Below are 461,373 nucleotides of genomic sequence, written 5' to 3'. Positions count from 1 at the left end.
GTATATTAAGATTGTATTTTGTTGAAGACCTTCAGCAGACAAGCTGTTTTCAAAGTAAATGTTTTGCTTATATAGTTTATAATCTTTATATAAGGTGCATTAATTATAAATTTAAGATATTTGAACAATGGTAAATTAAGGCAAATTAATGCAAATTAATATTTATTTTGTTTGTAAGAACTTTTATTTATTGGAGGTAATTAAATGGAACTTTGGGATATACTCGATGGAAATGGAGATAAAACAGGTAAAACGATTCAACGTGGAAAAACTATGGAACAAGATGAATATCATCTCGTTGTGAATGTATGGATAAAAAATAACAATGGAGAATTTTTAATTACAAAACGTACACCCAACAAGCAGACATTCCCTAATATGTGGGAAACAACTTGTGGTGCGGCAGTTATTGGTGAAGATAGTTTGAAAGCTGCATTAAGAGAAGTAAAGGAAGAAATCAGTATTGACTTATCTCCTACGAATGGAAAGTGTCTCTTTAGATTAAAAAGGCAACACAATGGGTTTCCAGACTTTGTAGATGTATGGCTGTTCAAGGAAGAAGTAGATATAGCAGACGTTATTTATCAACCCGAAGAAGTATGTGCAGCGAAGTGGGCAACTCCAAGTCAGATTCTATCCTTGATTGAAACAGGTAAATTTACGGATACATTTACATATCTTAGGGATTTATTCAAGATAATATAGTAGTTCATAATAGTAAGATGTGGCGAACTAACTTGTTAAATAAGTATGGAATATAAAATAGAATTATTTTATAGAAAGCCTTAATTTATAAGGAAACATTATTGAATTAAGACAAATGGGGGAGTAGTAATATGGGAAAAACAAAAATCTAAAGAAATATTGCTAAGCTAAATAATATTGACATGTTTTATTTTGATACAAAAACACAAGGGCCAACTATTTTGTGTCTTCATGGAATGTACGGAAGGGCAGAGACTTGGGCTGATTTTATTGAGAATTATGGAAAACAATACAGAATTATCGCACCCGATCAGAGAGGACATGGATTGAGCAGTAAACCTATATCGAAATATACAGTTGAAGAAATGGCTGAGGACATAATTGAACTATTGGATTTCCTAAATATAGATTCAGTGATTTTAGTAGGACACTCAATGGGTGGTGGAGTTGCTGGATATTTATCAGCGGTATATCCTAAGTACGTAACAGCCTTAGCTATACTTGATAAGTCTGCATCTGGACCTGATAAACAAAATACGATGCCGTTAGATCAGATTTCAGCTGGTGATCCTTTGACAAAAGATTGGCCTTTGCCATTTTCTAGCCTAAGTGAGGCAATGAATTTTATTCAGCAATCTGCAAATTCAAATTTAGAATATCAATATTAAATGAAAAAAAGTTACAGCAAAATAACTATCCAGGTAGAGGTATAATAATTGGAATGTCCCCAAATGGAAAAAACTATGTTCAAATTTATTGGATTATGGGAAGAAGTGAAAATAGTCGTAATAGAATATTTCAGGTTGAAGGAAATTTTATTAAAACAAAACCTTTTATTGAAAAAAATGTGATAGATCCTAGTCTTATTATATATTATCCAATAAAAAATTTAAAAGATTATCATATTATCGGTAATGGTGATCAAACGGATACAATTTATAATTATATTAAAAATGGGAAAACATTCGAAAATGCTTTAAATACAAAAGAATTTGAACCAGATTATCCAAACTACACTCCAAGAATATCAGGTCTAATAGATTTTAATAAAGAAAAAGCAAGCTATTCATTATCAATACTTAAATCTATCGATAATAATAAGGAGTTTTGCCAGAAAAATTATTATAATTACAGCAATTTTTTGAAAGGTTTTGGACATTGTATTCATACATATAGAGAAGATGGTAATCCTATACCTTCATTTGATCAAGAACCTTTCATAGTAAAGTTAGCAGATAGCATTGAGGATAATGCAAATTACTTCTGGAAGCTTTTGAATAAAGAAAATAAGATTTCATTATTAGTTAAGTACATTAATATAAATAATAAAAAAATTGAATTTAAGATTATAAATAAAAACATTCTAGAATAAATTCTGGTCTACAGCGTGCTTTTCTTTTATTAAAGTTAATGTATGATGGAAATTAAATTAATGCAAGTTAGAAAGGTGAAAATTATGAATATAGATATAAAGAAAAATGAATTTGATTCAGAATTTAGTAATGTAAAATATATGTTAGAGGCTGACGTAAGGACAGTAAAAAGAGAAAAATTAACATGGAATAAAGTAACATGAAAAAAAGGATAGAAAAAAACATAGCCAAGCCCTAAAATATAAGTTAAATTCGGACAAACAAACTTATAAAAAAGGAGAATTGGCTATGCTTAACAATCAAGAATATATTACCGCAGAATTAGGAAAAATGCTATATGAGATTTTACCCATATCATCCAAGAAACTAAAAAATTTAGTATATATTGTTTTGGGAATATTGTTATCAAAATCAGTTATAATCTCAGAAATATCAGAAAAGCTAAAGGATTACTATACAGAAGCCAATGAAGAAAGTAAAATAAAAAGAATTTATAGATTTTTTTCAAGTTCAACAATAAAGTCAGACTACCTATATTATAATTTTATCGATGAAATTATGATAAATTATATAAAAAGAAGTACCACTAATAAACTGGTTGTAATATTTGACCATACAACACTGGAAGATAAATTTTTAATACTTAAATTTTCGCTGAAAGTGGGAAAAAGAGCAGTTCCACTATGGTATAAAATATTTGAATATAATGAAAAAGATAATAAAAATTTCAAACATATAAAACAGGGAATAGAAGAGATTAAGGATCTTATAAGTTCATATAATTATGAAGTTGTATTGCTGGCAGATAGAGGTTTTAAGAGTATAGATTTATTTAAGTTTATAAATAAAATAGGATGGAAATATTGTATAAGATGTACCAATGATATGCTTGTAAATATAGAAGGGAAAGAAAAAATAAAATACCTTAGAGATATAAAAACTCTAAAAAAAGGCGTAAAAAAGTTTAATGGAATTTTACTAAGTGCTGAAAAATATAGATGCAATTTAGCAGTTTGTAAGGCAGAAGAAGCAGCGGATACCTGGTATATAGTAACCAATCTTGATAGTAAGAATGCTGTTAATGAATATAAGAAAAGATTTATTATAGAAGAAATGTTTAGAGATTTAAAATCCAGTGGCTTCAATATGGAAGATACATGGACAAACAGTCTTATATATTTTGAAAACTTATATTTATGCTTATGTATAGCATATACATGGATGATAATATTAGGAGCAGATTGTTCTAAGAATAAGAAGAGTAAGATAATAGGCGCAACTAAAAAGATAAGAAATAAAATAGTTAGAATATACAGCTTATTCAGCAGTGGATTGACATGGTTTAACAGATGTTATGATTCTAATAGAAAAAAATATGCCTTAAAATTTAATTTGATACTTTATGACATCTAATATGGCAAAAAAAGTAAATATATTCTTTAATAGTAAGGCACCAGTATACCCATTCTCTATTACATTAATTTCATGTTTATGATTATATTATCTTTATAAGCATATTATTGCATTATTACTATTTGGAAATATAATCTTGTAATTGGAAAAAGCAAATGTCGCTATGGTGCAAACCAACAGGAATAAGAAATAACTGGGCGAATAATGTTAATATATAAACCCGAAAGGGTGCTGACTTCCAACTGGTAATCAACACGGAATAAAACGAAAAGTAAGATTTCAAAAGTGAGGTAACAGATGAGAAAAACTTCAATTTATAGGAAGTCCACATTATCTCCCAATACTCAGTGGAAACTAATTGACTGGTTTCACATTAATAGGTATGTAGAAAGATTGCAACAGCGGATATACCGTGCCGAATGTCTTGGTAACAAACGTAAAGTAAGAAATCTACAAAGACTTCTAGTAAGAAGTAAGGCTATGATATTGATATCCATAAAAAGAGTTACACAAATTAACAAAGGGAAAAAGACAGCTGGTGTGGATGGAGAAATAGCATTAACTAATACGGAAAGATTAAAGCTATTCTATGATTTATCAGAATTACATATAGAAAAGCATAACCCTAAACCGTCACGTAGAACTTATATTAAAAAGAAAAACGGAAAGTTAAGGCCACTTAGTATTCCTACTATACGAGATAGAATATATCAAAATATTATTAAAGGAACACTAGAACCACAATGGGAGGCAAGGTTTGAACCAATATCATATGGCTTCAGGCCTAAAAGAGGGTGTCATGACGCTATTGCAAGGATTTTTCGGTCCTGCCATAGTGGCAGTAGAAAAAGATGGATTTTTGAAGGGGACTTTAAAGGCTGTTTTGATAATTTAAAACATGATTATATTATGGAGCAGATAAAAGAATTCCCCTATGATAACTTGGTAGACAAATGGCTAAAAGCAGGATATGTTGACAATGGTGTGTTTAATAAAACACAATTTGGTTCTGGTCAAGGCAACATTGTATCACCGTTACTTGCCAATATTGCATTAAAGGGTATGGAGGATACACTAGGGATAGAATACAAGCCTGTGAAAAATAATGGCAAAATTGTAAGCTATACAAATGTAGGTAAATATACATTAGTGTTTTATGCAGATGATTTTGTGATAATGTGCAACACACAAAAAGACGCAGAAGATGTTTATGAACTATTAAAACCATACCTAGGTAAAAGAGGCTTGGAGTTATCTAAAGAAAAAACAAGAATAGTAACTATAGACGAAGGTTTTAATTTTCTAGGCTTTAATATCAGAATGTATCAAACGTGTCAGGGTGAAAAATTGTTGATAAAACCATCAAAGGAATCTATCAAGAAAAGTAAACAAACCATTTCAACTGAAATACAGAAGCTGAAAGGTAATAACGTAAGTGCTGTAATAAGCAAGCTTAATCCCATTATTATAGGGGTAGGCAACTACTGGTCACCATCAGTCGCAAAACAGACATATTCGTATATTGACCACCATATTTGGGGATGCACATTTATATTTTTAAAGTATTTGCATCCAAAGAAGAGCAAGACTTGGATAATAAATAGATACTACAAACCAGATATAGCAGGACAAAGCAAAAATAGATGGATACTGACTGACCCGAAAAAATATAAACAACTTACAAAAATGTCATGGATACCAATAGTCAGGCATACGCTCATAAAATTTAGGGCAACTCCATATGATGTTAACCTCAGGGAATATTTCGAGCGTAGGGACGAAAAGAAATTTCACAGGAACTGTATTAAAAGCAAACAGAAGATGGCTAAAATGCAGAATTATAAATGTCCTATATGTAAAATGAGTATCACAGATTTTGGTGAAAGTCTGGTAGTACAAGAAAAAGTCCCAGTGATACATGGCGGGACAAGGCAATACAATAATTTGCAATTGGTACATGGATATTGTAATAGAGAATATTATAATAGAGAATATTATAAAATGTTCCCGTTAAAAGGTGAACTTCCAACAAAACAGCATAAACAGGAAGATTACAAAATCATAAGGCAACTAAGATTGGCAGAAATATCATGAAGACAAACGGATAAATGAGAGCTTGAGCTGTATGTCGTGAAAGTGACATGTACAGTTCTTAGGCGAGAAGGAGGGAGCAATCCCTTCAACTTAGCCGACATTCATTTTAGTTATTATAATAATAGGATTGGTCTTAATATTATGCATATATTATAAAGTCTAGAAGTAGTGAAAAGCTATTCTAGACTTTATTTTTACTTAAAGCTTATTTTATAAAAGTAACATCTAATGCATTACGATTTACCAAGCGCTTGTATTCATATTTTGGATATCCAACCATTACAGCTCCTGTTATTACTTTGTTTTTAGGAATATTGAACAGTTTTAATAGAGGATCGTAATTTGAAAATGCGCATATTTCAAATAGTCCAGCCCAGCAAGAGCCTAATCCTATAGTGTTGGCATATAGTTCAAGATAAGTTAATGAAGAAATTGTATTTTCTCTTCCATTTTTAAAGTCTTTTGAAGCAGTTGCTAAAATAAGATGAGGTGCATCACGTAAAATTGTATCAACACCATCTTTCCTATAGACATGAACATGACGAGGAAAGCTCCAGTGAACTGGATTTTCAAGTTGATCTTCCATCCACTGAATTATTAATTTAGTTGCTGTTTCTAATATTTGTTTATTTTCAACTATAATATAGGATATACCTTGAGAATTACTGGCGGTAGGGGCATAATGAGCAATATCAACTAATTTTAATAATTTTTCATGAGGTACAGGGGTATTCTTGTAACATCGTATTGATCTACGAGATCTAAGGAACTGTTCAGCAGTTTGCGAGTCTATAGCTGGAAAATTTTCTATATCTATTTGATTAGATAATGGTGTTTTAACATTATCAATAGCACCATTAGGACATACAGCAACGCATTGACCGCAAGCGATACATGATGGATTAGTCACTTGAGGACCGTTTTCCTGCATATATAGAATTCTTGTTGGACATACTTTTGTGCAAATTCCACACTTAATACATGTTGATTGATTTACTTTAATTAAGTTCACTAATATTCACTTCCAATTATTGTATTTTTGAGGTGGTTTTAAACTACTATGATAAAATGATTTATAAGTTATAATATATACCATAGTAGTATTATTAGAAAGTAGGCACTTATAAGTGATATAGTATCTATTTGTATACTAAAAATTGAGTAGCCATTGTTTATTTAGAGCGTATACGAGGAGTGAAAACAATGATAAAATTTAAAAATATTAAATACAATTGCTCTATGGAATTGACTTTAGACGTTATAGGTGGTAAATGGAAACCACTTATTATTTGGCATTTAGCTGAAAAAACTATGAGATTTAGTGAGTTAAAAAGAACTTTGCCACACATTACTCAAAAGATGCTTACTCAACAACTTAGAGGGTTAGAAGAAAGTGAATTAGTTAATAGATTTGTTTATACTCAAGTGCCGCCCAAAGTGGAATATTCGCTTACTGATTTCGGGAAAAGTCTCTTACCAGTTTTATCAGCTCTATGCAAATGGGGAGTTAATTATGCTCAAGAAGTTCAATTATTTAATAAAAATGATATCAAAGAGGAATAAATTAAGAATAGGTATAATTGAAAAATACTTATCTATATTTTATCTTGAAATAAAACTTAATTATATATATTTAAGTTATGGATTTAATTTAACTGAATCTAAAAATAATACTTCATGGATATATCACTTGGTAAAAGAAGAACGCTGGGCTCTATATTTATAACCTTATTATATAATTAAAATTTATCATATTTTTTAGTGAATAATTTTCTAATAAAGTTTTTTAAAGCATAAATTGGATTGATAAACAATTGTAAAATGATAACTGTTAAAGCAAAAATGTATATATCAAACTGAAAAGAAGCTAAAATTAAGCCTTGACCATACGGTAACTAAAATATTATAATATACTCATAAATGACTGCATGGTCAAAAGGGGCGTTTTATAATGACTTTATTTTGTGGTGAAACCGGTAATAAATCAGGAAAACCTATAGTTTTCATTCATGGAGGAGGATTGAGCAGTTGGATGTGGGATAATCAAGTTGAATTTTTTAAAAATCAATATTACTGTCTAACTCCTGATTTGCCTGGTCATGGAAATAGCAAGCGTGAAGAGTACATATCAACCAGGGATTGTACCGAAAAAATTATTGAAATTATTGAAACAAAAGCAAAGGGGAAAAAAGTTATTCTTGTAGGTTTATCACTGGGGGCACAAATAGTTGTGGATATTCTTAGCATAAGACCGGATTTAGTTGAGCGTACTCTGATAAACAGTGGTATTGTCAGATCTTTTAAACTATTAAATTCCATGATACCATTAATGGTAAAGTGGTCAATACCTCTTGCCCACAACAGAAAATTTGCTAGGTTTCAAGCTAAAGATATGTATATTAGTGATAGCTCTTTTGAAACATACTATCAGGATACTAAGTCTCTTACTGCAAAAACACTTTCAACTTTTATGATTGGATATTTTAATTATAAATTACCTGATACTTTTAAAGAAATGACTGTACCTTCCTTAGTTCTTATAGGTTCTAAGGAGCCAAGTATCATGAAAAAATCCTTAATTGCCTTGGTGAAATCAAATCCAAACTGCAAAGGATATATTATGCCTGATGTAAAGCATGGTGCTTCACTTTCAAATCCAAAACTATTCAATGAGGTGCTGTCTGCATGGATCAATAAACAGCCTTTACCATTAGAAATTCATGAATTTTCATAACTAAATGCTACTAAACAAATAATATGAGGTGAAGTAATTGTGTACTAATTTTGAAAAACTTCCAGAAGAAAAGAAGAAGAAAATAATTGATGCCTGCATAAAAGAATTTAGTAAAAATGGCTATGTTAATGCCTCTACTAATAATATCGTTTTAAATGCAGGCATCTCAAAAGGCTCCCTATTTAACTATTTCGATAGCAAGAAGAAGCTTTACCTATATATTTTGGATTATGCAATTAATTTCTATGTAAATTTAATGCTGAAAAAGATGAAGATAAATAATCCTGACATTCTTAAACGTATTTTAGAATGGGCTGAATTAAAACTTTCTATTGCAATGGAACAACCAATAGCTTATCAGTTCTTTGCAACTGCATTTATAAATATTCCGGAAGAATTAAAAGCTGATATTGAGATTAGATATAATAAATTATATGCTGAAGGATATAAGCTAACTGTGGAGGATATTGACTATACATTGTTCAGGGATGATATCGATAAGCAAAAGGCCATAGAATTAATAATTATGTCTATGAACGGAATTTTGGAAAAATATATTTCACTATATAAATCACTTGAGGATAATGGCTATAACCAAATTCCTCAAGCTTATGATCAATTAAAAGAATATATTTTGATTCTTCGAAAAGTATATTATAAAAATTCTTAGGTTAAGTACTAAAATAATTTTTAGACCAGACTATATTAATATAGAAAGAAATCCAGATGGATGGGAAAATACAGTGTTTTATTAAATGTAATATTATTTTCAGTTTATCATTTTTGGTCACCTTGGCTTATTATAGCAAGAATTCTAGGAATGTTACCATTGTATTATTGTGTATATAAAAAGGATTCATTAAAATTAGCTATATTAGTACATTGCCTAGTCAATTTCACAGATGTAGTAAGTTTTATGTTGTTATTGAAATAATGGTGAATAATAGTAATAGTGTTTGTCTACTAAATTCAATGTAAAAATTAAGAGGATAATCTACAAAATCATCCTCTTAAAATAAAACATATATTCATATTGGAAAAATTTTTTGTTGAGATACACAAAATTATTGACAGACTCCTATATTTTCATATTAAAAATTTTTCTAAACTAGTTTCTGATTAAATATATTAGTAAGATTTAATTTTTCAACCTTTCGTTTTATTTCATCTCTATCTGTGGTGTATAAACCTAACTCGATCATTCTTTTAAAGTATTCAGAACCAGCAAAGGTGTAACGCTTTCTTCTTCCGTCTTTTTCCAGCATTTTGTAATTTGCAAAAGCTAAGAGATCTCCTGTAGCTAAATCTCTTGGCAAAATCAAAGATGGAATTCCAAGAGCACTTCTTACAGCATTGTGGCCGGCCAGAGAACCTGTTAATATAGCTTCCGTATGTCCAACGAATAAGCCGCTTTTTTCTCCACCACAAAACAGATTATCAATACCTTTTACCTTCATATCATCATTTCGAGGTGCAACAGATAAATAACGAATAGAATTTCCTTTACCACCTGCATAGGGATCTATAAATTTAACGCCTTCAAGACCAGGTATCTTTCTGAGCTTTTCTAAGGGGTAGAAAGTTGTCATGAGTTTTGCATGACCAGTATCCAAAAGTATCACATTCTCAGCAAATTCCTTTAGAGCATACTGCTGGCAAACTTTTATTTTAAGCTTATCTAAGTTTACATCTTCATAAGGAATTTTTAGTATAACTACACCTTTTTCATCCAATTCTTCAACTATGTCAGGACTCAGTGATTCTTTAGCAAGCTTACAGGAGCCACTAAAGGCACCAAGATTTCCATCTTCTCTTTGACCTTGCAAATCATCAACACCTGCTCTGCTACTTATGCTTACTCTTGGTCCAAAGGCGGGACACCTGAGTATACACATGGAGCATCCGTTACCGTATTTCAAGCAGTTGCCCATGGGGCCAGTTGAACCAGTGGCTTCTATGAATACATCTCCAGTTATATAAGTGCCATCTGAAAGATAAATTCCTTCTATTTTATTGTCAATTTTTTTTACGTCTATTACTCTTTTTATTAAATTTATTGATATATCTAGATCTTTTAAATAATTACGAACTGATGGCTCAATTTTATTTACATCATAAAGCCAGGCATGTTTATGTCCTGGAAAATCAATATTTCTATGTCTTGTATTTTTATCTGTTATGTTTATTAAATCCCCTGCACCTAGAGCAAGTAGTTCCTCTGCGGCAGTATATCTTCCATTATTTCTCATTATGCCACCAACATTTCCAAGTCCTAATAGCAAATCAGTTTTTTCATAGATTTCAACCTCTGCGCCAGCTTTTTTAGCAGTAATAGCTGCTGCGCAGCCAGACCAGCCGCCTCCAATAATTATAACTTTCATATAAAATAATCCTCCTCAATAAATTCATTGAAATCTTAACTATAATGACCTTCTGCCTTTAAATATATATTTGGGATCAATTTGTAATTTGCACAATCTTTTTACTATATCATCATCATATCGGGTACTGCAGGTACCGCATATGCCTTCACCACAGCACATTCTTGCATTATTACAGCAGGCTATTTTAGTATCATCGCTAGTTGCTTCTAGAAGGTTACTTATAAATATATCTGGACCGGAACAATATATAATATTTATATCTTTTTCATATTTATTTATAATACTTTTTAGTTCATCAGAAAGGGTACCATCGGTGTTTAAAATATTACACTGAATTAATTTAGCATTGCATAAATCAAGATATTCTTTAATTAAAATATCTTTGAAATTACCTTTATCAACCACGGCAATAATTTCATTGCCGTTTCCATATAATTTTTTCATTACAGGTACCATGGGTGCCATTCCAATACCTCTGGCAATTATTAAAGAGGTACCATCCTTACTTTGATATATATTTTTTAAACCAAGGATACCATTCCAATATGGTCCTCTTATAGCTATGTTGTCATTCTCTTTAAGTTCATCAATGGTTTTAGTTTTTATGCCTTTTGTTTCAATTACTATTTTTATAATATTTTCATTTACATCTGTATCCATTATTGAAATTGGAGCATCAAAATATCCGCTGCTTTTAGGATTTCTTACAAAAATAAAACTACCAGGATGTGACAGTTCTTGAACAAGCTTATGCTTCGCAATTATAGTAAAGCAAATAACATTTGTATCTAATAACTCTTTTTTCAGTATTTTGCATAGTGATACTTTCCTTAAGTTTTTTGCATGGTTTCCATTCCAGGCATATTCCTGATATATACAAACTCCTTTCCAGTTCGTACAATCACAAAAATTTTTCCCTTGAAGATGGGAACAAAGTAGGCAATCACCGGTTTCAGCAAGATGACATGGGCAATATTCTGTTCCAGCATCAATACAATCCTTTATTTCGTAATTCATATTCTGACCTCCAAAATGTTAAATAAAGACCTTTATAATAGCATATTTATATGAGGGAATTTGTGTTACTAATGCAGGTTAATTAGTAGTAACTTACTTTTTATATAGGGCATAATAATCATTATAAAACTGGACCACGGAGGAATCAAAACTATGGAATATAAATCTATTATTAAGTTCAGACCATACTTATATAAAGAAACAAAAAAGGATGCAAGCCTTGTAAAACAAGGACTTAGTATTGATGATATAAAGATGAAATCAATAGAAGATAATATCTTTCAGCTTGAAAGTGAAGCCAGAAAGAAGGAAGTTGCATCAATAATTGCTGTAAGACTAAAAGACTTAGATGAATACATAATATATAAAATATCAGAAGGTAATATAGAAACATCAAAGATACTTGTTCTATATTCGATTATTAGAACAGATAGGTTATTTTTTGAATTTATGAATGAAATTTACAGAGAGAAATTGTTATTAAGGAAAAATCAAGCATTAGAGTATATGACACCATCTCAATTTAGAGATAAATATAAAATTTTGATAGCATCTTAGTAAAACTTAATTGAAATTTCTATAAGATGAAAACAATAGTAATATTGCGATTTAAAGATAATCCCTAACTCTGAAGTGTCCTCTTTTTCGGGAAAAGCTCAAACGAAGATAGCTGAAATGATATTGCAGCTGGAAGATGTGTATATATGTTATCCTGGTTGGGAAATTAAGGGTGAATTGAAGTAAAATAGAAATTTATCCTATGCTGTAATTAAAAATAATGTAAATGATTACATATACTATATATAATATTGGCAAGTTTAAAAGTAATAAAAATACTGTTTCTGGTAATGCAATAAAATTAAAAAACTATTGACAATAGATAAGTAATAAGATAAACTGAAAATCATATAAAACATATATGTAAACGTGGATATAAATTAACAGCTTGCTACATAGTGTTATTACTTCAAAAATATAGAAATAATTATTTTCTAACTGGAAAACCGGAGGACAAATATTCTTTATTGAATTTTGTGCTCTTTTTTTGGTTGTAATTTAATTTTTAACCATTAATTACATGATTGTTTTATATTATTTAGAAACCTGTAATAATATTAGAAAAAAAGGATGTGTTAATTATGAGATTATATTCTACTTTGCAGAGACCTCACAAAATACTTTGAGGATTACAGCTGATTTAATCCGATAACTACCCACTCTAATACTCCTATCTTCTTCAAAGTAGAAGTAAAGAGTGGCTACGTCCCTGGATAACGATTTCTAAGCATCAGATGGAATAAAAACTCCACCTGATACCAAGAACTCTGTTTATGTAAATATTTGAATTAGAGAGTTATAAAAAGGAATTAATAGTATATTTAACAAAAAATAAAGAGGTGATTTAAATGGCAATAAATCTAAATTTACCAGAACTAGATATAAGAGATAAGAGATTAGGGGCAATTATATCTTATAATGGCTCTGCACAAGATATTTATGAAAAATCTCTAGAGCGTAGTATAAAACCACAGGAAAGAAGTTTTAGCCAGTGTGGAGCTTGTTCATCTTCCTGTGCTTTTGGAATTGTATCAAATATTATTGGATCTGTAGTTATAAATCATGCACCAATTGGCTGTGCATCAGATTTTGCTACGGCGCAGAATAATATTAGAAGAGGATCTGCCTTGAGAGGAATAGATACTGGAAATTTTAAAGCTATAAGTACAAATCTTGAAGAAAAAGACACCATATATGGTGGATCAGGTAAATTAAGAGAAGCTGTGCTGCTTGCAAAAGAAAGATTTAATCCAAAGGTAGTATTTGTAACTGCCTCCTGTGCTTCAGGAATTATTGGAGAAGATTTAGAAAGTTTAACAGATAATTTAAGTAAAGAAACGGGTATTAATGTTGTACCTGTTTATTGTGAAGGATTTAAATCTAAAGTTTGGACAACTGGCTTTGATGCATCTGGGCATGCAATATTAAGAAAGATAGTTAAGAAGTCTAGTAAAAAGACTAATTATATAAATATTATTAATTTTCAGGGAGCTCACGTATTTGATGATTTATTAGGAAAACTTGATTTAAAACCAAGATATTTATTCCCATTTTCAACTATTGAAGAAATTGAGAATATATCAGATGCAGTGGCAACAGCAAACATATGTGAAACTCTAGCTTCATATGTGGCAGCAGCTTTAGAAAGTGAATTTGATGTACCTGAGGTTAGGGCACCTGTTCCAACAGGAATAAAATGGACTGATGAATGGTTAAGAGAAATAGGGAGAATGACAAATAAGGAAGAAAGAGTTGAAGAAGTAATAAAGGAAGAACATGAGAAAATTAAGCCCAAATTGGACGATCTTAGAGCAAAGCTAAAAGGAAAGAAAATATATATTATGGCTGGAGATGCAATTGTTCAAAGCTATGTAAGTGCTGCTGATTCCTTAGGACTTGAAGTAATAGGAGCGGTAGCTTTCCACCACGACCAAGCTTATGATAATGATTATCAAGAACTTAATACGGTAGGGAACATGTTAAAGCATATTGGAGATGTTGAAAATTATTGTGTAACTAATAAGCAGCCTTATCAATTTACAAATATATTAAAGGAATTTAAACCTGATTTTGTACTTGCAAGGCATCCAGGCATTGCAGTAGTAATTAATAAATTAGGTATCCCAGCTTTTCATTTAGCTGATCCAAACATGATAATAGGTTATGATGGAGTAGTTGCTTTAGGAGAAAAAGTTTATGAGGCAATAAGGACGCAAAAATATGTTGAAACATTGGCTAAACATTTTGAGTCACCATATACGGATTGGTGGTCAAAACAAGACTCATTTACATTTGCAAAGGGAGGAAAAAAACTTGGGTAACGTAATTGAACAGCCAAGATATACTTGTGCAATAGGATCACAACATACGGTTCTTGCAATAAGAGGAGCAGTACCAGTTTTACACTGTGGACCTGGCTGCAGTAACAAAGTTTCATTGGCTTTAACAACATCAGCAGGTTATCAAGGGGAAAGTGATTTTGGAGGAACCCACATACCTTGCACAAATTCATCAGAAAAGGATATAGTTTTTGGTGGAGAGAAGAAACTTGATGAAACAATTGATGGTGCATTAAAGGTACTTAAGGGTAATTTATTTGTGGTTTTGACAGGATGTACAGCAGATATAGTTGGAGATGATGTTATATCTATAGCTAGTAAATATCAAAGAGAAGGAAAACCAGTTATTAATGCAGAAACAGCAGGTTTTAAAGGAAGTAACTACGTAGGTCATGAGCTTGTCATAAAAAGCATAATTGAACAATATATAGGAGATGCTAAGCCAAAGGTTAGAAAGGGCTTAGTAAATGTATTTTCAGTTGTTCCAAATCAAGATCCATTTTGGAGAGGTGATTTAAAGGAAATAAAAAGAATTTTAACTGCCATAGGCTTAGAAGTAAATATACTTTTTGGGTATGAGAGTAAAGGTGTTGAAGAGTGGAAGGATATTCCTAATGCAGAATTTAATTTAGTGCTAAACCCATGGGTTGGATTAAAGGCGGCAAAACTTCTTGAAAGAAAATTTGGAACTAAATTTCTTCATTATCAAGAGTTGCCTGTTGGTGCTGCTGCAACTAGTAAATTTTTAAGAACTGTTGGAGAGTTTGCAAATCTTGATAAAGATAAGGTTGAACAAGTAATAAAGGAAGAGGAATTTTCATTTTATAAATACTTTTTAGATATTGGTGACTTTATAGCTGAAGGAAGGGCAGGATTACCTTTTGAATTGTATACTATTGCTGATTCTGCTTATGCAATAGGTGCGAGTAATTTCCTAATTAATGAATTAGGATATGTTCCTAAGGGTGCTTTTTTAATAGATAATGTTCCAGAAAAATATAAAGATAATGTTACTAATATATTTGAAGGAATTCATGAGGAATATAAAGGAAAGGTATTTTTTGAAAACGATGGGGGATCTATAGAAAAAATAATAAGAAATGATGTAAATATTCCTAGAAAAACCCTCATTTTAGGAAGCACCTGGGAAGATAAGTTATCTGAAGATTTAAATGCACCAGTAGTTTATATAAGTAATCCAATTTTAGATAAACTAATTGTAAATAAAACTTATATTGGTTATACTGGGGGATTAAATCTTATTGAAGAAATTTACTCTTCTATTTTAAGTAATAAGAATTTCAATCAAAGAGTTAACGCTATATCTATATAAACTAATGAATTAAAAAAAGGTTAAATATAATAATATTTTTAAGAAATTAAAATTGTTTTTCAAATTGAACTGAAGAAATATAACCTAATGATGAATGCAGTCTTCTGGTATTATAGAACATTTCTATGTATTCGAATATTGCATTCTTAAATTATTTGTAAATTTAAGGAGGAATTATTTATGTCTATTAAAATTGCTGTAGGAAGCAGTGATGGAAAGGTTATTGATCAACATTTTGGGAGTGGAAATAAATTTTATGTATTTGAAGTTTTTGAAGATGGCACTAACCAGTATATTGAAACATTTGATATTAAGGAAGAAGACATAATCAATGAAAGTAAAAAATATAGTTCAAAAAAAGTACGTAGTTTAGATAGGACTCACAGTGGAAGTCTTGGTGGAGGCTGCGGCAGTGGTTCTCAAGGTAGCTGTGGAGGTGGTTCATGCTCTGGAGGACATGATGATTCTCAATTAATTGGAAGGATAAGTCTGCTTTCAAAATATGATGCCGTTTTAGTAAATAAAATTGGGAATAAAGCTGAAAAGATGTTAATATTCAGTGGTTTACATGCTTTTGAAAATGGTGGCATAATTGAAGAGGCCTTATCAAAATTGTACATTTATTTAAAGAGAACAAAAGCAATATAATAATCATTAATTTCTAAATAATTTAATCGTAATTCTAAAATAAAGTACTGTATTCCAAATTATTCATATGAATTTGGAATACAGTACTTTATTAATATTGTAATAAAAAAATCTTTTTTATTCACGAAAGGAGTGTACCTATGGTAAGTAAAATTAAAAATGTTACTATTATTTATGCGGACAAGCTGAAAAAAATATAAGTAAATATGAAAAATTAGTTGCTAAGAGCATTTACATAATAAATTTATTAAAATCCAAAAGACACTATGATGACTATAAAGTTTTCATAGTGTCTTTAAAAAATAATTTTTATGTTTATGGAATTTATACTGGTGAGATAAAAGCTTAGATGAATTTTATGGATAGAGTAATTTCATTATTTACTAAGTAATAGGCTGTGTTTTCCTCAACTTTATAATAGATTTTTAAATCTACTATATCTGATAATTTATGAGTTTCAGACCATTTTAGTCTAAATTGTTCTACTAAGTAGTCTTCGCTTATTTCTTTACCTAAATATTGTATATAGATAGATTTAGTAAAAGCTTTAGGTTTATTTATGTTAGATTTAACAGAGTTTACTAATTCTTCTGAAGCATTTAATACTTTTTTAGCAGTAGCTTTGGAAACATCCAGGGTAACATCCTTTAAATCACTTAAATTCTTTTGTATATTTTCTTTAGACTTGTTTAAAGGTGGCTCTATATTTTCTTTAATCCCCTTTATGTTAACTGCTTTTGCTATGTCCTCGGAAGTCTTAGCTATTGTTTTTTGGGCAGTCTTGGAAGCAACCCTTACCTTTTGAGCTGTAGATTTGGAAACATCTTTGAGTTCATTTAAATTTTTTTGTATATTCACTTTAGCAGTTTCAGACGCATCAATTACCTTTTTAGCAGTAACTTTAGAAGCATCTATAGTGGCGTCTTTGAGTTCATTTAAATTTTTAATTCTTTTACTCATTTTAAGCACCTCCTAAAATATATTCTATAAGCTTATTTTATCATTGTTAGTAAATAATAACAATAACCTCATAAATCAATTTTGAATATCTATAGTACAACAAATTATCTTTACTAGTAAAACAGTTATTTTATTTAAATAACATCTATTAATTGATATTAAGCAAAGGTGCAATTTTAATTGTATTGGTATGTCCAATATTGTGGAAATGTTAGTGATACAATTATTAAAAAAATTTAAATTTCTATAAAGTAAAAATAGAGCTTAGTGAGGAATTTAAGCAATTTAGGCTATGCTCACTAAGCTCTATTATTTAGTATTTTAGAAAGATCTATTGTATTCTTATTATTTGCTTTTCAATGTTTTCAGGAGATCTGCCTTCAGCTGATATAATTGGAATCTTTGTAGAAGAATTCTCAATTCCAATAAAGTTTTCATTTTCTCCAGTGGAAACTATAAAATCAACACTGTTTAAAAAATTTTTGTCATTGATTTCAGTAGTCTCAAATTCCTTAACGTTGTAGCCTCTGCTTTTTAAAAAACTTTCTACATTACTTAAGCCTTTTTCTACGCCAATAGTTCTTATCATAATATCACCTCTATGTTATTGTTAACAAAATAGAAATCAATATACAGAAAAAAATATTACTATATTATTTGATTTTCATGAATATAAAATATATAATTCAATATGTGAATTTATATTATAGGTAAACAAGTTCAGAATTTAACATACGTATCCATTTGTGTTACTAAATTTCACTAAAACATGGATTGATTGTTTAGCTTGATATTATACAAAAAATAATTTTAAATAAAAATGAATTAATATATTATTAATTAAGACATATGAAAATAAATAGTAAGTCAAAGATGCGAGCATACTGACTAGTTAATTATTTGAATGTGCCAAAATACTAACTAATTCAACAGTTTAGTTTTTAGAGGTTGAATTTTGGTTACTTAATAGGTGATTATTATGGAAGAAAGATTGCAGAAATTTATGGCAAGTTGTGGAGTAGCATCAAGAAGAAGCTGTGAGAGAATAATAGAAGAAGGAAGAGTAAAGGTCAATGGTGTTGTGGCTCGGCAACTAGGTATTAAAATAGATGTAGATTTGGATGAGGTTTTGGTAGATGGAAATAAAATTTTTCTTGAAGAAAAAAAGGTATATATTATGCTCAATAAACCAGAGGGCTATTTATGTACATTAAAGGATGAAAGAGGAAGAAAAACTGTACTGGATTTGGTAAAAGTAAATGAAAGAATTTTTCCTATAGGCAGGCTTGACTATGATACCTCGGGATTATTAATTATGACTAATGATGGAGAGGTGTATAATAAAGTAATACATCCCAGTAAAAAAATAGATAAGGTTTATGAAGCCACTATAAAAGGGCAGCCTTTCAAAGAAGAGATAAAAAGATTTTGTAATGGAATAGATATAGGTAATTATATTACAGCACCAGCGGAGATTAGGATAATTGAAGGCAATGAAGAAAAGTCCAAAGTGGAAATTACAATACATGAAGGTAAAAAGAGGCAGATAAGAAGGATGTGTAAGGCCATCAAGCATCCTGTAATTACTTTAAAAAGATTATCTATTGGTAAAATAGCTTTAAATACAGGTCTAAAAAAGGGACAATGGAGATATTTAGAGGTTAGTGAAATAGATTATCTTAAAAATTTATAATTCATTTGTCAAAATTTTTTGATAAATGAATTAATTCATGAAAAATATGTATTGAAAATGAATACATTATTGAAAAATTTATAATTTGATGATAAAATTAAATGAATATTTTACATAGGCTTCATTTTTAAGAAAGGGCTGATTTGTTATGGATAATAGTGAGGAAAGTGGCAAGCAGGATTTGATGAGAACTATTCAACTAAAATTTCAAAGACTTAGTAAAGGTCAGAAATTAATAGCTGAGTACATATTAAAGCATTATGATAAAGCTGCATTTATGACAGCGGCAAAATTAGGTGTAAGTGTTGGAGTAAGTGAATCTACGGTAGTTAGATTTGCCAATGAATTGGGCTTTAGTGGTTATCCTAAATTACAAAAAGCTTTACAGGAATTGATAAAAAATAAATTAACTACAGTTCAAAGATTAGAACTTTCAAATAATTTTATAAGTGAAGAAAATGCATTAAAGGGTGTTTTAAAATCTGATATGGAAAATATAAGGACTACATTGGAAAAAATAAATCATCGTGCTTTTGAAGATGTGGTTAATTGTATTTTTGCAGCAAGGAAAATATATATAATTGGTCTTAGAAGTTCAACAGCATTATCTGAGTTTTTGGGTTTCTATTTAAATTTAATTTTAGATAATGTTAATATAGTTGCCTATGGTATGAGTGATATATTTGAACAGCTAATTAACATATCTCATGAGGATCTTGTAATCGGCATAGGATTTCCAAGGTATGCTATAAGAACTATAGAAGCACTTAATTATGCACAAAGTAGGGGTACAAAGGTAGTAGCTATAACTGACAGCTTACTTTCACCTTTAGCCACAAAAGCTGATTATACTTTGATAGCACAGAGTAATATGGCATCTTTTGTGGATTCTTTAGTGGCGCCCTTAAGTGTAATAAATGCATTAATTGTAGCTGTTGGACTTAGAGAAAAAGAAAAAATATCACGTACTTTTGAAGATTTAGAAAATATATGGAAAGAATATCAAGTGTATTCCTTTAAAGCTAACGAGGAAAGATAAAACTTATATTTAAAGTTTACCATATATGTTAAGCCTTTAAGGAATTTTGTTACCGGCGAAAGCGACATAGTCGCTTTTTTTATTTGCGAGTATACTAAAGAATTTAAAGATTATAGGGAGTATATTAAAGAAAATCGAAGATCATAGAGGGAGTGATTTCTTGAAACGAGTTATAGTTGTTGGTGGAGGACCGGCAGGTATTATGGCTGCTATGGCAGCTGCTGAAAGAAATAAAGTATTACTAATTGAAAGAAACGAAAAATTAGGAAAAAAATTATATATTACGGGTAAAGGAAGATGTAATGTAACCAATAATAAGGATATTAGTGAATTCTTTGATTTTATTCCTGGAAATCCTGAATTTCTATATAGTTCTTTATATACCTATAATAATATTGATATTATAAATTATTTTGAAGAAATGGGAGTAAATTTAAAAGTAGAAAGAGGAGATAGGGTTTTCCCGAAATCTGATAAGTCTTCCGATATAATAAATGCATTAAGGAGATCTTTAGATGATAAAAATGTAGAGATTATGTTGAATACACAGATAAGTAGTATTAATATAGAAAATGACAGTGTAAAAAGTTTAATTACAGATGATGGCAAGGTAATTAAGGGGGATCATTTTATAATATGTACAGGCGGATTATCCTATCCTCAAACAGGTTCTACAGGAGATGGATTAACTTTTGCTAAAAAAGCTGGTCACCACATTACTAAAATCAAACCTTCTCTTGTTCCAATAGAAGTTAAAGAGCCATGGATAAAAGATCTTCAGGGCCTTTCTCTTAGAAATGTAGAGCTACTTATTAAAAACAATCAGAAGACAGTATACAGAGAATTTGGAGAAATGCTATTTACCCATTACGGAGTATCTGGTCCTATTGCATTAAAAGCCAGTAGAATTATTGATGAAAAAGCTGATATGTCTATAGTGATAAATTTAAAGCCAGCTTTAAAAATTGAGGAACTGGATAAGAGGATACAAAAAGACTTTATAAAATTTTCAAATAAGGACTTTAAAAATTCTTTGAATGAATTACTTCCTCAAAAGTTAATAAGTACTATTGTTAATCTTTCAGGTATAGATGAAAATAAAAAAGTAAATTCTATAACGAAAGAGGAAAGAAGAAAATTGATTAATATTATACAGAATTTTACTTTAAAGGTTAAGGGCTTACGTGGAATTGAAGAGGCCATAGTTACTTCAGGAGGAGTGGATATAAAAGAAATAGATCCTTCTACCTTAAAATCAAAGCTAATAAATAATTTATCCTTTGCAGGAGAAGTAATGGATGTTGATGCATATACTGGCGGATATAATATACAAATAGCTTTTTCTACAGGACACCTGGCAGGAGAAAATATAGATTAAGGTCTTTAAGATATTCTTAAAAATAATAATTTGTTAATTTATAATAAGTTTAAAGGATTTTAATTTTTTTTATAGAATATATAAAAAGTGAACTTTTGTGTAAGAAAGGCGGATTATAATTGAGATTGTCTGTAGCCATAGATGGGCCTGCTGGAGCAGGTAAAAGTACCATAGCAAAAATAATAGGCAAAAATTTTAATCTTATGTATATAAATACGGGAGCAATGTACAGAGCCATAACTGTAGTGGCCATTAGAAACAATATAACTTACTCAGAAATAGAAAAATTATGTAAACTTACAGATTCTTTAGAAATGCATTTTGATGAAGATAAAATTGTTGTGAATAATGAGGATTTAAGTGATAAAATAAATATGCCTGATATCAGTAAACAGGTATCAAATTATGCTGCTGTTTCTGAAATAAGAGAAAGGCTTGTAAGACTTCAAAGAAAAATGTCTGAAAAATATGATGTGGTTATGGATGGAAGAGACATTGGAACTGTGGTTTTAAAGGATGCTTCCTTTAAATTTTATTTAACTGCTTCTCCTGAAAAGAGAGCAAGGAGAAGATTTGAAGAATTTATGGATAAAGGTATCAATGTAGATTATGAAAAAATACTTAGTGACATAATAAAAAGAGATTACATAGATTCCCATAGAGAAGTGAATCCTTTAACTAAGGCAGAAGATGCTATAGAAATAGATTCTTCTGAGATGACTATTGAGGAAGTAGTAGATTTTATAACTAATTGTATAAGAAAAGATATTTGTGAAGCTTCAGGCATCTTCAAAAAATAACTTAGTCAGTATGATAACCTATTTTGAATCCTACTGCGTCAACAGAACCCTCTGATAGCTCACTATCATCAGAACCTGTTTCTTTGTTGGATTTAAAATATTCGTCGCACCTTTGACTTGTTATTTTTTTCAGATGCCTTAGATTAATTCTGAGGTGGTTTTTAGATGAAAAAAATTATTTTAGCAGATAGTGCAGGTTTTTGTTTTGGTGTAAAAAGAGCTGTTGATATAGCAACGAGTACAGAAAAAAAATACAATAAAAAAATTTATACCTTAGGACAATTAATTCATAATAATGATGTAGTTAAATATCTGGAAGAAAATAATATTTATGCAATAGATATTGAAGATATAGATAAATTAAAGGAAAGTGATGTTGTTATAATAAGATCACATGGTATTTCTCCTGATATACTAAAATTATTAAAAGATAAAAATTTAAATGTTGTGGATGCTACTTGTCCATTTGTGGCTAAAATACATGAAAAAGTAAAAGAATATAGTGAAAATGGCTATGAACTTATTATTGTTGGAGATAAAGATCATCCAGAAGTAATGGGTATAAATGGCTGGTGTGGTAATAGAGCTATTATCTCCAAAAAAGGTGAAAACCTAGATAATATTTCACAAAAAATATGCGTAGTTGCACAGACTACAGAAAAACAGGAAAATTGGGAAAAAGTATTATCAGCAGTGTCAGAAAAAGCTAAAGATGCAGTATCTTTTAATACTATATGCAGTGCTACAGAGATAAGACAAAAAAAGGCTGAAGAATTATCAAAAAACTCAGATGTGGTGGTAGTAATTGGAGCACATCATAGTTCCAATACTACTAAGCTCTATGAAATATGTAAAAGCAATTGTGAAAATACAATACATGTAGAAAATTCAGGTGAAATACCTGATGAATTATATAAAGAAAAGAATAATATTATAATAGGCGTTGCAGCAGGAGCTTCAACACCAGATTGGATTATAAAGGAGGCAATAAATAAAATGAGTGATGAACAAAATGTAGAAGGTATGAATGAAGTAATTAGAATGATGGATGAAAATGAAAAAAAGGTTTATGTAGGTGCCTTGTTAAAAGGAGAAATAATACAAATTAATGACAAAGAAGCATTTTTAAATATTGGATACAAAAATGATGGTATACTTCCTTTAAGTGAAGTTACCAGTGACCCAAATGTAAAATTAACTGATTTATTTACTGTAGGCGAAGAAATAAAAACTAAGGTAATAAAATTAAAAAATGAAGATAATTATGTAGTCCTTTCAAGAAGTGAACTTGAGAGAGATGAGGGACATAAAGCTATAAAAGAAGCCTTTGAGAGTAAAGCTTCCATAAAGGTATTGGTAAAAGAAGAAGTTAATGGAGGACTTGTATCAAGATATAAAGGCATAAGAGTATTTATTCCAGCCTCCCATATAGAACTTTATCATGTAGATGATTTGAGTGCCTATGTAGGAAAAGAATTAGAAATTAACATAATTGAATTTTCAAAGAGAAGAAATACTACTAGAATTGTAGGTTCAAGAAGAGATTTGTTAAAGTCAGTTAAGCAAGAATCAGAAGAAAAAACTTGGGAGTCTTTAGAAAAGGGCCAAATAGTAGAAGGGCAGATAAAGAGACTTACAAACTTTGGAGCTTTTATTGATATAGATGGGGTTGATGGACTTCTACACGTATCTGAAATATCCTGGGGAAGAATAGAAAAACCTTCTGATGCATTAAAGGTTGATGAAAAAATTAAAGTATATATTTTAGATGTAGATAAAGAAAACAAGAAATTATCTCTTAGTGTTAAGAAACTAGTTGAAGATCCTTGGATAAATGTAGAGGAAAAATATCCTGTAGGTTCAGTGGTATTAGGTAAAGTTGTACGTTTTGCTACCTTTGGTGCTTTTATTGAGTTAGAACCAGGTGTAGATGCACTTGTACACATATCAGAAATAAGCCACAAGAGAATAGCTAAGCCTTCAGATGTACTTAGTATAGGAGAAGAAGTTAAGGCTAAAATTCTTGATGTAAATAAGGAAGATAAAAAAATAGGTCTTAGTATAAAAGAAGTTGAAGAAACTGTTGATTAATTATAATAATTATTATAAAAAATATAAGTAAAAGATATTTTAATTAAGAGTAAAAGGTATGCGTTTAACATGATTTATGGAAGGCATGCCTTTTACTTTTTGTAATAAATTATGCTTATAAATAATATATTTTATCATTGAGAGTATAGGGGGATTTGTATGGAACAAATTAAGAACTTCAATACTACCAATGATTTAACAGATTATGAAATAAGCATGATAAAAAATGTAATGAATAAATACGATGTAACAATTAATTGTATAGAAAAAGTAAGAAGTGCTTATAAGATAAAAACAGAAAATGAGTTTTTATGTTTAAAAAGAATAAAACATGGCAAAATGAAACCTATAAATGGAAGTATTCTTGTAGAGGAATTAAAAAAAAATAATTTTAATAAGGTACCAGAATATATAAGAACTAAAAACAATAAATTTTTTGTGAAGTATAAAGGATTTATTTTTTATGTAATTAAGTGGATTAGTGGTAATGAATGTACCATGAAAAATTTAGATGAGGCTGTTAATTGTGCTAAATTATTAGGAGAATTTCATTTAGCTAGCAGCAAAATAGATAAAAGAAAATTATATTTAAAAGATAACACAAAAAATTGGAATAAAATTTTTACAAAGTACCTTAGTGATATAAAGAATTACAAAGAAATTATAAATAATAAAACTACTATTAATGAATTCGATAGATTATATGAAAAAAATATAGAGTATTTTTATCTTAGAGGTATTTTTGCTCTGAATTTACTAAATCAGTCTTCTTATTACAAATTTAATTATAAAAATAAAACAATTTGTCATGACAGCTATTATTATCAGAATATAATAAAAAAAGAGAATGATTACTATATAGTAGATTTAGATAGCATTGTAATTAATCTAAAAATTTACGATTTGGGTAAAATGATAAATAGACTTATGTATAATAGTCATTATAAATGGGACTTTAGCAAAGCTAAAATTTTAATAGAAGCCTACAATTCAGTAAATAAGCTTTCTTTAGAGGAACTAGAAATAATGCTGGCACATATTATTTTCCCAAGAAAGTTTTGGAAATTAGGTAAAAAGAGATATGTTAAAAAAAAGGATTGGGAAGAAAGTAAATACATGCATAAATTAAAACGGATTATCAGGCTTAATCACAAACAGCAAAAATTTATTGAGGCTTACAAAATTTATTTGTATGATTTTGTTTAATAATAATCCAATCAATTGACAACAATGACATAAATATTTATACTTATGCATATAAAAACAAATAAAAAGTGGAATTTACTCTAATATATTTCTTGTGAGATAAATATAAAATATATGGATTTTAAATATAATTTTTTAATCAATTGTAGGTAATAAATAATTTATTTCTTTAAAAATATTTTAAATCAGTATAAAGTGTAAGAGGGTTAGTATGTACAATTGTATAGATTTAAATAAAACAAATATTTATAGTCTAAAAAAGTTGGGAGCTTTTGGGACTAAATTTAATAATTTAAATAAGGATTTTTTCAATATCTATGATAATTTAAATTTTATTCAAAAATATTTTCAAAGGAAAAGGGTTAAAATTTTAAATCACGGTGAGGAATCCATAGGGTATATTTGGACTACAAATAATTTTAGAGCAGTTTATACTATAGAAGCAATGAATGTAGTACCAAGTAATAATTTAAATTTAAAAAAATGCTATGAAAAGTTATTATATGCAGTTAGTAACAAAGGTGTTTTTATTTATGAATGTGAAAAAAATGATTATAATTTTAAAACTTTAAAAGATATAGGTTTCAAGGCTATGAATGGAACATTAGAAATGTGCTGTTCCTTAGATAATGATTATAATTTTGAAATTAAAGATGATATAGTTATTGAAAATCTAATTTTAAATAGAGATGAGAAAAAAAGATGTGACATACAAAATGATATCTTTAAGAAAGATGGAAGAACTCCGTTAGATGTTGAGGATATCTACTTCGACCAATGCCAAAATTACTATTTTCAGCAAGGATGTTTTTTTATAAAACTTAAAAATTTTATTATAGGTTATGGACAGATAATAATAAATGATGGCACTCCCGTAATTGTTAATTTTGGCATTGTTGACAAATTCAGAGGTGAGGGTTATGGTAAGCTTTTTTTAATATTTTTGCTCTCTAAAGCGAAAAAAAATAATTTTAAAGAGATATTTATAAGAGTGGATTCTTCAAATACTATTGCTCTAAACTTATATAGAAATGTTGGCTTTAAAGTAAAAAAGGAAATATGCACCTGGAAATTTAAAGTACATTAAAAATAAATATTCTAAAAGCAGGACAATAAATTTAATATATTTATTGTCCTGCGTATTTATTCCATTATATTTAAAGAAGAGCTGTTTAAAATGTTTTTCAAGTATTTTAAATAGCTTCTCTTTATTCCTAATGTTATTCAAAAAGGTCATCAAAGGGTACATAGGATGTAGGGGTATTTAATAGATTTCTATTAGGTATTCTTTCAAAATACATTCTATCTTTAATTGTTTCATATTTTAGCTCTTCATCTTTTGTTTCTAATTTAGCATCATACATATAAAATAACCTCCTTATCAATGAATCTTACTCAGTGGGAGTTTGCATTCCCACTGAATTTTAGATGAATTATCCAGGGACGTGCCGGTGTTATCTCCACCTTTAGAAAAGCAGAGAACAAAAATCTTTGATTTTCTGTGAATCGCTTTCATAGAGTGCAAGCAGAGAACAAAAATTTTTAATTTTGTGTGAATCACTTTCGCTGTGTGCAAGCAGGCAAAACAAAATTTATTTTGTATTTGATCGCTTTCACAGAGTGCGGTGGAGTGCTACAGCGGCTAGTCATCGGATAAAGTGGATTTATTTCTATACTAGTATTCTCACCATATTCAAAAATAATTCTAAAAATTTACAAGATTTTAATTATTTCATATAAAATATTAAAGTAATTTTTTAAAAAATTACAAAAAGCTATAAGCTTTTATTTTGATATAAAATAAAGTATAATGTATTAGGCATTCTAAAATAGATGACAAGAGAGACATATTAGTTAAAGCATATGAAAATAAATAGTAAGTCAAAGTAGTTATTTATTTGAATGTGCCTAAAACAAAGGCTAAAGGTTTGATAAAGCAAAGAGGTGAAATTAATGGAAAATAATATTAAAAAATTTTATATAGAAACTTGGGGCTGTCAGATGAATGAGGAAGATTCTGAAAAGCTTTCAGGAATGTTAAAAATAAGTGGTTATGAAAAGACGGATGATAAAAAAAGTGCTGATTTGATCATATTTAATACCTGCTGTGTAAGAGAAAATGCAGAACAGAAGGTTTTTGGAAATTTGGGAGCTTTGAAGAGCGTTAAGGAAAAAAATCCTAATTTGATAATTGGGATTTGCGGATGTATGATGCAGCAAGATGACATGGCAAGTACCATTATAAAAAAATTTCCCTTTGTAGATATAATTTTTGGAACTCACAATTCACATATGCTGCCAGAGTATTTAAATAGAGTTAAGCAAGAAGGTAAATCCATCGTTGAAATATGGGATAAGGAAAAGGGGATAGTTGAGGGATTACCTGTAGATAGACTTAGTAAAATTAAGGCTTTTGTAACTATAATGTATGGGTGTAATAATTTTTGCACTTATTGCATAGTTCCCTATGTGAGAGGAAGAGAAAGAAGTAGAACTCCTGAGGATATAGAGAAAGAAATAAGAGAACTTGTAAAGGAAGGTTATAAAGAAATAACTCTATTAGGCCAAAATGTAAATTCTTATGGAAAGGATCTAAGTCCAGCTTTGGATTTTGCAGATTTACTCGTAAGAATAGATAAGATTGAAGGTTTAGAGAGAATAAGATTTATGACATCCCATCCTAAAGATTTATCCTTTAAGGTAATAGAAGCAGTTAGAGATGGTGAAAAAATTTGTGAGCATATACATTTGCCAGTACAATCTGGTTCTTCAAGACTTCTTAAAAAGATGAATAGACATTATGACAAGGAGTACTATATTGATCTTATAAGGAATATAAAAAGAGAAATTCCCAATATAGCTTTAAGTACAGATATTATTGTAGGTTTTCCAGGAGAAACCGAAGAAGATTTCAAAGATACCTTAGATTTGATAAGAGAAGTAGAGTACGATTCGGCCTTTACCTTTTTATATTCCCCTAGAAAGGGAACGCCGGCAGCAGAAATGGATGAAATGGTTAGTGAAGAGGTTAAGCATGAGAGATTCAATAGACTTGTAAATTTAGTAAATGAAATAAGTGCTAAAAAAAATAGGGAATACAATAATGAAATTGTAGAAGTATTAGTAGAGGGAACCAGTAAAAATGATGAAACTAAGCTTATGGGAAGGACTAGAACAGGTAAGTTAGTGAATTTTGAAGGTTCAAAAGAAAATATAGGGAATTTAGTTAAAGTGAAAATAACGAAGGCACAGTCCTTTTCATTATATGGTGAAGAGATTTAAAATTGAATTTGGCAAGTAATCTCTGTAAGTATTGGTATATTTATATTTTTGTAAAAGTTGCTAAGAAAGAAGTTAAATATAATTAAAATTTTCACAGATTACTTGATGAATTGAAGCCAAATATATAAACATAAAAAGTATCTTAAATTTAGAAAGATAGGGAGTTGTATATATGGGATTAACACCAATGATGCAGCAGTACATGAGTGTAAAAGAAAAATGTAAAGATTGTATATTATTCTTTAGACTTGGTGATTTCTATGAAATGTTTTTTGAAGATGCTAAAACAGCTTCAAGAGAATTGGAACTAGTTCTTACAGGAAAAGACTGCGGACTCTCTGAAAGGGCGCCAATGTGTGGTGTGCCCTTTCATTCTGCCAATATGTATATAACCAAACTTATAAGTAAAGGTTATAAAGTAGCTATTGGAGAGCAGCTAGAAGATCCAGCAGCGGCTAAGGGGATAGTAAAAAGAGGAATAGTAAAAATAGTTACTCCTGGTACTTATACGGATTCTTCATTTTTGGAGGATACAAAGAATAATTACATAATGAGTATTTTTGTAGATGAAGATAAATTTGGTATTAGCATAGCAGATGTCTCCACAGGAGAATTTAATTGTACTTCCTGGAATTTGGAAAGGGAGTTAATTATAAATGAAATATCAAAGTATTCACCAAAGGAAATATTAATTCAGGAGAGCTTAGATGAAAAATTATTGGAAGCTATAAAGGAAAGATTTAACTGCTCTTTTACTAAATTTCAAGATGAATTTTTTAATAAGGGTGCCTATGAAAATTTAAAACAACAATTTTTAAATTTTCAGGAGAAAAAATATGATGATCTAATTGTAGGTAGTGCCAACGGATTATTAAGATATCTAATGGATACTCAAAAGATTTCTTTAGGCCATATTGATAATATTACCCATTATAATGTAATAGATTATATGAGTATTGATGTTAATTCTAGAAAAAATCTTGAACTTACAGAAACTCTCAGGGAAAAAAGTAAAAAAGGTTCACTGCTTTGGGTATTAGATAAAACCAGCACCGCTATGGGAGGAAGGCAGCTTAGAAGGTGGATAGAAGAGCCCTTAATAGATGCAAAAGTTATAAATGAAAGGCTTGATTCAGTACAAGAATTTACAGAAAATTTATCTATTCATGAAGATTTAAAAAATGCATTGAAGCAAGTTTATGATATTGAAAGATTGGTTGGCAAGATATCTACTCTTAGTGTAAATGCAAAGGAATTAATATTTCTTAAAAACTCTATAGAAAAATTACCTGGTATAAAGGAAATATTAAAGGATTCTAAAAGTACTTTGTTAAGAGAAATATACGAGAAGCTGGATGATTTAAAGGATATATATGATATTTTAGATAGTGCTGTTTTAGATTCGCCTTCTGTTTCTGTTAAAGAGGGAAATATAATTAAAGATGGTTATAATAACAATGTGGATGAACTTCGCCAGGCAAAGGCTCATGGAAAAGAGTGGATAGCAAAGCTTGAGAGCAGTGAAAGAGAAGAGACCGGTATTAAATCTTTGAAGGTAAGCTATAATAAAGTATTTGGTTATTATATAGAAATTACAAAGTCTAATTTAAATTTAGTGCCTGAAGGAAGATATATAAGAAAGCAAACTCTAGCAAATTGTGAGAGATATATAACTGAAGAGCTTAAAATAATGGAAGAAAAAATTCTTGGTGCTGAAGAAAAACTTATAAATGTGGAATATGAGCTCTTTGTATCTATAAGAGATGAGATATCAAAACACATAGACAGAATGAAGCAGAGTGCAAAATTGTTATCTGAACTTGATTGTCTTTGTTCTTTTGCCACTGTAGCTTTAGAAAATAACTATTGTAAGCCTAAAATAGTTGAAGATGGAGCTATAGAAATTAAAGAGGGAAGACATCCTGTAGTAGAAAACATGCTTTCAGCAGGCGCTTTTGTTTCTAATGATACTAAGATAAACACTACAGATGAACAGCTTATGTTAATTACAGGACCAAACATGGCAGGTAAATCAACTTATATGAGGCAGGTAGCATTAATAGTTGTTATGGCTCAAATTGGAAGCTTTGTTCCAGCAAGGGAGGCAATTATTTCAGTTTGTGATAAAATATTTACAAGGATTGGTGCTTCTGATGATCTGGCTGCAGGAAAGAGTACCTTTATGGTAGAGATGTGGGAGGTTTCAAATATATTAAAGAATGCCACTACTAAAAGTCTTATTATATTAGATGAGGTTGGAAGGGGCACTAGTACTTATGATGGGCTTAGTATAGCTTGGTCTGTGGTAGAATATCTATGTATCAATAAGGATGTAAAATGTAAAACTCTTTTTGCTACCCACTACCATGAATTAACTTCCCTTGAAGGAGTAATTCATGGTCTTAAAAATTACTCTATAGCAGTGAAGCAAATTCAAGATGATATTGTATTTTTGAGAAAGATAGTCACCGGGGGCGCAGACCAATCTTATGGTATAGAGGTAGCAAAGCTTGCAGGACTTCCTGAAAAAGTAACCTCTAGAGCAAAGGAAATACTAGAGGAGCTGGAAAGAGAAAATAAAAATGAAATTGCTGTTGATTCTATAAGTAAAGTTTCAAAGGAAAAGAATATAAAGCAAAAAAAGAAAAAAGATAGTGAAATAGTTCAATTGGGCTTTGAAGACATAAAAAAGGATGAATTTTTAAAGAATATTGCTAAGGTTGATATAATGAATATGACACCTATGGATTGTATGAATGCACTATATAAAATCATAAAAGATGCAAAAAATCTTTAATAGAGAATATAAGGTGATAATTTGAAGAAAATAAATTTACTAAATGAAGAGACTTCAAATAAAATAGCTGCAGGAGAAGTACTTGAGAGACCATCCTCTGCAGTAAAGGAATTGGTGGAAAATGCCATTGATGCACATTCAAAGGTTATAACTATAGAAATTGAAGAGGGTGGGCAAAAACTCATAAGAGTTTCTGATGACGGTGATGGAATAGATTCAGAGGATATTGAGATTGCTTTTTTGCCTCATGCTACAAGTAAAATAAGTTCTATTGAAGACATATATTCAATTAACACCCTAGGTTTCAGAGGAGAAGCTCTTCCAAGTATTGCGGCAGTTTCTCATACCATTTTAAAGAGTAGGTCAAAGGATTCCCAGGGTGGTAAAGAAATTTCTATAAGTGGTGGAGTGAAAAATCATATAAAAGATGTAGGAAGCAGTATTGGCACATCCATAGAAGTGAAAGACATTTTTTATAACGTACCAGCAAGACAAAAATTTTTAAAATCTTCTCAAAGAGAAGCAGCATTAATATCGGATATAATAAACAGGTTAGCACTGGCCCATTCTAATATATCCTTTAGATTAATTAATAAGGGTAAAAAGGTAATTAATACTTATTCTACAGAAAATTTATTTGATACCATAAGAAATATTTATGGAAAGAACACCTCAGACAATATTATAAAATTTGAAAAACATGGAGATATAGCATCAGTTTATGGTTATGTGGGTAATGCTGAAATAAGCAGAGGAAGTAGAAATAATCAAAGTGTTTTTGTAAATAAGAGATATATAAAAAACAAACTCATAGCTACAGCTGTGGAAAATGCAGTTAAATCCTTTTTGATGATAAATAAATATCCCTTCTTCGTATTATTTTTAGATATATACCCGGAGTTCGTAGATGTAAATGTACATCCTACAAAGTCAGAGGTAAAGTTTCAAAATGATAGGGAGATATTTAAATTAGTGTTTGATGCTGTTCATGATGCCATTAAAGATAGCTTTAAGGATAATTTTGATTTTGAAATGGAAAACTCTATGGAGCTAGTTAAAGATTCTGTTCCAAAGGTAAGGGAAAATATTCAAATTCCTATAGATTTAAAGTCCTATGAAAACATAGTAACAATAGATAACAAAACTAATTCCAGTGAGGAATCTATAAAGGGCGATAACCTATATGATAATAAAGGAAATGTGCCTTTAGAAAATATAAATTCTTCTGTTTATGAAAAAATTTCTCAGGGAAATCCTAATTATTATTCTGATGTAAATAATAATTTAAATGAAAGTAAAGAGGTAGTGTCACCTAAGTTTCCAGCTCTTAGAATTATAGGTCAGTATCATAATACATATATTTTGGCTGAAAGCTTAGAGGATTTTTACTTAATTGACCAGCACGCTGCTCATGAAAAAATATTATTTGAAAAATACACTAAGGAAATAATAAAGGGCAGTGTAAGTGCCCAGATACTTTTAACACCTGAGATTGTAGAGATGAGTCCTGAGGATTTTATATTTTATGTAGAGAATAAAAATATATTTTCAAATGCAGGTTTTAGCATAGAGGTTTTTGGTGAAAATACCGTAAGTATTAGGGAAGTACCTAATTTTCTAGGAAGGCCTCAGCTTAAAGATTTATTTTCCGCTATTATAGATAATCTTAAAAATTTAGGATCTGGTGATACCTATGAAGTAAAATATAATAAAATAGCTACTCTTGCTTGCAAGGCAGCTATTAAGGCAAATGACGCTTTAAATATAGAAGAGATGAAAGCATTGGTGGAGCAGCTGAGATATATTGATGAACCCTTTAATTGTCCTCATGGGAGACCAACTATAATAAAGATGGCCCTTTATGAAGTGGAAAAGAAATTTAAGAGAATACAATAGATATCCGATGCAGAGGAGGGTAAATATTAGTTCTAAACTAATAGATAACATGGAAGATTTATTAATTTTAAGTGGACCTACAGGAGTAGGAAAAACAGATATCTCAATTAAAATTGCTAAAAAAATAGGTGGGGAAATTATTTCTGCAGATTCAATGCAAATATATAAGTATATGGATATAGGCTCTGCAAAAATATCAAAAGATGAAATGGAAGGAATACATCATTATATTATTGATATTGCAGAACCTAGTGATGAATTTAGCGTGGCACAGTATAAACAATTGGCAGAGCATAAAATAACAGAACTTTCTTCTGCTGGTAAATATCCAATGCTTGTAGGTGGAACTGGATTGTACATAAATTCATTGATTTTTAACTATGAGTTTACTGGAACCTATAAAGATGCTGAATATAGAAAATATTTAGAGGCTTTAGCTGACAAAAATGGCAAAGAGTTTGTACATGAAATGCTAAATGGAGTAGATGTAAATTCATATAATAGGCTATATCCCAATGACCTTAAAAGAGTCATAAGAGCTTTAGAAGTATATAAGCTTACAGGGAAAACTATAAGTGAGTTGAATGAAAATCAGGATATATACAATATTCCCTATAATATTCACTATTTTGTATTAAATATGGATAGAGAAAGATTATATGATAGAATAAATAAAAGAGTGGACATAATGCTTGAAGAAGGGCTTGTAGATGAAGTAATAAAACTAAAAAATATGGGGTATAATTCAAATATGCAGTCTATGAAGGGAATAGGTTATAAAGAAATACTGTATTATTTAGATGGTAAAATTTCCCTTGAGAAGGCCGTTGAAATGATAAAACAGGGCAGTAGAAATTATGCTAAAAGACAGTTGACCTGGTTTAGAAAGGACAAGAGAGTAAAATGGATTGACAAAGATAAATTTAATGATGAGGATGAAATTGTTGATTTTATTGTAAGAAATCTTAAATAAAATAACTAATAATATGCTTAATAATTCAGAGAATTAAAAAACTTAGATAAAAATAAGAGGATTTAGTCAATTTTTATAGAATACTTATATAAAACAAACGGAGGTTAAAAATATGATTAATAAATCCACAAATAATTTGCAAGATATATTTTTAAATGGATCAAGAAAGAATAAAATACCAGTTACAATTCATTTGACAAATGGATTTCAACTTAGAGGAAATGTAAAGGGATTTGATAGTTTTACAGTAATCATTGATTCTGATGGAAAGCAAATGATGATCTACAAACATGCAATTTCAACTATTACTCCTTTAAAGCCAATATTATTTAGCCAAAATATAGAGGATGAGACAAGAGAATAGGTATTTGCCTATTCTTTTTTTCTGTGCTAATATATTTATTGGTTTATATAATTTTTAATTACAAATGGCTAAATTATATTTTTATAAACTTGAATTTAATAGCTTTTGGTAATGCAGATTGTATAGAATGATTGAAATGGATAGGATAACTAATAAGAATTAGATTATTAGTTATTTTCACATGCCTGGGAGGGGATTATACAAATGATGGAATTCACAAAGAATTTATTAATGAATAAATATAATATAAGAGAAGAGGTAATTAAACTAGCAGATAAAGCTCTAGAAGATATTAAGAGTGAATTTGACAGATATGATGCTATTAGAGAATATAATCAACTAAAAGTATTAAATGCCTTTCAAGAAGAGAGAATAAGTGATTCTCATTTTACTAATAGTACAGGTTACGGATACGGTGATATAGGAAGGGATAGCTTAGATAAAGTATATGCAAGGATTTTTAAAACAGAAAGTGCTCTTGTAAGACCACATTTTGTAAATGGAACCCATGCTATTGGAGCAGCTCTTTTTGGCAATTTGAGAACGGGGGATACCATGCTTTCTATTTGTGGAACTCCCTATGATACATTACATAATATAATAGGTATAAGCAAGGAAAAGAACATAGGTTCACTTATGGAGTATGGAGTAAAATATAAAAAAATTGATTTAAATATAAATGGAGAATTTGATTTTCAGGCCATAGAAAAGGCATTGAAGGAAAATGAAAACATTAAATTAGTTCATATACAAAGATCCACTGGTTATGGCTGGAGAAAGGCTCTAACTATTGAAGAAATAAAAAATGTAATAGATTTTATAAAAGCTATCAGGAAAGATGTAATATGTTTTATTGATAATTGCTATGGTGAATTTATCGATATAAAAGAACCTACAGAAGTGGGGGCAGATTTAGCTGCCGGCTCTCTTATAAAAAATATAGGTGGCGGGATAGCACCCACAGGTGGATATGTTGTAGGAAAAGAGGAATATGTAACACAGGCTTCCTATAGACTTACTATACCTGGTATTGGAGGAGAATGTGGGTCAACCTTTGGTGTTATGAGAGCTTTATATCAAGGACTATTTCTGGCGCCTCATGTGGCAATAGAGGCACTAAAAGGAGCTGTATTTTGTTCCAGACTCATGGAGCTTGCAGGTTTTGAAGTACTTCCTAAATTTGATGACAATAGAAGTGATATAATACAGGCAATAAAATTTAATGACAAGGATAAACTTATTAAATTTTGCAAGGGAATACAGAAGGGTTCTCCTATTGATTCCTTTGTAGAATGTGAGCCTTGGGATATGCCAGGATATGAGGATCAGGTTATAATGGCAGCTGGGGCCTTTATACAAGGAGCTTCCATAGAACTTTCAGCAGATGCACCTATAAGAGAACCTTTTATTGCGTATTTACAGGGTGGTTTGACCTTTGACCATGCTAAAATAGGTATTATGATAGCTCTTTCAAATTTATATAATGACTAACAGTTGTAATACTTCTCATTAATAAAAGATTTTGATTCTATGCTTTTTTGAAACGGAGGATAGCAACGACCATATTTGGATGATCCATGTAAATTCCGTGGAAATTTAAGTTTATGTGAATTAAAAAAGTAAGGTAGAAAGCGTAATTTGTTTTCTACCTTACTTTTTAATAGCGTCTATATATACCTACTAACCTGCCTATAATATCACAGCTGGGAAGAATTATCGGTTCCATGGTATGATTTTCAGGCTGAAGTCTTATATGATCCTTTTCCTTGTAGAATGTTTTTATGGTAGCTTCGTCATTTATCAGTGCTACTACTATATCTCCATTTGATGCGGAACTTACCTTTTCAATAATCGCAAAATCCTTATCATATATTCCAGCTTCTATCATGCTTTCACCAGATATTCTCAGTATGAATAAATCATTATTGTTTTTGATATATTCTAGGGGAAGAGGAAAATAATCTTCAATATTTTCTACTGCCAAAATTGGTTTGCCGGCGGTAACCTTACCTATTACTGGAATATCTATAAGCTCTTTTTTTACAACTGTGTCTCTAAGCAGTTCAATTGCTCTAGGTTTTGTAGGATCTCTTTTTATAAGGCCCTTTTTTTCCATTCTAGAAAGATGACCATGTACGGTAGAGGTAGAACTTAGACCTACCTGAGCACAAATTTCTCTAACAGAAGGAGGATAGCCTTTATTTATAACTTCAGACTTTATGAATTCATATATTTCAGTCTGAATATCTCTATTATTATCTTTTGACATTGCTACACCTCTAACTATAACAGTATTTTAGAAAATTATAACACATTATTGAATATGATGCAAACTTACGTTCTGATAAGTTATAAATCCATATCACCTCTCATATACTATAAGGAGCAGGAGGTATTGTTAATGATTAATAAGGGAATAACTAGGACAAGTTATCTTATATCAATTCTAGGGGTTAGCATAATTATATTTTCCTTATATACATTTTTTGGTTTCTTTAATCAGGCAAAAATTCAGAATGTACTAACTGGTGGAAGAGGAAATATGTTATATGTACAGTTAGTTAATTATGTAATGCCAATAGTAAAAGTTACAAGTTTTGATGAGTCCGATATGGCAGAAAGCACCTTCTCTTTAAAAAGTGGACTTTTAAACTATATAGGGGTTAATTTAACTAAACCTGATGAAATTTTAAAAAGGGAAATATCCTATTTTAAAGTAGATAATAATTCTATAAACTATAATAATAAAAGTATAAATGTAAGCAATTTTCAGTTAAAGGATGGTGATATAACTAAAAATACGGGGAATAGTGATTCAAGTAATAATGCTAATTTAAATCTTCCTAATCAAACTTATCAAGTTTACAATTCAAAGTTAAAGAAAAACCTTGATAATTCAAAGCCTGAAATACTTATATACCATTCGCATACAACTGAAAGCTACGGGGTTTATGGAAAAGATAATCTTGATCCTACAAAAAATGTATGTGCAGTTGGAGATGAACTTGCTAAAACTCTTTCAAATGATTACGGTATTTCAGTAATACATGATACAACTATTCATAATGTTTTAGCTTACAACAGTAGCTATGAGAGATCAAGAGAAACTTTGAATAAATACTTAAGTAAATATGGTGATTTTAAAATGATAATTGATATACATAGAGATTCAGATACAAATAAAAATAATGTTACTACAAATATAAAGGGGCAAAATTTAGGTAAATTTTGGTTTGTTATGGCAAGAAATAATCCTCATTTTAACAATAATATGGCTCTTGTAAATTCATTATTAAATACAGCTAAAAGAGATTTTCCACAGTTACTTATTAATGATGGAGTATTCTATTATGGTCATGGAATAGGTGCATTTAATGAAGATAAGAGTAATAATGCATTTTTACTGGAAATGGGTGCCGTTTCTAATACACTTGAGGAATCAAAGGGAACCTCAAAATATGTAGCAAGAATGATTGCAGAATATTTAAATGGTAAAAACTAATAGGATATATATTTTGATATAGACTATTAGTTTCATTAATACTTTTAATTTTAATGTATTTAGGTTTTATATAATTGTAGGTATAATAATCAAATAACTATATAAAAATTATATTAATATATAAATGTATAGCTGGAATTGAAAATAGTAAAAAAGGTACACATGTCTATTTGATAACATTTGATTTAATAATGGTTTCGAACATTAATTTATGACCTTTGCTATTAGGGTGAATTCCATCGCTGTATAGATTTGTTATATCATTGATTTTTATAAAAGTACTATAGAAATCTATAATGTTAATATTGTTTTCAAATGAAAAAGTTTTTGTTTCTTGAATATACTGGAACAAATGTTCGTCTGCCTTAGTATAATTTATGTATTCATCCCAATGAGTTCTAGCAAGTCCAGCAATAACAGGGGGTTGTAATGCTAAAATTGGGGATATGTTATTATTTTTGATTTCTTTCAATAGAAACTTTATGTTATCTATAATATTATCTATAGAATAATTTAATAATATATCGTTAGTCCCTGCCATTAATATGACATGAGAAGGATTTAGTTCTAATATATCCTTATAGGATCTTGATAATATACCAGTAGTAGTATCTCCATTTACACCTTTATTTATAATTTCTATATTTAAACTTTTGTGAAGCAATTCAACCCAACATTCTTCTGAATGTACTCCATATCCGTAGGTTAAGCTGTCTCCGATGCAAACTATTTTCATAATGGGGTAGTGCTCGCAAAACGCGGAAAATATACGTTAAGACAGTTATTACCAAAAATATATTTTATCAAAACATTCTGACTTAGAATTAATACTAAATAGTTCTAACTCGAAAAAGTATATAACATCAGTGTAAAGCATGGATATATCTAGGGTTTAATCACTAAATGATAAAACTCTTATTTTTTACTCAAAACAAGTTAGTTAAAGTACAATTATAGTATTGATAATACTAACTAAGTGAGGGATAAAAATGGCAAATGATAAAATGAAAAAAGGAAGCAAAACAGTAGAACCAATAAAAAGTAAAAGAGAAATTCAGGCAGTAAAAAATTATCTATCCGGAAAAAATTTAAGAGATTATACTATATTTGTTGTAGGTATAAATTCAGCTCTAAGGGTAAGCGATATTGTAAAATTAAAATGGGAAGATGTTTTTTATGAAATTGGAGAACTAAAAAAGAAATTAGGCTAATTGAAAAAAAGACAAGCAAACAAAAAGTTTTCCCTATAAATCAATCTATGAAAAAAGCTCTTTTGGAGTATTTTGAATATGCAGATAAGCCATCTGATAATAAATATATCTTTAAATCAAGACAAGGAGGCAATAGCCATTTAAGTGTAAAAATGGCTTGGAGGATATTTAAGGACATACAGGATAATGTAAAGCTGAGTACTCATATAGGGACCCATAGTATGAGAAAAACCTTTTGCTTTATGGCTTGGAAGCAGGGTGTACCAATTGAAACGCTTATGAAAATACTTAATCACGGATCACAATCTGTGACAAAACGATATATTGGAATAACTCAAGAAGAAATAAATGATGTTTATTTAAACATTAATTTATAAGGGGTGAATTAAATGGCACGTGGTGGAGAATTTTTAACTAGCAAAGAGCGAAAAGAATATATGAAACTTCCCAATAATGTAGCTTCATTTGAAACAGAAAAATTTTTTATGCTTTCAGATGAAGACATACAAGTTATAAATAAACATAGAAAAACTAGCAATAAATTAGGATTTGCAGTTCAGCTCTGTATAATTAGATCTACAGGGTGGACTTTGATGGATTTTGAAAATATACCTTCTGAAATAATATTATATATTTCAGAACAATTAAAAATCAGTACTTTTGAATTTCAATCATACAATAAGCGACAACCTACAAGATATGAACATTTAGAAGAAATATTAAAACTATATGGGTATAAGAGATTTAAAACTAAAGATAGAGAATATTTAGTTAATTATTTAATAGATAAAGCCTTAAAAAATAATAATCTAAAATATCTGATTATAGAAGCAATTAATGAACTTAAAAAATGTAAAGTTTTGCTGCCTTCTATAGTAACTATTGAAAATATTATAATTGAAGTTAGAAAGTATGTTGATAATGAAATTTTTGATTTAATATCTACATCAGTATCAAATGAACAAAAGAAAAGTCTTGATATTTTGATAAATGTTCAAAGTACAGAGAAAAAACTAAATTATCCTGGCTTCGTGAAATATCAGGAAAGTCCTCATCAAAAGCTTTCAATGCAGTTGCGGATAGAATTGAATATATTCGCAATTTAAAGCTTGAAAATATTGATTTAAGCAGTATACATAACAATAGAATTGATGAATTATATAAATTAGGATCAAATTATGAAGCCTATGATTTTAAGAGATTTGATGATAAAAAAGATATTCTATTCTTTCAATATATTTAGTTAATTTTTGCAGAAAACTTATAGATCAGGCTATTGAAATCCATGACATTCAGATAAAAAATATTCAGTCCTTCGGTAAAAAAGAGCAGGAAAATCTTATGAAGAAAAATGGAAAAAAAGCAAATATAGGTCTAATTAATTATGTAGATCTTGGTAAGATAATAATTAAAGCTAAAGAAGAAGGTAAAACAGCAGTTGATTTTAAGACAATTGAAGATATTATGCCCTGGGATGAATTTGTAAGCTCAATAAATGAAGTATCTGAAATTACTAGACCTAAAGAATATAATTTTCTGGACTTAATAACTGAAAAATATAGCACACTCAGAAAATATACCCCTAGATTACTGAAAGTTCTTGAGTTTAAAGCTTCAAAAAAAGGTGAACCTGTATTAAAAGCACTAGAAACTATAAGAGAGCTTAATTCTAAAACTAAAAGAAAGGTACCTAAAGGTGCTCCCTTAGATTTTGTAACTAATCAGTGGGAAAAATACGTATATGATCAGAAAGGTAATATAGATAAGAAATATTATGAATTAGCAGCATTTACTGAACTTAAAAATGCAGTTCGTTCTGGTGATATATCAATTGTTGGAAGCAAGCAACATAAACCATTTGAAGAATATTTGATGACAGATGATGAATGGGAAAAATATAAAGCTGAAAATACTGATTTTAAAGTATCTTTGAATGCTGAAGAATATTTAAAAGCTAGATTGGAGCTATTAAATAGTAAATTAAAATATGTGTCTGATAATATAAAAAAATTGAAAGGTGTATCTATGGAAGATAACAAATTTGTATTAGAAAGATTAGAAAAAGCAGTTCCTGATGAGGCAAAAAAATTATCTACTAAGCTTTACAGCTTAATACCTAGAGTAAATTTATCAGATATAATCATAGATATTTGTAAATTTACAGCTTTTGATAATAAGCTAATCCATGCTTCAACTAACAAGGAACCAAAAGATAATGAAAGAGCATGTATAACAGCTTCACTTATGGCTCTTGGGACCAATATAGGACTTAAGAAAATGGAACAAGCAGTAAAGGGAATAAGCTATAAACAGATGAGTAACGTAGTTAATTGGAGAATGAGTGATGATAATATGGAAAAGGCTATGGCAGATATCACAAATTATCATCATAGACAGCCTTATGTTGTACATTGGGGTGATGGCAGTACTTCATCTTCTGATGGTGTAAGAATTAAATCGACAGTTGAAGCTTTAAATGCAAGTTATAATCCTCATTACGGATTAGAAAGAGGAGTAACAATGTATTCAGCTGTAAGTGATCAATATTCAAGATTTGGAGTAGGTATTATAAATACAAATTCAAGAGATGCAATTCATATAATTGATATACTTCTTAATCATAGAACAGAACTTGAAATTGAAGAGCATTATACAGATACGGCTGGGTATACGGATCATGTATTTGGATTAACTCATTTATTAGGGTTCAGATTTGCTCCAAGACTTAGGGATATATCAGACTGTAAATTATATTGTATTGAAAGAAAAGAAGACTTTAAAAATATTCAGTCAGTTATAAAAGGTAAGATAAATACTAAAATTATAAAAGAAAATTATGATGATATATTGAAACTTGTATACTCAATAAAAGAAGGTAACGTTTCTGGATCATTGATAATGGGCAAATTGGGTTCCTATGCACGACAAAACAGCTTAGCTAAAGCATTAACTGAACTAGGCAAAATAGAAAAAACTATTTTTATCCTGGATTATTTATCAGACGAAGATTTCAGAAGAAAAATTCAGATAGGATTGAATAAAGGTGAAGCAATGAATGCACTGGCTAGAGCCATATTCTTTGGAAAATATGGAATGCTTCATGAAAAAGATATTCAAGGACAGTTACAGAGAGCTACTGCTTTAAGTATAATTATAAACTCCATAACTCTTTGGAATACTATGTACTTACCTAAAGCAGTTGAGAAACTTAAGGAAAAAGAAGGAGTTGACGAATCTCTTCTAAGACACGTTTCTCCACTTGGATGGGAACATATTAATTTTATTGGTCAGTATAACTTTGATGATAGTTCTGATTACAATTTAATAGATAATATGAGACCTTTGAGGGAGATATTGCAATAATTTATAAAAGTTAGAATTATATCTACTATAATGATATACTAATAAATAGGTCGTAGTTTAAGATATTACGAAACAAAACCAGCAAATTATTTACTGGTTTTTATATTGCTTGTAAAATATACATATATAATTTGTATAAAAAAGTAATATTAATATTATTTTAAATTAGGTTTTGACAATCACAGGGCTCTGAAAAAGTTTAATTTATAATTTTTTTACTGGGACTTGTATTTCAGTTAAGTAATCATTAGGGTTTGCTTCATTACAAGGTCCTTTTATAGGTAATTGACGGGCACTACCACATATACCATATCCATTTTCTTCAATCCATTGTCCAAGATAATTATATGCAGGAGCAATATTTGAAAATTCACCTGGAACTAAGATGCTTACAACTTGGTCTATTGGTACAGTTTCTTTGAAAGTAAAACCATCAGCATCATTTAATAATTTTTCAACAACAACTGAAACTTCGACGTCAACTGGACCTTCTTTATAATCTTCATCGTGATAGGTGGCATAAGCAATATTACTACAAGAAATCTTTTTATCTTGAATATATTCACCTAACCTTTGCCAAAGGATTCCTTCTACATCATATGTTGGTATGGTATCTCTTAATGAGATAACTTTATATGACGGTACTGATTTTAGTATAACATTATAATTCATATTGACTTTCTCCTTTTTCAAATTCTTAATTTTAGCATTGATTTTTCTTAGTTTTTCTTCTTCAGCTTTAATATTATTTTTCACTTCTGCTTCTTTTTGTTTTAAAATGTCTTTCAATTTCTCATCAGATTGCTCATTTATAGCAATTGCTATATCAGACACATTAAAACCCATATCACGAAGGGCAACAATGAGATTAATCTTAGTAATTTGCTTAGCTGAATAATATCTATATCCAGTGAATGCATCTATTTCAGCAGGCTTAAAAAGTCCCATCTCATCATAATATCGCAGCATACGTACAGATATCATTGTTAGTTTAGAAAAATCTCCAATCTTAAACATAAAATCAACTCCCTAAAAATATCATTGCTAATTACAATTTAAGAATAATGCCTCACACCATGTTAGAGTCAATATCTTATTTTTATATTTTACCATGTTTTCAAATGAGGTTCTTTTAAAATTAAATAATACATAATTGGTATAAGATGCTATAATTAAGAAAAATCTGTGTGAATTAAATCAGAATAGTAAGATAAAGCGAATCATTAATAAGATAAATATTATAAAGTAAGGAGAATGGAATATAAAATGGGTAGTGCAATTGAAAGCTTATTAAGTAATGATAGCCTTAAAATTCCAAAGCACATTGCTATAATTTGTGATGGAAATGGTAGATGGGCTAAAAGTAAGGGGTTTCCTCGAAGCTTTGGCCATAAAGCAGGCACAAAACCAATTAAAGATATTACCAAAGCCTGTTCTGAACTAGGAGTTAAAGTACTTACATTATATGTTTTTTCAACGGAAAATTGGAATCGTTCTGATAAAGAAGTAAACTTTTTAATGAAGCTTTTTATAGAATTTTTTATAAAATTACGCAATGAAGCTGGGAAAAATATTAAAGTAAAACATATTGGTATTACGGATAATCTTTCCTCTGAATTGATAAATGAAATTAGAAAAACAGAAAAATCAACAGAAAATAATTCTGGTATGATACTAAATATTGCACTTAATTATGGAAGTCGTTTAGAAATAATAGCTGCTGCAAAAAAAATAATACATGATATAGATATAGGAATTTTCAATATTGATAAAGTAAACGAAAATTTATTTAACGAGTACATTTTTACTTCAGGATTACCTGATGTAGACTTAATTATTAGAACAAGTGGTGAAATGAGAATAAGTAATTTCTTGTTGTGGCAATCTGCAAAAGCAGAGCTTTGGGTTACTAACGACTTTTGGCCAGATTTTAGATATGACCACTTAAAGGAAGCAATTAAATATTATAATAAAATATAAAAAAGAAGGTTATTGTATATGGAAAGTATATACTCCAAAATAAAAATAAAATATTTTACAGAAGATAATATTGAAAAAATTTCCTATTTATTTTTTGGAGCCTTATCTACACTAGTTACTATTGTATCTTATTGGATTTTTGCTTCAAAGTTAAAAATGAATTATATGATTGCAACCACAATTTCATGGATACTTGCAGTTGCTTTTGCATTTATAAGAAATAAAATATTTGTTTTTAAAAGTAACAATACAGATATATCTAGTTTTTTAAAAGAAATAAGTTCATTTTTGTTTTTTAGGATTGTAACATTATTTCAAGAATTAGGAACAATGTTTTTATTAATTCAAATCCGGTTCTTAGGGGGGAAAGGAGCCGAAAGGCTCCCTACCTACTCGACCAACAGTAATTAAGTGCGAAGAATAGGTTATATATTGGTGGATGATAGTAATAGACATATGTAAGAGGAGATATGATAAATGATAATATTATATATTCTATGTGCAATATTAATATGTTTTATGATTGAGTATGCTGTTCTTTGTAACAGTTTAAAGAAAGCAGCCTATAATAATGGGCAAAAAAAAGATGTGATTATTGTACTTGGTTATCCCGCAAAAAAAGACGGAAGCGTTTCACCAATTCTGCGAGAGCGAATAAATAAAGCAGCAAAACTATATCATGAAGGAATTGCTGAAGTAATTATCTGCACTGGTGCGGCTGTCGCTAATAACTATGTTGAGGCAGATGTCATAGCACAAACCTTGATTGAATTAGGAGTGCCTGATTGCAGTATAATTCGTGAAAAACTTGCAAAGGGTACATATGAAAATTTAGTAAATTCAAAGAAAATTATGAAAGATAGAGGATTGAGAACAGCAGTTATTGTATCCTCACCTTGGCATTTGCGAAAAGCCAGTTCGTATGCTTTTAGACTTGAAATTAACCATACAGTGGAAAAATCTAAATTTCCACTTGAATGCCTAATAATAGGGGTGGGAATTATTTACCTTTATTTATATACTCAGATGTTCATAAACCTCTTGCGTTATCATAAAGGCAAACAATAGAGTTAAGTCATAATTTTCTTATAGTGTGACTCAAGTCCTACCTTTTTCATTCTTAAGGAATATGTTTAAAATATATTTTGAGTAATTAAAACACCGATATATTCAAAAAGTTCTTTGAATATATCGGTGTTTTGGTAATATATGTCTTAACGTATAAAATCCGCGTTTTGCGGTTATTACCCCATAATAGACTCAGACTCCTTGTTTTATAATAAATATGTAGAAATAGTATTTTATTATGTATTATAGCATATTATACATTTGTACTATTTTTCATATTTCTATAATAATTTAATTTTATGGGATGCTATTGATAATAATATTAATCATTTTACTTCAGATAGTGGAGGAAGCAGTAGTGATTTTTGGTGGTTTTTCTGTGGAGGAGATTGTTCTGGAGGTAGTGGAGGAGACTTTGGGGGATTTTGATACACCAGTAAAACAATTTATATACAATTAAGTTTATTTTATTAATTAGTAAAATAGTTTGGAAATAAGTTCAGGTTTAGCGCAAAGTTGATATAATAAAGTAATTGAGGGAACAAATATTCGGTTCTCTTTTTGATATTTCAAAAATTATAATTAGTAATTAACATTTTTAATTTCATAAAGCATTTTAAAAATTGACTGATATTTGCTAAAAGAAAAATCAAAAGTAATTTGTGATCTATTTTAATTTACATATTAAATATTATGTAAATTAAACTTATGACAACTAATTTAAACCAAATAATATAAAAAATAAATACAAATAAATTATTGATAATTACTAATATATATGCTATATTTAATTTTACTGTTTAATTTAAAGTAAAGAAGGGTATGTATAGTATGAGTAAAATGTGTATTTTTCATTCAACACTTCAATGTACTGATTGCGGTGATTGCGACAAATGCGATTTAGATAAAAACAAAGTCTGTAATAATTGTGGTAAATGTCTTGATTTAGATCGTGATAAGAAGTCAATTTTAATAGATGGGATTATTGAAGATCAAGAAGAAATAAAAAAGATACAAGAGCAAGGCTATGATTTTGATGATGAGCAAAATGACGGAAATGCAGAACTATTAAATGATTACGATGATGATTATGTAAGAGATGAAAAAGATGATCTTCCATTTGATATAGAATTAATAGATGATATTGATGGATTGCGAGAAGTAATAGAATTAGATGATGAAGAGGAAAGAGATAAGGTTATTAAAGAAAGATCTCCTGGATTTTTTGTTATTAAAAAACAAAAGTAAAATATTTTTGCTTTTTAATAGGTGACAATCATTATCAATTTTAGTATGAATATTTTGATTGATAAATAATTGTTTTTGAATAAATATACTGCTTAATAATTATTTTCTGAATCTAGAACGAATTTAAATAGAAAACCAACAGCACAGTTAATTTGATTTATGTTGGTTTTCTATTTTTTAATCATCTAAATCATTTAATGGGTTAGATTTAACAGCTTCTCTTAATTTTTCGTCGTCTACATGAGTATATATTTCAGTAGTAGATACACTTTCGTGGCCTAAAATTTGCTGAAGGCTTCTTATATCAACGTCTCCATACTTATACATTAAAGTAGCAGCAGTATGCCTTAACTTATGAGGAGTATATTTATCAGAATCTAAATTAGCCTTTTTTATGTATTTTTTTACTGTGATTTCTACAGTTCTCTTACCTATTCTTTTATTGTTTCTACTTAAAAAGAGGGCATCTTTATCTTCTTTTTCTACTTTTGGTAATTGCTCATTACGTACATCTATATAATTTTGAATAGCCTTAATACATATATGATTCAAGTATACAGTTCTCTCTTTATTGCCTTTTCCGATTATTGAAAGGGTGTCATTTTTAATTTTAGATATATTTATTCCAACTAATTCTGAAAGTCTCATTCCACAGTTCAAAAATAATATCAATATACAATAATCTCTTTCCTCATATTTTTCACCCTTAACTGCTTTTAAAAGCTCTTTGCTTTGATCTAGACTTAAATATATAGGATTTCTGCTGTGAATCTTAGGAGATTCTAATTCTAAAGTAGGATTTTCCTTTAATATTTTTGCTTTTGAAGATAGATATTTAAAAAATGATTTCAATGTAGCAACCTTTCTTGCTCGAGCATAATTGCTGTTGTGTCTGAAATTTTCAGTAAATGATATAAAAGCATATAAGTCTGGAAGCGATATATTTTTAATGAATTCATCATCTATATCTCCGATAAATATTTCGTTAAAATCTTTATTTTTATTTACTTGACCTTTATATAATTTTAAAAAACGAAAAAATAGAGTAAGATCAATTTTATAATTATAAATAGTATTTTCTGATTTTCCTCGAATTGTCCCTAAATAATTTAAAAAGTCGTTTACTTGCTTTGGTATAGTGCTATCAAATAGATTTTTTATATTATATTGCATATTAATCCTCCTAAAATTAAGATAAAATTCTTTTTTATATCCAACTGCGTCAAATTCTTATTTTACGCATAAATAATTCGACGAAAGGGAGATAAAATCCTTCTTTTATAAGTAATTATTATATTGGATTTAAATAAATTTTTATCAAAAAAGTTTTTCGTTGATCATACCAAATGTAATTTCAGAAATTCTATTGGCTGAAATTTTTAACAGATTTGATTTTTAATTTATTATAATATATTTGTATATATAAAATTATTTGATTCTCACCTATTCTGTCTTATTGATAATCAAGTGATAACATTTATCAATTATAGGTTTAGGGTACCTGCTTTTACTGATAATTTAATTGGAAAATTTCTTTATGATAAATTCTATTTTAAGTAATATAGTTCCATAAATAATATAGTCATAATTATCTGTAAATGAGCTCTACTATAAAAAGTAGACAATAAAGAAGTCTTATTAAGACCTAATCATTTAATAATTTCATTTAAAGCCATTGTACTATCCCACATCAGATTAGCCTTTAATTTAATTATATGTAAAATTTCAGAATTATAATATCCTTTGGTCTATAGTGAATCATTAATACATATTATATTAACAATGGATCTCGTCATCCTTATGTATTCAATTTGTTGAGGTGAAATAATGATATTAATCGGACTACTCCACCATCTAGAAAATCCAGAGAAAGTAACCAAATCCTATGCTTATGCAGCTGTAGCTAAAGCAGAAGGGGCAGAATTGCTTTACTTTTGTCCAAGTGGTGTTATTTTTGAAAAAAAATGTATTAAAGGATATCAATACAGAGCTGGAAATTGGGTAGAATCCATCTGTCCATTTCCTGACATTATCTATAACACTAGTAGTGCAAAAAAAAATACTCAATGGAGAGAAATTATTCAGAAGCTAAAAAAACAAATTCCGTTTACAAGCTACCCCATTGGAAACAAGATGCAAGTTTATCAAACTCTGAAAAAAAACAGCGAGTTTGCTGAGTATCTCATAGCTTCAATAAAAGTAGATTCCGTCAAACAATTCTTAGATTATTTTGAAGTTAATAAAAAAGTTGTATTAAAACCAGTAAGAGGGCATAAGGGAGAAGGTATTATTTTTATTGAAAGCATAAATAATCAATATCATCTACTCACAAATACAACGAGTTTCGATTTTAACTATAAAGAATTCTTGCAGTTTATTTCATATAAACTGCAAGAAAAACGATATTTAGTTCAACCTTATATTAATTGTAAAACAAAATCAGGTACTCCCTATGACTTAAGATTGCATGTACAAAAAAATGGAGAAGGTAAATGGGTTAATACCACTATATATTATCGTATTGCCCCGAAAAGAAGTATAATTTGCAATATAAGTAATGGAGGATTAACCGGTAATCTTAAACCATTTTTAAAACAAGAATTTGGAGATGAATACTTTAATATTAAACGTACCTTAGAATATCTCGCTATTCAGTTAGCAAAGTATTTAGATAAGGTCAGATACGAAACTTTTTCTCAAACTCTGGATGAATTAGGGATAGATGTAGGATTAGACCATTCACAAAGAATCTGGCTATACGAGGTAAACTGGCGGCCAGGCTGCCCGCCAGCTTTTTATTTGGAATTAGATGTTGTTAGAAACACGATCAGATATGCTATTTTTTTAGCAAAAATGACTAAGCATAATTCTAATAAAGGATTTAACCTATAATTATTCGAAACAATAAATTAATAATTCGAATACAATAAAGTGAAGAAAAAATAATTACTGACAAGAGGTGGAATAAAATGAAAACTATCGTATTTATAGGGACTCTGAAGTCTGGTTCCAGCAGAGAAGCAATAAAAGTTGCAGAGCAACTTGGATATTATACAGTATTATTAACCGGTAGATTAGATTTTCTTGATAATCGTACAGATTTCCATGATGTTCATTTGATGAGAAAATGTAATTTAAACAAAATGTCTGAACTAAGAGATGCAATAAATAACCTTATTTCATATGGTCTGGATATAAAAGTGATAGTTAGTTTTTTAGATGCCCGTTGCTATACTGCAGCTCTTTTAGCAGAAGAATTTGGTCTAGGGGCTTTCTCATCACAAGTTATGAGTAAAATGAAGAACAAAATAATTTCCAGAGGCCTAATTTCTGGAACAGAATACTGTCCAAATTACCTAACTCTTTCAGGCGATAATGCTTTATCTGAAGAAGAACTGAAAAAGAAACTGCCTATAATAATAAAATCTCCAAAATCCACTGGCTCCAAGGATGTATACAAAGTTACTTCCTATGAAGAATTTATTAAATACTATAATATATTTAAATCAAAATATCCCAATAGATCAATATTAATAGAAGAATTTCTTGACGGTCCACAATACCTTATTGAAACAGTAGTTAAGGAAAATCATGTTAATATTGCTGCCATTATAGAACAAGAAATAACTTTTACAAATAATCATTTTATAGTAACAGGATATAATATGTTGATAGCTCCACCAAAAAAATTTTATGACAGCTTAAAAAAAGCAGTGTCAGATATTATAAAAATCCATGGAATGAAGAAGGGCTCCTGTCACCTTGAAATGCGTTATATTAAAGGTAAATGGAAATTAGTTGAGATAAATCCGAGAATATCAGGTGCAAATTTAAATAAGATGATTGAAATTTCCTTTGGCATAAATCTGGTTGGCGAAATACTGAAAATTGCATTAGGAGAAGTACCTGATGTTAAACCAAAATTTAAAAAATATACCTTTGCAAAATATGTTATTTCCCCCCAATCAGGAATTTTAGAAGAAGTAACAGGTACTGAAGATGCTTCAAAATGTTCTGGTGTTGAATTTATTGAAGTACTCCCCAAGAAAGGTGCATTTTTGAAACCTCCTGTAACAATGGGAAATAGATATGCTTGTGTTATAGCTACAGGAGATACTGAAGAGGAAGCAAAAGCATATGCAAATTTAGCTGCATCTAAAATTAATTTTAAGTTAACATCAAAGCCAAATAATGTTATAGAAAAAGTAGAATCAGATAAGTGAGGAATCCATTGTAACTATCATCAGTAAATTTAAAAAACAATCAATATAAGCACCATTGGGGTGTTTATGGGAACAATCGTAGCGTAGCAAAGACTGTTCCCATTTTTAAAATATTCCAGTAACTTTTGCTGTATTTGATGTTGAACCTTTAAAAATTTTAATGACATTTTTATTATCCTCTAACACTTGAATACTTATCTCGTTACTGGTTTTATTTTCATCTAAAAATTTTATAGCATTATCAATAAGATTAGCGATACATCTTTCTATCCAGATTTCTTTTCCTTTAATTGTTTCAATACTTTCCTCTGGCATATTGAATTTTATAGAGACCTATTTAATAAGACTCTCTTTTAATGCATAATTCTCTTTAAACCATATAATTATATTATTAATTCCATCTATGTCATACTGGTTTCTGAGAATAAAACTTCTTACAGCATTATCGGCTCCACTTATATCTACTGCAATTGAACCTTTATCTTCTCCAACTATAATCATTCCATCTTTTTTAATATTGTTTATAGGCTTAAACATCATGCTTTTAGTATTAAGGTTACTTTCAATTGGCTTTACAGTATCACATTCAACAAAAGTACTTATTTTATGTTTTATATTATTTAGTATTTTATCAAAGTCATGGGGATTGAAATCACTCATATAAAATAAACTCCTTTCACATAATCTTCTAAGAGTTTATGTATTATTAATAACTTTATTCGTTTTATTATTAGCAATTCACTACAATGTTGTGTATATTGCTTTAGATTATAGATTAATGGATTTTAAACATAGAAAAAAGCACCAGCATTTCTACTAATGCTTTTTCATTTTTTTACCTATAATAAAAATAGCTATTACAATAACAGCTCCAAATAATATAGATAAATAGCTTGTAAGATAAACTTCTTTAGAAGCATTATTCAATGCAAAAAGCCGCTGATGCATTATTTACTTTTATATTGTAATATTTTTCAATTTCAACTTATAATTATTTTTTAGTATTGTTCATCTTATGATGATGCATAAGTGCCATTTCAACAACTTTACATAAATACTTTCTTGCCGCAAATACTGATACACTACAATTTATTAATGCATTTAGAATATCTGGATTACTTTGTTCAAATATTTTTACGATCTTCTCTGCATCTGCTTTTATTTTATTCTTATTTATTTTTGATGGATTAGTAGGTACATTTGGCATCTGATGCTCCACAGGTTTCACATTAGGCATCTGCTGTACAGGTGAAACTGTATTTTGTTGTACAGGTGGATTAATGTTTTGTTGTGTCGGTGGAACAATATTTTGCTGCATAGGTGAAGCTGTATTTATATTATTCTCCTCAAATTCTTCTCCTCTGAATAAGTACTCAATGTTCGGCATTACAGGTTGTATCATTGAATGGTCCTGTATTGTTTTAGGTGTTGTATATTTATTTTTATACATGAAATCCTCCTACAATCTTTTTCCAATAGTACCATAATATGCGGAGGGCATATATTTGTTTAATATAGATTTATATCTGTATTATTCTCTAAACATTTACACTTTTATATGATTTAATCCTAAACCACTTTACTTTTTAATTTTTCAATAATTTTATTCATGTGCTCAGTAGCTACATTTTGAGATATATTTTTATCTTCTTTACTTTCGGCTTTATCTCCCATAATTCCAACGAACTGAGATACCTTCAAACCAAGGTGCTCCTGTATTTCTTCATCAGTTCCTTCTTTTGCAACTAAGTAATAACAAAGTATAGAATCTTTCTGTCCCATTCTGTGAGCTCTATCCTCACATTGACTATGAACTGCTGGAGACCAATCCAATTCTCCGAATACTACACATGTAGCTTTTTGAAGATTTAAACCTGCACCTGCCCTTAGTGAAATTATTAATAGATTAGTTTTATCATTCATAAAAGCATTAACTGAATCATCTTTTGATTTACTATTTTCTAATCCTGTTATCCTCTTGGGATTATATTGTTTTAATTCCTTTTTATAAATATCATATACAGCATGATGATAAGCAAATAACAAAACTTTTTCTCCAGCTTCTAATAACATTTTTACAAATGCAGCAACATATGGAGCTTTTGTAATTCCTATAGCTTGTCTGCCTTCGTTAACTACTTCTCTTACTAATCTCCCTTTATCAAAATTCTTTTCTACAAAATCAATAGATTTAGCCTTTTCAATAGCATTTTGAATTAACTGACTATACTTACCGCTATCAAAATCTATTGTTTGTACTATTCTTCGTTTAGGTGGTAGTTCTGAAAGAACTTCTTTCTTTGTTCTCCTAATCATTAGCCCTTCTCGTTTTAAATAATCATTTAATAAATCAGGTTTTCTTACAACATCATTTCCATATCCATAACACCATTCTCTAGTAAAGCTATCCCAATCACCTAAGCAATGATAATCAATTATATTTAAGACATTCCATATCTCTCCACCATGGTTATATATAGGTGTTCCACTTAATCCAAAACAATTCTCAACATTCTCTGCAATTAAAGATGCTGCACTATATTTTTCAGTTTTTCCATGCCTTAATTCTTGTACTTCGTCAAATATGACTGTATTAAAACCAAAGTAAGTCAAATATTTTTTCCATCCCCTTAATAATAAATAATGAATAATATATACACTTGCTTTAGGTAAGTCATAAGATTTTAAACCTTTTATTACATGGACATTAGTTGAATCTAAAAAGTTAATGTTTTTACCATGTTCTACAGGAGGATTTAAGAATCTTTCTATTTCATTTTTCCAATTACTAATTAAATGTGGTGGAGCAACAATTAAAACTGGGTAGTCATTTGTTGCAGATAAAAAGGATAGTGCTTCAATTGTTTTTCCAAGTCCCATTTCATCAGCTAAAAGAGTTCTTCTATTATGTAATAAAAACGCTAGTCCTTCTTTTTGAAATTCTTTTAAAGTTCCCTTAAATTCTAATGATGGAACAGCTTTTTTAGGATATGCTAAAAACTCATCTCTTTTAGATACATATTCAACTACTTGCTTATAGGATTTATTCCAAATTTCTTTATCTTTAATTATTAATGGATATCTTTGCATTAGCCAATTAAGATCACCGTTTATTCTCTTAGTATTTTTAAATTTAGCTTTACCTTGACCACGCCCAGAACTTCCAGGGAAAAGACGCTTTGCCATTTCAACAACACATGGCTCACCTTCAATAACCCAACTATCTGTATTTTCTTCATATTCCAAGTTTCCATAATAATAGGTAGCTGATTCTACTTTGTTTAAATATGGCGGCATCATATCTATTCACCCTCGTTCTATTATATTGCTATTCCCCATTGCTTATTAAGACCTATGCTTAAACAAAGTTTATTGTTAATATATCTAGGAATATCCATACTTCTTTCAATTACAAGTATTAACACTGAAATTTCATTAAAACTTGCATATCTTTCTAATTGTTTAATAACCTTAGTTCTGTTAGGCTTACCTTTTTTAATTTCTATTCCAATACCATTGTCTATAAAAAAATCTATTCTATTTCTAGGTCCTAGCTTATGCTCTTTTATAAAACTTATATTATGTGCACTTAAAATTTTAGCTATTTTATCTTGAAGTTCATATTCTTCAAATACTCCACTTACCCTAAGTTCCTTTAGAGCACTTATAATAGTTTGTACATCCAATTGAAAACACCTCTAAATTATCATTGAATCTTTCAATTTTACATTTTACCATAAATTATTTCTTGTATACACATTATATTAAAATTTCCACTTTATAAATCAATAATTATGTATATATTTTGTAAATAATTTTTACTTTTTATTATTCTTCTTAACTTATTTTAAAACATAAAAAATACACCAGCATTTCTACCAGTGTCAAATAAGGATTATTTTTCATGTCTATATTATAATATCAATCTATTATTACAATTTTATTTCAATATTGTATCTATTGTCTTAATTATAGTTAATAAATTTTAACATGAAAAAACACTAGTATTTCTACCAGTGCCCTCTCTTGTATTTAAAAAGGTATCTATATACTATATTATTAATACAAAGAATCCATTTTTTAATATTTTAAATTATTCTATTTAATATCCAATTTTGTCATATAAACGTAATACAAAACTGCTGGATGTATATTAAAATCATTAGCAGTCTTTTTAAGTTCTTTATGCATTAATTCTAATTCCTTAGATGGATTAAATTTATTTTTCCTTAGCATATCTCCTGTCTTTAAATAAATCTGCTGCTTAGTATTTTCATCTAAACTATTTATTCTTTTAATTAAATCATTTTTGCTAATTTCGTTACCACTTGCTATTATGGCTATTTTTGCATCTTGTTCACTAATCATATAGTTCATCTCCTTCTACATAATATTACCATAAAAGAGTATGATATCCTTTAGATTTCGTCCACCAAATTTCTACAACAAAAGCACCAGTATTTCTACCAGTGCCTTTCCTTATATTATTTATACACTAAAAAGGGGTAACTCTTATGTTTATATAATATCTAACTAATGTTACAGTTCTATATCAATAATATTTCTATTATCTTAAATATAGATTAATAAATTCTAAACATGTAAGAACACCAGTATTTCTACTAGTGCTCTCTATATATTTACACACAAGGGATACCGTATACATTTATGATATTATTTAAATTTTACTTTTATTCTATTTTTGTAACGTATTTTATAATTTTACATAACCTATTTATGTAGTAAATTTTATGGAGGTAATTATGTACTATACTTACAATAGAGATTCAGACATTAACAATAATAATCAGGAGATTGGCGAAGATCGAGTTAATCCTTCTGTTAATCTTAATCCATCTATAAATCCTGGACCTTCTATGAATCCTAAGCCATGCCATCATGTTAATAAAAAATATCCTAATATGCCTTCTATGGTACCATATTCTCCTGGACCTAATTATCCCATGATGAAACCTCATCCAAATATGTCTCAACCAATACACTATCCAATGATGCATGATATGAGTTATGATCATGATGACGGTTATGATGATGGATACGATGGTGACCTAGATGATCCATATTCGTTATAACCTTACCATTACCATCTTTTATTATTAGTTGCATTTTATCTCCCTCCAAATAACTCGTTATTAACCATTTCTTTTACTCTTTCCTCGCCTAACTGCTTTTTTAATTCTTCAACATTCATAAATCTATATTTTTGCTCTGCATTAGGATATTTTTCTTTATCAGTCTCAACTATAAATTCATCATAATCTCTATAAAATTCATCGCCTTCTTTTATATTCTTTTCAGTATTGCTATATAGAGTTTGATATGCCACTTTACTCTTGATAGTATCGGTATCTCTGCCAATGCTTCTAACCACATACCAATTACCTTTAAAATGTCTATAATATCTATACATCATACTTCCATTTTGTATCAATATTTTCTTTTCATTTATTTCACTTCCTTTATATAATCCATTTATCTATTATCTCACAATCATCTTTATTAATAAGTCCATATCCTTTCTTTTTATCCTTCACAATATAAGCTATATCTACACTATCTACTACCGTATATATACTACCTAACTTATCTTTGTACCAATTCTCTTTATTTTTACAACTCATTATTATTATTTTCATATTATCACCTACTTATATAGTGTAATTATATTTGTGTACTGCATAAGTAGTATTTTTGACTAATTATTTAATTATTCTTTTTTCGTTTTATTATTTGAATTACGAAACAAAAACACCGTAGAATTGTTGATTGAATAATACGATGTTTTTATTGCCTAATTAATATCTATATTGATGCATTAAATGCTTTGTAGAAACGAAATTATGGTCGAGCTAACCTCTTGAGGCCTCTCTTGTTGAGCCCAATGTCCACAATCTGGAAGAATAATTGTTTGACGTAGCATTGGTACAAGGTTTGACATATCAGAAATTATTTGTCTCATTCCTGGAATACTTAGTCCAACATCACGATCACCTACTATATAAAGGGCTGGAATTGTTACCTTCATTCCCCTGAAACAGTGCAATAATTCACAATTTCTATCTAGATTACGATAGTAATTCAAGCCACCATAAAATCCAGTAGCAGTGAAAGCTTTAGTATATACATCCAAATCCTCTTCTGTAAGCCAAGATGGTAATGAAGGATTAGGTAGTGATGCAAGCAGTCCTTTACTTCTAGACACCATACCAAAGGGATTTGGAGTATCATCATTATCTTTACGTGGACCCGCATCACCGGAAGCCGAAAAAAGTAAGTTATGAATTGTAAAATGAATATCACGCTCAAACTCCTTCTCTGCTACACCTGGAGCCTGGAAATAAAGAGTATAAAACAATTCATCATCTGTCTGTGGGAAAATTGTAGTAGGAGGAACTGGTGATTGATCCATCATTGGTACTGTTAATGCAATCACACCACGAAAACGATCAGGTCTTAATAAGGCTGCATGCCATGCTAGTGTTGCACCCCAATCATTGCCCACAATTACGGCTTTTTCTGTATTCAATACATTGAGTAGTCCAACCATATCACCAACTAGATGAAGCAATGTGTATTGACTTATATCTTTTGGTTGTTCGGTATCTCCATAACCACGTAAATCAGGTGCCACCACATGGAATCCGGCTTCAGCTATCAAAGAAATTTGATGCCTCCAAGAATACCATGTTTCTGGAAAACCATGGCATAGCAAGACAAGTGGTCCTTCACCTTTCTCAACTATATGCATTTTGATTCCATTCGTCTCAATTATCCTATGTTTTAAGCCATTCACCTCAATCTCCTCCTTATCATTCCCAAAAGTCAAGTTTTGAGATATAACTAATTTAAATTATATCATACACCGTATTATTCAATTTTCAAAGTACAATTTTGTCTATTCATCTAGTTCGACCTATAATCAAATTCCGTTAAATAACATATGTTCAATGTAACCATGCTCAAATTATTCGAATACACTAATTTCAGGCGAGCTATAATGGCACTTTTTGATTTACTAAGTTCTAAAGAAGTTATTATTTTAGCCAATTTAGTTGCTTTGACGCTTACAGAAGGATAATATATTAGGTAACTTTTTGGCTGCTGTTTCAGGTAGTATACTCACTATTGCAGCTCAACAAGAAAATCTTAAGTCTACAGAAGAAAAGCAAAAACAAATTAAAGATCTAAAAAAAGATCTCTGACACATAGATGATGATCTCTCTATGTGTTCTTTAGATTATTGCTAGTATTGTTTACACCTTATAAAAAATCTAAAAATTTTCTTTCCTTAATCATCATCACTTAACCTTAAATCCCAAATTAGCCTTGAACTCCATACAATAAGTTTTTTGAATATACACAATATATTATTATCTACTATAAGAAGGGAGATAATAATTATGTCAAATAACAGACGTAGATCTTTAGTTCCTGGAGCAAAAGAATCCTTAAATAAATTTAAAATAGAAACAGCTAATGAACTTGGAGTTTCTTTAACCAATAGAAATAGTGGCAATCGCTCTTCAAAGCTAAATGGCGCCATTGGCGGTAAAGTTGGTGGTCAAATGGTTAAAAAAATGATTGAAAGTTACGAAAAAAATTTAAAATAAATTTTATTTTTATCATGTAAATCTATAATATAAATCTATTTCTATAGCACATAGGACTTAGTCTTGTGTGCTTAATTTATCAACTCTCCATATATATCCAATTGATTTCCTTCTATTGGATATATATTGCTACTTCAGGTATTATTAAAGAGTAATCCCTCAAAATCAGAATTATTAATATGATTGATATTACTTTCACCTACTTACCTCCAATACCCATATTTACACTTAGCCTTATATCCTATAGGTCTAGGCACATTGTATTTTTTATAGAGTCTATAAACATTACAGTTTTTGTGAACTCTTTTGCATATCTTGCAGTGCCCCTCGATTGCATATTCAATTAACTTATTGAAATCATCATTCTTTAAAAGAATAATATCTTTAAGTTTTAGATTGATTTTTTCTACATCTAATGCTGGATTATCATTATTTTTTTTACAAGCTCCGTTAATCTCTCAAAAATTTTATCAATCCTTTGTTTTGATATATGATTTTCTGTTATTGCCATTTCTAAGCAAATTGATATCATATCCCATGTTTTATCATTTAGGTTTTATAAATATTGTTCCTTTTCTTCTGCTGCTTCCTGTAATGCTGATTCTGCCTTAGATATTGTTAAAGTTGCTTGCTGATTTATATAACTCTGCAGAGCATTACGCTCTACAAAGTTTAATTTTGATATGATATTCTGGACTACATTAGATGATGTCTTTGATTTCATTTACCTCACCCTCTTTAATTCACCATTAGCTTTACGTTTTGGGAATTCAATATCTTCTCCATGCGATTCGTGACAAATTCTATAAGCCCAGTGCTCCGTTGGACATCCTGGCAATTCGTCATGGTCACAATAATCATTTACCAGTTCACTAAATTTACAAGTAATGCAAGTCCTATTTTTAGGATTATACCAACACTTTTCTTCATGCTTTAACATCTTTTTAAGTTTCTTGTATGATTATGGACATATTAGATGTTATAAAAAAGATAGCCGCTGTATTAAATTGTTCTATGAAAGAATTAACTAATATTAATAATGATAAATCAGAAGATAATGTAATTAATATTCCAACGGAGTATACAAAAAAACATAAGGTAACTGCTAGAGATAAAAAACAATATATAGATTATTTTACTAGATTTATATTATCAAAAAATAAAAAAGAATTCTTCAGACACAACATTATAGATTTAATAGCAATTATACCATTTAATAGTATATTTCAAGTTGCACGTATACTAAAAATTACTCGTCTAGCCCGTCTTACAAAAATATTTAAAGTATTTAGACTTCTAAGAGTTTTTGTGTTATTAGAAAAATTTAAGAAGAACTTCCATCACTAAAAAATGAGACTATCGAAATGATAAAATCCAGGTTAAACAACTATGAGAATTTAACTAATGATGATTTAGATTTTATTTGTAGTTTAATACAATCATTAAAGCATGAATAAATTGCTAAAGTAAAAATAAATTAGCATAAATACTAAAAAATATTAAATTATTATGCCCTTTTAATTTGAATCCTTTACTTTTATATTATATAATGTAAAAATCAAGTAAATAAATGTTAAGGATATAAAATGTATGTGTAAAAGATTAGAAGAGCTAAGAGATAAACTAAATAAAATGCTAGTTTCAGACGAATATACAGATGAAGAAATACTACAAGTAAGCCAACGGTTGGACAAGCTAGTTATTGATTATTATGAATCTCATAGAAATCAGATTTGAACTAAAAATTTATTTGGTTTAAATCTGATTTTTTTACAAATTATGAAGGAAAAAATAAATTATTGTAGAATATATAGGAAATGTAGTTAATATTATATAAATTTATGGGGAGGCTCTTAAAAATGACAAATGTTAAAAAATTATTAACAGCAAAAGTAATGAAAGTTGTAGGTTCTGTGGCTTTATTTTTAGGAACAATAGTTATAGTACCAACATCAACTATGTCATTTCATCAACCAAAATGCCCTGATGAACTTTTAAAGTAACACTTTAAAGTCTTTTGCAAATAGTATCTAAATTGTTTTATAATCTTTGCAAAAGGCTTTATAAACAAAGGAGACAACATATGGATGCTATAAGGGAAATATTATTAGATAGTATTGAAGCAATCCTCTTTTTGGCAATTTTCGAAGCATTGTATAATAACAAAAAATTTATAATTCATAATAAATTAAAATCAATTTTATTTTGTACATTATTTATAATTATAACTTATTGGAGTACATTTAATATAAATAATACCTATCATACATTATTTATTATAATATTTGACATTTTATTGTTAAGTTGTTTTACACAAATAACAATATTTGATTCATCAGTTATATTTTTCTTGTTTATTATAATAACGTTTGTTACAGAATCTTTTGCCCAGTTTTTAGAAATATTTATATTTAATATTAATTTAAACCAAATATTTTTAAATGAAAAATATTTGTTATTTTGTGTAATACTTTCTAAAGTATTACAAATAATTATTGTAATATTACTTTTTAAATACAATAATTATTTGACTAAACTAAAATTGTTTCAAAAAGAAGGTACTCTTTTTTCTAATATAATAATTCAAATTGGTATTTTCAGTATTTTAATATTCAGTATAAGTTTTAGTATTTTTGATATAAAAAATTTAAAAATATATAATTGCGTTATATTTCTTTTATATTTTATTTTTTTAATAGTCCAATTAAAAGGATTAAATGAATATAAGCGAATTGTAGCCATAGAAGCTCGCTATAAAATACAAGAAAACCAGCTAAAAAATATGGAAGAAATAATTAAAATAATTAGACAAGAAAAACACGATTTTGCCAACCACATTAATGTTATATGGGGATTGTGCTCATTGAATAAACCAAATGCTGTTGAGCAAATAAAAACTTATGTAATGGGAATTTCAGATACACTTCATTCATCATTTAAATACATAGATACTGGTAATGATTGTTTAAGTGCATTATTATCTATAAAAAATAGTTATGCAGTAAAAAACAATATAAATTTTGATGTAATAATTGATGAACCATTTAGTTCTATAGAAATTAATGAAAATGATCTAATAAGTATTATTAGCAATCTTGTAGACAATGCATTTGAAGCATTCCAACTTAAGTCCAATATTGAAAATAAAGAAATATCAATTGAAACTTTCAGTGAAAGTAATAAATTTTTTATTGAAATATCCAATAATGGAGACATGATTCCTGAAGATATTCAAGATAAAATTTTTGATAGAGGATTTTCTACAAAAACCAAAAAATCACAAGACCATGGATTTGGATTATATATAATTAAGCAATTAATCAAACAAAACAACGGAAATATATTTTTAGAAAGTACTCCCGAAAGAACTAAATTTATGATTGAATTTAAAATGAAGGAGTTAAGTAAATGAGTAAACTTATAACTTGTTTAGTAACAAAAATTTCTGAATCTAATCCTGAATTTTCAGATTTAGATTTGAAGAAAATGGAATACGGACTAATCTGTGCTTTTGATGAAATTACAAAGCTCATTCCATATTTTATTGTATTCTGGATATTTTCTTTACAAAAATATTATATAGTTGCCCTCATATTTTTTTGCCCTATTAGGCTATTTTCGGGTGGATATCATGCAAAAACTTACTGGGGTTGCTTTTTCATAAGTTTTATTGTGTTTTTTATGATAATTATTTTCGGTAAATATATAATGATTAATAATATAATTTCACTATTATTATTAATTGTTTCATTTATATTTATTTGTATTTTTTCTTCTGTAGATAACATTAATAAAAGAATTAAAAGTGAAAATCGAAAGAAAAAACTTAAAAATTATTCTATATTAATTACTCTGATTCTAATTATAGCATGTTATTTCATTCCATATAAATTTTTAAACGCAGCTGTAATATCGATTGTTAGTGCAACAATAATGATGATGATTGGAAAAATAAATACTAGTGATATAATAGATATGAAAAGATGAACTATTGTATATCATCTTTTCATATCTATAAAAAAGCAGTAAATTATTCAATGCAATAGTACATCCGTACTATATTTTTTAATTTTGTTCAGAACATAAGTTTGCATAGGAGATGTTTTTATGAAAGTAGCAGTGTACACAAGAGTAAGTACGGACGAACAAGTTTCCAATGAGACTATCAAATAATATTTTACAAGTCCATTATATTTATTTCTAATAAAACAAATCAAGTATATAAAATATCATGATAAAATGTTTAAAATATAAAAAAGTAATGCTTTTGCCATAACTCCTAATCCTTTTCAGTCATTAGTTGTTAATCCTCTATTTTTAAACACAGAAAAAACATCAGTATTTAAATTAAAGTTTATTTTTCAGGCATTCTAACCTTTTATTTAATGTTTGCTTATTAACAGGACTAAGTATAACTTTATTATCTTTAGTGAATATTACAGATAACATTTTCCTTCCCTTAGTACAATCTATAAGCTCATTGCCTTTTGTCTTTTGTATAATTCTTTTGATTGGTGCCGATGAAGGCTGTGTTATTACTACCACCTTATTTACGCTAATATAATTATCAGATCCTATATTTAAAAATTTACTCATATATTCACTCCTAAAGTATGAAAAGCACCAGTATTATAGCAGTGCTTCTTCATATATTATTGAACATTGAAAATGGTAACCTTGTGTTTATATAATATCAATCTATTATTACAATTTCATTTCAATACTGTATCTATTGTCTTAATTATAGTTAATAAATTTTAACACATAAAAAAGCACCAGTATTTTTCTACTGGTGCACTAATTATAAGATAATTAAAGGAAATCTCTTATGCTGTTTTTATAATAACATCCTATTTTCATTTTCTTGTTTTTTTGCTTCTTTCCAAAGTTTAAAGAGTACATATATTCCTAGAAAACCAACAATAATTTCTCCTGATAAAATAGCAACATATGATGGAGTAAATATTGAAATAATTGAAGGAAGCCCATCCCAAAATCCATGTAATAAAACTACTAATAAATATCCTTTAATAACTTTTAAGTTTAAGCGAAAATGTCCCAGTGAGCCCTCTCTTAAAAAAATACCTGTAAGTATTGCTGTCCATGTGCCATGACCTAATGGTGACATTATTCCTCTTAACAAGGTAATATACACAGTAAGAGTTAAATTTCCACCACTACGAAGAAAAATAGTAAAAGCATATCCTGTACTTTCTAAAGCGGCAAATCCCATTCCTGCCGCAGCTCCAAGAATAATTCCATCTAATATTAGCCTGTGCTGCTTACGCCTAATTATAAATAAAAATCCTAAAAATTTTGTAAATTCTTCAATAAAACCAATAATAATTGCAGTTCTAAAATTAAGAGTATGAATAAAAATAGGCTCTAATACTGCAGCTGCAAAGGTTCCAATAAAACCACCATAAAAAAAGCTTGCAGCAGTTTTTAACATCCCTACATTACTGCTATTCTTTCTTTCATAAAAGAAAGTTAAGTAGGTTACTGGTATCAGAAAATTTCCAAGTATAACTACAGACGGAAAAATATTAGGATTTTGTGTAATTATTAATACCACAAGACCCATTACATATGTAATGAATCCGATAATCATAACCTTCCACCACTTGCTGCTCTTTCTAGAATAATGATTATCTGTTTTGGCTAAAGTTTTATGTTCCATTTTTATCCTCTTCATTCTCATTTCATATTGAATTTTCTTCAATGCTATAATCACTATTATTTTCAAAACACATAAAAAGTATGCTTATTATCTTATTTGTTATTAACGCCGTTATAAAATTATAGGAACTTCCTATTGCAAATCCCAGAATTATAGGTACAAAAAATACTAGTTTTAATTTTTTATTCACCATTGATTTTATCTCGTCGTATTTGATACATATTCTATTAAACAACTTATTAAGGAAACAAAGCCTGCAAGTGCAAAAGATGTTCAAGACACATTGAAAGACTTATTCGCCGATATGCTTAAAGAAATGTTAGAAATGGAGCTTGATTGACACCTAGATAATAAACATTTAATTGAGTCCTAATTAATAAAACAATATACAATAGAAGAAAAGGAGTAACTCTAAGCTGCTCCTTTCTCTATTTTCTAGTAGTTATTTCCTTAAAGCATTAATTATTTTATCTGCTTGTTGTCGTGTAATAATCTTATCATTTACCAGCTTATCTAAAGTATTATTTTGCTTTTGTATGCTTTCTTTAGTTAAAGTATCTAAGTTTGCTGTAAGATAAGTTAATACTTTATCAGCTTGATCTTTAGTTATTGTAGCATCATTTACTAATGGTTGAATCCTAGCTTCATAGTCTTTTTTAAGTGCATCCTTTGTGGGAGCTTTTCTAATTAATTTTTGTGTGGTATTTTGTGAACTTGAAATATTCTTATTACATCCTAAGAACAAAAATATAGACATAGTAAGAGCTAATAACACAATGGCTATCTTATTAAAATCCTTAAATCGTCTCATTCAAGCACACCTTTCTTTATAAATATTTAGATTTGCCATTATAATTCAAATAACAAATTCTATTAATTTATTATTTGAAAAAAATAATAAAAATATAACCTTTTAATTTATTATTTTTAGGTATATATATAAAATTATTAACTTTAAATACATGCAAACAAATAATTTTTAAGTTATAATTTAAAGTAGAGACTTAATGAATTCAATAAAAATTTAAGTTTTTAAGTTGAAATATATTTTAGGAATTGAAAGGAAGGAAGTAATTTATGAAATATCCTATTGATATACACACACATACTGTGGCAAGTGGTCATGCCTATACTACCTTATTGGAAAATGCAAAATATGCTAGTGAAATAGGTCTTGAAGTTTTAGGTACTACAGATCATGCTCCCAATATGCCTGATGCACCTCATGAATGGTATTTTGGTAATTTTAAAGCTTTGCCAAGAGAAATTTATGGTGTTACTATGCTTTATGGATGTGAAGCTAACATTGTTGACTATGAGGGAAATATAGATTTACCACTGCATAGACAGGAACAGATTGACATTATGATAGCCAGCATTCATGATCCAGTAATGAAGCCAAATGATAATTGTGATTTAAATACTACTGCTTTTTTAAAGGCTATGGATAATCCTAATGTGCACATTATAGGCCATTCTGGTAATCCTGCTTTTCCAATTCATGCAGAAGCATTAGTTAAAAAAGCAAAGGAAAAAAATATACTTATTGAAATAAATAACAGTTCTTTTATTAGATCAAGAATTGGCAGTGACAAAACCTGTTCAAAAATAGCCCGCCTATGTAAAGAAAATGGCGTAAGAATAATATTAAACAGCGACGCTCATTCCTGTTTTCATATTGGCAACTTTGATGCTGCATTAAAAATACTAAAGGATGTTAATATGCCTGAAGAATTGATTATAAATAGAAGTAAAACAGAACTGCTTAACTATTTAAAAGATAAGGGAAAGAAAATTGAGCCAAGATAGTTTTAACTAACTACTACGGAAAAAATAACAGCAAAGGAATGCCTTCGCTGTTATTTTAAAATCAGAGTATACCTTTCAGTTATTTGCTACGTATTTTTCAAATATGGTTACTCAACTTTGCTGTCAATACTTATAATTGATTAAAAATTCTAATAAACGCACTCTTCTAAACATTTAATGAATTAGAGTGCGTTTATTACTTTATCTCTGGTTACCCTAAGGCCACCATTATTACAAATACCTAATTTATTCTATAATATAAATAATGTACATTATAGCTTTTTAAAAAGTCCTTTCTCTATTACTGTAAAAGTTTTTTCAATATATTCTTTCACAAAATCATTTTTAAGCACTAAGTTTAATTTCAACATGAATTGATTCAACTTCAATAATTCATTTCTTGATAAGAATTCTAAATCTTTATATATTAAAAAACTTTTTTGATTTACATCGAATTCTTTAACAAGTAGTTCTTCTCCACTTTCTGAAGTATACAAAAAGAGAGAATTCTTTAATTCAGATTTTTCCTTATATATTAAATTTTTCTCATAGAGCTTCTTCACTATAACATTAACGGTAGAGGGAGCTAAATAAGCAAGTTTACTCAATCTAACTGAAGTAATACCTGGGAAAGCATCAATAATCCATAAAGCTCTAAGTTGAGGATATGTAAGTTTAAAGATTGAAAGTAAGTTCCTATGATTGTTTACAAGGGTTAAAATAAAAGTTCTTAAAAGATTATAAAAGAGAACAAGTTTTTGAAGCATAAACTTTTCTTCAGAATTAAAATCGCTAAAGTCAACTTTTAATCCTAATTTATTTAGTTTTTCTATATATTCAAATAAAAAAGAATTGTTTGAATATACAGTTATTGATTTTAAAATTTCTATAGTAAAATTCAAATCCTCTTCATTAACTGCTGAAAGCAATTGTATTAATGCAGCTTTATCATGTTTTTTCATTCTGTTTAATTTAATTAGATTATGTCCAGCCTCAGTGAGATTTAAACTGTATAATTTCTTATTTATAGTTTCTTCACGTACAACTAAATTTTTGTCCATTAAAAGTTTAAGTATTTTTGTTACTGTAGGTGGAGACCAGCAGCCTATTTTTGCAATTTCTCCAAGAGAAATGCCTTGAAATATTTTTATAATCCATAGTACTCTTAGTTGAGGTAATGTAATACCTGTTTTCTTAACAAAATTATTATAGTTACATTCTATATTTAAAAATAAGTATCTTGATAAGTTATAAAATTCATGAATATCAAATAATTTATTTTTTAGATCCATAATTGTATCCTTTCCCTATAAAGCAAGTGTCCTATATATTTAAAGAAATATGCATGTATGATTTTAACATAAGCTCAAATAGTAAATCAAATTTGTGTTAATTAATCGAATTTTGTTGTTTATATGTATAAAATAAGATATGATTATTTATGTATTATATTTCAATATTCGAATACTAACTAATTATAAAAATGTTATAGGAGTGATACCTTGTTAATTCCAAAATCAATTACATGCTTAAAAAATTACACTAAAGAACAATTTATAAAAGATTTTATCTCAGGTATTATAGTTGCAATTATTGCACTACCACTCTCCATTGCTTTGGCAATTGCATCTGGGGTTTCACCAGAAAAAGGTTTATACACAGCAATTATTGGAGGGTTTATTGTATCATTACTTGGTGGAAGTAGAGTTCAAATTGGAGGTCCCACAGCAGCTTTTGTAGTTATTGTATATGGAATAATACAAAAGTTTGGAATAGAAGGTTTGTTCGTATCAACTATAATGGCAGGAATTTTTCTTGTTATAATGGGATTATTGAAATTTGGAAGTTTGATAAAATATATTCCTTCCTCAATAACTACCGGCTTTACAAGCGGCATAGCAGTAGTTCTTCTATCTACGGAAGTAAAAGATTTCTTTGGGTTACAGATGAAAACTGTACCTTCACATTTTGTAGAAAAATTGATATCATATTTTAATAACTTTCATACAATTAATTTTCAGAGTTTATTTATATCCCTTTTAACTCTTGGAATAATCATATTATGGTCAAGGATAAATAAAAAAATACCGGGAACTTTTATAGCGATAATAATAGTAACTATACTTGCAATGGTTTTAAAATTAAATGTTACAACTATAGAAAGTCAATTTGGGCATCTTTCCTCATCCCTTCCACATCCTAGTCTTCCAAAAGTTAATTTTACTATGATAAATGAACTGATGCTTCCCGCTCTAACAATTGCAATTCTTGGTTCTGTTGAATCTTTATTGTCAGCTGTAGTATCGGATGGAATGATTGGAGGTAGTCATCGCTCTAATATGGAGCTAATAGCTCAAGGTTTCGCTAATATTTTTTCAGCAATCTTTGGCGGTATACCAGTTACAGGAGCCATTGCAAGGACTGCAGCAAATGTTAAGAATGGCGGAAGGACACCAGTAGCAGGAATGATTCATGCCCTGGTACTTTTAATTATCATGTTATTATTTATGCCCTATGTTAAATTAATTCCTATGGCCTCTTTAGCATCTGTTTTAGTAATGATTGCATATAACATGGGAGATTGGGAAGTATTTAGAACATTATTTAAATCTCCTAAAAGTGATTCCTTAGTGTTTATAGTTACATTTTTCTTAACTATTTTTCTAGATCTGGTTGTTGCTATAGGTGTAGGTGTAGTACTTGCATCCTTCTTATTTATGAGAAAGATGGGTGAAATTACAGAAATCAAATATATATTAGATGATGATGGGGACAAAGATGCTAATGAATTTATAGAAAATGTAACACTGCATGAGCATATTTCAATCTATGAAATCAGTGGCCCCTTTTTCTTTGGAGCCGCCAATAAATTTGTATCTGCAATAAGAGAAATGGGGGCACCTACTAAGGTACTAATAATAAAGATGAGCAAAGTTCCTTTTATGGATGCTACAGCCTATCATTCCTTTGAAATGCTGCACAATATCTGTAAGAAACATCATACAAAATTAATTATATTAAAGATTCAGAATCAGCCACTAGAAATGCTTAAAAAATATGGCTTTGTAGATATGATTGGAGAAACTAACTTTTGTGGTGCAGTGGATGAAGCTATTGAAAGAGCTAATGTTATATTAAGTGAACATCAGTCCAGCATAGAGCATACGCAACCATCCAATATAAATGGTAAAAATTAAATAAATTTTGACAACGTAGAAAGCACATTCTAATCAATTAAATAATTAGAATGTGCTTCTTGGATTTTTAGGCAATTAAGAATAACTGGATTTATCTATGCAATTAGCATAGAGCAAAAACATAACAGTAGTGCGTTGTTAGCATATGTTATAATAAATATTCTCATTTTTATTATAATATTGAGATTTTAATAATTAACCTCAGTATTATTCTTAGAATCTTTTAATTTACATATAGCAAAGCCAACATAAACGAAAGCTATAGCATGGTAGAATAACCAATAGTAACTAAAATGTTGAATACTAAAAATTTTAAAAATTACATCAATTATAAGTGGAGTAGTTAATGCGTAAATACTTATTCTGTATAATTGTCCATATTTTAAGTCTGTTTTAAGGACAGCATTAATTATAAGCGCAAATAAAGCTAAAAATAGAGCGCTTAAAAGTCCACCTAAAAAATACCAGAGTATGTTTCCAATAAAAAGGAATGGTATAACGATTTTAATAAAAGGCAAATAATTATTTATAATACTTTTATTAAGAGTTATCCCTTGTAATGATTTGAAATCTATAGTTTGAGTTTGCGCTTCATTTCTTTTTTCAATAGCTTTATCTTTTAATATTAAAATACCTTTGTCATAGGAATCTAAGACATTAGGATTAGTACTGTTGGTTGTATCTATGACAACATAGTAATTCTTATCCTGAGATAAAACCATGGGCATATTGCCATCTACATTTAATTCTCCATTCTTAAGTTCAAAGTTTGGCCATTGAGTATTGTATACTTTTATGAATTCAGATATTCCATTATTTACATCAACAGCTCCCCTTATAGCGCCAATAAATCCAAAAAGTAAAGCTATTAATAACAAATATAGAATAGATTTTCCAACAGATTCTTTTAAAACGTCTTGATAATGTTTTATTCCTTGTACACTGCTTATCAGTTTTTCAAAAAAATTTAATTTCCTTTTTTCAATATTATTTTCCACAAAAATCCCCCTTTAAAATATAAATGATTCTTACTTAGTGAAAGTTCATACTTCTATTAAGTTTAAATAATTATCTAAGGTCATGCTGCCCTTATTCATATCTTTACGAGATAAATTATAAAAACAGCTGAATAATCCAATCATTTATATATATTCGACATTTATTTAATAATTCCTCTATTTGTAAAGATCCTATGCCAAAATATACGTTTGATTTTAATATGTTTTTTATTATTATGATTATACTGCAAAAACTATAAATTAATTTTTACTGTAAAATAAAATTTAAATTTCTAATCTTGAAGTAAAAATTTCTTATATAATACCCATGTATTATCTTTCCATATATAAATTGATATATTATCAAAATAAATATTAAAATTGCACTGAGTATCATTTACATAATTCCATATCTCTTCAAATTTATCTTTTATTCTTTTGGAAACGATGGTTGTATGAAAAACTTTTTCACCACTTTCGTTTTTCTTCCATTGGAGCCAATTTAGCGTTTTAAGTAGATATTCTAATTGGTCATAAATTTTCTTTGCTTCTTTTGAAAATGTTGTTTTCATAAATATAACATCATTTCTAAAACTGCCATATCCCTCTATGTTTATTGGTGCTTTTTTAGTTCTATTTGCAAAAACTTCAAGTAGATCTATTAGTTCGTCTATGTTATCACTATCAAATGGTGCTTTTAAGGTAATATGCCCTGGTAATTTAGTTCTTCTCACTTTAAATTTATTACAAACTTCCGTTGTTATTTCATCATGAAATTTTAATGCTTCCCCACTTAATGTAATAACTATAACATATGGCATTAAAGAGTTCACTTTCCTTTCGCTTTTAGTATTTATCACATGATTAGCTGATGTACTATTTCCAACTTTTCAAAGTAAATATAATAGAAATACGTCCCTAGATAATTCATCTAGACTTAGTAAGATATAAACTCCGACTAAGTAAAATTAATCAATATTATAATTCTAAATCTCAATTAATTTTATACTTTATTTTTAAAATGTTTTTTAAAATTATCTATCCATAAAGATACCTTTAAAGTTTATTTAATATATAATTTTTTAATACAACCGCTCTTATTGCATCATAGCTTATTCCATCTGATACTTCTGCTTTTATTGGTGCAAGCTTATCTATACCTAGTTTGTCAGCAGCTAAAATAATCTCTTGTTCCTGTTCTTCTCTAAAGAACTCATCAAAATTAATTTGAAACTTTTCTGAATTACCTTCTCTAAAATACTTATCTATATGACCAAGTACTGTAGTTACAGTAAGTTCTCTTTCTTTAGCAATTTCTTTTATGCTCTTACCTTCTTTTATCATATTAATAGTTATATCATAAGTTTTTCCCTTATTACTTGTGTTTCTAGTTACAGCTCGAGTTGTGTGTAAAGTTTTAGTTTCTGCTCTTTCAGTCCATTTAGCTTCAATATTGTTTTTTTCTACGTAGTCATTTATTACATTTAAAAAAGTTTCACCATATTTTTCGTATTTAACTTGCCCTACACCAGATATATCAAATATATGTTCTTTATTTAAAGGATATCTTAAACTCATTTCTTTTAAGGTACTGTCTGGGAAAATAAAATATGGTGGTACACCCTCCTCGGCTGCGATTTCTTTACGCAGGCTTCTCAAAGTTTCGAAAAGTTCATTGTCCTCAGATATTTTCTTAACTTCAATAGCTTCTTTGAATATTACCTTTTCATCTCCCTTTAGAACTTTCATAGAATTATCACAAAGTATTACCGTAGGATATTCCCCTTCTTTTAAATTTATAAATCCATGAGATATAAGTGTATTTATAAACTCTGACAAATCCTTTTTAGAATAATTTTTCATCAATCCATAAGTAGATAGTTCATTAAATCTGTACTGCAATATTTTCTTTTGAGAAGAGCCTCTTAATACATCTACAATTGTATTTACTCCAAAATCTCTTTTCATTCTATAGATGCAGGATAAAACTTTTTGTGCATCTACAGTTTTATCAACTAATTCTCCTTCAGTTAAACAGTTACTGCAATTACCACAATCCTCATAATCAGTATCTTCTCCAAAATAATTTAAAATGTATTTTCTAAGACATCCATTATGATGAACAAAATCAATCATGGTTTGAAGTTTCTTATAATCATTTATTCTCCTTTCAGACTGCTGAGTTCCAACTTCAATTAAATATTTTTGAGTCATAATATCCTGTGGGGAAAACAATAAAATACATTCACTCTTTTCTCCATCACGGCCAGCTCTCCCTATTTCCTGATAATAGCTTTCAATATTTTTAGGCATATTATAGTGTATTACAAAACGCACATTTGACTTATCAATTCCCATACCAAAGGCATTAGTAGCTACCATAACATTAATTCTATCATATACAAAGTCTTCTTGATTTTGTTTTCTTTCAACATCGGATAATCCTGCATGATATCTAGAGGCAGATATGTTATTTTCAATAAGATTTTCATAAATATTATCTACTTCTTTTCTCGTTGATGCATATATTATTCCAGATTGATCTCTGTTTTCTTCTATATAATTTAATACATATTTTAATCTGCCTGCTATTTTTAATATGTTTATTTTTAAATTTTCTCTATCAAAACCTGATATAAAAACTCCAGGATTATTAAGTTCTATTAACTTTATTATATCTTTTCTTACTTCTTCAGTAGCTGTAGCAGTAAAAGCAGTTACTATGGGTCTTTTTAAAAGAGTTTTTACAAATTTACTTATATATCGATAGCTTGTTCTAAAATCATGGCCCCATTGCGATACACAATGTGCTTCATCTACAGCAACTTGAGATATACTTAGTGTTTTCATAAGGTTACAGAATTCAACTGATTCCAATCTTTCTGGTGCTAGATAAAGAATTTTTATTTCATTATTATTTAACTTTTCAATAATTGCTTGGATTTCTTTAAAGTTAAGAGAGCTATTTATATATTCTGCACTTATACCTAAATCTTTTATATTATCCACTTGATCTTTCATAAGAGATATTAATGGAGATATTACGATCGTAACGCCATCAAATAATAGTGCTGGTATCTGATAGCAAATGGATTTACCTCCCCCTGTTGGCATGACAGCCAAAGTATCTTTCCCACACAATATGCTGTCAATTACAGAGTTTTGAGATTTTCTAAATTCTTTATATCCATAGTATTCCTGTAATGCATTTAATGCTTCTTTCATCAAAGCTGACACCTCATTTAAATCAATATGTAACTATTCTATTTATTATTATACATTATTGACAAGTTTTTAAACAATATTTCAGTTATATTTCTACTTATTAAGGATAATACTAGTGTTTACATTCTTTAAATGTAGAATGACCTGGTTTCTTATTTAAAGTGTTTAGTTTTTATAAATTTTGTTGTTTTATGGTCTAAAAATTTCCTTATAATGTATTTATATTCTTAAATTTAAGGATTTTAGTTTAGAGTATAGAATTTAAGTTAGTTTACATTTTATATACTTTACATAATATTTATTACGTAAAGTATATAGTCCATTGACTGATACTAATATGTCCAGCTGCGGAAGAAATAATATTTATTTCTCAATTACACAATACTATTAGTATTAATTTCAGCAATATGATATCATTAGATGATTTGAATAAAAATATGAATACGGTATGTAAAAATAAATAATAAGTAGAAGTTGCAAAATAAACTAGTATAATAACTGATTATTTTTTGAATATGCCTAAGAATGGACGGTATAATAAAATGGATTTTAAAGAACTTGGAATTAGTGAAGATATAATAAATACATTAAAGAAAGCAGGCATTACTGAGCCAACAGCAATTCAAAAAGAGAGTATTAGCTTTATTAAAGAAGGAAAAGATCTTATAGCGGAGGCACAAACAGGTACGGGAAAAACTCTTGCTTTTTTACTTCCCATTTTTGAAAGCATATCAGTTGATTCTCCAACAATTCAGGCTTTGATTGTAACCCCTACAAGAGAACTTGCTATTCAAATAACTGAAGAAGCCATGAAACTTAAAGAAGCTAAAGCTATCAATATTTTAGCAGCCTATGGCGGTAAAGATATAGGATCTCAAATGAAAAAGTTAAAGAGAAACATCCATTTAATTATAGCAACTCCAGGAAGACTTTTAGATCATCTTGCTAGAAAAACAATAAACCTCATGAATTTAAAGACTTTAGTACTAGATGAGGCAGATCAAATACTACTCATGGGTTTTAAAAACGATATTGAAAATATTATAAAGGAAACTTCTAAAAAGCGTCAGACATTATGTTTTTCCGCAACTATGAACCCTGAAGTTAAAAAACTAGCCTATAGGTATATGAAGGATCCTTTAGTAGTTACTTCTAAAAAAGAAAAGGTTACACTGGATAATATTAAGCAATATGTGGTAGAAACTACAGACAGAGAAAAGCAAGATGCTTTATGTAGTGTTTTAGATGAAGACAGACCATTTATGGCTATAATATTTTGCAGAACTAAGAGAAGAGTTGACGATCTTGAAGTCGCTTTGTATAGACGTGGATATGATTGTGTAAAACTCCATAGTGATATAATTCAGTCAAAACGCGAAAGAATAATGAAATCCTTTAGAAATGGAGATATCCAATACTTAATAGCTACTGATGTTGCATCTAGAGGATTAGATATAAGTGGAGTTAGTCATATATATAATTATGATATCCCAGAAAGTGCAGAATCCTATATTCATCGAATTGGTAGAACAGGCAGAGCTGGTGAATACGGCTATACATGCATGTTTGTAGATCCTAAAAACAAAAAAGAATTGGATGAAATAGAAAAAGCTATAAAATTTAAGATTCCGAGAAGGCTAAAATAGTTTTGTAAATTTAACTTCAAAGTCATATGTTTCACACTAACTCATTTTGCAATTTATTAGAATAGTCTTCTACTTTGACTCTAGGTGTCAAGATGCTCACTTTACTTAAATATGCACTTAGAGATAAAGAAAAACATACTCTAACCTATTAAAAAGATTAGAGTATGTTTTTTATTACAAAATTCCATTGAAATTCACTTACTATAATTACATATTTTCATAAAATAGATTTGATAAAACTAACATTTAACTTAAATTATCTATAACACATAATTTAAGCAAAATAACGCTAGATTAAATTTAATTTAACTCATATCTATTATTTCTATTTAAATACTTCCTTCCATTTAAATAATTTTTTCTCTAAACCTACTAAAGAGTAATTTACCGATAGTCCCAATAAAGCTAATATAATTATAATTGAAAACATCTCAGGTATCTTCATGTTTGATTGGTAAAGATACAATAAATAACCTAATCCTGTATTGGCACCAAGCATTTCAGCAGCAATCAATACTAAAATAGAAGTTGTTGCACTTATTCTTATACCTGTATAAATTGATGTTAAAGCTCCTGGAAAAATTACCGTTTTAAATAAAGAAAAATTTGAAACTCCCATTGATCTAGCAGCCTTTATAAGTTGAGGATCAACATTCTTAACACCTGAAATAGTGTTTAAAAGTACGGACCATGTGACTGCCCAGGCTATTACAACTACTTTAGAGGTTTCTCCTATGCCAAAAAAAAGTACAAATACAGGCAAAAGTGCCAAAACTGAAAGATTTCTAAAAGTTTGTATGAGAGGATCTATAAATTTCTCAAATTTTTTAAACCAACCTATTATCAGTCCTAAGGGAATTGCTACAATAAGTCCTACAAAAAATCCAGTTAATGACCTTTGAAGACTTATAAAAAGATTGGCATATATATCCCCAGAAATGAAGAGCTCTAAGAAAGCAGCAACAACTTTTGAAAAAGGTGGTAAAAATATAGGATTAATTATTTTAAGCCTAGCAATAAATTCCCATAGTCCAATAAAAATAAATACAGCTAATAGATTGTAAATCACTTCGTATATTTTTCTAAAAATTTTTAATACTGCTCCATTCCCTTTATTTAAATTCTTTACTAATACTCCATTCCCTTCATTTAAGTTTTTTAATAACATTTTCTATCCCCTCCATATAATTTTTAATAACATTCTACATTCTCCATGTAAATTTTATAAAATAAATAAAATTATTTTAATATCAAATTCAATTTATAAAATTAATCTAATAAAAACTGAGTAAAAATTTTTTTAGGTTTTAACCCAGCTTTTATTAAATTATATTATCAATAGCTTTTATATATAAATCTTAATATAATATTTTAGTAATACAGATTATGTAATCAAAAATATTATTTTGGAGCATAATCATTAGTGTAAATATCAGTAGGTTTTATATCTCCCTTCTTCCACAATCCTATGCTTTCAGATATATCAAACCATTTATTTATATATTCTGGATTTATAGTTTTGTCTTCATCATACCAGAATACACTTAAATCTTCTGGTTTAAGTTTTAACCATTTAGCAATAATAGCTTTAGATTCATTCTGATGTGAATTTATATATACGTGTGCTTTATATAATGCTTCAGTAAAACCCTTAACCACATCAGGATGATCTTTTATAAATTGATCACTAAAGCCACGTACTGAAAGGCCTGCTCCTGGTGAATGAAGAATATCCCAACTTGTACCAATCTGACGTACTCCACCAGCAGCAACTGCTAATCCTGCATAAGGAGGATGGGAAGTTGTAACATCTACTAGCCCTTGTGTCAAAGACTGTTCCTGCTGCCCTGGATTCGGTAATGTTACCCATTTTATATTATCTGTCTTGCCTTTTTGCAATAAATAATACTTGAGATATCCATCTGTACATCCAGCTACACCAGAAATAGAAACTTTTTTACCATTGATATCATCCAATGTCTTTATAGGGCTATCACTTTTTACTAAGTACCTTACATGAGGAAAATTAGGATTATCCACCATACCAGGTGCAACGGCTGTAACCTTTATGCCAGCTAATCTAGCCTGTGCTACATTTGGTGGATGCCCTCCAACAAATGCGTCATTTATTCCTTGTGCAATAAGTTGGTATTCAGTTATACCAGGTTTAAGTACTCCAGTATATTCAATCTTAATACCTTGTTCTTTAAAATATCCAAGTTCGTCAGCAATATTAAGTTCATTAAAACTTGTCTGGGTTACCATCCTAATTGTAAACAGTTTTTTTGTTCCATCTGTTGCTGCAGCACTCTGACTCTTACCACAACTTGTTAGTGATAATGCGACTAAAAGAGATGTTATAGTTGCTACTAAAATTCTAAATTTCTTTTTCATATTAAATCCCCCATTTGCTTAATATATTAAAGTTTAAATAACTTTCATCAATTTTGTTACATACATTGAACTAATAGTAAAATAATTTAAATACAATTATCTCTACCTTATAAGAACAATATTATTCACATTTGTTTTATATGTTTTATCCTATAAAGTAACAGATGCTATTTTATAAAATAGGTAGCTTTTATTTTAAAAGCTACCTCTAGCTATCTAGTCAGTACTAATATTTAACTACTATTTAATTTAAATAAAATTATTTTTTGTTATATATCTAATTAAATTACTATATGAATACAACTATACAACCATAATACATACAATAAAGCCTATATATGTATAAGTTATTTCTATATTTTATTGTCTATAAATTTAAATTTTTTTAAACTTAATGAATTAATTAGCACTGATATTGAACTTAAACCCATAGCTGCCGCTGCTAAAACTGGGTTTAAATGACCAGTAGCAGCAATTGGTATTCCTATTAAATTGTAAATAAATGCCCACAATAGGTTTTGTTTGATTTTATCCATAGTTTTCTTTGATAGCTTAATTGATAATGGTAATGTGATTAAATCATCTCTTAATAAAATCACATCCCCTGTTTCAATAGCTACATCGGTACCAGTACCAATTGCAAAGCCTATATTTGCTGTTGCTAAAGCTGGTGCATCATTTATACCATCTCCAACCATGGCTACAATCTTGCCTTTATTCATTAATTTTTGAATAACCTCTGCTTTATTTCCTGGTTGGACTTCTGCCATAACATTTTCTATACCAACTTTGTTTGCTACAGAAAAAGCTGTCTTTTTATTATCTCCAGTAAGAATATAAACTTCTATCCCCATTTTTTTAAGAGAAGGAACTACATCTTTAGATTTATCCTTAATCTTATCTGAAAGAGCTAAAACCGAAATCAAATTATTATCTATAGCCATAAACACTGCAATTTTACCTTCTTCTTGGAAGGAATTAAAAATTGTCTCAGCATTTTTAAGATCAATTTTATTTTCTTGCATTAGTTTCTTTGTTCCAATTAGTACAATTTTACCCTTAACAACTGCTTCAATTCCTTTTCCTGGTATAGCTTCAAAGCTTTCAACCGCTGCACTTTGCTGATCTATTATTTCTTTTCCATTTTCATATATAGCTACACCAATAGGATGTTCGGATCTTCTTTCAGCCATGGCAGCAATATGAATTATTTTTCTCTCATCATATTCATGACTTTTGTCCAATATAATCACATCAGTGACCGCTGGCTTCCCTACTGTAATAGTTCCAGTTTTATCAAAAACTATAGTATTTATTTTGCATATTTTTTCTAAATATTCACCATTTTTAATCAATATTCCATTTTGTGCTCCCTTCCCCATTCCTACAATAATTGCTGTAGGAGTAGCAAGTCCAAGTGCACATGGACAAGAAACCACTAGAACTGAAACAGCATTAATCAAAGCAATATCTAATAATTGGCTTTGATATATAATAAAATACCAAATTAAAAATGTACTAAATGCCACCAAGAAGATAAATGGTACAAAATAACCACATATTTTATCAGCAATTTTTTGTATTGGGGCTTTACTTTCCTGAGCTTCTTCAACCATCTTTATTATGTTAGAAAGAACTGTTTCATCCCCAACTTTTGTAGCTTGAAATTTAAAGCTTCCATTTTTATTTAAAGAAGCACCTGTTACAAAATCTTTTTCATTTTTCTTAACAGGTATACTTTCACCAGTAAGCATAGACTCATCCACCATTGAAGTACCTTCTATAATTATTCCATCTACAGGGATCTTTTCTCCTGGCCTTACAATGACAATATCTCCAACTAATAATTTTTCAATTGATATATCTACTTCAACATCATTTCTTAAAACTCTGGCATTTTTAGGTTTAAGCCCCATTAATGTTTTAATAACCTTTGATGTTTTTCCTTTAGCCATAGCCTCAAGATATTTTCCAAGTAAAACAAGGGTTATGATTACAGTTGAAGATTCAAAATATATATTCCTCATTCCATAGAGGAAAGCCGGTCTTTGAAAAAATACAATATACAGACTATAAAAATATGCTGTTGTAGATCCTACTGCAACAAGTAAATCCATAGTGGCAACTCTGGCACGTAAAGCATAAAATGAATTTTTATAGAATCTAAAGCCTATTATAAACTGAACTGGAGTAGCTAATACAAACTGCAATCTCCAATCATGAAGTATTAGTGTCCTCCATCTTAGATAAGCAATAAATGCACCAATTTTTGTAGTGGAATTAGGATCGATGTAATCATGACAAAATCCTAATCCCCCAAGTACCATAGCCAAAATTAATGGAAAACTTAAAACAGCAGAGATTATAAAGGTATTTCTCAATTTATTTTCTTGTATCAAACTAGGATCTATACCATCACTACTGTATTTCTCTTTATTTTTTCCTACTGAAAAACCCAATAATTCTATTTTCTTTTTGATATTACCTAGTTCAATTTTACTTGAATCATATTCTAATTTAGCTTTTTCAGTTGAATAACTTACATTTACTTTCTTTATTCCCTCAAGCTTCTCAAGATTGGATTCAATAGTAATTGAACATAGCGAACATGTCATTCCATATATCTTTAAAGAAATACTTTCTATCATCTTGTTTATCACATCCTATTTTATACAAAATAGGAAAAAGGAAGCATTACACTGTAACACCACCTCTAGTTTTTCTAGTTAGTAATCGTACTATTATTCAATAATATTTATTAACTATTTTTATATTTATCTTCAATTTGGCAAGTAATTCAGCAAACCGTTGATAATACTTCATTTTCTTTACAAAAAAATTTACAGACAAATCTAGTGCTATGGAGGCTTATAAGGATTACTTGCCGAGTATAGGTTTATACATTGTTAAGCAGTAAAAAAATTATAAATCAATCTATTTTATGATATTAACAGTTCCATCTCTTCTTGAAGCAGCCTTAGGCCTTTCTCCAGCATTGTAACCGAAGGCACCTGAACCATAAGTAACATAGCCATCAGGTATTCCTAACTCTTTAAATAAAGCCCTACCTTCCTCAGTAGTATACAGAAAATTTACGGCATGAATCCAAACAGATCCAATACCTAAGGCTTCAGCTGCTAAAAATAAATTACCTAGAGCAAGAGCGCTATCAGCAATTGGGGCAATGGCTTTCTCATCTGCAGATACTATAATATAGGTTGGAGCATGGTAAAAGGCACTAAAATCTTTTGCTTTTGATCTTTCTTCATAATTTTTATTTCCTGATTTTGCAAACACAGATTTTGCTACATCATTTATCTTCTGTAATACTTCTTTATTTTGTATTACAGTAAAATGCCAGGATTGTTGATTAGCAGCACTAGGTGCATATTTTCCAGCTTCCAATATTTGCTGTAAATCTTCGTCTTTTATTTGTTCGCTTTTAAAGTATCTAATACTTCTTCTTTCTAACAAATTTTCCAATACTTCCTTTTTTAATACTTCACTCATTTTTATTCACTCTCACTTTATTTTATTTATGTTTTAATGATTTTCATTTTATAAATGAATTTTACTTAGTGGGAGTTTGTGTTTCCACTAAGTTTAGATTAACTAACCGGGAATGTGCTACTGTTATCTCTAGCTTTATAAAAGCAGGCAAAACAAAATTTTATTTTGTTTTTATTCGCTTTCACAGGGTGCAAGCATCGAACAAAAATCTTCGATTTTGTGTAAATCGCTTTCAAAGATGCCATGGAGTGTTATAGCAGCTAGTCATCGGATAAATCAAAAAGGGAAATCTCATAATGAGATTTCCCTCTAGTTTTCCTAGTCAGAATAACCTAATATTTCTATATTTAATATTTAGTGTTATTCTACAGTAATTTAATAATCTTGTCAATTACTATATTTATAAATTTTTTATAAATAATGAACTTATTGATATACTTAGCCGTTTAAAATATTTCCTCCATTTATGTGAAGTGTTTGACCTGAAACATAGGATGAATCATTAGATGCTAAAAATACATACGCAGGAGCAAGTTCGGCTGGCTGACCAGCTCTTCCTAAAGGTGTATCTAAACCAAATTGTGATACTTCATAATCGCTAAAAGAAGAAGGTATAAGTGGAGTCCATATTGGACCAGGAGCAATATCATTGACCCTTATATTTCTACTTTCTAAAGAAAGTGATAATGATCTTGTAAATGAAACTATAGCACCTTTTGAAGATGCGTAATCAATTAGTGTTTCATTTCCCTTATAGGCAGTAATTGATGCAGTATTTATAATTGAATCTCCACTTTTTAAATATGGCATTACTGCTTTTGTCATATAAAACATAGCAAATATATTAGTTTTAAATGTTCTTTCCAATTGTTCCTTTGTTATATCTTCAATACTATTTTGAGGATGCTGTTCACCTGCATTATTAACAAGTATATCTATTTTACCATACTCTTTAATTATTTTATCTACTGCCTCTTTACAAAATAGATCATCACCAAGGTCCCCAGGAATAGCTAAACAGGATGAGCCTTTATCCTCTATAATCTTTTTAGTGTCTTTTGCATCTTCATGTTCATTTAAATAGATTATAGCTATTTTAGCTCCTTCTTTTGCATAAGCTATTGCCACAGCCTTACCTATTCCACTATCTCCACCAGTAATAATAGCTACTTTATTTTTAAGCTTGCCAGTACCTTTATATTCTGGATCGTCGAATATAGGCTTAGGATTCATTAATTTTTCCAAGCCTGGTTGTTGGTTTTGTTTTTGAGCAGGTATAGTTTCAGGATAATTTAAAGTACTTACCATTTGTATTCCTCCTTTCCTTTTATAAGATTATATTTAACTTTATCGATAAATCTTATTCAGTGGGCGTTTGCATTCCCACTGGTTTAGATTAACTCTCCAGGGACGTACCGATATATCTCCATCTTTAGAAAAGCGATTCACCGAGTGCGGTAGAGTGTTATAGCGGTTAGTCATCGGATAAATATAGTATTGTTAATTACTATAGATTTTATAACCTATAATTTATTAAACGTGTATTTCAAAAATTTAAAAAGTATAAAATAAATTTTTTCAAAGAATGCTTAATAAGCAGTAACATAGATAGGATAGTTAATAATACATTGTAAATAAAAAAGCTGCTAGGGTTTATACCAGCAGCTTTTTTATAATATAAAATTATACGTTTATGTCTACATTTATATCTAAAATATTTTTATTGGCTTCTAATACAGGATTGACACAATCATTTATGAAATCTGTTACCTGCCCAGGTGCTCTTCCAACGAAATTTTTAGCATCTAATATTGATAGTATTTCTTCTTTCTTTATGTTGAAAGCAGGATCTTTAGCTATTAGATCTATTAAATTATTATCAAGTCCATCCTGTTTTACACGCTTTGCAGTTTCCATGGAGTAAACCCTTATTTTTTCATGAAGTTCCTGCCTATCTCCACCTCTTTTAACAGCTTCCATTAGTATATTTTCTGTAGCCATAAAAGGTAATTCATTGTTTACTCGAGCAGCAACAACTTTATCATATACAACTAAATTACTGGATACATTTATATATAGATTTAATACTCCATCTAAAGCTAGAAAAGCTTCAGCAATAGAGATTCTCTTATTTGCTGAATCATCCAAAGTTCTTTCAAACCACTGTGTTGCAGCAGTTACAGCTGGATTAAGAGAATTTACAATTACATACCTTGCTAGAGATCCTATTCTTTCTGATCTCATAGGGTTTCTCTTATAGGCCATAGCAGATGAACCTATTTGATGTGTCTCAAAAGGCTCTTCCATTTCTTTAAAACTTTGAAGTATTCTCAAATCATTGCTGAACTTATAAGCACTTTGTGCTGCTTCTGAAAGCGTATTTAATACTATTGAATCCACTTTTCTGGAATACGTTTGACCGGTTACAGCATAAGCTTCTTTAAAACCCATTCTTTCCGTAACTTTTTTCTCTAATGTTTTAATCTTTTCTTCATCACCATCAAATAATTCCATAAAACTTGCTTGAGTACCTGTAGTTCCCTTTACTCCTCTTAGTTTTATGGTATCAATTACAAAATTTATATTTTCAAGATCTAAAAGTAAATCCTGCATCCAAAGAGTAGCTCTCTTTCCAACAGTAGTAAGCTGAGCTGGCTGAAGATGAGTATAACCTAAAGCAGGCAATTTCTTATACTTTAATGCAAATTCTGATAAATGTTCAATAACATTTATAATTTTATTCTTTATCAGTATTAAAGCTTTCTTCATTATGATAATGTCTGTGTTATCTCCTACATAACAGCTTGTGGCACCAAGGTGTATTATACCTTTAGCTTTAGGACATTGAACTCCATAGGCATATACATGACTCATTACATCATGTCTCACTTCTTTTTCTCTTTTTTCTGCTACTTCATAGTTAATATCATCAATATGAGCTTTTAATTCTTCTATTTGTTCATCAGTTATATTTAAACCTAATTCTTTCTCACTCTCAGCTAAAGCCACCCATAACTTTCTCCAAGTCTTAAATTTCATTTCATCAGAAAATAGATACGACATATCTTTTGATGCATATCTAGTATTTAGCGGTGTTTGGTAAATGTTTCTCATATAAATTTCCTCCTAGCAAAGGTTGCTTAATGTAAAATACATTTCATATTATATCATACATTCATAAATATTTAAATTTACATGTTAATAAATTATTAAATTCATTATCAACAAAATATTAGGTGATAAAGTCAAATTGCTATAGTTTATTCTTACTCTACCTTAAGAATTCTTCCCCAGCAAGGAAGCAAATCTGGTATAAGACACTTGTTATTTTCAATTTTAAATGTTTCTTTATTATTTAAAATATCAAGCACTTTAACCCCTTTTACAGGTATATCAATTTCTAAGGAACTAGCCTTTTCTGATAAATTTACTATGATAATTATACAATCCTCTTCCAGTATTCTGGCATATGCAAATTGTTCATTCAGTACTCTAATCTGAAAATATTTCCCATGTTTTAATGCCTTTGAATTTTTTCGTATTTTAGCCAGTTCATGGATTAATTCTATTAATTTTTTATTAGAGTTACTTGATGATATACTTGTTAGATCCAGTTCAGGACGTAAATCATCGTCTGAAATATTCTTTGTACCTTTAATTCCCCACTCACTGCCATAGTAAATAGAAGGGATACCAGGCATAGTGAACAAAAGTACATGTAATGGGTAAATATAATCTGAGCACTTTAATGTACTTGCAATTCGATTTACATCGTGGTTATCAAGGAAATTATATAAGTAAATATTTCTATATATACCAAAGTTGTCTCCAAACTGACGGTTAAAAGAATAGGCAATTTCAAAATAGTTCTTGTCGTTATGACTGGAGTATAATCCCTTATAGCATTCATAATTTGTCACAGAGTCAAGCATAGTAGTGTTTGCCCAGCGGTTGTAATCGCCATGTATAATTTCACCCATAAGCCAAAAATCCGATTTTGTTTTTTTACACAAGGAAGACAGCTCAGTAATAAAATTAAAGTCAAGGCAATCTGCACAATCTAAACGTAAGCCATCAATATCCAGTTCTTTAACCCACATTTTTATGGCCTCAAAAAGATATTCCTTCACTTCTTGATTACTGAGATTAAGCTTAACGAGATTATAGTATCCATTCCATGTATCATAGCTAAAGGGATCATTTAATGGACTTTTTTGGTTGAAATTTAGATTGTGAAACCAATTGCAATATTTTGATTTTTGGCCCTTTAAAAGTATATCCTTAAATGCAAAAAAATCACGACCTACATGATTAAATACGCCATCAATTACCACTCTTATATTATTCTTATGCAAAGTATTTACAAGCTTAATAAAAGTATCTTTATTCCCTAAACGCCTGTCAACTACATTATAGTCTGTTGTGTCATAACCATGAGATGTTGACTCAAATATTGGACCAAAATAAATAGAATTGACACCTAAATATTTAATGTGATCAATCCAATCATAGATTTTTTCTAGACGTTCTACTGGCTCTGCTTTAAAATCATTAGACTTTGGTGCTCCACAAAATCCCAGTGGATAAATATGATAGAATACTGCTTCATTATACCAAGGGTTCATATAAAAGCCTCCTTAAAATTTCAACAACTTTACGGCAAAGATAAAAGGATAGCCTTATGAGCTATCCTTTTATCTTATGAATCTAATTATTCAGCAATTGATTCAATTAATTTTGCAACTTCTTCAGCTGCTAAAGTTTCGTCGTCACCTGAAGCAGTTACTTTAACAACAGCATTGCTAGTAACTCCTAAAGATAAAACTCCTATTAAACTTTTAATATTAGCCTTTTTACCATTGTATTCAAGACTAACATCTGATTTAAAAGATGATGCTTTTTTTACTAATAGAGTAGCTGGTCTAGCATGTAAACCAGTAGAACTTTTTACTGTAACTTCTTTTGTTACCATTATATCCACCTCTGTTAACTAATATACTATTTTGAAATCTCTTTAATAAGTTTATCATTTTACAATAATTTATTCAAGTAAATTCTAGAAAATATTTAATACGATTTCAATAAATTTTATTTACAAAATTATGTATTCTTTCCAGTCCCTCTTCTATATTTTCCATAGAAGTTGCATAAGAAAGTCTAACATATTCTGAAACACCAAAGGCATCTCCAGGAACTACTGCTACTTTATTATCTTCTAAAAGACTTTCAGCAAAATCAATAGAACCATTTATTGTTTTTCCATTTATTGTTTTACCTATTAATTTACTTATATTCATCATTACATAAAATGCACCTTCAGGCCTGGTACATGATACATTTTCTATGCTGTTTATTTTATTTACCATATAATTTCTTCTCTCTTTAAATTTACTTATCATAAATTCTACTGAAGATTGATCTCCAGTTAATGCCTCTACAGAGGCATACTGAGCTATAGAATTAGGATTAGCTGTAGTATGACCTTGTACATTTGACATTAACTTAATTATTTCAGTATTACCACTAGCAGCATATCCAACTCTCCAACCAGTCATAGCATAAGTTTTAGACATACCATTAATTACAATTGTTCTTTTAAAAGAATCTTCGCTTATGCTTGCAATACTAAAATGCTTAAAGTCACCATAAATTAATTTTTCATATATTTCATCAGAAATAATTAATAAATCATGTTTTTTTGCAAATTCTGCAATTTTTTCAATTTCTTCTTTTGAATAAACTGTTCCTGTTGGATTATTGGGACTATTTAATATTATAACTTTAGTTTTTGCTGTAACAGCCTTTTCGAGGTCATTAATAGTAAATTTAAAAGAATTTTTTTCCTCAGTAGTAATAATTACAGGTACACCATCACTTAATTTCACTAGTTCAGGATAAGTTACCCAATAAGGACTACTAATTATAACTTCGTCCTGTGGATTTAATATAGCCTGAAAAACATCATTAATACATTGTTTTGCACCATTTGATATTATAATTTGTGATACATCATAAGTTAAATTATTATCTTTCTTAAATTTATTAGCTATAGCCTTTTTTAACTCTATTATACCCGATGCAGCAGTATATTTAGTATAACCTTCTTCCATTGCCTTTATAGCTGCAAGTTGAATATTTTTAGGAGTATTGAAGTCAGGTTCACCAGCGCCAAAACCTATAACATCTATACCATTTTTCCTCATCTCTTTTACTTTTGCAGTAATAGCTAAAGTAAGAGATGGCGAAATATTTTTTGCTTTGTTAGATAAAATCATAAAGAATACCTCCTGATATGGATTATTTTTCACTGTTGCAAAATTTATCTTAAACTAGCCAGTGTAATACTACCGTTCCTTTAAACGTGATATAACATGGACAGTTTCATAGATAATTCATGTAAATTAGAGGGACAAACATACTCCCCCTCAGCTTAAATGAATTTGCAATTATAATATATATAATAATATCTATAAGAATTATATTCCTAATTAAATTACTAAACAATACTATTCTAAATATTTTTAACTTGACATATTAAAATAAGTGCTGACTTTACTTTAAAATTTACATATCACATACCAAAATATGATGAAATATCCAATGGATATTATTCAGAATTTTAGCCACATAAACTTATAGTTTAAAATATATAATTGATATAACAGTAATTCCCCATAATATTACATTAATCAAAAAAGGTATATCCTTTTGAAAAACATCCTCAGGCTTTCCTCCTATATTACGCTTCATCATCAGATATTGATATCTGAATATACCATAGAGTACAAATGGAATGGTAAGCATCATTGTTCTACTTTGGATAGAACTGAATGTATACAGACAGTAGGCAATGAGAATACTTGGAGTTACTATAGTGAGCATATTTTCTATCAAATCCACTGAATATTCATCTAATATCCTTCGATGATTACCACTTGTATCTTTTAATGTAATAATTTCACTTTTTCTTTTGTTAAGTGACATAAACAACGAAATTAAAATTGTACATAAAATCATCCATGGAGATAACTGTACATTAGTTGCAACACTTCCACTTTCAACTCTAAGTACAAATCCAAAAGTTATTATCATAACATCTATTATAACTACATTTTTTAATTTAAAAGAATAGAATATATTAATGATAAAATAAAGTAAAAATACAACTAATAATTTTAGATCTATTTTATAGCATATGGTAAAAACTAAAATAAGCAGAATAATTTCTGCTATTATTGCCTGTAATTTTGTCACTTTTCCACTGGCAATAGGTCTATTTTTCTTTTCAGGATGCTGTCTATCTTTATTTACATCCACCAGATCATTTAATATATATACACAGGAAGATACTAGACAAAACATTGCAAAAACAAAAATATTTATTATAAATATATGTAAATCAGTAAATTTACCAGAAAATATCATTGCTGCAAAAACAAAAAAGTTTTTTATCCATTGCTTAGGTCTCATAAGTTTAAATATCTGCTGAAAATTTAGGTTAATCATTGGTTACCTCCAAAATTATTAGGCATTAAAAATAAATAAGCAGAAAATACACCAGCATACTGACTAGTTATTTTCTATTTTGAAGCTGCCTCAAATACATACAATTTATAATTTAACATATTTAATAAATAAATAAAAGGACTTGAAGAATAATACCAAGCCCTTTTGTTAAAATATTCAATAAAAAAACTTAAACTTCCCCTATCTAGGTTGTACAATAAGCTTTATGGCTGTTCTTTCTTCACCATCTATTTCAATATCCGTGAAGGCTGGTATACATACTAAATCTATTCCACTAGGAGCTACGAAACCTCTTGCAATAGCTATGGCTTTATTAGCTTGATTTATTGCACCAGCTCCGATAGCTTGTATTTCTGCAACTCCTCTTTCTCTTAGTACCCCTGCTAGAGCGCCTGCTACTGAATTTGGACTTGATTTTGCTGAAACTTTTAATACTTCCATAATAACCCTCCTAAAGTTCAATTAAAAATAGTAATTTTAGATATTCAAACCTATAGGTATATTATTCTACATTGTATAAAAAATTCCTTTAATTTTTACAAAAATCAAAGGAATTTTTATCACAATCAAAATTTTCCTCTATAAGTATAGAGGAAAATAATAATATATATTTATTTTGCATAATCTACTGCTCGAGTTTCTCTTATTACATTAATTTTAATTTGACCAGGATACTCTAATTCACTTTCTATTCTCTTAACAATATTCCTTGCCATTTCTGATGCTCCTGCATCATCAACACTTTCTGGTTTAACCATTATTCTAATTTCTCTTCCAGCCTGAATGGCATATGACTTTTCTACACCTTCGTATGAGTTTGAAATTTCTTCTAACTTCTCCAAACGTTTTATATATGCTTCTAAAGTTTCTCGTCTTGCACCAGGCCTTGCAGCAGATATAGCATCTGCCGCTTGAACAAGTATAGCTTCAAGTGATTGAGGGTCTATATCACCATGGTGAGCCCCAATTGCATTTACTATAACAGAAGATTCATGATGCTTCTTTGCTATTTCAGAACCGATTAAAGCATGTGGTCCTTCAATTTCATGATCTACTGCTTTTCCTATGTCATGTAGTAAACCTGCTCTTTTTGCAAGGGTTGGATCTATACCAAGTTCAGATGCCATAAATCCAGCTAAGTACGATACTTCTACAGAATGCTTTAAAACATTCTGGCCATAACTTGTTCTGTACTTTAATCTTCCTAAAAGTCTTATAAGTTCTGCATGTAAACCATGAACACCAGTTTCGAAAGTGGCTTGCTCGCCTTCTTCTTTTATATTGTTTTCTACTTCTTTTTTAGCTTTTTCAACCATTTCTTCAATCCTAGCAGGATGAATTCTACCATCCAATATTAATTTTTCTAAGGCTATTCTTGCAACTTCTCTTCTTATAGGATCAAAGCCAGAAAGTATGACTGCTTCTGGTGTATCATCGATTATTAAATCAATTCCGGTAAGGGTTTCCAAGGCCCTAATATTTCTGCCTTCTCTTCCAATTATTCGACCTTTCATTTCATCATTAGGTAAAGACACAACATAAACTGTTGACTCTGCTACATGATCTGCAGCACATCTCTGTATTGCACAAGTTATGATTTCTCGAGCCTTTTTATCGGCTTCTTCTTTAGCTTTTGTTTCAATCTCTTTAATCATAACTGCTGATTCATGTTTTATTTCTTTACGAACTTCTTCAAGTAGCAATTCTTTCGCTTCTTCAGAACTCAGATTTGAAAGTCTCTCAATTTCTTTCCTTTGGTTTTGATATAATTCTTCAATGCTCTTTTCCTTTTCTTCCACTGCACTTTCACGTGCGTTTAAATTACCTTCTTTTTTCTCAATTAATTCACTCTTTTTATCTAGAGCTTCTTCTCTTTGAATATTTCTTCTTTCTAATCTTTGGATCTCAGATCTTCGCTCTCTTGATTCTTTTTCAAAATCAATTCTAAGCTTATGAACTTCATCCTTTGCTTCTAAAATGGACTCTTTTTTCATCGATTCAGCTTCTCTGCTAGCCTCATCCCTTATATTTTTTGCATCTTCTTCAGCTTTAGATATTTTAGCCCAAGAATATTTTTTTCTAATATAAAGTTCAATTATAACCACCAGAATTACCAGTACAACGACAATTATCATCCAATATTTAAGTAGTCCCATTGCCGCAAACACCTCCTTTGCTTATATAGCTTCATAAAATTGTAGAATGAAAGCTTTGAAAAGGTGTCATATTTATTCAATTGGCAATCATTTGAATATGCTAAACCAGTATTTGTATTTAAATTAATTGTATATTAATTTAAGATTGCTGTCAAGTTTATAAAATTTAACTATGTTAATTTATACATAAAATTAAATTATTGTTTAAAATTAGCACTATAAAAATTATTTTAATAATTTTTATAGTGCTTTTATTATATTTAATATGAATAAAAATTATACACTTTATAGTGTTAAGCTTTAGATAATTTTTTATCCTTTTCTAACTTTTCATCCGTATCATCAGTATCAGAATTTGATTTTTTTATAGGCAACTCATTTTTTTCTCTTATTTTAGTTTCTATTTCAATTTCTATATCCGGATTTTCTTTTAAATACTGTTTAGCATTTTCTCTACCTTGACCAAGTCTTACTTCTCCATAGGAGAACCAGGCACCGCTTTTTTGAATTATTTCTTCTTTAACTCCAACGTCAACAATATTTCCTTCTTTTGAAATTCCTTCATTATACATTATATCAAATTCAGCTTGCTTAAATGGAGGAGCTATTTTATTTTTTATTACCTTTACTCTAGTTCTATTACCAATTATTTCATCACCCTGCTTTATAGAATCTATTCTTCTAATGTCCATTCTCACGGAAGCATAGAATTTTAAAGCTCTTCCACCGGGAGTTGTCTCTGGACTTCCAAACATAACTCCGACTTTTTCTCTTAATTGATTTATAAATATAACTACACATTTTGATTTATTTATAGCTCCTGCAAGCTTTCTAAGGGCTTGAGACATAAGTCTTGCCTGAAGACCAACATGTGAATCTCCCATTTCACCTTCTATTTCAGCTTTAGGAACTAAAGCAGCAACAGAATCCACTACTATTACATCTATTGCATTAGACCTTACAAGGGCTTCAGCTATTTCTAGAGCTTGCTCTCCAGTATCTGGCTGTGAAACTATTAAATTTTCCGTATCAACTCCAAGCCTTCTTGCATAAGCAGGATCTAAGGCATGTTCAGCATCAATAAAAGCAGCAGTACCTTCTGATTTTTGAGCTTCTGCTATAACATGAAGGGCTACTGTAGTTTTACCAGAGGATTCAGGTCCATATATTTCTACAACTCTCCCTCTTGGCACTCCACCTATTCCCAATGCTATATCTAAAGATAAACAACCTGTTGATATTGAATCTACATCCAATACACTATGTTCTCCAAGTTTCATAATAGAGCCCTTACCAAATTGTTTTTCAATTTGTCCTAAGGCAGCTTCTAGTGCTTTAAATTTTTCATTATCCATATATATCCCCTAAGGGGTTCACCAGCCTTTCATTCATATCGAACATTTGTTCTATGTAAATTATATAACAAATTTTAAACAAGGTCAATACTATAAACAGAGTTCTTGGTATCAGGTGGAGTTTTTGGTTATGACCTCTGATACTTAGAACTCGTTGTCATTTAGGGTAAATCGTTATCCAGGGACGTAGCCACTCTTTACTCCCTCTTTTACAGAGTTCAATGGGAGTATTAGAGTGGGTAGTCATCGGATAAATAAAGTTCCTGCTTTTCACAGGAACTTTATTTATAGTAAAATTATGGACACAATTAATTTTTTTATTCATTTATCTGCTCTTATAATTTCTCGATTCTTTACAAAATAGTCAGTACCAGAAATTACAGTAATTATAACAGCTAAAAACATAGTTATATTAGTTAAGTACTCAAATAATGATACCAAATCAACAGGAAAATAATTATGTAGAAAATTAATATGACGTATATTTAAATTTATTAGCGCACATACAATAGCAACAATTTGTATAACAGTTTTTATTTTGCCCCACCAACTAGCAGCTAATACAATGCCTTCTGCAGCAGCAATTGATCTAAGTCCTGTAACTGCAAACTCCCTTGCAATTATTATAATAGCAATCCAACTGTTTAGTATATGAAATTCCACTAGAGATACTAAAGCAGCAGATACTAAGAGCTTATCTGCTAAAGGATCCATTAATTTTCCAAAACGTGTTATTTGATTTCTACTTCGAGCTATATAACCATCTAATTTATCTGTAAGAGCAGCTATAATAAAAACAGTAGTGGCAATACTTCTACCATAAGGAATTCCCTTCACAGTAATAAAAATCAAAAAAACAGGAACTAAGATTATTCTTATTACAGTTAGTTTATTAGCAAGATTCATCACATACAACCCCTATTAAATCATATTCTAGACTATCTATAATTTTTACGTTAATAAAATTACCTACATTTAATATTCTATCACATTTGAAAAAAATTTCACCATCTATTTCCGGAGCTATTTCATAATTTCTTCCATACCAAAAGTTATTATTATTTTTTCCTTCTATAATAACATTATATATTCTACCAATTTTTGTTTTATTTATATCTTTTGATATTTGCTGTTGAATTAGCATCAATTCTTCCTGCCTCTGTTTCTTTACAGCTTCATCTATTTGATTTGGCATATAAAAAGCTTCTGTTTCCTCTTCTCTTGAATACATGAAAACTCCCAATTTATCAAATTTAATATATTTAATAAAATCCTTTAGTTCCTCAAAATCCTCATCTGTTTCGCCAGGAAAGCCTACAATTATTGATGTTCTGAGGCATATATTTTTTATTGTACTTTTTAAATTTAATATTGATTTAGTTATCTCTTCTTTTTTTGTATGTCTTTTCATTTTTGTAAGTATATTATTGCTAATATGCTGTATTGGTATATCTATATACTTACATACTTTGTCATTAGTAGAAATTTCAGCTACTAATTCATCTGTTATTTCTTCAGGATAACAATAGAGTATTCTTATCCATTGAATAGATTTAATTTCACTAATTTTTCTAAGAAGCTCAGGAAGCATTTTTTTATTGTAAATATCCAATCCATATCTTGTAGTATCCTGGGCTACAAGTATTATTTCTTTAATACCCTGTTCACTCAGTTCAATACATTCCTCAATAATATCTTCCATTGTTCTGCTTCTATATTTTCCTCTAATTTTAGGAATTATGCAATAGGAGCAGGAATTATTGCAGCCTTCAGATATTCTTACATAAGCACTAAAGGATCCAGTAGTTACAATTCTTTTTCCCCCATTTATATTTTCATCACTATAATTACATAAACTTTGTTTTTTTCCACCCTCATTAAAAAAATTTCCAATAGCCTGATTAAGTTTATTATAATCATTTACCCCAAGAATTAAATCTAATTCAGGCATTAAATTTAATAATTCATTTCCATATCTTTGTGTTAAACATCCAGTGGCTATAAGCATTTTGCAGTTATATTTATTTTTATATTCTGCCATTTCCAAAATAGTATCTATAGATTCTTGCTTTGAGGCCTCAATAAATCCACAAGTATTTACCAAAATTATATCAGCTTTTTTAGGGTCATTTACTATTTCATAATTGTCTTTAATATCCCCAAGTATAGTCTCTGAATCAATTCTATTTTTATCACAGCCTAAACTTATCAGTCCAAAATTTAGTTTATTCACATGAAATCCTCCTACGTAGGCATCTGAAAATAAATAACAAATCAAAGATGCAACGGATATTTTGAATCATACAAGAAACAGGTTCTGATGATAGTGGGTACTATCAGAAGGTTCTGCTGACGCGGTATGATACGAAATAGACTAGCATACTGGATAGTTATTTTTTGAAGATGCCTTATATCAACACTACTCATTTTATAGCTAAAAATTTAATTTCACAAGAATTTTTTTATTACAAATATTCCCTGGGAAATATTATAAATTTCCTATTTCATCCTTACTTATCAAGATATTTCTAGGTTTGCTTCCATCTCTTTTTGATATAATCCCCTTTTCTTCTAATTGTTCAACAATTCTAGCAGCTCTATTATATCCTATTCTAAGTTTTCTCTGTATTAATGAAGTAGAGGCTTGATCTGATTCCACCACAATTTTTATGGCTTCATTTAATAATTCATCTTCATCTGATGATTTAGAATCTGATGAGCTATTATTTATTTCTTCAATTATTTCTTCTCTATATTCAGATTTTGGATTTTGATTTTTAATAAAGGTTACAACTTTTTCAACTTCTTCCTCAGATATAAAAGCTCCCTGTATTCTTAAGGGTTTAGATTCTCCTACCGGATAGAATAGCATATCACCTTTACCTAAAAGTTTTTCAGCTCCAGCTGTATCAAGTATTGTTCTAGAATCTATTTGACTGGATACTGCAAAAGATATTCTCGAAGGAATATTTGCCTTTATTACTCCTGTAATAACATCCACAGAAGGTCTTTGAGTTGCAATAACCAAATGCATTCCCGCTGCTCTAGCCATTTGAGCTAGTCTTCCTATATAATCTTCTACATCATTTGGGCATACCATCATTAAATCTGCAAGCTCATCAATTATTATAACTACCCAGGGCAATTTATTGTCTATTCTACCCTTATAAAATAATTCATTATATCCCTCTATATTTCTCACACTATTATCAGCAAATATTTTGTATCTCCTTGTCATTTCATTTACAGCCCAACTAAGGGCGCCTGCTGCCTTTTTGGGGTTAGTTACTACAGGAATCAAAAGATGCGGTATACCATTATATATACTAAGCTCAACTACTTTAGGATCAATCATAAGTAGTTTAACATCATCAGGCAGGTATTTATATAAAATACTTATTATTAGAGTATTAATACATACACTTTTACCTGAACCAGTAGCACCTGCAATAAGCATATGAGGCATTTTACTTAAATCGGATACGACACAGTTTCCACCTATATCCTTACCAAGACAAAATGCTAATTTGTATTTTGTATTGATAAAAGCATCTGACTCTATAACTTCACGTAAATATACAGGGGTTAAGTCCTTATTTGGAACTTCTATACCTATAGCTGCTTTTCCGGGAATTGGAGCCTCTATTCTCACACCAGCAGAAGCCAAATTTAGAGCTATGTCGTCAGCTAAATTCACTATTTTACTTACCTTCACTCCTGCGCTTGGCTGAAGCTCATATCTAGTTACGGAAGGTCCTTTCGTAACTTGAATTACTTTTGCATCTACTCCAAAACTATTTAGAGTATCTGTTAATTTTGTTGCACTCGTTAGAAGCTCTTTCTTATCACTTCTCTTTAATTTGCTCAATTCATTTTCATTTAGTAAATCTATAGTTGGAAGTTCATAATCCCCATTAATACTTTGAATGGAATTATCTTCAATTTCTTTTTCAAGTTCTTCACTTATATCTTTTGCAGCAGTTTCTTTATCATTACTATCCCTTATTTGAATTTCAGATTCAGAAATGGCTTTATTCTCATTTACAGGAGATGTATTTTTTAAAAAATCCATAACTTTTATCTTATTTAAAGCGCCTTTTACAACATTATTATTATCCTCTTCTACAATATTGCATTCTTCTACTTTATCAGCACTCTGTCTTTTATTCTTAATGACGAGAAGAGTTTTTTTTAAAGCATCCCCCAATGATTTTTTTGATATAAGTACAAAAGAAACTATATAAATGCAGGAGAATAGCACATAACATCCTTTACCAAATAGTTTTAATATTGGAATATCTATCATATAAGAAATCACTCCACCATGTATTATGCTATCAGTGTCATATATTTTTTGAACACCCTCCATTACTTGTCCATTAATATAATAATCATTTAAATTTATCATTGTAATAATAAGAAGAGTATTTATTATAAAAAGAATAATTCCAAAAAACTTTTTATTATATCCTATATTTCCCCTTTTCACCATATAACCTATGCCAATTATTATTAAGATAAATGGGAAAACATAGGAGCCCATGCCTATTGTAGTAAATAATAATTTTCTCATTCCCTTTCCCAATATACCACTTGTATTAGTGAAAAAAAGACTGAATACTATAAATATACCGAAGCATATTAATACTACACCTGCAATATCGCTGTTTAAAGTTGAATTTTCATTTGAAGTATTATTTTTTACATTTCTTCTCCTTGGCAATGAATTCACCTCCAATTGTTTATTCTACATTTATGGCAAATATCCTTTTTATCTAATAAATATTATTTTCAAAATAAATAAATTAACCATAGGAAAAGTGCCTATGGTTGTTGCTTTTGAATCATTTGCTCTAATTTTTCTAATGCTTCTTTTATACCACCAATATCATCTATTAATCCATAGTCTACTGCCTGATTTCCAATAAGTATAGTTCCCATATCATTTAATAATTCGTCGCTTTGAATCATTAATTTTTTAATGGTATCTTTATCTATTTTTGAAGTTCTTGCAATAAATTCAATTATTCTCTGCTGCATCTTATTAAAATATTCAAAGGTTTGAGGTACTCCAATTATAAGACCATTCATTCTTATTGGATGAATAATCATTGTTGCACTTGGAGATATAAAAGAATAATCTGCAGCAGTAGCTAATGGAACGCCAATAGAATGTCCTCCTCCAATAACTAATGAAACAGTAGGCTTACTCAAACTTCTAATCATTTCAGCTATAGCAAGGCCTGCTTCAACATCGCCGCCCACAGTATTTAAAACTATTAATACTCCCTCTATACTTTTACTTCGCTCTATTGAAACCAATTGAGGTATTACATGCTCATATTTGGTTGTTTTAGTTTGAGGAGAAAGAACTGTATGACCTTCAACTTGACCTATTATAGGTAATACATATATTCTTTCGTCTTCTTCAGGTAGATCATCAACACCTAGCTCTTTTACATTTTCAAGCTGTTCATTATTCTCTTTTTTTTCATTTTTCTTATCTTTGGTCTTGCCCATAAATATCACTCCCAGTCTATAAATATTTTGTACATATAGACTGAAATGTATACATTATTTAATGTAATATTATAATTGAGATTTTTTTAAATCATTATCCTCTACATCTATTATTATAGTTCTAGTTCCTATTTTCTTTACATATTGCCAGGAAACTTCTAAAAAATCACTTTTATTAAAAAAGCTTAAACCAGATCTATTTTCATTTAGGATCAATAATTTCATATTCCCATCATCATCTATTATTATATCATTGTTTGAAAGAGCAGCATATTTTTCACCATCATTTACATTGATAATTTCATATTTTTCAATTTCACTATATAGTTTAATATTATTTATATCATTATTCAAAATAATCACCTCATAAATATAAAATTTTTATAGAATCTATATCCTATATATAAAAGCTATGATTATTTTAAAGAAGTAATTACAATATAAATTGATTTTAAAAAATAATTTATTAAAAACTTATATAAACAGAGTTCTTAGTATCAGTATTTTTGATACTTAGAAATCGTTGTCCTTTAGGGTAAATCGTTATCCAGGAACATAGCCACTCTTTACTCCAACTTTGAAAAAGGTAGGAGTATTAGAGTGGGTAGTCATCGGACAAAAATAAAAAGGCACTGTTGCCCTTCTATCTTTACTGTTCATCTTTAGCTTCTTCCGATTTAGATTCTGCTATAGCATCTTTTCTCGAAAGATTAATTCTTCCCTGATTGTCTATTTCAGTTACTTTTACTAATATTTCATCCCCTGTAGATACTATATCTTCTACCTTATTTACTCTGCTTACATCCAGTTTTGAAATATGGACAAGGCCTTCTTTACCAGGTAATATTTCTACAAAAGCTCCAAAATTAGTTGTTTTAGTAACTTTACCTAAATATATATCTCCAGCCTTTACATCTTTAGTTAAATCATCTATCATCTTAAGTGCTTTATTGGCACTTTCTCCATCATTTGACATAACAAAAACCTTTCCGTCATTATTTATGTCAATTTTCACTCCAGTTTCAGCTATAATTTTATTGATAGTCTTTCCACCAGCACCGATAACATCTCTAATTTTATCAGGATGTATATTTATAGTATAAGCTCTTGGAGCATAAGGAGATAATTCTTTCCTAGCTTCTGGAATACAATCATTAATTTTTTCAAGTATTGTAAGTCTAGCCTTTCTTGCACCAGTTATGGCCTGTTCTATACAGTATTTTGAAAGTCCATGAATCTTTGTGTCTACTTGGATGGATGTTATTCCTTTTTCTGTACCAGCAACTTTAAAATCCATATCACCAAAGAAATCCTCAAGTCCCTGTATATCTGTAATAACCTTTTCTTCTGATAAATCTTCACTAGTTATAAGACCCATAGCTATACCAGCTGCTGGTCTTTTTATAGGAACCCCAGCATCTAAAAGAGCTAAAGTACTTCCACATACACTAGCCTGAGAAGTTGATCCATTTGAACTTAGAACTTCTGAAACTAATCTTATAGTATAAGGAAATTCTTCTTCTGAAGGAATGAGAGGTTCTAAGGCCTTTTCTGCTAGGGCTCCATGGCCGATTTCTCTTCTTCCTGGGCCTCTTAAAGGTTTAACTTCACCTGTAGAATAAGATGGGAAATTATAGTGATGCATATATCTTTTTGATTCTTCTGTTCCAAGTCCATCTAATATTTGAACATCTCCAAGTGCGCCTATAGTAGCTACAGTCATAACTTGAGTTAATCCTCTTGTAAATAGACCAGTTCCGTGAGTTCTTGGTAATATACCTACGTCACAGCTAATTTTTCTTATTTCATCAAAATTTCTTCCATCAGGTCGTCTGTCTTCATTCAGCAGCATATTTCTGACAATTCCCTTTTGTATTGAATATACTACTTCACCTATTTCAGCAGTATTATCTGGATATTTTTCGCTAAACTCCTCTTGAAGTTTTTCATTTATACCTTTTAACACTTCATTTCGCTTATCTCTATCAGTGATATACATAGCTTCTTTTAACATATCAAAGGCAAAGTTTTTTATATCCTCTTCTATAGCCTCATCAACTTTGTGCAGTTTAGGCTCAATTTTTTCTTTTCCAAATTGCCTCATTGCGTCTTCCTGAAAAGCTACAATTTCCTGACAAGCATTAAATGCAAAATCTATAGCATTAATCATGACATCTTCAGGTATTTCTTCTCCACCAGCTTCAATCATCATAATTCTTTCTTTTGTTGCACATACAGTTAAACTTAATATACTCTCTTTTCTCTGCTGAGTAGTTGGGTTTAATATAAATTCATTCTCAATCATACCTACTGCTACAGTAGCAACAGGTGTAGTAAAAGGAATACTTGATAAACATAGTGCCATTGACGCACCATTCATAGCCAATATATCTGGCACATTATCTTGCTCAACAGATACTACTGTACACACAATTTGGACATCATTTCTATAACCTTTAGGGAAAAGTGGTCTTAATGGTCTATCTATTGCCCTAGCATGTAATATAGCTTTTTCTGATGGTCTTCCTTCTCTTTTTATAAAACCTCCAGGTATTTTTCCTACAGAGTATAATCTTTCCTCATATTCAACACTTAATGGGAAGAAATCTATACCATTTCTAGGTGATTCTGAGGCGTTAACATTTATTAAAATAACAGTTTCGCCATAACTCATAAAAATGGCACAATCTGAGAGCATACCTATTTTACCAAACTCCACCTTGATATTTCTGCCCGCAATGGTAGCTTCAAGTACGTGATTCATACATCTACCTCCTTTAATAAATAGCAATGTATTATATTATATATTATTGTAATAATCAAAATTTTATATGTATCAAAACACTGGAAAATAAACAATACATAAGAAGTATACCCTGGATATCTTGTATGGAAGCTTATGTAACAATACTATGAAAGCATTCTACAAATACAGTATAACACAAAACAAACCAATACTGATGACTATTATTTTCTTACAATGCTTATAGCACTAAAATAATAGAGCGGTTTAAACCGCTCTATTAGATTATTTTCTCAATCCAAGTTTTTTAATAATAGCACGATATCTTTCAATATCTTTCTTAGTTAAGTAATTTAGAAGACCTCTTCTTTGACCTACCATCATCAGAAGACCTCTTCTTGAATGGAAATCTTTTTTATGAATTTTCAAATGCTCATTTAAGTGATTTATCTTCTCAGTTAATAAAGCTATTTGAACTTCTGGAGAACCAGTATCACCTTCATGTCTGCTGTGTTCTTTAATAATAGATTCTTTTGTCAATTTATCCATTTTGACACCTCCAAAATATTATCCCCTTATTCCAAGAATATCGTCGGTCAATCAATAATCTTAGAAAAAGGTTACTACATTAAATTATATCAAATTAAAATTAAATTGTAAATGTATTTTTACAATTTAATTTTAATATTTCTCAATTTTGCAAATTTTTTATCTTTTTCTAGTTGTTTTTTAAGTTCTTCTAGGGAATTAAATTTTTCTTCATCTCTTATTCTATTTATAAAATATACTTTTATATTTTTATTATATATGTCAGCATTAAAATCTAACATATAAGTCTCTATAGTTAATTCGTTTATACCAACAGTTGGATTTGTACCTATATTGGTTATACCTTTATATATTTTTCCTTCATATTTAACTAAAGTATAATAAACTCCTCTTTTAGGAATAGCAAAATCTTTGTTGTATTCTAAATTTGCTGTAGGAAAACCAATAGTTCTTCCCAATTGTTTACCATATATAACTTTTCCTTTAAGCATATATGGCTTTAATAACATATTGTTTGCATCCTCTATTTTACCATTACCAATGGTATTTCTTATTCTAGTACTACTAATTACGGTTTCATTATATTCAATGGGATTTATTATATACAGTTTAAAATTATACTTTTCACTTAATTTCTGCAGCAATTTAATATCTCCGAGATTTCTATGACCAAATTTATAATTAAAGCCAACTACAAGTCCTATAGGATTGTAGCATTTAATCATATTAACTATAAAATCCTCGGGGGACATTTTCATCATTTCCTCATTAAATGATGAAAAATTCACTATATCTATACCTAATTCTTCTAAAATTTCAGCTTTAGTATTATTGTCCATTATAAGTTTTGGAACTTTATTTTTATCAATTATAGTTAAGGGATGATTTTCAAAAGTATTTACCATACTTTTAGCATTGTTGCTTGACCTAGATAGTTCCAATACTTTATTAATCAATGTCATATGTCCTTTGTGAAGACCATCAAAACTACCCAATGCTATAAAAGTATTATATTTTAATTTTGTTTTAAAATTATCCTGTAAAACAATCATAATCACTTACTCCTAAGTTAATAATTTAACTATTTTAAATCCAATCTCATTTTTCATACCTACGCCAATAAATTTTTTATTCTTTAGATATATTCTGCACAATTCTTTATCTGGAATATTACTTATTAATAAAGGATTTTTAATAGTAACCCCATTTATAAGTAGTTTTTCTAAGTCCTCATGAAAATATATTTTTTTATATCTATGCAAAGCAGTATCCATGGAAATTAAATGATCTTTTAAGTTCTCTTCAGTTAAATCCTCTATGCTAATAGAATCTTCCTTTGCGAAAGCGCCAGTAGCCGTTCTTTCCAAATTCCACATTAAGGCTCCACATTTAAGCTTTAAACCTATATCATTACAGAGACTTCTAATATAGGTTCCTTTAGAACATTTAACTTTAAAGTGTACATAGGGTATTTTAATTTCTGTAATAGCTATATCATATATAGTTATTTTTCTACTATCCCGCTCTATTTCAATACCCTTTCTTGCTAGGTCATATAATCTTTTTCCCCCCACTTTTAATGCTGAATACATAGGTGGAACTTGATCTATAACTCCTATAAAGGAATGTATAACATTAAGTATCTCCTCTTCTGATACATTCACATCATTAACTTTAGTTACTGTACCTTCTTTATCATAAGTATCACTAGTAAACCCAAGCTTTAAAATTGTATCATATACTTTAAAGTCATCCATTATATAATCAACAAGTTTTGTGGCCTTTCCAAGGCAAATAGGTAAAACACCTGTAGCTAAAGGATCCAATGTACCTGTATGTCCAACCTTTTTCATTTTACTTAATTTACGTACCATTCTTACCACATCAAAAGAAGTTATACCAGTAGTTTTATATATATTAAGTATACCATCCATTATATCAACTCTTTTTCTAGTTCTTTTACAATCACTTTTTCCACTTCTTCAATATTACTATTTATTATTTTTAGGCCTGCAGCTCTTATATGTCCACCACCGCCAAATTTTTCGGCTACTTTTCTTACATCAATGTAATTCTTTGATCTTAGACTAACTTTAACTCCATCTTCTGTTTCCTTCAGGAGAACAGCAGCTTCCACACTGTCAATCCTTAATCCAATGGAGATAACTTCAGCACTATCACATTCTTCAATTCCCACTTTACTAAACATATCCTTAGTAAGTTTCATTACACAAATACTTTTAGCCTTATTAAGATATAAGCTGTCAATTACAAGACCCTGAAGTTTTATTATTTCAAATCTTTTGTTATCAAATATTTTTCTATGTATAGAACTAAAATCCAATCCAGTATTTATTAAATTACCAGCAATTAAATGTGTATTATAGGTAGTATTTGAATGTCTAAAGGAGCCTGTATCTGTTAATATTGACGTATATATACATTCAGCAATTTTAGTATCTATATTTATGTTCATTTTTGTAAGCAATTCATAAATTATTTCTCCAACAGAAGCTGCTTTGGTATCTACATAATTCAAATCTCCATAATGTTCATTTGATAGATGGTGATCTATATTCATTACTGTAAATTTTTTATTATTAAAATCTATATCACAATTCAGTCTAGCTACATTTCCACAATCAAGTGCCACTAAACAGTCTCCATTAGAGGGTACATTTTTAACACTGCCATCTATTTCACTACTGAAGTTTAAAAAAGAAAAAGTCTCAGGTATAGCCTCCTTCTAACTATAGATATATCCTTGTTTATTGATCTAAGTCCATTAACTAAAGCCAAGGAACTCCCTAAAGAATCACCATCTGGAGACTGATGAAAAGTAACAAAAATTTTGTTACTTTTTATCAGTACATTAATAATTTCATCAATTATCATTTTTACTGGTCTCCTTTATCTTTTCAAGAATAGAATCTATATGCATTCCCTGTTCAATAGAATTATCAAGTTCAATAATTATTTCTGGCGTCAATCTTAAACTGACTTTATGACCAACCTCTCTTCTTATAAAACCTGCACTTTTTCTGAGAATATTTAGGCTTTCAGTTTTTACTTTATCATCCCCAAGTATACTTACAAGCACCTTGGCATATCTTAAATCCTTGGTAACCTCAACTTTAGTAACACTTATAAGTGTATTAAGTCTTGGATCTTTTATTTCATTTTGAATAATACTGCTGACGGCCTTTTTTACTTCTTCATTAATTCTTCCGCCTCTGTATTTAACCATAGAACTCTCCCCTTTGTCTTATAATTCTTTAGGCTTTATTTCTTCCATAGCGAATACCTCAAGAATATCTCCTTCTTTTATATCATTAAATTTATCTATTGTAAGACCACATTCATAACCTGCAGCAACTTCTTTAGCATCATCTTTAAATCTCTTGAGGGATCCAAGCTCTCCTTCAAGTATAACTATACCTTCTCTTATAATTCTAATGCTGCTGTTTCTTGTTATTTTCCCATCAAGTACATAACATCCTGCAACAGTTCCTATGCTGGATATTTTATATACCTGCCTAATTTCCACTTTACCTAATATAACTTCTCTAAATTCTGGCTCAAGCATACCTATCATTGCTGCTTTAATGTCATCAAGAGCATTATATATTATTCTGTAAGTTTTTATGTCTACATCTTCTTTTTCAGCAGTATTAGTTGCATTAGTGTCAGGTCTTACGTTAAAGCCTATTATTATGGCATTTGAAGCACTGGCAAGAGTTACATCTGTTTCTGTTATAGCTCCAACGGCACCATGAATAACCCTTACCTTTACAGATTCTGTAGAAAGTTTTTCAAGAGATTGTTTTAAAGCTTCAATGGATCCCTGTACATCAGCTTTAATAATGATATTAAGCTCCTTAACCTTTCCTTCCTGTATCTGGCTGTATAAATCTTCTAAAGACACTTTATGATTTGAGTTTAAAGAAGCAGTTCTAAGTTTTTCTTTTCTCTTTTCTGACATAGTTCTTGCAGTCTTTTCATCTCTGATTACATTGAATTTATCTCCAGCAGAAGGTACATCTGAAAGACCAAGTATTTCAACCGGTATTGAAGGACCAGCTTTTTTTATCTTTTTACCATTGTCGTCAAACATAGCCCTTATTCTCCCATAAGTTGAACCAACTAATATGGAATCTCCTACATGTAGAGTACCATTCTGTACTAAGAGAGAAGCTACTGGACCTCTTCCTTTATCTAATTTAGATTCAATTACAGCACCTTTAGCTTTTCTGCTTGGATCCGCTTTTAATTCTTGAATTTCTGCTGTTAATATTATCATCTCAAGTAGATTATCTATACCTTCTTTGGTTCTTGCTGAAACCGGCACACATATTACATCTCCACCCCAGTCTTCAGCAACAAGACCATGTTCAGTAAGTTCCTGTTTCACTTTATCAGGATTAGCACCTGGCTTATCAATTTTATTTATAGCTACAATTATTGGTACATTTGCAGCTTTACAGTGATTTATAGCTTCTTTAGTTTGAGGCATTATACCATCATCAGCAGCAACTACCAGTATAACTATATCTGTAATTTGGGCACCCCTGGCTCTCATTGCAGTAAAGGCTTCATGGCCAGGTGTATCTAAAAAGGTTATATTTTCACCATTTATATTGACAACATAGGCACCAATGTGTTGAGTAATTCCACCAGCTTCTGTTTCTGTTACTTTAGCTTTTCTTATAGCATCCAATAGGGACGTTTTACCATGATCAACATGACCCATTACAGTAACAACTGGTGGTCTTTTTTCTAATAATAAATCATTATCTGATTCACTATCTATTTCGGCAAATTCATTATCATCCTTATCTTCTTTAAGCATGGCAACAACATTAAATTTTTCACACAATTTTTCAGCTGTTTCAAAATCTATTTCCTGATTTATAGCTGCCATAACTCCCATAAACATTAATTGTTTGATAACTTCTGACGTTGGACTTGCTATTTTATCCGAAAGTTCTTTTACAGTTATTGTCTTATCTATCTCAATAACAATCTCGTCTTCTGCTGTCTCTTCCTTAGTAATTCTATCCGATTCATATTCTGACTTTTTATTTTTATTCTTTTTGTGCTTTGCCTCTTTTATGCTATCATTTAAAATCTCTTCATATTCTTCCACTATATTATCTTTTTTTTCTATAGCACTTTCAGCAAAATCTCGTTTATCATTATCAGCGAAAAATTCTTTTATAAGTTCAGCATCTTCATCATCTATTGTACTCATATGATTTTTCACTTCTATGCTAAACTCCTCTAAAAGTAAATTTATTAAATCCTTACTAGAAATATCTAACTCTTTTGCCAATTCATGAACTCTTAATTTTGACAAATCAGTCACCCCCGATTATATTTTTTTCTGCCACAACTCTAAAAGTTTTTTACTCATATTTTTATCAGTAATACAAAGTATATTAATTTCTGGCCTTCCTAAGGCAGTACCTAGTTCTTCCTTAGTAAAATGTTCAATGATCTCCGTATGAAATCTACTAGCGTATGTATTAAATTTGTCCTTTGTATTTAAAGATGCATCCACTGAAATTATTACAAGTTCTGAGTTTCCAGCTTTTATTGTTTCCTCGCATTTGTTGTAACCTTCTTTTAATCTGCCAGATTTTTTCACAAGACCTAAAAATTTCAAAAATTTATCCTTCTCCATTTATAATCTCATCCTTTAGTTTGGAATAAATTTCGTCACTAATATCTGTTTCAAGACTTTTTGAAAGCCTCTTTGCTCTTACTGACTTTTCAAAACAATCTATATTCTTGCAAATATAAGCACCTCTACCGGCCTTTTTACCTGTAAAATCTATTGAAACTTCTCCGTCTTTAGTTCTAACAATTCTTAGCAGTTCTTTTTTAGGTTTCATTTCCATACATCCAGTACACATTCTTTTAGGTATTTTTTTTATAACCATAATAAACACCTCTATTCTTCAATAGATTTATTTAGACTTTCAACTTGTGTTTTATTTTTAATGTCTATTTTCCAACCTGTAAGTTTAGCTGCAAGTCTTACATTTTGACCTTCTTTGCCTATTGCTAATGAAAGTTGCCCTTCATCAACAATAACTTTAGCACTTTTATTGTCTTCATCAATAGATACATCAATCACCTTTGCTGGACTTAAGGCATTTGCTATATATTCTTCTGGAAATTTGCTCCACTTAATGATATCAATTTTTTCATTTCTAAGCTCATTAACAATATTTTGAACTCTTATTCCTTTAGTTCCGACACAAGCTCCCATAGGATCTACATTCTCATCATTTGAATAAACTGCTATTTTAGTTCTTGAGCCAGCCTCTCTTGATATTGATTTTATTTCAACTATACCTTCATAGATTTCTGGGACTTCTAATTCAAACAATCTTTTTACAAGGCCAGGATGAGTTCTTGAAACAACTACTTGAGCACCTTTGGTTGTATTTTTGACTTCAACAATATATAATTTTATCCTTGTATTATATACGTAATCTTCTCCAGGTATTTGTTCATTTGGACTTAATACAGCCTCAATTTTACCAAGATCAACAAGTACATTACCCTTATCTTTTCTTATTACAATCCCCGTAATAATATCAAATTCTTTTTCAGAGAACTCATTATATATTATACTTCTTTCAGCTTCTTTAATTCTTTGAACAACAACTTGCTTTGCAGATTGAGCTGCTACTCTTCCAAAAGTTTTTGGTGTAACTTCTATATCAACCAAATCACCTATTTGATATCTAGGATTTTTAAGTTTTGCTTCTTCTAAGGATATTTCATTTATATCATCAAAAACTTCTTCTACAGCAGTTTTTTGAGAATAAACGTGAATATCCCCCTTTTCTCTATCCATAGTAACTTTTACATTGTGTGCATTTTCTGCTATTTTAGCATAATTCTTTTTGTATGCTGCTACTAATGCATCTTCAATTGTAGAAAATAATAAGTCCTCACTTATACCTTTTTCTTTAACAATTTCCTTTAATGCACTGATAAATTCTTCATTCATTTTTATTTAAACCTCCTCAAGCTCCCCTTTTAAAATAATTTTATCAATAATATCTCTAGGTATTGACAAATCAATGTTTTTATAATCAATTATAATATTATTTGAATTAAATTTAATAAGCTTTCCTTCAAATTTTCTTTTTCCTTCATACAATTTATTCAGATTTAAACTAATATTTGAATTTATATATTTATTTAAATGTTCATCTGTAAAAAGAGTTCTAAATATACCTGGAGAAGATACTTCTAAATAATAACTATCTGGTATGGGATCTTCTCCATCTAAAATTTCGCTTATTCTCCTACTTACTTTCTCACAATCATCTAAGCCAATTCCATTTTTATTATCTATATATACTCTAAGATAATTTTCTCCATCTTCTTTCACAAACTCCAAATAATAAAACTCATAACCTAATTCCATAACTATTGGTTTAAACAAATTTATTAAATTATTAATTAAGTTCTCATTTTCCAATTAATTTCCCTCCTTACCAATATCTTTTGCATTTTTCATATAATATATTTATCCCATAAGCAGCTAATGTGCTATTTCCTTTTTTAATATAGATATAACAACTATAAACAGAATTCTTGGCATCAGGTTGAGTTTTGTTTATGGCCTCTGATGCTTACTAACAGAGTTCTTAGTATCGGTTTGTGATACTTAGAACTCGTTGTCCTTTAGGGTAAGTCCCAGGGACGTAGCCACTCTTTACTCCCACTTTGAATCAGATGGGAGTATTAGAGTGGGTAGTCATCGGATAAATTTGCAAATGATTTTTTTAAACTTAATGATAACAAAACTATCATTAAATAAAATTTATCTCTATTAATGAAAAACGCAACTATAGTTGCGCTTACAAATAGAAAGAGCGGGCTTTTATCCCACTCTTTTGCAAAAATTATAAGTAAAAGATTACCTCCAATCATTCTATCACAACAAATTGTTAATTTCAATAAAAAAATTAACATTAGATTTTCGAAAAGAGCAGATTAGACTATATATAATGTAATAATTACTATTTTGGCCTATTTACATATTGAAAATGGATAGCTCATTGGTTTCAGGAAGTCCTTCAAGGCATCCATGTTCAGCTAAAGTTTCAACTACACTTTTTGAAACCCTAGCTCCTAATCTTAAGTCTTCCTTCGAAATAAATTCTCCGAGCTTTGCAGCTTCTACTATATTTTTTGCCGCATTTGTTCCTACACCAGCCAAAGAATTTATTGGCAATCTTATAGAATCTCCTCCAATTCTTGTTAGCATCTGAAAATAAATAACCAGTCAAAGATACTAGTATGCTGACCAGTTATTTTTTGAAGATGACTTAATCTAACTTATCAATTTCCTTTATAAGTTCCTCCACAAGATATTCTTCCTTAACTTTTTTTATAATTTTACCTTTCTTAAATATAAGTCCTTCTCCTTTGCCACCTGCTATACCAATATCGGCTTCTCTTGCCTCCCCAGGACCATTTACAATGCATCCCATAACGGCTACCTTAATATCTTTTTCACAATGCTGGAGTTTATCTTCCACCTCTTGTGCAATTTTTATAAGATTTATTTGAGTTCTACCACAAGTGGGACAGGAAATAAATTGAATTCCCTTTGACAGGTATCCAATAGATTTTAATATTTCCTTTCCCACTTTAATTTCTTCTACAGGATCTCCAGTTAGAGAGACTCTTATGGTATCACCGATACCTTCACATAAAAGAGTACCTATACCTATACTGGACTTTATAGTCCCTCTCCATATAGTCCCTGCTTCTGTTACACCTACATGTAGTGGATATTTTACTTTTTCTGATATTTTTCTATAGCTGTCAATCATCATTAATACATTTGAAGATTTTATAGATATTACAATATCATCAAAATTTAGATTTTCAAGTATATTAACGTGATTTAAAGCGCTTTCTACCAGTGCTTCTGCAGATACTTTTTTATATTTATTTAATAATTCTTTTTCAAGCGAACCAGAATTAACACCTATTCTAATGGGAATACTTCTTTCTTTAGCAGCTTTAGCCACCATTTCAATTTTATCTACACTACCAATATTTCCAGGATTTATTCTAAGAGCAGAAACACCATTTTCTATTGATTTTAGAGCTAATCTATAATCAAAATGTATATCTGCTACTAGTGGTATGTGTATTTTGTTAACTATGGATTTTATAGCTTCACTTGCTGCTTCATCTGGTACAGCGCATCTTATTATGTCACATCCAGCAGCTTCTAGTTTTAAAATTTGATTTACTGTATCTTCTATATCTCTAGTATCTGTATTTGTCATGGACTGAACTGTTATTTTATTATTACCGCCTATATATATATTACCAACTTTAACACACTTAGTATCTAATCTTTTCATTTGTATCAACTCCTAAAAATTAACGGGTAAAACTATATCCTTTATAATTATAAGTACCATAAAGGCCATTAATATAGTAAATCCAATTGTATTAATAAAACTTACCTTATTTTCATCTACTGCTTTACCTGTTACTATTTCATATAAGCATACTAAAACGTAACTACCATCTAAAGCTGGGAAAGGCACTAAATTAAGTATCCCCAATTGTGAGCTAAGGAATGCTACTATGGTTAAAAGTGGTATAAGTCCAGCTATAGCTGCTTGACGGGTTATCTTTATTATTGTAACGGGACCTCCTACGTCATTTATAGACGCTCCACCTGTAAATAAAATTTTAAAACTTATAAATACTTGCTTTATCATGGATATAGTTTCCCTAAAGCCATATCCAATGGATTGTAAAATTGTTGGAGATGTAACCGCAGTAGGATACACTCCTACTATACGTGTTTTAGTTTCCTTATCTACTATGGATTGTAGTGTGTATTTCTTTAATGTACCCTCTTGTTTCACTGTTAAATTTATAGGTTTATCCTTTGCAAGGCCTACCCCTACAGCAAAATCCTCCCAGGTTAATATTCTAGAACCATTTATACTTATCAATTGGTCTCCTGACTTAATTCCTGCTGCCTCAGCTGGGCTACTTGGAACAGTTTTATCTACAATAGGTAAATGAAAACCTCCTAAAGAACCTATTACAGAATACAGTACAATAGCTAATATAAGATTCATAACTGGCCCAGCAATTACTATACTAAGTCTTTGAAGTGGAGATTTATTATTAAATGCCCCCGGATCATCGCTTTTTTCTTGATCTCCAAGCATTTTTACATATCCTCCAAAAGGTAATATCCTTATAGAATATTGAGTTTGTTTTCCTTTAATGCTAAATAGCTTTGGTCCCATACCAATGGCAAACTCTTCCACAACTACACCATTGAGTTTTGCCATTGTGAAATGTCCAAGTTCATGTATTAAAATTAATACACCAAAGGCAATTATTGCAGCTATAAAATACAAAAATATCCCTCCTTAAACATTATATTTTTTATCTACATAACTTCTTACTTTTACATCCGTATCTAAAATAATATCTATGTCAATATCTTTCCTGTATTGAAACTTTTCCAATGAGTCTTTTATAATATCTTCAATTTCAAGAAAATTAATTTTATTTTTTAAAAACAACTCTACAGCAACCTCATTAGCAGCATTTAGAATTGTAGGTAAATTACCTCCTTTTTTTCCAACTTCATAAGCAAGTTTTAAACAACCAAAGGTATCTATATCAGGTTTTTCAAAGCTTAATTTGTCTAAACTATAGAAATCCAATTTATCTATTATCCTTTTACCTCTTTTAGGGTAATTCAAGGCATATTGTATTGGAAGTCTCATATCAGCAGTAGCCATTTGAGAAAGTACAGTTCCATCACAGTATTGAACCATTGAATGAATTATACTCTGTGGATGCACCACTACCTCAATATCTTCATAGGGAACACTGAATAACCAATGTGCTTCAATTACTTCTAGCCCCTTGTTCATTAGAGTAGCTGAATCAATAGAAATTTTATTTCCCATATTCCACTTTGGATGTTTAAGTGCATCCTTCGGAAGTATTTCAGTAAGTTCATCTCTCTTTTTTCCCCTGAAGGGTCCTCCAGAAGCCGTAAGTAATATCTTGCTTATGTCACTACTATTATTACCCTCAATGCATTGAAATATTGCACCGTGTTCTGAATCAACAGGTAATATTTTCACCTTATGCTCAATTGCCTCATTTATAACTATACTTCCACCAACCACCAAAGTTTCTTTATTGGCTAAAGCAATAGTCTTACCTGCTTTTATAGCTTCAATAGTTGGTACAAGACCTATCATTCCAACTACAGAAGTTACAACCATATCTACTTCTTTTAAAGTTGCAGCAGAAGTTAATCCTTTAAGTCCTGCTAAAACTTCAATATCTTTATTGTGTTCAATACAATATTTTCTTACTGTTTCAGCCGCAACATTATCCATTAATGCCACTAATTTAGGGTTAAATTCATTTATTATCTCTATTATTTTAGAATAGTTTTTATTTGCTGTTACAGCCAACAGTTTAAAATTCTCCCTATCATTTTTTAGAACGTCTAAAGTTTGAATTCCTACAGAACCTGTAGCTCCTAATATTGAAATGTTTTTCAAAAAAATCTCTCCCCACTACGACAAAATGATTTCTCTTACAGCCAAAACATATATTGGTGCCATAAGTAGACCTACTATTCCAAATACTTTCCCTCCTATATATATAGAAAGAAGTAACAGCAATGGATGTATTTGCAGCTTTGTGCTCATAAATTTTGTTTCCATTATTTGCCTATTAAATTGCAATAAAATATATAGAAATACTAACCCTAGTGCTATTATGTATTGTTTTAAGTAAATTTTATAAATTATTAATGGTAGAAATATTAAAATAGTTCCAACGTAAGGCAATATGTCTAAGGCACCACATAATATTCCTAAAAAAATAGCACTATCAATTTCTAAAATAACAAAGCCAAAAATTGTTTGAATAGTAGTAAGTAATACCAATATAGCCTCAATAGAAATCATTTTTTTAATGTCTTGTATTTTTTTACTTATCAGCATTAATTTTTCTGTTGTTATTAACTTTTCAGCACTTTTTACTATAGCATATTTATCCACTAAAATAAAGTAAACAGATATATTGCTAACGAAATAGGATAAAATGCTGTCAGTAGTGTATATAGCCCCTCTTTGAATAACCACACTATAGAAATTATAAAATAATGACAGCTTAGCTTTTTCTATTACGTCCTCAATTTTAAAATATTTACTAACCTCAATTCTGCTATCTAAATCATCTAAGGTGAAATTGTTAAAAACATTAATAAATAAATATCTAATCTTTTCAAATATAAAATTACCACTGTAAATTATAAATATAAAAGATAAGAGATTTATTAATATAATTGTTACAATTGCATTTAATCGCTTATTGAATACTTTATATTTACACATAAAATTATAAATAGGTGTTGAAAATATTAATAAGGCTATAATGCTTAAAAATGGCTTAAAGTAATTTTTTATTAGTACTGTGACAATTATAAATATTATTAAAAGCAGTATGCAATTAATTAATTTTTTATATTTTTCGTACAAATCCACATCTCCACATTATTGCTAAACCTATAGAATTAAGAAAACATGTCCCAGTATTCTGCATCACATTGGAAAGTAGTTTCTACAAAAATATTCATATTATAAATGAATCCTACTAACTTAATATGATATAAAGCAGAACCACTGCAGAATATTTAACTTATTTAAATATGTCTTATATATTATATAATATTATATTTAAATGAATACATATATAACTAAAATCTTTTAAAATAATTAACAAAAAAGAGATAAAGAATAAATCTCTACCTCTTGTAAATAAAAAATTTATAAGTATCTGTATCCATAATACTTATAAATCATTGTCCATGAGCATATAGCCACTCTTTACTCCCATCACTTTCACAGAGCGCCATAGGAGTATTAGATATGATAGTCATCGGATATATATGTAATTAATTATTATATATAATGTTGCAATAAATTATTAATTGAATATATTATAATTTTATTTGTAATTTATATATTTAAAATAAAACTTACATAATAATATACTATAGCAGCAGAAAATAATATACTATCGAATCTATCCAATATACCGCCATGGCCTGGTATCAATTGACTAAAATCTTTAACACCTACATACCTTTTAATAGAGGAAGCTGTTAAATCTCCAAATTGTGAAAATATTCCGCATAGAAGTCCAATAAAGGCATAATTGTATATATTAATATTTATTAGATTCATTCCAGCAACATATCTATTTATGAGTACGCCAAATATAGTACAGGATAAAATGCTTCCTAACAAACCAGTTATTGAACCTTCTACTGTTTTTTTAGGACTTACCTTAGGGCATAATTTATTTTTCCCTAAATATCTTCCACCATAATATGCAGTGGTATCACAGATCCAGGAAGATAATGGTACCAACCATACTAAGTATTTTCCAACAAGTATATTATCACCATTAAAATTAAAAGTCTTAATATTTATAAGTACTATAAAGCTAAAGAATACAGAAATATATAGAAAACCTAGCATGGTTATAGAAATATCTATAAAATTGTATTTTGTATTAAACACAGGTATACAAAACATAATAATTAGACTCAAGGTTAATAGTAACATTATGTATTTAAGCTCCAAATTATTACTCACAAGAATATAATATATAATACATAGCAAATATCCCAATATATTTATAGTATTAATATTTTTTTCTCTTACTATTTTATAAAATTCCTGCATAGCCAGCAGTGATAAAATAAGCATTAAAATTTTCAAATAAATTCCACCTAAAAATAAAAATATTATAAGTGGTGCTAAAATTAATGCTCCTAAATATCTTTTATTCATAATTTCACCTCTACTTTATTCCTCCAAATCTTCTATTCCTAAGCTGATAATCTTTTATTGCTTCATGAAGATTCTCCTTGCTGAAATCAGGCCATTTTACATCAGTATACCAAAATTCCGAATAAGCACACTGCCAAAGTAAAAAATTACTTAATCGCTGTTCGCCACTGGTTCTTATTATAAGATCTGGATCTGGAATGTTTTTTGTATATAAGTATTTATTAAAGATCTCTACATTTATATTATTAATATCTTCCTTAGAAATAATTCCTTCAACATAATCATTAAATATGTTTTTTATCGCATACAGTATCTCATCTCTACCGCCATAATTTAAAGCCAGATTCAAAAGCATACCAGTATTATTTTTTGTCTTTTCCATTGATTTTTCTAATACCTGTATACAAATATCTGGAAGCCTTGATATATCACCAATGGTTTTTACTATTACATTATTTTTATGAAGTTCATTTAATTGTTTTTTTAAATATTCAGCTAAAAGTTTCATTAATGTATTTACTTCTTCAGCAGGTCTATTCCAATTTTCTGTAGAGAAAGCATATAAAGTTAAATATTTAACGCCAAGATCACTAGTTTCTTTTATAATCTTATTAAGATTTTCTACTGCAACCGTATGCCCAATACTTCTTGGAAGATTCTTTTCTTTAGCCCATCTTCCATTGCCATCCATAATTATGGCAATATGTCTTGGAATGTTATCGTAATTTAATTCATACTGTTTTTTTTCATCATTTTTAATATAATTATCCCCATTTTTAAATCCTAAAAATTTCCACATAAAATTACTTAATCCCCCTAAATTTTATATTATCAATAAATCTTAATAAGATAAATTGTACGTAAAAATATGTTGTTTTAGTAATAAAACCTGCGAGTTCGCAGGTTCATAATTATAAATATTATATAGACATTAAATCTTTTTCTTTGTTCTCTATTATTTTATCTATGTCCTTAATATATACGTCAGTTTTCTTTTGTACATCATCTTCACATTTTTTTACTTCGTCTTCGGTTATAGTATTATCTTTCTTTAAAGCTTTAATTTTATCATTAGCATCTCTTCTTACAGCTCTAATAGCAACTTTTCCATCTTCCCCAAGCTTTTTTACAGACTTTACAATATCCTTTCTTGTTTCTTCTGTAAGTTCTGGTATCATAAGTCTAATTACCGCTCCATCATTTGATGGATTTAATCCTAAGTTTGATACAAGTATTGCTTTTTCAATAGCCTTTATTGCAGACCTATCATAAGGTTGAATAAGTAAAATTCTAGGTTCTGGAGCAGATACATTTGCAAGTTGATTTAAAGCTGTTGAACTTCCATAATATTCAACCTCTATTCTGTCAAGCATAGCAGGATTTGCTTTACCAGCTTTCATGGACGCAAGTTCCTTTTTTAAAACAGAAATAGTTTTATTCATTTTTTCTTCAGCAGTATTAATAATATCTTTTAGCATATAAAGTTCTCCTTTTATTATTTAGTTACTAAAGTACCAATTTTCTCACCGGAAAGGGCTCTTTTTATATTTCCTGGAGTATCTAAGCCAAAAACTAAAATTGGAATATTATTATCCATACACAAAGAAGTTGCAGTAGAATCCATAACCTGTAATCCCTTTTCTAATACATCCATATAAGTAACATTATCAAATTTAATAGCATCACTATATTTTTTAGGATCCTTATCATAAACTCCATCAACTTTTTTAGCTAATAATATAAGATCAGCTTCTATTTCAGCCGCTCTTAAAGCAGCTGTAGTATCTGTAGAAAAATATGGATTTCCTGTGCCTGCACCAAAAATGACTACTCTACCCTTTTCTAGATGTCTCATAGCTCTTCTTCTTATAAATGGCTCCGCAATTTGTTTCATTTCTATAGCAGTCTGGACTCTTGTATATACACCAATACTTTCTAAAGAATCCTGAAGTGCCATGGCATTTATACAAGTTGCAAGCATTCCCATATAGTCTGCAGTGGTTCTATCCATACCTTCACCTTGTCTTCCACGCCATATATTTCCACCACCAACTACAGCACCAACTTCTATACCCATTTGTACAATTTCTTTAATTTCTTCAGCGATTCTTTTTGCTACTTGAAAATCTATACCGTATCCATTTTCTCCTGCTAAGGCTTCACCAGATATTTTCAACATTATTCTTTTATATTTTATAGATTCCATTTTATACTATACCCCCCCAAATTGCTATTACTAGTATCAAACTTTTATTTATCTCATCACTAACCGCTGTAGAGCTTTCTCTTGATAATAACAACGGAAAGTTATTAGATAATTCCTTCTAATTTTTAATGACGTTAAAAATTCTATATAAATCTTAAAAGGTGTACTTATCAATAAATCTTGTTTTAAGATAAAACTAATTCCTTTAAAAAAAGAGAACACGCAGTGTTCTCTTTTTTATTTACCCTGCTGCATTTGTCTTTGAACTTCTTCAGCAAAATTTTCCTCTATTTTCTCAATACCTTCGCCTCTTTCAAATCTTGTAAAAGCTGATATAGTTATAGGAGCACCAACTTCTTTAGATTTTGCTGCAAGAAGCTTTGAAATTGTTAAATCTGAGTCTTTAACCCAAACTTGGTCAACAAGACAAACTTCTTTAAGATATTTTTTTATTCTACCTTCAACCATTTTATCAACGATTTTTTCAGGTTTTCCCTCATTTAAAGCTTGAGTTCTGTAAATTTCTCTCTCACTATTCAAGGCTTTAGTATCTACTTGATCTTCATTTAGGAAAAGTGGATTAGCTGCTGCGATTTGCATACATATATCCTTTGATAAATCAAAAAGTACTTCACTCTCTTTTTCACAGGAAAGTTCAACTAATACTCCGATTCTTCCACCGCCATGGATATAACTTTGAACTACACCCTTTGCTGCATTATACTTAACAAATCTTCTTACATTCATATTTTCGCCTAGCTTAGCTATTAATGCTGTAAGTGTATCTTTAAGTGTGGTAGTATTATCCACTATATATTTTTCATCTAATAATTCTTCTACATTAGCTGCTTCCGTTGTTGCTGCCATTTTAGCAGCATTATTTGCTAATACTACAAATTCTTCATTAGCTGAAACAAAGTCAGTTTCACAATTTACTTCAACTATTGCACCTGATTTTTTGTCTTCACTTAAATATGTAACGATTAATCCTTCAGCAGCAACTCTTCCTGCTTTCTTAGCAGCTGCAGCTAAGCCTTTTTCCCTTAATATCTCAATAGCTTTATCAATATCACCATTTGCTTCTGTTAATGCCTTTTTACAAGCCATCATTGCAGCACCTGTTCTATCTCTTAATTCTTTAACTAAACTTGCAGAAATCATTTTTATTCCTCCGATCATCTTCATTCATTATAAGTAAATGAAGAAGTAAACTTCTTCATTTATAAAAACATAAAACTATTCAGCTAATTGTTCTCCCTGTCTTCCTTCTATAACCGCATCAGCAATCTTAGCTGTTATTAATTTAACTGCTCTGATAGCATCATCATTACCAGGTATTACATAATCAACTTCATCTGGATCACAGTTTGTATCAACTATAGCTACAACTGGTATTCCTAGAATTTTAGCTTCTGAAATAGCATTTTTTTCTTTTCTTGGATCTACTATAAATAAAGCTCCTACTCTATCTTGGACCATACTTCTAATACCACCAAGATTTTTAACTAGCTTCTCTTCTTCATTTTTCAAATTAATAACTTCTTTTTTGGGTAAGACTTCAAAAACTCCATCTTCTTCCATTTTTTGAATTTCTTCAAGTCTATTTATTCTTGTTTTGATTGTCTTAAAGTTAGTTAACATACCGCCTAACCATCTGTTATTTACAAAGTGCATACCGCATCTTACAGATTCTTCTTGAATTGCTTCCTGAGCCTGTTTTTTTGTACCTACAAATAATACATCTTTTCCTTCCTCAGAAACGCTTTTTATAAAATTATAAGACTCATCAACTTTTTTAACTGTTTTTTGAAGATCAATGATATATATACCATTTCTTTCTGTGAAAATATATGGAGCCATTTTAGGGTTCCATCTTCTTGTTTGATGTCCAAAGTGAACACCAGCTTCTAATAATTGTTTCATTGATATAACAGACATAATTCTACCTCCTAGTTTTTACCTCCATCACCTTCATGTCTGCAAGTTACCCGAGGGCACCAGCTTGCAAATTAGATGATGTGTGTATTTTTTCCTTTTGTAGTATAACACATAGTATTTCTATATTCAACATTTTTTATAAAAAATAAATGAGATGATTGAAATCATCCCATTTATTTTATTTTTTTCAATTCATCTAATAATTTATCATTTAATATTTTAATATGTGTACCTTTCATACCAAGGGATCTTGATTCAATAACACCAGCACTTTCAAATTTTCTTAAAGCATTGACAATGACACTTCTAGTTATTCCAACCTTGTCCGCAATTTTAGAAGCAACCAGAAGACCTTCAGTTCCTTCTAATTCATTAAAAATATGTTCCACTGCTTCCAATTCAGAATAAGATAGAGTTCCAATAGCTAATTGAACTACAGCTTTCTTTCTAGCTTCATATTCAATTTCATCATGTTTAGACCTCAATATCTCAAGACCCACTATAGTAGAACTGTATTCAGCTAAAACTATATCATCATCATCAAATTGATTTTCAAACTTAGCCAGAACTAATGTACCTAGTCTTTCTCTATTTCCAATAATAGGTACAATGGTTGTGATTTTATTATTTAAACCACAGAGATCATTTTCATTAAAAGTACATTTACCATCAATAGGTATATTTGCTTCAGTTTCATGAACATTCATAAGTTTATTATTATATAAATCAGCAAATTTCATATTGTCAATAACATCATTTTTCAATACCTTGCATTGAAAACCACTTGATAAATTATATCCTAATATTTTTCCTTTTCTACTTATTATATACACGTTAGATGCTAATACTTCACTTAGAATTTCACATATATCATTAAATACAACTGGTTCAGTACCTGATTTTTGCAGTATCTTATTAAGCATTCTTGTTTTATTTAATAGTGTAGACATATGGTGTTCCCCCTACTTTCAACTATGTTTATATGAATATCAATTTTATATCCATATAATTAATGTTGGGAAATCTGTATAAAATTTCAGAATAATTTTTAATATTCCGAATTGTTAAACAACCCCTCTTGTTATAATATCATAGTGTTTTTTATTTTTCAACTGAAAGTTTATTATATTCGACAATACTTAACATAGTATCACTGCACTACTAATTAATTTTATTTAATGAAATTGTATATACAGAATTCAAATTAAGTTGTTTCATTAAATTTTTTATTTTTGCATTCTTGATTTGAGCACTCAAGATAATTTCCCTTTGTTTTGTTATATTTTTTTACCATGTAGGAACCACATTTATTACATTTCTCATTAGTTGGTTCAAACCAACTGACAAAATCACAATCAGGATAATTACTGCATCCAAAAAATTTTCTTCCCTTTTTACTTTTTCTTACTAATATTTTTCCACCACACTTTGGACAAGCTACATCAAGTTCCTGCACTATTGGTTTTGTATTTTTACATTCAGGATACCCTGGGCATGCTAAAAAATCTCCAAAGCGTCCATGCTTAATGACCATAAATTTGCCACACTTATCACATTTGATATCTGTAACTTCGTCTTCAATAGTAATTTTTGATACTTCTTTTTCTGCAATATCTATGGAAACTTCCAAAGGCTTATAAAATTGGTCTACTACATTATTCCAATTTTCTTTACCTTCTTCTACATTATCCAATTTGTGTTCCATTTCAGCAGTAAACTCAATATCAATAATCTCTTTAAAGTATTCACTGACAATATTATTTACTATATTTCCAAGTTCTGTTGGATTTAATGTCTTCTTCTCTCTTTCAATGTATTTTCTGTCAAGAAGTGTAGAAATAATTGGAGCATAGGTACTTGGTCTACCAATACCATTTTCTTCAAGAGTTTTTACTAAAGAGGCCTCAGAAAATTTTGCCGGTGGTTGAGTAAAATGTTGATTTCCTTTAATTTCTTTTTTATATAATATATCATTTGCATTTAATGCTGGAAGCTTAATATCATCATCATCTTCATCAGAAGTATAATTGTAAACTTTCATAAATCCAGGAAATTTAATACTTGAACCTGTGGCTCTAAAGGAATATATTCCGTTTTTTATGATTAAAGTAACTGTATCCACAATGCAGGATGCCATTTGACTTGCCATAAATCTGTTCCAAATTAAGCTGTACAATTTAAACTGATCATCTTTAAGACTTGACCTGGCCTCTTCTGGGGTAATATTTATATATGTAGGTCTTATTGCTTCATGGGCATCCTGTATATTTTTTTTCCCCTTAAAAATTCTAGTAGTTTTAGGCACAAATTCTTCTCCAAAAATAGACTTAATATATTCTTTGGCATTATTTTGCGCCTCTTCAGATATTCTCACAGAATCTGTTCTCATGTAAGTAATTAAACCAACAGTTCCATGGCCCTTTATTTCAATCCCTTCGTATAAAATTTGAGCTATGGACATAGTTCTTTTAGTTGAGAAATTTAATCTCTTATATGCATCCTGCTGTAATGTACTTGTAGTAAATGGTGCCAGTGGATTTTTATTCTTAGTAGATTTTTTAATATTATCAACTATAAATTTTTCTTTTTCCAATTCTTTAATAATATTATCTGCTACTTCTTTAGTTCCTATAGAAATCTTTTTATTATTTGCTGAATGAAGTTTTACCAAGAAAGGTTTATACTTTTCATTTTTGCTTAATAAGCACTCTATGGACCAGTATTCTTCAGGTTTAAAATCATTTATGGCCTTTTCACGATCACAGATCATTTTTAATGCCACAGATTGAACTCTTCCAGCACTTAACCCCCACTTTACCTTTCGCCAAAGTATAGGACTAATCTTATAACCTACTAATCGATCCAGTACTCTACGTGCTTGCTGTGCATCCACAAGATTTAAGTCTACCCTTCTCGGTTTTTTTATTGCAGACTTTATAGCATTTTTAGTAATTTCATTAAAGACTATTCTACATTTTTTATCTTCATCTATTTTTAAAACTTTTGCCAAATGCCAAGATATGGCTTCTCCCTCTCTATCAGGGTCAGTAGCCAGAAATATTTTATCGCTCTTTTTTGCCCTTTTTCTAAGTTTATCTAAAAGTTCACCTTTTCCTCTTATTGTTATATACCTAGGATTGTAATTGTCCTCTACATCAACACCTAAAGTACTTTTTGGTAAATCTCTAACATGCCCCATTGATGCTTCTACAACAAAATTATTTCCTAAATACTTACCTATAGTTTTTGCCTTAGCTGGTGATTCTACAATAACTAAATTTTGTCCCATCTTATCCCCTCCAAAATTCTGTCTTTGTATAATTTAAAGTTATTATTTCATGATTTAAATTTTATTGTTAAATTTAACATAATAATTACCACTTAAACACATAATTTCATCTTTTAGTTGCATTTCAAATAATAACTCATAAATTTGTGATATGTCAATATTAGTTAGCTTTATGATATCATCTATATGTACTGGCACATCACTAATTACATTATAAATTTTTTTTTCTAAATTATTCATAGTTTTTTGATTAGTATTAACTTTTTTACTATAATTTATAGACAATAAATTAAATATATCTTCTACAGAAGTCAAGGGAAATGCCCCATCCTTAATTAATTTATTAGCTCCTAAACTATTTTTAGAAAAAATCGAACCCGGTACTGCCATCACATCTTTACCTTGATCTAAAGCAGCGCTGGCAGTAATTAAAGATCCACTTTTTAAGTTTGCCTCTATTACTATTGTGATTTTACTAAGTCCACTAATAATACGATTTCTAATGGGAAAATTATAACTAATTGGCTGCGTACCGGGTACAAATTGAGAAATTATACAACCACCTTTTTTTAATATACTATCGTATAATTTTTTATTTGACTTTGGGTATATAATATCTATTCCACATCCAAGTACAGCACAGGTAAATATATTGTTTTCAACAGAATATAAATGAGCATAATAATCTATTCCCATAGCTAAACCACTAATTACATTTATATTATTGCCTGTAAGTTCTTTTACTATTACTTTAGTTACATTTATTCCATAGGTGGAACATATCCTAGATCCTACTATGGAAATATTTATGGAACTGTTTAATTTTTTTATATCTCCTTTGTAAAAAAGCGCAAAAGGCGAATCATCGTATTGCTTTAATATTTCCGGATAATCATCTTCTATAAATGTAACCATTTTTATGTCATTTTGGAAAATTAAATTTTTAACAAGCTCAATTTTACCTTTTTCCCACTTGGGTTCTATGATAAATTTGTTTAAACTAGAATTATATTCATTTACAGTATGATACCATATTTCTTCAGTAGTTTTAAATCTTTTTATTAAATTTATTTTTCTTTTATTGCTAATATTAAGCAAAGTAAACCATAAATCATAGTCATTCATATAAAACTCCTTTGCATTTTAATTTTTATGTAATTGTTTTTATATTATGAAATTTAAATTTTTCTATCCTTTGCTTTACATTTTTTTAATTAACATAATTTTAAATATGTTAATTAAATTCTATTTATAAAAGCTTTAAAAACTTACACCTAGAAAAATATTAGTGATCCCTTTTAAATAAAAAATACTTGCTAAATTTAATAAATCACCTAAATTTGAAAGGCATTTTCTATTAGTCTCACAGAAAAATTATTATCCTTCCTATTTAGCAACACTTCTACAACATCAAATCTAAAATTTAAATTTAAAATAGAATTTTTCATTATGTAAAATTCAGCAACTCTATATATTTTAAATTGCTTTTTCTTATTAACAGCTTCACTAGGTGAACCATAGCTAGTTTCATACCTAGTTTTTACTTCAGTAAAACATAAAAATTTTTCATGCTTTGCAATTATATCTATTTCTCCTATTTTACATCTATAATTTCTCTTTAATATTCTATAATTTATACTTTTCAAATATTCTGCTGCTACATCCTCACCATAAGTTCCTATTTCCCTGTTATATCGCTGCATATATATCTCCTATAAATGAATCTTTTTTTAGTTTTATTAACAATAAGGCATATAAAAATAAATAACAAGGCAAAGATGCGACGTATATTTTCAATCCAACAAGGAAACAGGTTCTTCTGATAGTTGATCTATCAGAGGGTTCTGTTGACGCAGTAGGACTTACAATAGACTAGCATAATGACTTAATTATTTTTTGAAGATGCCTAAATACTGATAATAAAATTTATAGCCAAATAATTTAAATATTATACTTAAAATGAAGAAATTTATCCGATGACTATCCCATATAATACTTCCATCTCCTTTCAAAGTAAAAGTAAAGAGTGGATACTTCCCCGGATAACGATTTACCCTAAAGGACAAAGAGTTCTAAGTATCATAAATACCGATACTTAGAACTCTGCTAGTAAGCATCAGAGGTCATAAACAAAACTCCATCTGATGCCAAGAACTCTGTTTATAAGTGCTTATATTTATAAAAAACTGTCAATACTTAAATCTAAGAGGTGATTACATGGCATTACAAATAAATGCAGCCACATTTACCGGTATAGAAGGTATTACAGTTAATGTTGAAGTTGACATATCAAAAGGGCTGCCTGCTTTTAATATAGTAGGGCTTGCTGATATATCCGTAAAAGAATCTAAAGAAAGAGTACGATCTGCCATAATAAATTCAGGCTTTAATTTCCCAATAAATAGGATAACAATAAATTTAGCACCTGCAGATTTAAAAAAAGAAGGAGCTTTATTTGATTTACCTATAGCTATTGGAATTTTAGCAGCAACTCATCAAATAAATATGGATTCCATAGATAAATATATTATAATAGGAGAACTGTCTTTAAATGGCTCCTTAAAAAAAATTAAAGGTGCACTACCCATTGCAATAAAAGGAGTTAGAGAAGGGCTTAATAAGATTGTAATTCCAACTGATAATGCTAAAGAATGCTGTATGGTTAAAAATTGTTCCGTCTTTCCATTTAGTAATCTATCCCAAGTGGTAGATTATTTTAAATATAAAGATTTATTGCCCTTTAAATATGAAGAAATTCCTACACCTAATGATTCTACATTAGATTTTAATGATATAATAGGTCAGGAAAGTTCTAAAAGAGCTATTGAAGTAGCTGCTTCAGGTGGGCATAATATGATACTTTTTGGTCCTCCTGGGTCAGGAAAAACAATGTTAGCTAAAAGACTCCCAAGTATTCTTCCTCCTCTAAATTACGATGAATCCCTAGAGGTAACTCAAATATACAGCGTATCCGGAAAGCTTGAAGATAATAATTTAATATTTAAAAGACCCTTTAGAAACCCACATCATACAAGTTCTCAAATAGCTTTAGTGGGAGGTGGCGCAAAACTCATTCCTGGTGAAATTTCACTAGCACATAACGGCGTGCTATTTTTAGATGAGATTTTAGAATTTAAGAAATCAGTGTTAGAGGTACTGAGGCAGCCTTTAGAAGATAGAATTATAAAGATCTCAAAAGCTACAGGAAATGTAACCTATCCCTGCAACTTCATGTTAATCGGCTCTCTAAATCCTTGTCCGTGACGATAATACCTTGGACAAGTTCCTAATAAAAAAGCAATTAGATTATAAAAATAATTATATATATGTAGAAACTCATTCTGCAGCATACAGAATTAAAAAATCGAGAATAGAAAAAAATTTATCTTTAAAAGAACTATCTTCACTGTCAGGAATTAGTTACAATTATATTACTGCTTTAGAATCAGGAACATTTAAAACAAATTTCAAAGTATTAAAAAAGTTATCAAAGACTTTGGACAAACCTATTGCATATTTAGGATATTTTGAAGATATGCCTGAAGATAATTTCACAGATAAACTAAAGAAGGCTAGACACTATCACGGAGATACTAAGAAAGATTTGGCTGATAAACTTGGAGCCAATGAATGTACAATTAGATATTGGGAAAATGAAAAACAAGTTCCTTCAATTAAGTATATAAAAGTTATTGAAGAGTATATGGAAATCTTGCACAAATAAATTTTATTTCTACATTATAAAAAGGAGTAACTATATAAGCTACTCCGTTTCCTTTATCAATTTATAATATGTTATTATTACACTACTGTAATATTGCATCATCCAATCATACCATATATCGCTATCATAATTTTTATTTTGTTTTAAATTATTATGCCTAATATCAAAATTATTAACAATTTCAAAAATAAGCTTATCATGATCATCTTTATTAACTTCATATTCACTATTCAAAATACTTTTCAATTGTTTACGAAGTGGTTCCAATATATCAGCTAATGTACTAATCCCTTTTCTCTTAAATTCTTTAGTCGAATCAAATCTGTAATATAACTTTATTGCGGCCTTCATTTTACTCATTACATCATCAGGTAAAACAGTAGCTAAATCTTCTGAAAACATATTTTTTATTGGACTGTTAACATTTACAGTTATAGTTCCACTATTTTGTTCTAAATAGTATCCATCCGAGTAAAATTTGAGTATATTATTTATTTGTTCTACAAACATTTTTTTTACATCAGTTTTTAATATTTGATGCTCATAATCATATTCTGCAATTTTATCATACAAAATTTCAATAACTGTAAAAAGCTGGTCTTCTGTATAGTATTCATAATATTGATATATAGGATATATGTCAGAACTATGCAATGCGTTGAGAAAAAATATTTCCGGAGATGGGTTCATTAATGGAGATATTATCTGTTTTTCTTCTTCTTCCCATCTCGATAATTTTTTCCATACCCCTTTTTCTGCAACATCAAAACAATGCTTATCATTAAAGTACTTGTATATTTTATAAAAATATTCTCTCAAAGTATTTAAATCCATATTGTATCCATTATCTAATAAACCATTACGTTCTGAGTAATATTTCATATAATCCCCTTCTTTCATATTTATATTTTTACTCATTTCTACAAAAAACAAAAAAATCCTCCATTTTACAGTAGAGAATTTAAATTATTTATAAATGAATAAAACTCTAACATATGTCAATAATATAAATAAATTTTTCATTATTCAACTTTATCTCAAAAGGTGTGGTCTTAGGGCTACATCTTTTTTATGTAAGACAATTGAAATTTGAAAACATTTACAGTATAATAATATTGTGGTTTAACACTCCACAACTATCTATTTAAGATGTACCTTAGAAGTGCATCTATTTTTTATGTATAGCTTATATTGTTGTGGCAAATATTACCTATTCAAATATTATTATCAAAGTATTATTATAAATACAAAGATGCTCTTATTTAAAAACCACACAAGTAAAAAAGCAGATGTAACGATGAAATATCTTTGCATCTGTTTTTTATTGTTGAGTACATTTCAAGTATCTGTCGACAATTTAACTACAATGAGAATTCTCCATGAAATCTCATTTATAAAATATTGAAAGGTACACAATACTTATATATGTACCTTTTTACTGCTTGTACATATAATATATAGTGTAAAATATATCTTGCCATAATCCCCTTTAAGTAGAATACTGCTTATTAATTTTCACAAATATCACTCCATGATGTGCCCTTGTGGTGCATCTTTTTACAGTGTATTGAATAGTTTATATAGATATTCTAATAATCATAAAGGAATAATTTGCATGTTTAATAAAAATTCAATTACAAATAATACATACTGAAATAAATTTAATGGAGGTATAAACATGAGAAAACTTTCTGAAGCAGAGGTTTTGTCTTTAACAGGCGTATTAACAATGGAGAAAGATGGTTTAGCAGTAGCGAAAGCTATGAAAGCTCTTATTACTGATGAGGAAATAAAAAAACAGGCTGATACTGGAATATTAGCTGCTGAGGGTAGAATAAAGGGTATACAACAGTTTATTAACGAAAATCATGTAATAGAAACTAAGGAGGTACAATAATATGCCATCATTATTAGAGAATATTACAAGAAAAACTTCATCAATAAATGATGAAGTTATAACTAATAGCATGCTTGCTTCTGCAACAGCTTCTGCAAATATGTATCTTAATGCAGCCCTAACAAGCTCAACTCCAGAATTAAGGGCAATGTATTCATCTAGTTTAGGTCAGATTATTACTGGGCACTCTATACTCACAGATCTTGTTATAAAGAATGGCTGGGCACAACCATATAATGCACCAGTGCAACAACTATCTAGTTCCTATGAAAAATCAACAAATGAGCTTCAAGCAAAGTAATAAATATTTAAAAATAAAGTTATATGTATAAACAATTAAAATATGTCAATAATATAAATAAATTTTTCATTATTCAACTTTCTCTCAAAAGGTGTGGTCTTATGGCTGCATCTTTTTTAGTATTGCATAAATTAAAAATATCTGTAAATAATATACCTATAATGAAACTTTTTTCATTAAACCTCATTATAAAGTTTTTCTAAGTTTACCAGCCAAAGAAAGGTACGCAAATAATGTGTACCTTTCTACTGTTTTCTGCATGCATATATTATAATTATGGCTTATATCCATAAAATTAATCCTCAATAACATTAATGCATTGAAAATGATTATTTAATCTCCTCACAATTTAATATTGAAAAAACAAAATACTAATAGTATAATTACTTATGATTTTTTACATTAATTTTCATAATCAAACTCCATCTAAAAGATGTGCCCTCCAATCAAACTACTCCTTTTCTTTAATATTCTTGTCATAAAAATCTTTAAATTCTTTAAATAAGGATTTATCTAATAAAAACCTATTCTCTATTAATTCCTTGTCTTTCTCTGTTAATTGATAAAATATCACTTCATTATGTCTATTAACTATAAAAGCAGATAGAATAATATTGTCTTTATCAGTAACAGTAAATTTACTAAATACTTTTGATGCTATAGGTTCTATAATTGATAATCTTTCTCGTAATCTTTCTTTAGATTTATTTATAACATCAACGCTATCATCATTATCTGCTAGTTTAAAATAATTAGTTACACATTTAACATTCTTAAAATCTATAATTTCATTACAATTTACGCATGGTTCTTCATTCCCTTGTCTATTTTTATATATACATTGTTTGCACCTTATTGCTGCCATTTATTTTTCCTCCTAGTAGATATATAAGTAGATTTTACCATAGGAGAGCTTAAACAAAAGACATTTCGTTTAATTGCATACATTTACACCAATAGTAAAAATTTAGATAATGGTAAAAGGAGTAACTATATAAGCTACTCCTTTTTACTTGAATAAAATTCTAACTTCTGTATATAATTATAAGTGTTCATTATTCAAGATCCAATTTCATTTTAGATGTAGTTCTTAGAGCTACATCTATTTTAAGTATGTATAGATTATATCGTTATGGCAAATATTACTATTGAAATATTATTATCAAAATATTATTATTATAAATACAAAGATATCCTTATTTAAAAAACCACACAAATAAGAAAGCAGATGTAACGGTGAAATATCTTTGCATCTGCTTTCTTATTATTTAATACATTTCAAATATCTGTCGACAATTTAACTACAATGAGAATTCTCCATGGAATCTCATTTATAAAATATTGAAAGGTACACAATATTTATACGTGTACCTTTTTACTGCTTGTACATATAATGGTAGTGTATCATCTCCTTTAAAATTAATTAGACTATATTTTATCTCTCCCATATGGGATATTAAAATACTATTTTAGATGTGCCCCTTATTGCGGTGCATCTTTTTTATTTTGTACTAATAAAATCTGGAAATACTGCTTAATCCAAGGTACAATAGTTTGTGTAAATTAATATGTATTAGTAGTAAGATAATACGTATCAATTCATAGAAATAAAGATGGGAGATTATATTATGGCACTTACAAGCATTTTATTATTGATTTTCTTAATATCAATAATATTATTAGTAATAGGTTTTGTAACGAAAAAGAAACTATTAAAGATTATTGCTATTATTTTTATTATTATTGAAATTGTATTTTTTATCTTACTTATTATATGGATAGGGAAAATGTGATTTAGAAATTAATGCACATTCTTATTCATAGTACGACTTAAAATTTAAAAATAAAGCCTAGAACTAGTTTTTACGCTAATCCTAGGCTTTATCCTGTATTAAGAATCATTCATTGGTATAGACAATATTATTATGCCTAATTATTTTTGTATTATACTATTACTTTTCAAGGAATTAACTTCCAAAACAGTACCTTTAATTATATTAAATATTTCATCATCTGAAAGGCCTGTCTTGTTTTTAATGAGTTCTAATACTTTAGTATGTTTAAGAGCACCTGCCCAGTTGAATTCTCTGCCTAACTGCTCTACTGTCTTAACTGCATTTTTTATTATAGCTACATCTTTATTGTAAAGTTCTATACCCATAGTCTGCTTAATGGCTTCTTTCTGTTTGTTAATTAAATCTTGCTTAGAATCCAGGAAAGCTTTTACTTGTCTTCTTCCTATCTCTAAGATAGTGGCAACCCCAGCGCCTATGATTGGGATTATTATTTCATTTATAACTGTTTGACTTAACATTTTACATTCCTCCAATTTATTTAACTAAATCTTTTTCTATTTCTTCAAATGAATCACCAGAAGTGAATCCTGTTATTTTGATACCATTAAAGGTTTTTAAAGTTAGATCATCATTATAGGCTTTTTTATAATAAGCAAATTTACTATCAAAATTCTCATTCTCATTAATAATAATCTCTGGCTTTGGAAAACCTTGCATTTGAATTTTTACACCTACATATTTTTTATCTTGTTGACTAGCTTCATAAAAACATTTTTCTAAATTATTTATTGTTAATTCCATTTCTCATTCCTCCAATATTTTTAAATTAAAAAAGAGCCTAGATTATCTAAGCTCTATACATTTTCATCTAACATTTTTGACCAGGTTACAGCTCCAACTACTCCATCAGCTACAAGCCCATGCCTTGCCTGCCAATTCTGAACTGCTACCTTAGTTCCATTGTCGAAAGTTCCATCTATTGTAGCACCTACACGCATTTGAATATATCTAGTTGCATATTCATAATGCGGATATGGTACTCCATCTACTGGCCTTGAATAAATATCTCCTACTGCTCCGGCTGTCTTTGTCCCCCAGATTCCATCCTGCGCAAGTCCCATAATGCCTTGAAATTCTTTTATAGCTGCAGTTGTTACTGGACCGTTAAAACTATCTACTATCAATCCCTTTTTCAGCAATGTATTAAGCTGCAATTGAATAATTCTTACTGATGGATCACCTTGCTGTACTGGTTGCGTTATTGCTGAAGCTGTCAAAACTACATTGTTAGAATCTATTAGCACATCTGAACTAAATAGGTCTACGTCTACATCTCCTGTCATTCCAGGTATTCTTCCAGTCCAACTATGTTGAAGCCCTGCATATCCTTTTGTATTGTTTGAATTGGCTCCTGGTTCTGCAATCCATATCTTGTTTTTAGGTAAATTTGATTGATCTGCTACATTGTGAGCGGCATATAGCAATAAATTAGCATTAAGAGCCATAAACTGTGCTACAAAACTCATATCTGGATTAGCTACCTCATAGTCCAATACTGGCTTTAAATCCTGATGATATTTGCTGATGGTATCAATAAAATGTTGATATTCTTGTGCTGGTATATTCCTAGCTGCAAAGTGGTAAAATCCTACCTTTAAACCTAAAGCTTTAGCAGCCTTATAAAATGTATCCGTTAAAGTATTTACATAAGTTAATCCTTCGGTGGCCTTAATATAAACTGCCTCCACCCCAGCATTTTTGATTGCATTCCAGTCTGTAATAAGTGTTCCTGAATAAATATCTATTCCTTTAAATCCCATAATAATTATTCCTCCCTTTCTATTCCATCAAGCCTTTTGTGGGCTGATTTTGCGCTTTCTTCAACTCTGGTAACTCTTTCTTCAATAAGACTAATTTTTGTGGCCTGTGACCTAAAATCTAGCTTTATGTCGCTTACATCTTTTCCAATATAGTCTAGTTTAGTTTCTAGCCTAGTGTTACAAGAAGCATCCTCTTGCACCCCCTTTTTCATATAGTTAAAAACACTTAAAATACCTACTATAGCACCTGTAACAGTGCAAAGTAATCCAATAGTTGCATAATTCATATCACACCTCCTGAATTTTTTATATTAAAAAGCACCCTATAATTAGGATGCATGATTAGCTTTTATTTACTTTTTACAGTTTTAGTGCTTAGGTCAATATAATAATCATCTTTATTTTTTATAATATATTTGTCATAATCAGCTACTATAAAATCCCATATTATTTTCATGTCTTCTTCATTTGAAGCAAAATAGGACATATCTTGCATTCCTGTGCAGAAAGCTGTAATTGCTCCTGTTTGTTTAGAATAAAATAAAGTTAATTTTGTATCCTCCACTTTTTAACCCCCTATGCTATTACCATAAATGTAATACCAAAATCTATCTTTGGTACGTTTGAAGGATTAGATATCTGTATTGCCTGACAAGTTCCATCAATACTAAATCTTGCATTTGGATAATCATAACCACTAACACCTACTTCATAAGTCTTTAATGCAAAACCATCTGCCAAGTTTTGCAAACTAGCGGCTTGAGCTGTCGCTGTAAATGATTTATTTTTAAATCTATTAGGTAACTGAATAGTTATTGACGTTGCAGTATCTGGTATAATTGCAACACCTGTATAAGCTAAACAAGTATAATCATACTCTACGCCATTAATAACTCTTTTAACTCCATCAGCACTAAATATACTATAAGTGGTATCACTATGAGTTATCTTTAAAATACCTTGGGTCAAATCAAAATCCACTGATCCACCCAATAAATGGCCTGCAATAATAAGATCTGCAACAAAGCCCTTACCGGTACCAAATGTACGCCAATCCCATTCTCCATCCACAATCTCTGAAGCGATCATGAATCCTTGAGTACCTAAAGCCATAGCACCATAGGTAGGACTATCTGGAATTTTATCTTCAAATAGAATCGCTTTTGCCTGTTGTTTCTCCGCAGAATCAGCCATAGCTCCCATTTGAGTTTTTAATAAATCCACATAACCTCGAAGATAAAATCCATTTAATTTTTTATCCTCTGTAAATACAGTATTCATATATTGAGCTACTCTTTGTAAACTAAGCTGCCTATCCGTAAGGTTTTCAAACTTATTATCTAAAGTAATTTGTGTATTTTGTGGATTCAATAGGTCTTTATCTATTTGTAAAATAGGAAAGGTTTCAAGAAAACCTAAAAATGGTATTCTAATAGTAGTATCTGTTCCTTCATGAAATCCATGAGGATCTAACTCTAAAGTACTTAAATCAAGAATATTATTAGTTAACTTATATACAGGAACATTGATTTTTTCTACAGCATCCTGAGCCTTTTGTAATAATACATTTGGGTCATCAATATCTGAGAATTGTAGATATTGTTCTATATATCCATATCCTGCATTTACGGCCTCGGTATTTTCTAAATAATCCTTTCCACTATTCACACTTTCAATGGTTAAATTATTTTTACCACTTACAATTACCCTCGTTGCTGTATTAGTTCGATCCTCACTGAAGTTATGATCCTTCATGTTTTTAGTTAATATAATGTCATCACTTTGACCAGGCAATTGTTGTAAATAATCTAAGTATCTAATATTATCTGTGGTTCTAACACATAAATAACCAACCTTTAGAGTATTAACCATTTTATCAATTAAACAATTTAAGCTATTCTCAAATTGAGTACTACAAGTAATGGTTCCTGGTACATCTACGGTTCCTAGTGTAAATTGTTTATCTGGCAAAACATGTGCATTATGATTATCTATTACTTTTTGCATGAAGTCGGTACAGCTAATGGCAATGATATCCCAAGCTCTAACTCTAGAGTCATTAAGATAGCCTAATTCACTTTCACATTCTACTTCTTTATAGACTTTACCATTTTGCATGATCTCAGTTGATAGTAACACTCTACCTTTAAACTCAACTTCTCCAGTATAAATATTATTTACATTAACAGTAGTTAATAAGTCAAAAATTAAATTATATCCAGGATTATTATAAGGTATAGTAAATGTTAGGGAATATACTTCTCCAGCCTTTTTAGTTTCATTAGCCTTCAGTAAATGTGGCGCTAATTCAGAAGCTATGGGTACATTTATGGCCGTTTTAGTAGTACCATTTGTTATTGTTATATAATAAATAATATCACCTCCTTTTAGACATGAAAAAAGGACTTAGAAATTAATCTAAATCCCTGAATTTGTTTATTAAATTTACTAATAATGGTATAATACATTTTTAATTGGTTACAATAATTAGCAAATAGTATAAATTACTATTGTAAATATTTTTGCAACAATCCTATTAGTATAACCTATTCACCACTTTTAAAAGAGTAGATATTATTATCTACTCTTTTATTTTAGTTAGTTCGTCATATCTTCCTATTGCGTGTTTCCATTTTTATAAGTTTTTATGGTGCAGTTACTGTCACTTTACAAGTAGCTGTTTTATTATTTTTAGTTTCTGCAGTAATAACTGCAGTTCCTGACTTTAAAGCAGTTATTTTCCCACCATACACCATTGCAACTGATTCATCACTACTCGTCCATTTTAATGTTTTATCACATGTTTCATCAGGCGTGAAAGTTGTGCATAAAGCATAAGTGTCTCCTACATTTAAATTTACTTGATTAGTATCTAAGGATATTGAATTTGCATTTACTATTTTTGATATTCCTACTGGTGCATAAACTCTAACCCAATCAACTAATGTAGTTAGTTCGTTAACATTAGCACTAGGTTTGTTATCCCAAGCTACTCCTGAGTTAATCATTAAATAATATGGTAGTTTAAATGAATTGTAATTATTATATGTTAAATCATCTAAGTTTACTGATCTTTTCAATACTCCATCAACATAAAATTTAATTGATTCCGGTGTCCATTCTACTGCGTATATATGCCATTCTGTTCCATTTACACCCAAACTAGTTCTACCAATTTGCTTATGTGTACTAGCATTATCACCGTAATGTAAGTTACATGCAGGGCTGCCAGTAGAATTAAATTCTGCTATGTCCATTTCTCCGCTCTTAGGCCATGGCACACCTATATTTTCATCGCTTTTACCATCAACTAATTTCTGAGTTCTATCATAATTTGCTCCTAATGTCCATAAAGTGGCGTATGAGCCTGGTACATCACTATACTTTATCCTTGCTTCAATTCTTCCATATTGAAACTCAAATAAATTATTTGTTTCAACAAATGCTGCTGACCAATTGTAGTTTGGATATGGGTTATTTTTTATTGCTTTTAGTACTAAGTTACCATTTTCAATATACACATTCTTACTTGGGTCTAGTGGGTAATACTGCCTAGGTGTTCCATTATCTAGATCTCTCCTTCCAAATACATAACGCCATTTGCTAGTATCTAAAGTTTTACCGTTAAATTCATCTGACCATACTAAAACCCTATCAGTTAAAATATCACTAGCATTAGCACTCGTTGGATCAATATTACTTTCAATTATTTTCGATTTGCTATATACAAATATAGCTGTTCCAATTGCAATAACAATTAAAATTGTTATTCCAAAAATTACTTTTTGATTTAGTTTTCTTTTAATAACTTCAACTTTATCATTTAGTGGATTATCTAGTTTATTGTCATATTTTCCGCAATTCATTAGTTCCCCTCCACAGTTTACATATATTATATAATATTACCACGGATATACTTAAAGTATTATCCATGGTACCCTTAGCTAAATATTTGTCGTTGTATTTACTTATTTTAAATATTTTCCTGTATTTTTCCATCAATATCTTTAATTTTTTTTAAATCTTCCAATGTACTTTCTTACCCTCTTTATTGCGACCAATTATCCTATTCTGTTTATATTGTTTTTAACTTATACAGTCAATGGATTTGTAGGAAAGGTTGAATTTGCACATCCTATACATGGATAATTTGATATAGTACAAAAATTCACTCCATTATTCCACTTCATAGTAGCACACACATTTTCACTGCCTGGACCCTGACATCCTATTGCTTTATAGCAACCATATATACCTGGTTCAGTTACCTGAGTTTGTCCCCTTCTTGGGCAATTTGAATGAATTGTAGTATTATAAAATTGATTAGGCGTATTATTGCTTCCTAAACCCGGCATTCCAGTTAAGATAAGATTAAGTAATGTTTGAACCATAACTGTTGGATGAACTGGACAACCTGGAAGGTTTATTACAGGATTAGTAGTAGTTTTACTAGGTAATACTGCTAGTACTGATTGACAAGAAGTACTATTAGGGCTAGCAGCTGATACGCCTCCAAAGGATGCACAAGTTCCTGCAGCTACAACATATTTAGCCATAGGGCCATATTTTAATACTGCCTGCTGCATTGTTAAAGGTGTTCCATTTTGCTCACCAATTACACAGTAGTTTCCACTTTCACCTGTTGGTATTGCACCCTCAACTACAAGTATAAACTGTCCATTGTAGGTATTTGCAGCTTGATCAAGAGTCTGAATAGCAGAGTCTCCCGATTGTGTCATAAGTGTAGTATCGTACTTTAAGCTTATCTTATTTAAAAGTACATCATCAATAGTAGTTGGATTAGTAACATTTAAAGTTGATATGGTACATCCTGAACATCCAGCTCCATTTAACCAGATGACTGGAGGATCTGTTTCTGCTGCAAGTACAGTATTGACTCTGCCCATATCTAAATCAAGATTTAGAGCTACTGCTGTAGCTACAGACCACTTTAGAAAGTCTCTTCTGCTAATTTTCATAGTAACACTCCTTTGCATTATAATTTCGCAAATTACAAAAATATATATCATCTATCAATTTCATATTATACTATATTCTTGTAATTTATATTAAATTTATATTACAATTGTATTAAACAACCGATTAAAATTAAAATGAAAAGTGACTAAAAATATTAAGTTCAATAATAGGAAAAATAAATTACTTCATACTTTTCTATTTAGACGTAGTAATGATAAAAATAAAATATTTTATAAAACACCATATCTTCCTATTATTCAATAAAATAAATAGAGAGTAGATCCACCACTCTCATTATATAAGATATTAGTAATTAACAAAGAATACGCTAATTTTTATTGTTATAGATAGGCGTTTCCTTTGAAGCAGCTCTGCATAACGACATTATTATGCAATCCACTAAAGCAATACTAGAGATAGATATTAAAAATGACATATAAAATCACCTCGTTAAACAATAGTTTCTCTTCCTTTTGCAATATTTTATTATAAATTTACACTTATATAAATATTTTCATGTATTTTCTTTTAACTTATACTCGATCAATTATCCTTTATAAAAAATATATCTACATGCGTTGATTTATCTAGCCTTGTCATACTTCATATTGCCTATTGTGAATTAAAATTAAGCCTGTCTCAATAAAATGTCTAATGAATTTTCTATATTCTTTTGGTTTTTTAATAATAGTCCTTTTAAATCTTTTAATGTAATAAATTCGTATCTTCTAAACAAAACATGAGTATATTTATCTTTAATTTTAACTGTTTTTCCGTTGTTTAGTCTTATAGTGGCTTTATAGCAATCATAATCATACACTAAATCAGTATTTTCCCAACGCTTAATATCTGTAACAACACCGAACATACCTTCATCTAAATTAGCTATCACTTCATGTATGTCAGTATTTTTAACAATGTTGAACGGAAATATTTTATTGTGATACACATATACTTTGTCACCTATGTTAACTGTTAATTGCTTGTCATAATTTTCATCATCTTTTAACATAACTTCACCACCAGTTATTATTTATCACAATAATAGCGTATATGTCATAATTTGTCTACCATTTTACATTATATTTCATAATTTTTTCCTATTTGAATTAAAATTTTGATACAACTATATATTTTTTTGCCTTATTTACTAAAATTCCCATAATGAGGTTGTTGAACACTTAGTAGCAACTTTTACATTGTTCTCTTTATTTACAATTTTACCCTTATTATCTAATTATAATGTATGCAAAAAAGCTTCAAACTTTGGCTTTACATATTCATGACCTATTTCATTCAAGTGTGATGGATCAGTTGATGATAAGCAATATTGTGTTCTAAAACTCTCTGACCTCATAAATACCCCACTATATCTACTTGCATCAAAGCAAGGAATTCCCCAACGCCCACAAATTTCTAGCTCTGCATCAGAATATGCCATCATGGCATCATTAACATTCCAGCATGTAATAAAGAATAATTTTTTACCTATATATTTATTTATAAGACCTTCACAGAGTATGTTTAATGCCCCTTTAAATGTACTTGGATCAGTATCCGTATTTGTGCCAATAGGTGCTCCCATGTTGTAATCATTTCTACCACCAACTACACCTATATAATCAGCATTATTGTCCATGTCAACATATCTTGTAACCATTGGCGTGCCACTTCCACCAGCTACTGTGGAAATTGTATTTCCATTTATACCGTAATTTCTATATGTCATGCCATATTTAACTGCTATTCTAGCATAAGATACTTTATCTGAACCTAATGTATGACCATAAACATAACTATCACCAATCATATTAAGTATTTTACCTCTCAAAGGAGAAGATGCAGTATCAATTGTTTTTGTCTTTAAGTTTTCTACATCAGCTTCAACAGCCAAAGGAACTGGATTGTTGTTCCAGTCGGTTAATATATATTTTCCACCTTCTGTCATTGTTACTGTCATGTCACTTGCACCATATGTTGGGTCCCATGTGAATGTTATTGTGTCATCCTCAACTCCATCAAGAAGAATTTTAATATCTTTAAATGAGTAGTCCGAAGGAAGGCTTACATTTGTTCCTTCAAGAAATATATATACTGTAACTGTTTGAATACTCGCTCTGGTTGCAATGACTGATAAATTCTTTTCTACACCTGTTGTCAAAGTAGAAAAATTACCAAGAACAAAATCAGTAGGACTATTATTGAAGTATATCTTTAATCTACCTTGAAATAAATTAGCATTTTTAGAAGTAATATCAACTCTAGCTTCAATAGTTGAATATGGCTTAGTAACTGTACAATTAAATTTCAGAGGGTAAGAATTTTCAAAAGTTCTACCGTTAGAAAATTGTGCTAAATTATCAGTAACTTTACTCTTTATTGCCTTTGAAACACTTTCATTTAAATTTAAAATATCAGTGTTTAAAGAATCTACATCTCTTTCTAATGCTAATTTATCACCTGTGTAGTTAAATGTACATGTTGCATATGCATTGCTGTATGCTTCATCTAAAACCGCAGTATATTCAGTTAAATTACCATTAATATATAACTCTAAATTAGATATTAAATAAGATGCTGGTAATGCAATATTACTTCCCCACGCATAAACAAAAACTACTATATTTGTAAATCCTGTGTCAGAATTGCTTCTCGTTACTGTTAGTTCTGTTTCCACACCACTTGTTATCGGAGTAAATGCTGGTGTTGTAAGATTAGCTCCTATTGTAGCATCAGTTCCAACTAGTAATTTTAATCTTGCTTGAGTAATATTGCTAGAATCGGTTTTAAACTTACATTTAGCTGTTATATTAGAAAGTGTTAATCCAGCAGGAATAGTATAAACAAATTTCATTGGATATGCATTTTCGTATGATCTAGCATTTGAAAAGCTAGCTTCAATATCAGATTGTATTAGCGTATCATTGAATAAATCTGGAGATAATTTTTCAATTCCTACTGCACCATTTGCTAATTTTATCTTTGTTATACTACCATCAGCAGGGACTGCATTTATTGGAGCTGTTCCGGCTATCTGTTGTAGTAAAGTATCTGCTAACATTGTTTGGTCTATCTTACTTAGATTTTTATTTATATCTGCAAATCCTATTAAGTTTTGTATATCCGACTTTGATAATTTTGAAATTAATTGAGCTGCTATAGTGATAAATTGTGAATCAATACCATCTATTCTATGACCTATTGTATCAAAAATTTGTCCCGTTACATTACTTTTTCTTCCAACTACTATTTCGGCATTGCTAGCTCCAGCATTAATTATGAGTTGTTCAACAATGTCGATAAAATCGGCTATTCCATCCCTTACTTCTTTAGCCGACTGTACTCTTATTGTATCTCCTAATGTTCCCATTATGTCACCTCTTTTCTATGTGTTTCTTTCGTAATTTCTGCCAAGGTCAAACTATGTGTATATAAAATATTCATCTATAGCACCTCTTTTTGGAACTGAAAGTCTATACTTCCTGTCCCTGTAATAATAATGGTATTAGCTCCAGGTTTAAGTTTAAATCCCCAATCTATAGAAGTTGAAGGATTAAAAGTAGCAGTATAACTATTGAGTGCACAAGTCATACTGCTATCTGTAACTACTTTTGGAACTATTGAATGATTACTACCAGGTATATATATAGTAACTGTTTTACTTCCTACCACATCAAATTGAGTATCCTGAATATAGTCGGGTAAATCGAAATCAATATCATCCCATAGTAAATTGCCATATAAAGTATTACCTACTCGATAAGGACTAGCTAAAAATTCAATAACTAAAGTTCCACCTAAAGCACAAAACACTTCAAAAGTTGGAATGGTTTGGCTACTTACTTTAGCATTATAATGTAATTCAGAATCCTCAGAGTATATTAATGGATGTCTAGTCCCTAACATTAACCAAGTAAGCAATCTTCCATATAAACTATATAGCTCCTTCTTAGTCCTACCCACAAATTCTAAAGAACATTGGATTTTTCTATCATCAAAGGTTGGTTCACCGCCACTTAATAGATTACTGAAATCATAGGTGCTATTCATACCTGGCACACTATCCTCAATAGCTTTAGGAGTTGGAGGCTGAGGGTGAAAATAATTTAAAATAGCTCCAAACTCTGAATATGAACCTATCCCATTGTATATTATTTCTGGTATCATAGCCCCTGCCTCCTTGCTCTTAACTTAATTTGTTGTCCTTGCAAATTATCTAAATCAGGTAATAAAAACTCAGCTAGAGCTTTACCATTTGATAACATAAGTTGTATAACTATTGGCTGATTACTACTGCCAAGTGAGTTAACACCTGAACTAATTTTTTGTGTTAAGTTTGATATTCCACTAGTAATATTACCTACTCCTAAATTACTTCCAACTTTTATACCTTTATTCATAATTCCAGCGATACTATTAACTGCATTTGATACCTTAACCTTACCTTTATCTATACCTGTAGCAATCAAGTCCATGAAGTCACTACCATAAGTATCTGCATCAGCTAAAGGGCCTTCATCCGGCACCGAGAAGTGAAGGAAAGATCTAATTCTATCAGCTACCCCACTAACAGCATCTACAACACTACCAACTGCTGATTTAATACCTTTAACAATACCTTGTATAAAATCAGAGCCCCATGTAAAAGCTTTTCCAGGTAGACTGGTAATAAAACTAATAGCACTATTAAATCCACTGCTTATAATACTACCCAACCCATTTAAAGCACTTTGTGCTCCACTCTTAACAGCATTGAAAGCACTAACTGCTAATGAAAATAATCTTCCAGGTAAATTCATGAAGAAATTTACAACACCATTAAAAATATTAATGGCTCCATTTACAGCTGAAGTACCAATGCTAATAAAAGCATTTTTCACAGCGTTAAATGCAGCCGTAGCTAAACTCAATAAAGTTCCAGGTAAACTTACAAAGAAATTAATAATGTTATGGAATATATTAATAGCTCCTTGTACTAAAGCATTCACTAAATTAATAACTGTAGTTTTTAGTATATTCCACATAGTAGTAGCTGTAGTGACAATACTATTCCATAATCCTGTGATAAAGCTAACAAAGTTAATCCATAATAATCTAAGTCCTAATACTAACTCATTACACAATTGTAAAGCTGTAAACTTAATCTTTATCCAAGCCATAGTAAGCAAACTTGTGATTGTATTCCCAATAACAGTAAAGATAAGTATTAAACTTCTAAATATAGTAGTTATATTAGTTACAATTGAAGTAATAATACTTCTAAGATCTTGACCTAATTTTCTAAAGTTACCTGTAAATATTCCTACAATTAAATCACAAATTAATAATATAGGAGCTAAGAATACTGTTCTCATTATACTTACTATACTAGTAAAGATTGCACGAAGAGCTGAGAATATAGTTCTAATATTGGTGATTACCCATCCAAACCTAGTCATTATTGTAGTAGCTATACTCTCTACAATTCCCAAAACAATACTTCTAGCACCATTCCAAGCATTAGTAAATAGACTTTTAATACTATTCCCCATACTAGTAACAGTATTCTTTACACCAGTAGCAAAAGAGTTAACACCATTCTTAATAGCATTTCCTATTCCTGTAACAAATTGACCAAGTCCATTTAATCCACTGCTGGCACCTTGTTTGATTCCACTCCATAGATTACCAAAGAAACTTTTAATTTGTCTCCAATGCTGAACAATTAATAAAGGTATTCCTATAAAAGGTAATAAGACAGCAAGTATAACTGACCCCCAAGTTGTGATGAACGGTTTTAGCCAATTCCAAAAGGCATTGAAGGTTTCTTTTGTGCTAGTCCAAAGGTTTCCAAAGAAAGCTTTTATTGGCCCCCAATTTTTAATTACTAAATATACAACAGCAGCAAAAGCAGCCACTCCAGCAATGATTAATAATAACATAGGATTAAAACTAAAGATTGCAGTGAAAGCCCCTTTTAACCTACCTAGAATAGGACCTGCTGTGTTTAGAGCTGTAAAGGCTTTACCAAAATTACTTACTGCGCCTGTAGCAGTTTGTAACCCTTGTACTCCAGCATTAAAAGCTTGAAAGGTACTTGATATGGTACTAGCTGTTTTAAATACAGCAAAGGCACTACCAATACCAATTAATGCAGCTCTAACTAATTCTCCATGGTTAGCAACCCAATCCAATATACCTTTTAGATCAGTTAATCCCCCTTTTACTAATGACATTATGACTTGACCTGTACTTTGACCAGAACTACTAAAGTTTGGTAATATGTTTTGAGCTATATGAATAATATCTTGTCCAATACCCACAAATATAGGTCCTAGAGTTTGAATCCCATTCTTTATAAAGGCTACTCCTTGAGTCATTCCATTCTGTATAGCCGGAAGAAAATTATTAAAAGCTGTAACACCATCATTAAACATTGGCAATAAACCTTCACCAATGCTTCTACCTAAAGTTCCAAGATTCATTTGTGCAACTCTTACCTGGTTTGCAAAAGATGTACTAAGTGTTCTACCGAAATCACCCTGGGCATCTTTAGTCACATTCATTAAATAATTATATCTAAGAGTAGTTTGTTCGCCTTGTGTCATTTGGTCATAAGGTTTTTTAATTCCTGCTGCTAAAGCATAGGCCTGTAAGTTTGCTACAGACATATTTATACCAAGTTCTTTAAGAGGTTCAGTTTCACCGCTTATACCAGAACGTATCTTTTCCCACATGTCATCTGTTCCAACATTATAGAAAGATGACATATCACCAGTTAACTGTACTAATGATTTAGACATATTACCAGCCGATTGTTCAGCAACGCCGGAAGACTTCAGCATAGCACCCATAAAGCCAACCCATTGAGTTGATGCTGTTTGAGAAATACCAGCAGACTTAGCTGTAGTAGACGTCCAATCTTCTATGGATTTTGCACTTGATTTATAAGTTTGCTCTACAACATTTTGAGCTTCGCCAAGGTTACTAGCACTGTCAGCTAATCTATAAGCCCCCATGGCACTGCCAATAGTTGCAGAGCTCCAAGCTATAAGAGACTGAGCTGACCCAATAATAGAAGTTTTAGTTTTTTCCCCAGCATTTCTAACAGTTTCTCCAGCCTCAGCAGTAGAGTCTTTAACTCCTACAATAGAGCTTTTCATTCTAGTAAAAAATCCAGGATTAGCTGAAGCTTGTAGTTGTTTATTCTCATTCTCTAAAATTTTAGTTTCATTTGTCAAACTCTTATATTTAATCTCTAGGTCCATAACTGCATTCTCAGTACTTTTATATTGAACTGAGCTGCTTCCTAAAGTATCCTTTAATGAGATTAAGGAGGTTTTGCCTTTATCAATTTGACTGGCCAACTCACTAAGTTTAAGTTTATTAGTTTCCAAAGCTCTATCACTAAGCTCTAAAGCACTAGCGGAAGACTTATTATTGACTACCCATAGTTGTTGTTTCTTATCTAAGTTTTCCACATTAATAGCAGTAGATTTTAGAGAACTATCAAAATTATTCATAGCATTTTTAGCAGCTTGATTAGACTCACCAAGTTGCTTTAAAGTATTACTAGTATTTTTTACCCCATTATCCATAGTTTGTAGAGTGGGATTTAAACTACTAGCTGCAGTCTTCATCCCATTCATATTATTACTAAATAGGTTTTTAGCTTCGGCCATACCTGACTTTAGGCCATCAAGTTTAGCTGTAATACTAGCAACCACTTCACCAACGTTCATTTATTCACCCCATTTCATCTGGGCTTTAAGTTGTTCTAGAGCCTTTAAATCAGTGTGGTTATTTTCAATAGTAAAGCTTTCTTGTAAGTCCTCAATTAATACAGATTTATCTTTACCTTCCATTAAGACAGTACCCAATATTTGTATATTCTCAATAGTTTGATTTATTTTTCTTTCTTTAATTAAGATTAATAACTCCAATGCTACTGAAAATGAAAGATTAATAATTTTATAATAATCCCACCCATACTCTGAGGCTAAGATATCTACAGTTTGATTTACAAGGCCGATGTTGCTAGAGGGGCTGATAATTTGAGAGTCGCTTTTATCGCCCCCACTGAGTTTTTTAAGTTTTCTATTATTCCAGCAATATCATTTTCCTTAGCTATCGCCTCAATTATTAGCAATAACTTTGATATCCCAAAGTTCTCAAGTTCGTCTTGTGGAATATTAGCTACACAAGAAATTAGACCAATAGTATCATCAAATGCTAAGTTTAATAATACTGGTAGAAGCTGAGCTCCCTGTATAAGAAAAGCTTGTGTATCCATGCTTTTATCAATACCTTTTATAAATGTTTGTATCACCTTATTTGTAGCTACCTTAGATATTAAGGTCACAGCTCTTTTAAAAACTTCTTGTGAATCCTTTACTGTAATTTCATCAATATTATATTTTTTATCTTTAATGGTTATTTCCATATCAAAAACATCCTTTCTATAATTAAAAAAAAGAAGAAGCTAAAAAGCTTCCTCATTAAGTTAATGTTAATGGTGTAGTAGTAGATGTTGCTGGTCCATTCTTAACTTGCACTGTATATGCTCCAGCAGTTAAACTAGCTGGTAACATTACAGTTAAGTGAGTAGCATCATAAGTAATAGATATAGCAGTAACAGTAGTTCCTCCAGTAGTTATAAGAACTTGAGAACCACTAACATAGTTAGTTCCAGTTACTATTAACACAGTAGGCAAGGTACTAGCTGCTAAAGTAGTTTTGTTCAATGAAGAAATAGTTGGAACTGCAGCAGTTAATCCTGGATCACCAATTCTAAAGAAATTCTCAGGTTTAGATACATCAAAACCATTCTTAGGCAATGCATCTAAACTAATTTTAACCTTGCTTTGGTCATTACTATAATCTCTCTCATATTGCGTGGATGGAATAGCTAAAAAGATATTTGCATCATAGTCTAGATTATCATCTGCTAATTCTCTAGGATGTATTCTTAAAGGTTTTCCATAACTAGACCTCATTGAAGTACCAATTTGAGCATCAGTATAAGCAGTTTTAGTTCCATTAACAATTTCAGCTGCAACTAATCCATATCTTAGATTCTCAGCTGATTCTGTACCCATTACTGCATCAAAAGTTACAGTGTAACCTGATAATCTCTTATCATAGTCACCATCTCCAAAGTCCTCAACTTTAATACTTTTAAAAGTAGGGACGATCTTTAAAATAGCTTTATCAGCTTGTATTCCCAGTTTAGTACCATCAACATAAATGTCACAAACTCCAAAGGGAATACGAGTATCAGATAATATTGGCATATTAAAACCTCCTAATATTTAATTTGTAGGTTCATGTTCATAGACCACATCCATAGTCCATTTGCATCTCTACCTATGCTTTCAGGATATCCAGTAGCAAAGCATTGATAGATAAAAGTATTACCTATCTGCTTACTCCGGATAGTTCCATGTAATAGTTTATAAGCTTGTATAGCTTTATCATTAGCTGTAATGGAATTACTACTACGGCTAATGATTTGGATAGCAGGATTATCTACAATGCAATAAGTGTCACTTATACCACTAATTCCATCATAGATACATACACCTTCATCAGTATCTTTAGGGAAGGCCATGCCAAAGATATCTGTACCAAACTCCCCTAACCCCTGCTGAGCTAGATATTTAGCGATATCTTCTACTATCATTTCATGACCCCCTTTATTTTATTTGCCACATAATCTTGGTATTTTTGTTCATATTTCTTTAATGGTCTTTCTAAATACTTCCTACCTGGCGCCATACCATCAATAGCAGGTTTACTTCTTGTAAAAGGTCCTCTGCCATCAATAATATCTCCAACATATACTCCGGCTGAATTATATTCCTTATGGACACCTGATCTATAGGGTTCTTCATGCCTACGTTTCGCATAAGGGCTATCAAATGTAACTTTTACAGTATAACCTTGTCCATTATTTTCTTCTGTAGTATTGCCACTACCTTGTAAATCACTTTCTAGTAACGGAGCTAATTCAGAAGCAACTTTCTGTAGGTCAAGTCCACAATCCATTACAGCTTGTTTCACTTCTTTATCAATAGCTTCTTCTAAGCTATCTAAATTTTGTAATACTTCCTCAAACCCAGTAAAAGTAATTTCAAATTTACTACTCATTGTGTATACCCCAACCAACCAACATTTTCGCCATCTAAGTCAGTGATAGTACCCACAGCTATTACAACTCTACCTCCAAGTTTATCCTCCACATTTAAGGTAAGCGCAGAACCTTTTAAGTAAATAGTATTATTTACTACTACTTGGTTGCCTTTTTTATCTCTTACCAGCTTTATCTTATCTTCAATACGACAAGGTAAATCAATAGTAGCTTCATAGGATCCATTTCCTAAACCATCACTTTGTTTATATTTTTCATAAGTAATAGTTTGATTTAAGTATTCATCTAAAATATCTCCCATAATATCACCCCCTAGAAAATAGGTATACTTGTAGTTCGATATGGTTGTAAATATTCCTGGGCTTCTTCGGAAAGTATTTTAACAATTCTATTTCCGTATGTCTCAGATATCCCTCCGCCTAAGGAGAAAGATTTAACATTCTGCTGTTGTAGTTTAATTCTTTTACTGTTTCCTCTTTCTAATAAGGCTAAGGCCTCTTCACAAGTTGCATATTTAACTCTGTTACTAACAAAATCCTCAGTATACCAACCAATACTATTAGTTATATATTTATTACCTTCTTGAGTAACAAAGTAACTATTAAATAGATTATCCCTATTATAACTATATATCATCCTAGGAAATTGTAACGTTTGAGAATCAATAGCCTTTCGACCAATGATAGGTAATCTATCAATTTTCTTTGTGGCCATTATTAGCGCCTTAGCTTTAGTATCTGCATCAGTATTATCCCATGTATCAGAAAATAGCCTATCATCAAAATAAGCGTCTGCATCCGCAACGCTTATATAAGTATTAGTATTTACTATTAATTCCACCATAATATCACATCCTAATAAGTAGCATGATAGATATATTGAGCACCAGATTCTGCAATAGTAATAGAATTAATAGGAAAGTTTTTAAGCTCCAATACATCATTCACTCTTAGATAATGAGCATTACTTTCATTGTTAATTTTTACACTACAAGCTGTAACTGCAATAAACTTTAAATCAATAAGTCGTGGAATAAAATCTATCAGTGTGTTTGCCTGTGCTGTAGTTTCAATTCCATTACTTGATCTAGTTCCAGTATATAGAGGTTTACCTAACATAGTTATTTCCCTCCTCTATTCCTATTCTTTTTACTAGGATCATCAGCTGCTTTTTCTTCACCCGGATCATCAGTTTTGTAATTAACACCATTAATTTCTTGAACCTTTAGACAATTATTTTTATGATGTCTAAATAATTCTGGGTTAGTAAATAACTCCCCACAATGGGGGCACTTTAATTCGCCCATATTAATTCATCCTTTCTATTTTTGTCTTATCCTAAGATCCTAGTAGCTAACTCTGGATATAATGTTGATACACCATACAAAGTATCTATAGATATCATATTTCTCTTTGTAGTCATATCATAACCCATAGTAACTCTTAGTGATAATCCATTAGGAGAAGTTGCTACATAGGAAGTTGCTCCACCCATTGGTGGTTCTAGTGGTCTAGAAACTAAACCTAAGGCATTTTGATGGAATGCTAATGAAGCTACATGTGATTTACCGAAAGTTACTGGTACTGCAACTACATCTGCATCCGAAGGTAATTTAGGATATATTGGAAGATTACTAATTACACCAGTAACTGCAGTAGCATCTGCTTTAGCAACATATTGGTTACCATTAATAGTAAATACATCACCTTGTTTTATAGTACCCGTTGAAGTTCCAGCTGTAGAAGTTAATGTTACAGCTGCAGTACCTTTAGTTCCGGCAGCTTTAACATCAGTTAAGGAAGTATATGTCCCGGCAAGATGCGTTTTAACATTTTGGTCCATATAGTTATCAAAACCCATTATTCTACCCATGCTTGCATTTCTCAAAGCATCAGTGCTACCAGATTTATTAGCATTAACTAAGAAATCCTGTGATACTAACTTAGCTTGTGCATTAGGATCCCAAACTGCATTTCTACTTGCCATTGGAGCTCTATTCTTATTCATTACTAACATAGCATTAGCAATATCAGTAACAGCAGCAGGAGTAGTACCACCTACACCAGAAAAGTATGGTATATCCTTATATAATCCGCAAAGATCTTGGTCAACTTTTTCAGCAATGGCTAATGTAGCACCATCCAGTATCTGAGCCCCAAAGTCCTGAATATTTAAAGATAGTTCTTTTGATCCAACTTCTACAGATACATCTGCAATCTTATCAAGTTTTACTAATACTGAACTTTCACCAACATCCTGTAAATTTACAGTACCACCAAACTCATCTGCTATAAAAGTTGCTGGCTTTTTAACCTGTATTGTATCTCCTAGTTCTTTAAATTCACTACTATAATCTGTAAATACTAAACCAGCCATGACAAAATTAGATTGAAGTCTTAGTAAAGCTTCTCTTGCTATCATCTGGGCCGTTAAAAAATTATTTGCCATTTAAAAATCACTCTCCATTTCTTTTTATTGTTGTTTTGTATGAGCAGCAAACCACTCAGTATCAGTCATCTTAGACTCATCCTTTGGAGGTTCATTACCACCGCCAGGAGGATTAGCACCACTGTTACCAGGAATAGGCTCCACAAATAGGTCTTTAAATCCTTCTCGGACTACTTTCAATTGATCATCAAAACCCTTAACAGTTCCATCTTCATCTAACTCAATTTTAGTCTTATCAAATTTGGGTAATAGCAAATCTTCATAACCAGATTTAACTTTTGCATTTAATAATCCTAATTTAATAGCTGAGGTTATTTGAGTATCCTTATATTTTTCAGACCAACCTTTATTTTCATTCTGTAAATCCTCAATCTGTTTTGGGTAAGCTCCTAATTGTTCTTGTAAATCCTCTAATTGTTTCTTTAATAATGGATTCTCACCAGCTGCAGTTTTCATAGCCTCCAGTTGAGGTTTTAATTTTTCATATTCATCTACAGTAGTTTTCAAACCATCAATTTGACCAGTAAGGTTTTTTACCTGGTCAGCTAATCCTTTCTTTGTATCATTTATAGAATTAAATTTATCTACAGGAATATAACTTCCATCAGAGACTACTGCTATTTTATTATCACCTTCCTTCGCTTTAACTTGGTTATAAAGTTCTTCTCCAAGTATTTCTTTTAGATCTGCCATATTATCAATCTCCTTTCATCTAAAAAAGTGCAAAAATAAAAAGCCTTATTTCTAAGACTATTCCTCAATAATTATTATTTGATTTTCAGGCTTAGCAACATATAAATACGTCGGATACTGTACACAAAATATATAAGCTATGCCTTTATAAATATATTTAACTACACCATAAAGGTTATGCCACTCATTGTTGTCTAGTATTTTTACTATACTTCCAACATTCATAATTAAACTATCCTTTCAATTAATAAAACTTTAATTTCGTAAGTTAAAATAATTGTACAATCCTTTCCAACATGGTAAAATTTTGTTGAAAGGAGGTGATTTTATGGGAAAAATAAAGTCAGGACAACCTGCTCCAAAATCTGGTCAATATGAAATTATTGGACCTAGAGGTGGCCATACTGGTCAAGAAGTAACTCTACCTAAAGGCCATACTGCTCCACCTACACCAAAGCCAGGACAATCTTATAATATAGTTGATCCAACTAAAAATAAGTCTGGTAGATAATCAAAACGCAGCCTCTTTTTATTTTAGGGGCTGTGTTTTATCAAATGTATTATTCATAAAGATCTCTGAATTATCTTTTATAAGCAAATAAATTCCTTTTGCAATTTTTCTAACTTGATCCTCTTCTAAACCAATTTCAAATATATCGTCTATACCATGTATAACTTCATGTAAAAATGTACATTTCTGCTGATCTTCACTATATTTTTTTGATATATTAATAATTCCATTATCATATTGTATTTCTCCATAGCAAACCTTATTATCACTAATAACGTTTGTTTCTATTTTATTAACATCAAAAATCTTATATCCTATCTTTACACTTTCAGGAATATTCATTATCCCTCACCTCCTTGTCTTAAACTTCTATAACTGCTTTGTAATTCTTGAAATTTTTCAGTATTTCCAATCTTCATCCGTCTAAATGCACTAAAAGTTTTAGGAACATCATCACCTAAAGCTAAGCGATATCTTTGCCATTGGTTTTTATCTTGTAAAAATTGTCTTTGTGTAGCCTGCTGCTTTTGATAAGCATCAATATTCTTCTTATCTTTATCAGAGATCTCAAAACTTCTATTAGAATCTTTTAGATCACCCTCAAAATCAGTTGCTAAATCTTCAACATAAGGAAGAACTCTATGCTTACACCTACAATGTATATTACTAAAACCACTACTAAAACCAGGTACAGTATTTAGTGGAGGAAATCTAGCATCTTTTCCACTGATACTATATACTCTGCCTTGATAAGTAGAACATATAGGACAAGTTGTGGCATGTTCACTCATTTTAACCAGGTCTTTATCTAAATTAGTCATTCTTTGAACGGTTGCTGTATTAGTAACTTCAGCTGAAGTACTTATTGCTACTGTAGCAGCATAAGCATCTAAAGAAATTTGTCTCCCATTTTTATCTGATATTCCGTTAATTCCTTTATCAATCAAAGAATTAACAAGATTTTGTTTGCATTGCCTTACAGTTTCACCAGTAGTTAATTTTTGAGCTATGGCCTTTAAACCAGCATTCCTAATTTCATCTTCAACACGTCTGCCAACATAAACATTTGCACTATTCAATTTGGTATAAGTATTTTTAGCTAATATATCAATTGCAGCTGTATTCAATTTTGAGAATGATGTAATATCAAAATAATCATTAACGTCTTTTACTGATTGCCAATATAAAGTTTCCACAGTATCATTACTCCACTGCCATGCACTCTTGTCCAACTTTACTAAAATTTCTTGTATCTGAACAAATAAACTCTTTTGATATGTTGTGACATTACCTTTTGCTTCTTTTTCTATAATAATATCAATAATACTTTGCTGTGCAGCAGTGTATATCTCTATTAAAGCCTTAGATAAATCATCCATTATTTTTCACCGTTAACTGGTGGATCTTCCGGTGGAATCACATTACTATTAGCAAAAGGATTATTGCCATTACTCAATGGCGAGGCTAGATTATCATCCTCACGAATAGCTTCTAATTCTTTCTCAGCATTCTCTTCTGTCATATCATCAAGCATTTGGATAGCCTTAATTTGACTAATTGTAGCTTTATTGCCTGTCCTAATTTGCATAATCTTAGCCAGCTCCAAATCATCCTTAGGTAAACCATCCTGAAAGGTAACTGATATAGTAGTCTTGCTTAAATTAATTATGCCCTCTCCTCCAAGTTGAGAGCATAACTTATAACTTTTTATTAAAGCTGGTTTAAACCTTGCAGCAACTCTTCTTACTTTAGCCAAAGGACTAACCATTCTTAATTTAATAGCAGTACCACTAATAGCAGTTCCACTACTATGATCTAGTTGCCCTGCACTTAAAATTGATGGTCCCATTTCACTAATGGTATATAGAATATTTATAAGTTTTTCTAGCATTGTGAAATTAGCTTGCAAGCTAGCATCCCATACTAAATACTCTACTGGTGGATCCTCATTACTATCTCTACTAAAATAATTACCCATCTTTAAATGCCATTCACCTGTTTCCGGATCCTGCTGCAAAGCACTAGCAGGACCTTGTACTGATGGGTCTGCATGTCTATCAAGTATTTTAGCAATTTGAGATAATCTAACTTCAATCTCGGATAAAATATTATCTAAATCCATATAATCATCCATGCCATGTATCCTATCACTTGTTAGGACATTAGCTACAGGGACGATAGCAAAATCATCTAAACCTGTTTGCACCACTATAGATTCTCCAAACTGCTGGACTATTTTGTTTTCTTTTAGAATATAATCCCTTTCTTCATAATTACCTCTATAATGTATCTGTACTTTTAGATGTTTATTAAGCTGTGATTTACCATTTAATATCTTATTTATTAAACCTATGTTGTCATCTACTTGATTATAAGTCCATGCCAAAACATGATATTGTATTCTTTTTAAATTTGATGGATCCACAACAGGGAACCATATGCTAGGTTGTGTTACATCAATCTTACCTAAGCCTGTATCTTTATCTTTATAAATATAGAATAATCCATCACCATATCTAGATAAGTCTAAAGCTACTTGATAGGATATATTATTTACACCACCATTGTCACTTATATTTTTTATGGCTGCTTGTTCATTGCTTTTAGTATCTCCTGTTTGTATAATAGGCTCTTCCCCTAAAAGTAAATCGGCTACTTTTAATGATATTAACTTTTGAAAGTTACAAATAACAGCGTAACTAACAACGTTTTGAAAGTTACCAATAATACGTTCAATTCGCTTAAATTGTTCCGCATATACTACATCATGTTTACCTTCAAAAATCAACCTATTAAGATTATATTGGTTCAACCTTTCATTCTCAGCAGGAGGAGGCCACAATTGACCAGGATTTAAGAAATTTAAATCTGTAAGCATAATTACCTCCTATAAATTTTTTACTTGTAATGGTCCTGTAATATTTCTGTATAATACTGTATTAACAAAATACCTTAATGCATCCATTGCGTGATCCATAACCTTCACTGGTTTATCTTCACCGCGCTGTATTGCTTTTTCATCCCAGATATATGAGAAGAATTCTTTAAAAGTATTTAAGCATTTATCATTAAACTGCAATAAAGAATCATTTAAGGCACTTGCTACATTCCTTATACCTTCCAGCACATCATTCTTGGCTTGTTTAACGGAGAATCTACCTTTTGATCTAATTAAAGCTATAAAGCTAGCTGCACTAGGATCTATTACTACAGCTTTAATTCTTCTTTCACCTACAAACTTTTCTAGATCTTCATAGTACTCATTGTCTGTTTTCTGCTTTCCTTTATCTCTACCAGAGTAATAATATTCATCTACCAAATACCACTTATCTAAAGATTTACCCCACAAAAGAAAAACAGTTGCGTTTTGAGTACCATAATCACAACTGACATAAAATTCTTTATATGCTCTTTGTATTGTTTTAACCTTATGCTTAATTTCATCAAACATATCATAGATAATGCCCTCTGCTTGTACCCAAAGTCCCAGGATATATCTCTTAAAGAAGACCCCACTGAACATACGTCTAAATCTTTCCTTAACTCTTTCAGAAAGGCTTAGATTATCATCCATAGTAAAATGCAAATAAAGTATGTTCTTCTCTTTCGCCTTATCTATAAGCTCTGTTTTTAAGAAATGATATGGTGAACCTGGATTACAGTTTATAAATATCTTTGCACCATCTACAGAACAACGTCCAATCATCTGATCGATAAAACTTTGTGGAAATAAAGCACCTTCATCAGCTAATGCTCCAGCTGCAGTTAAACCTTGAAGTTTATCCTGTGAAGCCTCTGTATTGGCATCATACATATAGTAAGTATTATCACCAATTACAATAAAGTTTTCTGATCTATTGTAGGTGTAATCTAAATTCCAAGATTTTAATATTTGTTGCATAGGTCCTATAACATTCTTCTTCAATGATCCTATTGTTTTACCCGCAAGAATAAAGTTTTCTCCAGTAAAGTGTTTTAAGCTCCATCTTATAAAACTGCAGATACAAGCAATAGTTTTACCTGACCTTATAGCTCCATCAGCAATAACAATGTCTTTATCAGCAAATGGTGAACCTTTCTCCCAGAAGAACATTAATTTTTTCTGTTTCAATGAAAATGGTTGGAATCTAAAGCCTTTAAGTTTCTTCTTCTTTCTCATTTTCATCATCCTTAAATAGTTCTTTTATTTGTTCTTCTGTCATGGTGGTTGCTTCAATAAATTCTTTAATGCCATCCTTATTGGTTTCATTACTATCACTATTGTTTTTATCCTTATCCAACTGAAGCCTTTCTTTAGCCATATTGACCTTTTCATTCTCCAATTGAAGCTTTCGCTGTGTTTCAATAGTCAGTAGGTCCATTCTATCTGAAAGCCATTGAAGTGCCTTCATTTTATCCTGGAGCTTTATGCTGGCACCGTCTTTGCCCTGTTTAACTTCACTTATTAGAGTTCCATCAACATTAGCCCATGCTCTAAACTTAACTGTATTAACCATCCTAGTAACTTGATTACCCTTTTTGTCCAATACAGGGCCAAAAGCATTTATTACTGGGACTTCTTCTTGTCCAAATATTAAGAAGTCTGTTATATCTGCAAAGGCTATATCCATGTATTTTTGGAAGATATCATCAGTGTTTAGCATAGCTCTATTGAGTTTATCTTGTTTAAGCTTATGAATTTCTTCTTTAACCTTAGCATTTCCTAGCAATCTTGACCCATTAACTACTGCTACTTCATAACTGCATTCGTATGCCTTCTGATAGGCCTTGGTAGCATTAAAACATCTAGGATAATAAACACAAAAGAGCCTTTGTTTATCGGTAAGTTCTGAATTTAATATTTCAGTAACCTCTTCAAACTCCGGCTCTTTATTTACATTATTCTTTTTACGTTTGGAACGTTCCGTATTTTTAACTTTTTTAGTATCTTTCTTTTGGAGCGTTCCATTTAATTTGTTATCCCATTGATCTTTATTCTTCCATCCTCTTATAGTACCTGGAGAAATATTTAAAATCTCTGCTATTTTTACTAAGTCAATATTGCCATTATATTCTTTATATATTTCAAATGCCTTATCTCTATTTGGACTTCTTTGTCTAGGCAATCACCTCACCTACCCTAGTTGGTTTTAGTTATTTAAATAATTTTTCAGATGGATCTCCATATAAATCTGACTTCTTAAATACTATATTATTTTCTTTAAATTTTCTATTTTCACAGTAATTATTAAATGTTTCTTCAAAATATTTTGGTGCTCTTGGATCAAGCAATACTTCACTTATTAGATTCAATGGAAATTTATAATACTTAACAGGTTCACGTTTAAAATTATACATCTCATTAAATGTTGGCTCTTCACCCTCACATTTTATTGATCCTATATATTCTTGAATATTTAAACTAAATGAAAATCTATATTCATTTTCATGTACAAATTCACTTCTTTTACCTTCTAATATAGCTCTACCTGAAGTTATATAGCCTGCTATAGTTCCTTTCTGTTTATATTTATCAGCATTCATTTTTAGATCATAGCTAACTTCGTAGTCTTCAATATCTTTTTCCAATGACTCTTTCATTTGCTCTTTTAATTTTAAAACATTGGTAGTGATTCTTACTCCTGTTTTATCTGGACTATATATTCTCCACATTGCATCAGATTCTTTAGAATCATATGTCCATGATTGCGCATACATATCTTTTATTTGTATTTTTAACATTCTTTTTATTTGATCCATTGAATTTTCATCTTTAGCAAAACTATTTGCCATTTTTAACGGAATAATTTGATTAAATATTTCATATTGTGAAGCTGCCTCATAAGTATCATCCCACAATGGTACATTTGTAAAATACGATCTTTGTAATTCTATGATGTCCACGAATTGATTAAATGTTAAGTACTTATGCACAGCAATTATATTGTTTGTTGAATTTTCATTCATGTTATCAGCCACCTTTCGCCATATATTTCTATATTCAAAAGATGATATCCTTCTTTTGTCGAATCATTTCTGCCTCAAAGCACCACCAATTCTTCGATAACTTCTCTCCCTCATGACTTCCCTAAGATCATCAGCTTCCTGTTCTTTATTAACTCTTTTACTATTGCAGTAAGGACATGCTATATACCTATCTTTAGACATCTTATCTATATCCTCTGAAAGCAATATAAATTCAAGCTTACATGTCCTGCATTTAAAAGCTGTATAGATACTCTGCATAATCCTCACTTCCTTCTATTACATCAAAATATATTTCAATATATAGTATTAGCTATACACATTATTCACAATATATTGTGTACAACTAATTTTAAGCACAGCAAAAGCACCAGTATTTCTACCAGTGCTTCTCCATATATAATATATACATTAAAAGGGGTAATGTCTATGTTTATATAATATCTATCCAATGTTACAGTTTTATATCAATAATATTTCTATTATCTTAAATATGGATTAATAAATTCTAAACATAATAAGAAAACACCCTAAGGTGGGTGCCTCTTATACAAGATATATTATTTTTTATAATTTTACACAATACCACATTACAATATTCTAAAAGGTACGTCAATCCCACATAAAAGGACACTTTTTTAACTAATAAAATTGGATACTTCGGCTATATTACTAGGATTAAAGGCATTTTAAGGAGGACATTTTTTATAGTTTTATTCCGTCTATTCCGAAAAATAAAATACTTAAATCTTCAATAGCGTTTCTTACATCTCTGCCTACTGTTTTTACTGCTATTCCAAAGTGCTCTGCTGCCTGCTCATATGTAGGCTGAATGTCATCCTTTATAGGATCTATATAGATGTATTTTATTATTTTATATCTTCTTTCCTTCAATTTACCATCACTTTTGCATATAGCTTCATAGTACTTCATGGACTTATTTATATGCCCAACAATTATTAATGTCCTTTTCTTGGTCCTGCTGAGCGCCTGGATGTATTGTTCTTCATCGTGAATGGATTCTACATCATCAAGTACATCTATAGCATTATCATGGTATATTGCATTTATAGAACTATCAGTCATTGCCCCATGGATTTTCAAGCTTCTATAATGATTAAGCAGCAGTCTAGTATTCCTTAATCTTCTGTCATATCTTTTTTTAGTTTTATAGTATTCCTGCTCTTTGATATATTTTATTCCTGCATTCACACCTATTTTAACAGCCTCATCAATGCTTATTCTTTCTTCCATGCTATCATCCTCCTGTAAATAAAAATAAGCACTACCCTCTAATTATTTAAATTAAAGGAATAGTGCTTCCGTTGTTCGGTCAGCCTATTTTATTCTATTTTTATCAGTGAAACTTGGTTTACAGAGTATCTCACCTTTCACATGCTTTATGTTTATTTCAAAGTAATCTAGATGATCTATCTTATCCATTTTATCGATGGTATCATCTACACTGGAATGAATTGCTCTTTTTAGCTTGTCTTTATCTATCACTTTAAACCTCCTGTTTTTCGGCTAATCTTTGAATAGTAAGTTAACCACTTACTATAACTCCACATTTTTTACATTTAAATATAGGATTATTTTTTTCATCTGTTCCTAAATAATCAAATATTTCAAGAGTTTTTGGTATATCATCAAGATTAACTTCTTTTCCACAATTGCATTTAAATCTCACTTTTATTGCCTCCTTACCTAATTCGCAATATTTTTGAATGGCGAAACAAAAACACCGTAGAATTCTTGAATAATACGGTGTTTTATGAAATATTTAATTTTCACTATTAATAAATATTATATATAAATAAAATTTTACTTTTGTAAATCAATTAAGATTCCTTAATACAATTTTTAATAATACTTTCAACATGAATTTTTGTAGTATTAAGGAATGGTATACCAAATTCATCTTTTGTAAGAATTAATGGCAACTCTGTACAACCAAGAATTAATCCCTCTATTGAATCTTCATCAATCATCCTTTTAACAATATTAAGTAATCCATTACGTGTTTCATCAAGAAACTTTCCAAATTCAATTTCAGTCATTAGTTTATGATGAATATAATCCTGTTCTTCTTCTTTTGGAACGATAATTTTTATATTACTTTTGTCAAATACTTTCTTAAAAAAATTGCTCTCCATTGTAAATTTAGTCCCAATTAGGCCAATCTTTTTTATTCCTAACGCCTCAGCATTTTTACATGTTTCCTCAACAATACTTATTAATGGAATAGGAGATAACTCCTTAATTCTTTCAAATACTATATGTGGTGTATTTGATGAAATGAATCCAAAATCTGCACCTGCTTTATAGAGTATCTCGACACCTTTAATTAAGCAATTTACAAGGTTGTCCCATTGTTTATTCTCAACAAAACTTAAAAGAATATTCATATCCATGCTATTAATCAATATTTCAGGGTAGCTACCATCCTTTACTTCATTACGATATTTTTCAATAATTAGGCGATAATAATCTAAAGTTGATTCGGGTCCAAGACCACCAATCATTCCTATTTTCTTCATCCATTAACTCTCCTTATATTTAATTTCGGCTATACCACTACCTATAAATTAAGTATTTATTATCTATAATAACTGCTAGATAATATCTTATACTTTTAGCTTAATTCATATAGAAATTATACCATAATATTCTATATCGTCCATTATTACCGATAAAATATATTAGAAGTTTATTCTATAAACACCGCATTATTCAATTATCAAAGTACAATTTTATCTACCCATCTAGTTCGACCTATAATCAGATTACGAATTAATCCCAGTCAACTTCATCAATCTCAATTTCTTTTTCACACCTTGGACAATTAAATTTTGAATAGTTCCAATCACAAGGTTCTCCTAACATATCAATAAATTCTTGATAATCTATTTCTATTTCTTCATCACAGTGAGGGCAATCAAATTTTATTGAAACTGGTCTTTGGTTTACAATTATATCTGCCTTGAGTGTTCTTTCTCCATAGTTGTCACATTTCTTACAATGTCTTAATCTAAGACTATAGCTATCTATTTTCTTATAATTACATTTTGAGCAAACTGTTTCATCATGTACCATAACTTATCCCTCCAATTTTCACAGTCCGCATTTTTAAAGATAATAATTCATATAGCTTTGATACATTCCTATATCCCTATTTCTATCTGTAAATACCAATAATGCATCTTTAAAATATCCATATACCTCATAGTTACCTTCACTTATTTTCTCAATTTTTTCACTCTCAAAAATGCTATTAGAGTGATAATTTTCTGTCCTTAATAAAATTGTATAGCCTTCTCCGGTTCCTTCGATTTGAATATCTTGGTTAGCAATAATTTCATCAATTAACGGACTTTCAGGAGTATTATTGTCAAATATTTTTATCTTTGAACCCTCTTCTATTATTAACATTACCCCATCACCTCATAATCTCCCTCGCAAACGAATCCTGTTTTCCTTCCATACTTTACAAAGAAGCCACCTTTTGTTTCCAGATCAACTTCATAAATTTTATTTAACTTATTCCTATACCAGGAATTCTTATCTTTGCAGCTTTTTATCATTACATATCTTGCTTTCAAATTCTTTCCCTCCCTAATATTTGCCCTCTAACAAATCATCCTTACTTTCCAGAATATTTTTTCTTGTAAATTCTCCGAAATATTTTTCCTCTGCATCCATTCTTGCTTGTATAGCTTCATTTTTATTGGTAAAACTTCCAATATTAATTCTTTGTCCTTTGTAATTTATATACGCTACCCACTTTTTATTTGTTTTGTGAAAATATACCCCTGGATAACCACTCGTATTCCTATGATGAATTCCTTTATTAAAAGCATTTTGTTCTTCAGTACATTCTCTTAAATTCTCTCTTCTGTTGTCACCTCTATCCCCGTTTATATGGTCAACAACCTTGTTAGTTTTCAAAATGATCCTGTGCATCCTAATTGTTATTCCATTTCTTTCAGCTCTAAAATATCCATGAGAATCATGATACCAGTAACTCTTTTTTACTTTTTCTAAATCACAGATACTAACTTTAAATTTATTTCCGTTATTATCTCTCCCAATAGCATATTCTCCGCAAATAGTATACTCATTCTTAAGCTTTCTTTTTTCTCCAAAGCTTTTACATATATCTTTCTTGTGACATCCACAGCTAATCACTTCACAATTTAATAAATGAGATCTTCTTACTACTTTTTCATTGCCGCAATCACATTTACACAAAATCATTACATGTCCTTTTATATTTTCCGTTCTTTTTATCACCGTTAACATTCCAAATTTATCGTTTTGTTTCATAATCATCCTTACCTTTTCCATAAACCATCCTGGAGCTTACATAAATATTATTCAGTACCCTCATTACTTCCTCAGCTCGGTCTTTCCATGGAGGATCCTTTTTTCTGCTTAACTCTGACCTCCTAACCTCAAACAGTATTTGACTCCACCTATCATATTGAGCTAATGCATCCTTATGGAGCTTGTATGCTGTGGTATAGTCATTGTCCTGAAGGTATTTAAACCTGTCCACTATATCTATAAAATTTCTAATGTCTTGTTGATATAACTGTTCTTGATTCTCCATTACCACCTATCAACCCCATTCGTTCCAGTTTACCTCTTACAGCTAATGATGATCTCTTGCCTCCAAGTTTCTTTGCAATTACTTCAGGGCCAAAACCTTTATGTCTTAAATTTAACAATATTTTGATTTCTTCATTAGTCCATGGATTATGGTTATCTGCTTTTAAGGGTCTTTGCTTTAATCTTAAATCTACCATTCTTCTTTTAATTGCTCCTCCGGTTCTTTTCAATCTATCTGAAATATCCTGGTAACTGTATTTATATGAATTAAGCATATTCATAAGCATATTATCTTCTTCTTCTGTCCATGGAGTTTTTATATACTTAGCTGCAGCTATATCTGCTTCTCTCTTATCCTTAACCCATCCTGGTTCTATTCCTAGCATTCCCTTTTCAAATTTACTGAAATCTAAAATATCTCTATGCTGCTCTGCCCACTTCCAAAAATCCTCAAGCTTAAATACTTTGTATTTTTTACTTACACTTTTTTTATATTTCACAGGGAATCCATAACTTATCCATTTATCAACTGCCCATGTATAATGTGCTCCAAGGACTTTAACTAGTTGGCTTATTGTTATTTCCTCACAAGAGTATAAATGTCTGCCTAAGCCTAATTTATGAGCTTTTATTTTAACTGCTATTTCTGTCCTTCCCAGAGATTTTGCTATAGTGGGGATTGAAATAGTTCCCCACTTATCTTCAAGAAAGTTGCATTCTTCTTCTGTCCAGTTTGCTCCCATATCACTCCCTCCTTAACCTTGCTCATAATATTTTTCTTTGCTATCGAAAAAGCCAACCTGCTTGTCTGCCTTTCTAAGCATTTTGAAATCATTCATATTAAATCCATCTAGGAGGTTAGGTATTTCACTCTTGGTAGTCTCCCAGCCATAGCCTAAAGTGCCTATAACCTCTTTCCAACCTACCAGGTCAGGTTCTCTAATTTTGTATCCATTTTCTATTTGCCTTAAACAACTGTAAATAAGAGCCACAACCTGTTCATTGCTTATTCTTTCTACCCAAAACTCTCTGCTCTCTATGATGAATTTATATCCTGTAACCTCTTCTAACTGCTTATTGGCTTTCTTGATCCACATAATTTCATCACTACGCTTCAGTTCATCTCCGATATACTCCGTGTCCTCAATGAATAGTATTTTATCTAGGTTAATCATTGTAAACTCTTCAAATTTCTCTTTATATTTATCCTTTATTTTCTGGGCTATAGGCCTATAAAAGTCATTCTTTATCCAATGCTTGTACCCATATTTACCATTGTTCAAAGCCCTAATCTTTTGTATTACTCCATTTCCAGTAGATTCTACGAACTGAAGATTATAACCAACACATTCAATATCTGTTACTTCTCCGGTAGTCTCATCAATTATTTTTATTTTAGGCATACTAGCTTACCCCTCTCTTTGAATTTTTTGCTCTTATCTTTTTTAGTTCATCAACATCAATCCAACCATCTTCACTATATTTAAGACTTCTGGTAATCCATGAAAGCTTTAATTCCGGGTAATGATAATCAAATTCCTTTCTCTTCTGTATCGCAACTGGTGTAGCCATTCCTTTTACATCTACAACCTCTAGGCTTCCATCGTTGTGATAGATAAGAAAATCAGCAACATAGTAAATTGGTTGATATTTCTTTCCGTTCTTTTTAAAGCTTGGTTGTAATTCATATTTAGGCTGCAGCTCAAAGTTTATTATTTCTCCTGCTACTTTTCTCTTTTTAAGATCTTGATAGTACCTCGCTTCATCTTTGGAATCAAACCGTATGCCATCCACTGTGACCTTTTCCGCTCTATATTTACTCATTTACTCCACCTTCTTAAATAATCATAAATAAACTTATTTTATCTCCTTTTAACTCATAAGCAGTATATGTTTTTGTTTCCTTTACTAACTTAGCATTTAGGCAAAACAGAAGTTCTTTAATTCTTGGTCCACATTTATGACCAATTTTAAACATAGTGTAGGTTGCACCATCTTTTTTAATTAATTCTGCACTATATTGTGTTGCTTTCATTTAATCGACTCCTTAATTTTCCAATACTCACAATGTTCAATAGGTATTACTGTCTCACCAGTAGCTTTACGTTTTGGAAATTCTATATCTTCACCATGATATTCATGACAAATTCTATACCGCCAGTGTTCTGTTGGACATCCTGGCAATTCATCATGATCGCAACTATCATCTATCAATTCACCAAATTTACAAGTAATACATGTCCTATTTTGAGGATTATACCAGCACTTTTCTTCATGCTCTAACATCTTTTTCAAGCTGCTCATATGTTTAGTACCACACCTATATTGGCATCCGTATGCCTTATATTCTATGGGCATATTATTTACCCATATCCATACCAAAGTAGAACATAACTGGCTTAACCTTTACTGGATCATCAAGCATATCTGAAAGGCTTAAAGCTACACTAGCTCTTTCTCTTTTGGACTCAAATATTTCCTCTGCAAAAGCATTCCCTTTAAGCTCTGAATAAATCATCATTCCGGACAATGTACCTCTTAATGCGGCCTTAATTCTTTCTCTGTCCTTATTAATTTCTGCAATTTGCTTTTTAAGCTCCTGGTTCTCAATTCTCTCTTTGGCAACATCAATCATTTTTGTCTGCTTCAAGGCATCTTTTAGAATTCCTTCCACCAGGTTAGATAAAATATTTAAATTAACCGGCTGCATATGCCTATGCTGATTATTTATATTGCTTATGACCTTAGTAACTATCTTTTTTGACAGCTTTTCTAGAGTCACTATGTTATTTACTTTTTCCGCGGGTTTCACAGGATCTATGTTCATCTTTGAGAAATTATTTATTATCATTTCAGCTTCCTCAAAGCTTATACCTAGCTTATTTGCAAATTCCTTAATTCTGCCTATTCTCTTATTCTCTCTTGATTGATTATTAAAAAAATACATTTCCATGATTTTATCCTCCCTTTATTCAGCAAGAAGTAAATCTTGCATCTCTCTATTTTGATCTTTGCTTTGCTTTTCTCTTATGTCTTCTTCAGGCATCTCTACTGGAATAGCCATTTTAAATATTCTGCTTCTTAATCGATCATCATGTTTAAGGTTCTCAACAGAGCAATTTGAAGTAAATATTGTTACTCTGTTATATTTCATCCTTGTATCAAAGATTGAGAATAGAATTTCATTTACCCACGGTGTAGGCTGCTCTACTCCAATATCATCAACAATCAGAATCTGAACTCCATTTATACTTTCAATGAGCTGGGATTCAGTATATTTACTTTCCCGGTTATATGTGTTTTTAATTTCTTTAAGAATATCCAAGGATGTAACAAATTTAACCTGTTTATGTTTTGTGCTTAGAATTGCATTCCCTATGCTTACTGCAAGTCTTGTCTTGCCGCTGCCTTTTGTGGCGCTGTAGAAATATAATCCCTTGCCTATGGATTCAAACTCTTCCTCAAAGCTATTTACATACTTCACTGCCTGTTTCTTAGCTATCCTGGCACGCATTACATCTTCTTTGTTTTTATATATCTCAGAATCAAAGGATTTAATCGTTAGGGATGAAAACTCTTTAGGGATATTAGCAAAAGCAAGTCTTTTATTTTGCAGTTTTTGTTCCCTGCAGGTACAATATTGAGCTTTAGTTTCAAGGGTTTCTGGATTTCTAAGCCACATCATTCCGCTACCATCACATTTTCCATGTGGGCACTTAGATGTCGCATTCAACAACTCCCAATGTTCCTCCGTACTTTTCAAGGGCTCTTTTGGTGAGCTCTGCTCCTTCTGTCTCTCCTGTTGCAGCAACTTCATCTTCTCGATTGTTTTGTTTATTAGACTTTGCTCCATTGTTTTCACCCTTCCTTTCCTGGACCCAATTTTTTAATACAGTTTCAACCCAAGGTTTTATAAATTTCCCTTTTCCAGAAACACATTTTTGAATTGCTTCTTTTGTCCAATCAAATCCATAGATCTCTATAAAAATTTCTAAAGATGCTAAATCAGAAGTTATATCTTGTCCTGGTTTTAATTCAGAATAATATTTACAAAGTTCTAATGCTTCTTGTGTGTGAGAGTTATCTTCTCTCTCTCTTTTATTTTCTTTTACTTTACTTTCCTTTACTTTACTTTCCTTTATAGCATTGCTGTCGCATTGCGTATGCATTGCACTTGCATTTTCGTTGCATTTTTTTACATCTTTTTTATCCTTTGAAGCCTTATTCCATCTAGCCTTAGCCGCTTTTCTGCCATTCTCTGATTTAGTGGCCTTTTCTTCCATTCTTCTCATAAGACTATTGGACCATATATATACCCCATCAGATTCAAATAAATGATACTCATTTATGCAATCTTCTACGTAGTTATGCAGTGCATTACAGTCGCATTGCAGTTGCATAGCAAGAGTAATGCAAAGGTATTTATTATGCTCAAGTTTGTATTCAGATTGCTCTCTTAATATCTCAATAATCATCCAATACCATCCATATCCTTCTGAGCCATACTTACTTCTCATAGCTAAAATTTTAGGATCATTTCTGGCATTAAAATCATGGGAAAAGTAATAGGTTTCTTTCATATAATTCCCCTCCAGTCTCTTGATATCTTGCCACCCTAAACACCTCACTTTCTAAAGAAATATAACTAATATCTTATTGAATTTACGTTCCATCTTTTAGCTACATATGGCTTTATCTCTACACCATTCTCAATTAATAATCTTTTTAATGTTGTAGGAGAACAACCTAAGCTCAATGCTGCCCTCGCCAATGTTCCATATTTTTCATAAAGTTCCTTAGCTCTATCTATTTGAATATTTAATCTTTTACCCATCAAATTCACTCTCCAAATCAATTTCTAAACCTGACTCAGCAACATAAGTTGGTTTACCAGTTAACTTTTCTATATCTGTTTTAAATAGCTCTGAATCACTGTTCAAAGATGATAAATGTATCAATACTATATTCCTAACATCTTCAAGATCCGTTGCTTTTAATAGAGTTTTACAGTTATCCAAGCTCATATGAGACTTTGCTAATCTTAAAGCTAATCCTACGTTTAAAGTTCCATTATCAATATTACTGGTCATAATTTCCCCATCATAATTACATTCAATGAGTATATGGCTCAGCCTCAGAAATTTATATTGAATGTAATATGTGTCTGTAGCAAATAGCATTGTACCCATTTCAGGGTGATATATTAAAAATCCTAAAGGTTCCGCAGCATCATGTTCAGTAGCAAATGGAAGTATAGTAAATTCACCCAACTTAAATTGCTGTTCACTTTTAATAATATGAACTCTGTGTCCTGATACCTCACAAGCATCAATTGTGCCTTTGCTGGTATAAATATCTATACCAGCTTTTATTATGTCTTTTATAGCTTTGCTATGATCCTTATGAGAATGGGTAATTAAGCATGAATTCACATTGTCAATTTTGTAATTTAAGCCTTGTAAAATTTCTTTATACCTAATACCACATTCAAGGATTAAAGTTTCTTCTTTAGCCTGCAAGAGATAGCAGTTACCACTACTAGAGCTCCCTAATACTTTTAACTTCATTTATGCCTCCTAAAACTCCAAACCTATTTCAGTCTGCTTAGCACTTTGCTGAGCATTTTCATTCTCATTTGATACTTCTGCTTTCTTAGATTCAACATCAATTACCTTTTCTTTCACATTATCTTCTTGTATATCTAAAGTCTTTTTATTGGCCTTTTCTTCAATCTCCTGATTTACTTCTGCTTGTACATTGTTTATGATCTTATCCTCGTCATACTGCTTCTCATCCGAGTTGTTGAAAGCTTCTATAAGAAGATCACTGTCATCAGAAGTATTGGCAAACATTTTGCAAGCTCTATTGATTACAGTTTTCTTTGCCATTTCATCAGTGAAGTTGTTATGTGCTGTAGATTTACCACTCTTATAAGCTACTCCTTGGCCCCAAGCTTTCTTTATTTGGTTTATATTCATTACCTCTGTGTAGATTGGCCCTTTATCTCCCAAAACTACTGCAAAGGCTCCTTTAATTTTTGTAAGGTCTATATTCTCAAACTTAGGATCAAACTTGGTAATTTTTAAAGTTGCTGTATCTAAGTCAAAGGTTTGTTCAAATTCATCTCCTTCATATATGCAGTAGGCTTTTACATCCTTTATTCCCTTAAGTCTTTTAGTAACTGCTACGGTACCCATATAGCTCCTCATTAGCTGCAGTTGTTTCCCATAAGCGACAAAATAGCATTGCTTTTTAGCAGGGCTTAATCCCTGGATAACCATATCTAAAAGTGAATTTGCTACAGTAGCTTTTGAGCATACCTGTAATACTGGGTTTTTTTCTCTATCTACTGTTTCCTGAAGCATAAGCCATGCACTTTTAAGAGCATTGGCAGCACTATACCCTTGAGGAACAACTAACTCTCCCTTTTTACTAAGGTCATTTACTCTACTTAATACTTCCTCAGTTATATTTTTCTCTTGAGTTGTAAGAGCTTTATTGTTGGTATTTTGAACACTATTTGGCATACTAAGCTACCTCCCCTTGAATATTTGATACCTTTAACTTTTTATCTTGACTTACAACTAAGTTGATAATCTGTGAATTAATATCAAGAATCTCATTAATACTCTCTCTGTTATCTATAAATACAGGAGCTTCTACTCCATAGTGGTTGCAAAGAGCATTTATTATGTCTAATCCGGCATTAATCTGACTTGCTTTATTCGCATTGGAGAATGGTACTCCATGAATAAGTGCCTCACAGCATTCTTCAACTGCTCCATTAACTAAGGTATTAAATAACTTGAAACTTACAAATTTAAATTTTTCATTTATACTGTTTTCTAGCAACTCAACCTTAGTTTTTATGAAGTTTTCACATAAGAATTCTTGTCCTTCTAGTTGGGCTATTTGTTGAGCCAAAGCAGACTCTTGGTCTGTAAGTTCAGCAACTCTTTCTTTCATTTTTTCATTCTGCTCTTTATAGGATAATTGGGTATTTATATCTTCAAGCTCCTGTTGTAATTTTTTCTTTCTATCTTTGAGATCATTAACCTGGTTATTCAATTCTTTAGGTTGTGACAACTTTAATTCAAGCTGCTCTATTTGAGATTTTAATTCTTGATATTCTATATTAGATTCAAGGTTTAACTCAGGCTTAAAGTTTTGATATTTATCCTCAGTTTCATTTAAATCTGCTACAATTTCTAATGCCTGAGCACTTAATATCATAGATTTTTCATTGAGCTCTTGAACATCTGTATTAAGAACTTCAACTTTATCTTTCATTGATTTACCCTGTTGATTGATTTTTTTCAATTTTTCAGCCTTATTAATATTAAAGTTTTCTTCCAAAGTCTTTCTCGTCTCTTCAATATGTTCTTCATCAAAAGGTCTTTTGCATAAAGGGCATATTGTTTGATCTTCAGGGAACTCAAACTCTTCAGCTGCAACGTTCTTATATCCAGTTCTTAATTTATTCATTTCATTTTGGAAATCTTCTACTGCTTTTTTCTTAGCATCTATAGATATATCTGTTAATTTAATTTCTCTATCAATTTTTAATTTTTTATCATGGATATTATATATACTTTCTTTAAGCAGTTTCCTAGGATTTTCAGCTTCAATTTTTGCGTTGTACTCAATATCCTTCATTTTATCTTTAAGAGAATATAGCTCATCCTTTTCAGCGAGAAGAGAGTCATTAACTTTGCTGGTATCCAATAGTTGTTCATCTGCATTTTTCATTTCACCAATTGCTACACGCTTTCTAAATTCCAAGGCATCAAAGTCTATTTCTTTTATTGAGTTATTGCATTCATCTATCCTATAGGGAATTGACTTTATATCATCATTTAACTTCCTTTTCCTTGCTGCAATAGATTTCTTAAGAGTATCTATATCCATATCATTTAATGCAGGCACAAGAGCTTTAAGTTCAGGATTATAAGTGATAACTCTATTCCAATCAATATCTCCAATAATATTTAAAATTGTTTGTCTCCTATCCTGCCACTTCAAGTTCATACTGAAATATGTTGGATTGCTTATTAATTTAAAAAGACTTTCATCAATAATGCTGGCTATTTTAGATTTGTATTCTGATTGTTTTACTGGTACCTCATTGATATAATATAAAGTTTCATGACCAGTGAGGTGTCTTTCTGCTTCTCCTCTTCTTTTAGTCCATTTTTCTTTAAGTATCTTAGATAGGATTACATTTTTGCCATCTACTTCAAGAGTTCCAGTTACCTGATGTTCTAATCCATGAATTGCTTCACCTTTTGAATCTAGGGTCTTAATTTCAAATGCTGTTCTATCCTGACTGTCTTTATCAAACAGCAGCCATGTAAATGCGTCAAATATTGAAGTTTTCCCAGTTCCATTGTCTCCATAGATATTTGTTATTCTGTCAAAGGTGAAATTTAATTCTTTAATTCCCTTAAAATTCTTAAGATGAAGATTTTTTAAAATTATTAAATTACTCACTTTTCTTACCTCCGTTTGATTTTTTTCTCATTCCATAGTAGAATGAGTCTAGGTTATTTTATTATTGGCTCTTTTTCTAAGAGCTCTTTTTTATTTGTTCTGATAAAATTAGCTTGTCCAATTCTTGAGATTTTTCAATAGTCCTTTGATCTAGAAATCCATATTTTTCAATGTATTCATGAAGTTCTGCTCTAAGTTGTTCTATTTTATTCCTCATTCAAATATTCCTCCATCAGTGCATTATAGGCATCCTGGTGTATCTCCCTGGCTCTCTTGTTGGTATCATGTTCAATTTTATATTCAAGAGCCTTGATCTGCTTAATAAGAGCATCCTTATGAGTTGGAATTTCCACTTTAATTGGCATTTACGACACCTTCCTTTTATTGAATTTAGAAAAAATAATGTTCATCTCTTTACTTCTGTTCTTATGTTCAACTAATTCATTAAAGTCATAATTCATTAGCTTTACAAAATCTCTAACCTCTGTTCTTATTTCTCTAAAAGATGCTCTTACAAATCTAGCATTCATATCATCTTTTACAATCTTTGAAATAACCTTTTGATATTTATTCAAGTTCATCACCTCCCCTCAATACCACTCTCCATTAGGTTTCACGTGAAGCCATGAACCATCATTTAAATCTACTCTTATAAATTCCTTTTGTACCTTTACTGATACTGGCTTATGTTCCTCTGGATATTCCCAAGCTTCATAGAATCTCTTTAAAAAACTATCAAATACTGTTTTATCGATACAATTTAATTTGTAGTAGCCTTTTATGTTTTTAGTATCAAACATCTTTAGCACCTTCCTGAGGCTCTCTTCCAATTAAAGATTTAATACGTTTCAAAGCTCTAACTTGTGCTTCTCTTTCCTCTGGACCGTCATAAAATTTCTTAGTTACAAAAGCTTCAAATCTTCCAACCTTTACATGTTCTGTTTCAACTCTTACCAATTTGCCCATTCATTTATACCTCCATTGCTTAAATTTAAATTATTAATTTTAGATTCTTTTGTGCCCAAAGCTTTAATTTTTGTGCTTCTATTGAAATTCTTTCAAGTGAATCAAGTACATATTCAAGCTGAGGTTTCTCATCTTCTGTAATAACTCCATCAGCTACAATCTCTATAAGTGACTCCTTAATGGATGTTACATCTTTAAGCGAAGACAATATTCCGATAGTAAGCCTATCTATCTCAACAACCTCCAAACGAGGAACATTATGTTTCCCTATAGGACATTGTTCACAGCAGTAGTAGTTTTCAATTTCAGGTGTATTGTATATCTCTGACATCATTAGAATTTCTTCCGGATAAGCACATACACTATCAAGCTCTATGTGAGCTAACCGAGTTCTATCAATTCCAAGCAATTCAGCAGCTCCTTCTCTACTGTTTAATTTGTCATTGGTGGCAGCTGCTTCCATTCGTGCTTTATAATAGATGTTATCTGCAGCTTTCGTGGCTTTTTTTGACATTTATTTCACCCCCTTTTGTTGTTAACATAGATACATAGGATTTTTTTGTTATCTATTTGGCAACTTTATTATCAAAAAAAATATTACTAAAGAAAATGGACTCAGGTTCTTTATTTAAAATTTTGCTAATTTGCCACATTTCGGTCTCAGAAAAATCAGCATATCCATTTTCTTTTCTATTATATGTTGATTCTGATATCCCTAGTTCTTTAGCTATATCAGACTGCTTTAAATTACATGATGCTCTTAATCCTTTTAGCTTAAAGTTAGCCTGTTTTTTTATCAACATTCTCATCTCCTTTTCTTTGTTATCCATTTGGTAACTTTATTATATTATCTATTCGGCAACTTGTCAATGATATTTAATAAAAATATTCTATTTTTGGCAACTTAATTGAGATTATTGGCAACTAAATGATATTATAGCTTTAAAGAGGTGTTATTATGGCAACTTTCCAAGAAAGAATGAAAGAAATTAGAACTGAAAAAGATATAACATTAGAAGACTTAGCAAAAGCTTTAAATACAACTAAATCGACTCTTTCTAGATATGAAAATAACTTAAGAGTACCAAATGTTGATTTCATAAATCAATTAGCAAAATATTTTAATGTTTCAGTAGATTATCTATTAGGTAATACAGATAACCCAAACATTAAAAATTCTGAATCTAAATTAACTAAAAAAGATGAAAAAGATATACAAAAAGCTCTTAGTAAAACATTAGAACAGTTAGAAAGCTCCCAAGATGGTCTCATGTTTGATGGTGAACCAATGGATGAGACTACTAGAGAGATGCTAAGAATAAGCATTGAAAACTCAATGCGAATTGCTAAAGAAGCTGCTAAAAAATATACTCCTAAAAAATACAGAAAATAATATTTTATGGGGGAATGGGTAAATGAGAAAAGTAATAAAAGAAGAAGTTGAACGTCTTATAAAAAAACATAAAACAAATGACCCATTTGAAATAGCAGCTTCTGAGCATATTCTAATATTTGAAGAACCTTTAGGTTTGATCAATGGTTATTATAATAAGTTTGTTAGACAAAAAATGATACATATAAACTCTAATCTAAAAGATCATAAATTCAAAAAATTTTTCACTTGTGCTCATGAACTTGGACATGCTACTATACATCCTAATGCAAATACTCCATTTTTGAGGAATAATACCTTTTTCTCGATTGATAGATTAGAAATTGAAGCTAATACATTTGCAGTTTTTATGACAATCCCTGAAGATCTTTTATTTGCTTATGAAGGATTTACCTGTGAGCAAATTTCAAAAGCTGAGGACATTCCTGTACAAGCTTTAAAGTTGAGATTTATGGATTTATTGAGGTGATTACACATTGTATTATAAAGATACATTTAATAGCCTAATTAAAAATTCTAAGTTAAAAAGATCATATGAACTTTCTATGGCTCTTTTATCAATAATCATTATTATAATGATTATCTTAGAATATATGAATACATTATCACTAAAAGAAACTGAAATAATGGATATTACAGATAACGTAATAACAATAGTATTTGCAATAGATTATTTTACTCGACTTATATTATCCAAAAATAAGAAAGAATTCTTTAAACATAACATTATAGATTTAATAGCCATTATACCATTTAATAGTATATTTCAAGTTGCACGTATACTAAAAATTACTCGTCTAGCCCGTCTTACAAAAATATTTAAAGTATTTAGACTTCTAAGAGTTTTTGTGTTATTAGAAAAATTTAAGAAGAACATGGATGATTTTTTTAAAACAAATAATTTTCATTATGCTGTTTGGATTACTTTTACTACTGTAATAATCGGAGCTGTTGGTATGTATTTAGCTGAAGGTAGATCTTTTACCGATAGCCTTTGGTGGAGTTTTGTTACTGTAACAACCGTTGGATATGGAGATATATCACCTTCAACTACATCTGGCCGAATTATTGCTGCAATATTAATGCTTGTAGGTATAGGATTTTTAGGTATACTCACAGGTACTATTTCTACATTCTTTATAAAGCAAGAAAAAGAAGAACTTCCATCACTAAAAAATGAGACTATCGAAATGATAAAATCCAGGTTAAACAACTATGAGAATTTAACCAATGATGATTTGGATTTTATCTGCAATTTAATACAATCATTAAAACATGAATAAGTTACTAAAGTAAAAATAAATTATTATATCCTTTTAGTTGAATAGTTTACTTTTGCATTATATAATGTAAAAATAAGTAGTTTTGTATTATATAATAGGAAAAATAAGTAGTTTTGTATTATATAATAGGAAAAATCAAATAAATATTAAGGATATAAAATATATGTGTAAAAAATTAGAAAAACTAAGAGATAAATTAAATAGAATGTTAGATTCAGATAAGTATACATATGAAGAAATACTGGAAGTAAGTCAGAAATTGGACAAGCTAGTTGTTGATTATTATAAGTCTCATGAGAATCAGATTTAAGCTAAAAATTTTTTGGATTAAATCTGATTTTTTTTACAAATTATGAAGGAAAAAATAAATTATTGTAGAATATAATAAAATGTAGTAAATATACTATTAAATATCATGGGAGGTTATTAAAATGAAAACGATTAAAAAATTACTAACAGTAAAAGCAATGAAAGCTATTGGTACTGCTGCTTTATTTTTAGGAACATTAGTTATAGTACCAACATCAACTCTCTCAGGGCATCAACCAAAATGCCCTGACGAACTTCTAAAGTAATAGCCTAATTGTTTTTCACAAAGGTTTTATAAGATAATCTAAAACATTATTTTTTAACTATACCTTTGTGAAAAACTTAGAATTAAAGGAGCGAATATATGGATGTTATAAAAGAAATAGTGCTAGATAGTATTGAATCATTCCTTCTTTTAGGAATTTTTCAAACATTATATAATAAAAAAAAATTTATAATACAAAATAAATTAAAATCAATTTTATTTTGCACATTATTTGTATTCATAACTTATTGGAGTACATTTCATATAATTAATATCTATCACTCACTAATTATTACACTAGTTGGTATTTTATTATTAGCTTATATTACAAGAACAAGAATATATATTTCAGCTGTTGTATTTTTTTTGTTTCTTATAATAATTTCTATAACTGAATATTTTACTGAAACCATTGAAATGCTTGTATTTAATGTAGATCTTAATCAAATTTTTTTAAATCCTAAATACTCAGTTATTTTTATAGTAACTTCTAAAATATTACAAATAATTATTGTATTGTTATTTTTTAAATTCAGGACCTATTTTACTAAATTTAAATTATTTGAAAAAGAAGGCATACTCTTTTCTAACTTAATAATTCAAATGGGCATTTTTGGACTTTTCGTGTTTAGTATTAATTTTGGTATTTTTAATATAAAAAATATTAAGCTGTTTAATTTCGTTATATTTATTGTATATTTTATATTTTTGCTATTACAATTAAATGAATTGAAAGAATATAGACGATTTGTAAATATAGAGGCTAGATATAAAATACAAGAACATCAGATTAAAAATATGGAAGAAATGCTTAGTATAATTAGACAAGAAAAACATGATTTTGCAAATCATATTAATGTTATATGGGGTTTGTGCTCATTAAATAAACCAAATGCTGTTGAACAGATAAAAAAATATGTAATCGGGATTTCAGGTACACTTCATTCATCATTTAAATACATAGATACTGGTAATGATTGTTTAAGTGCATTATTATCTATAAAAAATAGTTATGCAGTAAAAAACAATATAAATTTTAATGTAATAATTGATGAACCATTTAGTTCTATAGAAATTAATGAAAATGATTTAATAAGTATTATTAGCAATCTTGTAGACAATGCATTTGAAGCATTCCAACTTAAGTCCAACATTGAAAATAAAGAAATATCAATTGAAACTTTCAGTGAAAGTAATAAATTTTTTATTGAAATATCCAATAATGGAGATATGATTCCTGAAGATATTCAAGATAAAATTTTTGATAGAGGATTTTCTACAAAAACCAAAAAATCACAAGACCATGGATTTGGATTATATATAATTAAGCAATTAATCAAACAAAACAACGGTAATATATTTTTAGAAAGCACTCCCGAAAGAACTAAATTTATGATTGAATTTAAAATGAAGGAGTTAAATAAATGAGTAAACTTATAAATTCTTTCGTAACAAAAATTTCTGAATCTAATCCTGAATTTTCAGATTTAGATTTGAAGAAAATGGAATACGGACTAATCTGTGCTTTTGATGAAATTACAAAGCTCGTTCCATATTTTATTGTATTCTGGATATTTTCTTTACAAAAATATTATATAGTTGCCCTCATATTTTTTTGCCCTATTAGGCTATTTTCAGGTGGATACCATGCAAAAACTTACTGGGGCTGCTTTTTCATAAGTCTCATTGAATTTTTTATGATAATTATTTGTGGTAAATATATAATGATAAATAATGCTATTATAATAATATTGTTAGTTATTTCATTTATATTTATTTGTATCTTCTCTCCTGTAGATAATATTAATAAAAGAATTAAAAGTGAAAATCGAAAGAAAAACTTAAAAATTATTCTATATTAATTACTCTGATTCTAATTATAGCATGTTATTTCATTCCATATAAATTTTTAATTACTGCTGTAATATCGATTATTAGTGCAACAATAATGATGATGATTGGAAAAATAAATATAGAAGTATAATAAATATAAAAATTTAACTAATAATAATTTAGATTTTATTTTAAAAATGTGGTACATACAGACCACATATATTTTTTATTTTTCATTAGAACATATGTTTGTTATACTTTTATATAATAAAAGTATACTTAAAAAAATAATTTTGTTCAAAACATGAATAAATGACGAATTACTTAGGTAGATAAAATTGTACTTTGAAAATTGAATAATATGGTGGCTATATAATAGTATCTAATATATTTCATTTTTAATAATGGGGTATACATGACTGTGGTATAATTTATATATGTTTAAGAATGAATTATAGAATTTTGCGAAATAAAATGTACTTAAAATGGAAAATAGTTATATATGGGGGAATGTATATGAAGTTTTTTCATGTAGATGTCTTTTCATCAAAAACAATGAGTGGAAATGGTCTCACAGTTGTTTTTCCAGAACAACCACTAGATGATGAAATACTATTGAAAATTACTCAAGAATTTAGACAATTTGAAACTATTTTTATTTTTGAAAGAAATGAAAGTGAAGCTTTCCCAGTTAGGATATTTACAGTGGATGAAGAGTTAACTTTTGCTGGTCATCCAATATTGGGTGCTAGTGCTGTAATCCATAATTTATTTTTTTCTTCTGAAAATATTGCACGAATATTATTTGATATATCAGGGAGAACTGTAAATATTAAATCTAAAAAATCAGAGGGTATATATAATGTAACAATGAATCAGGGATCACCAAAATTTATACAAAAAATTGAAAAAAATGCTTATAGTGAGATTGCAGCTACTTTAAATATCAGAGAATATGATATTGATGAAAACTTTCCTGTTGAAGTTATATCTACTGGGTTACCATATCTTTTGGTGCCAGTAAAGGATAGGCTATCAGATACCAAAATTAATGACAAAAACTTTGAAAATTTCTTATCTAATTTTGGAGCTAAGTTTGTTTATGTATTTAATCCTGAAACTCTTGAGTGTAGAACGTGGGATAATAATGGAACAACAGAAGATATAGCAACAGGGAGTGCAGCAGGACCACTATGTGCCTATCTTGTAAAAAATAAATTAAAAAAAATAGATGAAATAATAAATATTCACCAAGGAAAATTTGTTAATAGACCAAGTATAATTCAAGGGTGGGTTTCACAAGCTTTAGGCAAACAAGAAGTTTTTATAAGTGGTAAAGTAACGTTTTTTGCATCGGGAAATATAAATATTTAATTATTTTATTAGTCGCCGTATTATTCAAATGAATTTTACGGTGTTTTTTATGTTCACAATTCAAATATATTCTGATTAAACTTTTGAAAATGACATTACATAAGGAGGTTTTATAATGAAGGTAGCAGTATACGGAAGAGTCTCGACTGAAGATCAAAAAGAGCGATCTACAATTGAGAACCAGGTAACCTTTGCAAAAAAATATTGTGATCTACATGAACTTGATATATTTAAAATTTATAAAGAAGAAGGAATAAGTGGTACTATTCCCCTTAATGAAAGAGACGAAGGTAAAAAATTAATTGAAGCTGCCAAGAATAAAGAGTTTGATACTTTACTTGTATATAAGTTAGATAGACTTGGCAGATCTGCCAGGATAACATTAAACTCTATCTATGAACTAGAATCTTATGGCCTTAAAATTAAGTCTATGACAGAGCCTTTTGATACTTCTAATCCCAGTGGCCGTTTTATGATTACAATGCTTGCTGGTGTAGCAGATTTAGAAAGAGAAACAATACTAGAAAGAATGTGGCATGGTGCAAACAGAGCTGCAAGGGATGGAAAATGGCTTGGAGGTATAGTACCTTATGGTTACTTTGTAAATGATGATAAATACCTAGAAATAAATAATAATATTATTGAGGATATAAACATGTCTGAAGCAGATGTAATAAGACTTATATTTGAATTAGTAGCTAACAAGGGCTATAGCACTATAAAAGTGTGTGATTATTTAAACTTGTTAAAGGCCCCTACATCTTATATAAAGGATTCTAGGGTAAAGTTATCTAAAGGTAAAAGAAAAGAAGCTACAGCTGGAATATGGAGGCCTAATGCAGTAAGACGTATAATAATAAATAAGACTTATATGGGAATACATGAATATGGTAAAAGAAGTAAAAAAGAAAACAGAGAAATTATAACAAGACATGTTCAAGCTATAGTAGATAATGAAGTATGGGAAAAAGCTCAAGAAACTCTTAAGTCAAATCAAATTGAATCTATGCGCAATTCTACCAGAGAGTACTTGCTTCGTAGTTTAATTAAGTGCAGTAATTGTGGATGCACCTTTACAGGTGTAAATTATAGAAAGCGTAAAGATAGAAAAGATGGCGCATATTATGTATGCTGCGGAAAACAAAACTATAAAGGCCCCTTTAACGGAAAGTGTAGTGCTAAGAATTTACCTGCAGCATGGGTTGAAAATTATGTATGGGATGATGTAGTCAATTTTATAAAGCATCCTGGTGAAGCTATAAACCAATTAGAAGACAATTTAGAAATAAAAAAATCTGAAAAAGCCAATATAATAAAACAGAGAGAACAACTTCTGTATAACATAGAAAATAAGGACAATGAAAAGCAATCCATATTAGACCTATATAGAAGCAAGCTGATCAATAATAAAGATTTAGAAATTCAGCTAAATAAAATTGCTGAAGAAATAAATCAAAGTGAAATCTTAATCAAGGAAATAGATAAGGATCTTCAATCACAAAATTCTATTGAGGCAAAATTTGATTCAGTTGAAGAACTACTTTCTAGCCTTAGATTAATTATAAATAAAGAAGATATAACTTTTGAAGATAAACGATATGTAATCTTAAGTCTTGTTGATGAAGTTAAAGTTACTACTTTAGAAGATGATTTAAAACATAAGTATGCTAAAATAGATATATCATATAAATTTGATGCAAAGAAACGTGGAAACGTCAAATCTATTAAACGCACGCTTGCCCTTGTGGCAATTATGCTTCAAATAAAGAGTGTACGTGTACAGCATATGAGAGAAAAAGATATCTTGGTAAGCTTTCAAATCCCCTTCTTGATCGCATAGATCTTTTTTCTTTTGTAAATACACTAAATTATGAAGAACTAAATAACGGAAAAAAATCAGAATCATCTGAGGACATACGAAAAAGAGTTATTAAAGCTAGAGAAATACAAATCCATAGATTAAAAAGAGATAAACTATATTGCAATGCTCAAATGGAGGAAAGACATATAAAAAAATATTGCGAACTCACTGCAGAAGCCAATAAATTTATTAAAAATATTTTTGATAAATTCCAATTGAGTACAAGAGCCTATAGCCGAATATTAAAGGTCTCAAGAACCATTGCAGATATGCGTGAAAACACACAAATAGACCATCTTGATATTATAGAGGCAATGCAATATAGAAAATTTATAAATGAAAAATTCATTTGAATATGCCTCAAATAAAATCATCAATTATATTCTCAAGAATTTATTTAGGAAATATTGTTATTTGCTGAATTATATAAAGGAATAACAATTAAGATATTATATTTTAAATGTACTTTAAAACTCTATCACTTACTTTCTAAGATGTGCCACATGGTGCATCTTTTTTTGTATTGAAAATTTCGTTTAAAATAATAGATTTACTTTTACATTTGTACAAAATCTAGATAATTATTTTATATCACTTTTAGTGATTATTATATTATTACAATATTTTTAATAATTCTTTTAGGTCAAATTTAAAACTTTCAGAGTCTGAATTATGTACTACATATAATTCATCTAGGTTTGGCAATGAAAAATTTTCATTCCTTACATACTCATCCCAATTAGATAATTTCCATGTATCCCTATCTGAATTTCTTTCTATCATTCTTTTATGAGAAATATCAGGATCACATTCAACCCAAACAGGAATTAGATTTGCATCATAGGTTTTAAGTTTATCTTTTAAAGAATTGATATATTGTCTACTCCTGAATTCTTTTGAAAATGGTGCATTTAGTATTACATGTTGGTTAAAAAGTAAACATTCAAAGGCAACTTGTAATATAGCCTCATATTCAGCATCTCTTAAATATTCCTCAAAGAATTCTGAACTTCTATTATAAGGTTCCTTTCCTGCTTTAAAAACCATTTTAGATAATGGTATTATTGAATCTTTATCCAAATATACAGGATTATTTAGCAGCCTTGCCAATTCCATAGATATATAGGTCTTACCACAACCAGGAGGAGAACCTACAAGTATGAAGTATTTTTTCATTTTAGCACCTTCCTTTTCACAAGGTATATAAGTTGTAATTAAAATTATATATTTAAATATATTAAATGTCTTTTAATTAATATAATTTATTGTAATATATATTTTAAGCTCTAGTAAACAATATTATACATTGCATATTCTATAGAACTTTATACAGTTCTATACTATTTTAAGCAAAACAATAAGATAAATGCTATTATTGCAGTTTAGTGTCCTTTTTCCTAAGATTTATTTTTTAATTCATCCAATGTATTATTTAATTATTTTATAAACATAGAAACATATGTATTGTATAATCGCCCCACTTAAAGATGCCTTACCAAAGCTACCTATTCTTTATGTAAAAATACTCCTATAATCTCTCTAAATCAAATACAAATATAAAATAAACATTCCCATGATAAAAGTAAATACTATTATAATTATTAATACTTTTTTCATTCACGTCTCCTTAATTATGCTATAAACATTCATATATTATTAATACATTATTTACATAATATCATACTATATTTAAAACGTTTGTATTTATATGTCGACACTTTATAAAAAATACAGCCTAGAGAAGTTTCCCACTCTAGGCTGTTAACTATCCAAGATATAAAAACATTTACTAATTAAAGAACAGTAATATTTTCTGCTTGTGGTCCTTTTTGTCCTTCTACTTCATTATAAGAAACCTTTTGACCCTCATCAAGTGATTTGTAACCATTTGAACTTATTTGAGAAAAGTGTGCAAAAACATCTTTTCCATCGTCTCCTGTAATAAATCCAAATCCTTTTTGTGCATTAAACCATTTAACTGTACCTGTCATATAATAAGTACCTCCAAAATTTTATTTTCTTAAACTCGTTGCAATAACCAACCAAATAAAATTTCCATACCAACATACTATATTATATGCATTTATTGAAACATATTCGTGTTTAAATTAATTACGATTCATTTAAGTTATAAATTAAGTATAACACAGATTATTCTATAAAGCAAATTATATTTTCTAATATTTCTATAAATTTATCATTTTATGGAAATAATTTATTTTATAAGTTTTGATGAATGTGTTATAAATCTTGCATATCCTTTTTCATATAGAATAAGATTTAAACTGTGATATTGTCTTAATTTTAATAAATCTTCTGATTCATATGGTTTAAGCTCACTAGATAACTCGTCAAAGGTTTTCCTGTCTCCTTCCTAAAGCAACATATAACTTGCACCACTAGCTTTAATTTCATTTTTTAGTTTAGGTATAAGTTGATCTATATAGTATGCTGATATAATTATCTTTGTGCGAAATTTCCTAAGTTGTGAAAGTACATTACATATAATAATTCCAGATGTAGGTACCTGTGGAAGTTCATCATAGAATACATTGCATCTTTTAGGTTTTTCATGCCTTGCATTTCTTAATTTTATAGCTAAAACAATTTTTGAAGTAAAGAAAGTTACTAATGCATTCTTTATTATAGCATTATTGAAGGAATCTTCTGGCATTTTAATTAATAATATAGTTTTCTCACGCTCCATAGCATCTACAAAATCAACATTGTTGCTTCAACTCATATTAAACATATATTTTAGATATATATTTTCCTGTATCAGATTTTATTAATTTATCATTTGAAAAAAATAATAAAAATATAACCTTCTCTTATTGTTAAGATTAAACAGTAATAAAACATCTATAAAATTGAAACAATAAGAAAGTAATTACAACATAATATATACGCGGAGGACAATAAATTGCGACGTAAAAAAATTATTTTATATGCTACAAGTATATTTTTAGTTATATTGATATTATTTAAAGGATTTTCCAGTTTTTATAAGCCTAGAGCAGCTCCTGCACAAAATATTATTCAAAGTAAAAAAGTGATTTATCTAACTTTTGATGATGGACCAAGCAATGTTATAACTGATAAAGTATTGGATATATTAAAAGAAAACAATGTACATGCTACTTTTTTCCTAATTGGTAATCAAATTAATGGATTAGAAAATACCGTTAGAAGAATTCATACAGAAGGTCATAGTATAGGATTGCACACGTACACACATAAACTTAAATATATTTATGCCAATGAAAATAATTTTATTAAGGAAATGCTAGATTGTAGAAATGAAATAAATAGAGTAACAGGAATTTCACCTAATATAATTAGATTTCCTTGTGGTAGTAGAAAATATCTTAATTCTAACTATTTAAGTAAATTGCATAGCTATAACTTTAAAATATATGATTGGAACGTTGAAACATCAGATGGAATAAATCCAAAACTTTCACCTTATAGGCAATACATGAGGGCTGTAAAAGAGAGTAAAAACTTATCTCAAATCGTGTTGCTTATGCATTGTGGCTATGCAAATAAGAATACCTGCAAAGCACTACCAAAAATAATTAAATACTATAAACAAAAAGGTTATGAGTTTAAAACTATTAAGGATGATACTCCTGAGATTATTCAATAGTATGCAATGAATAAAATATAAATATCTGTGAATAATCTAAATGGTTTTAAATTTTTCATTATCTAATTCTTTCAAAGATACGCCTTTATGGCGCATCTTTTTTTATGTAAAAAAATAAAGCCTAGAACAGTCTGAACTCTCACTCTAGGCTTTCCATAATTATCTACTTAATATTTAATCTCTTTGCCCCATAATAATCTGGCATATAACGAAGATCTGTTATTTTTAACTTTTCTCCTGATTTTGGTGCATGTATAAATTTACCTCCACCTATGTATATACCTACATGATAAATACCACTAGCTGTTTTTCCAAAGAATACTAAATCACCTGGTTCTAAATTACTTTTGCTAATCGAATTACCGTATTTGTATTGAGTGGATGCTTTGTGAGGTAAAGTTACACCAAAGTGACCGTATACATACTTTGTAAATCCAGAGCAATCAAATCCCGTAGGACTTTCTCCTCCCCAAACATAGTTAACACCTATAAACTGTTCAGCATATTTCACTACAGCTTGTCCTTTAGTTGTTGCTTCTACATTAGCACTAAAAACAGTAATTATGTTAAATACCATTAGTAGTGAGAAAATAAATGTTAACAATCTTTTCTTTTTCATACTTCTTCCCCTATCAAAATAATTTAGTATACAAACAACAGTTAATGCATTATTACCTTTAAATGCAAATTAAATATAGAAAAAACACTGATATTTCTACCAATGTTTTCTCTTATATTCAAATAGGTACCTGTATACTATATTATTATTTCAATGTTAAGTTCTCATTTTAAAACTATAAATTTTTTATTAATATAAAACACATACATCACTGTAAGTGCAATCTGTCTAATCTTTTAAATCATTCTATTTACTATCCAATTTTGTGATATAAACGTAATACAAAACTGCTGGATGTATATTAAAATCATCAGCAGTCTTTTTAAGTTCTTTATGCATTAATTCTAATTCCTTATATGGATTAAATTTATTTTTCCTTAGCATATCTCCTGTCTTTAAATAAATCTGCTGCTTAGTATTTTCATCTAAACTATTTATCCTTTTAATTAATTTTAATATGATATCATTTAAATTTTACTTTTATTCTATTTTTGTAACCAATTTTATAATTTTTCATACCCTATTTATGTAGTAAATTTTATGGAGGTAGTTATGTACTATACTTACAATGGCAATGTAGACATTGACAATAATAATCAGGAGATTGGCGAATATCGAGCTAATCTTTCTATGAATCCTGAGCCTTCTATGAATCCTAATCTTTCTATGAATCCTAAGCCATACCATCATGTTAATAAAAAATATACTAAGATGCCTTCTATGGCACCACATTCAGTCTGTTGCCCTATGATGCATCCAATGATCCAATGATGTATAATTATAATGATGGTTACGACGACGGCTACGATGACGGCTATGACGATGCCGATGATCCAGTTGATGATCCAGATCCTTATTATTACGATGGCCCAATAGATGACCCAGATTCTGATCCTCGTCGTAGACGCCGCAGAAGACGTAGAAGACGTAGACCTCATAGACCTCACATGATGCATATGCCTCATAGACCTTTTGGGATGTATTAAATACAAATTTAAAGGAGCACTCCGTTCAAGAGTGCTCCTTAGTATTTCTATTATCTCAAATATAGATTAATAAATTCTAAACATAAAAGTCCTCAATATCTAATTAAATTTTTCTTTACCACCTTGCTTAATGTAAAAAATTAAGCTATCAATCTTTGTGTTGGTAAATAAGCATACTGTATTATCTGCCTTACTCTTTCTTTACATATAGCATATATACCATGATATTCAGTACCATTTTCTCTTGTTTGTAACCACTCTGTAGATTGTTTTTCTCTTTTAAAATGTCCTGTAAAACATGGGCTTTTGTCTTTTGTTATTTTAAGCAAAAAAAGTACCATAATACTCAATAAGAAGTTTATGATACTTTAGAGATCACTTGATTTTTTATATTTAAATAAATTCAGAGCAAATAAAATTGTTAATTGTTTATTAAAAATTTATTTACAGCCTATTGTAGTTTATTCATAATATATTTTTCAAGAAGCTCATTCTATGAATAGGAGTTAATCCATATCGTTTTAATGCTTCTATATGCACCTTACTGCCATATCCCACATTATGCTCAAAATGATATTGTGGGTATATTTTTGCGTACTTCTTCATTAAATTATCTCTATATACCTTTGCTACAATAGAAGCACAGGCTATACTGGCACTTTTACAATCACCTTTTACAGCATATGTATTAGGTATATTAAGTTCTTTTATGGCGTATCCATCGGATATAACAAAATCGGGAGTGATTTTAAGTCTTTCTACTGCTGATTTTAAAACCTGCTGATTACAAATGCCAACCCCTTTTAGATCTATTTCTCCATTATCAATTATTGCAATATTAAAATCTATTACTTTTTCTTTTATTATTTCAGAAAGCTCTTCTCTCTTTTTTACTGATAATTTTTTAGAATCATTTATTTCCAGTATCATATCTTTATGAAATTTATTTAAATCCATGATAACAGCAGCTGCCACAATAGGTCCTGCAAGAGGACCTCTTCCAACCTCATCTACTCCTGCTAGGTATCCAGTATTAATAAAGTTCATATCAAAATCATACATATTCCTTACTCTAATTATTTCTTGCTCTTGTTTATGCCTTAAATTTAATAATTTTCTCACTAATCCCTGTACATTTTTTCTACTGTCATCTTTTAATTGTTCAGCCACATTTTCATATTCATCTATATTTAAATTATGTATATACTCTTTTATTTTTATAAAACTCATATTAGAAAAATCCATATTTATTTTTATTCTTTAGGACGTTCTAAGGAAATAGGTCCTAATTTTCCTCCTCTAAATTCATCTAGTAACATAATAGATACTCTATTATAATCAACATTACCCTTAGATATAATAGCTCCTCTTTTTTTTGCTATGTTCTCCATATTTTCTAAAGGAGTTTCCTCTAAAGAGTCTAATTTATATCTTTTTATCAATCTATCAGGATAATATTTTTGCAGTCTTTCAATGAGACTTAAAGCAAGCTCTTCTACGTCCATAATTTCATCTTTTATAGCTCCAGTAAAAGCTAGATTTAATCCAACCATTTTTTCTTCAAATTTAGGCCATAATACCCCTGGGGTATCCATTAGTTCAATTCCTATTTTGGTTTTTATCCATTGTTTACTTTTAGTTACTCCTGGTTTATCTCCAATTTTAGCTGCAGTGTTTTTAGCCATTTTATTTATAAAGGAAGATTTACCTACATTAGGTATACCAACCACCATAACCCTTATAATTACATTCATAATACCCTTTTGTTTAAGTCTATCTATCTTTTCCTTAAGAAGTTTATCAAGTTCTCCTCTTATGTTGTTTAAACCTAGCCCATTTAAACTATTCACTGCTAAAGCTCTTACATTATTTTTAGATAATGTATTAATCCACCCCTTAGTGACTTTTTCTTCACTTAAATCACATTTATTAAGCAATATTATTCTAGGTTTATCCTTACAAATAGTATTAATTTCAGGATTTGCACTGGATTTTACTATTCGGGAATCCCTTATTTCAATAACCGCATCCACTAACTTTAAATTTTCTTTTATTTCCCTTCTGGTCTTAGCCATATGTCCAGGAAACCAATTTATTTCATTTGCCATAATCAATCATCATACCTTTCCAAACTTATCAATGGGATAAATTCTCATAACTACTTTTCCAATTATCAATTTCTTATTTACAAATCCTATATCTTTAAATCTACTATCTAAGCTGTCATATCTATTATCTCCCATAACAAAAACCGTTCCCTTTGGAACTACAGTTTCTGGGAAATTATGAATTCTATCATTATTCTTTGCAGCATTATTGTCAGGATTATAAACTGCATAAGGCTCAATAATAAGCTTACCATTAACATAAACTCTGTCGTCTGCAATTTTTATTTTATCATTTTCTACAGCAATAACTCTCTTTATATATTTTTCATTAGTATTCCCAGCATATTTAAAGACTATTATATCCTGTCTTTTGGGAGAACTAAAATAATATGTGATTTTTTCAACTATAACTTTATCATTAGTAAAAAAAGTATTAAGCATAGACGGTCCATTTATACTTACTATTTGCAATATAAAAACCATAATTAATATAGCTGAAATAAAGGCTATAGCAAAGGTTTTTATTATTTTTTTTATCATATTATTTCACCACCAATACAGCAACAAAGTATCTAAAGCCTGATTTCTTATTATTAATGAAATTATATCATTTTAAATTTAATATCTTTTAAATTCATTATATATTACAGGGATTATAAACATAATTTTTATAATAAATAAAAAAGGGCCTACTCAGCCCCATTTTTACTTTAATTCCTTAACTTTTGCAGCTTTTCCTACTCTATCTCTTAAGTAGTATAGCTTAGCTCTTCTTACTTTACCTTTTCTAACAATTTTAATTTTGTCTATTATAGGAGCATTTATTGGAAAAGTTCTTTCAACACCAACACCATAAGCCACTCTTCTTACAGTGAAAGTCTCTCTTAATCCACCATTTTGCTTCTTAATAACTGTACCTTCGAAGGCTTGGATTCTTTCCTTTTCACCTTCTTTGATTTTTACATCAATTTTAATAGTATCTCCTACATTGAACTCTGGTAAATCGGTTCTAATTTGTTCAGCTTCTATAGCTTTTATTAAATCTAACATATGTGCATTCCCTCCTAAAATTTATTTGACGTTCATAATCAGCATTTTTGCAACCAGAGGAGCGCCCGTACTAGCACAAATTACATTATAACGGAAATAAAACACTTTTTCAAGAAAAATATTACTTAGTGTACAAAAGTTTTTTATCTTCTTCAGATAATTTAATATTCTTAAATAAATCCGGTCTCTTTTCTTTAGTTATTAGAAGTGATTGCTTTCTTCTCCATTTTCTTATATTTTCATGATGACCAGAAAGCAAAATTTTAGGTACAGCTTCTCCCCTGAATGAATCTGGTCTGGTGTATTGTGGATATTCTAGCACGCCGTCATAGAATGACTCCTCCATAAAACTTTCATTACTAGCCAAAACCCCCGGTATCATCCTGCTTATGCTATCTATTATGGGTATACAAGCCATTTCTCCTCCAGTTAATATAAAATCACCCAAAGATATTTCCATATCAACATATTTATATACCCTTTCATCTATCCCTTCATAATGACCACAGAGAAATATTAATTCTTTCTCTTTAGATAATTCCTTAGCAAAGTTTTGATTAAAACTTTTTCCACGAGGTCCTAAAAATACAACTTTACCACTATTCTTCTTCTTTACATTTTCAATACAATGAACTATAGGCTGTGCAGTCATGATCATGCCAGCACCACCACCATAAGGATACTCATCTGTTTTATTGTGTTTGTCGAGGGTATAATCACGAATATTATGGGTTTCTATGTTTATTATTTTTTTATTTTGGGCTCTTCCAATCATACTATAATTAAAAATATGAAACATCTCAGGAAATAACGTTAATATATCAATATTTAACTCCATGTTTTCACCGGCTTTATAACTATTAGATTATTATCCATATCCATTTTAGTTACAATAGACTTAAGTGCAGGAACCATTACATCCTCTCCATTTCCCCTTACCCAATAGACATCATTGCTTCCAGTGAATATTACATCGAAAACTGTACCAATATTATTATTATCCTCATCTACAACCTGACTTCCTATTATATCAGCTACAAAATACCTTCCCTTTTCAAGAGTTACTGCTTCTTCTCTAGGTACCTTTAAATATTTATTCTTGTATTTTATTGCTATCTCCGGGCTTTCTATTCCCTCTATCTTCATAATAATTTTGTCTGGTTGTATTTTACACCACAATACATTTTGTTCTATGTCATCTATGTAAACTTTTTTTAGTTTTCTAAATCTTTTTGTATCATCAGTTAAAGGATATACCTTAATCTCACCTTTCACCCCATGTGTATTTATAATCTGGCCCACCGTCAGAAATTCTTTCATATAAAATTCCCACCTTTATCTATAGAAAATAAAGAGTTAGGTTAATCCTAACTCTTATACTATTTCTACAACAACTTTTATATTCTGTTTAATAGCTGCTGCTTTTACAACAGTTCTTATAGCCTTAGCTATTCTTCCCTGCTTACCAATAACTTTGCCCATGTCTTCCTGTGCAACCTTCAACTGAAGTATCAAGGATGTTTCTCCGTTAACTTCAGTTATCTCTACCATATCTGGGTTATCAACTAATGATTTTACAATTATGTACAATAGTTGTTTCATATTAAACTCCCCCAGTTATTATTTAGTTATTCCGCTTTTATTAAAAAGTCTTTTAACTGTTTCTGATGGTTGAGCACCATTCTTTATCCATTCAGCTACTTTATCAGAATTTACCTTTATAGTTATTGGTTCTGTAGTTGGATTGTAGTATCCTATTTCTTCGATAAATTTTCCATCTCTTGGACTTCTTGAATCTGCAACAACAATTCTATAAAATGGAGCTTTTTTAGCACCCATTCTCTTTAGTCTTATCTTAACTGCCATTTAAATCACCTCCTTCAAAGAATGCATATATTTCAACTAAAAAGGAAGCTTGCCAAACAATCCTTTTTTAGACATGTTTTCCATATTTTTAAATTGTTTCATTTGTTTTTTCATGACTTCCATCATTTTTAAAAGTTTATTAATATCTTGTACAGAAGTTCCTGATCCCAAAGCTATTCTCTTTTTTCTGGAAGAAGAGGAACTTATTAATTGCGGATTTCTTCTCTCTTTTAGTGTCATGGAATAAATTATAGACTCAGTCTTTTTAGTTTCTTCTTCAACTTGGCTTAAATCTGCACCTTGAAGCATCTTGTTATTCATACCCGGAATCATTTCCAAAATTTTTCCAAGTGGTCCAAGTTTTTTCATCTGCTTCATCATAGTTAAATAATCCTCAAAGTTTAAGCCTTGATTCATCATTTTTTCTCCAAGCTCTTTAGCATCCTTTTCATTAATAGCACTTTGAGCTTTTTCAATTAAGGTCAATACATCACCCATACCAAGAATTCTAGAGGCCATTCTCTCTGGATAGAACACCTCTAAGTCGTTCATCTTTTCACCAAGACCCACATATTTTATTGGCTTCCCAGTCATTGATCTTATAGAAAGTGCTGCTCCACCCCTTGTATCACCATCAAGCTTTGTAAGGATAACTCCAGTAATTTCAAGAGTATTATTAAAACTATCAGCTACATTTACTGCATCCTGACCAGTCATAGAATCTACTACTAACAATATTTCACTTGGATTAATACTAGTTTTAATATTCTTTAACTCATCCATTAATGCTTCATCTACATGCAGTCTACCAGCGGTATCAATAATAACCACATTGCAATCATTATTTTTTGCGTGTTCAATAGCTGCTTTTGAAATATCTACAGGGTTTACTTTATCACCCATGGAAAATACGGGAATATCAATAGACTTACCTACTACAGTCAATTGTTTAATTGCCGCTGGCCTATATACATCACAAGCTACTAAAAGTGGTTTTTTGTTTTTCTTCTTTAAAGAAAGTGCAAGTTTACCACACATAGTTGTTTTACCAGCACCCTGTAATCCCACAAGCATAATCACAGTTATCCCCGTATCACTGTAATTTATTTTACTTTCTGTTTTACCCATTAATGCAGTTAATTCCTCATTAACTATTTTTATTACCATTTGTCCTGGAGTTAAACTCTCCATTACTTCATTTCCAAGACATTTTTCACTAACCTTTTTTATAAAATCTTTAACTATTTTAAAATTTACATCCGCCTCTAAAAGGGCTCTTTTTACCTCTCTCATGGCTTCTTTTATATCATTTTCAGAAAGTTTTCCCTTTCCCTTTAACTTTTTGATTGTTTCTTGAAGTTTAGAAGTTAATCCTTCAAAAGCCATATTATACCCTCCTATACCTTCTTGTTATAATTATATATTCTTAATGATCGATTTTATATCTTCTATAACTTTTATTTTTTTATCTATAATAATTTCATTTTTTAAGCTATCCAGTTTTGTCTCCATATCTTTTTTTAATTCCAAAATAAACTTCTCTTTTTCTAAAAGTTTTAATTTACTATCATAATCCAGCAAAAGTTTTTGACATCTTTTTATTATATCATAAATTGCCTGTCTGCTAGTATGATTAATTTCAGATATTTCAGATAGAGATAAATCTTCATTAAAATAAAAATTCATAATGTCTTTCTGTTTGCTAGTTAAAAGTTCACCATATAAATCTAAAAGCATAGATATTTGAACTCTTTCTTCCATAACAATCACCAACTCACGAATAATATAATATCAAAAACAAAAGTGGGTGTCAAGTATTTTTACTTAACACCTAAAACTATAGTTAAAATAAAGCTTCTACAAACTCATTTGAATCAAATTCCTGAAGATCATCTATTCCCTCTCCCACGCCTATAAGCTGTACAGGTATATTTAGAATATGCTTAATTGATATAATGATACCACCTTTAGCAGTACCATCTAATTTAGTAAGTATTATGCCATCTACCTTGCATACCTCAGTAAATTGCTTAGCCTGTATAACTGCATTTTGTCCCGTGGTAGCATCTAAAACCAAGAAGGTCTTTCGACTGCTATTGCCAAATTCTCTTTCAATAACTCTATTTATTTTACCAAGCTCATCCATTAAATTCTTTTTATTATGGAGTCTTCCTGCAGTATCACAGATAAGTATGTCAGCATTTCTGGCCTTAGCTGCTTGTATAGCATCATATACTACTGCAGCTGGATCGGAGCCTTCCTGATGCTTTATTAATTCAACACCAGCTCTAGTACTCCAAACTTCAAGTTGATCTATGGCAGCTGCTCTAAAAGTATCTGCTGCTGCCATAATCACCTTATATTTTTGTTTTTTTAGCTTTGCAGCTATTTTACCTATAGAAGTAGTTTTTCCAACACCATTAACGCCTATAATTAAAATAGTTTCCGGAGTAGAATCTGGATCTATAGAACCCTTTGATGTTTCCAATATATCCAGTATTACTCTTTTTAGACATCCGTTAACCTCTGAAGGGTCCTTTATTTTTTCTTGTCTTATCTTTTCTTTTAATTTATCTATTATGTATACAGAAGTTTCTACACCAATATCAGAAGTTATAAGTATTTCCTCCAGTTCATCATACATATCCTCATCTATAGATACAGTACCTGTTAAGATTTCAGTTATTCTGTCAGTAAAATTGTTTTTAGTCTTAGAAAGACCACTCTTTAATTTATCAAAAAATCCACTAAACATTGTTTCCTCCTTAAATTATAAATGAATATTAGTCATGTGAAAATAAATAGTAAGTCAAAGATGCGACGAATATTTTGAATCATACAAGGAAACAGGTTCCGAGGATAGTGGGCTATCTGAGGGTTCTGTTGACGCAGTAGGATTCAAAATAGGCTAGCATACTGACTAGTTATTTATTTAAATATGCCTTACTTAATGACATAAAAAATCACGTCATTAAATGGCTAAATCAACAGACACCACTTTTGACACTCCTTTTTCCTCCATAGTAACGCCATACAAAACATTGCTTGCCTCCATAGTACCTTTTCTATGTGTAATAACTATAAACTGTATTTTTTCTGAAAACTTTCTTAAAAACTCAGCATATCTAGCTACATTTGCATCATCTAAGGCTGCCTCAATCTCATCTAGTATGCAAAATGGAGTAGGCTTCATCTTTAAAATTGCAAAAAGGAGAGCAATGGCAGAAAGACCTTTTTCCCCACCAGACATTAAATTTATATTTTGAAGTTTTTTACCTGGAGGTTCTACATTAATTTCTATATTTGAAGACAATACATCTTCTCCCGAAAGTATAAGATCAGCATTTCCTCCCTTAAAAAGTTCTCTAAAGGTTTCTGTAAAATTTCTTCTAATTTTTTCAAAATTTTCACTAAATACTGTTTTCATTCTATCCGTCATTTCATTTATAACATTTATTATTTCTTCTTTAGATTTTACTAAGTCTTCTCTTTGACTTGACATAAAATTATACTTTTCTTTAACAGATTTATATTCTTCAATGGATCCTACATTTACAATGCCCAAAGCTGCTATATTATTTTTCAATTCCTGAATGTTGTTTTTATATACTATTATATCATTTATTTCTCTTTTATACTCTAATGCTTCTGCATAGGTGAGCTTAAATTCATCATTCAATCTTTCAATTAAAGCTTCGTTTTCAGTTTCTATTCTAGTTAAATTCAGTTGTACTTTATGTTTTTCCTCATCCTTTTTATCAACTATTATATTTAGCTGCTCAATTTTCTCATTATAACTCTGTAATTTCTGCTTTATTTTTAATTTTGTAATTTCATCTTCTTGAAAAACATTATCTGTAGCTGCTAAAAATTTTTTTATTTCTTCTAAAGTTTTGCTATTTAATTTTAATGTATCTTCAAACTTAGCACTATCTATTTGAAAATTATTTACTTGAGTTTTTAAATCCATACTTTTATTTTCAGCATACTTTATTTCCCCATTTAACCTGTCAACGTCCCTTTTTTTATTTACAATGTTCTCCTCTAATTTTGCCTCTTTTACTTTTATAGAAGTTAAATTATCCTTTACAGCTAAGATTTTCTCATTTTCCCTTTTTAGTTTTTCTTCTAATTTTTCTTCTAACTCTGAAAGCTGTCTTTTCTTATGTTCCAAACTATTAATTTCCTTTTCTTTAGTGAATAATTCTTTAGCTGCCTCCTCCTTTTTATCACTAAGCATGCTAATTTCATTAATAGAAATCCTATGATTTTTATTTAATTTTTCACTTTCTATATCAATTGCATTAATTTTACCCTGAATTTTAGTAATCTCTATATTTTCAAAATGAATATAATCTCTCAAATTTAAATTCATATCATCTAAAGAATTTATACTAGTATTATTTTCTTTGTTTTTTATAGATAGCTTATGAAGTTTTTCTTTCATTTTATCAATTTTAAAGTTTAATTCCTCTACTTCTCTTTTTCTGCCAATTATATTAAAGCCTTTATTATAAATACTTCCACCAGTAAGAGCTCCTCCAGGGTTTACAATTTCCCCAGCAAGAGTTACAACCCTGAAACTAAAATTAGATTTTTTTGATATTTCCAAAGCACTATCCATATGTTCTGCAATAACTGTTCTTCCCAGAACATGTTCAACTGCTGCTGAAAGTTCTTTATCATATTCTACCAATTTACTTGCAATGCCAATGTAGCCAGAAGCATTTTTTATATTACTATCTATAACTAAATTTTTATTCTGTAAAATATTCAATGGCAAAAATGTAGCTCTACCCAGATTGTTATCTTTCAAATAATTTATAAGCTTTTTCGCCAAAATTTCATCCTCTGTAATTATGTTCGAAATGGATCCTCCTAAAGCAATCTCTATGGCTGTTTCAAATCTTTTATCTACTTTTATAATTTCTCCAAATACAAAACACTTTTTATTTTCTTGATGAATATATCCTTTTTTTATATGAGACATAAGATTTTTTACTGATTTATTATATCCTTCATATTGTTCATTTAAACTATTAAGCATATTTCTATTTGCTTCTGATTTATTAATTTCAGTATTTAAGCTACTAAATTCTTTTTCATCTTCATTTAAAATTATATTAATTCTAGTTATTTCTCTTTTATTTTCTCCTATATTATTTTCATAGTCTTCTATCTTTTTCTTTATTTTCACTATTTCCTTTTCAAGTGCATCTTTTGTGTTTTTATTAATCTTAATGGAGTTTAAATAACCTTCACAGGCAGTTTTAATTTGATTCATATTTAAATCATGATTTTCCATATCTTTTTTTATTAAAATTATAAAGTTTTTAAAATCTGATATACTGCCTAAAGTATCAAATTCCTCACTCTTATATTTCTTTAAAAGTTTTCCATCTTCATCTATTTCCTGCTGTGCAATTTCTAATATTTTTACTAGACTGGCAGCATTTTCATTATGTTCTTTTACTTTATTTTTCAATAAAATATATTCTTCCGTATACTTTTTATTTTCAGATATGGATATATTAATTTTTTCTGCTATTTCCTCTAATTCTCCTGTATACTTAATTTTTAATTGTTTTAAATTTTGTATTTTTTCCTTTATTAAATTATTCTCTGAAATTATATTTTGATGCTGAGACTTCCTTTCATAGTATTCCTTTCTCCGAGCTTCATGCAAATTTTCAAGTTCAAGTAGATCTTCATTGTATTTTTTGAAATTGGTCTTTGCGCCGTCTCTTTCCACATTTAATTTATTAATTTCATAATCTAAATTTTTAGTATTATTCAAAGTATTATCAATTTTTATCTTAAGCCTTTCTGCGGAATTAACTAATAGATTTATCTCTTTTTCATTGAGTTCCTGAGATAATCTAACAAAAGCCTTTGCTTTTTCACTTTCTTTTTCTAGAGGCTGAAGCCTTTCTTCATAAGTCCCTAGTATATCATTTATTCTTACGAGATTTTCCTCCGTACTTTCAAGCTTCCTTTCCGCTTCTTCCTTTCTAGTTTTAAATTTGACAATACCTGCGGCCTCTTCTAATAGCCCACGTCTCTCCTCAGATTTTCCGCTAAGTACCGCTTCTATCTTACCCTGCCCAATTATTGAATACCCTTCTTTTCCTATACCAGTATCCATAAACATTTCCTGAACATCTTTAAGTCTACATTTAGTATTATTAATATAGTATTCACTTTCACCAGAACGATATAGTCTTCTGCCTATAGTTACCTCATCATAATCCACAGGAATCATATTGTCTGAATTGTCTAAAGTAAGTGTAACCTGAGCAAGCCCTACGGATTTTCTAAATTGAGTTCCTGAAAATATTACATCTTCCATTTTCCCCCCTCTTAGAGTCTTTATGCTTTGCTCACCTAAAACCCATCTAATTGCGTCAGAAATATTACTCTTACCACTTCCATTAGGTCCTACTACTGCTGTTACACCTTTTTGAAAATCCAATTCTATTTTATCTGCAAATGATTTAAACCCTCGTATTTCAACGGCTTTTAAGAACATTATTCCACTCTCCTAATATCAATGATCAATGAATCCTACCTAGTGGAAACTTTATAAAGTGTAGTATTGCATCCACCAGTCATCGTATAAACATAATTCTAAGCACCAGGTGGAGTTTTTGTTTATGACTTCTGTTGCTTACTAACAGAGTTCTTAGTATCGGTATTTATGATACTTAGAACTCGTTGTCCTTTAGGGTAAATCGTTATCCAGGGACGTAGTCACTCTTTACTCCAACTTTGAAGTAGATGATAGTATTAGAGTGAGTAGTCATCGGATAAAAGTTAAAATTGTAGTTAAAATAAAAATTAAAGCCATAAAAATAATTGCCGTTCTCAAAAATTTTTGTCTAGTTGATTTTTTCATTTTATCCTCCCAACCCATACATTAAAAACATATTTATTTTCAGTGTATATTATAAAAACAAAAATTTCAATGTGCAAGCAGAGAACCAAAATCTTAGATTTTGTGTAAATCGCTTTCACAGAGTGCCATGGCAGAATTATGTTTATACTTACAGAGAAAATAATTGTGCAAAGACAAGTTTTCCACCTTTCCATAAAATCTTATAATTATATTTTCTAAAGCTATATTATTATTTTGAATTACTATAAATTCACAATGTGGAAAATTAGCTTTCATGTAGTTAAAATAGTGTTTTTTATTGGCATATAATTTTGATATATCCTTATTATTTATTTCAATAAAAATTTCACCTTTATAGTTTTTAGAAATTATAGAACTTATCATATCATTATATATACTTCCTTCAACTAATTCTCTAAAAGCTGGATGAAATGGACCTGCAATTAATTTATTTCCCAAATTTATTTCCTCTGTAGGTTGAAGTCCTATCCTTATGACATTTATATTATTTACCTTAAACATACCATATATTATTTTACATATTTCTATAGCCCTATCCAAAGTATAAGGCTCATATACTTTGTCTAAATACATTTTTTCCATAGGGGTATCCTTTATTACTAAGGATGGATAAATTCTGCATATATCTGGTTTTAATCTCATTACTTCCTCAGCGGTATGAATATCTTTCTTGAAATCATCTCCCGGAAGACCTGGCATTATTTGATGTCCTAGAGTAAATCCATAGGCTTTAATAAGTTTTGAAGCATTATATACATCCTCAGCAGTATGACCTCTTCCTGCTAATTTAAGTACTTTATTGTCCATAGATTGTACTCCCAATTCTATTATATCCACATTGTAATCTTTAAGATTGGAAAGTATAGATTCATTTATATAATCCGGTCTTGTAGATAATCTTATAAAGTCCACCTTTTCTTTATCTTTATAATCTCTAGCCACCGATAGAAGTTCTCTTTGTTTCTGTATATCTATAGCTGTAAAGGTTCCTCCAAAAAAAGAAATTTCTATAATTGAATTTTTTCTATCAATAGTTTTTAAATATTCCTCAACTGTTCTTGTAACAAATTTGTCATCAACCAAATTAGTATTGCCAGTGATAGTATTTTGATTACAGAATACACAATTATGTGGACACCCCTCATGTGGTACAAAAATCGGAATTATATAATGTCTTCTATCCATATATTTCTCCTATAGCTTTTAATGCAGTTTGTGCAGCATCCTGTTCAGCTTCTTTTTTACTAAAACCTGTACCTTCTCCTTTTAATACTCCATTAAAAATAACAGAAATATAAAATTTTCTTCTATGAGGAGGACCTTCAAATTTCAGTAGATCATATTTTATATCCACATCACCATCTTTTTGCAGTACTTCTTGAAGCTTAGTTTTATAATCTAAAATTATTTGGTTTCTCATAGCCATCTCAATAGTTTTATAGAAATTTGTCAATACAAATTCCTTTGCAAACTCAAAACCTTTATCCAAATATATGGCTGCAATAATTGCCTCAACGCAATCTGCAAGTATAGATACTCTTGTCCTTCCCCCTGTAATTTCCTCTCCCTTACTCATAAATATATATTCTCCAAGCTGCCAACCTGTTGCAATCTTAAACAGTGAATTCTCACATACAATTAAAGCTCTTTTTTTAGAAAGCTCTCCTTCTGTTTTATCTTTATAATTTAAAAATAAATATTCAGAAATAATAATTTGTAGTACGGAATCTCCTAAAAACTCTAATCTTTCATTATATTTTATATTTTTTTGATTCGCATAAGAACTGTGAGTAATGGCAGTTCTCAATAATTCTTTATTTTTAAATTTAACTTTTAGTACTTGTTCTAGTTTTTCAATATCTTCCATAATCATTGACAATTAAGACAACTCCTTAAAAGTCCATTCTTCAATTCATATAAATGTACAAATTCAAGAATAAACTTTTTTAAAATTCTATATAAATTTAAAGCCCCGTATTAAACGGGACTTGCATTCTATTCCTCGGTATGTGCTTTTATGTATTCTACCACATCTCCGACAGTTGCTACCTTTTCAGCATCTTCATCAGGAAATTCTATATCAAATTCCTCTTCCAAAGCCATTATTAATTCAACTATATCAAGTGAATCAGCACCTAAATCATCGACAAATGAAGATTGTAACGTTATTTCACTAGCATCTAAACCTAACTGTTCAGCTATAATATCTTTAACCTTTTCAAACATATAAATTCACCTCCTAAACTCTATATAGATAATATTACATATAAACCTAACCGTCAATATTAATATGACAAATTTTAAACTTAGGTATATGAAAATAAATAGTAATTCAAAGATACGACGTCTATTATGAATCATACAAGGAAACAGGTTCAGATGATAGTGAGCTATCTGAGGGTTCTGTTGACGTAGTAGGATGATTATAATAGACTAGCATATGACTAGCCATTTATTTAAATATGCCTTATATACTAAAGATAATTATATCTTTACTACTTTTATGATTATACAGCAATAAAACATAAATGTTCAAGTAAAACTAAGTTATTTTTATTAAATTATTTCAGATTTAGATTTACTAATTAACTCATTTATTTTTCCAAGTTCACTAGATATTTTACCTATAAATTCACCTTCATAACAAATTTTAGCCTGCCTTATAGCATTTTTAAAAGCCTTTACATTAGAACTACCATGTGCCTTTATAACTACAGCTTTTGTACCTAAAAATGAAGACCCACCGTATTCTGTGTAATCAAATTTCTTTTTAAAATTTTTAAATACAGGTTTTAAAAAAATACCACCTATTTTAGATCTTGTAGATGACATTATTTCTGTTTTCAGCATATTAAAGATATTAGAAGCCACTCCTTCATACATTTTTAATACGGTATTTCCAACAAATCCATCACAAACTAATATATTCGTGTCACCACTGGAAATATCTCTTGGTTCTATATTCCCTACAAAATTAAAGTCTGCTTCCTTTAAAAGCTTATAAACTTTTTTTGTAAGGTCATTTCCTTTTTCTTCTTCTATACCTATATTTATAAGTCCAATACTGGGATTATTTATTTTCAAAATATTTTCAAAATATATTTTTCCCATAAAGGCAAACTGTAATAGGTATTGAGGTTTACAATCCACATTGGCCCCTGCATCTACCACCATAAAAGTTGAGTTCTTACCAGGCATAATTGGTGCAAGTGCAATTCTATCTATACCTTTTATTCTTCCAATTACAAAAGTAGCTCCTGCCATAAGTGCACCTGTACTACCCGCTGAAATAATACTTTGCGCTTTTCCCTCTTTGACTAAATTTAAAGCTTTGTAAAGGCTAGAATCCTTTTTCTTCTTGATAGCCATTACTGGATGTTCATCTGGAGTTATAACCTCACTTGCATTCACTATGTCTATTTTATTTTTATCATAATTATATTTTTCCAATTCTCTTTTTATGACTTGTTCATTACCTGTTATAATTATGTTTACTCCAAATTCATTAACCGCTTCTGTACAGGCCTCTACTACAGCATTAGGTGCATTATCTCCACCCATTCCATCTATTGCTATAATCATTATTCATCACACTTCCCTTTTATGAATAAATTTTATAAATACTCTTATATATAGATTTAATCACAATAATTAATAGTTTACCATAAATATATAAAAAAATTATTTTATTTAATAATAATCTTACGTTTATCTCATAATTAATGGCTATACTTTTCAATGACCTGACGTAAATGTAATAGATTCGTCATGACATAAAAAAAGAAAGTCTTACGACTTTCTTTTCTCTATTTTGCTACTGCAACAACTTCTTTATCTTTGTAATGCCCACAGTTTTTGCAAACTCTGTGTGCAAGTTTCATCTCGTGACAATTTGGGCACTCAACTATGCCTGGTGCACTTAATTTAAAAGTTTGTGCTCTTCTTGAATCTCTTCTACCTTTTGAAAACTTTCTTGCTGGATTTCCCACAATAAACACCTCCTTAGTTGTTTGAAAACAAATCTTTAAGCTCAGCTAGTCTTGGATCTATATCTGAATTTTCACAATTACAAGTGCTATTATTCAGATTTGTACCACAAACTTGACATAAACCCTTACAATTCTCTTTACACAACCTTTGTATAGGAAGTGACATTATAATATTGTTTTCAACAATTTCTATCAAATCTAATTTATCATTATTTATAAAGATGAGTTCATCATCCTTATTTTCAGGATCATTAGTTAGCTTTTCCTGTAATTCAAGCTGTAATTTATAGCTAAAATTTTCGAGACATCTAGAACATGTAAGCTGAATTTCCCCACAGATAAATCCATCAAGAGAAATTATATCACCTGGTCTCACCAAAGTTGCCTTAACTCTTATAGGCTCCAATACCTGATAGGTCTCGTAATCATCACTAAATTCTTTTAAATCCAATACTACATCAATATCTTTTTTAGTTGCTTTTTTATCAATTAAATCAGAAATATTTATCATCATATAGTTAGCTCTGAAAAATTATCAATAACTCTTCTCATACATATAGAATATGTATATAATGTGCAAAACACATAGCTTGAGCTAAAGCTGCTATTCCCTCCTCAATATACAGATAGCTAGTTACTAATTAATCCTACTATGTAGAATAACATAATTCATTATATAAATCTACATAATAAATGTCAAGATTTAATTTAATTATACCATAATAAATAGTGGCTGTAATACTCCATCTTATAAACAGAATTCTTGGCATCAGGTGGAGTTTTTGTTTATGACCTCTGATGCTTAGAAGTCGTTATCCAGGGACATATCCACTCTTTACTCCCACTTTGAAGGAAAGCAGAGAACAAAAATCTTTGATTTTCTGTGAATCGCTTTCACAAAGTGCGATGGGAGTATCAGAGTGGGTAGTCATCGGATAAAGTTAGAGATTAACAGTCTCCATTTCCTAGATAACTAGTTTCAAAACTTGAACATAAATAAAATTTTTCAATTAATCTAAAATTCTATTTAGCTGCAATATCTTTTGTATCTCTAGCAATCATAAGTTCCTCATTAGTAGGAATAACTAAAACTTTTACCTTTGAGTCTGCAGCACTTATATCCGCATCATTGCCTATAGTTTCTTCATTCTTTTTCTTATCAATTTTAATACCTAAGAAATCCATATTTTCACATATTCCTTCTCTATTTTCAGGTGAATTTTCGCCAATACCACCAGTAAATACTACAGCATCCACTCCATTCATAGATGCCGCATAAGAACCTATGAATTGTTTTACTTTATAGTGAAAAACATTTAAAGCCAGGATTGCTCTTTCGTCATTTTCCTTTAAACCGGCTTTCTTTATATCTCTCATATCACTGCTTTTACCGTAAATTCCATAAATACCAGATTTCTTATTTAACAAATTATTCACTTCATCACTTGTTAAATTCAATTCTTTTACTAAAAATGTTACTATTGCAGGATCAATATCACCACTTCTTGTTCCCATTGCCACTCCTGCAAGTGGAGTAAATCCCATACTTGTATCTACAGATTTTCCGCCTTCTACAGCAGCTAAACTTGCTCCATTACCAAGATGACATGTAATTATCTTAAGAGCTTTTATATCCTTGTTCAAAAATTCAGCTGTAGCTTTTGAAACATATTTATGTGATGTTCCATGAAAACCATATTTTCTAATACCATATTTAGTATATAGATCATATGGCAGCGGATACATATATGCATAATTTGGTAATGTTTGATGGAAAGCCGTATCGAACACAGCTACCATTGGAGTATTTGGCATTAAATCTTTACATGCATTTATACCAATGATATTAGGTGTATTATGTAATGGTGCTAATTTTATACACTCTTTAATTGATTCCATTACATTTTCATCAATAAGTACGGAGTTTGCATATTTTTCACCGCCATGTACAACTCTATGTCCTACAGCTGATATTTCGGACATATCCTTTATTACTCCATGTTCATTGTCTACCAGTGCATCTAGTACTAATTTTATTGCCTCTTTATGATCATTCATTGGCTGTTCAATTATATATTTTTCGCCATTTACCTTTTGTGTAAGTATAGAGCCCTCTATACCTATTCTTTCCACTAATCCCTTTGCCAATACTTTTTCACCCTGCATATCTATTAATTGATATTTTAAAGATGAACTTCCACAGTTGATTACTAAAACCTTCATAAATTTACCTTCCTTTCATTTAGACATATTGAAAGAAATAGCCTTTCAAGAGCTCGTACATCTTGACCTGCTATTTTCTTTCAAATGTCTTCTATTAATTTATTAAATCCCCTTTTGTGCTTGAACTGCAGTCATTGCTACCACATTAACTATATCATCTGCACTACATCCTCTAGATAAATCATTTATAGGTTTTGCAAAGCCCTGACATATAGGTCCTATTGCCTTTGCCTTTGCAAATCTCTGTACTAATTTATATCCAATATTACCTGTCTGTAGATCAGGGAATACTAAAACATTAGCCTTACCAGCTACACTACTTCCTGGTGCCTTTAACTTAGCTACTTCTTCTTCAATAGCAGCATCTAATTGAAGCTCACCATCAATATCAATATCAGTTCTCATTTCCTTAGCTATTGCAGTTGCTTTTTGTACTTTTTCTACAAGTTCTCCCTTTGCACTTCCCATAGTAGAGAAGGAAAGCATAGCAACCTTTGGATCAAGATTACATAATTTTTTAGCTGTTTCAGCAGTAGTTATGGCAATAGCTGCAAGTTCTTCAGCAGTTGGATTTGGGTTTACTGCGCAATCTGCAAATAAAAGCAATCCACTTTCTCCATACTTACAATCTGGTACCATCATAACAAAAAATCCTGATACAATTTTTACTCCTGGAGCAGTTTTTACAATTTGTAAACCTGGTCTTAAAAGATCTCCAGTAGTATGAATTGCACCAGAAACCATACCATCAACATATCCCATCTTAATTGCCATAGTTGCAAAATATAAAGGATCTCTTACCATTTTTTCAGCTTTTTCTAAAGTCATGCCCTTCTTTTTTCTAAGTTCATAGAATTCTTTTGCGTATCCCTCTGTTAAATCTGAAGTGTTAGGATCTACTATCTCAGCTCCACTAACGTCTATCCCCAATTGCTTTGAACTTTCTGCTATTTTTTCCTTATTCCCAACTAAAACAATGTTTGCTAGTCCATTTTTTAATATTTTATCACATGCCTGTAAATTTCTTTTTTCTTCACCTTCAGCCAAAATAATTCTTTTTTTGTCACCTTTTGCCATTTCCCATATTGATTCCATTATTTCCATATTTCTTTCTCCCTTCCTTATATAGTATATATTTAATTCCTTAAGTTAAACATATACTTGTAACACATACTACTAATATACATCTTTTAATAGAAGAATTTCAATATAAAAAACAAAAAAGCTTATATTCAATATATTGAAAAATTTCTAACAATTTTAATTATTACATAAAATATTAGTAAATATATTGATAAAATTATATCTAAATCCATTAAGTTTTGACAAGATTATGTAAAAATTTTCATTTCCATGTCATGTATTTATCAGGTATAATAGCTACTAATAAGCTATTACATAATAATTAATGAAGGTGATTTTTTGAAAGTTTCGGCAATAGTAGCAGAATACAATCCAATGCATAATGGTCACGTTTTCCATATAAATAAAACAAGAGAAATAACAAATTGTGACGGGCTCATAGGAGTACTTAGCGGAAATTTTGTTCAACGTGGCCAACCTGCGCTGTTAGATAAATGGACTCGTGCAAAATTAGCAGTTTTAAACGGCATAGATTTGGTAATAGAATTACCTGCTATATACAGCATTTCTTCAGCAGAATTCTTTTCCTACGGAGCAATAAGTCTACTAAATAGTTTAAAAATAGTAGATTCATTATGCTTTGGTAGTGAGTCTGGAGATTTAAAATTAATTTACTATCTATCAAATATACTACAAAATCCACCTAGTGAATACTCTCATTTATTAAAAGAATATATTTCCTTAGGATTGCCTTATTTTACTGCTAGAAGTAAGGCCTTATTAAAATTTATATCCAAGGATATAGATATAAATTTCATAAATTCTATAGAAGCTATGCTTTCTAGCTCTAACAATATTTTAGCAATTGAATATTGTAAAAGTTTAATACGATTAAATAGTTCTATTAAAGCTGTTACTATAAAAAGAGAGGGCGATAACTATAACTCACAAAAAATAACCTCTAAATTTCCTAGTGCAACTGCCATAAGAGAAAAAATAGAAAACAAAAGTGAATTAGATATTTTGAATTATTTTTTACCAAAATCAGTTTATCAGGAATTATCATCTCTGTTATATAACAATTATGATTTTACTTTTTTGAAAAATATATTTGAATTTTTAAAGTATAAATGTATTACAGGTCCCAATAATTTAAATAAAATTCCTGATGCCAATGAGGGCCTTAATAATAAAATTTATAAATCAATTATTAATTGCAAAGACTTTGATGAACTCATGACTAATATAAAAAGTAAAAGATACTCTTACACAAGATTAAGCAGAATTTTATGTCAATATTTTATTGGCTTTGAAAATTACCAAACAGAAATTCTAAGAAAATCTCCCTGCCCCTATGCAAGGGTACTTGCTTTTAACAATAGAGGAATAGAAATTTTAAGATATATTAAAAATAATTCAACTATTCCTGTATACCTAAAGCTTCCCAAATACAAGGTTAGCTGTGAATGCTTAAAATTGGATATACTTTCAACTAATGCCTACAGTATTATAAATAAGAATGTAAAACCCTTATCCGATTATTTAAATAGTCCTTTAATAATCAGAAAATAAATAGATATTCAAAATAGTAATAATTATCTCCTTTTTAAATATAAATAAATTAGATTACTTATAAGGAGATTTTTACTTGAATATTATTTTTTATATAATTATTATACTAGTATTTTTTACAACCTTTATTCTAATACACAGCTATACCAAAAATGAAATCATTAGTATATTCACTACTATATTATGCTCTTTCATTATATTTTCTATTATAATAAATCCGGCAAATTGCATTAACAATGCAATCAATGGGGCCAAGCTCTTTGCTTACAAAGTATTTCCAACCATGTTTCCATTTACAATGCTGCTAAATATAATTATAGCTTATGATGGAATTTATATTTATTCAAAAGTCTTTGGTAAGTTGTTATGTAAACCACTAAGGCTTCCAAGCAAATGCAGTATTGTACTGATAATAAGTTTCTTATGCGGATATCCTATGGGCTCTCAGTATTGCTGTGAACTCTTAGAAAAAAAGGATATAGATTTTAATATAGCTTCAAGACTTATTAATATAGCTACAAACTGCAGTCCTTTATTTTTAGTTGGAACTATAGGTGAAAGCATGTTAGGTTCCTCCCACTACGGTTATATTTTATTAATTTCAAGTTATATTTCTTGTTTTATTATGGGTTTACTTATACCTGGTAATACCGCTTTTAAAGAAGCTAAAACTATTGATAAGCATGTTTTTAAAAAGCAAAATATAGGAAATGTACTTAAAAATAGCGTAGAAAATTCTATAACTTCTTCCCTTTTAGTTTTAGGCTTCATAACAATTTTTTCTGTATTACTTGGTATAATAAAAAATACTGCAGTATTTTCTGCAGTAAATCAAAATACAATATTAGGTTCACTTTTACTTGGTTCTATTGAAATGACAAATGGATGTAATTTAGTTTCCACTTCATCCTTAAATATCGAATTAAAATTAATGCTATTTAGCTTCTTTACTTCCTTTGGTGGATTATGTGTTATAGCACAGACTTATGCCTATACAAACCAATATAATTTCCCACTATTCAAATACATATATAGAAAAATATTTCAAGGAATACTTGCTTCCTTCACTACTTTAATTCTATTTAAAATTAGCAATTACGGGATATTTACAATAAATCAAAGTACCCATGTTCCATTTACAAGTTCCAATATTTTAATACCTTTACTAGTTTTAATAGCAGTATTTCCATTTATAGTATATAAAAGTATAAAATTTATTGAATCTTTTTAACCTCTTTAATATTCTCTTTGATTATATCTCTTGTACAATTCACTTTTTTTTGATAATTGACTAAAAATTTCTCCATTTCACTTTTTATATTAGAAAGCGTAACATCATTTATTTCCTTAATTTCTCTGTCAAGGTCTTTCAGCACATTATTTGCATAATCTCTAGAAGCTATTTTAATGTCCTTTGCTGAATTTTGTGCCGAAGTGATTATTTCTTCCGCATTTATTTTTGCTTCTTTAGTTATATCATGTTCTTCAATTTCCTTCATTATATTCTGAGCATTTCTTCGCCTGATGATATCAGCTTCTTTTAGCGCATCACTTAATATTCTGTCCTTTTCATTTATAATCCACTGAGCTTTTTTTAATTCATCAGGAAGAGCTGAAATTATATCATTAATAACTTCACAAACTTCTTTTTTATTAACAACAGCCTTACCTGTCATAGGTAATTTTGTCGAGGTGTCTATAATATCTGACAAATATTCTAAAAGCTTCATAACATTCATATTTATATTCTCCCCTTATTTAGAACTTTGGGATTTCTTTAGTATATCTGATATAATTTCATCTGGAACTAATCCTTTAATACACCCGCCAAACACAGCAACTTGTTTCACCGATGAAGAGCTTAAATAGGAATATTCAGCTCTTGTCATCATAAACACTGTTTCTACATCAGGATCTAATTTGTTATTCATCAGAGCCATTTGAAATTCATATTCAAAATCAGACATAGCCCTAAGTCCCTTTATTATAACTTTTGCTCCTTTTTCTTTCATAAAATCCACAAGTAATCCATTGTAACATTCAATTTTTATATTTTGGTTAAATTTTAAAACTCTTTTTATAAGTTCTAATCTTTCCTCCACAGAAAATAAGCCTTTTTTTTGTGGATTTAAAAGAACTACTACTATAACTTCATCAAATACATTTGCTGCTCTTTTAATTATATCTAGATGTCCATTGGTTATGGGATCAAAACTTCCCGGGTAGACAGCTACCTTCATTTTAGTCCTCCTTATATCTGTAAAAACACACAGTTGTATTACCATACTTTCTAAAATCTATTAAATCTATTTTCCCATTCCCTTGATATATTTCCTCATCGGAATCAATTTTAGTTACAATTAATCCATCTCTATGTAACAAATTTTTATCATCAATAATATCTATAGCTTTTGGAATCATATTTTTCATATAAGGAGGATCTAGAAATATTAAATTAAATATAACACTCTCATCTGATAATTTATATAATGCCTTATAGGAATCCATATTTAAGCATTTACAAATATTCTCAAATTTTAAAGTTTCTACATTTTTCTCTAAAATAGGAAAGGTTATAGGACTTTTATCAACCAAATAGCACTGCTTTGCACCACGACTTGCAGCTTCCAAACCAAGACTTCCTGTACCTGCAAATACATCCAAAACCACAGCATAAGGTACATCATTTTGGATTATGCTAAACATTGACTCCTTTATTCTATCTAAGGTTGGTCTTGTTTCCATGCCTTCAGGTGATAATAATTTTCTTCCCTTTGCAAGACCAGCAATTATTCGCATACTTTTTCCCTCCCTTTACCTTTATCATCTTCAAAAAATAATTAGCTAGTAATTATTTTATTTTGAATTATTCTGTATTAGAATGACCTTCTGACAGCATCCATCGCTATCATCAGAAGCTATCTCTATTTGTGTGATTCAAAATATCTCTCATCTTTATCTTGTTATTTATTTTCAGTTGCCTTTCATTTCCCTAATATTGTAGCATAGAGTATTAATTTATACAAAGTTTTTTGTTTATTTTATAAACTTATTAATAGAATTCATAATTTTTTGTCAGTTAAAACATATATATTTTGAAGTAAGTTCCAGTTTATTTAAAATGTGTTCTTTAATAAATATATCTCTTTTGGCATTGCTTTTAATTAAAATTTTGGCTTCCTTATTAGCTTCTTTTAATATATGAGAATCCTCTATTAGGTTAGATAATATAAGATTATCTTCCCCATGTTGCCTAAAGCCAAATATTTCACCACTTCCTCTAATTTTAAAATCTTCCTCTGCTATGTAAAATCCATCATTGCTATTTTTAAGTATATCCATCCTTTGCTTTACCCTTTTACTTTTAATATCTGCAATTAAAAAACAATAAGACTTATTTTCTCCTCTTCCAACTCTTCCCCTCAATTGATGCAGCTGTGAAAGTCCAAAACGTTCTGCATTTTCGATAATAATCATACTAGCATTGGGGACATTTACACCCACTTCAATAACCGTTGTGGATATCAAAACATCAATCTTACCTTTATTAAACCTAGTCATTATATCTTCCTTATCTTTTGCAGGCATTTTCCCATAAATCATTTCAACTACAAAATTTTCAAAGTGTTTTTTCTTAAGTTCTTCCATTAGGCTATTCACTGAACTTAAGTCCAGTTTTTCATTTTCCTCCACCAGTGGGCAAACTACATATATTTGCCTTTTTTTCTCCAATTCCTTAATAGCAAATCCATATACTTTTTCACTATTCTTTTTATCTGTATAATAGGTATCCACTTTTTGCCTTCCAGGAGGAAGTTCATCAATACTAGAGACGTCTAAATCTCCATACAAATATAATCCCAAAGTTCTAGGTATAGGTGTGGCAGTCATTACTAACACATCTATATTATTTCCTTTATTAAATATTTTACTTCTTTGCATTACACCAAATCTATGCTGCTCATCTGTTACCACCATTCCAAGATTTTCAAATTCTACATTATCCTCCAAAAGTGCATGAGTTCCTATTATCATGTGGATTTTTCCTTCTTTTAAATCATTTTTAATTCTGATTTTATTTTTTTCAGTGATACTGCCTGTTAATAATTCTATATTTATATTAAATTGTGATAAAAGCTTTTCCGCTTCAATATAGTGCTGTTTTGAAAGTATTTCTGTAGGCGCCAGCAAAACTGCCTGGTACCCATTCTTAATTACATTAAACATAGCAATTAATGCTATGATAGTCTTACCAGAGCCTACATCTCCCTGCACTAATCTATTCATAGCTAAAGGTTTTTTTTCATCTATTAAAATTTCCCTTATAACTTTACTTTGAGCCTTTGTAAGAGAATATGGCAATTTATTTTTTAATTCATTAAGTTCTGGTGAAATTTTAAAAGTTACACCTTTTTTACCTTTATTTATATAATCTCTTAGAATTAATACCTTTAAAGAATAGGTAAATAGTTCTTGAAATTTAAGTCTCTTTTTTGCCTCATTTAATTCAATAAAGTTTTTTGGATTATGAATACATCTTATAGCTTTGTCTAGAGAATAAAAACTATATTTTTCTATAACCCAATCTGGTAGATTCTCTTCAATATTAATCTGTGATAATATCCCAGATAGCATCCTTATAAAATATGAACTCTGTAAATTTTCTCTCAAGGAGTAAATTGGAATAAGTTTTCCCAATTGAATATTTTCATCTTTAATAATCTGAGGGACTTCTAAGGTTATTTCTCCCTTAATCTTATTTAATTTTCCCATTAATATATACTGATTATCTATTATAAAGCTTTTGTTAATATATGGCATATTAAACCAGATGCCTCTAAAAATATTAAAGCCGTCTGTAAATATGAGTTTTGAAATTATTTTACCATTTTTACTTCTAAAACTACCTTCATTTTTTAAAAATCTGCAATTGACTATTATCTTCTTTCCCTTATCAGCATCATTTATATTTTTTATGTAGGGTACATTTTCATAGTCCCTTGGAAAGTATAGGAGTAAATCCAACACAGAAAAAATACCACATTTGTTCAGTACAATTTTAATTTTAGGACCAACACCCTTTATACAATCTATATCATTATATACATTCATTAGAAACTCCTATCTTAAAAAATCAAGTTTTGTTGTTTATTTGTAATAAAAAAAGCCCTTAGGCTTTTTTTATTCAACTGAAATTATAAAATAATACAAAGGCTGCTGTCCATTAATATATTGAACATCCAATTCTGGATAGGCTTTTTCTATCCTATTAACTAAATCTTTAACTTCAGTTTCCTCACATTCATATCCGTAATATAATGAGATAAGCTCACTATCTTTATTTACCATTTGTTTTATTAAGCTTTCGCAAATACCACAGCTGTCATTGCCAACTTCCTTAATCTCACCTTCTATTAAACCTAAAATATCTCCTTGCTTAATACATTTACCATTGATCTCTGTATCCCTTACAGCATAAGTTATTGCTCCAGTACCAACCTTTGACATTGCTTTAGTCATGTTATCTATATTTATATTAGTATCTTCATATTCATTGAATTCTGTAACACAAGTTATACCTTGTGGGATAGTTTTTGTAGGTATTACTACGATATTCTTATCGCTAAGTTCAGCAGCTTGAGTGGCAGCCATTATTATGTTCTTATTATTTGGCAATACAAATATGTTTTCTGCATTTAATTTGTTAATAGAACCAAGAATATCCTGTGTACTTGGATTCATTGTCTGGCCGCCTTCAATTACATAGTCCACTCCTAAATCCCTGAATATTTCTATTATTCCTTTACCAGATGCAACGGAAATAAATGCATATTTTTTTAAATCATCATTTTTCTCAACGATTTCATTACTTACAACCTGATTTTCAGCGGGGTATTCAGCCTCTAAAATACGTCTGTGCTGTTCTCTCATATTATCAATTTTTATCTTAGAAAGTTCTCCTAATTTCAATGCTTTAGATAAAATGAGTCCAGGATCATTTGTATGAATATGAATCTTTATAATCTCATCCTCACCTACTACAATCATAGAATCACCATAAGGTGCTAAATCCTTTTTAAAAGCTTCTAGATCTGCCCCTTTGGACTTAATAAAAAATTCAGTACAATATCCAAATTTTATTTGTGATGGATCTATATCCTGCTGATGCATAAAATTTTCTGATATATGTTCCTTTTTTTCCGCTAAAGAAACTTCTATATTGTTATTAAGGGCTTCATACATACCTCTAAGTATTATTAAAAACCCCATTCCACCAGCATCTACTACATTTGCCTTTTTTAATACTGGAAGCATATCAGGAGTTTTATTTAAAACTTCTTCACAATGCTTACAAACCTCCTGCATTAATGCAGTTATGTTTTCCTCTTTACTATTTATTGCCTTTTCTCCTGCTGCTTTAACGATAGTAAGAATAGTTCCCTCTGTAGGTCTCATAACAGCTTTATAAGCGGACTTACAGCCCTCAAGAAGACTATTGGCAAATTCATGACAATTAGCTTCCTCAATGTCACCTAAGCCTATAGCCATACCCCTTAATATTTGAGATAAAATAACTCCTGAATTTCCTCTAGCACCCATTAACGCTCCCTTTGAGAGTTGCTTTGACACCTGAGAAATGGGACAATTTTCTTCTTTGGCTTTAATCTCAGAAACGGCACTTCTAAAGGTCATAGACATATTAGTTCCTGTGTCACCATCCGGCACCGGAAAAACATTCAATGAGTTAACAAATTCTCTCTGTTCTTCTAACTTATTGCATGCATTTGTCATCATATTGTAAAATCTATAGCCGTCTATCTTTAAGTATTCCAATTTTTTACCTCCCTAGACTCTAACACCCTGAACGTTAACTGTTATGCTAGAGACTTTAAGTCCTGTATAATTCTCTACATTGTATTTTATTTTTTGAATTATATTATTTGCTATAACAGAAATTTTTGTACCATATTCTACAATGATATATAGTTCTATATTAATATTATTATCTTTTGAGTTTATTTTTACACCTTTACTTAAATTTTCTCCTTTAATTAGTTCCCAAAAACCATCACTGGCATTTTTTGAAGCCATACCAACAACACCGTAACATTCCATAGTAGAGATACCTACAATATTAGCAAGAACATCAACTGAATAGTTAATGGATCCATTTTCATTGGCTATACCCATCATTCTAACTCCTCCTTATTCTGTACCATATAAATATTCTATATTAAACTTACTAATAATTCAAGAAATTTAATCCAATTGTCTTCAGATTACTTATTTTTTTCTTGCATAATTTGCATTTAGTATGATAAAATAATGTTTGTGTTAATTATGAAGTTTATAGCTTCATTCGAGGAGGTGTTTTTTAATGTCAAGAAAATGTGATATATGTGATAAAGGACTAGTAGCAGGAGTTCAGTACAGTCATTCACATCGTCAATCAAAAAGAACTTGGCTTCCTAATGTAAAGAAAGTTAAAGCAATCGTAAATGGAACACCAAGAACAATACATGTATGTACAAGATGCCTTCGTTCAGGTAAGGTTCAACGTGCTATATAAACAAAGTTCTTAGTATTAGTATTTATGATACTTAGAAATCGTTATCCAGGGACGTAACCACTCTTTACTACCATTTTTAATAAGAAAGATGGTAGTATTAGGGCGGATAGTCATCGGATAAAAATAAGAAATGCAATTGCCTATGCAATTGCATTTCTTATTTTTACCTGGGTATCTGAAAATAAATAACAAGTGAAAGATGCCTTATTTTCTTATAAAAATTCTTATTACTGAAGATAAAAATTTTGGAAGCTTAAAAGCAAAAATTTTCATATAAATCCTCCCTTGGTTAATCATCATGTGAATTATTAATTAAGCACCAGCCTCCGTAGATAAGGCCAGCCCCAACTGCCATAATCCAACCCCAAACTGGAATAATAAAAGTTATTATAATGCCTGCACCAATAGAGGCAACTATTATTCCCCATTTTTTTCTTTTTAGCTTATTATGTTTTCTTGTCAATTTAATTACCTCCATTATTACTCCATTAATATTATATGATGGCTACTGTCGTTTATTTCCTAAAAATAAAAAACTTCTAAGTTTTTTATCTTAGAAGTTTTTATGCTCTGTCATATATATTACAACAATTTATCTTCATAATAAAATAGGTATTTTATTATGAAGATAATTAGTAAGCCAAAGATGCTAGCATACTGACTAGTTATTTATTTGAATATGCCTTATTTAAATATTAGCCGTTATTAATGAAATGTATAGATGTATAGTCTAAATTGTAACCTAATACTTAAATTTTAATCTCTAGCTTTAATAAGTATTAATATTCCACTTTTAAAAGTAATAGAAACTGGAAGATCTAGTAACTCATTAGATACTGTTCTTGGATCTCCAAATTTCAAATCATAATTATAAAGTTCATATTTTGCCCTAAGAATTGATAAATTATTTACTACATGTCCAAAGGCTTGTAATGAAAATAATTCTCCTCTCTTTCCTTTAACCTCAAAGTCTTTATGGTGAAGAGATATTATATTATTTTCATCTATAATATAAGCCTTTATATTATTATTTAAACATTTATGCAATAAACCTAAATTAGCTAAAGTGTGATCTAATCGGCTACCTGTACATCCAAAAAGTAAAACTTCTTGAGGATTAAGTTTAATAGCCTCCTCTATAGCTGCTTCAGTATCAGTAAAATTTTTTTCTGCTGGATAGGAAATTGTTTTACATCCCACTTTCTGAAAATAATTAAGCACATTACTATGTATTGAGTCAAAATCTCCTAGTATAATATTAGGCACTATACTATACTTATACAATGTATTTGCTCCACTATCTGCACTTATAATATAGGTTTCATTATCTAAATAGTTTCTTAAGGTTTGTTCCTCAGGAGGTTTACCTCCAGAAACGATAATTACCTTCATATCAAATGCCTTCTTTTAAAGTTCTTATATTTTTCTCTATTTCATTGTTCCTAAAAACTGCTGAACCTGCTACAATGACATTAGCACCAGCATCTACAACTGCTTTTATATTATCAGCATTTATTCCTCCATCCACTTCAATCATAAGAGATGGATTATATTTGTCAGCAATCTTTTTAAGCTGACTTATTTTATTTAAAGTGTAATTTATAAAACTTTGCCCACCAAAACCAGGATTAACAGACATTATAAGTATCATATCTACTTCTTCTATAATACATTCTAATACTGATATAGGCGTTGCAGGATTTATGGCAATACCAGCTTTTTTACCAAAACTCTTTATATATTTTATTGTTCTATCCAAATGTATATCACTTTCATAGTGAATAGTTATAATATCCGCACCAGCCACAGCAAAATCTTCTATATATCTAGATGGCTCTTCAATCATCAAATGCACATCAAAATTTAATTTTGATATTTTTCGTATAGCTTTAATAATAGGCATACCAAAAGATATATTTGGAACAAATTTTCCGTCCATTACATCAATATGTATCATATCTGCTCCAAATTTTTCTAAAGCAATAACATCTTCTCCAAGCTTTGATAAATCCGCAGATAGTATAGATGGAGATAATTTTATCATTTCCATTCCCTCCTATTTAAAATTTCTTCAAGTGTTTTTAAATAAAATTTGTATCTATTCTCATTTATTTTACCAGCTTCTACAGCTTCTTTTACCGCACATCCTGGTTCCTTATAATGCATGCAAGTGGAAAATTTACATGAATCATAATAATCTTCAAATTCAGGAAAACATCTTTGTAATTCTTCTTTTTTTATAAAACCTATGTCTAAAGAAGAAAAGCCAGGTGAGTCAGCTACATACCCACCCTCTATTTCTAAAAGTTCACAATGCCTTGTAGTATGTTTACCTCTCTTTAATTTTTCACTTATATCTCCTGTTTCCATAGCCAAATGACCTACTACAGAATTTAATATAGTAGATTTACCTACTCCTGAAGGTCCACAAAATACAGTAATATTTTCTTTTAAATGATTTTTAATATTATCTATGCCCTGACCTAATTTTGCATTCAAATAGATTATTTCATAGCCTATACTTTTTACTAATAAAACAGTAGTTTCTATTTCATGTTTATCAGCCAAATCAATTTTATTAAAACATATTACAACTTTTAATTTATTGATTTCACAGAGAACTAAAAATTTATTCAATAAGTCCATATTAAAATCAGGATTACGAACAGCAAATACTATAAAGGCTTGAGTTACATTTGCTATAGATGGTCTTATAAGCATTGAAGTTCTAGTACATATTTCCTTAATAAAACCTTTATTATCCCTGTCCAGCTCTATTACAACATTATCTCCTACTAAGGGGGAAAGTTCATTATGCCTGAACTTTCCCCTTGCCTTACATTCATATATTTCATTAGCTACTTTTACATAATAAAAACCGCCTATACCTTTTACAATTATTCCTTGCATTATGCCTCCCTAAGTTTTAATAGTAACACAATTTTACAAATAATATTTATCTTCTAAAAAAATGTGACTTTCATTTTTTAACTTTTTTGTTTTCATCTGGATTATTTGCAGTTGGATTATTTGCAGTTGAATTATTTGTAACTGTATTGTTTACAGTGTTGTTATCTCCCGTAGAATTAGTATCTTTTGGCGCTGTATATTGATAAACAGTTAAGTTTACCTTATCCCCTGGATTTAATTTAGTCCCCGGTTGTATATCCTGCTCAGCTACAACATTATTCTGATTTTTATCCTGAGTAATCTTGTAAGACACATTAGAAGCTATATTTTCACTATTCAAGTTGGCTATGGCTACATCCTGTGACACTCCCTTTACAGATGGCATTACAGCTGCTGGTGGAGTATATTTATAAACGGCTATAGTTACTTTAGAGCCTTGATTTAACTTAGTTCCTGCTGGTATATCCTGATCTGCTACAATATTATTTTGATTGCTATCCTGAGTCTCCCTGGGTATTACATTTGCTAAAAGGTTTTTATTGCTCAATGCTGCTACTGCCTCATCCTGAGACTTCCCTTTTACAGAAGGTACAACGGATTGTTTTATTCTTGGTCCCATACTTATAACCATACTAATAGCACTACCTTTGTCTACAGTAGTTCCTGCAATAGGATTAATGCTTGTAACTGTATTGACAGGGCTGTCACTATAGTCTTTACTTACATCTCCTACGGTACATCCAGCATTTTGAATTACTTCCTTCGCCTTTTCCAAATCCAATCCTCCCACATCAGGCACAACAGATTGATCAGGACCTGAACTTATAGTCACTCTTATAGAATCTCCCTTATTAACAGCATCTCCCACATTAGGATAACTCGCTATTACAGTCCCCTTAGGCTTATCATTCTTTTCAGTTCCAGCTATGGTAAATTTAAAACCTTCACTTTCCACAAGAGTTTTAGCTTTATCTTGCATCATTCCTATAATATTGGGAACTTTTCCACTTTTCGCTGTAACACTTGCTGCACTTTCACCTAACTTTAAGCCTACCACAACCACTATAATAGCCACTATGGCAATAATTGTAGCCATTATCAAACTTTTTTTATTCTTTAATACTGGACTTACTCTTTTATGTGGGATTTCCTTATCCTGTTTTTCTTCTTCGTTCTCTTTATTTTCTTCTGGAGTATAAGAATTCTTTTTTATTTCATCCTGTAGATTTTCTTTACTTAAATTATTGGTATTTCCCAAAGGAGTAAATTGTGCAGTGTCCTTAATTGGATCCATAACTCTAGTATAATCATCTTTTAGAGTCTGATTATCAAAATTTGAATTATTATTTAATTTATCTAAATCCTCTATAAGCTCTTTGGCATTTTGATATCTAGACACAGGATTTTTTTCCATGCACTTTAATACAAGATTATTTAAATTATTTGGTATGTTAGCATTAATATTCTGTGGAGGTATAACTGGATCTTGAATATGTTTTAAAGCAACAGACACTGGACTTTCAGCATCATAGGGAACTTTTCCTGTAAGCATTTCATATATAACTATACCTAGTGAATATATATCCGTTCTTCCATCAACCACTATTCCCTTAGCCTGCTCTGGAGATAGATAATGAGCTGAACCCATTATTTTATTACTATTAGTAATGGTAACCGAGTCAGATGCTTTAGCTATTCCAAAGTCAGCAACCTTTACAATACCATCTTCCGTAACTAGGATATTGTGTGGTTTTATATCTCTATGTACAATATTGTTTTTATGTGCACAATCAAGAGCTGAAGCAATTTGTCTACTTATATTCACAGCTTTTTTCCAGCTTAAATTCCCCTCTTCAGTAATAATCTGTTTTAAAGTTTTACCTTTAATATATTCTAGCACAATGTAATTTATATTATTTTCAGTTCCCACATCATAAGTATTTACAATATTATTGCTTGATAAGCTAGCGGCAGATGATGCTTCTCTCTTAAACTTTTCTACAAATTCTTTATCACTAGCCAATTCATCTTTTAAAACTTTTACTGCAACAAAACGATTTAAAAGATGACATTTAGCCTTATATACTACTGCTGTTCCGCCTTCACCTATTTTTTCAAGAAGTTCATATCTATTATTCAGTGTAGTCCCTACTAACATTTTCACACTCTCCTTCAAAAATAATAACAGATATATTATCCTTACTGCCCTTCATTTTACTAAGTTCAACCAGTTGATTACAAGCATCTTTATTATTATTTTTTATTATTATATCATATATTTCATGTTTACTTACAACATTTGTCAAGCCATCAGTACACAAAATAACTTTCAAAATGTCCTTTATGTCTATAGAAAATAAATCTACATCCACAGTTATATTGGTTCCCAAAGCTCTAGTTATAATATTTTTATTGGGATGGTTTACTGCTTCTTCCTCTGTAATACTGCCAGAATCAACCAATTGCTGTACTAGTGAATGATCTTTAGTAATCTTAATAATGTCATTTGGTTTTACAATAAAGCAACTGCTATCGCCTACATTGGCAACTAACAACCTATCTTTTATTATTAAACAAGCTGTAATTGTAGTCCCCATGCCTGTCATACTTGAGTTCTCCTGAGACTTATTATAAATATCAATGTTTGCAGACTTAATAGCTTCACATAAAATAGTTTCAGGATCATTAAATTCACTTAAATTGTTTATATACTTAATGGTAGAGTCCACAGCAATCTTACTTGCAATTTCTCCTGCATTATGTCCCCCCATTCCATCTGCAATTATATAAACCTTCTTCAAATCATCTTCATAAGTTCCCACATAATCTTCATTTAGCTTCCTAGACAGGCCTATATCGCTTAAAATACCAACCATTTTAACACCTCTTTTCTATACTCTTTGCATAACTTCTTCTGAGCTGACCACAAGCGGCATTAATATCACTTCCCATTTCTCTTCTTATAGTATTATTAATACCAAAATCATTTAGTATATTACTAAAAATCTTTATATTTTCCTTAGAAGGTTTCTTAAAATTATTTTCTGTAACCGTATTAACCGGTATTAAGTTTACATGACAGAGAATATTTTTTAGCAATTCTCCAAGCTTTCTTGCACTATCTTCATTATCATTTATACCTTTTACAAGAGCATATTCAAAGGTTATTCTCCTATTAGTTTTACTTATATAATAAGTGCATGCCTTAATCAGTTCCTGAATATTGTATTTATTGGCTATAGGCATAATTTTTTTTCTTTCCTCATCACTGGATGCGTGGAGAGATATTGCTAGAGTTATTTGAAGTTTTAAATCTGCTAAATCGTATATTTTTGGAACAATACCACAGGTAGACAAAGTTATATGCCTTTGACCTATGTTTAGGCTATAATCATTATTTATATCATTTATAAACGCAATTACATTTTCATAATTGTCTAAGGGTTCCCCACTTCCCATAAGTACTACATTAGAAATTCTCTTATGAATTATACTTTGAGTTTTAAGTATTTGAGCTGTAATTTCACCAGCTGTTAAATTTCTTATTATGCCGCCAATAGTAGAAGCACAAAATTTACATCCCATTTTACAACCTACCTGGGTAGAAACACAAATTGAATTGCCATAAGTATATTCCATTGCTACACATTCAATTATACTTCCATCTTTGTATCTATACAAAAATTTTTTTGTATTGTTATCCTCTGAGTCATAAACTTCAAGTAATTCTGGAATACCTATGTAAAAAAAAGAATTTAATTTATCTTTTGTAGATTTAGGTATATTGTTCATATTATAAAAATCCCAAACTTCATTATAAATCCAGTTAAATACTTGTTTTGCTCTAAATTCTTTCTCTCCATTTTCCTTCATCCAGTTTTTTAAAGCTGCTAAATCAAAATCTAATATGTTAATCATAACTTCACCTACCCAATTTTCCTCAGTTTACAAATAAAGAAACCATCCATGTACTTATTAGGCATTATAGTTACCCATCCTTCTTTACTATATATTATATTATCATATTTTCCAAAATATAAAGGTTCAATCTTATATACTTTATTATTATTCAAAAACCACTGAATATTTTCTTCATTTTCTTCTGAATTTAAAGTACAAGTTGAATATATCAAATATCCATTGCTTTTAACATATTCTGCTGCATTTATCATAATACTTCTCTGAGTTTTTATTAAGCTTTTTAAATCCTTTAATGACTTATTCCACTTTATTTCTGGCTTTTTCTTTATAATTCCAAGTCCTGAGCAGGGAACATCTATCAAAACTCTATTAGCAATTTCTTTATATTTATCATTATATTTTCTGCTGTCCATCTCACTGCAATTTAAATTCTTTATGCCTAACCTCTTTGCATTTTTTTCTATTAATTTTAGTTTATTTGCATGAAGATCAAAGGCTTTAACTACTCCTGTGTTGTTTAGTATCTCGCAAATATGAGTAGCCTTACCACCAGGGGCACTGCATAAATCAAGAATAGTCATATTATCTTGGATTTCCATGGAAGAAGCTACCAGCATAGCACTTTCATCCTGAACAGTTATAAATCCATCTCTGAACAATTCATTTTGTTCAATGTTTCCACCTTTTATAATGTTAATAGCTTCTTTATTTATGTATCCTTTTTCAACATTAAAGCCACAATCTAAAAGTTTACTGAAAATCTCATGATAACTTCCTTTTAAAGGATTTATTCTCACAGAAATACCTGGCACTTCATTGAGTCCCTCCATTATTGATATACCATTTTCCTTACCATACTGTTTTAAAAATAGGTTTACCATCCAGGGTTCAAAGGAATAATCAAAACAAATTTGATCTATATCATCTTTATCCTTCTCTATAAAATTTATGTTCTTTGATCTAAGGTAATTTCTAAGAACAGCATTTACAAACTTAGAAGGTCCTATTCCCTTTTCTTTTTTTGTCATCTCAACAGCTTCATTCACAGCTGCAAATTCAGGTATTCTATCCAGGTATCTAATTTGATATACAGAGGATCTTAAAATATTCAATATATAAATATCTATACTCCGAAGATCCTTTTTAATAAAATAGGATAAAATTTTATCAATTGTATATTTATATTTTAAAGTGCCATATACTATTTCAGTAGTCAAAGCTTTATCCTTACCTTCTAAATTAGATTTATTTAGCGAACTTCCTAAAAGTATATTTGAATAAGACTTATCCTTAAAAACTCCTGTTAAAACTTTTACTGCTATTTCTCTACTTTTATCCATTACATAACCTCAATTTAATCTCTCCTGCTTATAGCAATAAGTCTAATAAGATTTAATACAGCCATTAAAGCCGCTGCCACATAGGTCATAGCAGCTGCACTTAATACTTCTTTAGCTCCTTTTACTTCCTCACCCATTAGTATTGCCCTACTTTCTAATATATTTACAGCCCTATTTGAAGCATTAAATTCTACTGGTAGTGTTATAAGTTGAAATACCACTACAGCTGCAAAAAGTATAACACCAACTCTAGCTAAAATAGGTATGGAAAATATCATGCCTAGGAAAAATATTATCCAGGATACTCCAGAGCTAAAATTTACAACAGGAACTATAGAATTTCTAATTTCCAGAGGAGCATAATGCTCTTTATGTTGTATAGCATGACCTGATTCGTGAGCCGCAACTCCAATGGCAGAAACAGAATCCCCATGAAATACCTCTGGAGATAATCTCATAACTCGATTTGAAGGATCATAGTGATCTGTAAGCTTACCTGGTATAATCTCAATAGGAATATCTCTTAAACCTGCTGCATCTAAAATCATTCTAGCGACCTCTGATCCTGTATATCCATTTCTATTCCTGATTCTTGTGTATTTTTCAAAGGTTGAACTTACTTTTGCCTGTGCCCAAATGGATATAATTATAGCTGGAATTAATAAAATAAAAGTTCTATCGAAAAACATAATAACACCTCCAAAATCATTTTTATAAGCTTCTTTTTTACTTAACCCCTGATTTTACTTGTTACCATTTAAAGCGTAGTACTTCTATATTGATTTGTAAATTTTTTAGAAGAAAATTTTTATAAATAGTTTATAATTATCTATAAAAATTAAATCTAAACTAATACAACTCCTGCTTCAATTGTATTACCTCTAATATAATCATTTACCCTCATTGCCTTCTTGCCTGGAAATTGTATTACTTCAATCAATATACTACCCTCTTTACATGCAACTACTATTCCTTCATCCTTCACTTCTATTATTGTACCAGGCAGTTTATCATATACCTTATCCAAAGCTTTAGCTTTGTGTATTTTCATATTTTTTTCCTCATAAGCTGAATAGGCAAGTGGATGTGGATTAAGACCCCTAACTAAATTTACAATATTTTTACTACTATTATTCCAGTTAATTCTTCCACTTTCCTTATTTAATGTTTGTGCATAATTGGAATCTTCATCCTTTTGTTTCTCTGGTACTATTTCGCCTTTAGCATATTTATTAATAGTTTCTACCAGAAGATCCCCTCCTCTTTCCATGAGAATATCATGCAGTTCTCCATAAGTCATATATTCTGTAATACTTACCTTGTCTTTTAAAAGCATATCCCCTGTGTCCAATCCAACATCCATAAGCATGGTAGTATTACCTGATACAGCTTCTCCATTTATTATTGCCCAATTTATTGGAGCAGCTCCTCTAAGCTTTGGCAAAAGGGATGCATGCAAATTTATACAAGCATACTTTGGAATATCTAGTATTTCCTTTGGCAGTATCTGCCCAAAAGCTACAACTATAATGAAATCAGGATTTATTTCTTTTAATTTTTCTATTATTTCATGGTGATTTTTTATTCTATCTGGTTGATAAACTGGTATATCATTTTCTAAAGCTACTTCTTTCACTGCTGACATAGCTATTTTTTTACCCCTACCTTTAGGTTTATCAGGTTGAGTAAAAACAGCTTTTACATTAAAATTATCTATAAGTTTCTTAAGTGAAGGTACAGAGAACTCTGGAGTTCCCATAAAAACTATATTCAAATTATTGTTCATCTCCTTCAACTAGCTTATCAATAAACAGTACTCCATCTAAATGATCTAATTCATGACAAATTGCCCTAGCTAAAAGACCATTACCTTCTATTTCTATAGCTTCTCCTTTTTCATTTAGGGCTTTTGCCTTAACATATTCTGGTCTTTCAACCTTTCCTTCTCTTTCTGGTATACTTAAGCAGCCTTCTTCATCTATTGCACTGCCTTTAGTTTCAATAATTTCAGGATTTATAAGTGCTATAGGTCCTTCTCCTACATCTATAACTACTAATCTTTTCAGTATACCCACCTGAGGTGCTGCCAATCCAACTCCATGGGCTTCATACATAGTTTCCTTCATATCTTCTATCAATGTAAGTATTCTATCATTTATTTTGTCAACATTTCTGCTCTTTTTTCTTAGAATATTATCTCCTAAAGTTCTTATATTTCTCAATGCCATATCAATAACCTCCAAAATAAAATATTATACATCTTAATTATATTTTACAATAAATTAACAGGATTTATGTCCATACTAATTCTTATATCATTATAATCATTTTTAACGCAATCATAAACAAATTTTTTTATATAGCTGGCAAATTCATAATTAATGTTACCCTTTAGAATTATTTGCCATCTAAACATTTCCTTTATCTTAGATATTATACAGGGACAGGGTCCTAACATCTTTATATTACTATATTCATTTACTATATTTTTTAATAACATACCAATATTTTGTGTATTTTTTATTAATAAATTTTCATTCTTACTACTTATATTAATTAAGAATATGTTACTAAAAGGTGGATATTCCATAGATTTTCTTATCTTTATTTCTTCTTCATAAAATCCCAAATAGTCATTATCAGCTGCTGCTTTTATAGCATGACTCTCAGTACTATAGGTTTGTATAATTACCTTTCCTTCTTTTACTCCTCTTCCAGCCCTTCCTGAAACCTGATTGATCAGTTGAAAAGTTCTCTCATTTGCTCTGTAATCTGGTAAATTTAGTGATAGATCTGCTGCAATAACTCCAACTAAAGTTACATCTTTAAAATCTAAACCTTTGGCCACCATCTGAGTACCTATCAATATGTCAGCTTCTCTATTCTTAAATTTATTATATATTATCTCATAAGAATTTTTCTGCCTTGTGGTGTCATAATCCATTCTCAAAGTTTTAGCTGATGGAAAGATCTTTTTTATTTCCTCCTCTATTTTTTCAGTACCTACTCCAAAATATTTTACATATTTACTACCACATTTGGGACAAGTAGAAGTCAATTCCTTAGTGTTTCCACAATAATGACAAATAAGCTTCTTACTTTCACTATGATAAGTAAGAGATATGTCACAATGTTCACATTTAAAGACATATCCGCATTTTCTGCAGGAAACAAAAGTAGAATGTCCCCTTCTGTTCAAAAATAATATAATCTGATTATTATTTTTGAGAGCATTATTAACTTCATCCAAAAGAAGTCTACTGAACATAGATTTGTTATTACTGCGCAATTCTTCTTTCATATCCACAATACTTACTTTCGGAAGTTTTGCTCCATCAGCTCTCTCTGAAATAGTTATAGTAGACATTTTATTATGAAGACATTTGTAATAAGTTTCTAAAGATGGTGTAGCTGAACCTAAAACTAATTTACAATTTTCCAAATCACTTTTCATATTTCCTATTTCCACTGCAGTGTATTTAGGAGTTATTTCTGATTTATAACTACTTTCATGTTCTTCATCTATTACAATCAATCCCAAATTAGAAAAGGGTAAAAATATTGCAGACCTGGCTCCAACGGCTACCTTTGCTTTACCACTTTTTACTCTAATCCATTCATCATATCGTTCTCCATCGGAAAGTCTACTGTGAAATACAGCTATATTTTTACCAAACCTGCCTTTAAATCGCTCTACAGTTTGAGGTGTAAGAGCTATTTCTGGCACCAAAATAATGGAATCTTTGCCGCTCTCAATCATTAGACTTACTAACTTCATGTATATCTCTGTCTTTCCACTTCCAGTTACACCATGTATCAAAAATTTATTCTCATTTTTCCTCATTATTGCATTTACGGCTAATTGCTGATCATTATTTAATTTCTTCTCATTATATTTTTCATAAATTTTTTCATTATATCTATCAATTATCCTTTCTTCTTCACTTAAAAAGCTATGTTTTATTAAAGTATTTATGGAGGATAAGGATAATTTAAAATTTTTATTTAATTGATTTTTAGTATAGTTTCCATTATTCTCATTTATTATAGAAAATATATTATTATAGGGTTCTTTATTATATTTACCTGTCAGTTGATTTTTTACTGAAATTTTACTGCTAGTTTTTTGTTTCATTCCTCTATTAATGCCCGTTGGTATAATTAATTTTATGCAATCTAAATAAGTGCATATATATTTTTCTCTCATTGACTTTATAAGATCTATGTCTTTTTCTCTAAGAACTGTAAAGCTGTCACAAAAGCATTGAATTTTTTTAATACTGTATGTACTTTTATAAGTTTCATAGAGCTCAATTATAAATCCAAAAACTATTTTATTTCCCTTTCCAAAGGGAACCTTCACTCTTTGACCTATTTTAATAAAATCTATTAAGTCTTCTGGAATTTCATATGTAAATATTTTGTCTACTTCACTAGACTCATTATTTATAACAATCCCCGCATATTTAAACACTAAATCACCCTTTTGTATTGACAAATATGAAAAAAACAATTACCTCACTTTTGCTAGAGCAAAAAAGCGCCTTTAGCGCTTTTTGTTTAACAAATTAAATAATTCTCTTGCTATTTCTCTCTTAGACATTTTATCTAAATTATATACTTCACCATCTCTACTTAAAATAGTTACTAGATTATTATCGCTGGCAAATCCTGTATCCTCTAATGTTATATCATTCGCTACTATGTAATCTAAATTTTTTTTATTAATTTTAGTTCTGGCATTTTCAATTAAATCATTACTTTCTGCTGCAAAACCAACTAAAATTTGATTTTTCTTTCTTTCACCTAAAGTTTTAAGAATATCATAATCTCTTACAAAGGTAATTTTTAAATCATCCTCAGATTTTTTAATCTTTTTTTCACAATAATTTTGGGGTTTATAATCCGCAACGGCTGCTGATTTTACTACAATATCACTTTTATCATAATATTCTAAGACTTTATTGTACATTTCCTCATTAGTATTAACATTTATTAAATTTATACCATGAGGCTTTTTTAAAGAGCAAGGACCTGAAATGAGTGTTACCTTTGCGCCTCTATCCCTTGCCTCTTCTGCAATAGCATAACCCATTTTTCCTGAAGATCTATTAGTAATATATCTAACAGGATCTATATAGGAAACAGTTGGACCAGCTGTGACAAGCACTTCCTTATCACATAAATCTTTTTTATCATAAAGCATACTTAAAACAATCTCTGAAATGTACTCTGTATCAGCAAGTTTACCTTCCCCCGTATCTCCGCAGGCAAGTCTACCACTGCTAGGTGATATAAATTCATAATTAAAATTCTTTAATTTCTTAATATTATCCTGAACTATAGGATTCTGATACATATTTGTATTCATAGCCGGTGCAAATACTACAGGAGCTTTAGTTGCCATTATGGTTGTAGATAGCATATCATCAGCTATACCATTTGCTACTTTTCCTATAATATTTGCTGTAGAAGGTACTATGAGCATCAAATCTGCTTTTTTAGCCAGTGAAATATGCTGAATTTCCCAAGCTCTTGGCTCTTCAAACATATCAGAAATAACCATATTCTGACTCAGGGCTTGAAAACTCAAGGGGGTTACAAACTCTATAGCAGATTTGGTCATAATCACATGGATATTAATATCTTTCTTTTTAAGACGGCTTATTACATCTAATGCCTTATAAACTGCTATGCCACCACATACACCCACAACTACAGTTTTTGAGGCCATATTACTTACTTCCTTCTTTTATAGTTTCATATCCAAATTTACCTTGGTCCAACTCATTTATTGCTATAGTAAGAGGCTTATTCGAATCAATATCCGCTAGTGGTTTAGCCCCACCTATAATTTGTCTTGCTCTTTTTGATGTTATTACAACTACAGAATACCTGTCTCCAGCCTTCTTAACTAAATCAACTATTGATGGACTAATCATTGAATTGTTCATGAATCAAATCCTCCTTAGAATTTAATATTTTATCTTTTATCCTATCTACTCTACACCTTTCAGCGGCTATAATACTTTCTATTTTGATCACAGCCTCATCTATGGTATCATTTATAACAGCATAATTATATTTTGAAACATAGTTAATTTCTCTATAAGCAGCTTTAAATCTTGTTACTAAAGATTCTGCTGTTTCACTTCCTCTGCCAATAATTCTATTTTTAAGTTCTTCCATGGATGGTGGTAATATAAATATAAATACGCCCTCTGGATAATTATCCTTTACCTTTAAAGCTCCTTGAATATCTATCTCCAATATTACATCTTCTCCATTTTCCAATCTTTCTATAACACTTGATTTTGGAGTACCATAAAAATTCCCATATACTTCTGCATACTCTAAAAAATCATCATTGAGAATTCTATTTTTAAATTCATCTTTACTTAAATAGTAATAACTTTTACCTGGAACCTCTCCTTTTCGTGGTGTTCTTGTGGTGGCAGAAACAGATAGCCAAAAATTTTCTCTATTTAATAATTCTTTACAAAGAGTACCCTTTCCTGCTCCTGAGGGTCCAGATAATACTATTAAAAGCCCTTTATTTTTCATTATTCCTCAACCTCATCTATGGCTTCTTCATCCTTTGAAGCAAGCCTATTAGCTACCGTTTCTGGCTGAACTGCTGAAAGTATAACATGATCACTGTCAGTAATTATAACTGCCCTTGTTCTCCTACCATAGGTTGCATCTATAAGCATACCTCTATCTCTAGCTTCCTGTATTATTCTTTTAATAGGTGCAGATTCAGGACTAACAATAGCAACTAATCTATTTGCTGAAACTATGTTGCCAAATCCTATATTAATTAACCGTATACCCATTTTTATCCTCCTTAAGACTACTGTATATTTTGAACTTGTTCTCTTATTTTTTCTATTTCATTCTTTACATCTAAAACCAAATGAACTACATTAACATCATTAGCTTTAGATGCAATAGTGTTAGCTTCTCTATTCATTTCTTGAACTATAAAGTCTAATTTTCTTCCTATGGGCTCATTGCTATTCAAACTTTCTCTAAGTTGGAATACATGACTTCTAAGTCTTACAATTTCTTCATCTATGCAGGCTTTATCACTAAAGATTGCCACTTCCATTGCCAATCTATTTTCATCCACATTATTGTCTCCAATAAGTTCCTTAATTCTATCATTAAGCTTTGTTTTATACTGTTCTACAACCAAGCTAGACTTTTCAGCTATGTTGCTAACTAATTGGTCTATAGAGGAACATTTATGTTCTATATCTTCTTTTAATTTTGCACCCTCTTTTAATCTCATAGAAGCTAAAGTAATTATTGCTTCATCTAAGGGAATTTTTAAATTACTCCAAATCTCCTCAAAATCTTCATCTTTTTGCTCAATAGTTATTACATCTGGAAATTTCGCTATTAACGAAAGTGACAACGATTCCTTAAGTCCATAACGCTCATTTATCTCCTGTAGACATTTTACAAGGCTATCACTCAAATTTTTGTTTAGCAAAGCTTTAGAACTTTCCGTTTCTAAAACAGTCTGTGTTATATAGATATCTACTTTCCCTCTGCTGAGCTTCTCTTGTAATTTTTTTCTTATCTTATCTTCAAGAGAAGTAAAACTTCTTGGCATTTTTATATTTAAATCAAGATATCTATGATTTACACTTCTTATCTCTATGGTGAAATTTCTATTTTTACATTCATAAAAAGCTCGACCATATCCTGTCATACTGCTTACCATGGTAAATCATCCTTCCATTGTTTTGCCAACAATTCATACTTATTATTATACAAAAACTATAAGTATAAATTCAAGTACTATATTCGACTTTAATGATTATACCACATTTTTTCTGCTACATAATACTTTTTTAATATTTATTTATACCTGCTAAATTTGTTTAGTGCCTCTTCAATTGTAACTTTATCCTTGGTAAGCGCTATTCTGAAATATTGATGTCCTAAATTTCCAAAGCTGTACCCCGGAGTAATAACTATTTGATGTTTTTTTAAGACTTCACTACAAAATTCATAGGTTGTATAATTGTTAGGAACTTTACACCATACATAAAAAGTCCCTGTGGTTTTAAAAAACTCTATATTCTTATTTTTTAAAATAATTTCTGCTGATTTTCTTCTATCATTATATATATGCCTAATTGAATTTATATAACTCCTCTCTAATGTCAATGCTCTAATTGCGGCATACTGTATTGGCTTAAACTGTCCTGAATCCAAATTGCTTTTTATAGTTAACAGTGCTTTTATAACATCTTTATTTCCCACAGCATAACCAATTCTAAAACCTGTCATGTTATAAGTTTTAGACATAGTTCCAAATTCAATACAGTTTTTTTTATCTATGTCATATTGGAGAAGGCTAGTAGGTGCTTTATTCTCTTCTATTATTTCGTTATAGGCGGAATCATTACAAAGTATTATATCATTATGGCTGCAAAATTTTATTATATCCTTGTAAAAATTCTCACTAGCTACTGCACCTGTTGGATTATTAGGATAATTTATTATAAATAATTTTGATCTTAATATATCTCCATCTAGCATATAATCCAGCTCTGGCAAAAAACTATTTTTTCCTTTAAGCGGAATTTTATAGGTCACTGCTCCCCAAAGTTTTGTTGCTGTTTCATATACTGGATAAGACGGATCTGTCATTATAACACCATCACCAAAATTGCAAACTGCAGGTATGATATTACTGATCCCTTCTTTAGAGCCTATTAGTACTAATACTTCATCTAAATCAAGCTTTACAGAATATACATCAGAATAATATTTTATAATCTGTTTTTTTAACTTTTCCACTCCATCATAAGGTGGATATTTATTAAAATTTTTTATTGCTAATGCACTGATTAATTCTTTTAAAATACTAGGATGAACTGGTAGATCAGGGTCTCCTATACCTAAATCAATTATTTTTTTACCTTCTGATAAAATTTTATTTTTTTCATCATCAATTTTTTTAAAATGATATTCTCCAAGTGTAGCAATTCTATTATTAATTTTCACTTTTATTCCTCCTAGAATTCTGTCTATCATTTTAGTATATGCCCTGCTTTGTTTATTGTTACAAAAATAATATATTTCAAAACAAAAAAAGACCATCTCTAATGCATATAAGGCATATTCAAATAAATAACTAGTCAGTATGCTAGTCTATTTTGAATCCTACTGCGTCAACAGAACCCTCAGATAGCCTACTATCCTGGTCACCTGTTTCCTTGTATGATTCAAAATATACGTCGCATCTTTGACTTACTATTTATTTTCATATGCCTTATAGCATTTTGAGACAGCCCTTTAATATATTTAAAGAATTATGCAAATAAGTCCACCATTGCCCTCATTGATTATTTTTTCTAATGTTTTCTGAATTTTTACCTGAACATCCTCTGGCATTTTAAATAATTTTTTTTGCAAGCCTTCTTTTACTACTAAATCAAAGGATTTACCAAACATATTACTTTCCCAAATTTTAGAAGGATCACTTTCAAATTCCTCTAATAGGGATTTTACTAATTCTTCACTTTCTCTCTCGGTTCCCATTATAGGTGATATCTCTGTTTCAATATCTGCTCTTATAAAATGAAAAGATGGGGCACTGGCTTTTAACTTAACCTCATATCTAGATCCATTTTTAACTATTTTAGGTTCTTCAAGCTTCATTTCTGTAAGTTGAGGGGCCACAAGACCATAACCTGTTTCCTTTACATCTCTTAATGCATCAGAAATTCTATCATATTCAACCTTAGCCTTATGATAATCCCTAATAGTATTTAATAATTGACTTTCCCCTAAAATATCCGCTCCACAGTACTCACTTAACACCTTATAAAATATACCTTTTTTAGGTATAAGACTAACTCTTGCTACTCCACTTCCCATATTCATCTCATCTACTTGTGATGAATCAAGAAAATCCGTATCAGTAAAACTATTCAAGGTTTTACTGATATCTCTTACTCTATTTACATTTTTGCATATTTCCTTAACTAGCCCCCAATAATTATCCTTAAGCCAATGCTTTGACTCCAGTTTTTCAATCCACTCTGGCATATCTATGTTTATTTCTTTAATAGGAAATTCTTTTAATACTCTTTTAAATATATCAGTTATGTCCTCTTCATCCATGTTAAGTACGTCCATTATTTGCACTGGAACATCATATTTATTTTCTAATTCGTTAGAAAGCTCCAAGGTTTTTGGATCTTTTGCTCTAGAAGAATTAAGTACAATGATAAAAGGTTTATTTATAGCTTTAAGCTCCTTTACCACTCTTTCTTCTGCATCTAAATATTCATCTCTAGGGATATCTGTTATAGTGCCATCTGTAGTTATTACAAGACCTATAGTAGAATGCTCATTTATTACCTTCTTTGTCCCTATTTCTGCCGCTTCTTCAAAAGGTATTTCATGATCATACCAGGGTGTTGTTACCATTTTGTCTCTGTCTCCCTCTTTATATCCCAGTGCTCCTTTTACTATATAACCAACACAATCTACCATTCTTACTTTGAATTTTATACCTTCACCAATGCCTATTTCTACAGCTTCATTTGGTATAAATTTAGGTTCTGTGGTATGAATAGATTTTCCCGAACCACTTTGAGGAAGTTCATCTTTAGCTCTTTCTTTTTTATAGGAATTTTCTATGTTAGGAATAACCATAAGATCCATAAATGTTTTAATAAATGTGGATTTTCCTGTTCTAACTGGGCCTACTACCCCAACATATATATCTCCTTGGGTTCTTTCTGCTATATCTTTGTATATATCGAAATTATCCAAAATGTACCCTCCTGTATCTTAATATTAACAGTATATATATATTGGTGTATATTATTAAATATACCTTATTTGTAATTTATAATTAATAATTTTTGCAATAAAAAACACTATTAGAATGTGTTTTTATTTAATCATTCCAATAGTGCCTGTTCTATGAACATATCTTATATAGTTTACTTAATACATTTCATCCTTTTTATCTCTCTCCATAAGTTCCTTCACAGCTGCTTTTACATCCTTATCTTCAAATAAAACTTTATATAGCATATCTGTTATAGGCATGATTACATTTAGTTTGCCTTTTAATTCATAAAAAGCTTCACAGGCTTTAACACCTTCAACCACCATACCAATTCTCTGGCAAGCCTCATTAAGTGGAACACCTTCTCCAATTAAAATACCTGCTCTTCTATTTCTACTATGTAAGCTTGTGCAGGTAACTATTAAATCTCCCATACCAGTGAGTCCATAAAAAGTTTCCCGCCTGCCTCCAAGTAAAGTTCCAATTCTCACTATTTCACTCATGCCTCTTGTCATAAGTGCAGCCTTAGTATTATCCCCATAACCTAACCCATCACAAATTCCACAAGCTAGTGCAATTATATTTTTAACTGCACCTCCTATTTCTATGCCAATTATATCATCATTAGTATATACTCTAAAAGTATTAGTCATAAAAAGATCCTGTACTTTGTAGGCATATTCCATATTTTCAGAAGTAACTACAACTGTAGTTGGCAAATTCCTTGACACCTCTTCTGCATGACTTGGTCCGGATAATATCACTACAGGATTTGAAGGTAGTTCCTCTTTAATTACCTTAGAAAGCCTCATTTTAGTCTCTTCCTCTATTCCTTTTGCAATACTAACTATAATTTGATCTTTACTTACCTTTTTGCTTATTTGGCCACATATAGTTCTTATTGCATAAGAAGGAACAGCTAAAATTATACAATCACTTTTTTGTATTGAATCTTCTATGGTATTAGTAGCAATAACTCCATCTGGAATAGTAATGTCAGCTAAATATTTATGATTAGTTTTACTGTTATTTATTTCCTCCACTACAGCTGGATTCCTATCCCATATAGTTACCTCATATCTTTTGTTAGCTAACAGTATACCTAATGCAGTTCCAAAACTTCCACCGCCAAGGAAAGTAACACTTTTCATATCATTCCTTCCTTTCTCTGAAAATAACTTTAATTCCAGTTCCGCTAAAATCAAAACTTTCTCTTAATTTATTTTCTAAGTATCGTTCATAAGAAAAATGGATAGCTTCTGTATCATTTACAAAAAAGATAAAAGTGGGTGGCTTTATGGCTACCTGTGTTACATAATAAATTTTAAGTCTTTTTAAAGCCACTACAGGTGGTTCTTTCATAAGTACAGCTTTGCTAACTACATCATTTAAAACACCTGTGGATATTCTTCTAGAATAGTTATCATAACATTTCTTTACTTCATCTAATACCTTATTAACTCTTTGACCTGTTTTTGCAGAAATAAACAGATACTGTGCATAGGCCATAAAGGATAATTTATATTGTATATTCTTCTTGAATAAATCCATAGTTTTATCATCTTTTTCTATAAGATCCCATTTATTTACCAAAACCATTATTGCTTTACTTAATTCATGGGCATAACCAATAATTTTTTCATCCTGATCACTTAGCTGTTCAGTTGCATCTAATATAAGTATACATACATCAGCTCTTTCTATAGCCGCTAAAGTTCTTATAACACTGTATCTTTCAATTTCTTCTTTTACTTTGCTCTTCCTTCTAAGTCCAGCTGTATCTATTAAAATAAACTTTCCTTCCTCTGTTTCAAGATAACTATCTACAGCATCCCTAGTAGTACCAGGTATATCACTTACTATAACTCTATCTTCTCCAAGTAATTTATTAATTAATGAAGATTTACCTACATTTGGTTTACCTACTACTGCAATTTTAGTATATTCATCTTGCTCATCAATATTAACTATCTCTTTAAAATGCTCTACTATTTTATCAAGCATATCTCCAAGACCCAATCCCTGGGAAGCTGAGATTGCTATTGGCTCACCAATTCCCAAATTATAAAATTCAAAAGAATTTTGCTCATCTGCTAGCTTATCTATTTTATTTACCACAAGCACAATGGGTTTTTTTGATTTTCTAAGCATCAAGGCTACTTCGTTATCTGCATCTGTAAGTCCTTGCTTTCCATCCACTATGAATACAATAACATCAGCAGTTTCTATAGCCATCTGAGCTTGCCTTCTCATTTGTGCTACTATAATATCACTGTTTTCGGGTTCTATACCACCCGTATCAATAATGGTAAATAAATTGCTGAGCCATTCTGCTTCAGCATATATTCTATCTCTAGTTACCCCTGGTGTATCTTCTACAATGGAAATTCTTTTTCCTGCTAATTTATTAAATAAAGTTGACTTTCCAACATTAGGTCTTCCTACTATTGCTACTATTGGTTTTGACATGTATTATTCCTCCCAGCGTGTTCATTTATAATTTCTATTAGATCTTCTCCTGTATATTCACAAACTAAAACTTTTGTATTTAAAGCCTTTTCAATATCTTCAATAAGTATATCGTCTAAAAACATTTTTGTATCTACCTTCAGCATATTTTTTGGCACTATAATATATTCTCCATATTTAACTTTTTTAAGTTGTTTAATAATATCTCTCCCTGTAATAAGTCCTGCCACAGTTATGGTGTGACCCAAATAGTCATTTAATATTTTAACTGTATTTATATTTAAATTTTTATTTACAGATGAAATCACATCTCCTGCTGACTTTATTTCTTTAAAAGCTGAAACCCCTGTTACTAAAGTAAATTCACCTTTAATTCCTTTTTTTAAGTTATTTAATGTGCTTTTTATATTTTCTCTAAAAATTCTGATCATACCTATTCCATCTTCTAATTGATCAAAATTTTCATAGAACTCCTTTTCTGGTATATCCATATCCGCTAAAACATAAAATTCATCCGAAAGTCTTATAAAGGGAACACCTATTTCCTTTATAAAATTCTCCTGTAATTGTGAAGCTAAATTGATCTCTTCTTCTGCCATACTCTTATCATAAGTCCTTAAATCAAATAGTCCTTCTCTATACTTTGTTACACCTACAGGTACTCCTGCAACATTTTTTATATTAGGGTAAAACTTGTATAAATCCATTATAGTTTTTGTTAGTTCTTTACCATTATTAACACCAGGACAAAGCACCAATTGACAATTCATAGTTATACCACCCTGAGACAACCTTTCAAGTCTCTCCATAACATTGCCAGCAAATCTATTATTAAGCATTTTTATTCTAAGATGAGCATTAGTTGTATGCACAGATATATTTATAGGGCTTATTTTATAATTTATTATCCTATCAATATCTTCATCCTTCATATTTGTCAACGTAACAAAATTCCCCTGAAGAAAAGATAATCTTGAATCATCATCCTTAAAATACAGAGATTTTCTCATGCCCTTTGGCAATTGATCTATAAAACAAAATATACATTTATTTCTACAGCTTTGTGCTTTGTCAATTATTCCATTTTTAAATTCTATACCAAATTTTTCATTAAATTCTTTTTCTACTTGCAGTTCCCATATTTCGTTATTATCTTTTTTTTCTACCTCAATAGTTACATAATCATCTGCCATTAAAAATCTGTAATCAATTATATCCTTTATTTCTTCACCATTTATACTTATGATTCTATCCCCAACCTGAACACCTAACTCTTCCGCAATACTTCCACTATAAACCTTTAAAATCTCATTTTGCATATCTTACGCTCCCAAACCAAAACATATGTTAATCTATTACCTCACTAATTGTGTTCTCCCTATATTAGATAAATAATCTTATTTATTTTCACATATCTTAAGTTATATTACCTTAATAAAAAATTTTAGTCAAGAAATAGAAAATGAAAAAAATAAAATCTCCCTCAGTATTACTATAAGGAGATTTTATTAATTATTCATTTAAATCTATTTGTTCTCCGGTAACTAAATATATAGTACCTTCACAAATATTAGTAGTGTGATCCGCTATTCGTTCTAAATATTTACAAGCAAACAGAAATTGTGTGGCCTGATTTATAGCTTTTGGATTATCCATCATCATTACTAAAAATTCACTAAAAATCTGTTTATATAAAGCATCTATTTCATCGTCTTTTTTACATATAGCATATGCACGCTTTACATCGCCCTGCACATATGCATCAAGAGAAACTTTAAGCATTTCTTTAACCAAAGTAGCCATACGGGTAATATCTGTTAGCTGATTCACATAATCATCCGTTTTTAATCTCTTGGTTACCTTCGCTATATCAACAGCATGATCTGCTATTCTTTCAAGATCAGTTACTATTTTAGTTGTAGTAAATATATTTCTCAAATCCATCGCCAAAGGCTGCTGCATTGCTATAAGCTTTATAGCCTTATTCTCAATTTCCTTTTGCATGTCATCAATTAAATCATCATTGTCTATTACTCCTTGTGCTAATTTTTCATTTTGATTGACTAAAGCTTCTATGCACTGGAATATTTGTTTTTCAACCATACTACCCATTCTCAAAAGATCTGTATGCATTTCTTCCAAATGTGAGTCAAAAACTTTTCTTGGCATTAAAATCACCTCTTTTTATCATATACCATATACCATATTAAATTGATTCCCAAAATAGAATTTAAAAATAAAAATTTAACCAAATCTACCTGTAATATAATCCTCTGTTCTCTTATCTACTGGTTTGTAAAATATACTTTCTGTTTTTCCATCTTCAACAACCTCTCCATTTAAGAAAAAAGCTGTGTAATCTGAAATTCTGCCAGCCTGCTGCATATTATGAGTTACTATTATTACAGTATATTTCTTTTTCAATTCATCCATCAGTTCTTCAACCTTTAAGGTGGATATAGGATCCAATGCTGAAGTAGGTTCATCCATAAGAAGCACCTCTGGTTCCACTGCCAAAGTTCTAGCTATGCATAATCTTTGCTGCTGGCCTCCTGAAAGTCCTAAGGCACTTTCTTTTAATCTATCCTTTGCTTCCTCCCAAAGTACAGCACCATTTAAACTTTTTTCTACAATTTCGTCTAATTTATTTTTACTTCTTATACCATGTATTCTTGGCCCATAGGCAATATTATCATATATAGACATAGGGAATGGATTTGCCTTTTGAAACACCATGCCTATTCGTTTTCTCAATTGAATTTCATCATAATCTTTATATATATTCTTATCCTCAAATAGCACTTCTCCGTCTATTCTTACAGATTCAATTAAATCATTCATTCGATTGATAGTTCTTAAAAATGTAGACTTACCGCACCCTGACGGCCCAATTAGTGCAGTTACAGAATTCTTTTCTATATCAAGACTAATACTTTTAAGTGCTTGGACATTTCCATAGAATAAATTTAAATTGTTAGTCTTAATTATACCCATTTTAGTTCCCCCTTACTTTCCGCTATAAGAATTATATATTTTCTTTCCTATTATTCTTGCTAAAACATTAAATACTAAAACCATAATTACCAATACTGCTGAAGAACCATTAGCTATTTTAGAAGCATCAGGAACCATACCTTCCGAATTTAATTTCCAAATGTGAACCGCCAAAGTTTCTGCTGGCCTAAAAAGACTAAAAGGTGAAACTTTGCCAGTGAGACTTATATTACTATATTTTAAAACAGGTGCACTCATTCCTGCCGTGTACAAAAGTGCAGCAGCTTCTCCAAATATTCTACCTGATGCTAATATTACACCTGTTAGTATTTGTGGCATTGCAGATGGAAGTATTACTTTCTGTATGGTTTGCCATTGTGTTGCACCAAGTCCAAGACTAGCTTCTTTCACCTTTGCTGCAGAAGCTTTTATAGCATTTTCACTTACTCTTGTCATAGCTGGAAGATTTATAACTGTTATGGCTAGTGCTCCTGATAATAAAGTATAGCCCCAATGAGTCATTGTTACAAAAACTAATAATCCAAATAACCCTACAACTATAGAGGGAAGTGACGCCATAGTCTCAATGCATAACCTAATTATCTCTAGTACTTTTCCATCTTTAGCATATTGAGACATATATATGCCTGCTCCTATACCAATAGGTATAGTTATTATAAGCGCTATTACAAGCATATAAAAGGAATTAAACAATTGTGGCCCTATTCCTCCACCGGCCTCAGCAATTTTAGGATCTCCTAATAAAAAGTGAAGATTTAAAGAACTTCTTCCATTGTAAATAATATAACCTATAAAACCTATAAGCAGTAAAACTATAAAAGCCGATATTACATATAATACCACAGTTGCTATTTTATCACAAGTTTTAGCTTTCATTATGCTTCACCTCTTTTTCCCAAAAGTCTTATTAGCACTATAAAAATAAAAGATATTAATAAAAGTATAAGTGCTATTGACCAAAGTGCATCATTCCAGGGAGTGTTGTCGACAGTATTAGATATGCTCATAGTTAATATACTGGTTAAAGTAGTTGTAGGAGATGTCAATTTATCAGCAAATTTCAAGGTATTACCTATGACCATCTGAACAGCTAAAGCTTCTCCAAAAGCCCTAGCAATACCAAGTACAATTCCCGTTAAAATCCCACTTTTACTTGCAGGAATAATCACCCTATAAATAGTCTGCCATCTAGTGGCTCCAAGTCCATAGGAAGCTTCTATGTAATCCTTTGGTATAGTTTTTATTGCGTCAGCAGATATGCTTGCAATAGTTGGCAATATCATAATACTGAGTACTAGAATTCCCGATATCAAACTAAAACCAACTCCACCACCTAATCTTTTAATAAATGGTATTAAAAGTATAACGCCAACCCATCCATATACAACGGAAGGTATTCCCACAAACAACTCCAAAGCAGGTTGAAGGATTTTTTCTCCTAACCTAGGGGATATTAAATTCATAAAAATTGCTAGTGCTATACTTACAGGTGCACTTATTATTACCGCACCAACAGATACCAGTGTGGAACCTACAATAAAAATTGCAGCACCAAATTCAGGTTTATCAGCATCAGGTTTCCAACTGGAACTAAAAAGAAAATTTGACAGAGAATAATGATCCTTTACAAATATTCTTATTCCCTTGGACGCAACAAAAAATATTATGGATAATGTCAATACTACTATTAACAATCCACAAATTATAGAAAAGCCTCTGCCTAAATATTCTGTTTTAATCTTTTGCCATACACTTCTTTTATCCATATAATCAACCTCAAATAATTTAATTTTGTAAGACATTAGACTGGCTGCAAGCAGCCAGTCTAAAATATCTACTATTTAACTTTCATATCACTAGAAGCTATATAGCCTGTTTTTTCAATTAGGGCTTTATTGCTTGAAATATAATCAATAAATGCCTTAGCCACTCCTGTAGCTTCTCCCTTTGTATACATATGTTCATATGACCAGAAAGGATATTTTCCTGAAGTTATGTTTGCCGCTGTTGGATCTACTCCAGCTACTTTAACTTCTTTTATGTCATTCTTAACAGCATCAGTTAAATAAGATAAAGCTAAGTAACTTATGCTTCCTGATGTCTTTGACATAGCTGTTTGAACTGCACCATTTGAATCCTGAGTAGTTCCTACACTATCGTTTTCCTTAGTTCCATCTAAAACTGTTTTAGTAAATGTAGCTCTAGTACCAGAACCGCTTGTTCTGTGAACAACATTTATAGGTAAATTCTTTCCACCTACTTGATTCCAATTTGTTACCTTACCAGTAAATATATCTTGTATTTGAGCTTTAGTAAGATCAGTAACATCTACATCCTTACTTGTAACTACTGCAAAACCAATAACGCAAACTTTGTGATCCACTAAGCCTTTAGCTAAATTTGCATCTTTTTCCTCAGCAAAAATATCTGAATTTCCGATATCTACTGCTCCCTGGCTTACCTGTGTTAATCCAGTTCCACTACCGCCACCTTGTACATTTACTGTTGCATCCGGATTTTTTGCTTTAAATCCATCTACTGCCTTTTCTGCCAAAGGTTGAAGAGCTGTAGATCCTGAAAGTGTTATTGAACCTGAAACCGCTTGTGTTGAACTTGAAGAATTACTTGAATTACCAGTAGCATTATTTGAAGAACTGCTGCTGTTTCCACATCCAGCAAACAATCCAGCAACCACTGTAATTGCTATCGCTGTCACCACAAGTTTAAGTTTTTTACTTTTCATAAGGGTACCTCCATTCAAACTATAAAAAATATTGTTATCATTTATCTTACAAAGTAATAATATCAGAATAACGTTAATATAATATTATACCTTTGTTAATATAATTTAACATTCCAATTTTATACAGTAAATTTATTTATACTAACAACTATATTTTCTGTATTTTTTCCCATTTTATCTATAATATTATTCATATTTTTTGTACCATCACATTGCTCTACTACTACTTGTTTTACTGCTTCTATTGACTCATTGAAATCCTCACAAGCTTCTTTAACTTCATTTAACTTTTCATACATAGAATCATTTTTATCATTTAGGTCCTCTATGCTCTTATCTACCTCATCTATGTAATTAACTATACCTTCTGTAGAATTAAGCATATTATTATAGTTATCTATGGTATTCTTCACAAATTGAGATTGAGATAATGTAACCTGCCTTGCATTTTGTATTTTTTCCTCAGCAGAATACATATCTAAATTTAATGATTCTACAATTTCCTCTATTTTATTCATTTGCAAAAAAATATTTTGAGATAATTTCTTTATTTCAATAGCCACTACATTAAATCCTCTTCCTATTTCTCCATATCTTCCTGCTTCTATGGATGCATTTAAAGAAAGTATATGTGTCTGTTTTGATATATTTGTTACTGCTCCTACTATGTTTGTTATATTTTTTAAATTGTCATTTAATTTTTTAAAGGAGTCACTGGCATCATTCATTCTCATATTTGACTCTATATTAACATTTTTCAATTCATCTATAGTATAAATTCCCCGTTTATTTATTTCCCGAATTTTAGTTGCCTCCTCTAAAACTTTTCCTGATTGATCTTTAATGTTTAAAAGTTTGTCTTTTATTTTGCTAAATGAATTAAAACTCCATTCAACTGCATTAAACATCTTCATAGTATCTTTTGATATATTTTCAGTACTTTTATTTATTATTTCCATACCTGTAACAGTATCCTGTTGAGCACTTTTTACTATACTATTTATATGTATAAGACCCTTAATGGTATTCTTTATCTCAATTAAAAGATTTTTTAAATCAAGGGTCATATTATTAAAGCTTAAAGTAAGTTTTCCAACTTCATCTTTAGATTTTATTTCATTTATTACAGTAAGATTTCCCTTTGATATCTCGTGAGTATTTTTAATTAATAAATTCATTGGTTCAAAAATCTTTCTGATTATTACATTTAAAGACAGAGTTATTACTATAATCAACATTAAACTCAATATTATTATAACTGTACCTATAGCCTTTGGTGCTCTTTCAATTTCATTTTGTCCCACTGTAAGAACTACCATGGCATTTAATTCATGTATACTTGTAGAATTTGAGAAGTATTTTTTGCCATCGTAATTATATTCTATTTCCTTTGAATTTTTAGAACCTAAAAATTTTTTATCTTTAGACAGATTATAAATAGGCTTAATATCTACCTTTTTATTAATATCTCTTTTTATAGGACTATATATGGTATTTTGAGATCCATCTACAATAAATGCATAGCCTGAATTCAAAAATTTAAAATTGTCAAGTTTGCTAGAAAAATAATCAGTAAAAATATTCTTGCCAACAAGTCCAATTATATTTCCCTTATCATCCTTTATAGATTGTACAAAAGTAACTACTGGCTTAATTGATATTACTGAAGTATATACACTACTCATAACGCTTTTCCCTGTTAAAGCTTGCTGAATATAGTCATTATTACTTAAATCAAATCTCAAAAAACCATCATTACTGCAAGTAATAACTAATCCATTTTTATCTGTAACAAATATATTTTCATTGTATTTATTTAAAGCTGCATACTGTTTAAGATTATTCCTAAGTTTTTCTACATCACCGCCATAATTCTTTTGAAAAACTTCTTTTGTATTACTGGCATTTTCAAGTGCAACTTTATTTACATCAATATCAGAAGTTGTCTTTCCCACATCACTAGTTTGTATTAATATCAAACTATCAAAATTATCACTTATTTCCTGAGATAGAATCTTCATGTTTTCTTTACTCATATCTAACATTTTATTATAAGTTATGAAATATATAATTCCCCCTACCAATAGCATAACTAATATTATAGCTAAAGATACAATTCCTATTATTTTTAAAGATATAGACTTTCTAAAATTTAATGCTGCTATGGATTTTTTTAATTTCAATATTAATATAGGTTCTTTAAATTTCAGCATTGATACAGTTTTCTTAAATTTTTTCATGCAGTATCTCCCCTTTAATGAGTAGTAATTAACAACTAAATATTAACCTATTTATGTTAATTCAATTTTAGCCAGTATTAATTACATGTTAATTATAAAAGATAATTCATCTAAGTTTAGTGATATAAAAAACTCATAGTAATTAAATTTATTTATCCGATGACTATCCACTCTAATACTCCCACCGCACTCTATGAAAGCGATTCAAACAAAATCTTTGATTTTGTTTGAATCGCTTTTCTAAAGGTGAAGATAACCGCCACACGTTCCTGGATAATTCATCTAAACTTAGTGGTAATACAAACTCACACTAAGTAAGATTCATTGATAATGGCAATTTTATAACAAACTTACTTCCCTTACCCAGTTCACTTTTCACTTCAATAGTTCCACCAAAGTTTAAAACTATATGTTTCACAATGGCAAGGCCTAAACCAGTTCCTCCCTTTGCTCTAGAGCGTGCTTTATCTACTCTATAGAACCTTTCAAAAAGTCTCTTAATATGTTCCTGTGATATACCTAAGCCAGTGTCTTCAACGTATATAATGCATACATCATTCTCTATAATTGAGGACATATAGACACTATCATTATTTTCAGAATACTTTATGGCATTATCAACTAAATTAATTAGCATCTGTTTAAATCTATCTTTATCTCCTAAAAGCTTTATGCGTGAATTTTCCACAACAGATAAAGATATATTCTTATTTTCAGCTGTATTTTTCATTAAATTATACACATTGTCTACTATCTCATCTACAAAAAACACTTCCTGCTTCATTTTCTTTTGTGCTTCTATGTGTGATAGACTTAGAATATCATTTATTAACCTAGTTAACCTCTCTACTTCCTCATCAATTATATCTAAAAATTGAATTCTCTTTTCATTATCTTTGACATATTTTAAGGTTTCCGTAAATCCTTTTATTGATGTTAAAGGTGTTTTTAATTCATGAGAAACATTTGCCACAAACTGAGACCTCATATTTTCAAGTTTTCTAATATCAGTTATATCTTGAAATACTGCTACTTTACCAATATTTTTTTCCTCATCAACTATATCTGCAGTTTTAATTCTAATAACTTTCTCCTGCGGCCACAATATTTTAATTTCCTTAAATCCATTAGAACCAGATTTAAATACATCTTCAATTTCAAAATCTCTAATGCTGTCCATTAGACTTTCACCTATAATATTTTTTTCTATACCAAATAACATTTCAGCATAGGGATTAATCATTATAACTTTACGTTTTCTGTCTACTGCAACAACTCCACTTTCCATACTTTTTAGTATGGCCTCAATTCTATTTTGTTTATCTAATGAATCCTTCATGGTAAGTTTCAATTTTTCTGCCATATTATTAAATTTTTTCCCAAGACTACCTAATTCATCATCAGAATCAATCATGATAGTTTTTTTGATTTCTCCTCTATCTACCATATCCGCAATAGTCTCTAAATCCTTTATTGGTTTTATAATAATATTAGATAATTTTTTTGCAAACCATAAAGATACTAAAAAGGTTATTAATATCATGAGAGAATAATATCTTAAGTAAGACATTTTTAATGTTTCTATAAAATTCAATGGTTGTGCACTTCTAATAATATAATCATTATATTTAATTGCAGCATACATAACATTTTTGTTTAATGTATTACTATATCTTATAGCGTAAGAATCATTATTTTCTTTAGCCGTACTAATTTCAAAATAGGAATTTTCGCTGGATTTTTTAAAATCTTTATCTGAATTAAACATAATATTATTATATTTATCTATAAAAGTAACGCTTATATTAGAATTGCCATATTCTTCATTTAGAAATTCTCTGTTTTTACTTACATTATTAGGATCAAGAATTTTTATAATAAATTCATTATTGCTCTTAAGACTTGATTTAGTGTTTTGTTCATATTGATAATTGATTAGAGATATAAAAAGTAAAGTTACTATTATTAATGTAAAAAACACAGTTGCTAAGGTATAAAGTATAATCTTCTTTTTCATATTATTCCCCATTATAATTAAATCTATATCCAATACCTCTAATGGTTTCAATATATTTTGGATTTTTATCGTCATCTTCAATCTTCTGTCTTAAATGCCTTATATGTACATCAACGGTTCTAGTTTCCCCCATATATTCATATCCCCAAACCTTATCCAGTAAAAAGTCTCTAGTCATAACTCTTCCCTTATTTTTTATAAGAATCTGAAGTAATTCAAATTCTTTTAAAGTTAATTCTACTTTTTTATTTTGTTTTATCACTTCATGTTTTTGAAAGTCAATATTTATGTCAGCAATTGCATAAGTATCATCATGATATTGAGTTTTTGCTCTCCTTAACATGGCCTTTACTCTTGCCATCATTTCTCTTATAGAAAATGGTTTCGTTATATAATCATCTGCCCCCAGTTCAAGCCCCAATATTTTATCAATTTCTTCACTTTTAGCTGTAATCATAATTACAGGTACAGTTGAAATAGAAGGATCTTTTCTTATCTCCCTGCAAACATCATAACCATCCAATCCAGGAAGCATTAAATCCAATAGTATAAGTTGAGGAATCTCACTCTTAGCAAGTTTAACTGCGTCATTTCCATTATTAGCACATATTACTTTATAACCATTGTTCTCTAAATTAAATTTTATTAGTTCTATAATATGTTCTTCATCATCTACAATTAATATTTTTTCTCCAGCCATAAAACTGTACCTCCAATATCATCACTTCATATATATAAAAGAATACATTCTCCCATAATTCACCTTTTGTTTCCTATAGGAGAAGAGCTCATATCTATCATTACAAAATGTACAAATATTTAAACTTTTTATATTTTCTTTAAGAACTCCAATTTTTACAAGTTGCCTTAGTATGCAAGCCTCTAGATTAAGTTTACCATTATTATAAAATTTTATGTTTTTATATATGTCTTTTTCATAAAATTTTTCAGCTATATCTTTTCCAAATTCGTAACAGCATTCCCTATTATGAGGACCTATATAAACTTTAATGTCCTTTACATCTACAGAATACATATCTACAATTCTTTTTATAGTCTTATATACAATTTCGAGAAATGTACCTTTCCAACCGCTGTGTACCGCCGCTATTATAGATCTATCTTTACTATAAATTAAAACTGGCACACAATCAGCAGTAAATACTCCAATTGCCACATTGGGCTTGTCCGTAATTATTGCATCACCTTCATGAACAATACCATCATATAAATATATTTTATCACTATGAGTCTGTTTAAGATAACCTACCTCCTCAACTTGAAACCACTTTTTTATATTTTCAAGATTTTCTATTCCTTCAGAAGTTGACATATTAAAATCTAGATTATTCTTTGCAGTAGAAAAATTAATTCTTATATTGTCATCTTCAAAATTTATAAATTGGTAATTATCAACGGTAATATTCATTTTCCACCTCTATTATATTAGCATATATAGTACTTTTAAAATTTAAATTTAATATTATTAACAAGAATTTAACAGTAAAACTCATTATTTTGATTTTTTATTTGTTAATAGATTACTTATTTCTTTCATAAAGGTATTGATATCTTTAAATTGTCTATATACTGATGCAAATCTTACATAGGCAACTTCATCTATTTCCTTTAATTTTTCCATTATAACTCCACCAATCATATCAGATTTTACCTCTGTTAACATCTCATTACTAAGACTCTTCTCCACTTCACTAGCAATATCCTCTATTTGCTTTCTAGATATAGGTCTTTTTTGGCATGCCTTTATAAGTCCGCTAATTATCTTGGATTTATCAAAGAATTCTCTACTTGAATCTTTTTTTATTACAAGAATAGGAATATCTTCTACCTTTTCATAGGTAGTATATCTTTTATTGCATTGTAAGCATTCTCTTCTTCTTCTAATAGCCATATTGTCTTCTGTAGATCTAGAATCAATCACTTTACTGTCTTCAAATCCGCAAAATGGGCATTTCAATATTTCCACGTCCTTTGTATAGAATAATACATATATTATACACTTAAAGTCCTAAAATCTTCAATCATTATTGTATAGTATATCTCTTCCATCTATTAAAATAACATCAACTCCTATCTTAGTTATTTTAGACCATGGAATTTCTATGTCGCTATTTTTTGAGAACCACCCGGAATTTTGATTTGGTACTAAAATAGAGATAATTTTATAATTATCACAATCCACTACCAAATCTTTTATATATCCTAGTTTACAGCCTGTATTTATATCTATTATTTCCATGGATCTTAAGCTATTTAAAGAATACATACCATTTTCCATTATTATATCCCCCTTACATAAATGAATCTTACTTAGGCATCTGAAAATAAATAGTAAGTCAAAGATGTCACGTGTATTTTGAATGATACAAGGAAACAGGTTCTGATGATAGTGATGCTATCTGAAGGTTCTGTTGACGTAGTAGACTTCAAAATAGGCTAGCATACTGACTAGTTATTTATTTACGATGCCTTATACTAAATTATATTATATAAACTTCATATAATTACTTTATTATCAGTAATTTATCTGATTTTTAATAATAATAAAAGATCGCTATTATTTCTATTTCATAGCGATCTTTCATATTAATACTTATATCTCCTTAATCCTCTTTCACTTAACTTTTAAATATTTTATACATATTTTCTCATATGCCTTAAAGCTGTTTTTTCAAGTCTTGAAACTTGAGCTTGAGATATTCCTATTTCATCTGCAACCTCCATTTGTGTTCTTCCATCAAAAAATCTCATATTTAATATAAGTTTTTCCCTATCATTTAATTTTTTCATAGCTTCCTTTATAGATATATTTTCAAGCCAGCTATCATCTAGATTTTTACTATCACTAATTTGATCCATCACATATATGGCATCTCCTCCATCATGATATATAGGTTCAAATAAAGATATAGGATCTTGAATAGCATCTAAGGCAAATATAACCTCTTCTCTTGGAACATTAAGTTCTTTTGCAATCTGAGAAACTGTTGGTTCTTTATTGTTCTTAGCAATTAGCCTATCTCTTACCTGTAATGCTCTATAGGCAATATCTCTAAGAGATCTACTAACCCTTATAGAATTATTATCCCTTAAATATCTCCTTATTTCACCTATTATCATAGGAACTGCATATGTAGAGAACTTAACATTCTGACTTAAATCAAAGTTATCTATAGATTTTATTAATCCAATACATCCAACTTGAAATAAATCATCTGCATTTTCCCCTCGATTATTAAATCTTTGTATAACACTTAATACTAACCTTAAATTTCCTCTTATAAATTTCTCTCTACAAGTTCTATTGCCATTTTTCATCTGCAGCAAAAGTTCTCTCATTTCTTTTTCTTTTAATACTGGAAGTTTCGAAGTATTAACGCCGCATATTTCTACTTTATTGATCATCAATCTCATCAGCCCCTTTAGAATAATAGCATTTAAATTATTCCCTTGAAAAACTGATTTTATACTAAAGACAACCTTACAACATTTTTTTAATTTCTTTTTTTAGCCTCTTTATAATTCTCTTTTCAAGTCTAGAAATATAGGATTGAGAAATTCCAAGCATATCTGCAACCTCCTTTTGTGTCTTCTCTCCCTTACCATTCAAACCATACCTCAATTCCACTATTTCCTTTTCTCTCATCGTTAATTTTTTCATTGCTATTATTAGAAGTTGTTTATCTACTTCATCTTCAATCAGATTGTATACTGCATCATTTTCTGTTCCCAATATATCTGATAGTAATAACTCATTTCCATCCCAATCAATATTAAGTGGCTCATAGAATGATATTTCAGCTTTAACTTTACTATTCCTTCTTAAATACATTAATATTTCATTTTCTATGCATCTTGAGGCATAAGTTGCCAATTTAATTTTTTTATCTGGATTAAAAGTATTTACAGCTTTTATCAATCCAATTGTTCCTACAGAAATTAAATCCTCCACGCCCACACCTGTATTTTCAAATTTTCTAGCTATATAAACCACCAATCTTAAATTTCTTTCAATAAGAGTAGATCGTACACTTTCATCACCATCTACTAATTTATTTACCAAATCATTTTCTTCATCCTTAGTAAGAGGTGGTGGCAAAGCATCGTTTCCTCCAATATACATTACTTTTTTCGCAAAAATTTTAAATTTTACTAATATCCTATTAAACAATACTATTAACCACATACCCATTTCCCCCAATACTAAATAATTCCTCTTGATAATAAAGCATTATAATCATTTAAGTCACTGAGCTTAGTATCGCAAACAGCAACAATTAATTCAGTTTTTTCAAAAATGTTATTTTTACAAATATTTACGTCAACTGGTTTAAATCCTTTTAGAAAACCACCTGAGCCATCTACAACTTTAAATGGTATGTAAAATACTTCTTTTGATTTTATATTTATGTCAGATAAAATATCCTTTTCAACAATCATAACAGGAAGATTAGTTACTGGCTCTCTAAGTTCATTTCCCGTATCCAGAAAGGCTTTTACTCTTTTCTTTTTTTCACCAAATACTATATCCACATCATATATAAAATTAAAAATTTCCTTACGATCTTTAACAAATATAACAATTCTATGCAGTACCATATACAAAATCATTAGTGTACATAGAATATATTTATAAGAAAAAGTAGGCATATTATCAAAGGTTAAACCTTTACTAAAGTATAATTCTATAAAAATACAACAACCTGCAGTCATCATTGCATATAAAATAAATATACCCGCTGCTTTAATATTAAATAGTATATTGCTCTTTCTAAAAGTTATTAATATCATCACTGCGGCAACAAGAAACTTTAAAAATATAGAAATAAAAAATTTAGGAACGGGATATATAATAGTCAGAACATATAGACTTCCCAAAAAACCAGCTATAAATAAATATCTTAGTTTAACCTTTACTTTTAATGTTTGAGAAGTTACGTACAATAAAAACATATTAACAATTAAATTTTCAATTATAAGTACATCTAAAAATACAACCATATTAATCCCCCTTTTAGAGTTTATTATATAACTTAATTCTATAAAATTTTGTCACTTTGTAACTTCTAAGCAGCATTTTTTATTTCTTAAATATGCCAGTTTATAATAAATAACTTCAATTAAGTTCATTCTCATACAAAAATTTTATAAAAAAATATAATAAATGCTATAAAAATTGATTTAGGCATATGAAAATAAATAATAGATCAAAGATGCGACGTATAATTTAAATTAAACAAGGAAACAGGTTCTGATGATAGTGGGCTATCAGAGGGTTCTGTTGACGCAGTAGAATTTAAATTATACTAGCATACTGGCCTATTTATTTTTTGAATATGCCTTAAAATATTTAAACAAAAAAATAAGAGATTGTAACTATAAGCTATTTAAAAATTTATAGTTACAATCTCTTATCAATAACAAAAACACTGTTTTATCTTAGAAATCACATTCTAAAATAAAACAGTGTTTTAATCTACAATTTTCCCTTATGTTGTCTTCTAAGAAATGCTGGAACATCTAAATCATTCTGCTTAATATTTGACGAATAATCCACTGTGCTTGCAACTTCTTGTTCTGGTTTTTTAATTTCTTCTTTAATATTATTTATAAAAGTAGTCTCTGTTCTATCACTTTCAAATCCCGTAGCAATTACAGTTATTCTCAATTCATCCTTTAAATTTTCATCAATAACTGCACCAAAAATTATATTTGCATCAGGATCTGCTGCTTCCTGAACAATTTGTGCAGCCTCATTTATTTCAAGCAGTCCCAAATCTTCTCCTCCTGTTACATTGAGAAGCACACCAGTTGCTCCAACAATTGAAGTTTCTAGTAAAGGACTTGATATAGCCTCCTTTGCTGCATCTGCAGCTCTTGTATCGCCAGTACCAGATCCTACTCCCATATGAGCAAGTCCCTTGTCTAGCATTACAGTTCTCACATCAGCAAAGTCAAGATTAACTAGTCCTGGTATTGTTATAAGGTCTGATATACCCTGAACACCTTGTCTCAAAACATCATCAGCAAATTTAAATGATTCAACCAATGTAGTCTTTTTATCCACAATTGAAAGAAGTCTTTCATTAGGAATAGTTACTAAAGTATCTACTCTTTCCTTTAAACTTTTTATACCGCCTTCAGCATGAATCATTCTTTTTCTTCCTTCAAAAGGAAAAGGTTTTGTTACAACTCCCACTGTAAGTATACCCATAGATTTAGCTACTTCTGCAACCACAGGTGCCGCCCCAGTTCCAGTTCCGCCACCCATACCAGCTGTTATAAATACCATATCTGCTCCTTTAATGGCTTCTGATATTTCATCTTTACTCTCTTCTGCAGCTTTTTGGCCTATTTCAGGATTTGCACCTGCTCCAAGACCTTTGGTAAGCTTATCTCCTATTTGTATTTTTTGTGAAGCTTGGGAAAGTGCTAAAGCTTGTTTATCTGTATTTATAGCAATAAACTCTACATTTTTAAGTCCTTCTATAATCATTCTATTAACGGCGTTATTTCCTCCACCACCACATCCTATAACTTTTATCTGCGCAAATTGTTGAACATCAACATCAAAATCAAGCACAATATTACCTCCTCATTAGAAAAAATCTGCAAGAAAATTTCTCACTTTTGATAAGACACTTGTATTTTCATAATTTTTTTTATTACTTTGATTCCAAATACTATCATTTTCTGTTTCCTCATGATCACTACCTAAGATTTCACCTTGCTTAAAAATATCTGAGGCATCTTTTACAATACCAACTGCTGCAGCATATATAGGATTAGCAGCACCTACATATTTAGGCGATCCAATTCTAACAGGTTTTTTAAATATGGTTTTTGATAAATCTATGACTCCCTTAATAGATGAAATTCCACCTCCAACAAATACAACATCAGTAATTTCCTCAAAATGTCCACTTTTAATTATTTCATTTCGAGTAAGTGTTATTAATTCTTCCACTCTAGCTTCTATAATTTCCCTTAAAAAATTATAATTTACCGTTATTTCTTCATTATAGGATGATTTAATATTGAAATCACCTTTTTCTGAGTCTATAGAATTATCTAATAAATTCGCATATTTAATCTTAAATTTTTCCGCTTCACTCAATGGTATCTTGAGACCTAATGATATATCATTAGTTATACTATTACCACCTAATGGTATTATTGATGTAAAACATACATTATCATTTTTTATTATAGTTACATCTATTATCTCTGCGCCCACATCTACTAACGCAACTCCCATTTCTCTTTCTTCTTGCATTAATACAACTTTAGCAGTTGCTTTTGGTTGAAGACAAATGCCATTAACCTCAATTCCTGCTTTATTTACGCTCTTAATAAGATTATTAACTATAGTGGTTTGTGCCACAAGTACCTCTGCTTCTACTTCTAATCTTAATCCACTCATTCCAACTGGATCTTTAATGTTATCATAGCCATCAATAATAAATTGCTGTGGTTCAATACCTATAATTTCCTTATCAGATGAAACTGATATTAGTTTAGCAGCCTCTAAAACTCTATCAACATCACTCTTTCTTATTTCTCTATCTTCAGAAGATATGGCAACTATTCCGGTATTATGTACAAGTTTACTTATTCCTCCAGGAAGTGAAATATAAGCTTCTTTTATTTCAATATCTACCATTCTTTCAAGCTTTTTTACACATTCCCTTATAGATTCTGCTGAATTGTCAATATCAACTACAACAGCTTTTTTTAATCCACGACAAGCAACAGATGTAACACCAAGTATTGTAAGTTCCCCATTTTTATTGAATCTGCCTACTGCCGCACAAATCTTTGAAGACCCGATATCTATTCCTACTAAATAATCATTCATACAGTTTCCCCCCCTATAAGAGAACCCTTTCCTTAACTATATTCAACACATAATTTATTTTTCCTCTTTTTTTTAAAATTTATTTTATGATTTCATTTAATTTTTAAATATAAATATTCATCTCTAAACTTCATAAATATTAGATAATACTTCTATCTTCAATTGATAAATAATCATAAAAACATTGATAAAATTTAATTCTCTCTATAAGAGTTTTAAAAGTAAATATATAAATATTCCAAGGTATAAACACCAGGGAAAACAAAAAGAGGCAAGTATTACCTATGCCCCTTATTCTTAATTAATTTGCTTTCTCAAATTCCTTTATATCTACACTTCGTGTATGTAAAGTATGACTCCATTCTTTATCATTTCTATTCAAAATTCCTTGAATAGATATAGGTAACCAGGTTATAGCATAAATAGGTAATACAATATAATAAAGTAAAATTTTCAAATTGATTTTTTTATCTAGCAATAGTAAGAAAGGAGTATACAAATACATTATCAAAGCCATTAATCCTGTCAATTTAGTAAACAAACTACCACTTGAATTATCTACAAGTGTCTGAACATTAAACAGATAATCATAAGCACCTATGCCCAATTTAGCTATTCCAATTACCGTTGATATACCCATTAAAATAAACAATACAGGTTGTATAGTATAAATTGCACAATCAATAGCTGTAAAATTTCTTTCTACTATACCCTTTTTAAGTAGTTTAAAAAAATATCTTCCTGATACATCGGCATAACCTTGCATCCATCTTTTTCTTTGCTTCCAGGATTGAATTAATGTAAGCGGTTTTTCATCATAAACTACTGCATCATAAGCAAATCCAACCTTATATCCATTATTTACCAGTTTACAGGTGAATTCCAAATCTTCAGTTAAACAGGTTGCTCCCCAGCCCAACTTTTCAAGAATTTTTGTATCAATACAACATCCTGTACCACCTAATTGACTAGATATGCCTAAGTTATCTCTAGAATGTTGAAACATTCTATTATTTGCCCAAAAGGATATAGAATAACTTCCAGTAATCCAAGTATCCTGTGGATTTTTACTATCTAAATAGCCCTGAACTACCTTATATCCTTCACAAAGTTTTTTATTCATTTCATTTAAAAAATTTTTACAGGCTATATTGTCTGCATCAAAAATCACTACCGCATCGTAATTCTTTCCCATTTTAAATATTTTTCCAAACATCCACTCCAATGCAAAACCTTTTCCTCTTTTTTCTTTATTAAACCTTTCATAGACTAAAGCGCCACTTTTTCTAGCCTTTTTTGCTGTATTATCGGTACAATTGTCTGCGATTACAAATGTATCATACATATCTTTAGGATAATCCAGCCTGCTCAAGCTAACAACTATATCGCTGATAACAGCCTCTTCATTGTGTGCCGCCACTATTAAAGCAAAAGTCTTTTTGGGTTTTATGGAACTAGAATCCTTTTTTTTGTAGAAACCAAATAAAGAAATAAATAGACAATATGCAGAAAAAATAAATACAAAACCTGTTAAGGCGCGTGAACCAATAAGAATTATATTTTTAAGTTCATTCACTATGTATCCCCCCTAAACAAAGTTATTTTAGCACAAAAATATTTTAATTACTATAAGAAAATACTAAAAATATTTTAAATTACAACAACCTCGTGACTAATACCATTAATATATATTATATCCACTTTACCTTATATTTAAAATTATTTTTTTTATGCAAGTACTGAATTCTTAATTTAAAACTTATTTTAGCACAATTCTTAGTATAAATATTTATATAATATTTATATTAAAACATCAATAATTTTGAAATAAGTTCTCTGTCCACACTATAAGTTAAAGCAGATTCCTGTGATATAATACCTCTTTTATATAATTCAGTCAAAGACATATCCATTGTTTTCATACCGTATTTATTACCAGTTTGTATAAGTGATTGTAATTGATGAGTTTTTCCTTCTCTTATAAGATTTTGTATTGCAGGAGTATTAATCATTATTTCAAGTGCTGCTACTCTACCTGTATTGTCTTCATTAGGTATTAACTGTTGAGATATTATACCCTTAAGTACTGCGGCAAGCTGAATTTTTATTTGCTGCTGCTGAAAAGGTGGAAATACATCTGTTATTCTGTCTATGGTTTTAGCTGCACCTATGGTGTGCAAAGTAGAAAACACAAGATGACCTGTTTCAGCCGCTGTAATAGCTATAGATATTGTCTCTAAGTCTCTCATCTCTCCAATCAAAATAACATCAGGATCCTCTCTTAAAATAGCCTTTAAAGCAGATGCATAGCTATAGCTATCCCTACCTATTTCTCTTTGATTTATAATTGACTTATTATGTTTATGCATGTATTCTATTGGATCTTCTAGCGTTATTATATGTGACTTTCTTGTAAAATTAATTTCATTTATCATGGCAGCAAGAGTAGTACTTTTGCCACTTCCCGTTGGCCCTGTAACTAAAATCAAACCTCTTTGTGCTTGAATCACATCATTTATAACTTTTGGGAAATTCAATTCTTTAAGTTCTGGTATTTTTAAACCTACATTTCTAATGGCAATAGCATCACTACCTCTCTGCTTATACGCATTAACTCTAAATCTCCCTATACCAGCTACAGAATAGGACAAATCTATTTCTCCTTTTTCACAGTATTCATTAAACTTAGATTGAAGTAATTCTCTCACATACTTTTCTGTATCAGTAGGAAGAAGCTTGTCTTCATCTATGGCATTTAGTTCACCATTTACTCTTATAACCGGTGGTACTCCAACAGTTATATGTAAATCTGATGCTTTATTATCTAATGTTAATTTCAATAGTTCATTCAGTTTTTTCAAGTTTAGTCCTCCATTACTTAAATTTATACTATATTAATTATATACTAAAATTAATATTTAGTAAAAAAAAATTAAGGATTAATATTAGAATTTTCATGGGAAATAATCATTTAGGCCTTAAAATATATTAATGCATTCACCGATTACATATTTACTAATTCTTAATCCTTAATTAACAATTCACCTGCCCAAGGCATTTAATTGACGATTCAATTTTTTTAATGCTCTTTTTTCAATTCTAGAAACATAAGATCTAGAAATACCTAATAAACTTGCTATTTCTCTTTGAGTCTTCGCCCTTCCGTCTTTTAATCCATATCTCATTAAAATAATTAATCGTTCTCTTCCCTTTAAGCAGTTGTCTATTTCTTCATAAAGCTTTTTTACTTGAATTCTATTTTCTACAATTTCTATAACAGAATCCTCTTCGCTGCTCAAAATATCCATTAATGATATTTCATTACCCTCTTTATCAACGCCAATTGGATCTTGAAGATATACTTCACCTTTTGTTTTTTTATTATTCCTTATTAACATTAATATTTCATTTTCTATACACCTAGCCGCAAAAGTTGCAAGTCTAGTTCCTTTGGAATCATCATAAGAGTCAATGGCTTTGATAAGTCCTACAGTTCCTATAGATATTAAATCATCAGAATCTTTCCCTGAATAAGAATATTTTTTTACAATGTGAGCTACTAATCTTAAATTTCTTTCTACTAATATACCTTTAGCAAACTTATCTCCTTCTTTTAATTTGGTTAAGTAATATTTTTCTTCACCTTCCGTTAACGGCTTTGGAAATGAAGCACCATTTCCAATATAAGCTGTCAAAAAAATTATACTTCCAAACATATTTAATAAACAATATATTATAAACACATAGATGCCCCTCCCAATAATGCTTATTAATATATTATGTTCATTAACCAAAAAAGTGCATGTACTACAAAAACACAATTCTAAAAGAGAAAAATATTATGGCACATAGTGGATTAACTTTCTCTATTTGTTAAGTTCTTCCACTATCCTTTTAAATACAGGCACAGCTGTATCTCCGGCCTCTTCACTGGTTTTTATGTCTGGTACCTGTACTACAGCTGAATAGTATTTATCTTTTATCTTAAAGAATCCCACAAACCATCCATCAACATGCTTTTCTTTTTCAATTCTAGTGGAAGTTCCAGTTTTACCGCCGATATCATTATTAGGTACATAAGCCAATTGTGCTGTACCCTTTTTATCGGACACTACCTGTCTCATTTCTTCTTTCATTATACTTGCAGTATTGGTACTAAATACATTTCTACTTATAGCGTCTGGAGTATAAACCACTTTACCATTGCCATCTACATAATCTTCTATAATGCTGGGCTTAACATATACGCCATTATTAATAACCGTATTAGGGATACTTAATGCCTCTAAAGGAGTTATCCTAAATTTCTGCCCTATAGACATAAGACTTATATCTCCTACAGAATTAGGATCTAATTTTGGTATACCGTATTGTTCATAATTTAAGCTCAAAACTTTATCAAAGATTCCCTGTGCTTTTGCATATTTATATATATTATCATAGCCAGTAAGATTCCCTATTTTCATAAATGCTTCATTTGAAGATACTATATATGCTTCATCGGCTGTATAGCTTCCCGTTCTTCCCTCTTGATTGTATTTACCAGTATCCTGAAAGTGTTGTGTAGTAGTTATACTATTACTTTCAAGTGCAGCTTCTTCTACTATAGTCTTAAATATTGATCCTGGAAAAAGATATCCATATTCTATTCCTGCATTTTCATTACCCATATTTAGATTTTTTTGAGTTAATGACCTTATTTTACCAGTATCACTTTCCATAACTATTGCACTAATTTGATTATAGTTCTTAAATTCATCTTCATTTAGAACATTATTTACTTTATCATTCATCTTCTTATCAATAGTTAATTTTACATTTACTGAAGAATTACTTTTTATATCTCTAATATTTGTAAGATTTCCATACACGTCTCTCTCAAAAGCTTTTTCAGTGTAGGAATTATTTTTTAATCTATTTACAATTTCATATTCTAAGGAGTTTTTATCCTTATCCTTATTATTGTTATCCTTAATATTAGTTATTATATTGCTTATATCTGCCGCTTCACTACGGTCAACTTTATAGTATATATAGGCATAAAATCCATTTACATCTTTTATATTTTTAATCTTATTGTAGGTATCTTCATCAATTCTCCAATACAATTTCTGATTTTCTGTTTTAATACTAGCATTAAATAAATCGTAATCCTTGTTATAACTTCTTAAAGTATAGGTTAATGCTCTAAGATTATACATATTTGTATCGCTATTGTTCTTAAGAAATATGTATGGGTTTATTACTGCATAATATTCCTGCTGATACTTTAAAAGCTGCTCACCATTAGTGTCTAATACATTATAATTTAAATCTGTTGTCCTTTCAAAAGAAGTATTTTGAGCATTAAAGCTTGTCATAAGAGCAGCATTCTTAATACAGGCTATAGAATAGAGCTTATATATTAAAAAAATAAACATACTAAAAAAAATAATCAGAACTATTAAACATTTTTTACTTTTTATATTCACAAAAAAACACCTCACCCTAGTCTTAATTCTAGACCAAAGCAAAGTATTTTATACAAAATAATCTCTATAGATAATTTTAAAAAATATATCCTCTAATAAATTATGCTCATTAAAAAATAACTTAATTTGAATTTATATATCCTGATTTTTTCCTTTAATAAGCATATTACCTTTTTCTAAAACTACATCTGTTCTTATTGAATATATCATCTGAGCTACTGGTGTAGATTCAATAGGTTTATCATTTTTATCCTTTAGATCCTGTAGTTCTATAATAATATTGTCTCCCTTTGGCTTTAAAACTTCCACAGTATCTCCCTGAAAAGCTTTATTTCTCTGTTCTATAACAGCTCTTTTAGTTTCCATGCTGTAATCCATCACAATTCCAATAATATCAAAATTTCTTATATATGCTGAAGATTTATGATACTCTTTGTTTCTTTCACCAAAGTAAAAGCCTGTATAATAAATTCTGTGGCTAGGCTTCATCAAATAATCCATCCATTTATTATTGAATTCATATTTCGATGGATCTTCAAAATACTTATCAACAGCCTCTCTATATGCTTTCACCACAGATGCTACATAATATGCACTTTTCATTCTACCTTCGATTTTAAAGGAATTTATTCCTGAATTAATGAGTTCCGGTATATGTTCTATCATACACAAATCCTTAGAATTCATTATATAAGTACCCTTATCATCTTCGTTTATAGGAAAATACTCACCAGGTCTTTTTTCTTCAACTAAATAGTATTTATATCTGCAGGGCTGGGCACACTGACCCCTGTTAGAGTCTCTACCTGTCATGTAATTTGAAAGAAGACATCTACCAGAATAAGACATGCACATGGAACCATGGACAAAAGCCTCAATTTCACAATCCTCTGGAATCCTTTTTCTCATCTCTTTTATTTCTTCTAATGACAGTTCTCTTGCAAGAACAATCCTCTTTACTCCCTGTCTATACCAAAATATGGAAGATTTCCAATTCACATTATTCGCCTGTGTACTTAAATGTAATTCTAAGTTTGGTACCACTTCTCTGGCAGTCATAATAATACCTGGATCGGATACAATAATAGCATCTACCTTCAGGTCATATAACTCCTTTAAATAGTCTTCTAGTCCTTCTAAATCTTCATTGTGGGGGAATACATTTAAAGTTACATAAACTCTCTTCTTTCTACTATGAGCAAATTCTATACCTTCTTTAAGTTCAGCTGTAGTAAAATTATCTGCAAAAGCCCTTAAATTAAGTTTGCTTCCACCAAGGTACACTGCATCTGCTCCAAAATTTATAGCAGCTTTTAATTTTTCTAGATTTCCCGCTGGTGCAAGTATCTCTGGTTTATTCATCTATTATTTTCCTCCTCGTAGTAACTGCTATTCCATCTCCCATGGGAATTACAGAAGTTATAAGTCCTTTATCTTTAGAAACTATATCTAAATAACTTCTCATCCTCTTTACAATGGTAATTTTTCTTCTTTTCACAAGCTCATCATTGGCAACCATTCCTCTAAATAAAACATTATCTGCAACAATAATGCCATCTTTATTTAGAAGTCTTAAACATTCTGGAAGGAAGTGATTATAATGTCCCTTTCCCGCATCCATAAATATTAAGTCGTATTTATCCTTTAAGCCCTTCAAAACTTCTAAGCAATCCCCTTGTTTTATTTCAATTTTACTGGTTAATCCGTATTTTTCTATATTCTTTTTAGCCTCTTCTATCATATTGATGTCTCGTTCAATAGTTGTAATTTTTGAATTTTCATTGGCATACATGCTCATTAAAATTGATGAATATCCAATAGCAGTGCCTAATTCCAATATTTTTGCAGGCTTTTTTATGGTTAATATGACCTCTAAAAACCTTGCAGTCTCCCTTTGAACTATAGGTACAAGATTCTTATGAGCGAACTCTTCTATTTCTCTTAATATGTCAGATTCCTCGCAAATAAGACTTTTAATATATTGTTCAACATAGTCAAAAGTAATTCCACTCATTAAAATTCCTCCAAACTAATTGGAACCTTGAGTAATTTTTTTAACTTCTTCAAATTTCTTATACTCATCTGTAAAGAAGTGAGTTCCATTATTATTTGACACAAAATAAATATAATTTGTATTACCTGGTTTTAAAGCTGCTTCAATGGATTTTAGCCCAGGATTACATATAGGTCCTTCCGGTAATCCATTCACATAATATGTATTATAATTAGATTTAATCTCTAAATCCTTATCATATAATTTATCTTTATGATAACCCAATGCGTACTCTACTGTAGCGCAGGATTGAAGTTTCATATTTTTATTTAATCTATTATAGAATACTGAAGCTATTGTATTTCTTTCTGTATCACTTTCAGCTTCTCCCTCAACTATAGATGCCATAGTAATTACAGCGTCATACTTACTTTTATCTAAAGAAATATTATCTCTTTTAAGTAAGGCGCTAAATTGCTTATCAAAATGGGATAACATCAAATCTATTATTTCTTTCCCAGGCATATTCTTTTTCAATTGATAAGTATCTGGGAAAAGATATCCTTCTAATTTGTATTTTCTATTATTATCATTCTTAATATAATCAGGAAGCTTATAATCACTACTTGCCTTTATAAAATTATCTTTAGTTATAACTCCTTTTTTATCCAGCAATTCTGCAATTTGTGATAAATTATAACCTTCTGGTATAGTTATAAATACTGTATTTTTATCGAAAACTCCATTATTTATATTGTTTATAAATTTATCTATACTTAAGTTGTTATAAAGAGTATAAAGTCCCGGTCTAATATTACCGGGAGCTTTTTTATATTTTATATAGGCTTTTATAAGGTTAGAATTTCTAACAAGTCCTTGTGAATCAAGTCTAGATATTACACCATAAAGCGTATCTCCATTCTTTACCTCAAACTCCTTATTACTATTAACCCTAAAAGGATGATTTAATGAATTTGCTATATATGCGAATAAAACAAGTAATATTATAATAACTATAGAAATATTAATAATCAGCTTATTTTTTCCTTTATATATGTTTTTCATACCGCTACCATCCTACATATTTCTATTTATTTCTACTTGTTCTTTTTCTAATGTTTGAATCAAGTTCTTTCTTTCTCATTCTTATACTTTTAGGAGTAACCTCAACTAATTCATCAGAAGCTATGAATTCAAGACATTTTTCTAGACTCATTTCCCCTACAGGAACTAATTTTAATGCATCGTCAGCACCAGATGATCTTGTATTTGAAAGATGCTTTTTCTTGCAAACATTAACATCAATATCATCAGCTCTTGAACATTCTCCAGCTATCATTCCAGCATAAACTTCTGTACCTGGTTCAATGAAAAGTCTTCCTCTTTCTTGTGCATTATATAACCCATAAGTTATAGCCGTTCCTGGTTCAAATACTACAATTGAGCCTCTACTTCTCTCAGGTATTTCTCCTCTGTACTCTTCATAGTCATCAAGTACACTATTCATTATACCATTTCCCTTAGTATCAGTCATAAATTCATTTCTAAAACCAATTAGACCTCTTGATGGTATCTTAAATTCCAATCTTGTATAACCATTTATAGCTGATGTCATGTTTTTAAGTTCAGCTTTTCTTGGTCCCAATTTTTCCATAACTACGCCCATGAATTCTTCTGGTACATCAATAGTTAAATTTTCTATTGGTTCAAGCTTTTTACCATCTTTTTCTTTATAGATAACCATTGGCTTTGAAACCTGAAATTCATAACCTTCTCTTCTCATTGTTTCAATAAGAATTGAAAGATGTAATTCTCCTCTTCCACTAACTTTAAATGAATCAGCTGAATCAGTTTCTTCAACTTTTAAACTTACATTAGTTTCAAGTTCCTTATTAAGTCTATCTCTTATATGTCTTGAAGTAACAAAGTCGCCTTCTCTACCTGCAAAAGGTGAATTGTTTACCATAAAATACATACTCAAAGTAGGTTCATCTATATCTACAAATGGAAGTGCTTCTGGAGTAGCTGCATCCGCTATAGTTTCACCAATATTTACGTCTTGTATACCGGAAACAACAGCTATATCTCCTATCATTACTTCATCAGTTTCTACCCTTTTTAATCCTTCATAAACATAGAGAGAAGATATTTTAAAATTTTGTGTAGAACCATCTTTTCTAATAGCAGCAGCTTGCTGATTTTTCTTTAAACGACCTCTTTCTACTTTTCCTATAGCAATTCTTCCAACATATTCATTGGAATCGATAGTAGTTACAAGCATTTGAAAAGGTGCTTCTAAATATCCAATTGGAGCCTTTACATGCTTAATTATTGTGTCGAATAATGGCTCCATATTATCACTTTCATCTTCGACTTCATATTTTGCTATTCCATCTCTTGCAGAAGCATAAATTATTGGGAACTCAAGCTGTTCATCACTAGCACCAAGTTCTACAAACAAGTCAAAGACTTCATTAATAACATCAGTAGGCCTAGCATTAGGTTTATCTATCTTATTTACAACAACTATAGGCTTAAGTCCAAGCTCTAAAGCCTTTTTCAAAACAAATTTTGTCTGTGGCATTGGTCCTTCAAAAGCATCCACTAGTAAAAGAACACTATCAACCATTTTCAATACACGCTCAACTTCTCCACCAAAATCTGCATGTCCTGGTGTGTCTACGATATTAATTTTAATACCCTTGTGTATTACAGATGTATTCTTTGAAAGTATTGTTATTCCTCTTTCTTTTTCAAGATCATTAGAGTCCATGACTCTTTCCTGAACTTTTTCATTACTTCTAAATACATGGCTTTGTCTTAAAAGTGAATCTACAAGTGTTGTCTTACCATGGTCAACGTGAGCTATTATAGCCACGTTTCTTATGTCATTTCTAGTAAATAATTCCATGTTTTATCCTCCAAACTTAATTTAAGGTATTTCAAAATAAATAACAAAACAAACCGGACTAGTATATTGGTTGGTTATCTTTTTAATACCTTATGGTAATTGTATTACAATTCTGAGAATTGTATATATAATTGCAAAAGTCACAAATAAAAATTGGATACTGATTAGCATCCAATTTTACTTTTATCATACTTATTCTAATATTATGTTTATAAAAAGTCAACTTAAGAAAATAATTAAGTCAATTATATTTCCATAATTATAGGTAGTATCATAGGCTTTCTTTTAGTTTTTTCATATAAGAATAACCTTAAACCATCTTTTATATTGGATTTTATTGTAGCCCATTCAGTTATATGATTTTCTTCACATTCCTTTAGAGCATTTTTAACAATTTCTCTTGCTTCATCCATAAGATCTTCTGATTCTCTCACATATACAAAACCTCTAGAAATAATATCTGGTCCAGCAATAACACTGCCACTTTGTTTTTCAATAGTAACAACCACAGTGAGAATTCCATCCTGTGATAGATGTTTTCTGTCTCTTAAAACAATATTTCCCACATCTCCAACACCTAGTCCATCTACAAATACTTGACCTGAAATTACACTGCCATTTTTTCTTATAGAACTTCTTGTAAGCTCAATTACATCTCCATTGTCAGCTATAAGTATATTTTTCTTTTCCATACCAAGCCTTGCTGCAAGCTCACCATGCTGTTTTAAATGTCTATACTCTCCATGAACTGGCATGAAAAACTTTGGTTTAACTAAAGTATGAATTAACTTTAATTCTTCCTGGCAAGCATGACCAGATACATGTACATCTGCTAATGCTTCATATATAACATCTGCACCTTTTTTAAATAACTGATTTATTACTCTAGAAACTAATTTTTCGTTTCCTGGTATTGGTGATGCTGAAATAATAACCATATCACCATCAACAATATTTACTTTCTTGTGTTCAGAAGCTGCCATTCTTGTAAGTGCAGACATAGGCTCTCCCTGACTTCCGGTTGTTATTATCGCAACTTTGTCAGCGGGATACCTATTTATAGCATCTATACTGATCATTGTTCCCTCTTTAGCTGTTAGATATCCATATTCAATGGCAACCGCTAAAATATTTTCCATACTCCTGCCTGATACAGCTACTTTTCTATCAAATTTTTCTGCTGCCTCCACCACTTGTTGAATTCTGTGTATATTAGATGCAAAAGTAGCAACTATTATTCTTCCAGTAGCTTTAGCAAATATCTTTTGAAATGTTTCTCCAACTGTACTTTCAGACATAGTGTATCCTGATCTTTCAACATTAGTACTGTCAGCTAGCATAAGTAAGACTCCCCTCTTACCTAATTCAGCAAATCTAGCGAAATCCGCAACACATCCATCAATTGGAGTATAGTCTATTTTAAAATCACCGGTATGGAAAATCACACCAAGTGGAGTATGAATAGCTATAGCAGTTGAATCCGCTATACTATGACTTGTTCTTATAAACTCAACTGACATGGTATCAAGTTTTATAATATCTTTTGGCTTAACACATACAAGCTTAACAATGCTTAAAAGACCGTGCTCCTTTAGTTTTGTTTCAACTATACCTAAGGTGAGTTTTGTTCCATACACAGGAACATTTAATTGTTTCAAAACATAGGGAAGTGCTCCAATATGATCTTCATGTCCATGCGTTAAAAATATCCCCTTAACTTTTTCAATATTTTTAACTAAATAGGTCACATCTGGAATGACTATATCTATTCCATACATTTCTTCATCTGGAAATTTCAATCCACAGTCAATTATTGCTATTTCATCTTTATATTCTATAACTGTTATGTTTTTCCCAATCTCATTTAAACCACCTAATGGCATAATTTTTATTTTGTCTCTTTCTTTACGCATAACTCTACCCTCCTTTTTTACTTAAGTCATATTCAAAGAATTAGAAGGTTAGTATACAGATATATTTTGCATCCTATTTAATTGATAAAAATTCACAGTATAATCATAAGTAAAACCGCACCCTTATCTAATACAAAATTCATCTTGTACATTTACCTTACTATCTCCTTTCACATGCCAATATTTATATATTAATTATAAATATTTTCAAATTTATTTTAATTTACTGGATTTATTGCAATCACTGCATAATCCGTAAAATTTAACACTATGATTTTTTATTTTAAACACATACTTTTCTTCAATAGTATGCTCTAAAGAATCTAATAAATCCCCTTCTACCTCTATAACCTTACCACAATTTGTGCAAATAAGGTGGTGATGCTGATGATTTTCATTTTCGTGAACAAGTTCATATCTACTGCAGCCGTCGTTTAAATCAAGCTTGGATATAACGCCTAATTCCTCAAGTAGAAGTACAGTTCTATACACTGTAGCTAATCCAATTTCAGGACAATCTACTTTTACTAGTTCATAAATTTCTTCCGCAGTAAGGTGCTGCCCTTCACTTTGTATTATTATATCTAAAACAGCTCTTCTCTGAGGTGTCAGCTTATAGCCCTTTTGTTTTAAATTATTTTTTAATTTTTCTATTTCATCTATTGATAACTTAGGCACATAAATCCCCCATTTCGTAAGTAAATAAAGCCTAAATTACAGACCTTAAATAAAGTTCTCCTAATTTAGTTCTCCATCCGGAAATAGCGCTTCATAAGCTTCACTTACCATATTAAATTCATCCTCATCTTCTACTGTATAGAGAATATCATTACCGTCTTCATCTATATCAATTCTAAGTACTACAGCTTCTGAATTATCGCTATCATCCTTAGGTGCAACTATCACGTATTCATTTTCCTCAATATCTAATTTAGTTATCACTTCAAAATCTACTTCATTACCATCTTCATCTAAGAGAGTAATATTAGTCACATCATTTTCCATAATAAACTGTACCTCCATTTTATTACTATTTTAAATACTACAATGAACTTTGTCAAATTTTACTTTTATCCGATGCCTAACCACTCTAATACTCTCACTGCACTCTGTGAAAGTGATTCACACAAAATCAAAGATTTTGGTTCTCTACTTTTCTTCAAATGGGAGTAAAGAGTGGCTACGTCCCTGGATAATTCATCTAAACTTAGTGGGAATACAAACTCCCACTAAGTAAGATTCATTGATAAACTATCTAAATATCCCTGTAAAATATAGGTAGCAGCCATTTTATCTATTATCTTTTTACGTTTTGCCCTTGAGAGATCAGCTTCCAGCATGGCTTTTTCAGCAGCAACTGTTGTAAGTCTCTCATCCCACATTTTCACAGGTATATCTATTTTTACCTTGATAATTTCGCAAAAGGCTAAAACCTTTTCACTTTGTGGACCCACTGTACCATTCATATTTTTAGGTAAACCTGAAACAATAGTTTCCACATTATATTCTTTGCATAACTTTGCCAATTCTTCTATATCCTTATCCTCGTTTTTTCTTCTTATGGTAGTAACTCCTTGAGCTGTATAGCCCAGTGGATCACTTATAGCTACACCTATAGTTCTATCTCCTATATCTAATCCTAAAATTCTCATAATTGACTCCTTTTATTATGCGTAAAATAAAAATAAAAATGCCTATAATAGGCACTTTTATTTTACATTTAAATAAGATTTTAATACTTCCTCCAGTATCTCATCTCTCTCCAGTTTTCTCACTAGAGCACGTGCACCATTATAATTAGTTATATATGTAGGATCACCTGATATTATGTACCCTACTAGCTGATTTATAGGATTATATCCTTTTTCTTTCAAAGAGTCATATACTTCACTTAATATAGCCTTTGTCAAATCTTTTTTATTCTTTAATACATCAAATTGGATAGTATTATCATTGTTATTTGCCATTTAAACTTTCACCCCTTTGTGAAATGGTATCAAACTAGATATTTATATTATAAATCATATTTCATCAAAAGTATACTATTTAACTAATTTTTCCATTATACTTTCAACTTTTGTTATAGCTTCCCCAAGCTTTTCCGGATTCTTACCACCAGCTTGAGCCATATCTGGCCTTCCACCGCCTCCGCCTCCGCAAATGGCAGCTATTTCTTTTATTATCTTACCACAGTTAACGCCTCTTGATACAGCACCCTTTGTTGCCATTGCTATTAACTGTACTTTACCATCAATGCTGCTGCCTAAAACAACTACTCCTTCACCTATTTTGCCTCTTGTTTTATCAGCTAGATCTCTAAGAGAATTACTATCAACATCTTTTAATTCCATTGCTGCGAACTTTATTCCCTTAACATTCTTAATAGACTTTATTATATCATCTTCAGAACCTGAAGCCAATTTTGACTTTAATTTATTTATTTCTTTTTCTTTTTCTCTAACTTCATTAGTAATTATACTAATTTTATTTAGAATATCCTTTTCTGAACACTTTAAATCTTTTTCAATAGTTTTTATCAATTCAATTTTCTCATCAATATTTTTTAGTGCTTTTAAAGCTGTAACAGCTTCAATTCTTCTTATACCGGCTGCTACGCCAGATTCGGAGACAATCTTAAACAACCCTATTTCACCACTATTATTTACATGAGTTCCTCCACAGAGTTCTTTACTAAAGTCACCTACAGATACCACTCTTACAGCCTCACCATATTTATCGTCAAATAATGCCGTAGCTCCGGATTCTCTAGCTTCCTCTAAAGTCATGACTTTAGTTTCCACATTAAATGTCTCCATTACATTTTCATTTACCAAAAACTCAACTTTTTTTAACTCATCTTCACTTACGGGAGCAAAATGTGTAAAATCAAATCTCAATCTCTCGTCATCCACAAATGATCCTGATTGATGGACATGCTCTCCAAGCACTATCCTAAGCGCCTTCTGAAGCATATGGGTTGCTGTATGATTTTTTGACACTCTATTTCTTATATCTTTATCTACTTTTAGAGTTATTTTTTCATTTAATTTAACTGTACCATTTTTTATTTCTACAATATGAATAATTTTATTGGAGATATTTTTTTTACAATCAGTTACTATACCTTCAAAATCATCTCCAGAAATTATTCCCCTATCACCAATCTGACCACCCATTTCGCTATAAAATGGAGTTTTTTCAGTAATTAAAATTCCACTATCCCCTTCAGATAACTCTTTAACAAATTGCTCTTTTGAGATCAACAGTTCGACTTTAGATACTAATTCTAAATTATTGTATCCATCAAATTCAGTCTTTATCTTAGATGGAATTTTATCTAAAATACCATTATTCACTCCCATGTAACTTAATTCTTCTCTTGCTGCTCTAGCTCGTTCCCTCTGCTGCTGCATTTCTTTGTTAAATTCATCTATATCGATGCTTATGCCCTTATCCTCAAGAATTTCTTCCGTAAGTTCTAATGGGAAACCATAAGTATCATATAATCTAAATGCCTTTTCACCTGATAAAATATTAGACTTTGTATTTTTAATATCTAATATGTATTCATTTAAAATAGCCATACCACTATCTATAGTTTCGGCAAACCTCTCTTCTTCAAGTCTTATGACTTTTTTTATGTAATTGCCTTTGTCTTTCAATTCAGGGTAAGCTTTAAATGAATTTTCAATTACTACATCGCATAACCTGCCTAAGAAATTCCCTTCTATTCCCAAAAGCTTCCCATGCCTTGAAGCCCTTCTTAAAAGCCTTCTAAGTACATAACCTCTTCCTTCATTTGAAGGGAGTATGTCATCACTAATCATGAAAGTTGTACTTCTAATATGATCAGTTATAATTCTAATGGAAATGTCATCACTTTTACTTTCTCCATATACTTTCTTGGATATTTTACATACTTCATCCAATATCTTTTTTATAGTATCTACTTCGAATATACTGTATTTGTCCTGCATTATACCTGCTATTCTCTCAAGTCCCATACCTGTATCTATATTAGGCTTTGGCAATCTATTATAGTTTCCATCCTCATCTTTATCAAACTGAGTAAACACAAGATTCCAAAACTCCACAACTCTATCTTCATCCGCAGCCTTTACAAATTCATCTACGGTGGTAATAACCCCCTGTCCTCTATCAAAGTGAATCTCTGAACAAGGGCCACAAGGTCCTTTACCTATTTCCCAAAAATTATCCTCTTTACCTAATCTAAATATACGTTTTGGATCTACTCCAGCTTTTTCAGTCCAAATTTTAAAAGCTTCATCATCATCTAGATATATTGTAACATATAATTTATCTTTTGGAAGTTTTAATATTTCAGTTATAAATTCCCATGCCCAGGGAATTACTTCTTCTTTAAAATAGTCTCCAAAAGAAAAATTTCCCAGCATCTCAAAAAAAGTACCATGTCTGGAAGTTTTACCAACATTTTCTATATCTCCAGTTCTGACACATTTTTGGCAGGTAGTAATTCTTGTATTTGGTGGCACTTGAAGACCTGTAAAATAAGGTTTCAAAGGCGCCATACCTGCATTTATAATAAGTAATCCTTTATCATTTTTAGGTACTAATGAAAAACTAGGTAATCTTAAATGACCTTTACTTTCAAAAAAGCTTAAATATGCCTCTCTTATTTCATTCAATCCTATTTTATCCATGGTTATCTCCTCCTGTTATAAGGCAAACTATTAATCCCTCTAAATATATTGAAAGTTTAGATGAATTATCTGGGTACATGCTTTTGTTATACTGTATTTAGCAGTTTATTACATTAGTTAGTTCATATATAATAAAAAGCCTTCAATCCCTGAAAATCCAAGGGACGAAAGCTATAATTCCGCGGTACCACCCTAATTACACATAATTGTGTCACTTAAATAATATAGTTCAGAGACTGCTTCGATAAATTGATTAAGAAGTTTTCACCAGCCACTTCCTCTCTATATATATCAATAAATATCTACTACTTCTCGTCATCACTTTAAAATATTAGCTACATACGATTATATTTAAAATTATCCATTATGTCAATATTAATCAAATAGGGTTACTGAAAAATAAATAACAACTGACATACTCACTGGCCATCTTTTACTATACCTTAATTTAATATAAATAATAATTTAAATCTTCATATATAACTTTTATGACTACTGAAATAGGTATTATAAGTATCATACCTGTAAAGCCTCCAAGTTTTTCACCAATTAGCAATAATACAATAACTAATAGAGGATGCATGTTTATAGAATCACCTGTAATTTTAGGACATATTATATTACCTTCTATTAGCTGAAGTATATAAAGCCAAATAGCTGTCCACAATGCTTCTCTAGGTGATTCCATAAATGCTACAACTATTGCAGGAATAGCCCCAAAGATAGGTCCAAAATAAGGTATAATATTAAAGACTCCATTTAGTACTGATAGTATTATTGGATAGTCAACTTTTAAAGAGAATAGTATTGTAAAGGTAAGTATGCTTATTATAAGAGATAGTGTTAATTGGCCAACTATATATCTGCTTAGATTTTTATCTATATCTTCCATAGTTTTTCTAATTATATTTCTCCATTTTACACCAAATAAAATTAAAAACTTATTCTTTATATTATTACTATCTGATAAAAAATAATAAGAAATAACAGGTATAACTGCAATAGCTAGCAAATTCTGTCCTATTTTCATACTCATCTCAATTAAACCACTTACAAATCCTTTTACTATATAATTGATTTTATTATATAAAATAAAAAAGGCTCTATTTTCTGAATGATTATTTCTCATTAATTTTATCTTTTCGTTAATGATAGTAATATATTTTAAAATCTCTCTGCTGGTTTTATTTATACTAGTACTTTCCTTAAGCATAGCAGGTATTAAAAATACTATTGAGCCTACTATTAAGGTACATACACCTAACAATAAGATAATTGATGCAATTTCCTTTTTAATACCTCTTCTAACTAGATAATCATTAAAAGGCTTTAACATATATGCTACTATGAAACTAATAAACAGAATATAAGATATATTTCTTATGATTTCACTAGTATAGAATATATAAGCTAGTATAAATATTATTAAAATAATTATTATGTATTTAAGTTTATTTTTCATTTTCACCATCTTCTAAATTTAATTTGTGAAAAATAGTTACAAAATTAAATTTTCTATTTTTATTCACATGAAATACATTTTTATCTCCAATTATATAATCCTGTTGTAAAATAACCTTTTTTCCCTGCGTAAAGTTTTGTAAAATTCCTCTAGATATGATTAATCCTTTGATTTTAAAATTTGACGAGTCAAATATTATCTCTTCTACTATGCCATCTATATCCCCCAAATCATCCACAACCTCTAATCCACGAAGATCATCAAAGCTAAGATAAGAATGGCTTTTATTTAATTTTTCTATAATCATATACTTATTAAAAGACACTATATCTTCAGCTAAAACAGTTGAAGATCTTTTTAAAATACTTGTGCCTGAAATAACAAATCCCTTCACAGCATTTTCACTCATATTTATAAGTAAGTCTGTTATAACTCCAATTTTCTTACCCTTTAGATTATAGACATCCATCCATATGAAATCTTTTCTCTTATACATATTACCACCTAAATATATTGTAACCATCAAATATATTTTTAATGCAAAATACTGTTACCTTAAGATTAAAGTTCACGAAGAATTTGTAAAATCTTTTAAAGGTAGGATTTACTAATAGTCTGCTAAGTTGAATTTAATTTAATAAAATAGTAAAACACTATGAAAATCAATGAATATTCAATGATTTTCATAGTGTTTTAAAGTATAAAAAATATGAACTACACTAATTTCCATGGACATGTTCATGGATTGCTTCTGAATGAGTCTTCATTTCCCATGCTTCAAGTCCAACACTTTCTCTATAAGCGTTTATTGCCTTATGAATAGCTTCTTCTGCTAAAACTGAACAGTGCATCTTTACTGGTGGAAGACCGTCAAGTGCTTCTGCCACAGCTTTATTAGTTAAATCCCAAGCTTCTTCAATAGTCTTTCCTTTTATAAGCTCTGTTGCCATGCTTGATGAAGCTATAGCAGATCCACAACCAAAGGTCTTAAATTTTACATCCTCTATTTTATTATCTTCTACTTTTATATATATCTTCATTATATCTCCACACTGTGGATTTCCAACTTCGCCAACACCATTGGCATTTTCTATTTCTCCAACATTTCTTGGATTTCTGAAATGATCCATTACTTTATCACTATACATCATAATTATCTTTCCCCTTTCTCTTTTAAAAAATCTTCCCAAAGTGGTGACATTTCTCTTCTTTTTCTAACTATTTCTGGTAAAGTCTCTAAAACATAATCTACATCCTCTTCTGTGCTCTTTGCTCCTAGAGTCAATCTAAGGGAACCATGAGCTGTTTCATGAGGTAATCCTATGGATAAAAGCACATGCGAAGGATCCAGTGAAGCAGATGCACATGCACTACCTGTGGAAGCATATATGCCTGCATAGTCTAAATCTAACAGTAATGTTTCTCCCTCTATGCCAATAAAACTAAAATCTGAATTTCCCGGTAGTCTTCTATCATCACTGGGACCATTTAATTTTGTATAAGGTATTTTTTCCATTATTCCCTTAACTAATTTATTTCTCAAATTATTAAGTCTTTGTGATTCTTCTTCAAGTTCTGATGTAGCAAGCTCTATAGCCTTCCCTATACCTACAATACTGGCAATATTCTCTGTACTTGCTCTTTTTCCTCTTTCCTGACCACCGCCATGTATTAAATTTTCTATTTTAACACCGCGTCTTATATACAAGGCGCCTATACCTTTGGGCCCATAAAATTTGTGACCTGCCAGGGATAATAAATCAATATTCATGTCCTTAACATCAATTTTCACATGACCAATTGCTTGCACTGCATCTGTGTGAAACAATACTTTCTTTTCTCTACAGACCTTGCCAATTTCCTTTATTGGTTCAATAGTTCCAATTTCATTGTTTGCAAACATAATAGAAACTAAAATAGTCTTTTCTGTTATAGCATTTTTTACATCCTCTACTTTAACAAATCCCTCTTCATCTACAGGAAGGTAAGTAACCTCAAATCCATTTTTTTCTAAAAATTTACCTGTATGTATAATAGCATGGTGTTCAATTGCAGTAGTAATTATGTGATTTCCCTTATTTTTATGTGCAAGAGCTATACCCTTTAATGCCCAGTTATCTGCTTCAGAACCGCCGCCAGTAAAATATATTTCATCTTTTTCAGCATTGATAGCTTTAGCAACTCTTTCCCTAGAAATATTTATAGCTTTTTTTGTATCGTCTGAAAAAGAATATAATGAAGATGGATTACCAAATTCCTCTGTAAAGTATGGCAACATTTCTTCTAAAACTTCTGGCTTTGTATAGGTAGTAGCTGCATAATCCATATAAACTCTCTTTTTACTCATGTACATTCACTCCTTTAAGTTTTATGCTTTTGTAATCATCAACCATATCCTGTAATGTTATAGATTTAGTTACATTGTCTATGCTTTCTTTAAGCTTAGCCCAAAGAAGTCTAGTAGCACAGCAGCTGCTATTACTACAAATTCCATCTTCTTCAATGCATTCTGAAATCTCTATGGGCCCTTCAAGTATATCTAAAATCTGATCAACACTTATTTCCCTAGGATCTTTATTTAGAACATAACCACCTTGAGCTCCTCTAATACTTTTTATTAAATCTGCTTTTCTAAGAGCTGAAAATAATTGTTCCAAATAGTATTCAGAAATACTTTGTCTTTCAGAAATACTTTTAATTGACACAGGTGTATTTCCATAGTTTATGGCTAAGTCAACCATGGCTTTTACACCATATCTTCCTTTTGTTGAAAGCTTCATTAGCTCACTTCCTTTATGGTATAACCCACTAATTTTAAACTTGAGTGTTTTACTAAACTTTATAGCATTATAATATCAAACCAGAGTAAAACTGTCAACAATAATTTTGTATTTTTTTCATGTTATATTGAATAAAATTTAATAAATAATGAATATCTTTGATAAATTAGCAAAACAAAGGTCTGCACTCTCGTACAGACCTTTGTTTTATAATTATCCTCTTAGTACACTTTCACCCATTAAATACTCATCCACAGCTTTTGCTGCCTGTCTTCCATCATTTATAGCCCAAACTACAAGTGATTGACCCCTTCTCATATCTCCAGCTGTAAATACTCCATTTACACTAGTCATATGATTTTCATCAGCAGAAATATTTCCTCTGTTGTCTAATTCTAAACCTAGTGCATTTATAAGACCTTCATGTTGAGGATGAACAAAGCCCATTGCCAATAATACTAAATCCACCTCTCTCACAAACCTAGAACCAGGTACTTCTGTAGGGATAAATCTGCCTGATGCATCTTTTCCCCACTGAACCTTAATCCCTTCTATGGCAGTAACTTTTCCATTTTCACCTATAAACTTCTTAGTTTCTGTACACCATTCTCTAATTGCGCCTTCTTCATGAGAAGTAGAAACCTTTAAAGTCTTTGGATAAAGTGGCCATGGCATTGTATTATCCCTTTCCTCAGGTGGTTTAGGCATTATTTCAAATTGATATACATTCTTTGCCCCTTCTCTTATTGAAGTACCAATACAATCGGAACCAGTATCTCCACCGCCTATAACTAAAACATTTTTATCTTTTACATCTATAGCTTCTTTTGATACATCGTCACCAGCTACCTTTTTATTTATATAAGTTAAAAAGTCCACAGCAAAATGTATACCTTCAAGGTCTCTGCCCTCTATTGGTAAATCTCTCGGAATTGTAGATCCACCACAAAGAACTACTGCATCAAAATCCTCTGAAAGAGCTTTCACATCATAATTAATACCTATATCAGTATTAGTTTTAAATATAATACCTTCTTCTTCCATCAAATTTATTCTTCTATCTACTATGTCTTTTTCAAGTTTGAAATCTGGTATACCGTATCTTAAAAGTCCTCCTATTCTGTCATGCCTTTCAAATACAGTAACAGTATGACCTACTGAGTTTAATTCAGCAGCCACAGCAAGTCCTGATGGACCAGAACCTACTACTGCCACACTCTTTCCCGTTCTAACTTTTGGTGGATTAGGTTTTATGAAATTTTCTTTGAAGGCTTTTTCAATAATTCCAAGCTCTAATTCCTTTATTGATACTGCATCGGAATTAACTCCAAGAGTACAAGCTCCCTCACAAAGTGCAGGACAAACTTTACCTGTAAACTCTGGAAAATTATTTGTTAAGTACAATCTATTAAAGCCAGCTTCAAAATCATTATTATAAACCATATCATTAAAATCAGGCATTAAATTTCCAAGAGGACACCCCCAGGAACAGAAGGGAGTACCACATTCCATACATCTAGCACCTTGCTTACGTAATTCCCCTTCTTCCATTGGAAGATAAATTTGTTTATAGTCATTTATTCTATCTTTAACTGGACGTTTTTTAGCAGTCTGTCTTTTATATTCTTTAAAACCAGTTGTTTTTCCCATATTATTATACCTCCTATGCTCTCAAAGCAGAGATTTCTTTATTTTTCTCTAGCAAAATTTTCTTATAAGCAGTTGGTATGATCTTTTTGAACTTCTTCTGTGCCTTATCCCAGCCTTTAATTAAGCTAGCAGCCTTTAAGCTTCCAGTGTAATTTTCATGTGCTGCAATTAAGCTGTAAACTTCTTCTATATCATCTTCATCTAATTCATCTATATCTACAGTATTATTTTTAATCTTATTTCTCAATGAATTATCTTCGTCAAATACATAAGCTATTCCCCCGCTCATTCCAGCAGCAAAATTTCTACCAAAATTGCCAAGGACAAGTACGGTTCCACCAGTCATGTATTCACAGCAGTGATCACCAACACCTTCTACTACTGCAATAGCACCACTGTTTCTAACTGCAAATCTTTCTCCTACTAGACCGTTTATATATAGTTGACCTTCAGTTGCTCCATATAGAATAGTGTTACCTGCTATAACATTTTCATCTTGTTTATAGTTTGCATTAGCTGGAGTCTTAATTATTATCTTTGCCCCTGACAAACCTTTACCTACATAGTCATTTGCCTCTCCTTCAAGATTAAGTGTTAAGCCATGAGCACCAAAGGCACCAAAACTCTGTCCTGCAGCTCCTTTAAAATTAAATTGTATTGTATCTTCCAAAAGGCCTTTATTGCCATATAATTTAGCAACCTTTCCACTTATCATAGCTCCAACTGCTCTATCAGTGTTCTTAATTTCAAAATTAGCAACTACTTTATTTTGATTATTTAAAGCATCCTGAGCTATCTTTATCAATTTACGATCCATAGAATTTTCAATGCCATGTTCTTGCTTTTTCACACAATATGGCTTTATTCTGCTTGGCATATCAGGTTTATATAATATCTTTGAAAGATCTATTCCCTTTGCTTTCCAATGGTTGCTTTCATCTTTCACTGCTATTTTGTCAACTCTTCCAACCATTTCATTCATAGTTCTAAATCCAAGCTTTGCCATATATTCTCTAACTTCCATTGCAATAAATGTCAAGAAGTTTACTATGTGTTCTGGTTTTCCCTTGAAATTCTTTCTTAGTTCTGGATCTTGAGTTGCAATTCCCATATCACAGGTATTCAAATGACAATTTCTAAGCATTGTACATCCGAGTACTACTAAAAGTGTTGATGCAAATACAAATTCTTCTGCCCCTAAAAGAGTTGCTATAACTATATCTCTACCAGTTTTAAGCTGCCCGTCAGTTTGAAGTACTACTCTACTTCTTAAATCATTCAATAAAAGCACCTGCTGTGCTTCTGAAAGACCAAGCTCCCATGGTATACCTGCATGTTTAATAGATGATACTGGTGAAGCTCCTGTACCTCCATCATGTCCGCTTATTAATATAGCATCTGCATGTGCCTTTGAAACTCCAGCAGCTACTGTACCAACGCCAACCTCTGATACCAATTTTACATTTATTCTTGCCTCAGGATTTGTAGATTTCAAATCATAAATTAATTGTGCTAAATCCTCAATGGAATAAATATCATGATGAGGTGGTGGTGATATTAAATCTATTCCAGGAGTTGAATGTCTAACCTTTGCTATAGCTTCATCAACTTTTCTTCCTGGCAACTGCCCGCCTTCACCTGGTTTAGCTCCTTGAGCCATTTTAATCTGCAGTTCATCTGCATTTACTAAATATTCAGCATTTACTCCAAATCTAGCTGAAGCAATTTGTTTTATTGCACTTCTCTTCCAATCTCCATTTGCACTTTTTTTGTATCTTATTGGATCTTCTCCACCTTCTCCACTATTACTCTTACCACCTATTCTGTTCATGGCAATAGCAATTGCTTCATGTGCTTCTTTACTTATAGAACCAAAGGACATAGCTCCTGCACAGAACCTCTTTAGTATTTCACTTACTGGTTCTACTTCCTCTATAGGAATTTCTCTATCTATTTTAAATTTAAACATACTTCTGATAGTACATAGATTTTTATCTTGATTATTTATAAGCCCAGCATAATTTTTATATAAACTATAATCATTGCTTCTTGTAGAAACTTGAAGCTTGTAAATTGTTTCTGGATTGAAAAGATGGAATTCTCCATTACTTCTCCATGCATAGCTTCCACCTACATCTAATTCAGAAACTGGTTTTCTGATATTATTGAAAGCATTTTTATGTCTAATTAAAACTTCCTCTGCTGCTGTTTCTATATCTATACCTTCTATTCTTGAAGGCGTTCCTTCAAAATATTTATCTACAAAATCACTTTTAAGTCCAATAGCTTCAAAAATTTGTGCTCCATGATAACTTCTTAAAGTGGAAATGCCCATTTTAGATAAAATCTTCAACAATCCATGATTTACTGCATATATATAATTATCTACAGCTTCTTTGTAAGATATATCTTTTATTTCTCCATTATTAACCATTTGCTTTATGGATTCATAAGCAATATATGGATTTACTGCTGTTGCACCATATCCTAGAAGAAGAGCTGCATGCATAGTTTCTCTTGCTTCACCAGTTTCTGCTATAATGGAAACCTTAGTACGAGTTTTTTCCCTAATTAAGTGATGGTGTACTGCTGATACTGCTAAAAGACTTGGAACAGCTGCCTCAAAGGAATTACTGGATTTATCACTTAAAACTAAAATATTATAGCCTTTAATTACTGCGTTAGAAGCTCTTTCACATATTTTTTCTAAAGCTTCTTTAAAACCTGCTACCCCAGTGTCATATTTAAAAGTAATTGGTATAGTTATTGTTTTAAAATCGTTGTTACTAAGCACCTTTATTTTTGATGTCTCTAAATCTGTTAAAATAGGTGAATGTATCTCTATAAAAGGATTATTGTAAAGTTCTTTATTTAATATATTCCCCTGTGATCCTATATAATTTGTAAGGGAAGTTACAAGTTCTTCTCTTATTGGATCTATTGGAGGATTTGTAACCTGAGCAAATAACTGTTTGAAATATGCAAATAATACCTGTGGTCTATTTGATAAAACTGCAAGTGGAGTATCATTACCCATTGAACCAAGTGGTTCTTTAGCTGTACTTGCCATACCTTTCAATATTATTTTTAAATCTTCCAGAGTATATCCAAAAGCTTGTTGTCTTTCTTTTAATGCTTCTGGTATTATTTGTGTATCATCTTCAAAACCATTTAAATCATCTAAAACAAATTTATATTTAGCTATTGCTTCTTTATATGGCTTATCAGAACATATAGATTTTTTAACTTCTTCATCACTTATTATTTTTCCCTTACTAGTATCAAGTAAAAATATTTTTCCTGGTTCTAATTTACCATTTTGGATTATATCTTCTGTTGGGAAATCTAAAACTCCTGCTTCAGAAGAAAGAACTACTGTTCCACTTTTGGTTATTACATATCTAGCTGGTCTTAGTCCATTTCTATCAAGAACTGCTCCAACCTGTGTTCCATCTGTAAAAGTAACAGCTGCTGGACCATCCCAAGGTTCTATTAATGAACCATGATATTCATAGAAAGCTTTCTTATCCTCATCCATTTCTTCATTTGCTTCCCAAGCCTCTGGTATAAGCATCATCATTGCATGAGCAGGACTTCTTCCATCCATAACTAAAAGTTCAAATACATTATCTAATGAAGCAGAGTCACTTCCATCAGGATTTATAATTGGAAATAATTTGCTTATGTTTTTCCCAAAAATCTTTGACTCTAAAACTCCTTCTCTTGCATGCATCCAATTTCTATTACCTCTTATGGTATTTATTTCTCCATTATGAGCTAAATATCTAAAAGGCTGAGCCAAGTCCCAAGTTGGGAAAGTATTTGTACTAAATCTTTGATGAACTAAAGCAATAGCACTTTTAAAATTTATATCATTTAAATCCATATAATAACTTGTAATTTGATCTGGAAGAAGTAGTCCTTTATATATGATCTTTTTACTGGATAAACTACAAACATAAAAATAATTTGACCCATTATCCAGCAGTCTTTTTACTTCACTTTCAGCTCTCTTACGAATTATATATAATTTTTTTTCAAACTCATCTTGAGTTGCACATTTATTTTCTATAAAGATTTGTTTTATTATAGGTTCTGAACCCTTTGCAGTTCTTCCTATTATTCTACTATCAGTTGGTACATGTCTCCATCCAAGAAAATCCTGACCTTCTTCTTCTATTACTCTTTCTACTATGCCTTCACATTGATGGCAAAGAGTAATTTCTTTAGGTAAGAACATCATACCTACCCCATACTGACCTTCTTCTGGTAAAACTATTCCTGAATTTTCACATGCTATTTTAAAAAACTCATGTGGTATCTGAAACATAATTCCAGCACCATCACCAGTTTTAACATCAGACCCAACTCCACCTCTGTGAGTTAAATTTACTAGTATTTCTATACCCTTTTTTATAATATCATGGGTTTTTTCACCCTTTATATTTGCCACAAACCCTATACCACAATTATCTTTTTCAAATTGTGAATCATACAGGCCTTGGTTTTTTGGATAACCAGTTTTTACGTTCATTACTTTAGCCCCCCTGAATTTTTAAATTATACTCATATGTTCTATTAATATAACATCAATAGAAGCTTATTTCCAATTCATAAATATAAATTAAAATTATATATTGAATGGAGTTTTAATATATTTATTTTACCAAATCCGTTTAGTATATATTATAATTGTATTTTTGACGCTTTTCAACTGAAAACTTGCATTTTACACTATAATTATTGCTATTCCAAAAGATTTTTTATTTTAATTTTTAAAATATATACATTTAGAAGCATAATTATAAATAATTTCAATTTATTTCATTGTTAATTTATCTATAAACCTCTCTTTTTAATGATATTTTTAAAAAATTAATGCATATATATTAATTTTTTAAAAATCTGTTATTTAGAAGAAGATTATATCAATGAAATATATATTATTGAAATATTCACAATGAAATACTATTTTTTACTCCAAAATTCTAAAATAACATTATTGTTCTTATTTAGAAAAGTATTTATTTTTTTCATATGTGACCATTCTTCAGGTAATAATCCTTTATAAATACTTTCAGAATATCTTTCATCTATTAATACTACAATCCCTCTATCTTTATCGGTTCTCACAACTCTTCCTGCAGACTGAAGGACTTTATTTATGCCCGGATAGACATAGGAATATAAAAAACCATTTTCATTATTTTTTATAAAATATTCTTTAATTAAATTTCTTTCTAAAGATATTTTAGGAAGACCAACTCCAATAATAATAGCACCACTTAGTTTTTCTCCTATTAAATCAATACCTTCACTAAACACCCCGCCCATAACTACAAATCCAAGTAGTGTTTCTCTGTTATTCTCAGAAAAAAGTGCAATAAAATTATTTCTTTCCTCTTCAGTCATATTGTTTTTCTGGCATACTACATTGATATTTTTATTTTCCTCATGAAATATATCCAAAACACTTTTCATATAATTATAGGATGGAAAAAACACAAAATAATTTCCTGCCTTTTGAGATACACAATTTGTTATAATGGAAACTATCTCTTTATAAGTAAACTGTCTGTTATTATATTTTGTAGATACACCATCGTTTAGCAGCAAACATAAATTTTCTCTTTTAAAAGGTGAAGGCAATCTGATTTTATAGGAATCATTATCTCCACCTAATAACTTTATAAAATAATTCATAGGTGTTAGTGTAGCTGAAAAGAATACTGTAGACTTTACTTTTTCTAAACATTTTTTCATAACTTCTGATGTGTCAACACAAAACATCTTTAATAATAGATCATCTTTAATTTTTTGGCTATAGGTAATATATTCTTCACTATAATCTTCATAAATCCTAACAAATGAATTTAATTTAAAATAAATATCTAAAATTTCTGCTTTAAACTCACACTTATCATTTACTATTAAAAATCTTTCTGCTTCATATATAAAATTATTCAGAAGCTTTATTATATCCTTAGGTGGATCTTTTTGTACATTTACTCCAATATTATTTTCCTCACATTTTTTTCTTTCCTTTACCAAAAATGTATTTATCTTATTTAGACTTTTATATAAAATAGAAGATATATTTTTACATTTATTTTTTAAATCTAAAATATCTTTCTTGTATAATTCTCCTGAATACATATTTCTTGCCCTGTCCACTAAATTATGAGCCTCATCTACAAGAAGACAATAGTCTCCACCCTTTTCTAAAAAAAATCTTCTTAAGTATACTTTTGGATCAAAAACATAATTATAGTCACACACTACACAATCACACCAGTTTGTTAAATCCAAAGAAAATTCAAAAGGACAAACGCTGTGTTTCTCTGCATATTTTTCAATTACTTCTCTAGTAATTATATTTCTATTCAATGCATCAGTTATAGCTTCATTTATTCTGTCAAAATGACCTTTAGCATACTTACATAACTCTGGATCACAATTAGTTTCTTCTTTAAAGCATATCTTATCCTTTGCAGTAATCCATACCGTTTTAAAATCCAGGTCATTTTCTGCTAGAAGAAGAAAAGCCTTTTTTACCTCTTCTCCTGTGGTATTCTTTGCTGTAACATAAAAAATTTTTGATATAATACCTTCCCCTAGTGCCTTAATCCCAGGAAAAATAGTTGATATTGTCTTACCAATTCCTGTAGGTGCCTTTACAAAAATATTTTTATTTTCTTTAATAGAAGTATAAATAGCTACCGCTAGTTTTCTTTGTCCTAATCTGTATTCTCTATATGGAAATATAAGTTTTTTTATAGATAGGTCTCTCTTTTCCCTCCAATTTTTTTGAAGTTTTGCCCAGTATATATATTTATCAATTATCTCATTAAAAAATTGTTCCAATTGAACTAGAGTATAAGACTTAATTAAGTATTTTATTTCCCTGCTATTCATTTGATAATAGGTTAGCCTTGTATCAATAATTTTAATATCATTCTGTACACAATAAAAGTAAGCATAACATTTAACCTGTGCCCAATGTAACCTATTATAATCTTCAGTAATATTATTTAGATCATTAGTAGTAGTTTTGATTTCATCAATTATAGTAACTTTATCTTTTGTAATTATTCCATCTATTCTTCCGTTTATTTCCAAGGAAATATCATCCTTTATTATTGTGTGAGAAATAGCTACTTCTCTATTATAATTGTCGCCAGAATTTTTTTGTATTTTTTGATGTACTTTAATTGCCTCTATATTTCTATTATTTCCAGCAAATGTGGATACTAAATCCCCACTTCTCAAAATAAATTCAATTAAATCCCTTACAGATATCCTTATCTTAGTTATATTATCCATACTTAAAATTTCTCATCATCCTTGTAATATTTCCTATCTTCCATTTCATCAGGAAAATATTTTTGCTCTACATAATTCCCTGGATAGTTGTGAGGATATTTATACTCAATTCCATTTCCGAAATTTTTCGAACCCTTGTAATGAGTATCCCTCAAATGAACTGGAACTCTATACTGAAAATCTTTAGCATCCTGAAAGGCTTTATCTACTGCCATTACTACCGAATTGCTCTTAGGTGCTTTTGATATATATATTATAGCCTCAGCTATAGGTATTCTTGCTTCTGGCATACCTATAGTCTCAAGTGCATTCCATGCAGCATGAGCTATAAGCATCGCTCTTGAATCTGCCATACCTACATCTTCAGAGGCGTGTACTATTATTCTTCTTACAATAAATTTAGGATCTTCTCCTCCTAATATCATTCTTCCAAACCAGTAGAGAGCTGCATCTGCATCTGATCCCCTCATACTTTTTATAAAGGCAGAAGCCATATCATAATGGTTATCCCCTGCTTTATCATAGTTTATAATTCTTTTTTGCATGGACTCCTGTACTAATTTTTCGTCTATTTCTATTATGCCCTTTTTATTTTTAACTGTAGATAGAACTGCTATCTCTAAAGTGTTTATAGCTGCCCTTGCATCTCCACCAGATAATTGTGCTATGTAAGATAAAGATTTTTCTTCTATATTTATCTTTATACTACCATAGCCTCTTTCTCTATCCTTTAGAACGTTATTTAATATTTTAACTATTTCTTCATTACTGAGACTTTCTAATTGAAATATTTTTGATCTGCTTAAAAGCGCATTATTTATTTCAAAATAAGGATTTTCAGTAGTGGCACCAATTAACACCACTATGCCCCTTTCAATAGCATCCAGAAGTACGTCCTGCTGAGATCCTTTTTTCAAGGCATGAATTTCATCTATAAAGAAAATAGTTCTTTTTCCATAAAGCTTTAGTAACTCTTCTGATTTATTTATATAATCTTTAATCTCTTTTACACTTATAATGGCAGCGTTGAGTTTTACAAATTCACATTTTGTTTCTTTAGAAATTATTGATGCTAGTGTAGTTTTACCAACCCCTGGAGGACCATATAATATTATGGAAGTCAATCTGTCAGCCTCTATAAGTCTTCTTAAAATTTTTCCTTTTCCAACTATTTTCTCCTGCCCATAAAATTCATCTAAATTTCTAGGTCTCATTCTTTCGGCTAAAGGTTTATTTGATCTGTTATTTTCCATAGCCATAGTAAATAAATCCAAAATATTCCCTCCTCTATTGGTTTTTAACATATTTTTAACGGCCTCTAAATTAAAAATTAACACTATCAAATTATATTTAAATAAGATATAGTTTTGATAGTGCTTAATTACTATTATCAATGAATCTTACTTAGTGTGAGTTTGTTTTCCACACTAAGTTTAGATGAATTATCTAGGGACGTGCCGCTGTTATTTCCCCCTTAAATAAGGCGGGAGTGTTACAGCGGCTAGTCATAAGATAAATTTTTATTTTAATAAATTCTTTATCTTTTCCTAATTCTAGTTACTGCAAGTACTATTGGTACAGTTATGCAAATTGCCGCTATCATTTCAGGTATTCCGTTAGCAATAGCAATACCAAGTATAACTTTATTAGCAGCTGCTGCACTTATCTTCATATGTATTGCGTACTCCTTTATATATAATAAATATATCATTCCAAGTACTCCTACAGTGTTTGTTACAGACCCTATGGCAGCGCCTATACCAATTTTCAAAGCCTTATTATTGCCAATCGTAAATTTGTAAGCATAGTAAGAGGTTAATGCAATTAAAATTCTTGGCAATACTGAAACTAATGGATTAATTAATGCAAAGGATAGTAAACTTGGTGTCATAATATTTTGAATGATACTTGATATTCCAAATATAAGTCCTATACACATGCCTACCATTGGTCCTTCTATAATTGCTCCAATGATTACTGGTACATGCATTATGGTTGCCTGAAGTATAGGTAATTTTATATATCCCCACCCTGTTATTCCTAACATGATTGATATACCTGACAGCATACCTACTACTGTCAGCTGCCTAACTCCAAATTTTTTATTTGTTCCAATATTTTGTTTCAAAATTTTGATCCCCCTTCGTTCTCATTCCACAAGGATATAATACGAATTTCTGCCTTGTCATTTTTTAATACCTTATTAATAAGTCCAGTTTCTATAGAATACCGACCAAAAATATATTACCACTTTTGTATAAAAATTAACATATATATTATAAAAAAACTTCAATTCGTAATTCTTGAAAAGTACGAGCTAACTTGAATGTTTATGTCCACTAACCAGTGAATTCTTTCACCTTGACGCCCCAGCGGCAATCTTTCACTTTTTCACTATTACGAATTAACCATCCATGTCGCCCACAGCACAACCATGAATGAAAATACTGCTGGACAAGTATTTTCTAACTAAATATAAAAATTCACCCCATAAATAGATTTATATACAAGCTTTTAACTACATCCATTTAAGGGGCTTTCTTTAATTAATTTTCACTTGTAGCTATTATAATTATGTTTATACTTTTTGAACATTTGATGCTTGTAATCCTTTTGGTCCATCCACCACATCAAATTTTACTTCTTGCCCCTGATCTAAGTTTTTCTTTTTTCCCTCTTCTTTTATAGCAGAATAATGTACAAATACATCATCCTCACCTTCAACAGAAATAAATCCAAAACCTTTTTCATCATTAAACCATTTAACTGTTCCCTGTTTCATCTTATTACCTCCAAATAATATAATTATATATATTATTGTCAAAATAAATTTTAAAATTCATACTTATGGTAATAATTAATAAATAATATTATTTACCAATAAATACAGGGATATTGACTATATAACCCAAAAGATGTAATATTTACTTAGAAATATTTTCATTAATTAAAACCATTCAATCTATTTTATCATTTAGCATTTAAACAATCCTTTATTCTTGAAGTAATAGCTATCGGCATTAATCCCCATGTACTTGTTTGTAAAAAATATATGTCCATAAATTAAAGATTATTAGTACTTTGCTCTATTACTTACTGGATTGAGGATACTAAAATTATCAGGAGGAATAATATGAATTTGACTAAAGACCGCATCAAAAATGACTTTAAAAAAAAGCTCATGAATCTTTACTCTGAAGATATCACAGAATCTTCAAAGCTCCATTTATATGTAACTCTTGGTTCTCTTGTAAGAGAATATGTATCTGAAAAATGGATGAAAACCAATGAACAGTATTCAAAAAATCAGGTAAAGCAGGTTTATTATTTTTCAATGGAATTTCTTATAGGAAGGCTGCTTGGCAGTAACCTTTTAAATCTTGGCATAACTGATTTATGTAGAGAAGCTCTTAGTGATTTAGAAATAGATCTTTCAGAGCTAGAAGAAGTTGAAAGCGATGCAGGTCTTGGAAATGGTGGTCTTGGAAGACTTGCAGCATGTTTTCTTGATTCCATATCATCTCTTGAAATCCCCGGTCACGGTTGCGGAATAAGGTATGATTATGGTTTATTTGAGCAAAAAATAATAAATGGTTATCAAGTTGAAATTCCTGACAATTGGCTAAGACAAGGTAATGTTTGGGAAATAAGAAAGGAAAATAAAGCTGCTATAGTAAAATTTGGTGGTACCGTCACTTCAGTATTGGAAGATGGTAAACTTTCTTTTAAACACGAAAATTATGAAGCCGTTTTAGCGGTTCCCTATGATACACCTATTATCGGATATAATAACAATACAGTAAACACCTTAAGACTGTGGAACGCCCAAACTGTAGATAAAGATTTTGATTTAGATTCTTTCAGTAAAGGTGAATACAGTAAGGCTGTGGAGCACAAATATTCAGTGGAATCTATTTCTCAGGTACTTTACCCTGATGATACTAGAATTGAAGGCAAATTATTGCGTTTAAAGCAGCAGTACTTCTTTGTAAGTGCAGGTATTCAAAGCATTATTAGACGATTCAAAAAAAATGGATTGCCTATTAATTTGTTTGACCACTATATAGCAATTCATATAAATGATACCCATCCTTCTGTGGCTGTTGCCGAGTTAATGAGAATATTAATTGATGAGGAAAACTTATCCTGGGAAGACGCCTGGAAGATAACAACTAATACTATTGCCTACACTAATCACACTATATTGAGTGAAGCCCTTGAAAAATGGCCTATTGATTTATTCAAAAAGCTTTTACCAAGAATCTTCATGATAATTGAAGAGATCAATAGAAGATTTTGTGATGAAGTACGTGAAAAATATAAAGATGAGAGACAAGTCCATAATATGTCCATAATAAGTGACGGAAATGTAAAAATGGCATATTTAGCTATAGTAGGTAGTCATTCAGTAAATGGTGTAGCAAAACTTCATACAGAAATACTTAAAAACGAAGAGCTATCAAATTTCTCAAATTTTTATCCTTTTAAATTTAATAACAAGACTAATGGAATAACTCATAGACGTTGGTTAATGAAGGCTAATCCTGCTTTATCTGAACTTATCACAAAAACCATAGGTGAAAGCTGGATAACTAAACCAGATAATCTTATTAACCTTTTAGCCTTTTCTAAAAATGAAGATTTTCAAAATAGTATTCATGGAATTAAACAAAATAATAAAGTACTCTTTGCAAATTATGTAAAGGACAAATATGGAATTATAGTAAATACAAATTCAATTTATGACATACAGGTTAAAAGACTTCATTCTTACAAAAGACAGGTATTAAATGTGTTCCATATTCTAGACTTATATTATAGACTAAAAGAAAATCGAAATTTGGATATTATACCGAGGACATTTTTCTTTGGTGCTAAAGCAGCTCCAAGCTATTATTTAGCTAAGGAGACAATAAAATTAATAAATGCTGTAGCAAATAAAATAAATACAGACAACAGCGTAAATGATAAAATAAAAGTAATCTTTCTTGAAAATTATTCCGTTTCTCTTGCTGAAAAAATTATACCTTGTGCAGATGTAAGTGAACAAATATCTACTACAACTAAAGAAGCTTCTGGTACAAGTAATATGAAATTCATGATGAATGGCTCCGTTACCATAGCTACTTTAGATGGTGCTAATGTAGAAATTCATGATGCTGTAGGTGATGATAATATTGTCATATTCGGCATGAAAAAAGATGAAGTATTAAACTACGAGAAAAATAAGAATTATAATTCCTATAAATTCTATAATTCTGACCCTAGACTAAAAAAAATACTAGATAATCTTATAAATGGTTCTCTTGGCGTAGCCAATTCTGAATTTAGCAATATTCATAAATACTTACTAGCTAATAATGATGAATATTTTGTATTAAAGGATTTCGATGACTATATAAAAGCTCACGGTAAAATAGATCAATTATATAGAAATACAGCTAAATGGCGTGAAATGTGTATATGTAATATTGCTCACTCTGGAATTTTTTCTAGTGATAATACCATACAACAGTATTCAAAGGAAATCTGGAAAACAGATAGAATACATGTAGATATTTAGATATTTTGTTTGTAAAATTTATCCGAGATAATTATAAAAGACACTATGAAATCATATTAATTCATAGTGTCTTTATTATTTTATTCCAATTATTGCTAATCTTCTAAAAATGCTCCGTCAATTTTAATTTTTAGGACAATCTTTTTATTATTTAAATCTAATTAAATACGTTAACTATACTTCCAAATATATTTGAGTTTTGGTTTATTTTATCTTTTCCACCTAAAACACAAATATAGTTCTCCCTCATACATTTATCTATTAGAGCTGCAAATTTCTTTATATCCTCTACTTTAGTTTTCAGAATCTCTTCTCTTTCTCTTTGCAAGAAATCATCATCTATATTACTGATATAAAGGACTGCCTGCCTATCACAAATCATCGAATTTGTAAGAGGTGTATCTAAAGTACTTATAGTTCCTAAAATATATTTTGTCATTTCCCTCTCGTCTGCGGAAAAGTTCTCAATATACTTATAAAAATTATCATATACCTCTATCGTTTCACTTAAATTAGGATCTCTGTAAGAAGTAATATTCATATTGCCATTTCTCCTAAAGTTAATAAACACTCCATAAGCTCCACCTTTTACTCTCACATTATTCCAAAGATAATCATAATTTGATATAGTTCTAAGCACCTGAAGTTTACCACTATACTTAAAACCAAACTTAGAGAAGTTATAGCCTTTTGCCACATATTGTACCTTGGATGAAGTAACTAAAGCCTCATTTTCTTTCTTAAGTTCAAATTTATACTGAATCTTCTCATTATTATTAACTTTCAATTTACTTGAAATAATATTTTCTATATTGTTTGATAGTTCATTATAATCTTCTTTACTGGAGCCCAAATTTACAATTAGATTATTAGTTGTAAATATACTCTCTGACACTTCAAGTAAATTTTTTATAAACTGATCTTTTTTGTCATCAAAGTTTTTCTCAACTTCAACTAAAAATTTATAAAAGGTAAAACCGTTAATAGTTTCCAAATATTCACCTAATTGCGAATAATAAGAAGTTACCTTAGATGAAGCAATTCTATGTCCTCCACTTACAATTATCATTTCAATTCTAGATTTTAACTCAGATAATATTTCTTTAATTCTCTTATGATTGTCAAATTTACTTGAATTAATTATTTCAAAAATCAGGTTAAGTAAACTTTCTGATTTTGTATGAAGAGCCTTTCCCTTAATTATGAATTTAGGATAATATTCTTCTATTTTATCTAAATTTGAATAAGCTTCAGCATCAAAATCTATACCTCCAGTATTCTTGTTAACCTCATTAGAAAGCTCCTCATAGGAATATTTTTCCGTATCAACTCTTCCTAGTAAATAAGAAAGTAAAGTTATATAAGGTATTTGCTCTTGATTTACGTAACTGGTATCAAAATAAAAATCTATATAATCTATTCCATTTGTTACAAGTTCCGTATAAAGTATTTTATAAGTATCTAAATCTTTAACTATGGTATTATAAGTATCCAAATTTTTCTTCACGTCTTCAATTGACAAAAGTGGAATCTTTTCTAAATCTTCTTGGCTGTCTGGAGAAGATTGTCTTTTTACTAATATAGAATTCTCTTCTATAAGCTTTTCTATTTCTTCTTTTGTTAAAGATTTTTTATAATTTTGAAGTTTTTCTCTATCCTCTTTTATTTTTTCTTCTGCTAAATGCTTTTGTGGAATAACCATAAATAATAAGCTATTATTATTATTTAATATATGATCTTCAATTAATTTTTCAAAATATCCATTGTGAACATTATTTTTTATACGATTAAGTACCTCATTAAATTCTAAATTTTGAAAAGGACTTCCACCGTAAAGTAAACTGCCAAGTACCTTTTCACAATAGACAAGTCCCTTTGGATAACTGCTGTAATCACTTTCTTTTAATTCAAATTCTTTAGCGTTGAGTACTGCTTCAATTAAATTCTTATCAAAGCCATTCTTTACAATATCCTGTAGAGTTTCAAATACAACAGATTTAAATTTTTCCTTTTTATCTTCATTAGAATTTTTAACAATAATACTGAGAGAGGTCTGAAGAGAACCATTATTGTAAATGCCAAATACATCCTTCGCTATAGCTGAATCTATTAAGGCTTTCTTTAAAGGCGAAGCTGAAGTTTCAAGCAACATATCCTCCAGTAAATCAAAGGCTAAATAAAGCTCCCTATCCTTTACATCTCCTATAGTAAAATTTAAACTTAAATAAGTTTTATCAACTTCACTTTCCTCGTTGGCTATAGGATAATTTGTAAATTTTTCCTTCATTTCTTCAAAAGGCTTTTGAGCAGGTATTTCAATACTTAAATCTACTTTATCAAAATTACTCAAATAATTTTCATCTATAAATTTCAGATCTTCTTCAATATTCATATCTCCATACAGATAAATATAGCTGTTAGAAGGATGATAGAATTTTTTATGATAATTTAAAAACTGCTCCTGAGTAAGCTCAGGTATTTCATCAGGATCACCTCCTGAATCAAAACCATATGGAGTATCAGGAAATAAATTGCTGTTTATTCCTCTAAAAAGTAGTGATTCCGGTGAAGAATATACACCTTGCATTTCATTATATACTACTCCCTTATATTTTAACTCATCCTCTTTATTATTTATTTCATAGTGCCATCCCTCTTGCTTCATTATCTCAGGATATTTATATATATTGGGATAAAAGACTGCATCTAGATATACATCCATAAGATTTCTAAAATCTTTATCATTTTTACTAGCTACAGGATACATAGTTTTATCAGGATAAGTTGCAGCATTTAAATAGGTATTAAGTGAACCTTTAACAAGTTCCACAAAGGGCTCTTTTGATGGAAATTTTCTTGATCCGCATAAAACTGAATGTTCTAATATGTGAAAAACGCCAGTACTGTTATCCGGTAATGTTTTAAAGCTTATAGAAAAGACTTTGTTATCATCAGAATTTTCTATACTAACAAGCTTAGCTCCACTCTTTTCATGAGAAAAGAGCCTTACCGTTGAACTTATATCATCAATTTTCTTTTCTTCCAAAAGCTTAAAGCCATAATAATTTTTATTGATTTCAAAATTCATGTATTATTTGCCCCTCTCTATATTTAGTACTTCAATAGCATTCATCTTTACTTATATAAATCTTTAAAATATAAATAAAGAATAAGCATTTTCCTAGTAAAATTTTCATATAACATCAAAAATTGCTTACTATACTAATTAACTGTAATATACTTTTTAAAAGTAGTCAATTCAATATATTGTTTAGTATATATTATTATTCTTCATTTTATATAATAATTATTTATATAAATTAATATTTTCTAAATTTTATCCGATGACTACCCACTCTAATACTCCCATCGCTTTTCGTAAAGTGGGAGTAAAGAGTGATTACGTCCCTGGATAACGATACCCTAAAGGACAACGATTTCTAAGTATCACAAACCGATACTAAGAACTCTGTTAGTAAGCATCATGTGGAAAAAAACTCAACCTGATACCAAGAACTCTGTTTATGTATTCTTAAAATTAAAATTTCATATTACGCTAACATTTTAACCCTTAAATTGACTTAGTAATTTGAAATTAAATGCAAACTTTGCTAAAATAACTTTACAAGTTAGGCATATGAAAATAGAATGTGCCTCATTACAAATTTAATGTGGAGGACTTTCACAATGGAAAATTTCAGACTGGAAAAAGATTTTTTAGGAGAGCGAAAGCTTCCCTGTAACGTATATTATGGTATTAACACTTTAAGAGCTTCTGAGCATTTTAATGTAAGTGGAAAAAAAGTTAATTTTAAGCTAATAAAAGCTTTAGTAATTGTAAAAAAAGCTGCTGCACTGGCAAATGAAAAGGCAAATTTACTTTCCATCGAAAAATCACAAGCAATAATAAAGGCCTGCGACAGAATATTAAAGGGAGAATTTGAAGACCAATTTATAACCGATTCACTTCAAGGAGGAGCAGGTACTTCCACTAATATGAATGTAAATGAAGTTATAAGTAATATTGCAATAGAAATTCTTGGTGGTAAAAAAGGAGATTATTCTTTAATACATCCTATACATGATATTAATATGTGTCAATCTACTAATGATGTCTATCCTACAGCTTTAAGAATAGCAGCTATAAGGCTTTTAAGAGCTGCAGCAGATTCCTTTTCTAAGCTGCAAACAGCTCTGCAAGTAAAGGAAAATGATTTTTCTCATATTTTAAAACTAGGTAGAACAGAGCTGATGGATGCCCTTCCAATGACGGTTGGGCAAGAATTTGGAGCCTATGCAAGAGCTGTAGCAAGAGACCGCTGGAGATTATATAAAGTAGAAGAGAGGCTAAGAGAAATAAATATAGGCGGCACTGCCATAGGAACTGGCATGAATGCACCTCAAAAATATATATTTTTAATTACAGACATATTACAGGACATTACAGGATTAGGTCTTTCCAGAAGTGATTTTCCAGTGGACACTACCCAAAATATGGATGTATTTTGCGAAGTATCTGGACTTTTAAAAGCTGCTGCAGTAAACCTTATAAAAATTTCTAATGATTTAAGACTTTTAGGCAGTGGACCTAAAGGTGGTTTCGGAGAACTTTTAATTCCAGCAGTTCAAACAGGTTCCTCCATAATGCCTGGTAAAGTTAATCCTGTGATTTTAGAAATGGTTTCCCAGGTTTCAATGAAAGTAATTGCAAATGATACCTCTATAACTTTTGCAGCCTCTAGTGGTCAGTTAGAATTAAATGCCTTTTCACCACTCATTGCAGAAAACATATTGGAGTCCTTAGAAATATTAAACAATGCAGTAATTTCTCTTACGAAGAATTGTGTTAATAGTATAAAAGTAGATGTAAATAAATGCAAATTTAATTTAGATGCTTCTACGGCTTTAGTAACAGCTCTTGAATACTATATTGGCTATGATAAAGCCTCAGAAGTTGCAAAAAAAGCTATTAATGAAAATAGACCCATAAAAGAAATAGTTGTTGATGAAAAGCTTCTTTCAACGGATTTACTGGACAAAATATTAAATCCCTTTTCACTTACCAGTCCAGGTATTCCGGGAAAATAAAAAAATTTTACGAAATGTTATAATACCTAGTATTATAAAAAATATAATGGATGGTGATACTGTGAGTAATTTAAATGAAACACCTCGTTCTAATAGACTGCATATTGCCCTATTTGGGAAAACCAATGCTGGTAAATCCAGTATTATAAATGCACTTACAGGACAGAATATAGCTCTTGTGTCAGATATAAAAGGAACCACTACAGATCCAGTTTATAAATCTATGGAAATCCTTCCTTTAGGTCCCGTAGTTTTAATAGACACAGCCGGTCTTGATGATGAAACGGAACTTGGAGAACTTAGAAAAAAGAAAACTATGGATGTACTAAATAAAGCAGATATAGCCCTAGTAATAATAGATAGTTCTGCCGGTATATCTACTTTTGATATTGAAACTATAGAAGAAATAAAATCAAAAAACATACCAGTAATTGCTGTGCTAAATAAATTAGATATAAAGGATATAGATTCAGCTGCTTCTAAAGAATTGGAAGACAGACTTAAAATAAAAATTATAAAAGCCTCTGCTTGTAAGAATATAGGTATAGATGATATAAAAACTGAACTCATAAAGTCAATTCCAGAGGAGGAAGATAAATTCAGAATTGTAGGGGATTTGATTTCTCCAGGAGATTTCGTAGTTCTTGTAACTCCTATAGATAAGGCTGCTCCAAAGGGAAGACTTATACTTCCACAGCAGCAGGTAATTAGAGATATCTTAGAAAGCGATGCTGTTTCCATTGTTACAAAGGAATATGAGCTTCGGGAAACACTTGAAAACTTAAATAAAAAGCCCCGGCTTGTAATAACAGATTCACAGGCATTTTTAAAAGTATCTGCGGACACACCTAAAGATATTTTACTTACTTCCTTCTCTATACTCCTAGCAAGAAATAAAGGAGATTTAACAGAACTGGTAAAGGGAGCAAAAGCTATAAATAGACTTAAAGACGGGGATAAAATACTTATTTCTGAGGCATGTACTCATCATAGACAATCAGATGATATTGGCAAGGTTAAAATACCAAGATGGCTTAGACAAAGTACTGGTAAGGATCTTAGTTTTGAATTTTCCAGTGGTTTTTCTTTTCCTGACAACTTGAAGGACTATGCCCTTGTAGTTCACTGTGCTGGCTGCATGCTAAATAGAAAAGCTATGCTGCATCGAATATATTCAGCAGTAGAGGCAGGTATTCCCATAGTAAATTATGGAGTGCTAATAGCCTATGTTCACGGAATCCTTGAAAGAGCTTTAAAACCATTTCCAGCAGCAAAATTTGCCTTTGAAGAAGAATAAATTAAAAAACATAATTTAAGAATGTTGCAAACTAAATTGAAGGTTTCTATCCATGAACCAGTGAAAGTTTTTGTGGCTGTAAAATCCCAAAAAACATGAGATTTTACAGCCACAAAAAGTTAAATCTTTCACCTTGACGCCCCTGCGGCAATCTTTCACTTTTTCACCGCGCCAGCCGGGTGAAAAGCTTTCACTAGTTAATGAGCAAAATTACCATTTATTATCTTAATCAATCTTTATAGTTAGTTCGCCCTTTCCCACTATTAAGAATTTAATTCTGCAGAAAGTTTCTTTATATCATCACTTGTTGAATATTCATCAAAGGTCATCTTTCTGTCTATTATTCCCTTCGGTGTAATCTCTATAATTCTATTGGCAATTGTCTCTATAAACTGATGATCATGGGAAACAAACATCAATTCACTTTTATAATCAATAAGTCCGTTGTTTAGGGCTGTAATTGATTCTAGATCAAGATGATTTGTAGGCTCATCAAGAATAATTAAGTTTGCTCCACTAAGCATCATCTTTGATAGCATGCATCTAACTTTTTCTCCTCCCGAAAGCACATTTGCTTTTTTAAGTGCCTCTTCCCCAGAGAAAAGCATTCTACCCAAAAATCCTCTAATAAAGCTTTCAGATTTTTCCTCTGAAAATTGTCTTAGCCAATCAACTAAACTTAAATCTACTTCATTAAAATATTTTGAATTATCCTTTGGGAAATAAGAAGTAGTAATAGTAACTCCAAATTTAAATGAACCACTGTCTGGTTCAATCTCTCCCATCAATATTTTAAACAGCGTAGTTTTAGCTATTTCGCTTTCACCAGCAAAAACAATTTTGTCGCCTTTATTAACTATAAAGCTAACATTATCCAGCACCTTTACGCCATCTACTGCAGCACTTATATTTTCTACGGTTAAAATATCATTTCCAGCCTCTCTCTCAGGTTTAAAGCCAACAAAAGGATATTTTCTCGTAGAAGGTTTTATGTCTTCTAATGTTATTTTATCCAGTAATTTCTTTCTTGAAGTAGCTTGCTTTGCTTTAGATGCATTGGAACTAAACCTGGCAATAAAGGTTTGTAGATCTTTCATCTTTTCTTCCTTCTTTTTATTTTGATCCTTTGCCAGCTGTAATGCTAGTTGACTGGATTCATACCAGAAATCATAGTTTCCTACATATAATTGTATTTTACCAAAATCCACATCTGCCATATGGGTGCAAACACTATTTAAAAAATGTCTATCATGAGATACCACAATAACTGTACCTTCAAAGTTTATTAAAAATTCCTCCAGCCAATTTATGGATTGCATATCTAAATGGTTTGTAGGTTCATCTAAAAGCAAAATATCAGGATGACCAAACAAAGCTTGAGCTAGCAATACTCTTACTTTTTCAGCACCACTTAATTCAGTCATTTTCTTAACATGATCCTCTACAGGTATTCCAAGTCCCATTAAAAGAGCAGCTGCCTCTGATTCTGCTTCCCATCCATTTAATTCTGCAAACTCACCTTCAAGTTCAGATGCCTTTATTCCATCTTCATCTGAAAAGTCTGGCTTTGCATATATAGCGTCTTTTTCTACCATAATATTGTACAATTTAGAATGACCCATAATAACAGTTTTTAAAACCTCAAATTCATCAAATTGGAAATGATCCTGTTTTAATACTGCGAGTCTATCCTCTGGAGACATGCTAACATCTCCTGTATTAGGTTCTATCTCACCTGACAATATCTTTAAAAATGTGGATTTTCCAGCTCCGTTTGCTCCAATCACTCCGTAGCAATTACCAGGAGTAAATTTTATATTTACATCTTCAAATAATTTTCTACCACCATAGCTAAGGCTTACATTATTTGCAACTATCATTAAAATACCAACCATCCTTATTAAAAATTTTTTATTTTACTAAAATAGTATACTTAATTTTTTGTATTAAATATTTTTCAATCACCAAGACATTATAACATAATGTCAATATTATTGGGAATAATTTAAATCATAAAATACTTTCATAATTTACTTTGCATTTAGGTATGTGAAAATAAATAGTAAGTCAAAGATGCGACGAATATTTTGAATCATACAAGGAAACAGGTTCTGATGATAGTGGGCTATCTGAGGGTTCTGTTGACGCAGTAGGATTCAAAATAGGCTAGCATACTGACTAGTTATTTATTTGAATATGCCTTATTTACTTTAACTTTAATATCATGGCGATATTGCATTGGTAGTGATGAAATAAATCACTTGCCTAAAATATTTTTAGGTTAACTATATCATTTTAATTATTAAAATACTTATAACACAATTTATTAAAATGTGATAAAATGAAGAAACATGTTATTAGCTAAAATTTTATTCGATGAAAGCTAATCATAACATAATCTTATTTAATTTTTATAGTTATTTCAAGGAGGAATTTCAATTTATGATTGAAATAGGTAAATTTAATAAATTAGAAGTAGTAAGACAATCTTCTTTCGGGTATTTTTTAGATGCTAAAACAGATACTACAGATGATGATATTCTACTTCCAAAAGGTAATTGTACTGATAAACAAATTAATATTGGTGATGTGGTAACTGCTTTTATTTATCGTGATTCTAAGGATAGACTTGTTGCTACTTTAAAAGAACCTTATGCTGTTGCTTTCCAATTAGCTTATCTAAAAGTTGTTTCTGTGACTAATATAGGTGCTTTTATAGATTTTGGACTTGAAAGAGACTTATTTGTCCCTATAAAAGAGCAGAATTACTTACTTGTTCCAGAAAACAAATATTTATTCTATATATATGTAGACAAAACCAATAGATTGGCAGCTACTACTTTTATAGATGATTATCTGGAAAATACAGAGGACTATCTAGTTGGAAATGATGTAGAAGGAACTGTATACGGCTTTCAAACAAATGACAGTGCCATGGTGGCTATTGAGAATAAATATAGAGGAGTAATTCTTAAAAATGAATATTTCTCAAGAATTATACCTGGAGAAGTCTTGAAACTAAGAGTAAAAAAGCATTTTGAAGACGGAAAAATGTCCCTAACTCCAAGAAAATCTCCCAAAGATGAAAGATTATCTCTTGAAGACACAATTCTAGAATATCTTAAAAATCATGATGGATTTATGCCTTACAATGACAAAAGCTCTCCTGAGGACATAAAAAAAGTATTTCATCAAAGCAAAAACTACTTTAAAAATGCTTTAGGTGGGCTTATGAGGCAAGGGATTATTGAACAGAACACTGAAGGTACAAAGCTAAAATAATACTTAATAAGTTAATAATCAAGAGTGAAGAATTAAGAGTAAAGGAAATTTTACCTAAGGCAAAATAATTTTCAACTAAATTTCCCTTAACACAGAAAATCTTAATTACCTCTTAATTCTTATCTCTACTTCCTACCTTTTGAATTACCAAAACTTTCAACTTTAAACTCTCAATTCTCAACTGAATGCATTAGCCTTCTATATATCCAAAGATATCACAACAGGACAATGATCTGACCCCATAACCTCATTTAATATTTCTGCACTTTTTATATTTTTCATTAAATTTTCAGTAACAAAAAAATAATCAATTCTCCACCCTGCATTTCTTTCTCTAGCCTTAAAGCGGTAGCTCCACCAAGAGTATTTAACTACATCCTTATGTATTGACCTAAATGTATCAGCATACCCTTGTGAAATAAATTTATCAATCCAAGCACGTTCTATAGGTAGAAAACCTGAGTATTTTTCATTTGCCTTTGCATTCTTAATATCTATTTCATTATGGGCAGTATTATAATCCCCACATATAATAAGTTTTTTATTTTCAACTTTAAGCTTATTCAAATAATCCAATATAGCATCATAAAAATCTAATTTATATTTAAGTCTTTCTTCATCCTTCTGTCCATTTGGAAAGTATATATTGAACAATATAAAATCTGTAAATTCTGTAATCAGTATTCTTCCTTCACTATCAAATTTTTCTATTCCTATACCATGCTCTACAGAAATAGGTTTTTCCTTAGTATAAGTTGCCACACCACTGTATCCCTTTTTTTCTGCACAGGAAAAATATGAATAATAGCCATTTATATTTTTCATTTCCTCACTTAAATTGTCTAGCTGGAGCTTAGTTTCTTGTATACACAATATATCTGGATTTTCATTACTGAAAAATTCAAAGAAACCTTTTTTGCTTACTGCCCTTAACCCATTAACATTCCATGAATATATATTCATAGAATCACCCACCTTATAAATATTTTTACTTCAATTTCGAAATTTTCATTATTTACATATTATATTGATTCAGTTTATCTTATGATCAACATCATTTTAATAATTATTATAAGACATTTTTAAAAAAATAACTAGACAGTATGGAAGCCCATTCCTATGATACTTCCTAAGTAGAACCTTCCCATAGGGTTTCTAATCATGGTAATCTGCTTTCTTATATGATTGAAAATAAATCCAGCAGCTATGTTGTTATTTACTAAACAAAATTGTACATTAAGAAAGTCATGCATATAATAATAGTAGTATATAAGCAAGTGTATTATTTAAAAGAATTTTATAACTACATGTAAACACTTTAAAGTAACTATAGAGGTATAACATTATGGAAGATTTTAATTCATTTGATCCGGAAGATATTTCTCTGCTTATAAGCATCATAGCAACTGCTCTTTCCAAGAACAAAAGCATAGAGGAATTAACTGTTATAGGGAATTTTATGATTTCCGTTGGTGAAATAATAATTACTATTTCCTCTGAGAAGGCAAATTTACTGGCAAAGCAAACTAAAAAAATGAAATGAAAAATACAACTAATATGTAATAAGATAATTTTAGATTGTACAAAATCCTTTTATTTTCAATATATATAATTCTAAAAAAGATTTTGTGCTGCCCTCCGTTCTTTAAAATAAATATTATGTATATAATTTATTAAATAAGTTAATTCTTAGGTAGGTGTGAATATGTCAAAAGAAAGTTTCCACACATTTAACGAATATATGAAAAAGGAAGAAGATAAGCTTACGGCCTCTATGGAGGATTATCTTGAAATGATATATAGACTTTCTTCAGAAACAAAGTTCACTAGAATTCATGATCTAGCAAATGCTTTAAATGTCCAACCACCCTCTGCTACAAAAATGGTACAAAAGCTTTCAGACTATGAATTAATAAATTATGAGCGCTATGGCATAATAACATTAACTGAAAAAGGAAAAAGACTAGGTAACTTTCTTCTAGATAGACATAATACTATAGAAAAATTTTTAAAATTACTTGGAATTTCTCATAATATCCTTGAGCAAACAGAAAAAATTGAGCACACCATTAGTAATGATACACTTATATATCTTAAAAATTTCGTTGACTTTATTAGTTCTAATCCAAATTTAGTTAAAAGCTTTAATATATTCTGCCATACAAAAAATGATAAATAGCTATATAATATTCATTAATAAAATATACTAACCAAAAATTAAGGGAGTAATATTAAAATTTTAATATTACTCCCTTAATTTTTATTTTATTTAGCTTTATGTTAGCTTAATTTTACAAAACTACCACAATCTGTACACTCTGACGTTTTTGCCACAGATTCATGTTTTACAACTTCAATTTTCTGTAGAGTACAGTAATTATCTGTTCTATCATTGTACTTACACTCAGTAACTGTACACCCAATACTATCATTGTGACTATGCATTGAACTATTTGCCATTTAAAATTCCTCCTTTTTTCTAAGACAAAAATATTATTAGCATTAAAAAAAATATTATGTATATTATTTAATACTTCTACTTAATTTCAATATAATTTATTCCAAAATATAGCACTCTATTGATAATGTACTCATATTTTATTAATATATCCTAATTTCAAGGAGGCTTGCAAATGTATGATGCAATTAATATAACTTCTGTAAACCATGATACATTAAATAACATTGATATTACAAAAAATAATTATTTTGATAATATTATATATAATTCTTTATATGATAATGATTATTATTTCTATCCTTTTTTCCTTAATTTATCTTACAAAAATAATATTTCTGAACAATTATGCTATCCAATTGAAACTTTCTCGAAATAAAGTAAAGAATAAAAAAGTACTATCTGGAAATAACTAAAGTTAGGAAGGAGGTTTCCTATTGATCAGATTAATAAATAAACTTATCCTCTATCCAGTTACTTTATTGATTTTCAATATCATATTGTCTGGTATAGATTATTCTAATGCCTATGAACCCATTATAATTGGTTTGTTTCTAGCTGTTTTATCCCACATACTGGAAATTATTATACTAAAAAAAGGAACTCTCTGGATAAATACGGGCATTGATTATATAGCAACCTTTTTACTTATATATTTATCTCAATATATTTTTAATAACTCCCATATAGCTATTTTTCCTACTTTATTTATTTCCGCCTTAATATCAATATTTGAACATTTTAATCATCTAAATTTTTTACAAAACAAAAATCGAAGTAAATAATACTTCGATTTTTGTTATATTATCTAGTTATATTATTTTCAGAATCTTCCACATCGTTTTTCCCAAAGGCATAGGAAGATTCATTTAATTCATTAGTTTGTATTGATTGAGTATCTTTATTTTCAGGATTTCTATCATCATATAACTTAACTTTTTCTGGTGAAGTTTTAACCATTGAACGTTTTGACATTTTAAACACCTCCAGTATATATATTTCGTAATCTATAATTTTTTATTCTAAATTCACTAAGTAATTTTTATAAATATTATATATACATTTATTTTAGGCATCGTAAGTAAAGACTTAGTCAGTATACTTAGTCTATTATCTATCATACTGTGTTAACAGGCCCTATGATAGCACCACTATCATCAGAACCCGTTTCCTTATATGTTTAAAATATACATTCTATCTTTTATGTCCATTTACCTTCACATGCCTTATTTTAACCTTTAGAGTTCTAAATAATAGTAATTAAACATAATTAATATATCAGAATAAATTATATTCATTATAAAATACTGTTCCATTTAATTATTATTAATTAAATCTGGAATTTTAACTAAAACTTATATATGGATTTAAAACATGTAAACTTTTTCGCACATTTGATTACAAGGATTGTAAAATAGATTTAATTACTTACTATATGCTTTATAATTAGATATTATACCTAGTAAAAAAAATCTTGAATAATTAACAAAATTTATATTTTTTAGTAGTGCCTTTTTTCACAAAATAAGGTAATATATATATAGATAATATGTTATTTATTCAATTAAATCCTTAAAATTTTGCTTATAATGGGGGGGTACAAGATGTCAAATAAAGAAATGATTGCAATGATTCTAGCAGGTGGACAGGGTAGTAGATTGGGAATTCTCACCAAAAAAACAGCAAAACCTGCTGTTCCCTTTGGCGGTAAATACAGGATAATAGACTTTACTTTAAGTAATTGTTCAAATTCAGGTATTGACACCGTTGGAGTATTAACACAATATAGGCCACTTATATTAAATAACCACATTGGTATAGGTAGTCCTTGGGATCTTGATAGATCCAATGGTGGAGTTTTTCTTTTACCACCATATATGAGAGAGAATGGTGGTAATTGGTACAAGGGTACTGCAAATGCCATTTATCAAAATAGGGGTTTTATTGATTCCTACGAACCAGAATATGTAATCATTTTATCTGGTGATCACATTTATAAAATGGATTATTCAAAAATGCTTGAGTTCCATAAAGAAAAAAATGCTGATGCAACCATTGCTGTTTTTGAAGTTCCTTTAAATGAAGCTAGTAGATTTGGAATAATGAATACAAAAGAAAATAATGAGATTTTTGAATTTGAAGAAAAACCTAAAATCCCTAAAAACAATTTAGCTTCTATGGGAATTTATATTTTTAATTGGAAAGCTTTAAAAAGACTCCTTCATGAGGATGAATTAGATGAAAAATCCAGTAACGACTTTGGCAAAAACATAATCCCTAGGATGCTTTTAAGTGGGAAAAAACTTTTTGCATATCCTTTCAGTGGATATTGGAAAGATGTTGGTACTATAGATAGTTTTTGGCAATCAAATATGGATATGATTAATGACAACAATGAATTGAATCTGCATGATCCAGATTGGAGAATTTATTCTGTTAATCCAACAAGACCTCCCCAATATATAGGTTGTGATGCATTAGTTAAAAGCTCACTTGTAGTTGAAGGATGTGTAATTCTTGGCGAGGTTAACAATTCAGTACTCTTCCCTGGTGTCCATATAGGTAAGAATTCTAAGATATATGATTCTATTGTGATGCCAAATGCCATTATAGGTGATAATGTAACTATTAAAAAAGCAATTATAGGAAGTAATGCTATAATATCAAGTGGTTGTGTAATTGATAATACAGAGGAAATAACCGTAATAGGTGAAGGAAATAAAGTAAAAGAAAGTGCAGCAGTATAATTAAAAAAAGAGGTGTTTAAAATGCTTTCTAATTACATGGGTATACTAAATTTAAATGAAAATGAAGATAACATTAAAAGTCTTACAAAAAACAGACTAATTGCTTCAATCCCTATAGCTGGAAGATATAGAATCATTGATTTTGTATTATCAAACCTAATAAATTCTGGTATTCGAAATGTTGGGATATTCACTCAGAGTAAAGCAAGATCTTTGATTGATCATATAGGTTCCGGTAAACCTTGGGATTTAGACAGAAAAATTAATGGGCTTTTTATTTTCAATTTTGGAGAAAGAAATTCTTATTTAAGTGATGTAGAAATGATAAAAAATAATATGGAATATATTTATAGAAGTAAGCAAGATAAAGTTATATTATGCTCTCCTTCTATGATTTGTAATATAGACTACGAAGAAGCAGCAAAATTTCATGAAGAATCTGGCAAAGATATAACTATTATTTACAAAAAGGTGAAATCCAGCAATAGCCATTTTAGAAACTGTAATATCCTAAACATAAACAATGACAATTCCGTAATAAGCATCGGGAAAAATATAAAAGTTACAGAATTGTACAATAGAAAAAATTTAATTTCTGATGGCTATGAAAATATATCTATGGGAACTTTTATTTTAGACAAAGACACTTTAATAAATATACTTAATAATTGCATAAAAACAGGCTATTGGGCTGATTTAAAAGATTGTATTTACAATAATATAGCCGACTTAAATGTAAGCGCCTATGAATTTAAAGGATATCTATCCTATGTAAATTCCATTAATTCCTATTACAAGGCAAATATGGACATGTTGAATTTAGATATAAACAAAGAATTATTCTTTAATAATGGCCTTATTTACACGAAAATAATGGATGAATCCCCTACCAAGCACTTTAGCACCGCAAATGTGTCAAATTCTCTTATTGCAAATGGATGCCTTATTAAAGGAAATGTTAACAATAGTGTACTTTCAAGACGTGTACAAATTGATGAAGGCGCAGAAATAAGTAATTGTATTATAATGCAGGGCTGTCACATAAAATCCAATGCAAAATTATCCAATGTAATAATTGATAAAGATAATATTATTGATAGAAATAAAGAATTAAAAGGTGATACCGATTTTCCATTAGTTATAGAAAAAAAATCATTACACTAAAGGGGTAGATCTTATGAAGGTTTTGTTTACTGCTTCAGAATGCTTTCCATTTCTGAAAACAGGTGGTCTTGGTGATGTTGCCTATGCATTACCAAAGGCTTTAAGAAAAATTGGTATTGATGCTAGAGTTATACTTCCCAAATATGGAGCTATATCTGATTATTTTAAAGATAGCATGCATCATATTGAAAGCTTTGATGTTTCTGTAGGTTGGAGAAGAAATTTTTGTGGTTTAGAATATATAGAACTTGATTCTGTTCCCTTTTATTTTATAGATAATGAATACTATTTTTATAGGCAAAATGCCTATGGCTATTATGATGATGCAGAAAGATTTGCTTTCTTTTCAAGAGCAGTGCTTGAAGCTATTCATCATATGGGCGATTTTACTCCTAATGTTATTCATTGTAATGACTGGCAAACTGGTATGATTCCAGTATTACTAAAGGATATATTTAGATTTAGTCCAAGACATAATTCTATAAAAACTGTATATACAATACACAATTTAAAATATCAAGGTGTTTTTGATAAAAATATTTTGACAGAATTGTTATGTTTAGATGAAGGCTATTTTCATGAAGATGCATTAAAATTTTACGATGGTATATCTTTTATGAAAGGTGGACTTAAATTCTCCGATAAAATATCAACTGTAAGTAACAGCTATGCTTATGAAGTGCAAACTCCCTTCTATGGAGAAGGATTAGATGCTCTTCTTAGAGACAGAAGCTGGGACTTTTGGGGCATAGTTAATGGTATAGATTTTGATGTTTATAATCCAGCTTTTGACAAAGACATATTTGCTCATTACGATAAAAACTATTACTCAAATAAATATATAAATAAAACAGAACTTCAAAAAATGCTAAATTTACCTGTAAATAATACTGTACCTATTATAGGAATTGTATCAAGATTAGTAGATCAGAAAGGCTTTGATTTAATCTCATATATTCTAGAGGAATTACTTCAAGATGGAATTCAGATAGTTGTTTTAGGTACAGGTGATAAAAAGTATGAAGATATGTTTAAATATTTTGCATATAAATATCCAAACAAATTATCAGCCAGCATTACCTTTAATAATTCATTGGCTCAAAAAATATATGCTGGTTCAGATATGTTTCTTATGCCTTCCCTATTTGAACCTTGCGGCATAGGTCAATTAATTTCTTTAAGATACGGTACTGTACCTATAGTAAGAGAAACTGGTGGGCTTAGGGATACTGTATTCTCTTATAATGACAGTAATGGAGAAGGTAATGGTTTTACTTTCGCCAGCTATAACGCTCATGATATGCTGCACACAATCAGGCGTGCAGAGTACTTTTTTTACAATAGAAAAGATGTATGGAATAATTTAATTTTAAGAGGTATGTGGCAGGATAACTCGTGGACAAATTCTGCATATAAATACAAAGAATTGTATTCATCACTATTTTAACAATTAAATCTCTGTTTATATAATAAATAAAAAGAACCGTTTCTAAATACATTATTATGTATAGAGACGGTTCTAATTTTTAATTTTTTTAAATACTCCAGCAAAATTATTTACAAGACATAGTCATCCATAAAAAGATTTGATAAATAATTATGGAGATATCAATGCCTAACATATTTACTTGTTCGATATAGAATTATTATTTAAGATCACCAAATCTATTAAAAGGATATATTATAAATCTGGCTTTGCCTTCTATTTCAGACCAATCAATATAGGGATTTTGCCAATACCTAGAATCCAAAGAATTACTTCTGTTATCACCCATGAAAAAATAATGTCCTGCCGGAACCTTAAATGTACCAAATTTTCCACCATTATTTACTACATAAGACTGGTTTATTTTTTCTCCATTAACATATACGCTGCCATCTTCATTAATTTTAATAGTATCATTTGGAAGACCTATAAGCCTTTTTATTAATTCTTCTTTAAGTTCTATGGATTTGAACACTACTATATCTCCTCTTTTAAGGCTATTCCTGTTATAAATTCTTGTAACAATTATCTGATCATTATCTTTTATAGTTGGGTACATAGATGCTGTTGGAACCATTATCTTAAAAAATAAAAATTGTCTTATGAGCACTGCTAGTATAATTGCAACTAATATAGGTATTATATAATCCTTAAAAATTTTTTTTACTTCCATTTTTCTCCTCCGAAATTCCTTTTTAATTAAATTGTTTTATTATGTACAGCTTTATTTTACCTCTAGGTATATGAAAATAAATTGTAAATTAAATATACTAGCATACTGACTAGTTATTTATTTGAATATGCCCTAAATATATTTTATATTATTTTTCCTGTTTTGTATAATAAATAAAGTAAAAAACTGACTGCAATCTGCAGTCAGTAATATATATATTATACCGCCAACATAATTCTTTCTGTATAATTCATTAAATAGAATAAAGTTGTATATTTTTAATATTTAAAAATTTTTATTATTTCTTTTCATCCTCTATATATTCTTTATCAAATTTTGAATTATACATTCTTCGCTTTTCTAGAGACCATACAGGCTCAGATACTTCTCCTGGTTTAACAGAATCCACAGCCTTTTTCATATCAAACATAGTGGCATCCATATCATCTAAATAATGGAGCATCTCTGCTTCGGGAAACATTGGTTTTTTAGGGCTGCCATATTCTGGCTCATAATGATGAGCTAAAATCATATGTTGAAGTATCATTGAGATTTCTTTATCTGCACCTATTTTTTTTGCAGCTTCTCCTATTTTTTCAACTCCCATGACTATATGACCTAAAAGCTGCCCTTCTATAGTATAGGATGTAACTATTCCTAGTTCTGAAGCATCCATTTCTTCTAATTTTGACATATCATGAAGAATTACTCCCGCATAAAGCAGATCTGTATTTATGAAGACATACACTTTACTAAGGGCCTCTGCGGCTTTAAGCATAGTGGTTATATGATATAACAATCCAGACCTAATAGAATGATGATTTTTTTTTGCTGCAGGAAAATTCATAAGCTTATCCCCTGCATTTTCAATAATATAATTTACAATATCCTTTATATCTTTATTTTTTATTCTCTCTATGTAATCCAACATAACTATATACATATCGTCAGCTTCATAAGGCGCTGAAGGTACAAAATCTTTAATTTCGATTCCATCTTGTTCTGTTACTAATCTTATCTTATCTATTTTTAGCTGAAGATTATTCTGCCATTCTACTACAGCCGCTCTTATCTTTACTAATTTATTTTCTTTATATAATTCTTCATCCTCCGTAGACGCATCCCAGAGCTTAGCACTGATTTCTCCGCTCTTATCTCCAACAATTAAATCAAGAAATTTTTTATTATTTGATGAAACTCTGCTAGAAACAGATTTTATAACGTAAAAACTATCTGTCCTATTCCCTGCTTTTAGCTCACTTATTTGCTTAAAATCCAATCCAATCCCTCCATTTGATTTTAAATACTATTATTAGAATATCACAAAATAGAAGTATGGTCTAATGGTCTAACTATTTTTCTCTATTATATACGCTATAATAAATCATCTTTACTAATAAAATAGCTATTTTATTAGAATAGAATTTAACATTACTACTACATATATAATTTTAATTATAATTTTGTATATATTTACATTGGATACTCTATATAGCAAAAGAGCTGCCTTACAATTGATATATATCCATTGTAAAACAGCTTTTTACATATTCAACTATTAAAAATAATTATTAAAATCTCATTTTTAGTAATTAAATGATGCTGTTCTCAAATTTAATGAATATTTATTTTTTTGAAGACAGCCCCTTTTGAAAATCACTTTTTATATCTTTTTCCACTAATCAAGTCTACTATAAATACAATGGCAGCTATAAGGAGAAGCCAGTTAATTAATACTCCACCTATTCTAAATAATAGACCTAAAATCCAAAATACTATAACTATTCCACCAATCCATTTAAGTAATGTCATATCAATCCAACCTTCCATAAATTTTATACCTATGATTCAATCTAGCATATGTAATTTCCATATTTTTTATTCTATTAAACTTTCATTGAATATTTTCAAATATTTTAATTGATAAATTTAATACATATTATAAAAGGGATGCCTCTTATGTATATTAGTACACCTAGAGACAATCCCTTCATTATAAGAAAATTATTTTAATACCCAACTAGATATTACTGATGAAGCATATAGTTTTAATTACGAAAGATTGTATATTGTATGATAATATTAATCTTACCATATAGTACAAGCTGGTAAATCTCTTATAGATTTACCTGGCATAGAGTTTAAAATTAATTCCCCATTATTTACTACAATTTTACCATTAACAACAACAAAGTGTACACCCTCTGGTTTAGCATCTGGTTCACCAATATCAGGGAATTGAGCTTTATCTCTTATAGTATCAATATCAAAAATAACTATATCTGCATCAGCACCAATTTTCATCCTACCCTTATTAGTAAGACCTAATCTCTCAGCAGGAAATAGAGTACACTTTTCAATAGCCTCTATAAGTGAAAGAACTTTTTTCTCTCTAACCATTTTTCTAAAGAATCTTGGAAAAGTACCAGCATTTTGAGGATGACCCTCACTTATACGTCCTGTTGGACTAGGTCCAATATCAGATGATAATATAACATATTCCTTAGCTAAAGCCTCATATATTTCATCTTCAATTCCAGTGAAGCAAATTACACTATCCTCTTTAGAATATCTTCTAAGTTCTTCATAGGTTTCTCTGGTTAATCTTTTTCCTTTATACTTTCCCGTAGCAACTAAAAGATCGTCAAATTTCCAACCAAATTTTTTCATATACTGTTCATCATAAATTGTAGAACCAATGAAAGTAGAAAAAGCACTATACATACCACTGTCTGCGGAAACCTCTAATCCTCTATGGCGTGCTTTATCCATCATCTCCAGTGCTTCAGTCATAATACCTGTTCCATATTGATATACAAAATGAGATACTAAAACCTTTGCTCCTGTTATTTCAGATATTTTTATTGCGTCTTCAAGAGAACTTAAATCATTAGGATTATTTACATTAGTGTGTATGGCTATAAATTTACCATATTTTTCAGCTATCTTGCTTAAAATCATAATTTCATCCTTGGAAGATCCAGGCGCATACTCAATGCCAAAAGATAAACCTATGGCACCAGCCTGAAAAGATTTTTTAAGCAAATCAGACATCTTTTCAATCTGCTGCTTTGTTGCTGCAATATAGGGATTAGTAATTCCAACAGCCTCCCTTAGTCTAAAGGAATGACCTACTAATTGGGCTTGATTAATGAAAAAGCCTCTGGCATCCTGTTCATCAAAAAATTTTTCTATATCTAATATTCCGCCACCACAGTTACCGCCAACAGCTGTGGTAACACCTTGAAGTACTGCAAGTTTTCCACAGGGAATGGAGCCATCAATATGGCCATGAATATCTATGAAACCAGGACTTACAATGAGCCCTTTTGCATCTATTTCTATTTTACCTTGAATATTTTTATCAGTTATTTTGCATATTTTATTTTTACAAATTCCTATATTACCTTTTATTATCCTTTTTTGTTCTACATCTACAATGTTTCCATTGCTTATAACTAAATCATAAATATTCATATCCTCACTTCCCCTAAATTATTGTTGTTTAAATTCAGACCAAATTAAATCGTATTGCTTTGTAGCATCTCCTACATCTTCAAGATGTTTGGCCTTATTGAATTCCTCCTGTGGAACATAAACAGCTTTATTATTTAAATATTCTTTTGACATATATTTTTTTGCTGCTGTATTTGTACTTATATACTCTATATTATTAGTTATATCATTATTTACCTTGCCGTCAAGTAGGAAATCAATAAATTTTTCTGCATTTTCTTTATGTGGGGCTTTTACTGGCATTACAAAATTGTCTTCCTCAAATTGCATTCCCTCTTCTGGATATACAATCTTAAGTTTTGGATTTCCCTTCAAGGCGGCTGAAGCTTGTGATCCCCACATAACTCCTATTGATGTATCTCCACTTATTAAACTATTGTGTGGAGTATCTGCATCAAATACTTTCACATTTTGTTTCAAGTTTTTAAGTTCTGCTTTTGCCTGATCAAGTTTTTTAGGATCAGTCTCATTTATGCTATAACCCAGCTTTGTAAGCGCCATACCTATTACAGACCTTGGATCGTCTAAGAGTACCTCTGAACCCTTAAGTGAAGGATCCCATAAGTCCTTAACCCCTTTAATATCCTTTTTTACCTTATCAGGATTATATACAATCATTTCACTTCCAAGAGTATAAGGTATGGAATATTTATTCCCCTTATCATAATATTGATCTAAATAAGTAGAATCCACATTTTTGTAATTAGGAATATTGCCCTTATTTATAGGCTGAATTAATAAATCTTTTTGTTTTCCCATAATCTGTACCATATAATCAGCACAAATTATTACATCATACTGAGAGCCCTTTGAGGCTTGAAGTTTTGCTAACATTTCTTCATTAGTAGAAAAATTGCTGTAATTAACTTTAATTCCAGTTTGCTTTTCAAATTGTTTAATTACATCATCAGGCACATAATTTGCCCAAGTAAAAATATTTACTACTTTTTCTCCGCTACTTTTGGAAGTAGTGGAATTTTTGCTTGAACATCCTGCAAATGACAATATAGCTACTAAAAATATTAGTAGAATACTAAGAACTTTAAATAATTTCTTTGACATTAAAATCACTCCTAAAACTTTATTTTTGCACTTTTAGCTTAATAGTCTGTGAGACAATTAGAACTAAAAAAGTTATAACTAGCATTACTGTACATATGGCATTTATTTCTCCTGAAAGGCCAAACCTCAGCATTGAAAATATTTTTATAGGTAAAGTAGTACTTTCTGGTCCTCCTACAAAAAAATTTATTATTACATCATCCAAAGACAATGCAAAAGCCAACATAGCTCCTGATATTACTGCCGGAAAAATTATTGGTAAAGTTATAGTCCTAAAAACAGTAAATTCATTGGCTCCTAAATCCATAGCTGCCTCTTCAATAGAGGAATCAAAACCTGCTAACCTTGCTTTAACATTAATTAAAACAAAAGGCATACAAAAAGTTGTATGAGCAAGTACTAAGGTAAATATACCAAAATTCATTTGAAGCATAGAAAAATATACTAACAAAGAGATACCCATTATTATTTCTGGTATTACTATAGGTATGTATAATAACAGATTAACTACACCTTTACCTTTAAACTTATATTTATGCAATCCAACAGCACCTATAGTTCCAATAATAGCTGAAAGTACTGTACTAAAAGCTGCTATTGTCAAACTATTCTGTATAGCACTTAATACATCATCATCATTAATTAATTTTGCATACCAATCAAAGGTAAAACCTGTCCATACTGCATTACTTTTTGATGCATTAAAAGAATATATTACTATAACTATTATTGGAATATATAAAAATGCGAATATAAGTAATATGTATAAATCAGACAACCTTTTTAATGCTTTTGTTTCCATTAAAATACCTCCATATCAACCTTTTTACCCGCTATTTTTACATATATACCCATTAATAAAAGTGAAACCAATATCATGGCAATAGAAAGTGCTGCACCAAAAGGCCAATCTCTTGACACCAGGAACTGATTTCTTATTAAATTGCCTATTAGCATTACCTTGCTTCCTCCCATTAAATCTGGTATAAAAAATAATCCTACAGATGGTATAAATACAAGTATACATCCAGCTATTATACCTGACATAGTTAGTGGAATTGTTATTGTCCAAAAGGTTCTTAATCTGCTGGCACCTAAATCTTTTGCCGCTTCAATATAACTTCTATCTAATTTTTCTATGGAATTGTATAGTGGAAGCACCATAAATGGAAACATAGTGTATACCATACCTATAAGTACTGCACCATAGGTATATAACATTTCTAATGGCTCTTTAATTATTCCTGCTAACATGAGAAAATGATTTATAATTCCCTGAGATCTTAAAAGTATAATCCAACCATAAGTCCTTATGAGAGAATTAGTCCAAAATGGTACAATTATAATTATTAGCACTATAATGCTAAACTTCTTTGGTACTTTGGAAGAAAAATATGCAAAAGGATACCCTAATATCAAAGTTAACACCGTAGTAATAAATGCTATAATTAATGAATCCATAAATACTTTAAAATATAATGGACTTCCCATTCTCGTATAGTTCTCAATAGTTGGAGTATAAATAACTCCTCCATCTGTTCCCCTTTGCATAAAACTTATGAATATTATATATAAAAGTGGTATGGCTACAAAAATTAACATCCATAGTGAAATAGGTATTGTTGTAACTAATTTTGATATACCTGTTTTTTTCTCTTTCATATTCTTCTCACCTACCCATCTGCAACCATTGTCATGTCTCCAGATTCCCAAAATAGCCATACCTCAGTACCTATTTTAGGTAATAATGATTTTTTACTATAATCATAAATTAATATTTCTTGTCCACTTATTAATGTAGCAATTGTTTTAATTAATGAGCCACTATAACCATGTTCTTTTATTGTAGCTTTGAGACTAAAAGGTTTTTTATCTATAGAATATTTTACACTTTCTGGTCGTACTGAAACATAAACATCTTTATTGATGATATCTTTGCTTATATTTTCAACCTTCATAATATCATCACCAATTTTTACAAAAAACTTATTATTTTCCTCTTTTTCAACATAAGCTTTAATTAAATTGGATTCACCTATAAACCCAGCCACAAATTTTGTTTTAGGTTTTTCATATATTTCTTCTGGTGTACCAACTTGTTCTATTATTCCTTTATTCATTACTGCAATTCTATCTGACATATTTAAAGCTTCTTCCTGGTCATGAGTGACATAAATAAAAGTTATACCTAGCTTTTTTTGAAGTCTTTTTAATTCTAACTGCATTTGTTTTCTAAGCTTTAAATCTAAGGCACCTAAAGGTTCATCTAAAAGTAAAACCTTTGGACTGTTTATTAATGCTCTTGCTATGGCAACCCTTTGTCTCTGTCCACCACTTAATTGACTTGGCTTTCTTTTCTCATATCCCTTAAGTTGTACTAAGCTTAACATATCATTTACTCTTTCAGTAATTTCTTTTTTATTTACCTTCTTAATTTTAAGACTATAGGCAATATTATCAAATACATTCATATGCGGGAAAAGCGCATAATTCTGAAATACTGTATTAACATTTCTTTCATGGGGCTGTTTATTTTCAACATGTTCATTTTCTAATAAAATTCTGCCGCTGCTTGGAGCTTCAAAACCAGCAATCATTCTAAGTGTAGTAGTTTTACCGCAGCCGCTGGGTCCTAAAAGTGTTAGAAATTCTCCTTCTTTAATTTTCAATGATAGATTATCAACTACTTTTAAATTATCAAATCTTTTTTCAACTTTATCCATGTCCAATATAATATCTGACAAAATTTCTTCCCCCTAATTCTAAAATATCACTTAGTTTTCATATATAAAGCCTAGGAATTAAATTTATTATAGTCTTATGTAAACTTTATGTCAATTAATACCTATAACTTTCTCCCCTGGCTAACCGCTGTGATAATATCTATTCTATTTTTATGCACCTCATAGACATGGAAGCATTTTGTATACCTTCATATTCAAACTCTGCTCCTTCTTTTTCCCATTGCATTGCTGCTGTATATAAAAGTGGTAGATAGTGTTCATCCGTTGGCACTGATAACTGTGCAATTTTCCCAACATTTTTATAATTAATTAATTTATCATGTTGTTTATATTTTACTGCATCTGATATATATTTATCAAAATCTACTGCCCATTTAAATGGTTCAGCATCTATTTCCTCCCTAAAATTCATTAGGTTATGAACTATATTTCCGCTTCCTATGACAAGTATTCCCTTTTCTCTAAGTTTGTACAACTTTTTACCCAGCTCATAATGGCCTTCTTCATCCAAAAGTATATTTAAACTCATTTCTATTACAGGTATATCTGCCTTTGGGTACATATGAATTAGTACAGCCCAAGAGGCGTGATCTAATCCCCATTCATTTGTTGATTTTATATTCTCACCCTTTAATTCCTCTAATATAATTTTAGAATATTTTTCACAATTTTTAGGCTTATATTTTATATTATATAATTCCTCAGGGAATCCGTAGAAATCATAAATTTGAGTTGGTTCATCTTTATAAGTAATATATGTACCTCTAGTTTGCCAGTGAGCTGACACTACAAGTATAGCTTCAGGTCTCCCAATTTCATCTGCAATTTTTTTTAAAGCCTTTGTGTAGGAATTGTCTAATATAGCATTCATAGGACTTCCATGTCCAATAAACAATACTGGTAATTTTTTTGACATATACATTAACTCCTATCTATATTTTATTTAAAATCAATTCATCTCTTTTGGTACTACTCTACTCTGCTAATTCTATTATCCTTATGGTATTTCTTGTTTGAATTGCTATTAGTATGTTTTAATAATTAAGCATACTCTTTCAATTATTAATTTTACTTTTCTCAAGAAATTCTTTAAAAATACCAGCTACTTTACTTAAACTTTCTATGCTTTTCTCTATGTTGCCATCAATCTCCAAGGAATGCTGTGCATTATCAATTAATGTTAAATTAACATTTTTATAAGCTTTTACAAATACTATATTTTCTTCTGTAAATATTTTATCTTTAGTGCCTACCACGGCATAAGCATTAGTTTTAATCATGTGCTGAGACGTATTAGGTGTAGGAGTTAAATACAAAGACTTTACATTGTCATATCCAATTTTATTAGCAATATTGCCAGCCACTTCACCACCTATACTCTTGCTGATGAAATATAATTTATTATACTTTTTATTATCACAATTTTTTATTGTCTGTAAAACTTCCTCTGCTATAGTTTTAATTATTTCTTTTCCAATATCATCTTTGGATAATTTATATCCATATCTAACGCACAGCACATCATATCCCTCTATAACTGCTGCTTTTCTTGCATAATGCAATAGAGGTTTTTCACAACTATAATTAACTCCTGGAAATAATACTACTAGAGAATTAGAATCATTTTTATCATAATAATAATCATTAATTACCTCATTTCCCTCTGAAGAATTATAAACTATAGGTAAAAATTCATACACAAAATCACCTTCTTAAAACATTTTTATTTAAATTATATCATTACTTACAAATATTATTAATATTTTCACCAATATTCTTTGAAAATTTCAAGATATGTTTAATTATTAATAATATGAGACAAATAATTTATAATCAAATTTAACTTTTCTCAAATTAACTGGTTAATCATAAACTATATAGTATTCAATTAGCCAAATAATCCATCAAAGCATTAACAATACTTAATTATATATGCAGAAAAATCTTATAAATATGGTGATATCAATATTTATAAGAATTGCTTAGTGAATATAAAATAATTATATTAGAAAAAATAAAAACATTGTGAAATCAATTTTAACAAATTGATTTCACAATGTTTTAACTATAAAAATCTATTTGTAAACTAATACATGTATCTAAAGTAGTTTTTTAATACAGAAAATTTCCATTCTTGAACACTGTTACTTCTTCTCCATTTTCTTTAATACCTATTATGCTAAGATCTGATGTTCCTATCATAAAATCTACGTGCTCCATTGAATTATTAACTCCAATACTTTTAAGTTCATCTTTTGACATATTTTCCCCATTTTTTATGCATACAGGATAAGCCTCACCTATAGCCAAGTGACAGGAAGCATTCTCGTCAAATAATGTATTATAAAATAATATATTTGAATTTGAAATAGGCGAATCATAAGGAACTAATGCAACTTCTCCAAGATATTTACTACCTTCATCTGTATCTATGAGGCTTTTCAGGCTATCGTAACCCTTTTTTGCTGTAAAATCTATAATTTTACCTTCCTTAAAGGTAATTGAAAAATCTTCAATTAGATTTCCTCTGTAATTTAATGGTTTGGAACTTACTACTATGCCATTTACTCCAGTTTTTTTAGGCAATGTGAATACCTCTTCTGTAGGAATATTAGCTATGAATTCAATATTTTCAGGTGCATGAGAAGATCCACCTAACCATAGATGATTTTCAGGTAACTCTATTTTTAAATCTGTACCCAACGAATTTTTATAATGAAGATATTTAAAATTATTTTCATTTAAGAAATTCATACTCTTTTTCAAATTATTTTTATGTTCTTCCCAGGAAGCCACAGAATCTTCTACATCAGATCTTACCGCCTTAAAAATGGCACTCCAAAGCTTTTCTACAGCTAATTCTTCACTTACCTCAGGAAATACCTTTTTTGCCCAAGCTTTAGTAGGTACAGACACCACACACCATACATTTTTATCACTCATAAGTCTTTCTCTATAATCTCTTAGTGCGGTACTGGAAGCTTTATTTGCTTTCATAAGTCTTTCTGGCTTTACATCCTTCATTAGTTCTGGATCTGAAGCTGAAATACTTAAAAATGCTGCGCCTTTCTCTGCATAAGATACGTATAATTCCTTTCTCCAGTTAGGAAATTCTTCAAAAATCTCTTCTGGAGCATTTAAGTATTTAATTTTTGCCAGTAATTCATCATTCCAGCTAACTTCTACATCCCTAGCTCCTTCTCTATAGGCTATTTCTGAAATTTCTCTAGTAAATTCTGCACATTCTATTGGAGAATTTATAACAAGAATCTGATCCTTTTGAATATTAATACCTTCTTTAACTATAAGGCTGGCATATTTTTTAAAAAAGTTATAATCCATGATAAAACTCCTCTCATTACTATATATATTTCTTCTATAAAACAGATATTATTCTGTCCTGTGAAAATAAGTATATCTTAAAATCTATGTAGTACTCTTATTAAACTGTAATTTTTGCTAGATTAAAATTCTGAAGCTAAACAACTTAAATCTTTACCAGTTACTCTATATACAGTCCACTCCTCCATTGGAACTGCTCCCATTTGTTTATAGAATTTTATAGATGGTTCATTCCAATCAAGACATGACCATTCAACTCTACCACATTTTCTTTCAATTGCTAGCTTTCCCAAAAATGAAAGTATTACTTTTCCAAATCCCTTGCCTCTCATTTCAGGTTTTATATATAAATCTTCTAAATATATTCCTGGTCGTCCTAAAAATGTTGAGAAATTATGAAAAAACAATGCAAATGCTACTGCTTCACCATTATATTCTCCAATTATAACTTCTGCCATTTTCTTTTCAAATAAAAATTCTTTGAGAATTTCTTCTGTAGCAACCACTTCATCTGTCAAGTTTTCATAATGAGCAAGCCCATTAATAAATTCTAAAATTAGTGCTGCGTCTTTTTCCTCAGCAAGTCTTAAGTTAAAATTTTCTACCTTTGTCTTAATCAATGAATCCATAAATTATTCTCCTATCTATTACAAAATCTGGTTTTTTAATCAAGGCATCATCAGAGAAATAACCAGTCAGTACACTAGTATATTTAACTTATTATTTATTTCCAGATACCTAATATAAAAACCGTCTCAAATATTAATTATAATGAGACGGTTTCTATTTTAATAAGTTTATTGTAACATTTCTATTTAAAAGTTTAAAGTATACATACATAATTTACTATATTATTTGAAATATTTAAATAATTTCATCAAAATTTCTATTATACATTAATCAATACATAAAAATCAAACTAATATTTTGCTTAATTCATCAATATTTTTAGCTATATATTCAGGTCTTTCTTTTTTCAATTCCTCAAAGGAGCCATAACCATATAATACCCCTATTGAATCAATTTTTGCTTCTTTTGCTCCAATAACATCATATTTTCTATCTCCTACCATAATTATTTTATCCTTATCCCAGTATTTACCCTGCTTCAATGCATAAGAAATTACTTCTCCTTTTTTGCTTTGTGTTCCATCCAGATTACTACCAGCTACAAATTTAAAATATTGGTGTATGTTAAAATGTTTTAATATCCGTTCAGCAAAAACAGTAGGTTTTGATGTAGCTATAATTAAATTCTTTTCTTCACTACAAAGTTTATTCAGTAACTCAATTATGCCCGTATATAATCTATTTTCAAATATACCCTTATCAGCAAAATATTCTCTATATTTATCTACTGCACTATTTGCGTCAGTATCACTGAAATTATAATATTCTTTAAAGGAATCCTTAAGAGGCGGTCCAATAAATTTTTTTAAATCATCAAGATTATTTTCAAATATACCAAAGTACTTTAATGAATATTGGATGGATTTTGTAATACCTAATTTAGGATCAGTTAAAGTCCCATCTAGATCAAATAAAATGGTATCATAAATTTTCTTCATATAAAAATTCCTTTCTGAAACAACTTCACATTGCATATATGCAAATAATAAATTATGGAACAAAATTTCAAAATAATTACTATTAGATTTTCAATCTCCCATACATTACAAAAATTATTATTTTTTATATTTTAACATATAACTCTAAATAATCAACTTATATAATGTAATCCTGACAAAAAGTTTTTCCCTCAATTTTATCCAATGCACAATCACGATGACTATAAAGTAACTAATGATGGAGTGTACCCTGGTGGACATCTTACCTATATTCAGACAGACGCACCTACTACAGATGATGGAATGGATAACAACTAAAATATATATCTTATAATATTAAAAAAGGCTTTCAGTAAAACGCTGAAAGCCTTATATTTAACAATATTTATGTTTATATTAATTTAGCTGCCTTTTAGTCATAGAAACTAAATAGTGCATCGATATTATTAGTATATATGCATAAAAGAATATCTGAATTATAAATACATAGCTAGCCTTTATTCCACCTGCAAAACCTATTATATATGTTAAAAATGTGGCTCCTAGGTTATTAAAAATTGTTATAACTGCTGAAGCTGCAGGAACATATTCATTTTCTACATGCTGAATAACATATCCTTGAATTGCCGGATATATTAAAGAAATAGATAAACCAATTACAGCAATTCCAATTAATGCTTGAATCTTAGTATTGCCTGATAAAATTATAAATATTCCAATAATAGCCATTATAGGTGAAATAGAAAGGAATTTCAATTGTCCAACCTTTTCTAAAAATTTATCTCCTACTACTCTTCCCAAAGTAAATAAAATCCAAAAACTAGATAGAATTGCTGGGACATCAGCTTTAGTAATACCATAATAATTTTCAAGGAAAGTTCCAGTCCAATTTGTTGTTGATATTTCAGCTCCTACATAAAAGAATATTGCAATAGATAATAGTAAAACCAATGGATTTTTTAGTATTGAAAAAGTATTATTACATTCAGCTCCTCTTTCACAAGAGTTATAAATTTCAATTTTTGACGAAATAATAATAAATATAGCTATAGTAATTATATGAATAATATACGTATAATTAAAATTTATATTATTGCTTAATATAAGTCTATCTATTGGTAAGATTAAAATTCCACCTAATCCAAAACATGCATTGAAAAAACTAAATTTTTGATATTGCACTGGAAGTAGTGAAAGCATTGTAGTCAAAAATAAAACTCCCATACCAACGGCTAAACCTGATATAAAATATCCAATCAAAAGTATATAAAAGGATTTTGAAACTAAAATTACAACACTGGCGATAATTGCGAATAAAAACCCTATCTGCAATCCTCTTTTAAGACTAATTAAAGATTGTAATCTAGCACTAACTATACTCATTATAAAAGAAGCACAATAAACCACCGGCGGCAGTATTGCAATAAGATCATTTGATACCCCATAAGTGTTTTTTATTGTAGTTATAAATGGTGACAATGTATTAGAAAATAGGGATAAAAAAAAGAAACCAAGAAAAATAATTATCATATTTTTGAAATTCTTATTCATCGTAATCCTCCTGTATATCATTTTATACTAATTAATCCTTCATTTTAATCCTTTACATTAGGATTAAATATTTTGGCTCATCTATACGATTTTGTAAAGATTGACATTTTATTAACAAAAACTACCATCCCTAAGAGTAATATTTATTAATATAAAAAACTCTACTATAAAATTCATATAATGAACCCATACTTTGATATGATATAATCAACTTATATTTCAGTTAATTATATCATATTCCTTCAAAAATGCAAACTAATTCTATCATATTCTTGCAAATATGAAAATAGATTTTATACTATATAATAAATAAGTTTCTATGCATATTTTCTAATTTACATTATACAAATCTTTTTAACATATTCATATTTAAGCAATTTATTCAATATATCATTAGCGTCTTTATTTGGGGGCAAAGTTACATTCATATAGATTGTTATATTACTCCTATCTTCTGTGTTTACATTTATTGAAGAAATTTTAAATTTTTCTTTAGTTATAGTATTAAAAATTACATTTATTTTATTACTATCAGCAATAACACCATTTAACACAATTTCTAATTCATAGCTATTATCATCTCCTTTAATCTTTTTTATTCTCTTATCTATTTTAAATACATCTCTAAGAATAAAATAAACAATTACTGTAGCAATTGCTGCTGGAACATAAAGGCCACTTCCAGCAGCCAAACCAACACATGCAATAAACCATACACTTGCTGCTGTTGTCAATCCTACAACATTCCCGCCTTCTTTAATTATACTTGCCATTCCCAAAAATCCAATTCCAGATATAACCTGTGCTCCAAGTCTCATTACATCTGCGTTACTTTTATTTAAGACATTATAATCTATGGATATTATTTGTACTAAAGTGGAACTGACACAAACAATAATATGTGTCCTCATACCCATAGACATACCTTTTTTCTGCCTTTGATAGCCTATTATTCCACCTAAAACACAGGCAATCAATATTTTTATAAAATCATGTATATATAACATATCTTCCCCCATTCATTGATATTACATCATGTATATGCTGTAAGCATGAAATAATTCCACAAGGCATTAATAAAGCTTACTTATATTCATATAAAAATTTTACAAAATAAGATAATGTCTTAAAAGGAACAAATATGCATTGAATTTGAGAAAGGTCCCATTATAATTATTAAAAATCAAACTTTAATAATTAAATATCTAAAAAGCTGTCTCATAATGCATATATATGCACTGTGAGGCAGCACCTTATTTGCAAAAGCCAAGCTTATATGCAGAATTTTTGGCATCAAAAATATTCCAGCTACAAAGTTTAGCTGGAATATTCATCTTATAAGCAGAGATTTTTACTATCCCTTTAATAGTTATTAGATTATATTGTTAAAAAAATTATTAATAAACTCAGCTGCAAATACTCTTTACTAATTTTCATCTTTTAATTTTGATATTAATTTTTCTACAGTCTTTGCTGATATATAATCCTCATCCTTTTTAATCAAAACCTTCTCATGACATGTAGAACATTTATGAATGCAACTCTTTGTTTCAAAATTTATTTTATTATCCTTTAGCGCTTTTACCAATTTATCATAATCAACGGTATGCTTACATACTTTAATTTTTGACATATTACATCACCCCTATCTAAATTCTATTATATCATTTAATGCTTAGTTGCATTTAAAATAGTAGAAATATCTACATCTAATAATATTAATCTCCTCCTAAAATCAATAAATTTTACTTATTTGAAGTTTATACCCCAAATAAGTCTAGACAAATTATCATCTATAATCTTCTAAGTTCTTCAGGCTTGTACCCATACTTTCCACTTAATATATCATCAATTATATCAATTAACTTTTTCTTATCCTGTGGTAATGTTCCCCCTATGGCTACATAGTTAGAGGCATGATTGCTTCTAAAAATACAGTTTTGTGCTTGAATATTTTTAATAAGTTCTCTGGTTTCCAACATAACTTCCTCAGGACTCAAAAGTTTAAAATCACCAGATTTAATATTCTCATATATATCTGTTTTTGGCTCAACCATAAGTGTTAGAAGGCCAACATAATCAGGATTAATGGAATTTATAACCTTTGCAGATTCTATAGAGTTTTCTCTCCATCTATCTTTTCCCCCTATACCAGAAATAAAAGTAACTGAAAGCTTAATTCCACTAGCTTTAACCTTTTTTCCTGCCTCTATTATTTCAGAGGAAGTAACACCCTTCTGTATTTCTCCTAATATTATATCACTGCCGCTTTCTATTCCCATATAGAGTATACCTATGCCTAAATGCTTTAATTCCTTAAGCTCTTCAGTAGTTTTTCTTAAAATATCCTTAGGAGCGGCATAGGCTGAAACTCTTTCGCATTCTGGAAATAGTTCTTTTATTTTAAATAATATATGTTTTAATTCCTTCATGGATAAAACAATAGAATCACCATCTGCTAAAAATATACGTTTTACGTAATTATATTTTTCTCTGGCATCCTGCAAATCATCTTCTATTTCTTCCAAACTTCTTATTCTAAATTTTTTATCCTTATACATGCTGCAAAAACTACATTTATTATGTGCACAGCCTATAGTCACCTGAACTATTAGACTATGAGCTTCGCTAGGTGGCCTGTATACAATTCCTTCGTACTTCATATATAAAAAATCTCCTTTATATATTATATTCTAATTGCTAATTACAATATATATGATGCAATAAATTAACTTCATTATGAAATATATTTTGTTTAAATGTTATTGATTAAATTGTGACTTAATATACTATTTAATAGTACTATATATAAGTTGTAATTGGTTCAAGTGCTTTTTCAAAGCAATAAAATACACCCATTCTAAATTCCAATGCACCTACTACACTATAACCTTTCTTTTCATATAATCTACAAGCAGGTTTATTGTCTATAAATGTATCTAAACGTATTGCTGCATAATTATTATCTCTGCAATATATATCTGCATATTCTATAAGTTTAGTTGCAATACCTTTACCCTTATATTTTGGATTAACACATAACCTGTGTATAACTAACTTCTTACCTTTATTATATTTCCAATCTAATTCCTCATATTCTTTGTCTTGGTATTCATTTAACACGACAAAACCTTTAATTATGTTTTCATCTCTATATACATAAAGATTTTCCTCATGTATATCTTCAATTATTATTTCTTTACTGGGATAGGTATGATCCCACTGATATATTTTCTGTTCATGCATATCAGCTACAGTAGCTTTAATTATTTTCATCATTTCATTTATGTCTTCAGTTGTTCCTTTTTCAATTTTCATTTAAATACTCCTTTGTAAATATCTATATATAGTTTCCTTATTATTATCTGTAATATTTTCAAAAATATTATTATTTATTGGCTATTCCATCTATTTCACTTTTAATACTCATTGCTATATAATCTGATAAATATATTTTCCTCTGTAAAATTTACTTTTATTTAATTTCATAATTTTATTATATATGACCACTCTATGCAAATCAATTTGTATAAACACCCAAAAATACTTATAATTAAATTAATATGTAAAGGAGAGGAGAATTTATAATATGATAAAATCAGATATAAAAGTGGGTTTTATTGGGACTGGAGTAATGGGAGCTGCCATGGCTTCCCATATATTAGATGGAGGCTACAAATTATCAGTCTACAATAGAACTAAAGAAAAAGCATTGGCTTTAATTAATAAAGGTGCCATCTGGAAAGCTTCTTTAGCTGAACTGGCTAAAGATTCAGATGTAGTTATAACTATAGTAGGCTATCCCAAGGATGTAGAAGAAGTATATCTAGGTCAAAACGGAATTATTAATAATATTAAAAAAGGTAGTTACGTTATAGATATGACCACTTCTAAGCCATCTCTTGCAAAGAAGATATATGAAGCTGCAAAAGAAAAAGATATCTTTGCTCTGGATGCTCCTGTATCTGGTGGAGATGTAGGTGCTGCTGAAGGTACCTTATCCATAATGATAGGCGGAGACAGGGAAGCTTTTGAAAATTTAAAACCAATATTCGAATTAATGGGAAAGAACATAGTACTTCAAGGTGGCGTCGGTGCTGGGCAGCATACTAAGATGTGTAATCAAATAGCTATAGCTTCTAACATAATGGGTGTATGTGAAGCTTTAGTATATGCAAAGAAATCTGGTCTTGATCCAGAAACTGTTCTGAAATCCATTGGTGCTGGTGGAGCTGCCAGCTGGCAATTAAGTGCTTATGCGCCAAGAATACTTAACGGTGATTTTGCACCTGGCTTTTATATTAAACATTTTGTAAAGGATATGAAAATAGCCTTAGAAGAAGCAGATGCCATGGGTCTAGACACTCCTGCCCTAAGTCTTTCAAAAAAGCTATATGATAAACTTATAGAACAGGGAAAAGGGGATCTTGGAACACAGGCCTTATATAAACTGTATTTAAAATAACAATAAAAACACTATGAAATCAGTTAAAATTATATGAATTTCATAGTGTTTTTTTAATTATGAAGCTTTAATCATAATTCTTATACACAAAATATATTTTGAAATAAGGCATCTTCAATGAAAATATTCTATTAATAATTTAAATTTGTAAAGATAAAAGCTTAGTATAGATATCCTCAATTAAATTCAATCCACCTCTGTACCCTACATAAGTATGATTTAATATGAGTCTATCTGTTATAGGAAGTCCTACACTCAAATGCAAACCATTTATTATATTTGCTATATCTACATCCCAGGAGCTTCCTAATATTAATGGATAGGTATTAATTTCATACTTATTCAATTCTTCATTTATAACTCCACCATCCTGTGAAAAAGTAACATCAGCGGTTATTTCAATATCAAACTCCTTAAAATATTCTATAATTTTATCTTTGAACTGATCTGGCACATCTTCGGTAATAAATTGATGTGCAGGTAAAAGTCCTAAGTCATTTACTAAAAATTTAGTTATTCCCAGAGTATAGGAAGAATCATCTATTATAAAAAATTTCTTTGGTAAATCATATCTAGATGCTACAAGAAATTCACCAGAACGAACTAGATAATGATAAAACTCCTCTTCTTTTTCCTTAATAACCTTATCAACTAATTCTTTATTTACTCCAGCAAAATCCGCTACTGTTCTTAGAAACTTACTGGTTTCCACTCCACCTATAGGTAATACTGGATAGTGTAAATACTTTGTTCCAAACCTTTTCTCCAAAAGTTTAGCTGCTTTCAAACCTATCCATGGAGAAATTACGAGATTAAATTCTGCCTTGGGTATGTTGTTTATAGCCTCTATGCCTCCACTATTATGGCCAAATAATATGTTTGCCTGAAGTCCAATGCTTTTCAATAATTCTTTAATTTCATTTAAATCCCCTTCCCAGAATGGATCATGAGTAGGCACTGATGCAAATACATTTACAAGTCCTTCAATCTTCTCCGGTGAAGGTTTTAAATATTGATTTATTATAGCTTCTAAAACCAATTCATGTCCCTTATATGCATCACCTTTAAATCCCCCTGTTTCTGCATATACAATAGGTATCCCTCTTCCTGTAAACTCTTTCACTACACTTCCTACATCATCACCCACTATATCCGAAATACATCCTGTAAGTACAACAAAGAAATCTCCATCCATTACCTGTAGAGTTCCTTCAATAAGTTTTCTTAACTTTTTTTCTCCACCAAATACTACATCTTTTTCTATCAAATTACTGCAGGGAATAGCATCCCCTCCTGAATATCCTGAACCTTGATGTCCTCCGGAGGAAGCCATGGCCGTAGTAAGTTTTGCACTGCATCCTGGACCAGCATGAACAATTGGAATAGCTCTTTCAATAGCGATAACGGTCTGCTGAGCACCCAATGCACAAAAATGTCTTGGTTCCTGAAGTATTTCACTCATTAGGCTTCACCTCCTAAAAATTTAAAGGCATTTTGTTTTAGCCACCAATCAGTATAGGGAAGCTTACTGTGTTCAGCAATTTTTTTTACAAACATAGGATTACTTATAGTATCCAAAATAACCTCTCCATAATTTAGTAGGCCCTGATAACCTATGGCAAAATGCTCATCTCCCATTTCCAAAGAGGGAATACCTAATTTACTTGCCCATATTGTACTAGCATGCCTGGTTATAAATAAATCTGGTTTCAAATTATATAATGTATTCACTAATTCAAAGGACTGCTTATTACAAATTGATAATTTAAAATTACCATAATTCTCTACAACATGCTTAAGACTATCAGCTTTATCGTCACCATTGTCAAATTTAGCATCATGATGCCAGGTACATCCTCCTACAAGCTCCATGCCAAGTTCATTAACAATAGCCATCATCCCATGGCCATGAGCGGCTCCAGCACCTATATATACCTTCTTGCCTTTTAGTTTTTTCCTTAATTCTTCTAATTTTGTAGTTATCTTCTCTTTTTCCTCCGCTATTAGCTTTTCAACTTCTTTTTCCTTATGAACCACTTTTCCCAGTTCTCTGAACCATGCATCTGTACCAGCAATACCATAAGGCGGTGGAGATTTTACTTCTGGTACTCCAAAATGTTCTTCAAGTCCTGCTGCAAAATAAGTACCTAGAGTAGCACATATCTGCACAGTAGCTGCCGCTTCAGAAATATGTGATAATTGTTCAATAGTAGTATAAGGAACAAGATAGTTAACCTTAAGTCCCAGTCTTCCAAAAAGTCCTGTAAAAATATCCTTTCCCTGAAAGTTAATTATATTAACCAAATCATTTCTTTTCTTTACGGCTGGTTTTACTATTTTTCTCAGTATTCCATGATAAGCTGCATCAAATCCCAATGCCCAAATCTTAGATCTAAAGCCTTCGCAAACTATGGTAATAACAGGTATACCTATTTCTATTTCCATTTTATTGCATATAGCTTCCACATCATCTCCAATTATTCCTGATGCGCAGGTAGTAGTTACAAAAATCGCTTTAGGATTAAATCTCCTTTTAGCTTCTTTTATTGATAACTCTAATTTCTTAGCACCACCGTATATTGTATCTTTCTCAGTTAAATTTGTGTTTATATAGTGTAAATTTCTAATAGGAAGCTTTCTCTTCTTTCTTCCTGATCTTCCAACCATATTTCTATTTGGTATATCTCCACTACAGCCTGCAGGGCCGTGCTCTACTACAGCAGCATCTTGTATATATACAAGTTGATTTTTCACTTGATTTGCACTGCAGGAAGTGCACTGCGAAAATGATCTGTCTGTATCCTTTAGACTGCCATCATGAGATTTTTTATATAGTTCTTCAGCATCTCCACTGTATCCTGAAACAGAACCTAATCTCTTTTCTCTAAGGGGAGCTGCAGTATCTTTTAAATTAATACTCATATTTTATTCATTCCTTTCAATAATATTTAGTGTATAGACTTGTACACTGATTGATTTTACTTATTTTATACATAGACTACATATAATCTATGTAGTCCATAATTTTACTACATTGAATTTTAGAAATAAAAAAAAGACTTTGGGCGGAATTATATTATTCCACACAAAGCCTCTGGTTTTCCAGTTAGCATTTGTTTAAAACTTCAGCGATTCTTACTTAGTAAAATTCTTTAAATTAATTAACTTAAAATATCTCTATTCTGTAAATCCCCTCTTTAGGAGATTAAATATTACAGACTCTAATCATAGGATAAGATATATTAGTGAAAATATATCATAGCTTTTTATAAATGTCAATATAGCACATATATAAAGTTTAACCTTAAATTGTGGAGGATGTAGATTACGAACTCTTGGAAGCAGGAAGCTCTTACTTCTTTAAGTTAGAGTAGTTCAATTCTCATTGTTATTAATTCTTTTAAATGTGATAAATCTATAGGATAAAGAATTTTTGCTGTTTTGTAGTTGCTCAGTATTCTCCACAATTCTCCAATCCTTATGATTTATATCTGGAAAGAAAACATCTCCATCAAATTCATCATCCACAGCAGTTATATACATCTTTTCTGCGTAAGGTAAAAGCTGCTTATATATATCTGCACCACCTATGACAAAATACTCTTCATCTTCCTTTAATGAAGCTAGAAGTTCTTCTATTGAATTAACTACAGTTACTCTATCATCTTCCACTTTAAATGTTTTATTTCTTGTAATTACCATATGATGTCTATCAGGCAAAATTTTTGGTAGAGATTGAAAGGTTTTTCTTCCCATGATTATTGTATGTCCTATAGTAATTTTCTTAAATCTTTTTAAATCCTCTGGTAAATACCATAATAATTCATTATCTTTACCTATAGCATTATTTTTTGCTACTGCCGCTATTATTGCAATCATTACACTGATACCTCCATTTTTATCTTTCCCCAGTGCTTATAATCAATTAATTTTATGTCATTTATAGTAAAATCATAAAAATTCTTAATTTTTGGATTTATCCAAAGCTTAGGCGCTTCGTAAGCTTTATCCAGTCTTTCAAGCTGCAGCTTCATACCTTCAACTTGATTTTTATAAATATGTGCATTATTAATTACATGAGTAAAAAGCCCCGGTCTTAAGCCAACTACCTGTGCTATTAGATGAACTAATACTGCATATTGAGTTGTGTTGAATGGTATTCCCAGCGGCATATCTCCACTTCTTTGTACTAACATACAATTGAGTCTTTCATTAGTGACATCCCACATAGTTTGAAATGCACATGGCTGCAGCATCATATCAGGCAAATCATCTATATTCCATAATGATACTATCATTCTCCTATCTTGTGGATTTGTTTTCAAAGTATTTATCAATTTATTTAACTGATCATACTTTGCTATCTGATACCCATATGCTTTACCAATGGTATTATTCTCATCTGCCCAGCTATCCCATATATGAATATTTCTTTCATCTAGCCAGGTGACGTCATTAGTTTGTTTTTGCCATATCCAAAGCATTTCCTGTACAGCAGTTTTAAAAGCTACAAATTTTGTTGTTAAAATTGGAAATTCTTTTTCAAGATCAAATTTCATAATTTGATGAGGTAATTTATAAGTTTCTACACCCGTTCTATTATTATCAAAATATCCATTTTCTAATATATCTTTAACTATTTTTAAATACTTGCCATCAGCAATACTCACATAACTCACCTCTTTAGTAAATAACCCTAAATGTTTTTTCTTCACTAGTAATATCTATTTTTTCAGAATATATATCCTTTACCTTTATAAATCTATTTCCCTCTTTAATCTTTATTTTAAATGCATCTATATCATCTTCTCTCCCCTGAACCTCCATCTCAACAGTTCCATCTTCACAATTTTTTACCCATCCAGTTAATTTAAAATGATCAGCCAAATACTGGGCATGAAATCTAAAACCAACTCCTTGAACTCTTCCATAAACCTTTATAAAATATCTATTTATAAAAATCACCTTTTCTCATTTTATTTTCAATAATGGCCTTTATATCCTTTACTAGCTGTATTGAAGCCTCTATTTCTACTTTTCTAATAGATAAGCTTTCAATATTGCATCCAATTGGTATTCCTTTATCTAATGCAAAATCTAATAATTCTTCAAATATACTTTTTGATAAATCTATTGATTTATCTAATATATCCTTTGAATGTATCAAGTCATTTTCTAACCATTTCGGTATATTTATACCAAGCCATTTCATAAACTCTAAAGTTTTTGTAGATCCGCAAGGAGTAAGCGTAAACAATATAGGCACCATTTTAATATTATTATCCTGACAATAATAAAAATAATCTGACAGTAGATTTTTTGAAGCCTCTATATTATATATTACCTGAGAAACAAAGAACTCACATCCACATTTTGCCTTACTAACAATTCTCATATGTTCATCATTACTTTTCGTATGCCTCTCTGGTATTACAATACCACCTAGCATGAAATTTTCATTAAACTTATCTTTTAACTTATATGCTTCTGATAAGTTTAATTTAACTTCTTGATTGCGTGAAGCGGCACCTACAAATACAGAAAATTTATCCCGCTGTGTCTCGGATGTTATGGACTGCTTTAACTCCTGTGAATTATATTTGCCAACGCAGCGATAAATGATTTTTTCTACCTTTAATTCCTTCAAATACTCTTTACCATATGCAGCAGGATCTATTGTTTCCAAAAATGGAAAAGGTCTCTCATCTTTCAATCTGTCAGTTTCATCTTGTATATCATATATAATCAAACCATCTATATCTATATTTTTTATTCTTTCCAGATGTCTTTGTGAAATTTCAGCAATTTTTTCTTTTGTATTATCCTTCTTTGGTGGTGTTATAGCATAAGTTATTATACCGGTTTCTCTGTTTAGTATTTTATCTTTTAGCATGCTCTTCTCCTTTTAAATAAATCATAACCTAAATTCTCCAAATAGTTTAGAAAATTATTTGGAGAATCTAATTTTTCTTACTTCTTTCATATCTTTAATGATTCTTTATTGAAATTTTAATTTCTTTTTCCGCTATAAGTTCTGCATATTCTCCAATAGGGAAAGTTATTCTTGGATTAGTGTGTCCAAAATCAGCATTAGAGAAAGTAACTTTCAAACCTATTTTCTTTAAGCATTTATCTGCAATAACTCTTGTAGCCTTATCTATCATATGGAAACTTCTTGATGGAGCTATGACTCTAATCTCATCCCCTATTTTTAATTTTTCTGGTATAATCATAAAATTTCTCCTTACATAATTTTGTTATGTACTTATTAATATAATAACATATTTTATGGTCATATTTAATATTACAAAATTATTTAAATTATATTTTTCGACAAAAAAACCGCCTTATAAAAATTACTTTTTTAAGACAGTTTTTTATTAATTTACATTATTTTCAATTTATTTACTTAAAGAATTTGTTTATGTTACATTTGAAACCATAAAGCATCTGGGTCATCGCCAGTTCTTTCGTCTTTATTTAAAGCATCTATAATCTTAACTTCTTCTTCAGTTAAGCTAAAATCATACACATTTGCATTTTCTTCAATACGGGAAGGTGTACTGGATTTTGGAATTACAACATTTCCCTTTTGTAAATGCCAACGAATAATTATCTGTGCACTTGATTTATTATGATGTTCTGCAATTATTCTAATAATAGGATCATTAAGTACTGCCCCTCTGCCGAGTGGACTCCAAGCTTGAAACGCTATGTGATTTTTATCTGCATACTCCTTAATTTTTTCCTGGGTTAAATACGGATGACATTCAACCTGATCAATAACTGGTTTTATCTCAGAATTTGCAGCAAGCTCTTCTAAATGATGAATTTCATAATTAGATACACCAATAGCTTTAACTAATTTTTCATTATACAATTTCTCCATTGCCTTCCAGGTTTCAAAAAAACGTCTTTTACTTGGCCAATGAACTAGTAAAAGATCTATTTGATCTATATGTAAATCTTTTAAAGACTGTTCCACAGTGCTAAGCGTACTGTCATATCCTTGATTATAATTAGCAACTTTAGTAGTTATAAATAATTCATCTCTTTTAACATTGGATTCACTTAATATTTTACCTAATAAAGCTTCATTTTCATAGAATTGTGCTGTGTCAAAAGCATGATATCCAACTTCTAGAGCCTTATTAATTGCCTCATACCCATTTTTCTCATCAGTAATTAAATATACTCCAAAGCCATGTTGTGGAATCTCCACACCATTATTTAAAGTTATTGTATCCTTAATTGATTTTACCATAGCATAAAACCCCCTCTATACAAATGCAAACTTCTATATTTATCCAAATATATAAAGATAATATATAAATTTTAACTTTATCTAAATATTTTATACTCTATTATTTCTACAGCAAGCTATTTTGTCGACGTCGACTACTTGTATTATATATAAATATATTATCATTTTCAATAAAGATTTCATTAACTAGCACAAAAATACATATTTAAGCTATAATATAAAACAAAAAATATGTCATAATTACAGCAATTATTTATACCATGTATTAAAGATAATTTATTGAAACACATATATTATAAATAATTTTTAATCACCAAATTATTCCTTTTCAAAATCTTTATATAATAAACTGGTCTGAATTCCACTGTTATTTTGATACTTACCCTTAGAATATCTATCATAATTGCCCTCAATTGAATGATAATATATTTGGCATATTTCTACATCTGAATATATTCTTATAGGCTGAATACAGTGAATTTCTAAAGTCCAGTATCCACAGAATCCAACATCTCCAAAACCTGCGGTTACATGTATAAACAAGCCAAGTCTACCCACAGATGATCTACCTTCAAGCATAGGAACAAATTTATCTGTTTCTGTATATTCCTTGGTTCTGCCAAGATAAAGTTTATTTGGTTGTAAAACTATCCCTTCAGGTGGTATTATGATTTTTCTAGCCTTATTTTCCTTTTTCATATCTAGAACTTCATCTTCATATACAAGTAATTCATTATGCAATTTCAAATTGTAACTATTGGGGTTTAACTGCTTTTCACTAAAAGGTTCTATTACTATTTCTTTTCCCAATCTATCTTTGATTTCTTTTCCAGACAATATCATTTTACTTTCTCCTTACCATCATGTGCTAATATCTAGGTTAAATTTTTCTTTGAAACAAATCATACGATTAAAACACAAAAGTTATAAATTAATTTTCATTTATAGTTGCTTCAATGTGAATCTTCACCATATATAGTATATATATTTTATTAAATATACTTTTTGTGAGATAATCACCATATAACTTAAAATAATATAATTCCTATTATTTATCCGATAACTAGTCGCTGTAACACTCTACCGTCTACAAGCTGGAGATAACAGCGACACGCTCCTGGATAATTCATCTAAACTCAGTGGAAGCACAAACTCCCACTGAGTAAGATTCATTGATAATATATATCTTATCATAATGGAAAACAAAATTATAGCACTCAAATTCATAATGAATAAAAGTGCTCTTATATTATAATTATTTCCACTCATCTTTAAGCAGTCCAAAATAATTTTCATTTCTAAATTGTCCATTGAAATAAAATCGTTTTCTTAAGCAACCTTCATGTTTAAAAGCTAATTTTTCAAGAATCAATTTGGAGTTTTCATTTTCATCATCTACTATTGCTTCAATTCTATTTAAAGGACTATTTTCAAATCCAATTTTAATAATCTCATTAAGAGCTTTGTGCATAAAACCTTGTTTCCAATAAGCTTTGTTAAGCTCGCATCCAATCTCCGCTCTAGTTGATTTATAATCAAAATTATGAAATCCACAGGTACCAATCAACTTATTATTTTCTAGATTGACAATACCCCATCTTATTGCTTTATTATCTTTATAATTATTAGTAAATGTAAAAAATAATCTTTCTGTATCTTCAATATTCTTATGTGGAAGAACATCATAATATTTCAATACTTCTTCATCGGAAAAAATTTCAAACATATCCTGAATATCATTAAAATTTAATTTTCTCAGCATTATTTCATTTGTTTTTATTTCCGGAAATTCTTTAAATAAATTCTTTGTCATATTATTTGCCTCTCTTTTGTAAATAAATTTATTGAATTCACTTTATTGTTCTTTGTAGAATTACCTACCTATAAAGATTTTATTACACAGAATTCTAAAGTGACTATTTTCCCTATCAATAGAAATTACTCTAGTTTAATTTCCAATTGAAACTAAAAAATGTCACTTTATAAATATTATGTATCAATTTGGTGAAAATTATACAAAAAACTTTATAAGTTGGATATATATAATTATCATGATATTCCTTTAATTTACTCGATTTATTAGAATAAAGTGAGGTTATGATGACTCCAATAAGCAATTTCAACTCTTTTATTTATCAAATACTCCACCTTGTTTCGTGTTTTTATATGCACCTTGACTTTTTCCAATGCTTTTATCTGCCCTTTTAAGAGAACCTTGCTGTGAACTTTTTTTCTTTTTCTCTTCAATTATTTTTTTCATCATTTCAATATTTTTATCTAACATATATTATCTCTCCTTCATATTTAATGTTGTGCTTAATATTAAATGTAGAAACTTGCTATGTAGCTATTTCTAATATAGTATTAAGATAGAGTTAAATATTACATATGTCTATAGTACTTACCTCTCTACAATAGTATCATTTTACACTAAAATCTGATATACTTATTATAAATTAAAATACTAAAAAAATAAGCTATGAATTTGTAGTATTAGCAAAAGTGAGGAGTACACATTTATGGAAAAAGATTATTTCAAAGACAGATCATATGAATCCAAATTAGTAAACTCTATTAATATAGGTGACACTGTATATATTTGTGAAAAATCTATGCAAAGATCTGCTTCTAAAATAGATGACCTAACACAAGGAGTTGTTATCCGTAAACTCACAAGACATGATCATCCAAGAGGGATAAAAGTGGAAATAAAATCTCCCAATGGTAAAACATTTATAGGAAGAGTTGTCTACTTAATAAGAGATGATAAAATCCTATATGGTAAGAGAATTTAATACATTATTTATTTCCTTATTTTCTGTAGTAATTATTAGTATATTCTTTTTCATAAATATAACCATTCCTTTCACTCTCCTCAAGGCACAAAACGTTTTTTGAGACTTTCTCCCTATACAATTTTTGACTTTTGTCTTAATAATTATTCTAAATTAATTAGTGAATTACACCTATACTCTATATTAAAATTTTTATGGAATTCGCCTGTTTGTAATTTATATAATTATACTATTTATGAATAAATCTATAATTTTGTTGGTGGATTTTCCTCATGTATTTCGACTCAAATTCAAATTTGTTTCCGTTTTTTAGATCATTTAAATATTTTATTGTCTCATAGATATCTTTCTCAGTTAAATTTAATGTATGACCAGCCATAATCTTTGTAAATTTATAACCTAAATATGCATTAAGAGTTTGTATATACGTGTCAATATCCTTATGTTCTACATATATAATTGGCTTTTCCAAATTATCGCCAACATACAATATTTTTTCATCATAGTCAAATATTGAAATACTATCCACAGTATGGCCTGGACTATAAAATATTTCTATTCCTTCATCAGGAAAATTAATACTTCCTTTAAAAGTAAGATTAGGAAGAGACTTTTCAACACTGCCTAATATATAATTTTCATTTTTCTTAAATTGCTCTTCCCAATGTTCATTCAATATCTCTCTACATAATTTATGACTAATTATTATATTTTTCTTAAAACTAGAGTTTCCCCATACGTGATCCCAGTGAAAATGCGTATTTATAACGATAACTTCCTTACTATTATATTTATCTGCTAATATTTTCTTTATTGGTATCATACTCTCAGAACCACAAAAAGTATCAATTAAAAATATCTTTGACTTCTTTTCAATTAAGAAAATGTTAGTGGTATACTCTTTTAGTTCATTATAAATAAATACATCGCAATTTTTACTTATTTTTTCATTTTTCATATTTCCTCCACATTTATCCGATGACTACCATCCGTAATACTCCCACTGAGTAAGATTCATTGATATTCCAACGCATGAATCCCAGTAAGAAAAGTATCAATTATAAAATTTAGACTTACATCAATATCTAATGGAAGTCCAAATCCACCTTTTTGCTCTAATGAAACAAATCCATGTAAGATACTTCGCAATCCACGGGTAGCATGCAGTGCTGCTTCACCTTCCAACCCATAAGCTTTCAGCACTCTGATAACAATATCTACAATTTTGCTTCCGGACCGCTGCACTTCTATATCACTTGGATCTGGGGCAAGAAGAGTTGCTTCATACAATCCCGGATGAGTACGAGCAAATGCTACATACACTCCAACCAGTGAACGAACTGCATCATCTTCTGCTAACCCAATGGTTGCATGTGCCAAAGTGTTATAAAATTGTTCCATACCATAAATGGCCAATTTTTTTCGCAAGTCTTTCAATCCATTTATATGATTATATAAGGATGGAGTGCGAATATGCAGTTTTTTAGCTACTAAAGCTAATGTTACTTCATCCATGCCCTTTGTATCTGCAATTTCTACTGCAACTTTCAAAATTGCAGACAAATCAACTCCCATTCTTGGAGACATATTATCATCTTCCTCTACTATTTTGTATTTTCTAAATTTTGTTCAGCTCTAGCAATGGCACCATCCATAGCAGTTACTGGCTGTTTTAGCATTGGTCCGTGACCAGCAGCAAGTAATGAAGGAAAATATCCTCTGAGTTTTCGTGCACTCTCTAGTGCTGCTTGCTTATTCCATGTTGCCATTGCAGGAAACGGAAACCATAGTCGAAGTTGTCCTGCTACAGCTATACCTCCTCTTGTTTGAAATGCATCTCCAGCTATTAAGGAATTATTGCGCGTATCTAAAAACGCCATGGACCCAGGAGTATGTCCTTGTGCTGATATAGCAATCAGTGAACCAATTTTATCCCCCTCTTTGAGTAAAATATTTGCTCGTGTCTTAAGTTTTTTTGGTACTGCTCCACGTATCGGCAAATTCGGTTCATTCAATTCTAATGTGCAATCTCCAGTCATCAACTTAGCATCGCGCTTTGAAATATATATAGGAATATCCGGGATGGCTTTTTTCAGTGCATCTAAAGAGCCTACATGATCCTCGTGTGCATGAGTCAAAATAATCTTTGTAATTTTTTTCCCGATACTATCCGCAGCCTCTATTATTTTCTTCCAGCTATAAGGTAGTGCAGCATCAATCAAAGTTAATCCATCTTCTTCCTCCACAAAATAACAATTAACAGGAAACAAATGTGGTAAAAATGTCAATTGATAAACTGTTTTTTCATGAATAATTCGCATGATATCATCTCCTCACCTTTTTTTTAATAATAAATTAATATAATAATAACTAATATGATTAGTTATTATACTAATGTCCTTAGTTTTATTATAACTAATAGTATTAGTTTTTTCAATACAAATTTTTATATTAATTTCTAAATTCATTTGTCCTTATTGAAAAAACTATCTTATAGTACTATAGCATTTATTTTTTACACTGTATCATCTGAAAGTTTATATTGTAATATCTCAACGACTTTATTCAAAAACACCGATCAAGACTTACTTTCAAAGCCCTAATCAGTGTTTTTCTATACTTAAATTACTTTTTTAGTTCACATTAAAATTATTTTAAATCGCTATTTTTCACTTTCCTTAAAGCTTTCCTTAACTTTATTTATATTATCCCTATATCTAAAATTAGTCTTTTCATCTTTTGCAACTTCTTCCATAAGAGCATGGAATTTATCTATATCATATATACCCTTTTCAGTGAATATCTTATTTAAAGTCTGCAATACTATCACAAGTTCCTCCATGGCACCCTCTGTTAATTCAACTCTTTGAAGCAGATTATTTAATATTTTTTCATTGTTTTCCATTAAAATCCCTCCTTTTTAATAAATTATTCTACATTATCTATTATAATCCTTCTTCTTATATCTTGTTTTTCCAAAATTATTCATATTATATATAACTTCAAAAAGGATTTAGATAAGACAGACGTCTTACCTAAATCCTATGGTTTTCAATAAATGTTTTAATACAATTTACATAATCATCCAATTGTCTATATGTAGAAGATGTTTAACACATTGATATAAATGGAATAGAGTGAAAAATATTTATTAATATTTTATAACATTTTCTCTCAAATATTCAGTGAAGCTTCTCATGGAATTTGAATCAGGAAAATTGGCTTGAGCCCTCTTAGCATTTCCCCCACCTCTTCCATTAAACTCTTTTAACTTCTCCTTAAATAATTTTCCGCACTCCACATCAAAGGAACCATTATGTGCAAATAAAAATCTATTATCCTTTAGAGAACTTAAAATAAGAATATATTCTTCGTCTTTTAAATGTTCATAAAGCTTGTCTAGAAAATCAAAGCCTTCTTCTTTATATTCAGCAGCTATAATTTTAGAGTCAGTCTTTGCTATTAATGCTTGTGCTTCACTTTCCGCTATTGAATTATATAAATTTGAAATTTTCTTTTTTAAATTACCTATTTCTTCTGTCTGATTTTTTACCTTATTTACTATCTCAGTATCTTCCACCGAAAAGCCTCTGGCAATTTCTGTAACGTAATCATTTTTAATAACATAATCCTTAAAGGCTCTTAAACCACATTTTATATATATTCTTGTCATGCCTTTATTCTTTTCCCATTTTACAACCTTAATGATTCTTACTTCTCCTGTTCTTCTAACCTGAGTACCACAGCAAGCACTATAATCCAGATTTTCCCCCATCTGTACCATTCGGATAGTTCCTTCAGCTGTAATAGCTTTTCTCAAAGGCAATTTTTCTGCTTCTGCCTTGGTTAAAAAATAAGTTTTTACAGGTTCGTTTCTGAAAACATAATAATTTGCTTCTCTTTCTGCTTTCTTTATCATGTCCTCTGTCATATCTTTAATTTTAATGTCCATAGTTACATACTCTTCTCCAAGGTGAAAACCTGCATTGGCAGCGTCATATAATTTGAAAAAGGCTGCTGACATTAGATGTTCTCCTGAGTGCTGCTGATTGTGATCCACTCTTCTGTCAAAATCCGCCTGGCAGTTGACTATTTTATTTGATGGCTTTTCTGACATAACATGGTATATAATATCTTCTTTTTCATATACATATTCAACCTTTATGTTATCCATAAAGCCTATGTCAGATGGCTGACCACCGCCTTCAGGGTAAAAGGGAGTACTCCTTAGTACCACTTCATATTTGCCATCCTTCTCTATTATATCTTCTACCTCACATTCTGCTTCGCAAAGATATGGGTCATTATAAAAAAGTTTTTCTGTACCATTAATCATATTATTCATATTCATTACTTCCCTTCCTTTTTATATAAACTTAAATTCGTAGTTTAAGAACACGCAAGTTGAAAATTAAAATTAGAAAAAATTGCACCCCTGGGGTAAATTGCATTTGTATAAACTTTAAATTTTTACAACTCTTCCATCATAGAATAAATATAAATACTGTTCCTTGACTTTCTTTCCTGTAATCTTGGTAAGTGCCTGAGAATAATATTTCAACTGATTTCTATACTTGTCTACTACAGCTTTCACATTTTTATCTGTTACATAATCTGTTTTATAATCTACAAGAACAAGACCATCTTTTTCTTCAAAATAGCAATCTATAGCTCCCTGAAGCATCATACTTTCATCTTTATAATCTTCTTCACACAATTCTACATAGACATCACAAGCCTTAAGTCTGATTACAAAAGGGATCTCTCTTTCTATATGTAATGATGAAAGCATTCTTTTACCAATTTCACCCTGAAAAAATCTTTCTATCTTCTTTATATCTACAGCTTCAGCTTGCTTTTCTGTTATAAGCTCCTTAAAAATCATCTTTTCCATTTGTGATTTTATACTTTCCTTTGTTATAGGTAAGCTAAAATCAAGTCTTTGCATTACTGCATGCATGGCGGTTCCCTTTTCTGCAGGCGTAAGTCCTTTTCTTTCCTCCAAGAACACTGGTCTTTTCTTTAATACTGGCGGAAATATATTTCTGGAATATTCATCCTCAGAGCTTTGTTGCCTTTTTAATTCAGTAACCGACACACTGGAAGGTAACCCCTTAGCCAGATCATATTTATATTTCCAGCTGAGTCTTCTGTCTATTTCCTCATAATAAGGAGTTCTTGGCGCTTTAGTTTCTATTTCAGAGAGAATATTTTTAAGTACTTCTATTTTACTGAGTTTTTTATTTTCATGCTCAAGTTTAACTTTACTACTAGTATCGTCCTCACTAAAAACTTCATTTTCAGACAATATTATATTATCTTTTACAATCTCATCTCTAGTCCAAAGCTTTATTTTCCATTGAGACTCATGACTAAGTTTGAAATTATCTTCTATAGATACATCAGCTTTTTCTCTTAAAACTTCTCCAGCTTCATGCTTAATAACAGCAGGGCATATCCAATCCAGGTAGCTCATTCCCCTAAGTATTATATTTTCTGATATCTTTTCTTCATTACTATTTATATCCTCTGCCCAGTTTTTACTTGCAGCTTCAATATCCCTTACAGCACCTGTTATTATAAGTTTTTCCTTAGCTCTGGTTAATGATACATAGAGTATTCTCATTTCCTCAGAAAGACTTTCCAGCTTTATTTTTTTCTTAATGGCATTTTTAAATATAGTTGGATATGATATTCTTCTCTTAAAATTAACATAATCCGGCCCTATTCCAAGGTCATGATGAAATAATACAGTTTTTGTCATGTCTCTCAAGTTAAAATTCTTACCACAGGCTGCTAGAATAACTACAGGAAACTCTAAGCCTTTACTCTTATGAATACTCATTATTCGCACTACATTTTCATTCTCACCTAATATTTTAGCACTTCCCATGTCTTTGCTGCTTATTTTCAATCTGTTTATGAAGTTTATAAAATTAAATAGCCCCTTATAGCTTGTATTTTCATATGCTTTTGCCCTCTGAAACAGTATTCTTAAATTTGCCTGTCTTTGAACTCCTCCTGGCATAGCTCCAGCATAGCTGTAATAGCCCGTTTCAGTGTATAAATGCCATATAAACTCATCTATAGGCATATGCAGTGCCAAATCTCTAAATCCTTTAAGTAACCTTACAAAATCATAACATTTTTTTGCCAATTTCTTGCTTATACTTTTTTCTTCATCCACCTTTATATATTCTACATTAACATATTCAGAGCCCTCATCATATTCTGCATAGATGTCCTCATCACTATATTTAAATTCCTCAGTATTTCTATTTGACTTTTCCCTATTATATTTAAGATTCTCTAGGCTGCCTCCTTCATTTTTAGCATAAATACTTTCATTATTTTCAGTACATAGTTCATCATATTTACTTTTTACAAGCTTCATCAATTCATAAAAGGAGCTGCTTCTATCCAGTGACCTTATATCTATAAGATCCTCATCCGTAAAGGAAGCTATAGGAGAACGTAATACCGAAAGCATTGCTATATCCTGTAGAGGATTATCTACTATTTGCAATAATGAAATTATTGTCTTTATTTCCGTAGTTTCAAAATAGCCACTGCCTGTATCTGCAAATACAGGTATGTCAAAAGCCTTTAATTCCTCCGTAAAAGTAGGAGACCAACCTGCTGTGGCTCGAAGCAGTATTACTATGTCCTTATACTGAATACTTCTATAGTTATCAATATTTTTATCAAAAACAGCATAGGGCTTATCTTTTTTATCTATTAATTCCTTTATTTTTGAAGCTACCATTCTTGCCTCAAGTCTTATATTATCAATATTTTCTTCTTCCTCATCATCTAGGGTATCAGATTCTGAATTATTACTGTCTTGAACTTTGCTTTTTTCAATTATATGAAGTTCATTGACTCCAAGTTCAGTAAATTCATCCTCATTCACCTCACTAAACTCTGCTCCTGCCTTTAATTCTTCCCTTTCATCATAATTGAGTTCTCCTATATTTTCAGACATTATGGCCTTAAATATATAGTTAGCTCCATCCACTACTACTTTCCTGCTTCTGAAATTTTTAAATAATAATATTTTTCTATTTTTTGCTCCTGATTCACTGGAATAATTAATATATTTATCAAGAAAAAGCTCAGGCTTTGCCTGTCTAAATCTGTATATGCTTTGCTTTACATCTCCTACCATAAACAAATTTGGATTTTCACTGTCATTCCTTGATATAGAATTTAATATAACCTCCTGTACTAGATTACTGTCCTGATATTCATCTATTAGAATCTCTTCATATTTTTCTCTAAGCTCCAGTGCTGCCTTGGAGGGAACTAGTTCTTCCTTTTCGCTTGTATCTGTAAGTATCTGCAATGTAAGATGTTCAAAATCATTAAAATCTATTATACCTCTACTTCTCTTTTTCTTAATGTATTCTCTATCAAATTCTATAACCAGTTCTCCAAGGCATTTCATAATCGGATATAATTCTCTAATATGATCCTCCATTGTATCTCCAGTAGAGCTTAATATTTCTTCCTGCATATCTTTTATTTGCTTTTTATATTTATCTCTTATTTTTTGTACCTGATCTTTTTTATCTCTGTTTACATCTTTACCACATCTCTTTAATGCTGGAAATTTTACAGAGCTTAAGCATTCTATAAAGCTGTTCCATGAACTTTTACTCTCTATGACCAGATCATTTATCATTGCCAGATCTTCTTCATAAGACTTAGCATAAGGTTCCAGAGTATTCTCATTATTAATAATTGTCAAAGCCTTTTCTATTACTTTATTAATACCTGTAAGTTCAATTATTACATTAGATAAAATTGACTTTGCCCAAATTGAACTGCCAAAGTCAAAGTCTTCCTTTATATTGAAAGCCTCACTCATATTCTGAAGCCACTGCTTTGGCCAGGGACTGCTTTTCGCAAAATTATAAAGAGAAAGTACCATTTCCATAAGAGCTGAATCATCTCTGTTGGAGCAATAACATTCTACCAGATTTAAAAATTCTTCCTTGTCAGATTCCTCATACTTTTTATCAAAAAGTTCCTCTATAGTTTCATTTTTCAATAACACAGCTTCTGTCTCATCAGCTATTCTGAATTTAGGATCCAAATCTATAAGGTGAAAATAATTTCTTATTATATCAAGACAAAAGGAGTGAATTGTAGTTATTCTTGCCTTATTCAGCAGCACTAGTTGTCTTTGCAAAAGCTTTGATTCAGGATTCTTAAAAAGCTCCCTTGATATGGCATTTCCAATTCTCTCTCGCATTTCTGCTGCTGCCGCATTAGTAAATGTAACAACTAATAATCTGTCTATATCCACAGCTTTCTCTTTATCTGTAATCATTTTTATTATTCTCTCTACAAGAACTGCCGTTTTTCCTGCACCTGCCGCCGCCGCTACTAACAAATTACATCCCCTGGTTTCAATAGCCTCCCTTTGCTCCTCAGTCCAGTTATTGCCCATTGTTTTCACCTTCCTTATCATTCTCCTTACTAATCAGGCTCCAAACTTCCTCATCACTTTTATCGTATATGTATCTATAGCCGTTATCATCTATAGATGGATCAAAGGCACATATGGAGGAATACATACAAAAATCGCAAGGTACAGAGTCCTTATTTTTACAAGGTTTAATACTTATATCTCCACTTAACATGCTTTCACAATTTTTAGCTATTACATTCTTTACATGACTTCTCAAAAGTTCAAATTGATGCCTTGAAGCTGCCTGAGATTTTCCTAAGGAACCATCTTTATTTATTCTTGCAGGAATAATCAGTGAATTACCTTCCATTTCTCTATCCATCTCTTTAATTATTTCAGGATCATCTATTAATAAGCCTTTCATTTTAAATCTTTTCATTATTTCCTTTTTAAGTTCATCATCACTTAAATCCTTATTACTTTTTACCAGAGGATCATCTATTTTAAAATACAATATGGCCCCTGGAATAGGTTTTTTATCTAGATCTTTTCCCTCTTCTGTAAGTATGGCATCAAGATAAAGTAAAAGCTGCACCTGTAGTCCATAATACACATCAGAAAGTTTAAAAAGCTTATTTCCAGATTTATAATCTATTATTCTTATATAGGTCTCCCCTTCTTTAACCAACATATCGATTCTATCTATTCGCCCTATGAGCTTTATCTCTTCACCAGAAGGTAATCGTACAATTATTGGTGGATAACTCCCCTGTTCACTAAAATCTATTTCATAACCTACAGGTTTAAATCCACTTCTCTTTATATGATTTGTTATTACAAGAGCTGTTTTAGTAAGTACTCTTTTAAGCCTCTCTGTAAGATATTTATACCTTGGAGAGCTATTCAAAATAAAGCTATTACTCTTTTTAACATTCTTCTCCACTATACTGCTTATATTTTCTTCACACCAATTTTTATCAAGCTCATCCCAGGAAAGCTGTTCTTCTTTTACCTTTTCACTAAACTCATCTATTATCTTATGCATAAAGGTTCCTATATCAGGATAGCTCAGCTTAAATACCTTTCTCTCTTTGGCATTTAATCCATATTGTACATAGTAAGCAAAAGGACACTGGGCATATCTCTCCATTCTGGATACATTTATATGCATATTATCTCCATAGAGTTTTTTAGCTTTTTCACTATTTATGAGTTGGGTTTGATTTGTGTAGGACGCTCCACTGAAGGCTCTTTTGCACTTTTCTCGCCAGTATTCATAGCCGCTAAACCATTTATAAACATCTCTCCAAAGCATAGCATCATCATTTTCATCTAACCTTTTTCTAAGCACATAAATAAGATGATTAAATGCTGGAAGCTTTGCATCTATAAGCTTTAGTCTATCCTCATCACTTTCTTCAAAAACCAAATCACTTTCCTCTGTTATATTGGTATATATGGTTTTTAATCTGGAAACTATTATAGAAGGTCTTAAGCTTTTACCTTCGTAATCTGCCATAGGATAACTTATTCTGAGATATTTGCCTGGAATTGTTAGAGTAGTATATACTAAAAATTGCTCTTCAAATGCAGCTAATCTTGTATTCTTTGCCAGCTCCACTCCTCTATCCTTTAACAATTCCCTATCCCTATCGCTTAGTATTCCCTCTTCATTATTCACCGATGGAAATACTCCGTCATTCACTCCAACTAAATAGAGAATGCAGATATCATGACTTTTTAGCCTCTCCACACTACCAACTAGCACTTGATCCACTGTAGGAGGAATCAATCCCATTTTATGCTCCCTAAAACCTATGGACATAATTTTAACAAATTCTTCAAGAGTAAGAGGTGTATCTCCCATTACTTCAACGGTTTGATCTAATAAATCTATTATTATATTCCATATTTGACTGTATTCATTGGCAAGAGTCTGTCTTTTATTTTCCTTAAAATCTTCAATTAATGCCTCCACTTTTTCCGGAACCTCTATTTCCGTTAAAAATTCAAATACAGTTCTGCAAATTTCTTCTCCATTTCTCTTTCCTCTAGTGTTTTTATAAAGCTTTTTTAGAGGCTCTATAACAATACTTCTTATAGAATTGACTTTATTTAAAAGCTCCTCTTCCTGAAGAGATATTTCATCTCTTCCAAATAGTGAATCCGGCCTATAATTCCAAATTTCTTCCTCCAGCCATTTTTTCTTTCCCTTTATTCCTGAGGCTAGAACATAATTTTCAAGAATATCTACTTCTTCAATTGTCACATTTGTCAGTGTAGTTTTTAAATATCTGAATACAGCTTCATAGGACCAATTTTTAGTGAGAATTTCTATTACAGATGTTACAAGTACAACTATCAGATTTCCTTCAATATTTCTCTTTTCATCTATGAAATAGGGTATCTCATGTTCTTCAAAAATTGAAGCTATTATAGTTTCATAATTTTCCAGATTTCTTGTTATAACAGCTATATCCTTATATCTATAGCCTTCATCTCTGCACATTCTTATAATGTCTCTGGCTGCACCCTCTATTTCTGAATATGTATTTTGTGCTCTAAAAAGTTTTATATCTGAAGTTTTGCTTTTATATTTTTCGTAGGGGAAAACAAATAGATTTTTTTCTAAAAATGCCATTTCATCACTGCTCTTAAATCTATAAAAAGGCTTTTTGGTAAGTACTATGGGTTTATCTAATTTAACATTATTATTTCTTGCTATTTCTAAAAATCTATCTTCCGTTCCCTTAGTGAATTCAAAGATATCCGTACCATAGTTTTTACCATCTACATAATCACTGGTTAATGCTACATTTACTCTTTTTGCCTTTCTTAAAAGTTTTTCAATTATTTTATACTGCTGCGGAGTGAAGCTAGAGAACTCATCAACCCATATTTCAGCATTATTAAAGATTTTTGATTCTTCTAACTTTTCCGCAAGCAAAGTTAAGTCATCATCAGCATCTATATAATTTTTATGTAGTAAAGCTTCAAATTCTCCATATATTTTACTTAAATCCAAAAGTTTATCTTTAAGATTTATATTTTTATCCATGTCCTCTGCAGTTTTTAAAAGCAATTCTGGAGTAACTGAATATCTTTTAAATTCACTTATTGAATCCGATATAGTATTTATAAATCCCTGCTGAGCTGCAGCTCCTCTAAATACGGTTAACTCCTCCAGTATTTTATCTACTATATGCGAAATAAGCATACATTTGCCAGCAGAATCCATGTGCTTATGAGTAATTCCACCAACTTCATTCATCACCCTAAAAGCCATTCTTTTAAAGCTGATAACTCTAACCTTTAAATTTGATTTTTCTCCAATGGCATTCAAAATACTCTTTTCTGATTGAAAGGAAAACTGCTCTGGCACTAGATATATAAGTGGATACTCTACATCTTCTTCTACTTTTTTCTTTATATCCTCTATGCAGAAATTACTTTTACCACTTCCTGCTCTTCCATATATAAATCTTAAACTCATAAATTTACAAACTCCTTTTAAATTTAAATATATAATAATAATCTATAGTGAATATAGTTGAAGCTTTCACTGGTTAATGAACAGAAACTATCAAGTTACTTCTCGATTTTCTTATATTACTAATTAAAAGTATATTTATATTTTATCACATTATTTTTATTATTCTCATTTTACTATAATAAAAAACCATTAACTTTATAAGATTCACACATATCAAAACTTTAGTTAAAATATTAAAAAGCACTGAATTCTATGGCAAATACGTTAGAATTCAATGCTTTTTCTATAATAATCTATATTAGTTATATCTTATTTATATATAGGGAACTTATTGCATAAAGCTGTTACTCTTTCTTTTAATTCAGTTAAATCCTGATCTCTCTTTTCGATAGCTTCATTAATGAAAGCCGCAACCTGCTTAATTTCTTCCTCTTTAAAGCCTCTGGTAGTTACAGCTGCTGTTCCTATTCTTATACCACTTGTAATAAAAGGACTCTTTGTCTCAAAGGGAATTGTGTTTTTATTTGCTGTAATTCTCACAGAATCTAAAAGTTTTTCTGCATCCTTACCAGTTATATCTTTGTTAGTTAAATCTATGAGTATAAGATGATTATCTGTACCCCCAGATACCAATCTGAAACCATATTTTGTAAGTTCCTCTGCAAGCACTTTTGCATTTTTCACTATTTGATTGGCATAATCCTTAAATTCAGGCTTTAAAGCTTCTCCAAAGCATACTGCCTTTCCAGCAATTATATGCATTAATGGGCCACCCTGTATTCCAGGAAATATTGTCTTGTCTAAATCCTTTGCATATTTTTCTTTACAGATAATAGCTCCACCTCTAGGTCCTCTTAAAGTCTTGTGGGTTGTAGTAGTTACAAAATCTGCATAAGGTACTGGTGATGGATGCATTCCTCCAGCTACAAGACCTGCTATATGAGCCATATCTACCATTAAATAGGCTCCAACTTCATCACTGATCTCTCTAAATTTCTTAAAATCTATTATTCTTGAATAGGCACTGGCACCGGCTACTATCATCTTAGGTTTATGCTCAATTGCTTTCATTCTAAGTTCTTCATAATCTATAGTTTCAGTGTCCTTGTTTACTCCATAACTTACTACATTAAACAATTTTCCTGAAAAGCTAACTGGACTTCCATGTGTTAAATGTCCACCATGACTTAAATCCATACCAAGTATAGTATCTCCAGGCTTTAATACTGAGAAATATACTGCCATATTTGCCTGTGAACCAGAATGTGCTTGTACATTTACATGATCTCCACCAAATAATTCCTTCATTCTATCCCGTGCTAAATCTTCTACCTGATCAACTATATGACAACCACCATAATATCTTTTTCCAGGATAACCTTCTGCATATTTATTCGTAAGATATGATCCCATAGCTTCCATAACGGCTTCACTAGTAAAGTTTTCTGAAGCTATAAGTTCAATATTATTTTCTTGTCTTTCATGTTCTTTTGCTATTATTTCATATACATTCTGGTCATTTTCCTTAACGTTTTGAAAATCCAATGTTTACACTCCCTTTTATTAATAAATAATAATATTATTCCTATATAGGCTACATTAAATATCCATACAGTAAAAAGTTATTTTAATTTAATAATTATTTTATGTACATATTAATGAAATGTAATATTTTAATTGCAGCTTATATAATTTCCACTATAATTATGATTATATAATGTAAATTGAAATAAAACAACAGTAATTTGAACTATTTATTTGTGCTATAATATGCTTGTAAATTTATAAAGCTTGTGAAAATAAATAGTAAGATTCAAAATAGACCAGCATACTGACAAGTTATTTATTTGAATATGGCTAAATACTATTAAGGAGATGCAAATGGAGACTAATAAAATATTAGACTTAGCTGCAGAAGCTGGTAAAATAATGCTTGAAAATGGAGCTGAAACCTATAGAGTTGAAGAAACAATGATAAGAATATCAAAAGCTCTTGGAGTTGCTTCCTTAGATGCATATGCCACCCCTACAGCAATAATAATTTCAGGTAAGAATGCTGAAAATATAAATATTTCAGTTATAAAGAGAATAGTAAACAGAACTTTTAATATAGATAAAATATCTAAGATTAACGATCTTTCAAGAATTATAGAAAGAAAACAATTAACTATTGAAGATGTAGAAATGAAACTTATTTCAATAAAAAATAGTCCTTCCTATTCCAATAAAATGACCTTATTGGCAGCTTGCTTTATTGGTGCATTTTTTACTATACTGTTTGGTGGTAATTTTAAGGACTTTTGGGCGGCTTTTATTATAGCTGGAATTATAAAATATTCAACAAATTTGATATCAAAATTTAAAGTAGATTATTTTTTTACAAACATAGTAGGAGGTGCAGAAGCTGCACTTCTGGCAATTATTTCTTACAAACTTAGCCTTTCAACTCACTATGATAAAGTTATAATTGGAGATATAATGCTTCTAGTACCTGGACTTGCAATAACAAATGCCATTAGAGATGCCATGAATGGAGATTTAATTTCTGGAACCGCTAGAGCAATCGAAGCTTTTTTTATAGCTGTGGCTATAGCTGTTGGTACCGGTATGGTTTTTAAAATTTGGTTTGCGTTTTCGGGAGGTATAAATATATGATTATGTATGCCCTTTACTCCTTTATTACATCTTTATGCTTTGCAATAATCTATAATATAAAGGGAAAAAATGTTTTTATAGCAGGTATAGGCGGTGGTATTTCCTGGTTCGTATATTTAATAGTGCACCATTTATATAATTCAAATATATTATCCTTATTTTTAGGAGCTATAGCCGCATCTATTTATTCTGAAATAATGGCAAGGCTGCGTAAGGCTCCAGTAACTACTTTTATAATATGCGGTATTATACCTCTGGTACCAGGTAATGGCATGTATTACACTATGTATGAAACTATCCTTGGCAATACAGCAAAGGCCACTATTTATGCTATCCAAACTTTAGGTGCTGCTGGTTCAATAGCTATAGCCATTGCTATGGTATCCTCTTTATCAAAGCTTCTGTTTTTGAAGAAAAAGCCAATGGTTTAATATAAATTTCACCATTAATCCCACAACTCATTGTTAAAGGGGCTGTCTCAAAAGAAATCAATATTTATTTCTTTTGAGAACAGTCTTATTTAATTATTAAAAATTAGATTTTAATAATTATTTTCAATAGTAGAATAGTTAAAAAGCTGTCTCGCAATGCATAGATATGCATTGTGAAACAGCTTCAATTTTTCTGTTATATAACAAAAAACTCCTGCTGTGCCGTTTCATGAACTTAAAAGATAACCCGCTCTCAGCAGGTGGGCACCGCCTTCCTGCTTCTTGTTCTTATTTATACAAATAAGTATCATTCCACAGGGAGAGTTAGGTTCCCAGGAAAAAAGTGTTGGGTCAACATAAATTCAATTCTCGTACACAGTAGGAGTTCTATTCAATTGTTCTTTCTATAAACAGAGTTTCTTGGTATCAGATGGAGTTTTTGTTTATGACCTCTGATGCTTACTAACAGAGTTCTTGGTATCGGTATTTTCGATACTTAGAAATCGTTGTCCTTTAGGGTAAATCGTTATCCAGGGACGTAGCCACTCTTTACTCTCACTTTACGAAAAGCGATGGGAGTATTAGAGTTGGTAGTCATCGTATAAATCTATTATACTACAGTAACTTAGTTTTTAGAATGGTAATTTTTATATTATTTTTCCTCTTTTGCTATACTTATACCTAATTCCTGAAGCTGTTTTTCATCTACTACATTAGGTGCTTCTGTCATAACACAGGCAGCATTTTGATTTTTAGGGAAAGCTATAACATCCTTTATATTTTCTGTACCTGCAAGGAACATTATCATTCTATCAAAGCCATAAGCCAATCCGCCATGTGGTGGTGGACCATATTTAAAGGCTTCCAGTAGGAAACCAAATCTCTCCCAGGCACTTTCCTTTGTAAATCCAAGGACTTTAAACATTTTTTCCTGAAGATCTGTTTCATGTATTCTAATACTTCCTCCGCCTAGTTCTTCTCCATTTAAAACTATATCATAAGCTTTAGCTCTTACTCTTCCCGGGTCACTTTCAAGATACTCAATATCTTCATCCATAGGCATTGTAAAAGGATGATGCTCTGCTTGGAATCTATTCTCCTCCTCATTATAGGATAGAAGAGGGAATTCAGTTATCCAAACAAATCTGAACTCTTTATTATCCTTTAACAGTTCCAGCTCCTTTGCAAGGTGCAATCTTAATTCACCAAGGGCTTGAAATACTACGCTGTTTTTGTCGGCAACTATTAATACTAAATCGTTAGTCTTAGCACCTACCGCAGCTATTATAGCCTTTAACTGCTCCTCTGTAAGAAATTTTGCTATTGGGGATTTTATTTCATTTTCCTTAACGGCTATCCAAGCAAGGCCCTTTGCCTTAAAGGTTTTAACAAATTCTCCCAGCTTATCTATTTGTTTTCTTCCCATGGCACCACAGCCTTCAGCTTTTATAGCCCTTACACTTCCGCCATTCTCCAGAGCATCCTTAAACACTTTAAATTCAGTATCTTTAACTACTTCACTTAAATCACTTATTTCCATTCCAAATCTTAGATCTGGTTTATCACTGCCATATTTCTCCATAGCTATTTTGTATGGCATTCTCTCAATAGGAGTTTTAATTTCCACTCCAGCCACTTCTTTAAATACTCTTGTTAAAAGTTCTTCATTCAATGCTATTATGTCATTTTCCTCTACAAAGGAAAGTTCCATATCCACCTGTGTAAACTCCGGCTGCCTATTTGCTCTTAAATCCTCGTCTCTAAAGCATTTTACAATTTGAAAATATTTGTCAAAGCCTGAAACCATCAAAAGCTGCTTAAAAAGCTGTGGTGATTGAGGTAATGCATAAAACTTCCCATTAAAATTTCTGCTTGGTACAAGATAGTCTCTTGCACCCTCAGGAGTACTTTTAGTAAGCATTGGAGTTTCAACTTCTAAAAACTCTTTTTCATCTAGAAAGTCTCTTATAATCTTTGCAGCTTTATGCCTTATTTTGAAAATACTCTGCATATCCGGTCTTCTTAAATCAAGATATCTGTATTTAAGTCTTATATTCTCTCCTGCATCCAGATTTTCTTTTATGTATATTGGTGGAGTTTCACTTTCGGATAAAATTTTTATATTTTCTCCTAGTAATTCCACCATGCCTGTAGGCATATTTTCATTTGGTGCTTCTCTTTTAACTATCTTACCAGTAACAGCTATACAGTATTCAGACTTTACAGTATCAGCTTTTGTAAAGGCATCACTATTTATTTCTTCTCCAAACACCACTTGAAGAAGTCCTGTTCTATCTCTTAAATCTACAAATACAAGACCACCTAAATTTCTCTTTTTCTGAACCCAACCCATAGCAGTAACAGTATTTCCTATATTACTTTCTCTAAGGTCACCGCACATAACGGTTCTTTTAAGACCTTTTAATGCTTCTCCCATATTACTTCCTCCTAAAAAATTAATGAAACCTAGTCTATTTAATCTTTAATACAATATCCTCTAAATCAGTTATATCTATATCTATCTGCTCTCCATCATTCATTCTCTTAAGTTTTGCTCTTTTTTCATTAAGCTCCGATTCTCCCAATACAATAGTATAGGCAGCCTCAATTTTATTTGAATATTTCATCTGTCCTTTTACATTTCTGGACATGTGATTGCAATCACATTTTATGCCTTTTTCTCTTAAGGAATTCACAATTTTTAATGCTTCTATTTTACTAGCTTCATCCATTGATGCAATATATAAATCTATATAATTAGACTTTGGAATTTCTATTCCCTCTTCTTCTAAGGTAAGTATAAGCCTTTCAAGTCCCATGCCAAATCCTACTGCTGGCATTTCTGGCCCTCCTATTTCCTGAATTAAGCCATCATATCTTCCTCCGCCGCAAACAGTAATATCCTTATTTATAATCTCAAATACTGTTTTAGTATAATAATCAAGTCCTCTTACTATAAGTGGGTCTATCTTAAATTCTATGCCAAGAGCAGTAAGATAGCTTTGTAATTTATCAAAGTGTTCTCTGCAATCGTCACATACATAATCCAGTATGACAGGTGCACCTTCTACAATTTTCTTACAATCTTTATTTTTACAATCCAATATTCTCATAGGATTCTTTTCAAATCTTGATTTACATACATCACATAAATCATCATAATTTTCCTTTAAATATGCTTTTAAAGCATCATTATAGGTTTTTCTACACTTTGGACACCCTATATTGTTTATGTTTAATTTAAGACCCCTTATTCCAAATTCTCTAAAAGCTCTCATGGCAAGACTTATAATTTCTGCATCCAAAGAAGCTTCCTTTGATCCAAAAATTTCTATACCAAACTGATGGTGCTCTCTTAGTCTTCCCTTTTGAACATTTTCATATCTGAAAACAGGTGTAAAATAATACAGTTTAGTTGGCTGAGCTTCATTAAAAAGTGAATTTTCCACAAAAGCTCTTACTGCTGGTGACGTTCCTTCCGGTTTAAGAGTTACACTTCTCCCCCCCTTATCTTCAAAGGTATACATTTCCTTTTGAACTACATCTGTAGTATCACCTACACCTCTCTCAAATAATTCAGTACTCTCAAAAGCAGGGGTTCTTATTTCTCTACAGGCATAAGTTGCTGCAATATGTCTTAATTTATCCTCTATGTAGTACCATTTATAGGCATTTTGTGGCAGCATATCTTTTGTACCCTTTGGTGCTTGAATTGCCATTTTGCATCCTCCTAATCAGTATAATTCATTTAGAAATTTTATTTTACTTTTAACTTTTTCTTCTATCCTTTTAGTATATTCCCTTACATCTTTAACATTAGGGAATCTTTCCAATCTGTTTTCCTCTAAAAATATAATTTTAGAAACTGCATTAGCTCCTATGGCTATAATAGTCTGCCTTTCTTCAATCATTTCTATATTATATATGCATTCCTTGCCTAAGCTTGAATAGCCTACATTCTCCATGTTTCCCACCATGTTTTTTTGTCTATACATATAGTAGGGTTTAAGCTTTAAAGCCTTAGAAAGCTTTACTGTTTCATCATACATTTTGTTAAGCTCATCTTGCATAGCTACCTTCATATAAATGTTATTCAATATATTTTGATGCAGCTTTGATCCTCTTTTTAAGGACATACCATGAACAGTTAAGCTATCCGGACTTAACTGTAAAATTTTACTGCAAGTATATTCAATTTCTTTTAAGCCTTCTCCTGGAAGGCCTACAATTATATCCACATTTATGTTATCAAAACCTATGCCTCTGGCAAGCCTAAATTTATCTATTACATCCTTAGAGTTATGTCCTCTGCCTATAAGCCTAAGGGTAGTATCATTCATAGTTTGAGGGTTTATACTTATTCTATGAACTCCATATTTTTTTAATGTGTTAAGCTTTTCTACTGTAATACTATCAGGTCTTCCGCATTCCACTGTAAATTCCTTTACATTATTATCCTTTATAAAACTATTATATATCTTAGCCATAGTTTCTTCAAATTGTTCATTGCCTATAGACGTGGGAGTACCGCCTCCGAAATATACACATTCTATGGAAAGACCCTTTTTCTTAATATAAGTAGATATGTTTTCTATTTCATAATACATTGCCTTTAAATAAGACTCTATTACATCCTTACAGTTTTGTATAGTATCCGATATAAAGCTGCAATAAAGGCATCTTGTAGGGCAAAAGGGCATACCTATATATACACTTATAGAATTAGTGTCCTTATTCACAATAGACTCTTCAGCCGTTGCTACATCTATGCAGAGCTCTGCTTTATCTGCTCTCGTTAAACTATGCTCTTTAAAGTACTCCCTTATTTCCTCCTGTTTTTTCCCATCTTTCATAAGCTTTAATGCTATTTTAGTGGGTCTAATACCCACAAGGGTTCCCCAGGGAATTTCCACATTTGTAATTTTATTTACATATTTGTACAAAATTTTTTTCACATTTTCTTTTTCTGTGAGCTTTTCTTCAAAAATGTAGTTTTCACATGTATTATTATATAAAATTTGCAGATTATTCTCTTTAATTATAACTTGGTAATCATATTCATCATCATTTACAAATTTTATTTCATCATAAAACAAATGAAATATATTATATATTTCATATTTAAATTTTTCATTAGAGATCTTTATTTTAGTCATATTTTCTCCACTGGTATTCGACCTTATAAAAAGGGATTATTTTTTTTTTCAAAACCTATACTTGATTCCGGTCCATGTCCAGGATAAACTACTGTAGCATCAGGCAATATCATTAATTTATTCTTTATACTATTTATTATTGTATTATAATCTCCACCTTGAAAATCTGTTCTTCCAATGGATCTGTTAAAAAGCGTATCACCAGTAAAAACTAAATTGTCTATGAAAAAACACATTCCTCCTGGTGTGTGTCCTGGAGTTTCCACACATTTAATTTCACAATTTCCGAATTTAAGCAAATCACCTTCACTAATGAATTTATCTCCATTTTCATCTTGGTTGCCATAAATAGGAATATTTTTATCTATTAATTCTGCATCCTTTTCATTTATATAAACACTGCACCCAAATTCATTTCTAAGTTCACTTACCGCTCCTGTATGATCTGCATGGCCGTGAGTCAATAAAATCATTTTAACCTTAGCCTGTGAAGCCTTTATATTATTTATAAGAATCTGTGCATCGCCACCGGGATCAATTACTGCTGCTTCATTTGTATCTTCATCAATTAGAATATAACAATTGGCATCATAAATACCTGCTGGTATAATATTAATTTTCATAATTACCTCCTAATTTTTTGTTCTATATACTTCCATAACACCTCTTAGCTTTTTTATGTTTCTCATAAGTATATCTAAATGGCTTATATCAACTATTTTAATTTTAAAAGTAATAAAGGCTATGTCACCTTTTACTGCTTTTGCACTCATAGATTGAATACTTGTATCCATAGAATTTAATATTTCCATTATATCTGTCAAAAGTCTTGGTCTATCATCTGCCTTTATCTGAATTTCCGCAACATAAGCCTCATTTCCATTACCCCAAGCCACTTCTACTATTCTGCTTCCATCCTGTCTTATCAAATTATTGGCGTTTTCACAATCTTTTCTATGGATAGATACTCCTCTCCCTTTGGTTATATATCCAATTATATCGTCTCCTGGTACAGGATTGCAACATTTAGAAAATCTAACAAGTATATCAGTTTCCCCTTTTACTGTAACTCCAGGATTATAACTCTTTCTTGCCTTCTCTTTCTTGACTTCTTTATTTATGTGTTCTTTTATATCCTTTAAAGCTGATTCATCAGCAGCAGAGGGGCTTTTTCCCTGCATGTTTTCCTTAAGTTTTGATACCAGCAATGATGGCGATGTGGTTCCAATAGCCACAGAGACATAAAGATCCTCTATACTATTAACATTGTTCTTCTTTAAAATTTGTTCTAAGCCAATTTCCTTTATAAATTCAGCAAAATTATAGCCTTGTTTTTTTGCTTCCTTCTCTAGTATTTCTTTCCCTCTATTTATGTTTTCTTCCCTTTTAGCCTTCTTAAACCAAGCTTTTATCTTAATTTTTGCCTGATTACTTTTAACGTTATTAAGCCATTGTATATTAGGACCTTTTGTTATTCCTGAAGTTAAAACTTCTACTATTTCACCTGTTTTCAGTTTGTAATCTAATGGTACTATTCTCCCATTTACCTTAGCACCTATACATCTGTTTCCTATATCTGTATGTATTTTGTAAGCAAAATCTACAGGTGTAGCTTCAGAAGGAAGGTTGATTACCTTACCCTTAGGTGTAAACACAAAAGCCTCATCTTCGAATAAATCGATTTTGAAATTTTCCATAAATTCCTCTGGATTTGTAGTTTCCTTTTGCCAATCCAGCATTTCCCTTACCCATGTAAGCTTAGTATCAAAATCTGCTTTTACAGGTTCTGAAATTTTTCCATCGGGATCTTCCGTTATTCCTTCCGTCATTCCCTCCTTATATTTCCAGTGAGCTGCAATACCATATTCTGCCGTTTTATGCATTTCATGAGTTCTTATTTGTATTTCAAAGGACTTTCCCTGTGGTCCTATAACTGTTGAATGCAGCGATTGATACATATTAGGCTTTGGCATGGCAATATAATCTTTAAATCTTCCCGGTATAGGCTTATACATTGTGTGAACAATTCCAAGAACTGTATAACATTCCCTTATATCTTTAACTAAAATTCTTATAGCCGTTAAATCAAATATCTGATCTAAAGTTTTATTCTTATTTACCATTTTTCTATATATACTATAAAAATGTTTAGGTCTTCCATCTATATCAGCTATTATATTAGCATCTTCCAAATTTTTATGGAGTTCAGCAATTATTCCTTTAATATATTCTTCTCTCTCTACTCTTTTTTCTGCTATATCATCCACCAGTTCATAATACTCATTTGGTTTTATATATCTAAAAGCTAAATCCTCTAATTCCCATTTTATTTTTGAAATACCAAGTCTGTGAGCAAGGGGAGCAAATATGTCTAAGGTTTCTTTAGCTTTTTCCTTTTGCTTTTGAACTGACATATAACGTAATGTTCTCATGTTGTGTAATCTATCGGATAATTTTATCAATATAACCCTTATGTCCTTTGCCATTGCAAGCAGCATTTTTCTTACATTATCAGCCTGTTGTTCTTCTTTAGTTTTATAGCTTATTTTTCCAAGCTTTGTTACACCCTCAACTAAATTTGCCACTTCAGAATTAAATTCTCTTGTGACATCTTCATAGGTATATTCTGTATCCTCTATAACATCATGCAAAAGACCAGCTGCTATAGTATTTTGATCCATACCCATTTCAGCTAAAATGCGGGCAACTTCCTCAGGATGTATGATGTAAGGTTCTCCAGATTCCCTTTTTTGTTTTTTATGGGCATCCACAGCAAAATTATAGGCTTTATTAATAAAATCTTTATCAACATTATAACAGTATTTATCTATTGTTTCCATTAACTTGCTCAGCATTCAGCTTTCTCTCCCTAAAATCAAAGGCTGGTTTAACAACCAGCCCAATTATTTTTACTAATATTATATATTATAATGTCTTTTTTTGCAATTTAAAATTATGTTACAATAGCTAAGGCATATTCAAAAAATAAATAGGCCAGTATGCTAGTATATTTTAAATTCTACTGCGTCAACAGAACCCTCTGATAGCCCACTATCATCAGAACTTGTTTCCTTGTTTAATTTAAAATATACGTCACATCTTTGATCTATTATTTATTTTCATATGCCTTAATTTGTCAAAACTAAAACTCATAGGTAACCAATGAATTGATATCATATTTTTCTAACTTTTCTCTTCCGTTAAGTCCAGTAAGCTCTATGAGAAAATTTATAGAAACAACTTCTCCACCCATTTCTTCAACAAGTTTCGTTACTGCCTCTATAGTACCACCAGTAGCAAGTAAATCATCTATTATTGCAACTTTTTGCCCTGGCTTAATAGCATCCTTATGTATTTCAATAACATCTTTTCCATATTCAAGACCATATTCAATACTTAAAGTATCACAAGGTAATTTTCCTTTTTTTCTTGCTGGTACAAAGCCAGCTCCCAGTGCATAAGCCAGTGGAGTCCCAAACATAAACCCCCTTGCTTCCGGTCCTACAACTATGTCTATATCTTTATCCTTTAATAACTCAGAAAAGGAGTCTATTGTATATTTAAAGGCTGCTTTATCTTCAAGTAAAGTTGTTATATCCTTAAAACTTATACCTTTTTTGGGGAAATCCTCAATAATCCTAATTTTACTTTCTAAATTCATTTTTATTCCTCCTAAATCAATATACAAAAAGCTTTATACCCAAATGAAATTTTTTTAACTTCCACTGAATTTTAAAAATTATTATCTAGATATATAATACTACATATTAAACATATAAGTTCAGGCAACATTCATAAATCAAATAGACCTATATTACTTATTTTTTTAAGACCTCTTTATTTAAGTACTTGGCAATCTGCAATGCTCTATAGCTATCATGAGTAGTAAAGAGTTCTACTGCAATTCTAGCATTGTCAATTCTTCCCACTACACTTTTTGTCGAAATAACTGACTCAACCAATTTTACTGCCATACCCTCATTAAATTCCTTAAACCTATTAATTTTTATAAGTGCTTTTATTCCATAATTATTAGTAGCAGCAAGATGTTCTAAACCCACGTCAACTATGGTTCTATTTTCTTCTTTTATAGGAAATTTACTAGAAATAGTGCCAAGCATAGCTAAATCTATATATTTATATACACCTTTTATTTTATAGTACATAGAAATTGCTTCACAAAATTTAAATGCAATTCCCGCTGCAGATAAATACTTAAAAGGATATTTGCAAAATTTTTTATTTGGATTTATAAGTATTGCCTGTTTACAATCCTCATAAATCTCATGGTAATCAGTAATTATAACCTCCATGCCCAGCTGCTTAGCCAGTATAATTTCTTTTTTAGAATTACTTCCACAGCCTACAGTTATAAGTAAATCTGCTCCAAGGTATCTTATGTAGTCCTTTAATGATTCGCTGCTTATTCTATATTCCTCATCCATATCATCTGGTATGAAATATTCTACGTCAGCATTAAGATATTTTAATAATAAAAACAGTATGGATATACCATATATACTGTCTACATCGCTGTAGCCATAAATTATTATCTTCTCTCTATTATTTACTGCCTTAACAACTTTATCTATAGCTTTTTGCATACCGTCCATAAAAAAGGGATTATGAAATTTTAGCTGTTTTAAATAGTGAACATTTTCTTCAATTATTTCCATAATTTATTCCTCCAGCTTTGTAGAAAACATAATATATTATATATTATAATCCCATATAATACAAACATTTTTCAGAGAAAAATCGAAGTGCCTCACAGTCACTTCGATTTAAGTCAATTATTTAGTCTATTTAATAAGCTCTTTTTTATCAGTTCTTTTTTTATCCGATGATCTCTTTTTAAATAAGTACCATATCGGACTAGCTATAAATATTGAAGAATAACATCCTGAGATTATACCAACTAGTATAGGAATAGTAAATTCCCTTACACCTGGAACAAATATATGTAAGCAGGTTATTGTAACCACTGTAGTAGTTACAGTGCATATAGATCTTCCTACGGTTTGAGAAATACTTGTGTCTGCAATTTCTATAAGTTCTTTGCCTCGCAGCTTCTTTTGATTTTCCCTTATTCTGTCAAATATAACTATAGTATCGGCTATGGAATATCCTATTATAGTTAAAATTGCTGCTATAAAAGGTGTATTAATTTGCAGATTTCCTATAGCATAAACACTTAATGTGATCAATACATCATGTAAAAGCGCTATTATAGCTGCTAAACCAAATTTAAATTCAAATCTGTATGCTATAAAAAATAACATTAAAATTATGGATATTGATAAGGCAGTTACAGCATTTCTTACAAGGTCGTTTCCAATAGTTGCGCCTATCCTATCTCTACTTATCAAATCTGAATCCTTTAATTTATATTTATCTTTAATATCATTAAATAATTTTGTAGTATTTGCATCAGAAATTGCTTCACTATTAATTCTTATAGTAAGCTCTTTATTATTGGCCTTTGTACTCTCAAATTCATTGGATTTAACATACTTCTCTATTATCTTGTCTGTATCCTGTTTGTTAAAATCTTTATTAATGTTTATCTGCATAAGGGTACCACCCCTAAAATCTATACCGAAATTAAGTCCTCTGTAGCACATAAAGCCTATGCCAATTACTATTATAATTATGGAAATGGTAAACCAAATTTTTCTCTTTTCAACAACTTTCAGCATATGTTTACCCCCTCTTTACTCCAAAATGTTTAGGCTTACTAATTAATCCAATATCTATAGACCAATTCAGCAGATGTTTTGTTACAAACAATGCTGTAAATAAGCTTACAAGTACTCCAATTATAAGTGTTAACGCAAATCCCTTTACAGGACCTGAACCTACAAAATACAATACCAATCCAGCGATTATTGTATTTATATTGGAATCAACTATGGAGGACATAGCATTTTGAAATCCAGCTTTAGTAGAAGATTTTATTGACTTTCCAGTTCTAAGTTCCTCTTTTATTCTGGCAAAAATCAGTACATTTGCATCTACAGCCATACCAACTGTAAGCAAAAATCCTGCTATACCTGAAAGAGTAAGCGTAGCACCTACACCTGAAAACACCAACAGTACTAAAAATACATATAATATCAATGCAATATCCGCCATAATTCCCGGACGCCTAAACCATATAAACATAAGTGACAAAACTATTGCTATACCTACTAGACCGGCCCTAACACTCATAGGAAGTGCAGTAGATCCAAGTGTAGCACTTACAGTTTGAACTTGAACTGCTTTTAGTGTAACAGGAAGAGCTCCTGCACTTATAATATCTGCCTGCTGCTTTGCGGTATCAATTGTATAATTACCACTAATTTGCGCTTTACCATCGCTGATGACTGTATCCACTGTAGGACTTGTAATCTGTTGATCATCCATATATATGGAAATTGCCTGGCCTAAATATTTTTGAGTGGCATCTGCAAATTTTTTAGTACCACTGTCACTTAATTGAAGATTTATCAGTGGTTTGTTGGTCTGTGGATCTGTACCTACACTGGCACTTTTCACATCGCTACCTGTTAAGATAGTTGAATTATCAGGACCTACAAATTTAAGCTGACCAGTTTTTCCTATAGTATTCAATACTTCATCTGGGGTAATTTTCCCAGGAACATCAATTCTTATCTTGTCAGCACCTTCTTTAGCTACGTTGGTTTCACTTACCCCCATTTTATTTACTCTTAATGAGAGCAGCTGAATAGTTCTCTGCATAGTAGCATTTGATACATTTTTATCTGTAATCTGTTCAACCACAGATACTCCCCCCTGAAGGTCGAGTCCTCTGTTTATAGTCTTACTAAAAGGTTTTATTTCATATGTACTTCCCACATATCCAAAAGCACCTAAATAGGCTAAAACTGCAATCACTACTATACTCAGTACAAAATAAACTGTACTCTTTTTCTTCATTTTTATCCTCCTTTGTTGACAATATTTTTAGCTACCCATTTAATTATAGTTGTGTATATATAATTAGTCAATAATAGGCAATTCACTATGCTAAGTTCTATATTAAATGAATATAGAATCAGTATACTGCTCCAATATCATACTATTCTAACATCATACTACTTTAACTGAGGTTGTTTCTTATACAATGTAAAACATTGATGGCATTTTTATCATGTTATTTATTTTATATTGATTATTCCATAGTTTTTGCCTTTAATGCTATGGAACATTCTATTCTCTTTTTCTGCATTTTACAGCCTACTTCGTAAGGTATATGGATATCTTTATTAAAGTTATAATTATTTGCCTGACACCCGCCGCTGCAATAAAATCTAGCCCAGCAATCTATACACTTAGGTTTATTGTATATGTGAGCCTCTTTAAACTCCTGAGGAATTTCTTCATTTAAATCCTTATCAAATATAGTACCTAATTTAAAATCCTTATTGCCTACAAACTGATGACAGGGATATACGTCCCCCTCTGGAGTTATTGCCACGTATTCATGTCCCGCTCCACATCCTGATATTCTCTTGTATACACAAGGCCCTCCCTGTAAATTTATATTAAAATGATAAAACTTAAACTCATTTCCCTCTCTATGTCTTTTAAGCATTTCTTCATATAATTTATCATATTCCTTAAATATAGTTTCTAAATCTTCTTCTCTTATGGAAAGAGGATTGTCCTCTGGAAGCACCACAGGTTCAATGGAAATTTCTTTAAAGCCTAAGTCCGCCATATGCTTTACATCTTCAAAAAAATCTATGTTGTTTCTTGTAAATGTACCTCTTGCATAGTACTGCTTAGTTTTATCTCTCATAGCTACCATCTTTTTAATCTTAGGCAAAATCACATCATAACATCCGCTGCCATCTGCTCTTACCCTAACACTATCATTTACTTCTTTTCTTCCATCTATACTTAAAACTATATTTCCCATATTTTCATCGGCATATTTCATTATTTCATCATTTAGTAAAGTTGCATTAGTAGTCATTGTAAATCTTATATTTTTATTATGTACTTTTTCCTGCTGCTTTGCATACTCTACTATTTCCTTAACTGTATCAAAGGCTAAAAGTGGTTCTCCTCCAAATAAATCAACTTCAATATTATTTCTTGGTCCTGAATTTTCTATGACAAAGTCTATAGCTTTTTTCCCAACTTCAGATGACATTAACATTCTGCAGCCCTTATATTCTCCTTCTTCTGCAAAACAGTATTTACATTTCAAATTGCAATCATGGGCTATATTTAAGCAAAGAGCCTTAATGTAGGACTTTCCCTTTGTTGAGTTCCTTGCAATATCTTCATATAAATCCTTTGAATACAGCACCTCTTCATTAACAAGTTCTTCTATTTCACCATAAGCCTCAGATATTTCTTCTATAGAATAAATATCTGAAAACTTATCTATAAGCTCCCCTTTTGGTTTTAAACCCTTCTCATCTAATAAATCATAAACCAATTTATCTATTTCATGTACACTTCCCGTATTTATATCTATAACATAATAGTCATTACCTTGAACAAATTTATGAATTAATGACAAAATATTTTCCTCCCTAAAGATAAATTTGAAGCAGTAATTAAGGCATCTGAAATCAGATGCCTTAATTAATTATTTTTCACAAGCTAAATTTGCCACAGTGCATGAAGTTTTACATGCTGATTGGCATGAATTTGCACACTCTTTACAGCCAGGCTTCTTTAAGCTTTCTTTTATATTTGATTTGTTTATACTTTTTATGTGTTTCATGAAAATTCCTCCATTCAATAAATTACTTGATCAATTATAACACAATAAGTATTTTAAATAAAGTCAATCTATGTTAATTCCCAGCATTCCTGCTAATATACCAACAAATATACATAATCCTAATCTAGATAAATCTTTTACAGTTAACATTGCATCTCTGCTCTGGGCAACAATGGCCACTAAATAAAATATTAAAAAATAAATTAATGCTACCATAAGTCCATTTAGCCAGCCTTTTTTACCTGTTTTTCTAGAAGCATAAACAGATCCATATACTACACTTAAAAGAGTTGCAACAATAATAAGTAAAGAAGTAATATTTTCATTAATCTGCACAAAATGGACTACTACTGCATATATAAGTAATATAGCAAGAGTCATAAAAAAACCCATAAGTACTCCTTCTATAACATTAACATATAGCCCTTTTCTTCTCTTCTCCATAAAAACACCTCCTATCTAATACTATTTATGTAGACAAGAGGTGTTTTATTACTATTTATTTGTTTCTGTTTCTTTTAATTGCTTATTAACAACACCATTTACAGCACTCTTTAATACTTTTATTCTCGCTTTATCAGGACCAGACTGGATAATAACATAGTTATCTTGCATATTAACAATTTTACCCACAATTCCACCAGTTGTTACTACTTCATCATTGACCTTTATGTTACTCATAAGATCACTGAATTTTTTCTTTCTTTTCCTTTCAGGCAAGAATATCATCATATAAAACAATCCAAGCACTATCGCCATGTAGATTATAATAACATAATTTTGACTCATTAATAAATCCTCCTTTCTAGGCTCTTCCGTCCCACATACCTAATTTTTCTTTTTTTAATTCCTCAAAATAATCTCCATCAATAGAATCCCTTATTTCCTCCATAAGACTATTATAGAAATAAAGATTGTGAAGAACACAAAGCCTTAATGCCAGCATTTCTTTAGCCTTAAATAAATGCCTTATATATGCTCGTGAATAGTTCCTACAAGTAGGGCATTGACATCTTTCATCTATTGGTGACTCATCCAATTCATATTTTGCATTAAACAAATTTATTTTACCATGTTTAGTGAATACATGTCCATGCCTTCCATTTCTAGCAGGAAGAACACAATCAAAAAAATCTACCCCTCTTGATACAGCTTCTAAAATATTGCTCGGCAGACCTACTCCCATTAAATAAATAGGCTTATGCTGTGGTAAATGTGGAACTACAGCATCAATAATTCTATACATTTCCTCATGAGTTTCGCCTACCGCAAGACCACCAATAGCATACCCGTCTAAATCAAATTTTGAAATAGTTTTTGCATGTTCTATTCTTATATCCTCATAAATTCCACCCTGGTTTATTCCAAAAAGCATTTGCTTTTTATTTATAGTATTCTCAAGAGAATTAAGTCTATTCATTTCATCTTTACATCTCTCAAGCCACCTTGTAGTCCTCTCTACGGAAGCTTCTACATAACTTCTTGGTGAAGGATTTGGAATACACTCATCAAAAGCCATGGCTATAGTGGAAGCTAAATTACTTTGAATTTGCATACTTTCCTCAGGTCCCATAAAAATCTTTCTGCCATCTATATGAGAATTAAAATATACTCCCTCTTCCTTTATTTTTCTTATATTTGACAAAGAGAAAACCTGAAATCCACCTGAATCCGTTAATATAGGTCTATCCCAATTCATAAATTTATGCAATCCACCTAACTGCTCAATTACCTTATCTCCCGGTCTTAAACTTAAATGATATGTATTAGAAAGCTCTACCTGACATTTTATTTCCTTTAAGTCCATAGTGGATACTGCACCTTTAATGGCAGCTAGTGTACCAACATTCATAAATACAGGTGTTTGTATAACTCCATGAGGAGTTGTAAATTCTCCTCTTCTGACTTTACCAATACTTTTTAGCAATTTGTACATTATGTTATTCTCCTTACACAACCTATATTTAGGCACATTCAGATAAATAACTAGTCAGTATGCTAGTCTATTTTAAATCCTACTACCTCAACAGAACCCTCAGATAGCTCACTATCTTCTGAACCTGTTTCTTTGTATGATTCAAAATATACGTCACATCTTTGACTCACTATTTATTTTCATATGCCTTAAATCTATCTCAACTCAACTTAATCAATATCAGATTCATTGATTAAGCATAGTTATCGTATAAACATAGCATCTCCAAAGCTGAAAAATCTATATCTTTCCTTCACTGCTGTTTCATAGGCATTCATTATTATTTCCCTATTAGATAGAGCACTAACCAGCATTATAAGAGTGGATTCAGGAAGATGAAAATTTGTTATAAGTCCATCAACTACTTTATATTTATATCCAGGATATATAAATATATCTGTCCATCCTGTTGATTCCTTTACTCTTCCATTTTCATCTCCAATGGTTTCAAGAGTTCTTGTAGAAGTAGTACCTACAGAGATAACTCTACCACCCTTATCTTTTACATCATTTATTATATCTGCACTTTCCTTTGAGAGAATATAAAATTCTGAATGCATATGATGCTGTTCTATATTTTCAACCTTTACCGGCCTAAAGGTTCCAAGTCCTACATGTAATGTTAAAAATACTGTTTTTATTCCTTTTTCCCTTATCTTATCCAAAAGTTCTTCGGTAAAATGCAATCCAGCAGTAGGTGCTGCAGCAGAACCTTCATTCTTTGAATATACAGTTTGATACTGTTCTTTATCCTCTAATTTTTCCGTTATATAAGGAGGCAGAGGCATTTGCCCTAATTTATCCAGTATTTCTTCAAATATACCGTCATACTGAAATTCTATTATTCTATTGCCCTCTTCAGCTATTGATTTTACTTCTGCTGTAAGAAGACCATCTCCAAATTCAAATTTAGCTCCTACCTTGGCTTTTTTCCCGGGCTTTACAAGAGTTTCCCAGCTATCCTTATTTACTCTCTTTAAAAGCAATAATTCTATTTTCCCACCACTGCTTTCTTTATTTCCTATAAGTCTAGCCGGAATAACTCTGGTATCATTTAATACTAAACAATCCCCAGGATTTAAATAGTCAATTATATCTTTAAAAACCTTATTTTCAATATGACCTTTATCCTTACTTAAAACCATCAATCTGCACTCATCTCTTTTTTCTGCTGGATGTTGTGCTATTAGTTCCTCTGGTAAATAAAAATCAAAATCCTTAAGCTGCAAAAACTCCACCCTCTTCAAAAATTTAACTGTATATATTAAAATTTATCTTTATCCCATAACTGATTGCTGTATGCATACTCTTATAAAGATGTATAGAACAGTAAAATATCCCTTGATAATTCCTAAACTTAGTGTAATTCTAAACTCTTACTAAGTAATATTAATTAATATTACTATTTATTTTCAGCTTCTTTAAATACAGAACACTGCTTATAATCTTTATTACGTAAATTTCTACTTCTATTTAAATGTTTATAGGTTCTATCCGTAGCAACTCTTCCTCTTGGAGTTCTTATAATAAATCCCTTTTGGAGTAAATATGGTTCATATACATCATCTAAGGTATCCAGTTCTTCCCCTATGAAATAAGCTAAAGTTTCAAGTCCCACTGGACCACCGTTAAAATTATCCACTATAGCTTCTAGAATTTTATTATCTATTCTATCAAAGCCCTCTTTATCTACTTCCAGAAGTTCTAAAGCTTTTTCCGACGACTGCATATCAATAGTTCCATTGCCCATAACCTCTGAATAATCTCTAACTCTCTTTAAAAGCCTATTGGCAATTCTTGGAGTACCTCTAGAACGTCTTGCTACCTCAAGGGCCGCTGCCTCTTCTATGTCTATTTTCAGTATAGATGAAGATCTTATAATTATCTCTTTAAGTTCTTCATCTTCGTAAAATTCCATGGGGCACATTACTCCAAATCTATCTCTAAGGGGTGAAGTCAAAAGGCCTACTCTAGTAGTAGCTCCAATTAAAGTGAATTTGGGAAGATCTAATCTTATAGACTTTGCTGCTGCTCCCTTCCCTATAATTATGTCTAAAGCATAATCCTCCATAGCAGGGTACAATATTTCCTCTACACTTCTATTTAGCCTGTGAATTTCGTCAATAAATAGTACATCAAATTCAGACAAACTGGTAAGTATAGCCGCTAAATCTCCAGCTCTTTCTATGGCTGGTCCTGAGGTTATCTTTAGATTTCCACCCATCTCTCTTGCGATGATATTTGCAAGAGTAGTTTTCCCAAGTCCAGGAGGACCATAAAATAAAACATGATCTAAAGCTTCTTTTCTATTTTTAGCTGCTTTCACAAATATATTGAGTTTTTCCTTAACTTTATTCTGCCCTATGTATTCTTTTAGTCTCTGAGGTCTTAAACTATACTCTATATCATCATCTTCACCTAAATTTACAGAAGTTACTATCCTTTCCTCCATATTTACCCCCTAATTCATTAAAAATTTTAAACATTTCTTTATTATTATCTCTAAACTTTCATCTTTATCTGAAGCTTCAATTGCCTTCTCTGCTTCTTTTTCTGAGTATCCTAGAGATATTAATGCACCCATTACCTCAGCCATCTTCTTATCCTGTTTAAAAATATCTTCCGAAATATCTTCTCCAGTAATCTTTGTTACAAATTGATCTGCTTCAATTTTATCCTTTAATTCAAGAATTATTCTCTGAGCTATTTTTTTACCTATCCCAGGTGCCTTTGTTATTACCTTTTCATCTGCAGTCAATATGGCATATTTTAAATTATTAACTGTAGATATAGATAAAAGAGACAGGCATGCTTTGGCTCCTACTCCATTTATAGTAAGCAGTCTGTTAAACATACCTCTCTCTTCCTCAGTAAGGAATCCATAGAGTCCTAAAAAATCTTCCCTTACTATTTGCTCTAAATACAGCAGCACTTCTTCTCCCGTTTTAGGCATAGCGGCCATAGTACTTCCAGAAACATATATCTTATATCCAATGCCATTATTTTCTACAATAACAAAATCTTTATCTATACCAATAAAAATACCCTTTATGTACGTATACAAAATTAATCCCTCATTATCTTTAAAATCTACTTTATACTTTACCATTTTAATTATGTTAATTCAAGTTCATGTGAAAAACCTTTTAATTCATAAATGTGAGATAGGGAAAAGTAATAAATGGTAATTTTTACATTCAAAGGTGCAGTTTTTTCCAATTTAAGTTCGCAATCTTCTTGTAAGATTCACACCCCAGAGGTATAAATTTTACCAATTCTAGTTTGCAATCTTCTAAAATTACCAATTAAAATATTTTCACTTAAAAAAAGCCTCCAGACTTAAGATGTAAAGTCTGAAAGGCTATCTCTAGCTTCTTCTATAGTATTATATTCTTGTGAATCTTTATTAAATATTATTTCATCTTCACCTTTATGATTGATGTTTCCGCCTGTTTCCTGAAGCTGTAATTCACCTTGATCACTAACTATATAGATTTCAAAAGAATTTCCATTAAGCTTTGGTACAAATTTACCTGGTGAATGAAGTTTTACACATACTATCTCATTATCTTTAGTTTCAATTTTAAAACCTTTTGCTTGAAAACTACTATAAACATCTTTAACTGCTTTACCAGCCATATCTTCACTGGTAGTATTTGAAGTTTTTAAAGTATCTTCACTTACTTTGTCCTTTCCATTTAAGTCATTATGCTTTCTGTCCACATATATAACTGGCAAGTCCTTTTTTATTATTGTATTATCTGAAGCAGGATCTTTTTTAATACTATTTTGTACATTTACAGTCTGCACATTAGAATTATTATCAGCTTTTCCTATTTTTAAATATTTTTTATATAAATAAGCTATATTACCCTTTAAAACACTTCTATATCCGAAACAAAATGAGACCGTAAAAGTAAGTAATAATACTAAAGTTCCTATAACAATTTTTCTATTTCTGTTCATATTAATCCCTCCTATAGAGGAATTATTGACAAATAATTTTATTTTTAAACCTACATTGCTATATATTTTAAAATAATTATTTTTCTGCTACCCCGTATATCCAGTTTCTTTCTTCTTTTACTGTTACTTTTATATTGCTGTAACCTGCTTCTTTAAACAATTCTTCAAATTCTTCAGGAGTATATATTTTAAGACCACCTGTTTTAACATATTCCTCATTTCGTTCTTTAAATTTTTCATCATTATATATTTCATTTATTACAAGAATTTTCCCTGATGGCTTTAAAACCCTCTTTATTTCAATAAGATTATTCACCACATCTGGCCAAAAATAGATAGTTTCTACTGCAGATACTATATCAAATTTTTCATTTTCAAAGGGAAGTTTATCTACAGACCCATGGAAAATTTCCACTTTTCCCTTATCTATAAAATCTTTATTGTATTCACTGGCCCATTTTACACAATCTGTTGAGTAGTCAATTCCAAAAACTTTTCCTTTAGGTGCCAAGGAAATTAACCTGTTTACAGTTCTTCCTCCACCACAACCTATATCTAATATAGTACTATTTTCTTTTATATTTATTTTATCAAGTCCCCAACTTGTTAATTCAAAATGACTTTCATTCATACCTTCTACTACAAATTTTCCAATTTCACCTGTAGGCTTTCTGCATTGATTTAATTTTTTTGCAATTTCACTCATATATTGCTCCCTCCTGATAATATAGTATTACATAATAATGATTATCATATACAATTAAATAATACTTCATTTTGCAGCTAAGGTCAATTATACTCACCTTGTTTGGTAAAAATTTCATGAACAAATGATAAACTCAAAAAACCTATTCGATTGTATACTATTCAATCAAATAGGTTTTTTATAGAATTATAGAATGCTAAATTAATAATGTCTAAATACACTTATTCTACAATTTCCCAAATATTTTTCATTTCTTTAATATAACCATATTCAATAATATCATCATCGATGGTTTCCCGTTCTCTATTATAATAAGATACTGGTATCGCCACTTCTAAAGATCCTCTTTGCGATAATTTACCCTCTAGATAATTTTTTTTCATGTTATCAAAATTCTGAACCAGTCTTATACCTAAGTTTGAGTCAGTATTATAAGTGGCTCTCCAAAAATCTTTTCTAGTTACGTCTTCTTTTAATTTAACTTTTACTCTTTTAAAAGCCATATTTTTATACCTCCATTATCAAAAATTTCAACATAAGGCATCTGAAAATAAATAGCAAGTCAAAGATGTGACGTATATTTTGAATCATACAAGGAAACAGGTTCTGATGATAGTGAAGCTATCTGAAGGTTCTGTTGACGCAGTAGGATACAAAATAGACTAACATACTGATTACTTATTTCTTTACGATGCCTAAGTATTTTTAATTAATACTTATATAATAATTGAATAACAGGCTAAGTACAACATAATTTATCAAGTAGCTCTATTACTATAATTAACTTTTACCTATATTTTATACATTAAATTTCATTATTTGTAATATATAACATGTGCTTATCTACATATTTTAAAATTTACAAACCGTTCACTATATATTATACTGCTAAAAAATACTTAGTACATTTATTATATTCTATTTAACTTCTCTTCTTATTTTTAGTTTTACACCTAAATCATCTGCAATTTTTTTGCATTCTTCTATATGTTCTATTGCTATGCAGTCCACTATAGAAAGCTGTACGCTTTTCACAACTTTTTTACATTTCTTTGTAAAGTCTAAAATAGCATCAAAGGCATCTTCACCAAATATACTATGACATATCTCATCATACTCTTTAGCATTTCTGGCATTTAAACTTATAGACACACTATCTACAAGGTCTTTAAATTTTGATGTAACATCATAGTTGTGAATTTTGTTTGCCTGTCCATTAGTATTTATTCTTATGCCTATGCTGCTTTTTTCTTTAACTCTTCTGCATACCTCAATTACTGTATCAATTTTCTCAAGGGGTTCTCCAAATCCACAAAATACTAATTGTTTATATTTACTCAAATCTCTCGAAAATATATCCTTTAATATTTCTTCTGAGGTTGGCTCCCTTTCAAGCCATAAATCATTTTGAAAGGCATTTTTAAGATTTCTTACACAAAAATCACAGGCATTTGAGCATTTATTTGTCACATTCACATACAGATTATCATTTACTTCATATGTAATAACCATACTGCTTCACTTCTTCCCCCATATTTAAAAGTATGCTGTAACTTAATATTTTCCAGCTACTCTTAATATTTCTTTAATATATTATTATGACATGTTTAATATATAGGTTACATAAAAACTACGTCCCATATTTTTCTCTACCATTCATTATAGTGAATTCTTGATTCATCATAATAATTGGATTCGGCCTTATGCTCTGCAGGATGACCTATAGATATTATTGATAATGGTATAATTGATTCAGGAAGCTTTAAAATTTTCTTTATCGGATTTGTTCTCTCTTCTAAAGGATAAACACCAAGCCAAACCGCTCCAAGTCCCAATTCCTGAGCCTCAATTAGAATATTTTCCGTAGCAGCAGAACAATCCTGTACCCAAAATCCACCAACTTTATCTCTATTGATATTTCCACAAACTGCAATTGCCACATCTGCTTCTTTAAGCATTGCTGCATATCCATGTACATCAATTATTTGCTGCAATACCTCTCTATCTCTTATGATAATAAATTCCCAGGGCTGTTCATTAGCAGCAGAAGGTGCTGACATTCCTGCTTTTAATAACTCCTTTACTGTATCCTCTGATACTTTTTCCGATGTATACTTTCTTATACTTCTTCTTTTAAAAATTGAATTCATAAAATTCCCACTCCTCTTATTTATACACAAAGTTAAATTTTATAATATATTAATTATATCATAAAAATTTTTTTGACTCCTTACATAAGACATTTACATATTTTTATCTGAGAACTTAAATATATTTTTGTGAAATTACATTGATACATTAATTTTATATATAATTTAATATAAAACTTATATAGTAAATATATAAAAATAAGAAGCCCCACTAAATTTTAGAACTTCTTGTTTTGTATAAACATTTTTAAATAAATTAATGAATTTTTATATCATACCATAAATTTTCTATCTATTTACTGAGTAATAGCATCTTTTAGGTGACACTATCTTCCCCTCAGCCTTTAACTCTTTAATTGCCTTCTCAACCTCCTTTTTATCAACATTAACTAAACCAACGATATCACCAGTTTTTAATGGATTTTCAGCTTCACTTAAAGTTTTAATAACAATATCTTTTGCACTCATGTTTATCCCTCCTAATAATAAATTATAATTACTATATTATATTGAAATGTTTTAACGGTTTTTATAATTTTTATTTAATAACTCACGTATATTACCTGAAGTAAAACCCATTGGACATATTGTACACCAACTGCGTGGCTTGAATACTATTCCAGTTAAAAATGCTATAAAAGTAGCTGCTTCCATAAAGTAAAGAACAGTTTTTCCAAGAGTATGAATTCCCTTAGGTACAGCCCAAATCATAAGCAGTATAAAGCTTCCCATCATAAGTCCCCACAAAGCAAAACGAAATGATTTTTTATGCATCCATGCAGGCATACTGCACTTTCTAGAAATATGTCCTGTGAATTTACCAATAAAGGAACCTCTAGGACATATACGGGCACAACTCATTTTTCCTCTTCCAGATAGAGCAATGATAATCGGAGTGAACATACATACAAAACCATAAAGTCCAAAGGGCGGCCACAAATTGGCTATTAACATCCATAGTATTGTGATAATCCAGGTCCATCTCTGTTGGGATTTTATCCATGGCTTGCGATGCTTTTTATTTTTTCCTAATTCACTTGATAACTGCATATTATTTTCCAAGGCATGCACACTTCCTCATAATATTTTTACGCAAATTCCATATTTCAAATATGTTTAGTAGTATTTTGAAATTATTATAATACCACACTAGCATATTGTCAATAAAATCCATACCGTAATTAAAATTTATGATATAAATTTCATATAATAAATCCCATGAATTTTTATATAAACATTAAATTTAAAAGTATCATAAAGTTACACCGTTCCATTTATTTTATCTTTTATTGAGTTTGAAATTATCCTAATGTGCAGAATTCTCCTATCTTTATGTTGCTAACCTATATTTTGTTTGATATAATAGGCACAATAATTGAACAAACTTTTCAAAAATTTTATCTCAATATAAACACAAAGTTCACTAGATAAACTAGAGACTGTGTTCTTAAATCTTAAAGAATATTGTCTCTAGTTTTTTATTTTAAGAAATTATAAATTCTGCATAAATAAATCTTTACAACTCAATTTTAGAAGATATGGAGAAAGTATGTAGAAAATATTAATAAATTATAAATTATATTGACAATCATACTACAATATATTAACATACTAATTATATTGGATTACTTTTAAATTTGAAATTATAAATTACTATAGTTGACCAGAAAACTGGAGACTAGGTATCTATTATTTTTAGATATCTAGTCTTTTCGTCGTATTTAAAAGTTTTAACTCCATAATTGAAATCAATAATTTTTGTATGCTGAATATTAATAAGGCTATCTACAGTGTTATTTCATAGAAGGGAGAATATACGTATGAAAATATTAAAAATGAAGTATTGTAAAAGATTAACCAGCTATCCATAAAATTATTAGATTATCAGTTAAAATAGTTCAATATCAAATAATATTATATCAGGAGGAAAATTAAATGAGTGAAGCAGTTGAAATTTTAGATAAAATCTCTGTTAATGACTATAAAGTTACAATTGAAAATATAAGAAAATCTTATACTGTAATTCCTGAAGAAGGTGGAGCCGCAGAAGAATTTTTAGCATTAGAAGATTTTAATTTACAGATAAAAAAAGGTGAATTTATAACTATAGTAGGTCCCAGCGGCTGCGGTAAATCTACCTTTTTGGATATTTTAGCTGGACTTTCTAAGCCCACTTCTGGTGAAATACATATTGATGGAAAATTAATTACCGGACCGGATCTTGACAGAGGAATCATTTTGCAGGGATATGCATTATTTCCATGGCTAAATGTACGACAAAATATTGAATTTGGGTTAGATATAAAAGGTATTTCTAAAGCTGAAAGGAGAGAAATAAGTAATAAATTCATTAAGCTTGTGGGCCTAGATAAATTTGAAAATAGATATCCTCATGAATTATCAGGCGGTATGAAACAAAGAGTAGCTATTGCCAGAGCTCTTGCCTATGACCCAGAAGTATTACTTATGGATGAGCCTTTTGCAGCCGTAGATGCCCAAACCAGAGAATTACTCCAGGAAGAGCTGCTTGATATATGGGAAAAAACCAATAAAACTATTGTATTTATAACTCATAGTATAGACGAAGCAATATTTCTAGCAGACAGAGTAGTAGTAATGTCTTCAAACCCAGGTAGAATTGAAGAAATTATTGAAATAAATTTAAAAAGGCCTAGAAATACTGTAGATATAAGAGCTTCTAAAGAATTTAATGAAAAACAAAATAGAATATGGCAGCTCCTTCACCATAATAGAGAAAAGTAAATTTCAGCCAAATATAATTTGTAAACAAAATTGTAAAGAAATAGGGTGATTATTATGAGCAAATCAAAAAGAAATTATAGTTATTATATTTGGAGATATAGTGGAGTGTTATTACTTTTAGTTCTTTGGGAAATTCTGCCTAGAATTGGAGTATTCAATCCGCAATTTATTCCATCTTTTTCAACAGTTTTAGGACAAACATATATATTATGGTTCAATAATGCTTTGTTTACTAATATTATGGTAAGTTTATGGAGAGTCATATTGGGTCTTCTAATAGCATCTGTTATCTCCATACCTATAGGACTTTTACTTGGAGGTTGGTTTAGTGATACTGCTGACCTTTTTGATCCACTTTTCAGAATACTTGGTCAAGTAAATCCCTTTTCATTACTGCCAGTATTTATATTATTTTTTGGAATGGGTGAAGCCACAAAGCTAGCTGTAGTTGCCTGGGTATGTATATGGCCTCTTTTATATAATACTATATTAGGAGCCAAAAGTGCTGACAAGCTTTTAATAAAAGCTGCTCGTTCCATGAATGTATCTAACTGGCAGTTGTTCAAAAAAGTATTATTACCTTCAGCAGAGCCTTCAATTTTTGCCGGACTTAGAGTTGGTGCAGAAATGTCATTTTTTATGCTTATTGCCGCAGAGATGATAAGCTCCAATGCAGGTTTAGGATGGCTTTTCCATAATTCTTCAATGAATAATCAAATTCCAAGAATGTATTTAGCCGGAATGTTTATTGTAGCCCTCGGAGTGGCTCTAAATAGATTTTTAATATATTTACAAAATAAACTATTCTTCTGGAAAGAAAGAGAACATGGTTTTAGCTTTATTAAGTGGAAAAAAGAAAATAAAAAGTTTAGTAAAATGCAACTTACAATATTAACCGCATTTATAATTCTACTAATAACTGTAGGAGCTTATCAGGTTAATTATTCAAATACCACAGAATTCAGTAATAGATACAGCAACAGTAATGCAGAAGGACATATGGATATGAAAGGTATGAATATGGATAATTCTGCCGGAAACAATTCCGATCATATGAATATGGGAAACAGTACACAAAACAGTTCTGATCATATGGATATGAATATGTCAAAATAGTATTCTTTAAGGAGGCAAGCTTTATGTCAAGTAAAAAAGGTGACACCATTTATAAATTTTTAATTATATTTATATTTATTTCAATATGGCAAATTTGCAGCAGCTTAGGAATATTTGATAATCAATTTATTCCTTCCTTTTCTAGTATTATGACAACATTATGGGATATGCTTCACTCACAAAATTTAATATTAAATACAGGTATAAGCGTACAAAGGGCTTTACTTGGATTCGTTGTTTCCATTGTAATTGGTATACCCTTAGGTTTTTTACTTGGAGGATGGTTTTCTAAAATAGATTTAGTAGCAGAACCTGTGATAGAAATTTTTTCTCAATTTAACCCTTTTCTATTGTTCCACATCTTTCTTTTAATTTTAGGTATTGGAGAAAGCACTAAAGTAGTAATAATTGCCTGGACATGTATATGGCCTATAATGTTCAATACAGTTTACGGAATTAGAAATATGGATTCTCTAATATTAAAGGAAGCTAGATCCTTTGGCCTTGGAAGGTGGAAGCTATTCCATAAAGTAGTACTGCCATCAATTTTACCATCAATTTTTGTAGGTCTCAGAATTAGTGCAGGATACTCATTTTATATGCTTATTGCAGCAGAAATGATGGGAGCCAGCTCAGGATTAGGTTGGTTACTATTAAGTTATCAACAAACTTATGATATAAAGAGAATATTTGCAACAGCTGTTGTCATAGCTTTTCTCGGACTAATTATGGATATTTTAATGAAATTTATTCAAAATAGATTTGTCCCTAATAGAATCAATGCAGATGGTAACTTATAGAAATTTTAGAAAGAAAAAATCAAGAAAATGATTAAGCTAAACTAACTTAATCATTTTTTTATTTCAAACCATAAAATTAAGCAATAAAATTAATAAATATTTTCTCCTAACGGCATCACAATAATTTACAGTACCAATGAGCATATCAAAATAATTAATTTATATACTAAAATAGATTATATATTACATATACTCCAATAAATTACCATAATACTTTCCTCAATTACGGTTACCCTATATTTAAAGACTAAGGAAATATCTTTTAAAGAAGGTGCTAAACCATGAAACGACTACATAATATCCTGAAAATTACATTATTAATTTTATTATTCCTATGTACAATTAATAGAACTAATGCATACAGCAGTGAATTAAATTTATTAAATAATACAGCCATTAAAGGTCATAGGAATATGCTATACAACAGAGAAGTCTTTCTAACTTTTGACGATGGCCCTTCTCCTAATAACACAAGAAAGATCCTGAAAATACTAGATGACAACAATGTAAGAGCTACATTTTTTGTAGTTGGCAGCAAAGTTGACGAAAATCCTTCCTTATTGAAGGAATTAGACAATCAGGGTATGGCTATTGGAATCCATACATATTCACATAATTATAAAAAAATATATAATAATTTAGAATCTTATTTAGATGATTATGAGAGATGTAAAAACTCTATTGAAAAATTAATCCATAAAACTCCTATTTCTTATGTAAGAATGCCTGGAGGTTCTGATAATATCACATCAGAAAAATCTGTTTTAGATTCTATAAAAACTACCTTAAATAATAAAAATATAAACTATGTAGATTGGAATGTATGCTCCAATGATGCCGATAGCAAAGAAGTTCCTACAATAAAAATTGAAAACACTATTGAATATCAATGCAAAAATAAAAAAACGGCTGTAATATTAATGCACGATACCTACTATAAACACTCCACAGTAGAATCTCTTCCCAAAATAATAAGTTATTTAAAAGAAAATGGTTTTATATTCAGAACTTTTGACGATTTAACTGAACAGGAAGAAACACGGATGGCGGCTTCTGGAATAATGAACAGAAGGTAATTAAGTTTTACCTTCTGTTCAAATATTTTACTTATACATTTCTATCTAGATTTTATTTAAATATGATGATCCCCAAATAGCTACATTTTGATTATCTAAAACAAACATATTGTTTTCCCATTTTAAAGTATTTAAGACATACCCTAAAGAATCTGCATTATATCTTCCTGCTATTTTTTGATAAGCCAACAACTCATATACTCCATTTGCGTCAAAATCAACAGGATACAAACCACTCAGTGGATTCACAAATCCACTAATAGGACTTTTTAGTTTGCCATCCTGGTTATATATTTCATTTAAATAATCTGATCCCCTATTGGATATATCTATAATATATTTCTTATTATTTTTCTCGCTGACAACTTCCACCTTATAATTATCTTTATAGGTAACGGTGTATTGGTATTCTTCATTATATACATCAACGTTAAATAATAATCTAGGTATGTTGTTAATGAATGAATAAATGTAGTAATACATTATTCCACCACTACCACCAGAATTAATACCTATTAAGATATCATTTACAGCATTCCCAGTAAAATCTCCCAAAAACAAGGTAGGATTATATCCTGAATTTTGTATAAGTTGTATATTAGTAAATCTACCTGTTCTTCCATCCTGTATTACAAGAGTAATATTTTGAATAAATGGACTATCTGCGGTCTTTACACCTGTTAAATACACACCATCTGGTATTCTATCACCATTTATATCCCCTCGTACATAGGCAATAATTTTGGGATGTAGCATGCTCTCCCTGTAATAGTAATTATTATACATAACAGCTCCTTTAAATCACAAGCTTTGTATATATTTTATGAGCTAACCAGAAATTATGCTACAAGTTTTAATTCCTATAATAAACTTAGTAGAAGTACAAATTTTCACTAAATTTAAAAAGCTTTAAAATTTATCATTACTCAGCTAAAAAAGATTTAATTACATCTTCTGCCAGCTTAACTAACAGTGGTAAGGATACAGAAGCTATATCTTTAGTTAAATCCTTTAGCTTTCCCCATACTTTATCATCACGAATTGTATCTATATATTCATGACCTTTCCATGACAAAAAAGAAATATCTAAAGGTACTCCATCTCTATAATTTATTGCATCGATCAAACCACCTTGATGAGCTTTTCTAATGTGATAATTTATTGTATCCTTATCATATTGCGTTAAATGTGATATCAAATCTTCAGCAGATGCAAAAGGATATTCATAAGTTGTATTTTTTTCAACATATAAAAGTATATCTCTTATACAATCATTATTTAATTTCATAATATGCACCACCTTTCTAAAATATAATTCTACAAAATAATATAAAAACCTTTAGAAAAATATGTCAAATTTTTTTCTACTAGAGTAAGGTATTTCTTAGATTAATCTTCATGCTTATTTCCATTTATTTTTGTAACATAATTCAAATTTAATCATAGAATGTAATTGATCATATTCTTGAAGCCGTAACAAAAATACAAGGGGGTTTCCAATGTATAATAATGAATTTTTTTATCATCCCTACTACATGCCTCAGAATACTTACCCATTCTTAAATGAAAGAATAGAAAACTTTAATAGATTTCAACATTATGATGAATTTGAAGATTTTGACGAATTTGAAGAAGAGGATTTTTCTAAGGACAGTAGATCTTCTGACACAGAGACAAATATAATATTGGAATTAATTTACGATAATGAACCTAATCTGTTTTCAAACTTTAAAAGATTTAGAATAAGTACTGAAATGGTGAACAATTTTTTTAGAGAAGTTATACCCTATGCTTTAGATAATTCATCAAGATATAGAGGAGATATAGAACAGAAAAGTCACATGTTATATGCAGATTTCAAGAGACAAAACTATCCAATTATGTTCTCAGTTTTATCAGCAGGTGTACCTGAAGATATAGTAGATACTACTTTTGAAGGCGTAATAAAAGCTTGTCTTGGGAACAGATTTGTTCCTCCTTCTGTCCTTGACAGATGGAGCCAGTGGGAAAATCTTGGTGGAGTATTATCTTCCGGGCCTGCTGCTTCTTCCTGGGCCCCTAATAGACTGGATACTTTTGTACGTGGCACCGACAATGCTCTTTGGCATAAGTGGTGGAATGGCGCTAGGTGGAGTGACTGGGAAAGTCTCGGTGGAATATTAACCTCAGCTCCTGGGGCTGTCTCCTGGGGAAATAACAGAATTGATGTATTTGTAAGAGGTACAGATAATGCTATGTGGCATAAATGGTGGAACGGCTCCAGATGGAGTGACTGGGAAAGTCTTGGCGGAATATTAACCTCAGCTCCTGCTGCTGTTTCCTGGGGTAATAACAGAATTGATGTATTTGCAAGGGGACGAAACAACCGTCTATTTCATTTATGGTGGAACGGTTCTCGCTGGAGCAGCTGGCAAGATCTTGGTGGAATGTTAATCTCAGCTCCTGCCGTTTCCTCTAGAGCCTCCAATAGGCTTGAAGTATTTGCCAGAGGAAGAAATAATCAATTAATAACCATGTCTTGGGATGGTTCTCGCTGGAGCAGCTGGAGAGGTCTTGGCGGCAATATAACCTCTGATCCTGCAGCAGTATCCTGGGGACCAAACAGAACTGACGTATTTGCAAGAGGCACAAATAATGCAATGTGGCATATTTGGAGAAATTAATTATTCATAGGAACATATATACATTTGTATAAATGTTCCTATTCTTTGTTATTACACATTAACTACTTATTATGGTTACTTTCCAACTGCCCAACATTCAATTCTTTAAACTAATGTACAGAATTATCCTATCTTACGTAAAACATTCAAGGCTCATGTAGGTTGCATTATCGTACAGTACCTTTGACTCAATGGAATTTCAAGTCTGTGGAGAGTGTAGATTGCCAACTCTTGGAAGCAGGAAGCTCTAACTTCTATAAGTTGGGTTAATTCACACCATTTTTCTCTATATATTTGTGTTCCTTTACTATGTCATATAGAATTATAAATTCTTTTCCTAACTCATGTAATTTTTTATCAATGGCTTCTCTTTGTTCCTTTGTTAAATTTTTATCTTGTATTCTGTCTAGTAAAGGATACAAATCCATTTCTATCAATCTTAATTTAACTTCTGCACTTAATCTTCCATTGATTTTTTTCTGATCTATATTACGTACATCCAAATTATCTATATCTCTAATTTCTATTTTAAAATCAAAAATAATTTCACCATCTTTTAAATCTTTGTAACTTCTATATAGAATTAAATCAGATATCTCATTTTTATCTATATGCCCACCAATGCTAGCATAAAAAAATCCATATATGTAGCATTTATTATTTTCTTCTACAATTATAGTGTCATAAGGAATTTGATATTTATCATATATAGTTATCACATCTCCACTATAATATTTCTTACCCTTGTATGTCATAAAATAAGTGCCTATATTATTAAAAAATTTTCCCTTTTGATAAATTCCTTTTATTTTAGTTATCTTCGCCTTCAATGTACCCACTCCCTTTATTTACTATGTTTCTTAAGTTATTTTTATTAAATCCAATTAATTTTATATTACATTTATTTGTAATCAAGTGTCAAATAATCCCCATCTATTTATCTAGGCACATTCAAATAAATAACCAGTCAGTATACTAGTCTATTTTGAATCCTACTGCGTCAACAGAACCCTAAGATAGCTCACTATCTTGGTCACCTGTTTCCTTGTATTATTCAAAATATACGTCGCATCTTTGACTCACTATTTGTTTTCATATGCCTTAAATGAGGACTTTATCATACTATTTTTATATTAATAAATATATTTTTAATTTTTCTATTTAGACATGTTTTCTAATGAAATTACTTTCAATTATTTTATAAAACTACTTATAAAAATCATAAGAGCATCTCGATTTTATATATACATATATTACCATATTTTAGGTTGATTGTATATTTCATAAAACTTTGTATTAACTATATCTTATCTCTGAAAATATAGGCTTAAAAACAAAAAAGCCCACTAAAGCATATAGAGATACTTCAGTGGGATAAATATTAAACTTTAATCATTTTTCTATTTTAAGAGCTCATTTTTAATTTTTTAACCTTACTTATTTTACATAACTAACATTTTACTTGCAATAGTGCAGTATTTAAATCATCCTCTGGTGTACTTATTGGTTTTATATTAAATGTATCTACTAGATATTGTAATACATTAGGTGATATGAAAGCTGGTAAACTTGGTCCTAAGAACATCCCCTTTATACCAAGTGATAACAGTGCTAATAAATCAGCTACAGCCTTTTGTTCATACCAAGAAAGTACAATGGTCAGCGGCAGCGAATTTACATCTGTTTCAAAGGCATCTGCCAGTGCCGTAGCTATTCTAACTGCTGAATAGGCATCATTACATTGCCCTACATCTAATAATCTTGGTAGTCCTGCTACTGTTCCAAAGTCTAATTTATTAAATCTGTATTTACCACAGGCTAAAGTAAGAATTACACAATCTTCAGGAACCATTTTTGCAAAATCAGTATAATAATTTCTTCCTGGTCTTGCACCATCACAACCACCTATCAAGAAGAAATGTCTTAGCTTTCCCTCCTTTACTGCATTAACTATAGCTTCAGCATGTGATAATGTTGCATTATGTCCAAAACCTACTAGTATTTCTTTTTCTTCCTCATCTTCTTCAAAGCCGCCAAGTTCTAATGCTTTATTAATTATTTCAGTGAAATCTTTAGTTCCATCTTCTGAAACTCCAATATATTTTATTCCATCCCAGCCAACAACACTAGTAGAAAATATTCTATTCTTGTACGTTTCTCTTGGCTTCATCAAGCAGTTAGTAGTCATTAAAATACATCCTGGTATTCCATCAAATTCTTTCTGCTGATTCTGCCAGGCAGAACCAAAATTACCTACTAAATGTTTATATTTTTTTAGTGCTGGATATCCATGTGATGGCAGCATTTCTCCATGGGTATAAATGTTAATTCCCTTACCTTCTGTTTGCTCAAGTAGCATTTCTAAATCTCTTAAATCATGTCCGGATACTATAATAAATGGACCTTTTTTAATATTAACATTAACATTATGAGGTGAAGGATTTTTGTATCTAGTAGTATTTGCTTCATCCAGAGTTCTCATTACTTCTACACTCATATCTCCAGTTCTCATAGTCATACGTATCATATCTTCAAGGGTTAAGTTATCATTTGTGGTAGCTTCCAGTCCTAAAAAGTAAAATTGGTCTACTTGATCACTATTATAACCAATAAACCTTGCCTGATGTCCATAAGCACTTATACCTTTTAATCCATATAATATGGTTGATCTTAAGGATCGAATATCAGCATCAAGATCTTGGTCATACATAATGCCTGCTTTTACTGAATCCTTTAACATAGCTTCTTTAGTATCACTTAGATTATATGTAGCTGCATCTGGATATTTTCCTTCAGGCGCTTCATCCCTTAAGCCTTCCTTTATCTTTTGTGATTCCTTTAATCGTCTTACATGAACCTCAGCATCAAAATTTACATTTGTCAATGTTGTAAATAAGCTATTTTCTACAAATTTTACTATTTCTTTATCAATAATCTTTCCCTGTTCAATTAGAGGCTTTGCATAACAAGAAATTCCTTTCAGCTGATATATTAACAAATCTTGCAGATTTGCAATTTCTGGTACTTTTCCACAAACTCCACTCTTTGTACAGCCCTTTCCCCCAAATGTTTGTTCACACTGATAGCAAAACATTAAATTTTCCACTTCAATCTCTCCTCGTATAATAAGTTTATAGTCAGTTAAATAACTGTTATAGACTTATTTATTTTTTATATTTTGTATAGATTAAGAAAGCATCTCTATTTTTCTAATGGGGATTCTCCCAATTCAATATTGCTGATTCTTTAACTTTCAAATCTATACATTTTAACTTACTATTTATCAAAGGATTTCCTAATGCTAAAATAGTCCTTATGGAACTTTAGCAAAGGTTACTGCATTATCTCTCCTGCAAAACTTATTGTTATTGCCTAGAAAGCTTGCAGCCTGACCAAAGTATCATATTCTGCTTACACAAATGTTGCATATCCTTTCGTAGCCACCAGCAAGGTTTTTCGTCTGGATAAATGCTAATTACGCGAGGTTGCAGTCAGTACTTTGGATTAGGATAATTCCTTTCTAATTTCCTCATTATTTTTGAAAGGTGGTGATTTCATGAAGAAATTAGATTACTTATCAACTCTATTTGTTGGTATCGATATTGGTGCGAGACAAAATGTTGTCTCTGCTATTAATTTTGATCAAGAATTCTTGATTAAAATGGAGCCTGTTCCTAATACACAATTTGGTGCAGAACAATTAGAATCCATGCTTGTTAAAGTGTTAGAAAAGAACACTTTTAAAACTGTAATAATCGGCTTAGAATCTACTTCCTTTTACGGAGTACATATTGCCAATTTTTTATCTTCAAGTGAAAGACTTATGCCTTACAAGCCTTATGTTTACTGCTTAAACCCTAAGGAAGTTGCTAACTACAAAGATTCCTTCAATTCTCTTGATAAAAATGACAGCATTGACTCTTTTGTTATTGCTGATTTTGCAAGAGTTGGCAGAATTCATACTGAACCCTGGCGGGGTTCTCAATATCTTGCTCTGCAAAGACTTACAAGACACAGGCTTCATATTGTTGAATGCTTAACCAGAGAAAAGACTTACATGTTATCCAATGTATTTCTCAAGTTTAGTGAATTTGCTTTGTTACAGGGTGATGATCATCCTTTTTCTGATAAATATGGTGCTACTGCGTCATCTATATTGACAGATTTTCTTTCTTCTGAAGATATTGCAAATACTTCAATTGAAGATCTTGTTGACTTCGTCAATAAAAAAAGTCGCAAGCGGATTTCCAATCCACAGATGACTGCTGAAATTCTGCAGCAGGCTGCACGTAATTCATACCGCCTTGATAAATGTTTGTATGAGCCTTTAACAACCTCAATTGCCTGCTCTTTTAATTGTATTCAGGCTTTTGAGAAAGAACTTAAAGCTATTAACAAGGCTATTGAAAAAGCAGTTATGGGAATGAACCCCGTTGAATACCAAATTTTAATGTCAATACCTGGGTTCGGCCCTGTTTACTCTAGTGGCATTCTTTCAGAATTAGGTAGTGTTCATGCTTTCCCTAATAACAATGCCATTGCTAAATACGCTGGCATCGTATGGAAGGAAAATCAATCTGGTGGTTTTAAGGCTGAAAACACACCAATGAACAAAGCAGGCAACCGTTATTTGCGCTATTATCTGATAGAAGCTGCTGGAAGTATCGTAAGATATATTCCTGAATATCAAGAATTCTATCAGAAGAAATTTGCTGAAGTAACTACACATCAGCATAAACGAGCACTCGCACTAACATCTCGTAAATTGATTCGTTTGATTTTTGGATTGCTGGCTAAAAATCAACTCTACTCTTCAAATAGGGTAGATAAATAAATAGTTTTGCGAACATACGTTCTAAGTTTGACGTATGCTTGTTAAGGTTACCCATTTTTTTCAAAATCATTTCTTTTTCTTTTCATTTTGTTCTTGACATATTACCAAATTGCTTTTGATAAAAATACATTTTTCTAGAAGTAGTATCTCCCTTCTTTAGTAAAATTATAACTAAAGAAGTATCATTTCTCAGAACAAAATATAATTGCATGTTAATCATATTTTGAATTAAATTATATAAATTTTTACTTTACATTATATGTAAAATAAAGTATTATTTTACATATAAAGGAGTTGATATATTGTATGGATAATAATATGATAAGTACCAATAATCTTATTGAAGAAATTTTTTCAAAAACCGAAGAAGATCAAAGTGAGAAAGAAAATTTACAATATGAAAGTAAAAGAAAAACAAGAAAAGAAACACAAGAAAAATTTCAAAGTGTAGAAAAAATGCTTGAAAAAAATGTATATATTGAAAGAAATATAAAAAAAATCTTAGATGAATCTAAACTTAATATTTATAGCATAACAAAACCCACGTATCTGTACTTTCCATTTATCGCAGCTATATTAATTATTACTTCCATTATTACATGGAAACTTCAGATTATTCCTTTTAATTTTAAATTATCTTTCATAATCATACCTTTAATTTTAATCAGCAGCATAAGTTATTATACAGTAAATTACATATGGAAAAAAAAGATATATACAAAGCATATTAATTACTGCAGAGATATTACCTTTGTAGATAAGAACCTACTAAGTCTAATATCTGAATTTTTAGATAACCAGTTAATAATCTCAAATCTACTTCCTCATTCTTTTCTTAAGTATTTTATAAAGAGATGTCATAAAACAAATTTGGACAAATATATAAGTTTTTTATGCAAATACTCTAAAGCTCTTAGGAGAAAAACTAAAAACAAAAATTTAAACCTTTGCCAAGGAATATTCACTCAAAATTTAGAACTATTAGATAAAATAAGCACAATAGAAGCTCAATATTTCAGTTCTATGTTTAGAGATCCAGTAGCTGATACCCTTGAAGAATGTGTAGAAAAGTTTTTCCGTGATGAAGCTTCTGTTGGCTTATATTTTAGAAAATAATTTTAAATAAAACAAAAGGAAGCTAAAATTAAGCTTCCTTAAGGTTATAATAGTAATTTATTATATTTTATCTACTTACTTTTCCTGAACCGTCACCGTTCATAAGCTTCTCAACTTCGGATACTGATGAAAGGTTAGCATCACCATTCATGCTGTATTTTAAGCATGAGCCTGCTGTTGCATATTCTATAATTTCTTGATTTGAAAATTTTGATGTTATTGCATATATAAGTGATGCCGCAAAAGCGTCTCCTCCACCTATATTGTCTGCAACATGTATATTGTACTTCTTTGAATTATAAAAATCTTTTCCATCATAAAGTACTGCTGTCCAATCTACATCTTCTGCTGTAAATCGGTTTCTCAATATTATTGTAGCATACTTAAGGCCGAATTTTTCTACAAATCTTTTAAGTATATCCTTGCATTCTTCGCCTTCACCTTCGCCTACTGCCATTTCTGCTTCTTCCATGCTTCCAAGAGCTACATCACAATATTGCAAAAGTTCTCTTATTGCCTTACTGAATTTATCTGCATCCCATAGATTTTCTCTGTAGTTTAAGTCTACGCTTACTGTCATTCCCTTTTTCTTAGCTGCTTTTACTGCATCCAATGTGATTTTTGCACATTCTTGTGAAAGCGCTGGAGTTATTCCTGAAAAATGAAACCAATCTGCTCCTTCAAATATTTTATCCCAATCAAAGTCTTCCCTTTTAGCTTTTGCTATTGCAGAATCTTCTCTATCATAGACAAGCTTTGCAGGTCTTTGAGATTCTCCATTTTCACAAAAATAAAGACCTACTCTTTTTCCACCTCTTACTATGTCCTTTGTGTCAACTCCATATTTTCTCAACTCATTTATTGCACACTGTGCTATATCATTTTCTGGAAGCTTAGTTACATAACTTGACTCCTTACCGAAATTAGCAAGTGAAACTGCTACATTTGCCTCACTTCCACCATAAAATGCATTAAACTGCTTAGTCTGAACAAATCTATCATAACCTGCTGGTGAAAGTCTAAGCATTATTTCTCCGAACGTTACTATTTTACCCACGTTTTCCACTCCTTGTAATAATTCTAAATAATAATATTATTATATTTATACAAAATATTTTTATTTTGTGTAATATGTTGTCAAAAAACATCATATAACGGTTTAATTATATACCAAATCATTATAAAATTCAACGCACCAGCTTTTAGGTTCATTGTATGATGTGACATACTCCCACCACCTACGCTATGCTTAGGGGTGGGGGCTTCTTGGGATGTACCAACTAATATCAGTATAATTACCAAGCTAACCCCGTTTGCCCAACGGTTTTTTTATATATTTTATGCACTTTTACTTTTCTCGTATATTCTTATTCCTTCATTTCGTATATTTACTGAAGCATTTTTATCTCTGTCATGAATAATATTACAATTCTTACAAGTCCATACTCTTTCTGATAACTGTAATTTATCATTTATACTGCCGCAGGAGCTGCAAGTTTTTGATGAAGGATACCACTTATCTATTTTTATAAGGTGTTTCCCTCTATGCTGAAGTTTGTATTCTAAGAAATTTCTAAACATGCCAAAGCCATTATCCTGTACATTTTTCCCTAAAGACAGACATTGAGCAATATTTCTAAGGTTTATATCCTCTATACAGACTGCATCATATTTCTGTGACAGTTCAAAACTCTTTTTATGCAGCCAGTCTTTTCGCTGATTTGATATTTTTTCCTGCAGTCTTGATATCTTTGATTTTTGTTTACACCAATTTTTTGACTTTAGTTTTTTTCTTGTGAGCTTTCTATATTCTTTTTTCAGCTTTTCTTCATTCTCCCTATAGTAATGAGGATAATTGGCTTTCTCGTCCTCACTGCTTACATAAAAAGAAGTTTGTGAATAATCAAGACCAATAAAATTTTCTGGTGTTATTTCCTTTTCTTCTTCATAATATTCTACTGTGAAAGATATGTAGTATTTACCCCTGCAGTCCTTTGACACTGAAGCAGCTTTTAATACAATATCCTTCTGGTATTTCTCTATGTTTAACAAACTTTATCAAAGATTTAAGTTTGGGTATTTTCACATAACATTCATCTACTATTGATATTGTTCCCTTTTGGTTGTCGGTAGTAAAAGAATGATGGTTTTGCCTTTTACTTTTGAAGGATGGCATTCCCTTTATATCTCTAAATGTCAGTATTTTTCCTGTAGTTTTTTCAAGTTTTTTTGACTTTTTCCGGTAGGTTTTACCATCATATTCCTTATTGTATTTTTTTAATGCTTCTTGAAAATCAAGCTGGACATTTGCAAAGGCCAGACTGTCTATTTCCTTCATATACTCATACTCTTTTTTTATGGCTGCTGGTGTAGGAAATTTTACAGTTCTATAATCCACCTTTCCATTTACATAATTCTTATTTTCAAGTTTCTCATATAACATGTCTACATAGATATTGTATAATTTTCTTGTGCATCCAAAGGCTTTTTCAAAATACTCTCTTTCTTCTTTAGTAGGCTTTAATCTGTATTTATAACCTTTATTTCTTTTGATACTCACCTTCTCACCTCACCTATGCTTTTATTATCTATATATTTTTTACTACATCTATGGTCTCACTAATAGTTGTTGTAAGTCAGTAAATTCCATTTTAGAAATATTCTTTCCATAACTGCTTCTTTCTATTCGTAAACACTTTTTTACAAGTCTACTGACAGCACATTTATATAACCTCATGTAATTTATCACATTTATGCCCGTAAGCAAGTGCTATCCATCTCCCACCTATAGAGAGTGGGAGAATTCCGCACATTAGGTTAAAGAATTTTGTACTACTTATTTCTTAATCATATTACTTTTTACAATACTTAATTTAATCAATACCCTAAAAGATAACGCATATATTAATTTTTATCTACATAAATCATATTAGGATACACCTTCTTTAAAAGTTTATCGTTATAATGCTTGTCTAAAAATTGTTCAAAAGAACTGTTAGCCGGAATTCCTACATGTCTTTGAGACATACGCTCAACAGCAAAAGCCGAAATAAATATATTAAAAAGCATGAATATAACAAGCATCCATGTCAAATAAACACCAGTTTTATTGGGAATTTTCTCAATAAAGCTTGAAAGCCATGGATAACAATCCTTTACCCAAATAAGAGCTAAAATTCCCCAAAACAATGAATACAATAAACTGATTCTGCCATGAAAATTAAATGGCATGTTCCCATAATTCCATGAAACTGTGCTGAAAATCCTCTGCTGTATCCAGCTACACAAATACTCAAATATGCTTCCTAGTATTGCACCACCAATAAAAATCCATAGGTCACGCTTTTTAGAAAGCCAGTTCAGCCCCAATGCAGCTATCAATGCACCAAAACCGTACACGGGGTTAAATGGACCGTAAATCAGTCCACTTCGACTTTCAAAATGAAATTTTGTAATCAGACACCATATAGATTCTATTACTACACCTAAAAAGTCTCCTATAAAAAATATCCAGAATAGCTTGTAAAAATTGAGTCCTACTGCAAAAGATACCGATTTGGTTTCAGTTTGCTCCTGTATATCTTTAATTGAAATGAACTCTTGTTTTTCCAATGTTTTTTTGGGAAACTTTAATAAGTTTTTATTTAATAACATTTCATTTCCCTCCTCAATACATTTGACATTTTTCATTTCATACAAAACAATTTGATAATTTAAACTTTTCTTTTTAAATATATATTATTATTTTGGAGTTTATTTCTCTATGGAATCCACCACAAACAAATTCCTCTCTCACATTCCTACTATATATTTGTTACATAATATTATATAACTGAATCTCATTTCTAATATAATAATATCACTGAATATAATCGTTTACAATAGTAAGCTATTCCTGTGCAAAAGAAGAGAGAACGGTAAGCAATAACTCCCAGTTCCCTGATAAAGTATTTATATTTTCTTTTTCAAACCTAACTTCCACGCCAATACTCTTTAGTTCTCAATATTGCGTATTATCATACTAAAATAACTTAAATAATCTAACTAATAAAGCTCTCGTTCGCTATATCTCACCAATTTGATCTTTTTACATTCTACCATTTTAGTAATGAAATTATTTGATTTTTCTGTAAAATGGTGTATAGTTAAGATAATTGGTAGTATATTATGCAATATTTTTCTATATAGCGCTCAATTTAGTTGCTGGAAATATTTCTGAAATTAGCCACTATAACTACTAACAATAATTATACGAGGAGGATTACTATGAAAATTTTATCATCATTTAAAATATTTTTTCTAATGGTTGTTACATTGTTTATTTTTACGGCATGTTCAAATAGCCCGGCACCTAATAAACCAATTCCCCAAGATTCCTCTTCATCCAAAATTATTCAAGTGAAAATTACTAATTTTAGTTTTGATCCTCAAACTTTAACTATTCATAAAGGTGATACCGTTATGTGGACTAATATGGATTCAGCACCTCATACAGTTACTGGTAAGGACTTTAAAAGTGCTACTTTAAATAAGAATGATACCTTCAAGTTTACTTTTAATGACACAGGTAATTTTGATTATGTTTGTTCATTTCACTCAGAAATGACAGGTAATATTATTGTTAAATAGTAGCAATATAATAAGCTAATGCAGATTTTTAATTGCAAAGAGTTACCTGATAATCATCTTTCTAAGGAGTATACTTATATGTAATAAATTAGAAATAAATTATATGTTGCCATATTTAAAATTATTTATAAATGAAATATATAGCCACTGCTAAAAATATACTTTCTGGAGTTATTATTGGTAAAATAAATAAAGCAGGAATACTACTAAAAAATACTATTCCTGCTTTAACATAGGCTTTTGCTAATATTATCATGTACACCAAAAAGACCGGCTCACGAATTTTGTTCATGAATCGGTCCCAAATTTACGTTTTTTCTAAAATTACTTCATTGACTTGATAATGCTGTCAGCAAGGTCATCCATTGAATTCACGTCATCTTCTTTCATGGTGGAGTTCAATGATATCTCATTGTCTAAAATAGTCATTTCCTTCATCTCATTCAAAAGTTTACGCATCAATTTGCCAGATTGAGGAGCCCATGAACCATTTTCTATAAGAGCGAAAGTACGTTTTTGAAGATTTAATGCCTTCATATCCATTATATAATTCAGCATGGGCGGATAAATCTTCAAGTTGTAGGTTACGCACGGAAGAACCACATGACTATATTTGAATGTGTCGGAAATCAAATATGAGACATGAGTTTTTGAAACGTCATACATAACCACATTGGTCATTCCCTTTTCCACTAACCTTGTTGCCAAATCGTTGGCAGCGGCCTCCGTATTACCGTACATTGTTGCATAAACGATCATTACGCCCTTTTCCTCCGGCTCATAACGACTCCACTTGTCATATTTATCCATCAAGTATCCAAAATCATTACGCCATACCGGTCCGTGCAGTGGACAGATAATCTTGATGTCTAGACTGCTGGCCTTCTTCAGCAGAGCCTGAACATGAGGACCGTACTTTCCTACAATGTTTGTATAGTACCTTCTTGTATCGTCAATCCAGTAGCGATCAAAATTCACCTCGTCATTAAACAGCTTACCGTCCAAGGCGCCGAAAGAACCGAAGGCGTCGGCGGAAAATAGTACACCATTAGTAGTATCATATGTCACCATAGCTTCTGGCCAATGTACCATTGGAGCAGATACAAATGTAACGTTATGTTTTCCAAAGGACATAGTATGGCCTTCTTCCACTTCTATTGTTTTGCCATCCATATGGAAACCGAACTGCTGCATGAACATGAAAGCTTTTTTGGTGCATACAATCTTTACATCTGGATAACGAAGAATAATCTCTTCAATACAGGCTGAATGATCCGGCTCCACATGGTTGATTACCATATAATCTAAAGTCCTATCTCCTAGAACTGCTTTAATATTTTCAAGGAACTGACGGCAAATTGACCAGTCCACCGTATCAAAGAGTACGGTCTTCTCATCTAAAAGTAGATAAGAGTTATAGGAAACACCTCTTGGAATGGGATGAATGTTTTCAAAGAGAGCAAGGCGACGATCGTTGCCACCCACCCAATAAAGCTCCTCAGCTATTTTTCTAACACAATACATGGATCTAATCCTCCTTTACACTAAAAGCACATTATTATGTTTACTTATTATAGGAATCAAGCTTCTATAAACATATCTTTTTCTTCACCACAAGCAGGGCAAGTCCACTCTTCCGGTAATTTTTCAAAAAGTGTGCCTGGAAGTACTTCGCCTTCAGAATCGCCCACGCTAGGATCGTATTCATAACCGCATCCGTTGCAGACATAATGTTTCCAAGTTGGAACAACTTTCTTTGGAACGGCTCTCTTCATTTTCTTCATTGGCAGCGACTCCTTCTTGGGTTCTCCGTTGTCTAAAGCGGCAGTGAGCAATGGTAAAATTTCCATTAAATCGCCAAGGATGCCGTAGTCTGCGTTCTTGAAAATTTTCGCATTAGGATCGATATTTATAGCAACAATTGTAGTAGCATCCTTTATACCTTTCAAATGCTGACCTGCACCTGAAATACCACAAGCAATATAAAGATTTCCGTTGAATTTTTGACCAGACATACCAACATAACGATTTAGTGGTAAATATTTAAGCGTTTCAGCTACCGGACGAGAAGAACCTATAGCCGCACCGGCTTGAACTGCCAAATCTTCTATAAGCTTCATATTTTCTTTTTTTCCTATACCTAGACCTACGCTGACTACCCTTTCAGCCTTGCTGATAGGAGTATCCAGAGGTATTCCAACTGTGAAATCATAACCATCTGCCTTAAGAGCTTTTACAAGAGCATCAACTCTTTCTTCAGGAGTTCCTTTATTGAAGATTACTTTCTTACGATAACCTGTGGCAGGGCCAGGTTGAGAAACTTTATCTGCACGCTGGGTCTTCGGCATCTTACCGATGATGTGAGAAGAAATAACCACACGCTGAATCTCATTAGTTCCCTCATATATTGTACAAATCTTAGCATCTCTGTAAGCCCGCTCAACTTCCATACCTTTCAGATAACCGCTTCCGCCGAATATTTGGAGGGCATCGTTGACAATCTCAAGGCAAACGTCAGATGCGTATTGTTTCGCCATAGCTGCTTCCATACTATAACGCTCATGATTTTCTTTCAACTCTGCCGCACTGTAAACAAGTAATCTAGCAGCTCTGAGCTTTGTGGCCATATCAGCTAACTTAAATGATATAATCTGTTGCTGACAGATAGGTTTGCCAAATTGAATTCTTTCTTTTGAATACTCCAGGGCATGCTCATAAGCGCCTTGGGCGATGCCGAGAGCCTGAGCTGCAATACCAATACGACCACCATCCAAGGTGGACATAGCAATCTTGAAACCATCACCCTCATTACCCAATAGATTTTCCTTAGGGACTTTCACATCGTTGAAAATCAGCTCTGCAGTTGCAGAAGAACGAATACCCATCTTGTCGTAATGTTTTCCGAAGCTAAACCCTTCCCAGTCCTTCTCTACAATAAACGCGCTGATGCCACGAATACCTATATTCGGTGTAGTAACTGCAAAAATAATGTAAGTATCAGCCTTCCCTGCGTTGGTGATGAAGATCTTTTCACCATTCAAAATGTAATAATCGCCTTCTAGGACAGCAGTGGTCTCCGTACCGCCGGCGTCACTACCGGCATTTTCCTCAGTGAGACCGAATGCACCAAGTTTCTCTCCCTTTGCCAGTGGAACCAAGTATTTCTGTTTCTGCTCATCCGTTCCGTAGGCAGCAATTGGATATGTTCCTAAAGATGTATGAGCGGAAAGAATTACGCCCGTACCACCGTCCACTCTTGATAATTCCTCAACGGCGACTGCATAGCTGATTACGTCCAGACCGGCCCCGCCGTACTCTTTCGGATATGGGATACCCAGTAAACCCATATCAGCCAACTTATGAATGGCTTCCGATGGAAATTTATTTTCCTGATCCAGCATAAATGTAATAGGTTTAACTTCCTCTTCAGCAAATTCTCTGATTTTCGTCCTCAAATTTTCATGTTGTACCGTAGTCTTAAAAAACATATATTTACCTCCTTTTAAGCAATACATTTTCATGAATGTCCTTCCATGAAATCTGTAAAACCACAACCTTGAGCCACCGTAAGCAAAACTTCTCAAACTCAGGTGACTCCTCCAATTCTTTTTTTACCTTTGGAAGCCATTTAATCAATATAGTTTACAGAATCAATGATATTTGGAAATATATTTACTTAATGTATATATTAGCCTCCTAAATTCATTATATCCCTTAACATTTTTCATTACAACCTTAACTGGAACTCATTTTCGTCATGACCACTGGTAAACATATCAATAAATTCTTTCATACTTATTTGATAACTTGCTCTATCTTCTTATTGTTGATTTTTATATTTTCACTGACATTTCTGATTTCTTCTTGGGCAAAATAAAACACTAGGTACATTTAAATGTATCTAGTGTGATAATTTTGAACTATAATAATCAATAATAAGCTTGTCTAGTTCTTGGCTCATGTGTAATATCTCTTCATAGCTACATTCATTAGAATCCAGCATTATTTGTAATTCTTCTCTTAACTCCTCCATAGTCTTTTTCATATTTTCCACCTCAATTTAGTAAGAATGTATGTTCGTATCTATATTATATACTATTATTGAGATTTTTTGTATAATTTTTTAAATTTTAAAAGTCCACCAATATCATAGTTGTTAGATTTTCTTCCTCTTCTTTCTATAAAAATTTATCCGATGACTAGCCGCTGTAAAACTCCACTGCACTCTGTGAAAGCGATTCACACAAAATCAAGATTTTGGTTCTCTGCTTGCACACAGCGAAAGTGATTCACACAAAATTAAAAATTTTGGTTCTCTACTTTTCTAAAGATGGAGATAACAGCGACACGTCCCTGGATAATTCATCTAAACTTAGTAGGAGTAAATGCTTCCACTAAGTAAGATTCATTGATAGCTTATCTGTTTGCTGAATGGTGAGGGCATGTTCTTATATGGTCATCCACCATACCAATTGCTTGCATAAATGAGTAGACGGTCACCGGGCCAACAAATTTAAAGTTTCGTTTTTTTAAGTCTTTACTGATTTGTTCCGATAAAATAGTCTGAGCAGGAATATGTCCATCGGATTCCCAATTGCTTATTACCGGAATAAAATCAACATAGCGCCATAAAAAATTTGAAAAATTTCCAAATTCTAATTGTATATTGATGACTGCTAAGGCATTGCTTCTTACAGATTTAAGTTTTGATAGATTTTTAATAACATTGTATTGCTCTCTTATGCTTTCTAATTTTTCGTCACTTAACTTTGAACAATAGGCAATATCAAAATTGTGGAAAGCTTTTTTATAATTTTCTCTTTTGGAAAGTACGATATTCCATGATAATCCTGATTGAGCACCTTCTAATGTAAGCATTTCAAATATATATGAATCATCATGGCTTGGTACACACCACTCTTTGTCATGATACAGTTGCATCATTTGATTTTTTCCAGGCCATAAACATGCACTCATGAAAAGTTCCCCCAGTCATTTTTTTATACATTGCCATTATACCATTTTTAACTTGATGACAGTCTGTCATATTAAAGAACAAATTCATTGATTTTTTATAAAAGATTTACACTGTCTTTTCTCATTCACATATACTGGAGTTCTTCTCTTCTTACTACAATAATAACCAAACTGTAGATATTTACACTCTGTGCATTTTGCTTTACCTTTCCTGTTCCACTCTTTATTCTTTCTTCCAACATCTACAATATAGCTTGTACTTATACCTGTTTTTCTTGATTTCATAATCTCAACTCCCGTTTAATTAACTTTTTTTGATTAAACACTTAACCTATGGAATTAAACATCTTACAGTTGGGTAATGTCTGCTTTTGTTTTAGATATAATTTACCTACCTAAAAGCAAAAAGATAAAAAATCTTAATTGCTAGTAAGTAGATAAATTATTAATTTACAGTTGGTATAAAGCCTTGCCCTGCCCCATCAATACCCTTCTTATTTACTGCTAATGCAACATGTTTTAATGTGCCTATAGTTGATTTTATGCATTGGCTCAACTGACCTACTGGATATTTTTATAGTTATTCCAGCGCTTAGATAACTGACCTACTATCTAAAAAAGACAATAGGAAACTAAACCTTTATAAATTCCATTTTTAAAATGTATTAAAGGCCTGGTTTGACTATATTTAATTTTATTAATTGATTTATGTACTGATATTTTTAAATAATTTATTTACAACTTATTTACTTTGATTTAATATAACATGATTTATATTGTATTAACTAATTGGATTATGTTTTATACCAGCTGCAGTTGTTGTTACATAAATATTTTTTATGTTCTACAATGTATATATACTTATTTCAACAAAATTACATTGATTCAAGAAATTTTTATTTATCTTTTTTCCCTAAGATTGTTTTAGAAATATTTTTGACTTGTGAAATACTGACTTGATACTTCTCCTATCATAATGTACCTTGGGAAAATACAATATAAAAGGCTATTACTGATTTTATTGCTCCATATGCATTTTCTACATTTATGAATAGCCATATCTATTCCTCCAAAATAAAAAGTTCCCAAGGCAATATCCTCAGAAGCTATATCCAATATTTTAAATTTTATAAATTTCTGTACTATGATAATAGCAGATATTAAACGAACAAAATGGACAGGTAGAATCAATATCTTTTAAAAATAATTTATCAATTACTTTTGCAAATATTTATATCCCATTATAACAATATTTACTTTACAAGTAGTTTACTGCTACCGTCCAATTTCATTTTATAAAGTTCTCTATCAGACCAACTACTATAATATATCCATCCATCTAATACTTCAGTTAATCTGCTGGCCTCACTGTTTAGCTTAGTTCTTTCATTTCCATCAATAGTAATTTTATAAATGTCTCCTCTTGTCTGGTCAAGGGGAAGCCTCATAAGAGTATGTCCATCGTAAGGATTATCAGCATAGTATATCCAATTACCTGACACTACGATATCCCAGCTATTATCATCATTTAGTTTTTTCTCATTTGTACCATCAGTATTAATCTTATATAATTTGCATTCATCATCTGAGTTGCTAAAATAAATATTATCACCACTTACCTTTAAGAATTTCGCTGTTTTATTATAAATTTTTGTTTTGTGAGTACCATCAGTATTTATTTTAAATATACCTGAATTTTCTCCGCTAATTATATTGCCTTTAGTAACAGAGCTTACACCACTATAATAGATCCAATTACCAGAAATATTAATATTACTTACCAGCTGATCAGAAATTTGGACTTTATTTTTTCCATTACTATCAATTTTATATAGTCCACCTTTTACTATATTATTTTCTCCCATCTCAGAACCCAATGCATAATATATTGATCCTTTGTAAAAAACAGCTTCAAGAATATAATCGTCACTTGTTAACTTAATTACTCTATTATCCTTTATTTTGTATATACCATTACTTCCTATTTGTCCCATAGTTCCATCAACATAATAAATCCAATTATCAACTACATCAATAATACTTCCATATGCATGTCCAATATAACTCTTATTTGTTCCGTTCGTATTAATTTTTGATAATTTACCAGACTCATATAGCCAATTTCCATTTTGAACTATTGGTCCACTAATGCTTTCTTTAGCTTCACCTGCCATATTACTAGTTGATTTATTATATGAACATCCAAAACTAATAAGCAATAGAACTGATACACACATTATCAAAAAAACTTTTTTCAATACAATCATCTCCCCTATAGCCTAGAACTCATCAAAGGATAATCCTCTTCACCTACCCCTCCACACATTGAACTTAAACCTGAATGTAAAAAGCATGACCTCTTAATAGCTTTGTTGCCATACTTTAATATAATTACTTTTTCTAACTTTTGAATTATCTATGCCATTAGCATAATTCCATATTACTTCTCCATGGCTTTTTAGAATGTTTTTTAATATTTTAACTATCTCATAATTTTGAGTGTTTCATCCAGTGAAATACATTCCGCATATCTACCATTCCACATAAATTCATTGTAATATTGGTATGTTTGCTCTGCTGACATAAACTTATTATCAACTGTTGTATTTGAATAAGCTGGAACTATCATATGAAATCCATGTTCAAATCCACATTTCATAGTAGCATCAATACAATAGTCTGTTTGAAGTCCTACAATAATTATATCTTTTTCTCCTTTACTTCTTAAATATTCTAATAAACCAGTATCCTTAAAAACACTATTCACTTTTTTATCAAATATTTTTTCTTCTTTAGACGGTTTAAATTTTTCATATATTTCAAAACCTTCAGTTCCTTTTGTTAGTTCACTTTCAGGACCATCATCATGACGTACATATATTATTTCTATATTATTCTGCCTTGCTGTACCAATTATTTTCTCTACATTTGACACAAATGCATTAAATTCATATAATTTTTCATTTGTTATTAACTTTTGTGTATCAACTACTAATAAAACCATTTATTTATCTCCCTTACAAATTACTATTTATCTATAGATTATTAGCCTAATGAACATGCTTTTTATTTCTCCAGCTGTTTGTATCTTTGTAATTTTGTCAACAATTTTACAGAGGTGTTAAATATGCAATCAAATAAAACTTGTCTGATAGTTGGACAGTATTTAGTTTCACCTTGTTATTCTAATACTGGGACCTCCAGGATTTATTATGATCCCTTTATAACCACCCGATTTTTGTTTTTCTACAGTAACAACACTATATCCAATTGTAGGATAAGTATCATTTTCTTTTTCCTCTGCAACAAAATCAACTTTCCACTCATCTTCCATAACAATTTTTTTTACATCCATAATGAGTACATATGTATTCATTTTATTTATAGCATTATTATGTTCATTGCAATAATAATCAAACATACCCTGTACTGCTGCATTTATGATATCAGGGTTAGCATTTTTTATTTTATCACCAAAGGTAATGTTATAATAAATATTTACATTATTGGATTTTTTATTTATTATCTCTTTAGTACCTGGTTCAATAACATTTTTTGGTGAATTTACAACTTTAGAAATACCCCATATTGTTAAAGTTATTATAACAATTAAAGTTACGACTATGAATTTATTCAGTCTAATCAACTTATAATATTTTTTATTCAAGACTTAATGCCACCCCCATCTCACTTTCTATGATGCAGACATTTTCAAACAGCTTGTCTATTTTCTGTGTGCGTCTTTCCGTTGTCAAACAGAAACTTCCAGTTTCTGTTAAAACCTCAGAGGTGCTAGGAAATGACTGGAAGTCACCCCTTGCTAAAAATAAAAATTAATATCCTATAAGGAGAAAGCAAATGGAGGTAGTAATGGACTTTTTTGTACACTAAGGACTAATATACTTGTAAAAAAAGTTATTTAAATCTGCTCTGGTTCCTGGTTCATCATGGAATATCCGCTTCTTATACATTCATTAATACTTGGTATATCATCCCTTGCTTCAATATTATTAAGTTTTTTTACTACCCCATAAGGTTCCCTCAGAGAAAGCTTGTCTCCTCTTCCGGAAATAACCCATAAAGTTTTATATCCTCTAGGTACTGCTTGAAGCTTATCTTCACCTTTACCGTCGGTAAAGTACACTAACAAATTAATGTTATTATTATTAGCATATTCAAAAACAGGGTTAAATCTGGTAGCACCTCTTATTTTCATTCTATCTCTTATATCCTTTACGGATTTGATTTTATACACCCGTCTGATTTCATTGTCACATTCTATGACAGTAATTTCATGATTATAGTTTTTTACTATACTAATTATCTCTTTAATGGCCTGATTAAATTCTTCATCACTAATACTTCCGCTTATATCAATAGCAACAGCAATTTTTGCCTTATGATTTCTAAGTTGTCCTCTTAAATCCATCCTGTCAGGCTGCCTTCTGTTTCTTCTAGTTATAGTTTTCTTTTTATTGCTAGGAACAGTTCCCATTAACCTTTTAAGATATAAATTCCAAGGCAGCTCACCGTTACTGTTTTTAAGTGATGATATCATACTGTCTAAATAATGAGGAATTGTACCCTTTTGAGAACTATTGATAAACTTCTCAGTAAATTCTTTAAGTGTTTTTTCATCTATTTCACTTGAATCCTCCCAAATGTCATGGGTGTTTTCAGGATTATATTCAGTTTCTGTTTTTTCATCTTTACCACCATGATCCTCTGGTCCATCTTTACCTTCTTCTGCTGCTAAATCTATGGCAATTTGAAGTTTTTCTACATAATATTCAAAGGGCTTATAGGGCAAGAGTTTTAAATCATACTTTAAATTTACCCAATCTAAAGTAGTGGAATATGGGGGCAAATTATCTAAATATGTGTTTACCACTATGTCCATTGCCATATTAACAGCCAGTGTACTATAGTTTCTTTTAAATTCTTTTGCTCGTATTAAGTGCATGGATAATATATGGAGTATTTCGTGTTTGATGGTGGTTTCCATTTGATTTATATTAAGATTCAGAAAAATTATGGGATTAAAATATATAACATATTTAGCTCCTTTAAAATTAACAGCAGTAGGGCTGCTTATATCAAATCTTATCTTTCTTGACATCTGAAACAAAAAATATCCATAAAAATTATCTTTGTCCTCCATAAGACCTAAATTAACTTTATCTGCAAGGCTAAAAAACTCTTTTTCAAAATCTTCTAGTACATCTTTATCAGCTTTACTATTCTTATAATTTGTTTTAAAAGAAACATCTGCAATTTTATTTGCTTTTTCGTAAAGTTCTTTTACCTGATCCTCAAAATTACTTTCCATACACTATCACCTTATTAAATTATAGGATTCAAAATAGGATTCTACAAAAGTTTCATTTTCAATGACATGTTTGTATATTTCACTATAACTGTTTCTAATATCCTTCATAATTCCTATCCTTAAATCTGCAGGATATATTTTTAAAAGCTCATTAAGTCTGTTAATATAATAATCTGAATCATAATTATTATTGTTTATATTTGCTTCCAAATTTTTTAGAATATTTTTTGCAGATAGATAAAGTCTTGTATGACTTTCGTTTTTTATTCTTTCTATAATAGCTTCATTAAGAGAATCTCCTGAAAAAACATCTTCATAAGATATTAGTGGATTATAATCTGATTCAATAAAGCTGACAAACTCTTCAGCAATTAATTTTCCTACATTCCCTTTTATAACATTTAAAAAAACAGCTCTAGGTATTGAAGATTTTTTATCTTTATAAATTTTATAAGCAGCAGAAATTCTCTCATAGCTTCTTGGAGTTGCCATTATATCATCTTCATTTATTTTATATAAATATTCCGGAAAGGCTCCGATAAACTCTATAACCTTTTCTTCAATTCCTGCATTTGCTGCCCAATCTAACCACTTAATATGGTCAGGCTCCATATATAGCCATACAAATCTGTTTTCCTGTGCTGTATCCATATCTACAACCTGATAATCATAGCCATATTTACTTGAAGGATTCATAGCTGCCAATATTTTTACACTTTTATGCAGCTTATATCCATTAATTTCTCTATTTAATATTAAATTCATAAGCTCCTGTTGTACTGTATGTTCACAACGATTTATCTCATCTATAAATAAAAGAACTGTTTTGCCTTTGGATATTTCTTCATCAATTTCCCTTAGCCTATTATGCACTGCATATACCGTGGTTTTCTTTAGTTCCTTTTCTCCCTTATTATTAACTTTTTCATATGCTTCTATAGTTGGAAGGCCGCCTATTTCACCTTCTTTAAGGAGATTACCGTCAATTACAACTAAACTAAAATTATTTTCTTCAGCAATTTGTCTTGCTAAAGCCGTTTTTCCTATTCCGCTTTCACCAACTATTAATGGAACTTCCCCAGTAGCTAGTACTAAATCAACACTTTTTAATGTATCTGTAAAATTCATTGTACTCGCCCCCTATACAATTTTCAGCTTTTCATCTACAGTTATTTTTTTAGCTTTTTTACTTCCGTATTTATAAATAAACATTATCTTATCCTCTGGTATAATGTGATTATTCTTATCCATATTGCTATAATTTAAAAACTCTCTCACATATTTTTCATCAACATCTTCCTTTGACAATTGATCCTTTAACAGTTGTTCTAATTCCTCTTTAGTTATTTCTTTAATAAAATATTTAATCACTAAAAAATTTACCTTTAAAAATTCCAATATTTTATTCTTATCTAAATTGTTTATAAGATTAATAGCCTTGTAATTATTCTTTACAGCCATAAGCTGTGCATTATAAGAAGGTGAACTTATATATCTCAATGCGTCATAGCTTATTTTTACAGCCTCTTCTTGTACACGATCAGAGGGCTCTTTAATAAACTTTAATGACTCGTAATTTTTTCTTACAGCCAACAACTGCAATTCCTCACTTGGATTATCAATATATTTAATAGCCCATCCAGCTTGATTTATAGCCAATTCAATTAATTTATCCGTTGGATTCCTAATAAACTCCAAATTAGTCCACCCAGAATTTATTGCTTTTATCCTCATATCTTCTGAAGGGTTATCTATAAATTCAATAGCTCTTCCATTATTTTCTATAGCTGCTTCCTGTATCTCTTTGCTTGGGTTATTTATATTTTTTAGTGCAAGTCCATTTTTTTTAACTGCCAATAGCTTCATCTCATCTGTAGGATTATCTATATGTGCTATGGCATAAGGATTTTTCTTTATTATTTCCATAAGCTTTGATTCTTCCATAATATTTCTTCCCTTTTGTAATTTAATATAAATTATTATACCACTGTATAAAAAAATAATGTAGTGTGTGGAAGTTGCTTGTGGGAAAAAATCCCTCGCAACTTATTTTAAAATATTAATTTATTCATAGTTATGAAATTGCTTTCTATTTTAGGAAAGAAAAAACAGGGTTAAATCCCTGCTAATAATCCAATTTATAATAAATTAATCCAATCACGTCTTCCATATAGTATTCTAATAATTGTAACTGTTTTACTATCCTCAGTAACAATATAGAATATAATATAATTATCAACCATAATTTTTCGTATACCTTTGTAAGCCAGTCTTTCATCAGCTACTAATGCATTTCTTAAAAGCATATCTTCTAAAGAATTAATTCCTTTAGCTATTTTTGAAATTACTTTTTTTGCTATCTCCGGCTCTAAAAGTTCTTTTTTGTATAAACTATGAAATTTAAAGGTCACAGTTACCTTTCACAGTATTTCCCTTAATCTATTCAAAACATATTTATATTATCATAAATAAAATCTCTCTGTTTTTTTATATAATGTATTAATGAACTTACATCATCATTTCTGCAATTAGCTAGTGCTTTCTTATAATCATCAGAAGTATCTCCATTCATATACTGAAGTGGTAATCTATTATCTAGTAATTGCTTTAAAAACACAAATCGTCCAATTCTTCCATTACCATCTTGAAAAGGATGAATTTTTTCAAATTCAACATGGAATTTTGCTATATCTTCTAGAGTTATGTTTTTTAAACAGTTAAAATTACTAACCAAAGCAATTATTTTCGCTTCTGTCTCCCATGGATTAGCTGTATCAAAATCTGCTCCCAATATTTTATTAGGATATTTTTTAAATACTCCAGCAAGTCCCATATCATATAATCTTGTTCTATACATTAAACTGGAATGCCACTCTTTTATCATTTCTACAGTAATTTTTTCCCCTAGACATTCAATAACTAAGTCAAAAGTATAAAAAGAATTAACCGTTTCCTGAACATCATCTAATGTATGTGTTCCCATGACTATATTTTTTTCAAACAACATTTGCAAAGCTTCAGTAGTAAATGTACTACCTTCTATTTTATTAGAATGATATATAAAATCATATTTTAACAACTCATTTAATGAATTATGTATTCCCTTTGTTTCTTTTAATATTTGTAAGAATTTATTGTAATCATAATTATTTGCTTTATCACACATATTAACCGCTCCTTATAAAAGCTTTATTCCTATATTATATCCTATAAAATATTTAGTTAAAATAATTATGTATGAAAAAATGTCAATCAACAATAATTTTAATTAGTATTGTTGGTTGACATCTCCACTTACACCATATTAAATTCCAACTCTTACCTTAACACCCTGAATGACTTCTTTATTTCTAAAATCCTCTCCATTTATGTTAAAGTTAAAAAAGCTCGTAAAGTGCATGAATTCAATTAATTTTCATTTCTTATATCTTTTAACAATCCTTCAAACCATTGAACATTTACTAAATGATGAGAAAGTGAATTTTCCAACATTTTTTTAAAATAAGTAGGTATAGTTTCATAATGCTGAAGAGATTGTTCTAATAATGAAATTTTCTTTTTAGTTTGTTCGATTTGTATTTCTATTAGTTTTGTTAGATCCTCGCTTTTATATTCATTAGCAAATAACATTGCTGCATAAAAAGATAAGTTTATATACTCTGTCTTAGAGCCATACTTGTACATCAATTTTTCAAATTCTTTATCCCCTAGTTCAGTGATGATATAATTATGCGTCTCTCTAGTATTGTCTAATTGGTCAACTTTTTTAATATATTGCTTTTCTTCTAATTGTTGAAGATTATAATAGAATGACCCTTTAGTGAAATTTACTATATATTTATAGTGTCTCTCTTTCATTAAGGCTAATAATTCGTATCCGTAAGAACCTGGATTTTGTTTTAATAAACCTAAAATTAGTAATGGTATCAAAAAAACACCTTCTTTATATTCTTCATCAAAATTATGCTAATAGTTATTTCATAATTATAAAGTTTAACCATTGTTGATTTGTATGAGTTGAGATTCGAATTCATCATATGATATTTTCCCTAACGCCAAATCCATACTTTTTATATACATCTTTTCTACTTTGGTATATGTTCTAGCATGATTAAGATTTATCAACTCATTTTCATTAATTAATGGCTTCAATACATGTTGCTTATTAAAAAAGGCTTCAAAATATCTTAAACCAAATTTTCTTTGAGAAATTGCATCAATATGAATACCATCACTTTCTCCTTGATGCCATAGAATTCCTGTTAACTCACTGTTCTGCATAGCAAATTTAGCTTCAGTTATTGCGTGTCTAAAAAGTGCTTGATCTACAGCCCATTCATCCAGTGAGCTTCCACCTTCAGCACAAGGAATTAAGCCAATAGTATCTTCTTGATTTTGACGACACCATGCATCTGCAAATGAACCAGCCAGACTTATTCCTGAAACAGGACGGTCATAATTGATGGGCTCAGCCATCATTTGCCATCTACCATTACGCAACATTTGATTTTTATTGGTAATATGCAAACTCACGCGAGGTATTCCGAAATTCCGTTGGAGTCATACCTCTTTTAGCAGTAAATTGTTTTATAAAGTACGTATCATACTCAAACCCAGTAGCACGTGCAATTTCGTTCAAGCTCATACCTGTATGCGTCAGAAGATTCTCTGCAACTTTTAAACGATATGACAATAAGTATCCCATTGCTGTACATCCACATAAATCCTGAAACATTTTATTTAGTGACACGCGATTCAAATGAGCACATCTTGTTAAGTCTTCTAAACTTATTTTATCAGAATAGTTTGTGTGTATATATTCCAAAACTAAGCCAACAGGTGATTGTTCGCTATGGTGGCTCAACTCTTCAAGTAACCCTAATATTTGTATTAGGTACTTTTTTATTCTGCACACCCAAAATGAATCGCTCTGTGCATATACTTCTGTTCCTATAACAAAGAACCACTCATATAATTTGGGATAGGATTTCTCAGTTACAGTATATAACCCATTATGAATATTATATTTTTTAAAAAGCGAAAGACCTGTTTCTATTTTTAAACTGGTTGACATATAGCCCTGGGATTCAGAAAAATGGGCTGTATTAATAAAATCAGGATGGAAACAAAATGACTGTGAAGATACATTTTGCTTTTCGGAAACTTGTATGGTATCCTCCATAGACAAACAAAGAATACTTGGAGCAACAATTTTTATGGGATAGTCATTCAGTTGTAAATTCATACTTCCACTTGTAATAAAAATTATAGTGAATCTCTCCTTATATGGGAGATTATTAAAACTTTCATCTGCAATAAATTCAATATATACAGTTCTATTCTTATGACGGTCCATTTGGGGCATAAATATTCCTCCATTAACAAATAGTATAGTTTAAAGCTTCATTTATAACATTGTATCATAATTTTTAAATGATATACTGTTAATAATTACTGAAGAAAAGTTATGGTTAACAAATTTTGCTATAACTTATTGAAAGGAGAATCATTATGTCTATTGAACCCTTCCATATCCAAGTATCTGATGAAGTACTTGATGATTTAAAATACAGGCTGGATCATATCCACTGGCCAGATCAGTTAGAAGGCTCAGGTTGGGAAAGAGGTACTGAAATAAATTATTTGAAGTCCCTGGTTTCTTATTGGCGAGAACAATTTGATTGGCGCAAACAAGAAAGCCAGTTAAACCGTTTTTCACAATTTAAATGTAACGTGGATGGAATAGATATTCACTTCATCCACGAGAAGGGTAATGGGCCTAATCCTATACCAATTATCCTTACTCATGGATGGCCTGACAGTTATATACGCTATCAAAAGATCATACCTCTTCTCACTGATCCTGCTAGTCACGGCGGTGATCCAGAGGATTCTTTTGATGTAATTGTCCCTTCACTACCTGGATTTGGCTTCTCTAGCCTTCCTAAACATAGTAGTATAAACAATTATGATATTTCAGAGCTTTGGGCAAAACTAATGAATGAAAAACTTGGCTATAGCAAATTTGCTGCTGCAGGTGGGGATATTGGTTCTGGCGTCACAAGATATTTGGCATTGAGCCATCCAGAGCTTCTAATTGGAATTCATCTAACTGATATCGGTATTATTAGAGATCTCATGACTTCTCAGGATAATATAGAACTTTCAGAAGAAGAATTACACTACAAGAAAAGTGCTCCTGTATGGATTTCCAATGAGGGAGGTTATATGTCTATTCAATCGACAAAACCACAAACTCTTGCATACGGACTTTCTGATTCACCAGTCGGTTTGGCAGCTTGGATTATTGAAAAATTTCTTGCATGGAGCGATTGTAATGGTGATATAAGACAAAAAATTAGTGAAGATGAACTACTCACTAATATAATGATCTATTGGATTACAAATACTATAGGATCATCAGCAGGTATATATTATGAAAACACACATTCTTTGCCTCCAATGGGGCACATAGAAGTACCAACAGGCATAGCTATTTTTCCAGCCGACATATTGCTACCGCCAAAAGAATGGGCTATGCGTAATCTGAATATCACTCGTTGGACCACAATGGCTAGAGGTGGGCATTTTACTGCCATGGAAGAACCAGGACTTCTAGCTGAAGAAATTCGAGCCTTCTTCAGACCATATAGAACTAAAACCCAAAAGTAATATTGGACTTCCTTATGTCTGTAAATAGCATACGGTTTATTTCTTTTTTATAAGCAGAGTTCTTGTTATCAGGTGGAGTCTTTATTCCATCTGATGCTTACTAACAGAGTTCTTAGTATCAGTTTGTGATACTTAGAAATCGTTGTCCTTTAGGGTAAATCGTTATCCAGGGACATAGCCACTCTTGACTCCCACTTTGAAGAAAAGCAGACAAAACAAAATTTATTTTGTATTTGGTCGCTTTCACAGAGTGCGATGGAAATATTAGAGTGGGTAGTCATCGGATAAAAGATTTACACTGTCTTTTCTCATTCACATATGCTGGGGTTCTTCTCTTCTTACTGCAATAATAACCAAACTGTAAGTATTTACACTCTATGCATTTTGCTTTACCTTTCCTGTTCCACTCTTTATTCTTCTTTCCAACATCTACTATATAGCTTGTACTTATACCTGTTTTTCTTGATTTCATAATCTCAACTCCTGTTTAATTAACTTTTTTTGATTAAACACTTAATCTATGAAATTAAACCTCTTACATTTGGGTAATGTCTGCTTTTGTTTTAGATATAATTTACCTACCTAAAAGCAAAAAGATAAAAAATCTTAATTGCTAGTAAGTAGATAAACTATTAATTTACAGTTGGTTTAAAGCCTTGCCCTGCCCCATCAATACCCTTCTTATTTACTGCTAATTCAACATTAACTTTTAACTTATAACGCTTGTCCTATAAGTTCTTACAAAAAATAAGAATGTTAATGCCTACCCAGTAAAAATACTGCCAAGCAACCTTACCGAACCTTTAGTGGTAGTCCTCACCTTACATAAGCACCACTAAAGAAGGGTATAGTGTTTTAATGTGCCTATAGTTGATTTTATGCATTGGCTCAACTAACCTACTGGATTTTTTATAGTTATTCCAGTGCTTAGATAACTGACCTACTATCTAAAAAAGGCAGTAGGAAACTAGACCTTTATAAATTACATTTTTGAAGTGTATTAAAGGCCTGGTTTGACTATATTAAATTTTATTAATTGATTTATGTACTGATATTTTAAATAATATATTTACAACTTATTTACTTTGATTTAATACAACATGATTTATCTTGTCTTAACTAATTGGATTATGTTTTATACCAGCTGCAGTTGCTATTACATAAATATTTTTTATGTTCTACAATGTATATATACTTATTTCTACAAAATTACATTGATTCAAGAAATTTTTATTTATATTTTTTCCTAAGATTGTTTTGAAAATATTTTTGACTTGTGAAATACTGATTTGTATGTATTCTTCACTTAAAATATATTTAATTCTCCAATACCCATTCATCTAAACCATTTTTTCATATACAAACTTGAATCTATCAACTTCTAAAATGGTTTTAATAGTATCATAGTCTTCTATTCATAATGCACCTTGGAAAATACAGTATAAATGGATTCCACGAAATAAAAACACAAAAGCTCACTTTTTATGTAAAAATCCAAAATACAGAGCAAGAATTATAAATGTAACATACATTGGTGATGGACTATACATTGCTCAAAGTAGTAAAGATAGCAATAAATTTTATAATGTAGATTTAAATCATACTGTTTGTGATTGTAGATATTTTACTTTTCAAAAACGTGAGGAAAGGAAAAAATGCAAACACATAATAGCTGCAGAACAGTTATCTCTGACATTAAATACTTTAGCTAGTGCAAAATAAGATTTTACGAGCTACGAAAGAATGTCTTGGAATAAACTACCATCTAGCATACACTTCCAAACTCATATAGTACACACTGATATATAGCTATATCTATGTATAAGAAAAAATCCCTTACACCTTTTATCGATGTAAGAGATTAATAAATCTGCTTATTTTTTAGGATATATAACTTTAAATGTAAGAGGTATAGTTATATATATTGGTAAAAGGAGTAACGATGAGCTACTCCTTTTATATTTAAATCTAGTTACATTTTATATAAAATCCATTTACATGTTTATCAATACCTAATTTTAAAAAAGCCTTGAAAAATAAAGGAAAGAATATACTATACATATGTAATATATTCTTTCACCTAATATTCTGTAGATATTTTGTTAAGGATTCTTTTAATAATTTTTAATTGATAAAATGAATAGTATTGATGCCTTAAATAGGCGATGAACGCTATGTAATTAATCTTTTAATTTAATCGTATATTCATTTTGAAGTTTTTCTGTTCAACCTCTGCCCATATTATCCCGCCATGGAGTTCAATAATATTTTTTGCAATAGCAAGTCCAAGTCCTGATCCACCCTGTTCAGAATTTCTAGCTTCATCTGTTCTATAAAATCTATCAAATAATTTTTCTACGTTTTCTTCGAATATTTCATTTATTATATTCTCGAAGCTAATTATTAATCCATCATTCTTTTGAGAAATATCAATATATATTGTACTTCCTTCAGTACTATACTTTACAGCATTAGAAATCACGTTTTCAAAAACTCTGCCTATTTTATTTGGATCTACTTTTAAAAAAATGCTATTACTAAAGCTTTTATGGAAAGTTATATTTCGTTTTTTTGCAAGTATAGAAAGCTCACCTATGCTCTGTTCAATTATTTCAACAATATTTATTTCTTCTTTTCCTAGTTTAATTGCTCCACTTTCAAGCTTTGAATACTCAAATAAATCATCTATAAGCTTTTTTAATTTATTTGACTTTTGTAAAGCTATTTCAGTAAATTTCTCTTTATCCTTTAATGAAGTTTTGTCGTCATCTGCTAGTTGTAGATATGCAATTAAAGAAGTCAGTGGAGTCCTTAAATCATGAGATACATTTGTCATAAGCTCACTCTTTAATCGCTCTGCTTTTCTCTCATCTTCCATTATATTTTTTAAATCAATAGTCATACTATTAATCTTATCTGATAATATAGATAATTCATCTACGCCTTTTTTATCAATTCTATAATCAAGATTTCCCTGTGAAATTGTTTCTATGCCTCTACATATATCTTTTATATATTTAGCCTTTCTTCTAATTAAAATATATATTAACACCACTACTATGATTACTGGAAGTATTCCTATTAATACTATTATTTTACCAATATTGGTAATTCGATTCAATTGTGGCAGCTTCCAAACAAAAAGCATTGCATCCTTATTTCCAAGTTTTACATTGTATATTTGATAAAAAGTATCATTTGACCTATACGCTTTGCCTTGAAAGATTTGTTGAACTTTCTCAACATCAATTTTATCAGTGTTTACATTTGCTGTTTTTAAAATTATATTCCCTCTAGAATCAGTAACTGCAGCATTAAACCCATAATGCTTACCTAGTTGCTTTAAATAGTTGTTAGACCCCTCATCCTCTCGGGTTACATACCTTCCGACTTCAACATATAAACTATTGGCGTCTGCTATCATTTTATCAGGAGTATCTTTACTATCAAAATTTGCATATAACATCCCGATAGCAATTATTACTCCTATAACAACCAAAGCAAAGCTCACTATATTAACCAATAATAGCTCTCTAGTAATACTTCCAAATAAAATTTTTTTAATCCTATTTTTCAATTTTATACCCAACTCCCCAAACAACTTTGATGTACTTTGGCTCTCGTGGATTTATTTCTATTTTTTCTCTTATGTTTCTTATATGTACTGCTACAGTGTTATCAGCATTATTAAAAGCTTCATTCCACACCTGTTTATATATCTGTTCAGTGCTTAACACCCTATTTCTATTCAAAGCCAATACTTCTAATATTGAAAACTCCAAGGGAGTAAGTCTTACAAAACTTCCATCCACAAAAACTTCTCTTGAAGCTCTATTTAATGTAAGCCCATCTATTATGATTTCATCCTCACTATTTTTCTTCTCTTCATTAAAATTCAGATATCTTCTAAGCTGTGATTTTACCCTTGCAGCTAATTCAAGAGGATTAAAAGGTTTTGCTACATAGTCATCTGCTCCAACATTAAGTCCTAATATTTTATCACTATCTTCAATTTTAGCTGAAAGCATAATAATGGGTAATTTTTTCTCTTCTCTGATTTTTAAGCATGTTCTTATCCCGTCTAACTTCGGCATCATAATATCTAGAACTATTAGATCTACTCTATTAGTTTTGAGTTTTTCTATGGCTTCAATCCCATCTGAAGCAGTAATTACATTTATTCCTTCATTCATTAAATAAATTTCAATTACTTCTCTAATATCTTTCTCATCATCTACTACTAACACGGTGTTCTTTTCCATACTAATAAATTCCTCTTCTTTCTTATTATAATCTTATCTATACTAAAAGCTGCAAATATCATTACTAAAGGCATTGCAATATAAGAATATCTTGAAAAAGTATAGAATGGTAAATATATTAAATTTAAAAATAATAACACGCCAATCAATAGTGCTACATTTGAGTTTTCCTTTGCTCCCTTTACCATACCTATAATTCCTAATAATAAAATTATTTTATGAATAACATTTGCTATTAGAAAAGTAATATTAAAAATTGTTCTCCAATAGAACGGATCTTTCCAAAATAAAAGCGTTTTACCTATAGTATACCAAAAAACAAATTTAAATGGTTGCTTTTTACCGTATTTCTCAAGTCTTTGTAATCCTGCTTTTGTTTCATTTTCATCACTTTCAATAGCATTTCTGCCTTTTACATATGGCACTCCCCAACCTTCGCTCTGATCATAATTTATAAATGTTCCTTGAAGAAATGGATTGCCAGTTGATTTTGTAAATGGTATAAATCTATTAAAATCTATATAGTTTCTAACCCACCAAGGAGACATTATTGTACAAAATATTATTAAGACTAATGTAGTATATTTAAGTATTTCAGAAAACTTATACTTACTCTTAATCCAAATAACCAAAATTAATATCGGATAAACCACCATTGTTGGTTTAAATAAACAGGATATCGCCCATATAATGCCTCCTAAGGCATACAGCTTAACACTCTTTGTCTCTATGGCATAAATGCTTATATATATTAGAAGCAGAAGCAAAAACTTAGATATACATTCCATTAGTATTGTATTTACAACAAATAATTCAGTAATATATATAACATCTATTACTGAAGCTATCAATCCCACTCTACTCCCGAAAACCTTCCTTCCTATAAGAAATATTAGGTATATGCTTCCTGCCTGAAGCATCATCTGAAAAACCTTAAATGCAACTAACCCCTGCATCTTTCCAAAAATCATCATGAAAAACGCTAACACAAAGGTTAAACCAGGCATGATATAAAGTGTAGATTCTTTAACGTTTTCGTAAGACAATATTTTATTATCTATTAAATTCCATGCACTTCTGATATATTTCACATCGTCATTATCAAACTTCTCAAGACTTCCTAAAAGAAGCGAATTTCCATATTTAAAAATAGAAATCAGTGCAGCCATGATAAAAATAATTTCTATAATTAATAAACCGTATTTTGTTCTTTTTTTTTCATCTCTTAAACTAAACAATATCTTCACACTCCCTTTATTTTGAAGCAATTAAAACAGCTCCACCAACAATAAATATAAGACCAAAGGTTCTATTTAAATTAAAACTATCCTTAAAAAAAATAACTCCTGCTATTGCTCCAAATACATAGCATAAGCTTTGAAGTGGATATATTTTACTCAATGGTGCCTTAGAAAGCAAATATAACCAAATTGCAGTAGCAAAAACATAAATAATTCCTCCACAAAATATATAAGGATTAAATATAGCATCCATTACACCTTTAGCCGATAATTGTAAATGTATTTTGCTTACTCCAATTTTCCATAAAACTTGACCTGACACCAACATAATTACATTAATGAAAAGCAGTAAATAATTCATCTTATTTCAACCTTTCATTAATTTTATAATCTAATAAGGCATTTACTTGTATAAGTTTTGTTATTTTCTTTTTCATATCAGATATTACTATCATAAGATAAAAAATCATTGAAAGGCTAAACATTATCCCAACCAAAAACAAAAATGCAGGTGCATAAATTATTCCTAAACTACTAGCCAAAAACTCAACAAGTTTTTCATCTACAGAAAATATTATTAATAGAGTACATACCATTATCCATAACAAGCTATACTCAAATTCCACTCTTCTCTTTTTAATTAATGTAACGTTTATTACTAGAAAAGTTATAGAAACAAACAAGCAAAATATATTCATTGAAGTGCACCTTCACTTGGTTTCTCAATTATTAATGCTAAAGTCACCTTTATCATATAATATATTGACTTTAACGGTGTTATAGTAGATTTACCACCCTGCCTTTTATTCATATTAACCAAAATTTCTTTTACTTTTAAACCATTTTTTACAGCATACACGATTGTCTCTACTTCAGGATAATCTTGAGGATAATAATTGATAAAATGCTCTATGGCTTTCCTATTCACTATTCTGTAACCTGAAGTTGTATCATAATAAGAAATTTTACAAAGATAAGACACAAGTTTAGAAAAGTACTTTATTCCAATACTTCTAAATAGACTAGGTTTATAATGACCTTCGCCAATAAATCTAGACCCAATTACCATATCCACTTCATTTCTTTTAATTTCTTCAAGTAGTTTAAGTAGGTCTTCAGAACAATGTTGACCATCACCATCAATTTGTACAGCGACATCATAGTTATTATCGTATGCATATAAATATCCAGTCTGAACTGCACCTCCAACACCTAAATTACTTGATAGATTTAATACCTTCGCGCCTGCTTTTTTTGCCTCAAAGTATGTATTATCCTTAGATCCATCGTTAATAACCACAATATCAAATTCTGAGGTACTATTTATTATGTTTTTTACCACATTGTAAATGTTCTGCCCCTCATTATAAGCTGGTATAATTACCAAGTGTTTCATAAAATCTCACTCCTTTCAATTCTTCTCTAAGCCTATTTTAATAGATTATTTTAAAGAAATATTTACTGAATTTATGAAGACTTTATGAAGTTTGAATAATTACACCTTTGTATAAAAATTCTAAATAATTATATTTTATAATTTCAATGAATCCATTGGGTTTGGAGGATCATTCGCATTATGAAGTGAAAAGTGGAGATTAATTAATGCTACAAAAATATATTGTGCATCATTGAAATTACTTGAAATCTACATTAATTAATCTACTTTGCTATTGATTACACATATATTACCTCCACACCAACTTAAAACTAAAACAAAAGCCAAAGTGATTTTTTAGCACTTTGACTTTTGTTTCATGCCTAAATTTTGAGTGTTTGCTATGGTCTGCTCCTGATTTTTGGTCCTAAACTAAGATTAATCAATTGTGCAACTTTTTTATCAATCAACGACTTACACGTTACACTAATATACCAATTTGCAGTATGTTTCAAAATGCACAAGTTACAATTCCACTTTTTTCTGCCATACCAATAATTCCGATTTCATTTAATTCCATGTGTGATTATAACATTTTGCATAAATTACTAGACACCCATTATATTTATAGGGTTTAAATTCATTATCTGTAAAGGTATAACTAGTAACTGCAATTTGTGTATCTCCAACAGACATAATACCATCTATAACGCATATAACTTTGTTATCGAATTTTTTGCCTTCTGTCTCTATTTCTGTAATGATTCTTTCATCTTCTTCACTTAATTCTAAAATGCCAGAAGAAGAGTATTTCCCAACTATTTTTTGTTTTATATCTGACTTTATTTGTGGAAAATCAGATAATATTTCTTCTTTCACCAAATTTCCCCCCGATTAAATTTTCTTATAAATATCTCCATAACTAATCTTTACTTGCTCCTTTATTTGCTTGTTTTCTTCTAATAGGTTCTTGATTTTCCTTTTAAGACTTGCAATTATAGCATCTTTATTATTTTCATCCATTTCCCTCTTAACCTGCGCTGGGGTAGGTACTTGAGCTTGTTGATTTCTTAAAGTTTCAATCCTTTCTCTTATGTCAGAATTATTATATAAAGTTGCTTTAGATAATCCGGCTTCATTTGAAACGCTATTAAAATTTATAGATTTATTTGACCTTATAAGCCTTTGTATTGCTTCATCAATCTTCTTTCGAGTGTTAGCTTTCCTTTCAGAATGTAACTTCTCTAAATGAGATTTGCGGTCATATTCACTCACTTACATCACCTTGTTTCCTTAATCTATCCAGTCTACCATAAATAATATTTCCAGAGCTGATAGTGCTATATATTCTATTATAACAGTTAAGAATCTCTTCATTTTCTAGAACCATATCTTTGCGGTTATATATTTTTACTTGTTCTAAAAGTGCCTTTGTAGAAGTTATATGAATTTCATATTTTTTAATATCACCTTCAAAGATGCCTACACTTAAATCCTTACAAGGCTTACCTCCATCACAAGTTAAACATGGCGGCTGCTTTGCAAAGGTACATTTCCCTTTACTTCTTTGCAAGCAAGTACCATAAGGTGTGTCAATAGCATTTAGTTTATGGTTAGTCCAAAGCATATCAAGTATATTTTCTGGTATTTCTCTATTTGTCTCATCCTGGAGATTTCCCTCAATATCAAAACTAAATACACCTTGTTTTACTGCATTATCAAAAGCTTTTCTTTTAGTATCATCAAGTAACTTTGCATAATGTAAAGTCATTTCAGGTGATGCATGAGCCAGTAACTCTTGCACAGTAAATATGTCAGTACCACCATTAAGAAGCTTTATTGCATAAGTATGTCTGAATGCATGATTATTAAAATGAAATTTATTACCACTCTCATCTATTATATTATGATTTAGAGCCATTTTATTTAAGGCTCTAGATATTGAAGCCCTAAGATATGTTTTCCCCTTTCTTTTACCTGTGCATCTAACAAAAATTAAATTCTTAGGGTTATTATCCATATTGCTATTTTTTTTCGAGGTATCAATAAGTATGGCAATTAAGCTAGCTAATTCATCATCTATAGGAATTCTATGCTCGATTACATAGGTCTTTTTAACATCTGTTTCTATCCAATATTTGTTGTTTATACGTATTAAGCAATCTTGTTTTAAGTTTAAAGTGTCAGAAATCCGAAGTCCTGTTTTATACATAATCCATATTATTACTTGAATGTCTTTACTTAAACATTCTATATATTTAAATAATTGTTCTAAAACTATATCTGGAATATACTTTATATTATCATAATGCTTATTTTTTAATGTAGGCATGTCATCTAAAAAAAGAAGTTTTCTAATATCTTTATATGGGGCTATTTCATATTCTCTCATTTGAATTTCAAGTAAAAATTTTTTAATCATAGTTAATGCCAGTCTTTGATAGCTTTCAGGATTAGATTCTTTTCTTGTGAAATTTTGTTCCGTATAGACATTAAGCCATTCTATATATTTTTCAATATGCTTCCTTTCCAACTGTTTTAAATCATTCCAAGAAGGCTCTAATTCTAAAACATAATTAATAAAATTTGGCAGATACTTTAAATATGTCAATGCGCCTTCCAATGTAAATTTATTTTTACTTAAAAATCTTTGCTTAAAGTATCTTTTTATTGATTCTCTAATATTTAAATTTTTTATTTTTGTAAAATTAATATAACGTGCACAATTAGACTCTATATAATATATTCCATATTTTTTAAGATTTACAACATCCCAAATATCCTTTTCCCACTCATCTCTTGTATCTGTTTCATTTTCAAGCCATTTATAAATTGAAGATAAAAAGTTTGCAATTGTTGTTTTTTCCTTATATTTTTTATCGTAAATATCATAATGCTTTTCTATCGTTGTTTTAATATCTTTACTTTCAAGCCAATCTACCCATTGAAAGCTCCCAGTTTCAATATTTAATTGTAATAAAGAGTCTGATAAAGGGTATTTTTCTCTCATAAATTCAAATACTTTTTTAAGTGAAGCCAAATGAAGCGAAACTACAGTTTTAAGAGACCATTCATTATTAAATAATTTGTTATATAAAATATATTTAATTTCTAATCCTAAGTTATAATCGCTACAAAAACTAAGTTTTATATTTTTCCATGCATATTGAAATGTAGCGTATTGAGCTTTAAACTGCTCTATATTACCAATAAAACTAATGTTCCAATCATTATTAATTAGAAAATAATTGTCTTTTACTATTTTATAAGTAACATTTCTATTAGCTTCAACATATGTTTCTGTATAACTTGACAAGGTATCAATTATCTTTTCATTATATTTAGCTATGTCATTATAACCTAGTATCTTCAAGTTATTACTCATTATTAAGTATCCTTCTTTTCTCCATTATTTGTTATTTTAAAAGCTGATTGTGCTTTTTCCCAACTTGCTCTTATATCATCATCAGAAGGGTGTAAATACATATTCGTTGTTGTTTGTATTTGGGAATGCCCTAATCTCTCCTGCAATTGTTTAATATCTTTAGTTTGCCTGTAGTAAATTGTAGCATGGGTATGTCTTAGAAGATGAGGATGTACGTCTATTTCCGTTTTTTCTTTAAGCCTTTTAAATAAAGCGCTTACCTCAATGTAACTCATAGGCCCCCCTTGATTTTCCCCCTTTAATTTAACAAATACAAAGTTAGTATCAATCTCTAATTCATCCAAAACTTCATACATATAATCATCAAATAAATCCATTAACTCTTGTGATATATATATTTCTCTTTCTCCTGTCTTTAGTCTTGCTCCATTAGAAAGTTCTCCTCTATCTACTAATCTAATTTTATGCCCTTTATTATAGTCACAAATAAAGTCCTCTATAAATAAAGATAAAGCCTCACCAATCCTTAATCCAGTTTCAAAGAGTAATTCTATTAAAAATTTATCTCTTATATTAGTAGTTGCTTTATAGATTTTTTCAACTTCTTCTTTAGTAAGCACATTTAGCTTTTTTCTCGGTTCTTTGATTTTTAGTATATTTTTATTTATAGGTTTATCCTTATTTACATGATATAAAAAATCTTTATATACCCTATGTCTGCCAGTAGATATTTGACCCATTAGTTTTTGAAGTATATCATTTTCAATTTCTTCACTCCTAAACAAATAATCATAAAAATTAGTTACTACTGTTACAGTAAGATTTACTGTTTTTTCTGTCCTCTTCGATTTAATTGGCTTTAAACTTGTTACTTTACAACTTTCGTAAGGGTTTTGTAACCAACCTACAAAATCGGATAACGCATTTATATCAACTTGCCGATAGTCTTTTTGCATTTCTTTTAAAAACTCAAAATATAGCTTTAAACTATAACAGTAGGTCTTCTGAGTATTACTGCTTTTCCCTGTATTATCGAGATATTTTAAATATTTCACTACTGGTACTATTGGTAATTTTTCATTATCGAGTAGCATATACCTTTTTTTGTTCCTATCTAATATTACTTCCTGTACCCTCACAACTTCTACTCCTCCTACATTTTCTCTATCTTTATATATTATTATTTACTAACTATACTAGTTTTTATGTATGTATTTAAAAAATATAAAGTATAAAAAATATAGGATAAGTAGTAATCATTTTTTACTATCTATCCTATATCTAATATACTATATTTAATAGAATTTCCTAGACCCTTCATTTCAATATGGTTACTTTTCCTTACAAGTGAGTCATCAATTCCATTAGCATAGTTCCATATAAGTACTCCATGACTTTTAAGAAAGGATTTTAATATTTCTAAGTCATATTGTGCTAAATCTCCTATTGTGAATATATTCAATTTATTTAATTTAGGCAAAGTTGCCCTACCCACCATAAATAAATCTTCTACAGGTAGCGGCCACATTTTCTCTTTTATCTCCCACGGAAATAGCGTATGTACTCTGTCAGGCTTTTTGAAGTCTGAAGCAATTTTTGCTAAAAGTTTATTATTAGAAATTCCTATATTAACAGTAAAACCTAGTTCTCTTTTTATCCTTTCTCTTATTGTAAAGGCAATATCCATATGATCAGGATACAGATTTTGCATGCCCGTAAAATCTAAAAAACTTTCATCAATCGAAAATCTTTGTATTTTAGGTGTATATTCATTCAGTATTTCATTGAATGCATTGCTGCACTGTATATAAAGCCAATATCTTGGAGGTACAATAACAATTTCGGGGCATTTCTGTCTTGCTTCATATAGAGTTTCTCCAGTCTTTATATTATATTTTTTAGCTGAAACAGATTTTGCAAGAACTATACCGTGCCTGCTTTCTTCATCTCCACCAACTACTGATGGAATCTCTCTAAGATCCACTTTTTCACCATGTTGTTTTCTATATGTAGCCTCCCAAGACAAATAAGCTGAATTGACATCAATATGAAAAATTAATCTATCATTCATATTATACATCCCTTTTCATTTATATTTTATAACCATTATTATACACGAACATATGTTCATTGTAAATTCCTTTTATCAGACAATATATGGTATAAAATTCCTTTGATTGTAAAGAACATTTGTAAAAAATGCATATATTATTAATCAATAGAACTATGTAAAAACATAAATTAATTTGTATAATAAATATATTAACAAATATTTCAATGTATTTATAAATTTGTAATAAATTCTCTTTAAATGCTATATAATTTACTGAATTACTTAATTGGAGGACTTATGTATAAATATTATGATGATCTTAATTATTCAATGCGAAAGAAAACAGATATGATTATAAAAATTATGAAAGAAATAAAAAGTATTACTTTAACTAATATTTTTCTTATATTAATTCTATGTATTTCATTGTTAGTAATTATGTACAATTGTTTTACAACATATTCAGGATTTCTTTCATTTAGATTAACTGGTACAGGTGAGTTTCCAAGAGTGCCTGGAACCATAGATGTGATTGAATTCTTTATATTCTTTGTATCCATATCATTTTATTTTATGTATGATTCTAAATTAAAAAAACTGAGAAATACTTATAATAATATACGTCTAGATATTATCTCAAATTTAGGGAAAGTTAACTATGGTGATTATTATATAAGATACATGGACAGTAAGGGAATTAACTTAATATACAAATAGAGCTTTGGTAAAACCTTATCTCTATTTTATTACATTATATTCATAATTCCTATCTATATAATTGCTGCTCCCTTTCTTTTCATTCCAAGCTTTTTGGATATTTTTCATACTTTTGTGAATAATCAAACTACAATGATATTTAATCATTGATTCTCACTTAAATTTTTGTTTAATTATCAACCTAGAAAAGTACACTCCATATTGCAGTGTACTTTTTTGTACTTATATTCTATATGCTAATTACCAAGCATAAACTTCCAGTTTCTGCTATGGTGTCAGTCCCCCTAGGAGATGACTGGAAGTCAACTCCTTGCTACTAGACAATGAGCTTCCCCCTAGATATAAACTGACTGTTAGGACCCATTCGCAAACACAGATATTTCAAGATTAGATATTCCGACTAAATCAGCCATTCCTCTTAATGTTACTCCTTGAGCTTTTCTTTTATCTGAAATAAACTTACCAAAACTTAATTCATCATTCATCCTAAAGCCCTCTCTATTTATATTAGCATGTTCGCATATCTGTTAATTTTATTTTAATTTCATTTATTTACATTATCAGCACTAAATTTGAACTTTTTCATTTTTATTGACTAAAAATATACATACTTAAAATCTGTTATGAATACAGTTTCAATAAACATCATTCTCATTACTACCACTTGAAACAACAGAAATTTCAGTTCCATAATAACTGATTTTCATCGTAGTTCTGATTCTACAGCAGCTACCTTTATAAGGTGATGAAAGATTTATTTCAAACATCTTCCTAATTATTTTCATTTTGTGGCCTAGTTGTGTAAAAACCCATACATATTTCTTAGCTAAGTAATATAAAAAAATGTTAATTATTACCAGCTAAGGATATATTTAAAAATTCACATCTTAATATTTTGTCAGGTAAAATTATCTTATTAACATTTTTCAATATTTTTATTAAGTTATTTATTTGACTCACATTTAAATAATTCATAATTATAAATGTATACTACAGTTCTACATTAAATACTAGCAAGCATAAACTTCCAGTTTATGTTATGGTGCCTGACCCCATAGGATTAGCCTAATGGGTCTTTAGATAACCTATTTTGATTTAAGGTAATATCATTGTAATATATTTATTCTTATCCAATTAATAATGACTTTTCTTAACTCATACCTTGCCCTTAAAAATATATCTTTCATTTTAAAAAAGTCATTATTAAAACATAGGTCAAAATTGCAATCATATTCAAAAAAATGAGATTCCCCAGAATGGAAATGTCCAGATCTAATTTTCCCATATATGTATTTTATAAATTTGTCATCAAAATCACTTTCCAAAAAATATTTTTTGCAAAACCTAGTAAACTTATCCATATCACTATTAACTTCTTTAAGGTAGTCCTCTGTGTTTTCTGATTTCGATAACGCTTCGATAGAAGCGATAAAATACGATATCATAGCTGTAGGGTTATTTGCACCTGCACAGTGTGCATAATTATAAAGTTTACACGCATTGTAGAAGTAATTATATTGTTTCTCATGTTCTTTTTCAAAAACAACCACTTTTCTAAAAAAGCTACAGTGTTCAGAAACAATTTCTGGGTATGAATTATAAAAAATTAATTCATCACTTATAGACTCACATTTATATTGTTTCTTTTGCTTTTTAAATTCTCTATCTTTAAAAATTCTTTCTAATACTTCATTATATGATGTCTGAGTGATAACAACATCGTTCGCACTTATATTTAAATAATTATTTAAAACCATTTCTCCCTTTTCATTAATTGCTATTAAGCCATTCATATTATCAAAAACGAATAAGTTTAGCTCAGTATCATCAATTCCATTGCTTCCAACAGTTCCCAAGAAATTATACTTATTATAATCTATTTTTTGATCCAATAATAAGATGTTTTCTTTTGTTGTGTATGGTTCAATTCCCAAATCTAATAATACAGATAGTAAAGATATAAATTCTAAAAACAAATTATATGCCATAGACCGTGCAGCAGACAAATTATATGCATTAACTTCAATATCACAATATAAAGCCTGTTCTTTTGGACACACAGTTATACCATCTATATTATATACTGAATCCCTATCTGGAATAGTATAAGAAATTATATTTATGTTATTTTTCCACTTGAATGTATCGTTTAAATCAAGAGTTCTACTAAGATAATATCTACCATAAACTCTAATAACATATCTATTCTTCCCTCCAAATAATATTTTCATTATATCTGCAAATATTCTATCTAATATCCCATCTACTTCGTAGATAGAATCTTCTTCACTAACATCAACAGTAAGTAAAATCTTTGCTTGGATTTCTTTCAAACTAAAACTACATGATATAGTTATTTCATTGTCTTTCAGCTTGTCGCTGTATAAATACTGATAAGTCAAATCATTATTTACACTACAGATTGCATTCTTTTTTTCAAAATAGCCTTTTATTACATCTATATTTTGGATAACATTATTACTTTTAAAATCATTACTTGCTTTTTCTCGAATCACTTTATCACCCCTGATCCTTTAACTATCATAAAGAAAGATTTCAACTGAAATATTATATGTTCTTTATACTAAATTCACACCAATAAATATGGGCAAAATTAAATAACTATTTTAAATTACATCGAATATGTCTATGACCTAATGTTGTGTTAATCTCATAACCAATATTAGATAATTCTCTTATATGTTGCTTATTAGGATGTCCATACGTATTTGCCACTCCATATGATAAAATTGCTTTTTTATTAGATGCTGATTGGGCTAGAGGTATTTTACTCATCTTAGAACAATGATGAGAGGCTAATAAATACTCATATCCTACTTTGCAAATATCACTAGGCATAATACTGTATTCACAATCTCCTGGCAGAAGAAGTTTCTTCTTATTTCTAAAAGTCATAATTAATCCAAAATTATTAGCTTCGTTAATATTATAAGGTTCTTTTGCTCCATTTATCCCGTTAGCATTTTGTCTGCTTCCAGTCCATATACACATTTTTTCATTTTTACTACTATATATACAATCATTTGTCCAACTTTCATCAATAATGAATAATTTTCCATCACTTTTAAAATCCAAATATTTTAAAAGTCGTTTTGCTGAATCAGAAACATATTTGAATTTTAAAACCCCTTTTCTTTTATATGTATATTTCATTAATCCCCATAGATCAGGAACTATCCATACAGCATCATAAATACTATTATTAGCATACGCTACTCCTAATATATGATCCATATCCCAATGTGATAATATAACAATCTCTGGTTTTATTTTATTAAATTCCTTAATAGCTGCTTTCGTTTCAGATTGATTTCGTTCTAATCTAGACTTTGTTAATCCAATATCAAAAAATATATGTTTTCCCCCATTCAATTCTATGGAAACATTATTTCCTTGTCCTACATTATATATTATTGCATTTTTAGGTTCAAATGACATTTTCAAATTGTCTACTGCATCCTTAAGAATTGTTTTTCTAGATTCATTAATAGGGTTAGTTATACATTTATAAATGCTATCATCAAGTACAGGCATAAACTTAGGATCAATCTTAGAAGAATTGTGTACAACAACTAATCTCCCTGATTTTTCTTCAATAGGACTAGCACTAAATAAAATATTACCATCGACAACAGCTATTATATTATCATTTCTATCATAATCAGCTTCTTCAGAGAAATCCAAAAAACATGTAAAATACCCATAATCACTTTTTATATAATATAAAAGTAATTTTCTTAAATCACCCCAAGATTTACAATAACCAGAGAATTCATAAAAATAAGGTTTATATGCATTATTTCTATTTTTTTCATAAGATTCACCGAAAATACTATCTAACTCAACCACGCCTTCATTTATCAATGAAAAATTTAATTCAAAAGGGAAAAATGGTATATCAGGAATCCTATGTTCAACCAAATCAATTAAGTGTTCAAGTTCACTTGATTCCATATTTAAATCTATACCTGATTGAAATAATACAAATAACAAATCATTGGGTAAATGTAATGATAATTCTTCAAACCAACTATCATTAATATAAAGTTTGGCAAATACTCTTCTCTTATCATCAGCAAACGGCTGTATTTTTTCCATTATATAATTTCCCACTAAATGTCACCCTTTTATAAACAAGACTTTCACATTCCTATAAAGAAACTCTTATTTATATCCTAGCTATATGTTTTTCACTTATAATATTAATAATCTTAGATATAAAAATTCTACTTACAAAATAATTATTTTACCATTATTATACTTCATTTTATTCCAAGTTTCTACACATGCAAACTGTATTCAACACTTAATCATTTTATATTCTACGCATAAACAATTACGCAAAACCTAAGCCTTAACGCAAATATCCTTAGTTCTGCGTAAAAGTACGCCCACCTAAAACAAAATTCCCTCAAACTTATATTAGTCTGAGGGAACATAAAACGCCCTTCAATATTCACTTAAAAATCTTCAAAGCCTTTGATATCATCCCATTTCTTCTCTATTCTAACAACTGTCTCAACATGCCCTGTGGCGGTGATAATGATGTCGTATGAAGCTGGTAGTTCCTTGGCGGTAGATACATTACCAAACAAAATTCATTCTTTTAATTGCTTGTGATATTGGTATCTTTATCTCTCATTTATAAGCTATCTCCATGTTCCCATGGTATTAACATACTGGTGTAATTACATTAGGTGAAAGAACAGATTTCCGTCACATAAAAATTAATTTAGCATTTTCGTACATTATCGTCCCCAAATAATTCTTTAGCCTTATTTATTATCGTCTGGCTTGGTTTATGATAAAAGACAATTAAATTTTCCTTTGCTCTAGTACAACATACATAAAAAATTTTTTGAGTTCTTACTAATACATTTTCGCTACCTTGTCCATCTCCAAACAAGCGTGCAAAATTATAGTTATTCCAATTACCATTATCCAATATGACAAATACATTTTCATACTCTGCACCCTTAATTTTATGTTGAGTAGAAAAAGGAGTAAATCCTTCAAGATAAAAATATAAATTTTGAAACTCCTTAAATTTAACTTGTTTTACTCGATTGAAAAGATACTCATTCCTTTCTCTAAAAGTATTAAATTTATCATCTTTTTTGCATATTCCATTTTCATCTGCAAAGTTAATAACTTCATCAATTGTGCATTCTGACATACCTTTTATGCTATCAATTATGGCTTTTATTTCTCTTTTCTTTGCAATTGAATCTATTCTAAATTCAGTTTTTCTAATAAATTCACTAATTTGGTTTTCATCATACAAATATATAAGGGTTTGAATTTTAAATAGATGCTTTATCAAATTGTCTCTTTTAGATCCTTTTTTATTTTCATCATCTGTATCATCTTTTTTGTCATCAATTAAAGAATCTTTATCTATATAAATCTTTCTAACTTGTGAGAATGGTAAATCTTTAAGCTGCTTATACAGAAGATTATCCGATGGATTATTTATAATTAAATCTATCTTTAATTGCCTTTGCCTATTTCTTATAGGCACCTGTGTTACTACCTGTTGAAACGTTGCATCTTCATCAATAACAAGATTGTCCTTTTTTATTTTGGTTACTATTTCATATTTTAATTTAATTATGGGGTCTTTATCATATATGTTCATTAATTCTTCAAACCCAGCTTTAGGAGCAATTAAATTATGTGTCAAATTAAGCTCTTTGGTCAATTTGGCATCATCAAATTTCCATCCATTAAAAAATTCTGTATTCCTAATTTTATCCAAATCATTGTTTGATGAGTATAAAAACTTTATTTTACCTTGTTTAATCCGTCCGTCTTTCATATTTGGTGCATTCATATCCTTTGATGGCTCTTGTGTCAATGTATCAATTCTTATTTTATTCGCCAAATCAATAACTAACTGCGGATTTCTTCTGTTTTGTGTTTTTTGCACTTCCTTTACAAATCCTATATCAGTATATTTATTTAAATCACCGACACCATCATCATAAATAGATTGCATAGAGTCACCAAAAAAACCAATGACACACTTTTTTTTACTTTGCTGTATATGCTCTAAAAGTATTTCAACTACTAATGGAGCGGTATCCTGATACTCATCTATAAAAATAAATTTATACTTGTCTTTTAATATATCGCATAACACTTTATAATGTTTATACATATGATTAGCAACTATAAGAACTTCATCGTGGGATATCTCCCCTCTATCAATATTTAAATATTCTTTGTAATTAATTCCATTATCAAAAGAATTTATGTATTCTTCCTCACTATCTTGATTAGGATTTTTAATTTTGCATTCCTTATCATTTATAAGTTCCAAAAGAGAGCTTTTTAGTTCTTTTTGAAACGAATTCAAAGTATCCCACAAAAAGTCATGAATTGTAGATACTCTTAAATTCTTATGATTAACCCTTTCCTCAATTTCTTTAACAGCCGCATTGGTATATGTCATACATGCTATTTGAGCCGTAGGATTAAGACGAATGGTTTCCTTTATCACTTGCACCAATGAATAGGTTTTACCACTACCTGCACCACCACTAAGTAAGAAGTTTTCACCATTTTTCATATGTTCTAAAACTTGTTTAACTTCTGGTTCTAATCTTGTTTCAGCCATAGCAACCCTTCCTTTATATATTGTGGTATTTCCCAATTTATAAATTCATATCTATTTCCTTTTTCATCTTCTCTTGAATTACTATTAAGTAATATCTCCATTGCAAAAGAAGGTTTTTTATCAATACATTTTTCAGCTAAATCATAAGCATCTTTTGTACAGTCTTCAAAATAATTAATATTTTTCAGACTTTTAAACATATCTTTTTTGTCAATAATGAATTGTCTGTTGATGTGAAAAAAGGCATCTTCAAAACTACTAGCATGATATAAAACTTGGTCTTTATTTTTATCAGATACTTGATAAATAGCAGTTAATTTTCCTTCTTTATTTTGCTCCCATTCATTTATATTGTTATTTTTAGTAAGGGTCTTTTTATCGAAGGTTAAATCAACAAAATATTGCAAAACATTTATACTTTTTGAAGCATTTATTTCGTTTATATACTTTTCATAAAAAAATTTCAATGAAGCATTTGTTGTTATCGTTCCATTCTCCCCATTAACTCTACACTTGGTTGGAACAAGTATTTCTTCCCCTTCTTTGTTTTTCTTAACATTACCATCTTTATCTTCATCAGGCTTTAATTTTGCAGAATCAATATCCGTTATGATTAACGATTTTATTCCTATAAATTCAATGAATTGCTCAAAAATATGTGAGTATGCTCCTACTTCAATAACAGAAATATTTTGTGAAAGCAATGGAATACCTTTGTCTTTATTTTCCTCCATTTGATCTATCTTTTTCATCATGGCAGGTAACAATATTCTTTCAGTATCCCCTTCAATAAATATAGCTTTATCAGCAAAAAATAATTCAGAGCGATTTAGTGTCAAATATTGTTTTAAGAACTTAAAATGTTGTCTCCCCTTATCTTTATCCTTATCTTTTGTATATTCTATTTCCAAGTCTTTTAAATTCTTTGCAATTACTTCACAACCATTTGTTTTATAAAAATACTTTATATCATTAAAATCACTTTCAGCAGTTATATGAGAAGAATGTGTCGAAATAATTGTCTGCATGCCAAATGAATTTTTATTATCACTACCATTAGAGCCTTCTTTTAAAATATCCTTAATATTTTTAATAAAAACGTATTGCATTTGAGGGTGCGTATGTGCTTCCGGCTCTTCGATAAAAAATAAATTTATGTCAGCTGGTTTTTCATTAATTTTCCCATCTTTTCTAAATTCACTTAGATTTACTTCTATCTCAAAAATCATACTGATTAAGTTTAAATACCCTAACCCATTATAATTTTCTGGTAACATACATGAATCATTATGATTATACATTACAGTGGTATTACCCTTTAATAGTTCTTTCCCTGTTAATGATGAAACTATCTTTATAAGAGAATCCCCCGTTTTTATTCCTCCAAATTTTTTCACTTTATTTACTATACCATCAAATAATGAATCATAAATATTATCTAATTGTTTATCCGTTGTTGATTTACAATATAAATTGACCCCCTTTTTACACTGAAAATTGACCCCTTCACTTTAAAATAATATCCTTTATGAGAGGTAAAAAACTCATGAAGGAGGCATAAGAGTGTAGGTGAAAGACTTGAGAGATTGGCATACAGTGAAAAATATGTATAACAAAGGGGTTCCAATAAAGCAAATAGCTAGAGAACTTAATATGTCAAAAAATACTGTTAAAAGTTTAATCAAAAAGGAGGAAGAACCAAAATATTCAAGATCACCAAGAGTAACTAAAATTGATAAATTTAAAGATATTATTAGAGAATGGTTTTTAGATAAGCAGTATGATTTCAATGGTACAAGAATCTATAATGAATTGTGTAAATTAGGATACGATGGAACTATAAATCCAATATATAGGTATCTTGAAACTCTGAATGAAAAAAAAGGTAGCATTAGTCAAAGAGCTACTGTTAGATTTGAAACTCCGCCAGGAGATCAAGCACAATTTGACTGGGGAGAATACATAACAGTTATAGCTGGTGAAAATGTTAAAATATACTGTTTTACCATGATATTATCTTATTCTAGAAAAAAAGCTGCAGTATGTTCGCTATCCGCTAATGGCGTAGCCATTTATGAAGCCATACAAGACTTATTTATAGAACTTGAAGGTGTAACTAAGGAACTTCTTATAGATAATCCAAAGGCATTAGTAATAAGTCATAAAAAAGGAGAAGAAGTAGAGTTTAACCACAGTGCTTTAAAGTTATTCACATATCTTGGGACAGAGCCGAATGCCTGCCGGCCTCTAAGACCAAGGACAAAAGGTAAGATAGAAAAGCCATTTCAATACATTGAAAATCAATTCATTAAAGGAAGCAGCTTTAACAGTGTGTATGAACTTAACTTAGAAATTAAGCATTTTATGAGGTCATGGAATAAAAAGATTCATGGAACTACTAAAAGAATACCTGATGAAATGTTTAATGAAGAAAAGAGCAGCTTAAAAGGATTTTATAAGAAAATAGTTATTGATACAGAATTAGAAATAAGGATTGTTAGTACGGACTCTTATGTTATGGTTGGAACTAATAAGTATAGTGTTCCCGTCAAATATGTGGATAGACAGGTAAAAATAAGAATAGTATATGGGTATATTCTAGAAATATATGATCTTGATTTAGTTCTCGTTAAAAAATGGAATATACTTCAGGGTAAAAATAGAAAAATTCAAGATAAAGATGATTATAAGGATATTGCAGTAAGAGTACCAAGTTCTATTCCTGAAATTAGAAGGGTATTTGAAAAAACATTTAGACATGGTAATGAGTTTTACAAATTGGCTTCACGGGTTACAAAGCAGCCTCACTTTCATGCAAGAGAATTTTTAAAACTGAAAGATCTATATGATATAGCTGATTTAGATATCATTCTTAAGCATTGTATAGATAGTAACGTATTAAAAATAGATGGAATAAAGTCTTTAATTAAAGAAAAATATCTAGAACTAATAATTGAGCATGAGAGAGTAGAATTAATATTTACTAAACCTAATAAAAATAAGGATACTAATATGAATGAAGAAGGTTTAATAAGACATCTTTCTTACTATGGGAAAGGGGCTAAAAATGAAGGATGAAACTAATATAAACACTAATATAAAGCGCTTGCTAAAACAGTTTAGGCTTCCCGATATATATGATAGATATGACGAAGAAGTTAATTATGCCATAGAAAATAAAATTGGTTATAGAGAATTCTTGTACAAGCTTTTGGCGCTCGAAGAGCAAGGAAAAATGGAACGTCTAAAAATGAGGAACATTAAAAATGCCTGTTTTGATGCATATAAAACAATCGAAGATTTTCATTTCAACTTTCCCAAACATATTAATCAAACGAAAGTTATTGATTTGGCTACTTTAAGTTTTATGGAAAAGAAAGAAAATGTAGTTTTTATTGGGCCTCCCGGCCTTGGTAAAAGTCATTTATCCATTGCAATAGGTATTAAAGCCTGTGAGAAAGGTAAATCTGTTCGTTTTGTCAATGCAATTGAACTAGTTGATGAATTATATAATGCAATAGATTCTGGTAATCTAAAACAAAAATTTAAGAAATTATCAAAAATAGACTTACTTATAATAGATGATATTGGTTATTTAAAAATGGATAAAGAAAAAGAGAGTTTATTTTTTCAGTTAATCCGCCAAAGATACGAAAAAAGCTCTCTAATAGTAACAACAAACTTACCGTTTGAAAGATGGGACGAGATATTCACTAGTGAATTAGCGGCTACTGCTGTACTAGATAGGCTTCTTCACCATTCCCACGTCATAAGTATAACAGGCGATAGCCATAGAGTAAATAGGTATTTACAGGAGGAATAAATTTTGAAAAATAGTATAGCAATAGATTTTGGTGAATTTGTTAATACATTTAATGAAAAAGGAAAAGAAACAGCTATAATTCTCGCAAGAGAGAAATATAATCTTAGTTTCCAACAGCTTAAGAGAAGAATGTTTAATAGTACTGATTATTGTTTTGATAGGTCTTTAAGATTGTATAAGCATAGAGCTAACAATAACATGGATACTGCTGAATTTATGAGTATTGATGAACTTGAGAATAAGAAAACTACAATTAAAGGAGTTGAGCCCCTTCCGGGGCCAAATCTCAATTTGAGTTTTGATGATCTTGTTAAAGATCTTATTAAAGATAGATTATTAATTTTAAATAAATATGTAACCATCGATAATGAATCTAAGCAATTAATAATTAATACTAAAAAATTAAAATATGATGGTTTTGGCCTAAATATAATTTAGACTCTAGGGGGTCAAAATTAAACGTAAAAAGGGGTCAAATTTACTTGACAATCTACATCCGTTTCACTAATTTTACTTTTAAACTCATCAATCGCTGATTTCTCATTATCATCTTCCTCTACTTTCTCATAATATTTTGAAGAAAGAGCAGATAACGTACAATCTGACTCTACATTTGAAACCGCCCTACGAGCACTTATTGATTTAAAGCTAATAATATTATTTAAACTGATTTTACTTTTATCTAAGTCAATAAATTCATTGTCCTTTTCTTCCTTCTTACTTAAGTCATACGCAATGGATTTTCTTGATATACGGAAATATTTTTTATACTCGCTCTTGATAAAATCGACAAAATAATTTTTGGCTAATTCATCCTTACTTTTAGAATTTTTATCCATTTCAATATGGTTATTTTTATATTCATTATACTTTTCTTTCAAAGTTTTAAAATTATCTTGTGAAATAGAATATTCAAAACCTAATACAACAAACTTATTGTCAGGGTCTAAATCCATCATAAACTCACTAATGTTGGATAAATCGTCATCCTCTCCATGTTCAATAAATAATTTCATAGATATGCCTATTGGATTTATTAGATCATTATCCACTAATACATAATTCGATTCAACCTTTTCCTTTATATCGTTCTGAAAGTCAACACAAAAGTCATCGTACGAAAAGCTATTTGACATAGATTTACTACCAATAAATTTTTCTAGAATTGATAACAATGATGTTTTGCCACAATTGTTTTTTCCTATAATCAATGACAAATTATCCTCTAAATCAAGCTCAAATTCTTTTAATAATCTAAAATTTCTAATTTTTATTTTCGAAACCTTCATAGCATACCCACCCCTTATCAAATATTAAATATACACAAAAGTCCTATTACATAATAAACTATCCTATACACTATCGCCTGTCTGTTTTAAGTTATCTTATATATATTTGTAATTATGCTAAAATTTATCAAGCATAAACTTCCAGTTTATGCTATGGTGCCTGATCCCATAGGAGATGACTGGAAGTCACCTCCTTGCTAATTTACACAAAGTTATGGACGTTCTCTGAATTTAAGGCATTTCAAGATATTACTTTATTCAAACTTTATTACAAACATACACAATTTCAAAAATTGAAGCCAAGACAAGACTTGTTACTGATATTGAACTGGTAGCAATTGCTGATGCTTTAAATGTTAGTATATTGTGCCTTTTGGGAAAAGAGTAAAAGTATTAACTTTGAATATGTAGTCAATGCTTTTATTTCATTAATTTAGTATCCTAAATTTTAAAGTTTAACTTATATTTTATAAAAAATATTTTTCAATAATTTATAATCTAATACAGAATAATATATACATTTCAAATGTATCCCATACACGCTTAATAATTTCAAAATTACTCTTATAATTGTATTCATGTGCTATACCGTTAAAGTATTCAATAATCTTATCTTGTTTTATCTCTGATCGTATTCTATCCAAATATTTTTTATCAATTAGATTATTATTAGAAATATAATTTAATACACTCAAAATATTACCATTCAAATCGTTATTGTTACGTTTTATACTTTCAATTCTACTTTGCGCATATTGAGTTGATATATCAATTAAACAACGTAGTAAAAGTCCTTGCGCGTAAATAAATTTTGAATTTATTGTTTGAAGCTCATAAATAATACGTTTTATTTTTTCTGGAGCAGTTTTAGGGCAAATGAAACTAGCATCTATAATTAATTTATCTGAATAAATTTTTTTGGGTTTTTTTAAATTCTCAACAGTAATATATTTATCTTCAAATTCAGTTGATTTATCACTTTTATCATGCTTAAAATTATCAAAAACATTTTCTATATTTTCATTTTCATTAATATTAATGATAGTATTGTTTTTAGTATCTTCATAAAATTTATTTGAAGATTCCTTATCATCAGTTTCTAAATGTTTTTCACTTTTAGAATAATCTTCAGAATTTTGATAACCTTTTGGTGGATCATCAATAATTGTATCATGAAAACCATTTTTAGGCATTAATTTTATTGATTTGAAACGATCCTTATTGAATTGTTTTACAATTAATTCAATGGCATTTTTAAAATAGTTAAGATATTCGTTTTTAATAAAACCTTCTCTGCTTGTCTTTTCTTCCAATTTATCAGAATCAGGTCGCAATAAATTAATATATCCAAATGAAAGTCTGTTATCAATACATTTGGAAGGTGCATTAACACGTTTTTCTGCTAACTTTAACCAATCATCTTTTCCATGCCCATATACTTTAAAGTTCTCTCTATATACGTTTATACCTTGATAGGCTTCTAAAAAATTATTTAATATTTCATCACGTGGAATACTATTTGTATTACAAAATTTTTCAGCTAAATAAAAATTATATAATACAACTGTAATTTTACCTAAACTTATATCTTGTAGCTTCATAAATTTTTCTTTAAGTTCATTAGTGTTAAAATTATTATATACTACTTTGCTTTTAAGCTCACATTCAAACCTGTACTCACTGAGTGTTTTCCCTTCAAATGTAACATAACATTTAAATGGCGCAAAAACAATTGACTTATTAACATCTCTATAACTAGTCTTTTGAAAAAAGCTAGGATAAATGCATTTTATATTTATTGGAGCTTTTTTATTTGGAGTAGTAACATTCTGAAGATCAATAAAAATCTCATTGAAATTTAGTTTCTTTAATTTATGCAAAACTATTTTCGTTCCTTTTATATTCTCACCATAAAAAAAGGCACTAGTTTTATTTTCTTTTATTTGTATTTCTACATCTCCAGTAGTATTAAAACTTTCTAATTGTGCTTTGTTAACTGTAAATTCATACTCCATATTTTTTAATTTCTTTGTAATTATTGTTATTGAATCTGCAAGTCTAAATAAGCTAAGCCTACCAATCCCTTTACCACCAAGATTTTTTTTATTATTTAACTTATTGCTAGTTCCTATTAAAAACCAATTTGAAATGATATCATCATAATCCATTCCATCCCCATCATCATAAATTATTATTTCATCTTTTACATAATTGCTAAAATCTATGGTAATACATTTTGAGTGTGCATCATATGAGTTTTTTATTTGTTCAGCAAATACTATACTATCAACTTCTATATTTTTACTTCCAAGAGATTCATAAATAATTCTTGGACTTATGATGATATTAGCATTATCTTTATCCATCAAATTACCTCCATAGTAGTCCGCCTATAAAATATAATGTAAATTATATTTAAATATTTTTTGTTTTCATTGTGTTGGTTATTTTATATCTTCTCAAACACCCTCTGTTTCTTCAACTCTTTTAGTAGTTCTTCAACCTCTCCTGCCTTCTTTACAGATTCCATAACAACACCCATCTCAATATTTCCTTCAATCCCATGATAAGAAAGGTTTGAAGATGATATAAATGTTTTAGAAGAATCAACAACTATAACTTTTGCATGCAGAGCTGCCATTTTATCTTTTGTGTTTTTATTGTAATCAAAAATATTTAAATATCTGCTTTTGAATAATATTAATTTATCTAATTGTTCTTTCTTGTTTTCAAAATCATTAAGATATAAGTTTATATATATACCTCTACGGCTTTTATTAATTATTTCATCAAATAAATCCATGGCATAATCAGATATTGAATATCCTGTTAAGGTTATGCTTTTCTCTGCACTATATATTAGTTCTTTCATAACTGAACTTGTTTTTCTTGCATGTAACTTAAAGCTATTGGGTGCTGTTATGACAATCTCAACTTTTTCAGTCTTTTTATAATTATATAATCCTATAGCAATCTGCAATACATTATTAACTTCTTCAATTGATAAATTGGGGAATCTCTTATGGATTTCTAAAAAAGATTCCTGAAAATTTGAAGTTGAGTCAACAACTCCATTAATTTTTTCAATTTCAGCTACAATTGTCTCTATTAATAGTGCATCACTTATACTTCCATTCCACATAATTCTCTCACCAAATCTTTAAAATAACTATATTCACTATCTATTGCTAATGGCACTACAAGTTTTCTATCCAATAATCTATTTCCATTTTCGCAGGCTGTTTCTGAGATCATTGCACATGAATGGCAAGCAGCACCATTTAGTCGTTCCGAAGAAGGTCCATTAGCCATACATTCTGGGTCTGTTGTACACATTAAGGCATTTTCCAATGACTATTTTAATAATTTATTAAAGTTACTTATTTCACCCATTTCAACTAAACCACCTAAAGAACCCTCTTTGTCAGCACTACCTGTATACAATAAAATTCCACACATATTCTCACTACTATATATTCTTTCTTTAATAGCTGATGATGAATACCCACATAACATAGCCATTTCTTTAATCATTAAATGAGCAAAGGTATGTAAAAGTACATATTCAGCATTTCTTTCTTTAAACTTTGTCCATCCTCTTGATTGGCAAAATTCATTATAATAATCTTTATACATTTCTGAAAGTTTTTGAGTTTTTAAATTTTGCTTCCACTTTTTAATTGTATCTTTATTAAATTCAATAAAAATTCCCTCGCCATTGATTTCTACTGCTGGGAGCCAAGGTTCTATTTTGCTTTTTGTAAGTGGCACAATATTTTTAGGATCATCAACTTCTGGTTCTGGAGCTTCCATCCTCATAAATCCAAGTAATACCATCACTTCTCTTAATCTATGAATTTTAATAATTCTTGAAAAATATTTTGAGAGGTAATTAGGAACTTTTTCCTCTTCTGCTTTAAAGTATTTTACATTTGTCTGATATACCATATCAACGTGATGAGTAATAGCAGCATATTCCATTTCTTTTATTTCAGTAAATTCCTTTATTTTCTCATCCCTTTTTTTAGCTGCAGCATTAAATTCTTCTCTTGAACATACATCTTTAAAATATTTTTCATAAATTTTTGTTACGCCCATTTCCCCAAAGTCTCCTCTATAATTGAGGATATCTCTGTAATGTTCATCAACTAATGCATACAATGGATTTATCCAAGGTGGAATTGATATTGCACTTCTAATTACTGAAAAATATACATTTGATGCTCCACGCTGTGAAGGTATAACCTTCTTATTACAATTAGAATAAACCCCTTTTGTATTTTTTATTATCTGTGGATTGTGTGGATGTCTTCCACTACACTTTAACCCAACAAAATTGTCTTGTTGGGTTGCCCCACTCATATTTCTTGAAGCTCCACATTCACATTGAACAATCAAATCAGCTAGTGATGAAGTATTTCCTGTAGAAATTAATTTCATACTTTTCTTACATGTTGTTTCTCCTCTATGAACCCACCATCTCCAAGGGAAATCATCAAGATGTCCATCTGTACATGCAGTAATAAACCTAGCAGGATAAGCTTTAAAACTGCACAAAGGACAAACCGGACCATTTTCAATATATTTATCCAAATTAAAATTTTCTGCTATATCAAATAAATTATTACATTTACTATTTGAACAAACATGATAACTTGGAAACGCTACTACAGGAATATCTCCAATAAATGAAGCCTTAGGTGTTTTAAAGCAGTCCACCCCTAAATAAGAAGCTAATCTTGAATCATATATAGTTTTGCCATAAGATGTCCAATAATTAATATCTAAAACCGTTACTGAGTCATTGAGAGCATCTAGTATGGAGCCTGGACCAAAAGTTGTTATTAATTGATTAGGTCTTAACTCTCCAAGTTTATTTATTTTCATGCTTTTTTGCCTCCTCAGTAAAATAATATAGTGATGATGAACTTTCGACTTCTCTCATTGAATTAAGAGTAGGTTTTTCTTTTGGTGTACAATACTCATTATAATAATTAAGTAATCTATTATATTTCTCAGTATACTTTATGTAATAGAGCAGTTCTTTCTCTTCACTTGTTAAGCATTTCCAATCTTCAATGAATTGTTCTATCTCACTTGAACTATCATCTTTTGCCTTTGGTGATATAATAGATATTCTATCTACTATAACTTTTTTTGCTTCTTCAATTATTTCATTCTCAATATTACATATATTGTTTGCTCCATTATTGTTTGCCATTTTTTCATTTTTCAATCTTAATAAAGCTACAATTATTGCATGTAAAACTCTATCTCTTGCACGAGCTGAAAATGGTGTAGCCGTTGTTCCTTCTACATATCTATACATATGTGAATGAAAGCCTTTAAAGTTTTCATAATGTGATAAATCTCTTGGTCTATATGGATTATATATAGTTACTACAAGTCCTGGAAATTTTCTACCTATGCGGCTTGTAGCCTGAATATATTCAGAATTTTGCTTAGGTTGTCCCATTACTGTCATTAATCCTAATCTATCGACATCCATACCAACAGCAATCATATTTGTAGCTATAGCAACATCTAAGCACTCTTCATCATCATGAGAAAGGGTTAATTGTTCCAATAATTCAGCAATCTTATAAGATGAAATACGAGATGTTATTTCTCTTGTTCTCTTTAAAAATCTTTCCTGTGAGTATCCATATCTTTTCTTTATTCTTTTTATTCTCTTTGGTATGTCATCTTGTAATAACCTTACTGTACCACCCAACTCTCTTATACTATTAAAATAGCCAATTAAAGTATAATAAGGATCTATTAAATCAATATATTCTTCCTGCCTTGATAATTCTAAAACTGACTGGAGCAGTACTGCATATATACGTAATACAGTAGTTTTCATTGATTGCCCACTAGCACACACTGCACAATACTTTCTAAATGGCTTTTCATCTAAGCTAATTTCTTTAATAAAATAGCTATCTCCTATATCAAATCCACTTGGAGGAAATTGAGTAAATTCAACTCTACCATACAAGCATTTTATCTGTTCATTTGCATTTTTTATTGTTGCTGTCGAAACAATATATTTGGGTAATATTTTATGTCCATTTCTAGTAAAGGAACACATTTCCTCAATAACAGTCTCATATCCACCATATATTGTGCCCAATGGTCCAGTTATCAGATGCAATTCATCCTGAACAATAAGTTCTGGTGGATAAAATTGTCTTGTTTCAATAATCTTTGCTGCACTCAAGTTTCCTTTTTTATTATGACGGTTAGTGTGCTTTTCTCCACATGCTATATATCCATGTCTCTCACAATACCTATCTGCTCTTCCGAAAATCAACCCGGTTTTTTCATCCCAAGGAAGCCTTGCAAACTTGTCTACTGTAGAAATAATAACCGTTGGACATTTTCTGTATATTTCCTCATCTACAACATAAACAGGTATAGATTTTCCTTTAAATTTATAGAAATAGCAATTGGAATCATGACAATAAATATTAACTTCTCCTTTTTCAGTGTCAATATCATAATCCTCTTTATTTATCGGACTTCCGCAGAAAGGACAAGTAATTATTTGTTTTGTAAGTTTGTTTTTAGCTTTATTACTTGCAGTTGGATCATCTTTATTATCCTTAAATTCATTGAAACTATTAGGTGTTACCCCTCCACCAACCCAAAACCCTATTGAAATTGGTGTTTTACCATAGTCTGCTTCATGCTTGCCCCTAATTATTTCTGCTGCACATATCATTTTAGTTAATCTATCACGCTGTTGTGTTGTAAGAAGTCTTAAGGTATATCTTAAAATAACCGTGACTCCACCATCTTTTTCATATTCTTTTTCAAGATGAGCCGTTAACCTCCTATATCCAATTACAAAAGCAATTAGTCCTAAATATGCTTCAGTTTTTCCTCCGCCAGTTGGGAAATAAAGCAAATCTACATTTTTACGTTCATTATTTAATGGATCTAGGCAACCTGTAAGATTAAGCAATATAAATGCTATTTGAAATGGTCTCCACTTACTATGGTCTTTTTTACAAAACTCTTCATCCCTAAAACTACATTTTATACCACTACCATATTTTTTAGAGAATTCGCTCATTCCTCTTTGTAAATACATAGATTGATTCATAAAACAAAAAGCTTTAAAAGCATAATCATTCTTTTCAATTTGTTCTATTCCCAAAGAAATTCTTTTATGGGCTTCAAAGCATTTATTTATTATCTTATTGCCTCTATCTTTAAAATCATCATTTTGCATTTTAATATTCTTTTTTAAATTATCGATCCATTTAAAATATTCATCATTCAATGCTTTTAATCTGCAAATTATTTCTGCTCTATTTGAAGATTTGCACATAAATTGCATAGAAAAATAATCTTCTGAAAATCCTTTAAGATTTGGACTAACTGAACTAATTTCATGTTCAGGTATAAATATAGTTCTAACTTCCTCAGCTTTTTCTCCATCTGATTTGACCCAATCTGTAGCACATCCATTGCCACGTGCATAGATTGGTCTTTTTTCATAATAAAATTCATCCTCTATTTCAATATCACGACAAAGATGCTCTGGTTCAAAAACTGGTTCATTATTAAATCCTTTAACTATAAGTTCAGCCTGAAACATTACATTTTCAAAATCTCTATCATCTGAAGTTTCTCTGCAATTACTTAAATAAACAGCTACCAATTTAGCTCCACTTTTAAGCAGTATTTGAGATGATTTAATTTTAATTGATGGATCTTGTTTTAGTAATAATTCTGTATTCTTGTTTGTACTTGCTAAATCAAGAATTATTTCTTCTTCTTTTGGAACACGAATAAAAACAGTTCTCCCAGATTTTTTTTTCTTCTCATCATTATTATCATTTTCTGGTTTTAATTTATCTTTATAGTATTGTCCCCACTTAACCTTAACCTTTAGCTTTTGAATATTATTATTAACATAGAACCTTATACCCATGGATGATTGAAGTTTGAATTTTGTACCTATTATTTCTTCAACTTCATCCTCCTCTTCCTCTCCACAATCTTCATCCCTTATTGAAGTAAAATCTTCATTTTCATATTCTACATCCGGAGAAATAGAAGTTTTATGAGGATATAACATTCCTGTTATATAGCTACTTAAAGGTGACTCATCTAATTTTTCCTTTTCCTCTAAAGGACCCATTAAATCAATTCTTAGAGCTTCAAGTATCTTATTCCTAACAGCACTATAAGCTTTATCACTCATTCTCAATCCCCTCCAAGTTTACAGTCATACTAGCTGTATATTTAAAAGAATTTCCTATAATTACATTGTCCCCTGTAACAAGTCTATATTCCCATTTCTTATTGTCTGCATCAACTTCCGTTGCACACTCACACCACTTTATTGCTGCTTTTGCTTTATCAAGAACATCTTTATCGTCAGTTTCATTTTTAGCTTTAATCTCAACTAAATATTTAAAATCAGATGTTTCTACTATAAAATCAGGATTGTATTGTTTTCCTGCTTTATAGAATAATCCCATTTGATTTAGTGGTGATTTAATCCATCTTAATACATCCTTATCTTCTTCTAATATAACTGAAAATCTTCTTTCATCATCACTATCAAAACCATATTCAGGATAATAAGACTTTTTATATCCTGTATATAAGTACTGTCTAATATTTTTCTTGTCTTTTATTTCTTTATGGAAATCAACAGTACCTCCCGGCTTTATATTTTTTACAAAGGATTTAAATAAAATCAAGTCTTTTTCTATTCTATATATAAACTCATTATGCTCCTCTTTTGCTGCATAAATTTGTTTCTTAATATCATTAATTATTGATATAGCATATCTTCTAACTATTTTTTTCTTATCTTCATATGAACCATCCATAAGCTTAAGATATTGTTCTACAACATTTAATATGTAATCAGCGTCATCGGCACTAAATTCTGGTACGCTTTCAAGAAGCATACACGCAAGTTCATTTACTGGATCATCAATTTCTAATGCTACTGCTTCAAGTGTTTCAAGCAATTTATTATTTATAACATCATACCGCTCAATATAGGATGGCTCTAGTACAAAATCATTTATACTCTTTTTAATAGTTATTGATTTAAACTTTACTGTTGAACTATATCCTATACTTATTTTAGGTACAGAAATAGCGAATTGCTTTAATTTATTTATCTTTTCTATAAATTCTTCTTTTTTAAGCACTGGTGTTTTACTTTTATTTCCTTTAACAGGTATTTTCGAAAGTTGTTCGCCAGCTTCTTTTGAATTTTCATCTATTATTTCTTCAACAGTCTTTTCCAGTTCAAATAATGACATTTGTTGAATATCAGAATTATCTTTTGACTTTACTTCTTTTGCATAAGTTTTCAAATAACCTTTATACAATTGTTCCTGTATTCTAATATTACTTATATCCTGAAATGACTTCATATCAGTATAATTTATTGCCTTTTCAAACAATTCTAATTGTACATTGTTAAGCTCTGGTTCTACATCTACTGATTCAGTTGGTTCTATTTCTTCCTCATCAAGATTACGTCTCTTAAATACAGGATTTGCTTTTATTTCATCAACTAATTCTCTATAATGATCGTGAGCTACTATATCTAATGTGTCTAATTCTTCTTGTCCAGTTATTTTTCCAAACGGTAAACGTAATCCCCTTCCTATAGTCTGCAATGCGAGTATCTCACTTTTAGCAGCATTAAGAGGAATGATGGTAAATAGATTATTAACGCCCCAACCTTCTTTTAGCTTGTACACATGGAGAACTATTTCTATTGGATTTGTGTTTTCTTCTATAGTTAATAATTTTTTAATATTATCCTCTGTTTCTACACTGCCTGTTTTAGAATGTATTTCTATAACTTTGCCTTTATACTTTCCATCAAAGAAGGAATCTGAATCTATTATCTGCCTAATCTCCATAGCATGGTTGGTATCCTTACATGATATCAATATTATTGGTTTTACTTTAGGTAACCCATTTTCACTGCAATATTTATAAACTACTGCCTTACGATGTTCATGAAGCTTAATACCATCTTTTATTTTCATTTCTTCAATATCTTTTTCTGTAAACCCTGCAGTATTTGTTCTTCCCATAACTACAGGTATTTTAAGAAATTTTCCTGCTCCTTCCGCTAAGCCATAGCTATATATAATATTTTTATTTGTTGGTTTTGGAGTAGCTGTAAACTCTAAACCTAATATTGGTTTTAAATAATCTATAGCCTTCATAGATGCAGGAGCATAATATCTATGAGCTTCGTCCATACATATTACCAAATCGTCAAAACTAGCAAGTACTTCAGCAAAAGATTTACCAAGAGCCTCTTGAAATTCATGAAATTTGAACTGAACATCCCCTCTATTGAATATCTTTCCTATATTAAAAATAAATAATTGAATCTCAGAGGATTTATCAGTTGCTATTTCTCCCTGAACATATTTCACAGGGTAAGAAAGATAATTTTCACCATCATACACCTTAGGTCTTCCCATTTCCGATTCTAATCCTTTAAACATATATTTAGGATGATGTGGCACTACCTCTTTACGCAATTTATCATATATTGTATTTCCAGGAGCTAATATAAAAAAGTGTCTATATCCTTTTGTTTTATATAAATAATATATAGAAGCACCCATTAGCCTCGTCTTACCAATACCAGTTGTCATTTCAAAACAGAAAGAAGGAAAATTAAGATTATCATCTACTTTAATGTTAGATTTTGTTTGACAATTTTCTGAGGCTATTTCTTCTGTTTGCTCCTTAGTATAAGTTTTATACTCAATTTTTGAACATATATCATCTAAAGTTTTCAGAGCCTCAAATTGAGGTTCTCTAAGACTCATTGCCCAATTTAGCTTATCAACAATACTCATTTTATATTTCCTCACTTTCAAAGGAACACTTACTTAAAAGGTCTTTTGGTATTTTCTTAATTTCAACATTATCTGGTAGTACAATATCTGATTGCATTTTAGTACAATATATTAATAGAGATTCTTTATTTTCTAATTCATTAATAAGAGAAAATACATATTTACTATTAACAAATTCTTTTGTAATATGAATAAACCTATTTTCAGAGGACTTTCCATGGAAATTTCCAACAGGATTATACTTAAAACCTTCTATTTTACAAATAGCTTCTGCCATCATATCAAAGGTATAGGATGGATTAATTGTACAAATAGGTAACTTAGAATTTTTAATAAGTAGTGGTTCTGCAAGTTCATAAAACTTAAAACCTCCACCACCTTGCCAATTAACAGTAGTTGATATACCACCTTGTTCTCCATCAACTACTGCTTTGAGTCTTGGAATGCATAATGTATAGCATTGTTCTTCCAATTCAATGCAGATATATTTTCTTCCCATTTTATGTGCTACTGCCGCAGTTGTACCTGAACCACCAAAAGAGTCTAGTACTATATCACCTGGATTAGTAGCTATGTGAAGAATTCTATTAATTAACCTTTCTGGTTTAGGAGTATCAAATGCATTATTTTTACCAAACAATGCATGAATTTCTTTTTTAGCTTCATCAGTGTGACCAACTTCCTCGTTAGGCCACCATGTCCAAGGAACAAATCCCTCAATTTCAGATAAATACCTAATAGTATTAGGTTGAGCATCTCCATTTTTTCCAAAATATATTTTTCCTTCGCTAAGTAATCTCTCATATGTTGACTTGCTAATCCCCCAACATCTTCCTTTAGGTGGAGTATGAACTTTACCTGATGGTGTTACAATTTCATAATACTGCTCTTTTGTTGCATGACCTTCTTGAGCAGTCATTGGAACTGGTCTCCAAGGACCTTTTGGATCATTATTGGGATTTCTATATACTTTCTTTTGCTTTTCATCTGGTGGAGTAAGATTTCTTATTCGTTTAAATTCTTTAGGATTCTTTGCATAAATAATTACATACTCATGTACGTCACCAATAGCCTCCCTATTTTCACGAGAATATCTTTTTTACCAAACATTGCATGCAACAAAATTACATCTACCACATAGCTCATCTAGTAAAACTCTTAAATATGGCATTTCATAATCATCAATCGAAACCCATAAAGAACCATAATCAGGATCGAGTAAATTCCATAAAATTTCTAATCTAGTTTTCATGAGTGAAAGCCAGATAGAATGCTCAATACCATCTTCATAATGTTCAAAGGCATTCCCCGTATTATATGGAGGATCTATATAAATACATTTAATTTTTCCTCTAAAGTCCTGTTCTAACGCCTTTAATGCAATAAGGTTATCTCCATGTATGAGCATGTTTTCTGTATCTGAATCACCATAGGACTTTGATTTATCCTCTATTAATATTCTTGGTTCAATCATTTTTTCTTCATATTTACCTACCCAAGTAAGCTCTAGTTTTCCTTGCTTTAGCATTATTACTCCTCCAATCAAAACTTTAGTATTAATCTAGCTATTAAAAAAGGATTTATATCAAATTGTTTCTTAAAATCTTGTTTAATCTTATCTGCTTCATTCTCAATTGCCTCTATAGCTTCATGATATTTAATTATAATATTATTCCGTTCTTTTTCTCTTTCTTCTGCTTGTCTTTTATAATCTACTTTTTCTTTGAAATTTTTAGTAGCTGCACATTGTGACTTCATTTCCTCTATTTCAGATGTAATGGTTTCTATTCCCATATTAAATTGCTCTTTTCTAATTTCACACCAATTACTTATCTTGGAATTGGTGTATTCGATAATATTTTTATTTTGAGAATAATATTTTAGCATTAAGTCACTATATATATCATCTGCACACTTTTCAACTTCATTTTCCTTGATATTTATTTTAGTAACTGTATTGTCATTTATATTTTTAATTATACTAATAATGGTTTCTTGATCTAAATAAATTTTATTTTTATTTTCATCAAACATATTCAATACTGGGTATATAAGTTTATCATTATTGTAAAATCCTCCAATAAAAATATATCCATGATTTAAATTGTACTTATTTAAACCATAGCTTTCCAATTTGAAAGCCGCAGGTAAATCCATTTTCATATCAGGCATATCAATATTTTGCAAATCTTCATTTTCATCTAAATAGTCTGTTATTTCCGATATAATTTCTTTAAAGTATTTACTTTTTATATTTTCATCATTGTCAGCAAGCAATGATCTCAATTGTTTGAATTTAGTATTTCTCTTCCTGTCAAATTCTTTCTCAAGAGATTTAAACTCTTTATTAAATTCACCAATACTATCACAGCTTTGGTATATTTGTAGTATCCTTTTCTCAAAATCCATACCTGATTCTAACAAACCAAGTGCTTGGTCCGATGCACCAAATACACCTTCAAACAGCATAAATTTTTGAGATAAAATTTCATAAACTCTCCTATCTGCTAAATTTTCAGTATTCAACAGATTAATTACAACCGTATCATTTTTTTGTCCATATCTATGACATCTACCTATACGCTGCTCTATTTTTTGAGGATTCCAAGGCAAATCATAGTTTATAACAGTGTTGCAAAATTGAAGATTTAAACCTTCAGAGCCTGCATCAGTAAGCAAAAGTATTTTACAATTAGTTTTAAAATAATCTACTATTGCATGTTTTACTTCAACATTGCGACTGCCAAACACCTTACCAAAATTCTTAGCTTTCCAAGCCTTATAAAGATCACCTGTCTGTTTATCTGAATTACTCCCATTAAAAATGAGCACTTCATTCTCATATCCATTTCTAATAAGCTCATTAAAGAGATATTCTTGTGTTCTAACAGACTCCGTAAATATTACAACTTTTTCATTTATTCCAAATTCCTTCTGTCTTATAAAGGCAATTGATAAAGCTTCAAAAAGAGCCGATGCTTTTGCATTCTTATCTATACTTTTAGCTAATCTAATTATGTTTTCCACAATTTCTATCTCATGTTGAATGAATTCATTTACTTTTTCTTTATCATAAAGTTCACTGAATTTAGCTTCTTCCTCCTCATCACTGTCATCATCTAAATATGAAAAGAAGTAATCAAGTCCTTTATCAACATTCTCAATTCTGGTGCTTTCTTTTAATAATTTAAGTCTCTCTTTTAGAACTTCAAAAGTTTCGGCAACCGCATAACTTGATGAGGCAAGTAATTTTCTTATAACCACTGTTATTAAAGTTCTATTTGATGATGGTATTGAATATAATATATCTCTCTTTAAATAATCATTAATTAATTTGTATAAAATCGCCTCTGATTGTGATAACTTAAAATCTACAGTTATACAAGTTCTTTCTTTGAAAGATAAATAATATGCTACATCTTTTCTTAAAGTACGTTGGATTACAGGTTTTATATGTTCTTTTAATGCTTCATAATTTTTGTCTTTTAAATATCTTTTTGCATAGATTTGTTTATCAAAAAAAATTTTGTCATCTATAAAATAAACTAATCCATATAAATCAAGTAAATTATTTTGGATAGGGGTTGCTGTGAGTAGGATTTTAGGAATTCCTTTTGTTAGTTGATAGATATTTTTCGCTGTTTTTATACCAGATTTATGCACATTTCTTAATTTATGAGCTTCATCAAAAATAATAAAATCCCAAACTGTTTTACTTAATAAATCAGCTTTTTTAGAAGCATAGTTGTAAGAGCAGATTATTACAGCAACATCTTCATTAGACACATTAACTTTATCATAATAATCATCTATGTTATAACTATCAACAACTATAGAATATATATTAAATTTTTCTTCAAGTTCTATTTGCCATTGTTTTCTAAGATTTGATGGCATGATTAATAAAATTCGTTTCCCACCATTTTGAATAACATATTTTAATACAAGCCCTGCTTCTATGGTTTTACCTAACCCAACTTCATCAGCAAGTATAATACCCCCAGTTTTCAATGATGCTACCGCTGCACAAAAACCTTCTACCTGATGTGGATTAATATCAATGTTAGCACCTATTAAACAGCTATAAGGATTATTTTTTAGAAATTGCCTTTTTATACTTGCATAATGCTGTATAAATATATTATTCCCCATAATTCTACTTCCCCCATCAATGTAATCAATCTAACATTTCTTTAATTTTTTCTGCAATTCCTTTTGCCATCAGTGGCGGAACTGCGTTACCAATTTGTACAAATTTTGCTGTTCGAGGACCTTCAAAAAAATAGTTATCAGGAAAGGATTGAATTCTTGCTGCTTCTCTAACTGATATTGAACGGCATTGCTCAATATAAGGATGGATAAAATGGTGACCATCTTTTGAAATATGAGCTATCATAGTATGTGAACAGGGAATATCAGATGCCAACACTTTAAATCTATCTAAAAAAGACTCTTTATTTTTATGAGTGCACAATTTTTCTGGTAGATCAGTATATTTTAATCTTCTATGTCCATCATTCCAAGCACTAATAGCTAATCTATATATTTCCCTATCCCTTTCATTATGCGTTCTGCACATATGATGAGTTAAAACATCATTTTTCTTTCTTATACCACTCCATTTTAAATATTTGTTAATTGGCTTTATATATTCATTATTTTCTTCTCCAGGATTAAGCGGAATTAGATCTCTTAAAATATCATCAACTACTGCATTAACATTAATCGACTCAAATTCTGGATATTTTAATCCACTTCCCTTTCTCCATCCGATAATTATAATTCTTTTTCTATTCTGTAATACTCCAAAATCACTAGCATTTAATGGTTTTGCATATACTTCATATCCGACTCTTTTCATAAAAGCAATAATATTTTTGAAGGTTTTTCCTCCTTTTGCTGTAAGTATTCCTGGAACATTTTCAAACACAAACATATCTGGTTTATACTTATTTAAAAATTTAATATACTGTTTGTATAAATAATTTCTTGGATCATCCTCCATATTATTTTCATCTCTTGATCTACCTACAAGAGAGTAAGCCTGACATGGTGGACCGCCAATTATAACATCAACTTTATTAATTCCTCTGTATTGAAGTATATTGTCAATATTGTTAAATATTTTCTCACTGGATTTGTCAGATATCTCTTCATTCATAATTGTAGATAACAAATTATTTGGTACTGAATTGTAAAGTTCCTCTTGAAAAATCTCTCCTCTAAGATATCTATAATAGACGTTCAATCTTCTGTGTTCTTTTAAATAATAATAGCAAGTCCTTGTTTTCAATGTTAATGATGCATATTCATTCATTTCTATATGTGCAATAGGGGTAAAGCCTGCTGAAACAAATCCATCTGAAAGTCCTCCTGCTCCTGCAAATAAGTCAATAAAATTCATATACTAATTCTCATCCTACTTTCTAAGTATTTATTCTTTTTTATATTTTCCTGATACAATACGTGCATCAGATGGCTTTTCTGCACTTTCAGGAATTGCCCAAACAGATGCATGTTTTGTAGCCCCTTCTATTCTGCCTTTTGCACATAATGCTTGTACTCTTCTTATTGTAATATTCCATTTTTCTGCTGCGTCTTGAACTGTAATATATCCCTTCATATCGCACCTCACTAATATCTAATTCATAGACTATACCACTTTCTATTTTATTCGTTCTTACGTAGAATTACAAGAGAATTAGACTTGTTATTTTAAATTTCACCATTTACTCCTAAAATAACTTATATATGTTATTCGTTGATAATTATACTTAACTTTCAATATCCCTATTAACCTTATAGTGTATAGTTCATGGAGGATACAAATTGTCACTCACCCCGTGACATAGATTTTTTAATTGTGTTACTGCTTCACAAATATTAAGCTTTTTAGCTTTCTGTTGAAATTGCATAGGGTGGCATTTTGTCTTTATAGTAAGTTTTTCACCCTGCACAATTTTCTGAACTAAAATGTTAACTGCCGTTTGTTTTTCACTATTTAAGTTTTCTTTTATTTCATTTTCATCTATGTAATCATGAAAAGTTACTGTTTCAATACTTTTAGTATCACCATTCTTTTCTTCTTTCGTTTTCTTTTTATTAGTAACAGGCTGATTATCAACTTTATTTTCAAGCTCTATTTGAAGTTTATACAAATTAGAGCTTTGACCTCCATTATCCCTATATCTATTTTCCTTAATTACAAATCCTGCTTCAAAAATAACCTTCATAGTTCTTTGTACCGTTCTTTCAGATACCCCACAATCTTTTGCTATAGTTCTTACAGAAGGAAAACAAGTTCCTTCTGTATTAGCTCTATTTATAAGATAAAACATTATTTGCTTTGCTCTGCTTGGTAAATTTGATTTATATACTTTATCTAATATTTCTCCCTTTTTCATTGAAAGTTCCTCCTGTATTTAAATTTCAATAATATAATCTTTTACTATTTCTTTATAAATCTTTTCATTTGTTTTCCCATCAAATAAGCTTGGTGAGTAATCTTGAAAATGTATCTTATTTATACTTTTATCAAACATCTTTCTTATTTTCACCTCTTCTGTCTCAGCAGTAAAAGAAAATAAAGTATTTAAATACATATCATCATGCAAATTAATTGCCTTATGAGTATCATTTAACTCATAAGGCTTACTTCCACAGCATAAAATTTTAATATCACAGCTTTTAAATATTGCTATAGTTCCTAAATTTAAACTCCCTAAATCAAATATATTGAAGTTATAATCATCTGGAAATTGTTTATTAGGATAATATTCTATACCGTTATATTTATAATAATTTTCAACCTTTAAGAATTTATAATATGCTGCTATTTCCTTTAGATGCTCATTGCTATTGGCTTCTGTATAGCTTACTTTAGCTCCTATTTCAAGCAGAAATTTTGCCATGTTAAAAGCAGTTGTAGTTGTACCAACCTTCGATGATACTCCTGCAACTGCTATTTTTATATTCTTATGATTAAATGTATATTGAGTTTTTAGGTTTTCTTCCACATTTGTATTTATTCCACTTAAGATTGACCAATCTTCCTGTGTTTTTCCTTTAACACTTATACATTTTAAAATTTCATTTTTAATCTCTGGTATTTCTTCAGATATTATTATGTTATATATTTTTTCATCAAATAATCTTGACATAATTTCATTTTCTACTTTTACACCTTCTTCAAATAAAATAATCCTTGAATCATACATAGTTTTAAAAGCTATAACTGCTTCAATTATTTCATTTTCGGTATCCTTAAGAGCTTTTAAATCAATGGCAAAATATGAATAATGGCTTAAGTTTCTCATATCATGTATTACAAACTTCTTTAAATAAAATTCACCTGACAGCTTTTTTATAACCATTCCTTTTTCCTTTGATAAAAAATCAAATATGCCTATATTTTCATTGCTTGATAGATATAGAAGCACTACCCTCACTCCTTACAATTTTAAAATCTGATGGTATATCAATAGGTTTTTGATTTGGTTTATAAGTACATAGTAATATAAAACTTATAATTACAATGACTACATATATGAATAATTCAATTAATAATTTCTTTTTCAAATTCTTCATCCTCCTATTATTTTATTATTTGCTAATTATCCAGAATGGACCTCCTGCATCTGCACCTTTGTTTGCTTCATCTAAGATAATAGATAATTCCCATTTTTCTTCACTTCTTGTCCTACTTACTGGATCAGCTACTAAAATCTTTTTATCTGAAGTTACTCCCCTAAGTACAATAAAATGGCCATTTCTTGTAAAATGACCTTTTGCCATAATAGCAATTACAAGTTTTCCTTGAGAAAGTGCATCAACTATTCTTTGAGGTTCACTAGATGTACACCCTTCTACTTTAAGCCCAAAATGTTTAGCGCCATCAGGAATTAAAGTATGGTATGAACCAGCGCCTTCGCAGTAATATCCATTTTCATAAGCCCATTTACTCATCTGAACTGGATCAACTTTTTTATCTGTAAAACTTGAAACAACAATTGAAAGTGACGTCGGTCCACAGCCACTTCTTCCTATGGTTCCTGTTCTTCCGTATGGCTTGTCCTTCCATCTTTCATCAGCCTGATTATAATAAACTACTTCTGTAGCTCCATCCTTAAAAGATATCCCTGAAAAATTCAAACCGCTACTTTCTACATAACTATTATCCTTAGGGTTTATTAGCTGCTCATACCCATATTGACTTCTTAAATCTTTTACTACATTTAACTCATTTACCGTAAAAAATGTACCTATCATTTCAATTGGATTAGTAAGTACATACACTATAAAAGCTAAAATAAAAAGCACCGAAATAATCGGTGCCAATGAAATAAATATTATTTTATTTCTGGTTTCATCATCTTTTGCAGCTTGTATTGCTATTTTAGCAAGAGTTGCTGCTGTTTTGGGAGCTAATGGCATAGATTTCCCTCCTTTTTTTATTTTTGAGGTAATAAAAATAGCACCTGTTGCCAGATGCTATTTTTGAGTAAATAAATTATTCAAAAATACTTATATTATATGGATAATAGGAAGTTGTATTAAATTATTTCTAATACAATTTCTGTAAATATTTCCTGTGTACTAAGTACAAATGCATAGATACAACATGAAAAAATAATTTTTTAGTGTTAGTTTTACTTTTTTTCAAACATTATAAATTCCCCTATCTATCATAATAACTATTATCATGTATATATCCTTTTTGTTTTAAATCATCATAAGCTGCCTTGCGTTTTCTTGCCTCTTTCATTTTTTTCTTATAATATGCCTCATTAAAATAAGTAAAATTATCCTCTCTCTTAATTTTAGCCTTAATCCTTCTATTTATAAATTCTGTTACTTCATAGGCATCACTCAAATAGCGTTCGCTAATTACAAAAGCATATGGCATCATATCGTCATTTTTCTTAGGCGGATTCATCCTTAAAACATCCTTAATTATATCTATATCTATCAGTTCTTGATCCATTAATATATTTGGTAACATTCTAAAATTATAGCCATTCCACATATATCTAAAGTCTCCAAATATCAAAGAGTCAAAGCTATCTTGATATATAACAATTGCTGATATTTTACGTAATGCTTCTTCATTTATTCCTATACTTAAGGCAGCGTCTTTATTCTTTAATAAACCGTTTAAGTTATTATACAATAAAGAATATGGTTCTATATAACCCCTTTTCTTAACATCTGTATATGTCCAATTAATAAACAACAAATTTATATGATTTTTATCTTTAGGTATTTCAAACTTCTTACCAGCGCTATTTATATAATCTTTTAATTTCGATACCCTAGGAAGTATAAATTTAATTTCCTTTTTAGCACACTGTTTTTCAAAGGTTCTTTTTTCTTTATCATCTAATAGAAGTGTTGGAATTAATACGCCTTTTTCATCACCAGCAATCATCTTCTTAAATCCAGGTGTTTTTACTTCTACATCGACTGTAATTCCATTTTGATAAATTAATCGTGCCTCTGGGTTGCTACCATTTTTGCCTAGTTTTGGCTCATATTTAGCTTCTTTTAAATGTGATGGTCCAAATGCCATAAGAAAGTTAACAACATTTACTTCTGCTATAGCTCTAAAAAATTGTTCATCTTCATAATGACTCTTACCTGCTGAGAGTTGATCTTTTACAAATCTCTCTATATCATCTTCACTAAAATGATCACAAAACCAACTAAATTTTGTAGAAAAATTTAATATAAAATTTGTTGCATTCATATTACTATCTGAAAAATATATACTTCCTTTTACTAAATTTCTATATTTATTAAAATAGTCTATTTCTCCATTTAATGCTTTTATTAAAAAGTGATTGTCCGAATATTCATCAAAAAATCCCTTATCGTTCATCTTTAATAGACTATCAATTAGGTGATATTGTTCCATAGCCTCATTAAAATTCTTCATAGTATTTTCCCCTATTAACTTTATAAAATTGTTTGAAAATTAATTAATATTACTCTTTTATTTTGTTAAAAGTTTCAATTAACTCATCAATATTTTGAAAACGCTTTGTCTTATCTGTATTTAATCCTTTTACTACAAATTCTTTTAATTGAGTATTTTCAATTTTGCCTGTATTTGTTCGTCCTGTCAGTATGAAAACGACAAGACGAGTAATAGCATATGTTTCATGAATAATGCAATAAGTATTAAAGCCTTCTAACCGCAATTCGGGATCGTTAAAATATCCTTTATAGTCTGTGCTAACAGATGTTAATTCACTATCTGGAATTTTTACCAATCCAAAATCAGAAACCTTTACAACTCGTACATCATCATAAAGCTTAACTAAAACATTTTTGGGACAAACATCTCTATGTAATAAATCTTTTGAATGAATATATTTGAAGGCTCTTAACACCTGTGAGGCAATGTTCTTTCTTTGAACAAAAGTTAATTTACCATTGTTTTCGCTTATAAACTTTTCTAATGTACAATCCATATATTCCATGATATATTCATTACTTTCGTCATTATATCGAAACACATCAACTATGTATGGTGAGTCAAGAGCTTTCATTTGCTCAAATTCACGTTTGAATCGTTCCAGTTCATTTTTGTTTAATTCTTTTTTTGCCCGTTTAAGAACGAAAGTACGTTTATAATAATTATCTTTATATTTAAAAACTTTAGCATAAGATCCTTCACCAATTGGTTTAAGTTCGTATGACACAGCAGGATTATGCTCTGCTATTACAATACTGTTAGCAACAATTTCCCTCCAGCCATATACAGCTCGTCCAGAAATATGGCTCATTTCATATAATTCATATCCGTCAGGCTTTAGTAATTCATTTATAATCTTTAAAAATTCTCTCCAAGGTTGAGTTTCATTTCTTACAACGGGATGAAACATTTCGCATAAAAATTTAAGTAATGGATCATCAGAACCAGTATTAAGTTTAAATCTTGGATCGCTAAATACCCAGTCCATATCCCAGTCATCGTTATTTACAGTATGTTGCCAAATATCGCTTTCTGCATCTCTAAATCTTGAATCAGTTGATTTCATAGATTTTAGATCATATATTCTTGAAAGAAAATCAATCTCACTTAGGCGACCATGATAACACATTTTATACTCACAAGGTACTTCTTCAATATATTCGTGCTCATAATAATCTAATTTACGTTCTTTATATGTTCCATTAAATCCTACACGAATAATATCAAGTATATCTCTACGTGTAACATCTGTTATTTTATTCATGAATAAACACCCCCTCTAAAATACTTCAATATACATATAAACCATCTATCCATTATTAGCCTAATACCAAGTATAATATTGCTTAAATTATTAAAATTTAATCAATCATCATCACTCGTAAATCCACATATAGGACAAACATTTTCGATTCGGGAATACCCTGAATACTTGCACCTTGAGCAAGTATAGTAATGTAATTGAGTATTGATTTCATAAAGTTGTTTTTGAAGTTGTGGAAAAACTTGCTTAATAAAGTCAATATATTCGTTACTAACTATTTCCCCATGAACACCTCTAGTCGCAATTTTTATAATTTGACTAATTAGGTCTACTGTTTTCCCATTTATTACTTCACATCTATTCAAATGTCTCATCATTTCAATCATCGATTTATGACCATTATATCCTGTTTTTTCACATAAATCTGTCAAAGTTTTTTCAATCATTAACCTAATTTTGAATAAGTATATAGATTCTTCTGCAATTTCAAAACCTCCTGCCTCTGTTGATATATCAATTTTCGGTGTAGACTTTGCTCCACTTAAAGTATCATCTATGTTATTGGAATTGGTTATAAATTCCTTAGATAACTTCTTAAGTTTTTGTTCTGTAGGAAGAAAACCATTTCCAAAATTTATTGTATTCGCATTAGAATTAGAAATTTTTAAGTCCATAATTTGCATACGAAGGTCATTTAGATTTTCCTTAACTTCGTTTTTTGCCTTTTCCACTTCTTTTTTTAGCTTTATACCAAAGAACTCCATTTCAGAAAACAAAGGGAGCAACAAAAGAATGAGCCATAGAATAAAAACTAAATTTGTGGCGTTAAACTCTTTAAGTTGGTAAATATCATTTTTGTAATATAAAATATATATAGTACTCGATATTAATAGTACTATATACCAGCATTTCTGCCTCAAATAAGAAACAATCATCTCTTTAAATTTCATATTCGTCACCGCAACCCTCTATCAATTTCTCAGTAAATGAGACCGAACATTAAATAAATTTTGACTTATACTAATTCCTTCATTTGCAAAGGAAGTCAATGGAATTTTTTAACTTCCGATTATTAGACATTATAACTCCTTAATTATACCACCATTCCCCACAAATAAAGCCATAAAATTATAAATTTCCCAATTCATTTTACCTTCCCCCAGCTTTCCCCATATACTCAAATTTATATTCCGGTATTTCAAATACTACATGAAGTCTTTTAGAACCAATCATAACCAAAGCATTTCCTCTCTTTTTACTTGAAAGTAGTTCTTCTTCTGCGTCTGTGAGATTATAAAGTTCTTTTGTCTCCTGTAAATTCCGACCATCTGTACTCATTATAATCTTAAAGCATGGTATATCTAAGAGTGCCTGTCCATACATTTTTATTTGTGGATCAAGGAAATCTACAACAGAGTGACTTATAATAGCCACTCCTGCTTCATATTTTCTTGCTCTCTTTTCTACATTTCTTAAAAATACCAAGCTTTGAGGTACATTAGTATCAATCATTAGGTATGCTTCATCACATATAAGTAAAACTTTTTCATTTCTGTCTTTGCTCATTTCTTGCCAGCACCAGGTAAGTATATTGAAATATTGAGTTCTTTTAATATTATCATTGGTATTTTGCAAATCATGTGTATCAAGGCATATACATCTTGTATTAGTTTTTATGGAGCTGTGTCCATTCCATAAGAAAGAGTCGCTTCCTATAGCAATATCTTTTAAAAGCAAAGCAAGGTCAGCATAGATATTTATCTCGCTTTCCTTGCGTGTTTTTTCTTTTTCATTTGCTTTTTTTCTATTAAATTATAAAGGTCTAAGAATATGGGAAAATCCTCATTATTTAATGTATTTATATCAGTATCCCAAGTTATATTAAAGCTATTATATAGTTCAATAATGCAATCTTTGAGTATTGCTCTTTCTCTATCTGTTAAGGATGGAATATACAAACTAAAGAATATCTCCAAGTTTTTTCAAAAGCTTTTGAATTTGTATCTATTCTATCTTTAGCAGACCACATAGGTAATTTTTTAATATTATTTCCCTCAAATTAATACCTCACCAACAAATCTTTCGTAACTGCAACCTATAATTATCAATCTTCTCCTCCATAAGGTTTTTTCACTTTTATCCCGCTCAACAACTACTCTGCCATTTATTATATCCCATCCATTTGCTTTTGTAGCTACGTTATAAAACTGTCCCATATATATATTCAGAAATAACTCCTAAAAAAACACGCAGAAGTTTTACTTTGCATGTTTCATTTTAAAATATTATATTAAAACTTTTATCTTGTAAGATTTTTGTGAATTCTAAATTACTTAAAACCTCTTCATGTTCTTCTATAGATCCATCCAAAGCATTCTTTGTATACTTAATTCTTTTTTCATCTCTTAATTTTAATAACTCCTCTAATCGGATACTTTGTTTTAAATAATTATTTAAGTATATTTCCTTTATAAGAAAATCATTAGATTTAAAGGTTATAGGTATGCTTGCAGCATCTTTTATAAGATTATCACTACCTAACTTAGTTTTAGCAAAATTTATAAAGTCATATGTATCTCTATCATTGGACAGTATAGTTATTGAGTGCTGCTGCTTATAATAAATATATGAAATTATAAATGCCAAAACACATATAGATATTTCTCCAGCATTTTTCTTTTGTATTCTTCCATTTCTAAGCTCCTTACCTTCAAAGCCATTATTATAAAGTAGGTTCAGCCAAACTTCATAATCTTCTAATTCTATTAAAGGTAAATTTCTTTCAACATTCTTTTTAAGAAAACTTGTTAAACTTCCTATCTTAAAGCATGAATATAAGAAAAATTTATATACATACTGCTGTTTCCACATTGATATTTCTTCATAATCAAGCTCATTGATAACAAGGATATCTACATTTTTGTTTCTCAATCCTTGTAAGTAATCCACTCTTTCTTCTGAATCCTTAACCTCCTCATATACCCAATTAGGGATCAGAATCAAATCATATTTACTTAAATTCTCATTAGTATATGTAATTTTATCAGCTTTGGCAAGGAAATTTATAGTGTTATTATCAAGAATGCCTATCTTTTTACTAGAAGTTAATTTAATAAGAGAAATTAATTCTTTACCATTAATCTTCTTCATAGGTTAACTCCTTTTTTATCATATCCCTCAATTGTTTAAGAAATTTTATGTTATCATTGTGGTATTCTACATCATTTTCCTCTTTAGATAGTAACTCTATTTTCCTATCAAGGTTTCCAAAGCTTATTATATTAGAAGGTTTGAGTAAATCAGTATCTAATTCTAATTTCTCAAAAACCTCTATTAAATTACTCGTCTTTTTATCAAAATTGTCCTTTATCAATTTTTTTAGTTTCAAATCATTATAAATTGTCACTGCCTCTTCATACAGTTCTATTAGTACCGCTTTATATGGTGCCTTAAAAACATCTATACATCTAGCAATTTTATTTATAAATTCATCATCTTCTAATGAATAATAATATTTATAAACATCTCCTAAAAGCATTTTGGCTGCAAAATAATCTGCCTTTCTTTCATTTAACTCCATTTCTTCTGCTTGTATAACATGTTCGCCTTTAGTTAGATTAGTATCATAAAGTAAGTGATAAATCTCATGCCATGCCACAAAATATTGATAAACTCGTGGTCTAGCTGAATTAATTAAAGAAATTTTTAAATTGCCCCTTACTATTATAGCTCCACCATAATATTCGTCTGGTATAGGAATTTGTAAAAAAGTATGGTTCCTTTTTAAAGTTTCAAAGACAAGCTTATCCGCTCCTAGTATTCCTATTTTATTATAATTAATAAAAAAGTGGCTTTTTAGGTTATCAATTTCACTTTTTATTTTTTTATTTTCATCTATAACTTCATCTAAATTAAAGGATGTTATATATTTAGACATTTTCTCACCTACTTATCACAATAAACTTCGCAAAGATCAACTATATCATTAATGATTGAGAATATTCTTTTTGCACTGTCACTTATTTTATGGTTATCTGGTGCATTATTAGATGCAATCATTACTTCACTATTAATTGTTTCTTCATTAGTGAAACTTATCAATTCTTCTAACCTTATATTAAGAGTATTTAAAATCTTATCTACATGTGTTTTTAAAGTTGTATTATTATCTATGTCACCCTTTATCAACTTATCAATGGTTGGCCTTGAAATGCCAGTCAATTTTGCAAATGAGGATTTTGTATGGCCATTATCATTTATAAGCTTAAGAAGATTTTCACCTATTTTTAATCTATTATCATAAATAAATGCTTTCAATTGGTCTTCATTATAAATACTTGTTACGTTCATATTTAACACCTCCTGTAGTTATATTATATGCCATAAGTGTAAAAAAAGATACATTTGTAAAAATAATTTTTACAAATGTATCTATAATCATCAATATAGTTCTTAAAAATTTCAGCACTTATCTGCTGTAATAGCATTTAATCTAAGGATTTAATCTAACTCACTTCTTTATATTGAGTTTGCAATGACATCTCCACTTACAACATATTAAATACCAATTCTAACCTTAACACCCTGAATGACTTCTTTATTCTTAAAATCATCACCATTTGTATTAAAGTTATTAAAGCTTGCAAAGTAAGTAAATTCAAGGATTATAAGGTATCTTTGCGACGTATTCCTACCACACACTCCAAATGCCCAGTCATCGGGAACATATCCATCCCCTTAACTCTCTCCACCTTATATCCGCTCTCTATGAGCTTTCTAAGATCCACCATTAGTGTCTTAGGATTACAAGAAACATATACTATTTTCTTGGCATCAAATTTTATTACGTAATCTAAAGCCTTTGGATGTACGCCTGGTCTTGGTGGATCCAGTATTATTACATCCGGTTTATCATGAAGCTCTTGTATTACTTTAGCTACATCTCCTGCAATGAAGCTGCAGTTATCTAAATTATTTAACTTTGCATTTTCATTGGCAGCTTTTACTGCTTCTTCTATGAGCTCAATACCTATAACTTTTTTTGCATTTTTAGCTGCTGCAATCTGGCCAATGGTACCTGTACCGCAGTATAGGTCAAAGATTAGTTTTGAGTCAGCTTCACCTACAAAGTCCATAACTATGCTATAGAGTTTTTCAGCTCCCAGGGTATTAGTTTGAAAAAATGACAGTGGTGATATTTTGAATTTAAGACCAAGTACCTCTTCAATTATATAATCTCTTCCGTAAAGTATATCGATTTTATCTGCTGCTACCACATCAGAAAAAGAATCATTAGTAGTATGAAGAATTCCAACTATATTAGCTTCCAGATCCAAGGACAGCAATAATTTAACCACTTCTTCTTTATCAAAGGAACCTTGAGAAGTGGTTACCAGATTAACTAAAATTTCTCCTGTGTGTTCTGTCCTTCTGATTACCAGGTTTCTCAGGTATCCTTCTCTTTTCATTATTTTATAATAAGTTGACTCTTTATCTCTAAAATAGTTTACAATAGTATCTAAAATTCTTCTAAAATCTCTATGAACAAGAGCGCATTCATGCACATTTATAATTCCAAAGGCTTTATTTTTCATGTGCATGCCTAAAGTAATCTCTCCACCCTTTTCCATATCTCCAAAGCTGAATTCCATTTTATTTCTGTATTCAAATTCCTTTGGACTTCTACCTATACCTTCATAGATGAAATCATCTATTTCCGCATCCTTAAATAATTTCAAAAGTTGTTTTTCTTTTAGGCTTATTTGCTTATCATAATTAATAAATTGGTGGGTACAGCCTCCACAGACTCCAAAGTGGGCACATTTAGGCTCCACTTCTCCTTCAATGGTATTAAGTGCTTTTATAAGTTTTGCTTCACCATATTCTTTTTTTAATTTTTTAACCTTTCCCAGAACCTTTTGGCCTGGGACGGCGCCTTTTATGTATATTTTTCTATCTTCACTGTATGCAA

At 30.0% G+C, this 461,373-nt stretch carries 451 protein-coding genes, 1 other RNA gene, 11 pseudogenes and 1 other annotated feature (1 of these 464 only partly in view); of the genes and pseudogenes, 98 read left to right on the top strand and 365 right to left on the bottom strand.

Annotated elements, in window-relative coordinates:
• Positions 1 to 204 precede the first annotated feature (204 nt).
• The 5 genes from CLOPA_RS12710 to ltrA all read left to right on the top strand — a co-directional run bounded on the left by CLOPA_RS12710 (position 205) and on the right by ltrA (position 5,585).
• Positions 205 to 705 (top strand): NUDIX hydrolase, encoded by a 501-nt coding sequence (locus CLOPA_RS12710; RefSeq protein WP_015615841.1) that lies wholly within the window; start codon positions 205 to 207, stop codon positions 703 to 705.
• 182 nt (positions 706 to 887) lie between these two features.
• On the top strand, positions 888 to 1,373 hold the full coding sequence (locus CLOPA_RS23790) for an alpha/beta fold hydrolase (RefSeq protein WP_242834195.1): 486 nt from the start codon (positions 888 to 890) through the stop codon (positions 1,371 to 1,373).
• Positions 1,367 to 2,077: an IMP cyclohydrolase gene (locus CLOPA_RS12700; protein WP_015615840.1), complete on the top strand. Its 711-nt coding sequence runs from the start codon at positions 1,367 to 1,369 to the stop codon at positions 2,075 to 2,077. Before CLOPA_RS23790 ends, CLOPA_RS12700 begins: the two co-directional genes overlap by 7 nt.
• A gap of 289 nt (positions 2,078 to 2,366) precedes the next feature.
• Positions 2,367 to 3,491 carry an IS4 family transposase gene (locus tag CLOPA_RS23785; RefSeq protein ID WP_015614406.1) on the top strand — a complete coding sequence of 375 codons (1,125 nt, stop codon included), beginning with the start codon at positions 2,367 to 2,369 and terminating at the stop codon, positions 3,489 to 3,491.
• Between the two features lie 297 nt (positions 3,492 to 3,788).
• Positions 3,789 to 5,585 carry a group II intron reverse transcriptase/maturase gene (ltrA, locus tag CLOPA_RS12690; protein WP_015615838.1) on the top strand — a complete coding sequence of 599 codons (1,797 nt, stop codon included), beginning with the start codon at positions 3,789 to 3,791 and terminating at the stop codon, positions 5,583 to 5,585.
• A gap of 205 nt (positions 5,586 to 5,790) precedes the next feature.
• Here the strand turns inward: ltrA and CLOPA_RS12685 are convergent, their stop codons facing one another.
• Positions 5,791 to 6,597 (bottom strand): nitroreductase family protein, encoded by an 807-nt coding sequence (locus CLOPA_RS12685; RefSeq protein WP_015615837.1) that lies wholly within the window; start codon positions 6,595 to 6,597, stop codon positions 5,791 to 5,793.
• A gap of 191 nt (positions 6,598 to 6,788) precedes the next feature.
• Here CLOPA_RS12685 and CLOPA_RS12680 point away from each other — a divergent pair, with 191 nt between their 5' ends.
• From CLOPA_RS12680 to CLOPA_RS24410, 4 genes are all read left to right on the top strand, one after another.
• Positions 6,789 to 7,148, top strand: a complete 360-nt coding sequence (locus CLOPA_RS12680) for a winged helix-turn-helix transcriptional regulator (protein WP_015615836.1) — start codon at positions 6,789 to 6,791, stop codon at positions 7,146 to 7,148.
• Positions 7,149 to 7,536: 388 nt separating this feature from the next.
• A complete protein-coding gene (locus tag CLOPA_RS12670) occupies positions 7,537 to 8,319 on the top strand; it encodes an alpha/beta fold hydrolase (RefSeq protein WP_015615834.1) in 783 nt (260 codons plus the stop codon).
• A gap of 37 nt (positions 8,320 to 8,356) precedes the next feature.
• Positions 8,357 to 8,989 carry a TetR/AcrR family transcriptional regulator gene (locus CLOPA_RS12665; protein WP_015615833.1) on the top strand — a complete coding sequence of 211 codons (633 nt, stop codon included), beginning with the start codon at positions 8,357 to 8,359 and terminating at the stop codon, positions 8,987 to 8,989.
• 60 nt (positions 8,990 to 9,049) lie between these two features.
• Positions 9,050 to 9,253: a CPBP family glutamic-type intramembrane protease gene (locus CLOPA_RS24410; protein WP_080648312.1), complete on the top strand. Its 204-nt coding sequence runs from the start codon at positions 9,050 to 9,052 to the stop codon at positions 9,251 to 9,253.
• A 169-nt stretch (positions 9,254 to 9,422) separates the two neighbouring features.
• Here CLOPA_RS24410 and CLOPA_RS12660 read toward each other — a convergent pair whose 3' ends face one another.
• On the bottom strand, positions 9,423 to 10,700 hold the full coding sequence (locus CLOPA_RS12660; RefSeq protein ID WP_015615832.1) for an FAD-dependent oxidoreductase: 1,278 nt from the start codon (positions 10,698 to 10,700) through the stop codon (positions 9,423 to 9,425).
• Between the two features lie 39 nt (positions 10,701 to 10,739).
• Positions 10,740 to 11,720 (bottom strand): sulfide/dihydroorotate dehydrogenase-like FAD/NAD-binding protein, encoded by a 981-nt coding sequence (locus tag CLOPA_RS12655; RefSeq protein WP_015615831.1) that lies wholly within the window; start codon positions 11,718 to 11,720, stop codon positions 10,740 to 10,742.
• A gap of 153 nt (positions 11,721 to 11,873) precedes the next feature.
• Here CLOPA_RS12655 and CLOPA_RS12650 point away from each other — a divergent pair, with 153 nt between their 5' ends.
• The 3 genes from CLOPA_RS12650 to CLOPA_RS12640 all read left to right on the top strand — a co-directional run bounded on the left by CLOPA_RS12650 (position 11,874) and on the right by CLOPA_RS12640 (position 15,950).
• Positions 11,874 to 12,278, top strand: a complete 405-nt coding sequence (locus CLOPA_RS12650; protein WP_015615830.1) for a BrxA family protein — start codon at positions 11,874 to 11,876, stop codon at positions 12,276 to 12,278.
• 848 nt (positions 12,279 to 13,126) lie between these two features.
• Positions 13,127 to 14,599 (top strand): nitrogenase component 1, encoded by a 1,473-nt coding sequence (locus CLOPA_RS12645; protein ID WP_015615829.1) that lies wholly within the window; start codon positions 13,127 to 13,129, stop codon positions 14,597 to 14,599.
• Positions 14,592 to 15,950: a nitrogenase component 1 gene (locus CLOPA_RS12640; protein ID WP_015615828.1), complete on the top strand. Its 1,359-nt coding sequence runs from the start codon at positions 14,592 to 14,594 to the stop codon at positions 15,948 to 15,950. The genes CLOPA_RS12645 and CLOPA_RS12640 overlap by 8 nt, the downstream gene beginning before the upstream one ends.
• A gap of 46 nt (positions 15,951 to 15,996) precedes the next feature.
• Here the strand turns inward: CLOPA_RS12640 and CLOPA_RS24405 are convergent, their stop codons facing one another.
• Positions 15,997 to 16,089 carry an IS3 family transposase gene (locus CLOPA_RS24405; protein ID WP_431602579.1) on the bottom strand — a complete coding sequence of 31 codons (93 nt, stop codon included), beginning with the start codon at positions 16,087 to 16,089 and terminating at the stop codon, positions 15,997 to 15,999.
• A gap of 41 nt (positions 16,090 to 16,130) precedes the next feature.
• Between CLOPA_RS24405 and CLOPA_RS26490 the strand changes: the two genes are divergently transcribed.
• Complete coding sequence (locus CLOPA_RS26490) at positions 16,131 to 16,598, top strand: dinitrogenase iron-molybdenum cofactor biosynthesis protein (RefSeq protein WP_015615827.1); 468 nt, start codon at positions 16,131 to 16,133, stop codon at positions 16,596 to 16,598.
• A 345-nt stretch (positions 16,599 to 16,943) separates the two neighbouring features.
• On the opposite strand, the gene CLOPA_RS12630 is transcribed toward CLOPA_RS26490, so the two are convergent.
• Both CLOPA_RS12630 and CLOPA_RS12625 read right to left on the bottom strand, forming a co-directional pair.
• The gene (locus CLOPA_RS12630) at positions 16,944 to 17,558 is read right to left on the bottom strand and encodes a DUF6465 family protein (protein ID WP_015615826.1); all 615 of its coding nucleotides are present in this window, start codon (positions 17,556 to 17,558) and stop codon (positions 16,944 to 16,946) included.
• A 331-nt stretch (positions 17,559 to 17,889) separates the two neighbouring features.
• Positions 17,890 to 18,147, bottom strand: coding sequence for a YkuS family protein (locus CLOPA_RS12625; RefSeq protein ID WP_015615825.1), 258 nt, complete (start codon positions 18,145 to 18,147; stop codon positions 17,890 to 17,892).
• 390 nt (positions 18,148 to 18,537) lie between these two features.
• Here CLOPA_RS12625 and CLOPA_RS12620 point away from each other — a divergent pair, with 390 nt between their 5' ends.
• The 7 genes from CLOPA_RS12620 (at position 18,538) to CLOPA_RS12590 (ending at position 26,852) form a co-directional block, all read left to right on the top strand.
• Positions 18,538 to 19,251 carry a pseudouridine synthase gene (locus CLOPA_RS12620; RefSeq protein ID WP_015615824.1) on the top strand — a complete coding sequence of 238 codons (714 nt, stop codon included), beginning with the start codon at positions 18,538 to 18,540 and terminating at the stop codon, positions 19,249 to 19,251.
• Between the two features lie 148 nt (positions 19,252 to 19,399).
• A complete protein-coding gene (locus tag CLOPA_RS12615; protein ID WP_015615823.1) occupies positions 19,400 to 20,290 on the top strand; it encodes a MurR/RpiR family transcriptional regulator in 891 nt (296 codons plus the stop codon).
• Between the two features lie 160 nt (positions 20,291 to 20,450).
• Positions 20,451 to 21,668: an NAD(P)/FAD-dependent oxidoreductase gene (locus CLOPA_RS12610; RefSeq protein WP_015615822.1), complete on the top strand. Its 1,218-nt coding sequence runs from the start codon at positions 20,451 to 20,453 to the stop codon at positions 21,666 to 21,668.
• A gap of 119 nt (positions 21,669 to 21,787) precedes the next feature.
• Entirely contained in the window at positions 21,788 to 22,468 is a 681-nt protein-coding gene (gene cmk, locus CLOPA_RS12605) for a (d)CMP kinase (RefSeq protein WP_015615821.1), read from the top strand.
• Between the two features lie 165 nt (positions 22,469 to 22,633).
• A complete protein-coding gene (locus tag CLOPA_RS12600; protein ID WP_015615820.1) occupies positions 22,634 to 24,559 on the top strand; it encodes a bifunctional 4-hydroxy-3-methylbut-2-enyl diphosphate reductase/30S ribosomal protein S1 in 1,926 nt (641 codons plus the stop codon).
• Between the two features lie 159 nt (positions 24,560 to 24,718).
• Positions 24,719 to 25,765: a CotS family spore coat protein gene (locus CLOPA_RS12595; protein WP_015615819.1), complete on the top strand. Its 1,047-nt coding sequence runs from the start codon at positions 24,719 to 24,721 to the stop codon at positions 25,763 to 25,765.
• 211 nt (positions 25,766 to 25,976) lie between these two features.
• Complete coding sequence (locus tag CLOPA_RS12590; protein ID WP_015615818.1) at positions 25,977 to 26,852, top strand: GNAT family N-acetyltransferase; 876 nt, start codon at positions 25,977 to 25,979, stop codon at positions 26,850 to 26,852.
• A 133-nt stretch (positions 26,853 to 26,985) separates the two neighbouring features.
• On the opposite strand, the gene CLOPA_RS25090 is transcribed toward CLOPA_RS12590, so the two are convergent.
• Positions 26,986 to 27,129 (bottom strand): hypothetical protein, encoded by a 144-nt coding sequence (locus CLOPA_RS25090; RefSeq protein ID WP_015615817.1) that lies wholly within the window; start codon positions 27,127 to 27,129, stop codon positions 26,986 to 26,988.
• A gap of 589 nt (positions 27,130 to 27,718) precedes the next feature.
• Between CLOPA_RS25090 and miaB the strand changes: the two genes are divergently transcribed.
• From miaB to CLOPA_RS12560, 6 genes are all read left to right on the top strand, one after another.
• Entirely contained in the window at positions 27,719 to 29,047 is a 1,329-nt protein-coding gene (gene miaB / locus CLOPA_RS12585; RefSeq protein WP_015615816.1) for a tRNA (N6-isopentenyl adenosine(37)-C2)-methylthiotransferase MiaB, read from the top strand.
• Positions 29,048 to 29,219: 172 nt separating this feature from the next.
• The gene (gene mutS, locus CLOPA_RS12580; RefSeq protein ID WP_015615815.1) at positions 29,220 to 31,844 is read left to right on the top strand and encodes a DNA mismatch repair protein MutS; all 2,625 of its coding nucleotides are present in this window, start codon (positions 29,220 to 29,222) and stop codon (positions 31,842 to 31,844) included.
• A gap of 21 nt (positions 31,845 to 31,865) precedes the next feature.
• Positions 31,866 to 33,740, top strand: a complete 1,875-nt coding sequence (gene mutL / locus CLOPA_RS12575; RefSeq protein WP_015615814.1) for a DNA mismatch repair endonuclease MutL — start codon at positions 31,866 to 31,868, stop codon at positions 33,738 to 33,740.
• A 49-nt stretch (positions 33,741 to 33,789) separates the two neighbouring features.
• Positions 33,790 to 34,713, top strand: a complete 924-nt coding sequence (gene miaA, locus CLOPA_RS12570; RefSeq protein WP_041711461.1) for a tRNA (adenosine(37)-N6)-dimethylallyltransferase MiaA — start codon at positions 33,790 to 33,792, stop codon at positions 34,711 to 34,713.
• 112 nt (positions 34,714 to 34,825) lie between these two features.
• Entirely contained in the window at positions 34,826 to 35,077 is a 252-nt protein-coding gene (gene hfq, locus CLOPA_RS12565) for an RNA chaperone Hfq (RefSeq protein WP_015615812.1), read from the top strand.
• 204 nt (positions 35,078 to 35,281) lie between these two features.
• Positions 35,282 to 36,568, top strand: coding sequence for an aminotransferase class I/II-fold pyridoxal phosphate-dependent enzyme (locus CLOPA_RS12560; protein WP_015615811.1), 1,287 nt, complete (start codon positions 35,282 to 35,284; stop codon positions 36,566 to 36,568).
• A gap of 166 nt (positions 36,569 to 36,734) precedes the next feature.
• Here the strand turns inward: CLOPA_RS12560 and lexA are convergent, their stop codons facing one another.
• Complete coding sequence (gene lexA / locus CLOPA_RS12555; protein WP_015615810.1) at positions 36,735 to 37,346, bottom strand: transcriptional repressor LexA; 612 nt, start codon at positions 37,344 to 37,346, stop codon at positions 36,735 to 36,737.
• A gap of 132 nt (positions 37,347 to 37,478) precedes the next feature.
• Between lexA and CLOPA_RS12550 the strand changes: the two genes are divergently transcribed.
• On the top strand, positions 37,479 to 38,579 hold the full coding sequence (locus CLOPA_RS12550) for a stage II sporulation protein P (RefSeq protein ID WP_015615809.1): 1,101 nt from the start codon (positions 37,479 to 37,481) through the stop codon (positions 38,577 to 38,579).
• Positions 38,580 to 38,745: 166 nt separating this feature from the next.
• On the opposite strand, the gene CLOPA_RS12545 is transcribed toward CLOPA_RS12550, so the two are convergent.
• Positions 38,746 to 39,315: a GDSL-type esterase/lipase family protein gene (locus tag CLOPA_RS12545; protein WP_015615808.1), complete on the bottom strand. Its 570-nt coding sequence runs from the start codon at positions 39,313 to 39,315 to the stop codon at positions 38,746 to 38,748.
• 253 nt (positions 39,316 to 39,568) lie between these two features.
• On the opposite strand from CLOPA_RS12545, the gene CLOPA_RS23780 reads away from it, so the two are divergent.
• From CLOPA_RS23780 to CLOPA_RS12535, 4 genes are all read left to right on the top strand, one after another.
• Complete coding sequence (locus CLOPA_RS23780; RefSeq protein ID WP_051115645.1) at positions 39,569 to 39,790, top strand: hypothetical protein; 222 nt, start codon at positions 39,569 to 39,571, stop codon at positions 39,788 to 39,790.
• Positions 39,781 to 40,167 carry a tyrosine-type recombinase/integrase gene (locus CLOPA_RS23775; RefSeq protein WP_347460077.1) on the top strand — a complete coding sequence of 129 codons (387 nt, stop codon included), beginning with the start codon at positions 39,781 to 39,783 and terminating at the stop codon, positions 40,165 to 40,167. The genes CLOPA_RS23780 and CLOPA_RS23775 overlap by 10 nt, the downstream gene beginning before the upstream one ends.
• A gap of 12 nt (positions 40,168 to 40,179) precedes the next feature.
• Positions 40,180 to 40,896: a DUF4158 domain-containing protein gene (locus CLOPA_RS26135; RefSeq protein WP_242834194.1), complete on the top strand. Its 717-nt coding sequence runs from the start codon at positions 40,180 to 40,182 to the stop codon at positions 40,894 to 40,896.
• A gap of 118 nt (positions 40,897 to 41,014) precedes the next feature.
• Entirely contained in the window at positions 41,015 to 43,153 is a 2,139-nt protein-coding gene (locus tag CLOPA_RS12535; RefSeq protein WP_347460076.1) for a Tn3 family transposase, read from the top strand.
• Between the two features lie 204 nt (positions 43,154 to 43,357).
• Here the strand turns inward: CLOPA_RS12535 and CLOPA_RS12530 are convergent, their stop codons facing one another.
• Positions 43,358 to 44,170 carry a MerR family transcriptional regulator gene (locus tag CLOPA_RS12530; RefSeq protein WP_015615807.1) on the bottom strand — a complete coding sequence of 271 codons (813 nt, stop codon included), beginning with the start codon at positions 44,168 to 44,170 and terminating at the stop codon, positions 43,358 to 43,360.
• A 249-nt stretch (positions 44,171 to 44,419) separates the two neighbouring features.
• Between CLOPA_RS12530 and uppS the strand changes: the two genes are divergently transcribed.
• The 5 genes from uppS to CLOPA_RS12510 all read left to right on the top strand — a co-directional run bounded on the left by uppS (position 44,420) and on the right by CLOPA_RS12510 (position 47,449).
• The gene (gene uppS / locus CLOPA_RS12525; RefSeq protein ID WP_015615806.1) at positions 44,420 to 45,133 is read left to right on the top strand and encodes a polyprenyl diphosphate synthase; all 714 of its coding nucleotides are present in this window, start codon (positions 44,420 to 44,422) and stop codon (positions 45,131 to 45,133) included.
• Between the two features lie 18 nt (positions 45,134 to 45,151).
• A complete protein-coding gene (locus CLOPA_RS12520) occupies positions 45,152 to 45,544 on the top strand; it encodes a GtrA family protein (RefSeq protein WP_015615805.1) in 393 nt (130 codons plus the stop codon).
• A gap of 66 nt (positions 45,545 to 45,610) precedes the next feature.
• Entirely contained in the window at positions 45,611 to 46,201 is a 591-nt protein-coding gene (locus tag CLOPA_RS12515; RefSeq protein ID WP_015615804.1) for a YdcF family protein, read from the top strand.
• A 310-nt stretch (positions 46,202 to 46,511) separates the two neighbouring features.
• Positions 46,512 to 46,661 carry a hypothetical protein gene (locus CLOPA_RS25085; RefSeq protein WP_172638616.1) on the top strand — a complete coding sequence of 50 codons (150 nt, stop codon included), beginning with the start codon at positions 46,512 to 46,514 and terminating at the stop codon, positions 46,659 to 46,661.
• A 371-nt stretch (positions 46,662 to 47,032) separates the two neighbouring features.
• The gene (locus CLOPA_RS12510) at positions 47,033 to 47,449 is read left to right on the top strand and encodes a hypothetical protein (protein ID WP_015615803.1); all 417 of its coding nucleotides are present in this window, start codon (positions 47,033 to 47,035) and stop codon (positions 47,447 to 47,449) included.
• A 177-nt stretch (positions 47,450 to 47,626) separates the two neighbouring features.
• On the opposite strand, the gene CLOPA_RS12505 is transcribed toward CLOPA_RS12510, so the two are convergent.
• A complete protein-coding gene (locus CLOPA_RS12505; protein WP_015615802.1) occupies positions 47,627 to 48,622 on the bottom strand; it encodes a tyrosine recombinase XerC in 996 nt (331 codons plus the stop codon).
• 654 nt (positions 48,623 to 49,276) lie between these two features.
• On the opposite strand from CLOPA_RS12505, the gene CLOPA_RS12500 reads away from it, so the two are divergent.
• Together CLOPA_RS12500 and CLOPA_RS12495 are read left to right on the top strand one after the other, a co-directional pair.
• Positions 49,277 to 50,341 carry a YheC/YheD family protein gene (locus CLOPA_RS12500; RefSeq protein ID WP_015615801.1) on the top strand — a complete coding sequence of 355 codons (1,065 nt, stop codon included), beginning with the start codon at positions 49,277 to 49,279 and terminating at the stop codon, positions 50,339 to 50,341.
• Positions 50,342 to 50,418: 77 nt separating this feature from the next.
• Positions 50,419 to 51,672: an ATP-grasp domain-containing protein gene (locus CLOPA_RS12495; protein ID WP_015615800.1), complete on the top strand. Its 1,254-nt coding sequence runs from the start codon at positions 50,419 to 50,421 to the stop codon at positions 51,670 to 51,672.
• Between the two features lie 105 nt (positions 51,673 to 51,777).
• Here CLOPA_RS12495 and CLOPA_RS12490 read toward each other — a convergent pair whose 3' ends face one another.
• The 6 genes from CLOPA_RS12490 to CLOPA_RS12465 all read right to left on the bottom strand — a co-directional run bounded on the left by CLOPA_RS12490 (position 51,778) and on the right by CLOPA_RS12465 (position 56,040).
• A complete protein-coding gene (locus tag CLOPA_RS12490) occupies positions 51,778 to 51,987 on the bottom strand; it encodes an ATP-binding protein (RefSeq protein WP_041710881.1) in 210 nt (69 codons plus the stop codon).
• A gap of 18 nt (positions 51,988 to 52,005) precedes the next feature.
• The gene (locus CLOPA_RS12485) at positions 52,006 to 52,332 is read right to left on the bottom strand and encodes a hypothetical protein (protein ID WP_015615799.1); all 327 of its coding nucleotides are present in this window, start codon (positions 52,330 to 52,332) and stop codon (positions 52,006 to 52,008) included.
• A 331-nt stretch (positions 52,333 to 52,663) separates the two neighbouring features.
• The gene (locus tag CLOPA_RS12480; protein ID WP_015615798.1) at positions 52,664 to 53,122 is read right to left on the bottom strand and encodes a hypothetical protein; all 459 of its coding nucleotides are present in this window, start codon (positions 53,120 to 53,122) and stop codon (positions 52,664 to 52,666) included.
• Between the two features lie 119 nt (positions 53,123 to 53,241).
• Complete coding sequence (locus tag CLOPA_RS12475) at positions 53,242 to 54,972, bottom strand: DEAD/DEAH box helicase (RefSeq protein ID WP_015615797.1); 1,731 nt, start codon at positions 54,970 to 54,972, stop codon at positions 53,242 to 53,244.
• A 20-nt stretch (positions 54,973 to 54,992) separates the two neighbouring features.
• Positions 54,993 to 55,358 carry a hypothetical protein gene (locus CLOPA_RS12470; RefSeq protein ID WP_015615796.1) on the bottom strand — a complete coding sequence of 122 codons (366 nt, stop codon included), beginning with the start codon at positions 55,356 to 55,358 and terminating at the stop codon, positions 54,993 to 54,995.
• Between the two features lie 412 nt (positions 55,359 to 55,770).
• Positions 55,771 to 56,040: a hypothetical protein gene (locus tag CLOPA_RS12465; RefSeq protein ID WP_015615795.1), complete on the bottom strand. Its 270-nt coding sequence runs from the start codon at positions 56,038 to 56,040 to the stop codon at positions 55,771 to 55,773.
• 395 nt (positions 56,041 to 56,435) lie between these two features.
• Between CLOPA_RS12465 and CLOPA_RS26130 the strand changes: the two genes are divergently transcribed.
• Positions 56,436 to 56,765 (top strand): hypothetical protein, encoded by a 330-nt coding sequence (locus CLOPA_RS26130; RefSeq protein WP_015615794.1) that lies wholly within the window; start codon positions 56,436 to 56,438, stop codon positions 56,763 to 56,765.
• 35 nt (positions 56,766 to 56,800) lie between these two features.
• Here the strand turns inward: CLOPA_RS26130 and CLOPA_RS12455 are convergent, their stop codons facing one another.
• The 3 genes from CLOPA_RS12455 to CLOPA_RS12450 all read right to left on the bottom strand — a co-directional run bounded on the left by CLOPA_RS12455 (position 56,801) and on the right by CLOPA_RS12450 (position 58,486).
• Positions 56,801 to 57,106 carry a DUF1653 domain-containing protein gene (locus CLOPA_RS12455; RefSeq protein ID WP_080648310.1) on the bottom strand — a complete coding sequence of 102 codons (306 nt, stop codon included), beginning with the start codon at positions 57,104 to 57,106 and terminating at the stop codon, positions 56,801 to 56,803.
• 46 nt (positions 57,107 to 57,152) lie between these two features.
• Entirely contained in the window at positions 57,153 to 57,329 is a 177-nt protein-coding gene (locus CLOPA_RS25080) for a hypothetical protein (protein WP_015615792.1), read from the bottom strand.
• A 179-nt stretch (positions 57,330 to 57,508) separates the two neighbouring features.
• Positions 57,509 to 58,486 carry an alpha/beta fold hydrolase gene (locus tag CLOPA_RS12450; protein ID WP_015615791.1) on the bottom strand — a complete coding sequence of 326 codons (978 nt, stop codon included), beginning with the start codon at positions 58,484 to 58,486 and terminating at the stop codon, positions 57,509 to 57,511.
• A gap of 607 nt (positions 58,487 to 59,093) precedes the next feature.
• Here CLOPA_RS12450 and CLOPA_RS12440 point away from each other — a divergent pair.
• Entirely contained in the window at positions 59,094 to 59,303 is a 210-nt protein-coding gene (locus CLOPA_RS12440) for an alpha/beta-type small acid-soluble spore protein (RefSeq protein WP_015615790.1), read from the top strand.
• A 203-nt stretch (positions 59,304 to 59,506) separates the two neighbouring features.
• Here the strand turns inward: CLOPA_RS12440 and CLOPA_RS26815 are convergent, their stop codons facing one another.
• The 3 genes from CLOPA_RS26815 to CLOPA_RS12435 form a co-directional block, all read right to left on the bottom strand.
• Complete coding sequence (locus CLOPA_RS26815) at positions 59,507 to 59,680, bottom strand: DUF5651 domain-containing protein (protein ID WP_431602578.1); 174 nt, start codon at positions 59,678 to 59,680, stop codon at positions 59,507 to 59,509.
• A gap of 179 nt (positions 59,681 to 59,859) precedes the next feature.
• Entirely contained in the window at positions 59,860 to 60,027 is a 168-nt protein-coding gene (locus CLOPA_RS25075) for a hypothetical protein (protein WP_015615789.1), read from the bottom strand.
• Positions 60,028 to 60,243, bottom strand: coding sequence for a hypothetical protein (locus CLOPA_RS12435; RefSeq protein ID WP_041710880.1), 216 nt, complete (start codon positions 60,241 to 60,243; stop codon positions 60,028 to 60,030).
• A gap of 23 nt (positions 60,244 to 60,266) precedes the next feature.
• Between CLOPA_RS12435 and CLOPA_RS12430 the strand changes: the two genes are divergently transcribed.
• The 5 genes from CLOPA_RS12430 (at position 60,267) to CLOPA_RS12415 (ending at position 63,290) form a co-directional block, all read left to right on the top strand.
• Positions 60,267 to 60,650 carry a hypothetical protein gene (locus CLOPA_RS12430; protein ID WP_172638615.1) on the top strand — a complete coding sequence of 128 codons (384 nt, stop codon included), beginning with the start codon at positions 60,267 to 60,269 and terminating at the stop codon, positions 60,648 to 60,650.
• Between the two features lie 243 nt (positions 60,651 to 60,893).
• Positions 60,894 to 61,040: an aspartyl-phosphate phosphatase Spo0E family protein gene (locus tag CLOPA_RS12425; RefSeq protein WP_015615788.1), complete on the top strand. Its 147-nt coding sequence runs from the start codon at positions 60,894 to 60,896 to the stop codon at positions 61,038 to 61,040.
• A 122-nt stretch (positions 61,041 to 61,162) separates the two neighbouring features.
• Positions 61,163 to 61,306: a cyclic lactone autoinducer peptide gene (locus CLOPA_RS24395; RefSeq protein ID WP_015615787.1), complete on the top strand. Its 144-nt coding sequence runs from the start codon at positions 61,163 to 61,165 to the stop codon at positions 61,304 to 61,306.
• Positions 61,307 to 61,386: 80 nt separating this feature from the next.
• Positions 61,387 to 62,715, top strand: coding sequence for a sensor histidine kinase (locus CLOPA_RS12420; RefSeq protein ID WP_015615786.1), 1,329 nt, complete (start codon positions 61,387 to 61,389; stop codon positions 62,713 to 62,715).
• Complete coding sequence (locus CLOPA_RS12415; protein ID WP_015615785.1) at positions 62,712 to 63,290, top strand: accessory gene regulator B family protein; 579 nt, start codon at positions 62,712 to 62,714, stop codon at positions 63,288 to 63,290. The genes CLOPA_RS12420 and CLOPA_RS12415 overlap by 4 nt, the downstream gene beginning before the upstream one ends.
• 360 nt (positions 63,291 to 63,650) lie before the next feature.
• Here CLOPA_RS12415 and CLOPA_RS12410 read toward each other — a convergent pair whose 3' ends face one another.
• From CLOPA_RS12410 to CLOPA_RS25070, 3 genes are all read right to left on the bottom strand, one after another.
• Complete coding sequence (locus tag CLOPA_RS12410; RefSeq protein ID WP_015615784.1) at positions 63,651 to 63,899, bottom strand: DUF370 domain-containing protein; 249 nt, start codon at positions 63,897 to 63,899, stop codon at positions 63,651 to 63,653.
• A 241-nt stretch (positions 63,900 to 64,140) separates the two neighbouring features.
• On the bottom strand, positions 64,141 to 64,983 hold the full coding sequence (locus CLOPA_RS12405) for a PrsW family intramembrane metalloprotease (protein ID WP_015615783.1): 843 nt from the start codon (positions 64,981 to 64,983) through the stop codon (positions 64,141 to 64,143).
• Between the two features lie 22 nt (positions 64,984 to 65,005).
• Complete coding sequence (locus tag CLOPA_RS25070) at positions 65,006 to 65,218, bottom strand: hypothetical protein (protein WP_172638614.1); 213 nt, start codon at positions 65,216 to 65,218, stop codon at positions 65,006 to 65,008.
• Here CLOPA_RS25070 and CLOPA_RS26810 point away from each other — a divergent pair.
• Positions 65,210 to 65,320 (top strand): annotated as a pseudogene (locus tag CLOPA_RS26810) (transposase); the annotation flags it as partial. The gene CLOPA_RS25070 and the pseudogene CLOPA_RS26810 sit on opposite strands and share 9 nt — an antisense overlap.
• Positions 65,321 to 65,425: 105 nt before the next feature.
• Here the strand turns inward: CLOPA_RS26810 and CLOPA_RS12400 are convergent.
• Positions 65,426 to 65,794: a hypothetical protein gene (locus tag CLOPA_RS12400; RefSeq protein WP_015615781.1), complete on the bottom strand. Its 369-nt coding sequence runs from the start codon at positions 65,792 to 65,794 to the stop codon at positions 65,426 to 65,428.
• A gap of 266 nt (positions 65,795 to 66,060) precedes the next feature.
• Between CLOPA_RS12400 and CLOPA_RS12395 the strand changes: the two genes are divergently transcribed.
• On the top strand, positions 66,061 to 66,792 hold the full coding sequence (locus tag CLOPA_RS12395; RefSeq protein WP_015615780.1) for a phosphatase: 732 nt from the start codon (positions 66,061 to 66,063) through the stop codon (positions 66,790 to 66,792).
• Between the two features lie 272 nt (positions 66,793 to 67,064).
• On the opposite strand, the gene CLOPA_RS12390 is transcribed toward CLOPA_RS12395, so the two are convergent.
• Positions 67,065 to 68,084 carry a MarR family transcriptional regulator gene (locus tag CLOPA_RS12390; RefSeq protein ID WP_015615779.1) on the bottom strand — a complete coding sequence of 340 codons (1,020 nt, stop codon included), beginning with the start codon at positions 68,082 to 68,084 and terminating at the stop codon, positions 67,065 to 67,067.
• A 210-nt stretch (positions 68,085 to 68,294) separates the two neighbouring features.
• On the opposite strand from CLOPA_RS12390, the gene CLOPA_RS12385 reads away from it, so the two are divergent.
• Positions 68,295 to 69,989, top strand: a complete 1,695-nt coding sequence (locus tag CLOPA_RS12385) for a SulP family inorganic anion transporter (protein WP_015615778.1) — start codon at positions 68,295 to 68,297, stop codon at positions 69,987 to 69,989.
• A 188-nt stretch (positions 69,990 to 70,177) separates the two neighbouring features.
• Here CLOPA_RS12385 and CLOPA_RS12380 read toward each other — a convergent pair whose 3' ends face one another.
• From CLOPA_RS12380 to recQ, 3 genes are all read right to left on the bottom strand, one after another.
• A complete protein-coding gene (locus CLOPA_RS12380) occupies positions 70,178 to 70,987 on the bottom strand; it encodes a DUF1189 domain-containing protein (protein WP_015615777.1) in 810 nt (269 codons plus the stop codon).
• A gap of 293 nt (positions 70,988 to 71,280) precedes the next feature.
• Complete coding sequence (locus CLOPA_RS12375) at positions 71,281 to 71,808, bottom strand: 2'-5' RNA ligase family protein (RefSeq protein WP_015615776.1); 528 nt, start codon at positions 71,806 to 71,808, stop codon at positions 71,281 to 71,283.
• A 235-nt stretch (positions 71,809 to 72,043) separates the two neighbouring features.
• Complete coding sequence (recQ, locus tag CLOPA_RS12370) at positions 72,044 to 74,212, bottom strand: DNA helicase RecQ (protein ID WP_015615775.1); 2,169 nt, start codon at positions 74,210 to 74,212, stop codon at positions 72,044 to 72,046.
• A 542-nt stretch (positions 74,213 to 74,754) separates the two neighbouring features.
• On the opposite strand from recQ, the gene CLOPA_RS12365 reads away from it, so the two are divergent.
• Positions 74,755 to 75,858: a DEAD/DEAH box helicase gene (locus CLOPA_RS12365; RefSeq protein WP_015615774.1), complete on the top strand. Its 1,104-nt coding sequence runs from the start codon at positions 74,755 to 74,757 to the stop codon at positions 75,856 to 75,858.
• 325 nt (positions 75,859 to 76,183) lie between these two features.
• Here CLOPA_RS12365 and CLOPA_RS12360 read toward each other — a convergent pair whose 3' ends face one another.
• From CLOPA_RS12360 to CLOPA_RS12145, 44 genes and pseudogenes are all read right to left on the bottom strand, one after another.
• Complete coding sequence (locus CLOPA_RS12360; RefSeq protein ID WP_015615773.1) at positions 76,184 to 77,026, bottom strand: ABC transporter permease; 843 nt, start codon at positions 77,024 to 77,026, stop codon at positions 76,184 to 76,186.
• 233 nt (positions 77,027 to 77,259) lie between these two features.
• On the bottom strand, positions 77,260 to 78,252 hold the full coding sequence (locus CLOPA_RS12355) for an ABC transporter substrate-binding protein (RefSeq protein ID WP_015615772.1): 993 nt from the start codon (positions 78,250 to 78,252) through the stop codon (positions 77,260 to 77,262).
• A gap of 353 nt (positions 78,253 to 78,605) precedes the next feature.
• Complete coding sequence (locus CLOPA_RS12350; protein WP_015615771.1) at positions 78,606 to 80,900, bottom strand: heavy metal translocating P-type ATPase; 2,295 nt, start codon at positions 80,898 to 80,900, stop codon at positions 78,606 to 78,608.
• 286 nt (positions 80,901 to 81,186) lie between these two features.
• Positions 81,187 to 81,762, bottom strand: coding sequence for a nitroreductase family protein (locus CLOPA_RS12345; RefSeq protein ID WP_015615770.1), 576 nt, complete (start codon positions 81,760 to 81,762; stop codon positions 81,187 to 81,189).
• 438 nt (positions 81,763 to 82,200) lie between these two features.
• Complete coding sequence (locus CLOPA_RS12340) at positions 82,201 to 83,070, bottom strand: SDR family oxidoreductase (RefSeq protein WP_015615769.1); 870 nt, start codon at positions 83,068 to 83,070, stop codon at positions 82,201 to 82,203.
• Between the two features lie 375 nt (positions 83,071 to 83,445).
• A complete protein-coding gene (gene purB / locus CLOPA_RS12335; protein ID WP_015615768.1) occupies positions 83,446 to 84,876 on the bottom strand; it encodes an adenylosuccinate lyase in 1,431 nt (476 codons plus the stop codon).
• A 152-nt stretch (positions 84,877 to 85,028) separates the two neighbouring features.
• Positions 85,029 to 86,387 (bottom strand): alpha-amylase family glycosyl hydrolase, encoded by a 1,359-nt coding sequence (locus tag CLOPA_RS12330; RefSeq protein ID WP_015615767.1) that lies wholly within the window; start codon positions 86,385 to 86,387, stop codon positions 85,029 to 85,031.
• Between the two features lie 86 nt (positions 86,388 to 86,473).
• A complete protein-coding gene (locus CLOPA_RS12325; RefSeq protein WP_015615766.1) occupies positions 86,474 to 86,734 on the bottom strand; it encodes an HPr family phosphocarrier protein in 261 nt (86 codons plus the stop codon).
• Between the two features lie 106 nt (positions 86,735 to 86,840).
• The gene (locus CLOPA_RS12320) at positions 86,841 to 88,037 is read right to left on the bottom strand and encodes a pyridoxal phosphate-dependent aminotransferase (RefSeq protein WP_015615765.1); all 1,197 of its coding nucleotides are present in this window, start codon (positions 88,035 to 88,037) and stop codon (positions 86,841 to 86,843) included.
• Between the two features lie 358 nt (positions 88,038 to 88,395).
• Positions 88,396 to 89,268, bottom strand: coding sequence for a decaprenyl-phosphate phosphoribosyltransferase (locus CLOPA_RS12315; protein ID WP_015615764.1), 873 nt, complete (start codon positions 89,266 to 89,268; stop codon positions 88,396 to 88,398).
• Between the two features lie 201 nt (positions 89,269 to 89,469).
• Positions 89,470 to 89,730, bottom strand: coding sequence for a stage V sporulation protein S (locus tag CLOPA_RS12310; RefSeq protein ID WP_015615763.1), 261 nt, complete (start codon positions 89,728 to 89,730; stop codon positions 89,470 to 89,472).
• A 170-nt stretch (positions 89,731 to 89,900) separates the two neighbouring features.
• A complete protein-coding gene (gene rny / locus CLOPA_RS12305; RefSeq protein WP_015615762.1) occupies positions 89,901 to 91,445 on the bottom strand; it encodes a ribonuclease Y in 1,545 nt (514 codons plus the stop codon).
• 293 nt (positions 91,446 to 91,738) lie between these two features.
• A complete protein-coding gene (recA, locus tag CLOPA_RS12300) occupies positions 91,739 to 92,800 on the bottom strand; it encodes a recombinase RecA (RefSeq protein WP_015615761.1) in 1,062 nt (353 codons plus the stop codon).
• Positions 92,801 to 93,121: 321 nt separating this feature from the next.
• Complete coding sequence (gene pgsA / locus CLOPA_RS12295) at positions 93,122 to 93,706, bottom strand: CDP-diacylglycerol--glycerol-3-phosphate 3-phosphatidyltransferase (protein ID WP_015615760.1); 585 nt, start codon at positions 93,704 to 93,706, stop codon at positions 93,122 to 93,124.
• Complete coding sequence (rimO, locus tag CLOPA_RS12290; protein ID WP_015615759.1) at positions 93,693 to 95,033, bottom strand: 30S ribosomal protein S12 methylthiotransferase RimO; 1,341 nt, start codon at positions 95,031 to 95,033, stop codon at positions 93,693 to 93,695. The genes pgsA and rimO overlap by 14 nt, the downstream gene beginning before the upstream one ends.
• Positions 95,034 to 95,288: 255 nt before the next feature.
• Entirely contained in the window at positions 95,289 to 97,523 is a 2,235-nt protein-coding gene (locus tag CLOPA_RS12285) for an FtsK/SpoIIIE family DNA translocase (RefSeq protein WP_015615758.1), read from the bottom strand.
• A 101-nt stretch (positions 97,524 to 97,624) separates the two neighbouring features.
• Positions 97,625 to 98,320: a ClpP family protease gene (locus CLOPA_RS12280; protein ID WP_015615757.1), complete on the bottom strand. Its 696-nt coding sequence runs from the start codon at positions 98,318 to 98,320 to the stop codon at positions 97,625 to 97,627.
• Positions 98,321 to 98,389: 69 nt separating this feature from the next.
• Complete coding sequence (locus tag CLOPA_RS12275) at positions 98,390 to 98,674, bottom strand: YlmC/YmxH family sporulation protein (protein ID WP_015615756.1); 285 nt, start codon at positions 98,672 to 98,674, stop codon at positions 98,390 to 98,392.
• A 295-nt stretch (positions 98,675 to 98,969) separates the two neighbouring features.
• Complete coding sequence (locus CLOPA_RS12270; RefSeq protein ID WP_015615755.1) at positions 98,970 to 101,084, bottom strand: polyribonucleotide nucleotidyltransferase; 2,115 nt, start codon at positions 101,082 to 101,084, stop codon at positions 98,970 to 98,972.
• 264 nt (positions 101,085 to 101,348) lie between these two features.
• Entirely contained in the window at positions 101,349 to 101,612 is a 264-nt protein-coding gene (gene rpsO, locus CLOPA_RS12265) for a 30S ribosomal protein S15 (RefSeq protein WP_015615754.1), read from the bottom strand.
• Between the two features lie 119 nt (positions 101,613 to 101,731).
• Entirely contained in the window at positions 101,732 to 102,664 is a 933-nt protein-coding gene (locus CLOPA_RS12260; RefSeq protein WP_015615753.1) for a bifunctional riboflavin kinase/FAD synthetase, read from the bottom strand.
• 12 nt (positions 102,665 to 102,676) lie between these two features.
• On the bottom strand, positions 102,677 to 103,546 hold the full coding sequence (gene truB / locus CLOPA_RS12255; RefSeq protein WP_015615752.1) for a tRNA pseudouridine(55) synthase TruB: 870 nt from the start codon (positions 103,544 to 103,546) through the stop codon (positions 102,677 to 102,679).
• Positions 103,546 to 104,507, bottom strand: a pseudogene (locus CLOPA_RS12250) (DHH family phosphoesterase). Before CLOPA_RS12250 ends, truB begins: the two are co-directional and overlap by 1 nt.
• Positions 104,497 to 104,859, bottom strand: coding sequence for a 30S ribosome-binding factor RbfA (gene rbfA, locus CLOPA_RS12245; protein ID WP_015615751.1), 363 nt, complete (start codon positions 104,857 to 104,859; stop codon positions 104,497 to 104,499). Before rbfA ends, CLOPA_RS12250 begins: the two are co-directional and overlap by 11 nt.
• An 18-nt stretch (positions 104,860 to 104,877) precedes the next feature.
• Entirely contained in the window at positions 104,878 to 106,968 is a 2,091-nt protein-coding gene (infB, locus tag CLOPA_RS12240) for a translation initiation factor IF-2 (protein WP_015615750.1), read from the bottom strand.
• A gap of 15 nt (positions 106,969 to 106,983) precedes the next feature.
• Positions 106,984 to 107,295, bottom strand: coding sequence for a ribosomal L7Ae/L30e/S12e/Gadd45 family protein (locus CLOPA_RS12235; protein ID WP_015615749.1), 312 nt, complete (start codon positions 107,293 to 107,295; stop codon positions 106,984 to 106,986).
• Entirely contained in the window at positions 107,282 to 107,554 is a 273-nt protein-coding gene (gene rnpM, locus CLOPA_RS12230) for an RNase P modulator RnpM (protein ID WP_015615748.1), read from the bottom strand. Before rnpM ends, CLOPA_RS12235 begins: the two co-directional genes overlap by 14 nt.
• An 11-nt stretch (positions 107,555 to 107,565) precedes the next feature.
• On the bottom strand, positions 107,566 to 108,636 hold the full coding sequence (gene nusA, locus CLOPA_RS12225; protein WP_015615747.1) for a transcription termination factor NusA: 1,071 nt from the start codon (positions 108,634 to 108,636) through the stop codon (positions 107,566 to 107,568).
• Positions 108,637 to 108,642: 6 nt separating this feature from the next.
• On the bottom strand, positions 108,643 to 109,113 hold the full coding sequence (gene rimP, locus CLOPA_RS12220; RefSeq protein WP_015615746.1) for a ribosome maturation factor RimP: 471 nt from the start codon (positions 109,111 to 109,113) through the stop codon (positions 108,643 to 108,645).
• 558 nt (positions 109,114 to 109,671) lie between these two features.
• A pseudogene (locus CLOPA_RS12215) lies at positions 109,672 to 109,893 on the bottom strand (DNA polymerase III); the annotation flags it as partial.
• Positions 109,894 to 109,966: 73 nt separating this feature from the next.
• Complete coding sequence (gene ispG / locus CLOPA_RS12210) at positions 109,967 to 111,019, bottom strand: flavodoxin-dependent (E)-4-hydroxy-3-methylbut-2-enyl-diphosphate synthase (protein ID WP_015615745.1); 1,053 nt, start codon at positions 111,017 to 111,019, stop codon at positions 109,967 to 109,969.
• A gap of 12 nt (positions 111,020 to 111,031) precedes the next feature.
• Positions 111,032 to 112,042 carry a M50 family metallopeptidase gene (locus tag CLOPA_RS12205; protein WP_015615744.1) on the bottom strand — a complete coding sequence of 337 codons (1,011 nt, stop codon included), beginning with the start codon at positions 112,040 to 112,042 and terminating at the stop codon, positions 111,032 to 111,034.
• 12 nt (positions 112,043 to 112,054) lie between these two features.
• On the bottom strand, positions 112,055 to 113,212 hold the full coding sequence (locus CLOPA_RS12200; protein WP_015615743.1) for a 1-deoxy-D-xylulose-5-phosphate reductoisomerase: 1,158 nt from the start codon (positions 113,210 to 113,212) through the stop codon (positions 112,055 to 112,057).
• 15 nt (positions 113,213 to 113,227) lie between these two features.
• The gene (locus CLOPA_RS12195; protein WP_242834193.1) at positions 113,228 to 114,202 is read right to left on the bottom strand and encodes an AI-2E family transporter; all 975 of its coding nucleotides are present in this window, start codon (positions 114,200 to 114,202) and stop codon (positions 113,228 to 113,230) included.
• A 474-nt stretch (positions 114,203 to 114,676) separates the two neighbouring features.
• Entirely contained in the window at positions 114,677 to 115,516 is an 840-nt protein-coding gene (locus CLOPA_RS12190) for a phosphatidate cytidylyltransferase (RefSeq protein WP_015615741.1), read from the bottom strand.
• Positions 115,517 to 115,526: 10 nt separating this feature from the next.
• Positions 115,527 to 116,315, bottom strand: a complete 789-nt coding sequence (locus tag CLOPA_RS12185; protein ID WP_015615740.1) for an isoprenyl transferase — start codon at positions 116,313 to 116,315, stop codon at positions 115,527 to 115,529.
• A gap of 121 nt (positions 116,316 to 116,436) precedes the next feature.
• A complete protein-coding gene (gene frr / locus CLOPA_RS12180; RefSeq protein ID WP_015615739.1) occupies positions 116,437 to 116,994 on the bottom strand; it encodes a ribosome recycling factor in 558 nt (185 codons plus the stop codon).
• Positions 116,995 to 117,011: 17 nt separating this feature from the next.
• Entirely contained in the window at positions 117,012 to 117,722 is a 711-nt protein-coding gene (pyrH, locus tag CLOPA_RS12175) for a UMP kinase (protein WP_015615738.1), read from the bottom strand.
• Between the two features lie 237 nt (positions 117,723 to 117,959).
• Positions 117,960 to 118,883 (bottom strand): translation elongation factor Ts, encoded by a 924-nt coding sequence (gene tsf / locus CLOPA_RS12170; RefSeq protein WP_015615737.1) that lies wholly within the window; start codon positions 118,881 to 118,883, stop codon positions 117,960 to 117,962.
• A 75-nt stretch (positions 118,884 to 118,958) separates the two neighbouring features.
• Positions 118,959 to 119,660, bottom strand: coding sequence for a 30S ribosomal protein S2 (rpsB, locus tag CLOPA_RS12165; protein ID WP_015615736.1), 702 nt, complete (start codon positions 119,658 to 119,660; stop codon positions 118,959 to 118,961).
• Positions 119,661 to 119,833: 173 nt separating this feature from the next.
• A complete protein-coding gene (gene codY, locus CLOPA_RS12160; protein ID WP_015615735.1) occupies positions 119,834 to 120,610 on the bottom strand; it encodes a GTP-sensing pleiotropic transcriptional regulator CodY in 777 nt (258 codons plus the stop codon).
• A 254-nt stretch (positions 120,611 to 120,864) separates the two neighbouring features.
• Entirely contained in the window at positions 120,865 to 122,949 is a 2,085-nt protein-coding gene (gene topA / locus CLOPA_RS12155; protein WP_015615734.1) for a type I DNA topoisomerase, read from the bottom strand.
• 54 nt (positions 122,950 to 123,003) lie between these two features.
• Entirely contained in the window at positions 123,004 to 124,074 is a 1,071-nt protein-coding gene (dprA, locus tag CLOPA_RS12150; protein ID WP_015615733.1) for a DNA-processing protein DprA, read from the bottom strand.
• Between the two features lie 209 nt (positions 124,075 to 124,283).
• Positions 124,284 to 124,652 carry a YraN family protein gene (locus CLOPA_RS12145; RefSeq protein WP_015615732.1) on the bottom strand — a complete coding sequence of 123 codons (369 nt, stop codon included), beginning with the start codon at positions 124,650 to 124,652 and terminating at the stop codon, positions 124,284 to 124,286.
• A gap of 514 nt (positions 124,653 to 125,166) precedes the next feature.
• Here CLOPA_RS12145 and CLOPA_RS12140 point away from each other — a divergent pair.
• Both CLOPA_RS12140 and CLOPA_RS12135 read left to right on the top strand, forming a co-directional pair.
• Positions 125,167 to 126,210, top strand: a pseudogene (locus tag CLOPA_RS12140) (YifB family Mg chelatase-like AAA ATPase); the annotation flags it as partial.
• A 13-nt stretch (positions 126,211 to 126,223) separates the two neighbouring features.
• Positions 126,224 to 126,673 (top strand): helix-turn-helix transcriptional regulator, encoded by a 450-nt coding sequence (locus CLOPA_RS12135; RefSeq protein WP_015615730.1) that lies wholly within the window; start codon positions 126,224 to 126,226, stop codon positions 126,671 to 126,673.
• A gap of 39 nt (positions 126,674 to 126,712) precedes the next feature.
• Here the strand turns inward: CLOPA_RS12135 and CLOPA_RS12130 are convergent, their stop codons facing one another.
• Entirely contained in the window at positions 126,713 to 127,606 is an 894-nt protein-coding gene (locus CLOPA_RS12130; RefSeq protein WP_015615729.1) for a hypothetical protein, read from the bottom strand.
• A gap of 745 nt (positions 127,607 to 128,351) precedes the next feature.
• On the opposite strand from CLOPA_RS12130, the gene CLOPA_RS12125 reads away from it, so the two are divergent.
• Together CLOPA_RS12125 and CLOPA_RS12120 are read left to right on the top strand one after the other, a co-directional pair.
• The gene (locus CLOPA_RS12125; protein WP_015615728.1) at positions 128,352 to 128,570 is read left to right on the top strand and encodes a hypothetical protein; all 219 of its coding nucleotides are present in this window, start codon (positions 128,352 to 128,354) and stop codon (positions 128,568 to 128,570) included.
• A gap of 1 nt (position 128,571) precedes the next feature.
• A complete protein-coding gene (locus CLOPA_RS12120; protein WP_015615727.1) occupies positions 128,572 to 128,871 on the top strand; it encodes a spore coat protein in 300 nt (99 codons plus the stop codon).
• Between the two features lie 451 nt (positions 128,872 to 129,322).
• Here CLOPA_RS12120 and CLOPA_RS12115 read toward each other — a convergent pair whose 3' ends face one another.
• The 25 genes from CLOPA_RS12115 to CLOPA_RS25615 form a co-directional block, all read right to left on the bottom strand.
• Entirely contained in the window at positions 129,323 to 129,736 is a 414-nt protein-coding gene (locus tag CLOPA_RS12115; RefSeq protein WP_015615725.1) for a hypothetical protein, read from the bottom strand.
• Between the two features lie 1,068 nt (positions 129,737 to 130,804).
• Positions 130,805 to 131,185, bottom strand: coding sequence for a hypothetical protein (locus CLOPA_RS12110; RefSeq protein WP_015615723.1), 381 nt, complete (start codon positions 131,183 to 131,185; stop codon positions 130,805 to 130,807).
• A gap of 16 nt (positions 131,186 to 131,201) precedes the next feature.
• Complete coding sequence (locus CLOPA_RS12105; RefSeq protein WP_015615722.1) at positions 131,202 to 131,468, bottom strand: hypothetical protein; 267 nt, start codon at positions 131,466 to 131,468, stop codon at positions 131,202 to 131,204.
• Between the two features lie 53 nt (positions 131,469 to 131,521).
• On the bottom strand, positions 131,522 to 132,487 hold the full coding sequence (locus CLOPA_RS12100; protein WP_015615721.1) for a GH25 family lysozyme: 966 nt from the start codon (positions 132,485 to 132,487) through the stop codon (positions 131,522 to 131,524).
• A gap of 5 nt (positions 132,488 to 132,492) precedes the next feature.
• Positions 132,493 to 132,774, bottom strand: a complete 282-nt coding sequence (locus tag CLOPA_RS12095; protein ID WP_015615720.1) for a hypothetical protein — start codon at positions 132,772 to 132,774, stop codon at positions 132,493 to 132,495.
• A gap of 62 nt (positions 132,775 to 132,836) precedes the next feature.
• Complete coding sequence (locus tag CLOPA_RS12090; protein ID WP_015615719.1) at positions 132,837 to 133,052, bottom strand: hypothetical protein; 216 nt, start codon at positions 133,050 to 133,052, stop codon at positions 132,837 to 132,839.
• 11 nt (positions 133,053 to 133,063) lie between these two features.
• Complete coding sequence (locus tag CLOPA_RS12085; protein WP_041710877.1) at positions 133,064 to 134,626, bottom strand: phage tail protein; 1,563 nt, start codon at positions 134,624 to 134,626, stop codon at positions 133,064 to 133,066.
• 506 nt (positions 134,627 to 135,132) lie between these two features.
• On the bottom strand, positions 135,133 to 136,353 hold the full coding sequence (locus CLOPA_RS12080; RefSeq protein ID WP_015613743.1) for a family 16 glycosylhydrolase: 1,221 nt from the start codon (positions 136,351 to 136,353) through the stop codon (positions 135,133 to 135,135).
• A gap of 225 nt (positions 136,354 to 136,578) precedes the next feature.
• Positions 136,579 to 137,466 carry a hydrogenase small subunit gene (locus CLOPA_RS12075; protein WP_015615717.1) on the bottom strand — a complete coding sequence of 296 codons (888 nt, stop codon included), beginning with the start codon at positions 137,464 to 137,466 and terminating at the stop codon, positions 136,579 to 136,581.
• 629 nt (positions 137,467 to 138,095) lie between these two features.
• On the bottom strand, positions 138,096 to 138,479 hold the full coding sequence (locus CLOPA_RS12070; protein WP_015615716.1) for a hypothetical protein: 384 nt from the start codon (positions 138,477 to 138,479) through the stop codon (positions 138,096 to 138,098).
• A gap of 225 nt (positions 138,480 to 138,704) precedes the next feature.
• Positions 138,705 to 140,837 carry an SGNH/GDSL hydrolase family protein gene (locus CLOPA_RS23770; RefSeq protein ID WP_015615715.1) on the bottom strand — a complete coding sequence of 711 codons (2,133 nt, stop codon included), beginning with the start codon at positions 140,835 to 140,837 and terminating at the stop codon, positions 138,705 to 138,707.
• Positions 140,838 to 140,911: 74 nt separating this feature from the next.
• Positions 140,912 to 141,634, bottom strand: a complete 723-nt coding sequence (locus tag CLOPA_RS12060; protein ID WP_015615714.1) for a hypothetical protein — start codon at positions 141,632 to 141,634, stop codon at positions 140,912 to 140,914.
• Complete coding sequence (locus CLOPA_RS12055) at positions 141,631 to 145,188, bottom strand: hypothetical protein (protein WP_015615713.1); 3,558 nt, start codon at positions 145,186 to 145,188, stop codon at positions 141,631 to 141,633. The genes CLOPA_RS12060 and CLOPA_RS12055 overlap by 4 nt, the downstream gene beginning before the upstream one ends.
• The gene (locus CLOPA_RS25620; RefSeq protein ID WP_172638613.1) at positions 145,189 to 145,389 is read right to left on the bottom strand and encodes a hypothetical protein; all 201 of its coding nucleotides are present in this window, start codon (positions 145,387 to 145,389) and stop codon (positions 145,189 to 145,191) included.
• Between the two features lie 77 nt (positions 145,390 to 145,466).
• Positions 145,467 to 145,889 (bottom strand): hypothetical protein, encoded by a 423-nt coding sequence (locus CLOPA_RS12050; RefSeq protein WP_015615712.1) that lies wholly within the window; start codon positions 145,887 to 145,889, stop codon positions 145,467 to 145,469.
• 55 nt (positions 145,890 to 145,944) lie between these two features.
• Complete coding sequence (locus tag CLOPA_RS12045; RefSeq protein ID WP_015615711.1) at positions 145,945 to 146,739, bottom strand: IPT/TIG domain-containing protein; 795 nt, start codon at positions 146,737 to 146,739, stop codon at positions 145,945 to 145,947.
• 11 nt (positions 146,740 to 146,750) lie between these two features.
• Positions 146,751 to 147,128 (bottom strand): minor capsid protein, encoded by a 378-nt coding sequence (locus tag CLOPA_RS12040; RefSeq protein WP_015615710.1) that lies wholly within the window; start codon positions 147,126 to 147,128, stop codon positions 146,751 to 146,753.
• Positions 147,125 to 147,595 (bottom strand): hypothetical protein, encoded by a 471-nt coding sequence (locus tag CLOPA_RS23765; protein WP_015615709.1) that lies wholly within the window; start codon positions 147,593 to 147,595, stop codon positions 147,125 to 147,127. Before CLOPA_RS23765 ends, CLOPA_RS12040 begins: the two co-directional genes overlap by 4 nt.
• A complete protein-coding gene (locus tag CLOPA_RS12030) occupies positions 147,592 to 147,897 on the bottom strand; it encodes a hypothetical protein (RefSeq protein ID WP_015615708.1) in 306 nt (101 codons plus the stop codon). Before CLOPA_RS12030 ends, CLOPA_RS23765 begins: the two co-directional genes overlap by 4 nt.
• A gap of 11 nt (positions 147,898 to 147,908) precedes the next feature.
• Positions 147,909 to 148,439, bottom strand: a complete 531-nt coding sequence (locus tag CLOPA_RS12025) for a DnaT-like ssDNA-binding protein (protein WP_015615707.1) — start codon at positions 148,437 to 148,439, stop codon at positions 147,909 to 147,911.
• Between the two features lie 11 nt (positions 148,440 to 148,450).
• On the bottom strand, positions 148,451 to 148,714 hold the full coding sequence (locus tag CLOPA_RS12020; protein WP_015615706.1) for a hypothetical protein: 264 nt from the start codon (positions 148,712 to 148,714) through the stop codon (positions 148,451 to 148,453).
• 2 nt (positions 148,715 to 148,716) lie between these two features.
• A complete protein-coding gene (locus tag CLOPA_RS12015) occupies positions 148,717 to 148,902 on the bottom strand; it encodes a hypothetical protein (protein ID WP_015615705.1) in 186 nt (61 codons plus the stop codon).
• Positions 148,903 to 148,928: 26 nt separating this feature from the next.
• Positions 148,929 to 150,044 carry a P22 phage major capsid protein family protein gene (locus tag CLOPA_RS12010; protein ID WP_015615704.1) on the bottom strand — a complete coding sequence of 372 codons (1,116 nt, stop codon included), beginning with the start codon at positions 150,042 to 150,044 and terminating at the stop codon, positions 148,929 to 148,931.
• 24 nt (positions 150,045 to 150,068) lie between these two features.
• Positions 150,069 to 150,737 (bottom strand): phage scaffolding protein, encoded by a 669-nt coding sequence (locus CLOPA_RS12005; RefSeq protein ID WP_015615703.1) that lies wholly within the window; start codon positions 150,735 to 150,737, stop codon positions 150,069 to 150,071.
• A gap of 57 nt (positions 150,738 to 150,794) precedes the next feature.
• Entirely contained in the window at positions 150,795 to 150,962 is a 168-nt protein-coding gene (locus tag CLOPA_RS25615; RefSeq protein WP_015615702.1) for a hypothetical protein, read from the bottom strand.
• Between the two features lie 103 nt (positions 150,963 to 151,065).
• Between CLOPA_RS25615 and CLOPA_RS12000 the strand changes: the two genes are divergently transcribed.
• Positions 151,066 to 151,248, top strand: a complete 183-nt coding sequence (locus tag CLOPA_RS12000; RefSeq protein WP_015615701.1) for a hypothetical protein — start codon at positions 151,066 to 151,068, stop codon at positions 151,246 to 151,248.
• Positions 151,249 to 151,266: 18 nt separating this feature from the next.
• On the opposite strand, the gene CLOPA_RS11995 is transcribed toward CLOPA_RS12000, so the two are convergent.
• The 35 genes from CLOPA_RS11995 to CLOPA_RS11845 form a co-directional block, all read right to left on the bottom strand.
• Positions 151,267 to 151,590, bottom strand: a complete 324-nt coding sequence (locus CLOPA_RS11995) for a hypothetical protein (RefSeq protein ID WP_015615700.1) — start codon at positions 151,588 to 151,590, stop codon at positions 151,267 to 151,269.
• A complete protein-coding gene (locus CLOPA_RS11990) occupies positions 151,590 to 152,627 on the bottom strand; it encodes a phage minor capsid protein (RefSeq protein ID WP_015615699.1) in 1,038 nt (345 codons plus the stop codon). Before CLOPA_RS11990 ends, CLOPA_RS11995 begins: the two co-directional genes overlap by 1 nt.
• Entirely contained in the window at positions 152,627 to 154,126 is a 1,500-nt protein-coding gene (locus CLOPA_RS11985; RefSeq protein ID WP_015615698.1) for a phage portal protein, read from the bottom strand. Before CLOPA_RS11985 ends, CLOPA_RS11990 begins: the two co-directional genes overlap by 1 nt.
• Positions 154,127 to 154,135: 9 nt before the next feature.
• Positions 154,136 to 155,407 carry a PBSX family phage terminase large subunit gene (locus CLOPA_RS11980; RefSeq protein WP_015615697.1) on the bottom strand — a complete coding sequence of 424 codons (1,272 nt, stop codon included), beginning with the start codon at positions 155,405 to 155,407 and terminating at the stop codon, positions 154,136 to 154,138.
• Positions 155,385 to 156,353 (bottom strand): terminase small subunit, encoded by a 969-nt coding sequence (locus CLOPA_RS11975; RefSeq protein WP_015615696.1) that lies wholly within the window; start codon positions 156,351 to 156,353, stop codon positions 155,385 to 155,387. Before CLOPA_RS11975 ends, CLOPA_RS11980 begins: the two co-directional genes overlap by 23 nt.
• 28 nt (positions 156,354 to 156,381) lie before the next feature.
• Positions 156,382 to 157,194: a DUF2971 domain-containing protein gene (locus CLOPA_RS11970; protein ID WP_015615695.1), complete on the bottom strand. Its 813-nt coding sequence runs from the start codon at positions 157,192 to 157,194 to the stop codon at positions 156,382 to 156,384.
• Between the two features lie 63 nt (positions 157,195 to 157,257).
• The gene (locus tag CLOPA_RS11965) at positions 157,258 to 157,473 is read right to left on the bottom strand and encodes a hypothetical protein (RefSeq protein ID WP_015615694.1); all 216 of its coding nucleotides are present in this window, start codon (positions 157,471 to 157,473) and stop codon (positions 157,258 to 157,260) included.
• A 444-nt stretch (positions 157,474 to 157,917) separates the two neighbouring features.
• Positions 157,918 to 158,466, bottom strand: a complete 549-nt coding sequence (locus CLOPA_RS11960; protein ID WP_015615693.1) for a hypothetical protein — start codon at positions 158,464 to 158,466, stop codon at positions 157,918 to 157,920.
• A gap of 84 nt (positions 158,467 to 158,550) precedes the next feature.
• Positions 158,551 to 158,718, bottom strand: coding sequence for a hypothetical protein (locus tag CLOPA_RS25065; protein ID WP_015615692.1), 168 nt, complete (start codon positions 158,716 to 158,718; stop codon positions 158,551 to 158,553).
• A 40-nt stretch (positions 158,719 to 158,758) separates the two neighbouring features.
• Positions 158,759 to 158,902 (bottom strand): hypothetical protein, encoded by a 144-nt coding sequence (locus CLOPA_RS25060; RefSeq protein ID WP_015615691.1) that lies wholly within the window; start codon positions 158,900 to 158,902, stop codon positions 158,759 to 158,761.
• Positions 158,903 to 159,053: 151 nt separating this feature from the next.
• On the bottom strand, positions 159,054 to 159,752 hold the full coding sequence (locus tag CLOPA_RS11955; RefSeq protein WP_015613714.1) for an aspartate/glutamate racemase family protein: 699 nt from the start codon (positions 159,750 to 159,752) through the stop codon (positions 159,054 to 159,056).
• Positions 159,753 to 160,005: 253 nt separating this feature from the next.
• On the bottom strand, positions 160,006 to 160,308 hold the full coding sequence (locus CLOPA_RS11950) for a hypothetical protein (RefSeq protein ID WP_015615690.1): 303 nt from the start codon (positions 160,306 to 160,308) through the stop codon (positions 160,006 to 160,008).
• A 33-nt stretch (positions 160,309 to 160,341) separates the two neighbouring features.
• The gene (locus tag CLOPA_RS11945; RefSeq protein ID WP_015615689.1) at positions 160,342 to 160,644 is read right to left on the bottom strand and encodes a hypothetical protein; all 303 of its coding nucleotides are present in this window, start codon (positions 160,642 to 160,644) and stop codon (positions 160,342 to 160,344) included.
• The gene (locus tag CLOPA_RS25055; RefSeq protein WP_015615688.1) at positions 160,644 to 160,814 is read right to left on the bottom strand and encodes a hypothetical protein; all 171 of its coding nucleotides are present in this window, start codon (positions 160,812 to 160,814) and stop codon (positions 160,644 to 160,646) included. The genes CLOPA_RS11945 and CLOPA_RS25055 overlap by 1 nt, the downstream gene beginning before the upstream one ends.
• Before the next feature lie 13 nt (positions 160,815 to 160,827).
• The gene (locus tag CLOPA_RS23760) at positions 160,828 to 161,538 is read right to left on the bottom strand and encodes an HNH endonuclease (RefSeq protein ID WP_172638612.1); all 711 of its coding nucleotides are present in this window, start codon (positions 161,536 to 161,538) and stop codon (positions 160,828 to 160,830) included.
• Positions 161,522 to 161,824 carry a hypothetical protein gene (locus CLOPA_RS11935; protein ID WP_015615686.1) on the bottom strand — a complete coding sequence of 101 codons (303 nt, stop codon included), beginning with the start codon at positions 161,822 to 161,824 and terminating at the stop codon, positions 161,522 to 161,524. The genes CLOPA_RS23760 and CLOPA_RS11935 overlap by 17 nt, the downstream gene beginning before the upstream one ends.
• Positions 161,787 to 162,566: a hypothetical protein gene (locus CLOPA_RS11930; protein WP_015615685.1), complete on the bottom strand. Its 780-nt coding sequence runs from the start codon at positions 162,564 to 162,566 to the stop codon at positions 161,787 to 161,789. The genes CLOPA_RS11935 and CLOPA_RS11930 overlap by 38 nt, the downstream gene beginning before the upstream one ends.
• A 12-nt stretch (positions 162,567 to 162,578) precedes the next feature.
• The gene (locus CLOPA_RS11925) at positions 162,579 to 163,226 is read right to left on the bottom strand and encodes a putative metallopeptidase (protein ID WP_015615684.1); all 648 of its coding nucleotides are present in this window, start codon (positions 163,224 to 163,226) and stop codon (positions 162,579 to 162,581) included.
• Between the two features lies 1 nt (position 163,227).
• Entirely contained in the window at positions 163,228 to 163,647 is a 420-nt protein-coding gene (locus CLOPA_RS11920) for a DUF1064 domain-containing protein (protein ID WP_015615683.1), read from the bottom strand.
• A gap of 13 nt (positions 163,648 to 163,660) precedes the next feature.
• Positions 163,661 to 163,858: a hypothetical protein gene (locus tag CLOPA_RS11915; RefSeq protein WP_015615682.1), complete on the bottom strand. Its 198-nt coding sequence runs from the start codon at positions 163,856 to 163,858 to the stop codon at positions 163,661 to 163,663.
• Positions 163,855 to 164,127: a hypothetical protein gene (locus tag CLOPA_RS11910; RefSeq protein ID WP_155241906.1), complete on the bottom strand. Its 273-nt coding sequence runs from the start codon at positions 164,125 to 164,127 to the stop codon at positions 163,855 to 163,857. The genes CLOPA_RS11915 and CLOPA_RS11910 overlap by 4 nt, the downstream gene beginning before the upstream one ends.
• A gap of 55 nt (positions 164,128 to 164,182) precedes the next feature.
• A complete protein-coding gene (locus CLOPA_RS11905) occupies positions 164,183 to 164,776 on the bottom strand; it encodes a hypothetical protein (protein WP_041710875.1) in 594 nt (197 codons plus the stop codon).
• 15 nt (positions 164,777 to 164,791) lie between these two features.
• Positions 164,792 to 165,559 carry a DnaA ATPase domain-containing protein gene (locus CLOPA_RS11900; protein WP_015615680.1) on the bottom strand — a complete coding sequence of 256 codons (768 nt, stop codon included), beginning with the start codon at positions 165,557 to 165,559 and terminating at the stop codon, positions 164,792 to 164,794.
• Positions 165,540 to 166,403: a DUF4373 domain-containing protein gene (locus CLOPA_RS23755; protein WP_015615679.1), complete on the bottom strand. Its 864-nt coding sequence runs from the start codon at positions 166,401 to 166,403 to the stop codon at positions 165,540 to 165,542. The genes CLOPA_RS11900 and CLOPA_RS23755 overlap by 20 nt, the downstream gene beginning before the upstream one ends.
• A 65-nt stretch (positions 166,404 to 166,468) precedes the next feature.
• Positions 166,469 to 166,657 (bottom strand): hypothetical protein, encoded by a 189-nt coding sequence (locus CLOPA_RS11885; protein ID WP_015615678.1) that lies wholly within the window; start codon positions 166,655 to 166,657, stop codon positions 166,469 to 166,471.
• On the bottom strand, positions 166,650 to 167,390 hold the full coding sequence (locus CLOPA_RS11880; RefSeq protein ID WP_015615677.1) for an MBL fold metallo-hydrolase: 741 nt from the start codon (positions 167,388 to 167,390) through the stop codon (positions 166,650 to 166,652). The genes CLOPA_RS11885 and CLOPA_RS11880 overlap by 8 nt, the downstream gene beginning before the upstream one ends.
• 9 nt (positions 167,391 to 167,399) lie before the next feature.
• The gene (locus CLOPA_RS11875) at positions 167,400 to 168,350 is read right to left on the bottom strand and encodes a recombinase RecT (protein WP_015615676.1); all 951 of its coding nucleotides are present in this window, start codon (positions 168,348 to 168,350) and stop codon (positions 167,400 to 167,402) included.
• A 1-nt stretch (position 168,351) separates the two neighbouring features.
• Positions 168,352 to 170,313, bottom strand: a complete 1,962-nt coding sequence (locus CLOPA_RS11870; protein WP_015615675.1) for an AAA family ATPase — start codon at positions 170,311 to 170,313, stop codon at positions 168,352 to 168,354.
• A 76-nt stretch (positions 170,314 to 170,389) separates the two neighbouring features.
• Complete coding sequence (locus tag CLOPA_RS11865) at positions 170,390 to 170,530, bottom strand: aspartyl-phosphate phosphatase Spo0E family protein (protein ID WP_015615674.1); 141 nt, start codon at positions 170,528 to 170,530, stop codon at positions 170,390 to 170,392.
• Positions 170,520 to 170,678 (bottom strand): hypothetical protein, encoded by a 159-nt coding sequence (locus CLOPA_RS25610; protein ID WP_015615673.1) that lies wholly within the window; start codon positions 170,676 to 170,678, stop codon positions 170,520 to 170,522. Before CLOPA_RS25610 ends, CLOPA_RS11865 begins: the two co-directional genes overlap by 11 nt.
• The gene (locus CLOPA_RS11860) at positions 170,679 to 170,894 is read right to left on the bottom strand and encodes a hypothetical protein (protein WP_015615672.1); all 216 of its coding nucleotides are present in this window, start codon (positions 170,892 to 170,894) and stop codon (positions 170,679 to 170,681) included. It lies immediately after the preceding gene.
• A 9-nt stretch (positions 170,895 to 170,903) separates the two neighbouring features.
• Positions 170,904 to 171,113, bottom strand: coding sequence for a hypothetical protein (locus tag CLOPA_RS11855; RefSeq protein WP_015615671.1), 210 nt, complete (start codon positions 171,111 to 171,113; stop codon positions 170,904 to 170,906).
• Positions 171,106 to 171,279 (bottom strand): hypothetical protein, encoded by a 174-nt coding sequence (locus tag CLOPA_RS25050; protein ID WP_015615670.1) that lies wholly within the window; start codon positions 171,277 to 171,279, stop codon positions 171,106 to 171,108. The genes CLOPA_RS11855 and CLOPA_RS25050 overlap by 8 nt, the downstream gene beginning before the upstream one ends.
• A 25-nt stretch (positions 171,280 to 171,304) precedes the next feature.
• Complete coding sequence (locus CLOPA_RS11850; RefSeq protein WP_015615669.1) at positions 171,305 to 171,793, bottom strand: hypothetical protein; 489 nt, start codon at positions 171,791 to 171,793, stop codon at positions 171,305 to 171,307.
• A 52-nt stretch (positions 171,794 to 171,845) separates the two neighbouring features.
• Positions 171,846 to 172,109, bottom strand: a complete 264-nt coding sequence (locus CLOPA_RS11845) for a helix-turn-helix transcriptional regulator (RefSeq protein WP_242834192.1) — start codon at positions 172,107 to 172,109, stop codon at positions 171,846 to 171,848.
• A 128-nt stretch (positions 172,110 to 172,237) separates the two neighbouring features.
• Here CLOPA_RS11845 and CLOPA_RS11840 point away from each other — a divergent pair, with 128 nt between their 5' ends.
• The 10 genes and pseudogenes from CLOPA_RS11840 to CLOPA_RS24385 all read left to right on the top strand — a co-directional run.
• Complete coding sequence (locus tag CLOPA_RS11840; protein ID WP_015615667.1) at positions 172,238 to 172,672, top strand: helix-turn-helix domain-containing protein; 435 nt, start codon at positions 172,238 to 172,240, stop codon at positions 172,670 to 172,672.
• Positions 172,673 to 172,694: 22 nt separating this feature from the next.
• On the top strand, positions 172,695 to 173,141 hold the full coding sequence (locus CLOPA_RS11835) for an ImmA/IrrE family metallo-endopeptidase (RefSeq protein ID WP_015615666.1): 447 nt from the start codon (positions 172,695 to 172,697) through the stop codon (positions 173,139 to 173,141).
• Positions 173,142 to 173,148: 7 nt separating this feature from the next.
• Positions 173,149 to 173,955 carry a potassium channel family protein gene (locus CLOPA_RS11830; protein ID WP_015615665.1) on the top strand — a complete coding sequence of 269 codons (807 nt, stop codon included), beginning with the start codon at positions 173,149 to 173,151 and terminating at the stop codon, positions 173,953 to 173,955.
• Positions 173,956 to 174,118: 163 nt separating this feature from the next.
• Entirely contained in the window at positions 174,119 to 174,265 is a 147-nt protein-coding gene (locus CLOPA_RS11825) for an aspartyl-phosphate phosphatase Spo0E family protein (protein ID WP_015615664.1), read from the top strand.
• 121 nt (positions 174,266 to 174,386) lie between these two features.
• Positions 174,387 to 174,530 (top strand): cyclic lactone autoinducer peptide, encoded by a 144-nt coding sequence (locus tag CLOPA_RS24390; protein WP_015615663.1) that lies wholly within the window; start codon positions 174,387 to 174,389, stop codon positions 174,528 to 174,530.
• 98 nt (positions 174,531 to 174,628) lie between these two features.
• Positions 174,629 to 175,957 carry a sensor histidine kinase gene (locus CLOPA_RS11820; RefSeq protein WP_015615662.1) on the top strand — a complete coding sequence of 443 codons (1,329 nt, stop codon included), beginning with the start codon at positions 174,629 to 174,631 and terminating at the stop codon, positions 175,955 to 175,957.
• Positions 175,954 to 176,513, top strand: a pseudogene (locus CLOPA_RS11815) (accessory gene regulator B family protein). The gene CLOPA_RS11820 and the pseudogene CLOPA_RS11815 overlap by 4 nt, the downstream one beginning before the upstream one ends.
• Before the next feature lie 365 nt (positions 176,514 to 176,878).
• Positions 176,879 to 177,736, top strand: coding sequence for a PhzF family phenazine biosynthesis protein (locus CLOPA_RS11810; RefSeq protein WP_015615660.1), 858 nt, complete (start codon positions 176,879 to 176,881; stop codon positions 177,734 to 177,736).
• A gap of 115 nt (positions 177,737 to 177,851) precedes the next feature.
• Entirely contained in the window at positions 177,852 to 179,576 is a 1,725-nt protein-coding gene (locus CLOPA_RS11805; RefSeq protein ID WP_015615659.1) for a recombinase family protein, read from the top strand.
• Positions 179,531 to 179,950, top strand: a pseudogene (locus CLOPA_RS24385) (YifB family Mg chelatase-like AAA ATPase); the annotation flags it as partial. The gene CLOPA_RS11805 and the pseudogene CLOPA_RS24385, both read left to right, overlap by 46 nt.
• Before the next feature lie 262 nt (positions 179,951 to 180,212).
• On the opposite strand, the gene CLOPA_RS11795 reads toward CLOPA_RS24385, so the two are convergent.
• The 3 genes from CLOPA_RS11795 to CLOPA_RS26125 form a co-directional block, all read right to left on the bottom strand.
• Complete coding sequence (locus tag CLOPA_RS11795) at positions 180,213 to 180,773, bottom strand: AAA family ATPase (protein ID WP_015615658.1); 561 nt, start codon at positions 180,771 to 180,773, stop codon at positions 180,213 to 180,215.
• A gap of 617 nt (positions 180,774 to 181,390) precedes the next feature.
• The gene (locus tag CLOPA_RS11790; RefSeq protein WP_015615657.1) at positions 181,391 to 181,588 is read right to left on the bottom strand and encodes a cold-shock protein; all 198 of its coding nucleotides are present in this window, start codon (positions 181,586 to 181,588) and stop codon (positions 181,391 to 181,393) included.
• A gap of 383 nt (positions 181,589 to 181,971) precedes the next feature.
• Positions 181,972 to 182,304: a hypothetical protein gene (locus CLOPA_RS26125; RefSeq protein ID WP_242834191.1), complete on the bottom strand. Its 333-nt coding sequence runs from the start codon at positions 182,302 to 182,304 to the stop codon at positions 181,972 to 181,974.
• Between the two features lie 216 nt (positions 182,305 to 182,520).
• Here CLOPA_RS26125 and CLOPA_RS11780 point away from each other — a divergent pair, with 216 nt between their 5' ends.
• Positions 182,521 to 183,246: a polysaccharide deacetylase family protein gene (locus CLOPA_RS11780; protein ID WP_015615656.1), complete on the top strand. Its 726-nt coding sequence runs from the start codon at positions 182,521 to 182,523 to the stop codon at positions 183,244 to 183,246.
• Between the two features lie 163 nt (positions 183,247 to 183,409).
• Here CLOPA_RS11780 and CLOPA_RS11775 read toward each other — a convergent pair whose 3' ends face one another.
• Both CLOPA_RS11775 and CLOPA_RS11770 read right to left on the bottom strand, forming a co-directional pair.
• Complete coding sequence (locus CLOPA_RS11775; protein WP_015615655.1) at positions 183,410 to 183,865, bottom strand: C40 family peptidase; 456 nt, start codon at positions 183,863 to 183,865, stop codon at positions 183,410 to 183,412.
• 246 nt (positions 183,866 to 184,111) lie between these two features.
• Entirely contained in the window at positions 184,112 to 184,249 is a 138-nt protein-coding gene (locus tag CLOPA_RS11770; protein WP_242834190.1) for a hypothetical protein, read from the bottom strand.
• Between the two features lie 168 nt (positions 184,250 to 184,417).
• Here CLOPA_RS11770 and CLOPA_RS26120 point away from each other — a divergent pair, with 168 nt between their 5' ends.
• Complete coding sequence (locus CLOPA_RS26120; RefSeq protein WP_015615654.1) at positions 184,418 to 184,636, top strand: hypothetical protein; 219 nt, start codon at positions 184,418 to 184,420, stop codon at positions 184,634 to 184,636.
• Positions 184,637 to 184,991: 355 nt separating this feature from the next.
• On the opposite strand, the gene CLOPA_RS11755 is transcribed toward CLOPA_RS26120, so the two are convergent.
• From CLOPA_RS11755 to pta, 21 genes are all read right to left on the bottom strand, one after another.
• On the bottom strand, positions 184,992 to 185,180 hold the full coding sequence (locus CLOPA_RS11755) for a hypothetical protein (RefSeq protein ID WP_172638592.1): 189 nt from the start codon (positions 185,178 to 185,180) through the stop codon (positions 184,992 to 184,994).
• Positions 185,181 to 185,316: 136 nt separating this feature from the next.
• Positions 185,317 to 186,081 carry a ribonuclease HII gene (locus CLOPA_RS11750; RefSeq protein WP_015615652.1) on the bottom strand — a complete coding sequence of 255 codons (765 nt, stop codon included), beginning with the start codon at positions 186,079 to 186,081 and terminating at the stop codon, positions 185,317 to 185,319.
• Positions 186,082 to 186,104: 23 nt separating this feature from the next.
• Positions 186,105 to 186,959: a ribosome biogenesis GTPase YlqF gene (gene ylqF / locus CLOPA_RS11745; RefSeq protein WP_015615651.1), complete on the bottom strand. Its 855-nt coding sequence runs from the start codon at positions 186,957 to 186,959 to the stop codon at positions 186,105 to 186,107.
• A 9-nt stretch (positions 186,960 to 186,968) separates the two neighbouring features.
• The gene (lepB, locus tag CLOPA_RS11740) at positions 186,969 to 187,499 is read right to left on the bottom strand and encodes a signal peptidase I (RefSeq protein WP_015615650.1); all 531 of its coding nucleotides are present in this window, start codon (positions 187,497 to 187,499) and stop codon (positions 186,969 to 186,971) included.
• A 165-nt stretch (positions 187,500 to 187,664) separates the two neighbouring features.
• Complete coding sequence (gene rplS / locus CLOPA_RS11735; protein WP_015615649.1) at positions 187,665 to 188,009, bottom strand: 50S ribosomal protein L19; 345 nt, start codon at positions 188,007 to 188,009, stop codon at positions 187,665 to 187,667.
• 121 nt (positions 188,010 to 188,130) lie between these two features.
• The gene (gene trmD / locus CLOPA_RS11730) at positions 188,131 to 188,847 is read right to left on the bottom strand and encodes a tRNA (guanosine(37)-N1)-methyltransferase TrmD (RefSeq protein ID WP_015615648.1); all 717 of its coding nucleotides are present in this window, start codon (positions 188,845 to 188,847) and stop codon (positions 188,131 to 188,133) included.
• Positions 188,838 to 189,329 carry a ribosome maturation factor RimM gene (rimM, locus tag CLOPA_RS11725; RefSeq protein ID WP_015615647.1) on the bottom strand — a complete coding sequence of 164 codons (492 nt, stop codon included), beginning with the start codon at positions 189,327 to 189,329 and terminating at the stop codon, positions 188,838 to 188,840. The genes trmD and rimM overlap by 10 nt, the downstream gene beginning before the upstream one ends.
• A gap of 54 nt (positions 189,330 to 189,383) precedes the next feature.
• Positions 189,384 to 189,611, bottom strand: a complete 228-nt coding sequence (locus tag CLOPA_RS11720) for a KH domain-containing protein (RefSeq protein WP_015615646.1) — start codon at positions 189,609 to 189,611, stop codon at positions 189,384 to 189,386.
• An 18-nt stretch (positions 189,612 to 189,629) separates the two neighbouring features.
• Entirely contained in the window at positions 189,630 to 189,875 is a 246-nt protein-coding gene (gene rpsP / locus CLOPA_RS11715) for a 30S ribosomal protein S16 (protein WP_015615645.1), read from the bottom strand.
• Between the two features lie 36 nt (positions 189,876 to 189,911).
• A complete protein-coding gene (ffh, locus tag CLOPA_RS11710) occupies positions 189,912 to 191,261 on the bottom strand; it encodes a signal recognition particle protein (RefSeq protein WP_015615644.1) in 1,350 nt (449 codons plus the stop codon).
• A gap of 30 nt (positions 191,262 to 191,291) precedes the next feature.
• A complete protein-coding gene (locus tag CLOPA_RS11705; protein ID WP_015615643.1) occupies positions 191,292 to 191,636 on the bottom strand; it encodes a putative DNA-binding protein in 345 nt (114 codons plus the stop codon).
• An 82-nt stretch (positions 191,637 to 191,718) separates the two neighbouring features.
• Positions 191,719 to 192,630, bottom strand: coding sequence for a signal recognition particle-docking protein FtsY (gene ftsY / locus CLOPA_RS11700; RefSeq protein WP_015615642.1), 912 nt, complete (start codon positions 192,628 to 192,630; stop codon positions 191,719 to 191,721).
• A gap of 216 nt (positions 192,631 to 192,846) precedes the next feature.
• Positions 192,847 to 196,404 (bottom strand): chromosome segregation protein SMC, encoded by a 3,558-nt coding sequence (gene smc / locus CLOPA_RS11695; protein ID WP_015615641.1) that lies wholly within the window; start codon positions 196,402 to 196,404, stop codon positions 192,847 to 192,849.
• 459 nt (positions 196,405 to 196,863) lie between these two features.
• A complete protein-coding gene (locus CLOPA_RS11690) occupies positions 196,864 to 197,976 on the bottom strand; it encodes an elongator complex protein 3 (protein ID WP_015615640.1) in 1,113 nt (370 codons plus the stop codon).
• Positions 197,969 to 198,664: a ribonuclease III gene (gene rnc, locus CLOPA_RS11685; protein ID WP_041711431.1), complete on the bottom strand. Its 696-nt coding sequence runs from the start codon at positions 198,662 to 198,664 to the stop codon at positions 197,969 to 197,971. The genes CLOPA_RS11690 and rnc overlap by 8 nt, the downstream gene beginning before the upstream one ends.
• A gap of 122 nt (positions 198,665 to 198,786) precedes the next feature.
• A complete protein-coding gene (acpP, locus tag CLOPA_RS11680; RefSeq protein ID WP_015615638.1) occupies positions 198,787 to 199,017 on the bottom strand; it encodes an acyl carrier protein in 231 nt (76 codons plus the stop codon).
• Between the two features lie 330 nt (positions 199,018 to 199,347).
• Positions 199,348 to 200,373 (bottom strand): phosphate acyltransferase PlsX, encoded by a 1,026-nt coding sequence (gene plsX, locus CLOPA_RS11675; RefSeq protein ID WP_015615637.1) that lies wholly within the window; start codon positions 200,371 to 200,373, stop codon positions 199,348 to 199,350.
• Between the two features lie 224 nt (positions 200,374 to 200,597).
• The gene (gene rpmF / locus CLOPA_RS11670) at positions 200,598 to 200,780 is read right to left on the bottom strand and encodes a 50S ribosomal protein L32 (RefSeq protein WP_003442137.1); all 183 of its coding nucleotides are present in this window, start codon (positions 200,778 to 200,780) and stop codon (positions 200,598 to 200,600) included.
• Between the two features lie 13 nt (positions 200,781 to 200,793).
• Entirely contained in the window at positions 200,794 to 201,294 is a 501-nt protein-coding gene (locus CLOPA_RS11665; RefSeq protein ID WP_015615636.1) for a YceD family protein, read from the bottom strand.
• 509 nt (positions 201,295 to 201,803) lie between these two features.
• Positions 201,804 to 203,003 carry an acetate kinase gene (locus tag CLOPA_RS11660; RefSeq protein ID WP_015615635.1) on the bottom strand — a complete coding sequence of 400 codons (1,200 nt, stop codon included), beginning with the start codon at positions 203,001 to 203,003 and terminating at the stop codon, positions 201,804 to 201,806.
• Between the two features lie 102 nt (positions 203,004 to 203,105).
• Positions 203,106 to 204,107 (bottom strand): phosphate acetyltransferase, encoded by a 1,002-nt coding sequence (gene pta, locus CLOPA_RS11655; protein WP_015615634.1) that lies wholly within the window; start codon positions 204,105 to 204,107, stop codon positions 203,106 to 203,108.
• 318 nt (positions 204,108 to 204,425) lie between these two features.
• Between pta and CLOPA_RS11650 the strand changes: the two genes are divergently transcribed.
• Together CLOPA_RS11650 and ylbJ are read left to right on the top strand one after the other, a co-directional pair.
• Positions 204,426 to 205,658 carry a nucleotidyltransferase gene (locus CLOPA_RS11650; protein ID WP_015615633.1) on the top strand — a complete coding sequence of 411 codons (1,233 nt, stop codon included), beginning with the start codon at positions 204,426 to 204,428 and terminating at the stop codon, positions 205,656 to 205,658.
• 76 nt (positions 205,659 to 205,734) lie between these two features.
• Positions 205,735 to 206,889, top strand: coding sequence for a sporulation integral membrane protein YlbJ (gene ylbJ, locus CLOPA_RS11645; RefSeq protein WP_015615632.1), 1,155 nt, complete (start codon positions 205,735 to 205,737; stop codon positions 206,887 to 206,889).
• On the opposite strand, the gene CLOPA_RS11640 is transcribed toward ylbJ, so the two are convergent.
• The 6 genes from CLOPA_RS11640 to CLOPA_RS11615 form a co-directional block, all read right to left on the bottom strand.
• Entirely contained in the window at positions 206,873 to 207,397 is a 525-nt protein-coding gene (locus CLOPA_RS11640) for a hypothetical protein (RefSeq protein WP_015615631.1), read from the bottom strand. The genes ylbJ and CLOPA_RS11640 overlap by 17 nt on opposite strands.
• A gap of 15 nt (positions 207,398 to 207,412) precedes the next feature.
• Positions 207,413 to 207,898 (bottom strand): pantetheine-phosphate adenylyltransferase, encoded by a 486-nt coding sequence (gene coaD / locus CLOPA_RS11635; protein ID WP_015615630.1) that lies wholly within the window; start codon positions 207,896 to 207,898, stop codon positions 207,413 to 207,415.
• Between the two features lies 1 nt (position 207,899).
• A complete protein-coding gene (gene rsmD, locus CLOPA_RS11630; RefSeq protein ID WP_015615629.1) occupies positions 207,900 to 208,457 on the bottom strand; it encodes a 16S rRNA (guanine(966)-N(2))-methyltransferase RsmD in 558 nt (185 codons plus the stop codon).
• Between the two features lie 276 nt (positions 208,458 to 208,733).
• A complete protein-coding gene (recG, locus tag CLOPA_RS11625; protein ID WP_015615628.1) occupies positions 208,734 to 210,770 on the bottom strand; it encodes an ATP-dependent DNA helicase RecG in 2,037 nt (678 codons plus the stop codon).
• A gap of 69 nt (positions 210,771 to 210,839) precedes the next feature.
• Positions 210,840 to 212,492 (bottom strand): DAK2 domain-containing protein, encoded by a 1,653-nt coding sequence (locus tag CLOPA_RS11620; RefSeq protein WP_015615627.1) that lies wholly within the window; start codon positions 212,490 to 212,492, stop codon positions 210,840 to 210,842.
• A gap of 12 nt (positions 212,493 to 212,504) precedes the next feature.
• A complete protein-coding gene (locus CLOPA_RS11615) occupies positions 212,505 to 212,852 on the bottom strand; it encodes an Asp23/Gls24 family envelope stress response protein (protein WP_041710871.1) in 348 nt (115 codons plus the stop codon).
• A 184-nt stretch (positions 212,853 to 213,036) separates the two neighbouring features.
• On the opposite strand from CLOPA_RS11615, the gene rpmB reads away from it, so the two are divergent.
• The gene (rpmB, locus tag CLOPA_RS11610; protein ID WP_003442111.1) at positions 213,037 to 213,228 is read left to right on the top strand and encodes a 50S ribosomal protein L28; all 192 of its coding nucleotides are present in this window, start codon (positions 213,037 to 213,039) and stop codon (positions 213,226 to 213,228) included.
• Positions 213,229 to 213,517: 289 nt separating this feature from the next.
• On the opposite strand, the gene CLOPA_RS25605 is transcribed toward rpmB, so the two are convergent.
• The 63 genes from CLOPA_RS25605 to CLOPA_RS11300 form a co-directional block, all read right to left on the bottom strand.
• Positions 213,518 to 213,691 carry a hypothetical protein gene (locus CLOPA_RS25605; RefSeq protein WP_431602554.1) on the bottom strand — a complete coding sequence of 58 codons (174 nt, stop codon included), beginning with the start codon at positions 213,689 to 213,691 and terminating at the stop codon, positions 213,518 to 213,520.
• Between the two features lie 293 nt (positions 213,692 to 213,984).
• Positions 213,985 to 214,620 carry a thiamine diphosphokinase gene (locus CLOPA_RS11605; RefSeq protein WP_015615624.1) on the bottom strand — a complete coding sequence of 212 codons (636 nt, stop codon included), beginning with the start codon at positions 214,618 to 214,620 and terminating at the stop codon, positions 213,985 to 213,987.
• Position 214,621: 1 nt separating this feature from the next.
• Complete coding sequence (gene rpe, locus CLOPA_RS11600; protein WP_015615623.1) at positions 214,622 to 215,272, bottom strand: ribulose-phosphate 3-epimerase; 651 nt, start codon at positions 215,270 to 215,272, stop codon at positions 214,622 to 214,624.
• Entirely contained in the window at positions 215,269 to 216,138 is an 870-nt protein-coding gene (rsgA, locus tag CLOPA_RS11595) for a ribosome small subunit-dependent GTPase A (RefSeq protein WP_015615622.1), read from the bottom strand. Before rsgA ends, rpe begins: the two co-directional genes overlap by 4 nt.
• 70 nt (positions 216,139 to 216,208) lie before the next feature.
• Positions 216,209 to 218,296, bottom strand: coding sequence for a Stk1 family PASTA domain-containing Ser/Thr kinase (gene pknB / locus CLOPA_RS11590; protein ID WP_015615621.1), 2,088 nt, complete (start codon positions 218,294 to 218,296; stop codon positions 216,209 to 216,211).
• Positions 218,271 to 219,014: a Stp1/IreP family PP2C-type Ser/Thr phosphatase gene (locus CLOPA_RS11585; RefSeq protein ID WP_015615620.1), complete on the bottom strand. Its 744-nt coding sequence runs from the start codon at positions 219,012 to 219,014 to the stop codon at positions 218,271 to 218,273. The genes pknB and CLOPA_RS11585 overlap by 26 nt, the downstream gene beginning before the upstream one ends.
• Position 219,015: 1 nt before the next feature.
• Complete coding sequence (gene rlmN, locus CLOPA_RS11580) at positions 219,016 to 220,056, bottom strand: 23S rRNA (adenine(2503)-C(2))-methyltransferase RlmN (RefSeq protein ID WP_015615619.1); 1,041 nt, start codon at positions 220,054 to 220,056, stop codon at positions 219,016 to 219,018.
• An 8-nt stretch (positions 220,057 to 220,064) separates the two neighbouring features.
• The gene (rsmB, locus tag CLOPA_RS11575; RefSeq protein WP_015615618.1) at positions 220,065 to 221,399 is read right to left on the bottom strand and encodes a 16S rRNA (cytosine(967)-C(5))-methyltransferase RsmB; all 1,335 of its coding nucleotides are present in this window, start codon (positions 221,397 to 221,399) and stop codon (positions 220,065 to 220,067) included.
• Positions 221,400 to 221,413: 14 nt separating this feature from the next.
• A complete protein-coding gene (locus CLOPA_RS11570; RefSeq protein ID WP_015615617.1) occupies positions 221,414 to 222,088 on the bottom strand; it encodes a zinc metallopeptidase in 675 nt (224 codons plus the stop codon).
• 155 nt (positions 222,089 to 222,243) lie between these two features.
• Entirely contained in the window at positions 222,244 to 223,185 is a 942-nt protein-coding gene (fmt, locus tag CLOPA_RS11565; RefSeq protein WP_051115641.1) for a methionyl-tRNA formyltransferase, read from the bottom strand.
• Positions 223,175 to 223,627 (bottom strand): peptide deformylase, encoded by a 453-nt coding sequence (gene def / locus CLOPA_RS11560; RefSeq protein WP_015615615.1) that lies wholly within the window; start codon positions 223,625 to 223,627, stop codon positions 223,175 to 223,177. Before def ends, fmt begins: the two co-directional genes overlap by 11 nt.
• A gap of 44 nt (positions 223,628 to 223,671) precedes the next feature.
• Positions 223,672 to 225,873, bottom strand: coding sequence for a primosomal protein N' (gene priA, locus CLOPA_RS11555; RefSeq protein ID WP_015615614.1), 2,202 nt, complete (start codon positions 225,871 to 225,873; stop codon positions 223,672 to 223,674).
• Positions 225,874 to 225,945: 72 nt separating this feature from the next.
• Positions 225,946 to 227,133 carry a bifunctional phosphopantothenoylcysteine decarboxylase/phosphopantothenate--cysteine ligase CoaBC gene (gene coaBC, locus CLOPA_RS11550; RefSeq protein WP_015615613.1) on the bottom strand — a complete coding sequence of 396 codons (1,188 nt, stop codon included), beginning with the start codon at positions 227,131 to 227,133 and terminating at the stop codon, positions 225,946 to 225,948.
• Between the two features lies 1 nt (position 227,134).
• Entirely contained in the window at positions 227,135 to 227,353 is a 219-nt protein-coding gene (gene rpoZ / locus CLOPA_RS11545; RefSeq protein ID WP_015615612.1) for a DNA-directed RNA polymerase subunit omega, read from the bottom strand.
• Positions 227,334 to 227,963, bottom strand: a complete 630-nt coding sequence (gene gmk / locus CLOPA_RS11540; protein WP_015615611.1) for a guanylate kinase — start codon at positions 227,961 to 227,963, stop codon at positions 227,334 to 227,336. The genes rpoZ and gmk overlap by 20 nt, the downstream gene beginning before the upstream one ends.
• Entirely contained in the window at positions 227,963 to 228,235 is a 273-nt protein-coding gene (gene remA, locus CLOPA_RS11535; RefSeq protein ID WP_003442079.1) for an extracellular matrix/biofilm regulator RemA, read from the bottom strand. Before remA ends, gmk begins: the two co-directional genes overlap by 1 nt.
• A gap of 17 nt (positions 228,236 to 228,252) precedes the next feature.
• Positions 228,253 to 229,131, bottom strand: a complete 879-nt coding sequence (locus CLOPA_RS11530; protein ID WP_015615610.1) for a YicC/YloC family endoribonuclease — start codon at positions 229,129 to 229,131, stop codon at positions 228,253 to 228,255.
• A gap of 137 nt (positions 229,132 to 229,268) precedes the next feature.
• The gene (locus tag CLOPA_RS11525; RefSeq protein WP_155241903.1) at positions 229,269 to 230,423 is read right to left on the bottom strand and encodes an aminotransferase class I/II-fold pyridoxal phosphate-dependent enzyme; all 1,155 of its coding nucleotides are present in this window, start codon (positions 230,421 to 230,423) and stop codon (positions 229,269 to 229,271) included.
• Positions 230,424 to 230,723: 300 nt separating this feature from the next.
• Positions 230,724 to 232,202, bottom strand: coding sequence for a stage IV sporulation protein A (spoIVA, locus tag CLOPA_RS11520; protein WP_015615608.1), 1,479 nt, complete (start codon positions 232,200 to 232,202; stop codon positions 230,724 to 230,726).
• Positions 232,203 to 232,379: 177 nt separating this feature from the next.
• The gene (locus tag CLOPA_RS11515; RefSeq protein WP_041710870.1) at positions 232,380 to 233,375 is read right to left on the bottom strand and encodes an NAD(P)H-dependent glycerol-3-phosphate dehydrogenase; all 996 of its coding nucleotides are present in this window, start codon (positions 233,373 to 233,375) and stop codon (positions 232,380 to 232,382) included.
• Between the two features lies 1 nt (position 233,376).
• The gene (gene der / locus CLOPA_RS11510; RefSeq protein WP_015615606.1) at positions 233,377 to 234,693 is read right to left on the bottom strand and encodes a ribosome biogenesis GTPase Der; all 1,317 of its coding nucleotides are present in this window, start codon (positions 234,691 to 234,693) and stop codon (positions 233,377 to 233,379) included.
• Positions 234,678 to 236,012 carry a DUF512 domain-containing protein gene (locus CLOPA_RS11505; RefSeq protein WP_015615605.1) on the bottom strand — a complete coding sequence of 445 codons (1,335 nt, stop codon included), beginning with the start codon at positions 236,010 to 236,012 and terminating at the stop codon, positions 234,678 to 234,680. The genes der and CLOPA_RS11505 overlap by 16 nt, the downstream gene beginning before the upstream one ends.
• A gap of 193 nt (positions 236,013 to 236,205) precedes the next feature.
• The gene (phoU, locus tag CLOPA_RS11500) at positions 236,206 to 236,862 is read right to left on the bottom strand and encodes a phosphate signaling complex protein PhoU (RefSeq protein WP_015615604.1); all 657 of its coding nucleotides are present in this window, start codon (positions 236,860 to 236,862) and stop codon (positions 236,206 to 236,208) included.
• Positions 236,863 to 236,937: 75 nt separating this feature from the next.
• Positions 236,938 to 237,687: a phosphate ABC transporter ATP-binding protein PstB gene (gene pstB, locus CLOPA_RS11495; RefSeq protein WP_015615603.1), complete on the bottom strand. Its 750-nt coding sequence runs from the start codon at positions 237,685 to 237,687 to the stop codon at positions 236,938 to 236,940.
• A gap of 12 nt (positions 237,688 to 237,699) precedes the next feature.
• A complete protein-coding gene (gene pstA / locus CLOPA_RS11490) occupies positions 237,700 to 238,584 on the bottom strand; it encodes a phosphate ABC transporter permease PstA (protein ID WP_015615602.1) in 885 nt (294 codons plus the stop codon).
• Entirely contained in the window at positions 238,584 to 239,474 is an 891-nt protein-coding gene (pstC, locus tag CLOPA_RS11485) for a phosphate ABC transporter permease subunit PstC (protein ID WP_015615601.1), read from the bottom strand. Before pstC ends, pstA begins: the two co-directional genes overlap by 1 nt.
• Before the next feature lie 71 nt (positions 239,475 to 239,545).
• Positions 239,546 to 240,451 (bottom strand): phosphate ABC transporter substrate-binding protein, encoded by a 906-nt coding sequence (locus CLOPA_RS11480; RefSeq protein ID WP_015615600.1) that lies wholly within the window; start codon positions 240,449 to 240,451, stop codon positions 239,546 to 239,548.
• 119 nt (positions 240,452 to 240,570) lie between these two features.
• On the bottom strand, positions 240,571 to 242,691 hold the full coding sequence (locus CLOPA_RS11475; protein ID WP_015615599.1) for a methyl-accepting chemotaxis protein: 2,121 nt from the start codon (positions 242,689 to 242,691) through the stop codon (positions 240,571 to 240,573).
• Positions 242,692 to 243,001: 310 nt separating this feature from the next.
• A complete protein-coding gene (locus CLOPA_RS11470; RefSeq protein WP_015615598.1) occupies positions 243,002 to 244,708 on the bottom strand; it encodes an ATP-binding protein in 1,707 nt (568 codons plus the stop codon).
• Between the two features lies 1 nt (position 244,709).
• Entirely contained in the window at positions 244,710 to 245,408 is a 699-nt protein-coding gene (locus CLOPA_RS11465; protein WP_015615597.1) for a winged helix-turn-helix domain-containing protein, read from the bottom strand.
• Between the two features lie 21 nt (positions 245,409 to 245,429).
• Complete coding sequence (gene pgeF / locus CLOPA_RS11460) at positions 245,430 to 246,137, bottom strand: peptidoglycan editing factor PgeF (protein ID WP_015615596.1); 708 nt, start codon at positions 246,135 to 246,137, stop codon at positions 245,430 to 245,432.
• Positions 246,138 to 246,221: 84 nt separating this feature from the next.
• Entirely contained in the window at positions 246,222 to 246,686 is a 465-nt protein-coding gene (gene nrdR / locus CLOPA_RS11455; RefSeq protein WP_015615594.1) for a transcriptional regulator NrdR, read from the bottom strand.
• Positions 246,687 to 246,746: 60 nt separating this feature from the next.
• Positions 246,747 to 247,007, bottom strand: coding sequence for a YlmC/YmxH family sporulation protein (locus CLOPA_RS11450; protein ID WP_015615593.1), 261 nt, complete (start codon positions 247,005 to 247,007; stop codon positions 246,747 to 246,749).
• Between the two features lie 356 nt (positions 247,008 to 247,363).
• Entirely contained in the window at positions 247,364 to 248,137 is a 774-nt protein-coding gene (sigG, locus tag CLOPA_RS11445; RefSeq protein WP_041710869.1) for an RNA polymerase sporulation sigma factor SigG, read from the bottom strand.
• Between the two features lie 73 nt (positions 248,138 to 248,210).
• Positions 248,211 to 248,915: an RNA polymerase sporulation sigma factor SigE gene (gene sigE / locus CLOPA_RS11440; RefSeq protein WP_015615591.1), complete on the bottom strand. Its 705-nt coding sequence runs from the start codon at positions 248,913 to 248,915 to the stop codon at positions 248,211 to 248,213.
• 17 nt (positions 248,916 to 248,932) lie between these two features.
• Positions 248,933 to 249,730, bottom strand: a complete 798-nt coding sequence (gene spoIIGA, locus CLOPA_RS11435) for a sigma-E processing peptidase SpoIIGA (protein ID WP_015615590.1) — start codon at positions 249,728 to 249,730, stop codon at positions 248,933 to 248,935.
• A 475-nt stretch (positions 249,731 to 250,205) separates the two neighbouring features.
• Positions 250,206 to 251,312 carry a cell division protein FtsZ gene (ftsZ, locus tag CLOPA_RS11430; RefSeq protein WP_015615589.1) on the bottom strand — a complete coding sequence of 369 codons (1,107 nt, stop codon included), beginning with the start codon at positions 251,310 to 251,312 and terminating at the stop codon, positions 250,206 to 250,208.
• Positions 251,313 to 251,327: 15 nt separating this feature from the next.
• Complete coding sequence (gene ftsA, locus CLOPA_RS11425) at positions 251,328 to 252,587, bottom strand: cell division protein FtsA (RefSeq protein WP_015615588.1); 1,260 nt, start codon at positions 252,585 to 252,587, stop codon at positions 251,328 to 251,330.
• 301 nt (positions 252,588 to 252,888) lie between these two features.
• Positions 252,889 to 254,145: a glycosyltransferase family 2 protein gene (locus CLOPA_RS11420; RefSeq protein ID WP_431602577.1), complete on the bottom strand. Its 1,257-nt coding sequence runs from the start codon at positions 254,143 to 254,145 to the stop codon at positions 252,889 to 252,891.
• Between the two features lie 247 nt (positions 254,146 to 254,392).
• Positions 254,393 to 255,448, bottom strand: coding sequence for a type IV pilus twitching motility protein PilT (locus CLOPA_RS11415; RefSeq protein WP_015615586.1), 1,056 nt, complete (start codon positions 255,446 to 255,448; stop codon positions 254,393 to 254,395).
• A 180-nt stretch (positions 255,449 to 255,628) separates the two neighbouring features.
• A complete protein-coding gene (gene sigK, locus CLOPA_RS11410; protein WP_015615585.1) occupies positions 255,629 to 256,330 on the bottom strand; it encodes an RNA polymerase sporulation sigma factor SigK in 702 nt (233 codons plus the stop codon).
• A 123-nt stretch (positions 256,331 to 256,453) separates the two neighbouring features.
• Positions 256,454 to 257,947, bottom strand: coding sequence for a penicillin-binding transpeptidase domain-containing protein (locus CLOPA_RS11405; RefSeq protein ID WP_242834298.1), 1,494 nt, complete (start codon positions 257,945 to 257,947; stop codon positions 256,454 to 256,456).
• 243 nt (positions 257,948 to 258,190) lie between these two features.
• Complete coding sequence (locus CLOPA_RS11400; RefSeq protein ID WP_015615583.1) at positions 258,191 to 259,420, bottom strand: peptidase U32 family protein; 1,230 nt, start codon at positions 259,418 to 259,420, stop codon at positions 258,191 to 258,193.
• Complete coding sequence (locus CLOPA_RS11395) at positions 259,413 to 260,072, bottom strand: O-methyltransferase (RefSeq protein WP_015615582.1); 660 nt, start codon at positions 260,070 to 260,072, stop codon at positions 259,413 to 259,415. The genes CLOPA_RS11400 and CLOPA_RS11395 overlap by 8 nt, the downstream gene beginning before the upstream one ends.
• Positions 260,073 to 260,087: 15 nt before the next feature.
• Positions 260,088 to 261,116: an endolytic transglycosylase MltG gene (gene mltG, locus CLOPA_RS11390; RefSeq protein ID WP_015615581.1), complete on the bottom strand. Its 1,029-nt coding sequence runs from the start codon at positions 261,114 to 261,116 to the stop codon at positions 260,088 to 260,090.
• Positions 261,117 to 261,138: 22 nt separating this feature from the next.
• Entirely contained in the window at positions 261,139 to 262,962 is a 1,824-nt protein-coding gene (gene typA / locus CLOPA_RS11385; protein ID WP_015615580.1) for a translational GTPase TypA, read from the bottom strand.
• A 245-nt stretch (positions 262,963 to 263,207) separates the two neighbouring features.
• Positions 263,208 to 264,875 (bottom strand): ribonuclease J, encoded by a 1,668-nt coding sequence (locus CLOPA_RS11380; protein WP_015615579.1) that lies wholly within the window; start codon positions 264,873 to 264,875, stop codon positions 263,208 to 263,210.
• A gap of 213 nt (positions 264,876 to 265,088) precedes the next feature.
• Entirely contained in the window at positions 265,089 to 265,553 is a 465-nt protein-coding gene (locus tag CLOPA_RS11375) for a Fur family transcriptional regulator (protein ID WP_015615578.1), read from the bottom strand.
• Positions 265,554 to 265,613: 60 nt separating this feature from the next.
• Positions 265,614 to 265,880: a DUF1292 domain-containing protein gene (locus CLOPA_RS11370; RefSeq protein ID WP_015615577.1), complete on the bottom strand. Its 267-nt coding sequence runs from the start codon at positions 265,878 to 265,880 to the stop codon at positions 265,614 to 265,616.
• Positions 265,881 to 266,104: 224 nt separating this feature from the next.
• Positions 266,105 to 266,527, bottom strand: coding sequence for a Holliday junction resolvase RuvX (gene ruvX, locus CLOPA_RS11365; RefSeq protein WP_015615576.1), 423 nt, complete (start codon positions 266,525 to 266,527; stop codon positions 266,105 to 266,107).
• 57 nt (positions 266,528 to 266,584) lie between these two features.
• A complete protein-coding gene (locus tag CLOPA_RS11360; protein WP_015615575.1) occupies positions 266,585 to 266,842 on the bottom strand; it encodes an IreB family regulatory phosphoprotein in 258 nt (85 codons plus the stop codon).
• Positions 266,843 to 266,917: 75 nt separating this feature from the next.
• Entirely contained in the window at positions 266,918 to 269,557 is a 2,640-nt protein-coding gene (gene alaS, locus CLOPA_RS11355) for an alanine--tRNA ligase (RefSeq protein WP_015615574.1), read from the bottom strand.
• 157 nt (positions 269,558 to 269,714) lie between these two features.
• Positions 269,715 to 269,885: a binding site (T-box leader), on the bottom strand.
• 120 nt (positions 269,886 to 270,005) lie between these two features.
• Positions 270,006 to 271,019 carry an AI-2E family transporter gene (locus CLOPA_RS11350; RefSeq protein ID WP_015615573.1) on the bottom strand — a complete coding sequence of 338 codons (1,014 nt, stop codon included), beginning with the start codon at positions 271,017 to 271,019 and terminating at the stop codon, positions 270,006 to 270,008.
• Positions 271,009 to 271,515, bottom strand: a complete 507-nt coding sequence (locus tag CLOPA_RS11345) for a PRC-barrel domain-containing protein (protein WP_015615572.1) — start codon at positions 271,513 to 271,515, stop codon at positions 271,009 to 271,011. The genes CLOPA_RS11350 and CLOPA_RS11345 overlap by 11 nt, the downstream gene beginning before the upstream one ends.
• A gap of 223 nt (positions 271,516 to 271,738) precedes the next feature.
• Positions 271,739 to 272,167 (bottom strand): Fe-S cluster assembly scaffold protein NifU, encoded by a 429-nt coding sequence (nifU, locus tag CLOPA_RS11340; protein ID WP_155241994.1) that lies wholly within the window; start codon positions 272,165 to 272,167, stop codon positions 271,739 to 271,741.
• A gap of 5 nt (positions 272,168 to 272,172) precedes the next feature.
• On the bottom strand, positions 272,173 to 273,366 hold the full coding sequence (nifS, locus tag CLOPA_RS11335; protein WP_015615570.1) for a cysteine desulfurase NifS: 1,194 nt from the start codon (positions 273,364 to 273,366) through the stop codon (positions 272,173 to 272,175).
• Complete coding sequence (locus CLOPA_RS11330; RefSeq protein ID WP_015615569.1) at positions 273,359 to 273,799, bottom strand: RrF2 family transcriptional regulator; 441 nt, start codon at positions 273,797 to 273,799, stop codon at positions 273,359 to 273,361. Before CLOPA_RS11330 ends, nifS begins: the two co-directional genes overlap by 8 nt.
• Positions 273,800 to 274,012: 213 nt before the next feature.
• On the bottom strand, positions 274,013 to 275,449 hold the full coding sequence (locus tag CLOPA_RS11325; protein ID WP_015615568.1) for a glutamate synthase subunit beta: 1,437 nt from the start codon (positions 275,447 to 275,449) through the stop codon (positions 274,013 to 274,015).
• 13 nt (positions 275,450 to 275,462) lie between these two features.
• Complete coding sequence (gene gltB / locus CLOPA_RS11320) at positions 275,463 to 279,983, bottom strand: glutamate synthase large subunit (protein WP_015615567.1); 4,521 nt, start codon at positions 279,981 to 279,983, stop codon at positions 275,463 to 275,465.
• 434 nt (positions 279,984 to 280,417) lie between these two features.
• A complete protein-coding gene (locus CLOPA_RS11315; RefSeq protein ID WP_015615566.1) occupies positions 280,418 to 282,772 on the bottom strand; it encodes an ATP-dependent DNA helicase in 2,355 nt (784 codons plus the stop codon).
• Between the two features lie 2 nt (positions 282,773 to 282,774).
• Entirely contained in the window at positions 282,775 to 284,046 is a 1,272-nt protein-coding gene (locus CLOPA_RS11310) for a replication-associated recombination protein A (RefSeq protein ID WP_041710868.1), read from the bottom strand.
• Between the two features lie 263 nt (positions 284,047 to 284,309).
• Positions 284,310 to 284,900: an ECF transporter S component gene (locus CLOPA_RS11305; protein ID WP_015615564.1), complete on the bottom strand. Its 591-nt coding sequence runs from the start codon at positions 284,898 to 284,900 to the stop codon at positions 284,310 to 284,312.
• A gap of 450 nt (positions 284,901 to 285,350) precedes the next feature.
• Complete coding sequence (locus CLOPA_RS11300) at positions 285,351 to 285,554, bottom strand: cold-shock protein (RefSeq protein ID WP_015615563.1); 204 nt, start codon at positions 285,552 to 285,554, stop codon at positions 285,351 to 285,353.
• Between the two features lie 351 nt (positions 285,555 to 285,905).
• On the opposite strand from CLOPA_RS11300, the gene CLOPA_RS11295 reads away from it, so the two are divergent.
• Complete coding sequence (locus CLOPA_RS11295) at positions 285,906 to 288,335, top strand: glycogen/starch/alpha-glucan phosphorylase (RefSeq protein ID WP_015615562.1); 2,430 nt, start codon at positions 285,906 to 285,908, stop codon at positions 288,333 to 288,335.
• Positions 288,336 to 288,492: 157 nt separating this feature from the next.
• On the opposite strand, the gene CLOPA_RS11290 is transcribed toward CLOPA_RS11295, so the two are convergent.
• Positions 288,493 to 291,423 (bottom strand): insulinase family protein, encoded by a 2,931-nt coding sequence (locus tag CLOPA_RS11290; protein WP_015615561.1) that lies wholly within the window; start codon positions 291,421 to 291,423, stop codon positions 288,493 to 288,495.
• 599 nt (positions 291,424 to 292,022) lie between these two features.
• On the opposite strand from CLOPA_RS11290, the gene CLOPA_RS11285 reads away from it, so the two are divergent.
• Both CLOPA_RS11285 and hydF read left to right on the top strand, forming a co-directional pair.
• Positions 292,023 to 293,423 (top strand): aspartate ammonia-lyase, encoded by a 1,401-nt coding sequence (locus tag CLOPA_RS11285; RefSeq protein ID WP_015615560.1) that lies wholly within the window; start codon positions 292,023 to 292,025, stop codon positions 293,421 to 293,423.
• A gap of 61 nt (positions 293,424 to 293,484) precedes the next feature.
• The gene (gene hydF / locus CLOPA_RS11280; RefSeq protein WP_015615559.1) at positions 293,485 to 294,720 is read left to right on the top strand and encodes a [FeFe] hydrogenase H-cluster maturation GTPase HydF; all 1,236 of its coding nucleotides are present in this window, start codon (positions 293,485 to 293,487) and stop codon (positions 294,718 to 294,720) included.
• A gap of 263 nt (positions 294,721 to 294,983) precedes the next feature.
• Here the strand turns inward: hydF and CLOPA_RS11275 are convergent, their stop codons facing one another.
• Complete coding sequence (locus CLOPA_RS11275) at positions 294,984 to 296,600, bottom strand: ABC-F family ATP-binding cassette domain-containing protein (RefSeq protein WP_015615558.1); 1,617 nt, start codon at positions 296,598 to 296,600, stop codon at positions 294,984 to 294,986.
• A gap of 562 nt (positions 296,601 to 297,162) precedes the next feature.
• Between CLOPA_RS11275 and CLOPA_RS11270 the strand changes: the two genes are divergently transcribed.
• Positions 297,163 to 298,002: a CvfB family protein gene (locus tag CLOPA_RS11270; RefSeq protein ID WP_015615557.1), complete on the top strand. Its 840-nt coding sequence runs from the start codon at positions 297,163 to 297,165 to the stop codon at positions 298,000 to 298,002.
• Positions 298,003 to 298,200: 198 nt separating this feature from the next.
• Here the strand turns inward: CLOPA_RS11270 and CLOPA_RS11265 are convergent, their stop codons facing one another.
• Positions 298,201 to 298,965: an exodeoxyribonuclease III gene (locus tag CLOPA_RS11265; RefSeq protein ID WP_015615556.1), complete on the bottom strand. Its 765-nt coding sequence runs from the start codon at positions 298,963 to 298,965 to the stop codon at positions 298,201 to 298,203.
• 382 nt (positions 298,966 to 299,347) lie between these two features.
• Here CLOPA_RS11265 and CLOPA_RS11260 point away from each other — a divergent pair, with 382 nt between their 5' ends.
• Positions 299,348 to 299,545 carry a hypothetical protein gene (locus tag CLOPA_RS11260; RefSeq protein ID WP_015615555.1) on the top strand — a complete coding sequence of 66 codons (198 nt, stop codon included), beginning with the start codon at positions 299,348 to 299,350 and terminating at the stop codon, positions 299,543 to 299,545.
• A 162-nt stretch (positions 299,546 to 299,707) separates the two neighbouring features.
• Complete coding sequence (locus CLOPA_RS11255; protein ID WP_015615554.1) at positions 299,708 to 300,181, top strand: metal-dependent transcriptional regulator; 474 nt, start codon at positions 299,708 to 299,710, stop codon at positions 300,179 to 300,181.
• Between the two features lie 101 nt (positions 300,182 to 300,282).
• On the opposite strand, the gene CLOPA_RS11250 is transcribed toward CLOPA_RS11255, so the two are convergent.
• On the bottom strand, positions 300,283 to 300,462 hold the full coding sequence (locus CLOPA_RS11250; protein WP_015615553.1) for a DUF1540 domain-containing protein: 180 nt from the start codon (positions 300,460 to 300,462) through the stop codon (positions 300,283 to 300,285).
• Between the two features lie 173 nt (positions 300,463 to 300,635).
• On the opposite strand from CLOPA_RS11250, the gene CLOPA_RS11245 reads away from it, so the two are divergent.
• Both CLOPA_RS11245 and CLOPA_RS11240 read left to right on the top strand, forming a co-directional pair.
• Complete coding sequence (locus tag CLOPA_RS11245; RefSeq protein WP_015615552.1) at positions 300,636 to 300,839, top strand: hypothetical protein; 204 nt, start codon at positions 300,636 to 300,638, stop codon at positions 300,837 to 300,839.
• Positions 300,840 to 300,897: 58 nt separating this feature from the next.
• Complete coding sequence (locus tag CLOPA_RS11240; protein WP_015615551.1) at positions 300,898 to 301,245, top strand: DUF2512 family protein; 348 nt, start codon at positions 300,898 to 300,900, stop codon at positions 301,243 to 301,245.
• A gap of 19 nt (positions 301,246 to 301,264) precedes the next feature.
• On the opposite strand, the gene CLOPA_RS25035 is transcribed toward CLOPA_RS11240, so the two are convergent.
• On the bottom strand, positions 301,265 to 301,435 hold the full coding sequence (locus CLOPA_RS25035; protein WP_015615550.1) for a hypothetical protein: 171 nt from the start codon (positions 301,433 to 301,435) through the stop codon (positions 301,265 to 301,267).
• Positions 301,436 to 302,064: 629 nt separating this feature from the next.
• Between CLOPA_RS25035 and CLOPA_RS11235 the strand changes: the two genes are divergently transcribed.
• Genes CLOPA_RS11235 through glgA form a run of 3 tightly spaced genes read left to right on the top strand, consistent with a single transcriptional unit; the run spans position 302,065 to position 305,818 of the window.
• Entirely contained in the window at positions 302,065 to 303,207 is a 1,143-nt protein-coding gene (locus CLOPA_RS11235) for a glucose-1-phosphate adenylyltransferase (protein ID WP_015615549.1), read from the top strand.
• A 21-nt stretch (positions 303,208 to 303,228) separates the two neighbouring features.
• Positions 303,229 to 304,371, top strand: coding sequence for a glucose-1-phosphate adenylyltransferase subunit GlgD (gene glgD, locus CLOPA_RS11230; RefSeq protein ID WP_015615548.1), 1,143 nt, complete (start codon positions 303,229 to 303,231; stop codon positions 304,369 to 304,371).
• A 13-nt stretch (positions 304,372 to 304,384) separates the two neighbouring features.
• Positions 304,385 to 305,818 (top strand): glycogen synthase GlgA, encoded by a 1,434-nt coding sequence (gene glgA, locus CLOPA_RS11225; protein ID WP_015615547.1) that lies wholly within the window; start codon positions 304,385 to 304,387, stop codon positions 305,816 to 305,818.
• Between the two features lie 199 nt (positions 305,819 to 306,017).
• Here glgA and lepB (CLOPA_RS11220) read toward each other — a convergent pair whose 3' ends face one another.
• From lepB (CLOPA_RS11220) to CLOPA_RS11140, 18 genes are all read right to left on the bottom strand, one after another.
• A complete protein-coding gene (lepB, locus tag CLOPA_RS11220) occupies positions 306,018 to 306,530 on the bottom strand; it encodes a signal peptidase I (protein WP_015615546.1) in 513 nt (170 codons plus the stop codon).
• 298 nt (positions 306,531 to 306,828) lie between these two features.
• Complete coding sequence (locus tag CLOPA_RS11215) at positions 306,829 to 307,809, bottom strand: 3'-5' exoribonuclease YhaM family protein (RefSeq protein WP_015615545.1); 981 nt, start codon at positions 307,807 to 307,809, stop codon at positions 306,829 to 306,831.
• Positions 307,810 to 308,186: 377 nt separating this feature from the next.
• Positions 308,187 to 308,342, bottom strand: coding sequence for a lmo0937 family membrane protein (locus tag CLOPA_RS25030; RefSeq protein ID WP_155241993.1), 156 nt, complete (start codon positions 308,340 to 308,342; stop codon positions 308,187 to 308,189).
• Between the two features lie 276 nt (positions 308,343 to 308,618).
• Positions 308,619 to 310,007 carry an N-acyl-D-amino-acid deacylase family protein gene (locus CLOPA_RS11210; protein ID WP_015615543.1) on the bottom strand — a complete coding sequence of 463 codons (1,389 nt, stop codon included), beginning with the start codon at positions 310,005 to 310,007 and terminating at the stop codon, positions 308,619 to 308,621.
• Between the two features lie 18 nt (positions 310,008 to 310,025).
• A complete protein-coding gene (locus CLOPA_RS11205; RefSeq protein ID WP_015615542.1) occupies positions 310,026 to 311,108 on the bottom strand; it encodes a polyamine ABC transporter substrate-binding protein in 1,083 nt (360 codons plus the stop codon).
• Between the two features lie 19 nt (positions 311,109 to 311,127).
• Entirely contained in the window at positions 311,128 to 311,910 is a 783-nt protein-coding gene (locus CLOPA_RS11200) for an ABC transporter permease (protein WP_015615541.1), read from the bottom strand.
• Entirely contained in the window at positions 311,910 to 312,770 is an 861-nt protein-coding gene (locus CLOPA_RS11195) for an ABC transporter permease (RefSeq protein WP_041710867.1), read from the bottom strand. Before CLOPA_RS11195 ends, CLOPA_RS11200 begins: the two co-directional genes overlap by 1 nt.
• Before the next feature lie 11 nt (positions 312,771 to 312,781).
• The gene (locus CLOPA_RS11190; protein ID WP_015615539.1) at positions 312,782 to 313,852 is read right to left on the bottom strand and encodes an ABC transporter ATP-binding protein; all 1,071 of its coding nucleotides are present in this window, start codon (positions 313,850 to 313,852) and stop codon (positions 312,782 to 312,784) included.
• Positions 313,853 to 313,991: 139 nt separating this feature from the next.
• Positions 313,992 to 314,768, bottom strand: a complete 777-nt coding sequence (gene ygiD, locus CLOPA_RS11185; protein WP_015615538.1) for a 4,5-DOPA dioxygenase extradiol — start codon at positions 314,766 to 314,768, stop codon at positions 313,992 to 313,994.
• A gap of 139 nt (positions 314,769 to 314,907) precedes the next feature.
• On the bottom strand, positions 314,908 to 315,552 hold the full coding sequence (locus CLOPA_RS11180; RefSeq protein ID WP_015615537.1) for a hypothetical protein: 645 nt from the start codon (positions 315,550 to 315,552) through the stop codon (positions 314,908 to 314,910).
• A gap of 412 nt (positions 315,553 to 315,964) precedes the next feature.
• A complete protein-coding gene (locus CLOPA_RS11175) occupies positions 315,965 to 317,194 on the bottom strand; it encodes an aminopeptidase (RefSeq protein ID WP_015615536.1) in 1,230 nt (409 codons plus the stop codon).
• Positions 317,195 to 317,316: 122 nt separating this feature from the next.
• Positions 317,317 to 317,823: a GNAT family N-acetyltransferase gene (locus CLOPA_RS11170; RefSeq protein WP_015615535.1), complete on the bottom strand. Its 507-nt coding sequence runs from the start codon at positions 317,821 to 317,823 to the stop codon at positions 317,317 to 317,319.
• A 285-nt stretch (positions 317,824 to 318,108) separates the two neighbouring features.
• On the bottom strand, positions 318,109 to 318,762 hold the full coding sequence (locus CLOPA_RS11165; RefSeq protein WP_015615534.1) for an HAD family hydrolase: 654 nt from the start codon (positions 318,760 to 318,762) through the stop codon (positions 318,109 to 318,111).
• Between the two features lie 396 nt (positions 318,763 to 319,158).
• A complete protein-coding gene (locus tag CLOPA_RS11160) occupies positions 319,159 to 320,313 on the bottom strand; it encodes an MFS transporter (RefSeq protein ID WP_015615533.1) in 1,155 nt (384 codons plus the stop codon).
• 335 nt (positions 320,314 to 320,648) lie between these two features.
• Positions 320,649 to 321,320 carry an MgtC/SapB family protein gene (locus CLOPA_RS11155; protein ID WP_015615532.1) on the bottom strand — a complete coding sequence of 224 codons (672 nt, stop codon included), beginning with the start codon at positions 321,318 to 321,320 and terminating at the stop codon, positions 320,649 to 320,651.
• A 419-nt stretch (positions 321,321 to 321,739) separates the two neighbouring features.
• The gene (locus tag CLOPA_RS11150; RefSeq protein WP_015615531.1) at positions 321,740 to 321,946 is read right to left on the bottom strand and encodes a hypothetical protein; all 207 of its coding nucleotides are present in this window, start codon (positions 321,944 to 321,946) and stop codon (positions 321,740 to 321,742) included.
• Positions 321,947 to 322,106: 160 nt separating this feature from the next.
• Positions 322,107 to 322,976, bottom strand: a complete 870-nt coding sequence (locus CLOPA_RS11145) for a radical SAM protein (protein ID WP_015615530.1) — start codon at positions 322,974 to 322,976, stop codon at positions 322,107 to 322,109.
• A 139-nt stretch (positions 322,977 to 323,115) separates the two neighbouring features.
• On the bottom strand, positions 323,116 to 323,631 hold the full coding sequence (locus CLOPA_RS11140) for a GNAT family N-acetyltransferase (protein WP_015615529.1): 516 nt from the start codon (positions 323,629 to 323,631) through the stop codon (positions 323,116 to 323,118).
• Between the two features lie 271 nt (positions 323,632 to 323,902).
• On the opposite strand from CLOPA_RS11140, the gene CLOPA_RS11135 reads away from it, so the two are divergent.
• A complete protein-coding gene (locus CLOPA_RS11135; RefSeq protein WP_015615528.1) occupies positions 323,903 to 324,778 on the top strand; it encodes an NAD(P)-dependent oxidoreductase in 876 nt (291 codons plus the stop codon).
• A 139-nt stretch (positions 324,779 to 324,917) separates the two neighbouring features.
• Here the strand turns inward: CLOPA_RS11135 and CLOPA_RS11130 are convergent, their stop codons facing one another.
• From CLOPA_RS11130 to CLOPA_RS25600, 11 genes are all read right to left on the bottom strand, one after another.
• Positions 324,918 to 326,240, bottom strand: coding sequence for a nitrogenase component 1 (locus CLOPA_RS11130; protein ID WP_015615527.1), 1,323 nt, complete (start codon positions 326,238 to 326,240; stop codon positions 324,918 to 324,920).
• Complete coding sequence (locus CLOPA_RS11125) at positions 326,240 to 327,700, bottom strand: nitrogenase component 1 (protein ID WP_015615526.1); 1,461 nt, start codon at positions 327,698 to 327,700, stop codon at positions 326,240 to 326,242. The genes CLOPA_RS11130 and CLOPA_RS11125 overlap by 1 nt, the downstream gene beginning before the upstream one ends.
• A 453-nt stretch (positions 327,701 to 328,153) precedes the next feature.
• On the bottom strand, positions 328,154 to 328,657 hold the full coding sequence (locus CLOPA_RS11120) for a dihydrofolate reductase (RefSeq protein WP_015615525.1): 504 nt from the start codon (positions 328,655 to 328,657) through the stop codon (positions 328,154 to 328,156).
• Positions 328,657 to 329,448: a thymidylate synthase gene (locus CLOPA_RS11115; protein ID WP_015615524.1), complete on the bottom strand. Its 792-nt coding sequence runs from the start codon at positions 329,446 to 329,448 to the stop codon at positions 328,657 to 328,659. Before CLOPA_RS11115 ends, CLOPA_RS11120 begins: the two co-directional genes overlap by 1 nt.
• A gap of 13 nt (positions 329,449 to 329,461) precedes the next feature.
• Complete coding sequence (locus tag CLOPA_RS11110) at positions 329,462 to 329,734, bottom strand: acylphosphatase (RefSeq protein WP_041711429.1); 273 nt, start codon at positions 329,732 to 329,734, stop codon at positions 329,462 to 329,464.
• Positions 329,727 to 330,671 carry a methylenetetrahydrofolate reductase gene (locus tag CLOPA_RS11105; protein ID WP_015615522.1) on the bottom strand — a complete coding sequence of 315 codons (945 nt, stop codon included), beginning with the start codon at positions 330,669 to 330,671 and terminating at the stop codon, positions 329,727 to 329,729. Before CLOPA_RS11105 ends, CLOPA_RS11110 begins: the two co-directional genes overlap by 8 nt.
• 94 nt (positions 330,672 to 330,765) lie before the next feature.
• Positions 330,766 to 331,011, bottom strand: a complete 246-nt coding sequence (locus CLOPA_RS11100; RefSeq protein WP_015615521.1) for a hypothetical protein — start codon at positions 331,009 to 331,011, stop codon at positions 330,766 to 330,768.
• A gap of 194 nt (positions 331,012 to 331,205) precedes the next feature.
• Positions 331,206 to 332,042 (bottom strand): aldo/keto reductase, encoded by an 837-nt coding sequence (locus CLOPA_RS11095; RefSeq protein ID WP_015615520.1) that lies wholly within the window; start codon positions 332,040 to 332,042, stop codon positions 331,206 to 331,208.
• A 318-nt stretch (positions 332,043 to 332,360) separates the two neighbouring features.
• On the bottom strand, positions 332,361 to 332,885 hold the full coding sequence (gene dcd / locus CLOPA_RS11090) for a dCTP deaminase (protein ID WP_015615519.1): 525 nt from the start codon (positions 332,883 to 332,885) through the stop codon (positions 332,361 to 332,363).
• A gap of 412 nt (positions 332,886 to 333,297) precedes the next feature.
• Positions 333,298 to 333,855: a GNAT family N-acetyltransferase gene (locus CLOPA_RS11085; protein WP_015615517.1), complete on the bottom strand. Its 558-nt coding sequence runs from the start codon at positions 333,853 to 333,855 to the stop codon at positions 333,298 to 333,300.
• Between the two features lie 315 nt (positions 333,856 to 334,170).
• Positions 334,171 to 334,326, bottom strand: a complete 156-nt coding sequence (locus CLOPA_RS25600) for a hypothetical protein (protein ID WP_015615516.1) — start codon at positions 334,324 to 334,326, stop codon at positions 334,171 to 334,173.
• Between the two features lie 235 nt (positions 334,327 to 334,561).
• Here CLOPA_RS25600 and CLOPA_RS11080 point away from each other — a divergent pair, with 235 nt between their 5' ends.
• Positions 334,562 to 334,837 (top strand): DUF2196 domain-containing protein, encoded by a 276-nt coding sequence (locus tag CLOPA_RS11080; RefSeq protein ID WP_015615515.1) that lies wholly within the window; start codon positions 334,562 to 334,564, stop codon positions 334,835 to 334,837.
• A gap of 229 nt (positions 334,838 to 335,066) precedes the next feature.
• On the opposite strand, the gene CLOPA_RS11075 is transcribed toward CLOPA_RS11080, so the two are convergent.
• The 8 genes from CLOPA_RS11075 to glyA all read right to left on the bottom strand — a co-directional run bounded on the left by CLOPA_RS11075 (position 335,067) and on the right by glyA (position 348,291).
• Complete coding sequence (locus CLOPA_RS11075) at positions 335,067 to 335,795, bottom strand: MBL fold metallo-hydrolase (RefSeq protein WP_015615514.1); 729 nt, start codon at positions 335,793 to 335,795, stop codon at positions 335,067 to 335,069.
• Positions 335,796 to 335,851: 56 nt separating this feature from the next.
• Positions 335,852 to 336,424, bottom strand: coding sequence for a TetR/AcrR family transcriptional regulator (locus CLOPA_RS11070; protein ID WP_015615513.1), 573 nt, complete (start codon positions 336,422 to 336,424; stop codon positions 335,852 to 335,854).
• Between the two features lie 17 nt (positions 336,425 to 336,441).
• Positions 336,442 to 337,158, bottom strand: coding sequence for an MBL fold metallo-hydrolase (locus tag CLOPA_RS11065; protein WP_015615512.1), 717 nt, complete (start codon positions 337,156 to 337,158; stop codon positions 336,442 to 336,444).
• A gap of 341 nt (positions 337,159 to 337,499) precedes the next feature.
• Complete coding sequence (locus tag CLOPA_RS11060) at positions 337,500 to 337,742, bottom strand: hypothetical protein (RefSeq protein WP_015615511.1); 243 nt, start codon at positions 337,740 to 337,742, stop codon at positions 337,500 to 337,502.
• A 246-nt stretch (positions 337,743 to 337,988) separates the two neighbouring features.
• A complete protein-coding gene (locus tag CLOPA_RS11055; RefSeq protein WP_242834297.1) occupies positions 337,989 to 339,182 on the bottom strand; it encodes an alanyl-tRNA editing protein in 1,194 nt (397 codons plus the stop codon).
• Positions 339,183 to 339,299: 117 nt separating this feature from the next.
• Positions 339,300 to 343,292 carry a helicase-exonuclease AddAB subunit AddA gene (gene addA / locus CLOPA_RS11050; RefSeq protein WP_015615509.1) on the bottom strand — a complete coding sequence of 1,331 codons (3,993 nt, stop codon included), beginning with the start codon at positions 343,290 to 343,292 and terminating at the stop codon, positions 339,300 to 339,302.
• Positions 343,282 to 346,746, bottom strand: a complete 3,465-nt coding sequence (addB, locus tag CLOPA_RS11045; protein ID WP_015615508.1) for a helicase-exonuclease AddAB subunit AddB — start codon at positions 346,744 to 346,746, stop codon at positions 343,282 to 343,284. The genes addA and addB overlap by 11 nt, the downstream gene beginning before the upstream one ends.
• Before the next feature lie 309 nt (positions 346,747 to 347,055).
• Positions 347,056 to 348,291, bottom strand: coding sequence for a serine hydroxymethyltransferase (glyA, locus tag CLOPA_RS11040; RefSeq protein ID WP_015615507.1), 1,236 nt, complete (start codon positions 348,289 to 348,291; stop codon positions 347,056 to 347,058).
• 336 nt (positions 348,292 to 348,627) lie between these two features.
• On the opposite strand from glyA, the gene CLOPA_RS11035 reads away from it, so the two are divergent.
• Positions 348,628 to 349,401 (top strand): threonine/serine ThrE exporter family protein, encoded by a 774-nt coding sequence (locus CLOPA_RS11035; RefSeq protein WP_015615506.1) that lies wholly within the window; start codon positions 348,628 to 348,630, stop codon positions 349,399 to 349,401.
• The gene (locus CLOPA_RS11030; RefSeq protein ID WP_015615505.1) at positions 349,398 to 349,832 is read left to right on the top strand and encodes a threonine/serine exporter family protein; all 435 of its coding nucleotides are present in this window, start codon (positions 349,398 to 349,400) and stop codon (positions 349,830 to 349,832) included. The genes CLOPA_RS11035 and CLOPA_RS11030 overlap by 4 nt, the downstream gene beginning before the upstream one ends.
• A 207-nt stretch (positions 349,833 to 350,039) precedes the next feature.
• Here CLOPA_RS11030 and ssrS read toward each other — a convergent pair.
• From ssrS to CLOPA_RS10910, 25 genes are all read right to left on the bottom strand, one after another.
• Positions 350,040 to 350,220: non-coding RNA, 6S RNA (gene ssrS / locus CLOPA_RS24375), on the bottom strand.
• 264 nt (positions 350,221 to 350,484) lie between these two features.
• Positions 350,485 to 352,269 (bottom strand): aspartate--tRNA ligase, encoded by a 1,785-nt coding sequence (aspS, locus tag CLOPA_RS11025; RefSeq protein ID WP_015615504.1) that lies wholly within the window; start codon positions 352,267 to 352,269, stop codon positions 350,485 to 350,487.
• A 34-nt stretch (positions 352,270 to 352,303) separates the two neighbouring features.
• The gene (hisS, locus tag CLOPA_RS11020) at positions 352,304 to 353,551 is read right to left on the bottom strand and encodes a histidine--tRNA ligase (protein WP_015615503.1); all 1,248 of its coding nucleotides are present in this window, start codon (positions 353,549 to 353,551) and stop codon (positions 352,304 to 352,306) included.
• A gap of 15 nt (positions 353,552 to 353,566) precedes the next feature.
• The gene (locus CLOPA_RS11015; RefSeq protein WP_015615502.1) at positions 353,567 to 354,988 is read right to left on the bottom strand and encodes a coproporphyrinogen III oxidase; all 1,422 of its coding nucleotides are present in this window, start codon (positions 354,986 to 354,988) and stop codon (positions 353,567 to 353,569) included.
• Positions 354,989 to 355,011: 23 nt separating this feature from the next.
• Positions 355,012 to 355,611, bottom strand: a complete 600-nt coding sequence (locus CLOPA_RS11010) for an MBL fold metallo-hydrolase (protein WP_015615501.1) — start codon at positions 355,609 to 355,611, stop codon at positions 355,012 to 355,014.
• Between the two features lie 9 nt (positions 355,612 to 355,620).
• Entirely contained in the window at positions 355,621 to 357,843 is a 2,223-nt protein-coding gene (locus CLOPA_RS11005) for a RelA/SpoT family protein (protein ID WP_015615500.1), read from the bottom strand.
• Positions 357,844 to 358,130: 287 nt separating this feature from the next.
• Positions 358,131 to 358,649, bottom strand: a complete 519-nt coding sequence (locus tag CLOPA_RS11000) for an adenine phosphoribosyltransferase (RefSeq protein WP_015615499.1) — start codon at positions 358,647 to 358,649, stop codon at positions 358,131 to 358,133.
• A 157-nt stretch (positions 358,650 to 358,806) separates the two neighbouring features.
• The gene (locus CLOPA_RS10995) at positions 358,807 to 359,664 is read right to left on the bottom strand and encodes a DHH family phosphoesterase (RefSeq protein ID WP_015615498.1); all 858 of its coding nucleotides are present in this window, start codon (positions 359,662 to 359,664) and stop codon (positions 358,807 to 358,809) included.
• Between the two features lie 126 nt (positions 359,665 to 359,790).
• Complete coding sequence (gene secF / locus CLOPA_RS10990) at positions 359,791 to 360,687, bottom strand: protein translocase subunit SecF (RefSeq protein ID WP_015615497.1); 897 nt, start codon at positions 360,685 to 360,687, stop codon at positions 359,791 to 359,793.
• Positions 360,688 to 360,691: 4 nt separating this feature from the next.
• Complete coding sequence (gene secD, locus CLOPA_RS10985) at positions 360,692 to 361,930, bottom strand: protein translocase subunit SecD (RefSeq protein ID WP_015615496.1); 1,239 nt, start codon at positions 361,928 to 361,930, stop codon at positions 360,692 to 360,694.
• A 235-nt stretch (positions 361,931 to 362,165) separates the two neighbouring features.
• Positions 362,166 to 363,527, bottom strand: a complete 1,362-nt coding sequence (scfB, locus tag CLOPA_RS10980; protein ID WP_015615495.1) for a thioether cross-link-forming SCIFF peptide maturase — start codon at positions 363,525 to 363,527, stop codon at positions 362,166 to 362,168.
• 69 nt (positions 363,528 to 363,596) lie between these two features.
• Positions 363,597 to 363,734 (bottom strand): six-cysteine ranthipeptide SCIFF, encoded by a 138-nt coding sequence (gene scfA, locus CLOPA_RS10975; protein WP_010233516.1) that lies wholly within the window; start codon positions 363,732 to 363,734, stop codon positions 363,597 to 363,599.
• A gap of 63 nt (positions 363,735 to 363,797) precedes the next feature.
• Positions 363,798 to 364,178, bottom strand: a complete 381-nt coding sequence (locus tag CLOPA_RS10970; protein ID WP_015615494.1) for a TIGR04086 family membrane protein — start codon at positions 364,176 to 364,178, stop codon at positions 363,798 to 363,800.
• A gap of 51 nt (positions 364,179 to 364,229) precedes the next feature.
• Positions 364,230 to 364,523: a preprotein translocase subunit YajC gene (yajC, locus tag CLOPA_RS10965; protein WP_015615493.1), complete on the bottom strand. Its 294-nt coding sequence runs from the start codon at positions 364,521 to 364,523 to the stop codon at positions 364,230 to 364,232.
• Positions 364,524 to 364,539: 16 nt separating this feature from the next.
• The gene (gene tgt, locus CLOPA_RS10960) at positions 364,540 to 365,670 is read right to left on the bottom strand and encodes a tRNA guanosine(34) transglycosylase Tgt (protein WP_015615492.1); all 1,131 of its coding nucleotides are present in this window, start codon (positions 365,668 to 365,670) and stop codon (positions 364,540 to 364,542) included.
• Between the two features lie 242 nt (positions 365,671 to 365,912).
• Entirely contained in the window at positions 365,913 to 366,938 is a 1,026-nt protein-coding gene (gene queA, locus CLOPA_RS10955; protein ID WP_015615491.1) for a tRNA preQ1(34) S-adenosylmethionine ribosyltransferase-isomerase QueA, read from the bottom strand.
• A gap of 173 nt (positions 366,939 to 367,111) precedes the next feature.
• Entirely contained in the window at positions 367,112 to 368,161 is a 1,050-nt protein-coding gene (ruvB, locus tag CLOPA_RS10950; protein ID WP_015615490.1) for a Holliday junction branch migration DNA helicase RuvB, read from the bottom strand.
• Between the two features lie 9 nt (positions 368,162 to 368,170).
• Positions 368,171 to 368,773, bottom strand: a complete 603-nt coding sequence (ruvA, locus tag CLOPA_RS10945; protein WP_041711427.1) for a Holliday junction branch migration protein RuvA — start codon at positions 368,771 to 368,773, stop codon at positions 368,171 to 368,173.
• Between the two features lie 275 nt (positions 368,774 to 369,048).
• Positions 369,049 to 369,675 carry a hypothetical protein gene (locus CLOPA_RS10940; RefSeq protein ID WP_015615488.1) on the bottom strand — a complete coding sequence of 209 codons (627 nt, stop codon included), beginning with the start codon at positions 369,673 to 369,675 and terminating at the stop codon, positions 369,049 to 369,051.
• Positions 369,676 to 369,751: 76 nt separating this feature from the next.
• The gene (locus CLOPA_RS10935) at positions 369,752 to 370,381 is read right to left on the bottom strand and encodes a class I SAM-dependent methyltransferase (protein WP_015615487.1); all 630 of its coding nucleotides are present in this window, start codon (positions 370,379 to 370,381) and stop codon (positions 369,752 to 369,754) included.
• Between the two features lie 221 nt (positions 370,382 to 370,602).
• Complete coding sequence (locus CLOPA_RS10930; protein ID WP_015615486.1) at positions 370,603 to 370,884, bottom strand: hypothetical protein; 282 nt, start codon at positions 370,882 to 370,884, stop codon at positions 370,603 to 370,605.
• Between the two features lie 415 nt (positions 370,885 to 371,299).
• Positions 371,300 to 371,893 carry a TatD family nuclease-associated radical SAM protein gene (locus tag CLOPA_RS10925; protein WP_015615485.1) on the bottom strand — a complete coding sequence of 198 codons (594 nt, stop codon included), beginning with the start codon at positions 371,891 to 371,893 and terminating at the stop codon, positions 371,300 to 371,302.
• Positions 371,894 to 372,030: 137 nt separating this feature from the next.
• On the bottom strand, positions 372,031 to 372,531 hold the full coding sequence (locus CLOPA_RS10920; RefSeq protein WP_015615484.1) for a nitroreductase family protein: 501 nt from the start codon (positions 372,529 to 372,531) through the stop codon (positions 372,031 to 372,033).
• A gap of 288 nt (positions 372,532 to 372,819) precedes the next feature.
• Positions 372,820 to 372,999: a hypothetical protein gene (locus tag CLOPA_RS10915; RefSeq protein ID WP_015615483.1), complete on the bottom strand. Its 180-nt coding sequence runs from the start codon at positions 372,997 to 372,999 to the stop codon at positions 372,820 to 372,822.
• A 51-nt stretch (positions 373,000 to 373,050) separates the two neighbouring features.
• A complete protein-coding gene (locus tag CLOPA_RS10910; RefSeq protein ID WP_155241902.1) occupies positions 373,051 to 373,593 on the bottom strand; it encodes a 4Fe-4S binding protein in 543 nt (180 codons plus the stop codon).
• Positions 373,594 to 374,466: 873 nt separating this feature from the next.
• Between CLOPA_RS10910 and CLOPA_RS10905 the strand changes: the two genes are divergently transcribed.
• The 4 genes from CLOPA_RS10905 (at position 374,467) to CLOPA_RS10890 (ending at position 378,286) form a co-directional block, all read left to right on the top strand.
• Positions 374,467 to 375,294, top strand: a complete 828-nt coding sequence (locus tag CLOPA_RS10905; RefSeq protein WP_015615481.1) for an ABC transporter ATP-binding protein — start codon at positions 374,467 to 374,469, stop codon at positions 375,292 to 375,294.
• Between the two features lie 54 nt (positions 375,295 to 375,348).
• Positions 375,349 to 376,410: an ABC transporter permease gene (locus CLOPA_RS10900; RefSeq protein ID WP_015615480.1), complete on the top strand. Its 1,062-nt coding sequence runs from the start codon at positions 375,349 to 375,351 to the stop codon at positions 376,408 to 376,410.
• Between the two features lie 23 nt (positions 376,411 to 376,433).
• Positions 376,434 to 377,210, top strand: coding sequence for an ABC transporter permease (locus CLOPA_RS10895; protein ID WP_015615479.1), 777 nt, complete (start codon positions 376,434 to 376,436; stop codon positions 377,208 to 377,210).
• Between the two features lie 281 nt (positions 377,211 to 377,491).
• Positions 377,492 to 378,286 (top strand): polysaccharide deacetylase family protein, encoded by a 795-nt coding sequence (locus CLOPA_RS10890; RefSeq protein ID WP_015615478.1) that lies wholly within the window; start codon positions 377,492 to 377,494, stop codon positions 378,284 to 378,286.
• 45 nt (positions 378,287 to 378,331) lie between these two features.
• Here the strand turns inward: CLOPA_RS10890 and CLOPA_RS10885 are convergent, their stop codons facing one another.
• Together CLOPA_RS10885 and CLOPA_RS10880 are read right to left on the bottom strand one after the other, a co-directional pair.
• Positions 378,332 to 379,072: a hypothetical protein gene (locus CLOPA_RS10885; RefSeq protein ID WP_015615477.1), complete on the bottom strand. Its 741-nt coding sequence runs from the start codon at positions 379,070 to 379,072 to the stop codon at positions 378,332 to 378,334.
• A gap of 136 nt (positions 379,073 to 379,208) precedes the next feature.
• Entirely contained in the window at positions 379,209 to 379,574 is a 366-nt protein-coding gene (locus CLOPA_RS10880) for a DUF2513 domain-containing protein (RefSeq protein WP_015615476.1), read from the bottom strand.
• 211 nt (positions 379,575 to 379,785) lie between these two features.
• Between CLOPA_RS10880 and CLOPA_RS10875 the strand changes: the two genes are divergently transcribed.
• Positions 379,786 to 380,949: a DUF346 domain-containing protein gene (locus CLOPA_RS10875; RefSeq protein WP_015615475.1), complete on the top strand. Its 1,164-nt coding sequence runs from the start codon at positions 379,786 to 379,788 to the stop codon at positions 380,947 to 380,949.
• Positions 380,950 to 381,215: 266 nt separating this feature from the next.
• On the opposite strand, the gene CLOPA_RS10870 is transcribed toward CLOPA_RS10875, so the two are convergent.
• Both CLOPA_RS10870 and hcp read right to left on the bottom strand, forming a co-directional pair.
• A complete protein-coding gene (locus tag CLOPA_RS10870) occupies positions 381,216 to 381,788 on the bottom strand; it encodes a hypothetical protein (RefSeq protein WP_242834296.1) in 573 nt (190 codons plus the stop codon).
• A 611-nt stretch (positions 381,789 to 382,399) separates the two neighbouring features.
• Complete coding sequence (gene hcp, locus CLOPA_RS10865) at positions 382,400 to 384,055, bottom strand: hydroxylamine reductase (RefSeq protein WP_015615473.1); 1,656 nt, start codon at positions 384,053 to 384,055, stop codon at positions 382,400 to 382,402.
• 450 nt (positions 384,056 to 384,505) lie between these two features.
• Here hcp and CLOPA_RS10860 point away from each other — a divergent pair, with 450 nt between their 5' ends.
• Positions 384,506 to 385,783, top strand: a complete 1,278-nt coding sequence (locus CLOPA_RS10860) for an IS110 family transposase (protein WP_015613850.1) — start codon at positions 384,506 to 384,508, stop codon at positions 385,781 to 385,783.
• 306 nt (positions 385,784 to 386,089) lie between these two features.
• On the top strand, positions 386,090 to 386,899 hold the full coding sequence (locus tag CLOPA_RS10855; RefSeq protein WP_015615472.1) for a hypothetical protein: 810 nt from the start codon (positions 386,090 to 386,092) through the stop codon (positions 386,897 to 386,899).
• Between the two features lie 67 nt (positions 386,900 to 386,966).
• Here CLOPA_RS10855 and CLOPA_RS10850 read toward each other — a convergent pair whose 3' ends face one another.
• From CLOPA_RS10850 to CLOPA_RS10840, 4 genes are all read right to left on the bottom strand, one after another.
• A complete protein-coding gene (locus CLOPA_RS10850; protein WP_015615471.1) occupies positions 386,967 to 387,956 on the bottom strand; it encodes a sugar kinase in 990 nt (329 codons plus the stop codon).
• Between the two features lie 281 nt (positions 387,957 to 388,237).
• Complete coding sequence (locus CLOPA_RS26115) at positions 388,238 to 388,951, bottom strand: RNA-guided endonuclease InsQ/TnpB family protein (RefSeq protein WP_242834295.1); 714 nt, start codon at positions 388,949 to 388,951, stop codon at positions 388,238 to 388,240.
• Entirely contained in the window at positions 388,878 to 389,459 is a 582-nt protein-coding gene (locus CLOPA_RS26110) for a helix-turn-helix domain-containing protein (RefSeq protein WP_051115639.1), read from the bottom strand. The genes CLOPA_RS26115 and CLOPA_RS26110 overlap by 74 nt, the downstream gene beginning before the upstream one ends.
• Positions 389,460 to 389,803: 344 nt before the next feature.
• On the bottom strand, positions 389,804 to 390,553 hold the full coding sequence (locus CLOPA_RS10840) for a putative ABC transporter permease (RefSeq protein ID WP_015615470.1): 750 nt from the start codon (positions 390,551 to 390,553) through the stop codon (positions 389,804 to 389,806).
• A 612-nt stretch (positions 390,554 to 391,165) separates the two neighbouring features.
• Here CLOPA_RS10840 and CLOPA_RS10835 point away from each other — a divergent pair.
• Positions 391,166 to 391,528, top strand: coding sequence for a cupredoxin domain-containing protein (locus tag CLOPA_RS10835; RefSeq protein ID WP_015615469.1), 363 nt, complete (start codon positions 391,166 to 391,168; stop codon positions 391,526 to 391,528).
• Between the two features lie 324 nt (positions 391,529 to 391,852).
• On the opposite strand, the gene CLOPA_RS10830 is transcribed toward CLOPA_RS10835, so the two are convergent.
• The 16 genes and pseudogenes from CLOPA_RS10830 to CLOPA_RS10755 form a co-directional block, all read right to left on the bottom strand.
• The gene (locus tag CLOPA_RS10830) at positions 391,853 to 393,052 is read right to left on the bottom strand and encodes an FprA family A-type flavoprotein (protein ID WP_015615467.1); all 1,200 of its coding nucleotides are present in this window, start codon (positions 393,050 to 393,052) and stop codon (positions 391,853 to 391,855) included.
• A 56-nt stretch (positions 393,053 to 393,108) separates the two neighbouring features.
• Entirely contained in the window at positions 393,109 to 395,016 is a 1,908-nt protein-coding gene (locus tag CLOPA_RS24365) for an acyl-CoA dehydrogenase family protein (protein WP_015615466.1), read from the bottom strand.
• A 413-nt stretch (positions 395,017 to 395,429) separates the two neighbouring features.
• Complete coding sequence (locus CLOPA_RS10820; protein WP_015615465.1) at positions 395,430 to 395,573, bottom strand: aspartyl-phosphate phosphatase Spo0E family protein; 144 nt, start codon at positions 395,571 to 395,573, stop codon at positions 395,430 to 395,432.
• A gap of 371 nt (positions 395,574 to 395,944) precedes the next feature.
• Positions 395,945 to 396,505, bottom strand: a complete 561-nt coding sequence (locus CLOPA_RS10815) for a DNA-3-methyladenine glycosylase I (RefSeq protein ID WP_015615464.1) — start codon at positions 396,503 to 396,505, stop codon at positions 395,945 to 395,947.
• A gap of 84 nt (positions 396,506 to 396,589) precedes the next feature.
• The gene (locus CLOPA_RS10810; protein WP_015615462.1) at positions 396,590 to 396,790 is read right to left on the bottom strand and encodes a hypothetical protein; all 201 of its coding nucleotides are present in this window, start codon (positions 396,788 to 396,790) and stop codon (positions 396,590 to 396,592) included.
• A gap of 968 nt (positions 396,791 to 397,758) precedes the next feature.
• Complete coding sequence (locus tag CLOPA_RS10805) at positions 397,759 to 398,763, bottom strand: DUF5050 domain-containing protein (RefSeq protein WP_041710864.1); 1,005 nt, start codon at positions 398,761 to 398,763, stop codon at positions 397,759 to 397,761.
• A 224-nt stretch (positions 398,764 to 398,987) separates the two neighbouring features.
• Complete coding sequence (locus CLOPA_RS10800) at positions 398,988 to 399,509, bottom strand: cysteine hydrolase family protein (RefSeq protein WP_015615460.1); 522 nt, start codon at positions 399,507 to 399,509, stop codon at positions 398,988 to 398,990.
• Positions 399,510 to 399,677: 168 nt separating this feature from the next.
• Entirely contained in the window at positions 399,678 to 400,172 is a 495-nt protein-coding gene (locus CLOPA_RS10795) for a hypothetical protein (protein ID WP_041710863.1), read from the bottom strand.
• Positions 400,173 to 400,424: 252 nt separating this feature from the next.
• Positions 400,425 to 401,834, bottom strand: coding sequence for a vWA domain-containing protein (locus CLOPA_RS10790; protein WP_015615459.1), 1,410 nt, complete (start codon positions 401,832 to 401,834; stop codon positions 400,425 to 400,427).
• Positions 401,835 to 401,840: 6 nt separating this feature from the next.
• Positions 401,841 to 402,962: an ATP-binding protein gene (locus tag CLOPA_RS10785; RefSeq protein ID WP_015615458.1), complete on the bottom strand. Its 1,122-nt coding sequence runs from the start codon at positions 402,960 to 402,962 to the stop codon at positions 401,841 to 401,843.
• A 12-nt stretch (positions 402,963 to 402,974) separates the two neighbouring features.
• Entirely contained in the window at positions 402,975 to 403,778 is an 804-nt protein-coding gene (locus CLOPA_RS10780) for a hypothetical protein (RefSeq protein ID WP_015615457.1), read from the bottom strand.
• Between the two features lie 194 nt (positions 403,779 to 403,972).
• Positions 403,973 to 404,245, bottom strand: a complete 273-nt coding sequence (locus tag CLOPA_RS10775; protein WP_015615456.1) for a type II toxin-antitoxin system RelE/ParE family toxin — start codon at positions 404,243 to 404,245, stop codon at positions 403,973 to 403,975.
• 32 nt (positions 404,246 to 404,277) lie between these two features.
• Positions 404,278 to 405,000, bottom strand: coding sequence for a Fic family protein (locus CLOPA_RS10770; protein WP_015615455.1), 723 nt, complete (start codon positions 404,998 to 405,000; stop codon positions 404,278 to 404,280).
• A gap of 242 nt (positions 405,001 to 405,242) precedes the next feature.
• Positions 405,243 to 405,764, bottom strand: a complete 522-nt coding sequence (locus CLOPA_RS10765) for a PadR family transcriptional regulator (RefSeq protein ID WP_015615454.1) — start codon at positions 405,762 to 405,764, stop codon at positions 405,243 to 405,245.
• A gap of 63 nt (positions 405,765 to 405,827) precedes the next feature.
• Positions 405,828 to 406,340 (bottom strand): annotated as a pseudogene (locus tag CLOPA_RS10760) (sialate O-acetylesterase); the annotation flags it as partial.
• A gap of 4 nt (positions 406,341 to 406,344) precedes the next feature.
• Positions 406,345 to 407,199 (bottom strand): helix-turn-helix domain-containing protein, encoded by an 855-nt coding sequence (locus tag CLOPA_RS10755; protein WP_015615453.1) that lies wholly within the window; start codon positions 407,197 to 407,199, stop codon positions 406,345 to 406,347.
• Between the two features lie 146 nt (positions 407,200 to 407,345).
• Between CLOPA_RS10755 and CLOPA_RS10750 the strand changes: the two genes are divergently transcribed.
• Positions 407,346 to 408,506 carry an epoxide hydrolase family protein gene (locus tag CLOPA_RS10750; protein ID WP_015615452.1) on the top strand — a complete coding sequence of 387 codons (1,161 nt, stop codon included), beginning with the start codon at positions 407,346 to 407,348 and terminating at the stop codon, positions 408,504 to 408,506.
• Between the two features lie 277 nt (positions 408,507 to 408,783).
• Here the strand turns inward: CLOPA_RS10750 and CLOPA_RS10745 are convergent, their stop codons facing one another.
• Positions 408,784 to 408,978, bottom strand: a complete 195-nt coding sequence (locus CLOPA_RS10745) for a hypothetical protein (RefSeq protein WP_015615451.1) — start codon at positions 408,976 to 408,978, stop codon at positions 408,784 to 408,786.
• A gap of 941 nt (positions 408,979 to 409,919) precedes the next feature.
• Here CLOPA_RS10745 and CLOPA_RS26805 point away from each other — a divergent pair.
• Entirely contained in the window at positions 409,920 to 410,228 is a 309-nt protein-coding gene (locus CLOPA_RS26805) for an SWIM zinc finger family protein (protein WP_080648377.1), read from the top strand.
• A 466-nt stretch (positions 410,229 to 410,694) separates the two neighbouring features.
• Here the strand turns inward: CLOPA_RS26805 and CLOPA_RS10740 are convergent, their stop codons facing one another.
• The 11 genes and pseudogenes from CLOPA_RS10740 to CLOPA_RS10690 all read right to left on the bottom strand — a co-directional run.
• Entirely contained in the window at positions 410,695 to 412,083 is a 1,389-nt protein-coding gene (locus CLOPA_RS10740; protein WP_015615450.1) for a HAMP domain-containing sensor histidine kinase, read from the bottom strand.
• Positions 412,073 to 412,768: a response regulator transcription factor gene (locus tag CLOPA_RS10735; RefSeq protein ID WP_015615449.1), complete on the bottom strand. Its 696-nt coding sequence runs from the start codon at positions 412,766 to 412,768 to the stop codon at positions 412,073 to 412,075. The genes CLOPA_RS10740 and CLOPA_RS10735 overlap by 11 nt, the downstream gene beginning before the upstream one ends.
• On the bottom strand, positions 412,747 to 414,015 hold the full coding sequence (locus CLOPA_RS10730) for an ArnT family glycosyltransferase (protein WP_431602576.1): 1,269 nt from the start codon (positions 414,013 to 414,015) through the stop codon (positions 412,747 to 412,749). Before CLOPA_RS10730 ends, CLOPA_RS10735 begins: the two co-directional genes overlap by 22 nt.
• 7 nt (positions 414,016 to 414,022) lie before the next feature.
• On the bottom strand, positions 414,023 to 414,370 hold the full coding sequence (locus tag CLOPA_RS10725) for an EamA family transporter (protein ID WP_015615447.1): 348 nt from the start codon (positions 414,368 to 414,370) through the stop codon (positions 414,023 to 414,025).
• A 1-nt stretch (position 414,371) separates the two neighbouring features.
• Complete coding sequence (locus CLOPA_RS10720; protein WP_015615446.1) at positions 414,372 to 414,707, bottom strand: DUF2304 domain-containing protein; 336 nt, start codon at positions 414,705 to 414,707, stop codon at positions 414,372 to 414,374.
• Positions 414,704 to 415,405, bottom strand: a complete 702-nt coding sequence (locus tag CLOPA_RS10715) for a glycosyltransferase family 2 protein (RefSeq protein ID WP_015615445.1) — start codon at positions 415,403 to 415,405, stop codon at positions 414,704 to 414,706. Before CLOPA_RS10715 ends, CLOPA_RS10720 begins: the two co-directional genes overlap by 4 nt.
• Positions 415,406 to 415,954: 549 nt before the next feature.
• Positions 415,955 to 416,263, bottom strand: a complete 309-nt coding sequence (locus CLOPA_RS10710) for a hypothetical protein (protein WP_015615444.1) — start codon at positions 416,261 to 416,263, stop codon at positions 415,955 to 415,957.
• A gap of 15 nt (positions 416,264 to 416,278) precedes the next feature.
• The gene (locus CLOPA_RS10705) at positions 416,279 to 416,659 is read right to left on the bottom strand and encodes a DUF6262 family protein (protein WP_015615443.1); all 381 of its coding nucleotides are present in this window, start codon (positions 416,657 to 416,659) and stop codon (positions 416,279 to 416,281) included.
• On the bottom strand, positions 416,652 to 418,769 hold the full coding sequence (locus CLOPA_RS10700; RefSeq protein ID WP_015615442.1) for a tyrosine-type recombinase/integrase: 2,118 nt from the start codon (positions 418,767 to 418,769) through the stop codon (positions 416,652 to 416,654). The genes CLOPA_RS10705 and CLOPA_RS10700 overlap by 8 nt, the downstream gene beginning before the upstream one ends.
• 2 nt (positions 418,770 to 418,771) lie before the next feature.
• The gene (locus CLOPA_RS10695) at positions 418,772 to 419,908 is read right to left on the bottom strand and encodes a tyrosine-type recombinase/integrase (RefSeq protein WP_015615441.1); all 1,137 of its coding nucleotides are present in this window, start codon (positions 419,906 to 419,908) and stop codon (positions 418,772 to 418,774) included.
• A 161-nt stretch (positions 419,909 to 420,069) separates the two neighbouring features.
• A pseudogene (locus CLOPA_RS10690) lies at positions 420,070 to 420,840 on the bottom strand (DNA polymerase Y family protein); the annotation flags it as partial.
• A 279-nt stretch (positions 420,841 to 421,119) separates the two neighbouring features.
• Here CLOPA_RS10690 and CLOPA_RS10685 point away from each other — a divergent pair.
• Entirely contained in the window at positions 421,120 to 421,539 is a 420-nt protein-coding gene (locus tag CLOPA_RS10685) for a hypothetical protein (protein WP_015615439.1), read from the top strand.
• A gap of 353 nt (positions 421,540 to 421,892) precedes the next feature.
• On the opposite strand, the gene CLOPA_RS26485 is transcribed toward CLOPA_RS10685, so the two are convergent.
• From CLOPA_RS26485 to CLOPA_RS26650, 7 genes and pseudogenes are all read right to left on the bottom strand, one after another.
• Positions 421,893 to 422,024: a hypothetical protein gene (locus tag CLOPA_RS26485; protein ID WP_015615438.1), complete on the bottom strand. Its 132-nt coding sequence runs from the start codon at positions 422,022 to 422,024 to the stop codon at positions 421,893 to 421,895.
• 150 nt (positions 422,025 to 422,174) lie between these two features.
• Entirely contained in the window at positions 422,175 to 422,324 is a 150-nt protein-coding gene (locus tag CLOPA_RS25595; RefSeq protein WP_172638611.1) for a hypothetical protein, read from the bottom strand.
• A gap of 321 nt (positions 422,325 to 422,645) precedes the next feature.
• On the bottom strand, positions 422,646 to 424,055 hold the full coding sequence (locus CLOPA_RS10680) for a hypothetical protein (protein ID WP_015615437.1): 1,410 nt from the start codon (positions 424,053 to 424,055) through the stop codon (positions 422,646 to 422,648).
• Between the two features lie 106 nt (positions 424,056 to 424,161).
• Complete coding sequence (locus CLOPA_RS10675) at positions 424,162 to 425,658, bottom strand: MBL fold metallo-hydrolase (RefSeq protein ID WP_015615436.1); 1,497 nt, start codon at positions 425,656 to 425,658, stop codon at positions 424,162 to 424,164.
• A gap of 634 nt (positions 425,659 to 426,292) precedes the next feature.
• Positions 426,293 to 428,179, bottom strand: a complete 1,887-nt coding sequence (locus CLOPA_RS10670) for a UvrD-helicase domain-containing protein (protein ID WP_015615435.1) — start codon at positions 428,177 to 428,179, stop codon at positions 426,293 to 426,295.
• Positions 428,161 to 429,207 (bottom strand): ATP-dependent nuclease, encoded by a 1,047-nt coding sequence (locus CLOPA_RS10665; protein ID WP_347460073.1) that lies wholly within the window; start codon positions 429,205 to 429,207, stop codon positions 428,161 to 428,163. The genes CLOPA_RS10670 and CLOPA_RS10665 overlap by 19 nt, the downstream gene beginning before the upstream one ends.
• Positions 429,184 to 429,627 (bottom strand): annotated as a pseudogene (locus tag CLOPA_RS26650) (ATP-dependent nuclease); the annotation flags it as partial. The pseudogene CLOPA_RS26650 and the gene CLOPA_RS10665, both read right to left, overlap by 24 nt.
• Positions 429,628 to 429,748: 121 nt before the next feature.
• On the opposite strand from CLOPA_RS26650, the gene istA reads away from it, so the two are divergent.
• Genes istA through CLOPA_RS10650 form a run of 3 tightly spaced genes read left to right on the top strand, consistent with a single transcriptional unit; the run spans position 429,749 to position 432,440 of the window.
• Positions 429,749 to 431,257, top strand: coding sequence for an IS21 family transposase (gene istA / locus CLOPA_RS10660; protein WP_015615434.1), 1,509 nt, complete (start codon positions 429,749 to 429,751; stop codon positions 431,255 to 431,257).
• The gene (gene istB / locus CLOPA_RS10655) at positions 431,247 to 432,002 is read left to right on the top strand and encodes an IS21-like element helper ATPase IstB (protein WP_015615433.1); all 756 of its coding nucleotides are present in this window, start codon (positions 431,247 to 431,249) and stop codon (positions 432,000 to 432,002) included. Before istA ends, istB begins: the two co-directional genes overlap by 11 nt.
• A 3-nt stretch (positions 432,003 to 432,005) precedes the next feature.
• On the top strand, positions 432,006 to 432,440 hold the full coding sequence (locus CLOPA_RS10650; RefSeq protein WP_015615432.1) for a hypothetical protein: 435 nt from the start codon (positions 432,006 to 432,008) through the stop codon (positions 432,438 to 432,440).
• 17 nt (positions 432,441 to 432,457) lie between these two features.
• Here the strand turns inward: CLOPA_RS10650 and CLOPA_RS10645 are convergent, their stop codons facing one another.
• The 24 genes and pseudogenes from CLOPA_RS10645 to rlmD all read right to left on the bottom strand — a co-directional run.
• Positions 432,458 to 433,291 (bottom strand): AAA family ATPase, encoded by an 834-nt coding sequence (locus CLOPA_RS10645; protein ID WP_051115637.1) that lies wholly within the window; start codon positions 433,289 to 433,291, stop codon positions 432,458 to 432,460.
• A 491-nt stretch (positions 433,292 to 433,782) separates the two neighbouring features.
• Complete coding sequence (locus CLOPA_RS10640; RefSeq protein ID WP_015615431.1) at positions 433,783 to 435,657, bottom strand: ATP-binding protein; 1,875 nt, start codon at positions 435,655 to 435,657, stop codon at positions 433,783 to 433,785.
• 83 nt (positions 435,658 to 435,740) lie between these two features.
• Positions 435,741 to 436,433, bottom strand: coding sequence for a phospholipase D-like domain-containing protein (locus CLOPA_RS10635; RefSeq protein WP_015615430.1), 693 nt, complete (start codon positions 436,431 to 436,433; stop codon positions 435,741 to 435,743).
• Positions 436,415 to 436,627, bottom strand: coding sequence for a hypothetical protein (locus CLOPA_RS26105; RefSeq protein ID WP_242834294.1), 213 nt, complete (start codon positions 436,625 to 436,627; stop codon positions 436,415 to 436,417). Before CLOPA_RS26105 ends, CLOPA_RS10635 begins: the two co-directional genes overlap by 19 nt.
• Positions 436,628 to 436,645: 18 nt before the next feature.
• Positions 436,646 to 438,178 (bottom strand): DUF1998 domain-containing protein, encoded by a 1,533-nt coding sequence (drmB, locus tag CLOPA_RS10630; RefSeq protein WP_242834293.1) that lies wholly within the window; start codon positions 438,176 to 438,178, stop codon positions 436,646 to 436,648.
• Positions 438,165 to 441,509 carry a DISARM system helicase DrmA gene (gene drmA / locus CLOPA_RS10625; RefSeq protein ID WP_015615429.1) on the bottom strand — a complete coding sequence of 1,115 codons (3,345 nt, stop codon included), beginning with the start codon at positions 441,507 to 441,509 and terminating at the stop codon, positions 438,165 to 438,167. The genes drmB and drmA overlap by 14 nt, the downstream gene beginning before the upstream one ends.
• Positions 441,502 to 444,162: a DEAD/DEAH box helicase gene (locus CLOPA_RS10620; RefSeq protein WP_015615428.1), complete on the bottom strand. Its 2,661-nt coding sequence runs from the start codon at positions 444,160 to 444,162 to the stop codon at positions 441,502 to 441,504. Before CLOPA_RS10620 ends, drmA begins: the two co-directional genes overlap by 8 nt.
• A gap of 1 nt (position 444,163) precedes the next feature.
• Positions 444,164 to 445,570, bottom strand: a pseudogene (locus tag CLOPA_RS10615) (site-specific DNA-methyltransferase).
• A gap of 134 nt (positions 445,571 to 445,704) precedes the next feature.
• On the bottom strand, positions 445,705 to 448,314 hold the full coding sequence (gene drmD, locus CLOPA_RS10610; protein WP_015615427.1) for a DISARM system SNF2-like helicase DrmD: 2,610 nt from the start codon (positions 448,312 to 448,314) through the stop codon (positions 445,705 to 445,707).
• Positions 448,315 to 448,339: 25 nt separating this feature from the next.
• Positions 448,340 to 449,566, bottom strand: coding sequence for a DNA cytosine methyltransferase (locus tag CLOPA_RS10605; RefSeq protein WP_015615426.1), 1,227 nt, complete (start codon positions 449,564 to 449,566; stop codon positions 448,340 to 448,342).
• A gap of 30 nt (positions 449,567 to 449,596) precedes the next feature.
• The gene (locus tag CLOPA_RS10600; RefSeq protein WP_015615425.1) at positions 449,597 to 449,785 is read right to left on the bottom strand and encodes a DNA-binding protein; all 189 of its coding nucleotides are present in this window, start codon (positions 449,783 to 449,785) and stop codon (positions 449,597 to 449,599) included.
• A gap of 190 nt (positions 449,786 to 449,975) precedes the next feature.
• Positions 449,976 to 450,566 (bottom strand): helix-turn-helix domain-containing protein, encoded by a 591-nt coding sequence (locus CLOPA_RS10595; RefSeq protein ID WP_015615424.1) that lies wholly within the window; start codon positions 450,564 to 450,566, stop codon positions 449,976 to 449,978.
• Positions 450,567 to 450,584: 18 nt separating this feature from the next.
• Positions 450,585 to 451,601, bottom strand: a complete 1,017-nt coding sequence (locus CLOPA_RS10590) for a hypothetical protein (RefSeq protein WP_015615423.1) — start codon at positions 451,599 to 451,601, stop codon at positions 450,585 to 450,587.
• Positions 451,576 to 451,740, bottom strand: coding sequence for a hypothetical protein (locus CLOPA_RS25585; protein ID WP_015615422.1), 165 nt, complete (start codon positions 451,738 to 451,740; stop codon positions 451,576 to 451,578). The genes CLOPA_RS10590 and CLOPA_RS25585 overlap by 26 nt, the downstream gene beginning before the upstream one ends.
• 24 nt (positions 451,741 to 451,764) lie before the next feature.
• Positions 451,765 to 452,595, bottom strand: coding sequence for a C39 family peptidase (locus CLOPA_RS10585; RefSeq protein WP_015615421.1), 831 nt, complete (start codon positions 452,593 to 452,595; stop codon positions 451,765 to 451,767).
• A 244-nt stretch (positions 452,596 to 452,839) separates the two neighbouring features.
• Complete coding sequence (locus CLOPA_RS10580; protein ID WP_015615420.1) at positions 452,840 to 454,096, bottom strand: hypothetical protein; 1,257 nt, start codon at positions 454,094 to 454,096, stop codon at positions 452,840 to 452,842.
• A gap of 49 nt (positions 454,097 to 454,145) precedes the next feature.
• Positions 454,146 to 455,402, bottom strand: a complete 1,257-nt coding sequence (locus CLOPA_RS26100; RefSeq protein ID WP_015615419.1) for a protein kinase domain-containing protein — start codon at positions 455,400 to 455,402, stop codon at positions 454,146 to 454,148.
• 101 nt (positions 455,403 to 455,503) lie between these two features.
• Complete coding sequence (locus tag CLOPA_RS10570; RefSeq protein ID WP_242834292.1) at positions 455,504 to 456,166, bottom strand: hypothetical protein; 663 nt, start codon at positions 456,164 to 456,166, stop codon at positions 455,504 to 455,506.
• Between the two features lie 385 nt (positions 456,167 to 456,551).
• Positions 456,552 to 457,384, bottom strand: a pseudogene (locus CLOPA_RS10565) (VirB4 family type IV secretion system protein); the annotation flags it as partial.
• Between the two features lie 72 nt (positions 457,385 to 457,456).
• Positions 457,457 to 457,618, bottom strand: a complete 162-nt coding sequence (locus tag CLOPA_RS25020) for a hypothetical protein (RefSeq protein WP_155241900.1) — start codon at positions 457,616 to 457,618, stop codon at positions 457,457 to 457,459.
• Positions 457,619 to 457,679: 61 nt separating this feature from the next.
• Positions 457,680 to 458,552, bottom strand: a complete 873-nt coding sequence (locus CLOPA_RS10560) for a hypothetical protein (protein ID WP_015615417.1) — start codon at positions 458,550 to 458,552, stop codon at positions 457,680 to 457,682.
• On the bottom strand, positions 458,539 to 459,339 hold the full coding sequence (locus tag CLOPA_RS10555) for an ImmA/IrrE family metallo-endopeptidase (protein ID WP_015615416.1): 801 nt from the start codon (positions 459,337 to 459,339) through the stop codon (positions 458,539 to 458,541). Before CLOPA_RS10555 ends, CLOPA_RS10560 begins: the two co-directional genes overlap by 14 nt.
• A gap of 8 nt (positions 459,340 to 459,347) precedes the next feature.
• On the bottom strand, positions 459,348 to 459,752 hold the full coding sequence (locus tag CLOPA_RS10550; protein ID WP_015615415.1) for a helix-turn-helix domain-containing protein: 405 nt from the start codon (positions 459,750 to 459,752) through the stop codon (positions 459,348 to 459,350).
• A 314-nt stretch (positions 459,753 to 460,066) separates the two neighbouring features.
• A protein-coding gene (gene rlmD, locus CLOPA_RS10545; RefSeq protein WP_015615414.1) for a 23S rRNA (uracil(1939)-C(5))-methyltransferase RlmD crosses the window boundary here: on the bottom strand, positions 460,067 to 461,373 show its 3' portion. Its footprint extends 61 nt past the window's final position; only the last 1,307 of its 1,368 coding nucleotides appear in the window; the start codon falls outside the window, past its right edge; it ends in the stop codon at positions 460,067 to 460,069.

The organism is Clostridium pasteurianum BC1, from assembly GCF_000389635.1.
GTDB lineage: Bacteria > Bacillota > Clostridia > Clostridiales > Clostridiaceae > Clostridium_I > Clostridium_I pasteurianum_A.
This window is presented reverse-complemented; position numbering and strand designations above follow the sequence as displayed.

Bases quoted from the DNA above. Each gene is read 5' to 3' on its own strand.
- CLOPA_RS12710 (WP_015615841.1), top strand. From the start codon at position 205: ATGGAACTTTGGGATATACTCGATGGAAATGGAGATAAAACAGGTAAA.
- CLOPA_RS23790 (WP_242834195.1), top strand. From the start codon at position 888: ATGTTTTATTTTGATACAAAAACACAAGGGCCAACTATTTTGTGTCTT.
- CLOPA_RS23785 (WP_015614406.1), top strand. From the start codon at position 2,367: ATGCTTAACAATCAAGAATATATTACCGCAGAATTAGGAAAAATGCTA.
- ltrA (WP_015615838.1), top strand. From the start codon at position 3,789: ATGAGAAAAACTTCAATTTATAGGAAGTCCACATTATCTCCCAATACT.
- CLOPA_RS12680 (WP_015615836.1), top strand. From the start codon at position 6,789: ATGATAAAATTTAAAAATATTAAATACAATTGCTCTATGGAATTGACT.
- CLOPA_RS12670 (WP_015615834.1), top strand. From the start codon at position 7,537: ATGACTTTATTTTGTGGTGAAACCGGTAATAAATCAGGAAAACCTATA.
- CLOPA_RS24410 (WP_080648312.1), top strand. From the start codon at position 9,050: ATGGGAAAATACAGTGTTTTATTAAATGTAATATTATTTTCAGTTTAT.
- CLOPA_RS12660 (WP_015615832.1), bottom strand. From the start codon at position 10,700: ATGAAAGTTATAATTATTGGAGGCGGCTGGTCTGGCTGCGCAGCAGCT.
- CLOPA_RS12655 (WP_015615831.1), bottom strand. From the start codon at position 11,720: ATGAATTACGAAATAAAGGATTGTATTGATGCTGGAACAGAATATTGC.
- CLOPA_RS12650 (WP_015615830.1), top strand. From the start codon at position 11,874: ATGGAATATAAATCTATTATTAAGTTCAGACCATACTTATATAAAGAA.
- CLOPA_RS12645 (WP_015615829.1), top strand. From the start codon at position 13,127: ATGGCAATAAATCTAAATTTACCAGAACTAGATATAAGAGATAAGAGA.
- CLOPA_RS26490 (WP_015615827.1), top strand. From the start codon at position 16,131: ATGTCTATTAAAATTGCTGTAGGAAGCAGTGATGGAAAGGTTATTGAT.
- CLOPA_RS12630 (WP_015615826.1), bottom strand. From the start codon at position 17,558: ATGAGTAAAAGAATTAAAAATTTAAATGAACTCAAAGACGCCACTATA.
- CLOPA_RS12625 (WP_015615825.1), bottom strand. From the start codon at position 18,147: ATGATAAGAACTATTGGCGTAGAAAAAGGCTTAAGTAATGTAGAAAGT.
- CLOPA_RS12620 (WP_015615824.1), top strand. From the start codon at position 18,538: ATGGAAGAAAGATTGCAGAAATTTATGGCAAGTTGTGGAGTAGCATCA.
- CLOPA_RS12615 (WP_015615823.1), top strand. From the start codon at position 19,400: ATGGATAATAGTGAGGAAAGTGGCAAGCAGGATTTGATGAGAACTATT.
- CLOPA_RS12600 (WP_015615820.1), top strand. From the start codon at position 22,634: ATGAAAAAAATTATTTTAGCAGATAGTGCAGGTTTTTGTTTTGGTGTA.
- CLOPA_RS12595 (WP_015615819.1), top strand. From the start codon at position 24,719: ATGGAACAAATTAAGAACTTCAATACTACCAATGATTTAACAGATTAT.
- CLOPA_RS12590 (WP_015615818.1), top strand. From the start codon at position 25,977: ATGTACAATTGTATAGATTTAAATAAAACAAATATTTATAGTCTAAAA.
- CLOPA_RS25090 (WP_015615817.1), bottom strand. From the start codon at position 27,129: ATGTATGATGCTAAATTAGAAACAAAAGATGAAGAGCTAAAATATGAA.
- miaB (WP_015615816.1), top strand. From the start codon at position 27,719: ATGGAAAATAATATTAAAAAATTTTATATAGAAACTTGGGGCTGTCAG.
- mutS (WP_015615815.1), top strand. From the start codon at position 29,220: ATGGGATTAACACCAATGATGCAGCAGTACATGAGTGTAAAAGAAAAA.
- miaA (WP_041711461.1), top strand. From the start codon at position 33,790: ATGGAAGATTTATTAATTTTAAGTGGACCTACAGGAGTAGGAAAAACA.
- hfq (WP_015615812.1), top strand. From the start codon at position 34,826: ATGATTAATAAATCCACAAATAATTTGCAAGATATATTTTTAAATGGA.
- CLOPA_RS12560 (WP_015615811.1), top strand. From the start codon at position 35,282: ATGATGGAATTCACAAAGAATTTATTAATGAATAAATATAATATAAGA.
- lexA (WP_015615810.1), bottom strand. From the start codon at position 37,346: ATGTCAAAAGATAATAATAGAGATATTCAGACTGAAATATATGAATTC.
- CLOPA_RS12550 (WP_015615809.1), top strand. From the start codon at position 37,479: ATGATTAATAAGGGAATAACTAGGACAAGTTATCTTATATCAATTCTA.
- CLOPA_RS12545 (WP_015615808.1), bottom strand. From the start codon at position 39,315: ATGAAAATAGTTTGCATCGGAGACAGCTTAACCTACGGATATGGAGTA.
- CLOPA_RS23780 (WP_051115645.1), top strand. From the start codon at position 39,569: ATGGCAAATGATAAAATGAAAAAAGGAAGCAAAACAGTAGAACCAATA.
- CLOPA_RS26135 (WP_242834194.1), top strand. From the start codon at position 40,180: ATGGCACGTGGTGGAGAATTTTTAACTAGCAAAGAGCGAAAAGAATAT.
- CLOPA_RS12530 (WP_015615807.1), bottom strand. From the start codon at position 44,170: ATGTTTAAGATTGGAGATTTTTCTAAACTAACAATGATATCTGTACGT.
- uppS (WP_015615806.1), top strand. From the start codon at position 44,420: ATGGGTAGTGCAATTGAAAGCTTATTAAGTAATGATAGCCTTAAAATT.
- CLOPA_RS12520 (WP_015615805.1), top strand. From the start codon at position 45,152: ATGGAAAGTATATACTCCAAAATAAAAATAAAATATTTTACAGAAGAT.
- CLOPA_RS12515 (WP_015615804.1), top strand. From the start codon at position 45,611: ATGATAATATTATATATTCTATGTGCAATATTAATATGTTTTATGATT.
- CLOPA_RS12510 (WP_015615803.1), top strand. From the start codon at position 47,033: ATGAGTAAAATGTGTATTTTTCATTCAACACTTCAATGTACTGATTGC.
- CLOPA_RS12505 (WP_015615802.1), bottom strand. From the start codon at position 48,622: ATGCAATATAATATAAAAAATCTATTTGATAGCACTATACCAAAGCAA.
- CLOPA_RS12500 (WP_015615801.1), top strand. From the start codon at position 49,277: ATGATATTAATCGGACTACTCCACCATCTAGAAAATCCAGAGAAAGTA.
- CLOPA_RS12495 (WP_015615800.1), top strand. From the start codon at position 50,419: ATGAAAACTATCGTATTTATAGGGACTCTGAAGTCTGGTTCCAGCAGA.
- CLOPA_RS12490 (WP_041710881.1), bottom strand. From the start codon at position 51,987: ATGCCAGAGGAAAGTATTGAAACAATTAAAGGAAAAGAAATCTGGATA.
- CLOPA_RS12485 (WP_015615799.1), bottom strand. From the start codon at position 52,332: ATGAGTGATTTCAATCCCCATGACTTTGATAAAATACTAAATAATATA.
- CLOPA_RS12480 (WP_015615798.1), bottom strand. From the start codon at position 53,122: ATGTATAAAAATAAATATACAACACCTAAAACAATACAGGACCATTCA.
- CLOPA_RS12475 (WP_015615797.1), bottom strand. From the start codon at position 54,972: ATGATGCCGCCATATTTAAACAAAGTAGAATCAGCTACCTATTATTAT.
- CLOPA_RS12465 (WP_015615795.1), bottom strand. From the start codon at position 56,040: ATGATTAGTGAACAAGATGCAAAAATAGCCATAATAGCAAGTGGTAAC.
- CLOPA_RS26130 (WP_015615794.1), top strand. From the start codon at position 56,436: ATGTACTATACTTACAATAGAGATTCAGACATTAACAATAATAATCAG.
- CLOPA_RS12455 (WP_080648310.1), bottom strand. From the start codon at position 57,106: ATGATGTATAGATATTATAGACATTTTAAAGGTAATTGGTATGTGGTT.
- CLOPA_RS25080 (WP_015615792.1), bottom strand. From the start codon at position 57,329: ATGAAAATAATAATAATGAGTTGTAAAAATAAAGAGAATTGGTACAAA.
- CLOPA_RS12440 (WP_015615790.1), top strand. From the start codon at position 59,094: ATGTCAAATAACAGACGTAGATCTTTAGTTCCTGGAGCAAAAGAATCC.
- CLOPA_RS25075 (WP_015615789.1), bottom strand. From the start codon at position 60,027: ATGAAATCAAAGACATCATCTAATGTAGTCCAGAATATCATATCAAAA.
- CLOPA_RS12435 (WP_041710880.1), bottom strand. From the start codon at position 60,243: ATGTTAAAGCATGAAGAAAAGTGTTGGTATAATCCTAAAAATAGGACT.
- CLOPA_RS12430 (WP_172638615.1), top strand. From the start codon at position 60,267: ATGGACATATTAGATGTTATAAAAAAGATAGCCGCTGTATTAAATTGT.
- CLOPA_RS12425 (WP_015615788.1), top strand. From the start codon at position 60,894: ATGTGTAAAAGATTAGAAGAGCTAAGAGATAAACTAAATAAAATGCTA.
- CLOPA_RS24395 (WP_015615787.1), top strand. From the start codon at position 61,163: ATGACAAATGTTAAAAAATTATTAACAGCAAAAGTAATGAAAGTTGTA.
- CLOPA_RS12420 (WP_015615786.1), top strand. From the start codon at position 61,387: ATGGATGCTATAAGGGAAATATTATTAGATAGTATTGAAGCAATCCTC.
- CLOPA_RS12415 (WP_015615785.1), top strand. From the start codon at position 62,712: ATGAGTAAACTTATAACTTGTTTAGTAACAAAAATTTCTGAATCTAAT.
- CLOPA_RS12410 (WP_015615784.1), bottom strand. From the start codon at position 63,899: ATGAGTAAATTTTTAAATATAGGATCTGATAATTATATTAGCGTAAAT.
- CLOPA_RS12405 (WP_015615783.1), bottom strand. From the start codon at position 64,983: ATGGAACATAAAACTTTAGCCAAAACAGATAATCATTATTCTAGAAAG.
- CLOPA_RS12400 (WP_015615781.1), bottom strand. From the start codon at position 65,794: ATGAGACGATTTAAGGATTTTAATAAGATAGCCATTGTGTTATTAGCT.
- CLOPA_RS12395 (WP_015615780.1), top strand. From the start codon at position 66,061: ATGAAATATCCTATTGATATACACACACATACTGTGGCAAGTGGTCAT.
- CLOPA_RS12390 (WP_015615779.1), bottom strand. From the start codon at position 68,084: ATGGATCTAAAAAATAAATTATTTGATATTCATGAATTTTATAACTTA.
- CLOPA_RS12375 (WP_015615776.1), bottom strand. From the start codon at position 71,808: ATGCCATATGTTATAGTTATTACATTAAGTGGGGAAGCATTAAAATTT.
- recQ (WP_015615775.1), bottom strand. From the start codon at position 74,212: ATGAAAGAAGCATTAAATGCATTACAGGAATACTATGGATATAAAGAA.
- CLOPA_RS12365 (WP_015615774.1), top strand. From the start codon at position 74,755: ATGGATTTTAAAGAACTTGGAATTAGTGAAGATATAATAAATACATTA.
- CLOPA_RS12360 (WP_015615773.1), bottom strand. From the start codon at position 77,026: ATGTTATTAAAAAACTTAAATGAAGGGAATGGAGTATTAGTAAAGAAT.
- CLOPA_RS12355 (WP_015615772.1), bottom strand. From the start codon at position 78,252: ATGAAAAAGAAATTTAGAATTTTAGTAGCAACTATAACATCTCTTTTA.
- CLOPA_RS12350 (WP_015615771.1), bottom strand. From the start codon at position 80,900: ATGATAGAAAGTATTTCTTTAAAGATATATGGAATGACATGTTCGCTA.
- CLOPA_RS12345 (WP_015615770.1), bottom strand. From the start codon at position 81,762: ATGAGTGAAGTATTAAAAAAGGAAGTATTGGAAAATTTGTTAGAAAGA.
- CLOPA_RS12340 (WP_015615769.1), bottom strand. From the start codon at position 83,070: ATGGTAAGTACTTTAAATTATCCTGAAACTATACCTGCTCAAAAACAA.
- purB (WP_015615768.1), bottom strand. From the start codon at position 84,876: ATGAGAAACATTTACCAAACACCGCTAAATACTAGATATGCATCAAAA.
- CLOPA_RS12330 (WP_015615767.1), bottom strand. From the start codon at position 86,387: ATGAACCCTTGGTATAATGAAGCAGTATTCTATCATATTTATCCACTG.
- CLOPA_RS12325 (WP_015615766.1), bottom strand. From the start codon at position 86,734: ATGGTAACAAAAGAAGTTACAGTAAAAAGTTCTACTGGTTTACATGCT.
- CLOPA_RS12320 (WP_015615765.1), bottom strand. From the start codon at position 88,037: ATGATTTTATCTAACAAAGCAAAAAATATTTCGCCATCTCTTACTTTA.
- CLOPA_RS12315 (WP_015615764.1), bottom strand. From the start codon at position 89,268: ATGATTAACCTAAATTTTCAGCAGATATTTAAACTTATGAGACCTAAG.
- CLOPA_RS12310 (WP_015615763.1), bottom strand. From the start codon at position 89,730: ATGGAAGTATTAAAAGTTTCAGCAAAATCAAGTCCAAATTCAGTAGCA.
- rny (WP_015615762.1), bottom strand. From the start codon at position 91,445: ATGGGACTACTTAAATATTGGATGATAATTGTCGTTGTACTGGTAATT.
- recA (WP_015615761.1), bottom strand. From the start codon at position 92,800: ATGGATAATGAAAAATTTAAAGCACTAGAAGCTGCCTTAGGACAAATT.
- pgsA (WP_015615760.1), bottom strand. From the start codon at position 93,706: ATGAATCTTGCTAATAAACTAACTGTAATAAGAATAATCTTAGTTCCT.
- CLOPA_RS12280 (WP_015615757.1), bottom strand. From the start codon at position 98,320: ATGGGCAAGACCAAAGATAAGAAAAATGAAAAAAAAGAGAATAATGAA.
- CLOPA_RS12270 (WP_015615755.1), bottom strand. From the start codon at position 101,084: ATGAATCACGTACTTGAAGCTACCATTGCGGGCAGAAATATCAAGGTG.
- rpsO (WP_015615754.1), bottom strand. From the start codon at position 101,612: ATGGATAAATTGACAAAAGAATCTATTATTAAAGAACACAGCAGACAT.
- CLOPA_RS12260 (WP_015615753.1), bottom strand. From the start codon at position 102,664: ATGATTGTTTTACAGGATAATTTTAAAACAAAATTAAAATATAATACT.
- truB (WP_015615752.1), bottom strand. From the start codon at position 103,546: ATGGATGGTATACTTAATATATATAAAACTACTGGTATAACTTCTTTT.
- rbfA (WP_015615751.1), bottom strand. From the start codon at position 104,859: ATGGTTAAATACAGAGGCGGAAGAATTAATGAAGAAGTAAAAAAGGCC.
- CLOPA_RS12235 (WP_015615749.1), bottom strand. From the start codon at position 107,295: ATGGAGAAGGATAAATTTTTGAAATTTTTAGGTCTTGTGAAAAAATCT.
- rnpM (WP_015615748.1), bottom strand. From the start codon at position 107,554: ATGGTTATAAAAAAAATACCTAAAAGAATGTGTACTGGATGTATGGAA.
- nusA (WP_015615747.1), bottom strand. From the start codon at position 108,636: ATGAATGAAGAATTTATCAGTGCATTAAAGGAAATTGTTAAAGAAAAA.
- ispG (WP_015615745.1), bottom strand. From the start codon at position 111,019: ATGAAAAGATTAGATACTAAGTGTGTTAAAGTTGGTAATATATATATA.
- CLOPA_RS12190 (WP_015615741.1), bottom strand. From the start codon at position 115,516: ATGAATAAAAGATATTTAGGAGCATTAATTTTAGCACCACTTATAATA.
- CLOPA_RS12185 (WP_015615740.1), bottom strand. From the start codon at position 116,315: ATGTGGAAATTTTTAGGATTTAAAAATGGGGATAATTATATTAAAAAT.
- frr (WP_015615739.1), bottom strand. From the start codon at position 116,994: ATGCTAAAAGATATTATTAATACTGCTGAAGAAAAAATGAATAAAACT.
- pyrH (WP_015615738.1), bottom strand. From the start codon at position 117,722: ATGGAATCTATAAAATATAAAAGAATAATGTTGAAAATATCTGGTGAA.
- tsf (WP_015615737.1), bottom strand. From the start codon at position 118,883: ATGATTTCTGCAAGTTTAGTTAAAGAATTAAGAGATAGAACAGGTGCT.
- rpsB (WP_015615736.1), bottom strand. From the start codon at position 119,660: ATGTCTGTTATATCAATGAAACAATTATTAGAAGCTGGTGTTCACTTT.
- codY (WP_015615735.1), bottom strand. From the start codon at position 120,610: ATGTCTACACTATTAAATAAAACAAGAATGCTTAATAAGATACTGCAA.
- topA (WP_015615734.1), bottom strand. From the start codon at position 122,949: ATGGGACAAAATTTAGTTATTGTAGAATCACCAGCTAAGGCAAAAACT.
- dprA (WP_015615733.1), bottom strand. From the start codon at position 124,074: ATGAATGACTATGATTTATGGTTTACTTTGCTTAATATTAGCAATAAA.
- CLOPA_RS12145 (WP_015615732.1), bottom strand. From the start codon at position 124,652: ATGCAGCGATATAACAGGGAAATAGGAACTTATGGTGAGGATGTAGCA.
- CLOPA_RS12125 (WP_015615728.1), top strand. From the start codon at position 128,352: ATGAGAAAACTTTCTGAAGCAGAGGTTTTGTCTTTAACAGGCGTATTA.
- CLOPA_RS12120 (WP_015615727.1), top strand. From the start codon at position 128,572: ATGCCATCATTATTAGAGAATATTACAAGAAAAACTTCATCAATAAAT.
- CLOPA_RS12115 (WP_015615725.1), bottom strand. From the start codon at position 129,736: ATGGCAGCAATAAGGTGCAAACAATGTATATATAAAAATAGACAAGGG.
- CLOPA_RS12110 (WP_015615723.1), bottom strand. From the start codon at position 131,185: ATGTTAAGTCAAACAGTTATAAATGAAATAATAATCCCAATCATAGGC.
- CLOPA_RS12105 (WP_015615722.1), bottom strand. From the start codon at position 131,468: ATGGAATTAACAATAAATAATTTAGAAAAATGTTTTTATGAAGCTAGT.
- CLOPA_RS12100 (WP_015615721.1), bottom strand. From the start codon at position 132,487: ATGGGATTTAAAGGAATAGATATTTATTCAGGAACACTTATTACAGAC.
- CLOPA_RS12095 (WP_015615720.1), bottom strand. From the start codon at position 132,774: ATGAATTATGCAACTATTGGATTACTTTGCACTGTTACAGGTGCTATA.
- CLOPA_RS12080 (WP_015613743.1), bottom strand. From the start codon at position 136,353: ATGAATTGCGGAAAATATGACAATAAACTAGATAATCCACTAAATGAT.
- CLOPA_RS12075 (WP_015615717.1), bottom strand. From the start codon at position 137,466: ATGAAAATTAGCAGAAGAGACTTTCTAAAGTGGTCTGTAGCTACAGCA.
- CLOPA_RS12070 (WP_015615716.1), bottom strand. From the start codon at position 138,479: ATGTTAAAAGATGATGAAAATTATGACAAGCAATTAACAGTTAACATA.
- CLOPA_RS23770 (WP_015615715.1), bottom strand. From the start codon at position 140,837: ATGGGAACATTAGGAGATACAATAAGAGTACAGTCGGCTAAAGAAGTA.
- CLOPA_RS12060 (WP_015615714.1), bottom strand. From the start codon at position 141,634: ATGATACCAGAAATAATATACAATGGGATAGGTTCATATTCAGAGTTT.
- CLOPA_RS12055 (WP_015615713.1), bottom strand. From the start codon at position 145,188: ATGAACGTTGGTGAAGTGGTTGCTAGTATTACAGCTAAACTTGATGGC.
- CLOPA_RS12050 (WP_015615712.1), bottom strand. From the start codon at position 145,889: ATGGAAATAACCATTAAAGATAAAAAATATAATATTGATGAAATTACA.
- CLOPA_RS12045 (WP_015615711.1), bottom strand. From the start codon at position 146,739: ATGCCAATATTATCTGATACTCGTATTCCCTTTGGAGTTTGTGACATT.
- CLOPA_RS12040 (WP_015615710.1), bottom strand. From the start codon at position 147,128: ATGATAGTAGAAGATATCGCTAAATATCTAGCTCAGCAGGGGTTAGGG.
- CLOPA_RS23765 (WP_015615709.1), bottom strand. From the start codon at position 147,595: ATGAGTAGTAAATTTGAAATTACTTTTACTGGGTTTGAGGAAGTATTA.
- CLOPA_RS12030 (WP_015615708.1), bottom strand. From the start codon at position 147,897: ATGGGAGATATTTTAGATGAATACTTAAATCAAACTATTACTTATGAA.
- CLOPA_RS12025 (WP_015615707.1), bottom strand. From the start codon at position 148,439: ATGGTGGAATTAATAGTAAATACTAATACTTATATAAGCGTTGCGGAT.
- CLOPA_RS12020 (WP_015615706.1), bottom strand. From the start codon at position 148,714: ATGTTAGGTAAACCTCTATATACTGGAACTAGATCAAGTAATGGAATT.
- CLOPA_RS12015 (WP_015615705.1), bottom strand. From the start codon at position 148,902: ATGGGCGAATTAAAGTGCCCCCATTGTGGGGAGTTATTTACTAACCCA.
- CLOPA_RS12010 (WP_015615704.1), bottom strand. From the start codon at position 150,044: ATGGCAAATAATTTTTTAACGGCCCAGATGATAGCAAGAGAAGCTTTA.
- CLOPA_RS12005 (WP_015615703.1), bottom strand. From the start codon at position 150,737: ATGGCAGATCTAAAAGAAATACTTGGAGAAGAACTTTATAACCAAGTT.
- CLOPA_RS25615 (WP_015615702.1), bottom strand. From the start codon at position 150,962: ATGAATGTTGGAAGTATAGTAAAAATACTAGACAACAATGAGTGGCAT.
- CLOPA_RS12000 (WP_015615701.1), top strand. From the start codon at position 151,066: ATGGGAAAAATAAAGTCAGGACAACCTGCTCCAAAATCTGGTCAATAT.
- CLOPA_RS11995 (WP_015615700.1), bottom strand. From the start codon at position 151,590: ATGAATATTCCTGAAAGTGTAAAGATAGGATATAAGATTTTTGATGTT.
- CLOPA_RS11990 (WP_015615699.1), bottom strand. From the start codon at position 152,627: ATGGATGATTTATCTAAGGCTTTAATAGAGATATACACTGCTGCACAG.
- CLOPA_RS11985 (WP_015615698.1), bottom strand. From the start codon at position 154,126: ATGCTTACAGATTTAAATTTCTTAAATCCTGGTCAATTGTGGCCTCCT.
- CLOPA_RS11980 (WP_015615697.1), bottom strand. From the start codon at position 155,407: ATGAGAAAGAAGAAGAAACTTAAAGGCTTTAGATTCCAACCATTTTCA.
- CLOPA_RS11970 (WP_015615695.1), bottom strand. From the start codon at position 157,194: ATGAATGAAAATTCAACAAACAATATAATTGCTGTGCATAAGTACTTA.
- CLOPA_RS11965 (WP_015615694.1), bottom strand. From the start codon at position 157,473: ATGCAGAGTATCTATACAGCTTTTAAATGCAGGACATGTAAGCTTGAA.
- CLOPA_RS11960 (WP_015615693.1), bottom strand. From the start codon at position 158,466: ATGGAAGAAAGAATAAGCATTGATGAGGCTGTTAAAATAGGTGTGAAT.
- CLOPA_RS11955 (WP_015613714.1), bottom strand. From the start codon at position 159,752: ATGAAGAAAATAGGAATGATTGGTGGTCTTGGACCCGAATCAACTTTA.
- CLOPA_RS11950 (WP_015615690.1), bottom strand. From the start codon at position 160,308: ATGGTACATGATGAAACAGTTTGCTCAAAATGTAATTATAAGAAAATA.
- CLOPA_RS11945 (WP_015615689.1), bottom strand. From the start codon at position 160,644: ATGTTAATAATAGAAGAGGGTTCAAAGATAAAAATATTTGACAATAAT.
- CLOPA_RS23760 (WP_172638612.1), bottom strand. From the start codon at position 161,538: ATGAAACAAAACGATAAATTTGGAATGTTAACGGTGATAAAAAGAACG.
- CLOPA_RS11935 (WP_015615686.1), bottom strand. From the start codon at position 161,824: ATGGAGAATCAAGAACAGTTATATCAACAAGACATTAGAAATTTTATA.
- CLOPA_RS11930 (WP_015615685.1), bottom strand. From the start codon at position 162,566: ATGGGAGCAAACTGGACAGAAGAAGAATGCAACTTTCTTGAAGATAAG.
- CLOPA_RS11925 (WP_015615684.1), bottom strand. From the start codon at position 163,226: ATGCCTAAAATAAAAATAATTGATGAGACTACCGGAGAAGTAACAGAT.
- CLOPA_RS11920 (WP_015615683.1), bottom strand. From the start codon at position 163,647: ATGAGTAAATATAGAGCGGAAAAGGTCACAGTGGATGGCATACGGTTT.
- CLOPA_RS11915 (WP_015615682.1), bottom strand. From the start codon at position 163,858: ATGAAAGCAACACAATATAGTGCAGAATTAATTAAAAAAGATGGTGCA.
- CLOPA_RS11910 (WP_155241906.1), bottom strand. From the start codon at position 164,127: ATGAGCAGCTTGAAAAAGATGTTAGAGCATGAAGAAAAGTGCTGGTAT.
- CLOPA_RS11905 (WP_041710875.1), bottom strand. From the start codon at position 164,776: ATGGAAATGTATTTTTTTAATAATCAATCAAGAGAGAATAAGAGAATA.
- CLOPA_RS23755 (WP_015615679.1), bottom strand. From the start codon at position 166,403: ATGAAAGAAACCTATTACTTTTCCCATGATTTTAATGCCAGAAATGAT.
- CLOPA_RS11885 (WP_015615678.1), bottom strand. From the start codon at position 166,657: ATGGGTAAAAGATTAAATATTCAAATAGATAGAGCTAAGGAACTTTAT.
- CLOPA_RS11880 (WP_015615677.1), bottom strand. From the start codon at position 167,390: ATGAAGTTAAAAGTATTAGGGAGCTCTAGTAGTGGTAACTGCTATCTC.
- CLOPA_RS11875 (WP_015615676.1), bottom strand. From the start codon at position 168,350: ATGCCAAATAGTGTTCAAAATACCAACAATAAAGCTCTTACAACTCAA.
- CLOPA_RS11865 (WP_015615674.1), bottom strand. From the start codon at position 170,530: ATGAGGAATAAAATAGAACAACTTAGAGCAGAACTTCATGAATACATT.
- CLOPA_RS25610 (WP_015615673.1), bottom strand. From the start codon at position 170,678: ATGCCAATTAAAGTGGAAATTCCAACTCATAAGGATGCTCTTATTAAG.
- CLOPA_RS11860 (WP_015615672.1), bottom strand. From the start codon at position 170,894: ATGAACTTGAATAAATATCAAAAGGTTATTTCAAAGATTGTAAAAGAT.
- CLOPA_RS11855 (WP_015615671.1), bottom strand. From the start codon at position 171,113: ATGTTTGATACTAAAAACATAAAAGGCTACTACAAATTAAATTGTATC.
- CLOPA_RS25050 (WP_015615670.1), bottom strand. From the start codon at position 171,279: ATGGGCAAATTGGTAAGAGTTGAAACAGAACATGTAAAGGTTGGAAGA.
- CLOPA_RS11850 (WP_015615669.1), bottom strand. From the start codon at position 171,793: ATGTCAAAAAAAGCCACGAAAGCTGCAGATAACATCTATTATAAAGCA.
- CLOPA_RS11845 (WP_242834192.1), bottom strand. From the start codon at position 172,109: ATGGATAACAAAGAAAAGGAGATGAGAATGTTGATAAAAAAACAGGCT.
- CLOPA_RS11840 (WP_015615667.1), top strand. From the start codon at position 172,238: ATGGCAACTTTCCAAGAAAGAATGAAAGAAATTAGAACTGAAAAAGAT.
- CLOPA_RS11835 (WP_015615666.1), top strand. From the start codon at position 172,695: ATGAGAAAAGTAATAAAAGAAGAAGTTGAACGTCTTATAAAAAAACAT.
- CLOPA_RS11825 (WP_015615664.1), top strand. From the start codon at position 174,119: ATGTGTAAAAAATTAGAAAAACTAAGAGATAAATTAAATAGAATGTTA.
- CLOPA_RS24390 (WP_015615663.1), top strand. From the start codon at position 174,387: ATGAAAACGATTAAAAAATTACTAACAGTAAAAGCAATGAAAGCTATT.
- CLOPA_RS11820 (WP_015615662.1), top strand. From the start codon at position 174,629: ATGGATGTTATAAAAGAAATAGTGCTAGATAGTATTGAATCATTCCTT.
- CLOPA_RS11810 (WP_015615660.1), top strand. From the start codon at position 176,879: ATGAAGTTTTTTCATGTAGATGTCTTTTCATCAAAAACAATGAGTGGA.
- CLOPA_RS11805 (WP_015615659.1), top strand. From the start codon at position 177,852: ATGAAGGTAGCAGTATACGGAAGAGTCTCGACTGAAGATCAAAAAGAG.
- CLOPA_RS11795 (WP_015615658.1), bottom strand. From the start codon at position 180,773: ATGAAAAAATACTTCATACTTGTAGGTTCTCCTCCTGGTTGTGGTAAG.
- CLOPA_RS11790 (WP_015615657.1), bottom strand. From the start codon at position 181,588: ATGACAGGTACAGTTAAATGGTTTAATGCACAAAAAGGATTTGGATTT.
- CLOPA_RS26125 (WP_242834191.1), bottom strand. From the start codon at position 182,304: ATGGAGCGTGAGAAAACTATATTATTAATTAAAATGCCAGAAGATTCC.
- CLOPA_RS11775 (WP_015615655.1), bottom strand. From the start codon at position 183,865: ATGAAAAAGAAAAGATTGTTAACATTTATTTTCTCACTACTAATGGTA.
- CLOPA_RS11770 (WP_242834190.1), bottom strand. From the start codon at position 184,249: ATGCTAAGGAAAAATAAATTTAATCCATATAAGGAATTAGAATTAATG.
- CLOPA_RS26120 (WP_015615654.1), top strand. From the start codon at position 184,418: ATGTACTATACTTACAATGGCAATGTAGACATTGACAATAATAATCAG.
- CLOPA_RS11750 (WP_015615652.1), bottom strand. From the start codon at position 186,081: ATGAGTTTTATAAAAATAAAAGAGTATATACATAATTTAAATATAGAT.
- ylqF (WP_015615651.1), bottom strand. From the start codon at position 186,959: ATGGCAAATGAAATAAATTGGTTTCCTGGACATATGGCTAAGACCAGA.
- lepB (WP_015615650.1), bottom strand. From the start codon at position 187,499: ATGATAAAAAAAATAATAAAAACCTTTGCTATAGCCTTTATTTCAGCT.
- rplS (WP_015615649.1), bottom strand. From the start codon at position 188,009: ATGTTAGATTTAATAAAAGCTATAGAAGCTGAACAAATTAGAACCGAT.
- trmD (WP_015615648.1), bottom strand. From the start codon at position 188,847: ATGGAGTTAAATATTGATATATTAACGTTATTTCCTGAGATGTTTCAT.
- rimM (WP_015615647.1), bottom strand. From the start codon at position 189,329: ATGAAAGAATTTCTGACGGTGGGCCAGATTATAAATACACATGGGGTG.
- CLOPA_RS11720 (WP_015615646.1), bottom strand. From the start codon at position 189,611: ATGAAACAACTATTGTACATAATTGTAAAATCATTAGTTGATAACCCA.
- rpsP (WP_015615645.1), bottom strand. From the start codon at position 189,875: ATGGCAGTTAAGATAAGACTAAAGAGAATGGGTGCTAAAAAAGCTCCA.
- ffh (WP_015615644.1), bottom strand. From the start codon at position 191,261: ATGGCTTTTGAAGGATTAACTTCTAAACTTCAAGAAACAATCAAAAAG.
- CLOPA_RS11705 (WP_015615643.1), bottom strand. From the start codon at position 191,636: ATGGAAGAAAGAGTTCAAATATCTATGCTTTTAGATTTATATGGTGAA.
- ftsY (WP_015615642.1), bottom strand. From the start codon at position 192,630: ATGTTTAGTGGATTTTTTGATAAATTAAAGAGTGGTCTTTCTAAGACT.
- smc (WP_015615641.1), bottom strand. From the start codon at position 196,404: ATGTTCTTAAAAGCCGTTGAAATACGAGGGTTTAAATCATTTGCAGAT.
- CLOPA_RS11690 (WP_015615640.1), bottom strand. From the start codon at position 197,976: ATGGATAGAAGACATTATATAATTCCGATTTTTGTACCACATGAGGGG.
- rnc (WP_041711431.1), bottom strand. From the start codon at position 198,664: ATGATTATGGAAGATATTGAAAAACTAGAACAAGTACTAAAAGTTAAA.
- acpP (WP_015615638.1), bottom strand. From the start codon at position 199,017: ATGTTTGAAAAGGTTAAAGATATTATAGCTGAACAGTTAGGTTTAGAT.
- plsX (WP_015615637.1), bottom strand. From the start codon at position 200,373: ATGATTATAGCAATAGATGGAATGGGTGGAGATAATGCACCTAATGCT.
- CLOPA_RS11665 (WP_015615636.1), bottom strand. From the start codon at position 201,294: ATGATGATAAATATTTCTGATTTAATTGATAAAAAAGCAACTAAAAAA.
- CLOPA_RS11660 (WP_015615635.1), bottom strand. From the start codon at position 203,003: ATGAAGGTTTTAGTAATCAACTGTGGAAGTTCATCTTTAAAATATCAA.
- pta (WP_015615634.1), bottom strand. From the start codon at position 204,107: ATGGAAATAATGGAATCAATATGGGAAATGGCAAAAGGTGACAAAAAA.
- CLOPA_RS11640 (WP_015615631.1), bottom strand. From the start codon at position 207,397: ATGAATGTTATGAAGCTTTTAGAATATTTGTCAGATATTATAGACACC.
- coaD (WP_015615630.1), bottom strand. From the start codon at position 207,898: ATGAAGGTAGCTGTCTACCCGGGAAGTTTTGATCCCATAACCAATGGA.
- rsmD (WP_015615629.1), bottom strand. From the start codon at position 208,457: ATGCGAATAATTGCTGGTCTTGCAAAGGGAAGAAAATTATTATCACCT.
- recG (WP_015615628.1), bottom strand. From the start codon at position 210,770: ATGAATGTATATAATGATATAGATTGTATAAAGGGTGTTGGTCCTAAA.
- CLOPA_RS11615 (WP_041710871.1), bottom strand. From the start codon at position 212,852: ATGATGGGTATAGCCAATGAAAATGGATCCATTAACTATTCAGTTGAT.
- rpmB (WP_003442111.1), top strand. From the start codon at position 213,037: ATGTCAAGAAAATGTGATATATGTGATAAAGGACTAGTAGCAGGAGTT.
- CLOPA_RS11605 (WP_015615624.1), bottom strand. From the start codon at position 214,620: ATGAAGGTAATTATCGTTTCTGGAGGTAAACCTCCTGAGGAACAAACC.
- rpe (WP_015615623.1), bottom strand. From the start codon at position 215,272: ATGATAAAATTATCTCCATCTATACTATCTGCGGATTTATCAAAGCTT.
- rsgA (WP_015615622.1), bottom strand. From the start codon at position 216,138: ATGCAAGGAATAATTGTAAAAGGTATAGGCGGTTTTTATTATGTAAAA.
- pknB (WP_015615621.1), bottom strand. From the start codon at position 218,296: ATGTTAGTAGGGACTACACTGAATAATAGATATGAACTTCTTGAAAAA.
- CLOPA_RS11585 (WP_015615620.1), bottom strand. From the start codon at position 219,014: ATGGTTGGTATTTTAAGCGATATAGGCCTGTCTAGGAAGCTAAATGAA.
- rlmN (WP_015615619.1), bottom strand. From the start codon at position 220,056: ATGATTAACATATTAGATTTTGATTTAGCAGCTTTAAAAAACTGGATG.
- rsmB (WP_015615618.1), bottom strand. From the start codon at position 221,399: ATGGATAAAAGTAGAGAAATAGCAGTAAAAGTTTTAACAGGAGTTTTT.
- CLOPA_RS11570 (WP_015615617.1), bottom strand. From the start codon at position 222,088: ATGTTTTTCGATAGAACTTTTATTTTATTAATTCCAGCTATAATTATA.
- fmt (WP_051115641.1), bottom strand. From the start codon at position 223,185: ATGAACAATAATTTGAATATAGTTTTTATGGGAACTCCAGAGTTCTCT.
- def (WP_015615615.1), bottom strand. From the start codon at position 223,627: ATGGCATTGAGAAATATAAGAACTTTAGGAGATAATATTCTAAGAAAA.
- coaBC (WP_015615613.1), bottom strand. From the start codon at position 227,133: ATGGCCTCAAAAACTGTAGTTGTGGGTGTATGTGGTGGCATAGCAGTT.
- rpoZ (WP_015615612.1), bottom strand. From the start codon at position 227,353: ATGAACAATTCAATGATTAGTCCATCAATAGTTGATTTAGTTAAGAAG.
- gmk (WP_015615611.1), bottom strand. From the start codon at position 227,963: ATGAAAAATAAAGGGCTTTTAATAGTATTATCTGGACCCTCAGGAGCA.
- remA (WP_003442079.1), bottom strand. From the start codon at position 228,235: ATGGGTATACGGTTAATTAATATAGGATTTGGCAACATAGTTTCAGCA.
- CLOPA_RS11530 (WP_015615610.1), bottom strand. From the start codon at position 229,131: ATGGTAAGCAGTATGACAGGATATGGTCGAGCTTTTTATGAATGTAAA.
- CLOPA_RS11515 (WP_041710870.1), bottom strand. From the start codon at position 233,375: ATGAAAAGTGTTACTTTCCTTGGCGGTGGAAGTTTTGGAACTGCATTA.
- der (WP_015615606.1), bottom strand. From the start codon at position 234,693: ATGTCAAAACCAATAGTAGCAATAGTAGGAAGACCTAATGTTGGAAAG.
- CLOPA_RS11505 (WP_015615605.1), bottom strand. From the start codon at position 236,012: ATGCAAAATGAGATTTTAAAGGTTTATAGTGGAAGTATTGCGGAAGAG.
- phoU (WP_015615604.1), bottom strand. From the start codon at position 236,862: ATGCCAAGAAAAGTTTTTGACTCACATTTGGAAGAAATGCATACAGAT.
- pstB (WP_015615603.1), bottom strand. From the start codon at position 237,687: ATGGGTATAATTAAGACTAACAATTTAAATTTATTCTATGGAAATGTC.
- pstA (WP_015615602.1), bottom strand. From the start codon at position 238,584: ATGAAAGCTAAAACTTGTGATAAAATAGCAACTGTGGTATTATATGTA.
- pstC (WP_015615601.1), bottom strand. From the start codon at position 239,474: ATGGATAAAAGAAGTGTATGGCAAAAGATTAAAACAGAATATTTAGGC.
- CLOPA_RS11480 (WP_015615600.1), bottom strand. From the start codon at position 240,451: ATGAAAAGTAAAAAACTTAAACTTGTGGTGACAGCGATAGCAATTACA.
- CLOPA_RS11475 (WP_015615599.1), bottom strand. From the start codon at position 242,691: ATGAAAAAATTTAAGAAAACTGTATCAATGCTGAAATTTAAAGAACCT.
- CLOPA_RS11470 (WP_015615598.1), bottom strand. From the start codon at position 244,708: ATGAAAAAGAAGATTATACTTTATACCTTAGCAACTGTGTTTTTTACA.
- CLOPA_RS11465 (WP_015615597.1), bottom strand. From the start codon at position 245,408: ATGGCTGGAGAAAAAATATTAATTGTAGATGATGAAGAACATATTATA.
- pgeF (WP_015615596.1), bottom strand. From the start codon at position 246,137: ATGAATATTACCGTTGATAATTACCAATTTATAAATTTTGAAGATGAC.
- CLOPA_RS11450 (WP_015615593.1), bottom strand. From the start codon at position 247,007: ATGGAAAATGGTATGTATTCTTTAAATAGCTTAAGATCCATGGAAATA.
- sigE (WP_015615591.1), bottom strand. From the start codon at position 248,915: ATGTGGTTAATAGTATTGTTTAATAGGATATTAGTAAAATTTAAAATT.
- spoIIGA (WP_015615590.1), bottom strand. From the start codon at position 249,730: ATGGTTGTATTTTTAGATGTACTTATAATTGAAAATTTAATTGTTAAT.
- ftsA (WP_015615588.1), bottom strand. From the start codon at position 252,587: ATGAATGATTATTTAGTAGGAATAGATATCGGGTCTTCAAAGATTTGT.
- CLOPA_RS11405 (WP_242834298.1), bottom strand. From the start codon at position 257,947: ATGACAAGCTTTAATGCTCAAAATACTTCTTTTGAAAGGACAACAGAT.
- CLOPA_RS11400 (WP_015615583.1), bottom strand. From the start codon at position 259,420: ATGAATAAACCAGAGATACTTGCACCAGCGGGAAATCTAGAAAAATTA.
- CLOPA_RS11395 (WP_015615582.1), bottom strand. From the start codon at position 260,072: ATGAGTGGAATTACTTTTGACTATGTTGAACAATATATTAAAAGTCTT.
- mltG (WP_015615581.1), bottom strand. From the start codon at position 261,116: ATGAAAAACATATATAAAGGAAAAAATAAGCTGATTATTAATATTTCT.
- typA (WP_015615580.1), bottom strand. From the start codon at position 262,962: ATGGAATTATTTACTAGAAATGACATAAGAAACGTGGCTATAATAGCT.
- CLOPA_RS11380 (WP_015615579.1), bottom strand. From the start codon at position 264,875: ATGCGTAAAGAAAGAGACAAAATAAAAATTATGCCATTAGGTGGTTTA.
- CLOPA_RS11370 (WP_015615577.1), bottom strand. From the start codon at position 265,880: ATGGAAAATGATGTGACTAATATTACTCTCTTAGATGAAGATGGTAAT.
- ruvX (WP_015615576.1), bottom strand. From the start codon at position 266,527: ATGAGAATTTTAGGATTAGATATAGGAGATAGAACTATAGGTGTAGCT.
- CLOPA_RS11360 (WP_015615575.1), bottom strand. From the start codon at position 266,842: ATGGCAAATAACAATGATAATACTATCCAATTTGATGTATTAAAGAAT.
- alaS (WP_015615574.1), bottom strand. From the start codon at position 269,557: ATGGATAAAATAGGATTGAATGAAATAAGAGAGGCATATTTAAGCTTT.
- CLOPA_RS11350 (WP_015615573.1), bottom strand. From the start codon at position 271,019: ATGAAAAATAAACTTAAATACATAATAATTATTTTAATAATATTTATA.
- CLOPA_RS11345 (WP_015615572.1), bottom strand. From the start codon at position 271,515: ATGTATAAGAGAAAAGATTTCATATGGATGGATGTCTATAATCTAAAG.
- nifU (WP_155241994.1), bottom strand. From the start codon at position 272,167: ATGTATAGTGATAAAGTAATGGATCATTTCAGAAATCCAAGAAATGTT.
- nifS (WP_015615570.1), bottom strand. From the start codon at position 273,366: ATGAGTAAAAAGAGAGTTTATATGGATTATGCAGCTACTACCTATACA.
- CLOPA_RS11330 (WP_015615569.1), bottom strand. From the start codon at position 273,799: ATGAAGCTTTCAACAAAAGGAAGATATGGTGTAAAAGCCATGGTTGAC.
- CLOPA_RS11325 (WP_015615568.1), bottom strand. From the start codon at position 275,449: ATGGGAAAAACAACTGGTTTTAAAGAATATAAAAGACAGACTGCTAAA.
- gltB (WP_015615567.1), bottom strand. From the start codon at position 279,983: ATGAACGTAAAAACTGGTTATCCAAAAAACCAAGGCCTGTATGATTCA.
- CLOPA_RS11315 (WP_015615566.1), bottom strand. From the start codon at position 282,772: ATGGATAATATAACTAAGATAAGGATATCTGTAAGGGATTTAATTGAA.
- CLOPA_RS11300 (WP_015615563.1), bottom strand. From the start codon at position 285,554: ATGAAACAGGGAACAGTTAAATGGTTTAATGATGAAAAAGGTTTTGGA.
- CLOPA_RS11295 (WP_015615562.1), top strand. From the start codon at position 285,906: ATGAATTTGACTAAAGACCGCATCAAAAATGACTTTAAAAAAAAGCTC.
- CLOPA_RS11290 (WP_015615561.1), bottom strand. From the start codon at position 291,423: ATGAATTTTGAAATCAATAAAAATTATTATGGCTTTAAGCTTTTGGAA.
- CLOPA_RS11285 (WP_015615560.1), top strand. From the start codon at position 292,023: ATGGAAAATTTCAGACTGGAAAAAGATTTTTTAGGAGAGCGAAAGCTT.
- CLOPA_RS11275 (WP_015615558.1), bottom strand. From the start codon at position 296,600: ATGATAGTTGCAAATAATGTAAGCCTTAGCTATGGTGGTAGAAAATTA.
- CLOPA_RS11270 (WP_015615557.1), top strand. From the start codon at position 297,163: ATGATTGAAATAGGTAAATTTAATAAATTAGAAGTAGTAAGACAATCT.
- CLOPA_RS11265 (WP_015615556.1), bottom strand. From the start codon at position 298,965: ATGAATATATATTCATGGAATGTTAATGGGTTAAGGGCAGTAAGCAAA.
- CLOPA_RS11260 (WP_015615555.1), top strand. From the start codon at position 299,348: ATGGAAGATTTTAATTCATTTGATCCGGAAGATATTTCTCTGCTTATA.
- CLOPA_RS11255 (WP_015615554.1), top strand. From the start codon at position 299,708: ATGTCAAAAGAAAGTTTCCACACATTTAACGAATATATGAAAAAGGAA.
- CLOPA_RS11250 (WP_015615553.1), bottom strand. From the start codon at position 300,462: ATGGCAAATAGTTCAATGCATAGTCACAATGATAGTATTGGGTGTACA.
- CLOPA_RS11245 (WP_015615552.1), top strand. From the start codon at position 300,636: ATGTATGATGCAATTAATATAACTTCTGTAAACCATGATACATTAAAT.
- CLOPA_RS25035 (WP_015615550.1), bottom strand. From the start codon at position 301,435: ATGTCAAAACGTTCAATGGTTAAAACTTCACCAGAAAAAGTTAAGTTA.
- CLOPA_RS11235 (WP_015615549.1), top strand. From the start codon at position 302,065: ATGTCAAATAAAGAAATGATTGCAATGATTCTAGCAGGTGGACAGGGT.
- glgD (WP_015615548.1), top strand. From the start codon at position 303,229: ATGCTTTCTAATTACATGGGTATACTAAATTTAAATGAAAATGAAGAT.
- glgA (WP_015615547.1), top strand. From the start codon at position 304,385: ATGAAGGTTTTGTTTACTGCTTCAGAATGCTTTCCATTTCTGAAAACA.
- lepB (WP_015615546.1), bottom strand. From the start codon at position 306,530: ATGGAAGTAAAAAAAATTTTTAAGGATTATATAATACCTATATTAGTT.
- CLOPA_RS25030 (WP_155241993.1), bottom strand. From the start codon at position 308,342: ATGACATTACTTAAATGGATTGGTGGAATAGTTATAGTATTTTGGATT.
- CLOPA_RS11210 (WP_015615543.1), bottom strand. From the start codon at position 310,007: ATGAATATTTATGATTTAGTTATAAGCAATGGAAACATTGTAGATGTA.
- CLOPA_RS11205 (WP_015615542.1), bottom strand. From the start codon at position 311,108: ATGTCAAAGAAATTATTTAAAGTTCTTAGTATTCTACTAATATTTTTA.
- CLOPA_RS11200 (WP_015615541.1), bottom strand. From the start codon at position 311,910: ATGGAAACAAAAGCATTAAAAAGGTTGTCTGATTTATACATATTACTT.
- CLOPA_RS11195 (WP_041710867.1), bottom strand. From the start codon at position 312,770: ATGAAAGAGAAAAAAACAGGTATATCAAAATTAGTTACAACAATACCT.
- ygiD (WP_015615538.1), bottom strand. From the start codon at position 314,768: ATGTCAAAAAAATTACCAGTATTGTTTATTGGACATGGAAGTCCTATG.
- CLOPA_RS11175 (WP_015615536.1), bottom strand. From the start codon at position 317,194: ATGGATTATAACTTTTTTAAAAAATATGCCAGCCTTATAGTTAAAGAA.
- CLOPA_RS11170 (WP_015615535.1), bottom strand. From the start codon at position 317,823: ATGGATTCATTGATTAAGACAAAGGTAGAAAATTTTAACTTAAGACTT.
- CLOPA_RS11165 (WP_015615534.1), bottom strand. From the start codon at position 318,762: ATGAAGAAAATTTATGATACCATTTTATTTGATCTAGATGGGACTTTA.
- CLOPA_RS11160 (WP_015615533.1), bottom strand. From the start codon at position 320,313: ATGAATAAGAATTTCAAAAATATGATAATTATTTTTCTTGGTTTCTTT.
- CLOPA_RS11155 (WP_015615532.1), bottom strand. From the start codon at position 321,320: ATGTTATATATACATGATTTTATAAAAATATTGATTGCCTGTGTTTTA.
- CLOPA_RS11150 (WP_015615531.1), bottom strand. From the start codon at position 321,946: ATGTCAAAAATTAAAGTATGTAAGCATACCGTTGATTATGATAAATTG.
- CLOPA_RS11145 (WP_015615530.1), bottom strand. From the start codon at position 322,976: ATGAAGTACGAAGGAATTGTATACAGGCCACCTAGCGAAGCTCATAGT.
- CLOPA_RS11140 (WP_015615529.1), bottom strand. From the start codon at position 323,631: ATGAAAATTGAAAAAGGAACAACTGAAGACATAAATGAAATGATGAAA.
- CLOPA_RS11135 (WP_015615528.1), top strand. From the start codon at position 323,903: ATGATAAAATCAGATATAAAAGTGGGTTTTATTGGGACTGGAGTAATG.
- CLOPA_RS11130 (WP_015615527.1), bottom strand. From the start codon at position 326,240: ATGAGTGAAATACTTCAGGAACCAAGACATTTTTGTGCATTGGGTGCT.
- CLOPA_RS11125 (WP_015615526.1), bottom strand. From the start codon at position 327,700: ATGAGTATTAATTTAAAAGATACTGCAGCTCCCCTTAGAGAAAAGAGA.
- CLOPA_RS11120 (WP_015615525.1), bottom strand. From the start codon at position 328,657: ATGATTGCAATAATAGCGGCAGTAGCAAAAAATAATGCTATAGGTAAA.
- CLOPA_RS11105 (WP_015615522.1), bottom strand. From the start codon at position 330,671: ATGCTAAAAGATAAAATACTAAACAGAGAAACCGGTATAATAACTTAT.
- CLOPA_RS11100 (WP_015615521.1), bottom strand. From the start codon at position 331,011: ATGATTATACCAGAAAAATTAAAAATAGGGGATGAGATTAGAGTCATA.
- CLOPA_RS11095 (WP_015615520.1), bottom strand. From the start codon at position 332,042: ATGGTAAAATCAATTAAGGATACAATAACTTTAAATAATGGTGTGGAG.
- dcd (WP_015615519.1), bottom strand. From the start codon at position 332,885: ATGATATTGTCTGGAAAAGAAATCAAAGATAGATTGGGAAAAGAAATA.
- CLOPA_RS11085 (WP_015615517.1), bottom strand. From the start codon at position 333,855: ATGACAAAGAATTTATTTAAAGAATTTCCGGAAATAAAAACAAATGAA.
- CLOPA_RS25600 (WP_015615516.1), bottom strand. From the start codon at position 334,326: ATGTTAGATAAAAATATTGAAATGATGAAAAAAATAATTGAAGAGAAA.
- CLOPA_RS11080 (WP_015615515.1), top strand. From the start codon at position 334,562: ATGGAAAAAGATTATTTCAAAGACAGATCATATGAATCCAAATTAGTA.
- CLOPA_RS11075 (WP_015615514.1), bottom strand. From the start codon at position 335,795: ATGAAAAATGAAAAAATAAGTAAAAATTGCGATGTATTTATTTATAAT.
- CLOPA_RS11070 (WP_015615513.1), bottom strand. From the start codon at position 336,424: ATGTCTCCAAGAATGGGAGTTGATTTGTCTGCAATTTTGAAAGTTGCA.
- CLOPA_RS11065 (WP_015615512.1), bottom strand. From the start codon at position 337,158: ATGCGAATTATTCATGAAAAAACAGTTTATCAATTGACATTTTTACCA.
- CLOPA_RS11060 (WP_015615511.1), bottom strand. From the start codon at position 337,742: ATGGAAAACAATGAAAAAATATTAAATAATCTGCTTCAAAGAGTTGAA.
- CLOPA_RS11055 (WP_242834297.1), bottom strand. From the start codon at position 339,182: ATGAATAATATGATTAATGGTACAGAAAAACTTTTTTATAATGACCCA.
- addA (WP_015615509.1), bottom strand. From the start codon at position 343,292: ATGGGCAATAACTGGACTGAGGAGCAAAGGGAGGCTATTGAAACCAGG.
- addB (WP_015615508.1), bottom strand. From the start codon at position 346,746: ATGAGTTTAAGATTTATATATGGAAGAGCAGGAAGTGGTAAAAGTAAT.
- CLOPA_RS11035 (WP_015615506.1), top strand. From the start codon at position 348,628: ATGGAGACTAATAAAATATTAGACTTAGCTGCAGAAGCTGGTAAAATA.
- CLOPA_RS11030 (WP_015615505.1), top strand. From the start codon at position 349,398: ATGATTATGTATGCCCTTTACTCCTTTATTACATCTTTATGCTTTGCA.
- aspS (WP_015615504.1), bottom strand. From the start codon at position 352,269: ATGGGAGAAGCATTAAAAGGTCTTAAAAGAACCGTTATGTGCGGTGAC.
- hisS (WP_015615503.1), bottom strand. From the start codon at position 353,551: ATGGCAATTCAAGCACCAAAGGGTACAAAAGATATGCTGCCACAAAAT.
- CLOPA_RS11015 (WP_015615502.1), bottom strand. From the start codon at position 354,988: ATGACTAAAATAAAGATCTCTAATGAAAAATTTAAATATGAAATATAT.
- CLOPA_RS11010 (WP_015615501.1), bottom strand. From the start codon at position 355,611: ATGAAAATTAATATTATACCAGCAGGTATTTATGATGCCAATTGTTAT.
- CLOPA_RS11005 (WP_015615500.1), bottom strand. From the start codon at position 357,843: ATGCTGAGCAAGTTAATGGAAACAATAGATAAATACTGTTATAATGTT.
- CLOPA_RS11000 (WP_015615499.1), bottom strand. From the start codon at position 358,649: ATGAATTTAGAAAGTAAAATTAGGATTATTGAGGATTTCCCCAAAAAA.
- CLOPA_RS10995 (WP_015615498.1), bottom strand. From the start codon at position 359,664: ATGGAAATAATTGAAGAAAATGTTCACTATTTAAAACAGCTAAAATTT.
- secF (WP_015615497.1), bottom strand. From the start codon at position 360,687: ATGCTGAAAGTTGTTGAAAAGAGAAAAATTTGGTTTACCATTTCCATA.
- secD (WP_015615496.1), bottom strand. From the start codon at position 361,930: ATGAAGAAAAAGAGTACAGTTTATTTTGTACTGAGTATAGTAGTGATT.
- scfA (WP_010233516.1), bottom strand. From the start codon at position 363,734: ATGAAACACATAAAAAGTATAAACAAATCAAATATAAAAGAAAGCTTA.
- CLOPA_RS10970 (WP_015615494.1), bottom strand. From the start codon at position 364,178: ATGGAGAAGAGAAGAAAAGGGCTATATGTTAATGTTATAGAAGGAGTA.
- yajC (WP_015615493.1), bottom strand. From the start codon at position 364,523: ATGAGTCAAAATTATGTTATTATAATCTACATGGCGATAGTGCTTGGA.
- tgt (WP_015615492.1), bottom strand. From the start codon at position 365,670: ATGTACAAATTGCTAAAAAGTATTGGTAAAGTCAGAAGAGGAGAATTT.
- ruvB (WP_015615490.1), bottom strand. From the start codon at position 368,161: ATGGAGGAAAGGATAGTAACTTCTGTAAATTTAGGTGAAGATGATGAT.
- CLOPA_RS10940 (WP_015615488.1), bottom strand. From the start codon at position 369,675: ATGAACAGAAATAGAAAAATTGTTATAGGAACTTTAGTATTATTACTT.
- CLOPA_RS10935 (WP_015615487.1), bottom strand. From the start codon at position 370,381: ATGAGTGAAATTGCAAAAAAATTAAATCAATGCAGAAAGCCTACAGGT.
- CLOPA_RS10930 (WP_015615486.1), bottom strand. From the start codon at position 370,884: ATGGCTTTTAAAAGAGTAAAAGTTAAATTAAAAGAAGACGTAACTAGA.
- CLOPA_RS10925 (WP_015615485.1), bottom strand. From the start codon at position 371,893: ATGGTTATTACATATGAAGTAAATGATAATCTGTATGTGAATGTGACA.
- CLOPA_RS10920 (WP_015615484.1), bottom strand. From the start codon at position 372,531: ATGAATTCAATTTTTAAAAGAAGAAGTATAAGAAAGTATACATCGGAA.
- CLOPA_RS10915 (WP_015615483.1), bottom strand. From the start codon at position 372,999: ATGAGTGCAAAAGATATTGTTATTAAAACTTTAAGTGAAGCTGAAAAT.
- CLOPA_RS10905 (WP_015615481.1), top strand. From the start codon at position 374,467: ATGAGTGAAGCAGTTGAAATTTTAGATAAAATCTCTGTTAATGACTAT.
- CLOPA_RS10900 (WP_015615480.1), top strand. From the start codon at position 375,349: ATGAGCAAATCAAAAAGAAATTATAGTTATTATATTTGGAGATATAGT.
- CLOPA_RS10895 (WP_015615479.1), top strand. From the start codon at position 376,434: ATGTCAAGTAAAAAAGGTGACACCATTTATAAATTTTTAATTATATTT.
- CLOPA_RS10890 (WP_015615478.1), top strand. From the start codon at position 377,492: ATGAAACGACTACATAATATCCTGAAAATTACATTATTAATTTTATTA.
- CLOPA_RS10885 (WP_015615477.1), bottom strand. From the start codon at position 379,072: ATGTATAATAATTACTATTACAGGGAGAGCATGCTACATCCCAAAATT.
- CLOPA_RS10880 (WP_015615476.1), bottom strand. From the start codon at position 379,574: ATGAAATTAAATAATGATTGTATAAGAGATATACTTTTATATGTTGAA.
- CLOPA_RS10875 (WP_015615475.1), top strand. From the start codon at position 379,786: ATGTATAATAATGAATTTTTTTATCATCCCTACTACATGCCTCAGAAT.
- CLOPA_RS10860 (WP_015613850.1), top strand. From the start codon at position 384,506: ATGAAGAAATTAGATTACTTATCAACTCTATTTGTTGGTATCGATATT.
- CLOPA_RS10855 (WP_015615472.1), top strand. From the start codon at position 386,090: ATGGATAATAATATGATAAGTACCAATAATCTTATTGAAGAAATTTTT.
- CLOPA_RS10840 (WP_015615470.1), bottom strand. From the start codon at position 390,553: ATGTTATTAAATAAAAACTTATTAAAGTTTCCCAAAAAAACATTGGAA.
- CLOPA_RS10835 (WP_015615469.1), top strand. From the start codon at position 391,166: ATGAAAATTTTATCATCATTTAAAATATTTTTTCTAATGGTTGTTACA.
- CLOPA_RS10830 (WP_015615467.1), bottom strand. From the start codon at position 393,052: ATGTATTGTGTTAGAAAAATAGCTGAGGAGCTTTATTGGGTGGGTGGC.
- CLOPA_RS24365 (WP_015615466.1), bottom strand. From the start codon at position 395,016: ATGTTTTTTAAGACTACGGTACAACATGAAAATTTGAGGACGAAAATC.
- CLOPA_RS10820 (WP_015615465.1), bottom strand. From the start codon at position 395,573: ATGAAAAAGACTATGGAGGAGTTAAGAGAAGAATTACAAATAATGCTG.
- CLOPA_RS10815 (WP_015615464.1), bottom strand. From the start codon at position 396,505: ATGAGTGCATGTTTATGGCCTGGAAAAAATCAAATGATGCAACTGTAT.
- CLOPA_RS10810 (WP_015615462.1), bottom strand. From the start codon at position 396,790: ATGAAATCAAGAAAAACAGGTATAAGTACAAGCTATATTGTAGATGTT.
- CLOPA_RS10800 (WP_015615460.1), bottom strand. From the start codon at position 399,509: ATGGTTTTATTAGTAGTTGATACACAAAAGTTAATAACAAATGAAAAA.
- CLOPA_RS10790 (WP_015615459.1), bottom strand. From the start codon at position 401,834: ATGGAAAGTAATTTTGAGGATCAGGTAAAAGAACTTTACGAAAAAGCA.
- CLOPA_RS10785 (WP_015615458.1), bottom strand. From the start codon at position 402,962: ATGAATTTTACAGATACATTAAAAAGTGTTGATTTAGTACTAGCTACT.
- CLOPA_RS10780 (WP_015615457.1), bottom strand. From the start codon at position 403,778: ATGGAAGAATCAAAGCTTATGGAAATAATAAAGAAAAATCCTTATGCC.
- CLOPA_RS10770 (WP_015615455.1), bottom strand. From the start codon at position 405,000: ATGTGTGATAAAGCAAATAATTATGATTACAATAAATTCTTACAAATA.
- CLOPA_RS10755 (WP_015615453.1), bottom strand. From the start codon at position 407,199: ATGCCCCAAATGGACCGTCATAAGAATAGAACTGTATATATTGAATTT.
- CLOPA_RS10750 (WP_015615452.1), top strand. From the start codon at position 407,346: ATGTCTATTGAACCCTTCCATATCCAAGTATCTGATGAAGTACTTGAT.
- CLOPA_RS10745 (WP_015615451.1), bottom strand. From the start codon at position 408,978: ATGAAATCAAGAAAAACAGGTATAAGTACAAGCTATATAGTAGATGTT.
- CLOPA_RS10735 (WP_015615449.1), bottom strand. From the start codon at position 412,768: ATGGAAAAGAACACCGTGTTAGTAGTAGATGATGAGAAAGATATTAGA.
- CLOPA_RS10725 (WP_015615447.1), bottom strand. From the start codon at position 414,370: ATGAATTATTTACTGCTTTTCATTAATGTAATTATGTTGGTGTCAGGT.
- CLOPA_RS10720 (WP_015615446.1), bottom strand. From the start codon at position 414,707: ATGAATATATTTTGCTTGTTTGTTTCTATAACTTTTCTAGTAATAAAC.
- CLOPA_RS10715 (WP_015615445.1), bottom strand. From the start codon at position 415,405: ATGAAACACTTGGTAATTATACCAGCTTATAATGAGGGGCAGAACATT.
- CLOPA_RS10700 (WP_015615442.1), bottom strand. From the start codon at position 418,769: ATGAGTAATAACTTGAAGATACTAGGTTATAATGACATAGCTAAATAT.
- CLOPA_RS10685 (WP_015615439.1), top strand. From the start codon at position 421,120: ATGTATAAATATTATGATGATCTTAATTATTCAATGCGAAAGAAAACA.
- CLOPA_RS26485 (WP_015615438.1), bottom strand. From the start codon at position 422,024: ATGAATGATGAATTAAGTTTTGGTAAGTTTATTTCAGATAAAAGAAAA.
- CLOPA_RS25595 (WP_172638611.1), bottom strand. From the start codon at position 422,324: ATGAAAATAATTAGGAAGATGTTTGAAATAAATCTTTCATCACCTTAT.
- CLOPA_RS10675 (WP_015615436.1), bottom strand. From the start codon at position 425,658: ATGGAAAAAATACAGCCGTTTGCTGATGATAAGAGAAGAGTATTTGCC.
- CLOPA_RS10670 (WP_015615435.1), bottom strand. From the start codon at position 428,179: ATGGCTGAAACAAGATTAGAACCAGAAGTTAAACAAGTTTTAGAACAT.
- CLOPA_RS10665 (WP_347460073.1), bottom strand. From the start codon at position 429,207: ATGCAGACAATTATTTCGACACATTCTTCTCATATAACTGCTGAAAGT.
- istB (WP_015615433.1), top strand. From the start codon at position 431,247: ATGAAGGATGAAACTAATATAAACACTAATATAAAGCGCTTGCTAAAA.
- CLOPA_RS10645 (WP_051115637.1), bottom strand. From the start codon at position 433,291: ATGAAGGTTTCGAAAATAAAAATTAGAAATTTTAGATTATTAAAAGAA.
- CLOPA_RS10640 (WP_015615431.1), bottom strand. From the start codon at position 435,657: ATGGATAAAGATAATGCTAATATCATCATAAGTCCAAGAATTATTTAT.
- CLOPA_RS10635 (WP_015615430.1), bottom strand. From the start codon at position 436,433: ATGTGGAATGGAAGTATAAGTGATGCACTATTAATAGAGACAATTGTA.
- CLOPA_RS26105 (WP_242834294.1), bottom strand. From the start codon at position 436,627: ATGTGTACAACAGACCCAGAATGTATGGCTAATGGACCTTCTTCGGAA.
- drmB (WP_242834293.1), bottom strand. From the start codon at position 438,178: ATGAAAATAAATAAACTTGGAGAGTTAAGACCTAATCAATTAATAACA.
- drmA (WP_015615429.1), bottom strand. From the start codon at position 441,509: ATGAGTGATAAAGCTTATAGTGCTGTTAGGAATAAGATACTTGAAGCT.
- CLOPA_RS10620 (WP_015615428.1), bottom strand. From the start codon at position 444,162: ATGAGTATTGTTGATAAGCTAAATTGGGCAATGAGTCTTAGAGAACCT.
- drmD (WP_015615427.1), bottom strand. From the start codon at position 448,314: ATGGGGAATAATATATTTATACAGCATTATGCAAGTATAAAAAGGCAA.
- CLOPA_RS10605 (WP_015615426.1), bottom strand. From the start codon at position 449,566: ATGAATTTTATTGACTTATTTGCAGGAGCAGGAGGACTTTCAGATGGA.
- CLOPA_RS10600 (WP_015615425.1), bottom strand. From the start codon at position 449,785: ATGAAGGGATATATTACAGTTCAAGACGCAGCAGAAAAATGGAATATT.
- CLOPA_RS10595 (WP_015615424.1), bottom strand. From the start codon at position 450,566: ATGAAAAAGGGAGAAATATTAGATAAAGTATATAAATCAAATTTACCA.
- CLOPA_RS10585 (WP_015615421.1), bottom strand. From the start codon at position 452,595: ATGCCATTAGCTCCCAAAACAGCAGCAACTCTTGCTAAAATAGCAATA.
- CLOPA_RS10580 (WP_015615420.1), bottom strand. From the start codon at position 454,096: ATGAAGAATTTTAATGAGGCTATGGAACAATATCACCTAATTGATAGT.
- CLOPA_RS26100 (WP_015615419.1), bottom strand. From the start codon at position 455,402: ATGAATAAAATAACAGATGTTACACGTAGAGATATACTTGATATTATT.
- CLOPA_RS10570 (WP_242834292.1), bottom strand. From the start codon at position 456,166: ATGGAGTTCTTTGGTATAAAGCTAAAAAAAGAAGTGGAAAAGGCAAAA.
- CLOPA_RS25020 (WP_155241900.1), bottom strand. From the start codon at position 457,618: ATGGGACAGTTTTATAACGTAGCTACAAAAGCAAATGGATGGGATATA.
- CLOPA_RS10560 (WP_015615417.1), bottom strand. From the start codon at position 458,552: ATGAAGAAGATTAATGGTAAAGAATTAATTTCTCTTATTAAATTAACT.
- CLOPA_RS10555 (WP_015615416.1), bottom strand. From the start codon at position 459,339: ATGTCTAAATATATAACATCCTTTAATTTAGATGAAGTTATAGATGAA.
- CLOPA_RS10550 (WP_015615415.1), bottom strand. From the start codon at position 459,752: ATGAACGTAACAAGTATTTATAATGAAGACCAATTGAAAGCATTTATT.